Annotated in this window: 404 protein-coding genes, 6 tRNA genes, 4 pseudogenes and 1 riboswitch (1 of these 415 running past the window's edge); of the genes and pseudogenes, 234 read left to right on the top strand and 180 right to left on the bottom strand. The window is 62.9% G+C overall.

Annotated elements, in window-relative coordinates:
• Positions 1 to 130: 130 nt before the first annotated feature.
• Positions 131 to 742, bottom strand: coding sequence for a TIGR00730 family Rossman fold protein (locus LB559_RS04325; RefSeq protein ID WP_013532550.1), 612 nt, complete (start codon positions 740 to 742; stop codon positions 131 to 133).
• A 125-nt stretch (positions 743 to 867) separates the two neighbouring features.
• On the opposite strand from LB559_RS04325, the gene LB559_RS04320 reads away from it, so the two are divergent.
• From LB559_RS04320 to LB559_RS04305, 4 genes are all read left to right on the top strand, one after another.
• On the top strand, positions 868 to 2,334 hold the full coding sequence (locus LB559_RS04320; RefSeq protein ID WP_224673092.1) for a LysM peptidoglycan-binding domain-containing protein: 1,467 nt from the start codon (positions 868 to 870) through the stop codon (positions 2,332 to 2,334).
• A gap of 209 nt (positions 2,335 to 2,543) precedes the next feature.
• A complete protein-coding gene (locus LB559_RS04315; protein ID WP_013532548.1) occupies positions 2,544 to 2,876 on the top strand; it encodes an ArsR/SmtB family transcription factor in 333 nt (110 codons plus the stop codon).
• A gap of 21 nt (positions 2,877 to 2,897) precedes the next feature.
• Positions 2,898 to 4,778: an ABCB family ABC transporter ATP-binding protein/permease gene (locus LB559_RS04310; protein ID WP_224673091.1), complete on the top strand. Its 1,881-nt coding sequence runs from the start codon at positions 2,898 to 2,900 to the stop codon at positions 4,776 to 4,778.
• Positions 4,779 to 4,911: 133 nt separating this feature from the next.
• Positions 4,912 to 5,259: an antibiotic biosynthesis monooxygenase gene (locus LB559_RS04305; RefSeq protein ID WP_224673090.1), complete on the top strand. Its 348-nt coding sequence runs from the start codon at positions 4,912 to 4,914 to the stop codon at positions 5,257 to 5,259.
• A gap of 8 nt (positions 5,260 to 5,267) precedes the next feature.
• Here LB559_RS04305 and LB559_RS04300 read toward each other — a convergent pair whose 3' ends face one another.
• On the bottom strand, positions 5,268 to 6,131 hold the full coding sequence (locus tag LB559_RS04300) for an SMP-30/gluconolactonase/LRE family protein (RefSeq protein WP_024504336.1): 864 nt from the start codon (positions 6,129 to 6,131) through the stop codon (positions 5,268 to 5,270).
• Positions 6,132 to 6,456: 325 nt separating this feature from the next.
• Between LB559_RS04300 and LB559_RS04295 the strand changes: the two genes are divergently transcribed.
• The 3 genes from LB559_RS04295 (at position 6,457) to LB559_RS04285 (ending at position 9,468) form a co-directional block, all read left to right on the top strand.
• Positions 6,457 to 7,749 carry a DUF4375 domain-containing protein gene (locus tag LB559_RS04295; protein WP_224673089.1) on the top strand — a complete coding sequence of 431 codons (1,293 nt, stop codon included), beginning with the start codon at positions 6,457 to 6,459 and terminating at the stop codon, positions 7,747 to 7,749.
• A gap of 198 nt (positions 7,750 to 7,947) precedes the next feature.
• On the top strand, positions 7,948 to 8,646 hold the full coding sequence (locus LB559_RS04290; RefSeq protein WP_027162687.1) for a phosphatidylserine decarboxylase: 699 nt from the start codon (positions 7,948 to 7,950) through the stop codon (positions 8,644 to 8,646).
• A 3-nt stretch (positions 8,647 to 8,649) separates the two neighbouring features.
• Positions 8,650 to 9,468 carry a CDP-alcohol phosphatidyltransferase family protein gene (locus tag LB559_RS04285; RefSeq protein ID WP_411970023.1) on the top strand — a complete coding sequence of 273 codons (819 nt, stop codon included), beginning with the start codon at positions 8,650 to 8,652 and terminating at the stop codon, positions 9,466 to 9,468.
• Positions 9,469 to 9,495: 27 nt separating this feature from the next.
• On the opposite strand, the gene LB559_RS04280 is transcribed toward LB559_RS04285, so the two are convergent.
• Complete coding sequence (locus LB559_RS04280; protein ID WP_224673088.1) at positions 9,496 to 11,718, bottom strand: AMP-binding protein; 2,223 nt, start codon at positions 11,716 to 11,718, stop codon at positions 9,496 to 9,498.
• A 123-nt stretch (positions 11,719 to 11,841) separates the two neighbouring features.
• Positions 11,842 to 12,249: a tautomerase family protein gene (locus LB559_RS04275; protein WP_013532540.1), complete on the bottom strand. Its 408-nt coding sequence runs from the start codon at positions 12,247 to 12,249 to the stop codon at positions 11,842 to 11,844.
• A gap of 113 nt (positions 12,250 to 12,362) precedes the next feature.
• On the opposite strand from LB559_RS04275, the gene LB559_RS04270 reads away from it, so the two are divergent.
• Positions 12,363 to 13,217, top strand: a complete 855-nt coding sequence (locus tag LB559_RS04270) for a LysR substrate-binding domain-containing protein (protein ID WP_224673087.1) — start codon at positions 12,363 to 12,365, stop codon at positions 13,215 to 13,217.
• A 197-nt stretch (positions 13,218 to 13,414) separates the two neighbouring features.
• Here LB559_RS04270 and LB559_RS04265 read toward each other — a convergent pair whose 3' ends face one another.
• The 3 genes from LB559_RS04265 to LB559_RS04255 all read right to left on the bottom strand — a co-directional run bounded on the left by LB559_RS04265 (position 13,415) and on the right by LB559_RS04255 (position 16,967).
• Positions 13,415 to 14,323 (bottom strand): DMT family transporter, encoded by a 909-nt coding sequence (locus LB559_RS04265; protein WP_224673086.1) that lies wholly within the window; start codon positions 14,321 to 14,323, stop codon positions 13,415 to 13,417.
• 60 nt (positions 14,324 to 14,383) lie between these two features.
• Entirely contained in the window at positions 14,384 to 15,271 is an 888-nt protein-coding gene (locus LB559_RS04260) for a DMT family transporter (RefSeq protein WP_224673085.1), read from the bottom strand.
• 178 nt (positions 15,272 to 15,449) lie between these two features.
• Positions 15,450 to 16,967: a S10 family peptidase gene (locus LB559_RS04255; protein WP_224673084.1), complete on the bottom strand. Its 1,518-nt coding sequence runs from the start codon at positions 16,965 to 16,967 to the stop codon at positions 15,450 to 15,452.
• Positions 16,968 to 17,184: 217 nt separating this feature from the next.
• On the opposite strand from LB559_RS04255, the gene LB559_RS04250 reads away from it, so the two are divergent.
• Positions 17,185 to 17,934 (top strand): helix-turn-helix transcriptional regulator, encoded by a 750-nt coding sequence (locus LB559_RS04250; protein ID WP_224673083.1) that lies wholly within the window; start codon positions 17,185 to 17,187, stop codon positions 17,932 to 17,934.
• 109 nt (positions 17,935 to 18,043) lie between these two features.
• Here the strand turns inward: LB559_RS04250 and LB559_RS04245 are convergent, their stop codons facing one another.
• The gene (locus LB559_RS04245; protein WP_013532534.1) at positions 18,044 to 19,138 is read right to left on the bottom strand and encodes a polyamine ABC transporter substrate-binding protein; all 1,095 of its coding nucleotides are present in this window, start codon (positions 19,136 to 19,138) and stop codon (positions 18,044 to 18,046) included.
• A 45-nt stretch (positions 19,139 to 19,183) separates the two neighbouring features.
• Positions 19,184 to 20,290, bottom strand: a complete 1,107-nt coding sequence (aguA, locus tag LB559_RS04240; protein ID WP_224673082.1) for an agmatine deiminase — start codon at positions 20,288 to 20,290, stop codon at positions 19,184 to 19,186.
• Between the two features lie 202 nt (positions 20,291 to 20,492).
• Here aguA and LB559_RS04235 point away from each other — a divergent pair, with 202 nt between their 5' ends.
• Positions 20,493 to 20,999 carry an OsmC family protein gene (locus LB559_RS04235; RefSeq protein WP_027162698.1) on the top strand — a complete coding sequence of 169 codons (507 nt, stop codon included), beginning with the start codon at positions 20,493 to 20,495 and terminating at the stop codon, positions 20,997 to 20,999.
• A 3-nt stretch (positions 21,000 to 21,002) separates the two neighbouring features.
• Here LB559_RS04235 and LB559_RS04230 read toward each other — a convergent pair whose 3' ends face one another.
• The 13 genes from LB559_RS04230 to rpsF form a co-directional block, all read right to left on the bottom strand.
• Positions 21,003 to 21,224: a hypothetical protein gene (locus LB559_RS04230; RefSeq protein ID WP_013532531.1), complete on the bottom strand. Its 222-nt coding sequence runs from the start codon at positions 21,222 to 21,224 to the stop codon at positions 21,003 to 21,005.
• Between the two features lie 168 nt (positions 21,225 to 21,392).
• Positions 21,393 to 22,022 (bottom strand): hypothetical protein, encoded by a 630-nt coding sequence (locus LB559_RS04225; protein WP_224673081.1) that lies wholly within the window; start codon positions 22,020 to 22,022, stop codon positions 21,393 to 21,395.
• A gap of 134 nt (positions 22,023 to 22,156) precedes the next feature.
• A complete protein-coding gene (locus LB559_RS04220; protein ID WP_013532529.1) occupies positions 22,157 to 22,897 on the bottom strand; it encodes an SDR family NAD(P)-dependent oxidoreductase in 741 nt (246 codons plus the stop codon).
• A 43-nt stretch (positions 22,898 to 22,940) separates the two neighbouring features.
• Positions 22,941 to 24,410 carry an amidophosphoribosyltransferase gene (purF, locus tag LB559_RS04215; protein ID WP_013532528.1) on the bottom strand — a complete coding sequence of 490 codons (1,470 nt, stop codon included), beginning with the start codon at positions 24,408 to 24,410 and terminating at the stop codon, positions 22,941 to 22,943.
• Between the two features lie 105 nt (positions 24,411 to 24,515).
• Complete coding sequence (locus LB559_RS04210) at positions 24,516 to 25,184, bottom strand: CvpA family protein (protein WP_063171789.1); 669 nt, start codon at positions 25,182 to 25,184, stop codon at positions 24,516 to 24,518.
• 63 nt (positions 25,185 to 25,247) lie between these two features.
• The gene (gene radA / locus LB559_RS04205) at positions 25,248 to 26,651 is read right to left on the bottom strand and encodes a DNA repair protein RadA (protein WP_064993137.1); all 1,404 of its coding nucleotides are present in this window, start codon (positions 26,649 to 26,651) and stop codon (positions 25,248 to 25,250) included.
• Between the two features lie 222 nt (positions 26,652 to 26,873).
• Positions 26,874 to 28,364 (bottom strand): replicative DNA helicase, encoded by a 1,491-nt coding sequence (locus LB559_RS04200; protein WP_013532525.1) that lies wholly within the window; start codon positions 28,362 to 28,364, stop codon positions 26,874 to 26,876.
• Positions 28,365 to 28,584: 220 nt separating this feature from the next.
• A complete protein-coding gene (locus tag LB559_RS04195) occupies positions 28,585 to 29,562 on the bottom strand; it encodes a small ribosomal subunit Rsm22 family protein (protein ID WP_127417685.1) in 978 nt (325 codons plus the stop codon).
• A gap of 1 nt (position 29,563) precedes the next feature.
• Positions 29,564 to 29,887: a YnfA family protein gene (locus LB559_RS04190; protein WP_013532523.1), complete on the bottom strand. Its 324-nt coding sequence runs from the start codon at positions 29,885 to 29,887 to the stop codon at positions 29,564 to 29,566.
• A gap of 67 nt (positions 29,888 to 29,954) precedes the next feature.
• Positions 29,955 to 31,259 (bottom strand): SAM-dependent methyltransferase, encoded by a 1,305-nt coding sequence (locus LB559_RS04185; protein WP_024504321.1) that lies wholly within the window; start codon positions 31,257 to 31,259, stop codon positions 29,955 to 29,957.
• Positions 31,260 to 31,560: 301 nt separating this feature from the next.
• On the bottom strand, positions 31,561 to 32,145 hold the full coding sequence (rplI, locus tag LB559_RS04180) for a 50S ribosomal protein L9 (protein WP_013532521.1): 585 nt from the start codon (positions 32,143 to 32,145) through the stop codon (positions 31,561 to 31,563).
• Between the two features lie 218 nt (positions 32,146 to 32,363).
• A complete protein-coding gene (gene rpsR / locus LB559_RS04175; RefSeq protein WP_006203718.1) occupies positions 32,364 to 32,612 on the bottom strand; it encodes a 30S ribosomal protein S18 in 249 nt (82 codons plus the stop codon).
• Positions 32,612 to 33,112: a 30S ribosomal protein S6 gene (rpsF, locus tag LB559_RS04170; protein ID WP_013532520.1), complete on the bottom strand. Its 501-nt coding sequence runs from the start codon at positions 33,110 to 33,112 to the stop codon at positions 32,612 to 32,614. Before rpsF ends, rpsR begins: the two co-directional genes overlap by 1 nt.
• 451 nt (positions 33,113 to 33,563) lie before the next feature.
• Here rpsF and LB559_RS04165 point away from each other — a divergent pair, with 451 nt between their 5' ends.
• Positions 33,564 to 35,225: a pilus assembly protein gene (locus LB559_RS04165; RefSeq protein WP_024504320.1), complete on the top strand. Its 1,662-nt coding sequence runs from the start codon at positions 33,564 to 33,566 to the stop codon at positions 35,223 to 35,225.
• A 47-nt stretch (positions 35,226 to 35,272) separates the two neighbouring features.
• Here LB559_RS04165 and LB559_RS04160 read toward each other — a convergent pair whose 3' ends face one another.
• Positions 35,273 to 37,228 (bottom strand): LTA synthase family protein, encoded by a 1,956-nt coding sequence (locus tag LB559_RS04160; RefSeq protein WP_013532518.1) that lies wholly within the window; start codon positions 37,226 to 37,228, stop codon positions 35,273 to 35,275.
• Positions 37,229 to 37,481: 253 nt separating this feature from the next.
• On the opposite strand from LB559_RS04160, the gene fabD reads away from it, so the two are divergent.
• From fabD to fabF, 4 genes are all read left to right on the top strand, one after another.
• Positions 37,482 to 38,423, top strand: coding sequence for an ACP S-malonyltransferase (gene fabD, locus LB559_RS04155; protein WP_013532517.1), 942 nt, complete (start codon positions 37,482 to 37,484; stop codon positions 38,421 to 38,423).
• A 59-nt stretch (positions 38,424 to 38,482) separates the two neighbouring features.
• Complete coding sequence (gene fabG / locus LB559_RS04150; RefSeq protein ID WP_063171792.1) at positions 38,483 to 39,220, top strand: 3-oxoacyl-[acyl-carrier-protein] reductase; 738 nt, start codon at positions 38,483 to 38,485, stop codon at positions 39,218 to 39,220.
• Positions 39,221 to 39,431: 211 nt separating this feature from the next.
• Positions 39,432 to 39,668 carry an acyl carrier protein gene (locus LB559_RS04145; protein ID WP_006203723.1) on the top strand — a complete coding sequence of 79 codons (237 nt, stop codon included), beginning with the start codon at positions 39,432 to 39,434 and terminating at the stop codon, positions 39,666 to 39,668.
• 34 nt (positions 39,669 to 39,702) lie between these two features.
• Positions 39,703 to 40,965 carry a beta-ketoacyl-ACP synthase II gene (fabF, locus tag LB559_RS04140; RefSeq protein WP_224673080.1) on the top strand — a complete coding sequence of 421 codons (1,263 nt, stop codon included), beginning with the start codon at positions 39,703 to 39,705 and terminating at the stop codon, positions 40,963 to 40,965.
• Here fabF and LB559_RS04135 read toward each other — a convergent pair.
• Positions 40,953 to 41,225 carry a hypothetical protein gene (locus tag LB559_RS04135; RefSeq protein WP_224673079.1) on the bottom strand — a complete coding sequence of 91 codons (273 nt, stop codon included), beginning with the start codon at positions 41,223 to 41,225 and terminating at the stop codon, positions 40,953 to 40,955. The genes fabF and LB559_RS04135 overlap by 13 nt on opposite strands.
• On the opposite strand from LB559_RS04135, the gene mltG reads away from it, so the two are divergent.
• From mltG to gmk, 3 genes are all read left to right on the top strand, one after another.
• Positions 41,224 to 42,333, top strand: a complete 1,110-nt coding sequence (mltG, locus tag LB559_RS04130; protein WP_224673078.1) for an endolytic transglycosylase MltG — start codon at positions 41,224 to 41,226, stop codon at positions 42,331 to 42,333. The two genes, LB559_RS04135 and mltG, sit on opposite strands and share 2 nt — an antisense overlap.
• 156 nt (positions 42,334 to 42,489) lie before the next feature.
• On the top strand, positions 42,490 to 43,380 hold the full coding sequence (locus LB559_RS04125; RefSeq protein WP_013532513.1) for a YicC/YloC family endoribonuclease: 891 nt from the start codon (positions 42,490 to 42,492) through the stop codon (positions 43,378 to 43,380).
• A 3-nt stretch (positions 43,381 to 43,383) separates the two neighbouring features.
• Positions 43,384 to 44,040 (top strand): guanylate kinase, encoded by a 657-nt coding sequence (gene gmk / locus LB559_RS04120; protein ID WP_013532512.1) that lies wholly within the window; start codon positions 43,384 to 43,386, stop codon positions 44,038 to 44,040.
• 48 nt (positions 44,041 to 44,088) lie between these two features.
• Here the strand turns inward: gmk and rsmA are convergent, their stop codons facing one another.
• The 6 genes from rsmA to lptF all read right to left on the bottom strand — a co-directional run bounded on the left by rsmA (position 44,089) and on the right by lptF (position 51,702).
• Positions 44,089 to 44,928 (bottom strand): 16S rRNA (adenine(1518)-N(6)/adenine(1519)-N(6))-dimethyltransferase RsmA, encoded by an 840-nt coding sequence (gene rsmA, locus LB559_RS04115; RefSeq protein ID WP_024504315.1) that lies wholly within the window; start codon positions 44,926 to 44,928, stop codon positions 44,089 to 44,091.
• A 10-nt stretch (positions 44,929 to 44,938) separates the two neighbouring features.
• Complete coding sequence (gene pdxA, locus LB559_RS04110) at positions 44,939 to 45,967, bottom strand: 4-hydroxythreonine-4-phosphate dehydrogenase PdxA (RefSeq protein WP_064993141.1); 1,029 nt, start codon at positions 45,965 to 45,967, stop codon at positions 44,939 to 44,941.
• Between the two features lies 1 nt (position 45,968).
• Complete coding sequence (locus LB559_RS04105; protein ID WP_024504313.1) at positions 45,969 to 46,907, bottom strand: SurA N-terminal domain-containing protein; 939 nt, start codon at positions 46,905 to 46,907, stop codon at positions 45,969 to 45,971.
• A gap of 90 nt (positions 46,908 to 46,997) precedes the next feature.
• Positions 46,998 to 49,418, bottom strand: a complete 2,421-nt coding sequence (locus LB559_RS04100) for an LPS-assembly protein LptD (protein ID WP_064993142.1) — start codon at positions 49,416 to 49,418, stop codon at positions 46,998 to 47,000.
• A complete protein-coding gene (gene lptG / locus LB559_RS04095; protein ID WP_174299091.1) occupies positions 49,418 to 50,503 on the bottom strand; it encodes an LPS export ABC transporter permease LptG in 1,086 nt (361 codons plus the stop codon). The genes LB559_RS04100 and lptG overlap by 1 nt, the downstream gene beginning before the upstream one ends.
• Complete coding sequence (gene lptF, locus LB559_RS04090) at positions 50,500 to 51,702, bottom strand: LPS export ABC transporter permease LptF (RefSeq protein WP_224673077.1); 1,203 nt, start codon at positions 51,700 to 51,702, stop codon at positions 50,500 to 50,502. Before lptF ends, lptG begins: the two co-directional genes overlap by 4 nt.
• A gap of 351 nt (positions 51,703 to 52,053) precedes the next feature.
• Here lptF and LB559_RS04085 point away from each other — a divergent pair, with 351 nt between their 5' ends.
• Together LB559_RS04085 and LB559_RS04080 are read left to right on the top strand one after the other, a co-directional pair.
• On the top strand, positions 52,054 to 53,565 hold the full coding sequence (locus LB559_RS04085) for a leucyl aminopeptidase (protein ID WP_224673112.1): 1,512 nt from the start codon (positions 52,054 to 52,056) through the stop codon (positions 53,563 to 53,565).
• Between the two features lie 28 nt (positions 53,566 to 53,593).
• Positions 53,594 to 54,043, top strand: a complete 450-nt coding sequence (locus LB559_RS04080; RefSeq protein ID WP_013532504.1) for a DNA polymerase III subunit chi — start codon at positions 53,594 to 53,596, stop codon at positions 54,041 to 54,043.
• Positions 54,044 to 54,072: 29 nt separating this feature from the next.
• On the opposite strand, the gene LB559_RS04075 is transcribed toward LB559_RS04080, so the two are convergent.
• Both LB559_RS04075 and LB559_RS04070 read right to left on the bottom strand, forming a co-directional pair.
• The gene (locus LB559_RS04075; protein ID WP_013532503.1) at positions 54,073 to 54,558 is read right to left on the bottom strand and encodes a DUF995 domain-containing protein; all 486 of its coding nucleotides are present in this window, start codon (positions 54,556 to 54,558) and stop codon (positions 54,073 to 54,075) included.
• Between the two features lie 133 nt (positions 54,559 to 54,691).
• On the bottom strand, positions 54,692 to 55,615 hold the full coding sequence (locus LB559_RS04070; RefSeq protein WP_013532502.1) for a glycoside hydrolase family 26 protein: 924 nt from the start codon (positions 55,613 to 55,615) through the stop codon (positions 54,692 to 54,694).
• Positions 55,616 to 56,216: 601 nt separating this feature from the next.
• Between LB559_RS04070 and LB559_RS04065 the strand changes: the two genes are divergently transcribed.
• On the top strand, positions 56,217 to 58,097 hold the full coding sequence (locus tag LB559_RS04065; protein WP_224673076.1) for a glycosyltransferase family 2 protein: 1,881 nt from the start codon (positions 56,217 to 56,219) through the stop codon (positions 58,095 to 58,097).
• A 292-nt stretch (positions 58,098 to 58,389) separates the two neighbouring features.
• Positions 58,390 to 58,797, top strand: a complete 408-nt coding sequence (locus LB559_RS04060; RefSeq protein ID WP_013532500.1) for a hypothetical protein — start codon at positions 58,390 to 58,392, stop codon at positions 58,795 to 58,797.
• A gap of 159 nt (positions 58,798 to 58,956) precedes the next feature.
• Here the strand turns inward: LB559_RS04060 and LB559_RS04055 are convergent, their stop codons facing one another.
• The 3 genes from LB559_RS04055 to LB559_RS04045 all read right to left on the bottom strand — a co-directional run bounded on the left by LB559_RS04055 (position 58,957) and on the right by LB559_RS04045 (position 62,742).
• The gene (locus tag LB559_RS04055; RefSeq protein ID WP_224673111.1) at positions 58,957 to 59,958 is read right to left on the bottom strand and encodes a glycosyltransferase family 2 protein; all 1,002 of its coding nucleotides are present in this window, start codon (positions 59,956 to 59,958) and stop codon (positions 58,957 to 58,959) included.
• Between the two features lie 44 nt (positions 59,959 to 60,002).
• Entirely contained in the window at positions 60,003 to 60,929 is a 927-nt protein-coding gene (locus LB559_RS04050) for a lysylphosphatidylglycerol synthase transmembrane domain-containing protein (protein WP_224673075.1), read from the bottom strand.
• A 184-nt stretch (positions 60,930 to 61,113) separates the two neighbouring features.
• Positions 61,114 to 62,742, bottom strand: a complete 1,629-nt coding sequence (locus LB559_RS04045) for an ArnT family glycosyltransferase (RefSeq protein WP_224673074.1) — start codon at positions 62,740 to 62,742, stop codon at positions 61,114 to 61,116.
• Positions 62,743 to 62,954: 212 nt separating this feature from the next.
• Between LB559_RS04045 and LB559_RS04040 the strand changes: the two genes are divergently transcribed.
• Positions 62,955 to 63,572, top strand: coding sequence for a DUF995 domain-containing protein (locus tag LB559_RS04040; RefSeq protein ID WP_224673073.1), 618 nt, complete (start codon positions 62,955 to 62,957; stop codon positions 63,570 to 63,572).
• A 678-nt stretch (positions 63,573 to 64,250) separates the two neighbouring features.
• Here LB559_RS04040 and galE read toward each other — a convergent pair.
• Positions 64,251 to 65,330, bottom strand: a complete 1,080-nt coding sequence (galE, locus tag LB559_RS04035) for a UDP-glucose 4-epimerase GalE (RefSeq protein ID WP_027162716.1) — start codon at positions 65,328 to 65,330, stop codon at positions 64,251 to 64,253.
• Entirely contained in the window at positions 65,327 to 66,364 is a 1,038-nt protein-coding gene (locus LB559_RS04030) for a UDP-glucuronic acid decarboxylase family protein (protein WP_024504301.1), read from the bottom strand. The genes galE and LB559_RS04030 overlap by 4 nt, the downstream gene beginning before the upstream one ends.
• A 366-nt stretch (positions 66,365 to 66,730) precedes the next feature.
• On the opposite strand from LB559_RS04030, the gene LB559_RS32820 reads away from it, so the two are divergent.
• The 7 genes from LB559_RS32820 to LB559_RS04000 all read left to right on the top strand — a co-directional run bounded on the left by LB559_RS32820 (position 66,731) and on the right by LB559_RS04000 (position 71,509).
• On the top strand, positions 66,731 to 66,859 hold the full coding sequence (locus LB559_RS32820) for a hypothetical protein (protein WP_263498931.1): 129 nt from the start codon (positions 66,731 to 66,733) through the stop codon (positions 66,857 to 66,859).
• Positions 66,860 to 67,074: 215 nt separating this feature from the next.
• A complete protein-coding gene (locus LB559_RS04025; protein WP_063171801.1) occupies positions 67,075 to 67,680 on the top strand; it encodes a hypothetical protein in 606 nt (201 codons plus the stop codon).
• 62 nt (positions 67,681 to 67,742) lie between these two features.
• Positions 67,743 to 68,597, top strand: a complete 855-nt coding sequence (locus tag LB559_RS04020; protein ID WP_063171802.1) for a 23S rRNA (adenine(2030)-N(6))-methyltransferase RlmJ — start codon at positions 67,743 to 67,745, stop codon at positions 68,595 to 68,597.
• Positions 68,598 to 68,791: 194 nt separating this feature from the next.
• Complete coding sequence (locus LB559_RS04015) at positions 68,792 to 69,244, top strand: hypothetical protein (RefSeq protein WP_013532490.1); 453 nt, start codon at positions 68,792 to 68,794, stop codon at positions 69,242 to 69,244.
• Positions 69,245 to 69,378: 134 nt separating this feature from the next.
• Positions 69,379 to 69,960, top strand: a complete 582-nt coding sequence (locus tag LB559_RS04010; protein WP_224673072.1) for a TetR/AcrR family transcriptional regulator — start codon at positions 69,379 to 69,381, stop codon at positions 69,958 to 69,960.
• Positions 69,957 to 70,793 (top strand): DMT family transporter, encoded by an 837-nt coding sequence (locus tag LB559_RS04005; RefSeq protein ID WP_224673071.1) that lies wholly within the window; start codon positions 69,957 to 69,959, stop codon positions 70,791 to 70,793. The genes LB559_RS04010 and LB559_RS04005 overlap by 4 nt, the downstream gene beginning before the upstream one ends.
• Before the next feature lie 101 nt (positions 70,794 to 70,894).
• Positions 70,895 to 71,509 carry a LysE family translocator gene (locus tag LB559_RS04000; RefSeq protein WP_224673070.1) on the top strand — a complete coding sequence of 205 codons (615 nt, stop codon included), beginning with the start codon at positions 70,895 to 70,897 and terminating at the stop codon, positions 71,507 to 71,509.
• A 21-nt stretch (positions 71,510 to 71,530) separates the two neighbouring features.
• Here LB559_RS04000 and LB559_RS03995 read toward each other — a convergent pair.
• Positions 71,531 to 71,841, bottom strand: a pseudogene (locus LB559_RS03995) (transcriptional regulator).
• Positions 71,842 to 72,415: 574 nt separating this feature from the next.
• Here LB559_RS03995 and LB559_RS03990 point away from each other — a divergent pair.
• Both LB559_RS03990 and LB559_RS03985 read left to right on the top strand, forming a co-directional pair.
• Positions 72,416 to 72,880, top strand: a complete 465-nt coding sequence (locus LB559_RS03990) for a hypothetical protein (RefSeq protein ID WP_024504297.1) — start codon at positions 72,416 to 72,418, stop codon at positions 72,878 to 72,880.
• A gap of 405 nt (positions 72,881 to 73,285) precedes the next feature.
• Positions 73,286 to 73,882, top strand: a complete 597-nt coding sequence (locus tag LB559_RS03985; RefSeq protein ID WP_013532484.1) for a glutathione S-transferase family protein — start codon at positions 73,286 to 73,288, stop codon at positions 73,880 to 73,882.
• Between the two features lie 95 nt (positions 73,883 to 73,977).
• On the opposite strand, the gene LB559_RS03980 is transcribed toward LB559_RS03985, so the two are convergent.
• Entirely contained in the window at positions 73,978 to 74,640 is a 663-nt protein-coding gene (locus LB559_RS03980; protein WP_013532483.1) for an outer membrane protein, read from the bottom strand.
• Between the two features lie 413 nt (positions 74,641 to 75,053).
• Here LB559_RS03980 and LB559_RS03975 point away from each other — a divergent pair, with 413 nt between their 5' ends.
• The 6 genes from LB559_RS03975 to LB559_RS03950 all read left to right on the top strand — a co-directional run bounded on the left by LB559_RS03975 (position 75,054) and on the right by LB559_RS03950 (position 80,199).
• Positions 75,054 to 75,818 carry an SDR family oxidoreductase gene (locus tag LB559_RS03975; RefSeq protein ID WP_013532482.1) on the top strand — a complete coding sequence of 255 codons (765 nt, stop codon included), beginning with the start codon at positions 75,054 to 75,056 and terminating at the stop codon, positions 75,816 to 75,818.
• Complete coding sequence (uvrC, locus tag LB559_RS03970; protein ID WP_063171807.1) at positions 75,815 to 77,878, top strand: excinuclease ABC subunit UvrC; 2,064 nt, start codon at positions 75,815 to 75,817, stop codon at positions 77,876 to 77,878. The genes LB559_RS03975 and uvrC overlap by 4 nt, the downstream gene beginning before the upstream one ends.
• A gap of 97 nt (positions 77,879 to 77,975) precedes the next feature.
• Positions 77,976 to 78,572, top strand: a complete 597-nt coding sequence (gene pgsA, locus LB559_RS03965) for a CDP-diacylglycerol--glycerol-3-phosphate 3-phosphatidyltransferase (RefSeq protein ID WP_013532480.1) — start codon at positions 77,976 to 77,978, stop codon at positions 78,570 to 78,572.
• A gap of 1 nt (position 78,573) precedes the next feature.
• Positions 78,574 to 78,831, top strand: a complete 258-nt coding sequence (gene moaD / locus LB559_RS03960; protein WP_013532479.1) for a molybdopterin converting factor subunit 1 — start codon at positions 78,574 to 78,576, stop codon at positions 78,829 to 78,831.
• A gap of 1 nt (position 78,832) precedes the next feature.
• Positions 78,833 to 79,309 carry a molybdenum cofactor biosynthesis protein MoaE gene (locus tag LB559_RS03955; protein WP_224673069.1) on the top strand — a complete coding sequence of 159 codons (477 nt, stop codon included), beginning with the start codon at positions 78,833 to 78,835 and terminating at the stop codon, positions 79,307 to 79,309.
• A 125-nt stretch (positions 79,310 to 79,434) separates the two neighbouring features.
• On the top strand, positions 79,435 to 80,199 hold the full coding sequence (locus tag LB559_RS03950) for a YbaY family lipoprotein (protein WP_224673068.1): 765 nt from the start codon (positions 79,435 to 79,437) through the stop codon (positions 80,197 to 80,199).
• Positions 80,200 to 80,267: 68 nt separating this feature from the next.
• On the opposite strand, the gene ndk is transcribed toward LB559_RS03950, so the two are convergent.
• Positions 80,268 to 80,690, bottom strand: coding sequence for a nucleoside-diphosphate kinase (gene ndk, locus LB559_RS03945; RefSeq protein WP_013532476.1), 423 nt, complete (start codon positions 80,688 to 80,690; stop codon positions 80,268 to 80,270).
• Between the two features lie 159 nt (positions 80,691 to 80,849).
• Here ndk and LB559_RS03940 point away from each other — a divergent pair, with 159 nt between their 5' ends.
• Positions 80,850 to 81,107 (top strand): DUF2934 domain-containing protein, encoded by a 258-nt coding sequence (locus LB559_RS03940; protein WP_224673067.1) that lies wholly within the window; start codon positions 80,850 to 80,852, stop codon positions 81,105 to 81,107.
• Between the two features lie 17 nt (positions 81,108 to 81,124).
• Here the strand turns inward: LB559_RS03940 and LB559_RS03935 are convergent, their stop codons facing one another.
• Positions 81,125 to 81,817: a glutathione S-transferase family protein gene (locus tag LB559_RS03935; RefSeq protein WP_013532474.1), complete on the bottom strand. Its 693-nt coding sequence runs from the start codon at positions 81,815 to 81,817 to the stop codon at positions 81,125 to 81,127.
• A gap of 59 nt (positions 81,818 to 81,876) precedes the next feature.
• On the opposite strand from LB559_RS03935, the gene LB559_RS03930 reads away from it, so the two are divergent.
• A complete protein-coding gene (locus LB559_RS03930; protein ID WP_027162724.1) occupies positions 81,877 to 82,389 on the top strand; it encodes a DinB family protein in 513 nt (170 codons plus the stop codon).
• 96 nt (positions 82,390 to 82,485) lie between these two features.
• Here LB559_RS03930 and LB559_RS03925 read toward each other — a convergent pair whose 3' ends face one another.
• Positions 82,486 to 83,445 carry a LysR substrate-binding domain-containing protein gene (locus tag LB559_RS03925; RefSeq protein ID WP_024504291.1) on the bottom strand — a complete coding sequence of 320 codons (960 nt, stop codon included), beginning with the start codon at positions 83,443 to 83,445 and terminating at the stop codon, positions 82,486 to 82,488.
• Between the two features lie 110 nt (positions 83,446 to 83,555).
• On the opposite strand from LB559_RS03925, the gene LB559_RS03920 reads away from it, so the two are divergent.
• The 6 genes from LB559_RS03920 (at position 83,556) to LB559_RS03895 (ending at position 90,362) form a co-directional block, all read left to right on the top strand.
• Complete coding sequence (locus tag LB559_RS03920) at positions 83,556 to 84,389, top strand: hypothetical protein (RefSeq protein WP_024504290.1); 834 nt, start codon at positions 83,556 to 83,558, stop codon at positions 84,387 to 84,389.
• Between the two features lie 45 nt (positions 84,390 to 84,434).
• Positions 84,435 to 85,361, top strand: coding sequence for a DMT family transporter (locus LB559_RS03915; RefSeq protein WP_224673066.1), 927 nt, complete (start codon positions 84,435 to 84,437; stop codon positions 85,359 to 85,361).
• Positions 85,354 to 85,557, top strand: coding sequence for a hypothetical protein (locus tag LB559_RS03910; RefSeq protein ID WP_027162726.1), 204 nt, complete (start codon positions 85,354 to 85,356; stop codon positions 85,555 to 85,557). Before LB559_RS03915 ends, LB559_RS03910 begins: the two co-directional genes overlap by 8 nt.
• Before the next feature lie 162 nt (positions 85,558 to 85,719).
• Positions 85,720 to 86,169: a MucR family transcriptional regulator gene (locus LB559_RS03905; protein ID WP_013532467.1), complete on the top strand. Its 450-nt coding sequence runs from the start codon at positions 85,720 to 85,722 to the stop codon at positions 86,167 to 86,169.
• A gap of 124 nt (positions 86,170 to 86,293) precedes the next feature.
• On the top strand, positions 86,294 to 88,171 hold the full coding sequence (locus LB559_RS03900; protein ID WP_027162727.1) for an ABC-F family ATP-binding cassette domain-containing protein: 1,878 nt from the start codon (positions 86,294 to 86,296) through the stop codon (positions 88,169 to 88,171).
• 82 nt (positions 88,172 to 88,253) lie between these two features.
• Positions 88,254 to 90,362: a molybdopterin-dependent oxidoreductase gene (locus LB559_RS03895; RefSeq protein ID WP_224673065.1), complete on the top strand. Its 2,109-nt coding sequence runs from the start codon at positions 88,254 to 88,256 to the stop codon at positions 90,360 to 90,362.
• A 26-nt stretch (positions 90,363 to 90,388) separates the two neighbouring features.
• On the opposite strand, the gene LB559_RS03890 is transcribed toward LB559_RS03895, so the two are convergent.
• Together LB559_RS03890 and LB559_RS03885 are read right to left on the bottom strand one after the other, a co-directional pair.
• The gene (locus LB559_RS03890) at positions 90,389 to 91,531 is read right to left on the bottom strand and encodes a flavin-containing monooxygenase (RefSeq protein WP_224673064.1); all 1,143 of its coding nucleotides are present in this window, start codon (positions 91,529 to 91,531) and stop codon (positions 90,389 to 90,391) included.
• An 81-nt stretch (positions 91,532 to 91,612) separates the two neighbouring features.
• A complete protein-coding gene (locus LB559_RS03885) occupies positions 91,613 to 92,092 on the bottom strand; it encodes an Lrp/AsnC family transcriptional regulator (RefSeq protein ID WP_027163349.1) in 480 nt (159 codons plus the stop codon).
• A gap of 104 nt (positions 92,093 to 92,196) precedes the next feature.
• Here LB559_RS03885 and LB559_RS03880 point away from each other — a divergent pair, with 104 nt between their 5' ends.
• The 9 genes from LB559_RS03880 (at position 92,197) to LB559_RS03840 (ending at position 102,442) form a co-directional block, all read left to right on the top strand.
• Positions 92,197 to 93,393, top strand: a complete 1,197-nt coding sequence (locus tag LB559_RS03880) for a diaminopropionate ammonia-lyase (protein ID WP_224673063.1) — start codon at positions 92,197 to 92,199, stop codon at positions 93,391 to 93,393.
• On the top strand, positions 93,390 to 94,616 hold the full coding sequence (locus LB559_RS03875; protein ID WP_127366034.1) for a Zn-dependent hydrolase: 1,227 nt from the start codon (positions 93,390 to 93,392) through the stop codon (positions 94,614 to 94,616). The genes LB559_RS03880 and LB559_RS03875 overlap by 4 nt, the downstream gene beginning before the upstream one ends.
• Before the next feature lie 33 nt (positions 94,617 to 94,649).
• The gene (locus tag LB559_RS03870) at positions 94,650 to 95,816 is read left to right on the top strand and encodes a M20 aminoacylase family protein (RefSeq protein ID WP_224673062.1); all 1,167 of its coding nucleotides are present in this window, start codon (positions 94,650 to 94,652) and stop codon (positions 95,814 to 95,816) included.
• 394 nt (positions 95,817 to 96,210) lie between these two features.
• Positions 96,211 to 96,384 (top strand): hypothetical protein, encoded by a 174-nt coding sequence (locus LB559_RS03865; RefSeq protein WP_013532459.1) that lies wholly within the window; start codon positions 96,211 to 96,213, stop codon positions 96,382 to 96,384.
• 97 nt (positions 96,385 to 96,481) lie between these two features.
• On the top strand, positions 96,482 to 98,575 hold the full coding sequence (locus LB559_RS03860; RefSeq protein ID WP_224673061.1) for an ATP-dependent helicase: 2,094 nt from the start codon (positions 96,482 to 96,484) through the stop codon (positions 98,573 to 98,575).
• An 8-nt stretch (positions 98,576 to 98,583) separates the two neighbouring features.
• Positions 98,584 to 99,363 (top strand): 4-hydroxy-tetrahydrodipicolinate reductase, encoded by a 780-nt coding sequence (gene dapB, locus LB559_RS03855; RefSeq protein ID WP_224673060.1) that lies wholly within the window; start codon positions 98,584 to 98,586, stop codon positions 99,361 to 99,363.
• Between the two features lie 176 nt (positions 99,364 to 99,539).
• Positions 99,540 to 100,553 (top strand): ABC transporter substrate-binding protein, encoded by a 1,014-nt coding sequence (locus LB559_RS03850; protein ID WP_411970022.1) that lies wholly within the window; start codon positions 99,540 to 99,542, stop codon positions 100,551 to 100,553.
• Between the two features lie 142 nt (positions 100,554 to 100,695).
• Positions 100,696 to 101,550, top strand: coding sequence for an ABC transporter ATP-binding protein (locus LB559_RS03845; protein WP_013532455.1), 855 nt, complete (start codon positions 100,696 to 100,698; stop codon positions 101,548 to 101,550).
• A gap of 13 nt (positions 101,551 to 101,563) precedes the next feature.
• Positions 101,564 to 102,442, top strand: a complete 879-nt coding sequence (locus LB559_RS03840; protein ID WP_013532454.1) for an ABC transporter permease — start codon at positions 101,564 to 101,566, stop codon at positions 102,440 to 102,442.
• A 28-nt stretch (positions 102,443 to 102,470) separates the two neighbouring features.
• Here the strand turns inward: LB559_RS03840 and LB559_RS03835 are convergent, their stop codons facing one another.
• Together LB559_RS03835 and LB559_RS03830 are read right to left on the bottom strand one after the other, a co-directional pair.
• Positions 102,471 to 103,823 carry a sensor histidine kinase gene (locus tag LB559_RS03835; RefSeq protein WP_013532453.1) on the bottom strand — a complete coding sequence of 451 codons (1,353 nt, stop codon included), beginning with the start codon at positions 103,821 to 103,823 and terminating at the stop codon, positions 102,471 to 102,473.
• Positions 103,824 to 103,836: 13 nt separating this feature from the next.
• Positions 103,837 to 104,514: a response regulator gene (locus tag LB559_RS03830; RefSeq protein ID WP_024504276.1), complete on the bottom strand. Its 678-nt coding sequence runs from the start codon at positions 104,512 to 104,514 to the stop codon at positions 103,837 to 103,839.
• 465 nt (positions 104,515 to 104,979) lie between these two features.
• On the opposite strand from LB559_RS03830, the gene LB559_RS03825 reads away from it, so the two are divergent.
• The 4 genes from LB559_RS03825 to LB559_RS03810 all read left to right on the top strand — a co-directional run bounded on the left by LB559_RS03825 (position 104,980) and on the right by LB559_RS03810 (position 106,358).
• Positions 104,980 to 105,183 carry a DUF680 domain-containing protein gene (locus LB559_RS03825; protein WP_013532451.1) on the top strand — a complete coding sequence of 68 codons (204 nt, stop codon included), beginning with the start codon at positions 104,980 to 104,982 and terminating at the stop codon, positions 105,181 to 105,183.
• Positions 105,184 to 105,230: 47 nt separating this feature from the next.
• Positions 105,231 to 105,434: a DUF680 domain-containing protein gene (locus tag LB559_RS03820; RefSeq protein WP_013532450.1), complete on the top strand. Its 204-nt coding sequence runs from the start codon at positions 105,231 to 105,233 to the stop codon at positions 105,432 to 105,434.
• Between the two features lie 47 nt (positions 105,435 to 105,481).
• Positions 105,482 to 105,709, top strand: a complete 228-nt coding sequence (locus LB559_RS03815; RefSeq protein WP_224673059.1) for a DUF680 domain-containing protein — start codon at positions 105,482 to 105,484, stop codon at positions 105,707 to 105,709.
• A gap of 415 nt (positions 105,710 to 106,124) precedes the next feature.
• Positions 106,125 to 106,358 (top strand): DUF680 domain-containing protein, encoded by a 234-nt coding sequence (locus LB559_RS03810; protein ID WP_224673058.1) that lies wholly within the window; start codon positions 106,125 to 106,127, stop codon positions 106,356 to 106,358.
• Between the two features lie 51 nt (positions 106,359 to 106,409).
• Here the strand turns inward: LB559_RS03810 and LB559_RS03805 are convergent, their stop codons facing one another.
• From LB559_RS03805 to purM, 3 genes are all read right to left on the bottom strand, one after another.
• On the bottom strand, positions 106,410 to 106,922 hold the full coding sequence (locus LB559_RS03805) for a SixA phosphatase family protein (RefSeq protein ID WP_224673057.1): 513 nt from the start codon (positions 106,920 to 106,922) through the stop codon (positions 106,410 to 106,412).
• Positions 106,923 to 107,117: 195 nt separating this feature from the next.
• Complete coding sequence (gene purN, locus LB559_RS03800) at positions 107,118 to 107,831, bottom strand: phosphoribosylglycinamide formyltransferase (RefSeq protein ID WP_024505064.1); 714 nt, start codon at positions 107,829 to 107,831, stop codon at positions 107,118 to 107,120.
• Positions 107,828 to 108,907, bottom strand: coding sequence for a phosphoribosylformylglycinamidine cyclo-ligase (gene purM, locus LB559_RS03795; RefSeq protein ID WP_013532445.1), 1,080 nt, complete (start codon positions 108,905 to 108,907; stop codon positions 107,828 to 107,830). Before purM ends, purN begins: the two co-directional genes overlap by 4 nt.
• Before the next feature lie 238 nt (positions 108,908 to 109,145).
• Here purM and LB559_RS03790 point away from each other — a divergent pair, with 238 nt between their 5' ends.
• The 3 genes from LB559_RS03790 to hdaA are packed head-to-tail and all read left to right on the top strand — an operon-like array spanning position 109,146 to position 111,583.
• Positions 109,146 to 109,673 carry a CDP-alcohol phosphatidyltransferase family protein gene (locus LB559_RS03790; RefSeq protein WP_013532444.1) on the top strand — a complete coding sequence of 176 codons (528 nt, stop codon included), beginning with the start codon at positions 109,146 to 109,148 and terminating at the stop codon, positions 109,671 to 109,673.
• A gap of 1 nt (position 109,674) precedes the next feature.
• On the top strand, positions 109,675 to 110,877 hold the full coding sequence (locus LB559_RS03785; RefSeq protein WP_224673056.1) for an AI-2E family transporter: 1,203 nt from the start codon (positions 109,675 to 109,677) through the stop codon (positions 110,875 to 110,877).
• Position 110,878: 1 nt separating this feature from the next.
• Positions 110,879 to 111,583 (top strand): DnaA regulatory inactivator HdaA, encoded by a 705-nt coding sequence (gene hdaA / locus LB559_RS03780; RefSeq protein ID WP_224673055.1) that lies wholly within the window; start codon positions 110,879 to 110,881, stop codon positions 111,581 to 111,583.
• Between the two features lie 15 nt (positions 111,584 to 111,598).
• On the opposite strand, the gene LB559_RS03775 is transcribed toward hdaA, so the two are convergent.
• Positions 111,599 to 111,880 (bottom strand): hypothetical protein, encoded by a 282-nt coding sequence (locus LB559_RS03775; RefSeq protein ID WP_013532441.1) that lies wholly within the window; start codon positions 111,878 to 111,880, stop codon positions 111,599 to 111,601.
• A gap of 97 nt (positions 111,881 to 111,977) precedes the next feature.
• Positions 111,978 to 112,054 (bottom strand) — tRNA-Pro (locus LB559_RS03770).
• 140 nt (positions 112,055 to 112,194) lie between these two features.
• Here LB559_RS03770 and LB559_RS03765 point away from each other — a divergent pair.
• Positions 112,195 to 112,500: an ETC complex I subunit gene (locus LB559_RS03765; protein WP_013532440.1), complete on the top strand. Its 306-nt coding sequence runs from the start codon at positions 112,195 to 112,197 to the stop codon at positions 112,498 to 112,500.
• Positions 112,501 to 112,547: 47 nt separating this feature from the next.
• A tRNA-Arg gene (locus LB559_RS03760) sits at positions 112,548 to 112,624 on the top strand.
• A gap of 86 nt (positions 112,625 to 112,710) precedes the next feature.
• Here the strand turns inward: LB559_RS03760 and LB559_RS03755 are convergent.
• From LB559_RS03755 to LB559_RS03745, 3 genes are read right to left on the bottom strand one after another with little or no spacing between them, the layout of a single operon-like run.
• The gene (locus tag LB559_RS03755; RefSeq protein WP_224673054.1) at positions 112,711 to 112,992 is read right to left on the bottom strand and encodes a hypothetical protein; all 282 of its coding nucleotides are present in this window, start codon (positions 112,990 to 112,992) and stop codon (positions 112,711 to 112,713) included.
• Positions 112,993 to 113,031: 39 nt separating this feature from the next.
• Complete coding sequence (locus tag LB559_RS03750) at positions 113,032 to 113,313, bottom strand: multiprotein-bridging factor 1 family protein (RefSeq protein ID WP_224673053.1); 282 nt, start codon at positions 113,311 to 113,313, stop codon at positions 113,032 to 113,034.
• Entirely contained in the window at positions 113,310 to 113,624 is a 315-nt protein-coding gene (locus LB559_RS03745) for a hypothetical protein (RefSeq protein WP_318014149.1), read from the bottom strand. Before LB559_RS03745 ends, LB559_RS03750 begins: the two co-directional genes overlap by 4 nt.
• A gap of 179 nt (positions 113,625 to 113,803) precedes the next feature.
• On the opposite strand from LB559_RS03745, the gene LB559_RS03740 reads away from it, so the two are divergent.
• Together LB559_RS03740 and LB559_RS03735 are read left to right on the top strand one after the other, a co-directional pair.
• Positions 113,804 to 114,025 carry a hypothetical protein gene (locus tag LB559_RS03740; protein ID WP_013532436.1) on the top strand — a complete coding sequence of 74 codons (222 nt, stop codon included), beginning with the start codon at positions 113,804 to 113,806 and terminating at the stop codon, positions 114,023 to 114,025.
• A 258-nt stretch (positions 114,026 to 114,283) separates the two neighbouring features.
• Positions 114,284 to 115,072: a GGDEF domain-containing protein gene (locus tag LB559_RS03735; RefSeq protein WP_013532435.1), complete on the top strand. Its 789-nt coding sequence runs from the start codon at positions 114,284 to 114,286 to the stop codon at positions 115,070 to 115,072.
• 67 nt (positions 115,073 to 115,139) lie between these two features.
• On the opposite strand, the gene LB559_RS03730 is transcribed toward LB559_RS03735, so the two are convergent.
• Positions 115,140 to 115,898 (bottom strand): glycosyltransferase family 25 protein, encoded by a 759-nt coding sequence (locus tag LB559_RS03730; RefSeq protein ID WP_127384694.1) that lies wholly within the window; start codon positions 115,896 to 115,898, stop codon positions 115,140 to 115,142.
• Between the two features lie 372 nt (positions 115,899 to 116,270).
• On the opposite strand from LB559_RS03730, the gene LB559_RS03725 reads away from it, so the two are divergent.
• Together LB559_RS03725 and LB559_RS03720 are read left to right on the top strand one after the other, a co-directional pair.
• Positions 116,271 to 117,233, top strand: coding sequence for a glycosyltransferase family 4 protein (locus LB559_RS03725; protein WP_224673052.1), 963 nt, complete (start codon positions 116,271 to 116,273; stop codon positions 117,231 to 117,233).
• A gap of 152 nt (positions 117,234 to 117,385) precedes the next feature.
• On the top strand, positions 117,386 to 118,612 hold the full coding sequence (locus LB559_RS03720; RefSeq protein ID WP_027163335.1) for an anion transporter: 1,227 nt from the start codon (positions 117,386 to 117,388) through the stop codon (positions 118,610 to 118,612).
• 76 nt (positions 118,613 to 118,688) lie between these two features.
• On the opposite strand, the gene LB559_RS03715 is transcribed toward LB559_RS03720, so the two are convergent.
• Positions 118,689 to 119,276, bottom strand: coding sequence for a TetR/AcrR family transcriptional regulator (locus tag LB559_RS03715; protein WP_224673051.1), 588 nt, complete (start codon positions 119,274 to 119,276; stop codon positions 118,689 to 118,691).
• Positions 119,277 to 119,364: 88 nt separating this feature from the next.
• Here LB559_RS03715 and LB559_RS03710 point away from each other — a divergent pair, with 88 nt between their 5' ends.
• On the top strand, positions 119,365 to 120,195 hold the full coding sequence (locus tag LB559_RS03710) for a crotonase/enoyl-CoA hydratase family protein (RefSeq protein ID WP_224673050.1): 831 nt from the start codon (positions 119,365 to 119,367) through the stop codon (positions 120,193 to 120,195).
• 111 nt (positions 120,196 to 120,306) lie between these two features.
• Here the strand turns inward: LB559_RS03710 and LB559_RS03705 are convergent, their stop codons facing one another.
• The 5 genes from LB559_RS03705 to LB559_RS03685 all read right to left on the bottom strand — a co-directional run bounded on the left by LB559_RS03705 (position 120,307) and on the right by LB559_RS03685 (position 124,446).
• Positions 120,307 to 120,615: a cupredoxin family copper-binding protein gene (locus LB559_RS03705; RefSeq protein ID WP_027163334.1), complete on the bottom strand. Its 309-nt coding sequence runs from the start codon at positions 120,613 to 120,615 to the stop codon at positions 120,307 to 120,309.
• An 11-nt stretch (positions 120,616 to 120,626) separates the two neighbouring features.
• Entirely contained in the window at positions 120,627 to 121,151 is a 525-nt protein-coding gene (locus LB559_RS03700; protein ID WP_224673049.1) for a DUF4142 domain-containing protein, read from the bottom strand.
• Positions 121,152 to 121,268: 117 nt separating this feature from the next.
• Positions 121,269 to 121,940 (bottom strand): RNA polymerase sigma factor, encoded by a 672-nt coding sequence (locus tag LB559_RS03695; RefSeq protein WP_024505013.1) that lies wholly within the window; start codon positions 121,938 to 121,940, stop codon positions 121,269 to 121,271.
• Between the two features lie 132 nt (positions 121,941 to 122,072).
• Entirely contained in the window at positions 122,073 to 123,134 is a 1,062-nt protein-coding gene (locus LB559_RS03690; protein WP_224673048.1) for an HPP family protein, read from the bottom strand.
• Between the two features lie 130 nt (positions 123,135 to 123,264).
• Complete coding sequence (locus LB559_RS03685; protein WP_064994363.1) at positions 123,265 to 124,446, bottom strand: cystathionine beta-lyase; 1,182 nt, start codon at positions 124,444 to 124,446, stop codon at positions 123,265 to 123,267.
• 455 nt (positions 124,447 to 124,901) lie between these two features.
• Here LB559_RS03685 and LB559_RS03680 point away from each other — a divergent pair, with 455 nt between their 5' ends.
• From LB559_RS03680 to LB559_RS03650, 7 genes are all read left to right on the top strand, one after another.
• Entirely contained in the window at positions 124,902 to 125,537 is a 636-nt protein-coding gene (locus LB559_RS03680) for a DUF1326 domain-containing protein (protein WP_224673047.1), read from the top strand.
• A 9-nt stretch (positions 125,538 to 125,546) separates the two neighbouring features.
• Positions 125,547 to 126,422, top strand: a complete 876-nt coding sequence (locus LB559_RS03675) for a DUF2182 domain-containing protein (protein WP_224673046.1) — start codon at positions 125,547 to 125,549, stop codon at positions 126,420 to 126,422.
• Between the two features lie 443 nt (positions 126,423 to 126,865).
• Complete coding sequence (locus LB559_RS03670; protein ID WP_024505009.1) at positions 126,866 to 127,894, top strand: amino acid ABC transporter substrate-binding protein; 1,029 nt, start codon at positions 126,866 to 126,868, stop codon at positions 127,892 to 127,894.
• 63 nt (positions 127,895 to 127,957) lie between these two features.
• Entirely contained in the window at positions 127,958 to 129,145 is a 1,188-nt protein-coding gene (locus LB559_RS03665; protein ID WP_063171823.1) for an amino acid ABC transporter permease, read from the top strand.
• 9 nt (positions 129,146 to 129,154) lie between these two features.
• Complete coding sequence (locus tag LB559_RS03660; RefSeq protein ID WP_013532421.1) at positions 129,155 to 130,312, top strand: amino acid ABC transporter permease; 1,158 nt, start codon at positions 129,155 to 129,157, stop codon at positions 130,310 to 130,312.
• A 138-nt stretch (positions 130,313 to 130,450) separates the two neighbouring features.
• Entirely contained in the window at positions 130,451 to 131,200 is a 750-nt protein-coding gene (locus LB559_RS03655) for an amino acid ABC transporter ATP-binding protein (RefSeq protein WP_031213892.1), read from the top strand.
• Between the two features lie 111 nt (positions 131,201 to 131,311).
• Positions 131,312 to 131,980, top strand: a complete 669-nt coding sequence (locus LB559_RS03650) for a TIGR02117 family protein (protein ID WP_224673045.1) — start codon at positions 131,312 to 131,314, stop codon at positions 131,978 to 131,980.
• A gap of 74 nt (positions 131,981 to 132,054) precedes the next feature.
• Here LB559_RS03650 and LB559_RS03645 read toward each other — a convergent pair whose 3' ends face one another.
• Both LB559_RS03645 and LB559_RS03640 read right to left on the bottom strand, forming a co-directional pair.
• Positions 132,055 to 133,296 carry an FAD-dependent monooxygenase gene (locus LB559_RS03645; RefSeq protein WP_224673044.1) on the bottom strand — a complete coding sequence of 414 codons (1,242 nt, stop codon included), beginning with the start codon at positions 133,294 to 133,296 and terminating at the stop codon, positions 132,055 to 132,057.
• A 19-nt stretch (positions 133,297 to 133,315) separates the two neighbouring features.
• The gene (locus tag LB559_RS03640; protein ID WP_013532417.1) at positions 133,316 to 133,561 is read right to left on the bottom strand and encodes a zinc-finger domain-containing protein; all 246 of its coding nucleotides are present in this window, start codon (positions 133,559 to 133,561) and stop codon (positions 133,316 to 133,318) included.
• A gap of 211 nt (positions 133,562 to 133,772) precedes the next feature.
• Here LB559_RS03640 and LB559_RS03635 point away from each other — a divergent pair, with 211 nt between their 5' ends.
• Together LB559_RS03635 and ppx are read left to right on the top strand one after the other, a co-directional pair.
• Complete coding sequence (locus LB559_RS03635) at positions 133,773 to 135,974, top strand: RNA degradosome polyphosphate kinase (RefSeq protein ID WP_024505006.1); 2,202 nt, start codon at positions 133,773 to 133,775, stop codon at positions 135,972 to 135,974.
• A complete protein-coding gene (gene ppx, locus LB559_RS03630) occupies positions 135,974 to 137,509 on the top strand; it encodes an exopolyphosphatase (RefSeq protein ID WP_013532415.1) in 1,536 nt (511 codons plus the stop codon). The genes LB559_RS03635 and ppx overlap by 1 nt, the downstream gene beginning before the upstream one ends.
• 284 nt (positions 137,510 to 137,793) lie before the next feature.
• Here ppx and LB559_RS03625 read toward each other — a convergent pair whose 3' ends face one another.
• The 4 genes from LB559_RS03625 to LB559_RS03610 form a co-directional block, all read right to left on the bottom strand.
• Complete coding sequence (locus LB559_RS03625; RefSeq protein WP_013532414.1) at positions 137,794 to 138,198, bottom strand: DoxX family protein; 405 nt, start codon at positions 138,196 to 138,198, stop codon at positions 137,794 to 137,796.
• A 157-nt stretch (positions 138,199 to 138,355) separates the two neighbouring features.
• On the bottom strand, positions 138,356 to 138,775 hold the full coding sequence (locus LB559_RS03620) for a DoxX family protein (protein ID WP_127367736.1): 420 nt from the start codon (positions 138,773 to 138,775) through the stop codon (positions 138,356 to 138,358).
• A 235-nt stretch (positions 138,776 to 139,010) separates the two neighbouring features.
• Positions 139,011 to 140,408 (bottom strand): class II fumarate hydratase, encoded by a 1,398-nt coding sequence (gene fumC / locus LB559_RS03615; RefSeq protein WP_024505710.1) that lies wholly within the window; start codon positions 140,406 to 140,408, stop codon positions 139,011 to 139,013.
• Between the two features lie 158 nt (positions 140,409 to 140,566).
• Positions 140,567 to 141,046 (bottom strand): cupin domain-containing protein, encoded by a 480-nt coding sequence (locus LB559_RS03610; RefSeq protein WP_027163326.1) that lies wholly within the window; start codon positions 141,044 to 141,046, stop codon positions 140,567 to 140,569.
• Positions 141,047 to 141,134: 88 nt separating this feature from the next.
• Here LB559_RS03610 and LB559_RS03605 point away from each other — a divergent pair, with 88 nt between their 5' ends.
• Entirely contained in the window at positions 141,135 to 142,151 is a 1,017-nt protein-coding gene (locus LB559_RS03605) for a LysR family transcriptional regulator (protein ID WP_224673043.1), read from the top strand.
• On the opposite strand, the gene LB559_RS03600 is transcribed toward LB559_RS03605, so the two are convergent.
• Together LB559_RS03600 and betI are read right to left on the bottom strand one after the other, a co-directional pair.
• Positions 142,136 to 142,894, bottom strand: a complete 759-nt coding sequence (locus LB559_RS03600; RefSeq protein ID WP_027163324.1) for an SDR family NAD(P)-dependent oxidoreductase — start codon at positions 142,892 to 142,894, stop codon at positions 142,136 to 142,138. The genes LB559_RS03605 and LB559_RS03600 overlap by 16 nt on opposite strands.
• A gap of 123 nt (positions 142,895 to 143,017) precedes the next feature.
• Positions 143,018 to 143,656 (bottom strand): choline-responsive transcriptional repressor BetI, encoded by a 639-nt coding sequence (gene betI, locus LB559_RS03595; protein WP_027163323.1) that lies wholly within the window; start codon positions 143,654 to 143,656, stop codon positions 143,018 to 143,020.
• 81 nt (positions 143,657 to 143,737) lie between these two features.
• On the opposite strand from betI, the gene choX reads away from it, so the two are divergent.
• Positions 143,738 to 144,676 carry a choline ABC transporter substrate-binding protein gene (gene choX, locus LB559_RS03590; protein WP_224673042.1) on the top strand — a complete coding sequence of 313 codons (939 nt, stop codon included), beginning with the start codon at positions 143,738 to 143,740 and terminating at the stop codon, positions 144,674 to 144,676.
• Positions 144,673 to 145,497: an alpha/beta fold hydrolase gene (locus tag LB559_RS03585; protein ID WP_224673041.1), complete on the top strand. Its 825-nt coding sequence runs from the start codon at positions 144,673 to 144,675 to the stop codon at positions 145,495 to 145,497. The genes choX and LB559_RS03585 overlap by 4 nt, the downstream gene beginning before the upstream one ends.
• Before the next feature lie 83 nt (positions 145,498 to 145,580).
• Here the strand turns inward: LB559_RS03585 and LB559_RS03580 are convergent, their stop codons facing one another.
• On the bottom strand, positions 145,581 to 146,366 hold the full coding sequence (locus LB559_RS03580; protein ID WP_224673040.1) for an NIPSNAP family protein: 786 nt from the start codon (positions 146,364 to 146,366) through the stop codon (positions 145,581 to 145,583).
• 149 nt (positions 146,367 to 146,515) lie between these two features.
• On the opposite strand from LB559_RS03580, the gene LB559_RS03575 reads away from it, so the two are divergent.
• Positions 146,516 to 147,142, top strand: coding sequence for a TetR/AcrR family transcriptional regulator (locus tag LB559_RS03575; protein WP_224673039.1), 627 nt, complete (start codon positions 146,516 to 146,518; stop codon positions 147,140 to 147,142).
• Between the two features lie 20 nt (positions 147,143 to 147,162).
• On the opposite strand, the gene LB559_RS03570 is transcribed toward LB559_RS03575, so the two are convergent.
• Positions 147,163 to 147,756: a hypothetical protein gene (locus LB559_RS03570; protein ID WP_224673038.1), complete on the bottom strand. Its 594-nt coding sequence runs from the start codon at positions 147,754 to 147,756 to the stop codon at positions 147,163 to 147,165.
• 110 nt (positions 147,757 to 147,866) lie between these two features.
• Here LB559_RS03570 and LB559_RS03565 point away from each other — a divergent pair, with 110 nt between their 5' ends.
• On the top strand, positions 147,867 to 148,997 hold the full coding sequence (locus tag LB559_RS03565; RefSeq protein ID WP_224673109.1) for a metallophosphoesterase: 1,131 nt from the start codon (positions 147,867 to 147,869) through the stop codon (positions 148,995 to 148,997).
• A 57-nt stretch (positions 148,998 to 149,054) separates the two neighbouring features.
• Here the strand turns inward: LB559_RS03565 and LB559_RS03560 are convergent, their stop codons facing one another.
• A complete protein-coding gene (locus LB559_RS03560) occupies positions 149,055 to 149,234 on the bottom strand; it encodes a CsbD family protein (protein ID WP_224620306.1) in 180 nt (59 codons plus the stop codon).
• 198 nt (positions 149,235 to 149,432) lie between these two features.
• Between LB559_RS03560 and LB559_RS03555 the strand changes: the two genes are divergently transcribed.
• The 7 genes from LB559_RS03555 to LB559_RS03525 all read left to right on the top strand — a co-directional run bounded on the left by LB559_RS03555 (position 149,433) and on the right by LB559_RS03525 (position 152,955).
• A complete protein-coding gene (locus tag LB559_RS03555; protein WP_224673037.1) occupies positions 149,433 to 150,086 on the top strand; it encodes a glutathione S-transferase family protein in 654 nt (217 codons plus the stop codon).
• Positions 150,087 to 150,513: 427 nt separating this feature from the next.
• A complete protein-coding gene (locus tag LB559_RS03550) occupies positions 150,514 to 150,723 on the top strand; it encodes a cold-shock protein (protein ID WP_010915421.1) in 210 nt (69 codons plus the stop codon).
• A 359-nt stretch (positions 150,724 to 151,082) separates the two neighbouring features.
• Complete coding sequence (locus tag LB559_RS03545) at positions 151,083 to 151,310, top strand: hypothetical protein (protein ID WP_013532399.1); 228 nt, start codon at positions 151,083 to 151,085, stop codon at positions 151,308 to 151,310.
• Positions 151,310 to 151,717 carry a hypothetical protein gene (locus tag LB559_RS03540; RefSeq protein WP_013532398.1) on the top strand — a complete coding sequence of 136 codons (408 nt, stop codon included), beginning with the start codon at positions 151,310 to 151,312 and terminating at the stop codon, positions 151,715 to 151,717. The genes LB559_RS03545 and LB559_RS03540 overlap by 1 nt, the downstream gene beginning before the upstream one ends.
• Position 151,718: 1 nt before the next feature.
• Positions 151,719 to 151,886: a hypothetical protein gene (locus tag LB559_RS03535; RefSeq protein ID WP_013532397.1), complete on the top strand. Its 168-nt coding sequence runs from the start codon at positions 151,719 to 151,721 to the stop codon at positions 151,884 to 151,886.
• Positions 151,887 to 151,941: 55 nt separating this feature from the next.
• Positions 151,942 to 152,262 (top strand): YkgJ family cysteine cluster protein, encoded by a 321-nt coding sequence (locus tag LB559_RS03530; protein WP_032809400.1) that lies wholly within the window; start codon positions 151,942 to 151,944, stop codon positions 152,260 to 152,262.
• An 81-nt stretch (positions 152,263 to 152,343) separates the two neighbouring features.
• A complete protein-coding gene (locus LB559_RS03525) occupies positions 152,344 to 152,955 on the top strand; it encodes a LysE family translocator (protein WP_013532395.1) in 612 nt (203 codons plus the stop codon).
• Positions 152,956 to 153,050: 95 nt separating this feature from the next.
• Here the strand turns inward: LB559_RS03525 and LB559_RS03520 are convergent, their stop codons facing one another.
• From LB559_RS03520 to LB559_RS03510, 3 genes are read right to left on the bottom strand one after another with little or no spacing between them, the layout of a single operon-like run.
• The gene (locus LB559_RS03520; protein ID WP_063171832.1) at positions 153,051 to 153,437 is read right to left on the bottom strand and encodes a nuclear transport factor 2 family protein; all 387 of its coding nucleotides are present in this window, start codon (positions 153,435 to 153,437) and stop codon (positions 153,051 to 153,053) included.
• Positions 153,438 to 153,453: 16 nt separating this feature from the next.
• Complete coding sequence (locus LB559_RS03515) at positions 153,454 to 153,900, bottom strand: OsmC family protein (protein ID WP_027163315.1); 447 nt, start codon at positions 153,898 to 153,900, stop codon at positions 153,454 to 153,456.
• 34 nt (positions 153,901 to 153,934) lie between these two features.
• Positions 153,935 to 154,942: a zinc-dependent alcohol dehydrogenase family protein gene (locus LB559_RS03510; protein ID WP_224673036.1), complete on the bottom strand. Its 1,008-nt coding sequence runs from the start codon at positions 154,940 to 154,942 to the stop codon at positions 153,935 to 153,937.
• Between the two features lie 102 nt (positions 154,943 to 155,044).
• On the opposite strand from LB559_RS03510, the gene LB559_RS03505 reads away from it, so the two are divergent.
• The gene (locus LB559_RS03505) at positions 155,045 to 155,653 is read left to right on the top strand and encodes a TetR/AcrR family transcriptional regulator (RefSeq protein WP_224673035.1); all 609 of its coding nucleotides are present in this window, start codon (positions 155,045 to 155,047) and stop codon (positions 155,651 to 155,653) included.
• Between the two features lie 93 nt (positions 155,654 to 155,746).
• Here LB559_RS03505 and groL read toward each other — a convergent pair whose 3' ends face one another.
• The 3 genes from groL to LB559_RS03490 form a co-directional block, all read right to left on the bottom strand.
• Positions 155,747 to 157,402 (bottom strand): chaperonin GroEL, encoded by a 1,656-nt coding sequence (groL, locus tag LB559_RS03500; protein WP_224620301.1) that lies wholly within the window; start codon positions 157,400 to 157,402, stop codon positions 155,747 to 155,749.
• 62 nt (positions 157,403 to 157,464) lie between these two features.
• Positions 157,465 to 157,761 carry a co-chaperone GroES gene (groES, locus tag LB559_RS03495; RefSeq protein ID WP_006203049.1) on the bottom strand — a complete coding sequence of 99 codons (297 nt, stop codon included), beginning with the start codon at positions 157,759 to 157,761 and terminating at the stop codon, positions 157,465 to 157,467.
• Between the two features lie 164 nt (positions 157,762 to 157,925).
• Positions 157,926 to 158,723 (bottom strand): class I SAM-dependent methyltransferase, encoded by a 798-nt coding sequence (locus LB559_RS03490; protein ID WP_224673034.1) that lies wholly within the window; start codon positions 158,721 to 158,723, stop codon positions 157,926 to 157,928.
• A gap of 115 nt (positions 158,724 to 158,838) precedes the next feature.
• Between LB559_RS03490 and LB559_RS03485 the strand changes: the two genes are divergently transcribed.
• Together LB559_RS03485 and LB559_RS03480 are read left to right on the top strand one after the other, a co-directional pair.
• Positions 158,839 to 159,168: a hypothetical protein gene (locus tag LB559_RS03485; protein ID WP_224673033.1), complete on the top strand. Its 330-nt coding sequence runs from the start codon at positions 158,839 to 158,841 to the stop codon at positions 159,166 to 159,168.
• On the top strand, positions 159,165 to 159,689 hold the full coding sequence (locus tag LB559_RS03480) for a hypothetical protein (RefSeq protein ID WP_224673032.1): 525 nt from the start codon (positions 159,165 to 159,167) through the stop codon (positions 159,687 to 159,689). Before LB559_RS03485 ends, LB559_RS03480 begins: the two co-directional genes overlap by 4 nt.
• Before the next feature lie 8 nt (positions 159,690 to 159,697).
• Here LB559_RS03480 and LB559_RS03475 read toward each other — a convergent pair whose 3' ends face one another.
• Positions 159,698 to 160,324, bottom strand: a complete 627-nt coding sequence (locus tag LB559_RS03475) for a TetR/AcrR family transcriptional regulator (RefSeq protein ID WP_224673031.1) — start codon at positions 160,322 to 160,324, stop codon at positions 159,698 to 159,700.
• Positions 160,325 to 160,448: 124 nt separating this feature from the next.
• On the opposite strand from LB559_RS03475, the gene LB559_RS03470 reads away from it, so the two are divergent.
• The 3 genes from LB559_RS03470 to LB559_RS03460 are packed head-to-tail and all read left to right on the top strand — an operon-like array spanning position 160,449 to position 164,065.
• Positions 160,449 to 161,636, top strand: a complete 1,188-nt coding sequence (locus LB559_RS03470) for an MFS transporter (RefSeq protein WP_224673030.1) — start codon at positions 160,449 to 160,451, stop codon at positions 161,634 to 161,636.
• 12 nt (positions 161,637 to 161,648) lie between these two features.
• Positions 161,649 to 162,926, top strand: coding sequence for a D-arabinono-1,4-lactone oxidase (locus tag LB559_RS03465; RefSeq protein ID WP_224673029.1), 1,278 nt, complete (start codon positions 161,649 to 161,651; stop codon positions 162,924 to 162,926).
• Complete coding sequence (locus tag LB559_RS03460; RefSeq protein WP_027163208.1) at positions 162,926 to 164,065, top strand: alanine racemase; 1,140 nt, start codon at positions 162,926 to 162,928, stop codon at positions 164,063 to 164,065. Before LB559_RS03465 ends, LB559_RS03460 begins: the two co-directional genes overlap by 1 nt.
• Before the next feature lie 5 nt (positions 164,066 to 164,070).
• On the opposite strand, the gene LB559_RS03455 is transcribed toward LB559_RS03460, so the two are convergent.
• Positions 164,071 to 164,904, bottom strand: a complete 834-nt coding sequence (locus tag LB559_RS03455; RefSeq protein ID WP_027163209.1) for an AraC family transcriptional regulator — start codon at positions 164,902 to 164,904, stop codon at positions 164,071 to 164,073.
• 235 nt (positions 164,905 to 165,139) lie between these two features.
• Positions 165,140 to 165,347, top strand: a riboswitch (cobalamin riboswitch).
• Between the two features lie 164 nt (positions 165,348 to 165,511).
• Here LB559_RS03455 and LB559_RS03450 point away from each other — a divergent pair.
• The 3 genes from LB559_RS03450 to LB559_RS03440 are packed head-to-tail and all read left to right on the top strand — an operon-like array spanning position 165,512 to position 168,313.
• Positions 165,512 to 166,300, top strand: a complete 789-nt coding sequence (locus LB559_RS03450) for an ABC transporter ATP-binding protein (RefSeq protein ID WP_024504856.1) — start codon at positions 165,512 to 165,514, stop codon at positions 166,298 to 166,300.
• Positions 166,301 to 166,349: 49 nt separating this feature from the next.
• Positions 166,350 to 167,297 (top strand): ABC transporter substrate-binding protein, encoded by a 948-nt coding sequence (locus tag LB559_RS03445; protein WP_027163210.1) that lies wholly within the window; start codon positions 166,350 to 166,352, stop codon positions 167,295 to 167,297.
• Positions 167,298 to 167,326: 29 nt separating this feature from the next.
• Positions 167,327 to 168,313 (top strand): FecCD family ABC transporter permease, encoded by a 987-nt coding sequence (locus LB559_RS03440; RefSeq protein WP_081714386.1) that lies wholly within the window; start codon positions 167,327 to 167,329, stop codon positions 168,311 to 168,313.
• Positions 168,314 to 168,338: 25 nt separating this feature from the next.
• Here LB559_RS03440 and LB559_RS03435 read toward each other — a convergent pair whose 3' ends face one another.
• From LB559_RS03435 to LB559_RS03410, 6 genes are read right to left on the bottom strand one after another with little or no spacing between them, the layout of a single operon-like run.
• Complete coding sequence (locus tag LB559_RS03435) at positions 168,339 to 169,274, bottom strand: phosphatidate cytidylyltransferase (protein WP_027163212.1); 936 nt, start codon at positions 169,272 to 169,274, stop codon at positions 168,339 to 168,341.
• Entirely contained in the window at positions 169,274 to 169,936 is a 663-nt protein-coding gene (locus tag LB559_RS03430) for a lysophospholipid acyltransferase family protein (protein WP_013532377.1), read from the bottom strand. The genes LB559_RS03435 and LB559_RS03430 overlap by 1 nt, the downstream gene beginning before the upstream one ends.
• Positions 169,933 to 170,376: a hypothetical protein gene (locus LB559_RS03425; RefSeq protein WP_013532376.1), complete on the bottom strand. Its 444-nt coding sequence runs from the start codon at positions 170,374 to 170,376 to the stop codon at positions 169,933 to 169,935. The genes LB559_RS03430 and LB559_RS03425 overlap by 4 nt, the downstream gene beginning before the upstream one ends.
• Positions 170,373 to 171,698 (bottom strand): phosphatase PAP2/dual specificity phosphatase family protein, encoded by a 1,326-nt coding sequence (locus tag LB559_RS03420; RefSeq protein WP_127388334.1) that lies wholly within the window; start codon positions 171,696 to 171,698, stop codon positions 170,373 to 170,375. The genes LB559_RS03425 and LB559_RS03420 overlap by 4 nt, the downstream gene beginning before the upstream one ends.
• A gap of 5 nt (positions 171,699 to 171,703) precedes the next feature.
• Positions 171,704 to 173,488, bottom strand: coding sequence for a bifunctional alpha/beta hydrolase/class I SAM-dependent methyltransferase (locus tag LB559_RS03415; RefSeq protein WP_411970024.1), 1,785 nt, complete (start codon positions 173,486 to 173,488; stop codon positions 171,704 to 171,706).
• A 51-nt stretch (positions 173,489 to 173,539) separates the two neighbouring features.
• Entirely contained in the window at positions 173,540 to 174,148 is a 609-nt protein-coding gene (locus LB559_RS03410; protein ID WP_063171841.1) for a CDP-alcohol phosphatidyltransferase family protein, read from the bottom strand.
• A gap of 195 nt (positions 174,149 to 174,343) precedes the next feature.
• On the opposite strand from LB559_RS03410, the gene LB559_RS03405 reads away from it, so the two are divergent.
• From LB559_RS03405 to LB559_RS03395, 3 genes are all read left to right on the top strand, one after another.
• On the top strand, positions 174,344 to 174,823 hold the full coding sequence (locus LB559_RS03405) for a MarR family winged helix-turn-helix transcriptional regulator (protein WP_013532372.1): 480 nt from the start codon (positions 174,344 to 174,346) through the stop codon (positions 174,821 to 174,823).
• Positions 174,820 to 176,001 carry an HlyD family secretion protein gene (locus LB559_RS03400; protein WP_013532371.1) on the top strand — a complete coding sequence of 394 codons (1,182 nt, stop codon included), beginning with the start codon at positions 174,820 to 174,822 and terminating at the stop codon, positions 175,999 to 176,001. Before LB559_RS03405 ends, LB559_RS03400 begins: the two co-directional genes overlap by 4 nt.
• A 305-nt stretch (positions 176,002 to 176,306) precedes the next feature.
• A complete protein-coding gene (locus tag LB559_RS03395) occupies positions 176,307 to 177,839 on the top strand; it encodes a DHA2 family efflux MFS transporter permease subunit (RefSeq protein ID WP_013532370.1) in 1,533 nt (510 codons plus the stop codon).
• A gap of 49 nt (positions 177,840 to 177,888) precedes the next feature.
• Here the strand turns inward: LB559_RS03395 and LB559_RS03390 are convergent, their stop codons facing one another.
• On the bottom strand, positions 177,889 to 178,398 hold the full coding sequence (locus tag LB559_RS03390) for a CAP domain-containing protein (protein WP_032899511.1): 510 nt from the start codon (positions 178,396 to 178,398) through the stop codon (positions 177,889 to 177,891).
• A gap of 251 nt (positions 178,399 to 178,649) precedes the next feature.
• Positions 178,650 to 179,873 carry a TadE/TadG family type IV pilus assembly protein gene (locus LB559_RS03385; protein WP_027163217.1) on the bottom strand — a complete coding sequence of 408 codons (1,224 nt, stop codon included), beginning with the start codon at positions 179,871 to 179,873 and terminating at the stop codon, positions 178,650 to 178,652.
• Positions 179,874 to 180,173: 300 nt separating this feature from the next.
• On the opposite strand from LB559_RS03385, the gene LB559_RS03380 reads away from it, so the two are divergent.
• Positions 180,174 to 180,998, top strand: a complete 825-nt coding sequence (locus LB559_RS03380; protein ID WP_063173641.1) for a DUF2189 domain-containing protein — start codon at positions 180,174 to 180,176, stop codon at positions 180,996 to 180,998.
• A 14-nt stretch (positions 180,999 to 181,012) separates the two neighbouring features.
• A complete protein-coding gene (locus LB559_RS03375; RefSeq protein WP_063167719.1) occupies positions 181,013 to 181,864 on the top strand; it encodes a dienelactone hydrolase family protein in 852 nt (283 codons plus the stop codon).
• Positions 181,865 to 181,889: 25 nt separating this feature from the next.
• On the opposite strand, the gene LB559_RS03370 is transcribed toward LB559_RS03375, so the two are convergent.
• Positions 181,890 to 182,522 carry a LysE family translocator gene (locus tag LB559_RS03370; RefSeq protein WP_024504845.1) on the bottom strand — a complete coding sequence of 211 codons (633 nt, stop codon included), beginning with the start codon at positions 182,520 to 182,522 and terminating at the stop codon, positions 181,890 to 181,892.
• Positions 182,523 to 182,651: 129 nt separating this feature from the next.
• Positions 182,652 to 184,637: a TadE/TadG family type IV pilus assembly protein gene (locus LB559_RS03365; protein ID WP_224673027.1), complete on the bottom strand. Its 1,986-nt coding sequence runs from the start codon at positions 184,635 to 184,637 to the stop codon at positions 182,652 to 182,654.
• Between the two features lie 230 nt (positions 184,638 to 184,867).
• Between LB559_RS03365 and LB559_RS03360 the strand changes: the two genes are divergently transcribed.
• Complete coding sequence (locus LB559_RS03360; protein WP_224620289.1) at positions 184,868 to 185,728, top strand: TIGR01459 family HAD-type hydrolase; 861 nt, start codon at positions 184,868 to 184,870, stop codon at positions 185,726 to 185,728.
• A gap of 6 nt (positions 185,729 to 185,734) precedes the next feature.
• Entirely contained in the window at positions 185,735 to 186,715 is a 981-nt protein-coding gene (locus LB559_RS03355) for a bifunctional riboflavin kinase/FAD synthetase (RefSeq protein ID WP_224673026.1), read from the top strand.
• A gap of 1 nt (position 186,716) precedes the next feature.
• Here LB559_RS03355 and LB559_RS03350 read toward each other — a convergent pair whose 3' ends face one another.
• Positions 186,717 to 187,271, bottom strand: coding sequence for an HdeD family acid-resistance protein (locus LB559_RS03350; RefSeq protein WP_013532362.1), 555 nt, complete (start codon positions 187,269 to 187,271; stop codon positions 186,717 to 186,719).
• A gap of 194 nt (positions 187,272 to 187,465) precedes the next feature.
• Here LB559_RS03350 and LB559_RS03345 point away from each other — a divergent pair, with 194 nt between their 5' ends.
• The 3 genes from LB559_RS03345 to LB559_RS03335 all read left to right on the top strand — a co-directional run bounded on the left by LB559_RS03345 (position 187,466) and on the right by LB559_RS03335 (position 192,349).
• Positions 187,466 to 188,272 carry a MipA/OmpV family protein gene (locus tag LB559_RS03345; protein ID WP_063171846.1) on the top strand — a complete coding sequence of 269 codons (807 nt, stop codon included), beginning with the start codon at positions 187,466 to 187,468 and terminating at the stop codon, positions 188,270 to 188,272.
• 234 nt (positions 188,273 to 188,506) lie between these two features.
• Positions 188,507 to 191,470 (top strand): isoleucine--tRNA ligase, encoded by a 2,964-nt coding sequence (ileS, locus tag LB559_RS03340; protein ID WP_224673025.1) that lies wholly within the window; start codon positions 188,507 to 188,509, stop codon positions 191,468 to 191,470.
• A gap of 207 nt (positions 191,471 to 191,677) precedes the next feature.
• On the top strand, positions 191,678 to 192,349 hold the full coding sequence (locus LB559_RS03335) for a hypothetical protein (protein ID WP_013532359.1): 672 nt from the start codon (positions 191,678 to 191,680) through the stop codon (positions 192,347 to 192,349).
• A 36-nt stretch (positions 192,350 to 192,385) separates the two neighbouring features.
• On the opposite strand, the gene LB559_RS03330 is transcribed toward LB559_RS03335, so the two are convergent.
• Complete coding sequence (locus tag LB559_RS03330; RefSeq protein ID WP_224673024.1) at positions 192,386 to 192,835, bottom strand: nucleoside deaminase; 450 nt, start codon at positions 192,833 to 192,835, stop codon at positions 192,386 to 192,388.
• Positions 192,836 to 193,017: 182 nt separating this feature from the next.
• Here LB559_RS03330 and LB559_RS03325 point away from each other — a divergent pair, with 182 nt between their 5' ends.
• The 5 genes from LB559_RS03325 to LB559_RS03305 all read left to right on the top strand — a co-directional run bounded on the left by LB559_RS03325 (position 193,018) and on the right by LB559_RS03305 (position 199,554).
• Positions 193,018 to 195,111, top strand: a complete 2,094-nt coding sequence (locus tag LB559_RS03325; protein WP_224673023.1) for a pseudouridine synthase — start codon at positions 193,018 to 193,020, stop codon at positions 195,109 to 195,111.
• Positions 195,108 to 195,662 carry a 16S rRNA (guanine(966)-N(2))-methyltransferase RsmD gene (gene rsmD, locus LB559_RS03320; protein ID WP_024504838.1) on the top strand — a complete coding sequence of 185 codons (555 nt, stop codon included), beginning with the start codon at positions 195,108 to 195,110 and terminating at the stop codon, positions 195,660 to 195,662. Before LB559_RS03325 ends, rsmD begins: the two co-directional genes overlap by 4 nt.
• A gap of 135 nt (positions 195,663 to 195,797) precedes the next feature.
• Positions 195,798 to 197,186 (top strand): M16 family metallopeptidase, encoded by a 1,389-nt coding sequence (locus LB559_RS03315; RefSeq protein WP_013532355.1) that lies wholly within the window; start codon positions 195,798 to 195,800, stop codon positions 197,184 to 197,186.
• Between the two features lie 74 nt (positions 197,187 to 197,260).
• Positions 197,261 to 198,688, top strand: a complete 1,428-nt coding sequence (locus LB559_RS03310) for a M16 family metallopeptidase (protein WP_224673022.1) — start codon at positions 197,261 to 197,263, stop codon at positions 198,686 to 198,688.
• Complete coding sequence (locus LB559_RS03305; RefSeq protein ID WP_013532353.1) at positions 198,685 to 199,554, top strand: patatin-like phospholipase family protein; 870 nt, start codon at positions 198,685 to 198,687, stop codon at positions 199,552 to 199,554. The genes LB559_RS03310 and LB559_RS03305 overlap by 4 nt, the downstream gene beginning before the upstream one ends.
• Before the next feature lie 39 nt (positions 199,555 to 199,593).
• Here the strand turns inward: LB559_RS03305 and LB559_RS03300 are convergent, their stop codons facing one another.
• Positions 199,594 to 200,133 (bottom strand): dihydrofolate reductase family protein, encoded by a 540-nt coding sequence (locus LB559_RS03300; RefSeq protein ID WP_224673021.1) that lies wholly within the window; start codon positions 200,131 to 200,133, stop codon positions 199,594 to 199,596.
• 222 nt (positions 200,134 to 200,355) lie between these two features.
• Between LB559_RS03300 and LB559_RS03295 the strand changes: the two genes are divergently transcribed.
• A complete protein-coding gene (locus tag LB559_RS03295; protein ID WP_224673020.1) occupies positions 200,356 to 201,255 on the top strand; it encodes an HNH endonuclease in 900 nt (299 codons plus the stop codon).
• 75 nt (positions 201,256 to 201,330) lie between these two features.
• On the opposite strand, the gene efp is transcribed toward LB559_RS03295, so the two are convergent.
• The gene (efp, locus tag LB559_RS03290) at positions 201,331 to 201,900 is read right to left on the bottom strand and encodes an elongation factor P (protein ID WP_013532351.1); all 570 of its coding nucleotides are present in this window, start codon (positions 201,898 to 201,900) and stop codon (positions 201,331 to 201,333) included.
• A gap of 117 nt (positions 201,901 to 202,017) precedes the next feature.
• Between efp and epmA the strand changes: the two genes are divergently transcribed.
• Together epmA and LB559_RS03280 are read left to right on the top strand one after the other, a co-directional pair.
• Positions 202,018 to 203,058: an EF-P lysine aminoacylase EpmA gene (epmA, locus tag LB559_RS03285; protein ID WP_224673019.1), complete on the top strand. Its 1,041-nt coding sequence runs from the start codon at positions 202,018 to 202,020 to the stop codon at positions 203,056 to 203,058.
• Between the two features lie 113 nt (positions 203,059 to 203,171).
• The gene (locus tag LB559_RS03280; protein WP_224673018.1) at positions 203,172 to 204,422 is read left to right on the top strand and encodes an NAD(P)/FAD-dependent oxidoreductase; all 1,251 of its coding nucleotides are present in this window, start codon (positions 203,172 to 203,174) and stop codon (positions 204,420 to 204,422) included.
• A 23-nt stretch (positions 204,423 to 204,445) separates the two neighbouring features.
• Here the strand turns inward: LB559_RS03280 and LB559_RS03275 are convergent, their stop codons facing one another.
• Complete coding sequence (locus LB559_RS03275) at positions 204,446 to 204,862, bottom strand: VOC family protein (RefSeq protein WP_013532348.1); 417 nt, start codon at positions 204,860 to 204,862, stop codon at positions 204,446 to 204,448.
• A 166-nt stretch (positions 204,863 to 205,028) separates the two neighbouring features.
• On the opposite strand from LB559_RS03275, the gene LB559_RS03270 reads away from it, so the two are divergent.
• From LB559_RS03270 to lpxK, 6 genes are all read left to right on the top strand, one after another.
• Entirely contained in the window at positions 205,029 to 206,372 is a 1,344-nt protein-coding gene (locus LB559_RS03270; protein ID WP_224673017.1) for a TldD/PmbA family protein, read from the top strand.
• The gene (locus LB559_RS03265; protein ID WP_013532346.1) at positions 206,359 to 207,162 is read left to right on the top strand and encodes a 3'(2'),5'-bisphosphate nucleotidase CysQ; all 804 of its coding nucleotides are present in this window, start codon (positions 206,359 to 206,361) and stop codon (positions 207,160 to 207,162) included. The genes LB559_RS03270 and LB559_RS03265 overlap by 14 nt, the downstream gene beginning before the upstream one ends.
• Positions 207,163 to 207,265: 103 nt before the next feature.
• A complete protein-coding gene (locus LB559_RS03260) occupies positions 207,266 to 207,511 on the top strand; it encodes a DUF4170 domain-containing protein (protein WP_013532345.1) in 246 nt (81 codons plus the stop codon).
• Between the two features lie 5 nt (positions 207,512 to 207,516).
• A complete protein-coding gene (locus tag LB559_RS03255) occupies positions 207,517 to 208,308 on the top strand; it encodes a lysophospholipid acyltransferase family protein (RefSeq protein WP_013532344.1) in 792 nt (263 codons plus the stop codon).
• Complete coding sequence (waaA, locus tag LB559_RS03250) at positions 208,305 to 209,621, top strand: lipid IV(A) 3-deoxy-D-manno-octulosonic acid transferase (RefSeq protein ID WP_013532343.1); 1,317 nt, start codon at positions 208,305 to 208,307, stop codon at positions 209,619 to 209,621. Before LB559_RS03255 ends, waaA begins: the two co-directional genes overlap by 4 nt.
• 1 nt (position 209,622) lies before the next feature.
• On the top strand, positions 209,623 to 210,648 hold the full coding sequence (lpxK, locus tag LB559_RS03245; protein ID WP_013532342.1) for a tetraacyldisaccharide 4'-kinase: 1,026 nt from the start codon (positions 209,623 to 209,625) through the stop codon (positions 210,646 to 210,648).
• On the opposite strand, the gene LB559_RS03240 is transcribed toward lpxK, so the two are convergent.
• Positions 210,645 to 210,878 (bottom strand): DUF2093 domain-containing protein, encoded by a 234-nt coding sequence (locus LB559_RS03240; protein WP_013532341.1) that lies wholly within the window; start codon positions 210,876 to 210,878, stop codon positions 210,645 to 210,647. The genes lpxK and LB559_RS03240 overlap by 4 nt on opposite strands.
• 77 nt (positions 210,879 to 210,955) lie before the next feature.
• Between LB559_RS03240 and LB559_RS03235 the strand changes: the two genes are divergently transcribed.
• Positions 210,956 to 211,591, top strand: a complete 636-nt coding sequence (locus tag LB559_RS03235) for a hypothetical protein (RefSeq protein WP_224673016.1) — start codon at positions 210,956 to 210,958, stop codon at positions 211,589 to 211,591.
• Positions 211,592 to 211,630: 39 nt separating this feature from the next.
• Here the strand turns inward: LB559_RS03235 and LB559_RS03230 are convergent, their stop codons facing one another.
• On the bottom strand, positions 211,631 to 212,557 hold the full coding sequence (locus tag LB559_RS03230) for a LysR family transcriptional regulator (protein ID WP_224673015.1): 927 nt from the start codon (positions 212,555 to 212,557) through the stop codon (positions 211,631 to 211,633).
• Between the two features lie 92 nt (positions 212,558 to 212,649).
• On the opposite strand from LB559_RS03230, the gene LB559_RS03225 reads away from it, so the two are divergent.
• From LB559_RS03225 to LB559_RS03210, 4 genes are all read left to right on the top strand, one after another.
• Positions 212,650 to 213,543: a DMT family transporter gene (locus tag LB559_RS03225; protein ID WP_024504827.1), complete on the top strand. Its 894-nt coding sequence runs from the start codon at positions 212,650 to 212,652 to the stop codon at positions 213,541 to 213,543.
• A gap of 84 nt (positions 213,544 to 213,627) precedes the next feature.
• Positions 213,628 to 214,503: an alpha/beta fold hydrolase gene (locus tag LB559_RS03220; RefSeq protein ID WP_224673108.1), complete on the top strand. Its 876-nt coding sequence runs from the start codon at positions 213,628 to 213,630 to the stop codon at positions 214,501 to 214,503.
• Between the two features lie 57 nt (positions 214,504 to 214,560).
• A complete protein-coding gene (locus tag LB559_RS03215) occupies positions 214,561 to 214,887 on the top strand; it encodes an antibiotic biosynthesis monooxygenase family protein (RefSeq protein WP_024504825.1) in 327 nt (108 codons plus the stop codon).
• A 10-nt stretch (positions 214,888 to 214,897) separates the two neighbouring features.
• Entirely contained in the window at positions 214,898 to 215,149 is a 252-nt protein-coding gene (locus tag LB559_RS03210) for a hypothetical protein (RefSeq protein WP_024504824.1), read from the top strand.
• Between the two features lie 72 nt (positions 215,150 to 215,221).
• On the opposite strand, the gene mutL is transcribed toward LB559_RS03210, so the two are convergent.
• Both mutL and LB559_RS03200 read right to left on the bottom strand, forming a co-directional pair.
• Complete coding sequence (gene mutL, locus LB559_RS03205; RefSeq protein WP_224673014.1) at positions 215,222 to 217,096, bottom strand: DNA mismatch repair endonuclease MutL; 1,875 nt, start codon at positions 217,094 to 217,096, stop codon at positions 215,222 to 215,224.
• Between the two features lie 74 nt (positions 217,097 to 217,170).
• On the bottom strand, positions 217,171 to 218,073 hold the full coding sequence (locus LB559_RS03200) for a LysR substrate-binding domain-containing protein (protein ID WP_013532333.1): 903 nt from the start codon (positions 218,071 to 218,073) through the stop codon (positions 217,171 to 217,173).
• Between the two features lie 90 nt (positions 218,074 to 218,163).
• On the opposite strand from LB559_RS03200, the gene LB559_RS03195 reads away from it, so the two are divergent.
• From LB559_RS03195 to LB559_RS03180, 4 genes are all read left to right on the top strand, one after another.
• Positions 218,164 to 219,714, top strand: coding sequence for a trimethylamine methyltransferase family protein (locus LB559_RS03195; protein WP_013532332.1), 1,551 nt, complete (start codon positions 218,164 to 218,166; stop codon positions 219,712 to 219,714).
• Positions 219,715 to 219,756: 42 nt separating this feature from the next.
• Positions 219,757 to 221,406: an ABC transporter substrate-binding protein gene (locus LB559_RS03190; protein WP_224673013.1), complete on the top strand. Its 1,650-nt coding sequence runs from the start codon at positions 219,757 to 219,759 to the stop codon at positions 221,404 to 221,406.
• A gap of 96 nt (positions 221,407 to 221,502) precedes the next feature.
• The gene (locus tag LB559_RS03185; protein ID WP_027163240.1) at positions 221,503 to 221,982 is read left to right on the top strand and encodes a DUF3828 domain-containing protein; all 480 of its coding nucleotides are present in this window, start codon (positions 221,503 to 221,505) and stop codon (positions 221,980 to 221,982) included.
• Between the two features lie 4 nt (positions 221,983 to 221,986).
• Positions 221,987 to 222,598 carry a hypothetical protein gene (locus LB559_RS03180; protein WP_013532329.1) on the top strand — a complete coding sequence of 204 codons (612 nt, stop codon included), beginning with the start codon at positions 221,987 to 221,989 and terminating at the stop codon, positions 222,596 to 222,598.
• Between the two features lie 9 nt (positions 222,599 to 222,607).
• Here LB559_RS03180 and queF read toward each other — a convergent pair whose 3' ends face one another.
• Complete coding sequence (gene queF, locus LB559_RS03175; RefSeq protein WP_010915503.1) at positions 222,608 to 223,069, bottom strand: preQ(1) synthase; 462 nt, start codon at positions 223,067 to 223,069, stop codon at positions 222,608 to 222,610.
• Positions 223,070 to 223,170: 101 nt separating this feature from the next.
• Here queF and LB559_RS03170 point away from each other — a divergent pair, with 101 nt between their 5' ends.
• A complete protein-coding gene (locus LB559_RS03170; RefSeq protein WP_224673012.1) occupies positions 223,171 to 225,216 on the top strand; it encodes an NADH:flavin oxidoreductase in 2,046 nt (681 codons plus the stop codon).
• 143 nt (positions 225,217 to 225,359) lie between these two features.
• On the opposite strand, the gene LB559_RS03165 is transcribed toward LB559_RS03170, so the two are convergent.
• Entirely contained in the window at positions 225,360 to 225,767 is a 408-nt protein-coding gene (locus LB559_RS03165) for a hypothetical protein (RefSeq protein ID WP_063167732.1), read from the bottom strand.
• Between the two features lie 115 nt (positions 225,768 to 225,882).
• On the opposite strand from LB559_RS03165, the gene LB559_RS03160 reads away from it, so the two are divergent.
• A complete protein-coding gene (locus tag LB559_RS03160) occupies positions 225,883 to 226,311 on the top strand; it encodes a MarR family winged helix-turn-helix transcriptional regulator (protein ID WP_013532326.1) in 429 nt (142 codons plus the stop codon).
• Between the two features lie 190 nt (positions 226,312 to 226,501).
• Positions 226,502 to 227,239 carry a hypothetical protein gene (locus LB559_RS03155; RefSeq protein WP_224673011.1) on the top strand — a complete coding sequence of 246 codons (738 nt, stop codon included), beginning with the start codon at positions 226,502 to 226,504 and terminating at the stop codon, positions 227,237 to 227,239.
• Between the two features lie 71 nt (positions 227,240 to 227,310).
• Here LB559_RS03155 and LB559_RS03150 read toward each other — a convergent pair whose 3' ends face one another.
• Positions 227,311 to 228,051, bottom strand: coding sequence for a polysaccharide deacetylase family protein (locus LB559_RS03150; RefSeq protein WP_081714379.1), 741 nt, complete (start codon positions 228,049 to 228,051; stop codon positions 227,311 to 227,313).
• A gap of 76 nt (positions 228,052 to 228,127) precedes the next feature.
• On the bottom strand, positions 228,128 to 230,194 hold the full coding sequence (locus LB559_RS03145) for a putative bifunctional diguanylate cyclase/phosphodiesterase (protein ID WP_063171870.1): 2,067 nt from the start codon (positions 230,192 to 230,194) through the stop codon (positions 228,128 to 228,130).
• Between the two features lie 359 nt (positions 230,195 to 230,553).
• Here LB559_RS03145 and LB559_RS03140 point away from each other — a divergent pair, with 359 nt between their 5' ends.
• On the top strand, positions 230,554 to 231,741 hold the full coding sequence (locus tag LB559_RS03140) for a glycine C-acetyltransferase (protein WP_224673010.1): 1,188 nt from the start codon (positions 230,554 to 230,556) through the stop codon (positions 231,739 to 231,741).
• Between the two features lie 52 nt (positions 231,742 to 231,793).
• On the top strand, positions 231,794 to 232,828 hold the full coding sequence (gene tdh / locus LB559_RS03135) for an L-threonine 3-dehydrogenase (protein ID WP_224673009.1): 1,035 nt from the start codon (positions 231,794 to 231,796) through the stop codon (positions 232,826 to 232,828).
• Positions 232,829 to 232,836: 8 nt separating this feature from the next.
• Here tdh and LB559_RS03130 read toward each other — a convergent pair whose 3' ends face one another.
• Both LB559_RS03130 and LB559_RS03125 read right to left on the bottom strand, forming a co-directional pair.
• Positions 232,837 to 233,343: a DUF2380 domain-containing protein gene (locus tag LB559_RS03130; protein WP_013532320.1), complete on the bottom strand. Its 507-nt coding sequence runs from the start codon at positions 233,341 to 233,343 to the stop codon at positions 232,837 to 232,839.
• A 139-nt stretch (positions 233,344 to 233,482) separates the two neighbouring features.
• Positions 233,483 to 233,956, bottom strand: a complete 474-nt coding sequence (locus tag LB559_RS03125; protein WP_013532319.1) for a MarR family winged helix-turn-helix transcriptional regulator — start codon at positions 233,954 to 233,956, stop codon at positions 233,483 to 233,485.
• Positions 233,957 to 234,043: 87 nt separating this feature from the next.
• On the opposite strand from LB559_RS03125, the gene hmgA reads away from it, so the two are divergent.
• From hmgA to LB559_RS03100, 5 genes and pseudogenes are all read left to right on the top strand, one after another.
• Positions 234,044 to 235,357, top strand: coding sequence for a homogentisate 1,2-dioxygenase (gene hmgA / locus LB559_RS03120; RefSeq protein ID WP_224673008.1), 1,314 nt, complete (start codon positions 234,044 to 234,046; stop codon positions 235,355 to 235,357).
• Between the two features lie 11 nt (positions 235,358 to 235,368).
• Positions 235,369 to 236,256, top strand: coding sequence for an MBL fold metallo-hydrolase (locus LB559_RS03115; RefSeq protein ID WP_224673107.1), 888 nt, complete (start codon positions 235,369 to 235,371; stop codon positions 236,254 to 236,256).
• Complete coding sequence (locus tag LB559_RS03110) at positions 236,253 to 237,266, top strand: fumarylacetoacetate hydrolase family protein (protein ID WP_224673007.1); 1,014 nt, start codon at positions 236,253 to 236,255, stop codon at positions 237,264 to 237,266. Before LB559_RS03115 ends, LB559_RS03110 begins: the two co-directional genes overlap by 4 nt.
• A 4-nt stretch (positions 237,267 to 237,270) precedes the next feature.
• Positions 237,271 to 237,558 (top strand): hypothetical protein, encoded by a 288-nt coding sequence (locus tag LB559_RS03105; protein ID WP_224673006.1) that lies wholly within the window; start codon positions 237,271 to 237,273, stop codon positions 237,556 to 237,558.
• A gap of 4 nt (positions 237,559 to 237,562) precedes the next feature.
• A pseudogene (locus LB559_RS03100) lies at positions 237,563 to 237,658 on the top strand (damage-inducible protein DinB); the annotation flags it as partial.
• 27 nt (positions 237,659 to 237,685) lie between these two features.
• Here LB559_RS03100 and LB559_RS03095 read toward each other — a convergent pair.
• From LB559_RS03095 to hppD, 3 genes are all read right to left on the bottom strand, one after another.
• Positions 237,686 to 238,060: a type II toxin-antitoxin system VapC family toxin gene (locus LB559_RS03095; protein WP_013532314.1), complete on the bottom strand. Its 375-nt coding sequence runs from the start codon at positions 238,058 to 238,060 to the stop codon at positions 237,686 to 237,688.
• Entirely contained in the window at positions 238,057 to 238,272 is a 216-nt protein-coding gene (locus tag LB559_RS03090) for a type II toxin-antitoxin system Phd/YefM family antitoxin (protein WP_395316750.1), read from the bottom strand. The genes LB559_RS03095 and LB559_RS03090 overlap by 4 nt, the downstream gene beginning before the upstream one ends.
• Before the next feature lie 74 nt (positions 238,273 to 238,346).
• On the bottom strand, positions 238,347 to 239,459 hold the full coding sequence (gene hppD / locus LB559_RS03085) for a 4-hydroxyphenylpyruvate dioxygenase (protein ID WP_224673005.1): 1,113 nt from the start codon (positions 239,457 to 239,459) through the stop codon (positions 238,347 to 238,349).
• A gap of 138 nt (positions 239,460 to 239,597) precedes the next feature.
• Between hppD and LB559_RS03080 the strand changes: the two genes are divergently transcribed.
• Positions 239,598 to 240,065 (top strand): Lrp/AsnC family transcriptional regulator, encoded by a 468-nt coding sequence (locus tag LB559_RS03080; RefSeq protein ID WP_013532311.1) that lies wholly within the window; start codon positions 239,598 to 239,600, stop codon positions 240,063 to 240,065.
• Positions 240,066 to 240,142: 77 nt separating this feature from the next.
• Here LB559_RS03080 and LB559_RS03075 read toward each other — a convergent pair whose 3' ends face one another.
• The 4 genes from LB559_RS03075 to aztA all read right to left on the bottom strand — a co-directional run bounded on the left by LB559_RS03075 (position 240,143) and on the right by aztA (position 243,282).
• Positions 240,143 to 240,481, bottom strand: a complete 339-nt coding sequence (locus tag LB559_RS03075) for a TIGR01244 family sulfur transferase (protein ID WP_013532310.1) — start codon at positions 240,479 to 240,481, stop codon at positions 240,143 to 240,145.
• A 150-nt stretch (positions 240,482 to 240,631) separates the two neighbouring features.
• On the bottom strand, positions 240,632 to 241,573 hold the full coding sequence (aztC, locus tag LB559_RS03070) for a zinc ABC transporter substrate-binding protein AztC (RefSeq protein ID WP_013532309.1): 942 nt from the start codon (positions 241,571 to 241,573) through the stop codon (positions 240,632 to 240,634).
• 27 nt (positions 241,574 to 241,600) lie between these two features.
• Complete coding sequence (gene aztB / locus LB559_RS03065; protein ID WP_013532308.1) at positions 241,601 to 242,476, bottom strand: zinc ABC transporter permease AztB; 876 nt, start codon at positions 242,474 to 242,476, stop codon at positions 241,601 to 241,603.
• Positions 242,476 to 243,282: a zinc ABC transporter ATP-binding protein AztA gene (gene aztA, locus LB559_RS03060; RefSeq protein ID WP_224673004.1), complete on the bottom strand. Its 807-nt coding sequence runs from the start codon at positions 243,280 to 243,282 to the stop codon at positions 242,476 to 242,478. The genes aztB and aztA overlap by 1 nt, the downstream gene beginning before the upstream one ends.
• A gap of 226 nt (positions 243,283 to 243,508) precedes the next feature.
• Here aztA and LB559_RS03055 point away from each other — a divergent pair, with 226 nt between their 5' ends.
• Complete coding sequence (locus tag LB559_RS03055; RefSeq protein ID WP_013532306.1) at positions 243,509 to 243,853, top strand: RidA family protein; 345 nt, start codon at positions 243,509 to 243,511, stop codon at positions 243,851 to 243,853.
• 45 nt (positions 243,854 to 243,898) lie between these two features.
• Here the strand turns inward: LB559_RS03055 and hutC are convergent, their stop codons facing one another.
• Together hutC and LB559_RS03045 are read right to left on the bottom strand one after the other, a co-directional pair.
• Complete coding sequence (gene hutC / locus LB559_RS03050; RefSeq protein ID WP_224673003.1) at positions 243,899 to 244,636, bottom strand: histidine utilization repressor; 738 nt, start codon at positions 244,634 to 244,636, stop codon at positions 243,899 to 243,901.
• A complete protein-coding gene (locus LB559_RS03045) occupies positions 244,633 to 245,985 on the bottom strand; it encodes a formimidoylglutamate deiminase (RefSeq protein ID WP_224673002.1) in 1,353 nt (450 codons plus the stop codon). The genes hutC and LB559_RS03045 overlap by 4 nt, the downstream gene beginning before the upstream one ends.
• Positions 245,986 to 246,083: 98 nt before the next feature.
• Here LB559_RS03045 and hutI point away from each other — a divergent pair, with 98 nt between their 5' ends.
• The 8 genes from hutI to LB559_RS03005 all read left to right on the top strand — a co-directional run bounded on the left by hutI (position 246,084) and on the right by LB559_RS03005 (position 264,071).
• On the top strand, positions 246,084 to 247,319 hold the full coding sequence (gene hutI, locus LB559_RS03040) for an imidazolonepropionase (RefSeq protein ID WP_063167743.1): 1,236 nt from the start codon (positions 246,084 to 246,086) through the stop codon (positions 247,317 to 247,319).
• A complete protein-coding gene (gene hutH / locus LB559_RS03035; protein WP_027162456.1) occupies positions 247,316 to 248,857 on the top strand; it encodes a histidine ammonia-lyase in 1,542 nt (513 codons plus the stop codon). The genes hutI and hutH overlap by 4 nt, the downstream gene beginning before the upstream one ends.
• Positions 248,857 to 249,675 carry an N-formylglutamate deformylase gene (gene hutG, locus LB559_RS03030; RefSeq protein WP_013532301.1) on the top strand — a complete coding sequence of 273 codons (819 nt, stop codon included), beginning with the start codon at positions 248,857 to 248,859 and terminating at the stop codon, positions 249,673 to 249,675. Before hutH ends, hutG begins: the two co-directional genes overlap by 1 nt.
• Positions 249,676 to 249,702: 27 nt before the next feature.
• Positions 249,703 to 251,373, top strand: coding sequence for a urocanate hydratase (hutU, locus tag LB559_RS03025; RefSeq protein ID WP_013532300.1), 1,671 nt, complete (start codon positions 249,703 to 249,705; stop codon positions 251,371 to 251,373).
• An 85-nt stretch (positions 251,374 to 251,458) separates the two neighbouring features.
• Complete coding sequence (locus tag LB559_RS03020) at positions 251,459 to 252,046, top strand: HutD family protein (protein WP_224620261.1); 588 nt, start codon at positions 251,459 to 251,461, stop codon at positions 252,044 to 252,046.
• Between the two features lie 266 nt (positions 252,047 to 252,312).
• Positions 252,313 to 260,895 (top strand): GH36-type glycosyl hydrolase domain-containing protein, encoded by an 8,583-nt coding sequence (locus LB559_RS03015; RefSeq protein ID WP_224673001.1) that lies wholly within the window; start codon positions 252,313 to 252,315, stop codon positions 260,893 to 260,895.
• A gap of 510 nt (positions 260,896 to 261,405) precedes the next feature.
• Positions 261,406 to 263,187, top strand: coding sequence for a glucan ABC transporter ATP-binding protein/ permease (locus tag LB559_RS03010; RefSeq protein ID WP_013532297.1), 1,782 nt, complete (start codon positions 261,406 to 261,408; stop codon positions 263,185 to 263,187).
• A gap of 107 nt (positions 263,188 to 263,294) precedes the next feature.
• Positions 263,295 to 264,071, top strand: a complete 777-nt coding sequence (locus LB559_RS03005) for a heme ABC transporter permease (RefSeq protein ID WP_224673000.1) — start codon at positions 263,295 to 263,297, stop codon at positions 264,069 to 264,071.
• Positions 264,072 to 264,092: 21 nt separating this feature from the next.
• Here LB559_RS03005 and LB559_RS03000 read toward each other — a convergent pair whose 3' ends face one another.
• Positions 264,093 to 265,151 (bottom strand): D-TA family PLP-dependent enzyme, encoded by a 1,059-nt coding sequence (locus LB559_RS03000; RefSeq protein WP_224673106.1) that lies wholly within the window; start codon positions 265,149 to 265,151, stop codon positions 264,093 to 264,095.
• 190 nt (positions 265,152 to 265,341) lie between these two features.
• On the opposite strand from LB559_RS03000, the gene LB559_RS02995 reads away from it, so the two are divergent.
• The gene (locus LB559_RS02995) at positions 265,342 to 266,028 is read left to right on the top strand and encodes a D-lyxose/D-mannose family sugar isomerase (RefSeq protein WP_224672999.1); all 687 of its coding nucleotides are present in this window, start codon (positions 265,342 to 265,344) and stop codon (positions 266,026 to 266,028) included.
• A gap of 86 nt (positions 266,029 to 266,114) precedes the next feature.
• Here LB559_RS02995 and LB559_RS02990 read toward each other — a convergent pair whose 3' ends face one another.
• On the bottom strand, positions 266,115 to 267,119 hold the full coding sequence (locus LB559_RS02990; protein WP_224673105.1) for a L,D-transpeptidase: 1,005 nt from the start codon (positions 267,117 to 267,119) through the stop codon (positions 266,115 to 266,117).
• Positions 267,120 to 267,409: 290 nt separating this feature from the next.
• Here LB559_RS02990 and LB559_RS02985 point away from each other — a divergent pair, with 290 nt between their 5' ends.
• Positions 267,410 to 267,628, top strand: coding sequence for a hypothetical protein (locus LB559_RS02985; protein ID WP_013532292.1), 219 nt, complete (start codon positions 267,410 to 267,412; stop codon positions 267,626 to 267,628).
• Between the two features lie 202 nt (positions 267,629 to 267,830).
• Here the strand turns inward: LB559_RS02985 and LB559_RS02980 are convergent, their stop codons facing one another.
• Both LB559_RS02980 and LB559_RS02975 read right to left on the bottom strand, forming a co-directional pair.
• The gene (locus LB559_RS02980; protein WP_224672998.1) at positions 267,831 to 269,510 is read right to left on the bottom strand and encodes a hypothetical protein; all 1,680 of its coding nucleotides are present in this window, start codon (positions 269,508 to 269,510) and stop codon (positions 267,831 to 267,833) included.
• 136 nt (positions 269,511 to 269,646) lie between these two features.
• Entirely contained in the window at positions 269,647 to 270,279 is a 633-nt protein-coding gene (locus LB559_RS02975; protein WP_224672997.1) for a hypothetical protein, read from the bottom strand.
• Between the two features lie 733 nt (positions 270,280 to 271,012).
• On the opposite strand from LB559_RS02975, the gene LB559_RS02970 reads away from it, so the two are divergent.
• The gene (locus LB559_RS02970; RefSeq protein ID WP_127384548.1) at positions 271,013 to 271,255 is read left to right on the top strand and encodes a hypothetical protein; all 243 of its coding nucleotides are present in this window, start codon (positions 271,013 to 271,015) and stop codon (positions 271,253 to 271,255) included.
• 41 nt (positions 271,256 to 271,296) lie between these two features.
• Positions 271,297 to 271,667 (top strand): annotated as a pseudogene (locus LB559_RS02965) (IS5 family transposase); the annotation flags it as partial.
• 24 nt (positions 271,668 to 271,691) lie between these two features.
• Here LB559_RS02965 and LB559_RS02960 read toward each other — a convergent pair.
• The 5 genes from LB559_RS02960 to LB559_RS02940 all read right to left on the bottom strand — a co-directional run bounded on the left by LB559_RS02960 (position 271,692) and on the right by LB559_RS02940 (position 275,365).
• The gene (locus LB559_RS02960; RefSeq protein WP_127384549.1) at positions 271,692 to 272,669 is read right to left on the bottom strand and encodes a hypothetical protein; all 978 of its coding nucleotides are present in this window, start codon (positions 272,667 to 272,669) and stop codon (positions 271,692 to 271,694) included.
• Positions 272,670 to 273,183: 514 nt separating this feature from the next.
• Positions 273,184 to 273,513 (bottom strand): hypothetical protein, encoded by a 330-nt coding sequence (locus tag LB559_RS02955; RefSeq protein ID WP_127368312.1) that lies wholly within the window; start codon positions 273,511 to 273,513, stop codon positions 273,184 to 273,186.
• Positions 273,514 to 273,754: 241 nt separating this feature from the next.
• Positions 273,755 to 274,021 (bottom strand): hypothetical protein, encoded by a 267-nt coding sequence (locus tag LB559_RS02950; protein ID WP_127368311.1) that lies wholly within the window; start codon positions 274,019 to 274,021, stop codon positions 273,755 to 273,757.
• A gap of 161 nt (positions 274,022 to 274,182) precedes the next feature.
• Positions 274,183 to 274,256 (bottom strand) — tRNA-Gln (locus LB559_RS02945).
• A gap of 176 nt (positions 274,257 to 274,432) precedes the next feature.
• Entirely contained in the window at positions 274,433 to 275,365 is a 933-nt protein-coding gene (locus tag LB559_RS02940; protein ID WP_127368310.1) for a lysylphosphatidylglycerol synthase domain-containing protein, read from the bottom strand.
• 316 nt (positions 275,366 to 275,681) lie between these two features.
• Here LB559_RS02940 and LB559_RS02935 point away from each other — a divergent pair, with 316 nt between their 5' ends.
• Positions 275,682 to 277,040 carry a Ppx/GppA phosphatase family protein gene (locus LB559_RS02935; protein WP_127388348.1) on the top strand — a complete coding sequence of 453 codons (1,359 nt, stop codon included), beginning with the start codon at positions 275,682 to 275,684 and terminating at the stop codon, positions 277,038 to 277,040.
• 22 nt (positions 277,041 to 277,062) lie between these two features.
• Complete coding sequence (locus tag LB559_RS02930) at positions 277,063 to 277,809, top strand: RlmE family RNA methyltransferase (protein ID WP_224672996.1); 747 nt, start codon at positions 277,063 to 277,065, stop codon at positions 277,807 to 277,809.
• 109 nt (positions 277,810 to 277,918) lie between these two features.
• On the opposite strand, the gene LB559_RS02925 is transcribed toward LB559_RS02930, so the two are convergent.
• Positions 277,919 to 279,337, bottom strand: a complete 1,419-nt coding sequence (locus tag LB559_RS02925) for an MFS transporter (protein ID WP_224672995.1) — start codon at positions 279,335 to 279,337, stop codon at positions 277,919 to 277,921.
• Positions 279,338 to 279,644: 307 nt separating this feature from the next.
• Between LB559_RS02925 and guaB the strand changes: the two genes are divergently transcribed.
• Genes guaB through LB559_RS02910 form a run of 3 tightly spaced genes read left to right on the top strand, consistent with a single transcriptional unit; the run spans position 279,645 to position 282,178 of the window.
• A complete protein-coding gene (guaB, locus tag LB559_RS02920; RefSeq protein ID WP_013532286.1) occupies positions 279,645 to 281,147 on the top strand; it encodes an IMP dehydrogenase in 1,503 nt (500 codons plus the stop codon).
• Positions 281,098 to 281,721: a hypothetical protein gene (locus LB559_RS02915; protein ID WP_013532285.1), complete on the top strand. Its 624-nt coding sequence runs from the start codon at positions 281,098 to 281,100 to the stop codon at positions 281,719 to 281,721. Before guaB ends, LB559_RS02915 begins: the two co-directional genes overlap by 50 nt.
• A gap of 37 nt (positions 281,722 to 281,758) precedes the next feature.
• On the top strand, positions 281,759 to 282,178 hold the full coding sequence (locus tag LB559_RS02910; RefSeq protein ID WP_127371346.1) for an MAPEG family protein: 420 nt from the start codon (positions 281,759 to 281,761) through the stop codon (positions 282,176 to 282,178).
• A gap of 55 nt (positions 282,179 to 282,233) precedes the next feature.
• Here the strand turns inward: LB559_RS02910 and rnd are convergent, their stop codons facing one another.
• From rnd to LB559_RS02895, 3 genes are all read right to left on the bottom strand, one after another.
• The gene (gene rnd / locus LB559_RS02905) at positions 282,234 to 283,385 is read right to left on the bottom strand and encodes a ribonuclease D (RefSeq protein ID WP_063167751.1); all 1,152 of its coding nucleotides are present in this window, start codon (positions 283,383 to 283,385) and stop codon (positions 282,234 to 282,236) included.
• 75 nt (positions 283,386 to 283,460) lie between these two features.
• Positions 283,461 to 284,705 (bottom strand): MFS transporter, encoded by a 1,245-nt coding sequence (locus LB559_RS02900; RefSeq protein WP_224672994.1) that lies wholly within the window; start codon positions 284,703 to 284,705, stop codon positions 283,461 to 283,463.
• Positions 284,706 to 284,780: 75 nt separating this feature from the next.
• Entirely contained in the window at positions 284,781 to 285,149 is a 369-nt protein-coding gene (locus LB559_RS02895) for a hypothetical protein (protein ID WP_224672993.1), read from the bottom strand.
• A 194-nt stretch (positions 285,150 to 285,343) separates the two neighbouring features.
• Between LB559_RS02895 and aspS the strand changes: the two genes are divergently transcribed.
• Positions 285,344 to 287,134 (top strand): aspartate--tRNA ligase, encoded by a 1,791-nt coding sequence (gene aspS / locus LB559_RS02890; protein WP_224673104.1) that lies wholly within the window; start codon positions 285,344 to 285,346, stop codon positions 287,132 to 287,134.
• Positions 287,135 to 287,246: 112 nt separating this feature from the next.
• On the opposite strand, the gene LB559_RS02885 is transcribed toward aspS, so the two are convergent.
• Both LB559_RS02885 and LB559_RS02880 read right to left on the bottom strand, forming a co-directional pair.
• Positions 287,247 to 288,437, bottom strand: coding sequence for a hypothetical protein (locus LB559_RS02885; RefSeq protein WP_224672992.1), 1,191 nt, complete (start codon positions 288,435 to 288,437; stop codon positions 287,247 to 287,249).
• A gap of 103 nt (positions 288,438 to 288,540) precedes the next feature.
• Positions 288,541 to 288,810: a hypothetical protein gene (locus LB559_RS02880; RefSeq protein ID WP_127423385.1), complete on the bottom strand. Its 270-nt coding sequence runs from the start codon at positions 288,808 to 288,810 to the stop codon at positions 288,541 to 288,543.
• On the opposite strand from LB559_RS02880, the gene parC reads away from it, so the two are divergent.
• Both parC and LB559_RS02870 read left to right on the top strand, forming a co-directional pair.
• Complete coding sequence (parC, locus tag LB559_RS02875) at positions 288,766 to 291,018, top strand: DNA topoisomerase IV subunit A (RefSeq protein WP_024504699.1); 2,253 nt, start codon at positions 288,766 to 288,768, stop codon at positions 291,016 to 291,018. The two genes, LB559_RS02880 and parC, sit on opposite strands and share 45 nt — an antisense overlap.
• A 252-nt stretch (positions 291,019 to 291,270) precedes the next feature.
• Positions 291,271 to 292,485 carry an AI-2E family transporter gene (locus LB559_RS02870; protein ID WP_224672991.1) on the top strand — a complete coding sequence of 405 codons (1,215 nt, stop codon included), beginning with the start codon at positions 291,271 to 291,273 and terminating at the stop codon, positions 292,483 to 292,485.
• A gap of 35 nt (positions 292,486 to 292,520) precedes the next feature.
• Here the strand turns inward: LB559_RS02870 and LB559_RS02865 are convergent, their stop codons facing one another.
• The 3 genes from LB559_RS02865 to LB559_RS02855 all read right to left on the bottom strand — a co-directional run bounded on the left by LB559_RS02865 (position 292,521) and on the right by LB559_RS02855 (position 294,921).
• Positions 292,521 to 293,417, bottom strand: a complete 897-nt coding sequence (locus LB559_RS02865) for a DMT family transporter (protein WP_224672990.1) — start codon at positions 293,415 to 293,417, stop codon at positions 292,521 to 292,523.
• Positions 293,418 to 293,545: 128 nt separating this feature from the next.
• On the bottom strand, positions 293,546 to 294,310 hold the full coding sequence (locus LB559_RS02860) for an arginyltransferase (RefSeq protein ID WP_013532274.1): 765 nt from the start codon (positions 294,308 to 294,310) through the stop codon (positions 293,546 to 293,548).
• A 140-nt stretch (positions 294,311 to 294,450) separates the two neighbouring features.
• A complete protein-coding gene (locus tag LB559_RS02855; RefSeq protein WP_127366113.1) occupies positions 294,451 to 294,921 on the bottom strand; it encodes an RDD family protein in 471 nt (156 codons plus the stop codon).
• Positions 294,922 to 295,123: 202 nt separating this feature from the next.
• Here LB559_RS02855 and sthA point away from each other — a divergent pair, with 202 nt between their 5' ends.
• Positions 295,124 to 296,512 (top strand): Si-specific NAD(P)(+) transhydrogenase, encoded by a 1,389-nt coding sequence (gene sthA / locus LB559_RS02850; RefSeq protein WP_013532272.1) that lies wholly within the window; start codon positions 295,124 to 295,126, stop codon positions 296,510 to 296,512.
• 26 nt (positions 296,513 to 296,538) lie between these two features.
• Here the strand turns inward: sthA and LB559_RS02845 are convergent, their stop codons facing one another.
• Positions 296,539 to 297,207, bottom strand: coding sequence for an alpha/beta hydrolase (locus LB559_RS02845; RefSeq protein WP_224672989.1), 669 nt, complete (start codon positions 297,205 to 297,207; stop codon positions 296,539 to 296,541).
• 200 nt (positions 297,208 to 297,407) lie between these two features.
• Between LB559_RS02845 and LB559_RS02840 the strand changes: the two genes are divergently transcribed.
• Positions 297,408 to 298,643, top strand: coding sequence for an OpgC family protein (locus tag LB559_RS02840; RefSeq protein WP_024504692.1), 1,236 nt, complete (start codon positions 297,408 to 297,410; stop codon positions 298,641 to 298,643).
• Positions 298,644 to 298,645: 2 nt separating this feature from the next.
• Here the strand turns inward: LB559_RS02840 and LB559_RS02835 are convergent, their stop codons facing one another.
• The gene (locus tag LB559_RS02835) at positions 298,646 to 299,725 is read right to left on the bottom strand and encodes a substrate-binding domain-containing protein (RefSeq protein ID WP_063167760.1); all 1,080 of its coding nucleotides are present in this window, start codon (positions 299,723 to 299,725) and stop codon (positions 298,646 to 298,648) included.
• Positions 299,726 to 299,880: 155 nt separating this feature from the next.
• On the opposite strand from LB559_RS02835, the gene LB559_RS02830 reads away from it, so the two are divergent.
• Both LB559_RS02830 and LB559_RS02825 read left to right on the top strand, forming a co-directional pair.
• On the top strand, positions 299,881 to 300,024 hold the full coding sequence (locus LB559_RS02830; RefSeq protein WP_013532268.1) for a hypothetical protein: 144 nt from the start codon (positions 299,881 to 299,883) through the stop codon (positions 300,022 to 300,024).
• 62 nt (positions 300,025 to 300,086) lie between these two features.
• The gene (locus LB559_RS02825; protein WP_013532267.1) at positions 300,087 to 300,236 is read left to right on the top strand and encodes a hypothetical protein; all 150 of its coding nucleotides are present in this window, start codon (positions 300,087 to 300,089) and stop codon (positions 300,234 to 300,236) included.
• A gap of 53 nt (positions 300,237 to 300,289) precedes the next feature.
• Here the strand turns inward: LB559_RS02825 and LB559_RS02820 are convergent, their stop codons facing one another.
• Entirely contained in the window at positions 300,290 to 300,664 is a 375-nt protein-coding gene (locus tag LB559_RS02820; RefSeq protein ID WP_224672988.1) for a DUF423 domain-containing protein, read from the bottom strand.
• A gap of 28 nt (positions 300,665 to 300,692) precedes the next feature.
• Positions 300,693 to 301,952 (bottom strand): multidrug efflux MFS transporter, encoded by a 1,260-nt coding sequence (locus tag LB559_RS02815; protein WP_013532265.1) that lies wholly within the window; start codon positions 301,950 to 301,952, stop codon positions 300,693 to 300,695.
• A 165-nt stretch (positions 301,953 to 302,117) separates the two neighbouring features.
• On the opposite strand from LB559_RS02815, the gene LB559_RS02810 reads away from it, so the two are divergent.
• Together LB559_RS02810 and LB559_RS02805 are read left to right on the top strand one after the other, a co-directional pair.
• On the top strand, positions 302,118 to 302,783 hold the full coding sequence (locus LB559_RS02810; protein ID WP_013532264.1) for a GntR family transcriptional regulator: 666 nt from the start codon (positions 302,118 to 302,120) through the stop codon (positions 302,781 to 302,783).
• Between the two features lie 113 nt (positions 302,784 to 302,896).
• Complete coding sequence (locus tag LB559_RS02805; RefSeq protein ID WP_244506945.1) at positions 302,897 to 303,130, top strand: DUF982 domain-containing protein; 234 nt, start codon at positions 302,897 to 302,899, stop codon at positions 303,128 to 303,130.
• Between the two features lie 66 nt (positions 303,131 to 303,196).
• On the opposite strand, the gene LB559_RS02800 is transcribed toward LB559_RS02805, so the two are convergent.
• Together LB559_RS02800 and LB559_RS02795 are read right to left on the bottom strand one after the other, a co-directional pair.
• Positions 303,197 to 303,349 (bottom strand): hypothetical protein, encoded by a 153-nt coding sequence (locus LB559_RS02800; protein WP_013532262.1) that lies wholly within the window; start codon positions 303,347 to 303,349, stop codon positions 303,197 to 303,199.
• A 176-nt stretch (positions 303,350 to 303,525) separates the two neighbouring features.
• Positions 303,526 to 304,569, bottom strand: a complete 1,044-nt coding sequence (locus LB559_RS02795; protein WP_224672987.1) for an aldo/keto reductase — start codon at positions 304,567 to 304,569, stop codon at positions 303,526 to 303,528.
• A gap of 278 nt (positions 304,570 to 304,847) precedes the next feature.
• On the opposite strand from LB559_RS02795, the gene ppk2 reads away from it, so the two are divergent.
• A complete protein-coding gene (ppk2, locus tag LB559_RS02790) occupies positions 304,848 to 305,768 on the top strand; it encodes a polyphosphate kinase 2 (protein ID WP_013532260.1) in 921 nt (306 codons plus the stop codon).
• A gap of 51 nt (positions 305,769 to 305,819) precedes the next feature.
• Here the strand turns inward: ppk2 and LB559_RS02785 are convergent, their stop codons facing one another.
• The 3 genes from LB559_RS02785 to LB559_RS02775 form a co-directional block, all read right to left on the bottom strand.
• Positions 305,820 to 306,467: a dihydrofolate reductase family protein gene (locus LB559_RS02785; protein ID WP_224672986.1), complete on the bottom strand. Its 648-nt coding sequence runs from the start codon at positions 306,465 to 306,467 to the stop codon at positions 305,820 to 305,822.
• 217 nt (positions 306,468 to 306,684) lie between these two features.
• Positions 306,685 to 307,716: a porphobilinogen synthase gene (gene hemB / locus LB559_RS02780; RefSeq protein ID WP_013532258.1), complete on the bottom strand. Its 1,032-nt coding sequence runs from the start codon at positions 307,714 to 307,716 to the stop codon at positions 306,685 to 306,687.
• 88 nt (positions 307,717 to 307,804) lie between these two features.
• Positions 307,805 to 308,632 carry a DUF2066 domain-containing protein gene (locus LB559_RS02775; protein ID WP_224672985.1) on the bottom strand — a complete coding sequence of 276 codons (828 nt, stop codon included), beginning with the start codon at positions 308,630 to 308,632 and terminating at the stop codon, positions 307,805 to 307,807.
• Between the two features lie 195 nt (positions 308,633 to 308,827).
• Between LB559_RS02775 and LB559_RS02770 the strand changes: the two genes are divergently transcribed.
• From LB559_RS02770 to LB559_RS02700, 15 genes are all read left to right on the top strand, one after another.
• Positions 308,828 to 309,871 carry an enoyl-CoA hydratase/isomerase family protein gene (locus tag LB559_RS02770; protein WP_013532256.1) on the top strand — a complete coding sequence of 348 codons (1,044 nt, stop codon included), beginning with the start codon at positions 308,828 to 308,830 and terminating at the stop codon, positions 309,869 to 309,871.
• Positions 309,868 to 310,290 carry a DUF6163 family protein gene (locus LB559_RS02765; protein WP_013532255.1) on the top strand — a complete coding sequence of 141 codons (423 nt, stop codon included), beginning with the start codon at positions 309,868 to 309,870 and terminating at the stop codon, positions 310,288 to 310,290. The genes LB559_RS02770 and LB559_RS02765 overlap by 4 nt, the downstream gene beginning before the upstream one ends.
• Positions 310,291 to 310,526: 236 nt before the next feature.
• Positions 310,527 to 311,042, top strand: a complete 516-nt coding sequence (gene ldtR / locus LB559_RS02760; RefSeq protein WP_008875359.1) for a transcriptional regulator LdtR — start codon at positions 310,527 to 310,529, stop codon at positions 311,040 to 311,042.
• Positions 311,043 to 311,464: 422 nt separating this feature from the next.
• On the top strand, positions 311,465 to 312,718 hold the full coding sequence (locus LB559_RS02755; RefSeq protein WP_127366821.1) for a murein L,D-transpeptidase: 1,254 nt from the start codon (positions 311,465 to 311,467) through the stop codon (positions 312,716 to 312,718).
• 140 nt (positions 312,719 to 312,858) lie between these two features.
• On the top strand, positions 312,859 to 314,505 hold the full coding sequence (locus LB559_RS02750) for a Na+/H+ antiporter (protein WP_224672984.1): 1,647 nt from the start codon (positions 312,859 to 312,861) through the stop codon (positions 314,503 to 314,505).
• Between the two features lie 173 nt (positions 314,506 to 314,678).
• Complete coding sequence (gene glyA / locus LB559_RS02745; protein ID WP_013532252.1) at positions 314,679 to 315,992, top strand: serine hydroxymethyltransferase; 1,314 nt, start codon at positions 314,679 to 314,681, stop codon at positions 315,990 to 315,992.
• A 76-nt stretch (positions 315,993 to 316,068) separates the two neighbouring features.
• Positions 316,069 to 316,734, top strand: a complete 666-nt coding sequence (locus LB559_RS02740; protein ID WP_224672983.1) for a hypothetical protein — start codon at positions 316,069 to 316,071, stop codon at positions 316,732 to 316,734.
• Between the two features lie 157 nt (positions 316,735 to 316,891).
• Positions 316,892 to 317,371, top strand: a complete 480-nt coding sequence (nrdR, locus tag LB559_RS02735; protein WP_013532250.1) for a transcriptional regulator NrdR — start codon at positions 316,892 to 316,894, stop codon at positions 317,369 to 317,371.
• 2 nt (positions 317,372 to 317,373) lie between these two features.
• Positions 317,374 to 318,489, top strand: a complete 1,116-nt coding sequence (gene ribD, locus LB559_RS02730) for a bifunctional diaminohydroxyphosphoribosylaminopyrimidine deaminase/5-amino-6-(5-phosphoribosylamino)uracil reductase RibD (RefSeq protein ID WP_224672982.1) — start codon at positions 317,374 to 317,376, stop codon at positions 318,487 to 318,489.
• 12 nt (positions 318,490 to 318,501) lie between these two features.
• A complete protein-coding gene (locus tag LB559_RS02725; RefSeq protein ID WP_013532248.1) occupies positions 318,502 to 319,119 on the top strand; it encodes a riboflavin synthase in 618 nt (205 codons plus the stop codon).
• 63 nt (positions 319,120 to 319,182) lie between these two features.
• Positions 319,183 to 319,443, top strand: coding sequence for a CopG family ribbon-helix-helix protein (locus LB559_RS02720; RefSeq protein WP_013532247.1), 261 nt, complete (start codon positions 319,183 to 319,185; stop codon positions 319,441 to 319,443).
• Positions 319,443 to 319,718 (top strand): type II toxin-antitoxin system RelE/ParE family toxin, encoded by a 276-nt coding sequence (locus tag LB559_RS02715; RefSeq protein WP_013532246.1) that lies wholly within the window; start codon positions 319,443 to 319,445, stop codon positions 319,716 to 319,718. Before LB559_RS02720 ends, LB559_RS02715 begins: the two co-directional genes overlap by 1 nt.
• A gap of 81 nt (positions 319,719 to 319,799) precedes the next feature.
• Positions 319,800 to 320,294, top strand: coding sequence for a 6,7-dimethyl-8-ribityllumazine synthase (ribH, locus tag LB559_RS02710; protein WP_013532245.1), 495 nt, complete (start codon positions 319,800 to 319,802; stop codon positions 320,292 to 320,294).
• Entirely contained in the window at positions 320,291 to 320,791 is a 501-nt protein-coding gene (gene nusB, locus LB559_RS02705; RefSeq protein ID WP_013532244.1) for a transcription antitermination factor NusB, read from the top strand. Before ribH ends, nusB begins: the two co-directional genes overlap by 4 nt.
• Positions 320,788 to 321,999 carry an MFS transporter gene (locus LB559_RS02700; protein ID WP_024504678.1) on the top strand — a complete coding sequence of 404 codons (1,212 nt, stop codon included), beginning with the start codon at positions 320,788 to 320,790 and terminating at the stop codon, positions 321,997 to 321,999. Before nusB ends, LB559_RS02700 begins: the two co-directional genes overlap by 4 nt.
• 8 nt (positions 322,000 to 322,007) lie before the next feature.
• Here the strand turns inward: LB559_RS02700 and LB559_RS02695 are convergent, their stop codons facing one another.
• Complete coding sequence (locus tag LB559_RS02695) at positions 322,008 to 322,580, bottom strand: NADPH-dependent FMN reductase (protein WP_013532242.1); 573 nt, start codon at positions 322,578 to 322,580, stop codon at positions 322,008 to 322,010.
• A gap of 205 nt (positions 322,581 to 322,785) precedes the next feature.
• Here LB559_RS02695 and LB559_RS02690 point away from each other — a divergent pair, with 205 nt between their 5' ends.
• From LB559_RS02690 to LB559_RS02670, 5 genes are all read left to right on the top strand, one after another.
• Positions 322,786 to 323,697 (top strand): ABC transporter substrate-binding protein, encoded by a 912-nt coding sequence (locus LB559_RS02690; protein ID WP_013532241.1) that lies wholly within the window; start codon positions 322,786 to 322,788, stop codon positions 323,695 to 323,697.
• 55 nt (positions 323,698 to 323,752) lie between these two features.
• Complete coding sequence (locus LB559_RS02685) at positions 323,753 to 324,916, top strand: ABC transporter permease (protein WP_224672981.1); 1,164 nt, start codon at positions 323,753 to 323,755, stop codon at positions 324,914 to 324,916.
• Positions 324,913 to 325,851 carry an ABC transporter ATP-binding protein gene (locus LB559_RS02680; RefSeq protein WP_013532239.1) on the top strand — a complete coding sequence of 313 codons (939 nt, stop codon included), beginning with the start codon at positions 324,913 to 324,915 and terminating at the stop codon, positions 325,849 to 325,851. Before LB559_RS02685 ends, LB559_RS02680 begins: the two co-directional genes overlap by 4 nt.
• Entirely contained in the window at positions 325,848 to 326,597 is a 750-nt protein-coding gene (locus LB559_RS02675) for an ABC transporter permease (protein ID WP_013532238.1), read from the top strand. The genes LB559_RS02680 and LB559_RS02675 overlap by 4 nt, the downstream gene beginning before the upstream one ends.
• A 239-nt stretch (positions 326,598 to 326,836) precedes the next feature.
• Positions 326,837 to 328,978: a sodium-translocating pyrophosphatase gene (locus tag LB559_RS02670; protein WP_013532237.1), complete on the top strand. Its 2,142-nt coding sequence runs from the start codon at positions 326,837 to 326,839 to the stop codon at positions 328,976 to 328,978.
• Positions 328,979 to 329,250: 272 nt separating this feature from the next.
• Here the strand turns inward: LB559_RS02670 and LB559_RS02665 are convergent, their stop codons facing one another.
• A complete protein-coding gene (locus LB559_RS02665) occupies positions 329,251 to 329,763 on the bottom strand; it encodes an outer membrane protein assembly factor BamE (protein ID WP_013532236.1) in 513 nt (170 codons plus the stop codon).
• Between the two features lie 114 nt (positions 329,764 to 329,877).
• Between LB559_RS02665 and LB559_RS02660 the strand changes: the two genes are divergently transcribed.
• From LB559_RS02660 to LB559_RS02630, 7 genes are all read left to right on the top strand, one after another.
• Entirely contained in the window at positions 329,878 to 330,426 is a 549-nt protein-coding gene (locus LB559_RS02660) for a ubiquinol-cytochrome C chaperone family protein (protein WP_224672980.1), read from the top strand.
• Positions 330,423 to 330,971, top strand: coding sequence for a YceD family protein (locus tag LB559_RS02655; RefSeq protein WP_027162417.1), 549 nt, complete (start codon positions 330,423 to 330,425; stop codon positions 330,969 to 330,971). The genes LB559_RS02660 and LB559_RS02655 overlap by 4 nt, the downstream gene beginning before the upstream one ends.
• A gap of 112 nt (positions 330,972 to 331,083) precedes the next feature.
• Positions 331,084 to 332,154: a phosphate acyltransferase PlsX gene (gene plsX, locus LB559_RS02650; RefSeq protein WP_024504675.1), complete on the top strand. Its 1,071-nt coding sequence runs from the start codon at positions 331,084 to 331,086 to the stop codon at positions 332,152 to 332,154.
• 9 nt (positions 332,155 to 332,163) lie between these two features.
• Positions 332,164 to 333,135, top strand: coding sequence for a beta-ketoacyl-ACP synthase III (locus tag LB559_RS02645; RefSeq protein WP_224672979.1), 972 nt, complete (start codon positions 332,164 to 332,166; stop codon positions 333,133 to 333,135).
• 103 nt (positions 333,136 to 333,238) lie between these two features.
• A complete protein-coding gene (locus LB559_RS02640; RefSeq protein ID WP_013532231.1) occupies positions 333,239 to 333,562 on the top strand; it encodes an integration host factor subunit alpha in 324 nt (107 codons plus the stop codon).
• Between the two features lie 125 nt (positions 333,563 to 333,687).
• On the top strand, positions 333,688 to 334,227 hold the full coding sequence (locus LB559_RS02635) for a MerR family transcriptional regulator (RefSeq protein WP_063167770.1): 540 nt from the start codon (positions 333,688 to 333,690) through the stop codon (positions 334,225 to 334,227).
• 85 nt (positions 334,228 to 334,312) lie between these two features.
• On the top strand, positions 334,313 to 334,615 hold the full coding sequence (locus tag LB559_RS02630; protein WP_013532229.1) for a hypothetical protein: 303 nt from the start codon (positions 334,313 to 334,315) through the stop codon (positions 334,613 to 334,615).
• Positions 334,616 to 335,156: 541 nt separating this feature from the next.
• Here the strand turns inward: LB559_RS02630 and LB559_RS02625 are convergent.
• Positions 335,157 to 335,714 (bottom strand): hypothetical protein, encoded by a 558-nt coding sequence (locus LB559_RS02625; RefSeq protein ID WP_224672978.1) that lies wholly within the window; start codon positions 335,712 to 335,714, stop codon positions 335,157 to 335,159.
• On the opposite strand from LB559_RS02625, the gene LB559_RS02620 reads away from it, so the two are divergent.
• Positions 335,695 to 336,279, top strand: coding sequence for a helix-turn-helix domain-containing protein (locus LB559_RS02620; protein ID WP_224672977.1), 585 nt, complete (start codon positions 335,695 to 335,697; stop codon positions 336,277 to 336,279). The genes LB559_RS02625 and LB559_RS02620 overlap by 20 nt on opposite strands.
• A gap of 187 nt (positions 336,280 to 336,466) precedes the next feature.
• A complete protein-coding gene (locus tag LB559_RS02615) occupies positions 336,467 to 336,928 on the top strand; it encodes a YbaK/EbsC family protein (protein ID WP_224672976.1) in 462 nt (153 codons plus the stop codon).
• A gap of 129 nt (positions 336,929 to 337,057) precedes the next feature.
• On the opposite strand, the gene LB559_RS02610 is transcribed toward LB559_RS02615, so the two are convergent.
• The 6 genes from LB559_RS02610 to LB559_RS02585 all read right to left on the bottom strand — a co-directional run bounded on the left by LB559_RS02610 (position 337,058) and on the right by LB559_RS02585 (position 343,134).
• Positions 337,058 to 337,134, bottom strand: a tRNA-Pro gene (locus LB559_RS02610).
• 354 nt (positions 337,135 to 337,488) lie between these two features.
• Positions 337,489 to 338,256 carry an outer membrane protein gene (locus tag LB559_RS02605; protein WP_013532224.1) on the bottom strand — a complete coding sequence of 256 codons (768 nt, stop codon included), beginning with the start codon at positions 338,254 to 338,256 and terminating at the stop codon, positions 337,489 to 337,491.
• Positions 338,257 to 338,546: 290 nt separating this feature from the next.
• Entirely contained in the window at positions 338,547 to 339,803 is a 1,257-nt protein-coding gene (locus LB559_RS02600; protein WP_224672975.1) for an O-antigen ligase family protein, read from the bottom strand.
• Entirely contained in the window at positions 339,800 to 341,335 is a 1,536-nt protein-coding gene (locus tag LB559_RS02595; RefSeq protein ID WP_224672974.1) for an undecaprenyl-phosphate glucose phosphotransferase, read from the bottom strand. The genes LB559_RS02600 and LB559_RS02595 overlap by 4 nt, the downstream gene beginning before the upstream one ends.
• A gap of 94 nt (positions 341,336 to 341,429) precedes the next feature.
• Positions 341,430 to 342,560, bottom strand: a complete 1,131-nt coding sequence (locus LB559_RS02590) for a glycosyltransferase family 4 protein (RefSeq protein ID WP_013532221.1) — start codon at positions 342,558 to 342,560, stop codon at positions 341,430 to 341,432.
• A gap of 10 nt (positions 342,561 to 342,570) precedes the next feature.
• Positions 342,571 to 343,134 carry a polysaccharide biosynthesis/export family protein gene (locus LB559_RS02585; protein ID WP_013532220.1) on the bottom strand — a complete coding sequence of 188 codons (564 nt, stop codon included), beginning with the start codon at positions 343,132 to 343,134 and terminating at the stop codon, positions 342,571 to 342,573.
• 260 nt (positions 343,135 to 343,394) lie between these two features.
• Between LB559_RS02585 and LB559_RS02580 the strand changes: the two genes are divergently transcribed.
• The gene (locus LB559_RS02580; RefSeq protein WP_224672973.1) at positions 343,395 to 345,665 is read left to right on the top strand and encodes a GumC family protein; all 2,271 of its coding nucleotides are present in this window, start codon (positions 343,395 to 343,397) and stop codon (positions 345,663 to 345,665) included.
• A gap of 46 nt (positions 345,666 to 345,711) precedes the next feature.
• Here the strand turns inward: LB559_RS02580 and LB559_RS02575 are convergent, their stop codons facing one another.
• Together LB559_RS02575 and LB559_RS02570 are read right to left on the bottom strand one after the other, a co-directional pair.
• Positions 345,712 to 346,548 carry a GNAT family N-acetyltransferase gene (locus tag LB559_RS02575; protein WP_224672972.1) on the bottom strand — a complete coding sequence of 279 codons (837 nt, stop codon included), beginning with the start codon at positions 346,546 to 346,548 and terminating at the stop codon, positions 345,712 to 345,714.
• 4 nt (positions 346,549 to 346,552) lie between these two features.
• Positions 346,553 to 347,776, bottom strand: coding sequence for a GNAT family N-acetyltransferase (locus tag LB559_RS02570; RefSeq protein ID WP_224672971.1), 1,224 nt, complete (start codon positions 347,774 to 347,776; stop codon positions 346,553 to 346,555).
• A 91-nt stretch (positions 347,777 to 347,867) separates the two neighbouring features.
• On the opposite strand from LB559_RS02570, the gene LB559_RS02565 reads away from it, so the two are divergent.
• A complete protein-coding gene (locus LB559_RS02565) occupies positions 347,868 to 348,926 on the top strand; it encodes a polysaccharide deacetylase family protein (protein WP_224672970.1) in 1,059 nt (352 codons plus the stop codon).
• Positions 348,927 to 348,941: 15 nt separating this feature from the next.
• Here LB559_RS02565 and LB559_RS02560 read toward each other — a convergent pair whose 3' ends face one another.
• Positions 348,942 to 349,157 carry a DUF2842 domain-containing protein gene (locus tag LB559_RS02560; protein ID WP_013532215.1) on the bottom strand — a complete coding sequence of 72 codons (216 nt, stop codon included), beginning with the start codon at positions 349,155 to 349,157 and terminating at the stop codon, positions 348,942 to 348,944.
• Positions 349,158 to 349,355: 198 nt separating this feature from the next.
• On the opposite strand from LB559_RS02560, the gene LB559_RS02555 reads away from it, so the two are divergent.
• Positions 349,356 to 350,447: a COX15/CtaA family protein gene (locus LB559_RS02555; protein WP_224672969.1), complete on the top strand. Its 1,092-nt coding sequence runs from the start codon at positions 349,356 to 349,358 to the stop codon at positions 350,445 to 350,447.
• Between the two features lie 25 nt (positions 350,448 to 350,472).
• Here LB559_RS02555 and LB559_RS02550 read toward each other — a convergent pair whose 3' ends face one another.
• The 3 genes from LB559_RS02550 to speB are packed head-to-tail and all read right to left on the bottom strand — an operon-like array spanning position 350,473 to position 353,276.
• Entirely contained in the window at positions 350,473 to 351,315 is an 843-nt protein-coding gene (locus LB559_RS02550) for an aminoglycoside phosphotransferase family protein (RefSeq protein WP_224673103.1), read from the bottom strand.
• Positions 351,312 to 352,238, bottom strand: a complete 927-nt coding sequence (argC, locus tag LB559_RS02545) for an N-acetyl-gamma-glutamyl-phosphate reductase (protein WP_013532212.1) — start codon at positions 352,236 to 352,238, stop codon at positions 351,312 to 351,314. Before argC ends, LB559_RS02550 begins: the two co-directional genes overlap by 4 nt.
• 30 nt (positions 352,239 to 352,268) lie before the next feature.
• The gene (gene speB / locus LB559_RS02540; protein ID WP_013532211.1) at positions 352,269 to 353,276 is read right to left on the bottom strand and encodes an agmatinase; all 1,008 of its coding nucleotides are present in this window, start codon (positions 353,274 to 353,276) and stop codon (positions 352,269 to 352,271) included.
• 123 nt (positions 353,277 to 353,399) lie between these two features.
• Between speB and LB559_RS02535 the strand changes: the two genes are divergently transcribed.
• Positions 353,400 to 354,608, top strand: a complete 1,209-nt coding sequence (locus LB559_RS02535; RefSeq protein WP_224672968.1) for an acyltransferase family protein — start codon at positions 353,400 to 353,402, stop codon at positions 354,606 to 354,608.
• 96 nt (positions 354,609 to 354,704) lie between these two features.
• Positions 354,705 to 355,761, top strand: a pseudogene (locus tag LB559_RS02530) (glycerophosphodiester phosphodiesterase family protein).
• Between the two features lie 51 nt (positions 355,762 to 355,812).
• On the opposite strand, the gene LB559_RS02525 reads toward LB559_RS02530, so the two are convergent.
• Positions 355,813 to 356,700, bottom strand: a complete 888-nt coding sequence (locus LB559_RS02525; protein ID WP_027162403.1) for an aldo/keto reductase family oxidoreductase — start codon at positions 356,698 to 356,700, stop codon at positions 355,813 to 355,815.
• A gap of 91 nt (positions 356,701 to 356,791) precedes the next feature.
• Between LB559_RS02525 and LB559_RS02520 the strand changes: the two genes are divergently transcribed.
• On the top strand, positions 356,792 to 357,691 hold the full coding sequence (locus LB559_RS02520) for a LysR family transcriptional regulator (protein ID WP_224672967.1): 900 nt from the start codon (positions 356,792 to 356,794) through the stop codon (positions 357,689 to 357,691).
• Between the two features lie 195 nt (positions 357,692 to 357,886).
• On the opposite strand, the gene rpsI is transcribed toward LB559_RS02520, so the two are convergent.
• From rpsI to LB559_RS02505, 3 genes are all read right to left on the bottom strand, one after another.
• A complete protein-coding gene (rpsI, locus tag LB559_RS02515) occupies positions 357,887 to 358,369 on the bottom strand; it encodes a 30S ribosomal protein S9 (protein WP_013532206.1) in 483 nt (160 codons plus the stop codon).
• Between the two features lies 1 nt (position 358,370).
• Entirely contained in the window at positions 358,371 to 358,835 is a 465-nt protein-coding gene (rplM, locus tag LB559_RS02510) for a 50S ribosomal protein L13 (protein WP_013532205.1), read from the bottom strand.
• 215 nt (positions 358,836 to 359,050) lie between these two features.
• Positions 359,051 to 359,515 (bottom strand): PaaI family thioesterase, encoded by a 465-nt coding sequence (locus LB559_RS02505; RefSeq protein ID WP_027162402.1) that lies wholly within the window; start codon positions 359,513 to 359,515, stop codon positions 359,051 to 359,053.
• Positions 359,516 to 359,669: 154 nt separating this feature from the next.
• Here LB559_RS02505 and LB559_RS02500 point away from each other — a divergent pair, with 154 nt between their 5' ends.
• From LB559_RS02500 to LB559_RS02470, 7 genes are all read left to right on the top strand, one after another.
• Positions 359,670 to 360,491, top strand: a complete 822-nt coding sequence (locus LB559_RS02500; protein ID WP_224672966.1) for an enoyl-CoA hydratase — start codon at positions 359,670 to 359,672, stop codon at positions 360,489 to 360,491.
• 10 nt (positions 360,492 to 360,501) lie between these two features.
• Complete coding sequence (locus tag LB559_RS02495; protein ID WP_027162400.1) at positions 360,502 to 360,924, top strand: VOC family protein; 423 nt, start codon at positions 360,502 to 360,504, stop codon at positions 360,922 to 360,924.
• Positions 360,924 to 361,706 carry an AAA family ATPase gene (locus tag LB559_RS02490; RefSeq protein ID WP_224672965.1) on the top strand — a complete coding sequence of 261 codons (783 nt, stop codon included), beginning with the start codon at positions 360,924 to 360,926 and terminating at the stop codon, positions 361,704 to 361,706. Before LB559_RS02495 ends, LB559_RS02490 begins: the two co-directional genes overlap by 1 nt.
• Positions 361,703 to 362,467, top strand: coding sequence for a GNAT family N-acetyltransferase (locus LB559_RS32980; protein WP_224672964.1), 765 nt, complete (start codon positions 361,703 to 361,705; stop codon positions 362,465 to 362,467). The genes LB559_RS02490 and LB559_RS32980 overlap by 4 nt, the downstream gene beginning before the upstream one ends.
• Positions 362,454 to 362,975: a CoA-binding protein gene (locus tag LB559_RS02480; RefSeq protein WP_024504599.1), complete on the top strand. Its 522-nt coding sequence runs from the start codon at positions 362,454 to 362,456 to the stop codon at positions 362,973 to 362,975. Before LB559_RS32980 ends, LB559_RS02480 begins: the two co-directional genes overlap by 14 nt.
• Before the next feature lie 226 nt (positions 362,976 to 363,201).
• Positions 363,202 to 364,482: an O-acetylhomoserine aminocarboxypropyltransferase gene (locus LB559_RS02475; RefSeq protein WP_224672963.1), complete on the top strand. Its 1,281-nt coding sequence runs from the start codon at positions 363,202 to 363,204 to the stop codon at positions 364,480 to 364,482.
• Between the two features lie 94 nt (positions 364,483 to 364,576).
• Positions 364,577 to 364,924: a cupin domain-containing protein gene (locus LB559_RS02470; RefSeq protein WP_127369502.1), complete on the top strand. Its 348-nt coding sequence runs from the start codon at positions 364,577 to 364,579 to the stop codon at positions 364,922 to 364,924.
• A 397-nt stretch (positions 364,925 to 365,321) separates the two neighbouring features.
• Here the strand turns inward: LB559_RS02470 and LB559_RS02465 are convergent, their stop codons facing one another.
• Both LB559_RS02465 and LB559_RS02460 read right to left on the bottom strand, forming a co-directional pair.
• Positions 365,322 to 366,389 carry a hypothetical protein gene (locus tag LB559_RS02465; protein WP_224672962.1) on the bottom strand — a complete coding sequence of 356 codons (1,068 nt, stop codon included), beginning with the start codon at positions 366,387 to 366,389 and terminating at the stop codon, positions 365,322 to 365,324.
• Between the two features lie 24 nt (positions 366,390 to 366,413).
• On the bottom strand, positions 366,414 to 367,664 hold the full coding sequence (locus LB559_RS02460) for a cytochrome P450 (protein WP_224672961.1): 1,251 nt from the start codon (positions 367,662 to 367,664) through the stop codon (positions 366,414 to 366,416).
• 103 nt (positions 367,665 to 367,767) lie between these two features.
• Here LB559_RS02460 and LB559_RS02455 point away from each other — a divergent pair, with 103 nt between their 5' ends.
• Entirely contained in the window at positions 367,768 to 368,871 is a 1,104-nt protein-coding gene (locus LB559_RS02455) for an NAD(P)/FAD-dependent oxidoreductase (protein ID WP_224672960.1), read from the top strand.
• A 25-nt stretch (positions 368,872 to 368,896) separates the two neighbouring features.
• Here the strand turns inward: LB559_RS02455 and LB559_RS02450 are convergent, their stop codons facing one another.
• Entirely contained in the window at positions 368,897 to 370,276 is a 1,380-nt protein-coding gene (locus LB559_RS02450) for a pyridoxal phosphate-dependent decarboxylase family protein (protein ID WP_224672959.1), read from the bottom strand.
• A 49-nt stretch (positions 370,277 to 370,325) separates the two neighbouring features.
• Positions 370,326 to 370,889, bottom strand: coding sequence for a hypothetical protein (locus LB559_RS02445; RefSeq protein WP_224672958.1), 564 nt, complete (start codon positions 370,887 to 370,889; stop codon positions 370,326 to 370,328).
• A gap of 366 nt (positions 370,890 to 371,255) precedes the next feature.
• Here LB559_RS02445 and clpP point away from each other — a divergent pair, with 366 nt between their 5' ends.
• The 4 genes from clpP to LB559_RS02425 all read left to right on the top strand — a co-directional run bounded on the left by clpP (position 371,256) and on the right by LB559_RS02425 (position 376,746).
• Entirely contained in the window at positions 371,256 to 371,885 is a 630-nt protein-coding gene (clpP, locus tag LB559_RS02440) for an ATP-dependent Clp endopeptidase proteolytic subunit ClpP (RefSeq protein ID WP_013532191.1), read from the top strand.
• Positions 371,886 to 372,182: 297 nt separating this feature from the next.
• Positions 372,183 to 373,457, top strand: a complete 1,275-nt coding sequence (clpX, locus tag LB559_RS02435; RefSeq protein ID WP_013532190.1) for an ATP-dependent Clp protease ATP-binding subunit ClpX — start codon at positions 372,183 to 372,185, stop codon at positions 373,455 to 373,457.
• Between the two features lie 306 nt (positions 373,458 to 373,763).
• A complete protein-coding gene (gene lon, locus LB559_RS02430; RefSeq protein WP_013532189.1) occupies positions 373,764 to 376,175 on the top strand; it encodes an endopeptidase La in 2,412 nt (803 codons plus the stop codon).
• Between the two features lie 298 nt (positions 376,176 to 376,473).
• Positions 376,474 to 376,746, top strand: coding sequence for an HU family DNA-binding protein (locus tag LB559_RS02425; RefSeq protein WP_006201846.1), 273 nt, complete (start codon positions 376,474 to 376,476; stop codon positions 376,744 to 376,746).
• Between the two features lie 86 nt (positions 376,747 to 376,832).
• Here the strand turns inward: LB559_RS02425 and LB559_RS02420 are convergent, their stop codons facing one another.
• Positions 376,833 to 377,855, bottom strand: coding sequence for an aldo/keto reductase (locus tag LB559_RS02420; RefSeq protein ID WP_063167791.1), 1,023 nt, complete (start codon positions 377,853 to 377,855; stop codon positions 376,833 to 376,835).
• Between the two features lie 178 nt (positions 377,856 to 378,033).
• Between LB559_RS02420 and LB559_RS02415 the strand changes: the two genes are divergently transcribed.
• The gene (locus LB559_RS02415; RefSeq protein WP_013532187.1) at positions 378,034 to 378,600 is read left to right on the top strand and encodes an SIS domain-containing protein; all 567 of its coding nucleotides are present in this window, start codon (positions 378,034 to 378,036) and stop codon (positions 378,598 to 378,600) included.
• A 3-nt stretch (positions 378,601 to 378,603) separates the two neighbouring features.
• On the top strand, positions 378,604 to 379,347 hold the full coding sequence (locus tag LB559_RS02410) for a creatininase family protein (protein ID WP_224672957.1): 744 nt from the start codon (positions 378,604 to 378,606) through the stop codon (positions 379,345 to 379,347).
• A gap of 38 nt (positions 379,348 to 379,385) precedes the next feature.
• Here LB559_RS02410 and LB559_RS02405 read toward each other — a convergent pair whose 3' ends face one another.
• From LB559_RS02405 to LB559_RS02395, 3 genes are all read right to left on the bottom strand, one after another.
• On the bottom strand, positions 379,386 to 380,303 hold the full coding sequence (locus LB559_RS02405; RefSeq protein WP_013532185.1) for a carbohydrate ABC transporter permease: 918 nt from the start codon (positions 380,301 to 380,303) through the stop codon (positions 379,386 to 379,388).
• 26 nt (positions 380,304 to 380,329) lie between these two features.
• A complete protein-coding gene (locus LB559_RS02400) occupies positions 380,330 to 381,451 on the bottom strand; it encodes a carbohydrate ABC transporter permease (RefSeq protein WP_024504588.1) in 1,122 nt (373 codons plus the stop codon).
• A gap of 88 nt (positions 381,452 to 381,539) precedes the next feature.
• Complete coding sequence (locus tag LB559_RS02395; RefSeq protein WP_013532183.1) at positions 381,540 to 383,204, bottom strand: ABC transporter substrate-binding protein; 1,665 nt, start codon at positions 383,202 to 383,204, stop codon at positions 381,540 to 381,542.
• A 289-nt stretch (positions 383,205 to 383,493) separates the two neighbouring features.
• Here LB559_RS02395 and LB559_RS02390 point away from each other — a divergent pair, with 289 nt between their 5' ends.
• Genes LB559_RS02390 through rbsK form a run of 3 tightly spaced genes read left to right on the top strand, consistent with a single transcriptional unit; the run spans position 383,494 to position 385,960 of the window.
• On the top strand, positions 383,494 to 384,552 hold the full coding sequence (locus tag LB559_RS02390) for an ABC transporter ATP-binding protein (protein WP_024504587.1): 1,059 nt from the start codon (positions 383,494 to 383,496) through the stop codon (positions 384,550 to 384,552).
• Positions 384,553 to 384,573: 21 nt separating this feature from the next.
• Entirely contained in the window at positions 384,574 to 385,026 is a 453-nt protein-coding gene (locus tag LB559_RS02385; RefSeq protein ID WP_013532181.1) for an RbsD/FucU family protein, read from the top strand.
• A gap of 4 nt (positions 385,027 to 385,030) precedes the next feature.
• Positions 385,031 to 385,960, top strand: coding sequence for a ribokinase (rbsK, locus tag LB559_RS02380; RefSeq protein ID WP_224672956.1), 930 nt, complete (start codon positions 385,031 to 385,033; stop codon positions 385,958 to 385,960).
• A gap of 129 nt (positions 385,961 to 386,089) precedes the next feature.
• On the opposite strand, the gene LB559_RS02375 is transcribed toward rbsK, so the two are convergent.
• Positions 386,090 to 386,166 (bottom strand) — tRNA-Asp (locus tag LB559_RS02375).
• A 216-nt stretch (positions 386,167 to 386,382) separates the two neighbouring features.
• Here LB559_RS02375 and LB559_RS02370 point away from each other — a divergent pair.
• Positions 386,383 to 386,458, top strand: a tRNA-Val gene (locus tag LB559_RS02370).
• Between the two features lies 1 nt (position 386,459).
• Here LB559_RS02370 and LB559_RS02365 read toward each other — a convergent pair.
• From LB559_RS02365 to LB559_RS02340, 6 genes are all read right to left on the bottom strand, one after another.
• The gene (locus tag LB559_RS02365; RefSeq protein ID WP_224672955.1) at positions 386,460 to 387,116 is read right to left on the bottom strand and encodes a GNAT family N-acetyltransferase; all 657 of its coding nucleotides are present in this window, start codon (positions 387,114 to 387,116) and stop codon (positions 386,460 to 386,462) included.
• Positions 387,113 to 387,883 carry an SDR family NAD(P)-dependent oxidoreductase gene (locus LB559_RS02360; protein ID WP_013532178.1) on the bottom strand — a complete coding sequence of 257 codons (771 nt, stop codon included), beginning with the start codon at positions 387,881 to 387,883 and terminating at the stop codon, positions 387,113 to 387,115. Before LB559_RS02360 ends, LB559_RS02365 begins: the two co-directional genes overlap by 4 nt.
• A 13-nt stretch (positions 387,884 to 387,896) precedes the next feature.
• Entirely contained in the window at positions 387,897 to 388,892 is a 996-nt protein-coding gene (locus LB559_RS02355) for an ABC transporter permease (RefSeq protein ID WP_013532177.1), read from the bottom strand.
• A gap of 145 nt (positions 388,893 to 389,037) precedes the next feature.
• Positions 389,038 to 390,078 (bottom strand): sugar ABC transporter substrate-binding protein, encoded by a 1,041-nt coding sequence (locus tag LB559_RS02350; protein WP_027162389.1) that lies wholly within the window; start codon positions 390,076 to 390,078, stop codon positions 389,038 to 389,040.
• A gap of 39 nt (positions 390,079 to 390,117) precedes the next feature.
• Positions 390,118 to 390,882, bottom strand: a complete 765-nt coding sequence (locus LB559_RS02345) for an ATP-binding cassette domain-containing protein (RefSeq protein ID WP_013532175.1) — start codon at positions 390,880 to 390,882, stop codon at positions 390,118 to 390,120.
• Complete coding sequence (locus LB559_RS02340; RefSeq protein WP_063167798.1) at positions 390,879 to 392,045, bottom strand: ROK family transcriptional regulator; 1,167 nt, start codon at positions 392,043 to 392,045, stop codon at positions 390,879 to 390,881. Before LB559_RS02340 ends, LB559_RS02345 begins: the two co-directional genes overlap by 4 nt.
• Before the next feature lie 222 nt (positions 392,046 to 392,267).
• Here LB559_RS02340 and LB559_RS02335 point away from each other — a divergent pair, with 222 nt between their 5' ends.
• On the top strand, positions 392,268 to 393,446 hold the full coding sequence (locus tag LB559_RS02335; protein ID WP_024504582.1) for a M24 family metallopeptidase: 1,179 nt from the start codon (positions 392,268 to 392,270) through the stop codon (positions 393,444 to 393,446).
• The gene (locus tag LB559_RS02330; RefSeq protein ID WP_224672954.1) at positions 393,433 to 394,662 is read left to right on the top strand and encodes a M20 family metallopeptidase; all 1,230 of its coding nucleotides are present in this window, start codon (positions 393,433 to 393,435) and stop codon (positions 394,660 to 394,662) included. Before LB559_RS02335 ends, LB559_RS02330 begins: the two co-directional genes overlap by 14 nt.
• 49 nt (positions 394,663 to 394,711) lie before the next feature.
• Here LB559_RS02330 and LB559_RS02325 read toward each other — a convergent pair whose 3' ends face one another.
• Together LB559_RS02325 and LB559_RS02320 are read right to left on the bottom strand one after the other, a co-directional pair.
• Complete coding sequence (locus LB559_RS02325) at positions 394,712 to 396,016, bottom strand: M23 family metallopeptidase (protein ID WP_063171953.1); 1,305 nt, start codon at positions 396,014 to 396,016, stop codon at positions 394,712 to 394,714.
• Between the two features lie 150 nt (positions 396,017 to 396,166).
• The gene (locus tag LB559_RS02320; protein WP_023810305.1) at positions 396,167 to 396,634 is read right to left on the bottom strand and encodes a peroxiredoxin; all 468 of its coding nucleotides are present in this window, start codon (positions 396,632 to 396,634) and stop codon (positions 396,167 to 396,169) included.
• Positions 396,635 to 396,729: 95 nt separating this feature from the next.
• Here LB559_RS02320 and LB559_RS02315 point away from each other — a divergent pair, with 95 nt between their 5' ends.
• Complete coding sequence (locus LB559_RS02315) at positions 396,730 to 400,104, top strand: DUF3971 domain-containing protein (protein WP_027162384.1); 3,375 nt, start codon at positions 396,730 to 396,732, stop codon at positions 400,102 to 400,104.
• A 6-nt stretch (positions 400,105 to 400,110) separates the two neighbouring features.
• Here LB559_RS02315 and tyrS read toward each other — a convergent pair whose 3' ends face one another.
• Positions 400,111 to 401,364: a tyrosine--tRNA ligase gene (gene tyrS, locus LB559_RS02310; protein ID WP_224672953.1), complete on the bottom strand. Its 1,254-nt coding sequence runs from the start codon at positions 401,362 to 401,364 to the stop codon at positions 400,111 to 400,113.
• Between the two features lie 287 nt (positions 401,365 to 401,651).
• On the opposite strand from tyrS, the gene LB559_RS02305 reads away from it, so the two are divergent.
• Together LB559_RS02305 and LB559_RS02300 are read left to right on the top strand one after the other, a co-directional pair.
• The gene (locus tag LB559_RS02305) at positions 401,652 to 403,295 is read left to right on the top strand and encodes an ArnT family glycosyltransferase (protein ID WP_224672952.1); all 1,644 of its coding nucleotides are present in this window, start codon (positions 401,652 to 401,654) and stop codon (positions 403,293 to 403,295) included.
• A gap of 45 nt (positions 403,296 to 403,340) precedes the next feature.
• On the top strand, positions 403,341 to 404,171 hold the full coding sequence (locus tag LB559_RS02300; RefSeq protein ID WP_024504576.1) for a phosphatase PAP2 family protein: 831 nt from the start codon (positions 403,341 to 403,343) through the stop codon (positions 404,169 to 404,171).
• An 11-nt stretch (positions 404,172 to 404,182) separates the two neighbouring features.
• On the opposite strand, the gene LB559_RS02295 is transcribed toward LB559_RS02300, so the two are convergent.
• Together LB559_RS02295 and LB559_RS02290 are read right to left on the bottom strand one after the other, a co-directional pair.
• Positions 404,183 to 404,833 (bottom strand): FMN-binding negative transcriptional regulator, encoded by a 651-nt coding sequence (locus LB559_RS02295; RefSeq protein ID WP_224672951.1) that lies wholly within the window; start codon positions 404,831 to 404,833, stop codon positions 404,183 to 404,185.
• A gap of 21 nt (positions 404,834 to 404,854) precedes the next feature.
• The gene (locus tag LB559_RS02290) at positions 404,855 to 405,529 is read right to left on the bottom strand and encodes an alpha/beta hydrolase (RefSeq protein ID WP_013532163.1); all 675 of its coding nucleotides are present in this window, start codon (positions 405,527 to 405,529) and stop codon (positions 404,855 to 404,857) included.
• Between the two features lie 236 nt (positions 405,530 to 405,765).
• Here LB559_RS02290 and LB559_RS02285 point away from each other — a divergent pair, with 236 nt between their 5' ends.
• From LB559_RS02285 to sufD, 5 genes are all read left to right on the top strand, one after another.
• The gene (locus LB559_RS02285) at positions 405,766 to 406,929 is read left to right on the top strand and encodes a cysteine desulfurase family protein (protein WP_224672950.1); all 1,164 of its coding nucleotides are present in this window, start codon (positions 405,766 to 405,768) and stop codon (positions 406,927 to 406,929) included.
• A gap of 243 nt (positions 406,930 to 407,172) precedes the next feature.
• Positions 407,173 to 408,690 carry a Fe-S cluster assembly protein SufB gene (gene sufB / locus LB559_RS02280; protein WP_013532161.1) on the top strand — a complete coding sequence of 506 codons (1,518 nt, stop codon included), beginning with the start codon at positions 407,173 to 407,175 and terminating at the stop codon, positions 408,688 to 408,690.
• A gap of 4 nt (positions 408,691 to 408,694) precedes the next feature.
• Positions 408,695 to 408,985 (top strand): hypothetical protein, encoded by a 291-nt coding sequence (locus LB559_RS02275; protein WP_127395584.1) that lies wholly within the window; start codon positions 408,695 to 408,697, stop codon positions 408,983 to 408,985.
• Positions 408,978 to 409,733 carry a Fe-S cluster assembly ATPase SufC gene (sufC, locus tag LB559_RS02270; protein WP_023810312.1) on the top strand — a complete coding sequence of 252 codons (756 nt, stop codon included), beginning with the start codon at positions 408,978 to 408,980 and terminating at the stop codon, positions 409,731 to 409,733. The genes LB559_RS02275 and sufC overlap by 8 nt, the downstream gene beginning before the upstream one ends.
• Positions 409,734 to 409,752: 19 nt before the next feature.
• Positions 409,753 to 409,786, top strand: partial view of a Fe-S cluster assembly protein SufD gene (gene sufD / locus LB559_RS02265; protein WP_127384847.1) — the start only. 1,235 nt of this gene lie beyond the right edge of the window; 34 of the gene's 1,269 nt are visible here — the first part of the coding sequence; it begins with the start codon at positions 409,753 to 409,755; the stop codon falls past the right edge of the window.

The raw sequence follows: 409,786 nt of genomic DNA, 5'->3' as shown, positions 1-409,786 counted from the left end.
GGCAGTAGGGCAGTAGGGCAGTAGGGCAGTAGGGCAGTAGGGCAGTAGGGCAGTAGGGCAGTAGGGCAGTAGGGCAGAGACCTCCAGGCAATTCACTTGTTGTCACATATTGCCCTACTGCCTTATTCCCCTACATCTTATCGATCACCGACTGCACGCCCTCGGTCGGGGCGTCGACGGACGATCCGGCTACCATGATGGCGGCGACGATCGCTTCGGGGTCGTCGACGACCAGCGGCTTGACCCGCTGCGCGGTGTGGATGAAGCCTTCGGCGGCCATGTGATCGAGCAGCGCCAGCATCGGATCCCAAAATCCTTTGACATTGGCGAAGACGATCGGCTTGCGATGATGGCCAAGTTGTCCCCAGGTCATGATCTCGACGATCTCCTCGACCGTGCCGATGCCGCCCGGCAGTGCCACAAAGGCGTCGGATTTCTCGAACATCTTGTGCTTGCGCTCGTGCATGTTGTCGGTGATCAAGAGTTCATCGAGCCGGTCAAGCGCTGTTTCGCTCGCCTCCTTGTTGATCAGGAAGCGCGGAATGATGCCCGTCACCTTGCCGCCGGCCTTGAGCGCGCCTTCGGCGACAGCGCCCATGATGCCTTTGGTGCCGCCGCCATAGACCAGCCGCAATCCCGCTTTGGCAATTGAGCGCCCGAGCAGGTGTCCGGCCTTGATATAGATTTCATCGCGGCCCGGAGACGAGCCGCAATAGACGCAGACGGATCGAATCGTGTTCATGTCGATGATTGGTGATTGGGTCTGAAAGCGCGGTCAAGCCCCAAGGGTTAACGGCCTGGGCTTTTTCTTGTCGGTATTGCTAAAACAGGCTAGACCGGCGTTAGGTGGCTAAGGGGTAGGGAAATATGGCAATTAATCCACTGAAGGCGTTCCTGTTCGCGGCGGGTGGGACCGTTGCGGCCGCGGGAACCGCCTATGTAGCGGGCGCACTCGACCCGTATCTCAATCCCACGCCGCCGGCGCAAGTGGCGGCGCAGACGCCGCCCGCAGCGGCAAAATCGGCTGATCCCGGCACCGAAGCGCGGCTGCCCGCCGCTGAGGTCCCGGCGGCTCCCGCCGCAGTGCCCCAGGCAACGGCACCGGCCGCACCGGCCGCGGACGCGCCGGCTGCGGCCGGTCCGGTCGCACCGTCTTTCGACGTCGTGCGCGTTGAAAGCAATGGCTCGATTGTCGTCGCCGGCAATGCGGCGCCCAACGCCAAGGTCGAAATCCTCAATGGCTCGACGGTGCTTGGCTCGACGGTCGCTGGTCCCGATGGCGCCTTCGTTATCATTCTCGATGATCCGCTGAAGCCCGGCGATTATACGATCGCGCTGCGCGCGACCACCGGTGACGTCGTAACGCCCTCGGTGCAGACCGCCGTCGTTTCGGTTCCCAAGGATGCGGCCGGCCAGGTGCTGGCCATGGTCGAGGAGCCGGGCAAGCCGGCCGAATTGCTGACCGTTCCCGCACCCGAGACAAAGCCGGCTGCTCCGGCCGCCGCGCCGGCTGCTCCCACAGCCGAAGCCCCCGCAACCGCTCCGGCGCCAGCCGCCCCAGCGCCAGCCGTGGTCGACGCAACACCGGCTCCTGCAGCGCCGGCGACGCCGCCCGCTGCAGGCGTGACCGAGCCCAAGATCGTCGTCGAGGCGGTCGAGATCGACGGCAGCAAGATCTTTGTCGCCGGCCTCGCCGATGCCGGCCGCAAGGTGCGCGCGTATGCCAACGACATCCTGCTCGGTGACGCGCAAACTTCGACGGACGGTCATTTCCTGGTCGAGGCGACGCGCGACATTCCGGTCGGCAGCTACACAATCCATGTCGACGGCCTCGATGCCGACGGTGTGACAGTTGTGGCCCGCGCGGCCGTACCGTTCGAGCGTGAGCCCGGCGAAGCGATCGCCGCCGTGGCACCCTCGGCGCCGAAGCCCGTTCAGCCCAAGCCGGCCGCACCTGCCGCCGCCGAGGCGCCGGCCGCGGCCGAAACGGCCCCGGCCACGACGCCTGCTCCCGCCGCCGAGGCTCCGGCCGTTGTGGCGGAGGCGACGCCGCCAAGCGATGTGCCCGAGACCGTGGCGCCCAAGCTTGAACATGCCGACGGCGCCGTCATCATCCGCCGCAACGACACGCTGTGGCGGATCTCGCGGCGCGTCTATGGCCACGGCGTACGCTTCTCGACCATCTACCTCGCCAACCAGGACCAGATCAGTGATCCCGACCGCATCTGGCCGGGCCAGGTGTTCAAGGTCCCGGAAAAGTCGAAGGAAGGCGAAGCCGCCGACCTCAAGGCCATGGGCGAGCAGGCAACGACAGCGCCCGCCAAGACGGAGTAGGGTTTGAGCGCCGACGGTTGAGCGCAATCTCCCCCTTGTGGGAGATGCCCGGCAGGGCAGAGGGGGGCGCCTCGCCAGCCTGTCGGCCAAATCCGGTCGAGCTACCTTTGCCGGACATCTCTCCCACGAGGGGGAGATTGGCGGTTCCGGCGCTCTGCCCATAGGGTTAGCTTGCCCCGTGCCCGTTCATCGTCTATCGCCGATGAACGATGGCAGAATCCCTGATGGAAACAAACGCATCATGCGGCGGTCCGGACAGCCGTGCGGTCGCCGCCCGACTTGCAGCGCTTTCCCATCCGGCGCGGATCGAAATCCTGAAACACCTATCGACGAGCAGTTCCTGCTGCTGCCGCGAGGTCGTCGACCGCTTAGATCTGGCGCAGTCCACCGTGTCACAACATCTGAAAATACTGGTCGAAGCCGGGCTGGTTCGCTTCGAGCCCGATCGCCAGCGCTCGCGCTATGCGATCGACCATGCCGCGCTCGCCGATGTCTCCGCATCGGTGGCCGCTCTCGTCAATTCCTGCTGCTCCGGCCGCTGAAATAAGAAGAAGGCACAAGAAATGGCCGAAAAAACCATCTCCGACTCCTCGACTTTCAAGACGCTGCTCAATTTGTGGCCTTACATGTGGCCGGCGGATCGCGCCGATCTGAGAGCCCGGGTCACATGGGCGACGCTGTTGCTGGTCGTCGCCAAGCTGACGCTGGTCGCCGGTCCCTATTTCTTCAAATGGGCGACCGACGCGCTGGCCGGCGACGCCAAATCGGCGCCGCCGCTGCCGAGCTTCCTGCTGGCGCCCGTCATGCTGGTCGTCGCCTACAATGTCGTGCGCCTGGTGCAGCTTGGCTTCAATCAGCTGCGCGACGCGCTGTTTGCCCGCGTCGGCCAATATGCCGTGCGCCAGCTCGCCTTCCGTACTTTCGTTCACATGCACCAACTGTCGCTGCGCTTCCATCTCGAGCGCCGCACCGGCGGCCTGTCGCGCATCATCGAGCGCGGCACCAAGGGCATCGAGACGATCGTGCGCTTCATCATGCTCAACACGGCGCCGACCATCCTCGAATTCGCGCTGACCACAGGCATCTTCGCCTACACCTATGGCTGGAAATATGTGGTCGTCGTCGCGGTCACCGTCTGGGTCTATGTCTGGTTCACGGTCCGCGCCAGCGACTGGCGCATCTCGATCCGCCGCGACATGAACGACAGCGATACCGACGCCAACACCAAGGCAATCGACTCGCTGCTCAACTACGAGACGGTGAAATATTTCAACAATGAGGGCATGGAAGCCGAGCGCTTCGACCGCTCCATGGCACGCTACGAGGTCGCCGCGACGCGCATCTGGACCTCGCTTGGCTGGCTGAATTTCGGGCAGGGCATCATCTTCGGCCTGGGCACCGTCATCGTCATGTGCATGTCGGCGCTCGAAGTGCAGGCCGGCACGCAGACGGTCGGTGACTTCGTCTTCATCAACGCCATGCTGATGCAGCTGTCGGTGCCGCTCAATTTCATCGGCTTCATCTACCGCGAAATCCGCCAGGGGCTGACCGATATCGAGCAGATGTTCGATCTGCTGGATGTGCCGCAGGAGATCGTCGACAAGCCCGATGCCAGGCCGCTCGCCGTCAGTGCCGGCAAGGTCGAGTTCCGCGACGTGCATTTCTCCTATGATCCGAACCGGAAGATCCTGAAGGGCATCAGCTTCGAGGTGCCGGCCGGCAAGACCGTCGCCATTGTCGGGCCTTCGGGTGCCGGCAAGTCGACCATCTCGCGGCTTTTGTTCCGCTTCTACGACGTTCAGGGCGGCCAGGTGCTGATCGATGGCCAGGATATCAGGGACGTGACGCAGGAGAGCCTGCGCGGGGCGATCGGCATGGTGCCGCAGGACACCGTGCTGTTCAACGACACCATCGCCTACAACATCCGCTATGGCCGCATCGGCGCCAGCGAGGAGGATATGCGCAAGGCCGCCGAGCTCGCTCAGATCGGCCCGTTCATCGAGCGATTGCCTGACGGCTACAAGTCGATGGTCGGCGAACGCGGGCTAAAACTTTCGGGCGGCGAGAAGCAGCGCGTGGCAATCGCCCGCACCATTTTGAAGGCGCCGCCGATCCTGATGCTCGACGAAGCGACCTCGGCGCTCGACAGCCACACCGAACAGGAGATCCAGGCCGCGCTCGATCTGGTCAGCCGTGGCCGCACCACCATCGTCATCGCCCACCGCCTGTCGACGGTGATCACGGCCGATGAGATCATCGTGCTGCAGGACGGCCAGATCGCCGAGCGCGGCACCCATGCCGAGCTGATGCGCAAATATGGCCTCTACGCCTCGATGTGGGACCGCCAGCGCGAGGCGACCGAAGCCGAAGAGCGGCTGCGCTTGGCTCGCGAAGGCGACGAACTTGGCGTCGTCGTCCGCCGGCGCACGTCGGAGGTGTCATAGGCGATGGCGCTGCTCTCCCTTCTCCCACAAGGGGAGAAGGAGAAAAAATTCCGCTTGACCTCAACTTAAGTTGAGATCGTAGGTCGTTCTTGGAGCCCGCCAACCAGCGTGAATCGAGAACGGAGCAATCGAAATGAGCAAGACAAATCAGAGCGTTAACGGCGGCAGCGTGTTCAGGGTGGACAAATTCGTCGTCCCGGCCGGCGCCCGCGAGGAGATACTCGCCAAGGTCAGGACAACGCATGAATTGCTGCGCCTGCAGCAGGGCTTCGTGCAGGATTTCCTGCTCGAGCAATTCTCCGGGCCGGGCGAATTCAACCTCGTCACCATCGTCGAATGGGAAAGCCAGGCGGCCGTCGACAATGTCGTGCCGATCGTCAAGGCCGCGCACGAGCGCATCGCCTTCAACCCGCAGGAGACGATCGCCCGGCTCGGCGTTCGCGCCGACATCGCCAACTATCAGAGGGTTCCCGGGCTGTAGCAAGGCTGTTACGGCCAGCCGATGCCAGGTGCCGGCGCTTCGACGCTGAACACCTGGCCGGTGCGGGCGTCGCTGAGCATATGCTCGAAGCCGCGCCATTCGGCGGCGAGAATGAACAGCGTTTTCCTGTCGGTGCCGCCCAGCATGCAGGCAAAGCAGCCGCGATCGACGGTCACTGTCTGCAGCACCTCGCCGCCTTCACGCACCCGCACGCAACGCTTGTTGGGAACATCCGCATACCAGGCCGCCCCTTCGGCATCGAGGCAGATGCCGTCGGGATAGCCGTCGAGGTCGGCCCAGACCCTTCGGTTGGCAAGGCTGCCGTCGGCGGCAATGTCGAAGGCGGTCAGCCGATTGGCATGGGATTCCGCGACAATCAGCGTCTTGTTGTCCGGGCTCACTGCCATGCCGTTGGCAAAGGCGATATTTTCCGCCACCTGCCGGACCGCGCCGTCCGGCGTGATCAACACGATGGTGCCGGGGCTGAAATGCTCGCCAGAAGCCGGCGCCGGTCCGCCGCCATTGACATAGGTGTTGCCGCGCCCGTCGACGACGATCTCGTTCCAAGGGCTTTTCGACAGGTCACGCAAATCGGCGCGAGTGACGAGGCTCCCGTCGGCCTCCTGTCGTAGCAGCAGCCCTTCGCGGCCGGAGATGACGAGCAGGCGGCCATCCGGCAGCCAGTCAATGGAGTAGGGCAGGACAGCCGGTACGGTGAGCATGACCTCGCGGTTGCCGTCGGCATCGACGGCGATAATCTCGCCGGTGCCCCAGTTGCAAAGCCACAGCCGTCCGTCATGCCAGCGCGGCGACTCGCCGAAAGCGAGACCGGCAGTGACGAGATGCGCTTGGGGGGCAGGTGGTTTCTGCATGTAGGGGACTCCTTGTTGAGTGCGTCAGCATCGCCAAATGGTCCATGATGGCGCTGTCTCACCAAGGACGGGCGAGGCAGCGGTCTGCCGACAGGCACAGAACCGATAATTTTGGTTTGGCTGCTCTTTGCTGAGTTCGCGACGAAGCCTCGAGGTCAGTTTTTGGAGTGTTCTTCAAACTATCGGTTGAAGTGTTCTTCAAAATATTGGTAAGACGCAGTGAAAATGAATTTCAAGCGCCTTTTTATCCACTTTTCCAAGTGATATTCTGCTGACAGACTCTGATCTACCGGTATTGCTTTCCTCCGGGTAAGAAGGCTTTGGAATGTTCGGAATTTTTTCGCGAAAGAAAAGGCTGCAGCAGTCGACAACGATTTCGGCGTACCAGCCGGAGCAACCGACGGCCAGTCCGCGCGTGACTTCAATTGTTGTCCCGTTTTCAGCAGTCGAGCGCGCCGCTAAGGAAAACTACGTTGCTGACCTCGTGACTGCAGTCATGGATTTCGTGACCGCAATGTTTGATCAGGGCCTCTACAAAGATCACGAAATACCGCCGTCAGCGAGGCAGTTTTTTCACGCTTACCTATACGGGATGGAAGTGGCTAATGGCGGCCATAGCCAATTTATTCACAATTACCGTGATCACCTCGATAAAGTCACCTCGGATGTGCATTTGGCTTTGGCTGGAATGCGAGCAGAAAACCATTTAGCTATTTTGAAACAGATGGTTGCTTGGGTCCGGGAACATCCCAAGGAAGCGGAGGAACAGACTGGATTCGAAGGTGGCCGCGCTGATTTCCTTGATGGACTCGACGATCTTTTTTACAAGGAGGAAGACAGCGTCCCGATGCTTGCCCGCGCAGTGGGTTGGATAGCCTCCTGGCCTGAACTGGAGATTGTCGACGATGCCGAATGCCAGGAGGCCACTCTTGACATTGTGATGGCCAACTCCAGGCGCGAACCTCGATTGCGCCATCGTTCGGTGTTCCATCTGAAAGCAGTGATGACGAGCCGACTTGAAGTGGGCATCGGGCTCGCCTGTGCAGCTTTGCCGCAGCCCGAGGTTAAGCTCGGGCTCGGCAAAGGACGGATGTTGGACATAGATGGCGAGAAGCAGATGACATTTCCGGTCGTAACCAACGCCGGCAGGGTGCGTTTGTGCGTAGTCACGCCAACGCATGCGGCTGCATACCAGTACCTGGCTGCTGATGGTACAGAACTGCAACTCGACCTCGGACCGGTCGATAGCGTTGATGAGTTACTTGGCGAAGGTGCTCCACGTGTCGGTCTGAAGCTGTCGCATGTCGGCGCTGATTCAATAGCGACAGTCATCGAACTGGCTGATGAATACGGGGCACCAGCAGCCCTCGACCTTCTTTTGCGCAGGGCTGGAATTGATACGGCAGGAGCAGTTGCTTTGCCATCGATGCTGATTCCGAGCGAGGGAGGATCGGTCGTCAGTTGGACAGTTGCTGCTGACGGTAGACTGCTGTTTTTGGTGTCCTCTCCCAACGGGAGCGCGCTCTTGAGGTCGGGCGCCGAAGATCCGCTGGCGGATGCCCATAGGCTTGAGATCGAAGAACATTTTGTGCGCGCCGAAGCCGATGGTGCCAACTGATCTGGGCTGATTGTCTCGAAATTCTGACGCCAGTGGCACAGGCATGCGAGCCGGTCGCGACCTCACGAACGCGGAGCGTTCGGCTATCCTGAGGCGACAGGCCCTTGCCCGTTCGCCCGCGCCGCCGATTGTTGCGTTGCGGCGAGGGGGGCTTTCGGCTATTGAGGCCCCACCTGAAACGGAGCCCGTTTACACCCGATGAGCCTTGTCGATACGGTCAAGAACGCGTTCGTACCGATCCATCGCGAAGGCTATCCCTTCATCGCGGCCTTTGGCGCGGCGACGCTTTTCCTCGGCTATTTCTCCTCGGTCCTGTTCTGGATCGGTCTGATCCTGACGGCCTGGTGCGTTTATTTCTTCCGCGATCCCGAGCGCGTCACGCCGGTCGACGACCGCTTGGTGGTCAGCCCCGCCGACGGCATCATCTCGGCGGTCGGACCCGCCGTGCCGCCGCGCGAACTCGGCCTCGGCAATGCCGAGATGACCCGCATCTCGGTGTTCATGAACGTCTTTTCCTGCCACGTGAACCGCGCCCCGGTGCGCGGCCGTATTGCGAAAATCGAACATCGGCCGGGCAAATTCCTCAATGCGGAACTGGATAAGGCCAGCACCGAGAACGAGCGCAACGGCCTAGTCATCGAGAGCCCCAATGGCACGGTCGCTGCCGTCCAGATCGCCGGCCTGGTGGCGCGGCGCATCGTCTGCTGGGCCGAGGCGGGCGGCTCGATCGGCACTGGCGAGCGTTTTGGCCTGATCCGCTTCGGCTCGCGTGTCGACGTGTTCCTGCCGCTGACCGCCACGCCGCGCGTTGCCGTCGGCCAGACAGCGGTCGGCGGCGAAACCGTGCTGGCCGAATTCGGCGGTGTTGCCGGCACGCCTCTTGTTCGGGTTTCCTGACCGGTGGGCACGCAATACAAAAAGTTCGAGGCCCATGCCAGCGGCGGTCCGCGCATCCGCGAAATCCCGATGCGCATGGTGCTGCCCAATCTGGTCACCGTGCTTGCCATCTGCGCCGGCCTGTCCGGCATCCGCTTCGGCTTCGAAGGTCGCTTCGAGCCGGCGGTGGTGATGGTGCTGCTTGCCGCCTTCCTCGACGGCATCGACGGCCGCTTGGCGCGGATGCTGAAGGCGACCTCGAAATTCGGCGCGCAGATGGATTCGCTAGCCGACATCGTCAATTTCGGCGTGGCGCCGGCTCTGGTGCTCTATGCCTTCCTGCTCGACCGCGCCGGTTCGCCGGGCTGGATCGCGGCACTGCTGTTCGCCATCGCCTGCGGGCTGCGCCTCGCCCGTTTCAACGTGCTCGATGACGAGAAGGCCGATCGCCCGATATGGCAGTCCGAATATTTCGTCGGCGTGCCGGCGCCGGCTGGTGCTGTGCTGGTGATGCTGCCGCTCTATCTCTATTTCCTGCGCACAGGGCTGGAGCCCAGTCGTCCAGCGGCCTTCGTCGCCACCGGCTTCACTGTGCTTGTCGCCTTCCTCCTGGTCAGCCGGCTGCCGGTCTATTCCGGCAAGAGCATCAAGATCCCGGGCGACAGGGTGCTGCCGGTCATCCTGGCGGTCGTGCTCTACGTTCTCTTGTTGATGACCTATCCCTGGTACACGCTGACGGCCTCGGTCGCCGGCTACCTGATCTTCCTGCCGTTTTCCGTGCGCGCCTATTCCAAGCGCGCCAAGCTGGAGGGCGAGAAGGTGCCGCCTTCCGATATAGGTTAGAAGGTCGGCGGAAGTGCTTGATCCGACTCAGGCCGCGACGCCGAGCCCCAGCCTGTCGATCGCCAGCTTTCGGGTCGAGACATAGTCGGTCTTGCCCGAACCCAGCACCGGGATTTCCTCGACCTTGACGATGTCGTTGGGCACCATCAGTTCGGCGGCGCCGGCTTGTTTGCCGAATCTGCGCAACTCGTCGGGATTGGCGTCGTCGGCGGTGGTGACCAGCACAATGCGCTCGCCGCGCCTCTTGTCCGGCACCGCTACCGCCGCATGGCGTTCTTCCGGCCACAACGACTGCACCAGCATCTCGACAGCACCCAGCGACACCATCTCGCCGGCGATCTTGGCGAAGCGCTTGGCGCGGCCGCGAATGGTGATGAAGCCTTCGCGGTCGACAGCGACGATGTCGCCGGTGTCGTGCCAGCCCGTCAGCGGCTGCAATTCACCGGGGCGGTCCGATGTCATATAGCCCATCATCAGGTTCGGTCCGTCGAGCCACAATTGGCCGGCATCGGAAATGCCTTCGATCGGCTCAAGCTTCATGCGCATGGCCGGCAGCAGCCGCCCGACGGTACCGTCGCGGCCATGGATTGCCGTGTTGACGGCAACCACCGGTGCCGCCTCTGTCAGCCCGAACCCTTCGATGATCTCGGCCTGGAAGCGTTCGCGATAGACACGGCGGGTTTCCGGCTTCACCGCCTCGGCGCCGGCAACGACGAAGCGCAGGCTGGAAAAATCGCCGTCCTTGGCGGTACGCGCATAGTTGGCGAGGAACGTGTCGGTGCCGAACATAATGGTCGGTTTCACCTTGCGCGCAACCTCGGGGATGATCTTGTAGTGCAGCGGCGAGGGGTAGAGGAACAGTTTTACCCCGGTGACCAGCGGCAGGATGGTGCCGCCCGTCAGGCCGAACGAATGGAACACCGGCAGCACGTTGAGCAGGATGTCGGCGGGCGAGATGGTGATGCGCGCCTCAGCCTGCATGGCGTTGGCGTAAAGGTTCTTGTGCGACAGCACGACTGCCTTCGGCGTGCCTTCCGAGCCCGAGGTGAACAGGATCACCGCCGGCTTGGCCGCGTCCTGTCGCTGCAGCGGCCAGCGCCACAGCAAGGCGGCGGCAAGCTTGTCCAGCGCGGTGACGCTCTCCCGCACATCCTCGAGCCAGAGAAGCCTGGCGCCGCCCTTTTCGACCGCCGCGACGATATCGGCAAGGTCGGCCTTCTCGACGAACGCGCGGGACGAAATCACGGTCCTTATCACCGCCGTGCGCACGGCCGCGGTGACGCTCGCCGGCCCGGCCGTGTAGTTGATCATCGCCGCCACCCGGCCGGCCGACAGAAGGCCGGTGAGCGACAGCACGACGCCATTGGCATTGGGCAGCATCACGCCGACTGCCTCGCCCGGAGCCGTTACCGCCTCGAAGCGCCTGCCCAGGACGCGGGCGCCGATGAACAGCTTGCGGTAGCTCAGCGCGCCGGAGATCACGTCCTCGATGATGATATGCGAAGCGCCGACGCGGTCGGCGGCATCGCGCATGGCCAGGAACAGGCCACGATCGAGGTTGATGCCGAAGAGCCTCGCCTCGGCGACACGGTCGAACAGCGCGTTGGTGTTCGAGGCCTGCTCGGGGTTGCGCGCCACCAGCTCAGTGATGGTCATCGGCTCCAGCACGCTGATCGACAGTTGCGGAAACCAGTGTCGTGGCGCCTTGTCCCCAGGCGTCAGCGACACCGGCAGGCTGCGCGCGCCGCCGACGAAGATCGGCACGATTTTGGCATCGGCCTGCATGGCGATGCGGGTGACGGCACGAAACAACCGAAACGTCTTGACGTCGGGCTCGACTGCATCCGGCAGATAGACAGCGAGCCGGCCCTTGCCCTTCAGCACCCGCACCAGCCGGCGGCTGACGAAGACATGTTCGGCGTTGAAGGCGATGGTACGGCCAAGCTCGCGCCAAGGTTCGAGCCACGGCGAGCGCGCCGAGACCTCATCGAGAATATGCAGCGTGTCTTCCGGCAGCAGCGACAGCATCAGCGCCGGCTCGAAGCGCGATTGATGAGAGATGACGTAGATGACTGGGGCCTGCGCCTTGCGGGCGATCCTGATGCGGCTGTCTCCGATCCGGTAGGCAAGCTTGAACGGGACATAGAGCAGCGCCTGGGTGAAGCGTAGGCCGAGGCGGAATTTTTCCGCCACGCCAATCAGGAGCCAGGCCAGAACAAGACCCGCAAGCAGCGCCAGTGTCAGGATCATGCCGCGTCTCTCCCAACGTTTTTAGCATCTCGGCTCTTTGCGGCCGTGTCGGCCAGAACCTAGACGATGTGGGAGCAAGGTCAATGCGGAGCTTTTGCTTCCCTTGGTGCGGGAAGCTGCTTCTCACGCCGCCTGCAGCCGTCCACTGATGAAACGAAATTCCTGCGTCTTGCCGCCATAGCCGTAAGCGGCTGCCGGCACTTCATGCACGAAGGCGTAGCTCTCCTCGTGCACGCCGCCCAGCAGACGGCCGAAGGCTGCGAAGATCGCCTTCAGATAGGCCTCCAGCTCAAGCTTGGTGTTGGTGCCGTCGACCACCTTGATATCAAGCCAGAACGTGTTGGTGCCGTGCTCGGCCAGCGACTTGCCGCCGGCGAACCAGTGCTGCGGATCGACATAGGACACGGCAACTGCCGTGATCGTCGGGTCCTTGCGCAGCTGCGTCGCGGTGATTTCTGTGGCCTCCTTTGCGATGCGAGCGGAAAGCGCCGCGTCAGGTTTGCCGGTGACGCTGATGTTGATGATAGGCATTCTTCTTCTCCTTGGCTTGAGCGGCGTCCGATCGCCGTTGAAACAACCATGCCACCACCTTTTAGTCAAAAAAATCGAATTGTTTTTAAATGATACTTCGATAGTATCGAAGTATGGAAACACTCGATCCCGATCTGCTCCGAACCTTCCTTGCTTTCGTCGACAGCGGCTCGCTGGCCCAGGCGGCTGCAAGCATCGGCCGTTCGCCCTCGGCGGTGACCGCCCAGATGCAGCGGCTGGAGGAAATCGTCGGCGAGCCGCTGCTGGCGCCGCAGGGGCGGGGACGTGGTTTGACGTCGGCGGGTGAGGATCTCGTCGGCCACGCCAAGCGCATTCTTGCCGCCCATCGCGAGGCTTGGCTGGCGCTGAAGGGCGCCCGCGCTGCCGGGCGCGTTGCCATCGGCACGACGCAGGATTTTGCCGACAGCGGCCTGCCGGATCTGCTGCGTGCTTTCGCCGGCAGCCATCCGCGCGTCAGGATCGAACTGCGGGTCGGCCGTTCCGCCGAGTTGGCGCAGGCGCTGCAGTCTGGCGGCCTCGATCTGGCGATCGTCATGCGCCAGACGGCAGCGCCGGACGAAGTCGGCGTGCTGCGCGAGCCGATGATATGGCTATGCTCACAAAAGGGGCTGGCCACGCGGCAGGAGGAACTGCCGCTGGCGCTGCTCGATCCATATTGCGGTTTTCGCGAAGCGGCACTTGCCGCACTCGATGCCGCCGGCCGCCGCTACCGCATTGCTGCCGGCAGCGCCAGTCTGGCCGGCCTGCGCACAGCCGTGAACGCCGGTGTCGCACTGACGCTGCGAACGGCTCGCTTTGCCCATTCCGGGATTGTCGAGGCGCCGCGCCAGCTTGGGCTGCCGCAGGTGCCTTTGGCTGAGTTCGCCATCCGGCTGCGCGCCGGTGCCGATGGATCGGCAGCCGATCTGGCGACCCTGCTCAGCGCCAACCTTGCCTTGTCGGGCTGAATGCCCAAAGAAACCGACCTTGCGGTCCCAAGTGGCAAAGAAAAAGCCGACCTTACGGTCGGCAAGCGGCAAAGAAAAAGCCGACCTTACGGTCGGCTTGGAGTAGGACGGGCCGAGGGGTTTGGGGGGACTTGGGGATGGCCCGTCGCAGCAATAATGCCTGACCCGGATGATGGTTCCATGACTGTGTCACTTTTTTAAGAAATATTTGACGCCATGCGTTGCGAGCGCGCCATCAGCCAATCCCGCCCCGCATGGGCGAACACTGCGGTGAGCACGACGGCGCCGCCGATCATGCTGGCGGCTGGTGCAATCTCGCCCAGGAACAGGAAGGCAAACAGGATCGCGAACGGCACTTCGGCCGAACCGAGAAGCCCGGATTCGGCCGGCGGGATGAGCCGTGCGCCCTCCGTCCACAGGATCGAGGACAGCGCGAAGGACGCGCCGAAAGTGGCGAGCAGAACGGCATCTCTCGGCGAAACCGCCAGCGGATCGGTGACGAACCAACCGAGCACGAACAACAGGAATGCCGACACCGCACCGGCCCACACCACGGGCGTGTCGCGGAAGGCGCGTACCATGATCATGTAAAGGCCGCTGCCGACGGTCATCAGCAGTGCCAGTCCGTCGCCGAACAGATTGCCGGTGCCGAAGCCGGACCAGACCATGATCGCCACGCCGCACAGCGACACTGCGGCGGCGACCATCGTCTGCAACCGGAAGGGTTCGCGCGTCAGAACCCAGGCCAGCAGCGCCGTGACGAAAGGTGCTGTGGCATAGATGACAGCGACATTGGCGACGAAGGTGAACTTGAACGCCGAGATGAAAGCGATGCTGGCCAGCGCGCCTTCCACCGCCAGCAGCCAGCCGCGCCAGCCAAGCCGCAGGGTCTCACGCCCACCGGAACGGTGACGCCGCCACAGCACATAGAGGCTGATCAGGATCGCGCCGACAAAGCCGCGCCAGCAGATGATGGTCAACGGGTCGGCGTGGATTGATTTCGTCAGCACGCCCGTCAGGCCGAAGACGGCGGCTGAGGACGACACCAGGATGATGCCGAGTGTCCGCTCCGCGGCGGTGTCGGTGGCGGCTGCAATCTCAGTCATGCCGCCAGCCTACGCCGCTTGGTCCTGACATCGTAGCGTCAGCAATCATGGCCATCCACATCACAGCCGTTTGCGGAAATGCTCGGTGCCGACGATCAGCAGGCCGGCGGCGACGATCAGCGCAGCGCCCAGGAAAACTTCGCGGCGCGGCACGTCGCCCCAGATCGCAAAGCCGAGTGCGAATGCCCACAACAGCGAGGTGTATTCCAGCGGTGCCAGCACCGAGGCTGGTGTGCGCTTCATGCCTTCGAAGAGAAGATACTGCGCCAGGCCGCCGAGTGCGCCGACGCTGGCAAGCAGCAGCAATTGCGCCAGGTTTGGCGTCTGCCACCAGAGCAGCGCCGGCACCGCCGAAAACAGCAGGAAATAGAAATTGTTGAGCAGGAGCTGGATCATCGAGCGCTCGGCAAGGGCGGTCCTGCGCAAGAGCACGATGGCGATGCCCCACAAGAAGGCGGCCGCCAGCACCAGCAGCACCGGCACGGACAGGCCGAGATGGGTCGGATCGCAAGCGATGAACACGCCGGCAAAGCCGATCAGCACCGCCAGCCAGCGCAGCATCGGCACTTTTTCGCCGAGCAGGAACACCGAAAGCACGGTGACGATGATCGGGGCCGCGTAATAAACGGTGGTCAGTTCGGCGAGCTGCAGGCTGCGCGCGGCGTTGTAGTAGCAGAGCCACGCAGCAAGCGTGAAGGCACTGCGCACCAGCATCGGCCGCACGATCGGCGAGCGCATCGTGTCGGCAAACAGCTGTCGTCCGCCGATCGCCGCGCACGCGCCCAGAATGGTGATGCTGCGGAAGAACATGATCTGCCAGACGCTCATGCCGACGACCAGCAGCTTGATCGAAGCATCCTGTGTCGAAAACAGCAGATAGGCCGCACCGGTCAGCAGGATGCCTGCAAGAACCCGCTCGCGTGTTTCGAGAATGGCGATATCGGCCATAAGGCGCGTGGGACCAAATTTGCCGGAGCGGCAGAAATGCTGTGAGGAGCGACACAAGGGAGCCGTGAATTCAACTCCCTTGGTACCAAGCTATACGGGCGAAAACCCCTGCGGCGCTACGCCAGTCCGGTGCTTATATTGGGGCACGGGTCCATGGCGAGCTGCACTGTCGCCAAGCCTACTGCGTCGCCTGATAAAGCTCCGAAGCGGCTTCTTTCAGCGCGCGCCGGCCGTCGGACCTGAAATACATCATGTGCCCGCCCTCGACGACATCGAGACGGATGGGCTTGGCATTGGCGAGCGACGGGATCTGGCTCACCAGGTAGCGCGAGGCGAGGTAAGGTGTCACCAGATCGGTGTAGCCGTTAACGATCACGACGCCGAGCGAAGGGTTCAGCGAGCGTGCGCGCTGCAGATCGTCCATCACCCCGGCATAGCCTTGCCGCGAGGCGCCGGTCCCGTAATCCCAATTGTGGCTGATTTCGCCATTGAGCAGCCGATAGCTGACATCGGTGCGAAAATGCAGTTCGTCGCTGATATAGCCGACGAATGCCGACGTCAGCGCCGGCACGCTGCGGTCGAGCACCGGATCCGGGCCGGCGATGCGGGCGCTCTCGGGCGCGATGTCGGCCGTGCCGATCGTGGCGTCATAGGGGCTGAGCACCTTGCCGCTGGCGCGGGCGAACTCCCTTGCGAACAGGCCGGTGGGGATGCGGGCGGAGTTCCGCTGCACCAGGTCGAGCGGCAGGCCGGTGATGTCAGCCACGCGTTGGCTGGCCAGCCGCCTGCCTTGCTCCAGTCCGCTGGTGATTGCCGTGAGGTAATCGCCCATCGCATAATGTTCGACGTCTGCCAGCTTCTCCCGCAACGCGTCGCCGCTGACGCCTTCGGCGCGCAGGCGCACCGCTGCCAGTGAAGGCAGTTCGAGTGCCCAATGCAGCGGCTCGAATTCGTCGGGCTGCACCAGCGTGAACTCCAGCGCCGGGGAGATCAGCACGATGCCGTTCGGACTGATGCCGATATCTTCCTGCAACGTCCTGGCGAGCAGCGCTGCGCGGAACCCGCCATAGCTTTCGCCGGCGAGGAACAGTGGCGACCCGGTGCGGCCGTTCTGCGCGAGATAGAGCCGGATGAAGGCGCCTATCGAGCTGGCATCCTGGTTTACGCCCCAGAAATCGCGCGTGTCCTGACCCGGTGCCTCGCGGCTATAGCCTGTTCCCACCGGATCGACGAAGACGAGATCGGTCATGTCGAGCCAGCTGTCCGGATTGTCGATCAGTCTTTGCGGTGACGGCAGGAATTCGCCGTCGGCTCCCGTCGCGATTATCCGTGGACCGAGTGCGCCGATATGCAGATAGGCGGACGCTGCTCCAGGGCCGCCGTTGAACACGAAGGTGATCGGCCGCTGCTGGTCTTTGGCCCCGCTTGCCGGCGGCTCCAGTGTGTAGGCGACGTAGAAGATCTCCGCCGTGACGTCGCCCTTGCCCGATAGCAGCGACAGGGTCGCCGCCTTTGCCTGGTAATCCAGCTTGCGCCCGGCCAGCGTGATCGAATGGTTGGTGGTCTGCGGCGGCGGCAGCAGGGATAGCACGCCGCCCGAGGGCGCCGGCCGCTCCGCCGTTTCAGCCAGGACGGGCTGCGCCAGGACGGCGAGTATCGGCAGGATAAGGCAGATCAGTTTCAATTTGACCGGCATGATGGCTCCGCGACAACGACTCCCGCATAGGTATGGCCGAGAGGGTCGAAGTCAAAGGAAATGGCTGATTTGAACTTGCAACGGCTTGCGCTAGAACCGGATGATTTCAGGTCGATCGACCTGAAATCTCAATCCGGCTCTAAATCAAACAGATAGAGCATGATGCCGTCCGAAAACCGCTTCACACTTTTCGGCATCATGCCTAGTATGAATTGGAATGCAGTCGAACCTTTCCCTCGATCAGTTTGGGCGCTGGAGCGGCGGTGTCGCCGCTGCGGCCGTTGCCGTGACACCCGAAGAATTGTCGGCTCTTTTCACGGCAGCGGCGAGCGAGTTGCTTGGCTCCGACCGCGCCTATGTCGGCTTTTACCGTCGCGACATCACATCCCTGACCATCGACGATGCCGGTCCCGATCGCTGGAACCGCGACTACGATGCACGACTGTATCGCCAGGATCCCTTCTTCCAGAGGTTCGCCAGCACAAGGCAGGATTTCCTGTTGCCGCTGTCGGCACTCCGCAATGGCGACTTCCAGCGGACTCCCTACTATCGCGAATTCTTCGGCCCTTCCGACAGTTTCGACGAGATCACCGGCGTGTTCAATCTCGACCGGCTGACCGCTGGCTATGTCACTTTTCTCAGGCGAAACGGGGCAGAACCGTTTGGCGAGCAGGATCTGGCGACGGCTTGCGCGGCAAGCAGCGCGACAAGGCTCATTTTGGAAAGATTGCTCCATCTGTGCCGCTTCCGGCACAAGGGCGCCGCAATCGGTGACGCTCGCTCGCGGCTGAGCAGGCGCGAGACCGAGATTGCACGACATCTGGTCGATGGTGGCAACGCCAAGACGATTTCGCGATGCCTCGCCATCTCGCCCGGGACCGTCCGCAACCACATCAAGCAGATCTATCGCAAGCTCGGCGTGCACTCCCAGGTCGAGTTGCTGGCGGCCATCCGCGAAGCCGCTTGAGCCTGACGGCTTCCGCCCGGCTCTGTCTTTTTGCTTTGACGCAATTCCCAAGGGAAAGCGCTACGCGCTTTTCCCGGGAAAACCGCTGCGCACTTTTTCTGGAATTGCTCTATTGTCCCGTCACGATGCGCGTCCACATGCGGTTTTGGGATCGCAGCAGCTTTGGGTCGTTGTTGTCCACCACGAACAGTTTGGCCTTCACGGCATCAGGCGGAAAGACGCCGGGGTCGCTGGCTATGGCCTTGTCCATCAGCGGCAGGGACTCCGGTATCGCATTGGCGTAGGAGACATAGCTGGAATTGGCCGCGGCGATATCGGGCCGCAGATTGAAGTTGATCCAGGCCTGGGCGTTGTCGGGATGCGGCGCATCTTTCGGTACCGCCATCGTATCGAAGTTGATGAGCGTGCCTTCTTTGGGGATGGAATAGGCGATCTCCAGCTTCTTCACGGATTCCGCCGCACGGGTCCTTGCCTGGAGTATGTCGCCCGACCAGCCCAACACCACACAGATGTCACCGTTGGCGAGGTCGTTGATGTATTTCGACGAATGGAAATAGCGGATGTAGGGCCGCACCTTGACCAGCAGGTCCTCGACCTTGGCCAGGTCGTCGGGACTGGTCGATTTGGGGTTGATGTGAAGGTAGTTCATCGCCATCGGGATGACTTCAGCCGGCGCATCGATGATAGCCACACCGCAATCGGACAGCTTCTTGACCACATCGACGTCGAAGACCATGGCGAAGGAATCTGTCGGCCCGTCCGGCAGCCGCTGCTTCACCGCAGCGACGTTGTAGCCAATGCCGTCGGTGACCGCCATATAGGGCACTGCATGCAGGTTCTGCGGGTCGGCGCCGGCGATCAGCGCGAGGGCTTGCGGATCGATCTTCGAGTGGTTCGCAAGCTTCGATTTGTCGAGTTCCAGGAAAGCCCCTGCTTTGACCTGGTTCTTGAGGAACGGATAGGCCGAAGGGTAGACCACGTCATATCCGGAGCCGCCGGTGAGCAGCTTGGTCTCAAGCACCTCGTTGCCGTCATAGACGTCGTAACGAACCTTGATTCCCGTTTCCTTCTCGAATTTCTCGGCCGTGTCCGGCGCGATGTAGTCGGACCAGTTGTAGACGTTGACGATCTTTTCCTCGTCCGCCGAAGCCGCATTTGCGCAGACGCCGCAGGCAAGCAGGGTTGAGAAGATCAGAGCGCGCATGAATGTCCTCCGTTTTCGCTATGTGTTCTCGGCATGCTCCGTCCCTCAACGTCGTTGCGGGGCATAGACCGGCAAGGTGATGCAGGCGACATTGCCGCCGCCCAGCAGGATCTCTCGCGAGTTTTCGATGCCGACTATTCGGTGGTCGGGAAACAGCTCGGCCAGCGTCCGCTTGGCCTTCACATCGAGATCGCAGCCGAACTCCGGCACCACCACGACGCTGTTGCCCGGATAGTAGTTGATGTAGCTCGCCGCGATCCGGTTTCCGGCCGGTCGCGCCCAGGTCGAATCCAGCCGGTCCACGCTGTCGCTTTCTTCCGGTGCCATCTCGATCGGCAAGGGGTGGGGCAGCCGGTGAACTTCCAGCGCGCGGCCCTTCGCATCACGAGCCGAACGCAACACCGCCTCGGCTTCGCGCACGATCTCATATTGTGGGTCGTCCCGATTGTCGGTCCAGCTCAGCACGACCACGCCGGGGCGCAAGAAGCAGCAGACGTCGTCGACATGGCCGTCGGTCTCGTCGAAGGCAAAGCCGCGTGGCAGCCAGATGACGGTGTCGACACCGAGATAGTCGCCAAGCTGGCGCTCCACCTCGGCCTTGCCGAGATGAGCGTTGCGATTTCGGTTGAGCAGGCATTGCTCCGTCGTGATGAGCGTGCCCTGACCGTCGCACTGCAACCCGCCACCCTCGGCGATCAGAGGTGCGCGGTAGCGATCCATGTTCTCGATTTCGAGCACTTTTTGCGCCGCAAGGTCATCCAGGTCCCATGGCGAATAGAGGCCGCCGTCAAAACCGCCATAGGCGTTGAAGATCCAATCGACGCCACGCACGTCGCCTTGATCGTTGACGACGAAATTGGGACCGCTGTCGCGCAGCCAGGAATCGTTGGTGGACATTTCCACGACGCGCACATGACCGGGCAATCGCGCTCGGGCATTCTGCCACTGGCGAGCAGAAGCCGCCACCGTCACCGGCTCGCTTTGCGCGATCGCCGCGGCGACATCGGCGAACAGTTTTTGCGCGGGCTTGGCGCCGAGGCGCCAGGTGTCCGGCCGCTCCGGCCAGATCATCCAGCAGCCTGACTTGGGTTCGAATTCGCCGGGCGCGCGAAACCCATCCTGTTTCGGCCTTGTCGAGAGGGTTCGAGGCATCAGGGACCGCCGGGAAATGGAGTGATGACTTGCCCGGATCAGACTTTTTTGGGACCTTGTCCGTCAATGTCCCATTTGGGATATCGGTGTAGGCGGCTGGCACCTGTTGCGGAATGGCATTGCCTTCCCAAGGTGATCGGCGCAAATCTTGACCGGACGGCGCATGCCGGTGACGCAAGCAGTCGACGAAAGGGGAAAGCGGATGGATGCGACCGAACTGAAGGCCATGCAGGCGCCGCTGAAGCAGGCCTATCGTGACGACGCTTCGCAGGCCATGATCACGCTTCGCGCCAAGGGCTCGATCGACGACCAGTCGGTTGCCTGCAAGGTGGAGACGGGTAGGGCGCTCGCCATCGCCGGCCTGCATCCGGCAACAGGCGGCTCAGGCCTTGAGCTCTGCTCGGGCGACATGCTGCTGGAGGCGTTGGTCGCCTGCGCTGGGGTGACGCTGAAGGCGGTGGCGACGGCGCTCGAGTTCAAACTCGGCGCCGCCACGGTGGAGGCTGAAGGCGATCTCGATTTTCGCGGCACGCTCGGTGTCGCCAAGGATGCGCCGGTCGGCTTTCGCGCCATCCGGCTCAATTTCAACCTCGACACCGATGAGCCGCAGGAGCGGATAGACTCGCTGCTGAAGCTGACCGAGCGTTATTGCGTGGTATTCCAGACCATCAGCCAGAAGCCGGAACTGACGGTCAGCGCACGCCGCTGATGCCTACTGTGCTGACGGTTCTTCGGCGTCACCCTCGTCGGTGAAGGGCGAGGCGCTCGGCACGCATTGCACCGACCAGCCGGCCGGTGTCGGCTGCTTCTGATATTCGGTGATGGCGGCGGTGCATTGTTCGCGCTTGTCGAAGGTGCTGGGCAGCACGACCATGCCGCCTTGCGGACCGGCGATTACCAGATACCAGACCAACGCTGCTGCGGTCGTAGCCATGGGGATTTCCTTGTTCTGCCAGTTGGGCGCTTGTTGTGGGAGTCGCGGTGACCCTACCAACTCCAAGGAAATGACGAAAGCATGACCGCGGCACAGCTTCCCGCCGCCAAATCACAGCCGCGTGATGTGACGGCGGGTTTCCCAGCCCGATTTCGAAGCGCAATCGGCTCAGTTGGTGGCAAAACAATAGAACAAGCCATCGCCCCCGGTGCCCTTCAGCGCCTCTTGGCTGCAGCCGCCGCGCGAGGCGTGCGAGGAATTCCAGGATTTGGCGGCTGCCGAATCGTCGAGGCCGGTACGGTCGTGATGGCCCATCATCGCGGCGCCTTCCGCCCCGCTCATCGTCCAGTCGCCGCAGGTCTGGTCGGCGATCTTGGTGCCGTCAGACTTGGAGCCGGTCAGCACGTCGTGGCGGTTCGGCGTGTCACCGCGGCCGTTGACCACTTCGCCTTTTTCGTTGAGCGCCGTCTGCTTGGTGATGCCGTTGGCATCGCTGTGCAACGAGGCGACGTCGTCAGCGATCTTGACGCCCTTGGCGTTCACCCACGGCCCCTTGCCGATGCGGTCGCGGGCGTCAGTGTCGCTGGTCGACAGATAGGCAGCCCAACTCTTGCCGGTGACACCGGCGGCTTCCGCCAGCGATGCGCAATGCGCGTCGGCGCCCTTGAGGCCGCCGAGGTCGGCACCCTTGCCGGAACCGACACTGGTGACGAAGAAGCTCATCTTGGCATCTTGCGAGTAAGCGGCGCCCGCGGCTGCGATCAGGATGGCCGCGGTGGCGAGAAGCAGTTTGCGCATGGTGGTTCCTCCGGTTTGGGCTTCGACTACGTCGAAGAAACGTTTCCGGAGGCCTGTTTAATCCCTACGCATGTCGCTTAAAAGTGCGCAGCGGTTTTTGGGAAACCGACATGCGTCAAAAAAAGGCTCAAGTTTTATTCCGGCTGCCTATAGGCGACGAAGCGATTGTGCTTGGCCTGGAAGATCAATCCGGTCTCTTTCAGGTCCGGGCTGGCCAGCGGCACGATGCGTTTGGCGATCTCGGAGGGATGCGGCAACGTCTCGGGATCTTCGCCCGGCACTGCCTGGGCACGCATGGCGGTGCGGGTGGCGCCGGGGTCAGCGGCGTTCACCCTGAGCGGCAGGCTCTGCGTCTCATGCGCCCAGGAGCGCATCATCGTCTCCACCGCGGCCTTGGATGCCGCGTAGGGTGCCCAGAAGGCGCGCGCCGAGTGCGCGGCGTTGGAAGACAGGATGATCGCGCGGCCAGCATCGGAGAGCCGCAGCAGAGGGTCGACCGAGCGGATCAGCCGCCAGGTCGAGGTGACGTTGATGGTCATCACCTTCTCGAAGGTTTTTGCTTCGACATGACCGATCGGCGAGATGACGCCGAGCACGCCGGCATTGGCGACGAGAATGTCGAGCTTGCCCCAGCGTTCGTGGATGGCGCCGCCCAGGCGGTCGATGCCGGCCATGTCAGCGAGGTCGAGCGGCACCAGTGTCGCCTGGCCGCCGGCCGCCTTGATCTGGTCGTCGAGCTCTTCCAGCCCGCCGACAGTACGAGCCACCGCAATGACATGCGCGCCGGCGGCAGCCAATTCCTTGGCAATGAAATAGCCGATGCCGCGCGAGGCGCCGGTGACGACCGCAACGCGGCCGGAAAGGTCGAGGGTCATGCGATGGATTCCGGGAATTGACTAACGCTGATGGCGGTCCGGCCTACGTCCCGCTTGTCGCCAGCAGCGACAGCGTGCGCACATTGTCGTGGCCTTCGAAGTCGAGCAGGCGGGTCGGGTACTGGCCGGTGAAGCAGGCATCGCAGAATTGCGGCTGGTCGTTGTCGCGGCTGGCCTCGCCGACCGCGCGGTAGAGCCCGTCAATGGTGAGGAAGCCGAGCGAATCGACGCGGATGAACTCGGCCATCTCCTCGATCGACATGCGCGACGCCAGGAGCTTCGATTTCTCCGGCGTGTCGACACCGTAGAAGCAGGAGGCGCGTGTCGGCGGTGAGGCGATGCGCATATGCACCTCCTTGGCGCCGGCGTCGCGCACCATCTGCACGATCTTCTGGCTGGTGGTGCCGCGCACGATGCTGTCGTCGACCAGAACCACGCGCTTGCCTTCGATCATGCGGCGGTTGGCATTGTGCTTCAGCTTGACGCCCATATGGCGGATCGAATCGCCCGGCTGGATGAAGGTGCGGCCGACATAATGATTGCGGATGATACCGAGCTCGAAGGGAATGCCGGCCGCCTGGCTGAAGCCGATCGCCGCCGGCGTGCCCGAATCCGGCACCGGCACGACGATGTCGGCCTCGACCGGGCTTTCGACCGCCAGCTCGGCGCCGATACGCTTGCGCACCTCATAGACGTTGCGGCCTTCGACCGAGGAATCCGGCCGCGCGAAATAGACATATTCGAAGATGCAGAAGCGGGTCTTCTGCGGCTCGAAGGGGAACAGGCTCTCGATGCCCTTGGACGTGACGACGACCATCTCGCCGGGCTTCAGGTCGCGCACGAAACGCGCACCGATGATGTCGAGCGCGCAGGTTTCGGAGGCCAGGATCCAGGCGCCGTCGAGATCGCCCAGCACCAGCGGCCGGATGCCGAGCGGATCGCGGCAGCCGATCATCTTCTTGGCCGTCATCGCCACCAGGGAAAAAGCGCCCTCGACCTGCCGCACCGCATCGATGAAACGCGAGTTCAAATCGCGCTCCTTGCTGGTGGCGACGAGGTGCAAAAGCGTCTCGGTATCGGAGGTGGAGGAGAAGATCGCGCCTTGCTTCTGCAGCGCGCGCTGCACGGTCATGGCGTTGGTCAGATTGCCGTTGTGGGCGACGGCGAAACCGCCATCGGCCAATTCGGCGAAAAAGGGCTGGATGTTGCGCATGCCGGCGCCACCCGTGGTGGCGTAGCGCGTATGGCCAATGGCGCGGTTGCCTTGCAGGCTGTCGATGACGCGCTGCTTGGTGAAGGTGTCGCCGATCAGGCCGACATGGCGTTCGACATGGAACTGGCTGCCGTCATAGGAAACGATGCCGGCCGCTTCCTGGCCGCGATGCTGCAGCGCATGCAGGCCCAATGTAACGATGGCCGCAGCGTCCTGCCGGCCGAAAATGCCGAACACACCGCATTCGTCGTGGAAATGGTCGTCGGCCTCGGCGGAAAGCACGTCGTCTGCGTCTGCCATCTTAAGCTCCGCTAAAATCGCCATATAATGCGGGTTCGCGCCGAAAGCAACGCGGGCCGTGCGGTCGTTCACACCATCGTCAGATCCTGACGCCGTTTTTCGGCGTCAGTTTGCCGGTGCCGCCGGTGCCGGAGCGGCCGGGGCGTTGTTCGCCGGTGGTGTTGCGTCATTGTCGTCAGGCGCCGGCGCGTTGGTATCGTCGCCGCCCGCCGGAGCATCCGCGGCCGGTGCGTCCGGAGCAGCTGGCGTCTCGGCGGCCGGCTGATTCGGATTGAGCTTCTTGAGGATCGCGTTTTCCGGATCCTCGGGCAGCAGGCTTTCGAGCTTGGCGCCGATTTGTTCGAGCAGCGGCCGCGATTTGGCCTCGGTGACCCAGGCTGGTGCCTTGGCGCCGGCCAGCCAGTTGAAGAACAGCAGGGCGACGGCAACGACCAGGATGCCGCGCGCGGCGCCGTAAAGGAAACCGAGCGTACGATCGAGCGCGCCGATCCGGGAATCGATGATCCAGTCGGCGAGCTTCATGGTGATGACCGAGACGACGATCAGCGCGATGATGAAAACCACGCCGGCGGCGGCCGCCATGGCGACCTTTTCATTCTCGATGTAGGGAGCGAGGTAAGGCACGACCGGCTTGTAGAAGAAGAACGCCGCCGCTGCCGCCGCTGCCCAGGAGACGACGGACAGGACTTCGCGCGAGAAGCCGCGAACCATGGCGAGCATCGCCGAAACCAGAGTGAAGCCGACGAGAATTCCGTCAAGCAGCGTAATCGGCATGTCTTTCGCCCCACTCCATGAGCCGCATTATAGCGCCGAACATCGGGCTCTGGGTCCGATGCTCTAGTCTTCTTCGTCCACGCGGCTTCGGCGTGAGCCGGCTATGCGTGCCACGAGGTCGGCAAGCTCGGTCGGCTGGAAAGAACCGGCCCCGATCCCCCCGGCCAGTTCCCCGCTGCCCGAGGGCAGAACCGCGCTTCCAAAACCCAGCTTTTCGGCTTCCTTGAGGCGCTGTTGCGCATGCGCAACCGGCCTCACGGCGCCCGAAAGGCTGATTTCGCCGAAATAGACGCAATCGGCGGGAAGGGCAAGACCGGTGAGCGAGGAAACCAGGGCGGCCGCCACTGCGAGATCTGCCGCGGGCTCCGAAATCCGGTAGCCGCCGGCGACATTGAGATAGACATCATGGCTGCCGAATCGCACCCCGCAATGGGCTTCGAGAACCGCCAGGATCATCGACAGCCGGGCGCCGTCCCAGCCTACGACGGCGCGGCGCGGCGTGCCGAGCGAGGAGGGTGCGACCAGTGCCTGGATCTCGACCAGCACCGGCCTTGTCCCCTCCATGCCGGCGAAAACCGCCGCCCCCGGCGATTTGGCATGGCGTTCGCCAAGAAAAAGCTCGGACGGATTGGCGACCTCGCGCAGGCCCTTGTCCGACATTTCGAAGACGCCGATCTCGTCGGTCGGTCCAAAACGGTTCTTCACGGTGCGCAGGATGCGGTAGTGGTGGCCGCCTTCGCCTTCGAAGTAGAGCACGGCGTCGACCATGTGCTCGACGACGCGCGGCCCGGCGATCTGGCCTTCCTTGGTGACATGGCCGACCAGTACGATCGCCGCACCCGTGGATTTCGCATAGCGGATCATCGCCTGGGCGGCGGCGCGCACCTGGGTGACGGTTCCGGGTGCCGAATCGGCAAGGTCGGTCCACAGCGTCTGGATCGAATCCAGGATGACGAGATCAGGCCGCTTGCCGTCGGCGATCGTCGCCAGGATGTCCTCGACATTGGTCTCCGCAGCCAGTTCCACCGGAGAAGTGGCGACGCCAAGCCGCTGTGCCCGCAGCCTGATCTGCGCGACCGCCTCTTCGCCCGAGACATAGACGATGCGGTGGCCTTTTGATGCCAGCGCCGCGGCCGCCTGGGTGAGCAGCGTCGACTTGCCGATGCCGGGATCGCCGCCGACCAGCAGCGCCGAGCCGCGCACGAAACCGCCGCCGGTGGCGCGATCGAGTTCGCCAATGCCCGAGATGATGCGTGGCGCGTCCTCGATATCGCCGGACAGCGTGGTCAGCACCACGGCGCGTCCCTTGCGGGCGTTGCGCGTGTTGGCTGGTCCTGAGCCGATGCCGCCGGACGTGCCTTCCTCGACCAGCGTGTTCCACTCGCCACAGGCATCGCATTTGCCGGCCCAGCGCTGATGCACCGATCCGCAACTTTGGCAGATGAATTGGACGCGCGATTTGGCCATCAGAGAGATGCCACGCGGTGACAGGCTGGCGGGGCAGCGCCCCCCTCTGACCTGCCGGCCATCTCCCCCTCGAGGGGGGAGATTTGCAGCTTCAGCGCTTGCGCCTTCTTTTCAACGCCAAAAATTGGCGAAAGCGTCGATGCCATCCGATCTCCCCCCTTGAGGGGGAGATGTCCGGCAGGACAGAGGGGGGCGCCAAGGAATGGGACCTGTCTCAATAGGTCACTCGAACCTTTCCGGCAGATGATGCTCCTCGGCGAGGTCGGAGAAGCGGGTGAACTCGCCCTGGAAGGCAAGGCTGACGGTGCCGGTCGGTCCATGGCGCTGCTTGGCTATGATCACTTCGGCCTTGCCCTGGACCTCGATCATCTTCGTCTCCCATGCGAGATGCTCGGGCGTGCCTTTCTCCGGCTCCTTGTTCTTGATGTAATATTCCTCGCGGTACACGAACAGCACGACGTCGGCGTCCTGCTCGATCGAGCCCGATTCGCGCAGGTCGGACAGCTGCGGATGTTTGTCGTCGCGGCTTTCGACCTGACGCGAGAGCTGTGAGAGCGCGATGATCGGCACGCCCAACTCCTTGCCGAGCGCCTTCAGTCCGGTGGTGATCTCGGTGATTTCCTGGACGCGGTTCTGCGACGCCTTGGCAGATGAACCCTGCATCAGCTGGATATAGTCGATGACCATCAGGTCCAGCCCGCGCTGGCGCTTGAGGCGGCGGGCGCGCGCCGCGAGCTGGGCGATCGAGATACCACCCGTCTGGTCGATGTAGAGCGGGCGCTTGTGGTTCTCCTGCGTGTAGGCGACAAGCTTGCCGAAATCGGCTTCCGTCAAATCGCCGCGCCGGATTTTCGACGATGGAATCTCGGTCTGCTCGGAGATAATGCGGGTGGCCAGCTGCTCGGACGACATTTCAAGCGAGAAGAAGCCGACGACGCCGCCATTGGCCGCCTTGACGGAGCCGTCGGCCTGTTGGGCAGGCTCATAGGCGGCAGCGATGTTGTAGGCGATGTTGGTGGCCAGCGACGTCTTGCCCATGCCTGGGCGGCCGGCGATGATGATCAAATCCGAAGGCTGCAGGCCACCCATGCGATGGTCGAGATCGCGCAGGCCGGTGGCAATGCCGGACAGGTGGCCATCGCGCATATAGGCCGCGCTGGCCATGTCGACGGCATTCTTCAACGCATCGGAAAAGCTTTCGAAACCGCCATCGTAGCGGCCGTTTTCGGCCAGCTCGAACAGCCGCCGCTCGGCATCCTCGATCTGTTCGCCGGGTGCCATGTCGACCGGCGCGTCATAGGCGATGTTGACCATGTCTTCGCCGACGGTGATCAGCGCGCGGCGCGTCGCAAGGTCATAGATGGCGCGGCCATAGTCGGTGGCGTTGACGACGGTCACAGCCTCGACCGCCAGCCGCACGACATATTGCGCCATCGTCATGTCGCCAACCTTCTCGTCGGCCGGCAGGAAGGTTTTCAGTGTGATCGGCGTCGCCACCTTGCCCATACGGATGAACTCGGACGCCACCTCATAGATCTTGCGGTGCAGCGGCTCGTAGAAATGGCTGGCCTTGAGGAAGTCAGAGACGCGGTAGAAGGCGTCGTTGTTGACGAGGATGGCGCCGAGCAGCGCCTGCTCAGCCTCGATGTTGTTTGGCGCTTCACGATAAAGCGGTGTTTCCGCGACGCCGAATTTTCGCGCTGCCTCTGCCATGATATCCCCGATTTCAATCCCGGCCTTTCGATATCAGAACGTGATGAGTCGGTGCTGACCTTTCTGCATCACTACCCAACCAAAGAACCTTGATGCCCGTTGTTCACAGGAACAACCAATCGTCCACAGGAGAGTATTCGCCTGCCCCGATTCCGGTTGACTCGACAGGGCGTGGATCTCTATCTGACTCGTCGGAACAAAGCAAGAACAATGGCGCTGTTCATTTTGCGATGTTGTCCAGCCTGTCGCCCCAGTCCAGTCGCCGGGCCAACTTGAAGTCGGCGCCGTCGCGCTTGGTGAACAAGCGCTCGGCGGCGGTGCCGTCGTCCTGGCAAAGCTTGAGCAGAACCTTGCCGGAGCCGGATTTCGGTGGCGCAAGAACTCGTGCCTGGTGTGATGTGGGGCCGTCGCGAGAAGCCGCGACGTAGATGAATTTCTCGTCTTCCCACGGCACGTCGGCATCCTTGGCCAGCCGATGCAGGCGCGAGCGGGCGACGCGGCGGGAAAAATGGCACCAGTCGGGCTGGACCAGCGGGCAGGGCGCCTGATGCGCGCAAGGCGCAAGCACATGCGCGCCCGCCTCGATCAGCTGCCGGCGCACGGCAAGGATGCGCTGCCAGCCGGCGGGGGTGCCGGGCTCGACGATCAGGAGCGTGTCGCCAGTGAGTTGCCAGAGCCGGTCGATGAGTTTCGGCTGCGATGCCGGCGCGATTTCATCGAGCACATAAGCGCACGTGACCAGATCGGCCGGCTCGATGTCAGCAAGGTCGATGGTGGCATCACCGGCCAGCCATCTGGTCTGGGCGGCAATAGTGTTGCCGGCAAGCGTCTCGCCGACCTTACGCACGGCGGCACTGGCTTCGAACAACACCGCCTGTTCGAGATCGGGCCACAGATCGGTCGCGGCCCAAAGCACCGTGCCAGGGCCGGCGCCGACATCGAGCAAGGTCCTGGGCTGAAAGGCAGGCTTGGCGTCGCTCAGCGCGTCGAGGCTGGAACGGATCGCGGCATAGGTCGCCGGCAGCCGCGTCGCCAGATAGGCCTTCACCGCCAGATCCTCGGCCATGTGCAGACGGCCGTCGCGCAACTCGGCGCGGTAGCGGTCGGACAGCGTCTTTGCCGCTTGCTTGAGTACCGCCAGCGGAACGTTTTCGAGCAGACGCTCGACACCTTGGCGAAGGGAGGCAGGCAACTCCATCTCAAGCGCCCCGCGGGACGAGAAGGATCACCGAAGCACCGGCAATGCAGAGCGCGGCACCGGCAAGATCCCAGCGGTCGGGGCGAACGCCTTCAACCAGCCACAGCCAGCCAAGCGACGCCACGATGTAGATGCCGCCATAGGCGGCGTAGGCGCGACCGGCGGCTGACGTGTCGACCAGCGCCAGCAGGAAGCCAAACAGGGCAAGCGAGGCGAGGCCGGGAAGCAGCCAAAGCGGCGACTTCTCCAGCCGCCACCAGGCCCAGAATGAAAAGCAGCCGGCGATCTCGGCCAGAGCGGCGGCGGCATAGAGGACAAAGGTCATGAAAAAGGTCCCGCGACGGTCACGGGACCTTTTTCAGTGCAGGCGCCGGCAATGGCAAGCGGCAATGCTATTCCTGGTCGGCAACCTTGCGGCGGCGAGCCGGCTTGGCGGCCGGGCTCTTTTTGACGGGAGCCGTTTCACGATGCCCCATATCGCGCATCTCGAGCGCTTTTTCGCATTTGGCCATGTAGTCGCGTGTCATCGGCAGCGTATCGTTCTTCTTGGCGATCTGGATCTGGAAGATCACCAGATCCTGCCAGCGGAAGGCGGCTTCCGAGGCCGCCAGATAGAATTCCCACATGCGGCAGAAGCGCTCGTCATAGATCGCCTTGGCCTTGTCGCGATTGGCGGCGAAGCGCTCGCCCCAGTGCTTCAGCGTGTCGGCATAGTGGAGCCGCAGGATCTCGACGTCGGTGACGACCAGGCCCGACTTCTCGATCGCAGGCATCACTTCCGACAGCGACGGGATGTAGCCGCCCGGGAAGATGTATTTGCGGATGAAGGCGCTGGTCGCCCACGGCACGCCGGAACGGCCGATCGTGTGCAACAGCATGACGCCATCCGGCTTGAGCAGCGTCGCGCTCTTGTCGAAGAACGTACGGTAGTGGTTGACGCCGACATGCTCGAACATGCCGACCGAGACGATGCGGTCGAAACGCTCGTTGAGTTCGCGGTAGTCCTTCAGCTCGAAATGCACGCGGCTTTCCAGCCCTTGCGCATGCGCCCGGTCGGTGGCGACGCCATGCTGCTCGGTCGACAGCGTCACGCCTTGCACGTCGACGTCGAACGCCTTGGCGAGATAGAGGCCAAGCCCGCCCCAGCCGGAGCCGATGTCGAGCACCGTCTGGCCGGCCTTCAGCCGGAGCTTGGCGGCGATGTGGCGTTTCTTGGCGGCCTGCGCCTCGTCGAGCGTCATGTCCGGCTGCTCGAAATAGGCGCAGGAATATTGCATGTCCTCGTCGAGGAAGAGCCGGTAGAGATCGCCCGACAGATCGTAGTGGCGCTGCACGTTGCGCCGCGAGCGCGAGGCGGTGTTGATCTGCTGCAGCCGGCGGAAGGCGTGGCGCAGGCCTTCGATGGCCTTCGACCAGGTGGCGTCGATGCCGCCGCTGCCCATGTTCTGGAAGGCGATGCGCATCACGCCCAGCACGCCGCCCTCGAGAATGTCGAGTTCGCCGTCCATGTAGGCTTCAGGCACCGCCAGCATCGGATCGAAGGTGATGGCGCGCTCGGCATGCGCGGTTTTGATGTGCATGTGCACCGGTTCGCCGCTGCCGTCGCCGAAAACCACCGCCGTGCCCTTGGGGCCGGTTACCCTAAGATTGCCGGTGCGCACCAAGCGGTCGAGAACGCGCTTCAACAGAATATTCATGACCAAATGTCCCCTCTCGGCCAGACAGGCTGCCTTGGCGCGTGACCGCGAAAATCGGGATCGATTTCGCCGGAGATCTTGCGCCGAACCAAAGTTGCACAGCGTGCTTTGCGCGGCCAAAGGACGCGCGACGCCATAGTCTGCAACAATATATAGGGGTTCGAAAAGTTCCATTTGGCACAAAAATGCCCGGGCGCGAGGCCCGGGCATTGGTCCAGCATGGCTGGATGACGGCAAAGTGATCGGAGCTTGGCGTCAAGTCGTGATCAGCCCCATGGCTCCGATCGCTTGCGACGTGTGATCAGGCGTTGTCTTCGTCGCCCTCGAACTCGGTGTTCGGATCGAAGAAGTTCTCCGGCCGGGCGTTGTCGTTGATGTCGTCGCCATAGATGGCTTCGGCGGTGGTCAGCGTCTCGCCCTTGGCCTGGCGCTCGGCTTCGTCGGCCGTGCGGGCGATGTTGAGCGTGACGGTGACCTCGACTTCCGGATGCAGCGCGATCGCCACATTGGTGACACCGATGGTCTTGATCGGCTGGTTGAGCAGGATCTGGTTGCGGTTGATCGAAAAACCTTCCGCCGTCAGCAGATCGGCGATGTCGCGGGTCGAAACGGAACCGTAAAGCTGACCGGTTTCGCCGGCGGAGCGAACGGCGATGAAGCTCTTGCCGTCGAGCTTTTCAGCGACCTGGGCCGCTTCCGACTTGCGCTCGAGGTTGCGGGCTTCAAGCTGGGCGCGCTGGCCTTCGAACTTCTTCTTGTTGGCTTCGTTGGCGCGCAGCGCCTTGCCCTGCGGCAGCAGGAAGTTACGGGCAAAGCCGTCCTTGACCTTGACGGTATCGCCCATCTGGCCGAGGCGGGAAACGCGTTCGAGAAGAATGACGTCCATGGATTTGTTCCTTTGGTTGGACGCCAATCGATCGATGAGATCGGCGCCGAATGTCTTGGGAACAGGTCAGGAAGCTTGAGCGCCTTTGGCGCTGGTGTCGCTGTCCTGCCTGTGCGGCAGTTAGAGGTTTTGACCTCAACCCGGGATTTGATGTTCAACCCTGCGGCGCCCGTCGCCGTGGGAGAAGAGCGGGCGGCGAACCGCCCGCATTTGAGATATTAGCGAACCACGTAGGGCAGCAGGCCGAGGAAGCGGGCGCGCTTGATCGCCTTGGCGAGTTCGCGCTGCTTCTTCTGGCTGACGGCGGTGATGCGCGACGGCACGATCTTGCCACGCTCGGAAATGTAGCGCTGCAGCAGACGCACGTCCTTGTAGTCGATCTTGGGCGCGTTGGCGCCGGAGAACGGGCAGGTCTTGCGGCGGCGATGGAACGGGCGCCGGGTCGGGATCTGATTGATGTCGACCATTATTCTGCACCCCCTTCAAAGCCTTCGCGCGGACGGCGCGGACCACGATCGGCACCGGCGTCGCCGAACGAGCGCGGCGGACGATCGCCACGGTCGCCGCGATCACGATCGCCGAACGAACGCGGACCACGATCGCCACGGTCACGGTCGCCGAAGCCGCCGCGTTCCGAGCGCTCTTCGCGCTTCTGCATCATGGCCGACGGGCCTTCCTCATGCGCCTCGACCTTGATGGTCAGGAAACGCAGCACGTCTTCGGACAGGCCCATCTGGCGCTCCATCTCGTTGAGCGCGGCCGCCGGGCAATTCAGGTCCATCAGCGTGTAGTAAGCCTTCCGGTTCTTGTTGACCCGGTAGGTGAGGGACTTCAGTCCCCAGTTCTCGACCCGGCCGACGGACCCGCCATTTGCGGAGATGACACCCTTGTACTGTTCGACAAGCGCATCGACCTGCTGCTGCGAGAGGTCCTGCCGGGCAAGAAACACATGTTCGTAAAGAGCCATTATGTCTTATGCCTTTCTTCGTTTCTCTCCCGGTTCCCGGCGGCAAAAGCCTCTGCAACTTCTCTGACCCGCAAACCCTCGAGGGGCAGGGGGAAGAAAGGAGCATGACGAGACGGTCGAGAGCGGAGACACGGGAGGCGGAAGCACTTCCGGCTTCACACGAAGGTTCTGAAAAACCTCCGGCCCTCCGTTCAGCCCCCAGCAAGGACCGGCAGATTGCGGGCGTCTATACAGCAATCCGGCCGCAAAGCAAGGGCAAGCGGCATTCCCGTGTGTCGCAGGCGACGATCGGGAGCAGCAACGGCCGGAGTCGTGGTTTCCGGCAACCACGTCTTAACCACACCAGCAGGTTGTGTGGAGTTGAAGCCTGGCCGTCAACGGTCGATTCATCATGGAAGGCGCAAAAGCCCGGACAACCGCGCAAAAGCGGCAAGCATTTCCGGGGGTAAGGATGCTTCTCAACAAATTCTGGCGCTCGAAGAGCGGCAATTTCACGCTTGTGCTGGGACTGGGTTTGCCGGTCATCCTGACGGCAGTCGCTTTCGCAACCGATGTCTCGACCCTTATGCGGGCCAAGAGCAATTTGCAGAACGCTCTCGATTCGGCAAACCTTGCTTCTTCGCACCTTGGCGATCTCGACATCACCCGCAATGACGCTTTCAACCGCTATTTCCAGGCCAACATCGTCGGTCATGGCGAGCTCGACAATGCGCAGGCGACGTTGACTGTCGACAAGGGCGTCAACTTCGTCAAGACCAAGGCGGTTGCCTCGGCGGACGTCCATCTCAACTTCGCCTTCCTGTTCGGCGACAGCAAGCACATCGTGGTCGATGCCTCGGCGGTCGAATCGAACAACCAGCTCGAAGTCGTGCTGGTGCTGGACAACACCGGCTCGATGGCCGGCGCGCGGATGACGGCGCTGAGGACGGCGACAAAATCGTTGCTCGACACGCTCGAAGCGGCGAAATCGCCAACGCGCAAGATCCGCGCCTCGCTGGTTCCTTTCGTGACGGCCGTCAACGTCAATGGCGACGGCTTCGACCCGTCCTGGATCGACATGGACGGCAAGTCCTCAACCAACGGCGTCAATTTTCCCGTCATCGACGGCAAGCGGCCGAACCACATGGCGCTTTTCAAACAGCTCAAGAAGACCGGATGGGCCGATGCCGGATGGAATGGCACCGGATGGAAAGGTTGCGTCGAGGCGCGGCCAGGCGCTTACAATATCTCCGACACGCCACCCGACCCGGCCAAGCCCGACACGCTGTTCGTGCCCTACTTTGCGCCGGATGATCCCGAAGACGCCCAGAAGCCGTCTGGCTCCTATGGCAATTCGGATAAATACTACAACAACTCCTATCTCAACGATGTCAGCGACAAAACCAGGCTTGCCCAGTCGGGCATCAACATTCTGGGCATCGATCTCAGCAACCTGCTCGGCAATCTCATCGAACTTCTGTCGCCCGATGACAGGGATGCCAGGGAAAAGATCGCCAAATATGTTGCGCCCGCCAAGGAACTCATCACCGAGATCGGCTCTCCCATCACTGTCGGCCCGAACCGTGCGTGTCCGACCCCGGTGGTCCCCCTGACCGACGACTTCGACAAGCTGCGCAAGGCGGCCAGTCAGATGACCGAGTGGAATGGCTCGGGTACCAATGTCTCCGAGGGCCTGTCATGGGGTATGCGTGTGCTGTCGCCCGCCGCGCCCTACACCGACGGAGCGCCGTGGAAGACGCCTGGCATCAGCAAGATCGTGCTGTTGCTCACCGACGGCGAGAACGTCGTCTATGGCGCCAGCGAACAAGAATCGACAAAGTCGGATTACACATCCTATGGCTATCTGGCTGGCGGCCGCTTCGGATCGGACAACCAGACGACCGCTGCGCGCAATGTCGACGGCTGGACCAAAAACGTTTGCACGCAATTGAAGAACGAGGGCGTGCAGATCTACACCATGGTGCTGCAATCCGACACCGCAGCCAACCGTGCGCTTTACAGCGCCTGCGCCTCGGATCCGAGCAACTATTATGCCGTCAACGATCCGACCAAACTGCCGAACGTGTTCCTTCAGATCGCCAACAACTTCACGAAGCTGCAATTGACGAACTGAACACGCGACCCGAGACGGACCAGCAGGCTCCGCGGGAATCGCTGGCCTCAACTCGTATGCGCGGCGACAATCTTGTCGACCGTTTCGGGGAAGAAGTCGGGCGCCGCGTGGCGTTTGCCGAACATCATATCGTACTGCAGCAGGCGGAAATCGCGGATCGCCGGATCGATCTCCTTCTGCCGCGCCCAATCGGGCGTGGCCTCGCCAGCCGGCGTCAGCAGCAAATTGCGGTCGACGACACGGTAGTGTTCGCTCATCTCGCCCAGGAAGCCGGTGTAGTAGGGATGGCTGATGCCGGCCGTCTTCAGGATATGATAGGGCAGGAAGGCCGGGCTGACGGCGCCCATGTGCTCAGCCGGCCCGGTGCGGTTCGACCAGATGACCAGCGGCGTCTCATGATGCTCGAGGGCAGCCTCGGGCGACGCTTCCTTGCGCGGCGCGACATTGTCCTTCAGGAAGCCGGTTTCGACATAAACCGGCCCGAGCGGCGGCAGATGGTCGCCGAAGAAGGCGATCACGGTTGGGCGGGAGCGTGTCTTTGCCCATTCGACGAGGCGTTCGAGACCGCGATCGGCATCGGCTGAGCCTTCGGCGTAGCTGAGCAGCGATTCGCGCGCCCACTGACTGATCGGCGCCTGCACCCTGTGCGTGGGACTGTAATAGCGGTTCGGTTCGTAGGGACCGTGGTTTTGCAGGCTGACCGCAAAGAAGAACACCGGCTCTTCGCTGGCGTCGGCCTCGCTGATGATCTCGTCGGTCATCGCGGCATCCGATGCCAGTGGCCCGCGCTTTTGCATTGGCGGCAGCGTCTCTTCCGACTTGAAATCGTTGAAGCCGAAATCGGCGTAGACCGCGCCACGGTTCCAGAACCAGTTGGTGCCCGGATGGATGGCGCGCGCCCGATAACCCTGGCTCTTGAGGAAGGTTGCCAGCGACGGCGTCGGCGTGCGCACATATTGCTGGTAGGGGATGCTGCCGGCCGGCAGGAACGCGTTGGAGAAGCCGGTCAGCGCCTCGAACTCGATATTGGCGGTCATGCCGCCGAACTCCGGCGAGAACATCGAGCCGGAGCGCAGCGCCCGCACATTGGGGATCGGATCGGGTGTGATGGTGACGCCGGGCAGCTTGGTCGGGTCCCAGAAGGACTCGCTCATGACGATGATGATGTCAGGCTTCTCGGCCGGCACCGAGGCGGTCACATCGGGCCTGGCGATCGCCGCGATCGCCTTGTCGGAATAGCCCGGCGGCGCAGAGACATGCGCCATCGGCACATTGAGCGCAAAGGCCAGCGCAAAACCGTTGGAGGCATAGTTTTCCTTCTGGTCCCACATGATCGGGATGATCTGCAACCGGTCCCTGGTCCAGGAGAACGTGGCATAGTCCATGATCGAAACGAAGAAGGCGAGCAGCGGCACTGCCAGCGTCAGCCGCGCAAGGCGTCCCTTGCGGCTGAGTGCGGGAACCTTGCGGCGCCACATCCGCCAGCCATAGACGAGCAGCGACAGGCCGGCGACGATGCCGACGACCATGGCGAGCGCGGTCATCGGCCGGTCGCGCACCAAAAGCGGCAACAGCGCAAAGATCTGGCGGGCATAGAGGAAATCGGTCGGATAGAGCGGATCGCCGAGATAATGCGACTTCTGGTGGCCGACGAAGGCAAGCGATAGCGTCAGCGGCGCGACGATCATCAGGCTCTGATGGCTGCGGCCCAGCACCGCATCGAGGCCGATCAGGATCAGCGCAAACACGACGATGGTGGTCCAGCCCGGCTTGAGCGGCTGCAGGAAGAAGGAGACCGTGCCGGCAAAGTCGCCGCGCACGATCAGTTCGATGGCAAACACCAGGACGGCGGCGATCGCCAGGCTGATCAGCCCATAGCGCACGACCGGCCATCTCCTGCCCGGCAGATAGCCGGTGGAGGGGTCGTCTTCCAGGAACTGTGGCGCGGCCTTGCCGGCGCGTTTGTAACTCTTTGCCACTTTAACTTCCCCACCCAGCGACAAGCACGTCACTCGATTGTCATGGAATTGTCACGCAAAGCTAGCGCCTGTGGCCAAAATAAGAAGAGCCAGCAAACGAATCGTGAGCGGTTTTCATCAGGAGTGATCGCCAAAAAGCCTTTCGGAACAGGCACTCGGCGGATGAAGCTGCCGTCGAGCAGGGTCGAACCGGGCTTGACTTGGCGGCCTGCCTTGCGTCACAGGCAAGAAAAACTCGTCTATCAGGCAAGCAAAACCAGCCCTTGGGAGCCCGCGCATGGCCGTTGCATTCACCTTTCCTGGACAAGGCAGCCAGGCAGTCGGCATGGGCAAGGATCTCGCCGAGGCCTTTCCCGAGGCGCGCAGAATTTTCCAGGAAGTCGACGACGCGCTCGGCGAAAACCTGTCGAAGCTGATCTGGGAAGGGCCGGAAGAGACGTTGATGCTGACCGCCAACGCGCAGCCGGCGCTGATGGCGGTGTCGCTGGCCGCGATCCGGGCGCTGGAATCGCGCGGCTTCTCGCTGAAAGGCAAGGTCGCCTATGTCGCCGGTCATTCGCTGGGCGAATATTCGGCGCTCGCGGCCGCTGGCTTCGTTTCGGTTGCCGATGCCGCCAGGCTGCTGCGCATCCGCGGCAATGCCATGCAGGCGGCGGTGCCGGCCGGCGAGGGCGCCATGGCGGCGATCATCGGATTGGAACAGGCCGATGTCGAAGCCGCTTGCGCGGAAGCCGCCAAAGGCTCCGTCTGCCAGATCGCCAACGACAATGGCGGCGGCCAACTGGTCATTTCCGGCGCCAGGGCCGCGGTCGAACTGGCGGCGAAACTGTGCACTGAGAAAGGCGCCAAGCGCGCACTGATGCTGCAGGTGTCCGCGCCCTTCCATTCGGCGCTGATGGCGCCGGCCGCGAACGTCATGCGCGACGCACTCGCCGGTGTGACAAAGAATGCGCCGGTCGTTCCCGTCCTCTCCAATGTCACGGTCAGCCCGACCAGCGATCCGGACGAGATCGCCCGCCGCCTGGTCGAGCAGATAACCGGCCGCGTACGTTGGCGCGAGACCGTGGAGTGGTTCGGCGCAAATGGCGTCACCACGCTTTATGAGATTGGCGCCGGCAAGGTGCTTTCGGGATTGGCGCGGCGCATCAACCGCGACATCGCCACTGCGTCGGTCGGCTCAGCGGCTGAGGTCGAGGCGACGCTAGCAGCGCTTGCATAAAGCCCCATTTGATCCCATTCCCTGCAAAGGGGTGTTCTCTTCTCAATCAGGAGACAAAAATGTTCGAATTGACTGGCCGCAAGGCGCTCGTCACCGGCGCATCGGGAGGCATCGGCGAGGCGATCGCCCGGATGCTGCATGCGCAAGGCGCGATCGTCGGCCTGCATGGCACCCGCATCGAGAAATTGGACGCGCTGGCTAGCGAGCTTGGCGACCGGGTCAAGCTGTTCCCGGCCAATTTGTCCAACCGTGACGAGGTCAAGGCGCTCGGCCAGAAAGCCGAGGCCGATCTCGAAGGCGTCGACATCCTGGTCAACAACGCCGGCATCACTAAGGACGGGCTGTTCGTGCGCATGTCGGATGCCGATTGGGACAGCGTGATCGAGGTCAATCTGACCGCCGTTTTCCGGCTCACCCGCGAACTCACCCATCCGATGATGCGCCGCCGCCATGGCCGCATCATCAACATCACCTCGGTGGTCGGCGTGACCGGCAACCCCGGCCAGACCAATTACTGCGCCTCCAAGGCCGGCATGATCGGCTTCTCCAAGTCGCTGGCGCAGGAGATCGCCACCCGCAACATCACCGTTAACTGCGTTGCACCAGGCTTCATCGAATCGGCAATGACCGACAAGCTCAACGACAAGCAGAAAGAGGCGATCATGGCGGCGATCCCGACGCGGCGCATGGGCACCAGCGTCGAAGTCGCGTCCGCCGTCGCTTATCTCGCCTCCAACGAAGCCGCCTACGTCACCGGCCAGACCATCCACGTAAATGGCGGCATGGCTATGATTTGAACGAGGTTCTGCAGCAACGCCGGCGGGTTGTGTAAAGAGACCATTTCGGCTTGGACCTCAGCTATTTTTCGTGTAATGCGGCCCGCAACCCGGCGGTTCGGGCAAAAATCGGTCCGTAGTCGTTGCGTTTCCGGCAGGACCATCTTTCAGCTTGATTAGCGGCATTCTGCCCGCTAACGAAGACAGACAAACAAAAGACGAGGATGCCCAAATGAGTGACACCGCAGAGCGCGTCAAGAAGATCGTCATCGAGCACCTTGGCGTCGATGCCGACAAAGTGACGGAGCAGGCGAGCTTCATCGATGATCTGGGCGCCGACAGCCTCGACACGGTCGAACTCGTCATGGCGTTCGAAGAAGAATTCGGCGTCGAGATCCCCGACGACGCGGCCGAGACCATCCTGACCGTCGGCGATGCCGTGAAGTACATCGACAAGGCTTCGGCCTGACGCTTTCTGCAGTCATCACCGGGGAGGACCTGCGATGAGGCGTGTCGTCGTCACGGGCCTTGGCTTGCTGTCGCCGTTCGGCATGGGCTTCGAGCACAGCTGGAAGGAGCTTCTGACCGGCCGCAGCGCTGCCAAGCGCATCACCGAGTTCGAGGTGGAGGACCTTGCTTGCAAGATCGCCCACGTCATTCCGCGTGGTGACGGCAGCAATGCCACCTTCAATCCCGAGGCCGTGCTTGAGCCGAAGGAATTGCGCAAGATCGGCGACTTCATCCTGTACGGGATTGCCGCCGCCGACGAGGCGCTGAAGGATTCCGGCTGGGAACCCAAGACGCATCAAGAGCAATGCGCCACCGGCGTCCTGATCGGCTCCGGCATCGGCGGCATCGAGGGCATCGCCGAGAACGCGATGATCCTCAAGGAACGCGGCCCGCGCCGCATCAGCCCCTTCTTCATCCCGGGCCAGATCATCAATCTCGTCTCCGGGCAGGTTTCGATCCGGCACGGGCTGAAAGGCCCGAACCATGCCGTCGTCACGGCCTGTTCGACCGGCGCGCACGCCATTGGCGATGCTGCCCGGCTGATCATGTGGGGCGATGCCGACGTGATGGTCGCCGGTGGCGCCGAAGCGCCGGTGACGCGGCTGTCGATCGCCGGGTTCGCCGCATGCCGGGCACTGTCGACGGAACGCAATGATTCGCCGCAAACGGCGTCGCGCCCCTATGATCGCGACCGCGACGGCTTCGTCATGGGCGAGGGCGCCGGCGTTGTCGTGCTCGAGGAGCTCGAACATGCCAAAGCACGCGGCGCCAAGATCTATGCCGAGGTGACGGGTTATGGTCTCACCGGCGACGCGCATCACATCACGGCGCCCGCCGAGGATGGCGATGGTGCCTTCCGTTGCATGACGGCGGCACTCAACCGGGCCAAGCTTACGCCTGCCGACGTCGACTACATCAACGCGCACGGCACCTCGACCATGGCCGACACGATCGAGCTCGGCGCTGTCGAGCGGCTTGTCGGCAATGCCGCATCGAAGATCTCGATGTCGTCCACCAAGTCGTCGATCGGCCATCTGCTTGGGGCGGCCGGTGCCGCCGAAGCGATCTTCTCGATCCTTGCCATCAGGGACAATGTCGCGCCGCCGACCATCAACCTCGACAACCCCGAACGCGAAACCGCGATCGACCTGGTGCCGAACAAGCCGCGTGCCCGCCAGATCGACGTGGCGCTGTCCAATTCGTTCGGCTTTGGCGGGACCAATGCGTCGCTGGTCTTCCAGCGCTACAATGGCTGATCGTCCGGCTGCCGGGCGACGCTTTGGCGTGCCGTCAATTTTGCCATATTCGCCTCTACTCTGCCGCTGGGGATTCGTTGGGCGATCAAACGGTAGGGCGAAATGAACACAAATCCGGCAGGCAACGGAGAATTCGGGCAACGGTCGGCAACATCCGGACCGATCGTGCCGAAAACGGCCAGCGAGGCGTTGCGGCCAGAGGCCGGCACGCCGCCGCCGAAGCGCTCGCGTGCGTCACGCAGCCAGGTCGTCGTGTTCATGAACTTCGTCATCTCCTCGGTGATGCTGGTGGTTCTGGCGGCCGGCGTCGCGGTCTATTTCGGCAAGCAGGAATTCACCGAGCCCGGACCCTCGGCTAATGGCGACACCTTCCTGGTCAAGCCGAACACCGGCGTCCAGGATATCGCCGACCAGCTCGAACGCCGCGGACTGATCAGCGATGCCCGGGTATTCCGCCTTGGCGTGCGGGCCTTCGGCAATGATTCGGCGCTGAAAGCCGGCGAGTACGAGATCAAGCCCAGGGCTTCCATGCGCGATATCATGGAGCTTCTGAAGAGCGGCAAGTCGGTGATGTATTCGCTGACCATCCCTGAAGGACTGACTGTCGACCAGGCATTGCAGCGCATCGCCGAGGAGACTGCCTTGAGCGGCGACATGCCGGCAACCACGCCGCCGGAGGGCAGCCTCGCCACCGACACGCTGCGCTTCACGCGTGGCGCGACACGCCAGCAGATGGTCGACAAGCTGCTTGCGGATCAGAAGAAGCTGGTTGACGATGTCTGGCAGCGGCGCGCGCCGGACCTGCCGCTGGCCAACGTCGAGGAGTTCGTCACGCTGGCCTCGATTGTCGAAAAGGAAACGGGCAAGGGTGACGAGCGTTCACGGGTTGCCGCCGTCTTCCTGAACCGGCTTGCCAAGGGCATGCGCCTGCAATCCGATCCGACCATCATCTACGGGTTGTTCGGCGGCAAGGGAAAGCCGGCGGACCGGCCGATCTACCAGTCGGATATCCAGAAACAGACCCCCTACAACACCTATGTGATCAACGGCTTGCCGCCGACGCCGATCGCCAATCCGGGTCGTGCAGCGCTGGAGGCGGTGGCCAACCCATCGAAGACCGACGACCTCTATTTCGTCGCCGACGGCACCGGTGGGCACGTCTTTGCCGCGACGCTGGACGAGCACAACGAGAATGTCGCCCGCTATCGCGCTCTGCAGAAGAAGCAGGCGGATGACGTCGCCAAAGCCGCCAAGACGACCGGCGGCGGCGACAGCGATGCCGTCAAGCCGGCGGACGGTGGGCCGGCCGACAGTGCGCCGGCTGACGGTGCCGACGACAGCGGCGGTGACGCGGGCGCTGCCCAGTAGAATGAAGAAAGGCGTTGCCCGACAGGCGACGCCCTGACATTTGCAAGAGCGCCGCGCGTCCGATTTCGACGCGCCTGCGGCGCAGTCATTTTCAAGCAGCACTTGCTCTGTCCGGAAAGCCGGTTCGGGGCAATGTGCCAGGGACGTGTGGGCGATATGAATTTGCAGAGCATGACCGGTTTTGCACGCGCCGTCGCCGAGCACGAAGGCACTTCGATCGCCTGGGAGGTCAAGTCCGTCAACGGCAAGAGCGTCGAAGTACGGCTGCGGCTGCCGCAAGGCTTCGAGCGGTTGGAACCGGCTGTCCGGCAGATACTTCAGAAACGTTTCGCACGCGGCAATTTTCAGGCGACGCTGACCATCGGCCGTGCCGTCGGCGCGCAGGCGCAGCCGGTCGTCAACGAAGCCTTCCTGAAGGACCTGGCCGGGCTCGCCAAGCGGCTGCAGGAGCAGTTCGGCGTTGCTGCGGCGACCTCGGATGGACTGCTGTCGCTGCGCGGCGTGCTCGACATTCCCGAAACTGTCGAAACCGAGGAGGCGAGGGCCGCGCTCGATGCCGCGATCATGGCCGCGCTCGAAGTGGCCTTGAACGGGCTTGAACAGGCACGGCAGGGCGAAGGGGCCGCGCTGGCTTTGCTGCTGTCGGGTCATATCGACACAATCGAGGCGCTGACGCTGCGGGCAGAAGTGGATCCATCCCGCGAGACCGCGGTGATCCGGGAACGCATCGCCGAGCAGGTCAGGCTGCTGATGGACGCTTCCGCCAATTTGGATGCCACCCGACTGCACATGGAGGCCGCGTTCCTGGCCACCAAGGCCGATATTCGCGAAGAGATCGACCGGCTGAAAACGCATGTCGCATCCGGTCGGGCACTGCTGGTGGGCGGCGGCGCGGTCGGTCGCAAGCTCGATTTTCTGGCACAGGAATTTAACCGCGAATCGAATACGCTGTGTTCCAAGTCGAATGCCGCCGCCATCACCGCGATCGGGCTGGACCTGAAGGCGGTGGTCGACCAGTTTCGTGAACAGATCCAGAATCTGGAGTAGCCGATGGTTGCCAAGGATTTGGGGTCCCGCATTCGCCGCCGGGGCCTGATGCTCGTCCTGTCGTCGCCGTCCGGCGCCGGCAAGTCGACGATCGCGCGCAATCTTCTGGAAAGCGATTCCAGCCTCGAACTGTCGGTCTCGGTCACCACCAGGCCGCGCCGCGGCAGCGAGATCGAAGGCGTCCACTATCATTTCCGGACGATGCGCGAATTCGAGCGGCTTCGTGATTCAGACGCGCTGCTGGAGTGGGCCGAGGTGCATGGCAATTGCTATGCGACACCGCGCGAGCCTGCCGAACTGGCGCTGTCTGAAGGGCGCGACATGCTGTTCGACATCGACTGGCAGGGCGCCCAGCAGCTCAAGGAGAAGATGCGCGCCGACATCGTCTCGATCTTCATCCTGCCGCCGTCGATGAAGGAGTTGAAGGCACGGCTGAAGCGCCGCGCCGAAGACCAGGAAGCGGTGATCGAAACGCGGTTGAAAAACGCCCGCAACGAGATCGAGCACTGGAAGGAATATGATTTCGTCATCGTCAATGACGACCTCGACCGCGCCTTCGCCGAAGTGCGCGGCATCGTCGTCGCCGAGCGGCTGAGACGCGACCGCCGGCCAGGCCTGTTCGATTTCGTCTCGGGACTGTTGGACGAGAAGACGGGTTGAGGCGGTGAAGCGCCAATCTCCCCCACGAGGGGGCAGACCGGCAGCTTCTTACACCGCGTTTGTCAACCTTACAAACTCCTCGACGCTGAGCGTCTCGGCGCGGCGTGTCGGATCGATGCCGGCGCGGTCGAGCAGGGCCTCGCCGCCGAGGCTCTTCACGCTCTGCCGCAGCATCTTGCGACGTTGGCCGAAGGCGGCTTCTGTGACGCGGCCGAGTTTCTTCACCTCGGTGGGCAGGGGCGTCAGGCGCGGCACCAGATGCACCACCGAGGAGGTGACCTTTGGCGGCGGCGTGAATGCCTGTGGCGGTACGTCGAAGGCGATCCTCGCCTCCGTCCGCCAGCCGGCAAGGACCCCCAGCCGGCCATAGCTGTCGCTGCCGGCGGGAGCGACGATGCGCTCGGCCACCTCGCGCTGGAACATCAAAGTCATCGAGGTGTAGAAAGGCGGCCAGTCGCTGACGGTCAACCAGCGCACCAGCAGCTCCGTGCCGATGTTGTAGGGCAGGTTGGCCACGATCTTGACCGGGCCGCCATTGCCGGTCGCTCGACCGGCAAGGCCCGTGAAATCCGTCTTCAGCGCATCGCCCGAAACAACCTCCAGCCGGCCGGGATAGTGGTCGGACACTTCGGCAAGAGCAGCCAGGCAACGTTCGTCGCGCTCTATGGCGATCACCTGGCGCGCTCCGTTGGCAAGCAAGGCGCGGGTCAGCCCGCCGGGACCGGGGCCGACCTCGATGACGGTTGCATCGGACAAGTCGCCGGCGGTGCGGGCGATCTTGCCGGTGAGGTTGAGGTCGAGCAGGAAATTCTGGCCGAGCGCCTTCTTCGCCTGCAGCCCATGACGCTCGATCACCTCGCGCAACGGCGGCAGCCCGTCGATGCTCATGTCCGAGATCTCATGCGGCAACCGCCTTGGTGTTCGTGTCGGCCAGCCGCCGGGCAAGCTTCAGCGCCGCTATCAGGCTGTCGGGCCGCGCCACACCCTTACCGGCGATGTCGAAGGCCGTGCCGTGGTCGGGCGAGGTGCGGATGAAGGGCAGGCCGAGCGTGACATTGACCGCCTCGTCGAAAGCCAGCGCCTTGGCCGGGATAAGCGCCTGGTCGTGATACATGCAAAGGGCCGCGTCGTAACCAGCCCGCGCCCGGACATGGAACAACGTGTCGGCCGGCAAAGGGCCGAAAGCGTCGATGCCTTCGGCGCGCAGGATGTCGACCGCCGGGCGCACGACCCGCTCGTCCTCGAGGCCCATGGCGCCGCCTTCGCCGGCATGTGGATTGAGCCCGGCAATCGCCAGCCGTGGCCTGGCGATGCCGAAGCGGCCGGCAAGGTCGGCAGCGGTGATGCGCGCGGTGGCGACGATCAGTTCGGTGGTCAGTGCCTTCGGCACCTCGGCCAGCGCGATGTGGATGGTGACGGGAACGGTGCGCAGGTCGGGTCCTGCCAGCATCATCACCGGCATCGCCTCGACGCCGCTGTGCCGAGCCGCCAGATGCGCCAGATATTCGGTGTGGCCGGGAAAGCGAAAGCCGGCATCGTAGAGCGGCTTCTTGGCGATGGGGCAGGTGACCACGGCCGAGGCTTCGCCGGCAAGGCAATCGGCGACGGCGCGGTCGATGGCCTCGATCGTGGCGGCCGCATTGGCCGGATCCGGCTGGCCGGGGCTGTCGATGCAGCCTGCAGCCAGCGGAACGATCGGCAAGGCGCGGGCAAAGACCTGCGCCGCTTGTGCCGGGGTGGCTTCGGCGATCGGCAGCGAGAGGCCGAGCAGGCGCGCCCGGGAGGCGATCAGCGCCGGATCGGCGAGCAGGTAGAAGGGGGGCAGGGCGGCAGCTTCACGCGCCATGAAGGCGGCGATGGCGATCTCCGGCCCAATGCCGGACGGATCGCCGGCGCTCAACGCGAGCGCAGTCACTGCGTTGCCCACGTCAGCGCTTGACGATGCGGGCTTTTGCCTTCAGCTCGTCGACATATTTCTTGCTAAGCGCGTCGGCATCCTTGTCGCCGCCGGAGCCTTCGGCCTGGAACGCCATCTGGGCAACCTTGTCGTCGGACACTTCGCGCGACGAGCAGATGCCGATGAATTCGACGCCGCGTTCGGTTTCGCGCGTGACGGTGGCACCGCCGACTTTGGTAGCTTTGATCTGCTCGGCCCAGTCCGGCGGCAGTTGCGGCGCCAGCACCCGGCCCAGATCGCGAACGGTGACGTCGATCAGGCCCTTGGCGAATTCGCGCGTCGTGTTGCAGCCATTGAAGCGGGCGCGCATGGCGTCGGCCTCTCGCTTGCGTTTGCCCAGCGTCGCGCTGCGTTCAGCCGCCGGCACCACGAAGATGACCTGCTGCAGCATGTATTCGGTGGCGCTCGGTTTGGCGCCGCCTTTTTCGAGCATCTTCCTGACGAGATCCTGTTCGCTGACGGCGCCGGTGCCGTCGCCGGAACGGTAGCGCGCGCTCAAGGCCTGGTTCCAGGCCATCTGGGCGCGGATGAATTCCTTGAAGTGGCTCTTGGTGACGCCCGACTTCTCCATGACGCCGTCGAGCTGGCTGAGCTGCATCTTGTTGCTCGAGGCAAAGCGCTGGTACGCGGCATCGACCTGGGCGTCGCTGATGCGGATACCAAGCCGCTTGGCCTCGGCCATACGCAGCGTCTGGTCGATCATTTCCTGGCCGGCATCGCCCTTCTTGCGCTGCAGCTTCAGGAAAGCGGCGCGATGGGCGATGTCGCCGGTGGTGACAGGAATGTCGTTGACGACGTATTTGATCTCGCTGGCGAAAGCCGGCGGCGCCATTACGGTGATCGACACGGACGTCGCCGCCACGAGCAACGCGAAACCTGCTGAAAAGAGGTATTTCCTCATCGTTGGCATCCCAATTCTATCCCGGTCCCGCCCAATTTGATCTTTCCAGGTGCGCGAAATCCGTGCCAGCCCTATGCGGCGAAACGATGTCGCCGATTGTTACTGGATCGTGTCGACGGCACTGGTCGACGAGCCGAAATCGCCGAGGGTGCGGAACGACAGATTGAAGCCGATGGTCTGCGACACCTCCCTGGTGTTCAGATCGCGCGACTGCGAGTAGGTCATCAAATAAGTGAAGCAGGAATCGTTGTAGGCGAAGCCGACACCATCCTTGACCAGCAGGCTTTGCTGCAGGTCGTAGGTTCCTGTGCCGAACACGCGCCAGTTTTCGGCCAGATGCGTGGATGCACCAAGCGTGACTTCGTGGCGGTCGGTGGTGAAGCCGTACAGCGGCTGGGCCTGGATGAAGGCGTATTTGGCGCTCAGCGACACAGGCAGGCCGGAATAGGCGGCCTTCACCTCGGCGCGGCGGATCTCGAAGCTCTGTTCGTCGAAACGGCCGCTGACCGAGGCCGCGAAGCCGTTGGGGCTGTTGATGCCGAACAGGCCGACATAGTCGGACTTGGTCGTGTCGAGGCCGGAGTTTGCGCCGACATTCACCAAATCCGGCGCGGCGAACGAGTTCTCGCCGCCAATCTGATAGGATTGGCCGAAAATGGCATTGGTGCCCCAGCCATTGTTGTAGGAGCCGGAATAGCGGAAGCCGACATTGGCGCGCGAACCGCCTTCGACGCGGTCGTAACCGGAGAACTTGTCGCGTTCGAACAAGGTGGTCGCGTCGAAGACCATGCTTTGGGCGTCTTCGTTGGGCACTGAGAGGCCGCCGACATATTGCTCGTTCGGACGCATGAAGACCTGTGCCATCGGTTCGATGACATGGCTGGACCCGCTAGCCATGGAAAACAGCACCGGCCAACGCATCTCGAGGCCTGCGGTTGCCATGTAACGGGCAAATGACGAGCGCATATCGGCCTGCTCGTTCAAATTTGCTGCCATATTGTTAATGGCAGTGAGCGAAGCCGATGACGCATTGAGGTAGTCGACGTCGCCCTGCAGTGCGAGCAATGGCGTCAGCACCAGCCCGCCATCAGTGACGAAGCTCCGCTTCCACTCGGCCTCGGCGGTGAGACGGCCCGATTCGCCTTCGATACCAGGGACACGCTGTATGGGGGTGGAGAAAGTGTCATCGAGTTCGTCGCGGCGGATGACACGCGCGTTGACGTTGAGCGACAGCTGGCCGCCGGCCACCGACGCATCAGGAATATAGGCGTAGTCGAGCGACGGCAGCACCCAGGGCTGTTGTCCGCTTCGTGCAGAGGCGTTGTCGTCAGGTGTATCTTCCTGCACATCGAAATGCATGGCGCGCACGTCGAAATAGTTGCGGCCGTTGAGGCCCGTCAAGTAGACCGACGACTGGTGGACGCTGCTATTGTACTTTTCGATGCCGTAGGTGTTCGAGAAATTCTTGTCGGTCTGCAGCAGCACGTCCCAGCCGAAGTTCCAGCGTGAGTTGATGGCGAACTGCCCCTGGGTACCCATCATGCCGCGGAATTTGTTGGGATCGCCGGCGCTGCCCGAATTGACGTTGTGGCCAGAGCTGGAGGGGAAGGCAGTGGTGTCGAGGAAAGCGTCGGGATTCTGCTGGTGTATCCCGGCGATCTTCAAGCTGTACTCGCCATTGTTGAAGCGCTGACGCCACTCGGCCTCACCGAGGAAACCCTGCTTGGTATAGCCGGTGCCGGTGACGGTCAGGTCGTAGGTCGGCGCCAATGCAAGATAATAGGGGACTTTCACGCCGACGCCGAGATCGCTCTTGTAGATGATGCTCGGGATCAGGAAGCCGCTCTTGCGCTTCACCGTCGGGTCGGCAATTTCGAATGCAGGCAGATAGGCAAGCGGAAAACCGAAGAACTCGAAATTCGCATTCTCGAAGCGAACCGTCTTCTTCTCGCCGTTCCAGATGATCTTCTTGGCCTTGACGCGCCAGGTCGGCGCTTTGTCCGGCTTATCCTCGCACGGCTCGCAGGCGGTGTAGACGCCATTGTGGAAGGTGGTCAGCACGCCGCCCATGCGTTCGGCGCTTTCGGCGGCGAAATAGGCCTTGTCGATGGTTTCGACCCGCAACGCGTTGACGAAGCCGTCGGCGAAGTCATCGGTGATGTCGATATGCTGCGAATTGATCTTGGTACCGTCGCTGTTGATGACTTCGACGTTACCGCTTGCGACCATTCGCTTGGTGTTGCGGTTGTACTCGACCCGCTGGGCGACAAGGCGATTGCCACCATAGTCGATCTGCACGCCGCCAACGGCGGTCACGGTCTGGTTGTCGTTGTTATAGACCAGCGTGTCGGCCGCCAGCAGCATTTGCGAGCCGGACGGAACCGATGTCGCCATGTCGCCGACGTCCTGCGCAAGCGCCGGTGCCGGAACGGCGTAGGCAAGCACGCACGCCAAGGCGGTCGCCGCATAGAGGCGCGCCAAACCGGCCTGCCTGTTGCTGGGCAAAAACGCCTCCCTCACTAGCCGTCTTCCTTGTATAGCAGGAAAGTCACCCCGAAGAACATAGCCACCATGACCGGTACCCAGGCGGCTACGACAGTCGGCACGAATCCCGCCACGCCGAATGCCTTCACCAGAACCGAAACGACATAAAGCAGAAAGCCAGCGATGATGCCACCCAGAATCATCGTCGCCGACTGCCCCATCCTAGCAAATCGCATTGAAACCGTTGCCGCGATCAGCGTCATGGCGACGAGAAGGAACGGCAACGCCACGAGCGAATCAAACTGCATGGCAAAGGCATTTGCCTTGAGGCCGAAGGAGCGGGCAACCTCGATCTTTCCGGGCAGGTCGTAGAAGGGGATGGTTTCCGGGCGCGCCAGCCGCTCTTGCACGAATTCGGGCTTCAGATTGGTCGGTACGCGATCGGTTGCCGATGCCTGGATCGTGCCGTTCTGGAACGTCTTGACGTCCTGCAATTCCCAATAGCCGTCGCGCAGGAAGGCACGGGCAGCATCCTTGCGCTCGACGATGTTGCCTTGCGGGTCGAGAATGAAGAATACGACATCGGCCATTTCCAGGCCCTGGTTCAGGATGGCCCGCGCACCGATGATGGTGTCCCCCGAACTGGTTTTCTGCCGGATCCAGGGCGCGGCATCGGCCGAGACCGTATTCGATTTGCCGGAACGCAGCTGGGTTTCGATCTGCTCGGACCAGGAGAATGCGTGCGCGGCGAGCGGATTGATGACGCCAACCGACAGGACGCCGAACAGCAAGGCTCCGATACAGCAGGGCAAGAGGAACTGCCAGGCGGAAACACCGGCGGAACGCGCGATGACCAGCTCGTAGCGCCGGTTCAGCGACACCAGCGTCGCCATCGCCGAGAAGAGACCGACGAACGGCACCGTCTGCAGCATGATCATCGGCATACGGAGGCCTGAAATGGCTACCGCCGTGCCGTAGGTGAAGCCGGGCAGGCCGGTGGTGCGGCCGGACAGCTCGGTGAAATCGATCAGGAACACCAGCGCCAGGAGGCCGATGAAGAACCAGATGGTGATCGTCACGTAGCGGAAGAAGAAATAGCGGCCCAGTGTCCAGCCCATCAGCCGACCCCTTGCCCTGATGCGCCGCGCCTGGACAAACGCAATTTGAAAGCATTCCAGCTGTCAGCGATGCGCGAGGCGAAGTTTGTCATCCAGTCCGCCCAGGTCACGGGCAGTTCCAGTGTCCGGTTCGAGACGATGAACCAGATCGCCACCGCGGAAGCCACGATCGGCACACCATAGACCATATAGGCATATTGCGGGATCTCGTCCGCCTTGCTGGCGGCGAAAAAGCCCAGCCAACGCACGAACAGCGATATCGTGATCGCCGTGATCAGCGGATTGACGCGCGCCTCGCGGTGCGAGCGCGCATCCCCGGCGACCGCAAGCGCGATCAGCGCGAAAACCATGGAATAGGTCCATTCCGAGAACCGCTGGTTGACTTCGGCCCGGTATTCGTAGGGGCTCTGCTGATAATACTTGTCATTGGCGCTCGGGTTGAGCAGGTACTGCGTCGTCTGGTCCTTGGGCAGGAGCGTCACCGCTGAAGCCGCCGCCATGAAGGCCGACATGTCGAAGGCATAGGAGGTGAAGCGGATGACGGAGAGATCGCCGGTCAGCGTTTTGCGATGGATGACGCCGTCATTCATCATCAGCACCTTTTCACCGCCGCGTTCGATGATGCTGCCGGTCTTGGCGTAGTAGACGAGGTTGACGCCTTCTTCGCGCGAATCGGCGACGAAAATGCCGCCCAGCCGATTGTTGGGAAGGCGCTCGCCGACCTGCAGGAACAACCCGTCGTCGATCTTGCGGAAGGTACCTTCCTGGATGATCAGCGACAACAGATCCGCGCGTGACGATGCCACCAGGGCCCGGTTCTTCTGCCGTGCGTAAGGATCGATGCCGTTGTCGACGGCAAAGGAAAAAACAGCTGCGGCGAGCGCCAGCAACATGATCGGCCGCACGATCGTCCAGCGCGAGGCCCCCGCGGCGTTGACGACGGCAAGTTCGGAATCCGAATTCATGACGCTGAGTGTCTGTGCGACCGCCACCACCAGCGCAAAAGGCACTACGATCGGGATCATGGACGGAAGGATGAGGGCGGCGACTTCGAAGAAGGTCAGCGCCGACTGGCCGCTGTCGGTGACCAGATCGATCTTTGCCAGCACCTGCGTCGTCCATACGATCGCCAGCGTCCACACAAGAGCGGCCATGAAGACCACGAAAGCGCGGCGCATGATGTAGCGTTCAACGACCTTCATGAAGGCTTTTCTCGATTTTTTCGAACGGCATCATGCCGCCGAACAAGGTAGCTGTCCGGCAGCGCCTGCACAACTGGCTCATCAGATGGTCTATCCGGGTTCTGTCCCACATCACGCCCCCCGGCTGGGCGGAGTGTCGGCGGGAATGGATAAGAAAGGGCGAACATCGATGGTTAACAACAAGTTGCGGCAAAAAGCGGGGCCGTGCCGCGACGAATCGTCATCGATTCCATAGGTCATATGGGATGCCAATTCGGCAAAGTCTTGCCAAATGCCGGAAAACGACCAAATGTCGCGCATCGTTTCGAACCGCTTCCCCAAAAGTCGCGCATTCCCTGAAAGCAGGACATGATGAATCAAAGACCGTCGATCGCCTTCGCCAAATTTTCCGGGTCCCAGAGCGCGGTGAACAAGAAGGGCACGGTCTTCGTGCTCGCGGCGGATGAGGGCGGCCTCAGCGACGTCGCCAAGGCCGGTGATCCCGGCAAGACACTGGAGCGGGCTTTTCCCGTGGCTGAGTTCACGGGCAAGTTCGCCAGCACGGTGGAAGTTCTGGCCCCGCAGGGAGCGTCGCTCGACAGACTGGTGGCGATAGGCACCGGCAAGGTGTCGGGACTGGACGAATATGCGTGGTTGAAGCTTGGCGGCACCGTTTCCGCGTCGCTGCGCAAGGCGACCGAGGTAGCGGTAGTCCTCGATGTGGTCGGCGCCTCGCCGAGCGCGAAGGACGCGGCAAGCCTTGCCGCGGGCATTCTCCTGCGCAGCTATTCCTTCGACAAGTACAAGACCAGGAAGGACAAGGACGACGGCAAGGCAGAGCCGAAGAAGCCGGTCAAGGTGACCATCCATACCGCCGATCCGGCCGCTGCGAAGAAGGCCTTCGCCGATGCCGAGGCGGTGATCGACGGCGTCCTTCTGGCGCGCGACCTCGTCAACGAACCGGCAAACGTGCTTGGGCCGGTCGAGTTCGCTGCCCGCGCCAAGGAACTCGAGGCACTCGGCGTCAAGGTCGAGATATTGGCTGAGAGGGAAATGAAGAAGCTCGGCATGGGCTCGCTGCTCGGTGTCGCGCAAGGCTCGCCACGCGGCGCCCGCATGGCGATCATGCAGTGGAACGGCGGCAAGCCGAAGGACAGCCCGATCGCCTTCGTCGGCAAGGGCGTCACTTTCGACACCGGCGGCAATTCCATAAAGCCGGCCTCGGGCATGGAGGATATGAAGGGCGACATGGGCGGCGCCGCCGCCGTTACCGGCCTGATGCATGCGCTGGCGGCCCGCAAGGCGAAAGCCAATGTCGTCGGTATCATCGGACTGGTCGAAAATGCGGTCGACGGTCATGCCCAGCGTCCCGGTGATATCGTCACTTCGATGTCGGGCCAGACCATCGAGGTGCTCAATACCGACGCCGAGGGCCGCCTCGTGCTGGCCGATGCGTTGTGGTACTGCAACGACCGCTTCCAGCCGAAATTCATGGTCAATCTGGCGACGCTGACCGGCGCCATCATGGTGGCGCTCGGCCAACATTATGCCGGCCTGTTTTCCAACAATGACGAACTGGCCGAAAAATTGTCGGTGGCGGGGCAGGCGACTCAGGAACGGCTGTGGCGCATGCCGCTCGGCGCCGAATACGACAAGCTGATCGATTCCAAGAACGCCGACATGAAGAACATCGGCGGCCGTTTTGGCGGCGCCACCATCGCGGCGCAGTTTCTGCAGCGCTTCGTCAAGGACACGCCATGGGCTCATCTCGACATAGCCGGCACGGCGATGGGGGCGCCGTCGAACGAGATCAACCAGTCGTGGGGTTCCGGTTTCGGCGTCAGGCTGCTCGACCGGCTGGTGCGCGATAACTATGAGCAGTGAACGGGTTCGATCACTATAGGCTGAAGCGATGGCCGACGTTCTGTTCTACCACCTGACCGAATCGACGCTGGAGGATGCGCTGCCAGGCCTCCTGGAGCGCAGCGTCGACCGTGGCTGGCGCGCCGTGGTGCAGACAGGCACCGAGGAACGCCGCGATGCGCTCGACCAGCATCTTTGGACCTTCCGCGACGATTCGTTCCTGGCGCACGCAACCGATCGTGAGGCTCATCCCGGCGAACAGCCGATTCTGTTGACCACCGGCGACGGCAATCCCAACGACGCCAAGATAAGGTTCCTGGTCGACGGCGCGGTGCCGCCTGACCTTGGCGGCTACGAGCGCGCGGTGTTCCTGTTCGATGGCCACGATGCCGCCCAGCTCGAGGCGGCGCGAGGACACTGGAAGGTGATGAAGAGCGCTGGCCACGACGTCACCTACTGGCAACAGACGCCAGATCGCCGCTGGGAGCGCAAGGCGTAGACCAGCCGCTTGTGGCGGATGACACGATCCTACAGTCTTGCCTTGATCCGGTTCTGTTTCCGGGTGACGTAGTCGCCGTGTTTCAATCTCTTGAAAACATACCAGTCGCCATCCGGAGCCTTGCGCTGGTAGATTACTTTGCCAGCCTGGCGGTGCTCGAAGCAGGTCATCGAGCCCTTCACGCCCCAGGAACCGTGCCATTGCGCACGCCAGCACAGCTTGCCGCCGCCGGGAATGAACCACATGCCGTCGCCATAGCCCGACTTGCCTTTGTCGTGGGTCCAGGACTCGAACTGTCTCTGCTTGACGGCAAAGAAGCCGGCGCCCTTCTTGCCCCACAGCCACGAATGGTTCTGATAGATCTGGTAGACGCCTTCGTCAGGAACCGCTGTGGCCTCTTGAGCCTGCTCGGCGATTTTCATCGCCGTCTTGGCTGTCGCAGGAGCCTGGAAGGCAAGAACAAGAACGGAGCAGGCGAATGCCGCTCCAAGATAATTTCCCACTACCCGCTTCACGAAACTTCTCCACAGACTGATTTACGCCACGCCTCAATCCTCATCCCGAACCGCTGGTTCGGGATGGATCACGATCAAACAAGGAGATTGGAAGTCGATCCCGATCGCGTCGGGGTCGATCAGCACGATGCGTCTACGGCAGGACGTGCTGGGTCACCCTCCAGTCGGGCAGACCATAGCCACCCAGCCACGGCCACACTTCCTTCTGGTTGAAGTAGACAACCGAAGTCAGCGCCGGGAACTCCGCGTAGGATTTGCGGGAATCTTCCTGCCATTTCGAGACATAGTCCTGCTTTCCGACATAGCCGAGTTCCGCAACGATGATTGGCTTGTTGAACACTGCAACGCGGTCATAGCCGGGCTTCAGCAGCTCAGCGAAGGTGCGGTCGCGGCCGGTCTCGTCATCATCTTTTTTCTGCAGACCGAACACCGACAGGCCGATGACGTCGACATAGTCGTCGCCGGGGTAGTATTTTTCCAAACCCTCTTCGCCTTTGGGCGACCACATGTACTTGGCTGCGGGGGCAGCTTTGCGGCAGATGTCGACTTCGCGCTTGTAAGCGGAGATCCAGTCCTTGGGAGCCCAGTTGGCCCAGGTGAAGCGGCCGTTCTTGTCTTCCATTTCCTGCGCCCAGCGAATGGTCACCGGGCTCTTCATCTGTCCCACCAGGTCGCAGATCGCCTGCATGTTGGCGTCATATTTGCCGCTCAAAATGCCGTCGCGCAATTCGGGCGGGGTGATGCGCCAGTCCTTGGACCAGGTCCACGGCTCAACCGTGATCAGCAGCGAACGGCCGCGCTGCAGCGCATAGGCGTCGGCGAGTGGCAGCGTCGACAGATCGACGTCTTCCCAGGGCAGGAACAGCTCTTCGATGCTGGCGCTCTTGTCGGCGCTGAAGTCGCCGTAGGGATCGTAGGATCCGAACGCCGAGGCGGCGCTGCTCGTCTGGACGGGGTCCGTCGCGGCTACTGAGCCAGCGCCTCCTGCCGTGGGGAACGCGGCGCTTCCGCCCAATGCCAGCGCGATTGCAAGTGCTTTTACTGTGGAGTGTTTCATGTCGATCTCCCATGGCCCCAACCTCTTGCGGAAGTTAAGGCTTCGCCCGTGCGCATCGATGCTTGATCGACACGATTACCCAAAACCGATCGGCTCTATTTGGCAGAATCTGCGGGATTTCGGAGCGACCCGTTGGCGGATGTGCGAAACCTGACACAGAGCCACCCAAAAAATTATCTCTCAAGGCCCTATACAGGGGGCGCTCGAGAGAAAGTTCGCCGCGATACTCACAAATTCGCGTCAATATCCCGATATATCATCCCTGGCTAATTTAAGAGCCGGTCGCGACCAAGAGTCAAGTGCAATTAACGGTTGCTTAACCATGTGCGCGCGACATGGTTAACGCTGCTCTCAAAGTTCGATCCTTGCCGGACAGCTTTGGCCCATCGGCGAATTCTCCAGCGCTGAAAAATTTGCGGCTCATCGTTCACGTGCTGGTCGGTGGAAACTGTTCCACCGGACTATCCTTAACCAGTTCTGAAGAACCATAGTTAAGAAATAACTAATTTAGTTGACTCTAAGGATGCCTGAGCGGATTCTGCTGCTGGGTTAGGCTCATCGGCCGTCGTTTGGCTGATGCTCGGGTGGCGGCGTTAAGTGTATGAGTGTTTCCGCGGACGTGGGGATCATCGGCAGTAAGACCATGCCGAAACGGGGGCGTGGGGCAGCTCGGGGGAAGGCGGCGGAGAAGCCTCCTTTTCTGGTGCCCGTGCTGTCGGCCGCCCAGAAGCGGATCTGGAAGCTGGGACTTGCCTGCTGGTCGGTAACGTTCGGATTTTTCTGGTTCTGGTGGCTGCAGCCCGGGCACATCGAACACGTCATCCCATACATGCTGGCGACATTGACGCTCGTATGGCTGACATTCATGCCGATGTATTTTCTCTTGAACGTGCATGCGATGAAAAAGCCGTCCAGGCTTCACACGATCCCGAAGCATTCGCGTGTCGCGATGGTGGTGACCAAGGCTCCGTCAGAGCCGTTTTCCGTGGTTGCGCGAACCCTCGAGGCAATGCTGGCGCAGGACTGTCCGCATGATACCTGGCTGGCCGACGAGGACCCGTCCGAGGAAACGATTGCCTGGTGCGATGCCCATAACGTCATGATTTCGACGCGGCGCGGGCGGGAAGATTATCACCGCAAGGTGTGGCCCCGCCGGACGCGCTGCAAAGAGGGAAACCTGGCCTTCTTCTACGACCACTATGGTTATGAACGCTATCACTTCGTCGCTCAGATGGACGCGGACCACGTCCCGACACCAACCTATCTCAGGGAAATCCTGGTCGCCTTTGCCGACCCGGCGGTTGGCTATGTATCGGCGCCGAGCATATGCGACAACAATGCCGCTGAAAGCTGGTCGGCACGCGGCCGGCTGTTCCCGGAAGGGATGTTCCACGGACCTTTGCAGTCCGGCCACACGGGCGACGGAACGCCGCTCTGCATCGGCTCGCACTATGCCGTGAGAACCTCAGCGCTCAAGCAGGTCGGCGGCCTTGGCCCGGAACTGGCCGAAGATCACTCGACGTCCATGCTGTTCATTGCGGCTGGTTGGCGCGGTGTGCATGCCATAGACGCCATTGCCCATGGCGACGGCCCGCAAACCTTTGCCGATCTTGTCACGCAAGAATTCCAGTGGTCGCGGAGCCTGATGACGATCATGCTCGAATACTCGCCCATATACCTTTCCAAGGTATCGCCACGGCTGAAATTCCAGTTCCTGTTTCGCCAGCTCTGGTATCCGCTTTTCGCCGTATTTTCGCTTCTCATGTACATCATGCCGATATACGCGCTTCTTACGGGTCAGAATTTCGCCAATGTGACGTATATTGACTTCCTTCTATACTATGCGCCGAACTCGATTTCGCTGATTGTGCTGGTGATGCTGTTGAAGTCCTTCGGGCTGTCGCGCCCACTGACCGCCAAGACGATCAGTTGGGAGGGAATGTTGTTCTCATTCTTCGCTCGTTGGCCGTGGGTGCTGGCGGGCACGCTGTCGTCGATCCGCGATTATCTGACCAAGTCGTTCGTCGATTTTCGCGTTACCCCCAAGGGCAGCGGCCCGAAAAACCTGCTGCCTGCCCGCGTTATTGTTCCCTATGTGGTGCTTGCAATGGGAGCTTCGCTGCCGGTCCTTCTTGTAGACCGCGCCTCGGACGCCACCGGCTTCTACTGGTTCGCTGCCTTCAATGCGTTCGTCTACGGATTGCTTGTGGTCGTGATCATCACCAGGCACCTCGTGGAGAACAAAATTTCGTTGCGTTGCAATGCCGCGAAACTCACCTTGCAGGCCTCGCTCGCTGGCGTTGCGCTCTTCGTCCCGGGCGCCGCGTTCTGTGACCGCGGCCTGGAAGGCATATATGGGCTCCAGCAGGGGGCAGGCGGTATGCGCATCGTCAGCGTGGCCTACCCGGTTTCCGGAGCCGGGCGCGGCGGGAGCGGAACCCGCACATTCCATCTTGACCCCGCCTGGAATCCGCCACGCTGACGCCGACAGGCGTCCGTGCGCAAACAACTCCCCTGAACCGCATTTGCCTTGATAGCCGGCCGGCAAGCTGTAGCAGGGCCAGGCACGAGCCCAAAAGGTCAAATTTTAATAATATCCGGTCGAGTGCCGAAAGACCGCGCTCATCATATCGTTTGCATGATATTTAATAAGTCTCCCCTAATATACAGCCCATGATGTGAGTGGCGATGGGTCACTCGCGTGGTGCGGAAAGCAAATAAGAGCAATATATCTCCGCGCTCCAGCGACTTGTATTTCATGGCAGGGGATAGCGATGAACAAAATAATGGAAAGAGGGGCAAGGCTCGGCAAGAAACATGCCTGTGCATTTGCCGCGGTTGCATTGATCTCGATGATGTCCGGTTGCCAAAGCATGGATGCCACCAAGACGAGCTCGATCGGCACCAAGCCCGTGGTTCATTCGCTCGGCCAGAGGGTGCACTACGCCAAGGACAAGCGGCTGCATCTGATCAACCGCAAACCGCTCACCAAGATGACCAACGTGACGCGTACGAGGGAGGAGGCCTATGCGGCCTTCGTGCGGCCGCAGCGGGTCGGCAGGCCGGCGACGGTGAAGGTCTCCTACAGTCTGGGCAATGGCGGCCCGCTGCTGGGTCATTCGCCCTGGATATGTGGTCCGAGCGGTTTCGGCCAGCGCGCCAGCTGCCGTTCGCGTTACTAAGCCATCAGACCTGAAGCGCGGCCGATTTGACTGCTGCCGGGTCTTTGCCGGGGGGCGCGAGTGGAGGGCGAGAGGTTTGCGCAGACGTTGCGCTTTGCCTCTTGCCCTCCGACCGCCATGCGTTCGTTAGGCGCGGACCTCCGTGGCATTCCAATCAGGTCACGATGCTCGGCCCGGGGCGTGCCAGCCGTCATTGTCGCCGGCCGGCGGCCGTAGCCGCGCGACATAGGCCGATGCTCCGTTCGCCTCGTGATAGACGCGTGCCAGCATTTCCGCCAGCACGCCCGACGTCACCATCTGCACCCCGGCGATGAGCAGGAAGAAGCCGGTGAACAGCATCGGGCGTGTTCCGATGTCTTCGGCGAAGAACAGCTTCAGGCAAAGCAGGTAGGCAAGGATCAGCGAACCCAGCGCGCCAAGCACGATGCCGATGCCGCCGAAGAAATGTCCCGGCCGTGTGCGATAGCGCATGAAGAAGTACATGAACACCAGATCGAGCACGACCCTGAAGGTGCGCGAAATGCCGTATTTGGACTGGCCGTGGATGCGGGCATGGTGCGTCACCACCTCCTGCGCGATGCGTCTGGGGGTCGTCACCGTGGCCAGCCATGCCGGGATGAAGCGGTGCATCTCGCCATAGAGCTTGACGCTGCGGATGACGTTGCCGCGATAGACCTTGAGGCTGCAGCCATAATCCTTGAGGCGCACCCCGGTGACGCGCGCGATCAGCGCGTTGGCGATCCGCGAGGGCAGCCTGCGCATGAAAAACCCTTCCTGGCGGTCCTTGCGCCAGCCGACCACCAGGTCGAGATCCTCGCTCAGCAGGCGATAGACCATGCGCGGAATGTCGTAGGGATCATTTTGCAGGTCGCCGTCGATCGTGGCGATGACGTCGCCGCGCGCCGCGTCGATGCCGGCCTGCATCGCGGCGGTCTGCTTGTAGTTGCGCACCAGCTCGACCGCATGCACATGCGAGCCGTAATGCACTGCAAGGCGCCTGATCTCGCTCACCGTCGCGTCGGTGCTGCCGTCATCGACCAGCACGACCTCCCAGGGCTGGTCGTAGCCTTCCATCGCCTGGTGGATCCGTGCCAGCAGCGGCTCGACATTTTCGGCCTCGTTGTACATGGGGACGACGATGGACAGCGTATGGTTCGGCATTACCGCGCCGTCAGGCAGTCCCGAAGCAGGGATGGGCAATACGTTCATTGGGATGGCTTCCTTGCAGGTCCGACAGCCGGATTTCCCGGCAGCGTCGATTTCGAGGGAAACAGCCAGGCGATCGCACCCGTGGCGATTGCCGAGCAGAAGATGAACAGGTGCAGCGCCAGCGCCGCCTGCAAGCCATTCTTCATCGTGATTCCGGAGGTGAGCAGCGCCGCCGCTGCTCCCGCTTCATAGGTGCCGAAGCCGGCGACGCCTTGCACCGGCAGTATGGCGGCTCCTTCGGCCCCAACGACGCCTGGAAAGGCGGTCGAAAAGGATGTCCCCAGCAGCATTGCCAACAACCATCCCTGCACAGTGAGCTTCAGCGACCAGTTCGCGATCGTCCACCACCAGCCATAGCGCGAGCGTCCGGTTGCTTCGGTGAACACATCTCGGAGCTTGCCGAGCTTCGCCACGATCTGGCCGCGGCCGGCCCAGTCATGCGGCGCACGCGCCCAGCGCGGCAGGTACCAGGCGGCGACGATCAAGACGGCCCCGCCCGCAATCCTAATCGCCGGATGCAGGCCCGGCCACACCGCCAGGGCCAGCACGCCGACGACGAAGGCGTCCTGCAGCCTGAACCACAGCAGTGAGGCGCTGGCGCGCATGATCGGTATGCCGAAGACCTGGCGCAGGAGCAGGGGAAAGGCCGTCTCGCCGCCGCGAAAGGGCACGACGTTGATCATCGCATTGTGGATCAGAATGACGCGCAGGCAGGCGCCGAAGCGGCCATGCACCTCGTCGCGGAACTCGTCGCAGACGCGCAGCGCACGCAAGACATAGGTGGCGAAGAACGCGATCGTCGCCACGGCGAAGGTGCCGGGCGTGATGCGGGCAAAGGCGTCGCCGACCATGCGCCAGCGCGAGTCGCTGGCGAGCCAGGCCAGCAGGGCCAGCGTCACAATGATCGAAATCGCTCGTTTCAACAATTCCTCCGGTCGCAACCGTCGAATTCCGCCAGCCGTAGAGATATTTGACCTTGCTGGCCGGCTTGTCTCGCTTAGCTTGCTGCGTTGGGCAGGCGAGGGCGGGTCGGCAAGGTCGCTGACCGTCGCCGGATTTCCAACGTTTGCCTGATCCCCAGCCCATAAGCCCAACGGCCTGACCAGATCAAGGCCGGCTGATTTCATAAATCAGGAGGTTGTCCGAATCCAGCCGCTTGGTCCCGATCTTGTTGAGATAGTCGATCACCCCGTCATGATGCTCGATGAACGGCCGTTTCTGACTGTCTTCGGCATCCTTTGCCACGCCGAACCAATCCGCGCCTTGCGTGCGAAGTTCCTCAAGCTGTGCTATCGCGATGGCATCGTCCTCGACGAACCTGGACCACTCCACGTCGCCGCCACCAGGCGGAAACACCCACCCGCGCGCCCTGCTGTAATAGACTGCGACAGGATCTCCCACCTCCGGAGCGATGGCCACGACAAGATCGCCAGGTTGGGCCCTGCGCGCCAGCTCGTCGCCAAGCAACTTTCCATTCATGGCGAAGGGCGCCTTCATCGTCCGGACGAGGGGAAAAGTCGACCAGACAAGCATAGCGGCCGCGATGCAAATCGACCGCAGAATTATCCCAGGAGACGGAACGGTTTTGGCTCCAAGCGTCGCCAGGACGACCGCGCCACGGCCGCAAAACATCGCAAATGGCACATGGAATATATGATAGTTCCATGGATTGGTCGTGATCTCACGTGCCGCAGCGAGATAAACAACAGAGGCCGCTGCAAGCCATATGAAAGGTATGGCCGAAAGAGCGCGTTCTTTCGATTCCGCGACTGGCTGGGGCGGCATCCAGAATCCGACCGCCATCAAAATCATGAACGGATAGCCATAAAACCACCAGACCGACGTGTTCCAAACAGATTTGAAATAGAAATCGTTGTTGAAAAACGTCCAGAATCCAGAATCCCAGATGTATCCGCTGCCCGCGACATGAAAGGGCGGATAGGTTCGCCCGAGATAAATGGCCCAGCTGTAGTAGGCGCCGATGACGAACAGGCTGACCAGTCCGCTTATGAATACTTTGGCCGCATGCTTTCGCCGATTTTGCAAAAGCCAGCAAACCATCAGATAGAATATGACGCCTCCAGCAGCCAAACCCGGTGGTTTTGCAAGCACACCGAGGGAAAAGCTGGCTGTGGCGAAAGGGAGCAGCCACGCGCTGCCTCCCGTCCAGTATTTCGTGAAAAGCCAGACGCCCAAGGTTACTAGAGCCAGCATCGAGGGGTCGGGAAGAAACGAGCTGTCGATCATGATCGCCGCCGGCATCAGCGCATAGGCAAGTGCCGCGGCGTGGGCGTGCGTCTCGCCCCAGCATAACGCCGTTAGTCTGTGCAGTGAAAACACCGTCACCAAGCCGAAAAGGGCCGCAATCATGCGGCCGAACCAGTCGTGCCAGCCAAAGAGTTGGTAGAGTATGGCGGTCAGATAGCTGACGATCTGGAACTCGCGGCCCTGATAGCTTGGCCCGGGCCCGGTCCAGCTGACCTCGGGGAAGAAGATGTTCCAGCTGCGCTGCTGGAAATTGTCGGCCATCATCGCGGTACTTGTTTCGCGCCAGCTGAAGGCATCGACCAGCGGCAAGGTTATGTTGTGGAACCTGAACAGGATCGCAATGAACAGTATCCCCAGCAAGATCGCCATGTTGGGGCTCACGGTATTGCGAGCAGTCGTTTCCCGGACGGTCGACTGCTGCCGGTATTGCTGACCTTCGGCCTGGTTCAATTCCGGGTCGCCCGCCATTTGAAACCGCGTCCTCCCTCACGTCTGCGGATGTTGCTTTTGAGTGCGATTGTCAGAGTTGGGCAGAGCATATGCCACATTTCTTAATTTTGACGACAGCGGGATGCGCACATCTGGAACGGTTGTTGTCCGTCCGCTCGCAAAGGTTGACATCACCGTTCTCGCGACTGTTAAATAGTTCATACGGCTGTCAGAGCGATGATAGTGCTACCTTGGGCAAAACGGGCATGCGAACGCCAATTGTACTGACAGCTCTGACCGGATTGCCACCGCATGGTGTCGACGGTCGACGCAAACATTGTCGGTTCGCAACTTGTATGCAACTCATGTTTCTCCTGGCCCTCTGCGGCCAGACGGCGCTTTCGGGAACGGCGCATGCGGCTGCCGCCAAAGACGGCAGACCAGCGGGAACGGTCATCGCACCGGCTCCAACTGCCTACGAGCTGCAGCTTCTTTATGCCGACCGCACATGGATATGGAAAAACGGCGCGGCCTTTTTCGCGCAGGACAATCGACGTCTCCAGGCCTGGACGTCCGGGCAGGACACCGCGTCTGTCGCGGAGGGCAGATGGCTGGTGACCAAGGACGGCAAGATGTGCATGGAGCTCGCCTGGCGATCGAAAGGTTACACCGGCGAGCAGCACCGCACCTGCTACAGCCACCGCATTCAGGGCCGGAATATCGAGCAACGCAAGGATCCGGACGGGGAATGGTACGGTTTCAAGCGATCTCCCGAGGATCCTTCCGACGAATACAAGAAATTCGAAGCAGGCGACACCAAGGGCGCGCAGTTCGAAGTGACCCGCAAGCTGGTCGATGCCAAAAAGTAGGCCGCGCTTCCGGCCGCGCTGAGATGGCCTGGCTGTTCTTCCCGTGCGCCTGTCGTGGAACCCGCGAATCGCTTATAGTTGAGTGGCTCGGCAGGCGATCGGCGCGCCGATCGCATTTAATCGCATTCAATTGCATCACCCGGACGACAAGACGATGGCCTGCCATACGGTTTTGATGAAATTTAATAATTAGTGATATCTAATATAACGTGTGATGTGCGAGTGGTCACTCATGCGGCGTGGAAGCGGCCCAAGTATAGTATGTCGCAATGCGCCCCTGGCTTATACTTGATAGCAAGGGACAGAGGATGAGAAATTCCGCGAGCGTATTTCGCTCAAGCAAGAATGTCGTGTCTATTGCCGCGGCTGTGGCGCTGAGCTCTATGGTTGCAGGTTGTCAAGGTATGGACGCAACTGAAACCGGTTCGGTCCTTATCAGGCCCATCGTCCACCCGGTCCGCAGTCAGCCCGCGGTCCAGCCCGTGCAGGCCAGATTTCTCGTGCGCTCGCTCCGGGCCGACCTTCCGATCCAGATGACAAGCACAATAGGGACCGAAAGTGCCTACGCCTTTGCACCGCCGCAACGGATCAAAGCCAGCACGCCGGCGCCGGTGAACATCTCGTTCAATCCGGGCGATGGCAGCACGTTCTCGGGCGGCTCGCCTTATATCTGCAGCCCTAGCGGATTTGGCCAGCGCGCGAGCTGTCACCCCCGCTATCTCTGACCCGTCGGGCGACGACCGGCGCTGCCGCCCTCACTGGCGGCAGTTTCATGGGCCTGGTCTTCAGTCCGAAAAAGGGAGCGGCCGTCCTGACAATCGTATCGATGTCTGAAAGCTCCGGCACAAAGCCAAGATGTTCGCGTGCGCTTCCCGGGTCGGCGTAGAGCTCCGCCGGATCTCCGGGGCGTCGGCTCCTGAACACTGCCGGAACCGGCCTCGACGTCATTCGGCCGACCGCCTTGACAATCTCCTTGATGGAGACGCCTCGCCCTGTGCCGAGATTGACCGCAAGGCTTCGCCCGCCACCCTCGAGATGCATGAGCGCTTTCAGGTGGGCGCGGGCCAGATCGGTGACGTGGATATAATCCCTTACGCAAGTGCCGTCCGACGTGTCGTAGTCGGTGCCGAAAACCTCGATCGCGTCGATGATGCCCGATGCGGCCATGAGCACTCTGGGAACCAGATGGGTTTCCGGCGAATGCCACTCACCGAGCTCGCCATCGGGATCGGCGCCACAAGCGTTGAAATAGCGCAGGATCGCAAATTTCATTCCGTACGCGGACGCATAGTCGCCGATGATCTGTTCACCCATCAGCTTGGAGCGCCCATAGGGGCTGATCGGATTTTGCGAGGAGGTCTCGCGGACCGGCAACGCCTCCGGCACGCCGTAGGTCGCACAGCTGCTGGAGAAGATGATGTTTTCGATCGAACTCGCGCGTGCGGCATCGAGCACCGCGATGGTGCCTGTCACATTGGTCGAATAATATTCGGCCGGCTCGCGAACGGACTCTCCGACATAGGCCAGCGCAGCAAAATGGATCACGGCCGTCGGCCGGTGCGTTTCCATCGCCCGCCGCAGTGCATCCCGATCCCGGATATCGCCGACGACAAGCGGCCCCCAGGCGACGGATCTCTCATTGCCGCGGCTCAGATTGTCGAAAACCACCGGCATGTAGCCGGCGGCGGCCAACTGCTTGCAGGTGTGGCTGCCGATGAAGCCGGCTCCACCCGTCACCAGGACCGCCGGCCGGCTCATGAAGCAGCAGCTCCTCTGGCGGTGTGACTTCCGTAGAGCAGGGTATCAAAATACTCGACGGTACGCGCGAGCCCCTGGCTCAAGCTGATTTTCGGCTCCCAGCCGAGATTGGCCCTGGCAAAGGAGATGTCCGGCTTGCGTTGCCTGGGATCGTCGACGGGCAGCGGCCGATGCACGATCTTCGATCGGGCGTTGGTGTAATCGACGACCAGCGTCGCCAGTTCCATGATGGTGAATTCGGCAGGGTTGCCGAGATTGACCGGGTGGGCGGGCGCGTTTGGCGCATTCATCAGCCGGATAAAGCCCTCGATCAGGTCGTCGGCATAGCAGAAGGAGCGCGTCTGCTGGCCGCTGCCATAGACGGTCAGGTCCTCGCCGCGCAGCGCCTGGACGATGAAGTTCGAAACCACACGTCCATCGTCGGGCTGCATGCGGCGACCGTAGGTGTTGAAAATGCGGGCGACACGAATATCGAGACCATAGGTTCTCGAATAATCGAAGAACAGGGTTTCGGCCGAGCGCTTGCCTTCATCGTAGCAGGAGCGCGGCCCGTGCGTGTTGACGTTGCCGAAGTAGCTCTCGGGCTGTGGATGCACGAAGGGATCGCCATAGACTTCGGACGTCGAGGCCTGGAATATCTTGGCCTTGTTCTGTCGCGCGAGTTCCAGAAGGTTCAGCGAGCCAAGCACGCTTGTCTTGAAGGTGTGGATCGGATCTGCCTGGTAGTGCGGCGGAGAGGCTGGGCAGGCGAGATTGTAGATCTCGTCGCACTGAAGGTCCGAAGGCAGTGCATCGACGATGTCGTGCTCGATGCAGCTGAAGCTCGGATTGCGCTGAAGGGCATTGAGATTGTATCTTTTGCCGGTGTGGAAATTGTCCAGCGCGACAACGTCGTATCCGTCCCGCAAAAGACGTTCGCACAGATGCGAACCTAAAAATCCCGCTCCTCCGGCGACAAGGGCGCGTCGTCGGCTTTGGCTGGCGTCCTTTTGGCTGCCGGATTCCAGTTTCAGAACCTTGACAAGCTTAGTCATGCTTTCCTCATACGCACCGAACACGCTACCGCCGGGCCGGGACAAAGCATCGCCCGGCCACGTTCCTGAGAACGTGGCAAACCTCCGCATCTGCGGAACCGCCATCACTGATGTGCGTCAATTGTTCTTGGCTTTCGCGAAGCTGGTGCGACTACACAACCTCCGTGCTGCCGCTCAGCATTCTCCGCGCCCCGAAATCGCGATCACACGCCCGGTGTCACCATCGATTGCTCGCCCAAATTGCACATCCCAACGCATCGAAAATATACCTGTGGAAATTATAGTCAACTAAATTAGCAATTCCTTAACCAAATGCGCTCGCGAATGGTTAATCATGAAAGCGGCTACGGCCTCTCGGACCGAAGCATGGCGCACAAGGCAAATCGTGTTTATGAATCAGCATATTGGCTCGATCGACGTCAATATGTTGCCGGACGCGGCAAGCTGTCCCTTGAGGTAGAATCAAAACCTGACAGCAAGAACGGCCAAGAATGAGCCGACAGCAATATTCAGCGCGGCGCGCGAAATACACGGCTTAATTTTTGAGCGCATAGGTAGAACGTTATCGGCATTGTTGCGCAGCCACGCCGCCAAGCTGGTTGCGCTCGCACCCCGCACGGTCCACCTCCAGGGTGCCTGCCGCAACTGGCCATCGCCTTTTGGCCGTCGGGGCGCTATTGGCAAGGTTACGATACGCCATGGTGATGTGAATGCGCTTTCTGTTTGTCCTGATCCTGCTTGTCGGCGCCGGCGTCGGTGTCATCTATCCCTGGGCGATGAGCAATTTCTCCGGGCACGAGATCGGCACCTGGCGGGTCTATGAGCAAGGCCGTTTCAAGCCGCTGACGGTGCCGCTCTCCGGCCGCGATGCGCCGGTGCGGGTGCTGGTCGACCTGACCGCAAGAGCCGAGCGCATCGTCTCGCAGCAGCGCACCGTGCTGACGCTGACCGCCGCCAGCAATGGCCGCACGGTGCTCGCCTCGACGCTGCAGTTCAACCATTCCGACAATCCTCGCCAGGCCAGCCCGCAACTGCCCGACAAGATCTTTCGCGACGAGGCCGGCGTCATCGCGACCGTCAGCCCGGGTCCCTACATCTTCACCGTCGGACCGGGTGATGCCGACGACATACCGATGCGGGCTGTCGATCTCATCCTGCGCTCCGGCGCAGGCGAGATCGACAGCCGTGCACGGCCGGTCGGCTTCGCGCTGATGGCGATCGGCCTGATCGGATTTTTGCTGACCTTGCGCACTCGAGGCGGTCGGCCGGAAAATCCGAACTCTCAGCCGCCACCGCCGCGCTGGGGCAGGGGCTGATGCATGTCGCCCAAAAGTGTGCAGCGGTTTTGGGACAACGACATGCATAACGGCACAAAACGATGAACTACCGCCACGCCTACCATGCCGGGAATTTCGCCGACGTCGTCAAGCATGTCGTGCTGACGCGCTTGCTCGAGTATCTGAAGCAGAAGGACAAGGCGTTTCGGGTCGTCGACACCCATGCCGGCATTGGCCGCTACGATCTGTCGTCGGCCGAAGCGCAGAAGACGGGTGAGTGGCAAGGCGGCATCGGCAGGCTGATCGATGCCCCGTTTGCCGCGCCGGTGGCAGCACTGCTCGCGCCTTATCTGGAGACAATACGGTCGCTCAACCCTGAGGGTGGCATCCAGAAATACCCGGGCTCGCCGTTGATTGCGCGCCATCTCATGCGCAAGCAGGACAGGCTGACCGCGATCGAGCTGCACCCCAAGGATGCCGCGAGGCTGAGGACGTTCTTTGCCGGCGATTTCCAGGCCCGGATCATCGAACTCGATGGCTGGCTGGCGCTCGGCGCCCATCTGCCGCCGAAGGAGAAGCGCGGCCTTGTTCTCATCGATCCGCCATTCGAGGAAGCGGGTGAGTTCGATCGCCTCGTCGACGGGCTCATAAGGGCGCACAAGCGCTGGCCAGGCGGCATCTACGCGCTCTGGTATCCGATCAAGGACCGCAAGGCGATCATCGCTTTCCGCAAGGCGCTGAAGCAATCGGGCATCCCGAAGCTGCTCGACATCGAATTCGAGATCAGGCCGGCCTCTTCGGAACCCAGCCTCGACGGCAGCGGTCTGCTGGTGGTCAATCCGCCGTTCACGCTGGAGGGCGAGCTGCGGACGCTGCTGCCGGCCCTGCACAGGCTGCTTGCGGTGGGGCAGCCGGCGCACTGGTCGTTGGAATGGCTGGCCGGCGAGCAGGCTTGAGGCGGGCTCATTGACGACCCGGGACCCGCGCTCTTTTGGATCCGGGCATGAACGTGCCAGAGCCATTCCGGTGCCGTGTAAATTCGGCTTTGGTCGAAAAGCAGTTTCAAACTGGGAAACCATTGTCAACGCAACCGCTTGACCGCCGCCGAGCGAATCCGCACAGTGCGCACAATCGACCTTGAGAGGCTGCCATGACTCGCTTCGCCAAATCCGCTCTTGCCGCCCTGATTTCGCTCTGCACCCCGCTTGCCGCGCCTCTCGGTATCACCCAGACCGTGCAGGCCGCCGATCTTACGGTCTATTCCGATGAAGACAGCGGGGTCTGCGGTCAGCCTTGGGTACTGAACAAGATCACCAGCCGCTTTTCCTATCAGGTGCATCACGTGCCGCATCTGCCTGATGTGCAGATCACCGATTTCCGGCGCATTCACCAGCATCGCTATCTGGCGGCCGACGATACCTGGCCGATCGGTCGCCGTTATTGCGGGGCCACCGTCAGCCTGTCCGACGGCCGCGATCGCACCATCTGGTACCTGATCGAGGAAGGCCAGGGCTTTGCCTCGATCGGCGACAATGTCGAATTCTGCGTCTCGGGCTTCGACCGCTGGATGGTCTACAACGGCCGCTGCCGCATTCTGCGCTAAACCCGGTTTCCCCTTCCAATCTCTTTCGCGCCTGTGGCTTGATCGGCTGCAGGCGTTTTTCGTGCTGCGTTGACAGCTGGCGCGATCCGTCGCATAGATATGAGACAGACCTGTCTCACCACTCGGTATGCGCCATGACACCGTCGCCCGTTTCCGATAAGCGCCAGCACGTCGTTGAAACGGCCTACGTGCTGTTCAAGCGCGCCGGTTTCCATGCGACGGGTATCGACCGGATCATCGCCGAAGCCGATGTGGCCAAGATGACGATGTATCGCCACTTCCCCAGCAAGGACGAATTGATCGTCGAGGTGCTCGACTATCGCGCTATGCGTTTCGACCGCCAGCTCGACCGGCTCGCCCAGGAGGGCATTCCGCCGGAACAGAAAATCAGAAGGATTTTTGACTGGCATGCACGCTGGTTCCGCAGCGCCGATTTCCATGGCTGTCTGTTCGCACATGCATTGGCCGAGTTCGGCGATTCCGGGCATCCGGTTTTCAAGGCCGTTGTCAGGCAGAAGAACGGCCTCAAGCGGCGCATGCGGTCTATCCTCGAAGAGATGATGCCGCGCGGCCGCGCCGAAAGCGTGGCGGCGACACTGCTTATGCTGATCGAAGGTGCGACCTTGCTGGCGCAGATGGGGCCGGCCGACGCCGCCATTCGCGACGCCCGCAAGGCGGCCATGGGCATCGTCGCTGCTTCGCGTGAGTCCCAATGAGCCCGCTGGTCGTCGGGCTCGCATTGTTTGCGGCGATCCTGCACGCAACCTGGAACGCGTTCCTGCGCACGGGGGCCGACAGGTTGTGGACCGTCACCGTCATGAGCTTTTCCAGTACGGCGCTCGCCATCCCCTTAGCCTTCTTCCACGCCGTTCCGGCCGCGCCGGCCTGGTCTTACATTGTGCTCTCGGCCTGCCTGCAGGTTGGCTACAGTTTGTTTCTGGTGGCCGCCTACAGATATGGCGAGCTGGGACAGGTCTATCCGATCGTTCGCGGCAGCGTGCCGCTGCTCGTCACGCTCGGCGGGTTCTTCCTGGCCAACCAGCAGCTCACTCTGCCGCAGACCATCGGTGTCGCGCTGGTCGCGGGCGGCATCATGGGCCTTTCTCTCGGAAGGGGCAGGGCCGCCACGACATCGATACTCTATGCGCTGGCAACGGGAGCGATCACCGCCGCCTATGCGACGGTCGATGCGCTCGGCGTTCGGGCGGCGGGAAACGCCGGTGCCTATACCGCATGGGTGCTGGTGATCTACGGCGCGTTGCTGCCGGCGGCCTTCGTCGCCTGCCGTGGCCGGCTCACAGTCGACCTGGGTGCGCCGGAAACCTGGAAGGCGTTGGGCGGCGGCCTGTTTGCACTTCTGGCCTACGGTGTCGTGGTCGCGGCCTTCGCGCTCGGACCGGCCGGTCCGATCACCGCGATCCGCGAAACCAGCGTCGTCTTCGCGGCCTTCATCGGACGTCTGTTCCTCGGCGAGGTGCTGACGCCGCGGCGGGTCGGCGCCTGCGCCATCGTCGCGCTCGGCGCCATCTGCCTCGGCTATCAGCCGTGACGGAAATGCGCATCGCGCAGTTTCTCGATTTTCCTGATGGCGCCGACAGGTAAACCGGCTAGTCTGGACTCCCGAGAGCGGCATTACCCTCGGGAGTTTTCATGGATCTCGCGACCTCGCTTGCCTTTGCGGCCGCCTTCTTCGTGTTCGCTGCCAGCCCGGGTCCGGACAACATGACGATCATCGCGCGCACAATCTCCAATGGCGCCGCGTCGGGCATCGCCTACGGTGCCGGCACCGTGGTCGGCATCCTCATCTTCCTGATCCTCGCCGCCTTCGGCCTGTCGATCGTCGCCGCCAAGATGGCGATCGTCATGACGGTGCTTCGCTATGGTGGAGCGGCCTATCTGGTCTGGACGGGCATCAGGCTGTGGATGGCGGCGCCCGTCATTCCCGAACTGCAGCCCATCTCAGGACGGCGAGGGCTGTTGATGATTTTTGCCACCGGCATCGCGCTCAATCTTGGCAATCCGAAAATGCCGTTGTTCTACATTGCGCTGTTGCCTAGCGTCGTCGGCGCATCGCTCGACGCAGGTCATCTCGGTGTGCTGATGATGGTGATCGTGGCCGTCGAGGTCGTGGTGATCGGCGGTCATGTCGTCCTCGCCGGTCGCGCCCGCAGCCTGTTGCGCACACCAAGGATCGTACGCCGGGCGAACCGCGCGGCGGGCGGTGTGATGATCGGCGCCGGCGTTGCCGTTGTTGCCGCGCGCTGAGCGGATTGCCCAGTCATCACGCTATTTCCTGCGCGCCGCCGCCTCGGCCTGATCGAGGATCTTGCGCAGGAATGCGGCATGGCCGCGGAACGCGCGCCGTCCGCTCGTCGTCGCCCTGACGCGCGTCTGCGGCCGGCGGCCGACGAACAGCTTTCGATGTCGACATAACCAGCCCTGGCCAGCGTATCGAGATGCGCACCGAGATTGCCGTCGGTGACGTCCACGATGGCTTTCAGCCCGGTGAAGTCCAGCGTTTGCCGCCTTTCCAGCATGCTCAGCGCGGCCATGATCCTGAGCCGAGTGCTCTGGTGGATGATTTCGTCGGCACTCATCGATTGGCTCCGGCGCAGCCAAGCCGGAGGCCACCGACAACCATGCTGCCGCCGTGGCGGACCGTCTTGGTAATCTCGAACGGCGACAGCGCCGCTTGCTCCTGTGCGATCGACATTGAAATGCTCCAGCATGCTGTACAGAATACTCTGCCATGTAGAGTTATCTGTCAACTCACGAGCAGGCCGATCTGCGTTCGTGCTTGACAAGACGATGCACCGATCGGCTGTCGCATTGCAGTATAGATCGTCCGCCTGCACGAGATGATCGCACCGATGAGGCAGCGGTCATGATATCGGCGGCCGACGATCGACACGCAAAGCTGCTCGCTGATCTTCGGAGCTTCACGAGAGGAGCGCTTCCGCGGAGTGTGGAGAATGTCGGCGACACATTCTAGCCAATGGTCGAAGATCAGAAGTGAATTTTTGCGACGATCAGCACGATCATGTGCCGATCGTAACCGAAATTTAAGCTGCGAAAATCAGTCTATTGCTTCGCTGGCTAGCAAGCCGCGAGTCAGATATGCATGAGCGCGCCGGGTCATTACGGCCGTCGGCACAAAGGAAGGGGCATCGCATGGCTAAGCAGTCATCCAAAGCGCCGGCGTCCAAGGCACCGGCAAAGAAAGCACCCGCAAAAGCAGCGACGGCAAAGGTCGCAGCTGCAGTGAAGAAAGCAGCACCCGCTGCCAAGCCGAAGGCCGCGGCGGCCAAGGCAAAAGCAGCACCGGCCAAGAAGCCGGCAGCGAAAGCTGCGGCGAAACCGGCAGTGAAGAAGGCGGCACCCGCCAAGGCAGCGGCAAAGCCGGCTGCCAAGGCGGCACCGGCCAAGAAGCCTGCAGCGAAAGCTGCGGCGAAACCCGCAGCGAAGAAGGCAGCACCTGCCAAGAAACCGGCTGCCAAGGCTGCACCAGCCAAGAAGCCGGCTGCCAAGGCTGCTCCGGCAAAGAAGGCTGCGGCAGCGAAATCTTCAGCGCCGGTGAAGAAAGCGGCACCTGCGGCCAAGCCGAAGGCAGCGCCCGCGAAGGCCGGCAAGAAGTAGTCGCGCTTCCCTCGCCGGGGGCGGTGCCGAAACAGTCAAGGGCGGGTGCCTCACAGGGCGCCCCGCTCGTTGTTTAGGCAGTCGGAAGGCGAGAACAGAGGCGGACGGAGGATATCTTTTCGCAGCTCCCAGGATTTCGCCATAGGGCGGAGTCCGGTGGGGCTTTTTTCGTGTCATTCATGCGGGTGATGAAACATCGGCGCGAGGCTCGTCGGTCTTGCCAGTCGGCTGGCGGCTTCGCGCAATCCCGGCAACCATGGTGATGAAGCACCGTCTTCATGGAGCGCTCGCTAAACGGCCCTGGCCGCTGCGTCGCTCGCTGGCGGCTGGGTTTTCCGCTTCTGGCCATTGCCCGATCGCGCCCGATCGGTCAACACTGCCGGCCTGCAAAACAGGAAACGGATCATGCCCAGACTGCTCTATGCGTCGTCTTCTCCCTACAGTTCCAAGGTACGAATGGCGGCAGCCTATGCCGGCATCGCTGTCGATCTGGTGCCGATCAAGACCGAGGAGAAGCCGGCCGACTTGATGATCGCCAACCCGCTCGGCAAGATTCCGGTTCTGGTGCTCGACGACGGTCGCTCCATCCATGACAGTCGCGCCATCACCCAGCATCTCAACCGTTTGTCGAAGAGCGCGCTTTTTCCACGCAATCCCGACAAGCGGCTCGAGGCGGAAGTGCTGGAGGCATTGGCCGACGGCATTTGCGACTGTGCGCTGTCGATGGTCTATGAACGGCGCACGCGGCCTGAGGAGATGGTCTATCAGCCCTGGCTCGATCGCCAGTGGGCGAAGATCACGGCGGCACTCGACCTGCTCAACGCAAACCCGCCGAAGCTGCCGAAAAAGATCACCGCCGGCCAGATGGCGCTGCGCGCCTGCCTTGGCTATCTCGCGCTGCGCTTTGCCGGGAAATGGGAGAAGGGTCGCGCCCGGCTGACGCGGTGGGCGGCACGCTTCGACGAGAAGTTTCCAGAACTGAAGCCCTGCATTCCCGGTTGACCGCCCATTACCCGAATAGATTTACCCGGAAATCACGCGGGCATAAAAAAAGCCGGGCGCGAGGCCCGGCTTTTTCGTGTCGTGGCTTGAACGACTTAGAACTTCATACCGACGCCGAAGGTGACGCGGTTGTCGGTGGCCTTGACCTTGCCGATGCCATCGAAGCTCTTGCTGCCGAAGTCGGTGTAACGATACTCGACACGACCGAAGACATTGTCGGTCAGCTTGATGTCGGTGCCGAGACCGGCGGTCCAGCCGAGCAACGTGGCGCGGTCCGAACCGTATACGTCGTCTTCGACCTTCAGGCTTCTTCCGGCGAGACCGCCGGTGCCATAGAGCAGGATTTCCGGGGTCACGGCATAGCCGAGACGGGCTCGCAACGAACCCTCGAAGCCGGCCTTGGAATTGACGCCAGAATCGTCGCCCTTGACGCCGTTGTAGCCGAGTTCGGCTTCAGCGCCGTAGACGAAGTTCTCTTGCTGCCACTGATAGCCGCCGAAGACGCTGCCGACGAAGCCCTTGGTGCCGACGTCAACATTGTCAACACCCAGATCCTTTTCCTTGGTATGGCCGCTGAAGCCATAGCCGACGTTGAGACCGGCGTAGGGGCCGGCCCACGAAGCGACGGGAAGTTCAGCGATCGGCGCAGGTGCCGGCGGCTCTTCCGAAACCACGTCAGCAGCATAGGCAGTTCCGCTAAGGGCGAAGAGCCCGAGCGCAACGGCCAGCGGCCGTGCGAATTTGAGATTGGCTTGCATTGTTCTTTACTCCTTAAGCCACAGGACACAGGCTTGTTTCTCACGATCGCCATCGACCCGTCCGGGGGGTGAAACGGATCTGGCGTTCGTCGGTTCCAAATGTCGTGTCAAAATGCGGCTGAAGCGAACCTGAACTTGGGTCATTCCCCGGCGCAAATGAGGCAGAACCTTGACGTTGCATCTTCGCAACAGCGAAATGGCAGGAACCATCCGGTGCTGCGCTGCACACCGCTTGGTGCAAGGACTCCAGCACCCTATATTGCGGTCGGGCACGCCTGAGTCCAGGGCGGGCCAAGATGCCCAAACGGCCGTTTCGCCACAATGCTGCCCAAGGTGCGAACACCATTTAACGCATGCCGGGCCATATTTCGCCGGCACTGCTTTTTCGGGCCGAAATTGAGGATTGACACCATATGAGCAAAGCCACTGTCACGGCGCTGGTGACGGGCGGGGCCAGGCGGATCGGCAGGGCGATCGTCGAGGATCTCGCCGCGCACGGTTTTGCCGTCGCCATCCATTGCAACCGCTCGCGCAGCGAGGCCGATGCGTTGGCTGCCGAAATCATCGCCGGAGGTGGCCGCGCCGCAGTGGTCGCCGCCGACCTGACCGATATGGACGCCATCGATGACCTTATCGGCGAGGCGCAAGCAGCGCTAGGGCCGCTCTCGCTGCTGGTCAACAACGCGTCGCTGTTCGAGGACGATTCGGTTCTGGATTTCGACTGGCGGGCCTGGGACCGGCACTTTGCCGTCCATGTGAAAGCGCCCGCGCTCCTGGCGCAGAATTTCGCCCGGGCACTACCGGCAGGGCAGGAGGGCCTGATCGTCAACATGATAGACCAGCGCGTCTGGCGGCCGACGCCGCGCTACTTCTCCTATGCACTGTCCAAATCGACGCTGTGGACAGCCACCCAGATGATGGCGCAAGCGCTCGGTCCCCGCGTCCGCGTCAATGCCATCGGCCCGGGGCCGACATTGAAGAACGCGCGTCAGGACGACAGCGATTTTGCAGCCCAAGTCGATGGCTTGATCCTCAAGCGCGGCCCGGAATTGCCGGAATTCGGCGCCACAATCCGCTATCTCTGGGAAGCGCGCTCGGTCACCGGCCAGATGATCGCGCTTGATGGCGGCCAGCATCTTGCGTGGCAGACGCCCGATGTGACAGGCATGACGGAATGAGTCCTATAGACCACAAAAGCAAGCCGCGCGGTGGCACCGACGATCTGCCCCCCGACATCGACCTCGAGGACGAGGCGGTCGAGGAGATCGTTGAAACCGTCGGTCCCGATGTCGCCTTCACCGCCATCGACTGGACGCCGCATGCCGGCGACGCGGAAGGGATGATCGGCGCCGAGGTGATCCAGACGCTGGTCAAGCGGCTGCCCAACGCGCCCGGCGTCTACCGCATGATGAACGCTGCCGGCGATGTGCTCTATGTCGGCAAGGCGCGCAGCCTGAAGAAGCGCGTCACCAACTACGCGCAAGGCCGCTTCCACACTACCCGCATCGGCCGCATGGTGCGCGAGACGTCGACGATGGAGTTCGTCGTCACCCGCACCGAGATCGAAGCGCTGCTGCTCGAAGCCAATCTTATCAAGCGCTTGCGGCCGCGATTCAACGTCCTGATGCGCGACGACAAGTCGTTTCCCTATATCCTCTTGACCGGCGACCATGTCTCGCCCGGCATCTATAAGCATCGCGGCGCGCGTTCGCGCAAAGGCGATTATTTCGGCCCCTTTGCTTCGGCCGGTGCCGTTGGCCGCACCATCAACTCGCTGCAGCGCGCCTTTCTGCTGCGCAGTTGCACCAACTCGTTCTACGAGAACCGCACGCGGCCATGCCTGCTTTATCAGATCAAGCGCTGCGCCGGTCCCTGCACCGGCGAGGTCTCGCACCAGGACTATGCCGAGCTGGTCAATGAGGCGAAGGACTTCTTGTCCGGCCGCAGCCAGAAGGTGAAGACGGAAATCTCGGCCGCCATGCAGCAGGCGTCGGAAGCTCTCGATTTCGAGCGCGCCGCGATCTATCGTGACCGGTTGGCGGCCCTGTCGCATGTGCAGAGCCACCAGGGCATCAATCCGGCGACCGTCGACGAAGCCGATGTCTTCGCCATCCATCAGGAAGGCGGCCAGGTCTGCATCCAGGTGTTCTTCTTCCGCACCGGCCAGAACTGGGGCAACCGCGCCTATTTCCCCAAGGCCGATCCGGCGTTGGAAGCAGCCGAGGTGCTGGGCTCGTTCCTGGCGCAGTTCTATGACGACAAGCCGACGCCGCGGAACATTCTTCTGTCGCATGGCGTCGAGGATCAGGAATTGCTGGCCGAGGCGCTCTCCACCCGCGCCGGCCGCAAGGTCGCAATCTCCGTGCCGCAGCGCGGCGAGAAGAAGGACCTGACCGACAACGCTTTGCAGAATGCCCGCGAAGCGCTCGGACGCCGGCTGGCTGAAACCTCCACCCAGGGACGCCTGCTTGCCGGTTTCGCCGAGACATTCGGCCTGCCGAAGCCGCCAGTGCGCATCGAGGTCTACGACAATTCGCACATCATGGGCACCAATGCCGTCGGCGCCATGGTCGTTGCCGGACCGGAGGGGTTCGTGAAGAACCAGTACCGGAAATTCAACATCCGCTCGACCGAGATCACGCCTGGCGACGATTTCGGCATGATGCGCGAGGTGATGGAACGGCGGTTTTCGCGGTTGCTCAAGGAGCATGGCGATGTCCCGGCTGGGGATGCAGCCGACGGTTCGGCAGACGATATGGAGGACGATATCTCCGGCAGCTTCCCGGCCTGGCCCGATGTCATCCTGATCGACGGTGGCCAGGGCCAGATGACCGCGGTGCGCAAGATCCTCGCCGATCTCGGCATCGAGGATCGCGTGGTTGCCATCGGCATCGCCAAGGGCCAGGACCGCGATGCCGGCCGCGAGCGGTTCTTCGTCAAAGGCAGGGACTCGTTTTCCCTACCGGTCCGCGACCCCGTGCTCTATTTCGTCCAGCGGCTGCGCGATGAGGTTCACCGTTTCGCGATCGGCTCGCATCGGGCTCGCCGCAAGAAGGAAATGGTCAAGAGCCCACTTGATGAGATCAGCGGCATCGGTCCCGGCCGCAAGCGGGCATTGCTGCTGGCATTCGGCACCGCCAAGGCGGTCAGCCGCGCGGCCATCGAGGATCTGCGGAAAGTCGACGGGATTTCCGAGCAGGTGGCGAAACTGGTCTACAATCACTTCCACGAGAGTTGAAAAATCTGGCACTTTCATCTGGCCTGTCGAATCTGGCCTGTTGACCCCCCACATTCGCTTCTGATTTGAGTAGGCAGGCAGAAAGAGTTTCCCGGATATGGCCAAGCGCGCGTTCAACCTGCCCAACATGCTCACCTACGCCCGCATCGTCGCGGTGCCGATGGTGGTGCTGTGCTTTTTTCTCGAAGGACATCTGAAGTCGAGCGACTTTGCCCGGTGGTCGGCGCTGATCATCTTCCTGCTCGCCTCGATCACCGATTATCTGGATGGCTATCTGGCGCGCGCCTGGCAACAGACCTCCAACATCGGCAAGATGCTCGACCCGATCGCTGACAAGCTGCTGGTCGCCACCTGCCTGCTGCTGCTGGCTGCGGACACCGATCGCCATGCGGGCATTGCCGGCTGGTCGTTGTGGGCGGCGATCATCATCCTGTGCCGCGAAATCCTCGTCTCGGGCCTGCGCGAATATCTGGCGGCGCTGAAAGTCTCGGTGCCGGTGACGCAGCTGGCAAAATGGAAGACCGCCATCCAGATGGTCGCCATAGCGTTCCTCTTGGCCGGACCAGCCGGCGACAAGATCTTTCCGCTGACCACCCAGACCGGGCTGGTGCTGCTGTGGATCGCGGCGTTGGTCACGCTCTACACCGGCTACGACTATTTCCGCGCCGGCCTCAAGCACATCATGGACGAGTGAGATGACGACCCGGCTCATCTATTTTGCCTGGGTGCGCGAGCGCATCGGCATGCCCGAGGAAGACGTCGACTTGCCGGCTGGCATCGAGACGGTCGCCGATCTCCTGCGCTGGCTGAAATCGCGCGGCGAGGGCTACGAGCACGCGCTGCAATATCCCGACGTCATCCGTGTCGCCATCAACCAGGAGCATGTCGAGCACCGCGAGAAGATCGCGGGCGCCCGCGAAATCGCGCTGTTCCCGCCGATGACCGGGGGCTGAAATGACCGGCGGGATCATACCTGTCGTGCGCATTCAGCGCCAAGATTTTGACGTCGCGGCCGAGATCGCCAGACTGACGCTAGGCCGCGCCGATATCGGCGCCGTGGTGAGCTTCTCAGGCCTTTGCCGCGACGAGCAGGGCGCGCTCTCAGCGCTCGAGCTCGAACACTATCCCGGTATGGCCGAAGCAGAAATCGCCCGCATCGCTGCTGAAGCGGTCGAGCGTTGGCCGTTGCAGGGGCTCACCGCCATCCACCGCCACGGGAAGATCGCGCCCGGCGAGAACATCGTGCTGGTGGTGGCAGCCTCCGCGCACCGCCATGCGGCGTTCGAGGCGGCGAATTTTCTCATGGACTATCTCAAATCGCGCGCGCCCTTCTGGAAGAAGGAGCATCGGGCTGACGGTTCGGAGGGTGGCTGGGTCGAGGCCAAGGAAGCCGATGCAACGGCCGCGCAACGCTGGAAAGCGTCCGAATAAGATCGCCGCAGCCATGCATTGACCGCAATCCTTTGGCCAATTGGCGGAATTGGTCAGCCTGGGCATTGGCAGCCCGGGGCATTGGCAGCCCGGGGCATTGGCAGCCCGGGGTGAGGGAGATGGTCATGCTGGACAGGATCGCGGAGTTCTTCATCTTCGGTTTCGTGCCTCTGGTCGTCGGCATATTGGCCGTTCCTGAGCAGTCTGTTGCCGCCGAAAAGGCAGTGAGAGGCGAAGTGATCTATCGCGAGCGCATTGCCTTGCCGCCCAGTGCCGTGCTCTCTGTGCAACTTGCCGACGTGTCGCTGGCCGATGCGCCGGCCACCATTATCGGCGAGCAGAAAGTGAAGCCAGCCGGCCAGGTGCCGATCAGCTTCGAGATCAAATTCGACCCTTCCGTCATCCGGTCGCAGATGACTTACGCGTTGCAAGCCCGCATCACCGTCGACGACAAGCTCCTGTTCATCTCCGATATGCGCCATCAGGTCGATCCGCTGACCGACGTGCCGCAGACCATCATGCTGAAGATGGTCGCCCCGAACGCCGAGCCGACGGTTTCGGTCTTCGACCAGCTCTGGCTGGTCGACTATGTCGACGGCATCGGCGTCATCGCTGCCCCGCAAGCGACATTCAGGGTCAGCGAGGCCGGCAAGGCGGGCGGCAGCGGCCCCTGCAACACCTATTTCGCCACCGCCAAGGTCAATGGGCAAACGATCGTGATCGGAGACATCGGTTCGACCTACAAGGCCTGTGCGCCAGAGGTGATGGCCGAGGAAAAGGCGCTGTTCGATGCGCTGGCCAAGGCGGCGTCTTACCGTGTCGAGGCCGGCAAGCTCATCATATCAGGCAAGGATGGCCGCGAGATCCTGCGCTTTAGCGCGGCGAGCTGACCCCCAACGAAAAAGGCCGGCGAAACGCCGGCCTTCTTTTTACGGAATCCAAGGTCTGGATCGTCGGCTCAGCCGACGATCTCGGTGTCCGAGAACCAGTACTTGATCTCTTCTGCCGCGGTCTCCGGTGCGTCGGAGCCGTGCACGGAGTTTTCGCCGATCGACAGCGCATGAACCTTGCGGATGGTGCCTTCGGCGGCGTTGGCCGGGTTCGTGGCGCCCATCACTTCGCGGTTCCTGGCAATGGCGTTCTCGCCTTCCAGCACCTGGACGACGGTCGGTGCCGACGACATGAATTCAACCAATTCGCCGAAGAAAGGGCGGTCCTTGTGGACGGCATAGAAGCCTTCCGCTTCGCGGCGGCTCATCCAGACCCGGCGCGAGGCGATGACACGCAGGCCTGCCTCTTCCAGCATCCTGGTGATGGCGCCGGTGAGATTGCGCCGGGTTGCGTCCGGCTTGATCATGGAAAATGTGCGTTCGAGCGCCATGGGTCGTCCTTGTCTGAGAATGGAATTGAGAGTGGCGGGCTCTATACAAGCCGCCCGGCCCATTGCCAAGGGGCCCCGATCAGACGGCTGCACAGCAACGCTTTGCTTGCTATAGTCGCGTGTCGGCGCCGCGCTGAGGTCGGGCCGTATGGAGACAACATGACCATGACAGACGATCGTCAGGAACGCATTCGCAACCGTGCGCACCAGATCTGGCTGCAAGAGGGCCAGCCGGCTGGACATCATGAGCGCCATTGGCATCAGGCGGCGGCCGACGTCGACCAGCAGGACGCCGCAGGCAAGTCGGCAGCCAAAAAGCCAACCAAGAAGGCAGCTGGCGCCGCCAAGCCAAAAGCCGCCCCCAAGGAGGCAAAGGCTGCCACGAAGGCCGGCAAGCCAAAGAAGGCGGTCAAGTAAGTTACTGCTTTACGGCGTCAAGCCGCGGCGGCGACCTTTCGCCCCAGCCCGCCATGCAGGTCGAGGCAGCGGGCGAACCACTGCGCCACCACGTCGCCGTCGTCGAGCAATTGGTAGGGCGAGGCTATGCGCGCCCATTGCAAGGCGCCGAAGACGATATAGTCGCCAAACAGCGGCGCCGCGCCGCCGATGAACGGCTGATAGAAGAGCATCGAGCGCAATGGCTCCAGCGAGGCTCTGAAAGTGCCGAGCCCGGCCTCCCTGGCGGCCGTCACCTCCTCCAGCCTCTTGCCAAGACGCTGCTCCCGGCTCTGGCGGAAATAGACGGCGTTTTCCGCGTCCTGCATGGCATGAAGGTCCATGATGGCCGCGGTGGTCACGTAGGGATGAATGGTCACTTGCGACCAGCGTTCGATGAAGCGCGCCATCGCCTCGCCGCCTTCACCGCCAAACAGCGTCGGCCGGTCCGGATAGGCTTCATCGAGATAGAGCGCGATGGCGAAGGAATCCGCGAGGACTGTCTCGCCGTCGCGGATCACCGGAACGGTTTTCGAAACGCCGCCCTCGACAGCGGGCACCTCGAGAAAGCGCGTCGGTACGGTTGATATGTCGAGCCCCTTGTGGGCAAGCGCCATCGCCACCTTCCAGCAATGCGGGCTGAACGGACGTGTGCTGTCGCGTCCGACGAGATCATAAAGCAGAATGGTCATTGGCGGCGGCTCCCGTGCGGGTTAGGTAGGCCCCGCATCGACGCGAGCCGAGGGAAGCCATGAGACAGCATTTCATGATGTTTGCGGCCTATAATCAATGGGCCAATGGCCGCATCTATGATGCCGCCGCCGAACTCGATGATGAGGAATTCAACCGCGATGTCGGCGCCTTCTTCGGCTCGATGATGGGCACGCTCAACCACCTTTTGACTGCCGACCGCATCTGGATGAAGCGCTTCACCGGGGAGGGCGACGCGCCGACTACACTGGACGCTATCCTGCATCGGGGGTTGACCGGCCTGCGGGCGGCGCGTGAAGCCGAGGACAGGCGGATCATCGATTGGGTCGGCGGCCTCAATGACAAGGCGTTGACGGGCCGGTTCACCTACATGACCGTCTCGGACATGCGCACCGTCTCGCAAAGGCTGGCGCCGGCGCTGGACCATGTCTTCAACCACCAGACCCACCATCGCGGCCAGGCGCATACGATCCTGACCAGCCTGGGACGGCCAAGCCTGGGGTTGGACCTGATGCTTTTCCAGCGGACCGAGGAGGGCAGGGCTTTCGCCTGATCGGTGGCGTTGGCGTAGCCAGTCCGAAGGTTGTGCCGGCCATCGCTGCATTTTGTGCTGCAGCATCGTCTTTGCATCAGTAGGCACCGGATGGATTCAGGCAGCCGTCGAAGCCTCGCCCCTGATTTCGTTGTCCAACTGGGACTGGGTCAGGGCCGCTTCCGCCATTACCCACTGCTTGAACAACTGGACCTTGCGTGCGGCAAGGCCTTTCAACGGAGAGACAAAATACCAGCCAGCCGTGTTCGGATGATGGACGGCGAAGGGAGCCACCAGCCTTTCGGCGCGAATGTCGCTGGCCATATAGGCACGGTTGGCCACCGCAAAGCCCATCCCGGAATTGGCTGCCTCGTAGGACATCATGCACGAGTCGAAATAGATGCTCTTGGTCTCGCTGAGCACGAAGCTGGCGCCGGCGAAACCAAGCCAGGACTGCCAATTCTGGGTGCAGGTGTCGGAATGCAGCAGGGTGAAGTGCTTGAGGTCGTCCGGTGTCACCTTCGACAGCCGCTTGTCGCCGAGGACTTCGTGGAACAGCTTGCGGCTGCACACCGGTGTCAGGTCTTCGCGAAACAGCAGATCGGATTGCAGCCCGTGAAAGTGACCGTCGCCATAACGGATTTCGAGATCGAATTCCGAGGCCGTGAGCTCATGCGTCGCGTAGGAGGTTGAGACCCGCATCACGATATCGGGATATTGCTGCTGGAACAGCGGCAGGCGCGGAAACAGCCAGCGTGCCGCAAAGGTCGGCAGCACCGATATTTTTAGCACATGCTCCTGCGATTGCCCGGTCGCTTCCATGCTGGCCGCGACGATTCGCTCCAGCGCCTCGCGAACGCGCGAGACATAGGTCTCGCCCTCCGGCGTCAACGACACCGCATTGCCGCCGCGCTGGAAAATCTTGAAACGAAGCTGATCCTCCAGGCTTTTCACGCGCTGGCTGACCGCTGAAGCGGTAATAAACTGTTCTTCACCGGCGCGCGTGAAATTACCGTGCCTTGCAGCACTTTCCACGATTTTCAGCGAATTGAGGTTGACCTGACTGAGCAGACGCACGGTTTCGACCTTAAGCTTGGCTTACACTAGCACCAGCATTCCTAATTTTACAGGGGTGGGTGAATTAATCGACTGTTTACCAAGTGTTGCCCCCATCCTGGAGAAGTACAATGAACGCCCATACCATTCCCGAACTGCGTTATGCGATGAGCCGCGAAGCCATTATCGGCCATGAAACCGCCTGGAAAGTGTCGAGTTTCGGTGTCGCGCAATATCTGCACGGCTATGACCCGGCACTGCTTGCCGCGATCGAGGAGGCTGCCCTGAAGCTCAAGGCCAGCCATGCCGTGCACAAGCACCTCGATCTGACCTTCATCACCGGGGCCGACCGTTTCATCCCCGAGATCAGGGAATTGCTGCATGACAAGCTGCGCCTGGAGCGGCTGTCCGACATGATGGGCACCAAGCTGGAGCCCTATCCGCTGTCGATCGTCGGCTCGACGGTCACCTTCATGAATCCCAGGGACGGCGCCGTGGAGTGGCATTGCGATGGCGTTCCGGTCACCGAGCTCATTCCGCTGTCGATCAGCAATCCGCTGGTCGGCGGCCACCTCGAAATCTATTGCGACGACTCCGAAACCGGCCGCGCCATTCTCGAATCCGGCCGCGAGATCCCGCGCAACAGTGTCATGCGCATCGATCACAAGATGAACTACGCGACGCTCGGCCAGTTCCTGGGCGTCCTGCATCGCACCGCGCCGATCCGGTTCGGCGAGCGCGTCACGCTGGTGCTCAACCAGCGCTCGGTGGCCAAACCCTATGTCGACGACAACAGAATGTTCTATCTCGCCGCCGACAATGACCACGACCGTGAGTGGGTCAGCGAACTGGCCGAAGATGTCTGGACCAACCAGCTCCCGGCCTACCGTCGGTTCGAGGCGGAGCATCCCGTGCCCGCCGCCGTCGATGCTCCGGTTCCGGGCGGAGCCAGGGAATCATGGTAGTGAACCATGATCCCGAAAAGTCGGAACCGGTTTTCGGACAGGATCATGGTCGAACAGCAAAATAGAATCCCATGCCGATTGTTTCGGCAGGGATCCGGCTCGATATCCGCGTTGGTCTTCGCTGCCGGTGCGGTGGCGTTGTGGTCCACCAATGCCCTGGTCGGCAAATCCCTGCTGGCCGGCCACCCGGTGTCGCAGGTCCAGTTCCTGCAATTTGCAGGCGCTGCACTCGTCTTCGCCGCCATCCGATTGATGAGCCGGAAAAGAGTAGCACCGGTCACGGCCGGGGCGGCGTTCATCTCTCTCGCGGTCGGCTTCATCGGTCTGGTCGGCACCATGGTGCTGCAATACATCGCCTTCGCTTCGATGCCGGTGATCGAGGCCAATCTGGTCGCCTACACCTGGCCGTTGATGGTTGCGGCGGCAGTCATTGCCTTGGAAAATCCGCGGCGTCCGGCACTGTTGGGTCTCGCCGCGGTGGTAGGCTTCATCGGCGTCGCGCTGGTGATTTCGGGAGGGCGCAACCAATCCTGGTTCGACGGCGATCTGGTCGGATATCTCGCCGCATTCGGGTCGGCGCTGTGCATGGCCTTCTATTCGATCATGGTGGGACGGGTCGCCACCCCAGCCGATCGCCTGTTGCTGCCCTCATCGTTGATCGGCGTCGCTTTGACGTTTCTGTGGTGCGCTCGCGACGGTTTCACCTGGCCCATCGGCGCGGACCTGGCTCTCGGCCTTTATCTCGGCGCCGGTCCGATGGGCTTGGGCTACTATTTCTGGTCGCGCGCCTTGAAGCTTGAAGGCAGCGGCAGGGTCGCGGTGGTCGCCTATCTCACGCCGATCGCCTCGACCCTGCTTTTGACCTTGTCCGGCGAACGGCTGACGGTGACGGCCATTGTCGGAGCCATCCTCGTCATCGGCAGTTGTGTCGCGGTCGGTGTGGAACGTTCGGAGGCCGAAAACCATGTTTGACGAGAATGAGCGTCTGGCCATTCAGGAAGCGCATTGGCTGATCGACGAATTCGGCGTCGAGGCACCGCTTTACGCCGCGATGAGGGCCGAAAAGGCGATAGAACAAAAGGATTTCGCGCGCTGCGCCCGCTGGAAGCGTATTCTGGAGATATTGGACGAAAGTCCTGCCGCTAAGTCTGCTGGTTCCAAGTATTAGATTTTCTAATTTGCACGGCGTCGATTTCGCATGAATGCTATTTTGGCCGATTCTTCATTCTTTTATGAGACTTGGCGGTCCGTTGGGGGACGCGGTTAAAGAGATACATCGACACAAGTCTTCGCTGGGGTGGAGGATTTTGTCGCAAATAAGGTGAAAGAATTGTCAAATATCGATGATAAGACCGTTATCGAGCTGACGGCCGATATTGTCTCGGCCTATGTAGGCAACAATCCCCTTCCGGCTTCCGGCCTGCCTGAGTTGATTGCCAGCGTCAGTGCTTCGGTTCGCAAGCTCGCTGGTGCAGTTGTCGCGGAAACACCAAACCTGGTTCCGGCAGTCAATCCGAAGAAGTCGGTATTTCCCGACTACATCATCTGCCTTGAGGACGGAAAGAAGTTCAAGTCGCTCAAGCGGCACCTGCGGACCGACTACGGCCTGAGCCCGGACGACTATCGGGCCAAATGGGGCTTGCCGCCGGACTATCCGATGGTTGCGCCGAACTACTCGGCGACGCGATCGGCGCTGGCAAAGTCGACGGGACTTGGCCGCAAGCCGGCAGCAGCGCCGGCCGCTGTCGCCAAGGCAACGAAGCGCAAGGCGACTGCCTGAGAGCAGGCAAGCCACTGTTCGGCTGCTTTGACGGCGCCCTCGCGGGCGTCGTTTCGAGGCCTTGTGCGGCCAACTGGCCCGCAAGGCCTTGCGAAGCGTTGATGTCCGGTGCAAAAGCGCGGCCATGCTGATCATCAACGACCTATCGCTCCGCATGGCCGGACGCCTGCTTCTCGACCATGCCTCGCTGACCTTGCCAGCCGGCACCAAAGCCGGCCTCGTCGGCCGCAACGGTACCGGCAAGACGACGCTGTTCAAGGCCATTACCGGCGATTTCCCGTCCGAGACAGGCTCGATCAGCCTGCCGAAGAGCACCCGCATCGGCCAGGTGGCGCAGGAAGCGCCAGGCACCGAGGATGCGCTGATCGAGATCGTGCTCAAGGCCGATCTCGAACGCACGGCGTTGCTCGAAGAGGAAAAGACGGCGACCGATCCGCACCGCATCGCCGACATCCATATGCGGCTGGCCGACATCGACGCGCACTCAGCCGAATCCCGCGCCGCCACCATTCTCGCCGGCCTCGGCTTCGATGACGCTGCGCAACGGCGTCCGGCCTCCTCCTTTTCCGGCGGCTGGCGCATGCGCGTGGCGCTCGCCGCGGTGCTGTTTGCCGAGCCCGATCTGCTGCTGCTCGACGAGCCGACCAACTATCTCGATCTTGAAGGCACGCTGTGGTTGGAAAACTACGTGTCGAAATATCCGCACACCGTGCTTTTGATCTCGCACGACCGCGACCTGCTCAACCGCGCCGTCAACTCGATCGTTCACCTCGACCAGAAGAAGCTGACCTTCTGGCGCGGCGGCTACGACCAGTTCGAGCGTCAATACACCGAACAGAAGGAATTGCAGGAGAAGGGCCGCGTCAAGCAGGAAGCCGCGCGCAAGCACATGGAATCCTTCGTCGAACGGTTCCGCGCCAAGGCCTCCAAGGCGAGACAGGCACAGTCGCGCATCAAGGCACTGGAAAAGATGAAGCCCATCGCGGCCCTCGTGAACGACTCGGTGCGGCCGTTCTCCTTCCCCGAGCCGGTGAAGACGGTGGCCTCGCCGATCGTGGCGCTGAACAACGTCAATGTCGGCTACACCGAGGGGCAGCCGATCCTTAAGAAGATGACGCTGCGCATCGACGCCGACGATCGCATCGCGCTGCTCGGCGCCAACGGCAACGGCAAGTCGACCTTCGCCAAACTGCTGTCCGGCCGGTTGAAGCAGGAGAGCGGCACCATGACGGTGGCGCCCGGGCTGAAGGTGGCGATCTTCGCCCAGCATCAGCTCGACGATCTGCGGCCGGACGAAAACGCCTACGAGCATGTCCGCCGGTTGATGCCGGAGGCGCCGGAATCGAAGGTGCGCGGCCGCGTCGCCCAGTTCGGCCTCACGACCGAGAAAATGAACACCGCCGCCAAGGATCTTTCGGGCGGCGAGAAGGCGCGGCTGCTGATGGGCCTGTCGGCCTTCGAGGGGCCGAACCTGTTCATCCTCGACGAACCGACCAACCATCTCGACATCGACAGCCGCGAATCGCTGATCCATGCGTTGAACGAATTCCCTGGCGCCGTCATCCTGATCTCGCATGATCGCCATCTGCTCGAGGCAACCGCCGACCGGCTGTGGCTGGTCAAGGACGGCGCGGTCAACCCCTATGACGGCGATCTGGAAGACTACAAGACGCTGGTCACCGGCGTGTCCGGCGACCGCCGCGGCAAGCGCGAGGCCGACAAGGCATCAAAGGCCGACCGCCGCCGCGATGCGGCGGCACGCCGCGCCGCCTTCGAGCCGCTGGCCAAGGAAATCCGCGCCACCGAAGCGCTGATGGACCGCATCCGCAAGCGCATCGACGGCATCGAGGACGAACTGTCCAATCCGGCGGTGTACGAAAAGGATCCCTCGACGGCGACCCGGCTGGCCAAGGAGCGCTCGCAACTGGCCCAGACGCTGGCCGGCCACGAGGAAAAGTGGCTGTCCATGTCGGCAGAGTATGAGGAAGGCACGGCGGAGTGATTACGCAATCTCCCCACAAGTGGGGAGATTGGCTAATCATCTGGCCCTACACGCGCCCTTTGAAACCCGCTAGTCTTGCCGCATGAACCAGCACGCCAAGCTCAGAATCGGCCATTCCGCCTGTCCGCATGATTGCCCGTCGACCTGTGCGCTCGAGGTCGAACTGCTCGACGGCAATCGGATCGGCCGCGTCCATGGCGCCAAGTCCAACAGCTACACCGCCGGCGTCGTCTGCGCCAAGGTTGCGCGTTATGCCGACCGCGTCCACCATCCCGACCGTTTGCTGAAGCCGCTGATCCGCGCCGGCGCTAAGGGCGACGGCGCCTGGAAGGAAGCGAGTTGGGAGGCCGCGCTCGACCTTGTCGCCGAAAAGTTCATTGCGGCCGAGGAGAGCTACGGCTCGGAGACGGTCTGGCCCTACTATTATGCCGGCACGATGGGGCTGGTGCAGCGCGACGGCATCGACCGGCTGCGCCACGCCAAGAAATATTCCGGCTTTTTCGGGTCGATCTGCACCAATCTCGCCTGGACCGGCTGGATGATGGGCGCCGGCGCCTTGCGCGGGCCGGACCCGCGCGAGATGGCGAAATCCGATTGCGTGGTGATCTGGGGCACCAATGCGGTGGTGACCCAAGTCAACGTCATGACCCACGCCATCAAGGCGCGCAAGGAGCGCGGCGCCAAGATCGTCGTCATCGACGTCTACGAAAACGCGACGATGAAGCAGGCCGATCTCGGCCTTGTGCTGAAGCCAGGCACCGATGGCGCGCTGGCCTGCGCGGTCATGCATGTGCTGTTCAAGGAGGGCATGGCCGACCGCGCCTATCTCTCGAAATACACCGACGACCCGAGAGGGCTGGAAGCGCATCTCGAGACGCGCACTCCGGCGTGGGCGGCCGGGATCACGGGCTTGACGGTCGCCGAGATCGAGGCCTTCGCCCGCCTCGTCGGCACGACCAAGAAGACCTATTTCCGCCTCGGCTATGGTTTTGCACGCCAGCGCAATGGCGCCGTCAACATGCATGCCGCCTCGTGCATCGCGGCTGTCACCGGCAGCTGGCAATATGAGGGCGGCGGCGCCTTCCATTCCAATTCCGGCATCTTCAAGCTCAACCAGGATGTGCTCGAAGGCACCAAGATGCGCGATCCCTCGATCCGCTATCTCGACCATTCGCGCATCGGCCCGGTGCTGACCGGTGCCAGCGATGCGCTCTATGGTGGCCCGCCGGTGACGGCGATGCTGATCCAGAACACCAATCCGGTGAATGTCGCGCCGGAGCAGCGGCTGGTGACGCAAGGCTTCCTGCGCGACGACCTGTTTACCTGCGTGCACGAGCAGTTCATGACCGACACGGCCAAGCTTGCCGACGTCGTATTGCCGGCCACGATGTTCCTCGAGCACGACGATGTCTACAAGGGCGGCGGCAACCAGCACATCACGCTTGGCCCCAAGCTGATCGAGCCGCCGGAGGGACCGCGCACCAACCATTTCGTCATCGAGCAATTGGCTGATCGCCTCGGTGTCGCCGACCGTCCGGGTTTCGGCCTGACCGAGCAGCAGCATATCGACATCATCCTGGGCAAGCGCGGGCTGGGCAGTTTCGAAAGCTTGAAGCAAGACAAGTGGGTCGACCTGCAGCCGGATTTCGAGGCAGCACACTTCATCAGCGGATTTGGCCATGCGGATGGAAAATTCCGCTTCCGCGCCGACTGGACCGGGCAGGCGGCGCCCAACCGGCCGCCCAAAAGCATGGGCCTGTTCGGCCCGGTGGCGCGGCTGCCGGAATTCCCCGACCATGTCGACCTGATCGAGGTCGCCGACGAAGCCCACCCGTTCCGGCTGACGACGTCGCCGGCGCGCAACTTCCTCAATTCGACATTCTCGGAAACACCGGTGTCGAAAGCTAGGGAGGGCCGCCCGGAACTGCTTCTACATCCCGACGATGCCGCGGCACTTGGGCTGGCCGATGGCGACCGTGTCGAGGTTGGCAACCAGCGCGGCGAAGTCGTGCTGCATGCAAAACTGTTCGACGGCATCAAGCGTGGCGTGGTGATCGCCGAAGGCATCTGGCCAAACAGCGCCCATGAGCGCGGCGAGGGCATCAACGTTTTGACCGGCGCCGACGCGCCTGCACCCTATGGGGGTGCTGCCTTCCACGACAACAAGGTCTGGCTGCGCGCGGCAAGGTGAGAGAACTCAGATGCTCTCGCGTCAAATTATACCGGCAGGGCTTCGGCCACCTTCTTTCGGTTTCGCCTAAGACTGATGTCGTCGGCGATCTGCTCGGCCTCGATCGAGATTTCGCGCAGCAATCCGGTGACCGGATTGTGAAAGCCGATGAGATAGAGGCCAAGCTCTGAAGCCCTCGCATTGACGCCGCTGCGCACTGGCTGAACGCCGGGCTCCAGCAATTTGGCGTAGCCGGGCCGGAAGCCGGTGGCGAAGATGATCGCATCGAACTCGCCATGCTTGCCATCGGCAAAACGGGCGCCCTGTTTGGTGATCTCGGCAATGTCGGGTGCGACCTTGATCGCCCCTTCGCGTATTTTGCGCACCGTGCCAATATCGATCGTCGGAATGCGCGACGAGAGCGCGATCTGCTGCAACATTCCTTGCTGCGGCCGCCTGAGCCCATATTTCCCGAGCCTGCCCAACGCCAGATCGAGGATGACGGGAAACAAGGCATCGTTGATGCGCTGCGGCATCAGGCGTGCCGCCATGCCAATCATCTGGATGGGCACGCCAAGCAGTTCGCGCGGTACGATATGAACGCCGCCGCGCACCGAAATCGTCGGCCGCGCACCGCCCTCCACCAGATCGAGCGCGATCTCGGCGCCGGTATTGCCCATGCCGACGATCAGCACCGGCCGGCCGGCGAAAGGCACTGCGTTGCGATAGTCGGCGCTATGCAGCTTTTGGCCCTTGAAGGCATCGGCGCCGGCAAATCCGGGCATCAGCGGCTCTGCGTTGTTGCCAGATGCAATCACAACGTTTGAAGCATGCAAGGGACCGGTCGTCGTATCCACGAGCCAGCTTCTGCCCCGCCGGGTGATCGCCCGCACTGTTTCTCCAAATCGCGGCCGCAGATCGAAACGTTGCGCGTAGGCATCGAGATATGCCGCGAAGAGATCGCGCGGCACGTAACGCGGATAGTCCCTGGGAAAGGGCGCGAAGGGCAGCGAGGAAAAACGCTTGGCCGTGTGCAAATGGACGCGCTCATAGTGGCGTCGCCAGGCGGGTGCGGCCTGCTGCTCCTTTTCCAGCAGGACGAAATCCTGCCCGCTCTGCCGCAGGCACGCGGCAATGGCCAGGCCCGCCGGCCCGGCACCGATGATCGCAACTGGGGTGGTGTCGTCCAAGCGCGCCTCCGCGGCAGAATTCACAGCCCGAGAATGTCAAAAACATGGTGGGAAAGTAAAGGCCTGCCGCGCGACAAATATTTAGACAGGCAAAGGCACCGTCAACCCTACCTTGACCCGGTCCATGGCAACGAACGTGCGGAATTTGCGGACATTGTTGCTGTCGAAGAACAGTTTTCGCGTCAGCGCCTCATAGGCGCCCATGTCGGCCACTGTGATGACCAGGATGAAGTCGGCCTCGCCGGTGACGTAATAGCATTGCTGGACCTCGGGGGTCGCCGAGAACTGCCGCTTGGCCGCGTCGATCAGTTCGGCGCGTTCGCTCTCGAGTTCCACCTCGACGAAGATGGTGATGGGTTGGCCGACCGCTGCCGGCTCGACGACAGCGACATTGCCGGCAATAACCCCGGTCTGCTCCATGCGCTTGATGCGGCGCTGCACCGCCGGCGCCGACAGGTTCACCGCCTCGCCGATCAACCGCTGCGGCGTCGTGTTGTCGCGCTGCAGGATGGCAAGGATGGCAAGATCGAAACTGTCGAGCGAGGGCGGCAATACAGGCAATGGAGAGACCCCTGGCGAAACAAACTTGCATTTGGGAGGCCATATTACAGCGCTCTTTGCGTTGCTCCTGCAATATGTTCTCGCTGACCCAACGGGACCGGCCAATGTTCCTGCTCAACCGCAACGCATCGCACCGCCGGCCGCTCGACCCGATCGATGCCGATACCCTTGGCGTGGCCGGAGCCGACACGGTCGAGCGTTTTCTCAGCCACCGCGACAATCACCGGATGACGCCGCTGCATGCGCTGCCGGCGCTCGCCGGCGAATTCGGACTGGGCGCCATCCATATCAAGGATGAGGGCTTTCGCCTCGGCCTCGGCAGCTTCAAGGCGCTTGGCGGCGCCTATGCCGTCTTCCGCCTGGTTCTGGAGGAGGCCGGCAGTCGCCTTGGCCGGCTCCTCGATGTGGCCGATCTCGATCGGCCTGACGTGCGGGCCGTCGCCGCGGCGATGACATTTGCCTGTGCGACCGACGGCAACCATGGCCGCTCCGTCGCGCAAGGCGCGCAACTCGTCGGCGCGCGGGCGGCGATCTTCGTCCACGCCGGCGTCAGCGAGGAGCGCATCGCGGCGATCGCCCGCTATGGCGCCGAGATGATCCGCGTCGACGGCAATTATGACTATTCGGTCAGGCAAGCTGCCCAGGTTTCGGCCGACAAGGACTGGACCGTGGTCTCCGACACCTCGTGGCCGGGCTATGAGCGCATTCCCGGCCTGGTCATGCAGGGCTATACCGCGATCGTACGCGAAGCCTTGCGCCAACTCCCTCGGACGCCGACCCACGTCTTCGTGCAGGCCGGTGTCGGCGGCATTGCCGCCGCGCTGGCCGGTCATCTGGCCACCGTGCTCGGTGACGCCAGGCCGACCTTCATCGTGGTCGAGCCGGCGCGTGCCGCTTGTGTTTTCGCAGCCGCCCAGGTCGGGCGCCCGGTCAAGGTCGCGCACGGCCAGCCGACGGTGATGGCCATGCTTGAATGTTACGAAGCCTCGCCGGTCGCCTGGCGGGTGCTGGCGCGGGCCGCCGACGCCTTCATGACGGTGGATGAGGACGAGGCCATCGCGGTGATGCGGCGGCTGGCCTGGCCGACCGGCGGTGGCCCGGTGATCGTCGCCGGCGAAAGCGGTGGTGTCGGCCTTGCCGGGCTGATCCGGGCGGTGGCCGACAACCGGGCCGATCTTGGACTTGACGGCAAATCGCGGGTGCTGGTGATCAACACCGAAGGCGCCACCGACCCGCATCGCTACGCCGAACTGGTTGGCATGAACCCGGCCGATGTGATGACAGCCGAGGCAACGGCATGATCGCCATCGATGCGCAGCGCCTGCTCGGCCGCATCCGCGAACTCGGCGCTGTTGGCCGGGATGGCGAGGGCAGGCTGACCCGGCTGGCCGCCTCAGACACCGACAGGCAGGGCCGCGACCTCTTCGTCGGCTGGCTTCGGCAGGCCGGGCTCGATGTCGCCATCGACCGGGTCGGCAACATTTTCGGCATCTGGCAAAACCCGGAAATTACCGGGCAAGCGCCGCTGCTCATCGGCTCGCACATCGATACCGTCATCGATGCCGGCATTTATGACGGCTGCTACGGGGTGCTTGCCGGGCTGGAAGTGATCGAGACGCTCAAGGCGACGGGCTTTTCGCCGTCGCGCCCGGTCGCGGTCGCCGCTTTCACCAATGAGGAGGGCGTACGCTACACACCCGACATGATGGGCTCGCTGGTCCACGCCGGCGGCATCGATGCCGAAACGGTGCTGGCGGCCGTCGGCACCGACGGCAGCGTGCTCGGGCAGGAGCTTGCCCGCATCGGCTATGCCGGCGACCGGGAGCCCGGCTTCCTCACGCCGCACGCCTATCTCGAACTGCATATTGAGCAAGGGCCGGTGCTGGAGCGCGAAGGCTTGCCGGTCGGCGCGGTGGAGAATCTGCAAGGCATCTCCTGGCAGCGCATCACCATCGACGGCGTCGCCAACCATGCCGGCACCACGCCGATGTCGATGCGCAACGATGCCGGCCACGCCGCCGCCCGGGTCATCACCTTCCTGCTCGACCGGACCAAAGCCTCGAACGCGCCGACCGTCGCCACCGTCGGCACGATCCGCTTCGAGCCGAATGCCATCAATGTCATCCCTTCGCGCGCGGTCTTCACCGTCGATCTGCGCGATCCCGACGAACAGCGCCTGCAGGCGGCGGAAGCGGCGCTTGCCGCCCATCTCGAGCAGCTTGCCGCCGCTGAGAACGTGACGGTTTCGGTCGAGCAACTGGCCCGCTTCGAACCGGTGATCTTCGACCTGCGCATCGTCGAACAAATCGAGGCCGCCGCGAAACGCCGTGGCCTCGGGGTCAGGCGCATGACATCAGGCGCCGGCCACGACGCGCAGATGCTGGCGTGTATCGCGCCTGCGGCGATGATCTTCGTGCCGAGCGTTGGCGGCATCAGTCACAGTCCGCGCGAACACACCGATGATGCCGAGCTTGTTGCCGGCGCCAACATCCTGCTTGATGTGGCCGCGCAACTGGCAAAGTAGGTCAGAAGGGGCAGAAGCAGAAGGGGCAGAAGAATGTCTGAACTCGATCGCGACGCGCTGAAGCAGGAGATGATTTTCTGGCGGCGCGATCTGCATGCACACCCGGAATTCGGCTTCGAGGAGACGCGCACCGCCGCCTTCGTCGCCGCCAAACTGCGCGAATTTGGGTTGGACGATGTCACCGAAGGCGTCGGCGGAACCGGTGTCGTCGGCACGCTGAAGCGCGGCAGCGGCAACCGGGCGATTGCGCTGAGGGCCGACATGGATGCGCTGCGCATATCAGAACAATCGGACGCATCTTACCGGTCCGGCAATCCCGGCATCATGCATGCCTGCGGCCATGACGGCCACACCACCATGCTGCTCGGCGCGGCAAAGCTGCTGGCCGGTGAGGGCGGTTTCGACAGCATCGTGCGCTTTGTCTTCCAGCCGGCCGAGGAATGGGGCAGGGGCGCACTCGCCATGCTCGAAGATGGGCTGATGCAGCGCTTTCCCTTTGACGAGATCTTTGGCCTGCACAATATGCCCGGCCTGCCGATCGGGTATTTCGAGACCCGTGCCGGACCCATAATGTCGGCCGAGGACAACTTCGAGATCGTGCTCAAGGGGCTCGGCGGCCATGCCGCGCGGCCGCATGCGGGCAACGAGACGCTGGTCGCGGCCTGCGCGCTGGTCACCAATCTGCAGACCATCGTCTCGCGCCGGCTGAGTCCGGCCGACATATCCGTGGTTTCGGTGACCGAGCTGATCACCGACGGCACCCGCAACGCTCTGCCCGGTCTTGCCCGCATCCTCGGCGATGCGCGCAGCTTCCGTCCCGAGGTCAGCGCCGAGATCGAGCGGCAGATGCGCATTATCGCCGAGGGCATCGCCGCCGCCTATAATGTCACCGCCGAGGTCAAGTACAGCAGGGAGTTCGTGCCGCTGCGCAACGATGCCGAACTGGTCGATGCCGCATTCGCCGCCGCCAGAGGCGTCTTCGAACCCGGCAACATCGCCGTCGCCCGCGAGCCGATGACCGCCTCCGAGGATTTCGCCCGCTTCCTCGACCATGTGCCGGGCTGCTTCGCCTTCCTCGGCAATGGCGAGGGCTCGGCGCCGCTGCACAATTCCAGCTACGACTTCGACGATGAGGGGCTGTTGTTCGGCACGAATTTCCATGTCGCGCTGGTCAGGCAAAGGCTCGCGGCCGGGAGATGATCGCGGCGTCACGATTGTCAAACATGCGTATCGCGAGCCGGATATGGGTAGAGTCGCGGGCAGATACGCTGTTAACAAAAACAATGTTCCGATGACGCAGGGGAAAGACTCAGCTAGCCTTACCTGTGCGGCGGACCTAATTATCCGCTTGGCCGGCGCTTCACTCCTCCCAAGCGGCGCCGGCCTTCTTCTCCAAAAGTTCGTCCGGGACGCCACAGCGGGTTGCGGCAGCACGCGAACCTCGCAAAGGCCAAGTTCCGCCTCCGGTTGCCTCGAGAATGCATCGGGAGCGCTGGCGAAACCGCCCTCCATCTTCGACTGCGCGCGTGGACGATTGGCAAGGGAACCAAAGGCGGTTTCCCCGGTTGGTTCTGCTCCAAAGGAGTGTTGCACCATGTTCCGTCTGCTCGTCGCCGGCGCCTTCGCCTATGTCACTTATCGCATCGCCAGGAAGATGGTCGAAAACGTGCCCGATACGGTCGACCCGCTGCTGTTGCCGCCGTCGCAACCTGATCGCGAGACCTTGCGACGGCAGTCGGCCGATATGGGTGTCGATCCGCAACGCTAGCCGCGATCCCTTCTCTTCAGACCGGCCCCAGTCCTGCGTGGGTTAGGTGTGCCCGTATCGATGTTGCGAACAAAGCAGAAACGATGCTTGATGGGCGATGAACCTTGCCACCGCTGATTCGACCTTTCGGGAACCGACCGTCCAGCCTGCCTATCTCGCGCGGCTGAACGATGCCCAGCGCCAGGCCGTAGAGCACGGCGCCGGTCAGATTGCCGGCCCGTTGCTGGTCATTGCCGGCGCCGGATCTGGCAAGACCAACACGCTGGCGCATCGCGTCGCTCATCTGATCGTCAAGGGCGCCGACCCGCGCCGCATCCTGCTGATGACGTTTTCGCGCCGCGCCGCATCCGAAATGGCCAGGCGCGTCGAGCGTATTGCCGGCGAGGTGCTCGGCCGCGATGCAGCCGTCATCACCGATGCGCTGACCTGGGCCGGCACCTTTCACGGCATCGGCGCGCGGCTGTTGCGCGACTATGCGCTGGAGATCGGTCTCGACCCGGCCTTCACCATCCATGATCGCGAGGATTCCGCCGACCTGATGAACCTGGTCCGCCACGAGCTCGGCTTCTCGGAGACGGAAGCGCGCTTCCCCACCAAGGGCACTTGCCTTGCCATCTATTCGCGCGCCGTCAACGCGCAGGCGCCGCTCAATGAGGTGTTGGGTTCCGCCTTTCCCTGGTGCGCCGGCTGGGCGGAGCAGCTGAAAGAATTGTTCGCCGGTTATGTCGAGGCCAAGCAGGCGCAAAACGTGCTCGATTACGACGATTTGCTGCTCTACTGGGCGCAGATGGCGGCGGAGCCCGAGATAGCAGCGCATCTGGGCGGGCGTTTCGACCATGTGCTGGTCGACGAATACCAGGACACAAATCGCCTGCAGGCTTCGATCCTCATGGCGCTGAAACCCGACGGCGCCGGGCTGACGGTGGTGGGCGACGATGCGCAATCGATCTATTCGTTCCGCGCCGCCGAGGTTCGCAACATCCTCGACTTCCCCAATCAGTTCGCGCAAGCCGCCGACGTGGTGATGCTGGAGCGCAATTACCGCTCGACCGAGACCATCCTTGCTGCCGCCAATGCGGTGATCGGCGAAGCCTCGGAGCGCTTCACCAAAAACCTGTGGTCGGAGCGCAAATCCAGCGACAGGCCAAAACTGGTGACCGTGCGCGACGAAGTCGAGCAGGCCAATTTCGTCTGCGACACCATCCTGGCCGAGCGCGAGGCGGGCACAGCGCTGAAATCCCAGGCGGTGCTGTTTCGCGCCTCGCATCACAGCGGGCCGCTGGAGATCGAACTGACGCGGCGCAACATTCCCTTCGTCAAATTCGGAGGCCTGAAGTTTCTCGATGCCGCCCATGTCAAGGATGTGCTGGCGGTGCTGCGCTTTGCCGAAAATCCGCGCGACCGTGTCGCCGGTTTTCGCGTATTGCAACTCTTGCCTGGCATCGGCCCTTCGGCCGCCGCGCAGATCGTCGAGACCATGACGACGGCGCTGGACGAGGCCATGGGGCTGGCCGGCTGGCGTCCGCCGCAACGCGCTGCCGATGACTGGCCTGGCTTCGTCTCGCTCTATTCCGGCCTGCGCGCCGGCGCCAGATGGCCGGCCGACCTCGAACAGATCAGGCTGTGGTACGAGCCGCATCTGGAACGCATCCACGAGGACGCGACGACGCGCCGGGCCGACCTGTTGCAACTTGAGCAGATCGGCTCGGGCTATGCCTCGCGCGAGCGCTTCCTGACCGAACTGACGCTCGATCCGCCGGACGCCACCAGCGACCAGGCTGGGCCGCCGCATCGCGACGAGGATTATCTGATCCTGTCGACCATCCACTCGGCCAAGGGCCAGGAGTGGAAAAATGTCTTCGTGCTCAACACCGTCGATGGCTGCATCCCGGCCGATCTCGGCGTCGGCACCAAGGAGGACATCGAGGAGGAGCGCCGGCTGCTCTATGTCGCGATGACACGGGCCAAGGACAATCTCAACCTGGTCATGCCGCAGCGTTTCTTTCCACATGGCCAGGCGGCGCGCGGCGACCGCCATCTCTATGCCTCGCGCACCCGTTTCATCCCGGCCTCGATCCTTGCCGCATTCCAGCAGGTGTCGTGGCCGAGCGCACAGGCAGCACAGGGCAGGGCGGCCCGGCCGGAGGTGCGCGTCGACATTGGCGCCCGTATGCGCGGCATGTGGAAATAGCCGAGGCCATGCCGCAGCCGCCGATCAGGATCGCCATCGCCGGCGCGCTCGGCCGCATGGGCCGCCAGATGACGGACGCCGTGCGGGTCGATCCGCGGCTGGCGCTCGCTGCGCGGTTCCATCGGCCCGGCGCTGTCGGCGATGGGCTGGTCAGCCGCGAGGAGGCGCTTGCCGTGGCCGACGTGGTCATCGACTTCACCACGCCGGCTGCATCGGCCGACCTGGCCAGGATTTGCGCCGAGCGCGGCGGGCCGGCCCTGGTCATAGGCTCTACGGGCTTCGATGCTTCTGAATTGGCTGCGATCGCGGACGCCGCGAAAACAATTGCCATCGTGCGCTCCGGCAGCTTTTCACTCGGGCTCAACATGCTGATCGGACTGGTCGAGCAGGCGGCGCGGGCACTCGACCCCGATGACTGGGACGTGGAGATTGTCGAGGCGCATCATCGCCACAAGGTCGATGCGCCATCGGGAACGGCGTTGATGCTGGGGCATGCCGCAGCCGGCGGACGCGGCATCGATCTGGAGACGGTCGCAAGGCGTGCACGCGATGGCGCCATTGGCGCGCGGCCTGCCGGCGAGATCGGCTTCGCGGTGGTGCGTGGCGGCAGCATCGTCGGAGAGCACAGCGTCAGCTTCTGCACCGAGGGCGAACTTGTAACCCTGTCGCATGCGGCCGGCGACCGCATCATGTTCGCCCGTGGTGCTATTGCCGCCGCGCTCTGGGTGGCGGGGCGCCAACCCGGCGAATACGACATGCGCGACGTTCTCGGTTTCGGCGCTCCGTGACCGGCAGCCACAACGGATTCCATTTCAACGGCCGTTAAAACGACTGAAAGCCAGCTGAAAGCTTGGGCGTGCCATGAAGTCATTGCGGCGTTCGCCGTGTGACCGGTGCGGGAGCGGCCGGTAAGGAGGAATGCGGCGCAGCCGGGATGGCGCGCCGCCCAAGTGGAGGAAGTTTCGTGACCGGTTTCATCTCGAAGTGCGCCCTGCACACAGCGGCGCTAACCCTTGCTATTGCAGCCACAAGCGCCACGGTGGCTTCGGCTGCCGACAAAATCACCGTCATCGTCGGCGGCATGGAAAAGCAGATCTATCTGCCTGCCGTGCTCACCCAGCAGCTCGGCTATTTCAAGGACCAGGGGCTCGATGTCGAACTGCTCAACTCGCGCGCCGGGGTCGAGGCCGAAAATGAACTGCTGGCCGGTGCCGTCCAAGGCGTTGTCGGCTTCTACGATCACACCGTCGACCTGCAGTCGAAGGGCAAATACATCCAGTCGATCGTCCAGTTCAGCCAAGCGCCTGGTGAGGTCGAGCTGGTCTCCGCCAAGCACCCGGAGATCAAGTCGCCCGCCGATTTCAAGGGCGCCACGCTCGGCGTCACCGGTCTCGGCTCCTCGACCGATTTCCTGACCCAGTATCTTGCCGTGCGCAGCGGCCTGAAGCCCGGCGACTACACGCTGCTGCCGGTCGGCGCCGGCAACACCTTCATCGCCGCCGTCAAGCAGGACCAGATCCAGGCCGGCATGACCACCGAGCCGACCATCGCCAAACTGCTCAAGACCGGCGAGGCAAGCATCCTGGTCGACATGCGCACGCCCGAAAAGACCAAGGAAGCGCTGGGCGGCGACTATCCGGCGGCGTCCTTCTATGTCCAGTCCTCCTGGCTGGAAGGCCACAAGGATGAGGCACAGAAGCTCGCCAATGCCTTCGTCAAGACGATGAAATTCATCGCCACGCATTCGGCCGAAGAGATCGCCGACAAGATGCCGAAGGATTATTATGCCGGCAACCGGGACCTTTACGTGCAGGGGCTGGCCGGCGGCAAGGCGATGTTCACGCCGGATGGCCGCATGCCGGCCGATGGTCCGCCGACCGTGCTCAAGGTTCTCTCGACATTCTCGAAGAGCCTGCAAGGCAAGCAGATCGACCTGTCGAAGACCTACACGACCGAATTCGTCGACGCCGCTAAATAGCGGCGCCAGCCTACCACTCGTTGAATAACAAGGGCTTGCGCCGGCTGCTTGAATCAAGAAGGCAGCGGCGCGGCCGCCCGAACACCTGGAGATCCGTGGCACTGCCGCGGGCTCCCTTGCCCCATTGCGACAGGAGTGCGCCATGCAAGTGCAACCCATGGCGGCCGAGAAGCTGTCTCAGGCCGCGCCACAAGCCGACGCCGCGATCGCCATCGATGATGTGACCTTGCGTTTCGTCACGCCCGACGGGCACATGATGACGGCGATCCGCGATTTCACGATGACCGTGGCGCGCGGCGAGTTCGCCTGCGTCGTCGGGCCGACCGGCTGCGGCAAGTCGACGACGCTCAACCTGGTCACCGGCCTGTTGCGGCCGACGACCGGCAATGTCCGCGTCATGGGCACGCCGGTCACCGATATCAGCCGGGACATCGGCTTTGTCTTCCAGGCGGATGCGCTGTTTCCCTGGCGCAGTGTCATCGACAATGTCGCCGCCGGTCCACTTTATCGCGGCACGCCAAAGGCGCAGGCCTACGACCGCGCCCGCGACTGGATCGCCCGCGTCGGCCTCGGCCGCTTCGAGAAGCACTATCCGCACCAGCTTTCGGGCGGCATGCGCAAGCGCGTCGCGCTGGCGCAGACCTTCATCAACCAGCCCAAGATCCTTTTGATGGACGAGCCGTTCAGCGCGCTCGACATGCAGACGCGCACCGCCATGCAGGACGAATTGCTGGATCTGTGGTCGGAGCAGAAATCCTCGGTTGTCTTCGTCACCCACGACCTAGAGGAGGCGGTGGCGCTGGCCGACAAGGTCTATGTGCTCACCGCTGGGCCGGGCACGGTCAAGAGCGTCTACCGCATCGACCTGCCGCGCCCGCGCGTCATGGCCGACATCCGCTACGACCCGAACTTCGTCGAGATCGCCAAGGTGATCTGGAACGATCTGCGCGAGGAAGTGCAGCTCGGCCAGAGCCGGACCTTGCAGACCGGACATTGAAAGGAGAAACAGCATGACCGCAATCTCTCCGACCGCCAACCAGGCCGCCGTCCGCGATGCTTCCATCGCCGTTGCCGAAGCCCGGGCGAGGGCAAGGCTGCGCCGCCGCCACGCGCTTGTCATCTCCTTGCGCCTGGCGATCCTGGTCGTCTTCCTTGGCCTGTGGGAACTCGGCGCCGACTACAACATCATCGACCCGTTCTTCTTCGCCAGCCCTTCTGGCATCTGGCAGCAGATCTGGTCGTGGATCACCGAAGGCACCTCGCAAGGCCCACTCTGGCTGCAGATCTACGTGACGCTGGAGGAAACCTTCCTCGGCTTTGTCATCGGTGCCCTTGGCGGCATCGCCGCCGGCATCATCCTCGGCCGCAATCGGCTGTTGGCGGATGTCTTTTCGATCTACATCAAGATCGCCAATTCGGTGCCGCGCGTCGTGCTCGGCTCGGTGTTCATCATCGCGCTCGGCCTCGGCATGGCGTCCAAGGTGGCGCTTGCCGTGGTGATGGTGTTCTTCGTTGTTTTCGCCAACGCCTTCCAGGGTGTGCGCGAGGCCGACAGGGCAATGATCGCCAATGCCCAGATCCTTGGCGCCTCGCCGTTCCAGATCACCCGCACCGTCATCATTCCTTCGGCGATGAGCTGGATCCTCGCCAGCCTGCATGTCAGCTTCGGCTTCGCGCTGGTCGGCGCGGTGGTCGGCGAGTTCCTCGGCGCCAAGCAAGGCATGGGCCTGCTGATCTCGACCGCGCAGGGCGCCTTCAACGCCAATGGCGTGTTCGCCGCGATGATCATCCTGGCTGTCATGGCGCTGGTGGTGGAGTTCATCATCACCCGCTTCGAGAACTATGTCGTGAAGTGGCGGCCGGCGCCGTTCAACGAGCAGGGAACGTGATCGGTCAGACCAGGGGCAGCCTGACCGGTCAGGCCAGCGGCAGCCTGACCTCAACCAACAGACCGCCGGCCGCGCCATCCCCAAGGGTGACGCGGCCGCCGGCATTTTCGACGACCTCGCGTACAATGGCGAGTCCCAGCCCGCTGCCTTCCTCGGTCGAACCGGCAATACGGTAGAAGCGCTCGAAGACATGGTCTCGCTCGTCCGCCGGAATGCCAGGCCCGTCGTCGGCGACCGTCAGCACGGCTTCGCCGTCGATGGCCGCCAGCTTCACCGTGACACTGCCCTCAGCCCGGGAGTAGCGCAGTGCGTTGTCGACGAGGTTGACGATCATCTCGCGCAGCATGGTGCCGTCGCCGATGACCGGAACGGGGCCAGCCTCCTCGAGGCCGAGATCTATTTTGCGATCGATGGCCGTTGGCGCCAGGGTTTCCAGCACGTGCCGGGCGGCTTCCGCCAGGTCAATGCGGTCGGCGCGCGGCCGCCGGCTGCCTGGCTCGGCGCGTGACAGGGTCAAGAGCTGTTCGGCCAGCCGCGCCAGTTTGCCGGAACTCGCCTGCAGCGCCACCAGCGCCTCCTGGCGGGCATCGGCGGCACTTTCGCGAAGCGCATAGCTTGCCTGTGTCGACAGCAGCGCCAGGGGCGTGCGCAGCTGGTGCGCCGCATTGGCGATGAAGCGGCGTTGCGCCGCCATCTGCGCCCGCACGCGCTCCATGTAGGCGTTGAGGGCGTCGATCAGCGGGCGGATCTCGCTTTGCGCACCGGGCACTTCGACGGGGTCAAGGTCGCTGCGGTTTGGCGAGCGTACCGCATCGCGCAGCCGGATCAACGGCGCCAGGCCGCGACGCAAGCCGAGCAGCACGAACACGCCGGCAATCGCCACCAGCGCCAGTTGCTGGGCAAAGGCGCTGAACCAAAGCTGTTTGACCATGGCGTCATGGCCGGCAAGGGTGACGCCCACGGTGACTGATATTGGCGAGTCGTTGCCGGCGCCGATCACCGCATGGCCAAGGGTCAGGAGCCGCAGCTGGTGATCGCGGTAGGCGGCCTCGACACTGGCATGCTGCGGCGCTTCGGGCAGGTCGGGATATCCGGTCAGCAGCCGCCCGCCGGCTGTCTCGACGCGATAGTAGACGCTGTCGCGGTCGCCGGTGTCGAACATCTCGATCGCCGCCGGGGGCACCGTGGCATCGAGCACGCCGTCGACCATGGCGACCTGCTCGGCAATCGCCCGCGCCGATCCGACGAGCATCCGGTCGGTGACCAGGTCCGCGGTCGCCAGTGCGTTGCGCTGGCTGGTCCACAGGTTGATGGTCGCGAGCCCGGCAAGCGGCAGCACCACCCATGCCAGCAATTGCAGGCGGAGGCTGTTGATCCTCATGGCGCCAGGATCGTCACGGCGCCAAATCGTCTTGGCGCAAGAGGTAGCCGAGACCACGCAGTGTGGCGATCTGGACCCGCGACCCTTCGAGCTTCTTGCGCACGCGGTGCACGTAGATCTCGATGGCGCTGGGATCGGCGTCGGTCTCGAAATCGTAGATCGCGGCCGACAATGCCGCCTTGCTCACCGTGCGTCCGGCCTTGACCATCAATTGCTCAAGCACGGCATGCTCGCGCGGTGTCAGCGCCAGCGCCTCGCCGGCAAGCGAAAACAGCCGCGTGTTGGTGTCGAAGACGAGATCACCGCAGGCAACGACCGGCGCGGTGCGGTCATTGGCACGGCGCAATTGCGCGCGGATTCGTGCTTCGAGCTCTTCGATCTGGAAGGGCTTGGCCAGATAGTCGTCGGCGCCCTCATTGAGGCCCTTGACCCGGCCGTCGAGACTGGCGTTTGCGGTCAGCACGATCACCGGCACCCGGTTGCCGCGCGTCCGCAACATTCGCAGCACCTCCAGCCCGCTCATGCGCGGCAGTGCAAGGTCGAGGATGACAAGCGCGTGGTCACCGGCGGCGAGCGCGTGTTCGACATCCTCGCCATCATGGACGATGTCGACGACATAGTTCGCCTGACGCAGGGTCTTGCCCAGCCAATCCGCCAGCTCGCGATTGTCTTCTACAAGCAGCAACCGCATTTCTATCGCTGTCCTGGGGTGCAGGTCACCCGGATTTCCGCCCACTTCTTCAACTGGCGCCGCCAAGTCGCGCCCGATTGATGATCGTGCACAAGCGATAATCTCGATCCAACCGCAAGGCAAATGGAGGAGATCCAGAAGTTCAGATGGTGCGCAATCGTTTCAAACCGAACCGTTCAGTTCGATTTCTGTTGACGCACTGTGTAGCAGATGGTGAACGCCGGCCTGGCGAGCGGTCGCGCCTGGTGATGGGCGTTATCGATTAACTGTCTGATTTCAAACAGTTAAATTATGACCGCCGAGGCCCTGTGTCAAATTTCAAGGCCTGGATTCGAGCCGCGGGGGAACATCTTCGTGATTGGAATCCGCGGCAGGGCGAGCCCATCTCGGGGTGGTCCGAGCGACGCGAAATTCCTCCCAAGGGCACGCCACTAGACGGACATGACAAATACTGGAGTAATTAAAATGACCAAGATCGCTCTTACCGCCGCCGCCATCCTCGTTGCCACGGGCACTGCTTTTGCCGGCAGCGACAATTATGGCTCGGCCAACGCCAATCAGCCTGCCGTCGCTGTCGACCATTCGATCACCGCTTCGGTCTCCAAGTCGACGCAGACCGTCCAGGCTCCCGCTTCGCAGGGCGCTGACCGCAACCTCTTCGGCCGCTAATCGCGACTGCCGATATCGACCCAAACTTGAACTCAGGAGTAATTAAAATGACCAAGATCGCTCTTACCGCTGCCGCCATCCTCGTTGCCACGGGCACTGCTTTTGCCGGCAGCGACAATTATGGCTCGGCCAACGCCAATCAGCCTGCCGTCACCGTCGACCAGTCGGCCACTGCTTCGATCTCCAAGTCGACGCAAACCGTCCAGGCCCCCGCTTCGCAGGGCGCTGACCGCAACCTCTTCGGCCGCTAATCGCGACTGCCGATATCGACCCAACCTTGAACTCAGGAGTAATTAAAATGACCAAGATCACTCTTACCGCTGCCGCCATCCTCGTTGCCACGGGCACCGCTTTTGCCGGCAGCGACAACTACGGCTCTTACAATGCCAACCAGCCTGTTGCGAACCAGTCCGTGTCCGACATCGACACCACGCACACCGGCTCGATCCCGAAGTCCGTAAAGACGCAGGGTGATGCCAATGCCAACGTGCCGGCTCAGTCGGGCCAGGGCATCTGGGGTCGTTGATTTTCTGAAGTCTGCGACCACAAAGAGCGGTGGGCTTTGCCCGCCGCTCTTGTTTTTTATGCATGAGCAGGATTTCGGCCGACGGCATCGGTGTCGGAGCGCCGATCGTAAATCGAACCAACTGGTTCAAATTATGTTGACGAATTGTGAACGCATGGCGAGCGCTGGCTCGATGAACCGCCGCACCATGCGTCAGGCACCCTCCTTATAAGCGTCTGAGATAAATTGATAAAACAGGGTGAGCTCAATCCCTTGGCCGACGTTCGAGGTCCCGATGCCGCGCGTGAGGGAACGTCTTCGTGATTGGAAGTCGGCGCACGAAAAATCCAGATCGAGGCTGTCCGAGCGACGCGAAATTTCCTCCCCAGGGGCACGCCACTAGACGGACAGAATCAGGAATACCGGAGTAAATAGAATGAACAGGATCGCTCTTGCCGCCGCCGCCATCCTCGTTGCCACTGGTGCCGCTTTTGCCGGCAGCGACAACTATGGTTCGGACAATGTCAATCAGCCGGCCGTCACCTCGCACGCGGTCAATGTCGACCACAGCTACACGGCTTCGACCCACAGGCAGGTCAAGCACCGCGACCTCACGCTGACGCCCGATCCGGTCCAGCCGGAATCCGGCCAGGGCAACTGGGGAAACTGACGGCTCAGGCGGGTGTGCGGCGGGCTTGGCCTGCCGCACCTGCCATGGACACTAGCCGCCCAGGTCCTTCGGCCGCAAGCAATGTGTCAGCCGGGCGGGGGATACGCCGAACCAATCGCCTTCGAAGACCACCCGGGCCAAGGCTGCCGTCGGGAATTTTTCCTCAAGTCTTGCGATCGCCTTGGCGTCCGACCCCGGCCCGGCAAGCTGTCTGGCCAACTGCTCCAGGCCCGGATTGTGGCCAATTACCAGGAAGCTGCCGCTCGAAGCGTCGGTTTGACCAATCTGGCTCAGAATGTCCGCCGCTGAAGCATCGTACAGCGCCTTGAGGAATGCGACCTGGGGCGGGACGGGCAATTCCGCCGCCACAAGCCGCCAGGTCTCGCGGGTGCGCAGCGCCGCCGACACCAGCGCCAGGTCCGGCAGCCAGCCGCGCGCCGCAAGCTCGCGCCCCATCAACCGGGCTGCCTTCGATCCGCGTTCGGCCAAGGGCCGGTCGAAATCATCGAGATCAGGGTCGTCCCAGCTGGATTTGGCGTGACGGAGAAGAAGTAGTTGTCTCATCGATGTTGGTCAGGACCAGGGAGACTGATCAGACGAGTGCGGGCCTTTTGTTTGATCGCCTCAATGTCGAAGGGATCGAACGGGCCGCTCTCCAGTCCTTCCAGCCAAGCTCTGCGCAGCCGGTCCGTTTCGGCCTGGCAGCGAGTCCGATTTGGCGGTTCCAGGCTAAGCGCCGTTGTCATTCCCGCTGTGAGCTCAAGGCGTGATGCGCGCCAGATGCTCGAGGTCGGCTTCCTCGCGCAGCGGATCCGGGGCCATCACCACCGAGGTGCCGTTGTCGGCATCGTCGGCAAAGTGGGCAAGCACGGTGCGGCCGGCCTCCATGCGCGCCTTGCCTTCGGCGACCAGCCCCAGCGCCAGCGGATAGAGCCGGTGTTCGGTCTTCAGCACGCGGGCTGCCAATGTATCGGCGGTGTCGCCGACCATCACCGGCACGGCTGCCTGTGCGATGATCGGGCCGTCATCCATCTCGGAGGTGACGAAGTGCACGGTGCAGCCATGGATGCGGATGCCGGCGGCCAGCGCGCGCGCATGGGTGTCGAGCCCCTTGAAGGCCGGCAGCAGGGCAGGGTGGATATTGATCATGCGGCCCTGCCATTTCTGGACGAAGCCGGGGCTAAGGATGCGCATATAGCCGGCCAGCGCCACGATCTCGGCGTTGAAGGCGGTAAGGGCCGCGTCGATGGCGGCGTCATGCGCCTGCTTGCTGCCGTGGTCGGCACGTGAGACGACCTGCGTGGCGATGCCGCGCGCCCTGGCGATGCCGAGCCCGGCGGCATCCGCCTTGTCGGAAATGACACCGACGATCTCGGCCGGGAACGACGGGTCGCTGGCCGCGGCAATCAGCGCGGTCATGTTGGAGCCGCGTCCCGAGATCAGGACAACGGTGCGTTTCCTCTGCGCGCTCATAGGCCGATCGAGCCCCGATAGATGACGCCTGCGTCGCGGCGCGGCACGATGCGGCCGATCGGCGTCACCGTCTCGCCGGCTTCCTGTAGCACGGCCGCGACCTGCGCCGCCTGGCCGGACGCGACGGCCAGGATCATGCCGATGCCGCAATTGAAGGTGCGCATCATTTCTTCCGGCGCCACGCCGCCGGTCTTGGCCAGCCACGAAAACACGGGAGGAACGTCGATCGCCTCGAGGTCGAGCTCGGCCGAAAAATCCTTGGGCAGCACGCGTGGAATGTTTTCCGGGAAGCCGCCGCCGGTGATGTGGGCGAGCGCCTTGATACCATGCGTGTTGCGGATCGCCTTGAGAATCGACTTGACGTAGATGCGGGTCGGCTCGAGCAGTGCTTCGGCCAGAGTGGCCTCGTCGTTGAACGGTGCCGGATCGCTCCACGACAGGCCGCTGACGGCGACGATGCGGCGCACCAGCGAATAGCCGTTCGAGTGCAGGCCGGAGGAAGCCAGGCCCAGCAGCACGTCGCCTTCGACAATGTCATCGGTGGGCAGCAATTGGCCGCGTTCGGCGGCGCCCACCGCAAAGCCGGCGAGGTCGTAGTCGTTGCCGTGATACATGCCGGGCATCTCGGCGGTCTCGCCGCCGATCAGCGCGCAGCCGGCCTGGCGGCAGCCCTCGGCAATGCCGCCGACGATCGCGGCACCCTGGTCGGGATCGAGCTTGCCGGTGGCGAAATAGTCGAGGAAGAACAGCGGTTCGGCACCTTGCACGACGATGTCGTTGACGCACATGGCGACGAGGTCGATGCCGATCGTGTCGTGCTTGCCGGCATCGATGGCGATCTTGAGCTTGGTGCCGACGCCGTCATTGGCCGCCACCAGCACCGGATCGGTAAACCCGGCCGCCTTGAGGTCGAACAGGCCGCCGAAACCGCCGATCTCGCCATCGGCGCCCGGCCGGCGCGTCGCGCGCACCAGCGGCTTGATCTTCTCGACCATGAGATTGCCGGCATCGATATCGACACCGGCCTCGGCATAGGTGAGCCCGTTCTTGCGCTTGTTCACGTCGCGCTTGCTCATTTCTGGTGCCCGTTCAGCAATTTTCCTTGTCGCGGGCTCTTCGCATGAACGGTTTCTGTCCGCAAGGATAACGGCCATCTCGGCCTACAAAACCGTGGACAGCGCGCACGTACAGGCGCTCGTGATTGGCGAAAGCCAAGCTGAAGGCCGCTCCCGTGCGGGGAGATCGGCAGCTCCTCCCTTGTTGCCACCCGCCATCTTCATCATCTATCTCCGACCAAGAGGAGGTGCCAGGCATTTGACCATCCCCAACCTGATCACCATCCTGCGCCTTGTCCTGGTGCCGGCGGTGGTGCTGGCGATGCTGCAGGCGCGCTGGGACTGGGCTTTTGCCGGGTTCCTCGTCGCCGGCATTTCGGACGGCGTCGATGGCTTCATCGCCCGCCGTTTCAATCAGCAGTCCACGCTCGGCGCCTATCTCGATCCGATCGCCGACAAGCTGCTGCTGGTTTCAGTGTTCGTGGTCATGGGCCTCATCGGGCAATTGCCGCTGTGGCTGGTCGTCACCATGGTGTCGCGCGACGCGTTGATCGTCTGCGCGGTCCTGCTGTCCGCCGTCATGGCCCATCCGGTCGAGATGAAACCGCTTTTCGTGTCGAAGGCCAACACCGCCATCCAGATCGTGCTGGCGGCGGTTGTGCTGGGTGAACTTGCCCTGTCGGTTCATCTCGACCCGCTGAGGCCGGTTCTCATATTGCTGTCCGGGGTCTTGACCGTGGCTTCGGCCGCAGCCTATCTCGTGACTTGGCTGAGGCACATGAGCTGACATGACGAAGGCTCCACTCCGGACATCCGAGACAGAAGCGGCGGCGATCGAGGCCGCGGCCGCCGACATCGCCGCGTCCGCGACCTTTCGCCGCCAGATCTTCTTCTGGCTGGCCGGCGCCGCGCTGCTGGCGCTTTTCCTCTATGTCTTCAGCGCCATCCTGCTGCCCTTCGTCGCCGGCATGGTGCTTGCCTATTTCCTCGATCCCGTTGCCGACCGGCTGCAGCGGCTCGGCCTGTCGCGTTTCATGGCGACGGTGGTCATCCTCATCACCTTCCTCATCGTGCTGGTCCTGGCCTTTGTCATCCTCATTCCGGTTCTGGCCACGCAGATGGCCGATTTCGCCGGCAAATTGCCGGAATATCTGACCCGGCTGCAAAGCCTGATCACCTCGTTCGATCCGAAATGGCTGGAGCAGAAGTTCGGCGTCAACGCCAATAGCTTGCGCGACGGGCTGAATTCGCTGCTGACCTCCGGCTTCGGTTTTGTCACCACCGTCTTCACCTCGCTGTGGAGTTCCGGCATGGCGCTGGTTTCTGTGGTCAGCCTGTTCGTGGTGACACCGGTGGTCGCCTTCTACATGCTGCTCGACTGGGACCGCATGGTGGCGGTCATCGACGGCTGGGTGCCACGCGACAACGTCCAGACCGTGCGCGCCATCGCACGGGACATCAACACCGCCACGGCAGGCTTCGTGCGTGGCCAGGGTACGCTGTGCCTGGTGCTGGGCGCCATGTATGCCACCGGGCTGACGCTGACCGGACTGAACTTCGGCATCCTCATCGGCCTGTTCGCCGGGTTGATTTCCTTCATCCCCTATGTCGGCTCGCTGACCGGGCTGGTGCTGGCCGTGGGCGTCGCCTTCGTCCAGTTCTGGCCGGACTGGACGATGATCGTCGCGGTCGCGGTCGTGTTCTTCATCGGCCAGTTCATCGAGGGCAACATCCTGCAGCCGCGGCTGGTCGGCAAGAGCGTCGGCCTGCACCCGGTATGGCTGATGTTTTCGCTGTTTGCCTTCGGCGCGCTGTTCGGCTTCGTCGGCTTGTTGATCGCGGTGCCGGCTTCGGCCGCCGTCGCCGTGCTGGTGCGGTTCGCAATAGCCCGCTATCTCGAATCGCCGCTCTACAAGGGCCGCGGCGCGGCACCTATGCCGCAGCTTCCGGCCGATCGCGGCGGCGGCCACCGCACGCAACCGCGTCGCTGAAGTGACTGCCCAGCCAACCGACCCGCCGCGCCAGTTGCCGCTCGACCTCGGCCATGGCACCGGCTATTCGCGTGACGAACTCGTCGTCTCCGGCACCAACAACCAGGCGGTTGCGCTGGTCGACCGCTGGCCGGACTGGCTATCGCCGGTGGTGGTGCTGGCCGGTCCCGCGGGTTCTGGCAAGACGCATCTGGCCTCGATCTGGCGTGCGCGTGCCAATGCGGTGGCGGTCGACGCTCGGCGCATCGGCGACAGCATCGCCAATCTCGGCGCGCGGCCGGCGCTGATCGACGATGTCGATACCGGGACGGTTGACGAACAAGGCCTGTTCCATCTGATCAATACGGTGCGTGGTGCCGGCTCGCAACTGCTTCTGACGGCGCGCCGCTTTCCCTCGGCCTGGGGTGTTGGCCTGCCTGATCTTGCCTCGCGGCTGAAGGCGGCTGCGACAGTCGAAATTCATGAGCCCGACGATCTCCTGCTGGCAGGCGTCATCACAAAACTCTTCGCCGACCGTCAGATCGAGGTCGAACCGCATGTCGTGCAATATCTGGTCCGCCGCATCGAGCGCTCGCTGGCGACAGCGATGCGCGTGGTGGAGCGGCTCGACCGGACCGCGCTCGAACGCAAGACGCCGATCACCAGGGCGCTGGCAGCCGAAACCGTCAGCGCCATGGATGAAGGGCAGGGCGAGTTCGAGATCTAGCCTGAGAGGCCGGTCTCAGAGCCACATTCTGGCGAAATGACGGACCGCGAGATAGACGGCAGAGTGAGCGGCGATATAGCCGGCGGCGACCAGCACAAACATCCCGATACTGACACGCCAGGAGCGGGAGACCACGGCGCCCGGGGCCTGCCTCGCCTGTCTGCGGCTTTCACGGTTGTTCCACATCGCCAGTGCGGCGCAGGCAATTGCCCACGTCACCATGACCGGAACCGTTATGCCGGCGTAGGCAAAGTAGGCCGGTCCGAAAAGCGACACCCAGGCATCGATTCCAAGCATCTGACCCCCCTGTTTGCCGAACCGCGGCGCCGGACACACGGCCGGAGCCGCAGCAAGTGAACCGTATGGCTGCGCCGGGCATTGGGCTGTGAGGGGATGGTCGGAGTGGAGAGATTCGAACTCCCGACCCTCTGGTCCCAAACCAGATGCGCTACCAGGCTGCGCTACACTCCGAACGGTCTGTTGCCTATTCATTTCGGTGGTGCATGGCAAGTGCAAAAACCTGCGAGAGCAAAAACCTTGCCGCCGTGCGCATTGCGCAGTAATGACGGGCGAAGGGTGGCGATGCTGCCTTGCACAAGAACGAGGTGACCATGTCCGCGCGCATTTTCAGCCCAGCCAAAACCGCGATGCAGTCCGGCAAGGCCAAGACCGGTTACTGGGTGCTGGAATTCGATCCCGAGTCGCGCAAGAAGATCGACCCGCTGATGGGCTATACGACGTCGGCAGACATGAGAAGCCAGATCAGGCTTAGCTTCGACACGCGCGAAGAGGCGGTCGCCTACGCCGAAAAGCAAGGGCTCGCTTTCCGCGTCGAAGAGCCGAAAGAGACCAAGCGCCGCCAGATTTCCTATGCGGAGAATTTCCGCTATGACCGCAGGACGCCCTGGACGCATTGAACGGCGCCCGGCGCCAGAATATCCAGCCGGCCCAACGGCCGGCCAGCGGTCCCGTAGCTCAGCTGGATAGAGCACCGGCCTTCTAAGCCGATGGTCACAGGTTCGAATCCTGTCGGGATCGCCAAAACCTTCGGGTCCGTTCCGGACACATAGGTTACGGTTTATACCGGAGACATGGGCTTTCAGAGAGCGGTATCAGGTCTCGTGCGCTCAGACCGATGCCGCCAGAAGCAGCGTTACCCCCAGGACCGTCGACGCATAGATCGTCGCTAGGAGCACGATCGGCCGAGGATACTCGGTGGGTGTTGCGAGGCTGGTTATGTTGGGAACCCGAAATGTTTCGGTGCCGGGCGACGGGACGTCGGCGGCGGTGGCAGCGTTGTCATTGCAAGCGCGCACAGAAAGGCGCTGGGTTATATCGGCGGCGATCAGAGGATCGTCCGCCACCAATTTCGACCAGTCCGAAACAATGCCGATTTCATGTTGTGACATCGCGCGCCTCCCTTTTGCGGCCTAACAGCGATATCTAAATTATGTTCCACTAATAGTTTCGCGAGGCGGACCGCTCCTTGTCACTGCGGTCTTCTGATCGATGAAAACCACGCCCGCTGCCTCCAAGCCTCGACGGATGGCAGCCAGCTTGGCGGGACTGGGAATCCTTCGCCCGCTCTCAAAACTGCCAATCGTTCCTTCGCTGAGGCCGCACTTCGCGGCGAGTCGCACCTGCGACCACTTCAGGATCGCTCGTGCAGCTCTGCACTGCTGGGGTGTAAGGGGTTGTATCCCTGAGACGGTGGCGCTTCGCTTGTTCACATCCTGACGGTCCTTCGCTTCGGCGGGACACGGCTTTGCACCACGCGCACCTTGTCCAGATCCACCGTGACCATTGGCCCGAGCGACACCGTGACCTTGTCGCCGTCGATCCGCGTAACGTCGCCGGATAATTCCATCTGCTGGCCCCTGGTCAGCCTGGTTGCCGGATCAATGACCGAATGCGGAAGACCGGGGATCGACACGCTGACGCGGTCCTTCGTGACGCGCTTCAGCACCGTCGCCATGACCGCCACCTCGTCGCCGACTTTATTGCCATGCTCTGATTCTGGGGCGGCATCCGCCGGCGTCAAGGATTAGCTGCGTCTGATATATAAAAGTCCGCGAGCGTGGCTCGGCGCCAGCGTATTATTTCGTTACTCGGCCTTTTCGGAACCTTCCCGCGCACGGCGCGTTCGGCCCGCTGTATTCGCGGACCCTCATATAAAAGTGGACAGGCGGGAGGCAAACAAGGGTGGGGAGGAGTGTTGCCATGTCGAAGCGAGAAATAGGGATATCTTCGGCCCTCGATCGGCGCATTGCCGATCTCAGGGCCAGGATGCAGGACGCCCGGATCACGGAATACGAAATGAAGACCTTTCAAAAAGTGGCTTCAGCCATGGGAGGCGACGGAGGCTCCCTGCGTCTCGATGCCGACGACCTGATCGCGGCATCCTTTGTCGTCGATGCGCTGGGTGAACCGACGCTCAACTGAGACGGGCGATCTGGCTTCGCGCGCCGTTTTGCCCTTGCCCGGCCGGCAATTGGCCCACGCCTTTACACTTTGAAACAGGATGGCTGCTTTCCAGCGGCCGTCCTGTGGCGTCTGCGCAAGCGTCTGTCGCAAGTCATAGGCAGGGGCTGGTTGGCCGGTGGATTTGATTCCGCCGCCGACATCGAATTGGAGGGAAAGTCTTATCAATTTGTTTGGGTTGGTGCGTCATAGTAGCGACGGCTAACGGAGTTGAACGCGATGAAGCTCGATCTGTCGCCGACGAGCTGGGGCAGGGTGATCGCTGTCACGGCAGTCGGTACGGCATTCTTCATTGCCGTGGCGTTCTTCGTCGATTCCTTCAATTTTCCCTATCTTTCGCCCGAGGCCGTGTGGCGGGCGCAAATGACCGACCTGATGCTGCCTTTGGTGCTGGGCGGCTCGTTTCTGTTTTTCCTGATGTGGAAGATTCGCCAGCTGGCCATCGCGCAGCGCGATCTCAGCGTCATCGCCGCGACCGACAGCCTGACGGCGGTGCTGAACCGTGGCGCCTTCTCGATGCTGGTCGAAGCCTATCTCGAGCAGACCCGCAAGCAGGAGCAGACCCGTTCGGGGGCGCTGCTGATCATCGACGCCGACCACTTCAAGTCGATCAATGACCGCCTGGGCCATGATTGCGGCGATCAGGCGCTCAAACTGATAGCGCAGGCGATCAAGGGGCAACTGCGTGGCAGCGATATCGTCGGCCGCATCGGCGGCGAAGAATTCGGCGTGTTTCTGCCCGGCGTGGATCCCTCGCAATCCTGGGTGGTTGCCGAAAGCATCCGCCGGCGTATCAGGGAGATGGAATTCTCACCCGGCGGCAGGCCTTGTCCGCTTTCCGTCAGCATCGGCGGCACAAGCTTTACCGGCCCGATCACCTATGAGGAAATTTTCTCCGCTGCCGACAGAAGGCTTTACACGGCCAAGTCGAACGGACGCGATCAAGTCAGCTTCGATCCGGCCGGAACGTCTCCGGCGCCTGCGCCCGGCGTCGCCACCGTGCATTGACGGGTGACTCGGAACAGCACGCTGACTCGTGCAGGCGCGTCGCGCAGCAGTGCTTTGGCTGCCGTCATCACGCTAAAGAGATAGTTTTCTCACGCCTGAAGCGGCAGATATCGAAAATCTGTCGACTTATGCGCCTTGCTTCGACCAGGAGCTTTTCGGCGGGACTCCGCTTTGGAGCGGAATTTGCTCTGGCTCTCACGAGCCGCTCCTCATTAAGAAGGCTGGTCAACCCGAAGGCCTTCTCGCGGATAAGGTCATTTTGCACACACAGTGCCGGCAACAGTTGGTAGATCGCTTTGCTTGACGATGTCGGAAGCGCCGGATCGAAGATAACGTGATCGGCGGGCGCATCGAGACTTCGGGCGATCAGATCGCGCGCTGCTTGCTTCGAAATGATGTACCCGGCCGCTCCGACGTGGAACCCATATAGCCTAACCACCGAAAACACCCGACTGACGCAGGTGCGCTTCATCGCGATGACGGTTTTCCTTAGGTAGGTTTCCAGCTTGACGATATCGGCGTTGGCCGGAATCCATCCATCATCAGAAAGCATTGGGCCAGCCGCTTCGGACAACAGGACGTCATCCTCGAAAATCGCACCAAAGGCATCTTCACCATCCGCGATGATGGTCCAGCAAACCTTGTGGCTCATAAGACAAGCCGCTTCCGTGGGGGTCAAACTTGGTGAAGTCGCAGCAAATTCCGGTCGACGCAACGCGTCCACGGCAGGAACCCGGTCGAACGAAACACCAACCTTCGCGAATTCAGCCGTGACATGGGCAAGTCGATCAGGAGACCGATCGAGGTTAATAACCATACATTTCATTGATGCCCCCCACAGGCTATCTGTCAATAATACTGTCTTGGATCTTGAAATAACTTGCTTAACCAAATAGCGAGACTCCGCAAGGGGTAGGCGACGCAGCTTGGGCTGCCAGTGATATTTTTGAGCAATAGATGGACGACTTAGCACTCACCGAGTGCCTCGTATTGACGTAACCTGCTTAATGGGCGACCGATATCTCGGACAGCTAAATATCAGCTGAAGGTGGATATCTCTGTTCACAGCCATTTTGTAACAGTTGCGTTAGCTCTGCTCGGCGACAAGTAACGCCTCCGAGCGCCATGTGGGCAGCACGGCAACGGCAGATTTTCACTATCGGCAAACAGCCGGCCAGGCTAACAAAGCGCAGCGACCATGATCCATTTGTTCAACGGCTTTCAGGACCCCTTCGGTGGCAGTGACCTTGAAGCTCTGGAACTGTACCGGCTGTTGAGTGTCGATTCCGAGGTGCATCTGTGGGCAACCTCCTCCAGCGTGTCCGGCGAGTTGATGCGGAATTTCCCGATTCGCCGCGTCTCGCTGTCGAAGTGGGATGTACCGAATGGCGGTACCTACGTCTTTCTCGGCTCTCATTGGCGCAACAAGATATGGCCTTACCTGATCCCGCGGCCGCGCCGGCTGATCTATGTCTTCAATACCTTTCACCCGAAAATCATCTCGCTGACGAGACGCATGCCCCGCATGCTGAACTGGCCCGACGCCGAACTGGTGCTGATTTCCGATTTTCAGAGACGGATGCTCCAAGTCGATGGCACCGTGCATCCGTCTCCGATCGATATCGAACGTTTTTCACCACAGCATCTGGGTTCGGATCGTCCCTTCACCGTCGGACGCTTGAGCCGCGATGGGCCGGGCAAACATCATCCCGATGACATACCCCTCTACAAGACATTGCTGGCCGAAGGTACAGCCTTGCGGATTCAGGGAGGGATAGGGCTCAAGGACAGCCTCATGCCGCATCCGCAACTCGAACTGTTCCCACCCGGCCAATTTTCCGCCGAAGAGTTTCTGCAGACGCTCGACGTGTTTTATTATCGCACCGGTTGGCATATGGAAACCTTCGGTCGCGTGGTGTTCGAGGCGATGGCCTGCGGGTTGCCCGTGGTCTGCCATTCATATGGCGGTTATTCCGACCATATCAGGCATGGCGAAAACGGTTTCTTGTTCGAAACGACCCAGCAGGCGGCGCGCATCCTGGCCGATCTCAAAGCCGACCCGGCGCTGCGGGCGGCAGTGGGCCTCAAGGCACGGCAGACCGTCGAGCAGATCTATTCTTCCCAAGCTGTGCGACAGAGGCTGGATTTCTACCTGCGCTAGCTGCACGTCATCCCTTGGGCCATGGGACATCCTTGGCGCAACAACATGCCCGCTGTCATCGATCTCGACATCGCGCTAAAGCAGGCACGCAAAGCGGACGAATGGGGCCGACAGCCAGCGGCGTGCCACAGACTGGGCAGGACTTCTTATCGATGACATTGATGGGCGCGGCGGCACTGCTGATCCTGATCCTGACTTACGCCGGTGTCGCCATTGGCCGCATCCCCGGCCTGCGCCTCGACCGGGCAGGGATCGCGCTTCTCGGCGGGGCCGCGATGATCGCCATCGGCGCGCTCAGCATGGAGGATGCGTACCGGGCGATCAATTTCGACACCATCACGCTTCTGCTCGGCATGATGATCGTGGTGGCGCATCTAAAAGTGTCGGGCGCCTTTCGTGGCCTTGGCGCCGTCGCCATCGAGCACGCGCATGCGCCCTTCATGCTCTTGGTGATGGTGACGCTGCTGACCGGCGTGTTGTCCGCCTTCCTGGTCAACGACGCCATCTGCCTCGTCATGGCGCCGATCGTCGTCCACGTCACCCGCGTGATCAAGCGCAACCCGATCCCCTATCTGATCGCCACCGCCACCGCATCGAATTGCGGCAGCGTCGCAACCATCACCGGCAATCCGCAAAACATGGTCATCGGTGCACTGTCGGGCATTTCCTATCCGGCGTTTTCGGCAGCGCTGGCTCCGGTCGCCCTGTTCGGCCTCGTCGCGGTCGTTGTCATCATCCGCATTGTCTTCCGGGCCGAATTCGCCCGCACCGTCCAATTGACGCCCGAGGTCTCGCGGGGCCGCATGCACAAGGGGCAGGTGCTGAAGGCGGTGGTGGTCTGCATCGGACTGGCAATTGCCTTCTTCGCTGGCGTGCCTGTCGCCAAGGCCGCACTCATCGGCGGCGCCATCCTCTTGCTCACCCGGGCCATCAAGCCGGAGCGCATCTACCGCGAGATCGACGGTCCGCTGCTGTTCATGTTCGCCGGTCTGTTCGTGGTCGTCGCCGGCGCCGAAAAGACGCTTCTTTCGCCAGACATGATCGCTTCGGCCAGGAATCTCGGGCTGGACGACGTCTGGCGGCTGTCCGGCTTCACTGCGGTGCTTTCCAACATCATGAGCAATGTTCCGGCCGTGCTGGCGCTGCGGCCCTTCATACCCGGCCTCGAAAGCCCCGAGCGCGCCTGGCTGGTCGTCGCCATGAGCTCGACGCTGGCCGGCAATTTCACGCTGCTGGGTTCGGTCGCCAACCTGATCGTCGCCGAACAGGCACGCGCCGCCGGCACGACGCTGTCTTTCGGCGCTTTTTTCAAGGTCGGCTTGCCGTTGACGCTGATAACCTTGGCCGCCGGCACGGCATGGCTCGCGTTTGGGTTCTAATGCATGTCGCCCCAAAGCGGCCCCGGTTTTGGGGCCACGACATGCATAAAACCTAAGGCTTAAAGCGCGTCGCGCTTTAGACCTGGCTGCCTGAAAGTCGCGCCCGCACCAGCGTCGCCGCGGCGCGTCCGGCGGCCTCGATGTAATCGGGGTTGCGGTGGATCAGCATGATCGAAAAGCAGCCGTCGATCAAAAGCACGATCTCGCGTGCCAGGGTTTGCGGCTCCGCGACGCTATGGTCCGACAGGGCGCCGGCCAGCCATGTTTCGAAATTCAGCTTGTGCCGCGCGCCCACCTTGACCGCCGGATGTCCCGGCATCGAGGCGAGTTCGGCGGCCGTGCGCAGGAAGCCGCATCCTTTCCATTTCGGGTGGCGAGCGGACCTCGCCAGATTGGTGAAGATCGCCTCGACCTTGCGATCCGCGCCGCCTTCGGCAGCCTCGAACCAGCCGGCCATCCGCTTCAGATTGGGTTGGTCGCGGCCGTCGAGATAGGCCGCGATGAGGTCGTCCTTGCTCTTGAAATGGTAGTAGAGCGTGCGCTTGGTGAGACCCGCTTCCTCGGCAACGGCATCGACGCTGACACGACCGATTCCTTCTGCATAGAAGAGCCTGGTCGCGGCATCGACAATGCGTTTGCGGGTAGGGCTCTGCGTGTCGGGCATAAGCCTATGTATACCGACTAGTGAATATACACAAGCGACAAAGGGCATAGTCTTCCTTCCATCAGCATGATGGAGAAGGAAGAGCCAAATGACAGATCTTGTCCTTAGCGAAACCCGGGATGGGATTGCCATCCTCACCCTCAACCGGCCGGAGAAACTCAACGCGCTGAACTATGCCCTGATCGATCGGCTGCTTGCGGTCCTTGACGACATGGAAGTCGATGACAGCGTTCGTGCGGTCATTCTGACCGGAGCAGGGGAGCGGGCGTTTTCGGCGGGGGGCGACATTCACGAGTTCTCGGCCAGCGTGGCGCTTGGCGTCGGTGTCGCGATGCGGGATTTCGTCATGCGCGGGCAGCGGCTGACGGCGAGGCTGGAATCCTACCGCAAGCCCGTCATCGCCGCCGTCAACGGCATCGCCTTTGGTGGCGGCTGCGAAATCACCGAGGCCGTACCGCTGGCTATCGCCAGTGACCGCGCTTTGTTCGCCAAGCCGGAAATCAACCTCGCAATGCCGCCGACCTTTGGTGGAACCCAGCGCTTGCCGAGGCTCGCGGGGCGCAAGCGGGCGCTCGAACTGCTGTTGACCGGCGACTGGTTTGCGCCGCCGCGGGCGCTTGAACTGGGTCTCGTCAACGAGGTTGTGCCGCATGCCGAGTTGATGCCGGCGGCATTTGATCTGGCCAGGCGTATCCTGCGGCACTCCGATCTGGCGATTGCCGGCATCCTCAGGGCAGTGGCGCGCGGCCTCAACCAGAGCATCGCCGAAGGTTTGCTGGTCGAGGCCGAGCAGTTTGCCCGTATGGCCCCGACCGCTGATCTGCGCGAAGGGCTGAATGCCTGGATTGCACGCCGCGAGCCGGACTATGACGGCTCGTGGACACATATCGCGCGTCCCGACGAGGCCAGGCGAGCCTGAAGCGGGTCGCTTGAATTCCTCAGGCGACCCGCTTCAGGTCTTTGTTTTTATGCGTGTCGTTCTCCCAAAACCGAGGTTACTTTTGGGCGACATGCACTCGTCGGAGCTGGATCAGGGCGCCACCACCAAACGGCCCTTCATGTTGGGGTGAAAGCGGCAGAAGTAGTCGACCGGTCCCGCCGTCTTCAAAGTCAGGCTTGCGGATTTCTTCGGCGGGATCATCACTTCCCAGCCGCCTTTCACGGTGGCCGTGTGGGCGAACACATCCTTGTTCACCCACTCGATCGTGTCGCCGACCTTTGCCTCGACAGTGGCCGGAGAGAACACCAGCCTGTCGATGGTGACCTGGATGGTTTCGGCTTGCGCCGGCACGATCCCGACGGCCAGCGTCAACGCAATCCACAGATGGCGGTTCTGCATGCTCCCGGTCCTTACTTGAGCATGCCGGCGACGTGTTCGGCGTGCTGCTCATGGCCCTGGAATATCTTCAGGCCGGTTTCCAGCAGGCTTTTCAGCTCGGCATTCTGCGCCGACGGGATCAAAACGGTTTCGAGCGCGCCGTTGACCTGCTTGTGATAGGCGACCTCATTGTCGACATAGGCCTTGTCGAAGGCAGCGCCGTGGAGTTTGGCGAGCTTGGCCCGCTCCTCCGTCGCAGCTTTGGTCAGCGCCTTGCTGGTGGGGTTGTCTTCCGGGGTGACCTTGAGCTTCTTGACCAGGTCGAGCGCCTGAACATTTACAGCCTCGTGATCGCGGACCATATCCTTGGCGAAATCGACAACCTCCTTGTTCTTCGATTTGTCGATGGCCAGCTTGGCCGCTTCGACGTCGATGACCCCGGCCGTGTAGGCGATATGGGCGATCTGCGGATCGGTCGGCTTCTCGGCGGCTTGTGCGAACGGCGCGGTGCCGAGCAGCAGCAGGGCGGCGAGCGCAGCAGTGTGTCGGATAGACATGGCATCTCCTTCGCCGGGACGCTGAAATCGTCCCGGACAGTGTTTTTCGGTTGACGGTCATTGGATGCTGGTCAGCGGCAAACGTTCCCGCTGAAATGAACTGAAATCCGCTGAGGCTCAGCTTTCCAGCCCGAGCCGTCGCATCACGGCGCTGGTCAGTCGTTCGCAACGCCGGCCGGCGAAGGGGAAGGCGTCGAGCAGCACCGGCCCGATCTGGTCGTCCAGCGCCTTGCGGACAAGGGCGCGGGCGCGGTGCAGCCTTGTCTTGACGGTTTGCGGCCGCACGCCGAGGAGGTCGGCGGTCTCTTCGATGCTCAGCCCCTCGATCACCCGCGCCACGAACACCGTCCGGTAGACGTCGGGAAGGCTGTCGGTGGCCTGTTCGACCAGTTGGAGGATCTGCCGTTGCGCCATTGTCCGTTCCGGATCGTCGCTGGGATTGAGGGGAAACCGGATGATCTCGGCTTGCGGATTTTCCGGCAGCGCCACCGTTTTGCGCCTTTTGCGCAGCCGGCCGAGCGCCTCGTTGATGACGATGCGCGATAGCCATGTGGCGAGCGAGGAGTCGCCGCGAAACGCATCCAGATGGGCGAAAGCCTTGACGTAGGCCTCCTGCACGATGTCCTCGGCCTCGCTGTCATTGCGCACGACGCCGCGCGCGATCCGGTAAAGCCGCTGATTGTGTGTCTTGATGATGGTGCGGAAGGCGTCGCCGTCGCGCGCCAGCGCGCGGTGCACAAGCTGCATCTCGCCTGGCACAGCGGAAGGCACGGCCGTCACAGCAGGCATGGCAAGTTTCCTCAACCCAATCTCCGAACCAGGATCTCGATTGGGAGATTGGACGCTGTCGCCGGCAAAAGGTTCCCGAAGATTTTCTGCCGGGTCCGGCGGCCGCTACACTACAGTGTGAGTGAAGGCTTGTCAGGCAGCCTGCAGGCGCGCCGTGGCGGCCAACAGATCGGTCTGGGTGATCAGCCCGAGAATCCGCTTGTCGTCGTCGACGATGATGACCGCGTGGCTGCGGCCATCGGTGAGCACGGGCAGCAGCCCCATGGCGGCGACGCCGGCGGCGGCTGTTGCCGCGGGCGTTAAGACGGATCCAACCGTCCCCGAGGCCTGGGTGAGTTCGCGCAACCCCACCGTGCCTGCCAGCCTGGCTTCCGCATTGACGACCGGCAAGGTGCGGATGTTGTGGTCAAGCAGCAATTGGCGCGCCGCCTCGGTGGAGGTGTGAGCATCGACCGAGATCACATCGCGCGACATGATGTCCTCGCACAGAAGGGTCTTGTGCGCGCGCACCATCGCCTGCAATTCGACCTGCCGCAGCAGCCGGTCGAGATCGTTGCGATCGATATCGAACGTCTCGTCGAGTGCGCCAAGCGCGGCATCGATGTCTTCCGACTGAAAGCCCACGCGCAGCTGCGCCGGCAGATCGCCGGTGCCGTGGCTGTTTGCCGGCGCCGCAACCGGCACATGCGGATAATTGCGCCGGGCCAGCCTGTGGAAGCCGTAGCCGAGCGCCACCAGCAGGATCGAGTTCAGCGCCACCGGCACGAATGGAAACAGGAAGCCGGCGCTGATCACGGCAGGCCCTCCCAGCACCGCGGTCAGCGCGGCCGCTCCGCCCGGCGGATGCAGGCAGCGCGTGAACGACATGGCGGCGATGGCCAGTGCCACCGCGATGCCGCTGGCAAGGGCGGTTTCGTGGATGAAATGCGCCACGATCACGCCGACCAGTGCCGATATCGTGTTGCCGCCGATGATCGACCATGGCTGTGCCAGCGGACTGGCGGGCACGGCGAACAGCAGCACCGCCGACGCCCCCATCGGCGCCACCAGCAGCGGCACGTGCGGGCCGTTGCCGAGCACAACGCTGGCGATCACACCGGTGAGTGCAATGCCGATCGTCGCGCCGATACAGGCGACGAGACGCTCGCGCAGCGTCGCGCCGGCAAGAATGGGAACAAAAAGGCGGAAAGCCATGAGGTCGAAAACTCTGCCGATATTCCAGGGGAAGTCGAAAATGTGCTGATCGCACCGCAATGACGCGGCATCGTTGAATTTGAAAGCCAAACTGATCCGGGAAACTGCAATTTGAGGGAATAGAATTCCGCTACGCCGCCGCCGCCGCGGCCAGACCGCGCGAAATGTCGGCCTTCAGGTCGTCGACGTCCTCGAGGCCGATCTGCAGGCGGATCAATGGACCCTCATAGGGGGCCTTCGCGACAACGCGGTCGCCGAGCCAGACCGGTACCGCAAGGCTCTCATAACCGCCCCAGGAATAGCCGAGGCCGAAGATTTGCAGCGCGTCGAGAAAGGCGTGCTGCTGCTTCTGGCCGCCACCGGCAAGCACGATGGAAAAGATGCCGCTGGAGCCGGAGAAATCCCGCTTCCATAGAGCGTGATCCGGATGGCTGGGCAGGGCCGGGTGGAGCACGCGCGCCACGCCCTTCTGGCCTTCGAGCCAGGAGGCGATGGCAAGCGTGCTGCGCTGATGGTGTTCGAGGCGCACGCCCATGCTGCGCAGGCCGCGCAGCACCTGGTAGACGTCGTCGGGCCCGGCGCAGCAGCCAAGCGTGCAGAAGCTTTCATAAAGATGCGTCCAGCAGCTCTCATTGGCCGACACCGTGCCAAGCAGCACGTCGGAATGGCCGGCCGGGTATTTGGTCGCCGCATGGATCGAGATGTCGACACCGTGGTCGAGGGGGCGGAAATACAGTGGCGTCGCCCAGGTATTGTCCATCATGACGATGGCGCCCGCGGCGTGCGCCGCCTTGGCGATGGCTGGGATGTCCTGCACCTCGAAGGTGTTGGAGGCCGGTGATTCCGTGAACACCACCTTGGTGTTGGGCTTGATCAACGCCGCGATGCCGGCGCCGACATGGGGGGCGTAGTACTCGACCTCGACGCCCAGCCGCTTCAGCATCGTGTCGGCGAAGTTGCGGGTCGGATGATAGACGGTATCGACGATCAGCAGATGGTCGCCGGCCGACACGAAGGCGAGCAGCGGTACCGTCACCGCCGCAAGGCCCGACGGCACCAGGATCGTGCCTGCCGAACCTTCCAGCGCGTCTATGGCGTGGGCGAGCGCATCGGTCGTCGGCGTGCCGCGCGTGCCGTAAGTGTATTTCTGGGTGCGAGCCGCCATTGACGCCGCGTCGCGAAAAAGCACGGTCGAGGCATGCACCACCGGCGGATTGACGAAGCCGAAATAGTCGTGCGGATTGTTGCCCGAATGGGCAAGCCGCGTGTTGATGCCCATCCCGCCGCTAAAGTGCTCGCCGTCTTTCGCCATTCTGCGTCGCCTTGTTTGACAAGCCGCTAGCCATAGTGCGGCGGCATGGACCGTGCAACAGCCACCGTCCGCCAGGAGATGGACTTCGAATATGCCAATTCGTCGCGGCAAAAACAGCGATGCGGGGACAGGATATCAAAACGAAAAACCCGCCTGTGCGGCGGGTCATCGGCGCAAATCAGCACCATGGACAAAAATGTATCATAGCTGAGGGCAGGGTGTCAAGAAAAAATTCCTATCGCGAAAAGGCGGTCCTTGATTGACCTGCGTTCGGAGCCCTCATCTCCGCCGATCGGCTATTGTGGGCGGCTGCGGAAGGTATATGATTGTCGGCTAATATTAATCGCCGGATTGCTTCGATCAGATGCTGCCGGATGGTTGCTGCCGGTTGACCTCTGGTCCTCCACGATCCGGATCGCGCTCACCAAGCGTGAGCGCGGCAAGGGAGGAATGCCATGCCGGACGTCAAATGGGCCATGCAGGCGCGCGAATTCATCAACTGCAACTGCGCCTATGGCTGCCCGTGCCAGTTCAACGCCATGCCGACATACGGGTTCTGCCAGGCGGTCGCCGGCATGGAAATCGAAAGCGGCCATCACGGCGACACCAAGCTCGACGGATTGCGGTTCGTCGGGATTTTCAGCTGGCCCGGCGCCATACACCAGGGCGGGGGCGAAGCCGCGGTGATCATCGACGAGAGGGCGACGGAAGCCCAACGTGGCGCGCTGCTTCGCATATTGGGCGGTCTGGATACCGAACCGGGTGCAACGATATTCCAGGTCTTTTCGACCACGCTGGAGAAGTTCCACGACCCGATCTTTGCGCCGATCGAATTCAACATCGACGTCGACGCGCGAACCAGTCAGCTGCATGTCGAGGGTATAACCGACGGTCGTGGCGAGCCGATCCGGAATCCGGTCACCGGCGCTGCCCACCAGGCGCGCATCGACCTGCCGCACGGCTTCGAATACGCGATCGCCGAGGTCGGGCGCGGCTGGACAAAGGCGACGGGCCCGATCAAGTTCGAGCTGGCCGATACGCACAGCCATTTCGCCAATCTGCATCTCACGCAGAGCGGCATCGTGCATTGACCTGATCCAATGGGCGACACGGCCCTCGAGGCGGTGCTGCGTCGCGATCGCGCGGTCGTGATGGCCGCGCTCGTGGTGATTGCCGTGCTCGCCTGGGCCTATGTGCTGTGGCTCGCCACCGACATGGTCATGCCCGGCTCCGCCTTGCCGGACAGCGGAGGCGGTGACATGGCCGGAATGGACATGTCGAATATGGACGGGTCGAACATGGGTATGGGCGGCATGGATATGGGCGCCGCCGTGGCGCCAGGCATCCGGGCCTGGGCATTGGCCGATTTCGCTTTCACCTTCACGATGTGGGCGGTGATGATGGTCGGCATGATGACGCCTTCGGTCGCACCGATGTTGCTGCTCTATGCCGGTGTCGGCCGCAAGGCGCGGGCGGATGGCAGGCCCATCGCTTCGACGGGATGGTTTTTTGCCGGCTACCTCGCCGTCTGGGTCGTCTTCAGCCTCGTGGCGACCGGTGCGCAATGGCTTCTCGCCCGTCTTGCCTTGCTCGACCCCTCGATGGCGACCGGCAGCGCGGTCCTCGGCGGCCTCGTCCTGATCGCCGCCGGTCTCTATCAATGGACGCCGATGAAGGGCGTCTGCCTGCGCCAATGTCAGGCCCCGATCGCGTTCCTGGCCGGCCATGGCGGATTCCGCTCCGCTCCGCTCGGCGCGCTTCGGCTGGGCATCGATCACGGCGCCTACTGTCTGGGGTGTTGCTGGGCGCTGATGGCCCTGCTGTTCGTCGGTGGCGTCATGAACGTGCTGTGGATCGCCGGCATCGCCATCCTCGTCCTGCTGGAGAAGACGGTGCCGACCGGGCAGCTGATTCCGCGCGTTTCAGGCGCGTTGATGGCTGGCATCGGGACCTGGATCGTCTTTCAAGCCTTTTGAGAACAGTCTTCGTCTGCGACCTGTATTGGACTGCAGCCGCCAGTAAATCGTCAGAAGACAATCTTGGGACATGGTAGTTCGCCCCACGCGGAGGTCAACAACCACGAGGTATTTGCCCTGGATGGATTTCGCTGCCGCGGCCGGTATCGGCCCCGCGTTGGCGTTGCATCAGCTTTGCCGCCTTTATTGGCCCGTGCTGACTAATTCGCGGGCGTGTTTGTCTGTAAATCAGGCATTTACGGCAATCGGTTTTCAAACTCTTCGGGTTTGGGTCATTTCCCTTGACCTCACAGGAATTATCGCCTTCGATGACATTTGTGAATGGGAGGCGGCGCGTCGGTTACGATGCGGGGTTTCGGGATGGGCCGGGATGAAGCCGCGTTCACACGGGAGAAAAAAATCAGGATTTACTCCTGAAAAACAGAGAAAAGGGTCTGTGGGTCATGAAACACATTGCTATCGGCATTCTAGGCGCCGCCACGCTTGGATTGATGGCGTCCGCCGCGTCGGCGGCCACGCTCGACACCGTCAAGGCGAAGGGCTTCATCCAGTGCGGCGTCTCCACCGGCCTGGCCGGCTTTTCGGCGCCGGACGACAAGGGTGACTGGCAAGGCATCGATGCGGATTTCTGCCGCGCTGTCGCGGCTGCCGTGTTCGGTGACGGCTCCAAGGTCAAGTTCACGCCGCTCAGCGCCAAGGAGCGGTTCACCGCGCTGCAGTCGGGCGAGATCGACATCCTGTCGCGCAACACCACCTGGACCATCAACCGCGATACGGCACTCGGCCTGAATTTCATCGGCGTCACCTATTATGACGGCCAGGGTTTCATGATCAACGCCAAGAAGCTGCCGGGCGTCAATTCGGCATTGCAGCTTTCGGGCGCAGCCGTCTGCGTGCAGAGCGGCACCACCACCGAGCTGAACCTCGCCGACTACTTCAAGGCCAACAAGATGGAGTACAATCCCGTCGTCTTCGAAAAGCTGGAAGAGGTCAACGCCGCCTATGATGCCGGCCGCTGCGACGTCTATACCACCGATCAGTCGGGCCTCTATGGCATCCGCCTGACGCTGGGATCGCCGGCCGACCATGTCGTGCTGCCCGAGATCATCTCCAAGGAGCCGCTCGGACCTGCCGTTCGCCAGGGCGACGACCAGTGGTACCACATCGTCAAATGGACCTATTTTGCGCTGCTGCAGGCTGAAGAGCTCGGCATCACCAAGGCCAATGTCGATGAGATGAAGAACTCGGCCAGCCCCGAGATCAAGCGCGTTCTCGGCCAGGAAGCCGACACCAAGATCGGTACCGATCTCGGCGTTTCCAATGACTGGGTGGTCAACATCGTCAAGGCCGTCGGCAATTATGGCGAAATGTTCGAGCGCAATGTCGGCTCGGGCAGCCCGCTGAAGATCGCGCGCGGCATCAACGCGCTGTGGACCAAGGGCGGCCTGCAATACGCGCCGCCGATCCGCTGATCGAAATGTGATCCGGGAGGCAGATCATCTGCCTCCCGGTTTCTCTTTCCAGGGGACGGTCGAATGGCATCGCAGGACGTACTTCGCGAGGAGCCCAGCCGCGGTTCCTTCATCAACGATCCGAAAATCCGGGGCATATTCTTCCAGCTGCTGGTCGTCGTGCTGCTGGTGGCGGGCGTCTGGTGGATTGCCCACAACGTTATCGACAACCTGACGCGGTTGCGCATCGCTTCAGGCTTCGGCTTCCTCAAGGGCCGCGCCGGCTTCGATATCAGCGAGAGCGCGATCGCCTATTCGTCGGATTCGACCTATGGCCGCGCCATTCTGGTCGGCCTCCTCAACACGGTCATCGTCGCTATCGTCGGCATCATCACCGCGACAATCATCGGCTTCGTCATCGGCATCGGCCGGCTCTCGAAGAACTGGCTGATCAGGAAGATCTGCACCGTCTATGTCGAGGTCTTCCGCAACATCCCGCCGCTGCTGGTCATCTTCTTCTGGTATTCCGGCGTGCTGGCCGTGCTGCCGGCGCCACGCGACAGCATCAATTTGCCGTTCGGCTCCTTCCTCAACCAGCGCGGTTTCTATTTCCCACGCGCCGTGTGGGGCGACGGTTCATGGCTGATCTTCGTCGCCCTGCTCGTCGGCATCGCCATGGCGTGGTTCGTCGCGCGCAAGGCGCGGCAACGGCAGATGGCGACCGGCCAGCAATTTCCGGTGTTTTGGACATCCGCGGCGCTGATCGTCGGGCTGCCGCTGCTCGCCTATGCGCTGAGCGGCTTTCCCCTGAGCTTCGACTACCCCAAGCAGTCGACTTTCAACCTGACCGGCGGCTTTCAGGTCCGGCCAGAGTTTCTGTCGCTTTATCTGGCGCTGTCCTGCTATACCGCCGCCTTCATCGCCGAGATCGTGCGTGCCGGCATCAGGGGTGTCAGCGCGGGCCAGACGGAAGCCGCCGGTGCCTTGGGATTGCGGTCCGGATCGATCCTGCGGCTGGTCGTCGTGCCGCAGGCCATGCGCATCGTCATTCCGCCGCTGACCAGCCAGTATCTCAACCTGACCAAGAACTCGTCGCTGGCCATCGCCATCGGCTATCCGGACCTGACGGCGACCGCCGGGACAGTGCTGAACCAGACCGGCCAGGCCGTCGAAGGCGTGGTGATCATGATGGTGATCTATCTCGCCATCAGCCTTCTGACCTCGCTTGTGATGAACTGGTTCAACGCCAAGATGGCGCTGGTGGAGAGGTGAGGTAAGGACATGCAAGAACATGATATGTCCTGGGTGCGCACCGAAATGGTGCTGGCGCAGCCGGCGCCCGCCAGCGTCACCGGCCTCGGCGCATGGGTGCGCAAGAACCTGATCGCGTCTACCGGCGACACCATTTTGACAATCGTCGGCATCGCCCTGGTGGCGATGATCCTGCCGCAAATCATCAATTGGGCGTTCATCAACGCCGTGTGGACGGGGCCGGACCGGACCGTATGCGCCACGGTGGCGCAAGGCGGCATCCAGCCGGATGGCTGGACCGGCGCCTGCTGGGCTTTCGTCAATGCCAAGTTCGGCCAGTTCATGCTCGGCCGCTATCCCATCGAGGAGCGCTGGCGGCCGATCCTGGTCGCCATCCTGTTCGTGGCGCTGCTGGTGCCGATGCTGATGCCGAAGGTGCCACGCAAAGGGCTGAATGCGGTTCTGCTGTTCTTCGTGCTGCCGATCGTCGCCTTCGTCCTGCTGGTCGGCGGCATGTTCGGCCTGCCGCATGTCGAGACCTCGCTTTGGGGCGGGCTCTTGGTAACGCTCAGCCTGTCCTTCGTCGGCATTGCCGTGTCGCTGCCGCTCGGCATCGTGCTGGCGCTCGGCCGCCGTTCCAAGATGCCGATCATCAAGACGCTGTGCGTCGTCTTCATCGAGACGGTGCGCGGCATCCCGCTGATCACCGTGCTGTTCTTCGCCAGCGTCATGCTGCCGCTGTTCCTGCCGGAAGGCGTTTCGTTCGACAAGTTCCTGCGCGCTTTGATCGGCGTGTCGCTGTTTGCCGCCGCCTATATGGCCGAAGTGGTGCGCGGCGGCCTGCAGGCGATCCCCAAGGGCCAGTATGAAGGCGCCGATTCGCTCGGTCTCGGCTATTGGCAGAAGATGTATTTCATCGTCATGCCGCAGGCGCTGAAACTGGTCATCCCGGGCATCGTCAACACCTTCATCGGCATGTTCAAGGATACCAGCCTGGTCATCATCATCTCGATGTTCGACCTGCTCGGCATCGTCAAACAGAATTTTTCCGATGCAAACTGGGCAACCGCGCAGACGGCGAGGTCTGGCCTGATCTTCGCGGCCTTCGTCTTCTGGCTGTTCTGCTTCGGCATGTCGCGCTATTCAATGTACACCGAACGCCGGCTCGACACCGGCCACAAACGCTGAATGCATGTCGCCCAAAAGTGTATAGCGGTTTTGGGGTACGACAGGCATCATTACCAACAACAAAAGAACAAGGGGATCCCTCTCATGGCCACCGAAAATGCCGTCAGCGCCGAAGAGATCAAGGTCAACGCCGCCAAGATGCAGATTTCGACCACCGATGTCGCCATCGACATCATCGCCATGCACAAATGGTATGGCGAGTTCCATGTGCTGAAGGACATCAACCTGAAAGTGATGCGCGGCGAGCGCATCGTCATCTGCGGCCCCTCCGGCTCCGGCAAATCGACCATGATCCGCTGCATCAACCGCCTGGAGGAGCACCAGAAGGGCAAGATCATCGTCGACGGCAAGGAATTGACCAACGATCTCAAGAAGATCGACGAGGTGCGCCGCGAGGTCGGCATGGTGTTCCAGCACTTCAACCTGTTCCCGCATCTGACCATCCTGGAGAACTGCACGCTGGCGCCGATCTGGGTGCGCAAGACGCCGAAGAAGCAGGCCGAGGAAATCGCCATGCATTTCCTCAAGCGCGTCAAGATCCCGGAACAGGCCAACAAATATCCCGGCCAGCTTTCCGGCGGCCAGCAGCAGCGTGTGGCGATTGCCCGCTCGCTGTGCATGAACCCGCGCATCATGCTGTTCGACGAGCCGACCTCGGCGCTCGATCCGGAGATGATCAAGGAAGTGCTGGAGACCATGGTTGGCCTTGCCGAAGAAGGCATGACCATGCTGTGCGTCACCCACGAGATGGGTTTTGCCCGCAAGGTCGCCAACCGGGTGATCTTCATGGACCAGGGCCAGATCGTCGAGCAGAACACGCCGGCCGAGTTCTTCGACCACCCGCGCCATGAGCGCACGAAGCTGTTCCTGTCGCAGATCCTGCACTAGGCTTTCGATGTTTGCGAGGAGCCCGGCTGAAACACTGCCGGGCTCTTTTGCGTATGGCATAACAGGCGACCGTTCCTGTCGCGCTGGAGCGCTTTTGCAGAGCCGCCTTTCATGAAGAGACTGGGACGTTTTCTAGGCCTTCTGTTGATTGTCGTCGCTCTCGCCGTGACGACGGGCACCCTCGTGCCGCGGCCGCTGTGGCCGGCGGCCGCCGCCATGCCCGCCGCGACGCGCCACATCCTGGTGCTGAACAATCCGATCCACACCGATATCGCCATCCCGGTCGACGATGCCGTGCGCCGGCGTTTCCACTTCCTGGTCGACGCCGGCATACCGGCCGACAGGCCGGAGGTCCGCTACATCGTCTTCGGCTGGGGCGGTCGCGCCTTCTACCTGGAGACGCCGACATGGTCCGAGCTGAAGGCGGTACCGGTGATGAAGGCACTGACCCTCGACGCGTCGGTCATGCATGTCGATGTCGCCGGTGACGTCCTCGAACCGCGTCCTGACATCGCGGGGTTCGACATCACAGAGGACCGGTTCGCGGCGTTGCTCGATTTCATCGATGCGAGTTTCCAGCGCGGACCGGAAGGCCCGATCCTCGTTCCGGACGCGGCCTATTCCAGGTTCGACGGCTTCTACGAAGCCAACGGCCATTTCAACGCACTGATCGGCTGCAACACCTGGACGGCGGCCGCCCTGCGCACCGCAGGCTTGCGCACCGGCTGGTGGAACCCGCTGCCTGTATCGCTCGGGCTATCGATGCGGCTGTATAACTAGCGTGGGCATTCCGCGAATTGGCGAGTGTCGTGTTCCTTCACACCCCCCTCTGTCCCGCCAACCTTTCGCAGGTTTCAGCTTTCGTCAGCCTCCGGTGCCCGCCAGCCATAGAGCCAGTCCAAATCCGCCGCGAGTTTTTCCGACGAGCGCATTTTCAGGAACACGTTGCGCGCAATCGCCACCGGCCCTGCGGCATGCCAGGCCAGCCGGTTGACAGCGCCGCGTCGGGCGACCTGCGCGACACGCGGCCGCCGTGACTGTTCCCAAATCGCAAGCGCGGCCAGCGGGGTCGCGGGGGAGGCGTAGACGGCGTCGGCAAGCGTCGCTGCATCCTCGATCGCCATGGCCGCACCTTGCGCCGCGAATGGGGTCATCGCATGCGCGGCGTCGCCGATCAGCGCCATGCCGTTCGGTGTTGTCCAGGGCTGTTGCGGGTCGACAGTGTGGATCGGCCACGCGGTCCACGGGCCGGCCTGCTCGACCAGACGGGCAAGTTCTGCCGCGGTGCCGGCAAGAGCTCGGGTCAGGATCCCGGCGTCGGCGTTGCCGGACCAGCCTTCGGCAATGCGGTCGCCCCTGGTGAAGGCCGCGAGATTGAAGGCCGCACCCTTGCTGACGGGATAGGCCACCATATGGAAGCCGGGATGCAGGAAGGTGGTGACGCAGTCCCTGGCGCCGATGGCGGCAAAGCTCTGCCCCGCGGCGCTATCAGCTGCGATGGTCGCGCGCCAGGCCAGTTCGCCGGAGAAATGGTTTCTTGGCGAAGCCGACCCCTTGGCCGAGTCGACAAGTGCGCGCACCGACGACCAGACGCCATCGGCCCCGACCAGCAGGAAGCCCTCCGCCTCGATGGTCTTGCCGTCGATCTCGGCCGTCGCCGTGATGCCATGCGGGCCGGAGGCAACGTCGCCGATGCGCGCGCCGGTGGTGAGATGGATATCCGGCACCTCGGCAAGGCGCGCGGTCAATGCGCTCTGCAGATCGGCCCTGTGCGCGACGAGATAGGGTGCTTGCCAGCGGGTTTCGGCGGCTTGCCCCAGCGGCACGCGCGCCAGTTCGCGCAAGGTCGCGGCCTTCTTCAACACCACGGCTTGCGGCCGCACCGCTGCCGGCAGCAGCCGGTCGAGCACGCCAAGCTGGCGAAGGATGCGCGTCGCGTTTGGAGAGAGCTGGATGCCGGCGCCGGCAGCTTCCAGGCGCTGCGCCTGTTCGAACACCCGAACCGCGTAGCCGCGCGAGGCGAATGCAAGGGCTGCGGTCAATCCGGCGACACCGGCCCCGGCGACGACAATTTGCCGGGAACGCGTGTCGTTCATCGGGCTGGTCGCGAAAGTCTCAGGCGGCCTGTTCGATGTAGATGCATCCGGCCGGCAGCGTTTCCGTCGCCTTCAGCTTCGGCGAATAGCGGTAGAGCGTCGAGCAATAGGGACAGACTTTTTCATTGTCGTCGCCCATGTCCAGAAACACATGCGGGTGGTCGAAAGGCGGATTGGCGCCCGTGCACATGAATTCCTTCACGCCGATGTCGATTGCCGGATAGCCCGCATCGTTCTGAAAATGGGGAATGGAACCGCCTGCCATCGTCGTCTCCTTAACGCAGTCTCGTCTGCATCTGGATCATATCAGGCCTCTTTGCAAGTTCGATGAAATCAAACTGTCGCAAAAGCCTGTCAGAGGATAAGTTAAGCCGGTTAACCCATGGCCCGAAAACCGATTTCGGTTTCCGGGAGGGACCATGGGTCGCTAGAGTGACTGGCTAGCCGGCTTGAGCGGGTGTGGAAGAGCGGGAATCATGAACGAACTGAAGCCGGTGCAGAACGAATTCGTGGATGTCGAGGTGGCTCGCCCGGAAGGCGGCAACCCGGACCGGTTTGTCAACCGCGAGTTTTCCTGGCTGCAGTTCAACCGGCGCGTTCTCGAGGAATCGCTGAACCTCAATCACCCGCTGCTGGAGCGCGTCCGCTTCCTGTCGATTTCGGCCGCCAATCTCGACGAGTTCTTCATGGTCCGTGTTGCCGGTCTTGCCGGCCAGGTGCGCGAGGGCATCACGCTGAAGAGCCCGGACGGCCGCACCCCCGAACAGCAGCTCGAACAGCTGCTGCGTGAGGTCGAGCGGCTGCAGGAAGACCAGCAGAAGAGCCTTTCGGCGCTCACCGTGCTGCTCAACAAGGAAGGCATCGAGAGCATCACCCGCGATGCGCTGACCAAGGACGAGAAAATCTGGCTGGAAGACCATTTCCAGGAACAGGTTTTCCCGGTGCTGACCCCGCTGTCGATCGACCCGGCGCATCCGTTCCCGTTCATCCCCAATCTCGGCTTCTCGATGGCGCTGCAATTGCGCCATCGCAAGAACGGCGAGGAGATGAGCGCGCTGCTGCGCCTGCCGGTGGCGCTGAAGCGCTTCATCCGTCTGCCGGACCGCAAGCATCATGTCCGCTTCATCCCGCTGGAAGAGGCTGTCGGCCTCTATATCGGCAAGCTCTTCCCCGGCTACGAGGTCAAGGGCTCCGGCACGTTCCGCATCATCCGTGACAGCGATATCGAGGTCGAGGAGGAGTCCGAGGACCTCGTGCGCCTGTTCGAAACGGCGCTGAAGCGGCGTCGGCGCGGATCGGTGATCCGCATCGAATTCGACAGGCTGATGCCTGGCGAATTGCGCGATTTCGTCGCCGGCGAGCTTGGCGTGTCGTCGAGCCGCATCAGCGTCTTGACCGGTCCATTGGCGCTCAGCCAGATTTCCGAGATCGTCGCCGTTCCCCGCGACGACCTGAAATTCACGCCCTACAATCCGCGTTTTCCCGAGCGCATCCGCGAACATGGCGGCGATTGTTTCGCCGCCATCCGCGAGAAGGACATCGTCGTCCATCACCCTTACGAATCCTTCGATGTGGTGGTGCAGTTCCTGCGCCAGGCAATGGCCGATCCGGAAGTGGTGGCGATCAAGCAGACGCTTTACCGCACCTCCAACGACAGCCCGATCGTGCGCGCGCTGGTCGACGCGGCCGAGGCCGGCAAGTCGGTCACCGCACTGGTCGAGCTCAAGGCGCGTTTCGACGAGGAAGCCAACATCCGCTGGGCGCGCGACCTGGAGCGGGCCGGCGTGCAGGTGGTGTTCGGCTTTCTCGAACTGAAGACGCATGCCAAAATGTCGCTGGTGGTGCGGCGCGAGGACGGCAAGCTGCGCAACTACGTGCACCTCGGCACCGGCAACTACCATCCGGTCACCGCGCGCATCTACACCGACCTGTCCTTCTTCACCACAGATCCGACGATTGCGCGCGATGTCGCCCAGCTGTTCAATTTCATCACCGGCTATGCCGAGCCGACGGACGAAATGCGGTTGGCGATCTCGCCGTTCACGCTGAGAAGCCGCATCCTCAAGCACATTGCCGACGAGATTGCCTACGCGGTGCAGGGCAAACCGGCGCGCATCTGGATGAAGATGAACGCCCTCGTCGATCCGATCATCATCGACGCGCTCTACGATGCCAGCCGCGCCGGCGTCGAGATCGACCTTGTCGTGCGCGGCATCTGCTGCCTGCGGCCGCAGGTTCCGGGCCTGTCGGAAAACATCCGCGTAAAATCGATCGTCGGCCGTTTTCTCGAGCACAGCCGCATCTATTGTTTCGGCAATGGTTACGGCCTGCCGTCGGACGAGGCGATCGTCTACATCTCCTCGGCCGACCTGATGCCGCGCAATCTCGACCGCCGCGTCGAAACCATGGTGCCGATCACCAATCCAACTGTGCATGAACAGATCCTTGGCCAGATCATGCTGGGCAACATTATGGACAATCAGCAAAGTTTCGACGTATTGGCTGATGGAACCTCCCGGCGCGTCGTGCTGGAGGAGGGCGAGGAACCGTTCAACGCGCAGGAATATTTCATGACCAATCCGAGCCTGTCGGGACGGGGTGACGCGCTGAAGTCGCATGCGCCCAAGCGCATCGCGCAGTTCAAGCGCCGCAAGAAGAACGCTGCAGCGTCCGGCTGATGCTGTCTGATTCTCAGGGCCGGCTGCAGGACCGCCGACCGCTGTCCATCATCGACATCGGATCGAACTCGATCCGTCTCGTCGTCTATGAGGGGCTGGCGCGCTCGCCGACCATGCTGTTCAACGAAAAGATGCTGGCCGGTCTCGGCCGCGGCATCGTTTCGACGGGCAAGCTCGACCCCGAGGCGGTAACGCGCTCGATGGAAGAGTTCCGCCGCTTTCGTGCGCTTTCCGACCAGGCGGGCGCCGAGCAGATGTATGTGCTGGCGACCGCGGCGGCCCGCGAGGCGGTCAACGGCCCCGATTTCATCCACCGCGCCGAGGATGTGCTGAAGACCGAGATCCGAGTGATCAGCGGTCGTCAGGAAGCGTACTATTCCGCGCTCGGCGTCATTTCCGGTTTCCATCCGGCCGATGGCATCGCCGGCGATCTGGGCGGCGGCAGCCTCGAACTGGTCGATGTCAGCGGCGAGGCGATCGGCGACGGCATCACGCTGCCGCTGGGCGGCCTGCGCCTGCAGGACATGGCGAAGAACTCGCTGACCCAGGCGGCCAGGATCGCGCGTGACGAACTGGCGAAGGCCAAGCTGTTGAAAGGCGGGCAGGGCAGGCCCTTCTACGCCGTCGGCGGCACCTGGCGAAATCTTGCCCGGCTGCACATGGAAATGACCAACTATCCGCTTGGCGTCATGCACCATTACGAGATATCGGCCGAAAGCGCGGCGAACTTCCTCAAGCAGGTGGCCAAGGCCGAGATCGAGAAGGTCAAGGGCATCGAAGGCGTTTCGAAGAACCGCCGTTCGCTGCTGCCCTATGGCGCCATCGTGCTGCAGGAGATCATGGCGGCGATGCAGCCGTCGAAGATCATCGTCTCGGCGCTTGGCGTGCGCGAAGGCTTTCTCTATTCGCTGCTCGACGAGGCCGAGCGGAAGGCCGATCCGCTGATTTCGGCCTCGGAGGAACTCGCCCGCCTGCGCTCGCGCTCCGTCACCCATGCGCATGAACTTGTCGACTGGACCGCCAAGACCTTTGCCGCCTTCGGCATCGACGAGACCGAGGACGAGGCGCGCTACCGCCACGCGGCCGCATTGCTGGCCGACATCGGCTGGCGCGCGCATCCCGAATACCGCGGCAAGCAATCGCTCAACATCATTGCGCACGCGTCCTTCTTCGGCGTCGACCATCCTGGCCGTGCTTTCCTGGCGATGGCCAACGCCTATCGTCACGACGGCATCTTCAACGAAGCCATCGCCCCCGAGATCAAGGCTCTGGCATCGCCGCGTTATCTGGAGCGCGCCCGCGTGCTCGCCGCGATGATGCGCGTCGTCTACCTGCTGACGGCGTCGATGCCCGGCATCATGCCCAGGCTGAAATGGGAACAGCGCGCCAACGGCGTGCTGGCGCTGGTCTTGCCGGCATCGCTGGCCGATCTCTATGGCGAGCGGCCGGCCGGGCGCCTGGCGCAGCTGGCCAGGATCACCAACCGCCGGCTGGTGCTGGCCGTCGAGGGTGGCCCCAGCATGTCGGTGAAATAAGGCGCTAGCTGCTAGCAGACCCGTGTCTTATCTGACTTAAGCGGAGACCTGCCGGTCGTACTTCGCCGGCGGCTTCGCCTTTGATGACCGGCTTCCCCGATCCGTCGCTGCTTTGCAGCGCCACCTTTCCCCCATCCGGAGGGAAAGGAAGGGAGCCTCGTTGGAAGAGCGTTGGCGGCAATAGGCTCGCGCCCTTCCTCTACCCCGTCGATCGGGGGAGAGGTGGCTCGGCAAAGCCGGGACGGAGTGGGGGTCGACCAGCTCGGGCGCGTGTAAGCAAAATATCAAACCGCGCCGCGCCCGTCGATCGACCATGCGCCGGCGCCGGCCATCGCCAGCGCTACAAACCCACCTGATATCGCAATGTCCTTCATCAGCATCTGCTGGTGCAGGAAGGCGAGCATCGCGTCGCCGCCGCCCTGGCCATAATGGCCGATGAAGCCGGCGACGATACAGAAGGCAGCGAGCAGAAGCGCTATGATCCGGGTCTGGAAACCGACCAGGATGAGCAGCCCGGCGATCAGTTCGAACAGTCCCGTGCCCCAGGCGGCAAGTGTCGGCAGCGGCAGGCCGAGGCCGGCGAAATAGCCTGTGGTGCCGGCGATGTCGCTCAATGCATGGAAACCGGAAGGCACGAACAGGGCGGCGAGCAGCAGCCGGGAGAGCAGGAGCAGCGCGTTGCGGGGCATGTTCACCTCCGTTGTCGGCCGCCGGCCGGCCTCGTCCCGATAGCCCCGATCCTATCAGAAACTCCGGCCGACAGATCGGCGGTCATGCACCAACAACGAAAAAGCGGCGCGGAAAATTCCGCGCCGCTTTCTTGTTCGGCTATTGCCGGGTCTTGGCTCAGCCGCGCTTGGCGTCGATCGAATAGGCACCGGCGCCCGAGGAAGCCAGCACGAGGAAGCCGCCCGCAATGGCGAGGTTCTTGAGAAACTGGATCATCTGCATCTGGTCGGCCCAACCGGTATGGGCGACCAAACCGGTAGCGACCGTGAAGACAGCCAGCACCCAGGCGACAATCCGGGTCTTGAAGCCGACGAGGATGGCGAGGCCGCCGAGAAGCTCGATCAGGCCGACGAGGGTGGCCGTTACGGTCGGCAAGGGCAGGCCGAGGCTGCCGAAATAGCCCGCTGTTCCGCTAATGGCGGTGAGCTTGCCGAAACCTGAAAGCAGGAAGATGACCGCGAGCAGGACGCGGCCGAGGAGGATGGTGGTCGAGGCATTGGATGCGCCGGAACCGGCGACTGAAATGTTGGTGGACATGGTGGCTCTCCGGGATGGGTTGATGCCGGGGAGATAGAGCAAACCGACTGTTCACCAAAGCCACCAGACTGGCGACACATTGTTCACAGTACTTACGTTTCCGTGATCGGGCGGCCTGCGCAAAATTCGCTTCGGGTGAGGTCGTGACGGGAGTAAATTCTCCCCTCACGAAATACCGGGCTTTTGGTTGACGCAATTCCGGACCGAAAACCGCAGACACTTTTCCTGGAATTGCCTACCCCGGATGCGTCATATCCTCCGGCCGCACCAGCCGGTCGTAATCGGCTTCGCTGACCAGCCCGGTGGCGAGCGCTTCCTCGCGCAAAGTGGTGCCCTTCTTGTGCGCGGTCTTGGCGATCTTGGCGGCATTGTCGTAGCCGATGGTCGGCGCCAGCGCCGTCACCAGCATCAGCGAGCGGTCGAGTGCCGCCTTGATGTTGTCTTCGCGGGCCTCGATGCCGACGACGCAATTGTCGGTGAAGGAGACCGACGCGTCGCAGAGCAACTGCACCGACTGCAGGAAGTTGTAGGCCATCAGCGGATTGTAGACATTGAGCTCGAAATGACCCTGGCTGCCGGCGAAGGTGAGCGCCGCATTGTTGCCGAACACCTGTACGCAGACCTGCGTCAGCGCCTCGCACTGGGTCGGGTTGACCTTGCCCGGCATGATCGACGAGCCCGGTTCGTTTTCCGGCAGCGACAGTTCGCCAAGGCCCGAGCGCGGGCCTGAGCCGAGGAAGCGGATGTCGTTGGCGATCTTGAATAGCGCGGCGGCCGCCGCGTTGATGGCGCCGTGCGAAAACACCATGGAATCATGGGCCGCCAGCGCCTCGAACTTGTTCGGCGCGGTGACGAAGGCGATGCCGGTGATGGAGGCGATGCGATCCGCGACCCTTTCGGCGAAGCCGACCGGCGCGTTGAGGCCGGTGCCGACGGCGGTGCCGCCCTGCGCCAGTTCCTGCAAGCCGGGCAACGTCAGCTCGATGCGCTTGATCGACGAAGCGACCTGCGCGGCATAGCCCGAAAATTCCTGGCCAAGCGTAAGGGGGGTGGCATCCTGCGTGTGCGTGCGGCCGATCTTGATGATGTGATTGAACTCTCTGCTCTTGGCGGCGAGTGCCTTGTGCAGGTGCTTCAGTGCCGGCAACAGATCGTGCACGATACGTTCGGCGCAGGCGATGTGCATGGCTGTCGGATAGGTGTCGTTCGACGATTGGCTCATATTGACGTGATCGTTGGGATGCACCGGCTTCTTGGAGCCCATGACACCGCCCAGCATCTCAATCGCCCGGTTGGAGATCACCTCATTGGCGTTCATGTTGGACTGGGTGCCCGAACCGGTCTGCCAGACCACCAGCGGGAAATGCTCATCGAGCTTGCCGTCGATGACCTCTTGCGCTGCCTCGACAATCGTCTTGCCGATCGCCGGATCGAGCCGCTTGAGCTCCATGTTGGCTTCGGCCGCCGCCCGCTTGACGATGCCCAATGCGCGCACGATCGACGCCGGCTGCTTTTCCCAGCCGATCTTGAAATTGCCGAGCGAACGCTGCGCCTGCGCGCCCCAATACCGGTCGGCGGCGACTTCGATGGGACCGAACGTGTCGGTTTCGGTTCTGGTCTTTGCAGCGGTCACGGGTCTCTCCTTGTCGAAGTCGGCAACGGCGTATCGCGTTGCACAAACGGCTTCAAGCGGAGAATGCGGGCGGCGAGGATGCAAATCGGTTGAAGGCGCGGCGCGTCTCTCCTTCTCCCACAAAGGGGAGAAGGGAAGGACTGCGCAGTTTCGGCCTCTCACCCCAGCGGCGGACCGACAATGTCGATGCCGTTTTTTGCGCAAAGCTGCACCAGTGCCGCGATGATTTCCGGTGTTGGTTCCATCAGCGGCGGCAGTTCGGGCTGTTCGGCGGGACGGCTCGCCTGACGCAGCATCGTCTCAAAATCCGAACCGCGCGTGATGGTGAGGGCGCGCGCACCTTCCGGGGATTCGACCCGGTAGGTGTGCGGCAGGCCTTTCGGTGCGATGACGGTTTCGCCGGCGTCCGCAATGCGTTCGTGGCCGTCGATCTGAAAGCGCAATCTCCCCTCCAGGATGTGAAACACTTCGTCTTCCCTGCGATGCACATGCAGCGGCGGCGAGTCGCCATAGGGCATGTGATGCTCGACGACGCAGGTGCCGTCCTCTCCTGCCATCGACGAGACGTGGATCGCGACGAGCGTGTTGTTGAACCAGAAGAGTTCCTTGCCTGTGATCGTGCCGGGGGTCATTGTCATGGCGTGTCTGATCCTTCTGTTGCCTGTGCCTGCTGGGCCGATGACGATCTAGCCAGGGATACGCCGACAACGGAAATCGAATGATCGTATGGGGCGAATTGATGCGATGAATTTGAACGCGCTCGACCTCAATCTCATCAAGGTGTTCGACGCCCTTCTGCGGGAGAGAAGCGTTACGCGTGCCGGCGAGCAGATCGGCCTCAGCCAACCTGCCGTCAGCGCTGCGCTCAATCGCTTGCGACATCTCCTCAACGACCAGCTGTTCGTGCGACGGGGCAATGACATGATGCCGACACCGCGCGCCGAGAGCATGGCCGAGCCGTTGCGCGTGGCGCTTCGCGAGATCGAACGCGTCTTCCATTCGGCCAAGGCGTTCGATCCGGCGGAACTGGAGCGAACCTTCACGTTCATGGGGGCGGATTTCTTTTCGATGATGCTGATGCCAGCGCTGGCGGCACGCATCGCTGGCGCCGCGCCGCGCGCGTCGCTAAGGTTTCTCGATAGCGCGCGCGGCGATGTCTCGCGGCTGCTCCAGGACGATGAAATCGACGTAGCGCTCGAGCGTCCGCTGGAGGTCTCCGACTGGGTCTCAAGCACGCCTCTGTTCCATTCACCATTCGCCATCATCGCCGCGCAGGACAACGCTGCGATCAGGCAGGCGGGAATCATGGAAGGCAAGACTCTGCCGATCGACCTCTTCTGCGAACTGCCCCATATTCTTCGTTCTATCGACGGCTCGATGTCGGGCTCCACCGACGAGGCGCTCCGCAAGATCGGGCGGACGCGCCGTGTAAGCCTGACCCTGCCGCACTTTCAGGCTGTCGCATTAGCCGTGGCAAATGGAAACCACCTGTCGGCGGTGCCCAGGCAGTTCGCGGTTTGGGCGGCCGAGACCCTGCCGCTCGTCATCTTTGAACCGCCGCTTCCCATTGCTGTTCCGGAAATCAGGATGTACTGGCACGCGCGCCACGACGACGAGCCACCCCATCGCTGGGTTCGCGATCAGGTCCTGGAGGCGGTAGGCGTACTTGGATTTGTAGAAAGTGGCGTCGCTGAAAATGTCGGCGCTTGGCGTGGCGCCCGGACGGATCAGCCCGCGGTATAACCACCGTCGACGGAGAAGACCCCGCCGCTGGTCCAGGCCGCCTCGTCGCTAGCGAGGTACACTGCGATGCCCGCCAGATCGTCGGGGCGGCCGATTCTGCCAAGCGGATAGCTGCGCTCGACATAGGCTTTCAGCTCGGCCTTTGCCTCGGCCGGCAAATTGTCGACGGTCTTGCGTCGCATGGCGGTGTCGACAGTGCCGGGCGCGATGGCGTTGACGCGGATGCTGCGCGGGCCGAGTTCGAAGGCCAGCGATTTGGTCAGCGAGTTCAACGCGCCCTTTGACAGGGAATAGAGGCTCGAGGGCCGCTTCGGGATCATCTTGTTGGCGAAATAGGACGAGATGTTGATCACCGACGCGCCGGCCGCCAGATGCGGCAGCAGACCCTGCGTGAGGAAGAACACCGCCGTCACATTGAGCGCGAAGGATTGTTGGAACTGCGCCTCGCTGACGGTCTCGAACGGCACCAGGAAAGCCACCCCGGCATTGTTGACGAGAATATCGAGCGGCCTGCCGGATTTTTTGACGTGCTCGACGACGGCCGCAATGCCGGCCGATGTGGCAAGATCGGCCGACAGCGTCTCGATGGTGCCGCCGAGGTGCTTATGGGCGGCGTCGAGCTTCTTGGTGTCACGGCCGACGATCAGGACGTCCGCGCCCTCGCGCGAAAAGGCCTCGGCGATCGCCAGGCCGATACCGTCCGACCCGCCGGTGACCAGCGCGCGCTTGTTGTGAAGTCTCATCGGATGCTCCGAGATTTCTGCGTCGTCGAGAGCACCGTATAGTGGCGGCCAAGGTCAAGCCGTCAGCCTATCCCACGGTATGAACTTCGACCGCTGCCACCCGGCAGGCCGGCCGAGGCTGGTTTAAGCGCCGGCGGTCGCAAGCTCCCCCAAAGCCAGCCGTCCCGCGACATAATTCTTGACCTGGCGGACAGCCTGTTCGCGCGACACGCTGCCCGGCTGCAGGCCGAGCCGCAACCAAAGCCCGTCGATCAGCGCGGTGACGCCAAGCGCGATGTCGTCGGCATCTCCGGGCGAGGCGAGGCCGCGCAGGCCCGACAACAGGTTCGAGCGCATGCGCGCATGGATCACCCTCTGGATACGGGCCATCTTCTCGTCGCGCGGCACCTCGGCGCAGAGCGACAGCCAGGCATGGCAGAGAGGCGGCTGGAACAGATGCTCCTCGAAATTGCCCTCGATCACCGCATTCATGCGCTCCATCGGTGTCTGCGCCCGGCGAAGCCGCGCGATCACCGCCTGGCACAGGACGGCGTTTGCCTCACGCATCGCGTGCTCGAACAATTCCTGCTTGTTGCGGAAATAGTGCAGCACGATGCCCTTGGAGGCACCAGCCTGCGCCGCCACCTTTTCCAGTGTCGCGCCGGCAATGCCCTCGCGCTCCAGCACCGCGAAGGCCGCCTGCCGCAATTCCTTGCGGCGGATCTCACTGAGACGCTTGAGTTTCACGGGATCGGTCCATGCACTTCGAATCCACGTTGACATCTTCGTCTGTTCAGATCAAGAATTGACCCATGGGACAATAAAAAGACCAACTGGTCAATTTTACGGACGAGGAGAACCGAAATGTTGCGCATCCTTGCAAATGGCGTCTGCCTTGCCGGCCTCATGTTGGCCACTCATGCGGCCCAGGCGGCCGAGGCCGAAGAGTGCAAGACGGTCCGCATGGCCGAACCCGGCTGGAACGACCTTGCCTTCACCACAGGGGTCGCCAACGTCTTGTTGGAGGCGCTCGGCTATCAGTCGCAAAGCCAGGTGCTCGGCATCAATGTCATCTATGAGGGCATGAAAAACAGGGACCTCGACCTGTTCCTCGGCTACTGGGACCCGGCCATGGTCACCTATTACGAGCCCTACAAGAAGGACGGCTCGGTCGAGAATGTGCGCGTCAATCTCGTAGGCGCCAAATACACATTCGCCGTGCCGACCTATGTCTGGGAAGCCGGCGTCAAGGACATTTCCGACCTGCACAAATTCGCCGACAAATTCGGCAAGAAAATGTACGGCATCGAGCCCGGTTCAAACCAGTTGATGATGGACGCTATCGCCGATCCCGCCTTTGGCCTGGAAGGCTGGCAGGTGGTCGAATCGAGCGAAGCCGGCATGCTTTCCGAGGTCGGCTACGAGATCAAGGAGAAGCAGTTCATCGTCTTCCAGGGCTGGGCGCCGCACCCGATGAACACGATGTACGACTTCAAATATCTGACCGGCGGCGACAAATTCTTCGGCCCGAATTTCGGCGCCGCGACGGTGACGACGCAGGTGCGCAAGGGCTATCTGCAGCAATGCCCGAACGTCGCACAGTTCTTGAAAAACCTCGCCTTCGACATCGATTTCGAGAATGTCGGCATGGGTTATCTGATCAATGACGGCATGAAGCCGGAGGACGGTGCGCTGAAGGCAATCACGGCCAACAAGAGCCGTCTCGATGCCTGGCTCGCCGGCGTCACCACCTTCGACGGCCAACCCGGCCTTGCCGCGGTCAAGGAAAAGCTCGGCCTGTGAGGGCGGCGGTGCTGAATGCCTGCGCGGACCAGGACGCCTGGGCCGGCCGCAAGCAATTCGTCACTGTCGGCGATCTCGACATCGCCTATGCCGAGATATCGGGCGCCGAGCCGGCACTGCTGTTGGTGCACGGCTTCACCGACACCAGCCGCAGCTTTTCGCTTCTGGCGCCCTATCTGGCCGGCCGCCGGCTGATCATGCCGGATCTGCGTGGCCACGGTTCCTCGCAAGCGGGCAAGGGCTGCGGCATAGCCGATTTCGCTGACGATATTGCCGGGTTGATCCAGAGTTTGCGGCTCGACCGGCCGCTCGTCGTCGGCCATTCGCTGGGCGCCATGGTGGCCATCGCATTGGCAGGGCGACACAGGGAGCTGATCGGCGGGCTGGTGGTCCTGGCCGGCACGTTGAAGCCCGATTTCGCGCCGGATCATTCGCTGGTCGCGGGCGTCGAGGCGCTGCGCGACCCGATATCGCCGGCCGATCCGTTCTACGCCTGGTGGCATGCCTGCAGTCCCGACGTGCCAGCGGCCTTTCTCGCCGGCTTGGCGAGAGACGCGTCGGCATTGCCGGCGCCGCGCTGGCGCGCGATTCTCGAGGAAATCCGCCGCGCCGATCTGAGCGATGCGGCGCGGGCCGTGCAGGCCCGGACGCTGATCATCGCCGGCGCCTGCGACCCGCTGTTCGGCGAGGCGCACCAGCAGGCGTTGCAATCCGCTCTTGCCGGAGCCGTCTTCGTCCGGGCCGAGAGCTGTGGCCACAACCCGCATTGGGAAGATCCGGCCCTCGTCGCCAAGACCATCGTCGAGGCATTTGAAGTCTGATGCATGTCTGCCAAAAGTGGCCCCGGTTTTGGGAGAATGACATGCACAAAAAAGGATCTATTCCTAAAGCGCGTCGACGCGCTTTAGGAATAGATCCCGACCAGCGATTGCGATGTCGGCGACAGCCGCAAAGTCTCCGTGGGTTTGGTCAGGCCGGGTTGCGCGGCCCGCCAAAAATCCTGCCATGCCGGCGAGGCGGCAAGCGCGGCCTTGTGGCGGGCATGCGCTTCAGTGCTGGCAAAACCCATGACGCTGATGAAGACGTTTTCGTCAGCCCGTACCGGCAGGCGCGGAAAACTGTTTTCGGCAGGCTCGGTCACGAACGCGGCGAGCAGGCGTGCGTCGGCTGTCATCAGGCACGCCGTCTCAATCTCGAAGCGGGTGGTGAAATCTGCCTCCGTGCCGGGCTGCAAATGATGAATCTCAATGACAACGATGCCGGTCAGCGGCCTGTTTAGAATGGGCTTTTCGTCGCCGGCCAGGCTTGGCCGCTGCGCCCCCGCGAGGTCGAAGCCGGCGCCCGGCCACGCCGGCTTGAGCAGCAGCACATCGTCGGAATCGATCATCGTCGCGTTGGCCGCATCGCGGTGCGCCGCCCAGACCGGCCCGCCATAGAAAGCGGCAAGAGCATTTTTCCGCGCATCCATGCTGTCGAAGCCGCGCATCCAGACGAACATGTCAGGCCGATCGAGGTCCCGGAACTGGCCGATGATGGTCATTCCGGTGTCCTCCTGGCCCTCGATCAATCTGCCGTCGAAGATGTCGATGAGCGTGTCGCGCCGGCCTGGCTTCAGCGTGTATTGCCGCAGCTCGACGATAGGCGAGGCGAGCGCTGAGGGTTTCGTCGCGACGTTCTGGGGCAGGTTCATCCGGCATTCTCTAAAACAGGGTGATTGTCCTGTTTGTAAAACAGACCGGTTGTCCTGTTTTGTCAATATGCTAATGTCCGGCAATGTCAGCAGAGATGATCGCTCAACCAAAACCGCGCCCGGGAAAACGCATCAACGACCCTGAAGGCATGCGCAAGAAAGTGCTCGATGTCGCCGAGGACGCGTTCCAGGCGCGCGGCTATCACGCCTCCAGCATCGGCGACCTGATGGCGGCGGCGGGTGTCAGCGGCGGTGCGCTGCATCACCATTTCCCGACCAAGAAGGCGCTCGCGCTGGCGGTGATCGACGAGCGTGTGGCGGCAGCGGTCGAAGAGACATGGATCGCGCCGGTGCTGGCGGCGGCGTCGGCCCGCGAAGGCGTGCGCGCGGTGTTCGAGGCCGTGGCGGCGGAACTGGAGCAGCAGGGTTTCGTGCGCGGCTGTCCGCTCAACAATCTGGCGCACGAATTGTCGCTTGCCGACCCGGATTTCCGCATTGCCCTTGCCGGGATCTTTGCCGGGTGGCGGCGGGCGATTTCCGCCAAGCTGCGTGCCGACCAGCAGGTGGGCAAGGACGAGGGCACGGACCCCGAACGCTTCGCCGCGCTGGCGGTCGCCGCCTATTCCGGAGCGATGTCGATGGCCAAGGCCACGCAGGATGCCGGTGTGCTGCGGGATTGCCTGGCGGGGCTGGAGCGCAGCGCGCCGTCGCCATCGCAGGGCGCATTGGCAGCCAGGCGACGCAACAGGATACTGCCACGGCCGGGAACCCCTTGACTCGCCGTGCTCTGGTTCAGCTACTCGGCCAGCGGCTTGATCGTCTCGTAGCCGTTGACGGATTCCGAACTGGTGCCTTCATCGTAGCGCCGCGCGAGCGCGGCTTGCAGATCTGGCGCATAGAGGGCGGTAAATGAATCCAGCGTCTCGCCGGCACCGTTCTTGAAGGTCTCCTTGACCGCCAGGACATTGTATTTGCACTCGCCCAGGCTGAATGTCTCCTTGCCCTTGACGACCAGGCTCAGCGTCTTGGTGCCCTTCGGCGGCTTGTTCGGCGACAGCTCGACGAACTCTATCGCGGCCTTTGTCCCCGTCTTCAGCGGAAACAGCTTTCGCAGATCGGAAAGCGGGATCATCGCCTGGCGACCGGTGTCGCTGTCGCGAAACACCTCGATCAGGCCGGCGAACAGATACTGGGTTTGCGGCGATTGCGATTCGTAGGTGTTGGCAACCGACATCATCCCGCCAGCCACGGGCCGAAATTCGCTCTGGATGCCGGGCCTCGCCAGAACGAAACCCTTCCTGGCGGACTTGACGTCGACGCAACCGGCCGCATGCGCAGTGCTCGCGCACAACATCGCGGCCAGGATCATGCAGATAGGTGCGGCTTTCATTTTTCGTCCTCCTCCGCTTGCGCAAGCGAGACATGCCAGACCCGTGGCGTCATGTCGATGATGGCGCAGAGGCGCTGGACGACCGGCCGCTGTCCATGCTGAATCAGCGTATGATGAATCGCCGTTCGACTGCATCGCTTTCCCGACGCAACTTCCTGGCGCAGGCTGCAGGATTTGCCGCGGCCGGCGCCTTGTCGCGCCCGGCCTTCAGCCAGACCGGGCAACGCGTCCAGTCGATCGACACCACTTTCCTGTTCATCGCCGATGTCCATGCCTGCCGCATGGCGAGCGGCTTGAGCCCCAACTGCCTGCAGGAAGGCAAGACCGACGCTGCGCTGCTGCGCAACGTGGCGGCGCTGAATGCGCTTGGCGACAAGGACTGGCCAACTGAGATCAATGGCGTCGCCACCGGCCTGCGTTCGGCCGGCAGGATAGGCACGCCGCTCGGCCTTGTCGTCGGCGGCGACATCACCGACGATGGCGGCGGCCAGATCACGCAGCCGAGCGAGGGCACCCAACTGCTCCAGTTCAGCCAACGCTACAGCCAGGGCGTCGGTCCCGATCGCGTGCACATGCCGGTTTATATCGGGCTCGGCAACCATGATCTCGACCAGAACGGCCCGCCGCACCATGTCGACTGGTATCGGCGCGAACTGCGCGACTATGTCGAGGTCAACCATCGCGCCGGCGTGTTCTTCAAGCCGCCGGTGCCTGCCACCGACTACGATGTCGACACCGACTCTTACTCCTGGGACTGGGGCGGCCTGCATCTGATCCAGACGCATCGTTTCGCCGGCGATACCGGCCACGGCGCCGAGAGCAGCCTGCCATGGCTGAAGCAGGATCTGGCGACCTATGCGGCGGACGGCCGTCCGGTCATCCTGTTCCAGCACTATGGCTGGGACACTTTCTCGGTGGAACGTTGGGATGCCGCCAAGCGGCATTTCGATGATGACGGCAGTGGTGCGCCGCATTGGTGGAGCGAGGCCGACCGGCAGGCGTTGCTGGCGGCGCTGAAGGGCTACAATGTCGTCGGCATTTTCCATGGCCACCAGCACGAAACGCCGCTGATCTATCGCAGGGACGGGATCGACCTGTTCAAGCCGAAGGCTGCCTATATGGGCGGTTTCGCGCTGGCCAGGGTGACCAGCGACGGCATGGACGTGGTGCTGGGCGAGGCGGCCGGCGATCACGGCGAGGTCGTCTTCACCAATGCTTTCAGCAAGGGTTGGAGCACCTGAAAAAGGCGGCCTTCGCGACCGCCTTTCCCTCGATAAAGCGCGTTTGTCTATGTCGGATCAGAGCGCCTTCTTGACCTTGTCCTTGATGTCGCCATAGGCCTTCTGCACCTTACCGGCGGTCCGGTCGCCCGTGCCTTCGGCCTGGGTCTGCCTGTTGCCGGTTGCCTTGCCTGCGGCTTCCTTGACCGAGCCCTTGACCTGCTTGGCCACGCCCGCAACCTGATCCTTATTCACCATTTTTTGCGCATCTCCTGGGGCTCTGAATTCGGAGGAATTCATTTGCGGTAGCTAACGAGCCGGCGTCGGTTAGGTTCCAGGCGTCGCCCGGACGGCAGATCAGGTCGCGCGGCCGCCGCCCTGGGGCAAGGCTGGTGGGCTAGGCTGCGAACACGTGTCGACCATGGAATTTGGATGGCCGTGCGTGCGGGGAGAAAAATGGCTGAATTCACGCTCTATATCGGCAACAAGTGTTTCTCCTCATGGTCGTTGCGGCCATGGCTGGCGATGAGGCATCTGGAGATCCCGTTCGAGGAAGGTTTCGTGCGGCTGCGCACACCTGAAACCTTTGCCAATCTGGCGAAAGTGTCGCCGACCGGTCAGGTGCCGGTGCTGAGTCACAATGGCAAGATCGTCTGGGAAACCCTTGCTATCCTTGAATATCTCGCCGACCTGTTTCCCGAGAAAAAGCTCTGGCCGGCCGATATCGACGCCCGCGCGCTGGCGCGTTCGGCCGCGAGCGAGATGCATTCCGGCTTTCGCGAGGTCCGCTATGGCTGGCCGATGAATTTGCGCCGGCCGAAGGGCCACAAGCCGCTCGACGCCGAGGGCGAGGCGCAACGCGCCCGCATCGAGGCGCTGTGGCGCGAGTGCCGGGAAAAATACGGCAGGGGCGGCCCGTTCCTGTTTGGCCATTTCACCGCGGCCGACGCCATGTATGCGCCTGTCGTCACCCGTTTCGACACCTATGGCGGCACGCTGGCGCCGGATACGCGCACCTATGTCGACGCCGTGCTGGCAACGCCGGCGATGCGGCACTGGTATGCCGAGGCGGCCAAGGAGAGGTGGCCGGAACCCGGCCCGGACGAATAGCCGGATCCAACGAAAACGCCCCTCGCACCTTTTATCGTGCGGGGGGCGTCTTTGCCATCAACCGTTCTTTCGATTGCTCTCACGAACTGCTGACGACAAGGCATAAATGCGCCTTTGCGCGGATGGTTCCTGGATGCCAGAAAATTTTTTCAACTTGGCGCAAGCGCGCTGTTTGGCGCCCGGTTTGCCGTCATGCCAGCTGGTTTGGCCTGGCGTTTTGGGAGAAATCCGCATCTGTGGCTTTATGCAAATTTGACAGCGCGCCAAAAAAAGCCTACAAGCAAATCGTCGATATTTGTTTGACTGACTTTTGTTATCCGCGCTTTCGAGCGCGCCTTTGACGAACTTCCCACATCAAAAATCGGGACAAACGACGTTGTGCATCCGCATGGCGTCGAACGAATATTTGCCATGGAAAGGGTTCGTCATGAGCACCGGCACAGTTAAATGGTTCAACGCCACCAAGGGTTTTGGTTTTATTCAGCCTGACGACGGCTCGGCCGACGTTTTTGTCCACATCTCGGCCGTAGAGCGCGCCGGCATGCGTGACATCGTCGAGGGCCAGAAGCTCGGCTACGAGATGGTCCGCGACAACAAGTCGGGCAAGATGTCCGCCGACCAGTTGAAGGCGGCCTGAAAAACGAATTCTGCTCTCCCGGTGACCACGGATGTACTGGCACCGGTGAGTGGCGAATTCGGGCGCATGGCCGCGGAGACCTGAGTTTCCACGGCATATCATGTGCATAAGCAGGGCGTTCCCGTGCGGTGCATCCTTTTGGATGTCATCTGGTTGCGCGACGCTCTCATGGAAGGTCAGGCGGTGCCTGGCCTTTTTCATTTTCCGCGCCTTGCCGCCGAAAGTGCGCTGCGCGCCGGCCTGGACGTGCTAAGGGACGCTCCAGCAATTTGAATTCGCCGCGCGTATTGCTTTGTGCGTGATCCTGACCGAAGACCCGGTCTCGCTCCATCGGCACAGGCTCCTGACAGGAGAAAGATTTGACCACCAGTTCAAAGACAACCGTCGATCAGGCCGTGTCCCTGTTCAGCAAGACGCAAACCCAGTCGATGTCGCTCAACCGCATCAATTCCGAGCGCGACGCCGTCAGCGAGGCACGCGAAGCCAAGACCGCGCGTCTGCGCGAATTGCGCCTGGAGAAGGAGGCCGACGAGATGGCCGCCGCCGCCGCGCTAGCCGCTTTGCCGAAGCGGGCCGGACGACGCTGATGGCCACCAAACGCGTACCGCCAACACCGATCGCCGCCGACGCAACCATTGCCGATATGGTCGAAGGCCTCGACAAGCCGGTCGAATTCGTCCGGCGTGTGCTGGAAAAGCTCGAACGCTGCAAGCGTGCCCACGGTGATGCCCAGGTTCGCGTCGGCGTGCGCGGCCGCGCCGAATGCCCGAACTACCTGATCGAGTATGTCCGCGAAGACGCCAAGACCCATGAGCGGGTGACGTATCAGGACGCCGCCTACAGCGGCAGCACGCATCGCGAGCTGGCAGCCCACCACATCGAGGCGGTGAAAAACTGGTCGCCCGAGGAAATGAACATCACGGCCGTTTCGGCGCTGATCGGCCGCCTGCGCAATCCGCGCGCCCCATCATCGCGCTTCGCCGACGAGGACTGACATGGCCATAAAATTCTCCTCCAAGGATCAGCCGGCAGCCTCGGGTGCCGCGGCAAAACCGGCCAAGCCGGTTGCCGCGCCGAAAGCTGGCGATGCCACCGAGGCGGCGACCGACCTGTTCAAGTCGCCGGCGGATTCGCCGAAGGGCAAGACGGCCAAGAAGAAATAGCGCCTTGCCGCAAGACGCCGATCACAACCCCGCCGCGCCAGGGCTGTCCGCCCTGGTGGCCGCCGCAAGCGTTTTGTCGTCGCAACAGGGCACCTTCGATTGCCAAAGCTGCGGTGCCTGCTGTTCCTATTCGGCCGAGTGGCCGCGCTTTTCCACCGAGGATGACGCACAGCTCGACCGTATCCCGGAAAAATATGTCGCATCCGACCTGTCAGGCATGCGTTGCGAGGGCGTGCGCTGCTCGGCGCTGTCCGGCGAGATCGGCAAGTCGACCGCTTGCGGCATCTACGACGTGCGGCCGGACGTCTGTCGCGCCTGCATGCCCGGCGACGAGGAGTGTCTGATGGCACGCCAGGCGCTCGGATTACCGGTGTAGCCAATCTCCCGTCGCCTCCGCTTGTGCGCCGACCCGCAGCCCGGTACCTTCCTGGCCGGGTAGGGTGGCGGAGGAACCATCGTGAGCATCGAATTTCTGTTGACGTCCCTGATTGTCGTGGCTTCGCCCGGCACCGGCGTTCTCTACACGCTGAGCGCCGGCCTCTCGCGCGGTGCGCGGGCCAGCGTCATCGCCGCCTTCGGCTGCACGCTCGGCATCATCCCGCACATGGCCGCCGCCATCACTGGCCTGGCGGCGCTGCTGCACACCAGTGCGCTCGCCTTCGAGACGCTGAAATATCTCGGCGTCGCCTACCTGCTCTACATGGCCTGGAACACGCTGAAGGAAAAGGGCGGCCTCAGCGTCGAGCAGGATGTGACGCCGCGCTCGGCCGGCAAGGTGATTGCCACCGGTATCCTCGTCAACGTGCTCAATCCGAAACTGTCGATCTTCTTCTTCGCCTTCCTGCCGCAGTTCGTCAGCACCACCGAGCCCAATGCGCTGTCGAAAATGCTGGAACTGAGTTCCGTCTTCATGCTTTTGACCTTCGTGGTTTTCGTCGGCTACGGCATCTTCGCAGCCTCGATCCGCAGCCATGTCGTCTCGCGGCCAATGGTGTTGACCTGGATGCGCCGGACCTTCGCCGGCGCCTTCGTCATGCTCGGCGCAAAGCTGGCGCTGGCCGATCGGTAGCGGGGAGCGGTTCAGTCTCGCTGATCCGCTCTCCTTTGTTGCGCTATTCCGGGCGAAAAGCGGTTATGCGCTTTCGGGGCATTGCTCGGGGCGCGCTACCCCTTCACATAGCCCATCGCTTCGACGATCCGCCCATCGGCCACACGCATGAGGTTGACGCCGCGCAGCGAATTGCCGTCGGTCATGAAATAGCGCCAGCGGATCGTTGCCCGGTCACCGGCAACGAAGGTTTCCTCGATATCGAAGCGCGTGCCGGCCTGGGTCGCGATCGCCGTCCAAAGCCCGACGCACGCTTCCTTGCCGGCATGGCGGGCGCCGTCCGGCGCCGGCACGGTGTTCTCGATCACGCAATCGTCGGCCACCAGCTCGGCGAGTGCCGAAGGATCATGGCGCTGGAATACGTCGTTGTAGCGCCGCATGATCTCGGCCGTCTGCTGGGACAGACCGTACGCGTTTGCGTCCATGACAAGCTCCTGTGTCATCTTCTTTCTCCTGGCTTCATTGACCTTTGGTGGCTTCGACGAGCGTTGCCTTGAGGGTGATCTGAGACACGCCGCCAAGGGCCCGCGAGACGAGGCAGCCCGCCTTGGCGGACTGTGCAAGGCGCTCGAATTCATCTTCGGCAAGTCCCGCGACCTCTGCCTCGGTTTCGAGTTCGATGCGGGTGATCGTCGGACCGGCAGCGGTTGCGCCAAGATGCACCTTGGCGACGGTGCTGATGCTTGTCGGGACATGATTGGCGTTGCCCAGCATGGCGCTCAGCGCCATCGAGAAGCAGCCTGCATGCGCCGCGGCGATCAGTTCTTCCGGGTTGGTGCCCGGACCGTTCTCGAAACGCGACGGGAAGGAATAGGCGCCTTCGAAGACGCCGCTGCCGAGCCGCAACCGGCCCGAACCTTCCTTCAGCGTCCCTTGCCACTTGGCCGAGGCTTCACGAATTGTCATGGTCGTTCTCCCTTGGGTTTGAGGACTCGATGGGTCAGGCGCCGTCGATGATCACCTTCCCAACGACGTCGCCCTGCTGGAAATAGCGATAGGCATCGCCGGCCTCGGTGAAGGCGAAGACCTTGTCGATGACGGGCCGCAGGCGGTGCTGCGAGACGGCGCGCAGCATGGCTTCGAGATTGGTCCGGCTGCCGACGAACAGGCGGCTGATGGTGGCGAGGCTGCGCTGGTAGAGTGCCGCCGGCAGCTGGATCGATCCGCCTTTCGCATCCTGCAGCGTCAAGAGCACGATGTGCCCGTAAAGCGTGCTGGCGATCAGCGACTGCGCGAAGGTCGCCGGGCCACCGGTCTCGACGACGAGATCGATGCCGCCGGTCTGGTCGCGGACGGCCGCACCCCATTGCGGCATATCCGATGTCGAAATCACCAGGTCGGCGCCCAGCGCCCGCAGCCTGTCGGCTTTCTCGCCGCGCGAGGTGACGACGGCGACATGGCAGCCGAGCAGCTTGGCGAACTGCAATGCAAAGAGCGAGACGCCGCCCGAGCCGATGACCAGAACCCATTGGCCGGGCTTCGGAATTCCGGCGCCCGTCACCGCATTCCAGGCGGTCAGGCCGGCGCAGGTCAGCGTTGCGGCCTCTTGCCAGTCGAGATGATCGGGCAGCCGCACCGCCCATTGTTCGTCGAGAACCGCATATTCCGCCAGCATGCCGTCCAGCGTGCAGCCGAGCTGGTCGACGAGCCCGGCATGGATGCGGCCGTCGATCCAGCGCGCGAAATAGCTGCCGGTGACACGGTCGCCGACGGCAAAGCGGGTGACGGCAGCGCCGACGGCGACAACCTCACCAGCCCCGTCGCTCAGCGGAACGACGCCCTGGCGCGGCGGCAGCGGATAGGTGCCGTTGAGGATCATCGTGTCGCGCCGGTTGAGCGATGTGGCGCGAACGCGCACCCCGATCTCATGCGGTTTCGGCTCTGGCTGCGCCGCCTCGCGCATCACCAGGGATTCGGTCCCGGATCCTTCGAGGCGGTAGTTGCGCATTTCGTTCTCCTCAAGGAATATATAGACTGATCTACATATTATGTAGACCGATTGTCATATTCTGCGCAAGGCCTATAATGATTCCTACTGACAGAGGCTGACATGGCCAACGACACCCGCACCCGCATACTCGAGACGACTGGGCTGCTGCTCAGGCAGCGCGGCTATCACGGCACCTCGCTCAACGACATATTGAGCGCCAGCGGCGCACCGCGGGGCTCGCTGTATTTTCATTTTCCCGGCGGCAAGGACCAATTGGTCATCGAGGTGACGCGCGCCAGCGTTGCCGACGTGACGGAGAGGCTGGGCGAAGCGCTGGCCGCCGAAAAGGATCCGGCGGTAGCCGTCCATCATATCTACCAGTCGGTGGGGCGCATGCTGGAAGACAACCAGTTTTCACTCGGCTGTCCGATCGCGCCTGTCGTGCTGGACTCGCCCACCGACGTGCCGGAACTGGCGGAGTTGTGCCGCTCGGCCTTCGAACAGTGGATAGGCCTGCTGCGGGACGCCTTCGTCAGGGCAGGGGTGCCCGCGCGCCGCGCGCATGCATTGGCGCTGCTGGTCGAATCGTCGCTGGAAGGGCTGATGGTGATCGCCCGCGCCACAAGCGACCGCGCCCCGGTACAGGCCGTGGCCGACGAGGTCGCGGCGCTGATCGAAGCCGCGGTGCTTGATGGCGAGGTAAAGCAACGCGCGGATGCCGCCGTCTGAGAACCGACGGAGGCGCGGCGATCGAGGTCCGCGTAAACGAAAAGGGCGGCATCTCTGCCGCCCTTTCCGTATCTGAAGGCTGATAGGGCTGGATTAGAAATCCATGCCGCCCATGCCGCCCATGCCGCCGCCCATGCCGCCAGGCATGCCGCCGCCGCCAGCCGACTCCTTCTTCGGAGCCTCCGCGATCATGGCTTCGGTGGTGACCAGCAGGCCGGCGACCGAGGCCGCGTCCTGGAGAGCGGTGCGAACGACCTTGACCGGATCGACGATACCCATGGCGATCATGTCGCCATAGTCGCCGGTCTGGGCGTTGTAGCCGAAGGTCGCGCCCTTGTTCTCAAGGATCTTGCCGGCAACGATCGATGCTTCCGCACCGGCGTTGGCCGCGATCTGGCGGGCCGGAGCCTGCAGCGCACGACGAACGATGTTGATGCCGGCGGCCTGGTCGGCGTTGACGCCGGTGGCCTTGATGTTGGCCGAAGCGCGCAGCAGCGCGACGCCACCACCAGCAACGATGCCTTCTTCCACGGCCGCGCGGGTCGCGTTGAGGGCGTCATCGACGCGGTCCTTCTTTTCCTTGACTTCGACTTCCGTCGCACCGCCGACGCGGATCACCGCAACGCCGCCGGCGAGCTTCGCCAGACGTTCCTGCAGCTTCTCCTTGTCGTAGTCCGAAGTGGTCTCTTCGATCTGCTGCTTGATCTGGGCAACGCGACCCTGGATCTCGGCCTTCTTGCCGGCGCCGTCGACGATGGTGGTGTTCTCCTTGGAGATCGACACCTTCTTGGCGCGGCCGAGCATGTTGAGGCCGACGTTCTCGAGCTTGATGCCGAGGTCTTCCGAGATGACCTGGCCACCGGTGAGGATGGCGATGTCTTCCAGCATGGCCTTGCGGCGATCACCGAAGCCCGGCGCCTTGACGGCAGCGATCTTCAGGCCGCCACGCAGCTTGTTGACGACCAGCGTGGCCAGAGCCTCGCCTTCGACGTCTTCCGAGATGATGAGCAGCGGCTTCGAGGTCTGCACGACGGCTTCGAGAACCGGCAGCATGGCCTGGAGGTTGGACAGCTTCTTCTCGTGCAGGAGGATGTAGACGTCCTCGAGCTCGGCAACCATCTTGTCGGCGTTGGTGACGAAGTAGGGCGAGAGATAGCCGCGGTCGAACTGCATGCCTTCGACGACTTCGAGTTCGGTCTCGGCGGTCTTGGCTTCTTCAACCGTGATGACGCCTTCGTTGCCGACCTTCTGCATCGCTTCCGCGATCATCTTGCCGACCGACTCGTCGCCATTGGCCGAGATCGTGCCGACCTGGGCAACTTCCTCGGAGGTCTTGATCTTCTTGGCAGCCTTGCCGAGCGCCGAGACGACTTCGGTCACGGCCAGATCGATGCCGCGCTTCAGGTCCATCGGGTTCATGCCGGCGGCAACGGCCTTGTGGCCTTCCTGGACGATCGACTGCGCCAGAACGGTCGCGGTCGTGGTGCCGTCGCCGGCAATGTCGTTGGTCTTCGAAGCAACTTCGCGGACCATCTGCGCGCCCATGTTCTCGAACTTGTCTTCAAGCTCGATTTCCTTGGCGACGGTGACGCCGTCCTTGGTGATGCGCGGGGCGCCGAACGACTTGTCGATGACGACGTTGCGGCCCTTGGGGCCGAGCGTGACCTTCACCGCGTCGGCGAGGATGTTGACGCCGCGCAGCATGCGCTCGCGGGCATCACGGGAGAATTTTACGTCTTTGGCAGCCATTTTTAGCTCCTGGCAGGGGCTTCGATCGAGCCCGGGAATTCAGTTGACGGAAAGGCCTGATATCAGCCGATGATGCCCATGATGTCGGATTCCTTCATGATCAGAAGGTCTTCGCCATTGAGCTTGACTTCGGTGCCCGACCACTTGCCGAACAGGATGCGGTCGCCGGCCTTGACGTCCAGCGGGACCAGCTTGCCAGCTTCGTCACGAGCGCCGGAGCCGACAGCGATGATCTCGCCTTCCTGCGGCTTTTCCTTTGCCGTGTCGGGGATGATGATCCCGCCAGCGGTCTTGGATTCGGATTCGACCCGGCGAACGACCACGCGGTCATGAAGCGGGCGGAACTTCGACTTTGCCATTTTTTCTTCCTCGATGAGAACGGTGAGAAACAGTTCCTCCATCCGGCGGCGCCGGACATGTGGTTAGCACTCACCAAAGGCGAGTGCTAACGTGGCGCTGAAATAGGCTGGCGGCGCGCCGGAGTCAAGGCGCTCGGAGCGCCTCTTGGCGCATGATGATGAACTTACCGGTGCCTCGCCGAACCGAGCACCAGAAGCGGGCACCGTTCCGCCAGCGGATAGCTTCCGCTCGGCACGACGCGCACGTCGCCGAACCAGTTGGCTGCCTCGTTGGTCAGCGTGGCCAGCGTCGCGAAGCTGTAGCTTATGTTCGAGCCTGCATAGACGTCGATCGTGTTGATCGAGGTCATACTCCATCCTGTTCGCGCGGCAAGAGCTTCGCGGTCCGGAAACAGTCTGCCGAATGCATCGCGGATCGTTGCCACCTTGATGGTAAAATCGCGGTCGTCGGTCGTACACGCCATCGCAATCCGCCATTTGAGCGCGTGGAAATTCTCGATCCCGCCGGCCAGAACCAGAGCTTCGATGCCGCACAGATCGTCCGCCGTTTCCGGTCGTGCGAAGACGCGGATCGCTGCGCGCCTGCCAGGCTTCAGCACCCTGGCGACCTCGCCAAACAACGAACTGCGCGCCGCCTGGGAAGCGACCGCCGACAGGCATCCGTCGCCGATGACGGCGTCGATGCTTGCGCGGTCCACGGGCAGGTTAAGCCAGTTGCCGGCGATTGCCCGTCGCGAGCCGTCGTCGCCAGCCCATACGCCGGAAATCATGGCCGCCGACTGGTCGACCGCCAACATCGACTTGCCCAGAACTGCCAATTCCGGGGTAACCCCCAAGAGAAGGACATCGGCATTTCCGAGATCAAGTTCGCGATCGAATATAGCGACGGTTTCCGCTGTCGGCCGGAGCGGCGCTTCCAGAAGTTTCCAATGGCGGTGGTAATCGTCCCAATGATTTGTCATGCAATTCCATTGGCCCCCTGCACGCCTGGATTTTGGATATCACCGGGGCTTAATAGAGGTCGTTGGACAAGCCAAGACATTTCAAGGCATCTACAGACAGTCCAGGAGGTGGATAGTGGCGCGTATCGCCGTGATAACGCATGAGCATGACAGGTTCCTGGGCAGGCGCGATATTCTGCTGCGCAGGAGCAGCCCATACATGCTGTTCGACATTCTTGCGGAATTGAAAAGGCGCGGCCATTCGGTTCGGGTTCAGCAAGGCCTGTCGAAGCCGGTCAGCGCCGATATGGCGGTATTGCATGTCGATGCCACGGTGACGCCCACGGACTATGTCGACTATGCCCGGAGTTTTGCATTCTGCCTCAACATCGGCGCCGCCGACATATCCAAACGGCGGATCAGCGGTGCATTGTCGACAAAACCGACAGCTGGCAAGGTCAGGTGATCGTCAAAAGCAATCTCAACAATCGGGGAATCCCGGAGACGCTCCTCAACCGGCGATCCGAGCGCGCGGGCAAACAGCCGCCGTTTCCGCATTTGCCAATCTTGCACCCCTATGAGATCCACAGATCTCTCGGCGACGTTCCGGACGGCGTCTTTGATTGCGACGATCTCGTCGTGGAAAAGTTCATTCCGGAGAGAGAACCCGACGGTTTTGCTGTTCGTTTCTGGGTGTTTTGCGGAGAGCGCGAGCGCTGCACCCGCTACGTCTCCCCGAACGGCCTGGTCAAGGCATCGGAGACGATCCGGCGCGAGCCCGTCCCGGTGCCCGACGAATTGCGTGAGCGCCGGCGTGAACTCGGCTTCGACTATGGAAAATTCGATTTCGTCATGCATGAGGGCAGGGCCATCCTCCTCGATGCGAACAAGACTCCCGGCCGTCCGCAAAACCTCGTCAAGATGTTCGCGGCCGGCGCTTCGGATCTGACACACGGCTTCGAAGGCCTCGTCCATCGGGCGAAATAGGCGCGGCTCTAGAGGAACAGCCGCAACTGCGTGTGAATGATCGAACGATAATCTTCGATCGTGCGGCGGCTTTCCGCTTCGCCCTCGGCAAGCGCCAGGCGCACCACACCGCCGGCAAGCTGGAAGATCAGCAGAACCATGCGTTCGAACTGCTCGCGCCTCTCGGGCTCGATCAGGGCGATGACATGGTCGCAGAACATCTTGGCTTGATGCCGGGTTTCGGCGATGTCGAGATTCTTGAGCGCCTTGTCGGCCTGGATGGCGTTCTGCAGGTCCTGGATGGCCGGATCGCCGGCGACACGGCTGAGATAATCATCGAGCAGCCGGTCAGCGGCCACGATGACATCTTTCGCCTCGTGGATTTCGGCGATGATCGTCGTCAGCCGTGCCCGGCTGACCTCTGAAAACCGCTCATAGAGCATCGCCAGGATCGCCGATTTGTTGGGAAAATAGTGGTAGACGGTGGCGATCGGCCCGCCCGCCAGCATGCCGACCTCCTTCATGGTGACGGCATCGATACCCTTTTCCCCGATCAGCCGCATGGTCGTCGACAGGATCGCGTCGATGCGCTCGCGGCTGCGTTCCTGCTTGGGCTTGCGCCTCGGCTCGGTCGCCATTCTCTTCAATTCCGTCATGCACCGATCTTTCGCACGGTTTTTAGATTCCGGTTGACAAGAAATATGATCAAGTATCAGTTTCTGAAATACTGACAGGTTGTCAGCTTTTTTGCCGCGCGGCAAGGACGTTGGGGAGGCGCCTTTGGCTTCGACAGATATCGGCCACGCAGGCAGTGGCGACTGGCTGGTCGGCAATCCGACCGGCTGGCAGCTCGCCTCGGCCCTGTGGATCGGTTCGGTCGGCCTGCTCATCCTCGGCCTGCAGCCGGTGCTGCTCGGAGCTCTCTACACCGAAGGCCATGTCAGCGGTGATGAACTGGCGCTGGTCGCCACCGCCGAGATGATCGCCATTGCCATCGGCTCGGCTGTCGTGGCGATGTTGCTCTCGGCGCACAATATGCGCTGGAAAAGTGCCGTCCTTCTGTTGCTGCTGGCGCTGGCCAATGTCTGGACGGCCCATGCCGCGAGCGCCAACATGCTGATTGCGGCCCGCGCCCTGGCAGGGCTCGCTGAAGGCGGTCTGGTCGCGGTCGCCACCGAATTGATCGCCCGTTCGCGGCGCGCCGAGCGCATCGGCGGCTATTTCGTCACCATGCAGACGCTGGCGCAATGCGCGCTCGCCCTGTTGCTGGCGCTCTATGTCATTCCGGCCGCAGGGTCGGAGGGTGGCTTCATCGTTCTTGCCGTCGTCTGCGTCGTGTCGCTGGCGGTCGCTTTCACCGTGCCCGGTGACTATGCCGACCTGCCCAAGGAAGAGAATCTGGCCAATGTGCTGACGGTTCCCTCAATGACCGCGCTGTTGTCGGTCTTCTGCTACTTCATGTTCTTCGGCGCGGTCTGGGCTTTCCTGGAGCCGCTAGGCGCGCAATACGGCATCGATGGCCGCACCGTCGGCCTGATCGTCTCGGCCAGCCTCGCGGTGCAGGTCCTGGGGGCGATGACGGCGACCGCGTTCGAGGCGCGCATCGATTATCGCCTTGCCATCGCGGCGATCGGCGTCGTGGCGCTTGTCAGTTCCCTGGTTCTTGCCAGCAGCCCCGGCCTGACGACGTTCTGGGTCGCTGCCCTGGCCATGGGCTTTATCCTGCTGTTCATCGTGCCCTACCAGATCCGTCTGGCGATCACCGCCGACGAGACGCGCACCGCCGTGCTGCTGGTGCCGGCAGCCCAACTGTTCGGCCTGGCGATCGGGCCGATTGCGGCGTCGCTGCTCATCGACGGCAAGGATTTCCGGCCGGTGCCGGAATTCGCCGCCGCCAGCGCGGTGGCAAGCGTGGCGCTGCTCGGTCTCTTCGTTCTTGTGTCACGTCGCCGTCGTGCGGTTGCCTGAGCGGGGAGCGCCATGTCGAACACTTGGAGCAACTGGTCGGGCTTCGTAAGTGCCGAGCCCAAGCTGATCGCCAGCCCCAGCGATGTCGGTGAACTCGGTGATCTCGTCCGGAGCGCGCCTGGCCCGGTGCGCGTCGCCGGCGCCGGTCATTCCTTCACACCGCTGGTGAAATCGCAGGGCACGATCCTGTCCCTGGAGAGACTGGAAGGGCTGGTCTCGCACGACGCGCAAAAACATCAAGCGCGGGTGCGGGCAGGGACCCGGCTCGGCGCGCTCATGCACATCCTGCAAGGCATTGGCCAGGGCCTGCCCAACATGGGCGACATCGACCGTCAGGCGATCGGCGGCGCGCTGGGCACAGCCACGCACGGCTCGGGACCGACGCTCGGCGCCTATCACACGCAGCTGGAGACGGTGCAGATCGTCGACGGCCTTGGCAAGGTCCGCGACTTCAAGCGGGCAGGGGATCGGGACATGATCCACGCCATCGGTGTCGCGCTCGGCGCTTTCGGCGTGCTCACCGAAGTGACGCTGAACAACATCGCGACCTACCGGTTGCGCCGCCGCAAATATGTGCTGCCGATCACCGAGATGCTGCGTGATTTCGAGGCGATGATGGCCGCGCATCGCTCGGCCGAATTCTACTACATTCCGTTTTCCGGCTATGCGCAGTTCATCGCCAGCGATTTCAGCGATGCCGCACCCACCACGCGGCCGCCGGAAGAGGACGAGGCGGGTTTGAGGACACTGCGCAGGCTGCGCACTTCACTTGCCTGGCTGCCATCGCTGCGTGGCCGCCTGATCCGATCGGCGGCCGCCAAATTTCCCGCCGAGGACTACGTGCAGGACTGGCTCAACGTCTATGCCAGCGACCGGCAGACCAAGTTCAACGAGATGGAATATCATTTGCCGTTCGAGGAAGGGCCGAAGGCGCTGGCCGAGATCATCGAGCTGACCGAGAAGCGCTTTCCCGAGGTCTATTTCCCGATGGAGGTGCGCTCGGTCGCGCCGGACCAGTTCTGGCTTTCGCCATTCTACAACAGGCTGACCTGCTCCATCGCCATCCATCATGACGCCGCGAACGATCCTTTGCCGTTCATGCGGGCGGCAGAGCCGATCTTCCGCAGATATGGCGGCCGGCCGCATTGGGGCAAGATGCACAGCCTGAAAGCGGCGGAGCTGAAAAAGCTCTACCCGCGCTGGGACGATGCCATGGCGGCGCGCCGCGACATCGATCCGGAAAACCGCTTCGTGTCGCCCTACATGGCCGGCCTGTTCGGCATCGAATGATGAGCACCTATTTTTCCACCCTCTCGGATGCGCTGAAGACCGCCGGCATCTTCCGACCCTGCCTGCTGCTCGACCGCGATCGGCTGGACGGAAACATTGCCCTGGTAAAAAGGAGGCTGGATCCCGGCCTGGCCGTGCGGCTGGTCGACAAATCGCTCGCCTGCCTGCCGCTGCTTGCGCATATAGGCAAGGCGCTTCGCCATGAGCGCTTCATGACCTTCCACCCGCCGATCAGCGAGGCGGTGCTGAAGGCGTTTCCGGATGCCGATCTGCTCTACGGCAAGCCGATGCCGATCGGTGCGGCAAGGGCTGCGCTGGTGAAGGGTGATGCCGACTGGTCGCGTGTCTGCTGGCTGATCGACAGCGAGGAGAGACTGGCGGAATACGGTGCTCTCGCTGACGAACTCGGCATCGGCCTGCGCATCGCTTTCGAGATCGATGTCGGGCTGCATCGCGGCGGCTTTGCTGATCCCGCGGCCTTGTCGAAGGCGTTGAGCGCGTTGCCGGCCCGGCTGCATTGCGAAGGCGTCATGGCCTACGAGGCGCATGCACCGCTCATTCCCGGCCTTTTCGGCGGACCGGCAAAGGCATTGGCGGAGGCGTCGGCGCAGGCTGCGGCGTTCGTCGCCTGTCTCGGCGCCGACCAGCGCCGTATCCTCAACATCGGCGGCAGCAAGACCGCGCTGCTTCATCGTGGCGGCGCGGCCAATGAAGTGTCGATGGGCTCGGCCTTCGTGCTGCCCAGCGACTTCGATACGCCAGGCCTCGACGGCTTCCAGCCGGCGGCTTTCATCGCCACGCCGATCCTGAAAGTGGTCGAGCCGATGCTGCCTGGCCCGCCGGCCGTCACCCGCCTGCTGCAGGCGCTCGGCCGGTTTCCGCGCAAGGGCTGCTATCTCTATGGCGGCAAGTGGATGGCCGAGCCGGTCTTCCCCCAAGGCATGAAGACGAACGGCCTGCTCGGCCTGTCCTCCAACCAGCAATTCATGGGCTTGCCCGCCGATGCGACCGCAAGGCCAGGCGACTACGCGTTTCTAAGGCCGACGCAGAGCGAGGCCGTGCTGCAGCAATTCGGGTCGATCGCCGTGTTTTCCGGCGGAAAGGTCATCGATCGCTGGCCGGCGCTGCCGATGGCGTGATCGAGCTACGCCTTCACCGGTACCCAGATCTCCAGGCCGCCATTGCCGCTGTGGGCATCGAACTCCGGTCCATAGCGCTCGAATTCCGGTGCATCCGCGATTTCGTGCCCGGAGGCGGGCAGCCAGCTGTTCCAGATCGTGTTGATCGTCCGGCGGATGGATGAGATGTGCTCGCGGTGCGAGAACACCGCATATTTCTGCGCCGGCACCCGCACCCGATAGAAGTCCTTCGGCAGATCCGCAAAGCCGGACACTTCGACGCCGACGACATAGTCGAAATTGCCCGCGTCGTCGCCATTAAGGCACACGCCGTAGAAAACGCCTGAGATCTCGCCGGGGATGTTGCCGATAAAGGGTGCAAAACGCTGCCACTGCATCGGAATCCCGGCGCTGGTTTCACAGCTGTAGCGTTCGCCGAGGCCGGCGATCAGGAACGGCCGGCTGGTCTCGAAGCGCGGTGGTTCGAGATTGGTGAGGAGGGACTGGTCCATCAGGATCGGCTCCACGAGGTCGAGGTTGTTGGTCGAGCCTTGCGCGCGCACCAGTTCCGGCGTGGTGCCGAACTGATCGCGGAAGGCACGGGTGAACGCCTCATGCGAGTTGTAGCCGGCGTCGAGCGCGACGACGAGGATGTCGGGCGCTCCGCCGGCCAGCTTGCGCGCCGCCTCGGTCAGCCGGCGTGAGCGCATGTAACCCATCACCGAGCGGCCGGTTGCGGCGCCGAAGGCGCGCGTCACATGAAAACGCGACACGCCGCTGCTTTGCGCGACATCGTCAAGCGAGATCGCCTCCGGCAGATGGCTCTCGACGAACCACAGCGCTTTCTCGGTCGGGTTCATGGGGCTCCTTTTCGCATTGGCCGGATCATCTTGGCGTTTCCTGGCGCGGCCAGTTTGATCGAAATTGCGCATTCCGTGCAATCTGCGCCGATCCCATGGGCTTTCGCTTGACAGCGGGCCGCGTCATCTCCTAAGAATGTTATGTTATTACATAAAATGAGCGTGCAATGCCTGTTTCCCTTAGCTGGCCCACCACTTCGTCCGAGAAATCCATTGCGAAGCGTTTGGTGGAAATCTACGCTGAAGTGGTGATGGTCCCCGAGCCGAAAGGCGAGGGGTGAAAAGGGAACACGGTGAGGCCTGTTCAGGTCGAGGCCGTGGCTGCCCCCGCAACTGTAAGCGGCGAGCAAAATCCGTGAATGCCACTGGCCGGCAAGGCTGGGAAGGCAGGATGGCGCAACGACCCGCGAGTCAGGAGACCTGCCATCACTGAGTTGACCGGACGGGGTGTGCCGGGAGGAAACGCGAATCCCGGCCTTGTCGGCCGGTTCGCCAGCTTCCTTCCGTCGCCAGTTTTGGAAAGTGACGGAAAGTTGGACGGCTCCATCGATCATCGCATCACCATGCGCACGCTTTGCCGTCCCCGCAATCCGGCGGGCTGCAGCCGATGAGCGCAGCGCTTCTCGAAGCCCATGACCTCTGTGCCATGGCGAATGGGCGGAATCTGGTCCAGGCGGTCAGCTTCTCGGTGGCCGCTGGCGATCGCCTTGCCATCATCGGTCCCAACGGCGCCGGCAAGACGACGCTGCTGCGCATGCTGTCGGGCATGCTGCGGCCAAGTTCCGGCGAGGTGAAGCTTGGCGGACGCGGGCTGGACAGGATTTCGGCCGCCGAGCGGGCGTTGCATATCGCCGTTGTCGGCCAGACCGACCAGCCCGATCCGCGGCTGGCGGTGATCGATTATGTCGAGCTTGGCCGGGTCCCGCACGCCGGACTGAGGCGCAGGAGCGAGGAACGCGACATTGTCGTCAATGCGCTGCGCCGGACCGGCCTGCTGCCGCTGCTTGGCCGCACCGTCGGCTCGCTGTCGGGCGGCGAGCGCCAGCGCGCCCAACTGGCGCGCGCCATCGCCCAGCAGCCCAAAATCCTGTTCCTCGACGAACCGACCAACCATCTGGACCCGCGCGCCCGCGGCGAACTGCTCGACCTCGTGGCAGGCTTCGAGATGACGGTGATCGCGGTGCTGCACGATCTGGCGCTGGTAGCACCCTTCGCCACCAGGGTTGCGGTGATGAATCATGCCCGCCTGCAAGCGCTCGCCGCACCGCGCGAAGCGCTGGCCCAACAGCTGATCCGCGAGATTTTCGGCATCGATGTGCTGCGCCTGCGCCATCCGACCGAGGATCGAGAGTTGACGGTGTTCGAGGTTCCGAACCGTGCCGCGCCGCCGTCGTGATTGAAGCCGTTCCATAGTCGACCCGATCCCACCCACAAGGAGCATACCCGTGAAACGCCTCGCTTTTTCGCTTGCCGTCTCGCTGCTGACCTCGACCGCCTTCGCCTTCCCGGTAACCGTCGACAGCTGCGGCAAGCCGCTGACCTTCGACGCGCCGCCGAAGCGCGCTGTCATCCATGATCTGAACATGGCCGAGATGGCTTTCGCGCTGAAATTGCAGCCGTCAATCGTCGGCCTGACCGGCATCACCGGATGGTACAAGGTCGGTCCCGAATTCAAGGCAGAGCAGGGTTCGATCCCGGAGCTGGCGCCGAAATATCCGACGCTCGAAAACCTCGTGGCCGTGGAGCCGGATTTCTTCTTCGCCGGCTGGTACTACGGCATGAAGCCGGGTGGCGAGGTGACGCCCGACACGCTTGCCCCGCACGGCATCAAGACGCTGGTTCTGGCGGAAAGCTGCGTCCATCTCGACAAGAGGCGCCCCGCCGCCTCGATGGACCTGCTCTACGGCGACGTCGAAAAGCTGGGCAAGATCTTCGGCAAGGAGACAGAGGCGGAAAAGCTTGTCTCTGGCTGGAAGGCGCAGCTCGCCGACATCACCGCCAAGGTCGGCAGCGCCAAGGGCACGCGGGTGTTCCTCTACGATTCCGGCGAGGACAAGCCGTTCACCGCAGGCAAGTTCGCCATCCCCAGCGCCATGATCACTGCCGCCGGCGGCGACAACATCATGGCTGACATGGACACCAGCTGGGGCAACACGGATTGGGAAACGGTGGCGTCGCGCAATCCGCAATTCCTCATCCTGCTCGATTACCAGGACGGTGGCGGCTACAGGAAGCTGCTCGACTTCCTGAAGGCGCATCCGGCCATGAAGGAGACCGACGCGGTCAAGAACGAGCGCTTCGTTGCCCTCCGCTACGCCGAGCTGACGCCTGGACCCGCCAACATCGAAGCGATCGACAAGATCGCCAAGGCCATGCACCCGGAAGCATTTTGAGCTTGCGCCATCCGGCATTTGCGTTGGCCATGCTGGCGGGAGCGGCGGCGATCGCCGCTCTCGCTCTGCTGTCGATCGCCTATGGCTCGACGCTGATCCCGCTGGCCGACGTTGTAGCAGCGCTTGGCCGCGCAATCGGCTTAGGCGGGCACGACGTGTCCGGGCCGGTCGGCAAGATCGTCGTCGATCTGCGGCTGCCGCGCACGATCCTGGCCATCTGCGTCGGCGCGGGCCTCGGCGTCGTCGGCGCGCTGCTGCAGACAGTGACCCGCAACGATCTCGCCGATCCGTTCCTGTTCGGCCTGTCGTCGGGCGCCGCCGCCGGTGCTGTTTCCGTCATCACCGTCTTCGGCGACAGCTTTGGCATCTGGACGTTGCCGGTCGCGGCCTTCACCGGCGGCATATTGGCCGCCGGCGTCGTCCTGCTGCTGGTCGCGCGGGTGAGGGGCCAAGGGCCGGAGCGGCTGATCCTCGCCGGCCTTGCCGTGTCCTTCATGTTCACCGCCTTGACCAACTACCTGGTCTTTGCCGGCGACCAGCGCGCCGCCCACTCCGTGTTGTTCTGGACGATGGGCGGCCTTGGCCTGGCGCGCTGGGACAATATCTGGTTGGGCGCGCTGGGTGCGGGCACCATTCTGGCTTACGCGCTGTGGAACCACCGCCGGCTCGATGCCTTCCTGGCCGGCGAAAACGCCGCCGAAAGCCTTGGCGTGCCAGTGGCGCGCATGCGCCGAATGACGTTTCTCGTCGCCGCCTTCTCGACGGCGATCCTGGTCTCTGTCGCCGGGGTCATCGGCTTCGTCGGGCTGATGATCCCGCATCTGTCGCGGCCGCTGGCAGGCCCCTTGCATCTGCGCCTGGTTGCCAGCTGCGCCGTCTTCGGCGCGGTGCTTTTGCTGGCCAGCGATCTTCTGGCCCGAACGCTGCTGCCGCCGCAGGAACTGCCGATCGGCATCATCACCAGCTCGGTCGGTGCGTTCTTCGTCGTCACCATGCTGATCCGCAACCGGCTTTGAGCGCGTTTGGCAACCGGTCGCCGGATCACACGGTCCAGAAATAGCGCACGATGTGGAAGAACACCGGGGCGGCGAAGACCAGGCTGTCGGTGCGGTCCATCATGCCGCCATGGCCTTCGATGAGATGGCCCCAGTCCTTGACGCCCTGGTCGCGCTTGATGGCCGAGGCGACCAGCCCGCCTAGGAATCCCATCGAGCAGGCGACGAAGGCCACGGCTGCCGCCTGCAGCGGCGAGAAGGGCGTCACGAACGACAACAGCGCGCCGAGCAGGCTCGCCGACACCAATCCGCCGATCAGCCCTTCCCAGGTTTTCGACGGCGAGACGTTCGGCGAAAACCGGTGTTTACCAAACAGCTTGCCGAAGATGTACTGCAGCACGTCGCTGCCTTGCACGACGATGATCAGGAAGGCGATCAGCAGCAAGGTGCGGCCTTCGAAGCCTGGCACGTCGAGTGTCAGCAGGGCGGGGACGTGGCTGACGCAATAGACCGAGATCATCACCGCCCATTGCTGCGCGGCGATCCGCTCGAGGAAGCGTTCGGTGTCGCCATGCAGCGCCGTGATGGCCGGCATCAAGAGGAAGCAGTAGACCGGAATGAAGATGACGAAGAGCCCATACCAGGCGGTCCACACCAGCCAGTACTGAAACGGGATGATGATGCCGAACATGCCGAGCAGCACCCAATGGTCGCTGCGGCGCGTATGCGTCAGCGTCACGAATTCGCGCAGCGCGGCGAAGGAAATCAGCGCAAACAGGATGGTCATCCCGTAACGGCCGAAGAAGAAGGCGACCGTCATCAGCGCCACCATCACCCACCAGGCGTTGATGCGCTGCGTGAGATTGACAAGCGTCGAGCTCAGCGGCTTCGGCGCTCGCGCCGAAAGGATGGTGGCGACGATGCTGGCGGTGGTCAAAACCGCCAGCAGGCCGATGATCAGGATGGAGATCTCGTGGCGCATCAATCGTCTCGCTCGGGACGCGGGTTGAGCGCCAGAAGCGCGGCGTGGGCGCGCTCGAGAAAGGCGCGGCGTTCTTCGCCCGGGCCAACCGCGACAGGCGCGCCGAAAACGACGCGGCACAGCAGCGGCACCGGCAGGAACTGGCCCTTGGGCAGCACGCGCGACATGTTCTCGATCCAGCACGGGATCAGCTCGACCTCAGGCCGCGCCGTCGACAGATTGTAGAGCCCGGAGCGGAACGCCAGCAGCGGCTCGTCTGTCATGTTGCGGGTGCCCTCGGGAAACAGGATAAGCGAGTGCCCTTGGTCGAGAACCGACAGCATGATCTCGATGGGGTTTTCCTCAGGTCTCGTCCATTGCCGGTTGATGAGCACGGACGACAACATGTCCTGCGCGATGAAGCGGCGCAGCCGCGACTTCCCCCAATATTCGCCTGCGGCAACAGCATGGGTGATCGCGCGCTCCCTTTCGCTGAGACAGGCCGACAAAAGGATGAAGTCGCCATGGCTGGTGTGATTGGCGAAATAGATGCGCTGCCGCTCGGAGGGCAGGCTGCCGTTCCAGATCGGCCGCACCCCGGTCACCATCCGGGCCAGAGCCGACAGGCCGACGGAGGTTACCGTCTGCAGCAAGGTGAAGGTCTTGAGCGAAAGCTTGTTCATCGCGGCGCCCAAAACCCTGCCGCCAGAAGCGCTGCGGCGAACAGAGCCAGGGCAGCGCGCTGCTTGAACAGCAAGCGGCTTGTGCCGGCCATGCGGTCATCGAGCAAGCGTGTCGCGAACGGAGCCGGTTTCAGGCGCATGCGCGCCAACATGTCATCCACCGCGGCACCGCCGGAAGCTTCGTCGTCATGGCTCGCCATCAGTCGGAACAGCAGCGCGTCGAATGCCAGCAATGCCGACAGCGCCAGCACCGCAACCGCGCTCGCGGCGGCGATCGACAAAGCGATGGCCGCGGGCAAGGTCTCGAAGGCACCGCGCGCCGATGCGGCTAGAGGCGCAAGGACATTTGCGGCCAGCACGATTGCGGCCGGCCACGCGGCCTGTCGCATCAGCATGCCGGCGAAGCGGTCGGTGCGGTCCTGATAGGTATTGCCTGTCATGACGCCGCCCGCCCCGTAGCCTCTGCAAGATGAATCGGCCGGCCGGCGGCCGCGAGCATCTCGCGGGCGAGCGCTGGCGTCCCGGCCCTGCCGGTCGCCACCAGCCATTCGGCGACGACGCCGGCGCTGCGCTGGAAGCCGAGCGCGCAGCACACCAGGACGGTGCCGTCGCGGCGTGCATTCTCCAGCGCGCCGGCTGCCTGTTGCCGTATCGCCAGTGGCGGCGGCAACAGGTCGATCATCGGAAAGCTGATCCAGCGGCAATCGGTTGTCGCCGGCTTTTCGAGTTCGGCGGCGAGGTCGATGACCGTGCCGAAGCTGTTGGCCTCGCTTGCCGTGGGAAAGCGCCCGAGAAAGACACCTTCGGCAATCGCCACCTGGGGGGCAAGATTGCGCGTCCAGGCCCATATGTTTGCCCTGGCGCCGAGGCGATAAGGCAAGAGCAGGACACGGCTTGCAAGCGTCATGGTGCCATCGGCGGATTTCTGGAACACCTTTTCGCCTGCGCCAGCATAGGCGAAGGCGACGATGGCCAGCGCCAGCGCCGGCCAAAGCAGGAAGAGCGCGACAGCGCAAAGGAAGGCACCGAGCGCGGCACCGGCCAGCGCGAGGACGGCGCCCAGCGCGTAGAACCGCGCCAGCCGCCGCGCTTTCGCATCGTTGGTCAGCCGGAAGCCTGCAAACGGCAATGCGCCGCTGCGCGGAAACAGCCACAGCGCAAAGAACCCGAGCAGCGCGCCGGTCGGGATGTCGATGAAGTGATGCTGCCAGGTCGTCAGCACCGAGGCGCCGATGAGGAAGCTCCAGCCATGCCAGAGCGGCAGGAGCAACCCGCCGAGCCGGTGGCGCCAATGATCCCAGATGATCGCCAAAAGGGCGATATGCAGCGAGGGCGCCTGGTTGAACGGCTTGTCGAAACCGCCGAGCACGGCAAACAGGAAGCCCGGCAGGCCGGTCGTCGCCGGTCGCACGAATGTAGCGGTCAGCGGGAACAGGATGAAGCAGATAACGGCGACGATTTGCGCGGTGAGATAGCGTCCGGCCAGACGGTCGACCCCTTGCCTGTCGTTGTTGAGCAGCAGCGACAGGCCGTAGAACAGGTTGATCGACCAATAGGGCACGATGGTCCAGGCGAGGAACGGGATGCCGTGCTCCCACGAGAACACGATACTGCCGACATCGTCGCGCCGCGACGCCAGCCAGTTGGCGAAGCCGTAGCTGAGATAGAAGAACGGCGCCAGGAAGGCCAGCCACAGGGCTGCCCTGACGACCACCCGGCTATAGGGTTCGGCACGCGCCACGGATGCAGGCGATGACACCATGCTGCTCAGCGGCGCCGCGCGAGCGAGACGGTGAAGATGCCCCATTGGTCGATGCGCTGGTCGAGCTTTTCGAAACCGGCGGCTTCGACGAGCTGGTCCATTTCGCCTTGCGTGCGCCGGCGCATCACCCAGGCCTCGCCGCCGCGATGCGAGGTCAGGCTGCGGGCGATCATCTCGAGCTGCGGGTGCCAAGGCTGGTTGGTGTAGAGCAACAGGCTGCCCGGCTGCATGGCGCTGGCCAATCCACCGAGCGAGCGGGCGATCATCGCATTGTCCGAGAATAGCTCGTAGAGGCCGGAAACGATGGCGAGGTCCGGCGCCGGATCGGCGTTGGCGAGCATGTCGGCATCGAAAGCGTCGGCGCGCTGGAACGTGACGTCAGCCGGCAATTGCCGCTCCGTGATCAGCTTGCGGCCAAGCTGCACGTTGAGGTCGGAATAATCCTGCAGACGCACGCTCGCCGGCTGGTCGGGGCTCTTCACGATGGCATCGAGAACATAGCGGCCGTGGCCGGCGGCGATGTCGAGAATATGCACTGGCCGGCCAGTGGTCTTGAGCGTTGCCAGGCAAGAGCCGATCAGTTCTTCGAGATGCAGCTTGCGCTGGCGGATGCCGCGCCAGCCGATAGCTTCCAGGAAGACACGGTCGACGACGCGGCCAAGGGGCGTAAGTCCGCGCGCGTCGTTTTCGTAGACATAATCCAGCGTCGAGCCGGAATCGAAGCCGGTGGCAATGCCGGTCTTCATGCCTTGGGAAACCCAGGCGCCCATGCGGATGGAGGCGCGGCTGAATGCCCAATAGAGACCCTTTGGCGACATCAAAGCGAGCGGTGAAGCAAGCCGGTCGGCCTCGTCGCGTGTGTAGCCGGCAATGTCCGCCTGCTTCAGGTCGACCGGCGCATCCGGTGCCGCGAACTGCCTGGCCAGGAACGGCCGGATCAGGTCGAGGGCCTTTGCCCGGTCGCGTTCGCCCAGCGTGTCGTGGAAGAAGCCCGGTAGCACATGACGTTCCTTGATGCGGCTGCCGAGATTGACGAAGAACTCGTGCTGCGGGCCGTGGCGCACGACCCAATCGCTGCCCGAAAGCAGAAGCTGCGTCGGCGCGGTGATGGCGCGGGCGTCAGTGACGATGCGGGCTGCGTGCTGATAGAGTTCGACCAGGATGTTGGAAGCGATCAGCCGCGTGATCAGTGGATCGCTCTCGAAAGAGGCGATGCGCACTGGATCATGGGTCAGGAATTTCGCCTTGACGTAGGAATTGACGAAGAAGCCGCCCTTGATCTTCTGCCAGAGCGCTATGCCCTCCTTGGCGAAGGGCACGTAGAGTTTTACCGAGAAGGCCGGTGAGGCCAGCACCATGGCGCGCAGCTTCGGCGCATAGTCATGCACCCAGGCGGCGGCCAGAACGGCGCCGAAGGACTGCGCGATCAGCGCGATATCGCGCGTGGCGAAGCCATCCCTTTCAGCGATCTCGCGCATGAAGCAGTCGATGTCGCGCACCAGCGCCGAGAAGGACGGGGCATAGCCGCGCTCGCCGGACGAACGGCCATTGCCGCGGGCATCCCAGGCATAGAAGGCGTGGTCCGGCATCCGCAATTCATCGACGAGATGGGCCATGCGGCCGCCATGCTCGTGGCCGCGATGGAAGAGCACCACCGCGCCTTTGGCATCGGCCGAAGCCGCCGGCCAGAAGCGGTAGAAGATCTCCGTCCCGTCATGGCTGCGGAAGACCCGCTCCTGCGCTTGCCGCGCAAGGCTTTCCGTGACCGCGGCCGCGATGGGTTCGTGCATCATGGTCTTTCCCTCTGGCGGCCCCACTGGCGGCATTGCGAGCCTCGATGCTCAGCTGGCGCTGCCAATAAGCCCGGCGCGTATCCGGTTTATGGCGGTCAGCAGCGAAAGCGTTGCCATGGCCGGAAACACAAATGGCGCGATCGATACCGGCCACAGCCCTGCGGCGCACAGCACGGCGACGACGCCAAGCGCCAGCGCCCTGTCGCTCTTGCCGAACGGCCCGGCATAGTTGCGGCCGATCTTGGCGGCGATGCCGAGCACGCCGGCAAACTCGGTCAGCGCCGCCGATATTGCGAAGGCGACGACGCCCCATGCGCCAAATTCCGGAAAGACGGCAAAAGGCAGAATCAGCGCGAGGTCCGAAACGACATCGCACAACTCGTTCAGATACATGCCGAGCGTCGAGGCTTGGCCATGCTCGCGCGCCAGCATGCCGTCCACGGCATTCAGCGCCATGCGCACGAACATCACCACGGGGATAAGCAACAGCAGCCAGCGCCATTCATGCCGGATCGCAATGGCCGCGCCGGCGGCTATCGACATCGCGGCCGCCAGGATGGTTATGCTGTTTGCGGTGACCCCGATAGCCGCCAGCCGATTGACCAGCGGCCGCAGTCGACCCTGGAAGGCCGGCTTGAGAGCGTAAAGCGTCGGCATTGCGTTGATCCCCCGATCCTGTTCAGCGGCTGTACATCAATATGCCAGACGCGACCAGCGGAGAGGCGGCGCGGCCATCATGCGTTCGCAAATCGATAACCATGATTTGCCCGGCAAAGCTGTCATGCACATTTGTCGGCTTTGTGTGCACTGCGGCATCTTGAATAGTGAGCACGCTTATTATATATCTCGCTCATGGTTTCCGATGGCATCGACAGATTGGGCTTCTTGATCCACGACGTGCAGCGCCTGATGCGCAAGCGCTTCGAGGCGAGGGCCAGTGGCTTGGGGCTTTCTTCGGCGCAATGGCGGCTTCTGGTCCGCGTTGCCAAGGAAGACGGTGTCGCGCAGGCGCGGCTGGCCGAACTTCTCGAAATCGAGCCGATCAGCGTTTCGCGCCTGGTCGACCGCATGGAGGAGGGAGGCTGGATCGAGCGTCGTTCCGACGCTGCCGATCGCCGCGTCCGCATGATCTTCCTGACGCCCAAGGCAAGCGATGCCTACGCCGTGATCAAGAGCATTGCCGGAGAAGTCTATGAGGAATCGCTGGTCGGCGTGAAACCGGAAGCCCGTCGCGTCCTCGTCGAGGGACTTGAGGCGATGGTCCGCAACCTGACCGACGACGAGACGCCGTCCATTGAAAAAGTGAAGAACACAGAGGGCGCAGCAGCATGAACGCGGTAGCCAAGATAGACGAGAAAGTGACCGAACTGGAAATGGAAGCGCCGGCGCAGCCGGCCGCGGCCCCGGCAACCGTTGCTCCCCCGGTGCAGCCGGCTCCGGCGCCGGTGAAGAAAAAGCGCCGGCTGGGCCGCTTCCTGCTCATGGTCGCGCTGCCTGCGGCATTGGCTGTTGGCGGCGGCTATGTCTGGGTTACCGGCGGCCGTTATCAGGAGACCGAGAACGCCAATCTGCAGCAGGCCAAGGTGTCGATCGCTTCCGACACGGCCGGCCGCATCGTCAAGGTCGACATCTTCGATAACCAGCTGGTCAAGCAGGGTGACGAGCTGTTTGCCATCGACCCCGAGCCCTACCGGATCGCGTTGGCGCAGGCCGACGCGGCGGTGGCGGGCGCGCGTCTCAATGTCGAGCAGTTGCGCGCCGCCTATGGCCAGTCGATGGCTCAGCAGAAGTCCGATGCCAGCCAGGTCGCCTTCGCCCAGTCGCAGTTCGACCGCGCCGCCGATCTTGCCCAGAAGGGCATCAACGCCAAATCGTCGCTGGACGAAGCCAAGAACGATCTCGACAAGGCCAAGCAGCAGCTCGCCGTTGCCGAGCAAGGCATCATCAGCGCCAAGGCAGCCCTTGGCGGCAATCCCGACATCGAAACCGACAAGCATCCGACCGTGATGGCCGCGCTCGCCGCGCGCGACAAGGCCGCCTACGACCTGGCGCAGACCACGGTCAAGGCGCCGGCTGACGGCATCGTCAGCCAGGCCTCGTCGTTCAAGGTTGGCCAATATGTCGGTTCCGGCACGCCGCTGTTTTCGCTGGTCGAGACCGGCGACACCTGGATAGATGCCAATTTCAAGGAAACGCAGCTCACCCATATGAAGCCCGGCCAGAAGGCCGAGATCGTGGTCGACACCTATCCGGGGCGCACCTTCGAGGCGACGGTCAAGGCGATCGGCGCCGGCACGGGAGCCGAGTTCTCGCTGCTGCCGGCCCAGAATGCCACCGGCAACTGGGTCAAGGTCACACAGCGCATCCCGGTTCGTCTCGAACTGACCGATGCGGACGCCAAGATGGCGTTGCGCACCGGCATGAGCGCCACCGTTACCGTCGACACCGGCGTGGCGCGTGGCCTGCCTTCGATCTTCGGTCACGCCACGGCCGGCGAGGCCGCGCAGTAACGTCAACAGAATGCCGCAGGACCAGCTGCAGAGGTGAATAGCAGGATTGGTCTGATGGGAGGAGCTGGAAGGATCAGCGTTTGGGCACGCCGCATAGCGGCCTGGCCGAAGTCTGAAATCTCCGACGCGGACCCGTCGGTCCTCATGTTTCCGGGCGGCAGGCATCCGCTCATCAGAGACTTTCAGTCGATGTAACCCCCACATCGACAATCGCGTCCCACCGCGACGAGGGTCTCTCAACGGAAGGCGTCGCCGCCCGGAAACCCCTTGTACACGTTTTTGTTACCTGCTGGAAGTTCCACGCCATGAGCACGCCCGAACCCTTCAAAGAAGTGCCGCATCGCGGCCTGATCACGGTCGCGCTCATGTTGGCGACGATCATGCAGGCGCTCGACACGACGATCGCCAACGTCGCGCTGCCGACCATGACCGGCGATCTCGGCGCCTCGCCTGACAACATCAACTGGGTGCTGACCTCCTACATCGTTGCCGCCGCCATCATGACGCCGGTCACCGGCTGGCTGGCCGATCGCTTCGGCCGCAAGGAACTGTTCCTGACGGCGGTGGTCGGCTTCACCGTGTTTTCGATGCTGTGCGGCATCGCCTGGAGCCTGGAGACCATGGTGTTCTTCCGGCTGATGCAAGGCGTGTTCGGCGCCGCGATCGTGCCTCTGTCGCAGACCTTCCTGCTCGACATCAATCCCAGGGAACGCCATGGCCAGGCGATGGCCATCTGGGGCGCCGGCATCATGCTGGGTCCGATTCTGGGCCCGACACTCGGTGGCTGGCTGACCGAGAATTTCAACTGGCGTTGGGTGTTCTTCATCAATCTGCCGGTCGGCATCGTCGCCTTTCTCGGTATGGCCGCTTATTTGCCGGCTATCGCGCGGCGCGTGCGCGGCTTCGATTTCTTCGGCTTCGCCATGATATCGCTCGGCGTCGGCGCGCTTCAGCTGCTGCTCGACCGCGGCGGCGAGGTCGACTGGTTTTCCTCGGTCGAGATCTGGATCGAACTTGGTCTTTCGCTCACCGGCTTCTGGGTGTTCATCATTCACACCATGACGGCCGAGCACCCCTTCATCGATCCCAAGATCTTCCTCGACCGCAATTTCGTGACCGGGCTGGCATTCATCTTCGTCATGGGTGTGCTCATCCTGGCGAGCATGTCGCTGCTGCCGCCGATGCTGTCGACCATCTTCGGCTATCCGACCGTCACCATCGGCATCGTCATGGGGCCACGCGGCGTCGGCACCATGATCTCGATGCTCGTCGTCGGGCGGCTCATGAGCAGGATTGACGCCAGGATCCTCGTCGTCATCGGCTTCCTGCTGACCGCGCAGTCGCTCTACACTATGTCCAGCTTCACCCCGCAGATGGACAATTGGCTGATCATCAGCTCCGGCGTCATCCAGGGCCTGGGCATGGGGATGGTGTTCGTGCCGCTGTCGACCGTCGCCTTCGCCACGCTTGACGTGCGCTTCCGCACCGATGCCACGGCTCTGTTCAGCCTGGTGCGCAATCTTGGCTCGTCGATCGGCGTGTCGGTCGTGACGGTGTTGATGGTGCGCAACACGCAGATCAACCATGCCGAGCTTTCGGCCTTCATCAATCCGTTCAACCCCAATCTGTGGGCTGTCTCGCCGGCGGCCGCAGGCGGCGACCCAACGGCGCTCTCGCAGGTCGATCGCATGGTCAATCTCCAGGCCATGATGATCTCCTACGTCAACGACTTCAAAATACTCATGGTGATGACGCTGCTTGCCATCCCGTTTGTTTTCCTGCTGCGCAAGCCGAAGCAGGCGCCAGCCGGCGGCGCGCCGGCGGCGCATATGGACTAGCTTTCCATCAAATCGTCTTGGGGGTGGCGCACCGAACCGGCACGTTTTCCTATTTTCCGAGCACGAGGCTCCAGTAACGGAGCTTGCTGTCGCTGCCGTCGCGCACATAGGCAAGGCCGAAGCGTGTGAAGCGCGGGTCGAGCATGTTGCGGCGATGGCCTGGTGAATGCACCCAGATGTCGAACAGCTTCTCGAGGTCGAAACGACCCTCGGCGATGTTCTCCGCCGCGGCACCGGAAATTCGATTGTCCCTGACGCGCGAGGCGAAATCCTTGCCCCAGCCGGTGGTGTGGCTCATGCGGCGGCGCTGCGCCATGTAGCCTGCCTGCTGCAGGGCGGCCTGTTCGAGCTGCCGGTCGGGGACCAGCGGCGCGAGCCCGGCCGAGGCGCGGATGCTGGCCAGCGTGCTGGTGGCGGAGGAGGAGACCCCGGCGCCTTCACCGGTTGGCAGTGAAACGGTGCTGCAGGCGGCGAGCCCCGCCAGGGCTGCGAGGCCGGTCAGCACCATGCGCCTGTTCAGCTTCGGGATCGGGTGGGTTTCGATTTTCGCTATGGTCATGCCCCTGAGATAATGGCGATCATGGCTTTTGCCGGGCAGGGCGGCGAAAATCGAAGAGGGGGCGACAGACTGACGCTGGCCGGTATAACGCTGATCGGCGTGGCATGCTGGGCGGAATTTCACCAGGCGATCGACGGCGCTGCCTATCCCAGGCTGGCCGGATTGCGCCTCGCATCGAAACCGATCCGGCCGTGCGTTACCGCCATTTTTCTCAACGCTACCGCTGGCGCCGCCGCACGTCAGGTTGTCTCTCATTTCACCAGAGTGATCATCCGATCGGCATACATTGTGCGATTTCCAAGCGCCGCCGCGCAGTCCGACTTGACGGAAGAGTTCCCGGTCATCTGTATCGTATTGCCGACAAGCCTGAGACAGTCGCCCTGGGCGCTCATATCAGAGTTGCCGGCGTAGGAAATGGGCGCGTCCGGCGCGTAGATGAAACCGCTGAGCACGGAATTTGCGCCACCATTCAATGTCAGGGCAGACGTGTTGCCGTGATCCTGGAAAATGGTGATGCCAGCATAAGGGCCGCTGGTGGGCGGGGAAAGGTTCACCTTCTCATTGGCATTTATGTAGATCTGAGCGCTTTCCATGAGGAAAATGGTCACGCCCTGGCCAGTCAGGCTGCCGTTTCCCCCTGGCTTTATGGTGGTGCCGCGCATGATGTAGACGCCCGGATTAAGCGTGATGTTCCCCGATAATGTCTTGTCGCAATAAGTGCCGGGCGACAGCGTGTAGGTTTTGCCGTTCGGGACAGGCAAACACAATGTGTAAGGGGGAGGAACGACGTCGGCCAATGGATCAAAGGACGCGTACCTATGTTCGTGCGGCGTTCCGCAGGCGAGACTGGCGCTGGGTGGCAACAGCCCGCTGGTGCCACCGACGGTTGAGACACAGCCGGCCGAAACCAGTGCGGAACCACCCCTGTTGACGGAATCCGACGCGTCCGAGTTCGCCGCGATCACGCAATTGTCCATCGAGACGTTGGTCGAGCCCTGCAGGTTCACGGCGGCGGACGCATGCGGATCGAGCGCCAGCACGCAGGCCTGTGCGCCAGGTTTTATCTTGACCGAGGCCGAGCGGTAGGCCTGCCAGGGGGCCGAGGCGCTGATGAAGCTTGGGCGGCTTATGCTGGACGACAGCGAGATAAAGTAGGCGCTTGGACTGCCGCTTGCCGTTGCCGCGAAAGCGGAGACGCTGCCCAAATATTCCTGCTGGTCGGCCGCGCTCATATTGGCGGCGAAGAACTGCAGCCCAAGCTGCTGGACATCGCCAGCCGCCATATCGGGAGAGAACTTCGTGCCGATGGCGAGCCCAGCCGCGTCCAGCGAGTTCTGGAGTTGCGAGGCGTCATGGCTCGTGCCGATCAGATCGACGGCGCCGGCCAAACCAATCATTATTGGCAGCATAGCGAAGGCGGTCGTTATGGCAAAGTTGCCGCGCTCCGAAGACCAGAAGGCTTTCAATGCGAACATAGTCCCTCGCCGAAACTCGTAAAGCTCAGGTGATACGCCAGGGATCCCTACGAGTAATTTAAGTAAATGCTAAAATGCGTAAATGCTAAAATGCAGCACAATGATTGGCCAAAACGAAGGTCTGCCAAGGTACGCCATATGAGAGGCCATACGGAGAGTTGAACACAACGAGGAGTTGCTCCCCAGGCCATTGACCCGGCGACAATCGCCGCCAACTCTGCTATCATGCTTCTCGATCTTGAAGTGGCAGCTCTGGCGGCCATCCAGGCGGTGACCGCCCCGACACACGGGAGGAAGGTTATGGCCGGCTTTCATGTCATGGCGGACGCACGTGGAATGCATGTGCAGCCGGCGGTGCGCCGCATCGCCACGTCGGACCTTTGGGATGCGTTGCGTCTCGGGTTCGAGGATTTCTGGGCAAAACCATCGCACTACGTGTTCCTATGCCTGATCTATCCCATCGTCGGCCTGATCCTGACGCAGTGGACGTCCGGCGCCAATGCCATCCAGCTCATCTATCCCCTGATGTCGGGTTTCGCGCTGGTCGGGCCGTTTGCGGCGCTCGGTCTTTACGAGATCAGCCGCCGGCGCGAGCTCGGCATGAACACCTCCTGGCGGCACGCGTTTGATGTCCGGCGCTCGTCCGCGATCCCGTCGATCGCCGTCATCGGCGTCATGCTGGTGGCGCTGTTCCTGTTGTGGCTCTACACCGCGCAATCGATCTACACTGGCCTGTTCGGAGACCAGCCGCCGGCCTCGATCGGCGGCTTCATCCGCGACGTGCTGACCACCAGTAAGGGCTGGACGCTGATCCTTGCCGGTAATGCCGCGGGCTTTGTCTTTGCCGTAATCGTGCTGGCCACCACTGTGGTTGCCTTCCCGCTGCTGCTCGACCGCGACGTCGGCGCCGTCTCAGCCATCGAGACCTCGGCCCGGGCGGTGATGGCCAACCCGCTGCAAATGGCGCTGTGGGGCTTGCTGGTCGCCGTGCTTCTGGTGATCGGTTCGATCCCGCTGTTTGCCGGGCTCGCCGTCGTCATGCCGGTGCTCGGCCATGCCACCTGGCATCTCTACCGCAAGGTGGTCGAGCCGGAGCGGGCACAGCAGATAAGACGGCCGATGTAACGAAGCAGGCACCCATGGCCTTCACCCTGCCGAGACTGCCCAACAAGGTCGTCTGTCTGACCTGCCTTTGTATCGGTAGCTACCTGCATGCCGCGCCAGCGCGCGCTGACCAGCCGGTGCAGTTTGAAAGCGCGGCTTCGGAGCCAACGCCATTTCAGAAGCGCATTGCGCAAGCGGGCGGCAACGTCCCGAGGGCCGTTCCCGGCACGCCGCTGCAGGGGTATTTAACGCGTCCGCCGGGTGAGGGGCCGTTCCCGGCTGTCGTGGTTCTGCACGGATGTTCAGGTTTGCCCCGAAGTGTAAGGAAAACCTGGTCCGAGCGACTGTCTTCCTGGGGTTACGTCGTCCTCGTCGTCGACAGCTTCAGCACCCGCGGCATTAAGGAGACCTGTGATGGCCTCCACCCTGTTGATCGCGTATATGACGCCTACGGCGCTCTGGAATACCTATCAAAATACAGTTTTGTCGACCCGCGGCGCATTGCGTTGATGGGGTTCTCCGCTGGCGGGAACGCAACGCTCGAGGCCTTGCAGTCTGGTGGAGACGAGCGGCTTATGGAGCGCAAATTCAAGGCTGCGATCGCCTACTATCCGGATTGTTCGGCAACGAATGGCGACATGGCGGTCCCGACCTTGATCCTGATCGGCGAGCTGGACGATCGGACCCCCGCCAAAAATTGCCAGGAGATGATGACGCAGCGCAGCGGCAAGGGAAGCTCTGTGCAGCTTGACGTCTACCCGGGTGCTCGTCACGGATTTGACTCCGCAGGATTGAAGACCGGCATCGAGGCCTATGGTCAGTACAATGCTGCCGAGCAATCCATCCTTGCCTCTCATGCATTCCTGAAAGAAGTCTTCGGCGGCTGACAGCGGCGACCGCCGGTTTGCACTCTCAGCGCTGTGCGTCTGTCGCCATCTTCAGCGCAAGAGCCGCCAGCACGGTTCCCATCATCCAGCGCTGGATGACCAGCCACAAGGGCCGTCCGGCGAGAAAGGTGGCGATTGAACCGGCCGTTACCGCGATGACGGCATTGACGCTGAGGCTGATCGAGATCTGTGTCGCGCCGAGCACCAGGAGCTGCGACAGGACGTGACCCTTGCCGGGGCTGATGAACTGCGGCAACAGCGACAGATAGAGCACGGCCACCTTCGGATTGAGCAGATTGGTCATCAGGCCCATGGCGAAAAGCTTGCGCGGCCGGTCCCTCGGCAATTCGCGCACTTCGAATGGCGAGCGTCCGCCCGGCTTCACCGCCTGCCAGGCCAGCCACAGGAGATAGAGCACGCCGGCAAAGCGCAGCGCATCATAGGCGTAGGGCACTGCGAGCAGCAGCGCGGTGATGCCGAATGCCGCCGCCAGTACATAGAAGACAAAGCCGAGCGCCACGCCGCCAAGCGAGATGAGCCCCGCCTTCGGCCCCTGCGACAGGGAACGCGAGATCAAATAGATCATGTTGGGGCCAGGCGTCAGCACCATGCCGAGGCAGACCAGCGCGAAGGCGAGATGATTGGCTGTTTCGGGCATCTGTTCTTCCCCAGCGCGCCGCGAATGGACGCGCGATCCAGGCGGCACAAGATGTGCCTGTCCCGGCAGGCGCGCGCAAGTGCATGGCGGCGCCAGCCGTTGTTCCAGCCAGCCTCCGAAGCCTGAGGATCAGCCGACGATGCGCAGGTTCGACAATTCGTTGCCGATTTCCTTGAAATCGTTCGACAAGCTGGCGCCGGTGGCATTCCAGAACAGTTTTGCCGGCTTGCTCGCGTCCGTTGGATCCTTGCGGAAGCGCGAGTTCGACGAGCAGGATTTCAGCGCGTCGATCGCCTGCTGATCGGCGGTTTTGGTCGTCGACAGGTCGAGCGCCACCGTCATCACCATGATATTGGCTGCCTTGGCGTTGTTGCAAAGCGTCGCCATCTGCTCGTTGAGCGCGTTGGTGTAGTTGCCGTTCGAATAGTCGAATTGGCCAATGGCGCTCGATGTGCCCATGAACAGGCGGCCCACCGAAGTGCCGTTGTAGCCTGGGTTGAGATAGCCGAAGGACGCATAGGTCGATTTCGAATCGGCGGGGTCGGAATGGCTGAGCGAGGACGGCGTGTAGTAGGTATTGGCGCCGTCGGTCAGCACGATGACGACCTTGTCGTTGCCTCTCTCGGTTTCCGGGCGGCCTTGCGTGAACGGCTCGCCGCTCGAAACCACTCGCCAACCCCAGGCCATGCCTTCGGGAACATTGGTGCCGCCATCGGGCTTCATCAGGTCGATCGCGGCCTTGATCGCGGTAAGCCCAGTGGTAACGCTGACATCGGTCAGCGGCGTGATCGGGTTGGTGGAGCAGCTGTAGTTCGGCCCGTTGCCGGCGGCCAGCGCCGGCGCATTGATCGGCCTCGGTTGGAAATATTTGGACATGTTGCGCAGCCGGGATTGGCCGGTGCTGCTCGTCGGGTCGTCATTCCACCAGCTGTTGATGGCGCCATAGGTCGTCGGCGCGGCCTCGTCGGGATCCTGGGTGAGCCTCCAATGGTTGCCGGGTTCGTCCGGGGCGAACATCGGCACAAACATCGTCGCCGGATCGCCGACCCCTATGCCGGTGTTCGCCGAGCCGCCGGAAGGCGCCGCGTCGTTGACATTGTAGGGATAAGGCCTGGCCTCGACGCAGCCCTGCCAACTGGCGAACGGGCCATAGGTGTCGATGTAGTCGTATTCGTCGTGGTCGCGTTTGCAGGTGTTGTTCGGGTTGTATTCGTCGCACACCACGCGCTTGCTGTTGACGACACGCTCATGGTTGGTGACGACCTTCATGTCGCGATAGAGCGAAAACCGGGTCAGCATCTGGCCTTCGTCGGTTCCCCATCCGGTGCCGCGCTTGTACCAGATGCCGTTGGTCTGCTGGGCGTATTTGTCGGCTGCGTTCAGCGTCGACCAGTCGAAATTCTCGTTCGATACCGGCGACAGGCCTTCGGTATCCATCCAGGGCGCATTGCCGTTGCCGGGCCCGACATTGACCGAGGCGGCAAACGGCACGAGGCCGAACTGCACCGGCCTGTCGACCTGCTTGATCATCGCCGCCTGCTGGGCCAGCGTGTCGACCAGCTGTTTTGCCGCGGTCTTGAGAAGGTCGATGCGCGTTTGCCCCGAGCCCGTTCCGGTCTTGGTCATCGACCCGGAATTGTCGAGTACCAGGGCGACTTCAAGAGTGTTCTTCAGCCGCACTTCCGAGGTGATGTTGAAGCTGATCCTCTGGTTGGCGTCGGTTTCGGATTTGCCGACGAGCTGGCCGAAGACCGGATAGAAATAGGGCTTGTAGTCCAGCCGCGCGGTCATCTTGAGCAAGCCGCCGCCGGTGGTGTTGCTTGGCAAGGTAACGGTGAGCGTCGTATTGGCGGGATTGATCTTGTTGAGGTTGGCATTGAAGAAGTCGAGCGCATAGGCCCGCAACTGGTCGTCGGTGGCACCCTCCGTCAGCCGGCGCGCCGTGGCGAAGTTTGCGGCATCGAGCGCGTTCGAAACTGCCTGTTTTTCGCGGCTCATCTCGGTGAAGTCGACGGCCATTGCCAGGGCGCCCATCAGCGGAACCATCGCGAAGACCGTCATAAGAGCATAGTTGCCGCGTTGGTCGCGGCAGAACTGACGCCAAAGTCCATGCATGTCTTGGAGCGGCCCCCGCCGGCGGATTCTCGATCGACGCCAGCTTTCCACAAAACGCTGAAGGCCGGGTTTGGCAAATCGCTCTATTGCCGGGGCAGCGCTTCACCAACCGCTAACCAATCGTGCCTGGCGAAAGCTGATGACAGGCCGGAATGGTTCGGCTAATCCGAACCGGCTGCGGCGAACCGTCTGTCGTGGCGGTCGCAACGATCATGACTGAAGGAAACGGCATGGCGGATTCGCCTGAAATCATCGGCTCGCTCGAAGACGTGTCGAAGGCCTATTCGGCAATCCTGTGCGACGTCTGGGGCGTGGTCCATAATGGCGAAACGCATTTCCCTGTGGCAGCCTCCGCATTGGCAAGGGCTCGAGAGGCGAAAATCCCCGTCGTCCTGATCACCAATTCGCCGCGCAGAAGTGCCGATGTCGTAGCGCAGATGAACGCGATCGGTGTTCCACCGTCAGCCTACGACCGGGTGGTTACCTCAGGCGACGTGACCCGGGATCTGATCGCCGAAGGGCCGCGCAAGATTTTCCATATCGGCGCCGACCGCGACTTCACCCTCTATGAAGGTCTCGACGTCGAGCTTGTCGAGGAGTTCGAGGCGTCCGGCGTCGTCTGCACCGGCCTGTTCGACGACGAGATCGAGAAGCCCGAGGATTACACGGAGCTCCTGCGGCGGCTGCGCGCCAGGAACCTGCCTTTCATCTGCGCAAATCCCGACATCGTGGTCGAACGTGGCGAACGCATCATCTGGTGTGCCGGCGCGCTGGCGCGTGACTATGCCCAGCTCGGCGGCCGCACATTGATCGCTGGAAAACCTTACGCGCCGATCTACAATCTCGCGATGAAGGAGGTTGCCGAGATTCTTGGCCAGCCGGTCGAGCGCGGCCAGGTGCTGGCCATCGGCGACGGCATGATGACCGATGTGAAGGGCGCCGCCGACAATGGCTTCGATGTTCTTTATGTCTCCGGCGGTATCCATGCCCGCGACTATGGCGATGCCCTGCAACCGGATCCGGCAAGATTGGCGGCCTTCCTGGAAAAGCATGGCTATGGTCCGGTGGCCGTCATTCCCAGACTTCGGTAGGTGACGATGGCAGCCTTCCAGCGCATCCTGGCAACCGCGCCGCTTCCCGCCGACCTGCGCGGCGGCGTCGTGGCGATCGGCAATTTCGATGGCGTCCATCGCGGCCATCAGGCGGTGCTCGAGCGAGCCTCGACCGAGGCAGGACGACGCGGCGTGCCGGCCCTGGTGCTGACATTCGAACCTCATCCGCGCAAGATCTTCAGGCCTGATATCCCGTTGTTCGTGCTGACGCCGCCGCCGATGAAGGCGCGGCTGCTGTCGCTGCTGGGCTTTGCCGCACTGGTCGAACAACCGTTCACGCGCGACTTCGCCTCGCTGTCGGCGGAAGCGTTCGTGACGGATGTGCTGGAGACGAACCTCGGCATTACTCACGCCGTGACCGGGTTCGACTTCCATTTCGGCAAGGATCGTCAGGGCGGCCCGGCCTACCTGATGGCGGCCGGCGAGCGTCACGGCTTCGGCGTCACGCTCGTCGACGCGTTCCGGGACGAGGGCGCCGAGGTGGTGTCGTCCAGCCGCATCCGCGGATTGCTGGGCGAGGGTGAGGTGGCTGAAGCCGCCGGTCTGCTCGGCTACCGGTTCACCGTCGAAAGCGAGGTGGTCGGCGGACAGCAGCTTGGCCGCACTCTTGGCTTTCCAACCGCGAATATGAGGCTGTCGGCTGAAGCCGCACTCAGGGAGGGCATCTATGCCGTCCGCTTCCGCCGCGCCGACGGCACGCTTCACGACGGCGTCGCCAGCTTTGGCCGACGCCCGACAGTCGACGACAACGGCGCGCCGCTGCTGGAAACCTTTGTCTTCGATTTCTCCGGCGACCTCTATGGCGAGGTTTGTCAAGTTTCCTTCTTCGGTTTCCTGCGTCCGGAGGTGAAGTTCGAGGGGCTCGACGCGCTGGTCGCGCAGATGAAGCGCGATGAAGCCGAGGCACGCGCGCTGCTTGCCGGCGTCAGGCCGCTCTCCGACCTCGACGCTGCGATGGCATTTTAAGCTACTTCTTCAGTGCCAGGCCAACGGCGATGAAGGTCCAGCCCTGGAAGATCAGATCGATCGCCAGGAACAGACCGAGCACCCACAGGCTGTTGACCGGCCAGCCCATGGCGATGATCAGGCCTGCAAGCGCGGTGATGACACCGGCAGCGACGATCCAGCCCCAGCCGCGTTCCGGCCGATGGCTGTAGCCGACCCAGGCCCTGAGCACCCCTGACGCGACGAGCGCAATCGCCAGCAGGAACGTCAGCACCGCCGAGGCAAGCAGCGGATTGCCGAAAGCGAAGAAGCCGGCAACGGCGTACAGCAGTCCGCTGAGCAGCCAGTAGAAGAAGCGGCTCCAGGTCTTGACGCCGAACGCGTGCACGATCTCGATGATGCCCGCCATCAGCATCAGCCATCCCACGACGTAGACGGAAGCCACCGTGGCGACGAACAGGTTGGCGAAGGCAATGCCGCCGAAGATGAGCAGCAGCACACCGAGCGCGACAAACCATCCCCATTTTGTTCGTGTCTGTTCGATCGCGATTTTCAGGGCGTCGCCATGCAGGGTCATTGTCGCGGTCTCCATCGAGGGCTGCGGAATACTGCGGATGGAAGGTAATCCGGGCGCGGGCCAACGTCCAGTCGATGACCGGCAGGGGGATCGCGGCAAAGCGCGAGCGTATGTCTCGGGTTTAAATCAAATTTTACCAAACGGCCGTCAAAGCTGTCATCGGTAATCGTGTGTGTCGTGTTAGTGGAGTGGCCATGAGTCCGGTCGGAAGAATCTCTCTTGTGTTGGCCGCTGCGGTGCTGGGTGGAGTGGGCGCTGCCAATGCGGGCGAGGGCAGCTGGCTGTCCGGCGACTGGTATCTGACCGTTGGCGCCACCGGCCTGGTCGCGCCCAATTTCGAGGGCGGCAGGAAATACATGCTGAGCGCCCAACCCATCATCTCATTGGGCAAGGCCGGACCGGCGGCACGCTTTGTCTCGCGCAACGACAACATCTCGCTGGCGCTGGTCGACGATGGCGGTGTCCGCGCCGGCCTGACCGGCAAGTTCCTGTTTTCCCGCGACGACGACAACGCCGATGAGCTGAAGGGCCTCGATCCGGTGCGCTGGGGCGGCGAAGTCGGCGGCTTCTTCGAATTCTATCCGACGGACTGGCTGCGCGCCCGCGCCGAGCTGCGCCACGGCATTCGCGCTCACAACGGCTTTGTCGCCGATATCGCCGCCGATGCCTTCTACGATGTGACGCCGACCGTCAGGATTTCGGGAGGACCGCGTGTTTCCTTCGCCTCGGGCAACTATTTTGACGCCTATTATGGCGTCAACGCGCAGGAGGCGGTGGCCTCGGGCCTGAGCGAATACCATCCCGGTGGCGGGCTGAAATCGACCGGTCTTGGCGGCGCCATAACCTGGAAGGTGACCGAGCCGATGACCGCCAGCCTGTTTGGCGAATATTCACGCCTGATGGGACCGGCGGCCGATTCCAGCCTGGTCAAGGAGCGTGGCGACCGCAACCAGTTCACGGTCGGCGTGTCGACCACCTACCGCTTCGATTTCACGATGTAGGTGAATCGAACGAGAGACGCTTTATTCCTGCCGTGGCTTCGGCTAAAAGCCCAGCCATGACCAGCTTTTCGCGCCTTTTCGCGATCGCGATACGAATTACAGGCCCGGTGTTCCGGGTGGCCTGAGCGCCGCCGGAGCCGCCGGGAGTTTCTGCGCGCCCCTCGCGCTTTTTTCATAACATGATAGTTCACGCCCGAGCTTGTACGCCCGCCGGGCAATGCACATGGCAGACCAATGACCGATACAACTGAAACGATCGACTATTCCAAGACGCTTTATTTGCCGCAGACGGACTTCCCGATGCGCGCCGGCCTGCCGGAGAAGGAGCCGCTGCTGGTCAAGCGCTGGCAGGACATGGATCTCTACCGCAAGCTGCGCGAGAGCGCTGCCGGCCGCACGAAATACGTGCTGCATGACGGCCCGCCCTACGCCAATGGCAACATCCATATCGGCCATGCACTGAACAAGATCCTCAAGGACGTCATCACCCGCTCGTTCCAGATGCGCGGTTACGACTCGAACTATGTGCCCGGCTGGGACTGTCACGGCCTGCCGATCGAATGGAAGATCGAGGAGCAGTACCGCGCCAAGGGCAAGAACAAGGACGAGGTGCCGGTCAACGAGTTCCGCAAGGAATGCCGCGAATTCGCCGCGGGTTGGATCACGGTGCAGGGGGCCGAGTTCCAGCGCCTCGGCGTCATCGGCGACTTCAAGAACCCCTATACGACGATGGCTTTCCATGCCGAGTCGCGCATCGCCGGCGAGCTGTTGAAGTTCGCCATGTCGGGCCAGCTCTATCGCGGCTCCAAGCCGGTGATGTGGAGCGTGGTCGAGCGCACGGCGCTGGCCGAGGCCGAGATCGAGTACCACGACTATGAGAGCGACACGATCTGGGTGAAGTTTCCGGTCGCCAGCCTTGTCCGCCCCATTGACGATGGCCAGACCAAGCTGACGGAGGGCGCCCTCGATCTGCTGCAGGCCCACGTCGTCATCTGGACGACGACGCCGTGGACGATCCCAGGCAACCGCGCCGTCAACTATTCGCCGCGTATAAATTATGGCCTCTACGAGGTCACGGCAGCCGAGAACGCGTTCGGCCCGCAGCCGGGCGAAAAGCTGATCTTTGCCGACGCACTGGCCGAAGACTCCTCGGCCAAGGCCAAGGTCACCTTGAATCGTCTCCGCAGCGTCTCGGCGCAAGAGCTTGGAAGCCTTACGCTTTCACATCCGCTCAAGGGCTTGGGCGGCGGCTACGAATTTGCCGCTCCGATGCTCGCCGGCGACCATGTCACCGACGATGCCGGCACCGGCTTCGTCCACACCGCGCCCGGACACGGCCGCGAGGACTTTGACGCCTGGATGGACGCGGCGGTGGATCTGCGTGCACGCGGCATCGATCCCGCCATCCCGTTCACCGTCGACGATGGCGGCTTCTTCACCAAGGACGCGCCGGGTTTCGGACCGGACCGCGAGGGTGGGCCGGCGCGCGTCATCGACGACAACGGCAAGAAGGGCAACGCCAACCAGGCCGTCATCGACGAGCTGATCAAACGCAACGCGCTGTTCGCGCGTGGCCGGCTGAAGCACAGCTATCCGCATTCATGGCGGTCCAAAAAACCGATCATCTTCCGCAACACGCCGCAATGGTTCGTCTATATGGACAAGGACCTCGGCGACGGCTCGACGTTGCGCAGCCGGGCGCTCAAGGCCATCGACGAAACCCGTTTCGTGCCCGCCGCCGGCCAGAACCGCATCCGCGCCATGATCGAGGAGCGCCCGGACTGGGTGCTGTCGCGCCAGCGCGCCTGGGGCGTGCCGATCGCCGTCTTCGCCGATGTCGACGGCAATGTGCTGAAGGACGAAGCGGTCAACCAGCGCATCATGGACGCCTTCGAGAAGGAGGGCGCCGACGCCTGGTTCGCCGCTGGCGCCAAGGAGCGTTTCCTTGGCAATCACGATGCCTCCAAATGGAAGCAGGTGATGGACATCCTCGACGTCTGGTTCGATTCGGGCTCGACGCATGTCTTCACGCTGGAGGATCGCCCTGACCTGAAATGGCCGGCCGACGTCTATCTCGAAGGCTCCGACCAGCATCGCGGCTGGTTCCATTCCTCGCTGCTGGAAAGCTGCGGCACCAGGGGCAGGGCGCCTTACGATACTGTCGTCACCCATGGTTTCACCATGGACGAGGATGGCCGCAAGATGTCGAAGTCGCTCGGCAACACCGTGGTGCCGCAGGACGTCATCAAGCAGTCGGGCGCCGATATCCTGCGTCTGTGGGTGGTGACGACCGACTACTGGGAGGACCAGCGGCTCGGCAAGAACGTGCTGCAGACCAACATCGATGCCTACCGCAAGCTGCGCAACACCATCCGCTGGATGCTCGGCACGCTCGCCCATGACGATGGCGAAGAGGTGCCGCTGGAGAAGATGCCGGAGCTGGAGCGGCTGATGCTGCACCGGCTGGCCGAGCTCGATGAGGTCGTGCGCTCGGGCTACGACGCCTTCGAATTCAAGCGCATCACCCGCATGCTGCTCGATTTCATGGTGGTCGAGCTGTCGGCGTTCTATTTCGACATCCGCAAGGACGCGCTCTACTGCGACGCGCCGTCGAGCCTGAAGCGCAAGGCTTCGGTGCAGGTGGTGCGCCATCTCTTCGATTGCCTGGTGAAATGGCTGGCGCCGATGCTGCCCTTCACCATGGAGGAGGCCTGGCTCGATCGTCATCCCGACGCGGTCTCGGTGCATCTCGACCAGTTCCCGCAAATCCCGGCGGACTGGAAGAACGAGGCGTTGGCGGAAAAGTGGCGCCAGGTGCGGCAGGTGCGGCGCGTCGTTACCGGCGCGCTGGAGATCGCGCGCGCCCAGAAGGTGATCGGATCGTCGCTGGAAGCGGTGCCGGTCGTCACCATCAACGATGCAGCGCTCGAAGCGGCGATTTCAGATGTTGACATGGCCGAGATGGCGATCACCAGCGATCTGGTTATCGCGCATGGCGAGGCACCGGCTGGTGCCTTCGCGATCGACGACGTCAGGGGTGTCGCCGTGGTGGTCGAGAAGGCCGAGGATCGCGGCCTGTTAAAATGCGCACGCTCATGGCGCTACACCGCCGATATCGGCCAGGATCCGGAATACCCGGATGTTTCGGCCAGGGATGCGGCGGTGCTGCATGAATTGAAGGCGCTTGGCCGGCTTTGACAGGTCGGCCAGCTTGATCGGTGCACAAATGCCACGCCGGGCGGGTGAAAACCGCCCGCGCGTTGCCCTTAACGAGTGGTTGAGGTAAACACGCGAAACTCCGGAAGACAAATTGTCGCCGGATTTCCGTCGCAAGTGCTTGGACGATGGGGACCGGCCACGAGGCTGGTGGCAATCGAGAGGCTGTCTAGAGTGGGACTTTTTGGCATGACCGAGAGATATAATGCGCGCCTGGCGCTGCTGGCGCCGCTTGTCGCGTCGGGCCTCGCTTTGTCCGGCTGCATGGGCTCTCCGACCTACGGCACCGACAAGACCGCCGGCGAACAGCTGGCCGGCGATATTTCAGGCGCCTTTTCATTTGCGCCGAAGCGCAAGGAACAGATCGACTACAAGCCGCGTCCGACGCTTGTAAAGCCGGCGCCCGGCCAGAAGGAAGCGCTGCCGGCCCCGCAGGACAGCATCGAGACGGCGAGCGCCGAATGGCCCGAATCGCCCGAGCAGCGCCGCGCCCGCTTGCGCGCCGATGCCACCGCCCATCAGAACGACCCGGCCTATCAGTCGGAGATCGTCGACGACGTGCAAACCGATCCGGCCTCGGTGAAAAGGGCGATGGCGGAGTCAGGCTCGAGCCACCCGCCGGCATGGACACCGGCCGATTCCGACAAAGGCCGTGCCGCCGAGATCCAGCGTCGCCTCGCCGACAGCAAGCAGGGCGATCCGAACACCCGCAAATATCTGAGCGAGCCTCCAGTGCAGTATCGTGTCGCGGCCGGCACCGCGCCGCAGAACGAGCTTGGCGAGGACGAGTACAAGAAGGAACGCCGTCTCAAGAAAGAGGCGGAAGGCAAGAAGGGCAGCGGCTGGTTCGATTGGCTGTAAGAACACCGAATTGTGTCGCCGGGCGTAGCGCCCGCTTCAGCCGCGCCGCTCCCGAAAAAATCCTTTAAGCAGCAGGCCTGCTTCGGTCTCGCCCATGCCCGGATAGATGTCGGGCGCGTGGTGGCAGGTCGGCGAGGCGAAAAAACGCACGCCGTTGACCACCGCACCGCCCTTGTCGTCGGCGGCGCCGAAATAGAGCCGGCGCAGCCGGGCGAAGGAAATGGCGCCGGCGCACATGGCGCAAGGCTCCAGCGTCACATAGAGATCGTGCCCGGTCAGTCGCTCGGCCGACAGTTTGCGGCAGGCTTCGCGGATGACCAGCATCTCGGCATGCGCGGTCGGGTCGGCAAGTTCGCGTGTGCGGTTGCCGGCGCTGGCGACAACACCAGCGCCATCGGCGATGACGGCGCCGACCGGCACTTCGCCTCGCAAGGCGGCAGCTTCGGCCTCCTTCAGCGCCAGCGCCATGAAATCGGGCCGCTTCACGCGATTTCCACTCCGATTATCTCCTCGCCACCTGACGGTGATCCTGTTATGGAGCGCATGACCTCGAAAATCGGGACTCGGTTTTCGAAAATGATCATGCGCCACATCAAAAGTGCTACAGCGTTCGTTGCGCGCCCGAAAGGATGCGCCACGCTGTAGCAGCGCAAACGGATAAAGGCCACATGGACGACAACGACAAGAAATTCCGACCCAGGAAGGGTCCGGCCAAGAGTGGGCCGAAAGCCGCGGGACCGCGCAGCCGCGATGGCGCCGCGGGCAAGGGCGGCAAACCGTCCTTTGGCGCCAAGAAACCTTACGCAGCGCGTGGCGACCGGCCGATGGCTGCCGATGGCGAGCGGCCGAAGCGCGATTTCAAGGGCGGCGACAAGCCTTTCAGCAAAGGCCCGCGTCCCGAAGGCAAGCCTTTTGAGAAACGCGAGGGGCCGCGCAAACCTTATGCACCGCGCGGCGATCGTCCAATGGCCGCAGAAGGCGAGCGCAAACCGTATGAAAAGCGCGAGGGGCCACGCAAGCCCTATGCGCCGCGCGGCGATCGCCCAATGGCCGCCGAAGGCGAGCGCAAGCCCTATGAAAAGCGCGAAGGACCGCGCAAGCCCTATGCGCCGCGCGGCGATCGCCCAATGGCCGCCGAAGGCGAGCGCAAGCCCTACGAGAAGCGCGAAGGGCCACGCAAACCCTATGCACCGCGGGGCGACCGGCCGGCTGCGGCGGCAGCGGGCGGCGAAAAGCGCTTCGACCGTCCCAAGCGCGATTTCAGTGACCGCGCCCCGCGTGACGCCGTCGATCGCCCAAAGCGTGACTTCAGCGATCGCCCGAAGCGGGATTTCAACGATCGGCCGCAAGGCGCGTCAGGCGGCAGCTTCAAGCCACGCCCGCGTCCCGCCGAGGCTGCGGAAGAGGCAGGCGAGCGCATCGCCAAGCGGCTGGCCCGCGCCGGCCTCGCCTCGCGCCGCGATGCCGAGGAGCTGATTGCCGCCGGCCGCGTCAAGGTCAATGGTCGCGCTCTGACTTCACCGGCCTTCAACGTGATGCCTGATGACATCATCCATCTCGACGGTATGGAAATCCCGCCGATCGAGCGCACAAGGCTGTTCCTGTTCCACAAGCCGGCCGGCGTCGTCACCACCAACCGCGATCCCGAGGGCCGCAAGACCGTCTTCGACGTGCTGCCGGCTGAATTGCCACGGCTGATGACCATCGGCCGGCTCGACATCAACACCGAAGGCCTGCTGCTGCTCACCAATGATGGCGGCCTGTCGCGCGTGCTCGAACTGCCGGCCACCGGCTGGCTGCGCCGCTACCGCGTGCGCGTCCACGGTAAGGTCGAGGAAAGCGCGCTTGCCGGCCTGCGCGAAGGCATCGCCGTCGACGGCGTCTTTTACGGCGCCATCGAAGCGACGCTCGATCGCGAGCAAGGCACCAATGCCTGGCTGACGATCGGCCTGCGCGAGGGCAAGAACCGCGAAGTCAGGAACATCCTGGGTTCGCTCGGCCTCGACGTGACGCGGCTGATCCGTATCTCCTACGGGCCGTTCCAACTCGATGACCTCGCCGAGGGCCATGTGCTGGAAATCAAGGGCAGGGTGTTGCGCGACCAGCTTGGCGAGCGCCTGGTCGAGGAATCCGGCGCCAATTTCGACGCCGATGTCACCAAGCCGTTTTCCAACAAGCCGGTGCGGCGCACCGAAGTTCGCGAGCCGGAGCCGGAACGGCCGAAATTCACCCGCGATGGCGAGCGCCGCCCGATCGGCGAGGGCGGGTTGATCAAGAATCGCAAGCGCCGCGAAGGCAGCCGCGATGAGGCTCTGGGCAAACTGTCGACAAGCCCCGACAGAAACGCTGAGAAGAGTTTTGGCGAACGCGCCCCGCGTCCCGAACGCAGCTTTGGCGACAAGCCGCGCGGCAATTTCGGCGACAAACCGCGCGGTGGCTTCGGCGACAAGCCGCGTGGTGCTTTTGGTGGCAAGCCGGGCGGTGGCAAAAAGTCCGAGCGCGAGCAGCGGCCGATCGAGCCGCCCGGCCAGCGCAAGGCCAATGTCTGGATGGCGCCAGGCGCGCGACCGATCGGCAAGGGCAGGGCCGAAGCTGACGCCGCCAAGGCGGCTGACGCCAAGGCGCGCAAGGCCTCGTTCAAACCGACCTATGGCAAACCGGCCGGTGCAAAGCCATTCGGCAAGCCGCGCGGCGAACGTCCGGGCGGGGCTGGCGGCGGTGAGCGTCCGCGCAACGGTCCCCGAGGCCCCAAAGCGAGATGAGAATCGTCGGCGGTGAGTTTCGCGGGCGTCCGTTGGCGACGCCGCGCTCGAGCGCCATCCGTCCGACGACCGATCGTACCCGCGAGGCGGTCTTCAACGTGCTGGCGCATCGCTTTGCCGAGCAATTGGACGGGGCACGCGTGCTCGACCTGTTCGCCGGCACCGGCGCGCTGGGACTCGAAGCGCTGTCGCGCGGTGCCTCCTACGGTGTCTTCATCGAGGAATCGGCGGAAGGCCGTGGCCTGATCCGCGACAATGTCGAGGCCTTCGGGCTGACCGGCCGCACCAAGATCTTCCGCCGCGATGCCACCGGCCTCGGCGAGGCCGGCACGCTGGCGCCGTTCGGCCTTGTCTTCGCCGACCCGCCCTATGGCAAGGGCCTTGGCGAGCGCGCCTTGCAGTCGGCCAAAGCCGGCGGCTGGCTTCGCCCCGGCGCGCTGTGCGTGGTCGAAGAGGCCGCGGTGGCGTCCTTCGAGCCAGGCCCCGGCTTTTCGGTGCTGGACGAACGCAACTATGGCGAGACCGTCATCCGCTTCATCGAGGCGGCCTGATACGCCTCGTATCCTTGGCCGGGCATCCATGGGCCGGCCTCTTTGCCGCCGCCTTTGCCGGCAACATGATCAACAAATCACTTTGCTTGTCGCCAGCACCTTGCCTATCGTCTGTCGACAGAACCGGAGCCGTTGATGACATCCAGGATTGAATGGCTGCGGGGAACGCTGTTGGCGACCTCCTTGGCTTTTGTCATGACCAGCCCGGTGCTGGCCGAGAGCCCCGTCTTGCCCAACACGGTTCCGGCCGAGTTCAAGGTCACGGATTTCCTGCTCGACAACGGCATGGAGGTGGTCGTCATTCCCGACCACCGTGCGCCGATCGTCACCCACATGGTCTGGTACAAGATCGGCAGCGCCGACGAGCCGCCCGGCAAATCCGGCATCGCGCATTTCTTCGAACATCTGATGTTCAAGGCAACGACCAACCATGCGGCCGGCGAGTTCGACCGCGCCGTCTCCGATATCGGCGGATCCAACAACGCCTTCACCTCCTATGACTACACCGCTTTCCACGAGACGGTGGCGCCGTCGGCACTCGGGCTGATGATGAGCTTCGAGGCTGACCGCATGCGCAACCTCATCCTCACCGACGATGTCATCAAGACCGAGCGCGACGTCATCCTCGAGGAGCGCCGCTCGCGTATCGACAACAGCCCCGAGGCTGTGCTGGACGAGGAGGTCGATGCGACGCTGTGGCAGAACCAGCCCTATCGCATTCCGGTCATCGGCTGGATGCAGGAGATGCAGCAGCTGAACCGCGTCGACGCCACCGCCTTCTACGACAAATACTACCGGCCCAATAACGCCGTGCTGATCGTCGCCGGCGATGTCGAACCGGACACGGTGCGGGCGTTGGCCGAAAAGACCTATGGCAAGGTGGCGCGCGGCCCCGATCTGCCGCCCCGCATCCGCCCGGTCGAGCCGGAGCAGAACACCAAGCGCACGGTCACGCTCTCCGATGCCCGCGTCAGCGTGCCGAGCTTTTCCACGCAATGGGTGGTGCCGTCCTATCATTCGGGAAAGCCGGGCGAGGCGGAAGCGCTCGACCTCTTGGCGGAGATCCTCGGCGGCGGCAATCGCAGCCGGCTCTACCAGGCGCTTGTCGTCCAGCAAGGTATCGCATCCAGCGCCGGCGCCTTTTTCCAGGGCACCATGCTCGACGACACCAACTTCACCGTCTACGGCGCGCCGCGCGGCGATGCCAGGATTTCCGACGTCGAAGCGGCAGTCGATGCGGAGGTGGTGCGCATCGTCAAGGATGGCGTGACGCCATCGGAACTGGAAAAGGCCAAGGACCGCTATGTCAGGTCGATGATCTTTGCCCGCGACAAGCAGGATTCCATGGCCAACATCTACGGTTCGACGCTGGCCACCGGCGGCAATGTGCAGGACGTCCAGCAATGGACGGACCGCATCCGCAAGGTCACCGCAGACGAGGTCAAGGCGGTCGCCGCGCGCTATCTGGTGCTCGCCCGGTCGACCACCGGCTATCTCTTGCCGCAGCAACAGGCGGGGAATTGATGATGACGAACCAGCACCGCCGCTCTCTCCCTTCTCCCCTTGTGGGAGAAGGTGGCCGAGCGAAGCGAGGTCGGATGAGGGGTGTTCCAGCTTGGCGCCGACGGCGCTCCGTCACCCACCCCTCAACCGTCTCGGCGCTGCGCGCCGATCCACCTTCTCCCACAAGGGGAGAAGGAAGGGCGCTCGCCGCACTCACCACCCTTTTCCTCTCCATCCTCTTCCTCATCCTGCCGGCGCTCACCGCGCGGGCCATGGAGATCCAGTCCGTCACCTCGCCAAAGGGCATCACCGCCTGGTTGGTCGAGGATTATTCCGTGCCGGTCGTCGCCATCCGCTTCGTCTTTGGCGGCGGCTCGACGCAGGATCCTGTCGGCAAGGAAGGGCTGGCCAATCTAATGACCGGCCTGTTCGACGAAGGCGCCGGCCCGCTCGATAGTGAAGACTTCCAGATCAAGCTCGACGATGCCGGCGCCGAGATGAGCTTCGACGAGAGCCGCGACGGCATCTACGGCTCGATGCGCATGCTGGCCGAGCAGCGCGACCAGGCCTTCGACCTGCTGCGGCTGGCGGTCAACGAGCCGCGCTTCGACCAGTTGCCGATCGACCGCATCCGTTCCCAGATCCTGTCCGGCATCATCGCCGGGGAAAACGACCCGGACACGGTGGCGCAGAACAAATGGGCGCGCGCCCTCTATGGCGACCATCCCTATTCCCGCTCCGATCAGGGCACCAAGGAAAGCATCGCCGCCATCACGTCCGATGATCTGAAAGCCCTGCACAAAGCGGTGTTCGCGCGCGGCGGCCTGCATGTCGCCGTAGTCGGCGCCATCGACGCGGAGACGCTGAAGAAAAAGCTCGACATGGTGTTCGGCGACCTGCCGCAGAACCAGGCGCTGAGGCCTGTGGCCGATATCGACCCGAAGCTGGCGCAGCATATCGAGGTCGACTACGACCTGCCGCAGACCTCCCTGCAGCTCGCCTTTCCCGGCGTGAAGCGCAAGGCGGCGGATTTCTTCCCCGCCGTGCTGATGAACGAGATCCTCGGCGGCGGCACCTTCACCTCGCGCCTGTTCCAGGAAGTGCGCGAAAAGCGCGGACTGGCCTACAGTGTCAACTCCTCGCTCATCAACCAGGACCACGCTAACGCGCTGATCGTCAGCACCGGCACCCGGTCCGACCGTGCGGCCGAGACGCTTGGCATCGTCCGCGATGTCGTCAAGCAATTGGCCGAACAAGGCCCGACCGAAGCGGAACTGGCGGCGACCAAGAAATACATGATCGGCGCCTACGCCATCAACAATCTGGACTCGTCCAGCGCCATCGCCTCGACATTGGTCGAGTTGCAGCTCGACGATCTCGGCATCGACTACATGCAGCGCCGCGCCGGCTACATCAACGCGGTGACGCTCGAACAGGTCAAGGCCGCGGCGAAAAAGCTGCTGACCACCGAGCCGACCATCATGGTCATCGGCCCGAAACTGGCCGGAGCCGGCAAGGGATGAGCCCCACCTTCGGCATCGCCTTCGGCGGCGGCGGCGCGCGCGGGCTGGCGCATATCCATGTCATCGAGGCGCTGGACGAGCTCGGCATCAAGCCGGTGGCGATTGCCGGCTCGTCGATCGGCGCCATCATGGGCGCCGGCATGGCATCAGGCATGGCCGGCAAGGACATCCACGACTATGCCCGCTCGATCCTCGGCCGCCGCGCCGAGGTGGCCAGCCGCATGTGGCGGGCGCGGCCGGGCACGATAGCCGAAGCCATGCAGAACGGCATCCGCGTCAGCCAGTTCAATGTCGAGCGCATCCTGAAAGCCTTTCTGCCCGAGGCCATCCCCGAAACCTTTGCCGAGCTGAAAATCCCGCTGAAGGTGACGGCGACCGACTATTTCGGCCATAAGCTGGCCGTCTTCGAAGACGGCGACCTGCACTCCGCACTTGCGGCGTCAGCGGCCATTCCCGCCGTGTTCCGTCCGGTGATGCGAGACGGCAGGCTGCTGATCGACGGCGGCATCTACAACCCCGTGCCGTTCGACCTGATCGAGAACGACGCCGACATCATCATCGGCGTCGACGTCGTCGGCGCACCGGAAGAGGCCGACCGCAAACAGCCGACCTCCGTCGACCTGATGTTCGGCGCCACGCAATTGATGATGCAGTCGATCATCGCCAACAAGCTGAAGCAATGCCGCCCCGACATCCTGGTCCGCCCGGCAGTGTCGAGATACCGGGTCCTCGATTTCCTGAAGATCGACGCGCTGATGAACGAGACGGTGGATATCAAGGACGAACTGAAGCGGCAGGTGGAGAAGGCGGTGGAGGCGAGGAATAGCGCCGCCATCAAGGGGAGACGGGGCAAGCAGGTCGGGTGAGGATGCATCTCCCCATTCGATCTGAAAGGCTCCAACCGATTACGACTTAGCCGCCACCGGCGCATACTCCAGCGCCACAACGCCGTTGCTGAACGGCGTCGCAGAAATCAATTCCAGCGACACCGGTTCGCCTGGGAACAGCGGCTTGCCCCGGCCGACGGTGCCTGGATAACTGAGCAGCCTGACGCGATCGACCAGGCCATGGCGCAGCAATTCCTGCGCGACGCTGAGGCTGCCATGCACATAGATGTTGCCGCCGCTGCCTTGCTTCAGCGTCCTGACCGCTTCCGGCAGCGGTCCCTTCAGCAATTCGGCAGGCTTCCAGTCGAGCGCCTTCAGGCTATTCGACGCGACATATTTCGGCAGCGCGTTGAACCGTTCGGCAAAATCTCCGGTTTCCGTCGGCCAGGAGCCGGCAAAGATCTCATAGGTCGTGCGCCCCAAAAGCATGGCGCCGCTATCGGCAAGCTCGTCCTCCTTGAACCTGTTCATCTCGTCGTTCCAGGTCACGCTTGGCAGCTTCTCGACCTCGGCAATGCCATCGACGCTGATGAATTCGGTGACGATAAGTTTTCGCATGGCGTTCTCCTTTTGCGTCAAAGGACGGACCGCGCAGGGTCATTGCGACACGCTTCATAAAATATATCGCTGCGCTTCGTTGCAGGGTGGCGCTTTCAGCGCGAGCCTGCGAAAGACCGATACCACGGGGAAGTGCGACCGGCCTGGACTAAACCGCAAAGTTCGGATTTTGATGCACATCTGAAGTAGTTATTATTCCCAAGAGCGCATTGCAGGAAGATCATGGAATTCGGGGTTTTCATTCATCGCTCGGATTCGCGGTACAATGATCGCCCCGCAGAGCAATACCAGTTTCCTCGTCCGTATCTGCGCCGCGTTGAGGCGTGTGTCGGCAAGTGGATCATCTACTACGAGCCCAGCAAGGTAAACGATACACGGGGCTATTACGCTGTAGCGAAAGTCCAGCAGATCATCCCTGATCCTGTGATATCAGACATGTACCTCGCGCTGATTGAGCCCGGAACCTACCTCGATTTCGTCAATCCTGTTCCATTTAATGGATCTGATGGTCTCGTCGAGCGAGGCCTGCTCAACGATGAAGGACGGATTTCGGGCCGTGCCCAATCTGCAGTCCGTGCACTTAGCGCAAATGACTTCAACCGCATCATCGATCTGGGCCTGGATACGAATGAGTTGTTGCTGCCGCGCGTTGATGAGGTCGGCATATCTGCCGGCTTTCAGGATGAGCAGGCGCCATTCGAATTCGAGCAGAGTCGTGATCGCGTAAGCTACATCGGATCGCGAATCGTGCGGGACCGCATTTTCCGTCGCGTCGTCTTACGCGCTTATGACGAGCGCTGCGCAATCACGGGTCTCAAGCTGATAAATGGCGGCGGCCGGGCAGAAGTTTCTGCTGCACATATTCGACCGGTCGAGGCGAACGGGCCTGATGTCGTCAACAATGGGATCGCACTGTCCGGCACTGCGCATTGGATGTTCGACCGTGGATTGATCAGCCTGTCGGACGATTTGGAAATCCTGATCTCCAGACAGGTCAATGACTTAGACAGTGTGCAGGGCTTTATAAACAAGACGCGCCGCGCGCTTCCGCCTCGCCGACAGCTCGAACGCCCGCATCCTCATTTCTTGCAATGGCACCGCGAGCACTGCTTCAAGCAATAAGCGGTCAAAGCTGCCCCGTCCATGGGAAGGCTTTGCTTGGAGGCGTTTGGTCGTTTGGGCGGGAAGACCCCCCCTTCAGTCCTTCGCCCGCTCCACATAAGCCCCATCCGCCGTCATCACCACCACGCGGGTGCCCGGCGCGATGTGGGGGGGCACCAGGGTGCGCACGCCGTTGGACAGCACGGCCGGCTTGTAGGACGACGAGGCCGTCTGTCCCTTGGTCGTCGGCTCGGTTTCCACCACTTCGAAGGTGGCGCGCTGCGGCAGCACCAGGGAAATGGCAATGCCGTTGAACTGCGACACCTGCACGGCCATGCCTTCCAGCAGGTAAGGTGCCATGTCGCCGACCACGGCTTCCGACACCGCCACCTGGTCGTAGGTTTCCGGGTTCATGAAGTGAAAGCCTTCGCCGTCGCGGTAGAGGAAGGTGTGCTCGCGCTCTTCGACATAGGCGCGCTCGACCTGCTCGGTGGTGCGGTAGCGTTCCGAAACCTTCACCCCGTCGCCGATGCGGCGCATGTCGAGCTGCGTTACCGGCGTGCCCTTGCCTGGGTGGATGTTTTCGGCAAAGAGGATCACATAAAGCTTGCCGTCCTTGTCGACGACATTGCCTTTGCGGAGCGAACTGGCGATGACTTTCACCACGGTTTTAAATCCTGCAAGAAGAGTTGACTGGCGTTTGCCGGCTAGTGCGGCGCTGGATGGGGGCCTACCGCATCTTGGCCGCCGCCGCCAGCCCCCTTCCACCATGTTCCGAGCCGCATGACCGAAGCTTCGCCCTGGTGGACGCCTGACGTTCACGCCGACCGCCGCCCGCGGCTGATGCTGCGCAATGGCATCGCCGCCGGCCTGCGCGACTGGTTCGCCGCCCATGATTTCGTCGAGGTGCAAACGGCGGCCCTGCAGGTCTCGCCCGGCAACGAGGCGCATCTGGCGGCTTTCGCCACGGAAGCGGTCGGGCCGGACGGTGCAAGGGCGCCACTCTATCTCCACACCTCGCCGGAATTCGCCTGCAAGAAGTTGATCGCCGCCGGTGAAACCAGGATTTTCAGCTTCGGTCCGGTCTATCGCAACCGCGAGCGCGGCCCCTTGCATCATCCCGAATTCACCATGCTCGAATGGTACAGGGTGGGCGAGGCCTATGAGAGCCTGATGCTGGATTGTGCGGCCTTTCTGGCGCTGGCCGCGACAAGGACAGGGGCGACTCTTTTCTCTTTCCGGGGCCGCGACTGCGATCCGTTTGCCGAGCCGGAACGACTGACGGTGGCGGACGCTTTCACCCGCTGTTCCGGCATCGACCTGCTGGCCACGGTCGCCGCCGACGGCAGCACCGACCGCGACGCGCTGCACGCCGCCTTGACCCATGCCGGCCTGCGCACCGCGCCCGACGACAGCTGGGCCGATCTGTTCAGCCGGGTGATGGTGGAAAAGGTCGAGCCATTCCTCGGGCAGGGGCGCGCGACCATCCTGTGCGAATATCCCGTCGCCGAGGCGGCACTGGCGCGGCCGAGCCAGCGCGACCCGCGCGTCGCCGAGCGTTTCGAGCTCTATTGCTGCGGCGTCGAACTCGCCAACGGCTTTGGCGAACTGACCGACGCCGACGAGCAGCGCCGGCGCTTTGTTATCGAGATGGACGAGAAGCAGCGCATCTATGGCGAGCGCTATCCGCTGGACGAGGATTTTCTCTCAGCCCTTGCCATCATGCCGCCGGCCAGCGGCATCGCACTCGGCTTCGACCGGCTGGCGATGCTGGCGACCGGCGCGCAAAAAATCGAGGACGTGATCTGGACGCCTGTCGCCTGAGGCGCGGAAAGATCTGGCCTATTCGATTCCAGGGATCAAGACTGGACCGTGACCCCGAACCAAGAGACCACATGATCGGTACTGGATTTCAAGGTCAATCGGGAAGATCTACAGTGGCTGCTTCTGAAACGGTCGAAATCGCCATTGTCGGCGCCGGAGTTGTCGGGCTGGCGACGGCACTTCGCCTTGTCGCGGACGGCCGCGAAGTCCTGCTCATCGATCCGAACGAGCCGGGCTCAGGCGCGTCGTTCGGCAATGCCGGAACGATCGCCGAATATGCCTGCATGCCGGTCGGCACTCCTGCGGTGCTGCGGGCGTTGCCAAAGCTGCTGCTTGATTCCGACAGCCCGTTTTCGCTGCGCTGGCCGGCGCTGCTGCAGCTGGCGCCATGGCTCGTTCGGTTCATGCGGCAATCGCTGCCGCCGGCCACCCGGGCCAATGCACTGGCGCTCGCCGGACTGCTGGCCGACGCCCTTCCAGCCTGGGAAGACATGGTCGGGGAGGCCGGGCTGGAGGACCAGCTGCGCCGCAATGGCTGTCTTTACCTCTATCGCCACTTGAGCGATTTTGCCGCTGGCGCCGGCGGCCGGGCAATGCGCGCTGGGTTTGGCATCCACCAAGAGGTGCTGACTCCCGAAAAGGTGGCGGCGCTTGAGCCGGGCCTGCCGGCGACAGCAGCGCATGGCGTGTATTTTCCCGACTCGATCAATGTCACCGATCCGGCAATGGTGATGCGGCGGTTGCTGGGCGCGGTGAGTGCCCGTGGTGCATCGGTGAAGCAGGCAGAGATCACCGGGCTGCAGGTCGAGGCTGACGGTGTCCAGCTCAGCGGACCCGGCGTTCGCATCAAGGCTGGCACGGTGGTGATCGCCGCCGGTGCACGGTCGCGCGCACTGGCCGCGCAGGCCGGCGACAGGATTCCGCTCGAGACCGAGCGCGGCTATCATCTGGAATTCCAGACCGACGCGCCGCTGCTCAACCGACCTGTCTGTCCCGTCGATCTTGGTTTCTACCTGACGCCGATGGCTGGCCGCTTGCGGGTCGCCGGCACCGTCGAACTCGGCGGCCTGGTCGCGCCGCCAAATCCGCGCCGGCTGGCGCTGCTTGACCGTGGCGCCAGGCAAATTTTTCCCAGGCTCGGCTCGCCTGCCTCGCAATGGCTCGGCTTCCGGCCGTCCCTGCCGGATTCCAGGCCGGTCATCGGCGCTTCGCGCGGCAGCTCCCGCGTAATTCATGCTTTCGGGCACGGCCATCTCGGCTTGACGCTGGCTCCGATCACTGCGCGGCTGGTCGCCGACTTGATCGGCGGACGCGGCGATCCGGCTCGGCTCGCACCTTTCGCGGCGGGCCGTTTCGGCCGTTGACCGATGGATGCCCTCGATCTGAGCTAGTGCGCGAAAACCTGCTCCAGCGAGCGAAAGCCCTTGAATTCCAAGGCATTGCCCGAGGGGTCGCGGATGAACAGCGTTGCCTGTTCGCCGGGCTCGCCCTTGAAGCGGACCATCGGCCGTTCCAGCCAGTCGATGTCGTCGCGCGCCTCCAGCCGTGTCGCCAGGCGCTGCCAGTCGTCCATCAAGAGCACCGCGCCGAAATGCGGGATCGGCACGACAATGCCGTCGACCTTGCCGTCGCTGGGGGCCTGTGCGGCCTGCGGCCGCAGATGCGCCGACATCTGGTGACCGTAGAGGTCGAAGTCGACCCAGGTCGCTGACGAGCGGCCGATCGCGCAGCCCAGCACCTCGCCATAGAAAACGCGGGTTTCATCGAGATCACGGACCGGGAAGGCGAGATGGAAAGGCGTCATCGAAATGCTCCGTGCAGGCTGCGAACCGATTTTGCGTCACAGGGTTCGCGGTTTGAACCGTCCCCCCTGCATTTTGATTGAAGCCTATGCCATTGCACAAGCCGGACCGGAACAATAGATGGGTGGGCAACGGCCGCACACCGGCCGCACCAGCAGGATTTCAGGCATGACCGACATATCAGACGCAGCAAAATTGACCGACCGCGTCGCGGCCCTGGTCGAGGCTGCCAAAAAGGCCGGCGCCGATGCCGCCGACGCGGTGGCCGTGCGCGGCCGCTCGACCGGTGTGTCGGTGCGTCTCGGCAAGGTCGAGGCTACCGAAGCTTCCGAAAGCGAGGATGTGGCGCTGCGCGTTTTCGTCGGCGGCCGCGTGGCGAGTGTCTCGGCGACAGCGGCGTCCGACCCGAAAACGCTGGCCGAGCGCGCCGTGGCGATGGCGAAAGTGTCGCCGCAGGATCCCTATCAAGGGCTGGCCGATCCGGCATTGCTCGCCAAACAGACGCGCGATCTCGACCTGTTCGACGCCACCGAAGTGTCGGCAGACCAGTTGAAGGAAGCCGCATTGGCGGCGGAAGCGGCAGCGCTTGCCGTCAAGGGCGTGACCAATTCGGCCGGCGCCAGCGCCGGTGCCGGGCTGGGCGGCCTGGTGCTGGCCACCTCGCACGGCTTCCTCGGCCACTATGTCGGCTCGCGTTTTTCGCGCTCGGCCAGCGTTATCGCCGGCGAGGGCACCGGCATGGAGCGCGACTATGAATTCTCCTCGCGCCAGCATTTTGCAGATCTCGATGCGCCCGAGGACATCGGCCGCAAGGCCGGCGAGCGCGCCGTGCGCCGCATCGGCGCGCGCAAGGCGGCGACCGGGCCGGTCGACGTGGTGTTCGACCCACGCGTCGCGCGCGGCATCGCCGGCCATCTCGCCGGCGCCATCAACGGCGCCTCGGTCGCGCGCAAGACCTCGTTCCTGCGCGACATGATGGGCAAGCAGGTGGCCGCCTCCGCCATCACCGTCACCGACGAGCCGCTCCGGCGGCGTGGCCAGGCCTCGCGTCCGTTCGACGGCGAAGGCGTCCAGGGCGAAAAGCTGTTGATGGTCGAGAAGGGCGTGCTCAATCACTGGTTCCTGTCGACCTCGGCTGCAAGGGAGCTGGGCCTCGTCACCAACGGCCGCGGCGCACGCAGCGGCTCCTCCGTGACGCCATCCTCCACCAATCTCGCCATCGAACCCGGCGAGCGGTCGCCGGAAGAGCTGATCAAATCGCTCAAGACCGGCTTCTACGTCACCGAGGTGTTCGGCCAGGGCGTCGACATGGTCACCGGCGAATACAGCCGCGGCGCTTCCGGTTTCTGGATCGAGAATGGCGAACTGGCCTATCCCGTCGCCGAGGTCACCATCGCCTCGAACCTGAAGACGATGTTCCTCAACATGGTGCCGGCCGATGACCTCGACCGCAATTTCGGCACCGCGGCGCCGACGCTCCTGATCGAAGGCATGACCCTTGCCGGAGCATGACCTGACCACTGCCGGAGCCACCGAAGACTTGCCGCTGCTGCGCGATGCCGCCCGCGAGGCGGGGGTGATCGCCATGCGCTACTTCGGCAACAGCCCGCAAGTCTGGATGAAGGGCGGCACATCGCCGGTCAGCGAGGCCGACCACGCGGCCGACGCCTATCTGCGCGAAACATTGCTGGCGGCGCGGCCGGATTATGGCTGGCTGTCGGAAGAGACAGTTGACGATCCGGTCCGGCTTTCGGCACGCCGCACCTTCGTCGTCGACCCGATCGACGGCACGCGCGGTTTCCTGGAAGGCCAGCGCACCTGGTGCGTCAGCGTCGCCGTCGTCGAGCATGGCCGCACGCTGGCCGGCGTGCTGGAATGCCCGGCGATGGAGGAGACCTATTGGGCGCTGCCCGGCCAGGGTGCTTTCCGCAACGGCAAGCGCATTGCGGTTCGCAAGCTGGCGGAAACGGCCGAGATTTCCGGGCTGAAGCAGTTGACCGACCTGATGCCTGCCGAATGGCAGGCGCGGCTGAAGCGGGCGCCTTACAGCCCTTCGCTCGCCTATCGGCTGGCCATGATCGCCAATGGCGCGCTGGACGCCACTTTCGTCAAGCCGAACGCGCATGACTGGGACATTGCAGCGGCCGACCTCATCCTGCGCGAGGCCGGCGGCCAGCTGCTCGACCAGCATGGCCGCGCTCCACTTTATGCCGGCGAGGTGACTCGTCACGGCGCCCTTGCTGCCGGCAGCGGTGAATTGCTGGCCGTGCTCGCCGGCGTCATCGCCGGTCTGGACACGTGAAAGCGTTTTCCCGGGCGAGATGAATTCATCTCGCCCTAAAGGTTCCAAAGTCGGCGGCTTTGGTCTAGACCTGTGACAAACTCACGATATGTGAAGGACCGACATGGCCGCGGAAGACGGAAAGAAACAGCTTTTGCATCTGGTGTTCGGTGGCGAACTGAAGAAGCTTGGCGGCACCGAATTCCGCGATCTCGACGGGCTCGACATCGTCGGCATCTATCCCGACTATCAATCCGCGCACACGGCGTGGAAAGCCAAGGCGCAAGCCAGCGTGGACAACGCTCACATGCGTTACTTCGTCGTTCATCTGCACCGGCTGCTGGACCCCGACAACAAGGCTGCCGGTTGACTTCGATGGAGCATGACCTGGCGAAAGGGCCAGCAAGCGATGCCGCGCCCACGGGCAGGGGACGCAGCCGCACGACCAAGGCCTTCTGGCGCAAGATTCGCCAACCGCTTGCGCAGTCGCGATTCGTCAAGAACGCCATCGCCAGCCTGTTCGCCCAGTTCGTCCGCTTCGTGCGCCTCACCAATCGCGTCGTCGAGGGATCGGCACGGTTTTCGGGCGGTGCCTATACCGAGTTCGAGCCTGGCATCATCGCCTTGTGGCACGGCCAGCATCTGCTGACGCCTGCCTATTATCCCAAGCGCAAGCCGCTGGTCGCCATGGTTTCGCGCAGCGCCGATGCCGAGCTCAACGCCTTGATGCTGGAAAAATTCGGCATCGAGGCGGTGCGCGGCTCGGGCGGGCGGGAAAATGCCAGGCACCTCGACAAGGGTGGGGCAAAAGCGCTTATCGCCCTGAAAAAGTCGCTCGCCGTCGGCAAGAACGTCGCCATGATCGCAGATATTCCGCACGGCACGCCGCGAGACGCAGGACTTGGTATCGTTCTCCTGGCTCGCCTCTCGGGCCGGCCGCTTGTGCCCGTCGCCATCACCACCAGCCGCCGCAAGGTGCTGGAGAAGAGCTGGGACAAGACCACCATCAACCTGCCGTTCGGCCGTTCGTCGATCGTCATCGGCCAGCCGATCTTCGTGGCGGCCGGCGCCGATGACGCCGAAATGGAGCGCAAGCGCCAGGAAGTGACGACAGCGCTCAATGCCGCGACCGCCGAGGCTTACCGTCTCGTGGATGCTCCGCGATGAGCGGCCGCTGGGCACGGGCCATGCTGTCGGCTTACCGATTCGCGGGTGCGGCAGCCTATCCGCTGGTCGGGCCCTACGTTGCCTGGCGCACCTCGCGCGGCAAGGAAGACCGCTACCGCCGCCGCGAGCGCTATGGCGTCGCCGGCCGCGCGCGCCCCGACGGGCCGGTGATCTGGATCCATGCCGCGAGCGTCGGCGAGACCATAGCCGTCGTGCCGCTGGTCGAAAGCATCCTCGACTACGGCGTCAACATCGTGCTGACGACCGGCACGGTCACCTCGGCGCAGGTCGCCGACGAGCGGCTCGGTGACCGCATCATCCATCAATATGTACCGCTCGACCTCAAGCCGGCGGTCAGCCGGTTCCTCGATCACTGGCAGCCGGATCTGGCAATCATCGCCGAATCCGAGATCTGGCCGATGACCATCCTCGAGCTTGGCGCGCGACGCGTGCCGCAGGTGCTGGTCAATGGCAGGCTGTCCGACCGCTCGTTCAAATCGTGGAAGAAACGCGCCAACATCGCCGAGGCGCTGTTCGAGAACCTGGCTCACGTCGTGGCGCAGTCGGATGTCGATGGCGAGCGGTTTCTCGCGCTCGGCGCGCGGCCGGTGACGGTGTCGGGCAACCTCAAGGTGGACACGTCGCCGCCGCCGGTCGACGAACGGGCGCTGGCGACACTGCGGCGGCAGATAGGCACGCGCCCGACCTGGGCGGCGATCTCGACCCATGACGGCGAGGAAGTGGTCGCGGCTGAAGTCCACGCGACGCTGCACAAGCGCCACCATGGTCTTCTGACGATCGTCGTTCCGCGTCATCCCGATCGCGCCGAGGCGCTTGCGGCGCAGATTTCCGGCATGGGCCTGAAGGTCGCGCGGCGCAGCAAGGGCGACAGGATCACGGCCGACACCGACATATTGCTTGGCGACACGATCGGCGAGATGGGGCTCTATCTCCGGCTGACGGAAATCGCCTTCGTCGGCCGCTCGCTGACCTCCGAGGGTGGCCAGAACCCGCTGGAGCCGGCCATGCTCGACACGGCGGTTCTCGCCGGGCGCAATGTGCAGAATTTTCGCGAGGCCTACCAGCGTCTCCTCGACAGCGGCGGCGCCAAGCTGGTGCGCGATCGCGACATGCTGGCCGGTGCCGTCAACTTCCTCCTGACCAACGAAGTGGCGCGCCACGAGATGATGGCGGCAGGCATTGCGACCGTCGACGAGATGCGCGGTGCGCTGGCGCGTACGCTGAAATCGCTTGAGCCCTACATCCAGCCGCTGGTCGTCAAGTCGCGCCTGAAGGGCGCGAACGGGCGCTAGCGTGGCCTCGGAAGCACCACCATTCTGGTGGGAAGAGCCGGACTGGCGGGTCCTGGCACTGTCGCCGCTGTCGGCCATCTATGCGGCTGCCGCCGGCCGCGGCATGCGGCGGGCCAAGCGTGAGAAGATCGAAGCACCTGTTCTGTGCATCGGCAATTTCACGGTTGGCGGCACCGGCAAGACACCGGTGGCCATCGCGCTCGCCAAGCAGGCCAAGCGCATGCATCTGAAACCAGGCTTCCTGTCGCGCGGCCATGGCGGCTCCTTCGCCGAGCCGCACGTGGTCGATATCGACCACGACAGCGCCCGGCATGTCGGCGACGAACCGCTGCTGCTCGCCGAACACGCGCCGGTGGCGGTGACGCCGAACCGCGCCGCCGGCGCCCGGCTGCTGCTGGAACGGAATGGCTGCGATTTCCTGATCATGGACGATGGCTTCCAGAGCGCCCGCATCCACATCGACTATGCGCTAGTCGTGGTCGATGCGCGCTACGGGATCGGCAACGGCCGCGTCATTCCGGGGGGGCCGCTCAGGGCCAAAATCGTCGACCAGCTGGTTTTCACCAGCGGGTTGTTGAAAATGGGCGAGGGCACTGCCGCCGACAGCGTGGTCCGCCAGGCGGCACGCGCCGGCCGGGCGATCTTCGAGGCCCATACAGAGCCAAGCGGCAAGGCAGGGCTTGCCGGCAAGCGGTTCCTCGCCTTCGCCGGTATCGGCCATCCCGAGAAATTCTTCGACACGGTGCGCGAGGCCGGCGGCGAACTGGCATTGACGCGGCCGTTTCCGGACCATCATTTCTATGCGGAGGACGAACTTGCCGAGCTGGCGGCGACCGCACGCACTGAGGGGCTGGTGCTCATCACCACCGCCAAGGACGCCGCCCGGCTGCGCCACGGCGCCTCACAGGACTTTCTCGACCGGCTCGAGGTGCTGGAGATCGACACGGTCTTCGAACTCGATCACGTTCCCGAGCGCATCATCGACGAGACGCTCGATGCCTGGCGCCAGCGCAAGCTGAAGGGTTAACTGCGCTTACGCAGCTCCGGATGCATCTCGATTTCACGGCGTAGCGAGGCGGTGGCGCTGATATAGGGCTCTTGCCTTGCGACGCTCCAGTACTTCAACTCGTCGAGCGGAATGCTTTCGCCTGTCACCGCGCAGCGCACGAACGCGCCGGGGCTGGTAACCTGGAAGTCGCCATCCAGGTAGCGGATGCGGGCTTCCTTGCCGCCGGGGCCTTCGAAACGGTTCATCATGCGGGGACGCCAGGGTTCATGAGGATTTCATCGCCATAAATTCCCGGCGAGGTCAAGCATGAGACAAGCCTGAGACAATGCTGAACGCTTATTGTGAAGCGGAAAAATGTCGTTGGTGGGCCGCAATGGACGTTTCCTCCACCCGTCTTCCCGCCCTGCTTAGGGAAGTGATGACGCCGCAAGCCGTGCCCTTGGGGCAGGCTGATCCCGTGATGACGGCACTGGTCAAGGCGCTGGTCCAACCGCCGGCGCCGTCTCTGCTCGCGCAGCAGACAGCGCCGGCGCTGTTGATTTTGCCGGCGGCGCCGATGGCCGTCAAATCGCAGCAGATCGCATCCGCTGGCATCGTCGATGCCTATCTTGCCCAGCTTGAGACGGGCGAAGAGGCGGCGTTGGCAACAGTCGTGGCGAGAAAGGCAAAACCCGAAGCCGAAACGCTGCGAGCCTTCTTGCCGCCTTCGACAACCGCCAATGACAATGCCTCCGCCAGGGTTGCGGGGCTGTCATTGCTGTCGCTTATCCCGCCGCAGGCTCCAGTCCCGCGCAACGCTACCGCCCTGGGTACGCCGGCGGGCAGGCACAGGCCGGCCAATCAATCCCATGGTGCGGTGCCGAACCCTGAGCAGTTGCTGGTGAAAATTGGCTTTGTTTCGATAATGGCCGGTTTGCTGGGAGCGGTGATCCTTGGGTTCGTTTTGTTGTTGCTTCGTTGAGCTTCGAATCGGCCGGTTTTCCATATAGGTCCGGAAGGCCTATCGCTCGGCTTCGATAAACGCCTCGATCTTTTCCTGGGCCAGCCCGGCCTCTGCTGCGATGCGGCGGGCGAGGTCGGCGGCGGCGGCACGCGGCCGCCCCATCGGCCGGTCGAGCCAGTAGGATACCGGGTTGAGGGCTGTGCGCTCATCGACGGGAGTGATGCGGCCCGATTGTAATTGATGTCCGGTCAGCGGCGGGCGGGCCAGCGCGATGCCCAGCCCATAGGCGGCGGCGTCGAGCACCAGATTGTAGTCCTCGAAGCGGCGGTCCTGCGGGCGCGGGCGGTAATCCATGCCTTGCGCGGCAAACCAGGCGCGCCAGGCCGACGCGTCGGAATCGTTGATCAGCGGATATTTGAGCAGCCGGGCAGGGTCGCCGCGGCCGATCTCGCGGGCAAGCTCAGGTGACGCGACGGGAAAGACATGTTCCTCGAAAAGTTGCACCGAGATGCGGCCCGGAATGCCGCCGCGTCCACAACGGATCGAGAGGTCGATGCCTTCATCGGCAAGGTCGGCCTGGCGGATGTCGACATCGAGCACGATGCGCAGCTTGGAGGGATTGTTCTCCAGAGTCGCCATGCGCGGCATCAGCCACAGCCCGCTGACGGAGGGGATCGAGGTCAGCCGCACCACCGCCGTGCCACGCGGCTCGACCCAGCGGTCGGAATGGGTCGATATCAGCGCAAAGGCTTCCGCCGTGCGCAGATGCAGCCTGTTGCCTTCGATCGTCAGCGAGACGCCGCGCGCACCACGGTCGAAGACTTTCAATCCCAGCCAGTCCTCGAGCTTGGCGATCTGCCGGCTGACGGCGCCATGGGTGATATTGAGCTTTTCGGCGGCCGCTGAAAAGCTGCCTGTCCGCGCCGCCGCATCGAAGGCGCGCAGCGTTTCGAGCGGCACCATTGTGTCCGAGCTGTGATCCATAGTCACAGGTGATCCTCGATTTCGTCGTTTGTCAACCGGGGTGAAAAGGCGTTTTCTGCCTTTCAGGACCGAAGAAATACGAGGGCGGTGAGATGAGCGAGATAACGGGCACGTTGAATTCGACACAGCGAATGGACACCACGGCAGCCATCGCGGTGGCGCTGACGGTGGTCGGTTGGGCCTCCGCCTTTCCCGCTATCCGAGCCGGTCTCGCCGCCTTCGGCCCACTGGAACTGGGTGCGTTGCGCTTTGCCATCGCCGCTGTGCCGGCGGCGATCTTCCTGGCCGTCAAGCGCCCGGCGCTGCCAAGGCTCGACGAAGTGTGGCGCCTGGTCTTTGGCGGCGCCATCTTCGTCGCGCTCTACACCGTCATGCTCAATTTCGGCGAACTGACCGTCTCGGCCGGTGCCGCCGGCTTCATCATCAATGTCAGCCCGATCTTCACCGCCATCATGGCGATGGCATTGCTGGGCGAGCGCTTCTCAGGCGTGGCCTGGATCGGTACGGTGATTTCCTTCGCCGGCATAGGCATCATCGCCATGGCCGACGGGCATGGCCTGTCGTTCAACACCGGTGCTCTGTTGGTGCTTGGTTCGGCCTTGTGCTCGGCCGTCAACACCATCGTCCAGAAGCCGCTGTTTGCCCGCCATCATCCATTGACCATTTCGGCTTCGAACATGGTGCTCGGCGCACTATGCCTGGCCCCCTTCCTGCCGTCGGCCTTTTCGCAGGCGGCGGTCGCCGACACAGCAGGCCTCGGCGCCGTCATCTTTCTCGGCATCGTGCCCAGCCTCATCGCCTATGCCGCCTGGGCGACCGCGCTGTCGCGTCTGCCGGCGGCACGTGCCTCCAACTTCCTCTATCTGGTCTCGCCGATGTCCGCGCTGATCGGCTTCTTCTGGCTGGGCGAAGTTCCCACTCTGCTCGGCATAATCGGCGGCGCGCTGGCGCTGGGCGGTGTCATCGTGGTGAATTTGAAGAGATGAATATTGCCGACCGTCCGCTTCCCCCATTCGGAACGATCCCTCGATCAAACGCGTTTAGCCGAGGTTTGTTCGACGGAGGTCCGAATGCCGGGTGCAACGACGCACCGACGCATGCAACTGGATGATCTATCCATTTTTTATCGCGAGGCAGGGCCGTTAGAAGCACCTGTCTTGCTCTTGCCGCACGGCTATCCCTGCTCTTCGTTCCAATTCCGCCGACTGATGCCGGCGCTCGCCGACCGCTGGCGGACGATTGCATTCGACTGGCCTGGCTTCGGATACAGCGGCACACCCGATCCGGCCACCTTCGGCTATGATTTCGACGCCTATTGCGACGTGCTTTCCAAGCTTGCGGATAAATTCGGTCTCCAACGCTACGCCTTGTGGCTGCATGATTATGGCTCGCAGATAGGACTCCGGCATGCGATCTCGCACCCGGAGCGGATCAGCGCCCTGATCATCCAGAACGGCGACATCTACGAGGACGTGCTTGGACCCAAATACGCCACGATCAAGGCCTGGTGGACCGACAAGACGCCCGGCAAGCACCGTCCGCTCGAGGCCGCGGTAAGTGAGGACGGGTTCCGGGCCGAGTTCATCGGGGAAGTGGCTGACGACGTCGCCATGCGCGTGCCGCCCGATCTCTGGAGCCTTCACTGGCCACTGATGAACACGCCGGTTCGTCGGCAGATCGCCGTCGGTCTGATGGAGAAGCTGGAAGCCAATCTCACCTGGTTTCCGCGCTACCAGGCTTATTTGCGTGAACACCATCCACCCCCGCTGATCCTTTGGGGGCCAGAGGATGGCTATATGCCCGCGGCATCGGCAAGGGCCTATCATCGCGATCTGCCCGATGCGGAACTGCATCTGATCGAAGGGGCGGGTCATTGGCTGCTCGAGACACATTTCGACGATGCGCTGCCGCTGGTCCGCGATTTCCTGGCTCGTGTTCACGGCTGATCACAACTGGCGTCCGCTATGCCCGGTTTGCTGTCCGCCTGACTGAAGGAGAACCTCATGCCGACCACACCGACCATCGCGCGCATCTGGCGCGGTCGCACCCGCCGCGACATCGCCGACGCCTATGAGCCATACCTGCGTGCCGAGGGTATTCCGCCCCTCGAGAAGACGGCGCTTGGCGTCCAGTTGCTGCGCGAGGACCGTGATGCCGAGACGTGGTTCACAACCATCTCGTATTGGGCCGACATGCAAGCGATGACCGCCTTTACCAAAGGCGAACCGACCAAAGTCCATCATCTGGACCGCGATGCCGAGTTCCTGATCGAGCTGCCGGAGCGGATCGAAATCCATCGGATACTTGTCGATCGTCGGGGACTGCGCTGAGCGCCGATCGGTGGTTCGCAACCTCTTCTTCTTCGCGGTGATGTCGCTGATCTGGGGGCTGACCTGGGCCGCGATCAAGCTCGGTCTCAATGACGCGCCTCCGCGCCTGCTGGCGGCTGCACGCTATTTGCTGACCGCTTTGGCGGCAGGAGCCTGGCTCTTCGGCGAGGCGGTCGGCTGGGCTGAAATCACCGGTGCGATCCTCCTGCTGGCGGCGGCTGCGATCGCGCTACTCAGGCCGCTGGACGAAAATCGCGGGTGACCACATTGTCGGCCGGCCTCCTGACCTGCCGACCTCGAGCGGCGAAGCGATAGGCCCGCAATCCGTCCCCAGCTATCGCCGTCCGAAAAGCCGTTCGATATCCGCCAGCTTGAGTTCGATATAAGTGGGGCGGCCGTGGTTGCAGGTGCCGGAGCCGGGCGTCGCCTCCATCTGCCGCAGCAGCGCGTTCATCTCCTCGGCCTTGAGCAGGCGGCCGGAGCGCACAGAGCCGTGGCACGCCATGGTCGCGGCTATCTTGTCCAGCCGCTCCTTCAGCGTGTCGACCGTGTCGTGGTCGGCGATCTCGTCGGCGAGGTCGCGCACCAATTGCTGGACATTGGCCTCGCCCAGCATCGACGGCGTCTCGCGCACCGCGACAGCGCCGGGGCCAAAGCGCTCGATGCCGAGACCGAAGCGGGCCAGCGTTTCCGAATGCAGCGCAAGCCGCTCGGCATCCTCTTCCGGCAGGTCGATGATTTCGGGCAGAAGTAGCATCTGCGAGGGCACCGGGCGCGAATGCAGCGCATTCTTCAGCGCCTCGTAGACCAGCCGTTCATGCGCCGCATGCTGGTCGACGATGATGAGCGAATCCCTAGTCTGGGCGACGATGTAGTTCTCATGCACCTGGGCGCGCGCCGCGCCCAGCACCGCGCCGAGCAACGTCTCGGCCGCTTCATCCTGCCCTGCGCGTGCATCGGCGCTGGCAAGCGGACCGGCATCGAAAGCCGCTTGCCCGCTTTCTCGCAAGCCGCGCTGCTCGAGGCCCGCACCATCGAAACCCATATCGAGCGGCCGCTGCGGCGATCGGGCAGGATCGAAGCCGGACGGACCCGACGCGCGGTAGGCCGCGTCGTAGCTGCGGTGGCCGTTTGCCGGTCCGCCGTGGCCGTAGGATGCGGCCCCTGGCCGGAACGCCGCCATCATGCCGGCGGCACCCGTGGTGGCGGCGCGGACGCCGGCATCGGCCAGTGCTTGCCTGATTGCGCCGACGATCAGCCCGCGCACAAGGCCGGGATCGCGGAAGCGCACATCGGCCTTGGCTGGGTGGACATTGACGTCGACGATGGCCGGATCGAGCGTCAGGAACAGCACCGTCACCGCATGGCGGTCGCGCGGCAGGACGTCGGCATAGGCGCCGCGTATGGCGCCGGCGATCAGCTTGTCGCGCACTGGGCGGCCGTTCACATAGGCATATTGCTGCAGCGCGTTGGCGCGGGTGAAGGACGGGATCGACACGTGGCCGGTCAGATGCACGCCATCGCGCATCGCGTCGAGGGCAATCGAATTGTCGGGAAAGTCGGCGCCCATCACCTGGGCGACACGACGCAGGCTGCCTTCCGCGCTGTCATCCGCCGCCGGCAATTCCAGTGTCGAGCGGTCCGAGCCGGCCAGCGTGAAGCGCACGGCGGGGAAGGCGATGGCGATGCGCTTGACCACATCGCTGGTGGCCGAGCTTTCGGCGCGCTCGCCCTTCATGAACTTCAATCGGGCCGGCGTTGCGAAGAACAGGTCGCGCACCTCGACCGTGGTGCCGCGATTGGCCGCCGCCGGCCTGACAGGCAGGACGCGGCCACCCTCGATGCCGATCTCGGCGGCGCTGTCACTCGCTGCCGTGCGCGAGCGGATCGAAAGTCGCGACACCGAGCCGATCGACGGCAGCGCTTCGCCGCGGAAGCCCAGCGAGCGAATGTCGTTGATATCCTCGGTGAGCTTGGAGGTGCAGTGACGTGCGATCGCCAGCGCCAGCTCCCGTTCGGGAATGCCGGAGCCGTCATCGGTGACGCGGATCAGGTTCAGCCCGCCGCCCGATGTGACGATCTCGACGCGCGAAGCACCGGCATCGAGCGCATTCTCGACCAGTTCCTTGACCACGCTCGCCGGACGCTCGATGACTTCGCCGGCGGCGATCTGGTTGATCATCGTTTCGGAAAGCTGGCGGATGGGCATGGCGGCACTATAGGCGGATTCGCGTCGCGCGGGAGGGGCAGAATTGCGCCAGCGGTGGATCAGTGGAAAACGACTTATGCCTGCGCCGCCAGCCAGTCGCGCACCTTGCGGGCGTTGTCGCTGAGCTCCCGGTTCTTCGGCCAGACGACATAGAAGGCCTTGCCGGTCTTCAGCACATGATCCGTCACCGGCACCAGCAGGCCCGACGCCAGCAGCCGCTCGGCGAGATGCCGCCAGCCGAGCGCGATGCCTTGGCCTTCCATGACACCCTGAATCACCAGGCCGTAGTCGTTGATGCGCAGGCCGCGCGCGGTATCGCTGAGATTGGCGCCCGCCGACTGGAACCATTCGTCCCAACTGGCCGCCTCGCGATACGGCTCCTCCAGATGGATGAGGCGGTGCGTGGCCAGTTCGGCAGCGGATCTGGGCAGGCCGAACTTTGCCGCATAGCTGGTGCCGGCGACGGGAAATATCTCCTCGTCAGCCAGCGGCAACGAATGATAGTCCGGCCAGTCACGCGGCGCGCCACCGCGCACGCCGAGCGGGATGCCTTCGGCGATGATGTCGAGGTCGCGGTCGGCAGTCTGGATACGCAGGTCGATGCCCGGCAGCTCGTCACGGAACTGCTGCAGGCGCGGCATCATCCAGAACGAACCGAACGCGGTCGAGGCGGCCAGCGTGACATGACCGCCGGTCGCCTGCAGGCGCAGATCCTCCGCCGATTTGCGGATGTGCGAAAGGCCGAGCGAGACGTCGGCATGGAAGCGCTCGCCGGCCTCGGTCAGGAGCACCTGGCGGTGGCGGCGCTGGAACAGCTTGGCGCCGAGCTGTTCTTCCAGTCCGCGCACGGCATAGGAGACGGCGGCCTGCGTCATGCCCAGCTCGCGCCCGGCGGCGGTGAAGCTCGACAGCCGCCCGGCCGCCTCGAAGACGATCAGGCTGCCGGCCGAAGGCAGAAGGTGGCGCAAGCTTCGCATAAGCTGAGCTTATACAAGAGATCAGGATTTTCCAGCGTCACATCACCATTTTGTCGCGCTAGGCTCCTTCATGAGTGGAATGGAGTTGCCATGAACGCACCGGCCCCCGAAGTGACCGAACATGCCAACCGCCGCAGTGGCGGCCGCCTGGGGCGCAAGGCCCTGCGCGGAGCTCCCGTAACGTCGTTCCCGACGCTGGTCCGCCAGATCCCCGTCTACCAGATGGTCCCCGATGAGGCAGTCGAACTGATCCACGAGGAGTCGCTCTTGATCCTCGAAGAGGTGGGCTGCGAGTTCCGCGACGACGAGGCGATCGCACTGTGGAAGGCGGCGGGCGCGGATGTCTCGGAAACCCGTGTGCGGATCGACCGGGCCCTGCTGATGGAACTGGTGTCGAAGGTCCCGTCGGAGTTCACGCTCAATGCGAGGAATCCGCAGCGCACGGTGCGGGTGGGCGGCAACAACACCATCTTCGTGCCGATGTATGGCGCGCCCTATGTTCGCGATCTCGACAACAACAGGCGTTACGGCACGCTCGCCGACCTCAACAATTTCCACAAACTCGCCTACATGGCGCCGGCGCTGCATTCATCGAGTTCGGTCATTTGCGAGCCGATGGAAATCGCGGTACCGAAGCGTCACCTCCACATCATCCATTCCGCGCTTAAGCATTCCGACAAGCCGTTCATGGGCATCGTCACGTCCAAGGAGCGGGCGGAAGACACGATGGCGATGGCAGGCATCGTGTTCGGAGAGGATTACGTCCGCGACAATCCGGTCCTGGTGTCGATCACCAACTGCAATTCGCCGCTGGTGTGGGACGCCACCATGCTGGACGCGATGAAGGTCTATGCGCGAAGCAACCAGCCGCTGATCCTCGCACCCTTTGCACTGTGCGGCGCCTCGACTTCGGCGTCCGCCGTGGGCGCTGTGGCACAGGTCAATGCGGAAGCGCTGGCGGGCGTCGCCTTTACGCAGCTGCTGCGCCCAGGGTCGCCGCAGATCTACGGACAGTTCATGGTCACGGTGGACATGAAGACCGGTGCTCCGATGGGCGGCACGCCCGAGGCGGCGCAGATGATGTATCTGATGGGAGCGCTGGCGCGGAAATACCGGCTGCCGTGGCGCACCTCCGGCTTCCATGTCGGGTCGAAGCTCAACGACGCCCAGGCTGGTTACGAGGCGAACATGCTGATGCATGCCGCCATCCTCGCCGGCGCCAACTACATCTGGCACTCCGCCGGATGGCTCGAGGCCGGCCTGACCTGCGGCTATTCGAAATTCGCCACCGACTGCGAACAGCTCATCGGCTGGTACAAATATGCCGGCGGCCTGCCGTTCGACGATTTCAAGGAAGCCATGGCGGCAATCCGCGAGGTGGGACCGCAGGGCCATTTCCTCGGTACCCAGCACACGCTGGAACATTTCGAATCCGCCTTCTTCATGCCCTCGATCATGGACTTCAATTCGTTCGAACAGTGGAAGGCAGAAGGGGCGAAGGACCACGACACGCGCGGCCGCGAGAAGGCGCGCAACATGCTGGCGGATTACGAGGAGCCGAAGCTCGACGAAGGCATCGCCGATGGCCTGATGGATTTCATCGCGCGGCGCGAGGAGAGGCTGCCGGACAGCGTCAGTTGAGGCGAAGAACCAAGATCAAAGGGAACCAGACGGGAGGAAAAAATGGCATTCTTCAGAAGCAGTGGCGATCGCGTGCCGAGCGCTATCGAGGCAATGGCGGTCGAAGCACGCGCGGGTCGTGTCGACCGGCGCGAGTTCCTGGCGCTGGCAAGCGCCTTCGGCGCATCGACGGCTCTTGCCTATGGCATGATCGGCCTTGCCGTGCCGGATCGGGCCTTGGCCGAAGAGCCGAAGAAAGGCGGAACGCTGCGCGTCTCGATGTCGGTGAAGGGACAGAAGGATCCGCGCACTTACGACTGGGTGGAACTGGCGAACATTTCGCGCTGCTGGCTGGAGCCGCTTGTCCGCTATACCAGGCAATTCACCTTCGAGCCGGTCCTGCTCGAAAGCTGGGATATCAACGACGACGCCACCGAATACGTACTGCATGTGCGCAAGGGCATCACGTGGAACAATGGCGATGCCTTCAACGCCGATGACGTCGCTCACAATCTGACCCGCTGGTGCGAGAAGAATGTCGCCGGCAATTCCATGGCCGCCCGGGTCGGCGCGCTGATCGACGCAAAGACCGGCAAGGCCAGGGATGGCGCGATCACCAAGGTCGACGACAATACGGTCAAGCTGAAGCTAAGCGAACCAGACATTTCACTGATCCCGAATTTCACCGACTATCCGGCGCTCGTCGTCCATCGCAGCTTCGATGCCGAGGGTGCCGATCCGATCAAGAAGCCGATCGGCACGGGACCGTTCGAACTGGTCTCCTACGATGTCGGCCAGAAGGCGGTCGTCAAGCGTCGTGAGAATGGCAAATGGTGGGGTGGAGAGGCGCCGCTCGACACGGTCGAGTTCGTCGACTACGGCACCGATTTCAACGCCACCGTGAACGCGTTCGAATCCGGTGAGATCGACCTCAATTTCGAGTCGCCCGCCGACTTCATCGACATTCTCGACAAGATGGATCTGGTGAAATCGGAGGTGGCGACGGCGACGACGCTGGTTGCCCGCACCAACATCACCCACAAGCCCTATGACGACAAGCGGGTGCGCAACGCCCTGCAAATGGCCGTCGACAACAATGCGGTCCTCGAACTCGGTTATGCCGGGCGAGGCACCCCTGGTGAAAACCACCACGTCGCCCCGATCCATCCGGAATACTATGCGCTGCCCAAGAAGACACGCGACGCCGCCGGCGCCAAGAAGCTGATGGCGGAAGCCGGACAGGCCGACTTCGAGCATGAGCTGATCACCATCGAGGACGATTGGCAGAAGAATACCGGCGACGCCATTGCCGGCCAGTTGCGCGATGCCGGGATCAAGGTGAAGCGCACGGTGCTGCCGGGTTCGACCTTCTGGAACGACTGGACGAAATATCCCTATTCGATGACGATCTGGTACATGCGCCCGCTTGGCGTGCAGGTGCTGGCGCTCGGCTATCGCACCGGCGAGGCCTGGAATGAATCGGCATATTCCAACCCCGATTTTGATGCCAAGCTCAAGCAGGCGCTTTCGCTCATCGACGTGGAGAAACGACGCGAGGTCATGAAGGATGTCGAGCAGATCCTGCAGGATTCGGGCGTCATTATTCAGCCCTTCTGGCAGAAGCTCTACAGCCACATGAGCAAGAAGGTGAAGAACTATGGTGTCCACCAGACATTCGAGATGGACCTTCAGAACGTCTGGCTGGACGGCTGAAACAAGGTGCTGCAGGACTTCATGAGCCGCAAAAAAGCCGATATGCAGGATACGTGGTGTTGATAGGCTCAAGCCGTCAAAAGCCGGAGATTCTGCATGCGACTGACAGTGATCGTTGCCGCCCTTTCGATAGCCCTGCCGGCCGGAGCCGTCGCCGGACCGGCGTCCGACGCGGTGAAGTTCTTCTATGCCCCGGCGGTCAAGTTCGAGGCCGACGAACAATATCGGGACCGGTTCACCGAACCGGTGACGAAACTGTTCGACCTGAACGACCAGGCAACGAAAAAGAACCCGGACCAGGTCGCCTGCATCGATTTCGATCCTGGTCTCGACGCTCAGGATTTCGATCAGAAAACCGTCTCGAAAACGCTGAAACTGTCTGAGAAGCAGGATGGCGACAACGCACAGGTCACGGCATCCTTCAGCCTGTTTCCGGAAGGCGATGATTCCAAACGTGAAATGCTCTGGTCGCTCAAGAAGATCGACGGCAAGTGGAAGATATCGGACATCGCTTCCAAAACCAGCGACTGGACGCTCAGCGCGCTGGAATGCATGGCCGGCCAGACGCCGGAGTGAAGCGATGGCCCACCGCCGGTTCGTGGCACTGTCGGGTGTGTGCCTGCTGGCGGCTCTGAGCGGCGCCGCCGCGCAAGGCTTGTTGGGTGCGCCGCCGGCAAACGCCCCGGCCGACACCCAGCCGAGCGACAGCGCTGCACCGCCCGCAAATGCGCCGGGCGGAGCGGCAGAACCGGCCACGCCGCCGGTTGGATGGTCGCCGGCCGAAGCCGCGCCCGCCGCACCGATCCAGCCGGGCTCGCCGACCGCCGTTGTGCGGCCGTTTTACGATCAGGTCGGGCTGGAGATCGATCCGGCCGAGCGAAGCCATTTCATCGATCCGGCCAAAACCGTGCTCGACAAGAGCGACGCCTTGCGCAAATCCGGGCAGGGCGAGTGCCTCGACCCCAACATGGCGCTCGACAATGCCGATTACGACAAGGCCGAGATCGACAAGAGCCTGAAGACGCTCGAGGCGATCAACGGTGACCAGGCCAAGGTCATCGTCGCCTTCGTCATATCGGGCAACCCGCACCGGCTGGAATGGAAATTCAAGAAGGTCGATGGCGACTGGAAGATCACGGACCTGTTGTCGGTGACCGGCGAATGGGCACTCAGCCAATATCAGTGCGAATGATGGGCGAGCTCAACCCCGCCCGCGATAGGGCGCCACCCCGGTGTCGGGGAGCCAGGCGCCTTCCGGCGGAGCGCCGGTTTGCCAGAACACATCGATCGGAATGCCGCCGCGTGGATACCAATAGCCGCCTATGCGCAACCACAGCGGCTTGGTTGCCGCCACGATGCGGCGGCCGATCATGACGGTGCAGTCTTCATGGAAGGCGCCATGGTTGCGAAACGAGGTCATGAACAGCTTGAGCGACTTCGATTCCACCAGAGCCGCATCGGGTGCGTAGTCGATGACGATATGGGCGAAGTCCGGCTGGCCGGTGACCGGGCACAGCGAGGTGAATTCCGGGCAGGTGAAGCGCACGATCGCCGGCGGCCCGTCGCCGCGCGAAAACGGTACGGTCTCCAGGACCGCTGCTTCGGGGCTTTGTGGCGTCTCGACGTGCGCACCGAGCTGGGTGAGAGTTTTGGTGTCGATCATGGGCCCAATCCTTGTCGCATGCGCCCGGAGTGCGTGCGGGACGACATGCTTGAAAACGAATTTTGCCGCTCATTAGCACAATTTGAAACCGCAGGAAGACGATGACCTCCAACGATCCGCTTCTCCAGCCCTACCAGCTCAAACATCTGACGCTGAAGAACCGGGTCATGTCGACCAGCCATGAGCCGGCCTATTCCGAGGACGGCATGCCGAAACAGCGATACCGGCTCTACCATGCCGAGAAGGCCAAGGGCGGTATGGCGCTGACCATGACCGCCGGCTCGGCGATCGTCTCGCGCGACAGCCCGGCCGCTTTCGGCAATCTGCATGTCTATGACGACAGGATCGTGCCGTGGCTGGCCGAGCTCGCCGATGCCTGCCACGAGCACGACTGCAAGGTGATGATCCAGATCACCCATCTCGGGCGCCGCACCGGCTGGAACAAGGCCGACTGGCTGCCGGTGCTCTCGGCCTCGCCGGTGCGTGAGCCGGCGCATCGCGCATTCCCGAAAACCATCGAGGACTGGGACATCGAGCGCATCGTCGCCGACTATGCTTCGGCCGCCCAGCGCTGTCAGGCCGCCGGCCTGGACGGCATCGAGTTCGAATCCTACGGCCATCTGATGGACGGCTTCTGGTCGCCGGCCACCAACCATCGCGACGACGAATTCGGCGGCTCGCTCGACAACCGCCTGCGCTTCACCAACATGGTGCTTGATGCCGTGCGTGCGTCGGTCGGCGAGAAATTCGTCGTCGGCATCCGCATGGTCGCTGACGAAGATTTCGAAAAAGGCCTGTCCAAACAGGAGGGCATCGAGATCGCCAGGCGGCTGGCCAATTCCGGCAAGGTCGATTTCCTCAACATCATCCGCGGCTCGATCGAAAGCGATGCGGCGCTGACCAAGGTCATACCGGTGGCCGGCATGCGCTCGTCGCCGCATCTCGATTTCGCCGGAGAGGTGAGGGCGGCGACGAAATTCCCGACCTTCCACGCGGCGCGCATATCCGACGTGGCCACCGCACGCCACGCCATTGCCACCGGCAAGCTCGACATGGTCGGCATGACCCGCGCCCATATCGCCGATCCGCACATCATCAAAAAGGTGATGGAGGGCCGCGAGCATGAGATCCGCCCGTGCGTGGGCGCCACCTATTGTCTCGACCGCATTTATGAGGGCGGCGAAGCGCTTTGCGTCCACAATGCCGCGACTGGCCGCGAGGCCGAAATCCCGCATATCATCGTCAAGACCGAAGGACCGAAGCAGAAAATCGTGGTCATCGGAGCCGGCGCCGGCGGGCTGGAGGTTGCGCGGGTCGCAGCCGAGCGCGGCCACAAGGTGACGGTGCTTGAAGCATCGAGCCAGGCCGGCGGCCAAATTCGACTGGCGACGCAGAATCCGCGCCGCAAGGAGCTGATCGGCATCATCGACTGGCGGCTGGCTGAACTCGCCCGGCTCGGCGTCGAGATCCGCTACGACACCTGGGCGGAGAAGGACGATGTTCTGGCGCTGTCACCCGACGTGGTGGTGGTCGCCACCGGCGGCCTGCCGCAGAACCCGCCGCTGACGGGCGGCGACAATCTTGTCACCTCAAGCTGGGACATCATGGCCGGCAGCGTCAAGCCGGCCGAAAATGTACTGCTCTATGACGACAATGGCGGCCATCAGGGCATGGGCGCCGCCGAACTGATCGCCAATGCCGGCTCGAAACTCGAACTTGTCTCGCCCGAACGTTTCTTTGCCCCGGAAATGGGCGGCATGAACCATGTGCCGTACATGCGCGCCTTTCAGGAAAAGGGCGTCACCATCACCATCAACACGCGGCTGCGTTCGGTGCGCCGCGAGGGCAACCAACTGGTCGCCGAACTGGCATCGGATTTCGCCGATGGCTGGCGCGGCGAGCGCAGGGTCGACCAGGTGGTGGTCGAGCACGGTACGTTGCCGCTCGATGATCTCTATCTCTCGCTGAAGCCGCTGTCGAAGAATGTCGGTGCGGTCGACTACGAACGGCTGGTGAGCGGTGGCGACATCTTCCCCAAGCGCAATCCAGAAGGCGGCTTTGTACTGTTCCGCATCGGCGACGCGGTCGCCTCGCGCAACATCCATGCCGCCATCTACGACGGCATCAGGTTCGGCTTGCGGATCTGAAATTGGGCGTTGCGAGGATCGGTGGCGCGCGGCCGGACCTGCGTACGAGAGCCCATGTACTTCGGTCTGGCCGCGCGCTCGCACGTCATTGGCTCGTCGCCAGACAACGCACGATTCTGTGAGGGTGTGCCGCGTGGCGGCGTTCAAAACATTCTGGCGGTGGCCATGCACAGCACTGTCAGCACCAACAGCCCCCCGGCGATGCGCTCGCCTCTTGTCATCTTCGCGCGCAACTGCCTTTCCGTTGCCGCATCAGCACCGGCAAGCTGCCTGCTGGTTGAGCCTACCAGCGCGCCTTGCACGCCGGCGGCGATCAGGGCCGTCACGATGCCCAGCGCCAGCACCTTCTCCATCGAGCCGAAAACACCCTCGTGAAAGAAATACCAGAGCAGTATGCCGGTCAGGAAAACCAGGCCGGCAGCGCCCATTTGCGGCCGGAAGAACCGTTCCGCCCGGATGTCCGGGTCACGGCCGACCGCGATGGTCGTGCCCGCCCAGAATACGCCTGCCATGACATGAAGACCGATAACGACGATGTAGACATATTGCATGACCGGATTTCCTCTTTAGCCCGCCATCTCTAGATGATTAGATATCGAACGGTTAGATGTCAATATATAAGTCGTGCCAGTTCCATCCGTGCATGACACCGTCTAGGGTCCTGCAATGACACCCTTTGACCGCCCGCCAGTCGGCATGAATCTCGGACGAACCGCCAAGCTGGTTGCCCAGGCCTTCGATGCTGCCCTGGTCGAGGCTGGAGGTACATTGCCGATCTGGCTCACGCTGCTATCGGTCAAGTCGAGCAACCTTGCCAACCAGCGCGAGCTTGCCGGCATGATCGGTATCCAGGGCGCGACGCTGACCCATCATCTCAACGCCATGGAGGCGCAGGGCCTGCTGATGCGCCGCCGCGACCCCGTCAACCGCCGGGTTCATCTGGTCGAATTGACCGAGGCCGGAGAAGCGATGTTCGAGACACTGCGAAAGGCCGCGCTCGTCTTCGACAAGCGGCTGCGAGTGGGATTGACCGACGAGCGTCTGGCGGAGTTCGCGCAGGTGCTGGCTGTGTTGCGGGGCAATGTCGGGGGATAGAACCCGACGGACCAAGAATTTCCTTGGACTGGACTTCCCTCATCACATTTGTAACGTTCCATTGTCCGGCTGATCCTGGTGGGGAGAGGTCAGGCTCAACTCTTCTGCAAAATCTGTGCAAGAATACCGAAGCCGCTGGCTTCGGCAGCGAGAAGTCGCCGGAAAACCTAACAACGTTCGGGGGGACAAGTTGACCAAAGAAGATCTGTTCGTTCCGCGCCAGACCAACACGGCGCTTTACATCCAGCTATACGAGGCTGGATATCCGCTTGCCGATATCGCCCGGGTGCAGAAGGCGTATCGTGTGTGTTGCGCGATGTTCAACGGCCGTTATCGCAAGACGGGACGGCCTTTCATCTGCCATGCGGTGGGAGCTGCGTCGTCGGTCGCGCATTTCGACAAAAGCGTCGATCTTGTCCTCGCTGCTATGTTTCACGCCGCCTATGACGGAGGCCAGTATCCGGACGGCAAATCCAGCAGGCGAACCGATGCTCACCGCAAGTGGCTGGAGCAAAAAATTGGTCCTCGCGTCGAGGGTCTTGTCGCTCGCGTGGTCGGACTGAAATTCGACACGGGAGATCCCGAGCGCATTGTGGACAAAGGTGTGCCGACCGGCGACGAGGACATTCTGTTCCTGGCGCTTGCCCATGAGGTCGATGACCTGGCGGACGGCGGACTGGCGTTTGCGCCCAAATACGGCCAGTCGATTCGTTCGAGGGTTGCTGCCTGCGCCACTCTGGCCAGGAATCTGGGCCGCGAAAATCTTGCCGCCATCATCGAAGGTTACGGCGCCCGCTACGAGACGATGGCGTGGGCTGCTCCCCTCCAGGAGACGAAGCTGGTGGGCTTTCAGATGACGCCTAATTTGCGCACATACATCAAATTGCGTCGGCACAAGCTGCGCGGGGAGTCGATCGAGGTGCTTTGACGCCTTGCCGGCCATGCGACAGCATCGGGTACCGATGCACATCCGCTGAAGAACTTGCCGTCCTCACCGGTTCAGTCGTCGTAGCCCTGGATTGCCCCAAAGGCGTAACGGCGCAGCTTCAGCGCGGCGATCAAATTGGTCAGCTTCGTCTTGCCGTCGAAGCCGTCCTGAAACATCTCGTCATGCATCAGCAGGATCAGCTTGCCGGGCTTGACGAAGCGGCCATAGCCGAACAGATGATCGATCTCGCTGACCAGATGGTCGACGCTCTGCACCGGCTCGCCGTTGTCCTTGTGCACCCATTCATGGTCCCAGCCGTAGAGATAAAAGCCTGAGGCCGCGACAAATTCGTAGTCGGGCTCTTCATGCCCCTCCTGGGCGAGGCCAAGCGAAGTGTCGTTCTTCGACATGGAGGGCAGCCTGAACACGTCGCGCCCCGGCAGCCTTGCATGCACCACGGGCTTCAAGCCGAGCACCGCGTTTGCCCGTACCATGTCGGCGACGACACCCTCGGTGTCGCCGTAGAAATGCCGGTAGTGATTGTAGGCATGGCTGTAGCTGTGGTTGCCGAGCGTCACCAGAGGAAGCTGCTTGGCGCGCTGGACGAGCGCTCTGTTGGCAGCGCTCGCCTGTGCGTGCATGCCGACCATGAATAGGGTTGCAGGAACCTGCTCGGCCTCCAGCACGTCGAGGATGTTGCTTGTGCCGTTCAGCGGCCCATCGTCGAAGGTAAGATAGATGGTGCGATCGGCGCCCTGGGCGGGGGCCGCAAAGATCAGCAGTGCCGCAAGGGCAAACCGAAACGGTGTCATCAGCCCCGATATCCCTGTTGCGATCACGACAAGGCGGCCATCTTCACACGCGGTTGTCAAGGCAGCCCGGCCGTACCTATGCCAGGCTTCCTTGCAGCACCGTCAGCTTCGCCTTCTTCGGCATGCGGGCGGTCAGCCACTCCAGCGCCTTGTCGTGCGGCATCGGGAAGGCGATGGAGTAGCCCTGCACCTGGTCGCAGCCGATCGCCATCAGCGAATCGAGCTCGGCCTCGGTTTCGGCACCCTCTGCGACGATCGAGATGCCGAGGCCACGCGCCAGCTCGGTGATGGCGCGCACGATCTTCGAGTTGTCGCCATTCTCATGGATGTTCTGAACGAAGCGGCGATCGATCTTCAGCCGGTCGATCTCGTTCGGGTTGACATGGCTGAGCGAAGCATAGCCGGTGCCGAAATCATCGAGTTCGAGATGGACGCCGGCTGCCCTGATGTGGCGCAGCTTGGCGGCGATGCCTGTCTTTTCGTCGTCGAGGATGACGGATTCGACGATTTCCAGCGACAGTTTTTGCGGCGGCAGCCCAGCCTTTTCCAGCGTCTCGAACAAGAACGCATCGAAATCGTGCTCGCGCAGCTCGGTGCCGGAAACATTGACGGCAAGCCGTCCGAAGGCAATGCCGGCGCGATTCCATTTGGCCGCCTCGTTGATCGCCTTGGTGATGACGATGCGGCCGATCTCGGGCATGAAGCCGCATTTCTCGGCGACCGGGATGAATTCGCCGGGCGGGATCATGCCGCGCTCCGCATGGTTCCAGCGCACCAGCGCCTCGATGCCGCTGATCGTGCCGTTGGTCAGCGAGACCTGCGGCTGGAAATAGACCTGGAACGCCCGCTCCGCGATGGCGACCTTGATGTCGTGCTCGAGCTGCTTGCGATAATCGAGTTCGCGGCGCAGTTCCTCGGAGAAGAAGGAGAAGTTGCCACCGCCAAGCTTCTTGGCGGAATAAAGCGCCAGGTCGGCATGGACCAGCAAATCCCCAGCATTGTCGGCGTCGATCGGATAGACCGCGATGCCGGCGCTGGCGCCTGGGAGAATGGTCGTGCCCTGGAAGACGATCGGCTCGTTGATGTGCGCCAAGATGCGCCGCGCCAGCATGTTGATGTCTTCGGTGCCGCCGGCGCCGCCGAGGATCATGACGAACTCGTCGCCGCCCAGGCGCACGCACAGATCCGACGCCCGGCAGGAATCGCGCATGCGCTGTGCCGTGACGACCAGCACATAGTCGCCGGCGGCGTGGCCGAGCGTATCGTTGATCTGCTTGAACCGATCGAGATCGAGCTGGACGACGGCAAGGCGTTCGCGACGCCGGTGCGTGCCCTTGATCAGCGTGTCGAAATGATCGGTCAGGAACGTGCGGTTGTGCAGGCCGGTGAGGCCGTCATGAACCGCGATGAAGGCCATGGAATTGCGCGCGTCGATCAGTTCATGCGTCTTGCGCAGGATGGCGTTCGACATCGGCCTGAAGATGAAGAGCGCCACCAGTATGATGACGCCAATTGTGGCGTAGAACAGCGTGCGATGGAGAGCGAGCAGCTTCTCGGAGCGGTCGTCGGCGTCGGCAGTGATGCGCTGGCCGAGCGCGGCATAACCCGACAAGGTCGCATTGGCGACTGAGGCGTCGAGATTGACGCGTTCGCCGCCGCCCTTGTAGCCGCCATTGCCGCTGAATTGCGATTCATAGGCAGAGATCAGGCGGTCGCCATTGGCGATCAGCCCGACGGAGAAATAGTCGAGGTGGAAGGGCTTGGCGAAGAGGACGCTTTCGATCGACTTCGGGTCGAGCTTGGCCGGCGATTGCGGATCGGCTCCTGTCTGATCGAGCAGCAGGTCGTAGTTGGTCTCGAACTCCGCCGTTGCCTGCTTGAGCGCGCTGACCAGCGCCGGTTGCTTGTCGCGTGAACCGGCACCCGTTGCACTGGCAAGGAAGACGATGCGCTGCGACAGCGTCTTTTGTGTGCTGACGATGTCGAGCAAGGTGTGATTGTGCTGTTGGGTGGCCATCATCTGCTGCAGCAGGATGAAGGAGGCGATCACCATGGCCGCAATGATCAGCAGGGCTAGCCAATAGCCAGCCTTGATCAGCAGTATGAGCTTGCCTGAAACGGTTTGCACCGGCTGCTGCGACATTTTCGGGGGCGGCCCTCTCGCCTAAGGATTCTTGCCTAGGGATTCTTGCCTAGGGATTCTTGCCTAGGGATTCTTGTATGAGCACCATTGAACTGCAAACGTTAACAGGACCGGAAATCGACGGCTGTCCGGCAAGGGGCGGCCGTGGAAAGATCGCGGAATGGTTATCGGCTCGTTTAGCACCGTACCGGCATTTGAGCGGTCATCGGCCAGAACCTTTATCGTGGCGTCGTTCCTCGGCCGCGTGATGATCGACATCGGGGCCGCATCGTGCTGCTTGCCACCGATCCGGTCGTTTTTGCGATGGATTTTTCGCGCGGACGAGACGACAGTCGGCCCACATCAAACGAGGCTAGGTCATGACCGCAGCATTCCTCTCCCACATCGACAGCGAGCTCGCGGGGCTCAAATCGGCAGGCCTCTACAAGTCGGAGCGGGTGATCACTTCGACGCAGTCGGCCGAGATCGAGGTCGGCGGCGACAAGGTGTTGAATTTCTGTGCCAACAACTATCTCGGCCTCGCCGATAGCGCCGATTTGCGCAATGCTGCCAAGCAGGCGCTCGACCGCTATGGCTACGGCATGGCATCGGTGCGCTTCATCTGCGGCACGCAGGAAGAGCACAAGCAGCTCGAAGCCACGATATCCTCCTTCCTCGGCATGGAAGACACCATCCTTTACGGCTCCTGCTTCGATGCCAATGGCGGCCTGTTCGAGACGCTGCTGGGCGAGGAAGACGCCATTATTTCGGATGCCTTGAATCATGCCTCGATCATCGATGGTGTGCGGCTGTCGAAGGCCAAACGTTTCCGCTACGCCAACAACGACATGGCCGATCTCGAGGCGCGCCTGAAGGAAGCCCGGGACTGCCGCTTCCGGTTGATCGCCACCGACGGCGTGTTTTCGATGGATGGCATCATCGCCAATCTCAGGGGTGTCTGCGACCTCGCCGAGAAGTATGACGCCATGGTGATGGTCGACGACAGCCATGCCGTCGGCTTCGTCGGTCAGAACGGCCGCGGCTCGGCCGAGCATTGCGGCGTCGAGGGCAGGGTCGACATCATCACCGGGACGCTCGGCAAGGCACTTGGTGGGGCCTCCGGTGGTTACACCTCGGGCAAAGGCCAGGTGGTCGACTGGTTGCGCCAGCGCTCACGGCCGTATCTCTTTTCCAACACGCTGATGCCGGCGATCGCCGGCGCTTCGATCAAGGTGTTCGAGCTGATCAAGGACGGCGATGGGCTGCGCGACAAACTCTACGACAACGCTGCGCGGTTCCGGTCGCAAATGGGCAAGCTCGGCTTCACGCTGGCCGGAGCGGATCATCCGATCATCCCGGTGATGCTGGGCGATGCCAGCCTGGCGCAGGAGATGGCCGCGCGCATGCTGAAGCGCGGCATCTATGTCATCGGCTTCTCCTTCCCGGTGGTGCCAAAGGGGCAGGCGCGCATCCGCACGCAGATGTCGGCGGCGCATTCCAGCGCCGATATCGACCGCGCGGTGGAAGCGTTCGCCGCCGTCGGGCGCGAACTCGGCGTCATTTCCTGACAAGCCGGAATCGAAAAGCGATTCCGGAACAAGAGCTTCAAGGGACAAAAGCATGTCGAACATGATGAAAGCGCTGGTGAAGGCCAAGGCCGAACCAGGCATCTGGATGGAAGAGATGCCGGTGCCGGAAATCGGCCCTAACGACGTGCTGATCAAGATCAAAAAGACGGCGATCTGCGGCACCGACGTGCACATCTACAATTGGGACCAGTGGGCGCAGAAGACGGTGCCGGTGCCGATGGTGACGGGCCATGAATTCGTCGGCACCGTTGCCGATTTCGGCGCAGCGGTCACCGAATACAAGGTCGGCCAGCGCGTGTCGGGCGAGGGCCACATCGTCTGCGGTCATTGCCGCAACTGTCGCGCCGGGCGAGGGCATCTGTGCCGCAACACGCTCGGCGTCGGCGTCAATCGTCCGGGCGCCTTCGGTGAGTATCTGGCTATCCCGCAGCACAATGTCGTGCCGATCCCCGATGATGTGCCGGACGAGATCGCCGCCATCTTCGATCCGTTGGGCAATGCCGTGCACACGGCACTCTCCTTCGATCTGGTCGGCGAGGACGTGCTGGTCACCGGCGCCGGGCCGATCGGCATCATGGGCGCGCTCGTCGCCCAATGCGTCGGCGCGCGAAAAGTGGTCATCACCGACATCAATCCGGTGCGGCTGGCGCTGGCGAAAAAGCTCGGCGTCCAGCATGTCGTCGACGCGTCCAAGGAAAAGCTGCGCGATGTCATGCCGGCACTCGGCATGACCGAGGGTTTTGATGTCGGCCTCGAAATGTCGGGCGCAGCCCCCGCCTTCCGCGACATGATCGACACCATGAATAACGGCGGCAAGATCGCCATTCTGGGCATTGCGCCGACCGGTTTCGAGATCGACTGGAACAAGGTCATCTTCAAGATGCTGCATCTCAAGGGCATCTATGGCCGCGAGATGTTCGAGACCTGGTACAAGATGATCGCGCTGGTGCAGGGGCCGCTGGATGTTTCCGGGCTTATCACGCATCGCATCGGCATCGACGATTTCCAAGCCGGCTTCGATGCAATGCGCAGCGGCAGTTCCGGCAAGGTGGTGATGGATTGGTAGATGCCGCCCTAACGCAGAATTCTGTTTTTCATCAGCCATTTCACGGAGCGGGGCCACGCGTAGTTCGCACCCATGCGAAGATCGGTAAACCCCTCCGAAACATGTTTCCCGGTTTCGGCGTCAAGGATGCGAATGAACATAGTATGTTCTGTTCGGTTGACGCGCGTTACGACGCCAAGCAAGGCAAGCGACGCGCCGTGCTCCTTGGCAATCGGGCCTTCACAACCAGCGCAGTTGCGCAATCCGTGCGGCGCCGCAGCCTGTGTATCCCTCGCCGGCACATCAATTACTGTAAAACGCCCAGACTGGGAGAGCATGTCCTTAGCAACTTGTGCTGATTCCGACAGATAGCGCCTGTCATATTCATCCGGGGGAATTATTCCCGCCCCGGCGCTCTTGTCCTCCAATTCGAAAGGGAACACTTCGATCGACATCGGCTTTGTCTGCTGCGCCTGCGCAAATGTGCAGGTGCCTACAAGCAGCGTCACCAGGACACTTAATGTGCGAATGCTCATCGTATCCTCCTGTCGGTATGATGGGCATTATACGCGGCCTGACAACGCAAATCACGATTAAATCGAAAGCAATGCTATGCTTCGGGAGTTTTCACGCAGTCTCGCTCGAACTCCGTCGTTCAGAGTGATTGGCTTGATCTTAGCTCTTGCTCGGGACCAGACTGGTCTCCAATGCAGCCAGTCCGCTGGTGATCGCCGTGCGCTCTTCAGCGCTGAGCCTTGCCAGCAAATCCCGTTCGAACGCCTTCGCCAGCGGCACCATCTCGCGGTAGGCGGCCAGCCCCGCCTTCGTCAGCGACAGATGCTCGACCCGGCGATCATTCTCATCTGGCGTACGCACAAGCCAACGCCGCCGTTCGAGTTCAGCCACGGCGCGTGAAACCTTGGTCTTGTGCATAGCCGATTGCTCGCCGAGTTCGGTCGCAGTCATCGTTCCATGCTGCCCCAGCCCCGAAAGGGTGCGCCATTCCGGCCGCGTCAGGCCATGGCTGTCCTTGTATATCCTCGAAAATTCGCGGCTGACGGCGTCGGCAAGCCGGTAGAGCCGGTAGGGCAGGAAGTTTTCCAGATTGAGAATTTCAGCCGCGTCGGACGCTTCGCTCCTGATCGCCATTTTTCAAAGCCGCCATTGATGGTTACATTTTCGATGGTTACAAATGAAACCAGTTTGGTCAATTGAGATCCATTCCGGGAGGAAGCAATGGCCTTTTCCTACATGTCGGGTTTCGGCAACGATTTTGAGACCGAGACGCTGCCCGGCTCGTTGCCGCAGGGACGGAATTCGCCGCAGCGGCCGGCCTACGGCCTCTATGCCGAGCAGCTTTCAGGCTCGCCCTTCACCGCGCCGCGCGGCACCAATGAGCGGTCCTGGCTCTACCGCATCCGGCCGAGCGTCAAGCACACCGGCCGCTTCAAGGCGGCGAGCTATCCCTTGTGGAAGAGTGCGCCCAATGTCGGCGATCATGAACTGGCGCTCGGCCAGTATCGCTGGAACCCGGTGCCGATGCCGAAGGAGCCGACCGATTTCATCGCCGGTATGCGCAGCATCACAACCGCTGGCGACGTGCTCGGGCAGACCGGCATGGCAGCCCACGTCTATGTCGCCAACATGTCGATGGCCGACGACCATTTCTTCAACGCCGATGGCGAGTTGCTGGTCGTGCCGCAAGTCGGCGCCTTGCGCTTCGTCACCGAAATGGGCGTCATTGAACTGCGGCCCGGCGAGATCGCGGTGTTGCCACGCGGTCTGGTCTTCAAGGTCGAGCTGGTCGACGCCGAAGTGCGCGGCTACGTCTGTGAGAACTACGGCGCCAAGTTGACGCTGCCCGATCGCGGCCCGATCGGAGCCAATTGCCTGGCCAACCCACGCGATTTCAAGACGCCTGGCGCATGGTTCGAGGAGAAGGAAACGCCGTGCCGGCTGATCGTGAAATGGTGCGGCAATTTCCATGTCACCGAGATCGGCCATTCGCCGCTCGATGTCGTTGCCTGGCACGGCAACTATGCGCCCTACAAATATGATCTGGCGACCTTTTCACCGGTCGGAGCGCTTTTGTTCGACCATCCCGATCCGTCGATCTTCACCGTGTTAACGGCACCAAGCGGCGAGGAGGGCACGGCCAACATCGACTTCGTCATCTTCCCGCCGCGCTGGCTGGTGGCCGAAGATACCTTCCGGCCGCCCTGGTACCACCGCAACATCATGAGCGAGTTCATGGGCCTGATCCACGGCCAGTACGACGCCAAGGAAGAAGGTTTCGTGCCCGGCGGCATCAGCCTGCACAATCTGATGCTGGCCCATGGGCCGGATGCGCCTGGCTTCGAAAAGGCCTCGCGCGCGGAGCTGAAACCGGTCAAGCTCGACAACACCATGGCCTTCATGTTCGAGACCCGATTTCCGCAGATGCTGACCCGCTACGGCGCCGAGCTCGAAACCCGGCAGGACAACTACATCGACTGCTGGGCCGACCTGAAGAAGCGTTTCAACGGCACGCCCGAGGGCGACTGGTCTTGAGCACCGAGCCAATGCCGGATCGGCTGGTGCTTTTGGGCTCGAAGGGTGGCCCGGCATTGCGGCCGGGTGGTCCATGGCCGAGTTCGTCGCTGCTGCAGATCGGCGGCAGCAGCATCGTCGTCGACTGCGGCCTTGGCGTGACGCGTGGTCTGGTCGATGCCGGCATCAGCCTGAAGTCGCTCGACCTGATCTTCATCACGCATCTGCATTCCGACCATGTGCTGGAACTGGGGCCGCTGATCCACACCGCCTGGACGGCGGGCCTCGCGACGCCCGTCCGCGTGTTCGGTCCGCCCGGCACCGGTCATTACTGGCGGCGCTTTTGCCAGGCGATGGAGTTCGACATCGAGATCCGCATCGTCGACGAAGGCCGGCCGGATATTCGCGATCTGGTGTCGATCGGCGAATTCGGCGAAGGCCAGGTGGTCGCGCAGGGCGGCTTGACGGTTTCGGCGCTGCGCGTCGAGCATCCGCCGGTGACCGACTGTTTTGCGCTGCGCTTCGAGCATGGCGGGAAAAGCGTGGTGTTCTCCGGCGACACGGCCTTCTTTCCACCGCTCGCCGATTTTGCCCGAGGCGCCGACATCCTCGTCCACGAAGCCATGCTGGAAGAAGGCATCGAGCGACTGGTGGCCAGGACCGGCAATGGTGCGCGGCTCAGAGAGCATCTGCTCGCCAGCCACAGCTTTGCCGAAGAAGCCGGCAGCATCGCAAGCGATGCCGGCGTGAAGAGATTGGTGCTCAACCACCTCATCCCGGCCGACGATTCTTTGATAGGCGAGGCCGACTGGACTGCCGCTGTCAGGAAAACTTGGAACGGCGACTTGACGATCGCCCGCGACGGTCTTGTTGTGGGCTTAAGCAGCGCCAAAGCTGCAGCAGGAGAGGAAACCGCATGAAGCTTGCCACATTGAAGGACGGGGCGCGCGACGGAAAACTCGTCGTCGTCTCGCGCGACCTGACACGCTTCACCGACGCCTCGTTCCTGGTTCGCACGCTGCAGGCGGCGCTCGACGACTGGCGGCGCATCGCCCCGCATCTCGCGACAATAGCGGAATCGCTTGAGAACAATGCGATGCCGGCGGAGCGCTTCCACGAACATGACGCCCATTCGCCGCTGCCGCGTGCCTATCAATGGGCCGATGGCTCGGCTTACGTGAACCATGTCGAGCTGGTGCGCAAAGCGCGCGGCGCCGAGATGCCGGCGAGCTTCTGGACCGACCCGCTGATCTACCAGGGCGGCTCGGATTCTTTCATTCCGCCACGTGATCCGATCCGCACGGCTGACGAAGCCTTCGGCATCGACATGGAGGGCGAGGTCGCTGTCATCGTCGACGACGTGCCGATGGGTGCAAGCCTCGAAGAAGCAAAGGCAGCGATCCGACTGGTCATGCTGGTCAACGACGTTACGTTGCGCGCGCTCACCGGACCGGAACTGGCCAAAGGTTTCGGTTTTTTCCAATCAAAGCCGTCCTCGGCGTTTTCACCGGTCGCTGTGACGCCGGACGAACTGGGTGATGCCTGGGACGGCGGCAAGGTCAGCCTGCCGCTGCTTGCCGATCTCAACGGCAAGCCGTTCGGCCGCGCCAATGCCGGTATCGACATGACCTTCGACTTTCCTGCGCTGATCGTTCATGCAGCAAGGACACGGCCATTGGCCGCCGGCACGATCATCGGTTCCGGCACCGTCTCCAACAAGCTCGACGGCGGGCCGGGCAAGCCTGTCTCGGCCGGTGGCGCCGGCTATTCCTGCATCGCCGAACTGCGCATGATCGAAACCATTGTGTCGGGCGAACCCAAAACGCCATTCCTGCGCTTCGGCGACACGGTGCGCATCGAGATGAAGGACAAAACCGGGCATTCGATCTTCGGTGCCATCGAACAGAAGGTCGAGAAATACGAGAGGTGAGGGCATGACGGGGGTCTATCTGCTGGCCGGTGTCTGGGCACTCGCCATACTGGCGGTCTTCATCCAGGCGATCCGGCTGAGCTATCGCATAGAGGCACGCTCGCCCGACCTGACCAACCGCAGCGGCTTTCCGCGCAATGCGATGATGTTCCACACCGTCACCAACATGGACGTCGCGCGGGACGCGGAAACGCAGAGCATGCGTCGGCGTATGAACTGGGTGCTGCTGATCGTTCTTGCTGGATTTGTCGTTATGTGGGCGGGCTTGTATCTGTCGCGGTCAACCGGATGACGTGATGAGCCTGCCCGACTACCCGCGCAGCATGGCCGGCAACAATCTCTGGTCGAACGACCGACTCTACCGCGCGGTATTGTCCCTTCAGCCCGGCGAAAGAGGTCAAGCGGCTGGGCTTGGGCGATCAGGCCAATACGACGTCATAGGCTGAAAATTGCCGATCCGCGGAGACCAACGTCAGGCCTTCAATTTGGGTCTGCGCAATAAGCAGGCGGTCGAAGGGATCGCGGTGGTGAAGCGGCAGATGTTCAAGTCTCGCCGCGTGTAGTTCGTTTACGCCGAGAATCGGAATCCCGTTCGATCGCAGGATGTCCACGATGTCGCCTGTGAGCGTCACTTTGCCGAGCGATTTCTTGATGGCGATCTCGGCCACCGAGACGGCGCTGACGATCACATCCTTGCCTGTGAGAAAGATATCGCGATGATGATCCGAAAGACGTGAATCGGCGTTGAGTACCCAAAGCAGAATATGGGTATCGACCAGATATCTGCGGCTCATTTAATATACTCGTCCCATTCGGGACCGAGTTCATCAAAATCATCCGATATCCAAATCTGGCCTTTCAGGGCGCCAAGCAAGCCTTTGCTCCCACCAGCCCGAACGGGAGCGCTCAAGGTTGCGACAACCTCTCCATGTCGGGTCAGATGGATCTCTTCGCCAGCCTGGGCACGTTTCACCAATTCGGAAAGCTGAGCCTTCGCTTTTGCCATGGGGATATTCATAGATGACCTCTTATGACCAGAATTTAGGTCATAACTGGCCGGGCCGCAAGTGAGTTCGATGGCTATTCCGCCGCCTGAACCTTGATCACGCCACGCTTGATCTGGTCCTGCTCGATCGATTCGAACAGCGCGCGGAAATTGCCTTCGCCAAAACCTTCGTCGCCCTTCCTCTGGATGAACTCGAAGAAGATCGGCCCGATCACGGTTTTCGAAAAAATCTGCAGCAGGATCTTGGTCATGCCGCCGTCGACGACGCCTTCGCCGTCGATCAGGATGCCGTGCTTCTTCATCCGCTCGATCGGTTCGTCATGGCCGTTCACGCGGTCATACGACATGTCGTAGTAGGTTTCCGGCGGGCCGGGCATGAACTTCAGCTCGTTGGCCGCGAGCTTGTCTGTGGCCTCGTAGATTTCGTCGGTGCCGACGGCGATGTGCTGGATGCCCTCGCCATTGTACTTCTTCAGATACTCGGCGATCTGGCTGGTCTCGTCCTTGGACTCGTTGAGCGGAATGCGGATCTTGCCGCAGGGCGAGGTGATGGCGCGGCTGACCAGGCCGGTGATCTTGCCGTCGATATCGAAGAAATGGATCTGCTTGAAGCCGAACAGATTGCGGTAGAAATCCCACCATTTGTCCATCTGGCCGCGATAGACATTGTGGGTCAGGTGATCGAGATAGTAGAAGCCGACGCCTTCCGGCCGCGGGTCGCGCGCACCCAGCCACTCAAACTCGGCGTCATAGGCCGAGCCCTTCTTGCCGTAGGTTTCGATGAAATAGAGCAGCGAGCCGCCGATGCCCACGATCGCCGGCACGTCCAGCGCCTTGTCGGCGCCGTCGTAAGGCGTGGCGCCCTTGGCAACCGCGTGGTCGAAAGCATGCTTGGCATCGACCACCCGCCAGGCCATCGAGGCGGCGCAAGGGCCGTGCCTGTCGACGAACTTCATCGCATGCGAGCCGGGTTCGGCATTGACGACATAGTTGATGTCGCCCTGGCGCCAGACGGTGATGTCCTTCGTGCGGTGCTTGGCCACCGCGACATAGCCCATGCGGGTGAACAGTTCAGCCAGCTTTTGCGGCTCCGGATGCGCGAATTCGACGAACTCGAACCCATCGGTGCCGGCCGGGTTGTCCTTGCTGATCCTGGCGGGCGGGGCGTCGTGCGGGAAGGGACCCATAATATTCCTCCGAAAGCTGGCCTGGCCTGAAAAGGCGATTTGACACGATGATAACGCGGAGGAGGCGCACGGTGCTTGCATTCAAACGCTTGAAATGATGATGTCATGCGTGAAGCGTGCATGATGTAAGGGAAAGCCATGGATGAGGCGCGCATTGACCAGTTCGACCGCAAGATAATGGCACTGTTGCAGGGTGATGCGCGGCTGACCAACAACGATCTTTCGGAGCGGGTGAACCTGTCGGCGTCGCAATGCTCGCGCCGCCGGCAGCGGCTGGAGGAGGACGGCTTCATCAGGGGCTATCGCGCCGTTCTCGACCGCGACAAGCTCGGTTTTTCCCTGGTCAACGTCATTTCGGTCACGCTCGCCACCCACAATCGCGACAATGCAAGGCGCTTCGGCGAACTGGTGGCGCGGCTGCCCGAAGTGCAGGAAGCGCACGCGCTGACCGGCGAGATGGACTACATCCTGAAAGTGGTGACGCCGGATCTCAAATCATTGTCGGAATTCGTCAACGGCGTGCTACTGCCGCACGAATCCGTGCAGCACGTGAAGACGGCGATCGTGCTGGAGACGCTGAAGGAAACCGGCGCGCTGCCGATTTAATCTGAGCGGATATCATTGATACGTCGGCAGGCCAGAGGGGGTGTGAAGGATCGCCAGCCTAATGACGGAAGGGCCGTTCAACCCTTCGACTGCTGGATCAGTCCATAGAGATTGGTGCAGCGGGCGCCGGAACGGCAATAGGCGAAGACCGGGCCGTCGAGTTCCTCGAGCGCTTCGGCCTGATCCTCGACATTCTCGGCCGTGATCTGGCCGCTGATCACCGGAATGTAGCGGAAGGCGAGGCCTGCGGCTTCGACCGCTGCCCCGACGGTGTCGGCAGAAGGCTGGCCCGGCTGTTCGTCATCGGGCCGGTTGCAGATGACGCTCTTGAAGCCGGCTTTCTTGATAGCGGCGACGTCTTCGGGCTGGATCTGGCCCGAAACCGAATAGTCCTCGCTGATTTCGCGGTATTCCATGGCAGCATCCTCGCAAACTGGTCAGGTGGCAGTCTTGCCACTCCCCGACATGGGCGGCAATCCGTGCCGAAGGATTTCTCTGCCAAATAGCCATTGCGTGCCAGAAAATCCAACCGGGCCGATGCGGCCCGGCTGGGCAATCCTTCAAACTCAGCTGCCGAGAATAGCACCTTTGATCTGACGGATGTTGTTGTGCATCATGTCGATATAGGTCGCGGCCGGGCCGTCGGGCTGCGACAGCGCGTCCGAATAGAGCGTGCCGCCGACCTTGATGCCGGTTTCGCTGGCGATCTGCTCGATCAGGCGCGGGTTGGTGATGTTCTCGACGAAGATCGCAGCCGCCTTGTCCTGCTTCACCTGATTGACCAGCTTGGCAACGTCTGCGGCGGATGGTTCGGAGTCGGTCGACACCCCTTGCGGGGCGAGGAAGGTCAGGCCGTATGCATGTTCGAAATAGCCGAAGGCGTCGTGCGAGGTGATGACGACGCGCTTGCTCTCCGGGATCGAGGCAATTGCCGCTTTCACTTCACCTTCGACCGCATCAAGCTTCTTGGTGTAGGCGGCGGCATTGGTCTGGTAGCTGACGCAGCCTTCCGAATCGGCCGCGCAGAAAGCCTCAGCGATGTTCTTCACATAGATCCTGGCGTTGGCAATCGACTGGAATGCGTGGGGATCGGTGACCGTCTTGCCGCCGCCAGTGCCGGCACCTTCGGCCGCGTCGGCATCGGCGAATTCAGGCTTGAAATCGATCGGCGTCACGCCCTTGGTCAAGGTGATGATCGAGGCCTTGGTGGCACTGGCATCGACCAGCCGCTGCAGAAAACCTTCGAAATGCAGGCCGTTGACCAGCACGATGTCGGCCTTGGCCATGGCCACCGCATCGGCCGGGCTCGGCTCGTAGACATGGGCATCGCCATCCGGCCCGACGATGGTGGTGACATCGATGCGGTCGCCGCCGACATTTTTGGCGAAATCGGCAATGACGGTGAAGCTGGCGACCACTTTCAGCGGGGCCGCGAAGGCCGACGATGCGCCAAAGGCGGTTAATGTTATAACGCTCATCGCCAGGGCGGCATGGATGGATTTCAGCATAGAGGGGTCTCCTTCTAGGGGCGGGGATCAGGCCGTTCTGTGACGGTGATGGATGATGCGTGCGCGCAGAATGCCGCGCGTGCCAAACAGGATCGAGGCGAAATAGACGACGCCGGCCGACAGGATGATGGCCGGGCCGGATGGCAGCGAGGCGTGATAGGACAAAAGCAGCCCGGCGACGCAGGATGCGAAGCCGATCAGTACGGCCAGCACGCACATCGGCTCGACGCGAACCGTCCAGAAGCGGGCGGCCGCGGCCGGCAGCATCATCAGCCCAACCGATAGAAGCGTGCCGAGCGCCTGGAAGCCGCCGACGAGGTTGAGTACGACAAGGCCGAGGAAGATGAAATGCACCGGGCTGCCGAGCCGGCTGACCGAGCGCAGGAACAGCGGGTCGAGGCATTCGGCGACCAGCGCCCGCCAGAAGATGGCGAGGCTGACCAGCGTCACCGCGACGATGCCGCCGATCAGCGTCAGGGCCTCGTCATTGAGCGCCAGCACGGTGCCGAACAGCACATGCATGAGATCGACGCTGGAACCGCGGATCGACACCATCAGCACGCCGATGGCGAGCGAAATCAGGTAGAAAGCCGCCATCGAGGCGTCTTCGCGCTGGATGGTGAAGCGCGAGACGGCGCCGGCGCCGAGCGCGACGATGACGCCGGCGATCAGGCCGCCGATGGTCATCGGCAGGATTTCCAGCCCATAGAACAGGAAGCCGGCGGCTGCACCGGGCAGGATTGCGTGCGCCATGGCGTCGCCCGACAGGCTCATGCGCCGCAGCATCAGGAAGACGCCGATCGGGCAGGCGCCGAGCGACAGCATCAGCGAACCGATCAACGCCCGCTGCATGAAGGCGAAATCGGCGAAGGGCGCGATGACAAGGCCGTAAAGCATGTCCATCAAGCAGCCCTCGGTCCGACGCCATGTTGGTGATCGTGATCGTGGCCATGGTGATCGTGACCATGAGCGTCCTCGCCCGGCTCGCACCAGGGTGCATTTTCTTCCCAGGCCTCGTGAAAACGGCGGGCGCGCAACAGATTTTCAGGCTTCAGCGTTTCCCGGGTTTCGCCCCAGGCGATCGGCTGGCGGGCCAGAAGCAGCGTTTCGGGGAAATTCTGCCGCACCAGATCCAGATCGTGGACGACGACCATGATGGTGCGTTCCTCGCCATGCCAGTGCTTGATCAGCGCAATGAGGTCGCCGACCGTCTTGGCGTCGACGGCGTTGAAGGGTTCGTCGAGCAGGATGAGGTCGGCGTCCTGCAGCAGGACACGGGCAAACAGCGTGCGCTGCAGTTGGCCGCCCGACAGCGTGTCGATCGGCCGCTTTTCAAAACCGCCGAGGCCCACCGCCATCAGCGCCTTGCTGACGTCATCGCGATCTTCCTTGGTGTAGCGGCCAAGCAGGCCGCGCCGTGGCCACAGGCCGAGCGAAACCAGATCCACCACCCGCGCCGGAAAGGAGCGGTCGAGCTCCGATTGCTGCGGCAGATAGGCCGCGCGAACACCGGGTGCGCGGACAACCTCGCCGGCCATCGGCTTCAGGACGCCGACAATACCTTTCATCAGCGTCGATTTGCCGGAGCCGTTGGCGCCGACCACAGCGGTCAGCGAGCCCTTGCGGATGGTGCCGTCGAGATGATGGATCGCCGGATGGCTGCCGTAGCCAAGCGTCAGGTCGCGGAATGTCAGGCAGGTATTTGTCATTCTGCGATCCGTAGGCGGCGAAATCCGGCTGCTGGCAGCGGCCGATTGGATATGTGATGTTATTACATTAGTCAACAAGCCAATCCGGCGGAATTGCGGCCGCAGGGTCAACTTGCCGTGTGTGCGTATCATATGCCGTTGGCCCAAGGGGATTCGACCTGGCGACCTTGCCCCAAGCCGGTCGCGACTCTAAAGAAGCGCAACCGCCACAGGAAGGAACCATCCAATGAGCATTCGTCGCATCGATGTCGGCCCGCGCATGAGCCAGATCGTCATCCATGGCAATACCGTCTATCTGGCTGGTCAGGTCGGCCAGCCAACCGGCAATGTCGCTTCGCAGACCAGGGACATCCTGGCGGCTGTCGACGAATTGCTGGCCAAGGCTGGCTCCGACAAGACCAAGATCCTGCAGGCGATCATCTGGCTGGCCGACATGAGCACCTTTGCCGAGATGAACGCGGAATGGGACAAGTGGGTGCCGCAGGGCAACACGCCAGCCCGCGCCACCGGCGAAGCAAAGCTCGCCGCCCCGGAATATCTGGTCGAGATTATTATTACCGCTGCGATTTGAGGCGTTGAAGCTGCCAATCTCCCCCCACGTGGGGGGAGATCAGCCTCACCCCTGCGGCCTGAACCTCGCCACCAGCGTGTGGCTCTCGGCCGCGTAGGTGAAGCGCACATGGGTGACCGGGTGCTCGGCGCTCCACGTCCGTCGCTCGACCACCAGGCAGGGCGCACCGGTTTCTATATCGAGTGCAGCCGCGATATGCCTGTCGGCGGCGACAGCGCGAATCCGGTGCTCGGCTTCGCTCCACGGCACGCGGCCAATCAGCCATGGTCCTGGTGCGGTGGCCACGAATTCCTCGTCCGCTGCCTCGGGCACGGCGGTGAGATTGATCAGCCGCTGTTCATGCGCGAACGGCCGCTCGCCGGCGAAATGACCGCACTCCAGCGCCAGCACCGGTCCGGCCACGCCGAGTTCCAGCAGCGCGCGATCCCCGGCGCTGCTGCGCCTTTTGTGTCGGGCGACGCGCTCGTAGCGATAGGGCAGGCCGAGCGCTTCGACCTCGATGCGGATATCGTGGATTTCCAGCACCGCGGCCTGCGACTGCGGCCGGCGCACAAAGCTGCCTGAGCGGCGGCGGCGCTCGATCAGTCCGGCCTTGGCAAGCTGCGACAGCGCCTTGTTCACCGTCATGCGCGAGCAATTGTATTGCACGCTCAACTCATGCTCGAACGGGATGCGATGACCGGGCGCCCAGGTGCCGGACAGGATTTTCTCGCTGATGTCGGAGAGGATGCGCTGGTGCAGCGAGCCGCCGCCTTCCGCCTCCACTGTACCGGCCATGCTCATGCCGAAAGCGCCGTCATCACGGTGCGAAAACGCTCAGCGATGGCCTCTCGCTTCACATGCCTGCCGCCGCTGACCTGTTTGCGGCCATGCACCCAGACGCAGTCGACCTTGCTGCCATTGGCGAAGATCCAGGCGTCGAGGATCGCGTCGCCGGTCTTGCCTGCCAGCGAGAGATTTTTGGGATCGAGCGAGACGAGATCGGCCAATGCGCCGGCGGCGATCGCGGAAGCGCCGGCGCCAAGCGCGACGCTGCCACCGTCGAGTGCGGCGTCGAACAGTGCGCGGCCGGTCGAGCCGCCGGCGACCGCCAGCACGTTGCGGGCGCGGTGGGCGAGACGCTGCGAATATTCGAGCTGGCGCAACTCGTCGGGCAGGCCGATGAGCACATTGGAATCGGAGCCCACGCCATAGCGGCCGCCATGTTCCCTGAACAGCGGCGCGGCAAAAGTGCCGTCACCGAGATTGGCCTCGGTGATCGGGCATAGGCCGGCGATGGCACCGCTTTTGGCCATGGCAACGGTTTCAGCATCGGTCATGTGGGTGGCGTGGATCAGGCACCAGCGCTTGTCGACTTTGGCATTGGCCAGCAGAAATTCGACCGGCCGCGCGCCCGACCAGGCAAGGCAATCCTCGACTTCTTTCACCTGCTCGGCAATGTGGATGTGGATAGGCCCGTCCGGCGCCAGGGCAGTCACGTCAATCAGTTCTTCCGGTGTCGCGGCGCGAAGGCTGTGCGGAGCGACGCCGACAACAGCCTGATTCAACGCGCGAACCGATTCGCGGCATTTCTCAACAAGCCGCGAGAATCGATTCACATCGTTGATGAATCGCCGCTGGCCTTCGTTTGGTGCGGCACCGCCGAAAGACGAGTGCGCATAAAACACCGGCAAAAGCGTCAGGCCGATGCCTGCCTCGCCGGCCGCGGCCGCAATGCGCTCGGCCATCTCGGCGAGGTTGGCGTAGGGTTTTCCGTCGCGGTCGTGATGCAGATAGTGAAATTCGCCGACACGCGAAAACCCGGCCTCCAGCATCTCGACATAGAGTTGTGCGGCAACCGCCTCGACCTGATCGGGCGTCATCGACAGGGCGAAACGGTACATCACCTCGCGCCAGCTCCAGAAACTGTCGGCGGAGGGGCCGCGAAGTTCGGCAAGGCCGGCCATGCCGCGCTGGAAGGCGTGGCTGTGCAAATTGGGCATGCCGGGCAACAGGATCGCGTGACGTTCGTCGCCGGCTGCCGCAGCAGCGCCAGGCTGAACGGCTGTGATGCGTCCCTCGGCCAGGGTAAGCCGCACATTTTCGCGCCAGCCATCGGGAAGGAGCGCCTGTTCCGCAAAGATCGCTGCCACTTTTCTCTCCGGTTCTCTGTGTCTCATGCGATGAAGGCACTTGCAGTGCGTTTCAATATGTATATACATAATCGTCATCGATTGAAACGGAAAAGATGATGGCTGCAAAGAGCAAAAGCCGGGCAGGGGATCTTCGTCTGTGGCGCAATGCGCGGCTGACGACAATGGCCGACGGGTCTGCCGGACTTGGCGTCGTCGAACATGGCGCGGTCGCTGCGCGTGACGGCCGCATTGTTTATGCCGGCCCCGAGTCGGAGCTGCCCCCGACACTTGCCCAGGGCGCCGAGACGGTTGATTGCGAGGGCCGCTGGATCACACCCGGCCTGATCGACTGCCACACCCATCTGGTCCATGCCGGCAACCGCGCCAACGAATTCGAGATGCGGCTGGCCGGCGCCACTTATGAAGAGGTCGCCCGGGCTGGTGGCGGCATAGTCTCCTCGGTCAAGTCGCTGCGCGCCGCCAGCGAGAGCGAACTGGTCACCCAATCACTGCCACGCCTCGATGCGCTGATCGCCGAGGGCGTAACGACCGTGGAGGTAAAATCAGGCTACGGCCTGGACCTCGAAAACGAGAAGAAGTCGCTGCGTGCCGCACGGCGGCTGGGCAACCAGCGGCCGGTGACGATCCGCACGACCTTCCTCGGCGCCCACGCGCTGCCGCCGGAAGCCAAGGGTGACAAGGACGCCTTTATCGATCTGGTCGCCAAGGAAATTCTCCCGGCGGTTGCCGCCGAGGGGCTGGCCGATGCCGTCGACGGTTTCTGCGAGGGCATCGCCTTTTCGCCGGAACAGATGGCGCGCGTCTTCGATGCTGCAAAGGCGGCCGGCCTGCCGGTCAAGCTTCATGCCGACCAACTGTCCAATTTGCATGGCGCCGAACTCGCCGCCCGTTACGGTGCGCTGTCGGCCGACCATCTCGAATACACCGATGAGGCAGGTGCAGCGGCAATGGCCAAGGCCGGAACCGTGGCGACGATCCTGCCCGGCGCCTACTATTTCATTCGCGAAACCAAGAAGCCGCCGATCGGCTTGTTTCGCCAGCACGGCGTCAGGATGGCTGTCGCCACCGACAACAATCCCGGCACTTCGCCGCTGACCTCACTGCTTCTGACCATGAACATGGCCGCGACCCTGTTCGGCCTGACCGTCGATGAATGCATTGCCGGCGTCACCCGGGAGGCGGCCCGCGCGCTTGGTTTGCTGGGAGAAACCGGCACGCTGGAAGCCGGAAAATCCGCCGACCTGGCGATCTGGAACATCGAGCGCCCCGCCGAACTCGTCTACCGCATGGGCTTCAACCCGCTGCATGCCCGCATCTGGAGAGGACAATGACCGAACTGACCCTGAAGCCCGGCAATGCGACGCTGGCCGACTGGCGCGCCATCTATCGTGGCGCCGTGCCCAAGCTGGACGATGCCTGCCGGCCGAAAATCAAGGCGAGCGCCGAGGCCGTCGCTAGGATAGTTGCCAAGGGCGAGCCGGTCTATGGCATCAACACCGGCTTCGGCAAACTGGCCAGCGTCCGCATCCCGGCCGAGGATCTCGAGACCTTGCAGCGCAACATCGTCCTGTCGCACGCCGCCGGCGTCGGCGAGCCGATGCCGGTTGCCGTTTGCCGGCTGATGATGGCGCTGAAGCTCGCCAGCCTGGCGCAGGGCGCGTCGGGTGTGCGGCCGCAAACCATCGAGTTGCTGGAAGCGATGCTGGCCAACGACGTCATCCCGGTGGTGCCGGCGCAAGGTTCGGTCGGCGCCTCCGGCGACCTTGCCCCGCTATCGCACATGACGGCGGTGATGATCGGCGTCGGCGAATGTTTTACCCCACATGGCCGTTTCCCGGCCAAGGTCGCCTTCGTCTCGCATGGCCTGGAGCCGGTGACACTGGGCGCCAAGGAGGGCCTGGCGCTGCTCAACGGCACCCAGTTTTCGACCGCCTATGCGCTGGCCGCCTTGTTCGAGGCCGAAGTGCTCTACCAATCGGCGCTGGTCGCCGGCGCCCTGTCGACCGACGCGGCAAAAGGCTCCGACGCCCCCTTCGATCCGCGCATCCATGTGCTGAGAAAGCACCCCGGGCAGGTCGAGACGGCCGACGCCCTGCGCAATCTGATGGCCGGCAGCGCCATCCGTGAATCGCACCGGGTTGGCGACGAACGCGTGCAGGATCCCTATTGCCTGCGCTGCCAGCCGCAGGTGATGGGCGCGGCACTCACCGTGCTGCGCCAGGCGGCCGACACGCTGGGCACCGAAGCCAACGGCGTCACCGACAATCCGCTGATCTTCGCCGAGGATGACACCGCGCTTTCCGGCGGCAATTTCCACGCCGAGCCGGTGGCCTTCGCCGCCGACATGATCGCGCTCGCCGTCTGCGAGATCGGCTCGCTGTCGGAGCGCCGCATCGCCATGCTTGTCGATCCGGCACTTTCCGGCATGCCGGCCTTCCTGACGCCCAAGCCCGGCCTGAACTCCGGCTTCATGATCCCGCAGGTGACGGCGGCGGCGCTCGTCTCGGAAAACAAGCAGAAAGCCTATCCGGCATCAGTCGACTCGATCCCCACCTCGGCCAACCAGGAGGACCATGTTTCGATGGCCGCGCACGGCGCGCGCCGGCTGATCGGCATGGTCGAGAACGCCACCGCGGTGATCGGCATCGAACTGCTGGCCGCGGCCCAAGGCTGCGATTTCCACGCGCCGCTGGCGTCGAGCGACGCCCTGGAGGCGGTGCGCAGGCTGGTGCGGGCCGAAGTGCCGCATCTCGACAATGACCGCCATTTCCACCCCGATATGGAAAAAGCCATCGCCATGGTGCGCAGCGGTGCGGCCATCGAGGCCGCCGGCGGTGTGGCTCTGCCGTCGATTTCCGGAGCGGTGTGATGGCAAGCGCGCCCTGGCTGACGGTCACGCCCGGCACAGCCCCGTTGCTGGTGTCGATACCACACACCGGCATCGACCTCGCCGGCCTTGAGAATCGGCTGGTCTCACCCTGGCTCGGCCGCCGCGACTGCGATTGGTGGATCGATAATCTCTATGACTTTGCCGCCGGCCTCGGGGCGACGGTGGTGCACACCGCGATCTCCCGCACCGTCATCGACGTCAACCGCGATCCCTCCGGCGCCTCGCTTTACCCCGGCCAGGCGACGACGGGCCTTTGCCCGACCGAGACCTTCGATGGCGATCCGCTCTATCGCGAGGGCGAAGAACCGGGGCCGTCGGAGATCGACGAGCGTCGCGAGGAATTCTTCGTGCCGTACCATGCCGCCTTGCAGGCCGAGATCGGCCGGTTGCGCGGGCTACACGAAAAGATCGTGCTCTATGACTGCCACTCGATCCGTTCAGTGCTGCCGCGCCTGTTTGAAGGCACGCTGCCGGTTTTCAATCTCGGCACCAATGACGGCAGGAGCGCCGATCCGACGCTGCAGGCGATGGTCGGCCAGATCATGGCCGAAACCGGTGAAACCTTTGTCATCAACGGCCGCTTCAAGGGCGGCTGGATCACACGCCATTTCGGCCAGCCGCAACAAGGCGTGCACGCACTGCAGATGGAACTCTCCAACCGCATCTATATGCGCGAGCCCGATGGCAAGGGCACGCCGGACAATTGGCCGGTGCCCTATGACGCCGAGTTCGCAGCACCGATCCGCGCCACCCTGCGGAAAATCCTCGAGACCGCGACATCCTGGGCGCGCGTCTGACATCAGATCCTCTTATGGAGTGACGCCATGAACAATCCTCGCCACAACATCCGCGAAGTCCGCAGCCCGCGCGGCACCGAAATCAGCGCGCGCTCCTGGCTGACGGAAGCGCCGCTGCGCATGCTGATGAACAATCTCGACCCGGATGTTGCTGAAAATCCCAACGAACTGGTCGTCTATGGCGGCATCGGCCGGGCGGCGCGCACCTGGAACGATTTCGACCGCATCGTCGCCTCCTTGAGGACGCTGGCCGATGACGAGACTTTGCTGGTCCAGTCGGGCAAGCCGGTCGGCGTCTTCCGCACCCATCCGGACGCCCCGCGTGTGCTGATCGCCAACTCCAATTTGGTGCCGCACTGGGCGAATTGGGAAAAGTTCAACGAGCTCGATAAGAAGGGCCTGATGATGTACGGCCAGATGACGGCCGGCTCGTGGATCTACATCGGCACGCAAGGCATCGTGCAAGGCACCTACGAGACCTTCGTCGAGGCCGGTCGCCAGCACTATGGCGGCAATCTCAAGGGAAAATGGATCCTGACCGGCGGCCTCGGCGGCATGGGTGGCGCCCAGCCGCTCGCCGCCGTCATGGCCGGCGCCTGCTGTCTCGCCATCGAATGTAACCCGGACTCGATCGATTTTCGCCTGCGCACCCGCTACGTCGACGAGCGCGCCGAGACGCTCGACGAGGCGCTGGAAAAGATCGAACGCTGGACCAAGGCCGGCGAGGCGAAGTCGGTCGGCCTGCTTGGCAATACGGCCGAGATCGTCCCGGAGATGTTCAGGCGTGGCATTCGCCCCGATATGGTTACCGACCAGACCTCGGCGCATGATCCCATCAACGGCTATCTGCCGAAGGGCTGGACGATGGCCGAGTGGCGCGAGAAGCGCGTCAGCGACCCCAAGGCGGTCGAGAAGGCGGCCCGCGCTTCCATGCGCGAACATGTCGAGGCGATGGTGGCGTTCTGGAACGCCGGCGTGCCGACGCTCGACTATGGCAACAACATCCGCCAGGTGGCCAAGGAGGAGGGGTTCGAGAACGCCTTTGCCTTCCCCGGCTTCGTGCCGGCCTATATCCGTCCGCTGTTCTGCCGCGGCATAGGTCCCTTCCGCTGGGCAGCTCTGTCGGGCGATCCGGAAGATATCTACAAGACCGACGCCAAGGTGCGCGAACTGACGCCCGGCAACACCCACCTGCACAACTGGTTGGACATGGCGCGCGAGCGCATCGCCTTCCAGGGTCTGCCGGCGCGCATCTGCTGGGTCGGCCTTGGCGACCGCCACAGGCTCGGCCTTGCCTTCAACGAGATGGTGGCCAAGGGTGAGCTGAAGGCGCCTGTCGTCATCGGTCGTGATCACCTCGATTCCGGCTCGGTCGCTTCGCCGAACCGCGAAACGGAATCGATGAAGGACGGCTCGGACGCGGTATCCGACTGGCCGCTGCTCAACGCATTGCTCAACACGGCGTCCGGTGCCACCTGGGTGTCGCTGCACCATGGCGGCGGCGTCGGCATGGGTTTCTCGCAGCACGCCGGCATGGTCATCGTCGCCGACGGCACGCGCGAAGCCGCCAGGCGCCTGGAGCGGGTGTTGTGGAATGACCCGGCGACCGGTGTCATGCGCCACGCCGATGCCGGCTACGAAATCGCCGTCGAATGCGCCAAGGAGCACCAGCTCAACCTGCCCGGCATTCTCGGGTGAGAAACGTCCGGCCGCAGGCAGGCGAAAAGCCGCGGAATCGGCTTTTCGAGTTTCGAACGCCCGTAACCATAGCGGAGGGCTAGGTATGCGCATCCTGCGGGCAGCCGAATACCGGTCGATGCCGTGGAAGAACGGCGGCGGCGTGACGACGGAAATCGCCGTCTCGCCGCCCGGTGCCGGGCTAAACGATTTCGACTGGCGCGTGTCGATGGCGCGTGTCGAATCGAGCGGTCCGTTCTCGCAATTCGCCGGCATCGATCGCACTCTTGCCGTGCTCGAAGGCGAGGGCATCGTCCTCGAGATTGCCGGCTACCCGCCGAGATCTATAAACAGGACGACCGCCCTGTTTTCTTTCCCGGCCGACGCGCAGACCTCGGCCGCGCTGATCGGCGGACCGATCACCGATCTCAATGTCATGACCCGCCGAAGCCGGATGACGCATTCGGTCGAACGCCTGGTGATTTCGGCCCCCGTGGAAATCCGGACTGAAGCCGGCACAACGCTCATCCTGTGCTTGGACGGCGACATCAGTGTGCCCGCCGCTGAACCGGTTCGCCTCGGGCCGCTTGACACTCTGCTGTCCGGGCCGGTCAGCACCGGCCTGCTTGTCCAACCCGCCCATGAGGCAACGCTGTACGTGATCCGGATCCGCGCCATCGCCGGCAACGATTAACGCTTGTTTCCAAACATGATCGCGGTACCGGCGAAATATAGCGTAAGCTGCTGGCGGCATCACGAAAAAGCCTGAATCCTCTCCGCCGATCTGGCTGGCGGGAAGTGGGGTGCTTGTCTTTGAGTTTTGCTGAGAGACGACGCCCTGTCGTGGTGCGGAAACAAACTTTCGGCAAGTGGGGTTTATGCAACCAATTGCATTTGAACCGGTTTTAGGGCCATTGCCGTGGCGGTGACGCCGCTCAGTGCCCGCTTACGGAATTTTCAATGAATATTCAGACGAATCCTGCCCAAATCGAGAAGACAAGCGCGAGCTTCCCGGCCATCACCGAAGAGCCGATCCGCTCCAATTACCTGCCCGAAGAGCGCCTTCGGCTGCTCGGTGAAAGCCTGGCGAAAGGCGACCTCACAGATCTGTTCGGGCTGACGCCCTTCGATTTTCAGGCCCGTATCCGCGACAGCGCCAAGAAGATTTTGGAAGTCTACCGGTCGACCAATGCGGCGCAGGCGAGGGGCGAGACGATCACGCCGGCGGCACAATGGCTGCTCGACAACAATTACCTGGTCGAAGAGACCATTTTCCAGGTCAAGCGCGACCTGCCGCGCCGCTTCTATCGCCAGCTGCCGACCTTGAAACTGCCTGACGGCGGCAGCGTGCCGCGCGCGCTGGCGCTGGCCTGGACCTATGTCGCGCATTCGGACAGTTCCGTTTCGGCGACGATGTTCAAGTCCATCGTCCAGGGTTTTCAGTCGGTCGAGCCGCTGAAGATCGGCGAACTCTGGGCGCTGCCTTCGCTGTTGCGCTTCGTGCTGATCGAAAATCTGCGCCGGCTGGCGGTCAGGGTCAATCGAACCCGTCAGATGCGTCAGATCGCCAACGATGTGGCCGACAAGGTCCTGGCCACCGACGACAGCGCCGACCGGCAGTCGATCCTGTCCAATTTCAGCGCCCACGCACAGGACACCACCTTCGCCACCCAGCTGCTCTATCGCCTGCGCGATGGCTCGCAGAATGCCGGCAAGGCTCTGGAATGGCTGGAAGGCGAGCTCGAAAAGACCGGCTCCGATGCCGAGGAAATCATCATTTCCGAACATCACACGTTGTCCAGCGGCAATGTGACGACGGGCAACATCATTCGCGGCCTGCGCCTCATCAACGACGTCGATTGGACCGTGTGGTTCGAAGGCGTCAGCCGCATCGACACCGTGCTGCGCGAGCGCACCGATTTCGCCGCGCTCGACTTCTTCTCGCGCGACCAGTACCGGACCGCGATCGAGGAATTGGCGCGCCGCTCGAACCTTTCGGAATATCGCGTCGCCGAGAAGGCCATCGAGCTGGCCGGCCACGCCGCCAGCGATGGCGACGGCGACGTCGTTTTAACCGGGTCCGCCCACACCGATGTCGGCTTCTTTCTCGTCGGCCCACGCCGGCTCGAGCTGGAGAAGGCGATCGGCTATCGACCCACCATCAGCCAGACAGTCAAGCGTGCCTTCCGCAAGACCGGCTGGCTCGGCATCGTCGTACCGGTGTTTGCGCTGACGGCGCTGCTTCTCGTCCTCTCAGGCAACGCGCTTGCCAATCTCGGCCTGTCGGTGCCCTCGATCGTCCTCATGCTGGCGCTTTTTGCCGTGCCGGCCAGCGAGGGCGCGCTCGCCTTCTTCAACACGGTCGTTTCGCTGTTCCTGAAACCGACGCGCCTCGTCGGCTACGATTACCGGCACGGCGTGCCGCCCGAGGCGCGCACGCTGGTGGTGGTGCCGTCGCTGATCGGCTCGCGCGACGATGTCGAGGAAAACATCCGCAATATCGAGGTGCATCATCTCGCCAACACGGCCGATGAAATCCATTTCGCGCTGCTGTCGGACTGGCCGGACTCGAAGACCGAGATCGATGCTGCCGACACCGAAATCCTCGAATTCGCGCGTGCCGAGATCGCTCGCCTCAACGCACGCTATCCCTCCGAAGGCGCGCCGCGCTTCTATATCCTGCACCGGCGCCGGCTCTTCAATGCGGCGCAAGGGTCGTGGATGGGCTGGGAGCGCAAGCGCGGCAAGCTGCATGAACTCGACCTTCTGCTGCGCGGCGACAGCGACACCACGTTCCTGCCGCTCGACGTGCCGCTGCCGGAGAACGTCGTCCACGTGATGACGCTCGATGCCGACACGCGCACCACCCGTGACGCGGTCGCCACCCTCGTAGGCAAGCTCTGCCACCCGCTCAACCGGCCGCATTTCGATGCCAGCAAGCGCGTCGTCACCGCCGGCTACGCGATCCTGCAGCCGCGCATCACCGCGTCGCTGACATCAGGCGACGATGCGTCGTTCTTCCAGCGGGTGTTCTCGGCCAATCGCGGCCTCGACCCTTATGTCTTTGCCGTGTCCGATCTCTATCAGGACGTTTTCGGCGACGGGTCCTTCACCGGCAAGGGCCTCTATCACGTCGACGCCTTCGAGGCCGCCCTGCAGGGCCGCATCGAGGAAAACACCATCCTCAGCCACGATCTGCTGGAAGGCGCGCTGGCGCGCTCGGCGCTGGTCACCGACGTCGAACTGGTCGAGGACTATCCGACCCGCTACTCGGTCGACGCCTCGCGCCACCATCGCTGGGCACGCGGCGACTGGCAGTTGCTCGGCTTCATGCTCGATCCGCGCTCCGGCGTGCCGGCGCTGTCGCGCTGGAAGATGATCGACAATCTGCGCCGCTCGCTGACGCCGATCTTCTGGGTGATGGCGGCGATTGCCGGCTGGACGCTGCTGCCCTTCACGCAGGCCGCGCAATGGCAGGCCCTGCTGATCCTCAGCCTGTTCATGGCGCCGACATTCGACATCGTCAACGCCATCCTGCCCAAGAGCGGCGACCAGACGCCACGCGGCCATTTCTCGGCCCTGGCACGCGACGTCGCCTTCGGCACCGCCATGGTGGCGCTGAAGATCGTCCTGATGGCGCACAACGCCTGGATGATGGGCGATGCCATCGTGCGCACGCTCTATCGGTTGTTCGTCAGCCGCCAGAACCTTTTGGAATGGCGCACCGCCTCGCAGGCGCACAAGGCGGGCGACAACGATGTCGGTTCCTATTACGGCATGATGTATGGCGCCGTGATCATCGGTTTCGTCGGCCTTGCCATTCCGGTGCTGGCCGATTCGACCGGCGCCTTCGTTGCCTTCTTCTTCGCGCTGTTCTGGATTGGCTCGCCCGCCATCGCCAGCTGGATCAGCCGTTCGGCTGAAACCGAGGATCGCTTGCGCATATCGCAGGCCGATATCCATACGTTGCGCACGGTGGCGCGGCGCACATGGCATTATTTCGAAAGCTTCGTGACGGCAGAGCATCACCATCTGCCGCCCGACAATTTCCAGGAAAGCCCGGCGCCGGTGGTGGCGCCTCGTACTTCGCCGACCAATATCGGCGTCTACCTGCTGTCCGTCGTTTCCGCCCGCGACTTCGGATGGATCAGCCTGTCCGACGCCATCACCCGCATCGACGCCACCATGGCCACGATCGAGGGCATGCCGCGTGAGCGCGGTCACCTCTTCAACTGGTACGACACCACGACGCTGAAGCCGCTCTATCCGCTCTACATCTCGGCTGTCGACAGCGGCAATCTCGCCGGCCATCTGGTGGCGGTGGCGGCGGCCTGCGCCGAATGGGCCGAGGCGCCCTCCGTGCACCTCCAGGGCGATTTCGAAGGCATTCTCGACACGGTCACCATCCTCAGCGAAAGCCTCGATGATCTGCCCGACGACCGCCGTCAGTTGCGCCCGCTGCGCCAGCGCCTCGCCGACCGTCTCGACGGCATGCGGCGCGCTGTCGACACCATCAAGGCGCAGCCCGAAATGGCGTCGATCCGCACCATCAACCTGGCCGTGCTGGCCGGCGAGATCCGAAAATTGGCCACCGCCATCCATACCGAGGCGGTGTCGCCCCAAAGCGACGTCATCGTCGACTGGGCGGCAAGGCTGGAAGCCACCTGCGAAGCGCACGTCCATGACGCGCACAGCGACGACAATGCCGTCGAGGCGCTGCGTGCCAAGCTGCTCACCTTACGCGAGCGCACCCGCCGCTATGCCTTCGAGATGGATTTCTCCTTCCTGATGCGGCCGGAGCGCAAGCTGCTGTCGATCGGCTACCGGGTCGAGGAACACCAGCTCGACGAAAGCTGCTACGACCTTCTGGCTTCCGAAGCGCGGCTGACCAGCCTGTTCGCCATCGCCAAGGGCGATCTGCCGACCGAGCACTGGTTCAGGCTTGGCCGGCCGATCGTCGAAATCGGTTTCCAGGGCGCGCTGATGTCCTGGTCCGGCTCGATGTTCGAATATCTGATGCCGCCGCTGGTCATGAAGGAGCCGCAGGGCTCGATCCTCAACCAGACCAGCAAGCTGATCATCAAACGCCAGATCCAGTATGGCCGCCAGAAGAACGTGCCGTGGGGCATTTCGGAGGCCGCCTACAATGCCCGCGACCGCGAACTGACCTACCAATATACCAATTTCGGCGTTCCAGGCCTCGGGCTGAAGCGCGGTCTTGGCCAGAACACGGTGATCGCGCCTTACGCCACCATACTGGCGGCCCAGTTCAATCCGCGTGAAGCCGTGCTGAATCTCGCCCGATTGCGGGAGATCGGGGCGCTCGGCCGCCACGGCTACTACGATGCCGTCGACTTCACGCCGCAGCGCGTGCCGGAAGGCACGGACCATGTCGTCGTCCAGAATTATATGGCCCACCATTCGGGCATGTCGATCGCGGCGGTTGCCGACGCCATCTTCGAAGGTCGCATGCGCGACCGCTTCCACAGCGATCCGGTCATCGAATCGGCCGAACTCTTGCTGCAGGAGAGGGCGCCGCGCGACATCCCGACCGCGACCGTCAGGACCGAGGCCGACGAACGCTCCAAGGACGAGACCGAAGTCGACAGCCCCGACACCCGCATCGTGGTCAATCCGCTGCAGTCGCTGCGGTCGACCAACGTCATGTCGAACGGCCGCTATTCGGTGATGGTCAGCGCGACCGGCTCGGGCTACAGCCGCTGGGGCGATCTCTCCGTCACCCGCTGGCAGCCGGATCCGACCGAGGACCGGCTCGGCTCCTACATCTTCCTGCGTGACGCCGGCACCGGCGACTGGTGGTCGGCTACAGCCGAACCGAAGCGAGCCGCCGAGGAAAAGGCGCAGACCTTGTTCTCCGACGACAAGGCGAGCTTCGTCAAATCGGTGGGCACGTTGCGCTCCGAGGTCGAATGCATCGTCATCTCGGAAGGCAATGGCGAGGGCCGTCGGGTCACGCTCTACAATGACGGTCCGTCCGACCGTCACATCGAAGTGACCTCCTTTGCCGAGCTGGTGCTCGGCCTGGAGGCGTCCGACAACGCGCATCCGGCCTTCTCGAAGATGTTCGTGGAAACCGAAATCTCTGCGAACAACGCGGCGATCTTCGCCACGCGGCGCAAGCGCGAGACCAGCGAGCCCGATATCGCCATGGTGCATTTCGTCACCGATCCGTCCGGATCGGCGCGCGACGCCGAGGCCGAGACCGACAGGCGCGCCTTCATCGGCCGTGGCCGCACCATCGTCGACGCAGCCGCTTTCGACCCGGGCGCCAGGCTGGGCGGCCACTCAGGCTTTACGCTCGATCCCGTCGCCTCGCTGCGCCGCCAGGTGCGCGTGCCGGCCAACAAGAAGATATCGCTGACCTTCTGGACAGTCGTCGGCGCCGGCCGTGCCGAACTGGACGAAGCCATCGCCCGCCTCGACCATCCGGAGAGCTTTGCCCGCCAGGCCATGCTTGCCTGGACGCGCAGCCAGGTGCAGACCCGCCACATGGGCCTCAGCCTGACCGATGCCGCCAATGTGCAGAAGCTGGCGCGCTATCTGATCTATCCGGATCCGTTCCTGCGTCTTCCCGCCGAATCCATCGCCTCGGGGCTGGGCAAGCAGTCGAGCCTGTGGCCGACAAGCATTTCCGGCGATTTCCCGATCTTCCTGGTCAGGATCGGCGATGTCGCCGATCTCGAAATCGTCGCCCAGGCGCTGCGGTTCCAGGAATATATGCGCACCCGCGGCATGATGATCGACTTCGTCGTCGTCAACGAGCAGGCGTCCTCCTATGTCCAGGACCTGCAGCGGGCGGTCGAGACGCTGTGCGAAAACAGCCGTCTGCGCGGCAAGGAGCTCGGGCCGCGCCAGCACATTTTCGCGGTGCGCCGCGATCTTATGGACGAGACCACCTACAAGACGCTGCTCGCCGTCGCCCGCGTCGTCCTGCACACGCGCAACGGCACCATCTTCGACCAGATCGAGCGCGCCGAGGCGGCGGCCCTGCAGGCGCGGGATGCTCTGGCAACGTTGCCGATTCCGCGTGAATTGCCGTCGCCGACACCCACGACGCATACTCCTGCCTCGCAGGCGGTGGCCAATGTCAGCGCCGATGGCAGCGGACTCAGCCAATGGAACGGCTTTGGCGGTTTCGACGGCGACGGACGGCACTATGTCGTGCGCCTGGCCGGGCGGCGCACGACGCCGCAGCCGTGGATCAACGTCGTCTCCAACGCCTCGTTCGGGTTCCACACCTCCGCCGAGGGCGCAGCCTTCACCTGGAGCCGAAACAGCCGCGACTACCAATTGACGCCGTGGTCGAATGATCCGGTCTCGAACCGCCCGGGCGAGGGCCTCTATATCTACGATCAGGCCAGCGGCAAGGCATTCTCGCCGCTCGCCGCCATGGTGCGCGATCCCTCGATGACCTACGAGGCCTGGCACGGCCAGGGTTTCTCGACCTTCCGCTCGAAGCGCGGACCGTTGTCGATGGACCTTACCCATGTCGTCGATCCGGTCGATTCCCTGAAAATCTCGCGGCTGCGCATCCAGAATTCCGGCTCGGTGCCGGCGCGGCTGCGTGTCTATGCCTATGCCGAATGGGTGCTCGGCGGGCATCGGTCGCGCACTGCGGCAACCATCGTCCCGTCGCGGGATGCCGCCAGTGGGGCGCTGCTCGCACAAAACCCCTACGGGCTGGATTTCGGCGAGCGGGTTGCGTTCCTGGCGGCCGACGGCGGCGTCCATTCGGTGACGACAGACCGATCGGAGTTCCTGGGCCGGGATGGCTCCAGCGAGCTGCCGCAGGCGGTGCTGAGCGGTGCGGCGCTGTCTGGCCGTGTCGAGGCCGGCGACGATCCGTGCGCGGCGATTGCCCGCGACGTCGAGATCCCGGCAGGCGGCGACGTGACGCTGCTCTGGCTGCTCGGCGACGCCGAGTCGGTCGAGGAGGCGAGCGCGCTGGTGCAGGAGCATCGGGCCAAGGACTTCGACCAGCGATTGGCCGACAATGAGCGCGAATGGCGCGGCTTCCTCGACACCATCCAGGTCGAGACGCCCGACAAGGCGCTCGACGCCATGGTCAACCACTGGCTTCCCTATCAAAGCCTGGCCTGCCGCATCCGCGCCCGCTCGGCCTTCTATCAGGCCAGCGGCGCCTTCGGCTTCCGCGACCAGTTGCAGGATACGCTGGCGCTGCTGGCGCATGACCCGCAGTTGGCGCGCGACCAGATCCTCAACGCGGCGCGGCGGCAGTTCCCCGAAGGCGACGTGCAGCACTGGTGGCTGCCGCGCACGGGTGCTGGCGTACGCACGTTGATCTCCGACGACGTGGTCTGGCTTGCCCACGCTACGGCGCGCTATTTGCTGGTCACTGGCGATGCCTCCATCCTCAAGGAGCAATTGGCCTTCATCGATGGACAGCCGCTGGGCGAGGGCGAGCACGATGCCTTCTTCACCCCGGAAATCTCGAAGAAGACAGCGACGCTCTACGACCATTGCGCGCGTGCGCTCGATCTCGCCATCAAGCGCAGCAGCCCCGCGGGCCTGCCGCTGATCCTCGGCGGCGACTGGAACGACGGCATGAACCGCGTCGGCGAGCACGGCAGGGGCGAGAGCGTCTGGCTCGGCTGGTTCCTGCTGAAGACGCTGGGCGATTTCGCGCCCGTCGCCAAGACCGAGGGTGATGCCAAGCGAGCACAGGCCTGGGCAAAGCATGCCGATGTTCTGAAGCGGGCGCTTGAGAGCACCGCATGGGACGGCGAATGGTACCGGCGCGGCAGTTTCGACGACGGCACGCCTTTGGGGTCTCGCAACTCGCAGGAGTGCAAGATCGACTCGATCGCCCAGTCCTGGAGTGTGCTTTCGGGAGAGGGCGACCCGGCACGGTCGACCACCGCCATGGAGCAAGCAACGAAGCTGCTCGTCGACGACAAGCTGAAGATCGTCAAGCTGTTCACGCCGCCATTCTCGAAGACGGAAAAGGACCCCGGTTACATCAAGAGCTATCCGCCTGGCGTGCGCGAGAATGGCGGCCAGTACACCCACGCCGCCACATGGTTCGTCATCGCGCTTGCCGAGATGGGGCAGGTCGACGAGGCCTATCGTTGTTTCTCGATGCTGAATCCCGTCAACCACGCGACCGACGAGGCCACGGCCGAGCACTATCGAGTGGAGCCCTATGTCGTGGCGGCCGACATCTATGCCGGGGACGACAATGCCGGCAACGGCAAGGGCGGCCGTGGCGGCTGGACCTGGTACACCGGCTCTGCCGGCTGGCTCTACAGGGCTGCGGTCGAAGGCATTCTGGGCATCGAACGGCGCGGCAAGCGTGTCCAGTTCAAGCCGAAGCTGCCAAGCCACTGGGATGGGTACTCGGCAAATCTCAAAATGCTGGGGGCGGAACTCAAGGTTCGCGTCATCCGCGACAATAAGGCCAAGGCCGTGTCGCTGGAGGTGAATGGGGCAAAGACCAAGGCTTCGGCAGTCGAGCTGAAGGACGGCGAAGTTGCCGAGGTGGTCGTCAGGATTCCGGCCTGAGGCCTGTTGCCCAAAAAGCATGCGCTCGGGGCGGGGTTCCGGGCCGCGACTTTTGTCACCACGGCGGATGAGAGGCCCCATCCCGCCTGGCGTTGCCGTCTGCCGTTGACGGGCATCTCGCCGAGAAGTCTATGAAATCAAAGGCTTGAGGCGTCCCATAGGAGTAGCCGCGAGCGGTGAGGGTTTGGCCACCCTTCGCCTGGAAGGGCATCCTGCAGCTTTGTTTTGCTTTATACTTCGCGAAAGGCGATTTCGGCCTCAGTCATCCGCCCGACATTGTTGCTGATTAAAATTATGGCAGCACGTGCCAACTGCCATGATTTCGCCGCATGCCTGACATTTTACCTGTCTTCTCAAACCGTTAGGTGATCACGGCAGATTTCGGAACGTCGCCATCTTTTGTTCGCTCTAAGGGAACTGAAGGGGTACACGGCCATTGTTTTGCGACCTATCAACCGGTACGAATAAAATGATGCAGTGCACAATAAACAGCGTGGCGGAGTAACTGGGGTGACCCTTCTGCAAATCTACTGGCGAGCTCTCGGTTATCTGGCCGCGGACAGGAAACGCGTTGCGTTGATCTGTTCGGCCAACGTGGCTCTCGCCATCGTAGCGCTTCTCGAGCCGATTATGTTCGGTCGCGTCATCGGCGCCATCTCCGAGCGTGGCTCTGTCTTCACCACGCTGGTCATGTGGGCCGGTCTCGGCGCCTTCAACATCGTTGCCTTCGTCATGGTGGCGCGCGGCGCTGACCGTTTCGCCCATGCTCGGCGCAGCGAAGTGCTTTGCGAGTCGTTCGAGCGCGTGATCACCATGCCGCTCGCCTGGCACCATCAGCACGGCACCTCCAATGCGCTGCACACGATGCTGCGCGCCGTGGAAACCCTGTTCAGCCTTTGGCTCGAATTCATGCGCCAGCATCTGTCCACGGCTGTCGCCCTCGTGCTGCTGGTCCCGACCGCGATCAGCATGGACCTGCGCATGTCGCTGGTGCTGCTTGGCCTCGGGCTGCTCTATGTCGGCATCGGCCGGATGGTCATGCGCCGCACCAAGGCGGGCCAGGCTGCGGTCGAGCGCCACTACCACAAGGTGTTCGCGCATGTGACCGACTCGGTCAGCAACGTTGCGGTGCTGCAGAGCTACAATCGGCTCGGCCACGAGGCCGATACGCTGCGCCGCTACGTCAAGAACCTGCTCGACGCGCAGAACCCTGTGCTCGACTGGTGGGCGCTGGCCAATGCCTTGCACCGTCTGTCATCGGCAATCTCGATGCTGATCGTGTTGTCGATCGGCTCCTATCTCGTGACTCATGGTCAGTTGGGTGTCGGCGACGTCATTGCCTTCACCGGTTTTGCCACGATGCTGATCGCTCGCCTCGACCAGATGTCGGCTTTCGCCAATCAGATATCCGAGGCCCGTGCCAAGCTCGAGGATTTCTACCATCTCGAGGACTCCGCGGCTGATTCCGCCGAGCCGGACGGCTTGCGCGATCTTTCCAACGTCACCGGCCATGTCCGCTTCGAGAATGTCGGCTTTGAATTCGCCAATTCCGGCCAAGGCATCGACGACGTGTCCTTCGAGGTGCAGGCGGGCCAGACCGTCGCCATCGTGGGCCCGACGGGTGCCGGCAAGACCACGCTCATCAACCTGCTGCAGCGTGTCTTCTCGCCGTCCCATGGCCGTATCCTGATCGACGGCATCGACACCCGCACCGTGACCCGCAAGTCGGTGCGCCATTCGATCGCCACCGTGTTCCAGGATGCCGGCCTGCTCAACCGCTCGATCGAGGACAACATCCGTGTCGGCCGCGCCGATGCAAGCAATGACGAGATCCATGCCGCCGCCAATGCGGCTGCCGCACAGGACTTCATCCTGTCCAAGAGCAATGGCTACGACACGGTGGTTGGCGAACGTGGCGGCCAGCTGTCGGGCGGCGAACGTCAGCGCATCGCCATTGCCCGTGCCGTGCTGAAGGACGCACCGATCCTGGTGCTCGACGAGGCGACCAGCGCGCTCGACGTCGAGACCGAGGACCGCGTCAAGGAAGCGATCGACGAACTGCGCCGCGACCGCACCACCTTCATCATCGCCCACCGCCTGACCACCGTTCGCGACGCCGATCTGGTCGTGTTCATGGACAAGGGCAGGGTGGTCGAGATGGGCGGCTTCACCGAGCTGTCGCTGCGCAATGGCCGCTTTGCCAGCCTGCTGCGCGCTGGCGGCCTGCTCAACGACGAGGAGGTCCGCCGCCTCAGCCGCACCGTGCTGCAACAGCAGGAAGCGGCCGCCTGATCAGGCACGTCTTTGCCTTCTCCCACAGGGGAGAAGGCAAAGCGCTGCAGCCCTGCGACACCACCGCTCGATTGCCCCGAACGCCGCGGCGGTTTATGTAGAACCGCATGAGCGACACGACTTCACGCCTGACAAGCTGGATGGATCTCGCCAACCCGACGCGCTTCGTCGGGCTGGCGGACAAGGTCGTGCCATGGCTGGCCACGATCGCCGCACTGATCCTCGCAGTCGGGCTCTATATGAGCTTTGCCGCGCCTGAGGATTTCCAGCAAGGCATCACCGTTCGCATCATGTACATCCACGTGCCTTTCGCCTGGCTGGCCATGATGTGCTACACGCTGATGGCGGTTTCCGCACTCGGCACGCTCGTCTGGCGGCATCCGCTGGCCGATGTCGCGCTGAAATCAGCCGCCCCCATCGGTGCGGTCTTCACCGCGCTGGCGCTGATCACCGGTTCGATCTGGGGCAAGCCGATGTGGGGCACCTGGTGGGTCTGGGATGCGCGGCTGACTTCGGTCTTCGTGCTGTTCCTGATGTATCTCGGCATCATCGCGCTGACCCGTGCGCTCGACGATGCCAGCCGCGCCGCCTGGGCCGCCGCCATCATCACGCTGGTCGGCTTCATCAACATCCCGATCATCAAATTCTCGGTCGACTGGTGGAACACGCTGCATCAGCCGGCCTCGGTGTTCCGCAGGGGCGGCTCCACCATCGACCCCAGCCTGCTGTGGCCGCTTCTGGTGATGGCGCTCGGCTTCACCGTGCTGTTCTTCGCGCTGCACCTGATGGCGATGCGCACCGAAATCCGCCGTCGCCGGGTGATTGCCATGCGCAGGGTCGCGGCACGGCAGGCGGAGCGCTCTCCCCCTTCTCCCCTTGTGTGAGAAGGCAAGACGCTTCTTAGTTCACCCCATCCTTCCGCGCGCCGCCACCGGCAGCGTTTCCAGCACTTTGTCGCCGTCGACCAGGTTGACCTCGTTGAACAAGTTTGTGACGACGCAGCAATGGTCGGGCACGACACGCACGCGCTCGCCGATGCGCAATTTGCCGTCGCCCGAAAGCGTGACGGTGCCGTGCTCCTCGCTCAGCCCCGTCACCCGCGCTCCCGACACGCCGGGCAACTCGCCGAAATCGGCGAGACCCAGCGTGTCGCTGGACAGCGCCTTGCTGCCGGCATCGAGGATAGCGCGCGTCGCGGTGGGATGGCTGACCACCGTCGACAGCACTGTCAGCGCGCAATCGTCGAGCGTGCCGACGCCTTTGGCGACCTGATAGCGGTCGAGATAGATGTAGGTGCCTGGACGATACTCCGTGACAACAGATGTATCGCTGGAGCGCCACATATCCGGCGTGCCGCCGCTGGAGATGCGTTCGCAGGCGAGGCCCGATGCGGCCAGCGCCTGCTTGGCGTCGGCGAGCCAGGCTTCGGCCTCCGCTGCCTTCCCGGCGGCCGGGTAGGTCATCAGTCCTCCGAAGGCGAGGCCACCGGCTCTGTCGATCTGTCTTGCCAGCGCAACCGCTTCATCGGCCGACTGCACGCCGCAGCGTCCCATGCCGGTGTCGCATTCGACCAGCACCGGTAGACGATGACCGGCATCGGTGAAGGTGGTTGCCAGCCCTTCGAGCGTCTCCATGCTGTCCGCTGTCACCGACAGGGTGACGCGCCCGTGCAGCGCCAGAAGCCGCTCCAGCTTGGCGCGCCCAAGGATGTTGTAGGGAAGAAAAATATCGGCCAGCCCGGCATCGGCCATCACCTCGGCCTCGCCGATCTTCTGGCAGGTGATGCCGACGGCGCCGGCCGCCACCTGCTTCTTCGCCCAATAGGGCAATTTGTGCGTCTTGATATGCGGCCTGAGCTTCAGCCCGTTCCTGTCGGCATGCGCCTGGGCGCGGGCAATGTTGGCTTCGGCGCGCGTCGCGTCGATGAGAATCGACGGCGTATCGAGGTCGTGGACGGTCGGCATCATCTTTCGCCCCATGAGGAATCCGCGGGATTTATGGCCCTGAAAATCCGCGATGTCACGCGGCCAGCGAAGCGGATCTGTGGTCCATGCGCTTAAGCGCAAGGCCGGGCAGGTGGCGAGATGGATCGACACCGCATCGACGTTCGGCTATGCGATTTGCCAGACAAATCGATACGAAGGGATCATGATCATGAAGCGCTCCGCCATCAACGACATCATCCGCGAAGCCGACGCTTTCATCCGCTCGTTCGGCTACATCATGCCGCCCTTCGCCTATTGGTCGCCGCAGGAGGCGAAGGCGCGCCAGGTCGACTCCGCGGCCGTGTTTACCTCGCGGCTCGGCTGGGACATCACCGATTACGGGCAAGAGAAATTCAGGGAACTCGGCCTGTTCCTGTTCACCGTTCGCAACGGCCGCTATGAGGACATGAAGAAGGGCATGGGCATGCTCTATGCCGAGAAGATCATGATCTCGCGCAAGGATCAGCTATCCCCGATGCATCGCCACAACATCAAGGCCGAGGACATCATCAACCGTGGCGGCGGCAAGCTGGTGCTGGAACTGTTCATGCACGACCGCGACGGCGGCATCGATCCCAAGGCCGAGGTTTCGGTGCCTGTCGACGGAACCATCCACAGGCTGCCTGCGGGCGGGCTCCTGAAGCTCGACCCGGGCCAGAGCGTCACGCTGCTGCCCGGCGTCTGGCATGCCTTCTGGGCCGAGGGCAAGGACGTGCTGATCGGTGAGGTCTCGACCGTCAATGACGATCTCACCGACAATGTGTTTCGCGAACCGATCGGGCGTTTTTCCAACATCGACGAAGACGTTGCCCCGATCCATCTGCTGGTGTCCGACTACGAGAAGTGGCTGGGGTAAGGGGCCGCTCCACGCCCTCGGCGACGCCAGTCACACGACCGTGTGACTAGTCGCACGGTCGAAAGTGGGTAGGCCGTAGCGCCTACCTACTGCGATCCTTGTTCGACCGATCCTGCCGCTTCGTCCTTGAAGACGACCTTTGTGCCTTTTTGCACTTCGGAGGCGAGGTCTTCGGCATCCCAGTTGGTCAGCCTGATGCAACCATGCGAGAAGGTCTTTCCGATCTTGCCTGGGTCCGGCGTTCCGTGAATGCCGTAGCTATCGATGGACAAGTCGATCCAGACCGATCCCACCGGATTGTTTGGCCCGGCAGCGATCGTGAAGGGGCGCTTGGTCTTCACCCCCTTGAAGGCAAACTCGGGATCGTAATGATAGGTTGGGTGGTGCACCACGCGTTTGACCTCCGCCTGGCCACTCGGCGCGGGCTTCTCCTGGCTTCCGATCGAGGCGGGGTACGTCGCAAGCACTTTGCCGGAAGGGTCAAGCACCCGAACCTGGCGAGCGCTCTTGTCGACCTCGACGCTCGCGATGTCTTGCGGCGGATCACCTCGGGTGACAGCTGGCACGAGCAGCTTTTGCCCCGCCTTCCTGAAGCCGATGCCGGGATTGAGCCGTTCAAGCAGTTGCTCGCTGATGTGGAAGCGCTCCGCCATCTTTTCCAGGGCATTGTGGTAGGCCAGCCTGGGCAGGCGGGCCATCCTCTCCATGCGTGCCGGAATTCGCCTGGTGAACGGCCCATGCACATCCTTGCGTGTCAAATCGTAGGTCTCAATCGCGGGGCGCGAGGAGGTCGCGACCAGCTTGTCCCATGTCTCGCGGGTGAGCTTGCCGTCGGCAGGCAATCCGTTGGCCGCTTGGAACGCACTGACTGCCCGGGTGAAGTTCTCCGCCTGGCGGCCATCGATCAGGCCTGGCGAGAAGCGTGCACGATCCAGGAGGATTTGCGCCTTCAGCACGGTCGCACTGACGCCTTTCGCTTCGCTGCCGTCAAATTGGGCGTTGTTGACGGCGGCCGCGTCCAGTTTTGCCGCCGCCGTTGCATCGCATGCGATGACGAGCATGGCGACCGCGACAAGAACGAGCCTGATCATGGAGGTCACACTCCCGTATGGGCACCTGCTTCTATGACGTCGCACGGCCGATCTGGTTCCATTTCCTGCAGTTGCGTCCGACTGCCGAGTGCCGTGCGCGCAGTGAACCCGGACCAGGAGCACCCGGCGGTGGCGCGGGTGCATTGTTGATAAGGGTCCGCCATCATCAAGATGAATGGCGACTCCCGTCAGCGCATGTGTTGGCTTCAGAACCGCAGAGACCGGAGCGACAACGGGCCAACGCCCGATTGAGTCCGTCTCCACAGGCTCGGTGACCGAGGAGAGCCAGGATGCAATTTCCTGCCCAGAAGAACAAAGGACCGGCTCAACCAGCCGAGGATGAGCGCCAGGCACGGCTTGAGAAAACAGCCAGGCTCAAGCAGCTTCGCTCCTATGCTTCCTGGCTTTCGTCTGACCCAAACGCCCAACTTCACGATGAGATAGACTGCTCCGTGCTGATCGAAGGCGTGGGACGACGCAGCATGGAGCCTTGGCTGATCGGCAGGTGACATACCCGGGCGGCGAGGTTTCCACCGCCAACGACGATCTGGCCGACAATTTGTTTGGCTAAAGCAGTTCACCGTTTCACAGAGACGGCGACCCGCTCTAACTCCTTGTTTTGACGCAATTCCGGACGGAAAACCGTTTCACACTTTTCCTGGAATTGCTCTAGCCGATCGGCCGCAACAGTGGCGACAGGCAGACTTCGCGTCAGTGACAGCAGCCTTGCTGCGCGCTCGTCCTGCACAGGCAGGACGAGGTGATCGGTACGTCCGCCTTGGCCAGCGCCGCTGCAAGGCTTGTCTGCAATGTCGGCAATTCATCGGTCTCGCCGCGCCGTTTCAGGCATTCCACCAGCCCGTGCAATGCCCAGACATTGTTCGGATGCTGGGCACAGCGCTGCACCGTGCCGCTCAGGCCCAGATCGTCGCGATAGACCTGTTCTGCTTCCTGCGCGTGACCCTGGTCGAGAAGCAGCGCCGCCAGCGCATGGCGCGGCGGGTGCATCCAGGCCCACGGCTCGGTGTAGGACAGATTGTCGTCAAGCTCGACCGCCTGCCGCAAATGGCCATACGCCTCCTCATGCCGGCCCTGGTGGTACGCCAGCTCGCCGTCGAGTAGGGCGGCACCGACAGCCAGCGAAGCTTGCGCCGGGTTGCTGAGGAAGCGCCGCTCGGGCGCAATGCCTTTCAGATGCCGATGGAACGCTTCGCGCTCGCGCTCGGCTTCAGCAAATTGCCTGAGAGTCGCATGGGCGACACCCTTGGCGTAGTGCTGCATGGCCGCCGTCAGCACATAGAGGCCTGGCTCCGCGGTCGCCGGTTCGTCGATGATCTCCCGCCAGCGGCCGAAGCGCACCTGCACATGCGATTTCATCGCATGGTAGCCTTCCACCGTCTGCGTGAGCTTGGGCCGGCCCTGGATGGCGACCACGTCGCGCGCGACCAAGCTGCGCACTCTGTCGGCGGCCCACAGTGCAGGTTGGTATTGGCCCGACAACATGCAGGTGAACATCATCAGATGCAGATCGTGGCAGCAGCCGAGCAGATAGTAGGTCGGCTCATCGGCATAGGCGAGATAGAGGTCGTTGGCGCGTACCGCCTTTTCGCTGGCACGTTTTGCTTTCTCATACTCGCCGCACAGCACATAAATGTGCCCCGGCATGTGGTTCATGTGCCCGGCATCGGGGCACATTTCGCCGAGCAGATCCGCCGACCGCATGCCGCGCTCCGGCATGGTGGACATTTCCAGGAGATGGATGTGCAGGTGGACGATCGCCGGATGTTGTGCTGCGCTGGCCTCACCGGCAAGCCGGATCGACCGCTCGCAGACGTCGAGCGCCTCGACGACATCGGAATTCGGCGCCGGCGCGCCGGTCTTGAGGTTCCACAGCCGCCGCACCGTGCGCATCATCAGCGCTTCGACCAGCAGTGCCATCACATCATGGTCGTCGGGAAAGTCCCGATACACAAGCCGCATCGCGGCGGCATAGGCATCATCCCACCGTTCGAATTCCTCCGGGCTCACCCGGTGCGGCTTCTGAAAGCGGGCGGCCAGCGCTTCGATCAGCCGCTTCTCGATTTCGTTTGCGGCAGCTGCACTGGTCCGCGCCAGCTGGACATGCTCGAAGCAGCGCCTGGCCGCGCTGTCGGCCTCGGCCGCGCCATGCTCCTTCCAGGTCAGATTGTAGAAAGGGCCGGCGGCATAGGCGATGCCCCAATGCACCATCGGGCAGTGAGGATCCGTCTCCAGCGCCTTCTCAAAACACTTGATGCCTTCCTCATGGTTGAAGCCGTAGCACCAGTTGAGGCCGATATCGAACCAACGCTGGGTTTCTGTGGAGCGAGTGGAGATGGGGCGGCGGTAGGTGCCGAGGTCGAAGCGGTCCATGTCGTCTCATTTCAATTCTGATTGCCAGCGAGCCAGCTCTGGTCAGACTCCTTCGCCATCAATGTGTGCCGAAACTGGCAGGCATGGCAAACGCAACGAGTGCCATCGCTGCTTGCATTGGAGACTATCGCCGCTCTCAGCTAGTCTCTCGGGGCGACGTTTCATTTTGCCAGCCGGCGAGCTCAGGCAGGTCGTCGAGCCAGCTTTTCTCCGTCACCAAAGCATCGCCGGCCTGCGGGTCAGCCTCGGCGGCGTTTTGAATGAGCCAGTCCATCCACTTCCGATAGGCAGCCGAGTCCAACTCGGGCGGCAGCACCTTGGCCTTGGCCAGCATGCGTTTGCGGAAACTCACCTGCCTGCGGAGTTTCGTCGTCGTGAACTTGATGGCCTTGCCCTGGTATTCGACCGTCCAGCGCCCGTCGCCGTGGCTGGTGAGCCTGTCGATGGCGAAGCCGACATCCACCGGTCTATCGCGCCAGGGAAGCTCGACGGCATTCTTCCTCAGATCGAGTGCCCATCGCCTGTAGTCGGTCCCGGCACGCTGGGGCGGCAGCACCCCAGCCTGTTCGAGTATCTTCCTGCGGAAGGTGGGCTGCTTCTTGAGCTGGCCTGTCGTCAGCTCGATGCGATGCCCACGGAATTCGACATGCCAGCGGATCCTCCCATTGCCGAAATACTTGACCAGCCTGTCGATGACGAACGCGTCGTCGGAGAGCGTCACGCAGCCTTGGCTCATGCGTTCGAGAATGTACTGGCTATCAGTGAGCATGACGCGGCCTTGTGGAGGAGCCTTCATGAAGCTTCACTAAGGCGGACGCAACGACCAGGCAATCTCGCCTTCCATGATTCCGTCGCATAGACACCGATGACGCGCCGTATCGCTCGCGCGCTTATCCTGACCAGCGGCTAGGAGCAGCGGCCCGGCGTCGGGGGGTATCGAGGGGGACTAGCGCCGAGCCTGACCGGCTTGGAGGGGGCAGTGCCGGCTGTCCGAATTACAAGCCTTTTTATGCGTCTACGCTAATTTAATTAAAGGACCATATTCCGCTGGGGCCAAGTTTACGGTCATTTTGCCGCCCGTCCCATTTCAGCACAGGGTTGCTGGCATTGCTCTTGCACCGGACCTGTTACTGGGTGAACCCCGGTCCTGATCGCGTACCCGATTAGGTAGTAGGCTCGCCGGGCTCCGAGGGCGTTGGGGTCTTCGCCCGGCGAGTTGCCAACTTCCTATCCTTTTGGCGGCTTTTTAGCATCAGCTTGACAACTTGATCGCTCCAAAGCACCTTCGGCGAGTGGAAAATGCGAGGAGCATTTATGAAAAAGAACTATGAAAAGCCTGTCCTGGCGAAGCGAGGAATCCTTTCCTCAGTCACGGCGCAAGTCGTCGAGTCGGGTCCTGCTACGTCGGACTGAGCCGATCTCGACATGACGGGAAGCTCGCCGGCCCGGTTCGGTGTGCTGTAGGAATTGTCCTCGGGTGGCGACTCTCAAAAGGTGTCGCAATGACTAGGTCAAAACCCTCAAAGCAATTATCACAAGCTGAAATTGATCGCTTTCTAATGGCAGCGGAAGCGCTGCACCTAAGCATCATTAAGCCATTCATATCGCCGTATTGCGACCACTACAGGCAGACCGGTGTCCCGCATGAGGTGTTGTTGAAGACCTTGCGGGACGTCACCCGTAAGAAAGCCGAGTTCATCCGGTGGAACACTGCTGGGCCGGTTAGGCCGCAGACGGCGGGATAACGCGTTCAGCCATCGTTGCGCTTCAAAAACGAAGACCTAAAGCCCTTCCCATCCGGCTTGGCCTGACAGCAGGCCAAACGCATGATGGGCAGATCGCCGATCACCTGCTCGATCACCTCGGTCCGCGCACTATCGTGCTGGCCGATAAGGCCTATGACGCTGATCGCATCCGCGACCTGATCCAGGATCGGGGCGCAACTCCAAACATCCCGCCCAAGAGCAATCGGCGCTGGAAGCCCTGCTTCAGCAAGCGGCTCTATCGCGAGCGCAACCTGATCGAGCGCTTCTTCTCCAAACTGAAGTACTTCTGCCGGATCGCGACCCGCTACGACAAGCTGGCTGGCAACTTCCTCGCCATGGTTCAACTCGCCTCAGTGCGGCGTGGCTGCGCGCTTATGAGTCTACGGCCTAGAATCGGAGTTTCATCCTTGGCAGATTATGTGCCGTCCGACGTGGCCTTGGGTTTACTGAGCAATTCAGTTCGCCCAGCACCGCCCCAATCGTTCTCGCGCGTATAACTAAGTTCTCGAACAGCCTCTACAAAGGCTGGTGGTCTTCCGGCGAGAAGTGCCCCGTTACTGTCCCGCCCTGCCATGAATTCTAGGCGATAGCCTCTGTCTTTAGCCTTGAAAAGATGGTGAGCAAATTGTGTGAAGGATGATTGCCAGCCTGCTTTAGACTGTTGTCCGGCAATTTTCTCATACTCTTTTATTACTTCATCAATTATTTGGTCAGACTGCTTTTCAAGTTCTTTTTCAAGTTCGTCCGCCTTCTTGTCGTCAAGGCCTTTCTGGATTAATGTAGAAATTGCGCTTTTTATCTCTTGAGAATCCTTCATGTATTTCTGGAACCGCGTCCATATAAGAAGTATTACAAGAAGGAATTTCCAATCAATCGCAACTGCAATTGATAAGTCGACGTTATCGACGCTGATAATCGTTGGCTTTTCTTCGTCGCTAAATTCAGCAGATACACGGTTAAATAATTTAAAGAACCAATCGATCTCTTCTGATAATTCGAAGGTTGTCGATTTCAATGACGCAATTGGAAAGGTTATTTCGACTGAATCCTGAGCGCCATGATTCTCTCCACCCTTAGCAAAGGGAGCGTTTGCTTGAACGTAGGCGTTAACTCTGCCAAGTGCTTCAGAAGCATTTTGGACAACAAATACGGACACCTGACCTTGATCTTCCTTGGCGATATCATAAACTTCAAGTAATTTTTGGTATTGTCCGATTTCGCGGAGTAATTTACGCTCCTCGAAATCAAGATCCTCAAACAGCCGTATGAATTCAGAATTCCACTGTTTAGGCGTGTTCCGCGATCCAGCTTGCAAACTAGCTTGAACTAATTTGTTTTTAACAATGTTCGCTTGCAAGCGAACAGCAGCGTTATAGGCGTCTTTTATATTCATGAACCTGCCCCAAGTAGATTGCCCATCGCAACCGACCATAGGCAGGGCCGGCCGTCAAGATTCGTTGGGAAGCCATTGAGGTTCGGAAGCTCACCTATGAGGAGTTCGAAAAGAACAAGCGCCATGCCTTCCAACTGAATGCCAACTACGGGGGGTGGCTGATAGCATCGCTCTTGCTCGCGCATGGCGCTGCCGTCGCGTTCCTCGCACAGAACGACCGGCTATCGAAGGCGGTGCTGCCTTCGGTCTTTTGGTGGCATGTGCCCGGCCTGCTTCTGGCCTTCCTGTGCGGCTTCCTTGTTTGGGCGAACTGGAGCTTTCACGCCCGCATCTATGAGGCCGTGAGCCCCGGCATGATCTCTACGACGATGAGCACTGGCCAAAGTTCGATGACGGCACAAATCGTTGGATTAGTCGGACCCATTGGACTGGAATCGCCGCCGGCATCCTGTCGGCCCTTTGCATCTTGGCGTCGGCGCTCGCCGCCTATCGTTTGATGCCGCCTTGACGACCTTTAGGAATAATCCCTTGGCACATATTGCGCCGCAAACTCTGTTTCCAGCCGCTTGTGGTCGTCCCATGACGTCGGGGAGGGGTTTGCCTTGTCCCATGCCCGCAAGCGAGCAGACGCGGCTTTCATGGCCTTGAAAAGATCACGGTTCGAAAAGTCATCGGCCCCAGTTTCTTTTCTGAATGATCTGGCAGCTTCCGACCGTCGCTTTGACCACTCCGCGTATGACGGATTATTTGCGAGCCGATACTCCTCTAGCGCCTGATCGCGGTGTTCGGCGGCCCGCTTTTGCCATGGAGCGGGCTTTCCCTTCTTGCCGGGATTGTTGCTCATTGCCGCTCATCCAAGTGATCTTCGTCCATTAAGCCAGAGATTGGCATGCCTACTAACCCTTCGTCTTTGCCTAGCACTTAAAATATGTGTCCTTCCAGCTATCGGCCTTCGGCAGACTGCCGTTCTCTGGAGGCAGATGTGCCCTAGCTGCTGGACGCATGATCACCCAAACGACAAAGCCACTTACAAGCATTCCTATAACAAATTCCATGTCGCCCTCCCGCGCCTGAGTTCTGCACGCTCATTCGTCCGGCTCACGATCGGGCTTGTCGAAAGCGTTCAAGCTAACCTCTCTTGTGAGACTGCCGGAATCTACACCTAGAGAAACCAAAAGGTCTGGATCGGTATCCCTATCAAAGCGAACGAGAAAGCCGTAGGTCTCGCCGTCATTGCCATCTATCGTTTCCAGTTCCCAAGACGCATCGTTGAGTAGGTCCAGATCGACGCCCCATTCAGCAGCGATTTCTGCCGCGCCGTTATCGTCATCAAGCATAGCTTCGCCGCCCATGTCGTTCTCCCTTCGCGTTAAGGGAGCCGACTATAGGCCGGAATCACCGTCGAGAGTCGGGCGGAAGGGCAATTTCCACAGGCCCGCGAGCTAACAAAAGGTGCTAACGCACCTTGCTAATGAAAAAAGTTAAGTACCTGATTTCACCGTAAAAAATGGACTGGCTGGGGAACCTGGATTCGAACCAGGACTAACGGAGTCAGAGTCCGTGGGTCTACCGTTAACCTATTCCCCAGCAGGCGCGGTCATGAACCGTGCGGGCCGAGCGGGCAAGCCGCTGTGAGCGCTGCCTTGTAGCCGCCAGCGGAAAATAGTCAAGCCTGCTCTGTGGTTCAATGGCACGTTTCGTCAGGTGATTTCAGACGCCGCACTTCAGATGCCGGCGCGCGGCTCCCAGTCCAATCCCGCGTCTCAACCCTCCGTCCGGCTGAATTGCGAGCGTTCGAAGAACAGCACCACGCCCAGGCCCAGAATCAGCGGGATGATCAGGTAGAACAGTCGGAACACCAGCAGCGCCGCCAGCACGCCGACCGGATCCATGTCCGACAGGCCGGCGAGAAACACCACCTCGAACACGCCGAGCCCGCCCGGCGCGTGCGAGATCTGCGCGATCGAGAAGGAGACGAGGAAGACGCCCAGTATGACGAAGTAGCCGGGATTGTGGGCTGCGGGCAGGGCAAAGAAGATGATCGCGGCGGCGGCCAGCAGTTCGATCGGGCCGATCAGCAGTTGCCGCGCGACGATCGGCAGCGCCGGGTAGTGGAGCTGAAAACTGGCGATCTTCAGCGGGCGCAGATGCAGCCAGCTGCCGAAGACATAGGCGGCGACGAGCAGCAGCATCGCGATGCCGGCCGCTTCCGACAGGCCATGATGGGCGATGCCGGAAAACCGGTCGAGTATCTCAGGCTCGAACACCAGAACGAGGCCCGAGGCCAAAATCGTCGACAGCACGAAGGTGATCCAGCAGACCGCCACCAGCACGCCGACATCCTGTCCGGTCAGGCCCCTGGTACCATAGGCGCGGTAGCGGATGACGGCGCCGGAAAACACCGAACCGCCAATGTTGTGCGACAGCGCATAGGTGGTGAAGGAGCACAGCGTGACGAACAGCCACGACACGCGCTTGCCGATATGCAGGAGCGCGATGTGGTCGTAGCCGGCAAGCGAGGCATAGGCGATGATCGAACTCAGCGCGGCAAGAACCCAACCCCGGGTCGGAATGGCCGTGATACCGTCCCAGACGTCGTCGAGCGAAACGCCGCGCAATTCGTGCCAGAGCAGCAGCAGCGAGAAGATCACGGCGGCGATGCCGACGACCGGCCAGAAATAGCGTCTCCAGTTCATTGCCTGACTGCCATGCGTTGCGGGTCCGCTTCCTTTTCGTGGCTGGTGGGAGGCCGGCTTTGCCGGATTCTTCCGCTCATTTCAGAAATGCCTCATCGAAGCCGGCTATTCAACCGCGAACCCTTGTCGCAGCGCCGGCCGGCAAGATTTGCCGCAGTGAGCGGCCGCGCCGGAACGGCGGTCAGCGGCCTGCCGGCAAAATTCGGCATGCGGCTCTTGGTGATCGGGCGCGGCGCTGTTAGTCTGGCGGCAACTTAAAACACTGAAGCGCCTGCTGCGTCCATCATAGGTTCGCGCGGCGCCGGAAGGAACGACAGTGGAAGACCACGACACCGGCGCCGGCGCGCCGGAGGTGGGCGTGTCCAGCGCTTCCCAGGGGTCGGCTGGCCCGGGGAACGCAAGCTGGCAGCAACGCCGCCCGACGGAGCTCCGCTCCGCGGACGGGCAGGCGGGCGACGCACCCCACAAAGGCAAGCCCAAGAAGCGGCGCAAGCGAAGGCGCGGGCGCAAGGTTTTTGCGCGCGACGAAGCGCGTCCCGCGGAGAATCGATCGCCGGCGCCAGGCAAAGCCGGTGCCCCGGCGGCGGAGGCCCACAGACCGGTGGAGTCGGCGGTCTCGCCCGCCGCTGTAGTGCCACGGCCGGAACAGAGCGCCCGTCGGCCGCCGGTCCAGGAGCTTCCGGTGTTTGCGGCGCTTGACCTTGGCACCAACAATTGCCGGCTGTTGGTCGCCGTGCCGACGCGGCATGGCCAGTTCCGCGTCATCGACGCCTTTTCTCGCATCGTCCGGCTGGGCGAGGGGCTCACCGCCAATGGCCGGCTCGGCCAGCCGGCGATGGACCGCGCGGTCGAGGCGCTGAAAATCTGCGGCGACAAATTGCGCAACCGCAAGATCAGAAAAGCCCGGCTGATCGCCACCGAGGCCTGCCGCACGGCCGAAAACGGCGTCGAGTTCATCGACCGCGTCGAGCGCGAGGCCGGCCTGAAGCTCGAGATCATCGACCGCCAGACCGAAGCGCGGCTGGCGGTGTCCGGCTGCGGCTCGCTGGTCGAGCGCGACACTCAAGGCGTCGTCCTGTTCGATATTGGCGGCGGCTCGTCCGAAATCGCGCTCATCGACCTCGCAGGCCGCCGTTCGCCGAGGCTCGCCAATCACATCGTGTCGTGGACGTCGCTGCCGGTCGGCGTCGTCTCGCTGGCCGAGCGCTTTGGCGGCCGCACGGTGACGCGCGAGATCTTCGCCGCCATGGTCGATGATGTCGCCGGCCGGCTGGCCAACTTCGACGGTCGCGACCGGCTGAGCCATCTCAAGGCCAGCCCGAATTTTCATCTGCTGGGCACGTCGGGAACGGTGACGACGCTGGCCGGTGTCCACCTTGAGCTCGAGCGCTACGATCGCCGCCGTGTCGACGGGCTTTGGATGGACCGCGACAGCGTCGATCGCATGGTCGAAAGACTGGTTGGCTGGGATTTCCAGCAGCGCTGCGCCAACCCTTGCATCGGTGCCGATCGCGCCGATCTGGTGCTGGCCGGCTGTGCTATCCTCGAAGCGATCCGCGCCGTGTGGCCGTCCGAGCGGCTGCGAGTCGCCGATCGTGGCCTGCGCGAAGGTATTTTAAGCGAACTGATGGCCGATGATGGCGTCTGGCGCAACGATGGGCGTGGCAGAGCGTGAGCCCGAACCGAAGAAATAAGCAATGACCAAGAAACCGGAAAAACCAGGATCCGCCAGCATTCGTGTGCTGAAGACGCGGATCAAGAAGAAGAGCGGGCTGAAGGAATCGTCGCGCCGCTGGCTGCAGCGCCACATCAACGATCCCTATGTCCAGCGCTCCAAGGCTGACGGCTATCGCTCGCGCGCGGCCTACAAACTGATCGAGATCGACGACAAGCATCATCTGTTGAAACCCGGCATGAAGGTGATCGACCTCGGCGCCGCCCCCGGCGGCTGGTGCCAGGTCGCCGCCGCGCGGACGAAATCGACGGCCGACAAGCCGCATGTCATCGGCATCGATTATCTCGAAATGGACGCCGTGCCCGGCGCGCCGGTGCTGCTGATGGATTTCCTCGATCCGGCAGCGCCGCAGAAGCTGGCCGAGGCGCTGGGTGGGGATCCCGATATCGTGTTGTCCGACATGGCGGCGCCGACCACCGGCCACAAGCGAACCGACCATATCCGCACCATGCATCTGTGCGAGGTGGCGGCGGATTTTGCGCTGTCCGTGCTGAAGCCGGGCGGCCATTTCCTCGCCAAGACTTTTCAGGGCGGCGCCGAAAACGAGCTGCTCTCCATGCTCAAGAAGAACTTCCGCTCCGTCCATCACGTCAAGCCGCCGGCCTCGCGCGACGAATCGGTAGAGCTTTACCTGCTGGCAAAAGACTTCAAGGGGCGCGATCTTCCTTCTCCCCCTGTGGGAGAAGGTGTCGCCGAAGGCGACGGATGAGGGGTGTTCCAAGGAACGCCGCCGTCTCACTCCGCTGGAACACCCCTCATCCGTCTCGGCGCTACGCGCCGATCCACCTTCTCCCACAAGGGGAGAAGGCATGAGCGAACTACTTCCCCGCCGTGCTCGTTTCCAACGTCTTGGGCGCCGTCAATCGGCCATGTCCGGAGACGGCGTTGCCGGCATCGGGCGCCAGCCGCATGAACGACAGCGATGCGGCGGCCGAAATCGCCGCGACGACGAAGAACGCGGTGTGGAAATCCGCCAGCGTCAGTGACCTGTCGTTCAGGCTCGTGGACACTTCCAGGATTCCGCCGGCCAGCGCCACGCCGAGCGCGACCGACAACTGCTGGAACACGGCTGTAATCGGCGTCGCCTTGCTGGTGTCTTCAGCCGAAACCTCGGCATAGGCGAGCGCATTGACGCCGGTGAAGAACATCGAGCGGATGAAGCCGCCGACGAGCAGCATGGCCAGCATCAGCAGATAGGGTGTGTCGGGTGTGAACAGGCCGTAGATGGCGATCGAGGCCGCGGCGACCAGCGAACCGACGACCAGCACGCGGCGGAAGCCGGCGACGCGGAAGATCATTGCGGTGACGAATTTCATGCCTATGGCGCCGATCGCCGAGACGAAGGTGATCATGCCGGACTGGAACGGCGTCAGCCCAAAGCCGATCTGGAACATCAGCGGCAGCAAGAAGGGCACGGCGCCGATGCCGATGCGAAACAGCGAGCCGCCAAGCACCGAAGAGCGGAACACCTGGTTGCGGAACAGTTCGAGCGCCAGCAGCGGGTTTTTGGCGTTGCGCGCATGCAGCAGATACAGCGCGCCCGACAGCAGGCCAACCGCTACGGTGGCGACGCCGACGATTGGCGGCAGATAGGGCAAGCTGACCACCGACAGGCCAAACACCACCCCGGATGCCGCCAGCCCGCTCAGCACGAAGCCGATGAAATCAAGTGGCGGGGTCTGCGCGGGTTCGGTCTCCGGCAGGAAACGCGTCGCCAGCCAGATGCCGATCAGGCCGATCGGCACATTGATCAGGAAGATCCAGTGCCAGGTGAAATAGGTGGTGATGAAGCCGCCGACCGGCGGGCCGACCAGCGGTCCGACCAGCGCCGGAACGGTCAGCCAGGACATCGCCGCGACGAGTTCGTTTTTCGGTGTCGCGCGCACCAGCACCAGCCTCCCGACCGGGGTCATCATGGCGCCGCCAATGCCTTGCAGGAAGCGCGAGACCACGAAAGCCGGCAGCGAACCGGAGAGCGCGCAAGCGATCGAGCCGACGATGAAGACCGCGATTGCGGCGCGAAACACATGCTTGGCGCCGAAACGGTCGGCCATCCAGCCGCTGATCGGAATGAAGATCGCCAGCGAGACCAGATAGGCAGTCAGCGCCAGTTTCAGCGCGATCGGGCTGGTGTGGATGTCGACGGCGATCGCCGGCAGCGATGTCGCGATGACCGTCGAATCCATGTTTTCCATGAAAAGGGCGACCGCCAGTATAAGCGGGATGGTGCGGTTCAAGGAACGCGTCCGAACTTGAATGTTGCGTTGCCGGTTGCATGTCGGCCTTGAGGCGGGCGGTTACCATGCCTTCGCCGGGATGTCGCATTAATTTGCTGTCACTTTTGTGCGACCGGCAACCACAGGTGGCATCCCTTCGCCGGAAAGTCACCTTTCCGGGAGCGTGAAATCATCCGCTTTTCATCGGTGCTTGGACGTGGTACCAGCCAGCGCCAATCCTGAAAGGGAAGAAACGAGTCGGCGCTGTCCATTCCGGTCCAGCGCTTTTTTGTATTCCCCCACCGTTTTTATGTTCAAGGGACTGGCCATGGCAAAAATCATCGAAACGTCCACCGGCGCATTGGCGCTGACCTTTGACGACGTGCTGCTGCAGCCGGGTCATTCCGAGGTCATGCCTGGCGAAACCGATGTCCGCACCCGCATCGCCGGCGACATCGACCTGAATGTGCCGATCCTGTCGGCGGCGATGGACACCGTCACCGAGGCGCGGCTTGCCATAGCCATGGCCCAGGCCGGCGGCATTGGCGTCATCCACCGCAATTTCTCGCCGGCCGAACAGGCCGAGCAGGTGCGGCAGGTCAAGAAATTCGAATCCGGCATGGTGGTCAATCCCGTCACCATCGGCCCCGACGCGACGCTCGCCGACGCGCTGGGCCTGATGCGCAGCTATTCGATCTCGGGCATTCCGGTGGTCGAGAACGGCGGCAGCGGCGGCCACAAGATCGGCCGGCTGATCGGCATCCTGACCAATCGCGACGTGCGCTTTGCGTCCGATCCGGCGCAGAAGGTCCATGAACTGATGACCCGTGACAACCTGATCACGGTCAAGGAGAACGTCGATCAGGACGAGGCCAAGCGCCTCCTGCACCAGCACAGGATCGAAAAGCTGGTGGTCGTCGACAGGCAGGGCAATTGCGTCGGACTGATCACCGTCAAGGATATCGAGAAGTCGCAGCTCAATCCGCACGCCACCAAGGACGCACAGGGCCGCCTGCGCGCCGCCGCCGCCACCAGCGTCGGCGATGACGGTTTCGAGCGCGCCGAACGCCTCATCGATGCCGGCGTCGACCTTCTGGTGATCGACACCGCGCATGGCCACTCGCAGCGCGTGCTCGACGCCGTCACGCGGGCGAAAAAACTATCCAACTCCGTCCGCATCCTGGCTGGCAATGTCGCCACCGCCGCGGGCACGCAGGCGCTGATCGACGCCGGCGCCGACGCCGTCAAGGTCGGCATCGGCCCGGGTTCCATCTGCACCACCCGCATCGTTGCCGGCGTCGGCGTGCCGCAGCTCTCAGCCATCATGTCGGCGGTCGAGACGGCGCACAAATCCGGCGTCTCGGTGATCGCCGATGGCGGCATCAAATATTCCGGCGATCTGGCCAAGGCGCTCGCCGCAGGCGCCAGTGCGGCCATGATCGGCTCGCTGCTGGCCGGAACCGACGAAAGCCCGGGCGAGGTCTATCTGCACCAGGGCCGCTCCTTCAAGGCCTATCGCGGCATGGGCTCGGTCGGCGCCATGGCCCGCGGCTCCGCCGATCGCTACTTCCAGGCCGAGGTGCGCGACACGCTGAAACTGGTCCCGGAAGGCATCGAAGGGCAGGTTCCCTACAAAGGACCTGTGTCTGGCGTGCTGCACCAGCTTGCGGGCGGCTTGAAAGCCGCTATGGGTTATGTTGGTGGCCGCGACCTTGCCGATTTCCGCGAGCGCGCCACCTTTGTGCGCATATCCAATGCCGGACTTCGTGAAAGCCACGCCCATGACGTCACGATTACCCGCGAAAGCCCGAACTATCCCGGCGGAGCCTGACCAGTACGGGCTCGGGCGGAGCCTGACGGCAACGATCCTGCGGCTGCCGCGCCACGCAGGCGCACTCTGTTTCCTGTCGGCGGTGGTTTTCATCGCCATGACGGCTATGGAATTCCTCTACTTCCGCCAGTTGAGCGGCGGCTTGCCATCACTCGACATGCGTATTTTCGGTTTCACTCCGGACGAAGGCATGGCCTGGCTGACGGCACTCGGCCGGCGCGGCGGCGAGATCATTCTCGTCTGGCACTATCTGACCTTCGATCTGTTGTTCCCGGCGCTGCTGTCAGTGACGCTGGTCAGCCTGATCCTGGCCACCGGCCGGCGATTGAAGGCTTTCCGCGTGCAGCCGGTGCAGCTGCAGTCGATCTTCGCGCTGGTCCTGGTGCTGCCCTACACGCTTGCCGACTACGCCCAGAACATCGCGGTAGCGCGGCTTCTGTCCGATTTCCTGTCGGCGAATCCGGACTCGCTGTCTTTGGCTTCGGCGCTCACCGTCACCAAATTCGCGCTTTTCGCCATCCCGGTGATCGTCATTGCCGCCTTCTGGCTGGCAGGCCAGAAACGCCTGGCCTGATGCCGCGCGCAAAGCTCAGCCGGGTAGGGGAAACTTCGTGAACCAGACCACGATCTTCTGGCCTGTTCTGGCGCACGTGCTGCTGATCTACATCGTCTACTGCGTCCTGGGTCGCCGCAGATACGGCGCAATCAGGTCAGGCGAGGCGAAGCCCGGTCATTTCAAGGTGCGTTCGACCGAGCCGGCCTCCAGCGTTACCGTTTCCGCCAATCTCACCAACCAGTTCGAGCTGCCGGTGCTGTTCTATGTGCTGTGCCTGGCGCTGCACCTGACCAACGGCGTCAACTATTTGACCCTGGCGCTGATGTGGATTTTCGTCGCATCGCGCTATTTCCACGCCTGGGTTCACCTGACCAGCAACAATCTGCTGCTGCGCAGCCGCTCGTTCTTCGTCAGTGCGGTGATTCTCCTGCTGGGATGGATCTGGTTCGCGCTACACCTGCTCGGCGTGGTTTGAGCAGAGCACCTTTTCCTTCTCCCGCAAGGGGAGAAGGAAAGTCCGCGAGGGACGTCTACAGGTCGAACACCGCAATCTTGCGCTTGTCGAACTTGATGCCGATCTCGCCGCGCACCAGCTTGAGCGCGGCCTCGCCGAACACCGCGCGCCGCCAGCCCTGCAGGGCCGGTACGTCGGCGTCCTCGCCCTCGGCGGCGATACGGTCGATGTCGTCGCTGGAGGCCAGCACCTTGGAGGCGACGCCTTCCTTTTCGGCGACGATCCGCAGCAGCACCTTCAACAGTTCCGCCGCGGCGCTCGAGCCCTCGGGCGGCTGGAAACTCTTCGGCAGTTTCGGCATCTGCTCCTTGGGCAGGGCAAGGGCGGTGTTGACCGCGCCAAGCAACGCCGTTGCCGTCGAAGAGCGCTCCCAGCCCTTCGGCGTCGTGCGCAGCTTGCCAAGGGCTGCCGCGTCGCGCGGCGCCTGTTGCGCCACCTCGTAGATCGCATCGTCCTTGAGTACGCGGCCGCGCGGCACGTCGCGTTCGCGCGCCTCGCGCTCGCGCCACGCCGCAACGCCCTGCACGATCGCCAGTTCCTGCGGCTTGCGCAGCCGCATCTTCAGCCGTTTCCAGGCGTCCTCGGGGTGCGGATCATAGGTCTCGCGCGAGGTCAACACCTCCATTTCCTCGTTGAGCCAATGGGCGCGGTTTTCGCGCGCCAGTTCGGCGCTGAGGTGCTGATAGACCTCGATCAGATGGGTGACGTCGGCCAGCGCATAGTCGAGCTGCTTGTCGGAAAGCGGCCGGTGGCGCCAGTCGGTGAAGCGCGACGACTTGTCGAGCCGCGCGCCGGTGATGCGCTGCACGAGCTGATCGTAGGAAACGCTGTCGCCGAAGCCGCAGACCATCGCCGCCACTTGCGTGTCGAACACTGGATGCGGAACCAGATCGCCGAGATGGACGATGATTTCGATGTCCTGCCGCGCGGCGTGGAAGACTTTGACCACCGCCTCGTTGGCCATCAGCCTGAAGAACGGCTTCAGGTCGATATCGGGAGCCAGCGGATCGATCAGTGCCGTCACGCCGGGAGCGGCCATCTGGATCAGGCACAGGATCGGCCAAAACGTCGTTTCTCGAATGAATTCGGTGTCGACAGTGACGAAATCCGACTTTTCGAAAGCGGCGAGAACGGTCTCGAGTTCTTTCTGGGTGGTGATGACGTGCATCAAATCGCTTTTGGCAGGAGTAAGGTCTTCCTAGATTTCAGCCGCCGGGGCTTTCGTCAAGCTTTGGCACCGCCATCATGAGGTTCCCGGACCGTCGGAATCGCCGTTTCTCCTGGCCAGCCGCGCGAAAACCGTCGAAGTGCGCAGGAGCGCAATGAAGCGGCCGCGCCTGCCCGCCGGCACCCCGGACCGGGCCTGCATGCGGTAGAGGATGACGGCGATGAAGATCGCATAGACCACCGCGCTGAATACAAACAGGGCGCCCGGTCCGAAATATTGCATCGCCGTCGAGGCGGCGAACGGGCCACCAATGGCGCCGAAGGAATAGAACAGCATCAGCGCCGCGTTGATCAGCACGAACTCGCCCGTGTCGGCGCGGTCGTTGGAATGCGCCGCCGACAGCGAATAGAGCGGCATGGCGAAACAGCCGAAGATGAAGATGAAGATGAAGTTGAGCGCCGGATTGCTGCCGGCGATGAACACCAGCGCCAGCGCCGAAAACATCGCGCAGCACGTCGTCATCAGCAGCACCCGGCGCCGGTCCCAGCGGTCGGAAAGGTAACCCAGCGGATACTGGATGATGGCGCCGCCGAAAATGCCGACGCTGACGAAGGTGACGACATCGGCGACCGACATGCCGATTTGCTCGGCATAGACAGGCGACAAGGTGCGAAAGGCGCTGTTGGTGACGCCGACGGCGATGCAGCCGAAGCAGCCCAGCGGCGAAATCCGCCAGACGCGCGCCAAGTCGAGCTTGACCTCCTCCGGCGGCGTCGGGTTGGAGCGGTCGCCGAGCGAAACCGGCACCAGCGACAGCGTGATCATCATCGACATGATAGCGAAAATTGCGAAACCGCCAGCGCCGAAGATCGGGATCAGGAACTGGGCTGATGTCACCGAACCGATGTCGACCATCCGGTAGATCGCCAGCACGCGTGCCCGATCGTGATTGCTGACGCCGGAATTCAGCCAGCTTTCGACGATCGTGAACAGCCCGGCGAAACAGAAACCGCCGGCAAAGCGCACCGCGCACCACATGACCGGATCGATGACCAGCACCAGGAGCAAAGTGCCGACCGAGGCGATCGCCGCCAGCGCCGAAAATGCCCTGATATGGCCGACCGCCTTCATGATGCGGGTGATGGCCAGGCAGCCGAGAAGGAAGCCGGCGAAGTAGAAGGTGCCCATCAGGCCGATGTCGGAAGCGGAAAACCCTTCCTGCGCGCCGCGCAGCGCGATCAGCGTGCTCTGTAGCCCATTGCCGCCTAGCAGGATGCCTGCGGCGAGAAGAAGCGGGATCATCGGGCGGATGGAGGACATCAATGGGTGATCACGTGTCGGTGATCCCTTCTTGAACCATCGCCCTGGCCAACGCCAGCAGCAATTCCCAGCAAACTACAGCGAGGATATGTCCAACTCTTCGTGGAAGGTCCAAACGCTTATGAACGGGCCGTCGTTTAGGTTCTTGCTATAGATCGTCATGATCACCTGTTGCCGTTGATCGTCGCGCGGAGGCAACTGACCGGTGATGAGCCGGAAACCGTCGGGATTTACGCCAACAGCGAATTGCTGTTCCGGGTCGATACGATCGTAGTCGATTATGAGCCGCGATCCGTCGAACTGCTCCCGCATCGATTCGTCGTTCGGAAAGTCACCGTCGGAGAGGGCTTTGAACCGCGCCCAATCGTCTATGCGAGCCGCGTCAAGCAGGTTGACGATGCGGCTGCGCTCTTGAGGTGTCAGAAAGAGCTTCTGGTTTTGCATATCCTGATCTCATTTGCCGTAAACGTAGCGGTAGAGGATATCGCTATCCATTGTGCCGCCCAAGTTTACAACGGATGTCCTGTCGAAGCCGCTTGCCTTGACAAATCCGGCCTCCCATGCGCTTTTCGCGCAAATTTTGAGGCCGGGCTTGATGCTTGGCCTGCAACCCAGCACCCCGGACTTTACCAATGACAATGCACCGTTACCGCAGCCATACCTGTGCCCAGTTGAGGAAGAGCGACGTTGGCTCGACCGTTCGTCTGTCCGGCTGGGTGCATCGCGTGCGCGATCATGGCGGCCTGCTCTTCATCGACCTGCGCGACAATTATGGCCTGACCCAGATCGTCGCCGATCCGGATTCGCCTGCCTTCAAGGTCGCCGAAACAGTACGCGGCGAGTGGGTCATCCGCGTCGACGGCGAGGTCAAGGCGCGCTTGCCCGAGACCACCAACTCCAACCTGCCGACCGGCGAGATCGAGATTTTCGCCCGCGAGATCGAAGTGCTGTCGGCGGCCAAGGAATTGCCGCTGCCGGTGTTCGGCGAGCCCGACTATCCCGAGGATATCAGGCTGAAATACCGCTTCCTCGATCTACGCCGCGAGACGCTGCACAAGAACATCATTGCGCGGACAAAAATCATCGCCGAAATGCGCAAGCGCATGGGCGATGTCGGCTTCACCGAATTCTCGACGCCGATCCTCACCGCGTCGTCGCCGGAAGGCGCGCGCGACTTCCTGGTGCCGTCGCGCATCCATCCCGGCACCTTCTATGCGCTGCCGCAGGCGCCGCAGCAGTACAAGCAGCTGATCATGGTGTCGGGCTTCGACCGCTATTTCCAGATCGCGCCCTGCTTCCGCGACGAGGACCCGCGCGCCGATCGTCTGCCCGGCGAATTCTACCAGCTCGACCTTGAAATGAGCTTCGTCGAGCAGGACGACGTGCTGTCGACCATGGAACCTGTCATGCGCGGGGTCTTCGAGACCTTCGCCAACGGCAAACCGGTGACGCAGAACTTCCAGCGTATTCCCTATGATGTGGCCATGCGCAAATACGGCTCCGACAAGCCGGACCTGCGCAACCCGATCGAGATGCAGGCCGTCTCCGATCATTTTCGCGATTCCGGCTTCAAGGTGTTCGCCAATATCCTGGCCAACGACCCGAAGGCCGAAGTGTGGGGCATTCCCGCCAAGACCGGCGGCAGCCGCGCCTTCTGCGACCGTATGAATTCCTGGGCGCAGGGCGAGGGCCAGCCGGGGCTGGGCTATATCTTCTGGCGCAAGGAGGGCGACAAGCTCGAAGGCGCCGGTCCGCTCGCCAAGAACATCGGCGAGGAGCGCACCGAGGCGATCCGCCTTCAGCTCGGCCTTGCCGATGGCGACGCCGCCTTCTTCGTTGCCGGCGACCCGAAGAAGTTCGTCTCCTTCGCGGGGGCTGCGCGCACCCGTGCCGGCGAGGAGCTGAACCTTGTCGACCGCGAGCGTTTCGAGCTGTGCTGGATCGTCGATTTCCCGTTCTTCGAGTGGAACGAGGAAGAGAAGAAGATCGACTTCGCCCACAACCCGTTCTCGATGCCGCAAGGTGGCATCGATGCGCTGAATGGCGAGGACCTGCTCGGCATCAAGGCGTTCCAGTACGACATGGTCTGCAACGGTTTCGAGATCGCCTCAGGCGGTATCCGCAACCATCTGCCCGAAACCATGGTCAAGGCGTTCGAGACGGTAGGGCTGGACCGCGCCACGGTCGAGGAGCGCTTCGGCGGCCTCTATCGTGCCTTCCAGTATGGCGCACCGCCGCATGGCGGCATGGCCGCCGGCGTCGACCGCGTCGTCATGCTGCTGCTCGGCGCCAAGAACCTGCGTGAGATCACCATGTTCCCGATGAACCAGCAGGCCTATGATCTGTTGATGAATGCACCCTCGGAAGCGAGCCCGCAGCAGCTTCGCGACCTGGCGCTGCGCGTTGCCGTGCCCAAGAAGGACGCCTGATCGCGCTTCGGGCGATGCTTTAAAGACCGCCCGAACCATTCTTTCGATTCGCTAATCCCAATGAAAAGCCCGGCATCGCTGCCGGGCTTTTCGCATACTGAGATCGCTTCGATCAGTCTTCGTTGGCCTTGACGGTGACACCGAGCGTCTTGGGCAGGTCGAGCGGGTTGGACATGGCGCCCGCCATGATCAGCGCGAACGGCACCGAGGCCGGCGGCTCGGCCGAGATTTCGAGGCTCTTCGGATCGTCGAGGAATTTGCTGACCGCGGCCGTAACCTGCGCAGTCAGTTCCGGATTGTTGAGCTGCGCCATGCCGAACGGCACGATCGCCTTGGCCTGGTTGGCGATGTCCTTGCCGGACATGCCTTGCTGCTTGCCGACATAGTCCAGAACCTTGTTGGTCAGCGAATCGTCGTCGAAGCGGATCGAGGCGCTGTTGAACGAAAGCTGCTGCAACAGGCCGAGCATGGCCATGCCTTGCGCCGAATTGTCGGCGCCTTCCGGCTGTGCCGCCATCTTCTTCTGCATTTCCTGCAGCGACTTGATGAAGTCCAGCGTGTAGCCGCCGAGATCGAAGGTCATGCCGAGCGTGCCGGCATTCTCGACCGAGATGTCGTATTTCGACAGTTCCATCTTGCCGTCCGTGGGCTGCCAGGTGCCGGCCATTTCGAGGTTGCCCGCGATGTTCTGGTAGCCGAGCGCGTTGATGACTTCCTTTGACTTGGGATCGTCCACCAGCGTCAGGTCGGCATTGAATTTTTCGGTGGTTGCGGTGAATTCCATCGCCTTGCCGTCCGCCGGCGGCGTGATTTCGATGGCAAGCCCGTCCATCGAGAAGGCGGTCTTGTCGGCGACCTTGACGGTCATGTTCGAGAGTTCGGCGGACTTGTACATCATCAGCGAGCCCAGCGGGCCGGTGGAACCGTCGGCCGGAACTGTCATGTCGTGGATGACGAAGGGGCTGAGGTCGAGGGTGACGCCGTCCTTGCTGTGTGTGAAGGCAGCCGTTGATACGGTGGCGATGTCATAGCCGCCATTTGCCTCGGTCACGCCTTCGAGTTTGACGTCGCCGATGGGAAGCGCTTCCTTCTCCGCCGCCGGTTTGATGGCAACGCCCTGCAGCACCATGCTGGTGTTGTCGCCGGTCACCCCGGTCCAGGTGATGTCGACACCTTGTGCGACAAGCGCTGCCTTCAGCCGGTCGGCCACTGCCGTATCCTGTGCGAGGGCCGCATTCAGCGGCAGCGTGAGCAAGAAGGTCGAAAAAGCCAGTTTCTTGAGAATTGAGCGTTTGATTGTCATCGCAAGGTCCCTGAGAGTGTCCTGAAATTGTTTTTTCAATTATTTGCGCCATCACCATTCCGTGACGAACTGGACCGGAAAAAGGCGTGTCCCGGCACATTGGTCAAAAATCGCGGTGAAAGGCAAACCCGATCCCACCGTCTTTGCGCAAACCGGTGAATTTGTCATGAAGAGCCGATAGCCGGATATCGTCGCGCTTGGCGATAGAGCCCGCATGTAACAGGCTGATGTTGGCCGACATCCGCTGGGGTATGGTTTCATGTTGCAGAAAGGCCGGTATCTCCGTCGGGCTCTTGCCGCGAATCACCCGCTCGGCTAGTCCGAGCCCATGGGAAAAAGGCTTTTGCCGCCTGAAAATGGCGGTGGCGATCACATCGAGCCGGTCGATCTGAAGAAGGCGCTGGAAGAGCGCTATCTGGCCTATGCGCTGTCGACCATCATGCACCGGGCGCTGCCCGATGTGCGCGACGGACTGAAGCCGGTCCATCGCCGCATCATGCACGCCATGCGCCTGCTGCGGCTCAACCCCGATCAGGGCTTTGCCAAATGCGCCCGCATCGTCGGCGAGGTGATGGGCAAGTTCCACCCGCATGGCGACCAGTCGATCTATGACGCGCTGGTGCGGTTGGCGCAGGATTTCTCGATGCGTTATCCGCTGGTCGACGGGCAGGGCAATTTCGGCAACATCGACGGTGATAACGCCGCCGCCATGCGCTACACCGAAGCGCGCATGACCGATGTGGCGACCGAACTGTTGTCCGGCATCACCGAGGATGCCGTCGATTATCGGCCGACCTACAATGAAGAAGACGAGGAGCCGGTGGTTTTGCCCGGCGCCTTTCCGAACCTGCTGGCCAACGGCTCGTCCGGCATTGCGGTGGGCATGGCGACATCGATCCCGCCCCACAACGCCGCCGAGCTTTGCGATGCCGCACTTCACCTGATCGAAAACCGGGACGCGCCGGTGGCGAAGCTGATGGACTTTGTCCAGGGGCCGGATTTCCCGACCGGCGGCATCATCGTCGACAGCCGCGCCTCGATCCTCGAAGCCTACGAAACCGGTCGCGGTGGCTTTCGCGTGCGCTCGAAGTGGTTCCAGGAGGACCAGGGCAGGGGCACCTGGAGCATCGTTGTCACCGAAATCCCGTACGGCGTGCAGAAGGCGCGGCTGATCGAGAAGATCGCCGAGCTGCTGATGGCGCGCAAGCTGCCGCTGCTCGAGGACATCAGGGACGAAAGCGCCGAGGACGTCCGCGTCGTGCTGGTGCCGAAGAGCCGTTCGGTCGACCCCGGCATCCTGATGGAATCGCTGTTCAAGCTGACCGAGCTCGAAAGCCGCTTCCCGCTCAACATGAATGTGCTGTCGCGCGGCAAGGTGCCCAACGTGCTGTCGCTGAAGGGCGTGCTGCAGGAGTGGCTCGAGCACCGCCGCGAGGTTTTGGTCCGCCGCTCGAAACATCGCCTCGGCGAAATTGAAAGACGGTTGGAGATACTTGCCGGCTACCTGATCGCCTACCTCAACATCGACGAGGTGATCAGGATCATCCGCGAGGAGGATGAGCCAAAGCAGGTCATGATGGCCCGCTGGTCGCTCACCGACACCCAGGCCGAAGCCATCCTCAACATGCGGCTGCGCGCTCTGCGCAAGCTTGAAGAATTCGAGATCCGCAAGGAATTCGACGGCCTGAGCGCGGAGAAAAAGCAGATCGAGGCACTGCTTGCTTCAAACGAGAAGCAGTGGGCGACGATCAAGTGGGAAGTCACCAACATCCGCGACAAGTTCGGTCCGGAGACCGAGCTCGGCAAGCGCCGCACCCAGTTCGCCGACGCGCCCGAGCATGATCTGACCGACATCGCCCATGCCATGATCGAGCGCGAGCCGGTCACCGTCGTCGTCTCGGAAAAGGGCTGGCTGAGGGCGATGAAGGGGCATCTGGCCGATCTCTCGACGCTGACCTTCAAAGAGGGCGACAGCCTCAAGCTCGCCTTCCATGCGCAGACCACTGACAAGGTACTGGTCTTCACCACCGGGGGCAAGTTCTACACCATCGGCGCCGACCGGCTGCCTGGCGGGCGCGGCCATGGCGAGCCGATCCGCATCATCGTCGATATGGACAATGACCAGGACATCGTCACCGCCTTCGTTCACGATCCGAAGCGCAAGCTGCTGCTGGCCTCGCACGACGCCAACGGTTTTATCGTGCCGGAGGAGGAAGTCGTTGCCAACACCCGCAAGGGCAAGCAGGTGATGAACGTCAAGGCGCCGGACGAAGCCAAGCGCTGCATCCCGGTCACCGGCGACCATCTCGCCATCGTCGGCGAGAATCGCAAAATGCTGGTGTTCGCGCTCGCAGAGATTCCGGAGATGGGCCGCGGCAAGGGCGTGCGCCTGCAGAAATACAAGGACGGCGGCCTCCTCGATCTCAAGCCGTTCACGCTTGAGAGCGGCCTTTCCTGGCAGGATTCAGCCGACCGCACCTTCACAAGGTCGCGTGAGGAACTGGCCGAATGGATCGGCGCCAGGGCTTCAGCCGGACGCATGGTGCCGAAGGGATTCCCGAGGACGGGGAAATTTGGGTAGCTACGCGCCTTTTCCTTCCCCCCTTGTGGGGGAAGGTGGCCTCGCGAAGCGAGGTCGGATGAGGGGTGCTCCAGGGAACACCAACGCCTCACTCCGTCACGCACCCCTCATCCGTCTCGGCGCTGTCGCGCCGATCCACCTTCTCCCACAAGGGGAGAAGGAAGAGACGCGCCCATCTCATTTGGACTATCGTCACGATTGCTGCACTATATCAGTGCATAGACAGGAGGGGTGTTTGGGAGAGCCAGGCGTTTGAAGGAAGCGAAGATCCAGAAACCGGAACGGCAGCAGCGCCTCTTCGGCCTGTCGACGCCGCTCAGGGCAGCCGTCATCCCGCCGCTGTCGGCGGCACGCTGGCTGCTGGTGCTGATCGTTGCCGCCGGCGTCTATTTCTTCCACGGCTTCCTGTTTCCGGTGCTGGCGGCGCTCGTCATCGCTTTCGCCAGCTGGCCGCTCTACCGCCGCCTGCTTGTCGCGGTCGGCGGCAACCGCACCATCGCCGCGACCTTCGCCATCCTGTTCATCCTCGCCTTCCTGGTGATCCCGATCGCGCTCGCCGGCACCTATGCGATCAACGAGGTCCGCGAATGGGTCGCCTGGGCGATCGAGACCAACCGCCACGGCGCGGTGACGCCACACTGGATCGCCACCATGCCTGTCGTGGGCGAGTGGCTGAACGAACAGTGGACCACCAATTTCGGCCATCCCGGCGGCATTGGTGAGCTGATCCAGCTGGTCAGCGGCGCTAATATCGGCAGCATCTATCGCGGCGTGCTGGCCGCAGGCGGCAGTGCTTTCGGCCTGCTGTTGACGCTGCTGTTCATGATGATCGCGCTGTTCTTCGCCTATCGCGACGGCGAGCACTTTGCGGGCCAGGTCGACCGTCTCGGCGAGCGCATCCTGCCGACCAGATGGGAGCGGATTTCGCGCGTCGTGCCGGCGACGATCTCCTCGACCGTGACCGGCATGACCGTTATCGCCATCGGCGAGGGGCTGGTGCTGGGCATCGCCTACTGGCTGGCCGGCGTGCCGTCGCCGGTCACGCTTGGCGCCCTGACCGGCGTCATGGCGCTGATCCCCGGCGGCGCACCGCTGTCCTTCACGCTGGTCTCGATCTACCTCGCCGCCAGCGGCTCGCCGATGGCCGGGCTGGCACTGTTCCTCTGGGGGGCGGTCGAGCTGTTCATCGTCGACAAGACACTGCGTCCGAAGCTCGTCGGCGGGCCGATAAAACTGCCCTTCCTGCCGACCTTTTTCGGCCTGATCGGCGGCGTCAAGACTATGGGTTTCCTCGGCCTGTTCATCGGCCCGGTGCTTATGGCGCTGCTCGTGGCCATCTGGCGCGAATGGCTGCGCGAAGTGGAGCTGGCCGACGAGACGGCCGCCGATTCGGCGGCCGAAATCGAGTCCGGTCCGCAGATCGAGGTCCTGCCGGAATCCAATGCGGCGAAGAAAGCCAGCGCCTGATAACGACCGGCTTTGCGCCGTAAGCCGAATTGTCGCTAGACCGGGTGATGCACCGCGAAGTCGACCCGGCGCTTACGCCCTTCATGCAGCTGCCAGAGCGAGTGTGCGACGAGCGTGACGATCAGGATCCCGCCGCCGATCAGGCTGTTGCGGGTCGGTGCCTCGGCAAAGATCATCCACACCCAGACCGGCGCCAGCACCGTTTCGAGCAGGTAGAACATCGCCACTTCCGGTCCTGAAATGTATTTCGGCCCGGCGGCAAGGCAGAAGAACGAGATCGGCATTATGATGGCGCCGTTGAAGACGATCCACCATGGCGCGTTCACGTGAAAGCCTTCGCCTGTCACCATGAAGGCCGCCAGCCCAAGCGGCAGAAGCACCCCGACGAGCGAGGTGAATCCCATGTCCTTGCCACTGGCGCGCGAGATCGTGATGGCCACGGCGATGAAGAAGGCCGAGCAGAGCGCCATGAAATCGCCGAACAGCTTGCCGGTGCCGACGGAACCGCCGACGATGACCAGCACGCCGAAGATCATGATCAGCATCGCCGCGATGGTCACCAGCCGCGGCCTCTCGCGCAGGAATATCCAGGACAGCAACCCCGCGAACACGGTGTTGAAGGCCAGGATGAACACCAGGTCGGCGGTCGAGGTGTGATAGACGGCGGTGACGAAGGTGATCCCGGTCAGCCCGTAGCAGATCGCCACGATCAGTCCGGACCAGCCGGGGATGAGTGGCGGGGCATTTCGGCTCAATGCCCGCCAGATCGACCAGATGACCATCGCCGCGACGAATGTGGTGCCGGTGCGTAGCAGCATGATCGTCCATGCGCCGCCGTCGGCGAGCCGGATCAACGGTATGTCGACAGTCAGCGTCAGCCCGCCGATGGCGGTTATCAAAAGGCCTTTCTGGTGGTCATGGTGAGAGGACATGCAGGAACTTTCGCAATGAAGAGCAGGGCTGGCGGGCGGCCAGTGCAATGGCGTACTCTCTCCAGCCAACGGGCTGAAAGACCAGCATCCCTGCATTGAAACAGTTTAAGCGCGGATCGTGGAAAAACTCAGCGTGAAACCGCTTCGTTGGTGTAGCGCTCCCAGCCTTTGGGGCCGAGATGCTCCTGCGGCATGAAGCGCATCTTATAATTCATCTTGCGCGAGCCGTTGACCCAGTAGCCGAGGTAGACATGGGGCAGGCCCATCGCCCTGGCGCGGGCGATGTGGTCGAGGATCATGAACGTGCCGAGCGACCGTTCCTCGAAATCGGGGTTGAAGTAGGAATAGACCATCGACAGGCCGTCGGCCATCTTGTCGGTGAGCGCCACCGCGATCAACTCGCCCTGTCCCTTGCCGGTGATGAAGGTGTCAGGCCCGCGCCGCCGATATTCGATCACCTTGGTGTCGACATGGGTATCCTCGACCATCATCGCATAGTCGAGCACCGTCATGTCGGACATGCCGCCACGGCGGTGGCGGGCATCGAGGTAGCTGCGGAACAGGGAATATTGTTCGGTCGAGGGCTCGGCATTGTGCATGTAGCCGACGAGATCGGAATTGTGCTGCAGCACGCGTTTCATGTTGCGGCTGGCGACGAATTCCTGGGCGAGGATGCGTACCGAAACACAGGCGCGGCAGGTCTCGCAGGCCGGCCGGTAGGCGATGTTCTGCGAGCGCCGGAAGCCGCCTTGCGTCAAGAGGTCGTTCATCTCCGCCGCCTTGTCGCCGACCAGATGCGTGAACACCTTGCGCTCGAACTGGCCGTCGAGGTAGGGGCACGGCGACGGCGCGGTCAGGAAGAACTGCGGCGACTGGGTCGGATGCTGCGTCATCGAGCCTTGGAAACACTCCTTCGAATCGCTCTACCTTTGGCGCGGATGGCGAAAAATTCAACAGGATTATGTGGGCGCGGTCGACTCGACGCCTTCACATTTGTGCTCAATCGGTTGCGACTGCTCTTCAGAGGGCCGTTTCAGCGGTCGGTGCGGCTGACGACCGTGCCAAGCAAAAGATCGTGCAAGGTGCGTTTGCGGTCGGAAAACAGCGTCACCAGCAGCACAAGCGGCGACAGGATGACATTGCCGGCCCAAAATAGCACCGAATGGACGACCGCGGTGAGGCCGTCGATCGGCCGGCCGTCGAGCCGGTCGAGACGGATGCCCATCATCTTCATGCCCGTGGTGGCCTGGTCAGCGCTGCCCAACGTGTTCCAGATGTAGAGGATGGCCACAGTCGGCACCAGGACGCCGAACAGCATCCAGCCAAGGCCGAGGGTCAAAAGCCCGAGAAAGAACACCAGAATGGCAAACGGAATGGTGAGCAGCGCGACGATGATATAGTCGATCACAAAAGCCAGGATGCGCCTCGTGCGTACGCCGTCATAGGCCCTGACATCGTCGAGCCTGCTGGTGATGATTTCGCCGTCGAGAACGCGCGCGTTCATGTCATTTCCTCGTAACAAGGTCCGACATAGGGTGCGGACTGCTCAGCCATGAAATGGTGAAGGCCTGTGGCGGAATCAAGATCGCGCTTCCAGCGGTGCTCCAGCTTCGATGGCGTCGGGCCCGATGTGAACTGGTTGAATTTGCGGCGCGGATAGCATTAGCTTGTTGCGGCGCAGCAGAGCGCACAGGGGACGGGGCAATATGGACTACGACATGCTGGTCATCGGCAGCGGCCCTTCCGGCCGCCGTGCCGCGGTGCAGTCGGCCAAGCTCGGCAAGTCCGTGCTGGTGGTCGACCGCGGCCGGCGTCTGGGCGGTGTCTCGGTGCATACCGGGACCATCCCATCGAAAACGCTGCGCGAAACGGTGCTCAATCTTTCGGGCTGGCGCGAGCGCGGCTTCTACGGGCGCGGCTACCGCGTCAAGCAGGATATTTCGGTCGGCGATCTGGTCGAGCGCCTGCACAAGACGCTCGACCATGAGGTCGAGGTGCTGCAGCACCAGTTCATGCGCAACACGGTCAAGAGCGCTCGCGCCGCGGTGAAATTCCTTGGTCCCAACAAGGTCAGCCTGACATCAGATGCCGGCGATTACAGCGAGGTCGGTTTTGCCAACGCGCTGATCGCGGTCGGCACTAGGCCGCACCGCCCGCGCGACGTGCCTTTCGACAAGACCCGCGTCTTCGACAGCGACGAGATGCTGGAGCTTGATCGCTTGCCGCGCACGCTGACCGTGATCGGCGCCGGCGTCATCGGCGTCGAATATGCGACGATCTTTTCCGCGCTCGACGTGCCGGTAACCTTGGTCGAGCCGCGCAACTCCATCCTCGATTTCGTCGACCGCGAGATCGTCGACGATTTCATCCACCAGATGCGCGATCGCGGCATGACCATCCGGCTGGGCAGCGCGGTGAAGGAGATCCGCTCCAAGCCGGACGCCGCCGAAGTGGAACTGGCCGATGGCCGCACCATCCGTTCCGAGGTTGTGCTCTACGCCGCCGGCCGCACCGGCAATGTCGGCAGCCTGGGCCTGGATGTCGTCGGCATCGACGCCGACTCCAGAGGGCGCATCAAGGTCGATCCGCAATCCTTCCAGACCAGCGTGCCCAACATCTATGCCGCCGGCGACGTCATCGGCTTTCCGAGCCTGGCCTCGACTTCGATGGAGCAGGGCAGGGTGGCCGCCTGCCATGCCTTTGGAGTGCCCTTGCCGCCGCCGCCGGAAACCTTCCCCTATGGCATCTATGCGGTGCCGGAAATCTCGACGGTCGGCCAGTCCGAAGAACAGGTGCGTGAGAGCGGTGCGGCCTACGAGGTCGGCGTGGCGCGTTTTCGCGAGACCTCGCGCGGCCACATCATGGGCGTCAACACCGGCTTCCTGAAGCTGCTGTTTTCGATCGAAACGCGCCGTCTGCTCGGCGCGCACATCATCGGCGAGGGCGCCACCGAGCTCATCCACATCGGCCAGGCGGTGATCAATCTCGGCGGCACCGTCGACTTCTTCGTCAACAACACCTTCAACTATCCAACGCTCGCCGAAGCCTACAAGATCGCCGGGCTGGATGCCTGGAACCGGATGGGAAGAGGGTAGGCCGGCTGGTCGTGGCGGCGAGCCTGTCAGCCTGCCTGCGCCACCGCCGCCGGTCCCGCCAGCCATTGCCTGACGATTGCCGCGTCGGCGCTGCCGAATTCATGACCTGACGGGACAATCCTGGCGTCGATCTCGGCGCCATGCCGACTGAGCAATGTCACCAGAGCAGGGGCGAAAGGCGCATAGGTGAGGTCGGCGGCGCCGGCGATCATCAGCACCCGCACCTTTGACAGATCCGTCGCCGGCACATCATCGAGCACCGGCATCGGTCGCAGCAGCGCGGCGCGTTCGACAAGGCCCGGATGCAGCAGCATCAGGCTCGAAACCAGATTGGCGCCGTTCGAATAGCCGAGGAAAATTGTGCGCGAGAGGTCGAGATGATGGCGTGTGGCCGCGTCAGCGACGAAGCCCGCAAAGGCCTCGGTTTCGGTGCGGATGCTCGCCTGTTCGAAGCGCGTCGGCGTGATCCGCGCGAACCAGCGGAAACCATCCTCCTGGACAACGCGGCCACGCACCGCGACGAGCGTGGCACGCGGTGCGATCTCTCGCGCCAGCGGCACCAATGTCGTCTCGTCGACACCCGACCCATGCAGCAGGAAGAAGCAGTCGCCCGTTGAATCCGCCGCGCCGTAAAGCCGGTAGTGGAAGGCGAGATCACGCCGCAACGCACCATCTTGTGAGGTCTCGTCGATCATCGACCATCCTCTTGATTATATGACGTTTCGCTCAATTTGCCGGCTTCAAAACGCAATATTTTCAAGCTCCGCGAAAGTTGATTGAACCGGGCGCATTACAGTCCGTTTCTCCGCCGATAACATCCTTCGGGAGGAATCGAAGCGGTGCGCCGGGGGTCGCATTGCCGGTATGAACAACCAGCTTTGAGGCCTTTTTGTCGATGACCACCCAGATTTCCCCGGACCGCGATGCGCGTGTCCCAGACCGCGAGGCGCGTGTCCCGGACCGCACTGAGCGCGACACGCGCATCGATGTGATCCGTGCTCTCGCCTTGTTGACCATCTATGTCGACCATGTGCCGGGTACCGCCTTCGAGTATCTGACATACAAGAATTTCGGCTTTTCGGATGCGGCGGAGGTCTTCGTGCTGATCTCGGGAATCTCGGTCGCGCTCGCCTACGGCAAGAAATTCCAGCCTGGAAACCGGCTGCTGGCAACTTTGAAGATGTTGCGCCGCGCCGGTGTGCTTTATGCCACCCACATCGTCACCACCATGGTGGTGATGGCCATTTTCTGCGCTGCGGCGGTGTTTGCCAGGCGGCCGGAGCTTTTGACGATGATCAACATCGAGCCGTTGATCAAGAATACGCCGCAGGTGCTGATCGGCATCGTGACGCTGGGCCACCAACTTGGGTACAACAACATCCTGCCCGTCTATGCGGTGCTGCTCTTGCTGGCGCCGCTGTTCCTGCTCATTGTCAGCTATCGGCCGGTCCTGGCACTGGTGGCATCCGGCGCCCTGTGGCTGGTCGCGGGGATTTATCAGATTGCTCCGCCCAACTACCCCGAGCCCGGCTTCTGGTTTCTCAACCCGCTGTCGTGGCAGTTCCTTTTCAACATCGGCCTGGCGGGGACGCTGCATGTGCGTCGCGGCGGCACCATCCCGGTCAATCGCTGGCTGGTTGGGGCGGCCTTGGCCTACACCGTTGTGGCCCTGGTCTGGGTGCACAGCCCGCTCTGGGGGCATATCTCCTGGTTTGGCCTGCCTCCGGTGCTGACCGGTTTCGACAAGACGTTCCTGTCGCTGCCGAGGCTCCTGCATATACTCGCAGTGAGCTACCTGATCGTGGCATTCCCGGCGATCTCGAATCTGTTTCGCACCGGGCGCGATCATCCGCTTGCCATATTGGGCAAACGATCGCTGCCGGTTTTCATTGCCGGCACGGTGCTTGCAATGGCGGCGCAGGTGCTGAAGCTGATCAATCCGGGCGGATTTGCCTATGACAGCCTGTTGATATCGGCCGGCATCGTCATGCAGTTCGCGCTCGCCTACTATCTCGAATGGCTATCGGGCCTTGGCTGGTCCGCCAAAAGCAGGCCGGCTCACAGCGCCGCATCGCCCGTCCATGCTGCATCCTTCGCGATGCCGGGCATGGCGACAAGAATGGGCCGTTGAGCTCAGGTGGGCGAGGGGCCGGATGAGGCCCGCACCACGAGTTCGACCGGCAGCGATTGCCGGCTGAACGAACCATCATTTTCAAGGATCGCCTTGACGGCAAGGCGGCCCATCTCGGCGATCGGCTGGACGATCGTGGTCAGCGGCGGCTTGGAAACCGCCCCTTCCGGAACACCGTCGAAGCCGACGACAGAAACATCGCCCGGTACCGCAATGTCGTGCTGCCGCAGCCAGTCCAGCGCATGGAGCGCCATCCTGTCCGACATCGCCAGGATGGCTGTCGGCGCCTCGGCACCGGCGAAAATATGGTCGAGGCCGGCCCACACGCTCTTCTCGTCATTGACGGTCTCGTAGATCGGCACACGCGAGACGTCGATGTCGACGCGGGAGAGTTCCGCGAAATAGCCACGCAAGCGGTCCCGCGTAGCGGAATAGAGGGCCATTTCCACCTGCTCCCTTGTGGTAGGGCCGAAGCCTGCGTCGGCACAGGGCAGGGTAAGCACGGCAAAGCGGCGATGTCCGAGTTCGGTCAGGTGGCGGGCCGCCAGGCCGGCACCGGCGATGTTGTCGACGCCGATCGCCGCGACCGCATCGTCGTCGTCCGAATCGAGATCGAGCGCCACAAAGGGGAGCTTGCGTTCGCGCGCCAGTTGGACCAGCTTTGAGCCGCCATCGACACAGAAGACGATGAAGCCATCGACCAGCGCACTCTGGATGTTCCACGCCAGCTGCTCGCCATTGACGGCGGAGACCAGCGAAATCCCCGCACCGGTCGCGTCACAAGCCTGCGAGATGCTGGCCATCATCACCCGGGCAAAGGGATCGTCGAAGAAATAGGAGAGGGGTTCCGCGGTCGCGACACCGATGGCATTGACCTTGCCGGCGCGCAGCAGCCGGCCCTTGGGATCCGGTCCGCCATATCCCATGGCCTCGGCTGCCGCCTTGACCCGTTCACGGACCTCCTCGCGCACGATCTCCGGACGGGCGAAGACGTTGGACGCGGTGCCGTGCGACACGCCGGCTGCCTTGGCAATGTCCGCCAGCCGGACCGGTCTTGTCTTTGCAGAGATAAGTGGCGCCATCTTCGTCTCCTGAATTCTTCCCATTTAACACTTTCGTTGGATCGGTTCAAATTTTGGCTTGATCGAGGCTTCGATAGGGCCTATGTTTGAATCGATCCAAGGAAACGCCTGCTGGCAGAATTGGATCGATTCAACATCAAGTAGGGAGTTGTGTCATGCATCCCGTCAATTTTCTGTTCGAAGACATTTACCGCAACGACTGGAGCATCTCGTCGAACACCGCGACGCAGAAGCGCCGCGGCAAAACCAGTCCATGGGTCCGCGAGTTGCGGTTCCTTGTGGAGCGCAAGCGGAGCTGATCGGGGTCGGTTTTTCGTACCTCTCGATTGGATCGATTCAAGCGCTGAAAGGAGCGCACATCATGCATCCCGTGAGCTATCTATTTGAAGACATCTATCGCAACTATTGGGGCATCGCGCCGGCTTCCGAACGGCCGGAGCGGCGTCGGTTGGCAAGGCTGCGGCGGCGCAATCGCGAATTGCTCATCCAGCCCGAGTCCAGGCAGGACTAACGGCCCGGCAAATGGGCGGGGGTCTGTTTATCGGGCAAGGCGCCCAGAGGCGTTCAGGAGCGTGCGCGCACCAGCGCCGAGGCAGCGATCGCCAGCCAGCCGGCAATGAGCAGCGTGCCGCCGATCGGCGCCGACAGCGGGAATAGCCGCGAGCCCAGAAAATCGCGGGCCAGCAGATCGCCGCAGAACAGCAGAAGCCCAACCAGCAGGATCAGGCTGCCGATGCGCAGGATCCGGTTCGCGCCAAGCAATCCGGCGGCAAGGAAGACCGGCGCATGCATCAGCAGGAACGATGCGGCGTTGCCAACGAAGGCGCCGCCGAGATGCGCCGCCGCGGCCGACAGCGCCACGCCGGCAGCACCGCAGAGGCCTCCGGCCAGGACGAGGATACGGCTGCTGTCGTCGGAAGGTCGTTCGGCTGTGCTCATGTTTGGGGCTCCGTGACGCCCAACCCCGTCAGGGCTTGCCGGGGTGGGCAAGCATGTCCTGCTCGCGGCGTGACTGTGCCAGCCAGTTATACACCGCGCCGCCGGCCATCAAGACGGATGTGCCCAGAAACACCGAACGCATGCCGAAATGACCACCGGCAAAGCCGCCCAGCAAGGGGCCGGCGACTTGCCCGACATATTGGGCGGAGATCGACAGCCCGAGCACATTGCCGCCGACCCCATCGGGAACATTGTGGCGGATCACGCTGGTGATGCAGGGCAACAGCCCGCCCAGCGCCAGACCCATCAGGAAGCGCAGGCCGATGAGTTGCCAGCTCTGCGTGACGAAGGCCTGCGGGATCAGCAGCAGCGCCGAGACGGCAAGCGCGCCGATGATGACGTTCCAGTGGCCGACGCGGTCGGCGAGCTTGCCCAGGCGCGAGGCCGACAGGATGGCGCCAAGGGCCGCCGCCGACATGACGACGCCTGATATCAGCGTGACGCGGCTCTGGTCCTCGATGAGCTGCTGCACATAGACGGTGATGATCGGCTCGATCGACATGGTGGCGAAGCTCAACAGCATGCCGGTCGCCAGCATGGCGACAACAGGCCGTTTGTCGGGGATTTGTGACCAGCCGCCTTTCCGCTTCTGCGTCGCTGCGGCGTCTGCTGTTTTCGGCCGGGGATTCTCCTTGATCAGAAACGTGGTCGCCAGGAATGCCAGGAAGATGACGCCGCCGGAGAGGAGAAAGGTGGCGCGGATGCCGATCAGCGGCGGCAGGGCGCCGCCAACCAGCGGACCGACCAGAGCCCCGCCCGTGATGCCGGCCGACAGCAGGCCCAACGCCCAGCCGGAACGCTCCTTCGGGGTCTGCATGGCGACGAGGATGGTCGATCCCGAGGAGTAGCCGCCGGCAAAGCCGATGAGCAGCCGCAGCAGCACCAGCTGCCAGACCGTCTGCACCATGCCGGTCAGCGACATGCATATGGCCATGCCGAAGCTGGCGCGAACCAGCATCACCTTGCGGCCATAGCGGTCGCCGAGACGTCCCCAGAGCGGCGCCACCAGCGCCGCCGCGAAGAACGTCGCGCCATAGGCAATCCCCGACCATTGCACGATCGCCGCGTGACCCTCGGCACCCAGCTGCTCGATATAGAGCGGCAGGAACGGCAGAAGCAGCGTCATGGCGACAAGCGTCGAAAACGAACCGGCGAAGCACACGAACAGATTGCGCCGCCAGTGGATGTTGTAGGTGCTGTCGGTCGCCGGGGGCGTGCTCTGCTGCATGTCGTATGTCCTGTCCCAGCAACTCTTTTATCGATGCTTGCTGCGGATACCAATTTGGGATACCAAGATGGTGCACGTCATGGACGCAAGCTTGGCCGCTGTCAATGCAGCCTGTCGAACGTGATCGGCAAGACGATCGCAAACGGCCAAAAGATGGAAACGACAATGTCGCAGATGCACAGCGTCGAAAAACAGCTTCGGCAGATGATCCTGGGCCTCGAGATCGGTCCCGGCGAAAAGCTGACCGAGCGCTGGATCGAGAGCCGTTTCGGTGCATCGCGAACCCCGGTCAGGGCAGCACTTCTGCGGCTCGAGACCGAGGGGCTGGTCGGCAGGGACGGGCGCGGCTGGACGGTGTCGCCGATCAATCTGGCTGAACTCGAGCAGATCGCCGTCTACAGGGAGGCGGTCGAGGTTGCGGCAGTTCGCCTGACATGCAGCCTGGCGGACCGGAGCGCCATCGATGTCATCGAGGCGATGCTCGAATCCTGCGACAACGACACGCCGCGCGAGGAATGGCATCGCGTCGGCATGGATTTTCACATCGAACTGGCGCGTCTGTCAGGCAATGAATTCCTGTTCCGGGCGGTCCGCGATGCCATGACGCGCCTGTCACGGGCGCGGTGGCTGGAGGTTCGCGACGAAGCGGCCCTCAGCCGCGCCTGGGCCGAACATCGCGCCATACTGGCGGCGGCACGCCGTGGCGACGCCGATGAAGCTGCGCGCCTGCTCTCGGTCCACATCGTCGGCAGCCGCGACCGGCTGGTGACGTCGCTCGCCAACGATCGGCGCGGTCTTCGCGCCAGAGGCTTTGCCGTCGTTGCTGCTTAAGGCGGATGAAGGGGCGCAAAGCGGCGTCTGGACGTGTGCGCACTTTCGCCCTCGCTTCGCAGACGCCGATGGCGTAAGGAGCGGCGATGGAAAACAACCGATTTGAAACACCTGTGACTGTGAAGTCAGTCGCGGCGGGAAGCACTCAGCTCTTGCGCACGGCGCGTGAGGCTTCCGACTACCTCCTCAACAGCTGGCCCGGCAAGCGCAGCCCCAAGCATCGCGCGGCCCTGCAGGCCTGCCATGACGCACTCGCCGGCGACAAGCCGGCGATGAACGCCAGGCGCGCCTTCATTGCGGCGGCGCGCGAAGTGGACGTCTTTGTCAGCGACAAGGCGCCGGCCTGACACAAGGCGACATCCGAGGCGGCAATCCGGATTGAGGCACGGCCCGCATCTGCGGGCCTTTTGCCGTCACTTTGCCGTTTCGGTTTCGGCTTCAGTCTCGTCTTCGGGCTTCGAACGTTCCCTCGCTGCAACCTTGGCTGCCAGCTTCTCGGCCTTCTTGGCCGCCTTCTGGCGGTCGCGTTCCTTGCGTTCCTGATCGTAGTTTGGTGGTCGCGCCATATCGGCTCCTTTTTCACTGCCTCGCGGCTCTGGTCCTGCCTAGGAGCATTAGCCGTCAAACACAACAGCTGAAGCGATAGTGCGTCGATGATGGCCAGGCTTGCAAGATGCGCGCCGCAATGATGGGGCCACGCCCATCATTGCGGCGGCGATACCTATCGCCATCGATTTGCCGATCAGATGCCGCTTCGGTCAATCACCAGATCGGCGGCACCAAAGCGGTCCTTTGCCGTCAGCTGCTGGTGCCAGTAGGGATAGAGCAGGGGCGGCCGGCTGACCGCGTCGAGGCGCTCGCGCTCCTCGCCCGAAAGCACCAGGCTTGCCGCCGCGATGTTGTCCAGGAACTGCGTTTCCGTCCTGCCGCCGATCACCAGGGAACTGATGGACGGCCGGCCAAGCAGCCAGGCCAGCGCCACCTGCGCTGCCGACACGCCGCGCTGCGCGCCGATCTCCACAAGCACATCGACGATCCGCCACAGCCGGTCCTCGTCGCGGATCGGTGGTTCCGACCAGCCCGCGAGTTGGCGGGCGGTGGGGCTGTCACGGCGGTATTTGCCGGACAGCAATCCGCCGGCAAGCGGGCTCCAGACCAGAACGCCCAGCCCCTGGTCGACGGAAATCGGCAGCAGTTCGTACTCCGCTTCGCGCGCTTCCAGCGTGTAGTGGATCTGCTGCGTGATGAAGCGCGGCTGATGACGGCTGTCGCTGATGCCGAGCGCCTTCATCACCTGCCAGCCGGAATAGTTGGAGCAGCCGACATAGCGGATCTTGCCCTGGGCAACCAGCGTGTCGAGCGCGCCGATGGTTTCCTCCAGCGGCGTCACGCCATCCCATTCGTGCAGGAAATAGATGTCGATGACGTCGGTCTTGAGCCGCTTCAGGCTCTTCTCGCATTCCCGAATCAGGTGATGGCGCGACAGGCCTTCGTCGTTTGGACCTTTGCCGATCCGCATCCGTGCCTTGGAGGCGATCAGCACGTGGCCCTTGCGCTTGCCGCCGAGCGCTTCGCCGATGATTTCTTCGGAAATGCCGTTCGAATAGACATTGGCGGTGTCGATGACATTGATGCCGGCGTCGATACAGAGATCGATCATCCGGCGCGCTTCGTCGAGATCGGTCTTGCCGACCGCCGAAAAAGCACCGGCGCCACCGAACGTCATGGTCCCCATGGTCAGTGTCGATACTTTCAGGCCGGAACGGCCGAGGGTGCGGTATTCCATGTCGTCCTCGCGATTGCATTGGGAAAGGGCTGGGGAGGGCCGCCCGAAAGTGGCCGCTATTTGTAGGACAATTTGGGCGACGTGTCTCCATGCCAGCGCGGCGGATCGATCATGCCTGGCTGGACCGACAGCGGTGGTGACCATGCTCGCGCTGCAATAAAACCGTCATTGCAGGCCTATATGGAAGTCGGCTCAGGTGTTGCCGTTCCCGGGCTGTAGGCCGGGAGTTTGGGGCGCCGGACGTGGATCGACAGAGCTTGCAAGTGGAGCAGCCGATAATGACCGAGCTAAAACAGAATTCTCCGGCCAGGGATTGGCTTGAAGCCGAGCTCGCCGACACGCTTGACGAAGACTATGAGCTCGAAATGTCGGAGCCGGCGCTGTCGATGGAGATCGCCAAGATCTACAAGAACTCGCATCCGCCTTCGATCGATCGCATGCAGTATTTTCGCGACCTGATCACCCTGCAGTCCGAATTGATCAAGCTGCAGTCCTGGGTCGCCCACCACAAGAAGAAGCTGGTGGTGATCTTCGAGGGACGCGATTCGGCCGGCAAGGGCGGTGTCATCAAGCGCATCACCCAGCGCCTCAACCCGCGCATCTGCCGTGTCGTCGCACTGCCGGCGCCGACGGAGCGCGAAAAGTCGCAATGGTATTTCCAGCGCTATGTCCCGCATCTGCCGGCCGGCGGCGAGATCGTGCTGTTCGACCGCTCATGGTACAACCGCTCGGGCGTCGAGCGGGTGATGGGCTTTGCCCAGCCCGATCAGGTCGAAGAATTCTTCCACGACGTGCCGGAATTCGAGCGCATGCTGGTCCGCTCGGGCATCACCGTGGTCAAATACTGGTTCTCGATCACCGACGAGGAACAGCAGATGCGCTTCCTGATGCGCATCCACGATCCGATGAAACAGTGGAAACTGTCGCCGATGGACCTGCAGTCGCGCGTGCGCTGGGAGCAGTACACCAAGGCCAAGGAAGAGACCTTCGCCCGCACCAACATCCCGGAAGCGCCCTGGTTCATCGTCGAGGGCAACGACAAGAAACGCGCGCGGCTGAACTGCATCGACCATCTGCTCAAGCAGCTGCCTTACGAGGAAGTGCCGCACGAGGAGATCACTTTGCCGGAGCGCGTCTTCAACCCCGAATACGAACGCCAGGTGCTGCCGCGCGAGCTCTACGTGCCGGAGAAGTATTGAGGCAGACGAAGCTGCGATCTCCCCCACGAGGGGAGAGATTGGCTCTCCACCTTACGCCCGCTTGATGGTGACGTGCGTTGCGAGCGGGGTCGCCACCTGCTCGCTGCAGATATAGCCGAGCTTGAGCATGTCCAGGCCGGCAAAAAGGTTCTCGCCCGTGCCCAGCAGCACCGGCGCGATCGCCAGATGCATCTCGTCGATCAGTTTTTCCTGCAGATATTGCCGTATGGTGGCGACGCCGCCGCCGACCCGCACATCCTTGCCGCCAGCGGCAGCCTTGGCCTGTTCAAGAGCTGAATGGATGCCGTCGACGACGAAGTGGAAAGTGGTGCCGCCCTCCATCGTGATCGGTTCCCGCTTGTGATGGGTCAGCACGAAAACCGGCACATGATAGGGCGGGTTGTCGCCCCACCAGCCTTTCCAGCTGTCGTCAGGCCATTCGCCGCGGATCGGTCCGAACATGTTGCGGCCGAGGATCCAGGCGCCGACATTTTCGAAGCTGCGCGCCGCGAACGCCTCGTTGACGTCGGTGGTGCCGCCGTCTTGTCCGAGCACCATCTCGCGGAAGGTGCGGGTGTCGACAAACCACTTGTGCAAGGATTCCCCACCGACGCCGAGCGGATTTTGCAGATCCTGATCGGGACCGGCGCCATAGCCGTCGAGCGATAGGGTGAAAGCGTTAACGCGAAGTTTGGACATGCGAGCCTCCTCGATAACCGATTGTGTTTTGCAAGCAGTTTTTTGTAACAAACCGATTGTGAATTGCAAGCGGTATTTTCAAGCTCAAACGGAGCCCACGCAACGGTCAAGTGGCCCTCGCTATGGATTCCCCGGCCAAGAGCCGGAAACTGGTATGGATGTCGAAGCGGATTGGCCGACATTGCTCGCCGCGACCGGCCGTCGTCGCGAAGAGAAATTACCCCTTCAGCATCTCCGCCACTTCGGGTGCGAAATAGGTCAGGATGCCGTCGCAGCCGGCGCGCTTGAAGGCGAGGAGCGATTCCAGCATTGCCTTCTCGCCGTCGATCCAGCCATTGGCACCTGCCGCCTTGATCATCGAATATTCGCCCGACACCTGATAGGCGAAGGTCGGCATCTGGAACTCGTCCTTCAGCCGCCGGATGATGTCGAGATAGGGCAGGCCGGGCTTGACCATCAGCATGTCGGCGCCCTCGGCGATGTCCTGTTCGGCCTCTCTCACCGCCTCGTCCGAATTGGCATGGTCGATGTAATAGGTCTTCTTGTCGCCCTTGAGCAGACCGGCGGTGCCCACCGCCTCGCGATAGGGTCCGTAGAAGGCCGAGGCGAATTTGGTCGCATAGGACATGATCGCCACGTCCTGAAAACCATTGGCATCGAGCGCGTCGCGGATGGCGCCGATGCGACCGTCCATCATGTCGGACGGTGCGATGATGTCGGCGCCGGCGGCCGCCTGGATGACGGCAGCGGCGGTCACCTGTTCCACTGTCTCGTCGTTGACGATGATGCCGTCGCGCAGGATGCCGTCATGGCCGTGGCTGGTGAATGGGTCGAGCGCTGCGTCGGTGATGATGCCGATCTGCGGTACCGCATCCTTGATCGCACGGGTGGCGCGGTTGATCACATTGTCGGGATCGAGGATGTGCGAGCCGGTCTGGTCGCGCAGCGAGATGTCCACATTGGGGAAGGTGGCGAGGGCGGGAATGCCGAGTTTTGCCGCGCGCTCTGCCTCCTTGACGGCGAGATCGATCGACAGGCGGAAGACGCCGGGCATGGCGGCGATAGGCTCGCGGATACCCTTGCCCTCGACGACGAAGATCGGCCAGATCAAATCGTCGACCGTGAGCCGGTTCTCCTGCACCAGACGTCGCGACCAGTCGGCCTTGCGCATGCGGCGCAGACGGCGGCTGCCGGTGATCTCGTCGACGCCGCGCGCGCCGGCGGGCTTTGCGGGGGTGAATTTGTTCATCGCCAGTACTCTCGTTCGGGCAGGCTTTTACCACGAGCTCCCGCCGCTGACCAATGCGGCACGATTGTGCCAGCAACGCGGTCGAGGCCTATTCGGGTTGCCCATTGCCTGACAGAATCTGTGCCGCGCCCCTGATGGCGACACGGAAAGCCTCGTCGAAGCCGACACCGCGCACCTGCCAGATGTAGGTCTTGCCGGCCATGGCCAGCCGCCAGTCGGCGATCCAGCCCAGTTCCTTGTCGCTCCAGACGAGACTGCCGTAAAGCGCCTGGTCGGCGCCGGCCTTCTTCGCCAGTGTGTCGAGCTTCGTCATCTCGGCATTGCGAAGCGCCTGATCGTCCAATCCGGCCTGCGACAGCTGCGCCACCGTGGGAAAAGTCACCTGCATGGCCAGCGGTACGGCGGCATTGCCGAACGATTCGCGCATCAGCATGCCACGGTCGTCCTCGGCATCGAGCGCGTAATGCGTTGTTCCGCGCTCGGTCGCCAAAAACACCGCCAGCCGTGGCCGCTCGGTCAGCCACGGCCTGCTGCCGAGCGAAGCCAACACCGGGTCGATGTCAGCAGGCTTGTACTGGCAGTAGAGATTATGAGGCCGATCGTACGTGCCCTGGTCGTCATGGTTGGGAATGCCTTCCATGCGGTCGCGATAGTGGAAACTGGCGACGAAGCTGCCGGCTTTGTCGCGCAATGCCGTCATTTCAGGTTTCACCGGCAGGCGCTGATCGCCGGAAACCCGCACCAGAACCGCGTCGAGGCAGCGCTTGAAGCCGGACTGGCGGTTCTTCTCGTACTTGCCGTTGACGATGGTCTGCGAGCTGTAGAGGTCTTCCAAAGTCCCCGCCATGACCGGGTGAACAGCCAAGCAGAGGCTCAGCCCGATTGCCACCGGCGCAAGGTGCGAAAATCGAGTCATAAACAATCGTCCCGTTCGAAGACCCACCAGGCTACGCTGCAATGAACTCTACCTAGTTTTCCGTATTGCAGCTCGATTTTTAGCACTGGCTCCTGGTCCGGGCCAGAGCTTGCACCGGTGTGCTCGCCATTGACGCACCCATGCGCCAAGCTTTAGCACTTCAGTCCCGGCGGCCGGGAGAGGGATTCTTTCACGATGGATTTTGGCGGAGGCGACGAGATCCGCTTCGAACATCTGGGCCGGGCCGGCGTCGTCACCTTGACGCGGCCGCAGGCGCTCAATGCCTTGACGCACCGCATGATCGGGGCGCTCGACGCCGCTCTTTCCGCCTGGGAGGCCGACCAGGGCATCGACGTCATCGTCGTCAAGGCAGAGGGCAGGGCCTTTTCGGCCGGCGGCGATATCCTGCATGTCTATGAGACAGGCCGGGCGGGAAAACCGCCGGTCGAGTTCTTCGCCGACGAATACCGGCTCAACGCCCGCATCAACAGCTACAAGAAGCCCTATGTCGCCCTGATCGACGGTATCGTCATGGGTGGCGGCGTCGGCATCTCCTTCCACGGCTCGCACCGGGTGATGACCGAGAATGCCCAGTTTGCCATGCCGGAAGTCGGCATCGGCTTCTTTCCGGATGTTGGCGCCAGCCACCTGCTGCCCGATCTCGGCGGCTCCTTCGGCATGTATCTGGCGCTGACCGGCAATCGCATTCGATATGGCGATGCGCTGTGGTCTGGGCTGGCCACCCATACCATCAAGGCCGAGGACCAGGCTGGCTTCCTCGACCGGCTGGCGTTGACCGGCGATCCGGAATCGGTGCTGCGCGGCTTCTTCGTGCAGGCAAGGCGAGAAACCGACAGGCCGACGCTGGAGGCGATTGTTCGCCATTTTTCGCAACCGTCCCTGAACCGCGTCATCGACAGCCTGGAGCGTGCGGCCGCCGCCGATGAGTTCGCGGCAAAGACACTGGCGACGATCCGCACCCGCTCGCCGACCAGCCTGCGCGTTGCCTGGCGGCAGATCAGCGCCGGACTGACGCTGTCCATGGAAGCCTGCATGAAGATGGAGTTCCGCATCCTCAACCGGATGCTCGCCGGCCATGATTTCTACGAAGGTATCCGCGCTGCCATCATCGACAAGGGCTCGAAGCCGCAATGGCGGCCGGCAAGCCTCGCTGCGGTCAGCGAAGCGGATGTCGATGCCTATTTCGCTCCGCTCGGCGAACGGGAACTCCTGATATGAGCGAGGTGACCTCAAGGCGCATCGTTCTGCAGCCCTCCGGGGTGGAGGTGATCTTCGCCTGGTTCCAGCGCGTCATATCGGGCTACTGCCTGCTGTTCGGCATTCTCTACTGGATCAAGCTGATCGGCTTTTATCCGGGCACACTGTGGCGTTTCGACCTGATGCCCGTGCACTGGCAGGTCGCGGCGGTGGTGCTCGCCGTGTTCTTTCCCTTTGCCGCTGCCGGCCTGTGGATGCTGGCGTCCTGGGGCCCGGTGATCTGGTTCATTTGCGCGGTGACCGAGACGGTCATGTACGCCGGCTTTCCCGAGCTGTTCGGCCACCGCTTGCTGATTGTCGTCTCGCATGCGGCGGTGGCGGTGCTCTATATCGTCTTTCGCGTCGTCATCTACCTGCAGAAGCGCCCGGTCCGCCACTAAGCCGTTGAACCCTTGGCGGCCCGGCTGTCGCCTCGAATGAGCCCTGCAATCGTTGCCGAAATCTTTAGGTTAATTATCCTTGCTCGGGTGACCGTTCGTTAAGCCTCTTCCGAAACCCCTTACCGGTAAGCTCTTGTTAGCCCTAGCGTTTAAGTCGAATTTTATGAGTATTCGATAGTGTCGCGATCAAGGTGAAAACAAAAAATCACCAGGGCGACAAACGAGAGGCAAAGACAATGATCAATTCGCGTCCGGCGGCGAAGACCGCCAACGTATCCGACGATCGCCGTGAGGCTATCCGTTCCCTGTACATGGAATCGCTGCAGCTTGTTGAGCGGCTGCACCGCCGCCTGCTTGATGTGATCAAGGACGAATTCGACCGCAACGGCCGTTCCGACATCAATGCCATCCAGGCACTGCTGCTGTTCAACATCGGCAATTCCGAACTGACCGCGGGCGAGCTGCGCTCGCGTGGCTACTATCTCGGCTCGAACGTCTCCTACAATCTGAAGAAGCTGGTCGATCTCGGCTTCATCAACCATCAGCGCTCGCGCATCGACCGCCGTTCGGTCCGCGTCTCGCTGACGCCGAAGGGCAATGAGGTGGCCGAGGTCGTCGCCGGCCTTTACGAGCGTCATGTCGGCTCGATCGAACAGGTCGGCGGCATCAACACCGACGAGTTCAAGCAGATGAACCGCGCTCTGCAGCGGCTCGACCGCTTCTGGAACGACACCATCGCTTACCGGATGTAAGACATCCGCCGCATCGGATCCGGCCCGCGTCACAGAAGCGCGGCCGAAATATCGACCTTCAGTCAGGGCCGGTGCCGAGAGGCATCGGCCTTTTCTTTGATTTGGCTGGTCATTGCACCGCGTGGTCGATCGCCGATCGATACCCAAAAAGCACGGTCCGTTCTTTTCGGAATGCTGGCCGGTCGGATTTGGCCGCTAGGCCACGTTGCCGCCATATTCCAATGGAACCGAGAGTGGCAGTGATGCTGTGGTGAAGACCATGCGTTCACCCGCAGCCCGTATCGCGCCTGTGCATTGTCACACCAAGCTGATACGGACCATGGTTGGCTAATTGTTAAGATTGCCAATTTTACAGTGCGGGCGAGATCGCCCGGTGATCAACGCAGCAAGTGATCGAACTGCTACCAATGTCTGGAACGTCCATGAAAACCAGCCGTCGTTTTTTCCTGTCCGGAGCCTCCGCGCTCGCAGCCGCGGTGGTCGCCGGCGGCGCCAATGCGCAGGATGTGATCGGTGATATCCTGAAATCCTCGGCGCGCGGCAATTGGGACGACCAGTTCGACGCCCGCGCCAGCGAGGGTGGCAAGGTGGCCTCGACGCTGCCGATCTTCAGCCCGCAGACCGTCGCCTTCACGGAACAGGCGGTCGGGCAATACCAGAACATTGTCGGGCAGGGTGGCTGGGTCGAGGTTCCCGCGACCAAGAAACTGCAGCTCGGCGTCGATGATCCCGATGTGGTGCCATTGCGCAAGCGCCTGATGGTCGCGGGCGACCTGTCGCAGAGCGCCGGCATTTCGACGGCTTTCGATTCCTATGTCGACTCGGCAGTCAAGCGCTTCCAACTGCGTCACGGCCTGCCGGCTGATGGCTCGATGGGCAAATACACCTATGCGGCGATGAACGTTTCGGCGCAGATCCGGCTTGGCCAGTTGCAGACCAATCTGCAGCGGCTGCGCGAGAAGGCCGGCACGCTGGGCAGCCGCTACGTGCTGGTCGACATTCCGGCAGCCCAGGTCGAAGCGGTCGAGAACGACCGCGTCGTGCTTCGCCACACCGCGATCGTCGGCAAGATCGATCGCCAGACGCCGATCGTCAATTCCAAGATCACTGAGATCATCGTCAATCCATACTGGAACGCGCCGGTCTCGATCGTGCGCAAGGACATCATTCCGCTGATGCGGAAAAATCCCGATTATCTCAAGAACAGCCACATCCGCCTGTTCGCGCCCGATGGCAGCGAAGTCGATCCGATGAATGTCGACTGGTCGACCGACGACGCCGCCAAGTACCGGTTCCGCCAGGATCCCGGCTCGGAAAACGCCATGGCTTCGGTGAAGATCAATTTCCCGAGCCCTGACGGCGTCTACATGCACGACACGCCGCAGCAGAGCCTGTTCGGCAAGATGTTGCGTTTCGATTCCTCGGGCTGCGTGCGCGTGCAGAATGTGCGCGACCTCGTCACCTGGATCCTGCGCGACACGCCCGGCTGGGACCGCCAGCATTTCGAGGCGGCGATCAAGACCGGTGAAAACACGCCGATCCAGGTCACCAATCCGGTGCCGGTCCACTTCCTCTATCTCTCGGCCTGGTCGACCGGTCCGGGCGTGGTGCAGTTCCGCGACGACGTCTACGCGCTTGATGGCAACAACGAGCTGCAGATCACGTCCGCGCTGTAAGCGTTTGAATTCTATCTAAAAAGGCCGCCTCTCAGGGCGGCCTTTTTCATTGATTGGGTGCCGCGTCGTTTTTCACGGGAGGGCGGCTGGACGGATCGGCCGGCTTTGCGCATGGTCGGCGGGAAGCCTGGAACCGGACCATGGAAGTCGCTGTCTTCATTCTGGTCGTGCTCGTCTTCGTGGCGCTTTCCGGCGCGCTGGTTTGTCTGGTGCGGGTGCCGTTGCCGGTGCTGCAGATTGCGATCGGTGCCGCGCTCGCCTGGCCGGTGCGCGGCATCCATGTCGAGATCAATCCGGAACTGTTCCTGCTGGTGTTCATTCCGCCGCTGCTGTTCGGCGACGCCTATGGCGCACCGAAGCGTGAACTGATGGCGCTGCGCGGACCGATCCTGGATCTGGCCATAGGGCTGGTCTTCTTCACCATCGTCGGCTTCGGCTACGCCTTGCATTGGTTAGTGCCGAGCATCCCTCTGGTGGTCGCTTTTGCGCTTGCCGCGGTGCTGTCGCCGACCGACGCGGTGGCCGTGTCCTCGATCGTCGACAGGAATGTTGTCCCGGCGCGGCTGATGCACATTCTCGAAGGCGAGTCGCTGCTCAACGACGCTTCAGGCCTCGTCATGTTCCGCTTCGCCGTCGCAGCAGTGCTGACCGGCAGCTTTTCCCTTGCCGCGGCTTCGTTCAGTTTTCTCTATGCCGTGGCGATCGGCATCCTGATCGGCGTCGCGGCGCTGTTCGTTGCCGCCAAGCTGCTGCAATTGCTCAACCAGATCGGCGGCGTGCCGGCCGAAGCGCAGGTGCTGGTGATGGTTCTGCTGCCCTTCATCGCCTATCTCGGCGCCGAGCATGTCGGAGCGTCCGGTATTCTGGCGGCTGTTACCGCCGGCCTGCTCACCGGCGGCTCCGGCGTGTTTCGCTTCCTCGGCGTCTCGGCCCGCATGCAGACGATGTCGCTGTGGACGACGCTTTCCTTCGTTTTCAACGGTGCTCTCTTTATCGTGCTCGGCCTGCAGCTTCCCGACATCATCCGCCATGTGCCCCCGGAACTCATGAGCCTGCACCCGATCATCCAGCCGATCGCGACCGTCGTGGCGCTGACGCTGTGCCTGATCGCGTTGCGCTTCCTGTGGATATGGGTCGGCGATCTCGCAGCCGGCATCGCCGCACGTCTGGGCAAGCGCAAGGTGGAGCCGTTCGGGTTGCGCGTGCGGCTCGCCGGTTCGGTGGCCGGCGTGCGCGGCGCCATCACGCTGGCCGGCATATTGTCGCTGCCGCTCGCCATGCCGGACGGTTCGCCGTTTCCGGCGCGCGATCTGGTCATTTTCCTGGCCGCCGGCGTCATCATCTGTTCGCTGGTCTTCGCCAGTCTCGCTCTGCCGACGATCGCCAAGGGGCTGGTCGAGCCCGGTGAGGATGCCGGCGCCGCCGAGGAGCGGCTGGCGCGTGTCGGCGCCGCCAAGGCGGCAATCGCGCGCATCGAGAGCATCGCCGGAGCCGCAGATGATGAGGGAGGCGAGGTGCCCGGCGCCAGGCTTGCCGCCGCCGACAGCATCGTCGCCGGGTACCGGCGCCGCATCGCCGCCTCGGACGAAGCCGATGAGGCCCGCGCCGAGGCGCGTGAAGCCGGAAGGCTGGAGCTCGAATTGAGATTTGCGGGCATCGAAGCCGAGCGCGAAGCCGTGCGCGCCATGTTTCGCAGCGGCGAGATCAACGACCATACGTCGCAGGCGCTGTTTACCGAGATCACGCTCACCGAGGCATTGCTGAGGGGCCGGAAGGCGAGGAAATAACGACGCGCGGGCCTGGCTGGCGCAATCCGGCCAGCAAATTTCGCGTGGCAAACGTGGCGGGGCGAAAACAACTGTGTTAATGGCGCCGCGTGCAGGTTGCCCAAAAGTGTACAGCGGTTTGAGCAACGACATGCATAAACAAAATTGCCCCCGAACCCCGAGGATTTCAGGCTATGGCAACAGCAGCGGCAGTGTCGAACAAATTCGAATCCTTCTTCGAAACCACGCTGGCCGACGCCGATCCGGAGATTTTCGGCGCCATCCGCAACGAACTCGGCCGCCAGCGCCACGAGATCGAGCTGATTGCCTCGGAAAACATTGTTTCCCGCGCGGTGCTTGAGGCGCAGGGCTCGATCATGACCAACAAATATGCCGAGGGCTATCCGGGCAAGCGCTACTACGGCGGCTGCCAGTTTGTCGACGTGGCCGAGGAACTGGCCATCGAGCGCGCCAAGAAGCTGTTCGGCTGCAACTTCGCCAATGTCCAGCCGAATTCCGGCAGCCAGATGAACCAGGCCGTCTTCCTGGCGCTCTTGCAGCCGGGCGACACGTTCATGGGCCTCGACCTCAATTCCGGCGGCCATCTGACCCACGGTTCGCCGGTCAACATGAGCGGTAAATGGTTCAAGGTCGTCTCCTATGGCGTGCGCCAGGACGACCATCTGCTCGACATGGATGCCATCGAGAAGACCGCGCATGAAACCAAGCCGAAGCTGATCCTGGCCGGCGGCACCGCCTATTCCCGCGTCTGGGACTGGAAGCGTTTTCGCGAGATCGCCGACGCGGTCGGCGCCTATCTGATGGTCGACATGGCGCACATCGCCGGGCTGGTCGCCGGCGGCGTGCATCCGTCGCCGCTGCCGCATGCCCATGTCGTGACGACCACGACGCACAAGTCGCTGCGCGGCCCGCGCGGCGGCATGATCCTGTGCAATGACGAGGACATCGCCAAGAAGATGAATTCGGCGGTGTTCCCCGGCCTGCAGGGCGGCCCGCTTATGCATGTCATCGCCGCCAAGGCGGTTGCCTTCGGCGAAGCGCTGAAGCCAAGCTTCAAGGTCTATGCCGAGAGCGTTGCCGCCAACGCCAAGGCGCTCGCCTCCAGCCTCAAGGAAACCGGTCTCGACATCGTCTCCGGCGGCACAGACAACCATCTGATGCTGGTCGATTTGCGTCCGAAGAACGCCACCGGCAAGCGCGCCGAGGCGGCGCTGGGCCGCGCCAACATCACGTGCAACAAGAACGGTATTCCGTTCGACCCGGAAAAGCCTTTTGTCACCTCGGGCGTGCGTCTCGGCACCCCGGCCGGCACCACGCGCGGCTTCGGCCAGGCCGAATTCCGGGAGATCGGCAAGCTGATCGCCGAAGTGCTGGATGGTCTCAAGGTCGCCAATTCCGACGAGGGCAATGCCGCCGTCGAAGCAGCGGTCAAGGCCAAGGTCGTGGCGCTGACCGATCGCTTCCCGCTCTATCCCTATCTCGGCTGACGCGATAGGAAGTTTTGCCGCCTGCTGCAACGACAAGCGTCGTTTCAGCAGGCCGGGGCGACCGGCAGGAGCCTTGATGATGCGACCATTTCGTTTCGCCGACCTTGGCGCCGTTGGCGCTCTGGCTGCTTTGATCGCCGGGCCTTTCCCCGGCAACGCCTTGGCGCAAACCGCCCCTGCTCAAGCCGCGCCCGCGCAACCCGCTCCTGCGCAACCCGCACCTCAGCCCGAGCCCGCGGCGCCCGCTCAGACGGCACCCAAGCTCGAAACCTTTGGCAGATGGTCGACCCTGGTCGACGAGGTCGACACCGGTGAGGATCTGCGCAAGACCTGCGCGGCCTCGACCGCCTTTATCGGCGCTGGCGGCGAGAGCGGCGTTCTGACGCTCATCATCACGAACGGTGATGCACTGCCGCCGGATGCCTACCCGTCCGTAACGATCGCCGTCGACAACAAGGCCTTGCCGGCCGGCAAGTCGGTTGCCGCCACTTTCGGCGACGACAAGGCCCGCGTCACTGCCAAGCTCCATTCCGATGGCGCCGTCAACGGCCGGCTCAGTTGGACCGTCGACAACCAGTCCAAGACCAGCCTGGCGCTCCTGCGCGCCATGCGCCGGGCATCGGTGCTTGACGTCTCCTTCGGCGATGCGCCGGTTGGAAGCATATCCATGGACGGCTTCACCAAGGCCTATCGTAGTCTCGGCGCATCGTGCGGGTTTCCGACCGCCGACGTTGCTCCCTGAAGACATCGGTACGCTGTGCGGCTGCTGGCGAGGCTGGCAATCCTGCTTGCGCCTCGCTATCTCTGAAGGGCGAGGGAGCTGTTGGCGACACTTTGCCATCGCTGCAAAAACCTCTAAGCCTTTCGCTTCACCAGATTCGCCAACCAAAGGCTTCTCCATGCGCTGTCCCTATTGCCAGTCGGAAGATACGCAGGTGAAGGATTCGCGCCCCGCCGAGGATGGCGCGGCGATCCGCAGGCGGCGCGTCTGCCCCGATTGCGGCGGCCGCTTCACCACCTTCGAGCGCGTGCAGTTGCGCGACCTCGTCGTGGTCAAGAAATCGGGCCGCAAAGTGCCCTTCGACCGCGACAAGCTGTTGCGCTCGGTGGAGATCGCCGTGCGCAAGCGCAATGTCGATCCCGAACGCATCGACCGCGCGGTGACAGGCATCGTGCGCCAGCTCGAAAGTTCCGGCGAGACGGAGGTTGCTTCGGGAGAAGTCGGCCGCCTGGTCATGGAAGCGCTGAAGTCGCTCGACGATGTCGCCTATGTCCGTTTCGCCTCGGTCTACCGCAATTTTCGCGAGGCCAAGGATTTCCATGAATTGCTGGGCGAGCTCAAGGGCGACGAAGTCAAGGGTGAAGAGGAAGCCAGCTGAGCATGACTGCAAGCGAACAGGCCGCCCTTGATCGCCGCTTCATGGCGGCGGCACTCAGACTGTCGCGAAAAAATGCCGGGCGCACCGCGACCAACCCGTCTGTCGGTACGCTGATCGTACGCGATGACGGCAATGGTCCGATGATCGTCGGCACCGGCGTCACCGCTGTCGGCGGCCGTCCGCATGCCGAGACCGAGGCCCTGGCCGAGGCCGGCGACCTCGCGCGCGGCGCCACCGCCTACGTCACGCTGGAACCTTGCGCCCACCACGGCCGCACGCCGCCTTGCGCCAATGCGCTGGTCAATGCGGGCGTTGCGCGGGTCGTCGGTGCCGCCAGCGATCCCGATTCGCGCGTGTCCGGCAAGGGTTATGCGATCCTGCGCGCGGCCGGTGTCGAGGTGGTCGAGAAGGTGCTGGCGGCGGAAGCCGCCGAGCAGATGGCCGGCTATTTGATTCGATCGTTGAGAAAACGCCCGGAAGTGATTCTCAAGCTTGCGCTTTCCAGCGACGGCAAGATCGGCAGGGAAGGTGACGGGCAGGTGTCGATCACCGGCGATATCGCGCGCCGAGAAGTGTATCTGATGCGGGCTGAGGCGGACGCCATACTGGTTGGTATCGGCACCGCCCTTGAGGATGATCCGGCCCTGACGGTGCGTTTGCCGGGGCTTGAGAACCGTTCGCCTGCCCGCATCGTGCTCGACCGCCAGCTCAGGTTGCCGGAGGCCTCGAAGCTGGTTTCGGGCGTCGACCGGGTACCGCTCTATATCGCCGCCTGCCTGGAGGCCGATCCGCTGCGGCGGGCAGCACTCGAACGCGCCGGCGTGCGCTTCATCGGCACTGAGACGCACGAGGGCGGCGTAGCCTTGCCGGAACTACTCGAGGATCTGGCCGCCCTCGGCATGGCCAGCGTGCTGGTCGAGGGCGGCGCCAAGGTGGCGAGCGCTTTCCTGGCCGACGGGCTGGTCGACCGCATCGTGCTGTTCCAGGGACCGGATGCAATCGGCGACGACGGCATTGCATCGCCGATCGACGCCGACCATATCCCGGCAGGATTTCGCAAACTGCGCGAGATGCGCTTTGGCGAAGACAGCTACGCCGAGTGGATAAGAGACCTCTAGGGATCAACACCGATGTTTACCGGAATTGTCACCGATGTCGGCACTGTCGCGTCCGTCAAGCCGCTCAGGGAAGGGGTGGGGCTGCGCATCGACACAGCCTATGACCCGCAGACCATCGCCATCGGCGCCTCGATCTCCTGCGGCGGCGTCTGCCTGACAGTCACGGCCTTGCCCGACAGCGTTTCGAATGCGCGCTGGTTCGAGGTTGAAGCATGGGAGGAAGCCTTGCGGCTGACCACGGCCTCGGGCTGGAAATCCGGCACCAAAGTCAATCTGGAGCGGGCGCTGAAGATCGGCGACGAACTCGGCGGCCACATCGTTTCGGGCCATGTCGACGGCATGGCCGAGATCATCGAGCGCAAGGATGAGGGCGATGCCGTGCGCTTCACGCTGGAGGCGCCGCGCGACCTGGCGAAGTTCATTGCGCCCAAGGGATCGGTCGCGCTCGACGGCACCTCGCTCACCGTCAACAAGGTCGAAGGCGCGCGCTTCGACGTGCTTTTGATCCACCACTCGCTGACCGTGACCACCTGGGGCGAGCGCAAGGTCGGCGACCGCGTCAATCTCGAGATCGACACCATGGCGCGTTATGCGGCGCGGCTGGTCGAGGCGACGAAAGAGGGGCTTTAAGTGCTGCTGGCCTCGACTTAATCAGTTTTAATCGCTATGATTAGATCTGATTGTGAGGCTCTGATGGATACAAAAGTAATCACCGCTCACGTTCCGCTGCCGCTGGCTGAAAAGGTAGATCAACTGGCTGCCCGCCTTGAGCGCCCACGCGGCTGGATCGTCAAACAAGCTCTTTCCGCGTGGGTGGATTTGGAGGAGGAGCGCCGACGGCTCACGCTTGAAGCAATGGCCGATGTCGACGCAGGACGGGTCATCGATCACCAGGCCGTGCAGGCGTGGGCTGAGAGTCTTGGTACCGACAAGCCACTGCCGGTGCCTCGTTGATGGAGTTGAAATGGACCAACAAGGCTTTGTCCGACTTGGTCCGGCTACATGATTTTCTCGTGCTAGCAAATGGCCCGGCGGCCGCACGTGCCGTGCAGTCGCTTACTGCCGCGCCGGCACGGTTAGTCGAATATCCGCGCATCGGTGAGAGACTGGAAGAGTTCGAACCACGAGAAGTGCGTCGCATTTTGGTAGGCAGCTACGAAATTCGTTACGAGATACAGAACACGACAATTTCTGTGTTGCGCCTGTGGCATACGCGAGAGGATCGATAGGACAGGAGTCCATCCAGCAATCTTCCGCTTGCGATGAACCCGGCTTCGGCCTAAGTCACCGGCAACTCCCCGGAGACTTTTATGGCTGGTACATCCCAACACGGCAAAGCCTTCATTCGTCCGAAGGCGAAGGCGCATCTGCTCATTGTCGAAGCGCGCTTTCATGACGACCTTGCCGATGCGCTGCTCGACGGCGCGACAAGCGCGCTCGATGAAGCGGGCGCGACTTACGACGTCGTCACCGTTCCAGGTTCACTCGAGATCCCCGCGGTGATCACCTTTGCACTGGACGGCGCGACGGAAGGCGGCACACATTATGATGGCTTTGTCGCGCTGGGCACCGTCGTCCGCGGCGACACCTATCATTTCGACATTGTCGCCAATGAATCCAGCCGCGCGCTCATGGATTTGAGCGTGCAGGACTCGGTCTGCATCGGCAACGGCATCCTCACCACCGAGAATGACGCCCAGGCCTGGACTCGCGCCAAGCGCTCGGAAGGCGACAAGGGCGGCTTTGCCGCGCGTGCGGCGCTGACCATGATTGCCCTCAAGGAACAATTGGGAGCGCGATCGTGAGCGAACCCGCTTCGCCCGGGCAGCCCGCGATGCGCCACGCCAACAAGCGCGGCGCTGCCCGTTTGGCCGCCGTGCAGGCGCTCTATCAGATGGATGTCGCCGGCAGCGGTGTCTTCGAGATCACCGCCGAGTACGAGGCGTTTCGCCTTGGCAAGGAAGTCGACGGCGCGCTCTATCGCGAGGCCGATGCGCAATGGTTTCGCGCTATCCTGGCGGGTGTCGTCGAGAACCAGAAGACCATCGATCCGATCATCCGCCAGGCGCTGACCGAGGACTGGCCGCTGTCGCGGCTCGATTCGACGCTGCGCGCCATCCTGCGCGCCGGCGTCTACGAACTGATGAAGCGCGAGGATGTCCCGGTCGCCGTCATAGTCTCCGAATATGTCGACATCGCCAAGGCCTTCTACGAGGAAGACGAGCCGAAGCTGGTCAATGCCGTGCTCGACCGTGTGTCACGCCGGGTGCGTGGCGAGGGGCGCGGCAAGGACGCATCATGACGGCAATCGCCGTCGAGGCAGGCAGCGAGGCGCGCCGCACGGCGCTGATCCTGGCCGCATCGCAGGCGATCATCGGCTCGGCGGCCCCCATCGCCATCTCCGTGGGCGCGCTGGCCGGGCAATATCTGCTTGGCCCCGACAAATCATTGGCGACAGCGCCGATCACCGGCTTCAACATCGGCGTGGCGCTCGGCGCGCTGCCCGCAGCGGCCATCATCCGCAGAATGGGCCAGCGCGGCGGCTTCATGACCGGAACGATCGTCACGGCGCTTGGCGGCCTCGTCGCCACGCTTGCGCTTTTTCAAGGGAGCTTCTGGCTGTTTGCCTTTGGCTTGCTCACGATCGGTGTCGGCGGCGCCTTCGTCCAGCAGTTCCGCTTCGCCGCCGCTGACAACGCACCGCCGGAATTCAAGGCGCGCGCCATCTCCTTCGTGCTGGCCGGCGGCATCGTCACCGCTATCCTCGGGCCGCAGATTGTCATCTTCACCCGCGAATCGCTGGCGCCGGTCATGTTTGCCGGTTCGTTCGTGTCCATCCTGCCGCTGGCCGCCGTCGGCGCCATCATCCTGTCCTTCCTGCGGCTGCCGGCGAAAGCATCCGGCAAGGTGGAGATCGCCGACAGCGACGCCAGACCACTGGCTGAAATCGTCACGCAGCCGCGTTTCGTCGCCGCGCTTTTCTGTGCGGTCGGCAGCTACGCGCTGATGAGCTTCGTCATGACGGGCGCACCGCTGGCCATGGTCGGCTGCGGACTGTCGGAGACCGACGCGACGCTCGGCATCTCCTGGCACGTCATGGCGATGTTTGCGCCAAGCTTCTTCACCGGCTCGCTGATCCATCGCTTCGGCGCCGAACGCATTGTGACCACCGGCCTGATCCTGCTCATCGGCTGCGCCATTGTCGCTCTGTCGGGCCTGGCGCTGTGGCAGTTCTGGACGTCGCTGATCTTGCTGGGCCTTGGTTGGAACTTCGGCTTCATTGGCGCGACCGCAATGGTGGCCTCCACCTACCGGCCGTCGGAAAAGGGCAAGGTGCAAGGCTTCCACGACTTCGTCCTGTTCGGCTCCGTCGCCTGCGCCTCACTGATGTCGGGCATGGTCTACAACGCCTGGGGCTGGGAGATGCTGAACTGGATAGTCTTTCCGGTCACCGTCCTGTGCTTCGTGGCGCTGGGCGCGCTGAAGGTGACGAGCGCGCGCCCGGCTTGACGCCAAACCTATGCGTCCGGCGGCAACACCTGAAGCACCCTCGCTATGAACATATGGAACTCAGCCATGTAGTTGCGCAGGAAGTCCTCGGTGGATTCGACCGTCACTTCGCCGTCGTCCGTTATCAGTCCCGGTGTGAACTGGATATAGGCTTCCGGCGCATTCATCTGGGGTGAGTTGCAGAAGCTCAGAACGCTGCGCAGGCTTTGTTGGGCGACAGCGGTTGCGATGGCGCCCGGCGATGTTCCGATGACGGCGGACGGTTTGCGCGCGAATGAATTCTTTCCATAGGGGCGGCTCGCCCAGTCGATCGCGTTCTTTAATCCGCCAGGGATCGAGCGGTTGTACTCCGGGGTAACGAACAGGACGGCCTGAACGGACGCGATCGCCTTTTTGAAATCCCGGGCGACCGGCGGGAAATCCGCATCATAATCGTAGCTGTAAAGAGGCAGATCCCTGAAGGCGATTTCCGTCATTTCAAGTTCCGGAGGAGCCAGTTGAACGAGCGCCTTCGCGAGCTTGCGGTTGATGGATTCCCGGGCAAGACTTCCGATGAGGTAGCCGACTTTGTGTATGGCCATGACACGCTCTCCGTGTTTGCCACCCGCACCCTATGGCATTATCCGCCAGATGGCAGCAGATCGCCAGCGTCGCCTCAAAATCGGCCTTCCGAACAAAAATATTGCGCTGATCCCCCTTGTTATGAAACCGTGTGCCCCGACTGGCCGTTGAAGCCATGCTCATATGCGGTCATCGCGTTTCGGTTCATAGCTAGGGGTTTTCACAATGTTTTCAGTCAAGTTTCTGGCCGGCGCGGCATTGGCGCTCGGCATCACGGTGGCTTCCGCCAATGCCCAGGTGGTTGTCTCTTCGAAGATCGACACCGAGGGCGGCGTGCTCGGCAACATCATCCAGCTCGTCCTCAACGCCAACAACATCAAGACATCGGACCGCATCCAGCTCGGCGGCACGCCGGTGGTGCGCAAGGCGATCACCGCCGGCGAGATCGACATCTATCCCGAATACACCGGCAACGCCGCCTTCTTCTTCGAGAAGGCCGACGACCCGGTCTGGAAGGATGCCGCCAAGGCCTATGAAACGGCCAAGAAGCTCGACTACGACGCCAACAAGATCGTCTGGCTGTCGCCGTCGCCCGCAAACAACACCTGGGCGATCGCGCTGCGCAAGGAAGTCGCCGAGACCAACAAGCTCGCCACGCTCACCGACTTCGGCAAATATGTCGCGGGCGGCGGTCAGGTGGTGCTGGCGGCTTCCGCCGAGTTCGTCAATTCGGCGGCTGCACTGCCGGCCTTCCAGACCACCTATGGCTTCACGCTGAAGCCGGACCAACTGATCACTCTCTCAGGCGGCGACACCGCGGCAACCATCGCCGCGGCCGCCAACCAGACCAACGGCGCCAATGCGGCCATGGTCTACGGCACCGATGGCGGCATCGCACCGTCCGGGCTCGTCGTGCTCGACGACGACAAGGGCGTGCAGCCGGTCTACCAGCCGGCGCCGATCATCCGCGAAGCGGTGCTGAAGCAACATCCCGAGATCGAGACGCTGCTGAAGCCGGTCTTCGCCAAGCTCGACCTCGTCACGCTGCAGGAGCTGAATGGTCGCGTGCAGGTCGGCGGCGAGCCGGTCAAGGGCGTCGCCGAGGACTTTTTGAAGAAGAACGGCTTCCTGAAGTAGGACGATTCCGGCGCGCCGCTTTCGTGGCGCGCCGGATCGACTGACGGGGGAGGGCGTGAACATCCGCTTCGACAAGCTCGGCGTGGTCATCGCCGCTATATCAGCCTACGCGGCTTTTGCCGCGCCCTTTGCCACGTTCCGTGCCAACCGCATCGTCCCCGGCCAGGCGCGCTCAATTCTTGAGGCGCTGCCGGCAACCACCGGGACGCTGCTGCTCGTCATGATCGTCGCCGCAGCACTCATCGCGCTGTTCAAGACACCGCTTGCGCTGCGCCTTGCCGCCAGCGTGGTGGCGCTTGCCGCGCTCGCGCTGCTGATCGGCGTCGCCGGAACATTTCTCACGCCGGAGGGCAACACCTTTGCGAGAGTTTCGCCAGCCTCCGGTTTCTGGATTCTGATCTTTGCCTTCACGCTTTTGCTCGCCGATGTGCTGACACGGCTGAACCTGTCGCCATTGGCACGAGTTGGCGTGCTTGCGGTCTCGGCTTTGGCGATCGGGCTGCTGTTGATTTCGGGAAGCTGGGACAATCTGTCGATCCTGAAGGAATATTTCAACCGCGCCGACAGTTTCTGGGCGGAGGGCTCCAAGCATGTGACGCTGGCGCTAGGGTCGCTGCTTGCGGCAGTGGTCGTCGGCCTGCCGGTCGGTATTCTCTGCCATCGCGTCGAGAATCTGCGCGCCGGCGTTCTCAACGTGCTCAACATCATCCAGACCATTCCCTCGATCGCGCTGTTCGGCCTGCTGATCGCGCCGCTCGGCTGGGTGGCCACGCATGTGCCGGGGGCTGCCGCGCTCGGGATTCGCGGCATCGGCACAGCCCCCGCCTTCGTCGCGCTGTTCCTTTATTCCCTGCTGCCGGTGGTGGCCAACACCGTGGTCGGTCTCGCTGGCGTGCCGCGCGCCGCCAACGACGCGGCACGCGGCATGGGCATGACCGAACGCCAGCGCCTGTTCGGCGTCGAGTTTCCACTGGCCTTTCCAGTGATCCTGACCGGCATCCGCATCGTCTTGGTGCAGAACATCGGCCTCGCCACCATTGCCGCGCTGATCGGCGGCGGCGGTTTCGGCGTATTCGTCTTCCAGGGTGTGGGCCAGACGGCGATGGACCTTGTGCTGCTCGGCGCGGTGCCAACGGTCGCGCTCGCCTTTGCCGCCGCCATCATCCTCGATGCGGTGATCGAAATGACCGCCACCAGGCGCAGGGTTGAAACGGCATGATCGAGATCGAAGGCATTACCAAGCGCTATGACGCGACGACCGTGGTCGATGACGTGTCGATGGTCATCGAGCCGCGCACCATAGCCGTCATTGTCGGCACGTCCGGTTCCGGCAAGACGACGTTGCTGCGCATGATCAACCGGCTGGTCGAACCGACCTCGGGCATCATCAAGCTCGACGGCGCCGACAATCGTTCGCTGCCCGGTTATGAGCTGCGCCGCAGCATCGGCTACGCCATCCAGGGTCACGGCCTGTTCCCGCATCGTACGGTGGCGCAGAACATTGCCACCGTGCCGGTGCTGCTCGGTTGGGACAAGGACCGCATCAAGGCCCGGGTCGACGAACTGATGACGCTCTATCAGCTTGACCCCGAAGCCTTCGGGCCGCGCTACCCGCACGAACTGTCCGGCGGCCAGCAACAGCGCGTCGGCGTTGCCCGCGCGCTCGCCGCCGAGCCCAACGTGCTGTTGATGGACGAACCGTTCGGCGCCCTCGACCCGATCATCCGCAACAAGGCGCAGGAAGATCTGCTGGCGATCCAGAAGCGCTTCGGCACCACCATCATTTTGGTCACCCACGACATGGAAGAGGCCGTGCATATGGGCGACAAGATCGCGGTCATGGATGCCGGCAAGCTGGTGCAATACGCCAAGCCCGCCGAGATCCTGGCAAAGCCGGCAAGCGCCTTCGTCGAGACCCTGGTCGGCGCCAGCGAAAGGCCGTTCCGGTTGCTGTCGCTCGGTCGGGTCCGCGATGCCGTGGAGAAGGGCTCCGCCGAAGGCGAGGCGATCCCCGGCGACGCCAGCCAGCGTGACGCGCTGGCCGAATTGTTGTGGACGGGCCGGCCGGCGCTGCCGGTCAAAGGCGCCGATGGCAAGCCGCTTGGCCGCGTCACCGTCGACGGGCTGGTGAAGCGCGCGGCGAGGCCGGCATGAAGGCCTGGCTTCCATCGTTGCTCAGACTTGCCCTGGTGATGCTGCTCGTTGCCTTCGTCACCAATCCCGGCTGGTTCGTGCCGCTGCTGAAGCCGCTGACCGAAAACAATGCGCCGGTGATCTACAACCAGGGCAGCCTGCTGACGCTGACATTGCTGCATTTGCGCACGGTTCTGATCGCCACCGTGGCAGCAACCATCGTTGCGGTGGCGCTTGCCATCCTGGTCACCAGGCCGGCCGGCGCCGAATTCCTGCCGCTATCGCGCAGCCTGGTCAACATCGGCCAGACCTTTCCGCCCGTGGCGGTGCTGGCACTCGCCGTGCCGGCCGTCGGCTTCGGCGAGAAGCCGACACTGATCGCGCTGTTTCTCTACGGCCTGCTGCCGATCTTCGAGAACGCGCTGACCGGCCTGACGACGCTACCTGCCAATGTCGTCGAGGCGGCGCGCGGCGCCGGCATGACCGGTTGGCAAAGGCTCACCAAGGTCGAACTGCCGCTCAGCGCCCCGATCATTCTCGGCGGCATCAGGCTGTCGGTGGTGATCAGCCTTGCCACGGCGACCATCGGTTCGACCGTGGCAGCCAAAACGCTGGGCGAAGTGATCATCGCCGGGTTGTTGTCCAACAATCTCGCCTTCATCCTGCAGGGCGGCCTGATCGTGGCAGCCCTTGCCGTGCTGATCTATGACGGCCTGTCGGCCATAGAGCGCTACACGGCGCGCCGGATGGGCCGGGAGGCAGAGTAGCCGCGTCCTGCGTCAGGGCTAATTTCAATCGATCTAATCCCCGGGTGCTGACGGCAGCCGCCGCCTGGTCCCAACCATTTGGGCGAAAGCCGGGCAAAAACCGAACAATATCTTGACGTTCGCAGCCCTGTTTCGCATACACCGCTGCGAAGAGGCGGATTTCGTGCTCGGAATCCGGTCTTTGTCTCAACGGCCCAGGGAGGGGTTCTTTTGGGCCATCAATCGAGGAAAATCCGGCAATGACAATTATTTCCGCCGTCATCGCCTGCGGCCTGCTTTCAATCCTTTACGCCATCTGGGCGACACGTTCGGTCCTTGCGGCCGATCAGGGCAATGCACGCATGCAGGAAATCTCCGCGGCTATCCGCGAGGGCGCACAAGCCTATCTGGCGCGTCAGTACACCACCATCGCCATCGTTGGCGTCGTCGTCCTCGTGCTCGCCTGGTGGTTGCTGTCCATCACCGCCGCGATCGGCTTCCTGATCGGAGCGGTGCTTTCAGGCGCCGCCGGCTTCATCGGCATGCATGTCTCCGTTCGCGCCAATGTTCGCACGGCGCAGGCCGCATCGAACAGCCTCGCTGCCGGCCTCGACATCGCGTTCAAATCGGGCGCCATCACCGGCATGCTGGTTGCTGGCCTCGCCTTGCTCGGCGTGTCGATCTACTACCTCATCCTGACCCACTTCATGGGCCTCCAGCCCAATGACCGCATCGTCATCGACTCGCTGGTCTCGCTCGGCTTCGGCGCATCGCTGATCTCGATCTTCGCTCGTCTCGGCGGCGGCATCTTCACCAAAGGCGCCGACGTCGGTGGCGATCTCGTCGGCAAGGTCGAAGCCGGTATTCCCGAAGACGATCCGCGCAACCCGGCCACGATCGCCGACAATGTCGGCGACAATGTCGGCGACTGCGCCGGCATGGCCGCTGACCTGTTCGAAACCTATGCGGTGACTGTCGTCGCCACCATGGTTCTGGCTGCCATCTTCTTTGGCGGCACCGCCGTGTTGGGTGCGGCCATGCTTTATCCGCTCGCCATCTGCGGCGCCTGCATCCTGACCTCGATCGTCGGCACCTTCTTCGTCAAGCTCGGTTCCAACGGCTCGATCATGGGCGCACTCTACAAGGGCCTGATCGTCACTGGCCTGCTGTCCATCGTCGGCCTCGGCGTCGCCACCCAGGTGACGCTCGGCTGGGGTGAGGTCGGCACGGTCGCCGGCATGGTCATCACCGGCAAGAACCTGTTCATCTGCGGCCTGATCGGCCTCGTGGTGACCGGTCTCATCGTGGTCATCACCGAATACTACACCGGCACCAACAAGCGCCCGGTCAATTCCATCGCCCAGGCGTCGGTCACCGGTCACGGCACCAACGTCATCCAGGGCCTCGCGGTCTCGCTGGAATCGACGGCGCTGCCGGCGATCGTCATCGTCGGCGGCATCATCTCGACCTATCAGCTTGCCGGCCTCTTCGGTACGGCGATCGCGGTCACGACGATGCTCGGCCTTGCCGGCATGATCGTTGCGCTCGATGCCTTCGGCCCGGTCACCGACAATGCCGGCGGCATCGCCGAAATGGCCGGCCTGCCCAAGGAAGTGCGCCACTCCACCGACGCGCTCGACGCGGTCGGCAACACCACCAAGGCGGTGACCAAGGGCTACGCCATCGGCTCCGCTGGTCTCGGCGCATTGGTGCTGTTTGCCGCGTACTCGAACGACCTGAAGTTCTTCGCCGCCAATGGCGACAAATATCCCTACTTCCAGGGCATGGGCGAGATCTCCTTCGATCTCTCCAACCCATACGTCGTCGCCGGCCTGATCTTCGGCGGGCTGATCCCGTATCTGTTCGGCGGCATCGCCATGACGGCCGTCGGCCGTGCGGCGGGCGCCATCGTCGAGGAGGTGCGCAAGCAGTTCCGCGAGGATCCGGGCATCATGGCCGGCACCTCGAAGCCGAACTACGCCCGCGCGGTCGACCTTCTGACCAAGGCGGCAATCAGGGAAATGATCATCCCGTCGCTGCTGCCGGTGCTGGCGCCGCTCGTCGTCTATTTCGGCGTGCTGCTCATCTCGGGCTCGAAGGCGTCCGCCTTTGCAGCGCTGGGTGCCTCGCTGCTCGGCGTCATCGTCAACGGCCTGTTCGTCGCCATCTCGATGACCTCTGGCGGCGGCGCCTGGGACAACGCCAAGAAGTCCTTCGAAGACGGCTTTGTCGACAAGGACGGCGTCAAGCATCTCAAGGGTTCCGAGGCGCACAAGGCTTCGGTGACCGGTGACACGGTCGGCGATCCCTACAAGGACACCGCTGGCCCCGCCGTCAACCCGGCGATCAAGATCACCAACATCGTCGCGCTCCTGCTGCTGGCCGTGCTCGCGCACGGCTGATCTAGGCTTCAGCCCGAAACAACCCGCGGGAGCGATCCCGCGGGTTTTTTGTTGAGCAATGCCATGTCGACGCGTCAACAAGCCGATCTCTTGCATGCGGTAAATGCGCCGGTATCTCATCTACCGACTTGGGTTTCGACGGCTTAAGCATCGCCGGCAAACATACGGGGATCTTGCCCTGATCGAGGCCACAACAAAAACCCGCAGGATCGCTCCCGCGGGTTTTTGGTCGCCTGAGATGATGAGGCTCCCGGAATGGAAGCCGAAAGGAATTAGGCGCCGCCACCCGGAATGCTGGGTGCCAGCTTGCTGGCACCGTTGATGATCTGGCTGAGGAAGTTCTGGTCCTTGCCGCCGGTCGGTGTGGTGCGTGAGATGAAGTCGAACATCTTGCCGTCCTTCATCCCGTAATTGGCGATCTGGGTGACGCGGCCATCGGCGCCGAAATAGACCGCCAACACATGCTGATCAATGAGCCGTGGCTTGTCGAAGGCGACGTAGCGCTTGCGCGTCTGCGAAATGTAATAGAAGGCCTCGTTGTCGAACGTCGCGGTCGTCGACGGCGTGCCGAGCGCCAGAAGCACCTGCTCGCGGCTCGAACCGACCGGCACCAGGTCGATTGCCTGCTGGTCTATGACGTAACCTTGCGTCAGCGTCTCACTCGGGCTGAGGTCGCCGATCATCTTGGAGGTGTGGCAGGCCGATAGTGCCGAAACGATCATCAGCAGCGAGATCGCGCCGGCGGGCCTGGACGAGAAGGTCGACTTGAAATTCAGCGCGCGCAACAACAACTCCATTAGCTGGCCGCAACTTGCGCTGGGCCGCGAAACCGGTAAACCAGCTTGCTTGCCGATGCAACAAGCCCACTTCAACAAACGGTCCCCAGGAGACCATCCCCAATGTTCCAGCGCTTTTTTGGCCGCGAACGCTACGCCAACCGCGCTATCACCGAGGCGCTTTACGCACAAATCGTGGCGGCGGCGCGGCAGACGGTGTTTTATTCCCACTGGAATGTGCCAGACACGCCGCTTGGCCGTTTCGAGATGCTGTCGCTGCACATGTTCCTGTTCCAGCACAGGTTGCGCGGTGAGAGCGGTGCGGCGCAAGAGGTCGCCCAGGTGCTGATCGACGAGTTCTTCCTCGACGTCGACCATTCGTTGCGGGAATTGGGCATTGGCGACGTTGGCGTGCCCAAACGCATGAAAAAGCTGGCAAAGATGTTTTATGGCCGAACCGCTGCCTATGACGATGCCCTGGAAAGAAACGACCATGAAGCGCTGACCGCGGCTCTTGCCCGCAATGTCCGGCCCGACGCGGGCGCCTGGCTGGAGGCATCGCTGCTGGCCAACTATGTTACCGACGCGCGCAATCATCTGGCCGCGCAGACATCCGAATCGATTGTCTCCGGCATGCTGACCTTTCCCGCCGCCAAGGAGGTTGAACAATGAAGCATGTGGACCCGCAAAGCCCGGTCTCCTTCCGTGCAAACATCACGCGCCTGCCGCAAAAGGGCCTGCCGCTGGTTATCGAAGCCGATGCCGCACAGCGTGCGGCACTGGCCGAGGAGCACGGGTTGATTTCGGTCGAATCCTATCGCGCCGAGCTTCTGGTCGCGTCGTGGAAGCGCAATGGCGTGAAGATAAGCGGTCGTGTCGAAGCCGACATCACCCAGGCCTGCATCGTCACGCTCGAGCCTGTCGAAGCGCATATCGACGAACCGGTCGAAGCGCTGCTGCTGCCCGAGGATTCCAAGCTTGGACGGCAGGGTTTCGATGGTGGCGGCGAGATCCTGCTCGACGCGGAAGGCCCTGACAGTCCAGAGACATTTTCCGGTGACACGATCGATGTCGGGGCACTCGCCGAACAGTATTTCGGGCTCGCCATCGACCCCTATCCGCGTAAGCAGGGCGCGTCGCTCAACGCCGGCAGCGAGACCGAACCGGCGGAGAATGAATTTCAGCAAAAACTGCGATCCTTGCTGGGAAAATCCTGAAAAGCTCGCCCGCGACGGAAAAGTCGGTTGTGTGGCAGCCCAAAACCGTTATTTTCGCCGAACCTTCGCGGTCGCTAAACGACCTGCCGCCTAACCGTGAGACAAATACCGCGTGATCAGGATTTCCATCGATGCCATGGGCGGCGATCACGGACCAGCCGTGGTCATTCCAGCGCTCATGACGGTCGCGACCCGTCGTCCCGACATCCGCTTCGTCATCTTCGGGCGTGAGGAGGTCGTGCGCCCGGAGCTCGCCAAATTTCCCAAGCTTGCCGAGATCAGCGAATTCTTCCATTGCGAAATTGCGGTCAGGATGGACGACAAGCCGAGCCAGGCGCTGCGCCACGGTCGCTGGAAGTCATCGATGTGGAAGGCCGTCGAAGCGGTCAAGGCCGGCACGGCCGACGCCTGCATTTCCGCGGGAAACACCGGTGCGCTGATGGCGATGTCGAAGTTCTGCCTGCGCACCATGGCCACCATCGATCGCCCGGCGATCGCAGCCCTTTGGCCGACATTGCGCGGCGAAAGCGTGGTGCTGGATGTCGGCGCGACCATTGGGGCCGATGCGCAACAGCTCATCGATTTTGCCATTCTCGGCACCGGCATGGCGCGCTCGGTCTTCGGCATAGCCCGGCCCAGCGTCGGCCTGCTCAATGTCGGCGTCGAGGAGATCAAAGGCCAGGAAGAGGTCAAGGAGGCGGGGCGCATGCTGCGCGAAGCCAACATGGCCTCGATGAACTATCACGGTTTCGTCGAGGGCGACGATATCGGCAAGGGCACGGTCGACGTTGTGGTGACCGAGGGCTTCGCCGGCAACATCGCTCTGAAGACCGCGGAAGGCACGGCGCGCCAGATAGCGGGTTATCTGCGCGCCGCGATGAGCCGCACCCTGATGGCCAGGATCGGCTACGTCTTCGCTAAGGGCGCCTTCAACCGCTTGCGCGAAAAGATGGATGTCGGCCGCTCCAATGGCGGCGTTTTCCTGGGGCTGAGCGGGATCGTCGTCAAAAGCCATGGCGGTGCTGATTCTGACGGGTTCGCCGCCGCGATCGAACTCGGCTATGACATGGTCCGCAACAACCTCCTCGACCGTATCGAGGCCGATCTGGACCTGTTTCATGCGCGCAACCCGCGCGCCCTGTCATCTAGGAAATCCGACGTCGTCACCGACGCAAAGGAATAGGAAAGAACTTTGATCAGATCAGTCGTGCGCGGCATGGGCGCCGCGCTGCCCCGCCGAATCATGAAGAATGCCGATTTCGAAGGCATGGTCGAGACCTCCGACGAGTGGATCGCCCAGCGCACCGGCATTCGCCAGCGCCACATCGCGGGCGATGACGAGACGACCGCTTCGCTGGGGGAAGCGGCGGCACGTGCCGCACTTGCCAATGCGGGCCTCACGGCCGCCGACATCGATCTGATCGTGCTGGCGACCTCGACGCCCAACAACACGTTTCCGGCCACCGCCGTCGAGATCCAGAACCGGCTCGGTATGCATCACGGCTTTGCCTTCGACATGCAGGCGGTCTGTTCGGGTTTCGTCTATGCCGTGACCACCGCCGATCTCTACATCCGCGGCGGCCTGGCCAAGCGTGTCCTGGTGATCGGTTCGGAAACATTCTCGCGCATTCTCGACTGGAGCGACCGGTCGACCTGTGTGCTGTTCGGCGACGGCGCCGGTGCCATGATCCTGGAAGCGGGCGAGGGCGGGGGCACGATCGCCGACCATGGCGTTCTGGCGGCCAGCCTGCGCTCCGACGGCACGCACAAGGACAAGCTTTTTGTCGATGGCGGGCCGTCGACGACGGGTACGGTCGGCCACCTCCGGATGGAGGGCCGCGAAGTCTTCAAGCATGCGGTCGGCATGATCACCGACGTCATCGAGGCGACGTTCGCGCAAGCCGGAATCACTGCCGATGATCTCGATTGGTTCGTGCCCCACCAGGCCAATAAACGAATTATTGACGCTTCCGCCAAGAAGCTCGGGATAGCTGAGCAAAAGGTGGTGGTTACGGTCGATTTGCACGGTAACACCTCGGCTGCTTCCGTGCCGTTGGCGCTGTCGGTGGCCGTTGCCGACGGCCGCATCAAGAAGGGCGATCTCGTCCTCCTGGAAGCGATGGGTGGCGGCTTCACCTGGGGCGCTGTCCTGGTTCGCTGGTAAGTGCCGAACGGTCCAGTTTCGGTCCTTGACCTTGACGGATCAATTACTTAGGCTCTGCCGTTGTTGTGCCGAATTTTATGTTTTGAGCTGATGGGACGGTCGCATGGGGGGAAAGACACTTACGCGCGCCGACCTTGCCGAGGCAGTTTACCGGAAGGTCGGCCTGTCGCGCACTGAATCGGCCGAACTCGTCGAAGCGGTGCTGGATGAAATCTGCGAAGCCATCGTGCGCGGCGAAACGGTGAAGCTGTCGTCCTTCGCGACATTCCACGTCCGCTCCAAGAACGAGCGTATCGGCCGCAATCCCAAGACCGGCGAGGAAGTGCCGATCCTGCCGCGTCGGGTGATGACCTTCAAGTCGTCCAACGTGCTGAAGAGCCGTATCTTGCGCTCCCATCAGAGCGGCAAGGCCAAAAGCGGCAAGTAATCCTACTGCGCGGTTGAAAACCGCCACCGCCATGACGCCGGGCTTGAATATTGCTTCATAAACCGCTGAAATGAGCCCCGATTCGGCAGCTAGGCCGGATCATCGTCCAGCGTGAGGATTCGCCCATGGACAAGAGCCCCGACGCCTTTCGTACCATCAGCGAGGTCGCCGAAGATCTCGATTTGCCGCAGCATGTGCTGCGCTTCTGGGAAACGCGTTTCAACCAGATCAAGCCGATGAAGCGCGGCGGCGGCCGTCGTTACTACCGGCCGCAGGATGTCGAGCTGATCAAGGGCATCCGCCACATGCTCTACGACCAGGGCTACACCATCAAGGGCGTGCAGAAGCTGTTGCGCGAGAACGGCAACCATTTCCTGGTTGCCATCGGCAATGGCGACATGGCCGCCGTCGAGGCGATCTCGCAGCGAAGGCAGGCTGACCAGGTGCCGCTGACGCCGGCGGCCCAGCCGCGCAGCATGGACGACGAACTGGTCGGCCAGCCGCGCGTCAAACCCAGCCGTCGCTTTTTCGGCCTGGGCAAGAGCGACGAGGACGGTCCGGTGCAGCCGGATGCATCGAAACTCTCGCGCGACAACAGGGCCTTGCTGCAGGAGGCGCTGTTCGACCTCCTGGAATGCAAGCGCCTGCTTGATCAGGTGCGCTGACCGCAGCCCGACGCGATAGTTCGAAACCGGAACCCGTCTTCCGGTGAGGCGTTACGTTTCCTTCTGCAAGTGAAGGAAACACATCATGGCATCATTTTCGACCCTCTCGGACATCGATCTCGACAGGCAGGTCGCGGCTCTCACCAAAGAACTGGCCAGCTTGAAGAGGGCTGTGGCAAGGCGAGGCGGCGCCTACTACGAGGACGGTCGCGATGCAGCCTTCGACACCTATTCCGATCTTGCGGGGCGTCTGCGCGATGCCATGCCGGCACTGCGCAAACAGGGCAGGGTGATCGAGAGGTCGGCCCGCGACCATCCGGCGGCAGCCGCCGCTGTCGGCCTTGTGGTGCTCGGTCTTGTCGCCAGTCTGCTGTTCAGCCGGCGCTGAGGCGGTGCTTCTGATGGTTGAGGTAGCTGGCGCCGTCATTCGACGAACTTGGTGCGCCCAAATCGTGTCGAGCTGACGCGCCGCAATGCCAAGGGACGACCGGCCTTGGACAGGAAGCCAAGGCCGGTCTTCTTGGTGGCAGTCTGCGGTGCTTAGGCCTTGTTTCCGATCACATGGTGGTGGTGGCGGTGATGATGGTGATGGCGGACATGGTGGCGATGATGATGGTGGTGACGATGATGCTTTGCCATCGGGGCCGCATCCGCACTCGTCGCACCAATGACGGGCACCGTGAAAGCCAATGCAACTGCAAGCCCGAGGGCCGAGAGGAGGGACTTCTTCATGGATCGTTTCCTTTTGTTTCGCGGGCGCATATGGATCGGGGCGATAGCCCGGCCGCCGCGAATGGAATTACGCGCCTGAATTTTTTCGTCAGTATTTCCCGATTGTAGAATTTTGTTTCTGGACTGTTTCTGCCCAATCCAGCCTCCCGCCACCATGCACGGCAAGATCCAGAGGCGGCCATTGGCCGCCTGTCCAACTACATCGGCGGCACGACGCCGTTGACAAAGACCGTCGCACCCGGCTTGAGGTCGCTCGGCGTCGCCGGCGCGAAGGTGACGACAGGGGTGGTGTCGGGAATCGAAATCTTCTTGGTCTGGCCATTGTCATAGGTCAGCGTGACGGATCGCCCGCTTATATCGGTAACGTCGGCGACGGTGCCGTTGGTCATCCGGCTGTTTGGCTGCAGGTCCCAGGGGCGGTCACCCTCGCCGGTGCGTTTCAGCGCGGCCGGGAAGACCACCACCTCCAGGGCGCCGCTGCCGCCATCCGCTTTCGAAACGGAGGCAATGCCGAGGAAATCGCCCTGCTTGATGTCCTTTGCCGAGGCGTTGGCGACGCCCGAGATCTTCCAGCCGGCCTTGAGCTTGATCGCGTCGGTATCGCCCTGGCGGGTTTTCACGGTGAGCAGCGTGGGCTTAAAACTGACCACCGTGCCGCGCACACGAAGCGCGCCTGCGGCTTGGGCGGCGCCCGCGCCGGCGACGGAAAGGCTGGAAATCGTGCCGAGCACGACCATGACTGTCTTCAAGTTCATTGCAAATAATCCTTCCGGGAACGAACTGGCTGGAACCGGATGGTTTCACGCCAGCGACCCGGAGATAACGAAAGGCCGCGGCGAGACTGCCGGCAAAAGGCCAATCAGGCCTTCAAAACAACTTGATCGCGACGTGTGCGCCAGAGGGCGCGCCAGGCACCCGGTTCACGATCCCGTGACGGCCATTTTGGCCCTTGGCAAATCACCAGTGAGAGGGCATCTTCCCGACCGTCTCAGGCAACACTCCTCATTTGATCAAACTCTTTCAGTCATGGAGTTGCCAATGCCCCATAATGCGAAAAGCGAACCCCACTCCGAACCGGCAACCAACGGGAGCGGGCCAGATTACAACACCCTCAGAGCGATGCGGGAGACCCGCGGTTACAGCGTGGAAGAGCTTTCCCTGACATGCGGCCTGGCGGTGGACGAGATTGAGGATATCGAAAGCGGCAGAGTGACCGATCCGTCGAAGCTGCGTCGTATTGTGTCCGCGCTTCACCTTCCCCAGGAAGCTCTGATCACCCCGGCTGCGCCGCCGGCGGCGCAAGGTCGATCGCTGGCGTAGACCCGCACCAGGCATTCCAGAGAACCCGCCAAGGCCCTCTTGGCGGGTTTCTTTGTACCTGCCGCAGCGTCTGCTTCAGCCTGGCGCTTGCCGATTTGTATGCCGCGCGTGCTTATATGCGCGGCGGCCCCGGCTGCTGGACAGCAATCCGCCGTCCTTCAAGTTTTTGAACCATGGGTTTTTCGATATGAGCCTGGACTCCGTTCGTGCGTTCTTCGCCGCCCACGCGCCTGACATCGACGTCATCGTCACGGAGGCGAGCTCGGCGACGGTGACCCTGGCGGCCGAGGCGCATGGCGTGCTGCCGGCGCAGATCGCCAAGACGATCTGCCTGCGCGTCGGCGACCGCACCATGCTGGTGGTGACCAGCGGCATCGCCAGGCTGGACAACCGCAAGTTCAAGGACCAGTTCGGCGGCAAGCCACGCATGCTCGACGCGGCGGAAGTTGTCGAAGCGACGAGCCACCCGGTCGGCGGCGTCTGCCCGTTCGGCCTGCCGGCGCCGCTGCCGGTCTATTGCGACGTATCGCTGCGCGAATTTGAGGAAGTGGTGCCCGCGGCAGGCGCCACCAATGCCGCGGTGCGGATCAGCCCGCAGAGGATGGTTGAGCTAATCGGCGCTGAGTGGGTGGATGTGTGCCAGGGGTAGGGGGCCCAACCGAAGTTCGAGCAAGGCGATTGAGAATACATTCCGGGATTTTGTCCCGATCCGAGATTTGGCCAGACTGACCGGGCATCTGGAAAGGCGGACTTTTGGGGGCAAGTCCTGCTTCTAAAATGGTCGGAGTGGCCGGATTCGAACCGACGACCCCTTGACCCCCAGTCAAGTGCGCTACCGGGCTGCGCTACACTCCGGACCGCGGAAAGCCCTATATTCTCAAGGGTTCAGAAGCAAGAGGCGAATTCGCTGAAATTGGTGAAATGGGAACAGACGGTGTCCCGGTGTGCCTTTGGTGACCGAAAGTCACACCGAGAAATCATACCGCAAGTGCTGCTTAGGTTCCGGTCACCGAGGGCGGACACACTACGTGCTTTGTCTTGCCCTGGAAGGGCATAGCCTGCACCGCTTTAGGCTGCAATTGCCCAAAGAAGTTCAAGACTTCGTTCAATCGCCAGAATGTTCGAAGGAATATGTAGGCTACGAGGAAAGGGGAGCGATGACGAGCTCCCCTGACGCTAGATCTGATCCGCGAAAATGATGTCGATGCACTACTGACCCATTCCAAACTTGTAGGTTAGCCGGGCCATCACGGCATCGACCTTTGCCTCTGTGCGATAGGTCTCGGGATTGTCGCCGAGAGTGCCATCATCGAACACGTTGTCGCCCGTGCTCGTCTTATGGCCGAGGTCAACGTGGGTGTAGTCCACGCCAAGCGAGAGGTTGTTCGTAAGGGCATAGTCGATGCCAGCGCCGAGCGCATAGCCGTTCTGCCACTCATTCTTTTCGTAGGTCACCAGAGCGTCGTTGTCTCGGGCGCGGAAATCCACCTTGCCGCCGGCATAACCAGCCTTGGCATAGATCAGCACGCGATCGAAGGCGTAGCCGACGCGGCCGACGACCGTGGCATAATTCGAGATTTTGGCGGTCTCGGTGTCGCTGTCCGGGAAATAGGGGCTGGTGATGGTCTTGCGGATGCCCGTTGCCGTCCAGGTCGCTTCGCCGCCCAGAATGAACTGTCCCCACTGCCATTGCGCGCCTGCATGGATACCGCCGGCTACGCCGGCTTTGTTGAAGTCAAATCCTTCTGTTCCCGCCGGAACGAGGTCGGTGAAGAACCCACCGTTTGGCTCGGTCATATCCGTTGCCGTGATGTCACCATTGGCAACGCCGAGATGGCCGCCGACATAGAGGCCGCTCCAGTCATAGGCCGACCCCGCAACCGGGGCCAACATGTCTGCTGCTGACGCGGTGCTTGCCGACAGGGCGGCAACCGCGAGAACTGCTAAGAATCTATTCACGTATTTCTCCCAACCCAAGTAATTCCCTCGGGAACAACAATAGCCGGGAGCGAAATGAAATTATGTGATGTTTTTGCCACAACCGCATATTTTTGCCATGGACCAACCGTCCGTCGAGCACTCGATCTACACTGGCCTGACGCTTCAAAACGCAAATGAAGCCGAGTAAAGCGCATGTAGAGCGCCTAGTCAGGAAATCCATCAGAAACTTCGTATTCGGGAAGCTCTCGAAGCTGTCTTCGTCGTGATGTAGAGCGGGCCGGATCTCCACCGAAGGCCAACGTGAAGCCCTCTCACTCCCGCGACTTTTATGCCGGTGCCGGCGAGCCCTGCAAGGCAGGCCGCAACAGCCGTTGGTGGCGGTATTCCAGCGCGATGGCGCCCCAGATCAGGCCGAGCAGCAGGTAGACATGGCGCCAGTGGTCGATGTCGATGAAGGTGCCGAGCCCGATATTGCCGATGAAGGCGACGTAGGCGCACAGGAGATAGGGCTGCCACGGCCGGTCGCGCAGCAGGATGCGGAAGCCGGCTGCTATCGTCCATAAGACGAGCGCCAGGAACGACACGAAGCCGAGCCAGCCATAATCCATCAGCATCTTCAGCCAGATATCGTGGGTGTCTTCACCGAAGATCGTGCCGAAGACCAGCGGGCCGATGCCGAACGGATGCTCCATCGCCATCTGGAAGCCGATGCCGTAGCGGGCGAAGCGGCCGAGGCGTGCGGTGTCGTAGCTCTGTTCGAGATGGGCGCGGTTGGAAAACATCTCCGACACGCCGGGCAGCTGCAGGATGACGATCATGGCGACGACCAGCAGCGCCAGTGCGGCAATCGTCATCACCACCACGCGCAGCCGGAACATGCCGCTGGCGCTCTGCAGGAACAGGCAGCCGGTGAGCAGGACGGCCGAAACCGCGAACATGCCCCAGGCGCCGCGCGAAAAGGAGAAGAAGATGCCGGCGGTGATGATCAGCAGCGGCACCGCCAGCAGCGGCATGCGTGTCACCGGTCCGGTCAAAAGCAGATAGAGCAGATAGATGCCGGGCAGCACCAGAAACGGGCCGAACACGTTCGGGTCCTGGAAGGCGCCGGCGGCACGATCGTATTTGGTGAACATCTCGGCGCCCGGAAAGGCGTGGAAGTAGCCTGCAATGCCAAGCAGCGAGGTCGCCACGGCCGAAACCACATAGGCAATGAAGATCAATCGGTAGAGGTTCGGCTGTACGGCGGTGATCGATGCGAAGAACACTGCGCTGAAGGCGAGAAACAGCGAGACGGCGAGATAGAGCGGTGTGTTGGCGAGGTCCGCCATCTGCGTCATGGACATCATGCCGCCGATGTTCATCGTCACCAGCAGCACCAGCAGCGGCGTTGCCGCGCGGGAAATCCGCAAACCGAAAAGCGCCCAGATGGCGATCAGCCCGGCCATGTAGAGCTCATAGGGCGCCGGCTCGCTGATGACGAAGCCGGACAGCAGAATGCCGAGGAAGACCGCGCCCGACGAAATCAGCGCGACCAGCTTGGCGTTGACCACGGCCTGCGGCAGATCATGGCTGATCGCGCTCAATAGGCGTTTTCCGTATTGAGCAGCCGGAGCGGCGTCAGGAACAGGATCCGCAAATCGAACAGCAGCGACCAGTTCTCGATGTAGTAGAGATCATACTCCGTGCGCATGCGGATCTTCTCGTTGGTGTCCATCTCGCCGCGCCAGCCATTGATCTGCGCCCAGCCGGTGACGCCGGGCTTGACCTTGTGGCGGGCGAAATAGCCGTCCACCACCTCGTTGTAGAGCAGGTTATGCGACTGCGCGGCGATGGCGTGCGGACGCGGGCCGACCAGCGATAGCGAACCCAGAAGCGAATTGAAGAACTGCGGCAGCTCGTCGATCGAGGTCTTGCGGATGAAGCGGCCGACGCGGGTGACGCGAGGATCGTTCTTGGTCACCGTCTGCTTGGCGGTCGGGTCGGCCTTGTCGGTATACATCGAACGGAACTTATAGACCTCGATGATCTCGTTGTTGAAACCGTGCCGCTTCTGATGGAACAGCACCGGACCCTTGCTGTCGAGCTTGATGGCGATGGCGGTCGCCAGCATCACCGGCGAGAACACGACGATGCCGATCAGGCTGAAGACGATGTCGAAGGCGCGTTTGGCCACCGAATCCCAGTCGTTGATCGGCTTGTCGAAGATGTCGAGCATCGGCACCGCGCCGATGTAGGAATAGGCACGCGGGCGAAACTGCAGCGCGTTGGAATGCGCCGAAAGCCGGATGTCGACCGGCAGCACCCACAGCTTCTTCAGCAACTGCAGAACGCGCGATTCGGCGGTCAGCGGCAACGATACGATCAGCATGTCGATACGGGCGATGCGGGCGAATTCGATCAGTTCCGAAATGGTGCCGAGCTTGGGGTAGCCGGCGACGATGGGCGGCGAGCGCTTGTCGCCGCGATCGTCGAAGATGCCGCAGATGCGAATATCGTTGTAGGGCTGCCTTTCGACCGAGCGGATCAGGATTTCCGCCGCCTTGCCGCCGCCGACGATGACGGCGCGCCGCTCCATGCGGCCATCGCGCGCCCAGGCCCGGATCAGCTTCGACATTACCAGCCTGAGGCCGAAGATGAGAACGAAGCCGATGACGAACCAGCTGCCCAACAAAAGACGCGAATAGTTTTCCGACATCTTCATGACGAACGCCGTCAGCGCCATGAGGGCGAAAGTGCCGGCCCAGACCAGCAGCACGCGGCCGAAATTGGCGATCGGCCGCATCAGGGCGACGATCTGGTAGCAGTCGGTGACGTCGAGCAGCACCACGGCAAGGAACGACGCGGCGGCGATCGTTACCGGATACTGCCAGGCGAGATAATTGAAGAACCCGACATAATGGAAATAGACGGCGAGCCCGGACAGGAACAGCAAGCCGAATTCGACCATGCGCAGGACACCGCTGACCATGATCGGCGACATCGTATCGCGCCGGTACTGCGAGGCGACCTGGCGCGCGACATCGTTCATGCCGCTTGGCGTGTCGCCATCGGCCGGGCCGTCGAATTTACGCACCGCCTCTGCTGAAAAGCGGCGCGCGGGGTCGATCTCGTTCATGAGGGCTTTCCGCAAGCTTCCCCCCGGTCATAGCAAAAGAGAGCTAAGAAACCCTTGAAACAACATACGGCTTTGGAACGGCTTGGTCCTGCGCCTACCTGTCGAGCGCGGCGAAATAGGCGTTCTCGATGTCGGCGGCCATCACATCGGCGCCGAAGCGTGCCTTGAGGTCGGCCCCATCCGGCATCAGGTCGCGATAGGCGGCCGGGTCGGCCAGCGCCTGGCTCATCCTTTCGGCGAGCTCGATCGGGTCAGGTCGGATCAGGGCAGGGGAACCGGTGTCGAATATCTCCGGAATGCCGCCGACCGCGGTTGCAATCATCGGCTTTCCTGCGGCAAGCGTTTCCAGGACGATATAGGGCATGGCTTCGGCGCGCGAGGGAACGATGATAAGCGCGGCAAGGGCAAAGGCCTCCCTGGCCGGCATCGGCGGCAGGAAGCGGACATGGCGCTCGAGCCCGAGGCGTTTCACTTGCCCGTGGTAACGCGGTAGGTCGTCGCCGTCGCCGACCATCACCGCGGTCAGCGCGCGGCCGAACCGTGGGCCGGCGAGCGCCAATGCGTCGATGAAGATGTCCGGCCCCTTCAGGTCGCGCATCATGCCGATATAAAGCAGGTCGGCTGCGTCCGGGGCGGTGATCACCGGCTCGAATTCTGTGGCGCGCAGGCCGTTATAGACCAAGGTGTTGGGAATGGGCGGCTCGCCGACCTTGTGGCGATAGGTCCGCCGCTCATAGTCCGAGACAAACAGCAGATAGTCGGTGAAGCGAGCCATGAAGCGCTCGAGCGCGAAGAACAGCTTTCCGGTGGTCGTGTTCTCGTCATAGTGGAGGGAGCCGCCATGCGGCGAATAAAGGCGGGCTACGCGAGACCTTGATACCCGCAACAACGAGCCGAACAGACGGGCATAGGCGCCACCCTTGGCGCCGTGCCCGTGCAGTACGTCCGGCCGCAATTCCTTGATGATCCTGTACGTGCGCCAGGCCGAGGCAAGGTCGCCGGGACCGACGTGGCGCTGCATCGGCGTGCGATGAATCCCGAGCGCCAGCATGTTCTTCATCTGCTCGAACAGATGTTCCTCGAACGCGCCGCCCGTCGTCGAATCGCAGACGATGCCGACGGAATGCCCGGCGGCGACCTGCGCCTCGGTCAGGTCGCGCACATGCCGGAAAATTCCTCCGACGGGTGAGCGAAAGCAATGGACGATCCTGAGCCTGTCCGCCACTTGGTATCTGTCAGAACAGGCGTTCGCGGACGTAGACCGTATCGCCCGGCAGCAGCGGGTCGGAGGTGACCACGCGGCCGGTCATCACCTTGCCGTTGATGTCGCGGGTGATGTCGACGCTTTCCTGGTTGGCGCGCGGCGTGAAGCCGCCGGCAATGGCGATTGCCTTCTGCACCGTCAGGCCGGGGACGTAAGAGTATTGGCCGGCGGCACCCACTTCGCCCATGACGAAGATCGGCCGGTAGCGGTCGATCTCGACCGAAACGTCGGGATCGCGCAGATAGCCTTGCCGCAATTTGTCGGCGATCTCCTTTTCCATCTGCTGCGCGGTGTGGCCGCGCGCCGGTATGGCGCCGACAAGCGGGAAGGAGAGATAGCCGGATTGATCGACGCTGTAGGTGTTGGTCAGCCCGTCCTGCTCGAACACGGTGACGCGGACGCGATCGCCGGCGCCAAGACGGTAGGGCTGATCGAGCACCTCATGGAAGGCGGCCGGCGTCGGCCGGTAGCTGGAACAGCCAGCCAGCATCGATACGGCAAGCAGCGCGCGAAACAGGGAAGCAGTGCTTTTCATGACCGGACAAGTACCTTCGACTGGGCCGCTGCGGCGTCGCAGCAAACATCAGGGATCGAGGCCCGTTATCATCCTGTTAGGGTTAATGGCCGGTAAAGGGAGCGGCCGACACGTGGCGCATCGGCAAGAGTTTTTGCGATTTCTGGCGGTTTTGTTTGTCGCCCGCCAGTAAACCCTAACGGAAACTTACCGCGATCTTAACGGCTGAGTTACCATAGTTGTTTACGGTGCGTGCTGACCCAGTATCGGAGTAGGGATGCATGTCCGTTCAGTCCGCGGCCGCAGATGTCGATGTCGATCTCAGGCAGCTCTTCGCCAGCCTGGCGAGGAATTGGCTGCGTATAGGCCTCGTCGTCCTGTTGGCGACCGGGCTGGCCTTTGCTTTCGCCTCGCTGGCAACCCGGCACTACAAGGCCGAGACGCAGGTGGAGATCGCGCCGCGCGAATCCATCTACACGCGGCCGGCCAGCAACAACAACGACACCGACAAGCCTATTCTCGACGAGCAGGGCGTCGCCACCCAGGTCCAGATCATTTCCTCCAACGAAATCCTCAAGCAGGTCTCGCAAACGCTTGGGCTGGAAAAACTGCCCGAGTTCAATGAAGCGCTCGACATGTCGGCGCTGAGCCGCGCTCTGGTCCTGGTCGGCCTGAAAAGCGACCCGATGGAAATTCCGACGGAAGAGCGCGTGCTCAAGAAAATGCACGAGAAGCTCAACGTCTACGGCGTGGAGAAGACCCGCATCATTGCCATCGAGTTCTCATCGGAAGATCCCAAGCTCGCGGCCGCCATACCGGACGCCATCGCTGCCGCCTATATAGCGGGGCAAGGGGCGGCCAAGCTCGAATCGAACAGCGCCGCGGCAGACTTCCTGGCGCCCGAGATCGCTGACCTGCAGCGGCAGGTCAAGGATGCGGAGGCGAAGGTCGCCGCCTATCGCGCCCAGTCCGATCTTCTGATGGGTGGCAACAATTCGGTGCTGGCCACCCAGCAGCTTTCGGAACTGTCGAGCGAACTGTCGAAAGTGCGCGCCAACCGCGCTGCGGCCGAAGCGACCGCCGACGGTGTGCGCAGGGCGCTGCAGAATGGCGGTTCGCTGGACGCCGTGCCGGAGGTTCTGTCATCGGACCTGATCCAGCGCTTGCGTGAGCGACAGGTCGAATTGCGCTCCAACATCGCCGATCTGTCGACGACGCTGCTTGGAAATCATCCGCGCATTCGCGCGCTGAAATCGCAACTGTCCGATCTCGACGCGCAGATTCGCAGCGAGGCCCAGAAGATCATGAAAGGCCTGTTGATGCAGGCCGAGACGGCAAAGGCCCGCGAGAACCAGCTCGTCGCCGACGTCAACACATTGAAAGCCGCTTCGGCGCAGGCCGGCGAACAACAGGTCGACCTCGACGCACTGCAGCGCGACGCGACCGCCAAGCGACAGCAGCTCGAACTCTACCTGACCAACTACCGCGAAGCCGCTTCGCGCCAGGACCGCAACTATCTGCCGGTCGACGCCCGGATCGCCTCGAAGGCGTCGGTTCCCTCCGAGGCCTATTTCCCGAAGGTGGGGCCGATCGTCGGCGCGGCTTTCGCCGCATCGCTGCTGATCATGGCCATCGTGACGCTTCTGCGGGAGCTGTTCTCAGGCCGCGCGATGCGGCCGGCGAGCGATTCCCGTTTCGAACGGATCGATGAGGTGGCGATGCCGCATGTGGCGCAGACGCCGGCCGCCAAGCCATTTGTCCGCCCCGAGCCTGCCGTCTTCCAGGAAGCCGTCATTCACCAGGAACTGCCTGAACCTGCGCATGAAGCCGATGCGGAGCCTTATGCCGCTGCGATGCAGGCCATGGCCGAGGCGCCGGATGCGGTCGCAATGCCCGCTACGGCGGCGACAGAGCAGACGGTTGTCGAGCCCGAACCGGCGCGCTCCACCCTGGGCGAGATCGACATCGAAAGGGCTGCCGAAAAGCTGATCTCAAGCGGTGCGGCGCGCGCCATATTCGTCTCGCCGGAAGGCGACGAGGCGGCTGCATCGGCGATCCTGGTGGCGCGCGAAGTCGCCGACGCCGGGCTGCGCGTGCTGTTGCTGGACCTCACCGCGTCGGGGGCCGCCTCGCGGCCGATGCTGGACAGCGGACTGTTTCCCGGCATCACCAACCTGCTCGCTTCGGAAGCGCAGTTCAGTGACGTCATCCATGCCGATCTCTACTCGGACTGTCACGTCATTCCGGTCGGAACCGCCGATCCGGTCCGCGCCATGCGCGCCGCCGACCGGCTGCCGATCATCATGCAGTCGCTGACAACGGCTTATGATCTGGTCGTGGTCGAATGCGGACCAGCCGACGCGCAGGGCATCGGCCGTCTGACCGGCGACGCCACCGAGGTTTTTCTCTCCATGCTGGAGGCCGACGACGAGGTGACGCAAGCTGCCGTCAAACTGATCGAGAACGGCTATCCCGACCTGACGCTGGTGACGCCGCTCGGCCACGAACCGCCCGGCAATCCGGTGCCGGGACGGCGCACTGCCGCCGCCTGAGAGAGCTGCGGATCGCCTGGCGGAGCCGTTCAGCGGTTCGCCCGATCTAGCCCAGTTCCAGGGTCGTTACGCCGAACACCCTTTGCCGGTCCAGTTCCGGGGCAGGCCCCTTGTACATGCGCGTGGTGGTGAAGGTCGGCGCAAAGCCGGCCGCATCGAGCGCAGTTATGAAACCGGTGTTATCGGCGGGGACGTCGATATGCAGCTCGCCGCCCTCACAGGCACCGGCCAGTCCCTCCAGGAGTTGCAAAGCGATTTCCATGTCGTCGGCAAACAGCGGGCCGATCTTGAAGCCGGATCGGCACCGGCGCACCACGCCAAAGCCGGTGACGCCGCGCGAACCGATTGCCGCCAACCCATGATGCGGTTCTTGCAGCCATCGCTGCAGGAAGGCCCGCCGCGGCGCCGGAAAACAATGGGCGTCATAGGCGACGACATCGGATAGGAGTTGCGTTGTAATCGTCCGCAACCCATCGGCCCTGGCCGCCGGGCCTGCCTTGCGCCCGGTGAAGCGGATGGTCTCGTAGGCCGGCGCGAAGCCCTTGCGCCGGTAATTGGCCTGCTGCTCGGCGACGCCGTCAAGGCCGACGGTCCGGCCTGCAAGCCTTTTCATGCCGGCGTCCCACACCGTCTTGCCGTAGCCCATGCCGCGCATGTCAGGCCGGGAGATGTAGAGGCCGATGAAGCCGAATTCGCTGCCATAGGCCACGGCCGAAATTGCCGCGACCATGTCGTCGCCGACAAAGGCGCCGATGAAGCCTTCGGGGTCCGCCGCCTGGAGCATCGCCGGGTCTTCAAGACCTGGGTTCCAGCCTTCCGCGGCTGCCCAGTCGACGAGAAGCGCCAGTTCCTGCAGGGACAGTGTGCGGATGATCGGCGTCATTGCGTTAGCTATCTTCTTCCGAGGGCGCCGCCTGGCCGGCGGCTTTGCGGCGCAGCACCTTGGTCAGCTTCCAGATCGTCGGGCTGTTCTTGACGAAGGCTTTCAGCCGCGCGCCTTGCCGAAGCGTCAGCGCCAGCATGCGGCCCTTCACGGTCAAGGGGACCAGCACTTCGAAATGCCGCGTTTCGATATCGCACCACAGCCGCTTGTAAGGCTCATCGCCGACCGAAAAGTCATAGACCTCGAAACCGGTCTCGCAGGCTTCCTGGATGTTGTCGAAGAACAGGAAGTCGCCGGGGCTGGCGTGCCCGAGATCGTCCTCGGCGATCGCTCCGAATTCGCAGATCAGGCGTTTGCCCGAGCGGCTTGAACCGGTAATGGCGCGCAGCTTACCGGCAACCTCGAGCCCGTGCAGCACGAAGGAAGGCTTGTCCTCGCTAAGTGCTTGCGAAAACAGCGCGCGGAAGAAGCCGCGCACCTGCGCGTCGCCGAAGACGTTGGCGATGCCCATCTTGCGGAAGCGGAGTTCCTTCATCTCGAAGAAGGCGTCGAGCAGCCTGTCGACCTCGTCTGGGGTGCGGGCCTCGATGCGCCGGTGGCTGCCGACGGTCTCGAATTTCCGGATCTGCGACCGGTGCTTCTTGCGTTTGCGTTTGCCGCTGGCGCGAGAAAGCAGCGCATCGAAGCCGCCGGCGAGATCGACGGCCAGCGACAGATTGGGGCTGGAAAAATGGTCAAGCGATGCGAGCGGATTGGCGACGCCGTCGAGATCGGGCAGCAACCGCTCGAGCGCGACCAGATCGATGTCCGGGCGTGCCTCGGCGATGGCCGCCAGCACCGATCGGAGGGCCGGCATATCCACCTTGGCCAGCCAGTTCGGGTCCGCGGCGACGAAGTTGCCGTTGGCGTGGCGCCCACCCATGAAGCGGGCGATCCGGAACGGCCCCTTCGAGGCAACCTCCAGCGCCAGCGAAAAAAGCGGTTTGCCCTCGGCACTCAGCGTCGCGACGAGCAGGTCCGGTCGTGTCTCGGCCGCCCAGTTCAGGATCCAGGCAGCACCCTGCGCCGGACCAAACAGAGCCGAGCGGCAGAACTCGGCATAGGCCGCCAATCCGTCCGTGGACGCCACCGAGATCGACAGGCCGGCACGGTCCCGTGGCAAGGCGCGCGACGATGCCTCGGTTGCCGCAAGCCGATTGCCGTCAAATGACGCAGTTGCGTCAACCATACCTCAATCCTTAGGGCGTATTGGTCGCGATTTGGGGGTTCGCATAGGCGCATTCCGTGCTTGGATCAGCCTAGGCGCAAAAGGTGAATGAATGATCGACGGCGGGGAGGCAATCCGGAAACTGGCGCTGAACGTCGCCCGCTATACCGGCCTTGCACCGCTGGCCAAACCGTTCATCGGCGGCATTGGCGCCATCCTGATGCTGCACCGTGTTACCGCGACGCCGGAAAAGCCGGACGGCGTCAACCGGCATCTGAATATCGCGCCCGGGTTCCTCGATGCCATGATCGCCGACATGAAGGCGCATGGCTATGCCTTCGTCTCCATGGACGAAGCCGTCGAGCGCATCAAGGCGGGCGGCAAAGGCGGTCAGTTTGCCACGATCACCGCCGACGATGCCTATCGCGACAATATGGTCGAGGCGCTGCCGGTGCTGGAGAAGCACGGCGCGCCGATCACCATCTATGTCGCGCCCGGGCTGATCAACGGCACAGCCGACCTGTGGTGGGATGTTGTCGAGGACATCGTCAACGCGCGCGATACCTTGACGCTGACGCGGCCGAATGGTCCGCTGTCGATCGATTGCTCGACCCCCGCGAAGAAGCTGCAGGCCAATGCACGCCTGCACGCCTATCTCACCTCCGAAATCCGCGAGGAGGACCTGCAGGCGGTGTTGCGTGACCTGGCTCGCGCAAATGGCATCGACGCCGACGGTCCGCGCCTGCGCACATTGATGAACTGGGACGAAATCCGCCGCATCGCCGCGCATCCGCTGGTGACGATCGGCGCCCATACGATCAACCACAGCAATCTGAAGCGGCTCTCCGAAGCCGATGCCCGGCACGAGATCGGCGCCGTGCGCGCCATGTTGCTGGCCGAACTGGGCGAAGAGCCCCGCCATTTCGCTTACCCCTATGGCTATGCGAGTGCCGTAGGCTGTCGCGAAGTCGGCTTTGCTCGTGACGCAGGCTACACCTCTGCCGTGACGACGCGCCACGGCGTGCTGCGCGCCGAACATGCCGGGTTCCTGCATGCTTTGCCGCGCATTTCCGTCAACGGCCGCTATCAGAGCCTCGCCCACATTCGCACCATGCTGTCGGGCGTGACGACGCCGCTCGCCAATGCCGGCAAGATGGTCGTCACCATCTGACGCTGGCGGTTTCGCCTAGCGCTTGGCCCTCGGCTCCAGCATCAGCCATTTGATGATGCCCATTGCCGGCAGCACCCAGAGCAGGCCGCTGAGCAGGAAGAACAGGAAATGCACCCACGGACCCGACTCCGACAGCCGGGCGACCGCGAAGATCGATGCGACCAGCGCATAGATGATGACCAGCGCCACCAGCAGAAACATTCCGATCAGCTTTTTCAGGCGCAGGGGCATGGTTGGTCTCCTGATCGAGCATGCCGGAATTTGCACAGGCGGCCTGGCAGGCTCAAGGGGTAACGGCCTCGCATAGGCCTTGAGGCGAGACTGCGCAACCGGTGAGACGCGGCGCGACGGCGTGCCGCGCCGGATGGTCTTGCCAGCACGGGTGCGATGGTCCACCAATCCGCCAAATCAACCTGCCGGGACAAGATCATGGCTGCCATATCAGCTGCCGCGCCATACGTCGCCCGCGACCGCGACCTGCATAACCGGGCGCTGCTGCGCGCCTGGCTCTATGTGGTGCTTCTGGTGCTGTTTGCGCTGGTGCTGGTCGGCGGCGCCACCAGGCTCACCGATTCCGGCCTGTCGATTACGCAGTGGAAGCCGATCCATGGCGTGATCCCGCCGCTCAACGATGCCGAATGGCAGGAGGAATTCCAGCTCTATCAGCAGATCCCGCAATATGCCGAGCTCAACAAGGGCATGAGCATCGAAGCGTTCAAATCGATCTTCTGGTGGGAATGGGCGCATCGCATCCTGGCGCGCAGCGTCGGCCTGGTCTTCGCCTTGCCGCTGCTGTTTTTCTGGGCAACGCGCCGCATCGAGCGCGGCCTGGGTCCGAAACTCGTGGGCATTCTGCTGCTTGGCGGCCTGCAAGGCGCCATCGGCTGGTGGATGGTGGCCTCTGGCCTGGTCGACCGGATCTCCGTCAGCCAGTACCGGCTGGCGACCCACCTGACGCTTGCCGCACTGATCTTCACCGCCACCATGGTGGTCGCGCGCGGGTTGGCGCCGCATTCCGAGCCTGCCGCCGATAGGTCGACGCAGAGGCTGGCCGGCTTCATCGTGCTGCTGGCGCTGATCCAGATCTATCTCGGCGGCCTGGTCGCCGGGCTCGACGCGGGCCTGAGCTACAACACCTGGCCGCTGATGGACGGCAAGATCATTCCTGGCGATCTGCTGATCCTCGAGCCGGCATGGCGCAACTTCTTCGAGAGCCCGAAGACGGTGCAGTTCGTGCATCGGCTTGGCGCTTACACGGTATTCGTCGTGGCCTTGTGGCACATGATCGCCACGCGCCGGCGGCTGCCAGGCTCGACGCATGCGCGCCGCGCGACGCTGCTGTTTCTACTGGTGCTGGCGCAGGCCTCGATCGGCATCGGCACGCTGCTGATGCATGTGCCGCTGCATATGGCGCTGACCCATCAGGGGTTTGCGCTGATCGTGCTGGGCTTTGCCGCAGCCCATTGGCGTGGCACCAAGGGCGCCTATCCCTTGCCGACGGGGATAGCGCTCAGGGGCTGATCCCGAGCCGATCTACTGGGTCGGATCAGAAGCCTGCCCGCACCGCCCGGATCGCCTTGACGATCGACAATTCGCGATTCTCCTCGACCGCATTGTCGTCCTCGTGATGCCAGGACGCCGACAGGCATCCATAGGCAATGGCATGATCGAGGATAGCGGTCGGTGTCTGGCTCAGTGTTCTGGCAAAGATCTCGGCCATGTCAGCGATCCGCTCCGGATCGAGGCAGAGATCGTCCCGGTCGAGCGGGTTGTAGAACATGTTCGCCGCGTCGAAGCCGGGATCGCCGAGCACGCCCTTCGGATCGATCGCCAGCCAGCCGCGCGGCCCGTGCAGGATGTTTTCGTGATGCAGATCGCCATGCAGGGGCCTGATGTCGTGCGGATCGGCCAGCAGCCGCTCGGCGATGACGGCTGCCTCGACATAGAGGCTGTCAAGGCCGGCGTCGCGATCGGTATTCGCCTTGTCGAACAGGCTGGCGAAGCGTTCCCGGAGCGGCTGAAGCTCGGACGGGTAGGGGGCTTTCCCCCGTGAAAACAGTTTTGCCATCAGCTCCGCCGCGATTGCGGTCGCGGCAAAGTCGCCCTGTTCGTCGAGAACCTGCTGCAGCAGGGTTTCACCGGCATATTCGAGCAGCATGCTTTGGCCGTCGCGGCCGAGCAGACGCACCGCGCCTTCGCCGCGCCGCCAGGCGAGATAGTGCTCTCCGCGCAACTCGTCGGCGACGTCATCGAAAGGCTTCAGCGCCTTGACGATCGCCGGCGATCCGTCTTCGCGCAAAACCTTCCAGATGCGGCTCGAAAAGGTCTCGGCAACGAGTTCGGGCGCGCTGACTTTCCAGCGCGCCGGAAAGGCTGGCGTGTCCATCAGAGGCCGAGCATCAGATCCATGTTCTGGACGGCGGCACCCGAGGCGCCCTTGCCGAGATTGTCGTAGACCGCCAGCAGCAGGGCCTGCGCCCGTTTGTCGTTGGCGAAGACATAGACCTTCATCCGGTTGGTGCCGTTGTAGATCTCCGGATCGATCTCCGGCATGCGCTCCGAATGCGCATAGGGCGCCACCTCGACCACACCGCCCTTGATGGCGGCGAAATGGTCGGCAATCGCCGCATGCAGCTCCGCACCGGTCGGCACATGGTCGAGGCCGCCGAGTTGCAATGGCACCACGGTGATCATGCCTTGCGCGAAATTGCCGACCGCCGGCTGCATGATCGGATCATGCGACAGCCTTGCATAGGCCCTCAATTCCGGCACGTGCTTGTGCTGCAGGGTGAGGCCGTAAGGCAGGAATTCCGAGGCGTCCTCGCCCTTGGCGACGTAGTCCTCGATCATCGGCCGTCCGCCGCCGGAATAGCCCGAAATGCCGTTGACGGTGATCGGAAAATCGGCCGGCAGCAGGCCTGCTGTGACCAGCGGCCGCAGCGTCGCGATCGGTCCCTGCGGCCAGCAGCCTGGGTTGGCGACGCGCTTTGCCGAGGCAATCGCCTTTGCCTGGTCCTTGTCCATCTCGGCGAAACCATACGCCCAGCCCTCCGCCACGCGATGCGCGGTCGACGCATCGATGACCCTGGTGGTGTCGTTGGCGATCAGCGAGACGCTTTCCTTCGCCGCGTCGTCGGGCAGGCACAGGATAGCGACATCGGCGGCATTGAGGAACTCGGCACGTGCCGCCGTTTCCTTGCGACGCTCGGTGGGGATGGAAATGATCTCCAGATCACCGCGCTCGGCAAGCAGCGCCCTGATCTGCAGGCCGGTGGTGCCGTGTTCGCCGTCGATGAAGATTTTCGGTTTCATGGGTTGTTCAAATTCCCTGAGTTTTCAAGACTATATGCCCTGGCCTTGAATCACTGCGGCACCATTGTGATTGCCGTTGTTCAGCTCTTCAAGCCGGGCTTTCCGTTCAGCAAGCAGACCGAGATATTGCATGGCCACCATCGAGCCGGCGATTGCCGTTATATCGGCGTGATCATAGGCCGGCGCAACCTCTACGACATCGGCGCCGACAATATCGATCTGGTTGAGCTGGCGCAGCGTCGACAGGATCTTGGCCGAGGACGGCCCGCCGGCAACCGGCGTGCCTGTGCCGGGCGCATAGGCCGGATCGAGGCAGTCGATGTCGAAGGTGAGATAGGTCTTCTTGCCGCCGGTGCGGTCGACAATGGCGTAGGCAATGTCGGACGCCCGCATCTCCTCGATTTCATGACCATGGAGGATCTTGATGCCGAACGTGTCGGGCGCATGGGTGCGGATGCCGATCTGGATCGACCGGTCGGGATCGATGATGCCTTCCTTGACGGCGCGACCGACGAAGGAGCCGTGGTCGATGCGCTTGCCGTCGTCCGGCCAGGTGTCCTGGTGGGCGTCGAACTGCACCAAAGCGAGCGGACCATGGATGGCGGCATGCGCCTTGAGCAGTGGCCAGGTGACGAAATGATCGCCGCCGAGCGTCAACAGGAAGGCGCCTGATTTGAGGATCTTCGCCGCTTCGCGCTCGATCGTGCCGGGCGTCTTCTGATGGTTGCCCGAATCGAGCAGGCAATCGCCGTAATCGACGACCGCCAGATGCTCGAACAGATCGCGTGAAAAGGGATATTGCGGGTCGTTGTCGAGGATCGCCGAGGCACGGCGGATCGCCTGCGGCCCGAAGCGGGCGCCAGGCCGGTTGGTGACGGCGGCATCGAAGGGAATACCCCACACCACCGCATCCGCGCCCTTCACGTCCTTGGTGTATTTGCGCCGCATGAACGACAGCGCGCCGGAATAGGTCGGCTCGAACGCGGCGCCCGTTTTGGAACGGGCGGTGAAGGCGTTGTCGATGGTGTGGTTCGCCATTACGGATCCTCGTTTTTCATCGGGTTGCAACAACTACAGAACCGGCACGGAAGATGCCAGTCATAGCTTGGCGAGACGGAATGGCGCTGCCCGAGTGCCACGGCAAGACAGGATTGTATCATCATGACGCAGACCGCGTTTCTCAACCCCACCCGTGCCGCGGCGTCGACCCACACCGGCACGGTCGCCGGCGAACGCTTCCTGGTCCTCGATTCGTGGCGCGGCACCTGCGCGCTTCTGGTGGCGCTGTTTCACTTTCCTACCGGTTCGACGATTTCGCAAAGCGCCTTCATCGGTTCGTCCTACCTGTTCGTCGATTTCTTCTTCGTCCTTTCCGGCTTCGTCATCGCCAGCAGCTACGGCGATCGGCTCAACCAACCGGGACAGGTCGCGCGTTTCGCCCTGGTCCGTTTCGGCCGCATCTACCCGCTGCATCTGCTCATGCTTGCCGCCTTCGCCGGTTTCGAGCTGCTGCGGCTGATGCTGCCGCAATTGCACGGCACGGGGGCTGCCCCCTTCACCGGCGGCTTCGACCTCAACAGCCTGCTTGCCAATCTCCTTCTGCTGCAGGGTGTCGGCTTCGAGGATCAATTGACCTGGAATGCGCCGAGCTGGAGCATTTCGGCCGAGTTCTTCGCCTATCTCCTGTTTGCCGGCGTGGTCTTCGTCGCCGGCGCGCGCGCCTGGATATGGTTCGTCGCGGCCGCCGTCACCGCGCCGCTGTTCCTGCTCGGCTTCTCGACCCATCATATGGATGTGTCCTTCGATTTCGGCTTCATCCGTTGCCTGTACGGCTTCTCGCTCGGCGCCTTGCTGGCCTGGTTTCAGCATGATTCCATTGCAGGGGCGCGACAGGCTCTCGCCAGGGGCGGCCCGCGCATGGACTGGACCCTTGCCGAAATCGTCATGGTGGCCGTCATCGTGCTTTTCGTTTCGCTGGCGGGCGACAATGACTTCGGCATCGCGGCACCCCTGGTGTTCGCGCTGGCGCTGTTTCTGTTCGCCCATGAGGGTGGCTGGATCAGCGCCTTGCTCAGAGCCCCGTTCATGCTGACGCTCGGCGCGCTGTCCTATTCGATCTACATGGTCCACATCTTCGTCCAGGCGCGCCTGATCAACGTCGCGGGGCTCGTCGAGCGCAAGCTCGGCCTTGGCCTGATCGGCGACTTCATGCTGCGCGGCCAGCCTGCCACCGGCTTCGGTGCCGGCTGGACGGGGGCGGTGGCGATCGTCGTCATGCTCGCCGCTACCATTGCCGCCTCCTGGATCACCTGGCGTTTCGTCGAGATGCCGGCCATGGCGTGGTTCCGCAGGCTCTCGAAACGCATCTGACGCACCTGCTGCGAGTATTCCGCTAGCCGGCTTCGTTCACCCAGATGTCACGGGCGTCGCCTATCCGGGTGTCGATCCGGCAAGGAGCGATTCTCGATGCGGACCATCTGGCTGAGTTTTCTGCTTTACACGGCCGTGGCAGCCGCCTCTGGCCAGGCCTTGGCCGGCGAGACCCGCGCCAGACAGATCCTCGACCGCTTCGAGCATGCCAACCAATGGCGCGATCACGTCATGGTGGCTGCGCATCGCGCCGGCAGCATGCAGGCCGGCAAGACGCTCTACGCGGAAAATTCGATTGCCGCCGTGGAGGGCTCGATCGCCATGGGCGCCGAAATCGTCGAGGTCGACATCAGGCGCTCGAAGGACGGCGAGTTCGTGGTCATGCATGACAGCTGGCTCGACCGCACCACGACCTGCAAGGGCGAGGTGGTCAAATACACGCTGGCCGAACTGAAGACATGCCGGCTGGTGGTCGAGGGCACCGGTGCGGCGACAGGTGAAACAGTCTCGACGCTGCGCGAGATGCTGATGGCGACCAGAGACCGGATCCTCATCAACCTCGACAACAAGCTCGACGTCGGCGCCCTCCCGGGCATGATTGCGGTCGCTCGCGATCTCGGCATGGCCGAACAGGTCATCGTCAAGGAGAACCTGTGGAATTCACAACGGATCACCACGGTCAAGGCCGCCATGGATGCGATCGACGGCGGCTTCCAGTTCATGCCGATCATCGCTGATGACGCCGTGCATGACGCTCGTTTCGCAGAGGCGGTTGACCATGCCTTCTCGCTGCGCGATCGAGTTGATCAACTGGCGGGCAGGCGCCGAGACGCTGACCGAGACCGGCGGACCGCTGTTCAGCACGCGCATGCGCGCGGCTGCAGTCAGGGGCAATTGGCACATCTGGGCCGACACCTACGCCATCGCCAACAAACCGGGCGGCTTCCTCGCCGGCGGCCGCGGTGACGAACTGGCGGTGCAGGCCAGCCTGCCGCGCGAAAGCTGGGGTTTCTGGGCCGATCGCGGCGCCACCATCATCCAGACCGACGAGCCGAAGGCGGCAATCGACTGGCTGGCCGCGAATGGTTTTCGCGTGCCTTATGCCGACGAGGCGCGGCCGGTTGAGCCGGCGAATACGGCGAGCATCAATTAAGCGGCGGCTGACGCTGCCAATCTCCCTCACGAGGGGGGAGATTGGCTAGCTTCAAGCCGCTAGCGCCACGCCGTCCAGTTCGCTGAGCGCATCCTGTGGCAATTCCAGTTCAGCCGCAGCGAGGTTCTCCCTGAGATGCCCGACCGACGATGTGCCGGGGATCAGCAGGATGTTGGGCGCGCGGCGCAGCAGCCAGGCGAGCGCGACCTGCATTGGCGTGGCGCCGAGGCGCGCCGCGATTTCCGACAGGGTGGAGGATTGCAGCGGGTTGAAGCCGCCGAGCGGGAAGAACGGCACATAGGCGATGCCATCGCGGGCAAGATCGTCGATCAGGGCATCGTCGCCGCGATGCGCCAGATTGTACTGGTTCTGCACGCAGACGATCTCGGCGATCCCGCGTCCTTGCGCGATCTGCGCCGGCGTCACGTTGCTCAGCCCGATGTGCCTGACCAGACCCTGTTGTTGGAGCTCGGCCAGCACGGTGAGCGGCGCTTCGATCGATCCCTCGGCGGGGCCATGGGTATCGAACATGATGCGTAGGTTGACGACGTCGAGCACCTCGAGCCCGAGATTGCTGAGATTGTCGTGTACCGCCTGGGTGAGCGCTTCCGCGGAAAAGGCCGGCAGCCACGATCCATCCGCGCCGCGCCGGGCACCGATCTTGGTGACGATGACGAGATCTTGGGGGTAGGGCGCCAGCGCCTCGCGGATCAGCCGGTTGGTGACGTGCGGACCGTAGAAGTCGCTGGTATCGATATGGTCGACGCCTTGCGCAATCGCCTCGCGCAGCACGGCCAATGCCGCGTCATGATCCTTGGGCGGCCCGAACACGCCGGGTCCCGCGAGTTGCATGGCACCGTAGCCGAGCCGCTTCACGGTGCGGCTGCCAAGCTTGAAGGTGGCGGGGGCGAAGGTGCCGGATTGTTGGATGTTGGACATGATTGATCTCCTATGAGGAGGCAGAGATAGGCGCTGCCCAACCTCGTGATAATCCGGTACAATCCACACAGGCCGTGCGGAATGGCGAACAATGATGGACCTCAGCGATCTGAATGCTTTCGTGGCGGTGGCGCGCGCCGGCGGCTTTCGCGACGGCGCGCGTGCGAGCGGCGGCAGCGCCTCCGGCCTGAGTGAGGCGGTGCGTCGCCTGGAAGTGCAGCTCGGTGTCAGGCTGTTCAACCGCACGACGCGCAGCGTTGTCCCGACCGAGGCGGGCCTCAGCCTGCTGGAGCGGCTCGGCCCGGCGCTGTCGGAGGTGGAGGCGGCGCTGGACGTGGTGAACGGTTTTCGCGACAGGCCGGCGGGCTCGTTGCGTCTCAACGTGCCGGTCAGTGCTGCGCGGCTGATATTGCCCGATATCGTGCCGGGTTTCCTCGCCGCCTATCCCGGTATCCGGCTGGAGGTGATCGCCGACGAGAACTTCGTCGACGTGCTGGCGGCGGGCTGCGATGCCGGCGTCCGCTATGACGAGCGGCTGGAACAGGACATGATCGCGGTGCCGATCGGACCGCGCGTGCAGCGTTTCGCCACCGCCGCCAGCCCTGCCTATCTTGTTCGCCATGGGCGCCCGCAACACCCGAGCGACCTGCTTGGCCACTCCTGCGTGCGTGGGCGCTTTGCCAGCGGTGCGATGCTGCCGTGGGAATTCGAGCGAGACGGCGAGGTGGTGCGGGTCGATCCGACAGGCCCCTTGATCGTGCGGATCGGCGGGGCGACGGATCTTGCCGTCGACGCGGCCGTCGCCGGCACCGGCATCATCGGCCTCTTCGAGGGCTGGCTGCGCCCTTACTTCGACAGCGGCGCTCTTGAGCCCGTGCTCGAGCCGTGGTGGCAGAGTTTTCCCGGACCGTTTCTCTATTATCCCGGCCGGCGCCTGGTTCCGGCCCCGCTGCGGGCGTTCATCGACTATATCAAGGGCGGCAAGGCCTGACCTGTTTTCCGGCGCCGTCACCCCCACCCGGCGCTCCGCGCCGACCTCCCCATTGAGGGGAGGTAGGGCGCCGCGCTCTTCTACCTTCCCTCGATGGGAAGGTCGCGCCGTAGGCGTGGGTGGGGTGACTGCCGAGCCGCAAACAAAAAGGCCGCCCGGAGGCGGCCTTTTCGATTGTCTGAAGCTGCGAAGTGCTTAGCGCTTGGAAAACTGGAAGCTACGACGGGCCTTGGCCTTGCCGTACTTCTTGCGCTCGACGACGCGGCTGTCGCGGGTCAGGAAGCCGCCCTTCTTGAGCACGGCGCGCAGCGTCGGCTCGTAGTAGGTCAGTGCCTTGGAGATGCCGTGACGCACGGCGCCAGCCTGGCCGGAGAGACCGCCGCCGACGACTGTCGCGACGATGTCGTACTGGCCGGCGCGGTTGGAGGCGATGATCGGCTGGTTGAGGATCATCTGCAGGACCGGACGCGCGAAATAGGTCGCGAATTCCTTGTCGTTGATGATGATCTTGCCGGAACCCGGCTTCACCCAGACGCGCGCAATGGCGTTCTTGCGCTTGCCGGTGGCATAGGCGCGGCCCGACTTGTCGAGCTTCTGGACGTGGACGGGGGCCGCCGGCTGGGTATTGGTGTTGCCGGTGGCGGCGCCCAGTTCTGCGAGCGAGGAAAGCTCAGCCATCTTATGCGACCTTCTTGTTCTTGGCGTTCAGCTTGGCCACGTCGAGCACGACGGGCTGCTGGGCGACATGCGGATGCTCGGCGCCTGCATAGACGCGCAGGTTCTTCATCTGGCGACGGCCGAGCGGGCCACGCGGGACCATGCGCTCAACGGCCTTCTCGACGACACGCTCGGGGAAACGACCCTCGAGCAGCTGGCGCGCGGTGCGCTCCTTGATGCCGCCTGGGTGGCCGGTGTGCCAGTAATAGACCTTGTCGGTGAATTTCTTGCCGGTGAACACCACCTTGTCGGCATTGATGACGATGACGTTGTCGCCGTCGTCGACGTGCGGGGTGAAGGTCGGCTTGTGCTTGCCGCGGAGATGATTGGCGATGACAGTGGCCAGACGACCGACGACGAGACCTTCGGCGTCGATCAGGATCCACTTCTTCACCACATCCGCAGGCTTCTGCGAAAAGGTTGTCATGTTTTCTGCTCTCGGTTCTGACCTTCATAAGAGAAGGCGTTTCTTGTTGCTTGGATTGGCGAAAGGCGCTTGCCCGCCGCCAATAACAAAACGGCGGCCTTTGCGGGCCGCTGCTTCGTGGAGGCTTATAGGCGAGGGTGGTGACCGCGTCAAGGCGAACGAAAAGGTAGATATCAGGTAAAATGTAGCAAAAACAATAACTTGAACAAAAGGTATTATTTTACCACATCACCATTCCGCTTCGGCGGGATCGAATAGGTGCCGGTGGCATGCGCCACCGTGTGTCCGTCTGGGCCGGCAACGATGTCGATGTCGAACACCATCAGGCTCTTTCCCAGCTTCAGGATGCGGCAATGGCCGTCGATCGGTCCTGCCTCGGCCTTGCGCACGAAATTGATGTCGAGGTTGACGGTGACCGAAAGCGCATCCGGCCCGGCATGGCTGAGCACGCAGACGTAGCCGCCAATGTCGGCCAGCGTGAACAGCGAGGGGCCGGACACCGTGCCGCCGGGACGCAAATGCCTTTCGCCGGCGTTGAGCCGCACGGTGCAGCCGCCCGGGAACACGTCGATCGCCTCGAAATATTTGAACTGCTCATTGAGCTGCGGATAGACGGTTTCCATCAGCGCATTGACTTGTTGCGCGGTCAGCACGGGCTTGAGGTTGGTCTGGGCGGGCATGTCTTGGTCTCTCGCTTTGCGCCAGGCCTGTATGAGCGCAGCGCGGCATTTCTGACAACCTTCATCCCTTGGCGCAAGCGATCGGTGTTGGACGAAACCTGATCCGGTATTAGATAGTCTGGCAGCCCCAGCGGAATCGCGGAGAACCTTATCCATGGCCGAAATCCTTGCCATCAAGCCTGCGGCCGTTGAGGGTCCGGTGGTTGCACAACTGGACAAGGGCGTGCTGCGCCTCACACTCGCCAATCCGCCTGCCAACGCGCTGTCGCTGGCGGTGATGGCGGCGCTGACGGCCGAACTCGAGCGCGCCAGGGCCGACAAGGCCGTTCGCGTCATCGTCTTGTCGGCTGCCGGCAAGGTGTTCTGCGCCGGCCACGATCTCAAGGAAATGACCGCGCGCCGCACTGACGCCGATCATGGCAAGGCCTTTTTCGCAGAGACGTTTGCAGCTTGTGCGACGCTGATGCAGGCGATCGTGTGTCATCCAGTGCCTGTCATCGCCGAGGTTGACGGCCTGGCCACCGCCGCCGGGCTGCAACTGGTCGCCAGCTGCGACCTGGCGATCGCTTCGCATGAGGCGACCTTCTGTACGCCGGGTGTCAACATCGGCCTGTTCTGCTCGACGCCGATGGTGGCGCTGTCGCGCAACGTCTCGCGCAAGCATGCGATGGAGATGCTGTTGACCGGCGAGACAATCGATGCGGCAACCGCCAAGGAATTCGGCCTGGTCAACCGCGTCGTGCCGCGTGAATACCTGAATCAGATCGTCACCAAATACGCGCAAACCATTGCTTCCAAATCATCTTTGGTGGTCAAGACGGGCAAGGAGGCGTTTTACGCGCAGGCCGAAATGGGGCTGGCGGATGCTTACACCTATACCGGCCGGATCATGGTCGAAAACATGCTCGCGCGCGACGCCGAGGAAGGCATCGGCGCCTTCATCGGCAAGCGCAAGCCGGAATGGACGGACGAATAGGAGCAGCACCATGGAGCCGCGAATCTCTATCATTACCATCGCCACCGATGATCTGGACCGCGCGGTGCGCTTCTACGAGGCTATGGGCTTGAAGCGGCATGCCGGTATCACCGACGGTGTCGCCTTCTTCCAGATGGGCGGCGTCATTCTTGGTCTGTTCCCACGTGCCAGCGCAGAAGAGGATTCCGGCATCGCCTTCGCCGCGGCGCCATCGGCGGTCTACCTCGCCTACAACACCCGCTCCGACGCCGAAGTCGACGACGTGCTCGCCAGGGCGGAAAAAGCCGGCGGCCGCATCGTCAAGCCGGCCGGCCGCGCCTTCTGGGGCGGCTGGTACGGCTACTTCGCCGACGCCGACGGGCATGTCTGGGAAGTGGCGCACAATCCGGCCTTTCCGATCGCCGAAGACGGCACGATTTCGCTACCTGGCTGATGGCCCATCGCAAGCAGCTGACGCGGCTCAAGGCTCCCTATCTGAAGCGCATCCTGCTCGATGCCGTGCGGGTCGAGGATTGGGAAAAATATCCATGGAACCTGCCGCTGTTTCGCGGCCACGACTTCGAACTCGAATTCACCACGCCGATCACCATCATCGTCGGCGAGAACGGCACCGGCAAATCGACGCTGCTCGAGGCGATCGGTGCGCTGGCCGGCTATGACGAAGCCGGTGGCGGCAAGGGATATAGGCCGGTCGACCATTCCAGCGCCATCGACAAGAGTGGTGCCGCGCTGGCCAACGCATTCCGCGGTCACTGGCTGCCGAAAGTCACCGCCGGCTGGTTTTTTCGCGCCGAATCCTTCTACTCCGTGGCCCGATATCTCGATCAGGCGGCACTGGAAGACCCTTTCAGGCCCCCGCCGCCGGACTTCCTGTCCTGGTCGCATGGCGAGGGCTTTATCCGCTTTTTCGAGGAGCGCTGCCGCAGGCAAGGCATCTACATCCTCGACGAACCCGAAAGCGCGCTGTCTCCGTCGCGCCAGATCGAGCTGCTCAAGATGCTGCGGCGCATGGACCAGTCGGGCACCGCGCAAGTGATCATGGCGACGCATTCGCCGCTGCTGATGGCTTGTCCTGGCGCGCGGCTGTTCCGCATCAGCCGGTTCGGGCTCGATCCCACGGATTTCAGCGATACCGATCATTTTCGCATGATGCGCGACTTCTGCACCGATCCGCAGGCCTTTATGGAGGAAGCGCTGCGGGAGGATGACGCGTGAGCGCCGGCGACGATGATCTCAATTGGCGCGTCGAGCAGGCGTGCCGCGAAGGCTGGCCGGCGGCGACCGAGACGGTGGTTGATGGCTGGCTTCTACGGCGATCGGGCGGACGGATCCGGCGCACCAATTCGGCCAATCCCTTGCGCGGTAAGCGGGGCGTGCCTGATGCGGTCGTCGACGCCGCCGAGTCCTTCTACATCGGCCACGGCCAGACGCCCTTGTTTCGGGTTCCCGGCATCGCCGGCGAGCTCGAAGCCGCTCTCGACCATCGCGGCTACCAGCCGGAAGGCGGCACGATCCATCTCCATGCCGGGATCGGCGACCTGGCTGAATTTCGCGATGAGCAGGTCACCGTTTTGAAGGTGCCGGGCGAGGACTGGCTCGCGGCGCGGTTCCGCATGGGAGCCTTTGACGACGCCGACCGCCGCATCTTTCGCGAGATGACCGGGCTGATCGTCGGCGACCGGGCGTTCGTGTCCTGTACACGAGACAGCGAAATTGCCGCCTTGGCCTATGGCGTCATCCGCAATGGGCTGCTTGTGGTGGAATCGGTTGAAACCGACGGCCGTTTCAGGCAGCAAGGCCTGGGCCGCAAGACGGTGGGCGTCCTGATCGACTGGGCACGACAAACGGGTGCGTCAGCTGCATGCCTGCAGGTGGTGGCCGACAACACGCCGGCTCGCGCCCTCTACGCCTCGCTTGGGTTCAGCCGTGAACTTTACCGATACCACTACCGCAGGAAGCCGCATGAACCACGATAGCTACGACAACACTTACATTGCCGGCATCCTCAATTCGGTGAAGACCATCGCCATGGTCGGCGCGTCCGCCAATGATGTGCGGCCAAGCTATTTCGTGCTGAAATATCTGCTGGCCAAGGGATTTTCGGTGTTTCCGATCAATCCTGGCCAGGCCGGCAAGGAGATCCTCGGCCGGATGACCTATGCGAGGCTCGCCGATATTCCGGAGCCGATCGACATGGTCGACATCTTTCGCGCGCCGGCGGCGGTGCCCGGCATCGTCGACGAGGCGTTGCGGCTCGATCCCTTGCCGAAAGTGATCTGGATGCAGCTTGGCGTGCGCCATGACGAAGCAGCCGCGCGCGCCGAGGCCGCCGGCATCAAGGTGGTGATGAACCGCTGCCCCAAGATCGAATATGGCAAGCTGTCCGGCGAGATCGGTTGGACCGGCGTCAATTCCGGCGTGCTGTCGTCGAAGAAGCCGCTGATGCGGTCGGGATTCCAGAGTTTTGGCGTGCGGCAGAAGTAGTGCACGTCGCTCAAAAGTGCGCAGCGGTTTTGGGATAACGACGTGCACCAAAAGCAAGGCCTGACGCGCGATGCGCCTTAGGCGCAAAATTATTCCTTAGGCCAGCGCATTTTCTCGGGCCTCGGCCGCAGATCGCTAGCCGAAGGGTATTTTCTTCTTTGCATTCGCGCTCATGCTTCGCCAAGAATGCCCGGCGATTTCAAGAGTTTCAAAAGGGAGGTTTTCAGTGACCCGCACGCCAGGTTTCAACACGCTCGCCGTCCACGCCGGTGCCAAGCCCGATCCGGCGACCGGCGCGCGCGCCACGCCGATCTACCAGACGACCTCCTTCGTCTTCGATGATGCCGACCATGCCGCCTCGCTGTTCGGGCTGAAGGCCTTCGGCAACATCTACACCCGCATCATGAACCCGACCCAGGCGGTGCTGGAAGAGCGCATGGCGGCCCTTGAAGGCGGCACGGCGGCACTCGCGGTCGCCTCCGGCCATGCGGCGCAGGTGATCGTGTTCCACAATCTGATGCAGCCGGGCGACAATTTCGTCGCGGCCAACAAGCTTTACGGCGGTTCGATCAACCAATTCGGCCATGCCTTCAAGAATTATGGCTGGGAGGTGCGATGGGCCGACACCAACGATATCTCGACCTTCGAAAGCCAGATCGACGACAGGACCAAGGCGATCTTCATCGAGAGCCTCGCCAATCCGGCCGGCACCTTCGTCGACATCGAGAAGATCGGTGACATCGCCCGCAAGCATGGTCTGCCGCTGATCGTCGACAACACGCTGGCCTCGCCCTACCTCATCCGGCCGATCGAGCACGGCGCCGACATCGTCGTGCATTCGCTGACCAAGTTCATCGGCGGCCATGGCAACTCGATCGGCGGCGCCATCGTCGATGGCGGCACGTTCGACTGGTCGAAATCGGGCAAATACCCGATGCTGTCGGAACCGCGCCCTGAATATGGCGGCCTCGTTCTGCACGAAACCTTCGGCAATTTCGCCTTCGCCATTGCCGCGCGCGTGCTTGGCCTGCGCGACCTCGGCCCGGCGATCTCGCCGTTCAACGCATTCCTGATCCTGACCGGCCTGGAAACCTTGCCGCTGCGCATGCAGCGCCACTGCGATAACGCCGTGACGGTTGCTGCCTGGCTGTCCAATCATCCCAAGGTCGCGTCGGTGAACTACCCCGGCCTGCCCTCGGACAAGAACAATGCACTGCAGAAGAAGTACTCACCACTTGGCGCCGGCGCCGTGTTCACCTTCGCGCTGAAGGGCGGCTATGACGCCGGCGTCAAATTCGTCGAGGCGCTCGAACTGTTCTCGCATCTGGCCAATGTCGGCGACACCAAGTCTCTGGTCATCCACCCGGCCTCGACCACGCACCGCCAGCTATCCGACGAGCAGAAGGTCAAGGCTGGCGCAGGACCGGACACGGTGCGGCTGTCGATCGGCATCGAGGACGTCAACGACATCGTCGCCGACCTCGAACAGGCGCTCGCCAAGGTCTGATTCTTTTACCCTCCCCCTTGTGGGGAGGGTCGGCGCGCAGCGCCGGCGTGGGGGTGAGCCGGCGGATTGCCGGCTCTTTCATGGAGAACAAGTCTTGTCCGTGCACTACTTGACGATATCGACCGACAGCGTCGAACCCGAATCTGGCGCGCCGGCGCCGGATCGGCTGATCTCGGGCGATCCCAAATTCCGCACCTGGAATGTCGAGGAGCGGGAGGGCGGCCTCTACGCCGGCATCTGGGAATCGACCCCCGGCAAATGGCGCATCGCCTATGACGAATGGGAGTTCTGCCACATCCTGTCCGGCGTTTCGGTGGTGACGGAGGACGATGGGCAGGCGCGCACCGTCAAGGCCGGCGACAGTTTTGTGCTCAGGCCCGGCTTCAAGGGCAGCTGGGAAGTGCTTGAAACGACTCGCAAGGAGTATGTGATCAAGCTCTGATCGCTTTCATGAACAATAACAGCGGAGAGCTTGCGCTAGTTTGAAATTCCAGTACAATTAGGTATGGATGTATATAAAATAGCTGTCACTATTGCTTGTATATTTGCGGATGTCTGGATCATAAATTTTTGCATTTCAGTTGTGTTTCCAGCGATCAAATCAGGAATCTATCCTGCGCCCGGTAGGGTCTACCTGCGAGAAATGCACCCGAAGAGATTTTGGTTGGCGATAGTGTTCTTTCCAACGTTGGCGGTTTTTGCGGTGGCCTCGACGATACTGCTGGTATTTAGCATTTGAGGGAAAGTATCGGCCTCCAATAGAGGTTTCCCGCAAGAATCCGAATTTCATTGTCCCGGCTATCTCGGCTCCTCGGTCTGTCGCCAGCGTGCCGGTTTGTCTACTTCGCCGGAAACTGGCTAAGGCAGGCTTCCGAGGCCTTGTCGTGGAAAGTCAGCACGTCGGCGTCCTGCGCCTCGATGTCCGCGTCGGAGATCTCGTCGCGATAATACTGCGCCATGAGATCGAGTCCCTCCTGGCTGATGCCCTGCGTCGGCATCTCGCGGGCGAGGCAGCCGCACAGGGTGAGCGCACGGTCCGGTGATCCGATCTTGTGGTTGGTGAGAATGAAATCCTGCGCCGGACAGGCATCGAGAAAGCCGTCAAAACTCAACTTCTGCTGCGGCTGGTCGCCATGGTTGAAATAGGCTGGCGGCCATTGGTTCTTGCCGCTGGCGACATCGCAGCCGGTGCCGACATCCTTGGCACTGTTCTGGACGGCAAGCAGCGCCGTCCACTTTTCACCCGTCGGATATTCGAAGTTTTCTGCCAGCGACGCGGTGTACATGTCGAGATCGGCCTGCGTGAGGCTGGTTACCTGAAACCGGTTGAGCTGGCACTGGCATTCGGCGCTCACGCGCTCGGCTTCGCCCTCCGCCGGCTGCCCGTTGGATTTGCTTTTCTGGCAAGCCGCCAGGAAGGCCGCGCCGTCGAGCGACGAGGCCGGGAAGGCGGAGGCGTCGAGATAGCGCTTGCCGTCCCAGCCGATCGTCATCTGGTCGGACTGCATGTCAAGAAAACCGTTTCGCTTGAAGGCGCTGAGCCCGATCTTGTCCTGCGGCACCAGCCTCGCCCCCGGAATGTCGCCGAGAACCTCCTGGTAGCTGTCGCCTTCCAGGACAAACAGGAAGTTGCCGCAGTTGGTGCCATCACAGCCGGGCGCATGGCGATAGGCGAAAATCTCCGGAAAACCGTCGAGGTTGAGATCGACCTCGATGGCAAAGGATGTCGGCGGCAGGCCCTTCGACCCGGTCTGCCGCTCCAGCAGAACCGTCGCCATTTTCTGGGCGATGGCCATGCTGTTTTGCCACGGGATGTTTTCCGGCTGCTGCTGGGCGGCCGCGATCTCAGGGAATGCGCACGCCAGCGCCAGGGCAAACAACGTCGCCCGTATCGAAAACAATCTCATATCGCAGCCCCTGGCTCGCGATCGTCAGAAGCCGACGGCGAGCCTTTCCAGCCCATGGAAGTGATAAGTGTCGCGGAAGCTTGGGGTTTCGGCAAGATGCAGCTCTGGGTGGCGTTCGAACAGGGTTTTCAGCGACACCTGCAATTCGAGCCGGGCCAGCGGCGCACCGATACAGAAATGGATGCCGGCGCCGAAGGAGACGTTCTTTTGATCCGCACGATCGGGCCGGAAGGCTTGCGGTTCGGCGAAGGCGCGCGGATCGTGATTGGCCATCCCCAGCAGCAGCCCGATCGTCTGGCCCGGCTGCACGACAATGCCAGGCGCGACTTCGATCTCATGGTAGGCATAGCGCGTGAACATGTGCAGCGGCGCGTCGAAGCGCAGGCATTCCTCGACCGTTGCCGCCGTCGCTTCGGGTGAGCCGAAGAAGCGGCTGACATCGGCGCCTTGCATAAGGATCGAACGGACAGCGTTGCCGGTCTGATGCACTGTCGCTTCATGACCGGCATTGAGCAGCAGGATCGCCGAGGACACCATCTCGTCCTCCGACAGCTTTTTGCCGTCCTCCTGCGCCGAGATCAGCAGCGACAGCAGGTCGTCGCCAGGGTTCTTGCGTCGCTCGGTGACATGGAAACGCAGGAAATCGGCAAATTCGCCCGCGGCTCGGTTGGCCGTCTCTTCGATCGCGCGCGTGCGGCCATGCATGTACATGGCAACCATCTGGTGCGACCAGTCGAGCAGTTGCGGCCCCATGTCGACCGGCACACCGAGCATTTCGGCAATGATGGTGATCGGCAAGGGCGCCGCGAAGGCAGGCAACAGGTCGACCGTCTTGCCTGGTTCGAAACGGTCGATCAGCTCGTTGGCCAAAGCCTCGACACGCGGCCGCAGCCGTTCGACCTGACGCGAGACGAAGGCGCGGTTGACCAGTGTTCTCAGCCGCGTGTGCACCGGCGGCTCCAGTTCCAGCATCGAATTGGCTTCGACGCCGTCGAAGGCCCTGAGATGGCTGCGGTCCTGTCCGATGCCGCGACTGTGTGGAATGCCGGCCGGATTCTGGCGGCCGAAACGGCGGTCGCGCAGCAGCCGGTTGACGTCGTCGAAACCGCCAAAGCACCAGAAGCCGAATTCTTCCCAGAAGAATGCATTCGATACGCCGTGGAGGAAAGCATAGGCATCATAAGGGTTTTGAAAAAAAGCCGGCTCGTGCGGGTCGAGCCGCAGATGTCGAGTGGCTGGATCAAAGGCCAGGGCGGGTGGCGTCAATTTGCTCATGCCAGACCAATAGCGCGGCTTGCCAGCCTGATTCCAGACCGTATGTTGGCGCCCGCAATCCAATACGTTGAGCCAGCCGACCGGCTGCGGAAAGTCTGATTTGATGAAGGTGATCGTTGTCGGTGCGGGTATTGTCGGCCTCTCGACGGCGTGGTCGCTGGTCAAGGCGGGTCACAGCGTTTCCATCGTCGAGCAGGGGCCGATCCCGAACCCGCTGGCCGCGTCGGGCGACCATCATCGCATCATCCGCCGCGCCTATCGCGCGGGGACCGGCTACGGCCGGCTGATCACCGAAGCCTACCAGGCCTGGGACGAGATGTGGGCCGATCTCGGCGAAAGCCACCTCGATCCCAGAGGATTTGTCTGCATTTCGCGCGAGCCCGGCGACGAGGCCGAGGAATATCGCGAGGGCCTGGAAGAAGGCAATTTTCCGTTCGAACTGCTGGAGCCCGATGCAGCCGTGAAACGCTGGCCGTTTCTGGAAGCCGGCTCGTTTCGCTACGCCTATTTCTCGACCGAAGGCGGCGCCCTGCATTGCCGCAAGATCGCGTCCGGCCTGGCAAAGTGGCTGCGCGCCAACGGCGCCAATGTCTACGAAAACAGCAAGGTGGTCGAGGTCGACGCCGAAGCCGGCCACATCGTGCTCGAAAGCGGCTCGACGATGCAGGCCGACCGCATCGTCGTCGCCGCCGGCGCCTGGGTGCTAAAACTGTTTCCAGAACTGGATGGAGAATTGAAGACCTATCGAACCGCACTTGCCTATGTCGAACCGCCGGCCGACCTCAAGGCGGCCTGGCAGGCGGCACCGGTCGTGCTCGATGTCGGCGGCGCGATCGACGGCTATGTGATCCCGCCCTCCGGCGGCGCCGGCATGAAGTTCGGGTCCGGGCTGCACAAGGTGCCGACCAGCGACGCCGATTGGAACCGCGAGCCGGTGGCGGGCGAGGGCGAGGCGATCCGCAACCTGTTTTCGCCGCCGATCGCCCGCATCGAAGAGTATCAGGTGACCGAAGTCGTCACCTGCGCCTACACTTTCACATCAGACGAAAAATTCATGGCGCATGAAAAGGGCAAATGCCTTGTTGTCTCGGCATGCTCCGGCCACGGCTACAAGTTCGGCGCTGCGGTCGGCAGGCGCGTTGCCGCTGCTGTCGGCGATGGGGATATCGCCGGTCTGAAGGCATGGCTGCGGGCGGAGGTCGCCTGAAACACGAGGCCAAATCCGCAGCGGTTCAATGATTGAGTTCGTCTGCGGCGGCAATGACTTCGGACACAATCGCCCGCACGTCATCCAAGGTCGTCCTGTGATTGACGAAACACGCCCGCAGCGCGAACTGACCGCTGATCGTTGCATTCGACAGATACACGCGGCCGCGCGCGATCACGCGGCGCAGGATCGCTTCGTTGTCCTTAGAGCGGTGACGGAAACAGACCGCGCTTAGCGATACCGGCGCAAGCTGCTCAAGCTCCGGCTGTGAAGCGATTGCCTGTACCAGCATCTGGGCATGGTAGAGATCGCGCGCGATGGCTTCGCGATAGGCACGGCGCCCGTGATACTGCAGCGACATCCAGAGCTTCAGCGCACGGAAGCGCCGAGACAGTTCGATCGACTCTTCAAAGAATGCAAATGCTTCCGTTGGGTCTTCGCTCAATATCCTGACGTAGTCGTCGCTGTGCGAGAAAGTCGTGCGCGCAATGTCTGGGTGGCGATTGAGCAGGCAGCCGCAATCGAGTGGCTGATAGAGCCATTTGTGCGCATCGAGCGACAGCGAATCCGCCAAAGACAGTCCCTGGAACTTTTCCGGGACGGTCAGGGCCGCCAGTCCCCCATAGGCCCCATCGACATGCATCCACAACGCTTCCCTGCGGGCAATGTCTGCGATTTCGGGAAGGGGATCGATCGCACCGGAGATGATGGTGCCGGCCGTGGCCACGATGGCGATGGGCATGTTGCCGATGCCGCGGTCGGCTGCAATAGCTGCCTGGAGGGCATCCGTCCGCATCCTGAATTTGTCGTCGACAGGGATCAAACGGAGATTTTTTCTACCGATCCCCAACAGCGCGACGGCCTTGGGAATGGACATGTGCACTTGCTCGGAAGCATAGATCACGCACGGTCGCACGCCTGTTTCGTTGGCTGGCAGCTTCGCTTCCCGCGCCATCGCCAGGGCCATGAGGTTCGCCGTCGAGCCGCCGCCGCACAGGCTGCCTGTAAATCCGGGGCAACCGACAGCCTCCGCCAACCATTCGACGACGGCGCGTTCGATCGATGTCGCAGCCGGTGCCGAGCGCCACGACGTCACATTCTGATTGAGCACCGCAGCCAGCAATTCCCCCAGCGCGCCGATCGGTTCGCCGGAGCCGACGACATAACCGAAGAACCTGCCGGTTGAAGGCCGCACATGCTCCGCTATCGACTTGAAATCCTGCAAGACTTCCCGACCACGACCGCTCTCCTGCCAAGGCCGCGAGAAGAGTTCCGTCGTCTGTTTGCCGCTGGTCGTGGGATACGTCCGACGTTCCTCGAGGGAGGCCCAATAAGCTTTGGCAAGCGCCAAGGCTTCTTCGGCAAGGTCTGACAATTCCTGATTGGAAATTTCCAGGTCGCGCATGCCCTCAGCCCAACGGAGATCCGCTGCGAAGCAGGGTACGCCATGCGCGCTAATCCTGGCAATGCCTGGGAATATGCACCCGCCGCCAACTGGATGAGCCTTCCCGGACCAACACACGACGCGCGACGGCCTGGTAGGAGGCGGGGACATCGATGACGCGCCTTTGTTCCGGCCGCACCAGCACCTCCTCGGCGATGCTGTCATATTGTGCGGGAATGACGACGCGCCGCGTGCGTTCTGGCCGGATCACGACGGTCTCTGCGACGCGTTCGTAGCGCGCCTTGTGCCATACCTTGCACAGCACCTTGCGGCCATGGATGACGCGCCATTCCCAGGAATAGCCGCCGCCATCGACCCGGACCGTACGATAGACGGTGCGGGTGACGGCCGGTACGATCTGGTAGGTCACTTGCGCCGGAACGGTCATCACGACGCGCTCGCGCGTGCCAAAGATAGGGGCGATATAGTCGACCTGCTGACCGGGCGGACTGATCATCACGTCTTCATAGACCGTGTCATAGACGGCCGGACTGCGGACCGGCTCATAACATTCGACGGCGCGGCCGCCGGCCGCCGTCTGCGAAATCGTGCCGAGCACGGTCAGGCCGGGCAATGGTGAAGCATGCGGTTTTCCCGGGCATGACACTCCCCCTGTTGAACTCTATGCATAAGTTCAACGTTGAATTGTAGAGGAAGCCGTCTCGGAAAAAAGCGGTTTCGGCGCATTTCGTTAAGTGACGCGGTTAAGAAACTGCTACGTTGCGGGGCCGGCGATGCGGCTCCGGACCCGCGGAAGCATCCGCCGCCGCGAATCCTTGGTCAGAAAGCTTGATTCGACTTACCCAGATGGCTAGGAGGGGTCGGCCTTGCACAAGGATGAGCCGGCATCCTATTTACGGAATAACGATCCAGAACCGATTCTGCCCGATCTGCCTGCATTGCCGGCGCCGGAATCCCACCGCGAGATAAGAGACAACGAATGAAGAACCCCGTCGAAACCTACATGAACCTCGTTCCGATGGTGGTCGAACAGACCAATCGCGGCGAGCGGGCCTACGACATTTTCTCGCGCCTCCTCAAAGAGCGCATCATTTTCATCACCGGTCCGGTCGAGGACGGCATGGCGACGCTGGTCTGCGCGCAGCTTTTGTTCCTCGAAGCCGAGAATCCGAAGAAGGAAATCAACCTCTACATCAATTCGCCGGGCGGCGTCGTCACCTCGGGCATGGCGATCTACGACACCATGCAGTTCATCAAGCCGGCCGTGTCGACGCTCTGCATCGGCCAGGCGGCTTCGATGGGTTCGCTGCTCCTGACTGCCGGTCACAAGGACATGCGCTTTGCCACGCCGAACGCCCGCATCATGGTTCACCAGCCTTCCGGCGGCTTTCAGGGCCAGGCGTCCGACATCGAGCGCCATGCCCTGGATATCATCAAGCTGAAGCGTCGCCTCAACGAGGTCTACGTCAAGCACACCGGCAAGAGCTATGAAGAGATCGAGAAAACGCTCGACCGCGACCATTTCATGACCGCCGACGAAGCCAAGGATTTCGGCCTCATCGACAAGGTCATTTCGTCGCGCGAGGCGGCCGAAGGGGCGCTGGCATAAAGGCAAGTTGGCAGTTGGATGGCACCATCACGCGCTTTTGGCGCGTCTTGCGGCATTTCGGCCACAATTGGCTGTTCCCTCGGGGGACAGGATTGCCTACGTTAAGGCTATGTTGAGTTTCGGCGGCTTAGCTTTATGCGGGGTTGTCGCGAATCATTGCCACGTTTTCTGATTTGTGTTTCGTACGGAATGCGTTGCGGGAGCCGGGACACACTGGCGGCGGCGGATTCCCGCGATAGATAGAGTATGCGCCCTTTCAGCCAGACCATCGGCGGGCGGCCATGAAAGGACATGAAAATGAGCAAGGTCGGCAACAACAGCGGCGATTCCAAGAACACGCTTTACTGCTCGTTTTGCGGCAAAAGCCAGCACGAAGTGCGCAAGCTGATCGCCGGTCCGACGGTCTTCATCTGCGACGAGTGCGTCGAACTCTGCATGGACATCATCCGTGAAGAGAACAAGACCTCGATGGTGAAGTCGCGCGAAGGCGTGCCGACACCGCAGGAGATCCTCAAGGTTCTCGACGACTATGTCATCGGTCAGCCCTACGCCAAGCGCGTGCTGTCGGTGGCGGTCCACAATCACTACAAGCGCCTCGCGCATGCCGGCAAGAACAACGATGTCGAACTGGCGAAGTCCAACATCCTTTTGATCGGCCCGACCGGTTGCGGCAAGACGCTGCTCGCGCAGACGCTGGCCCGCATCATCGACGTGCCGTTCACCATGGCTGACGCGACGACGCTGACCGAAGCCGGCTATGTCGGCGAGGACGTCGAAAACATCATCCTGAAGCTGTTGCAGTCGGCCGACTACAATGTCGAGCGCGCCCAGCGCGGCATCGTCTACATCGACGAAATCGACAAGATTTCGCGCAAGTCGGACAATCCCTCGATCACCCGCGACGTGTCGGGCGAGGGTGTGCAGCAGGCGCTCTTGAAGATCATGGAAGGCACCGTCGCCTCCGTGCCGCCACAGGGCGGCAGGAAGCACCCGCAGCAGGAATTCCTGCAGGTCGATACAGCCAACATCCTGTTCATCTGCGGCGGCGCCTTCGCCGGGCTGGACAAGATCATCTCGGATCGCGGCCGCAAGACGTCGATCGGCTTCGGCGCGGTCGTCGCTTCGCCGGAGGATCGCCGCACTGGCGATGTTTTCCGCCTGGTCGAGCCCGAGGATCTGTTGAAGTTCGGTCTCATCCCTGAGTTTGTCGGCCGTCTGCCGGTCCTGGCGACGCTGGAAGACCTCGACGAACCGGCGCTGATCCAGATCCTGACCGAGCCGAAGAACGCGCTGGTCAAGCAGTATCAGCGGCTGTTCGAGATGGAAAATGTCGACCTGACCTTCCATGAGAACGCTCTTTCGGCGATCGCCAAGCGCGCCATTGAGCGCAAGACCGGCGCGCGCGGCCTGCGTTCGATCATGGAGGCGATCCTGCTCGACACGATGTTCGAGCTTCCCGCACTCGAAGGCGTGCGCGAAGTGGTGATTTCGGAGGAGGTGGTGACCGGCAGTGCCCGGCCGCTCTACATCTACTCCGAGCAGAAGGAAAAGAAGGGCAATGTCAGCGCCTGACATGAGCCCGCAGCGAAATTCTGAAACGGCGCCGCAAGGCGCCGTTTTGCTGTCGCACAGCGGTTTTGCGCGGCGTACGGGCTGGCGTCGCAAATGTGTCACTCGCGGACGGGTTGGGAGTGCGGATTTGGACACGCCCCTTGATCTTTGGGGGTCGTGCATCCAACTAACTGGAGAAGGCCGAGGTGCCCGATTTCTGTGCTGTAAAACTCCCGTCACAAAGGGTGGTAGGCGGAACGATCCCCGGTCGTTAATATAGGATTCGCGGTTGGCTCAATTAGCGGCCGCGACATGAAAGGTTGGACAATGGCCAAAGTATCCAAGGCACCCAGCGACGGCGTCTTCGCAGTTCTCCCACTGCGCGACATCGTGGTGTTCCCGCACATGATCGTTCCGCTCTTCGTCGGGCGTGAGAAGTCGATCAAGGCGCTGGAAGAGGTGATGGGTCAGGAAAAGCAGATCCTGCTTGCCACCCAGATGAATGCCGCCGATGACGATCCCGAGCCCGATGCCATTTTCGACATCGGCACGCTCGCCAATGTGCTGCAATTGCTCAAGCTGCCCGACGGCACCGTCAAGGTTCTGGTCGAAGGCGCTTCGCGTGCGAAAATCGTCTCGTTCACTGACCGTCCCGATTTCCACGAGGCCCGCGCCGCGGCGCTGGTCGAGCCGGAAGAGGAAGAGGTCGAGGTTGAGGCGCTGGCGCGTTCGGTCGTCACCGACTTCGAGAATTACGTCAAGCTGAACAAGAAGATCTCGCCCGAAGTGGTGGGTGCTGCCAGCCAGATCGACGACTACTCCAAGCTCGCCGACACGGTTGCCTCGCATCTCGCCATCAAGATCCCCGAGAAGCAGGAGATGCTGGCCACGCTTTCGGTCAAGGAGCGGCTGGAAAAGGCGATGGGCTTCATGGAAGCCGAAATCTCCGTCCTGCAGGTGGAGAAGCGCATCCGCTCGCGCGTCAAGCGCCAGATGGAGAAGACGCAGCGCGAGTACTACCTGAACGAGCAGATGAAGGCGATCCAGAAGGAACTCGGCGAAGGCGAGGACGGCCGCGACGAGGCCGCCGAGATAGAGGCGCGCATCAAGAAGACCAAGCTCTCCAAGGAGGCCCGCGAAAAGGCGGAAGCCGAGTTGAAGAAGCTCCGGACGATGTCGCCGATGTCGGCTGAATCGACCGTCGTGCGCAACTATCTCGACTGGATCCTGTCGATCCCGTGGGGCAAGAACTCCAAGGTCAAGCAGGATCTGGCTTTCGCGCAGAACGTGCTCGATACCGACCATTTTGGCCTCGACAAGGTCAAGGAGCGCATCGTCGAGTATCTCGCCGTGCAAAGCCGCCAGAAGAAGCTGAAGGGGCCGATCCTGTGCCTCGTCGGCCCTCCCGGTGTCGGCAAGACCTCGCTCGGCAAGTCGATCGCCAAGGCGACTGGACGCGAGTTCATCCGCATGGCGCTGGGCGGCGTGCGTGACGAGGCCGAGATCCGTGGCCACCGGCGCACCTATATCGGCTCGATGCCCGGCAAGGTCATCCAGTCGATGAAGAAGGCCAAGAAGTCCAACCCGCTCTTCCTGCTCGACGAGATCGACAAGATGGGCCAGGACTTCCGTGGCGATCCGTCATCGGCGTTGCTCGAGGTCCTAGATCCGGAACAGAACTCGACGTTCATGGACCACTACCTCGAGGTCGAATACGATCTGTCGAGCGTCATGTTCGTGACGACGGCGAACACGCTGAACATCCCGGCGCCCTTGATGGACCGCATGGAGATCATCCGTATCGCCGGCTACACCGAGGACGAGAAGATCGAGATCGCCAAGCGGCACCTGATGCCTAAGGTGATCCGCGATCACGCGCTGCAGCCGAAGGAGTTTTCCGTCGGTGAGGACGCGATCCGCGCCATCGTCCAGACCTACACCCGTGAAGCGGGCGTCAGAAGCCTCGAGCGCGAGCTGATGAAGCTCGGGCGCAAGGCGGTGACCGAGATCCTGAAGACGAAGAAGAAGACGGTGAACATCACGGCGGCGAACCTCGCCGATTACCTCGGTGTTGAACGCTTCCGCTTCGGTCAGGTCGAGGCTGACGATCAGGTCGGTGTCGTTACCGGACTCGCCTGGACGGAAGTCGGCGGCGAGCTGCTGACGGTCGAAGGCGTCATGATGCCCGGCAAGGGCCGCATGACGGTGACCGGCAATTTGCGCGACGTGATGAAGGAATCGATTTCGGCGGCGGCCTCCTATGTCCGCTCGCGCGCCGTCGATTTCGGCATCGAGCCGCCGCTGTTCGACAAGCGCGACATCCACGTGCACTTGCCGGAAGGCGCCACGCCGAAGGACGGCCCGTCTGCAGGTGCTGCCATGGCGACAGCCATTGTATCGGTACTGACGGGTATTCCGGTCCGGGCGGATGTGGCGATGACCGGCGAGATAACGCTTCGCGGCCGCATCCTGCCGATCGGCGGGCTCAAGGAGAAGCTGCTCGCCGCACTGCGCGGCGGCATCAAGAAGGTGCTGATCCCGGAAGACAATGCCAAGGATCTGGCGGAGATTCCGGACAATGTGAAGAACGGCATGGAGATCATTCCGGTCTCACGTGTCGGCGAGGTGTTGCGCCACGCGCTGGTGCGTATGCCGGAGCCGATCGAATGGGTCGAGCCGGTCAATCCGCCGGCTGCGACAGACAGTGCCGACGACGCTGGAAAGTCCCTGGCGCATTAGAGCGCCGGGCGTCCATCTGGACGCACAAAGGACGCTCTAACGCCCAGACTTGCGCATGGCCCTTGCCGCAAACCGGCTACGGTTTTCGGGGCCATGCGTTGGTTTTCGTCGAGGTTGCAGCGCACAAACGGAGAGCCGGGCCTGACGCCCGGCTTTTTCATGTGAAAAACCCCGGAATTCCGGGCTTTTTCCGCTTTTTTCCTGCCTTTTCGACTTGGTTGCGGGAGCGCTTCTTTCTAAAGTCCGTTTCCTGCCGGATGAGTCGATAGTTCCGGTGTTCTCATGGAAGGGAATTTTTATGAACAAGAACGAACTGGTGTCCGCTGTCGCCGACGCCGCGAGCATTTCGAAGGGTGACGCGCAGTCGGCGGTCGATGCGGTATTTTCCGTGATCACCGGCGAACTGAAGAAGGGCGGCGATGTCCGGCTTGTCGGCTTTGGCAATTTCACCGTGTCAAAGCGTGCCGCCTCGACCGGCCGCAATCCTCAGACCGGCGCCGAAGTGAAGATCCCGGCGCGTACCGTGCCGAAGTTCTCGGCCGGCAAAGGCCTCAAGGACGCAGTCAACTAAGCGTTTTTTCTTTTCAGAGACCTCAGAAAAGCCGGGCTTGCCCGGCTTTTCATTTTGGTGCCCAACGCTGACGCGACGCGGCCGGCTTATGCGGTCGGCGCATCAGTGCGCATAAGACCTTCCTCCTTGAGATCCGCCCAAAGTGCTGCGGGCAGTTTCGCATCGAGCAGCGAGCGATTGCTCTCGACTTCGCTCGGCCGTTGGCCACCGGGGATCACCGAAACGACTGAAGGATGCAGCAGCGGGAATTGCAGGGCGGCCTCGATCAGCCTGACACCATGACGCTTGCAGACGTTCTCGATCCCGGCGACCCGGTCGAGTATGTCCTTCGGCGCTTCGGAGTAGTTGTAGTAGGCTCCGGGCTTCGGCCCTGTTGCGAGAATGCCGGAGTTGTAGGGTCCGCCGAGAACGATGCCGATGCCGCGTGCCTGGCAGAGCGGCAGGAAGGACGTCAGCGCCTCCTGTTCCAAGAGCGTATAGCGCCCGGCCAGCAGGAACAGATCGAAGTCGCCGCGCTCAGCCAGCGTCTGCGCGACCTGCCACTCATTGATGCCGCCGCCGAACGCCTTGATCACGCCCTGGTCGCGCAGCGACAGCAGGCCGTAATAGCCCGAGCGCATGAACTCCTCGATGCGCCGGTCGGAGGCTTCCTTGCTGCCATGCGTGAAGATGTCGACATCGTGCACGAAGAGGATGTCGATCCGGTCGACGCCGAGGCGCTCAAGCGAGGCTTCGAACGAGCGCATGACACCGTCATAGCTGTAGTCGTACACCTCGCGGCGTGATGGCGTGTCGAAGAACTTGCCGATGCCGGTGCGCTCTTCGGGCGGGCAGGCACGCATGATGCGGCCGACCTTGCTCGACAGCACATAGTCGTCGCGCTTCTTGCCGCGCAGGAACGGGTTGAGCCGCGTTTCCGAGAGGCCGAGCCCATAGAGCGGCGCGGTGTCGTAGTAGCGGCAGCCGGTCGCCCAGGCGGCCTCCAGCGTGGCGTTGGCGTCCTCGTCGGAGACGGCACGGTAGAGATTGCCGAGCGGCGCCGCGCCGAAGCCGAGCTCGGTGAAACTGATGCCGCCATTGCCGATGCGGTCGAAATGCCGTGTCTTCATATCCTGCTGTTTGCCTCGCCTGATTTGTCTGACATGACACTATCACGCCTGTGATCAGGCAAAAGCATAGCTGCGCGTTGGACACGCATTTTCGCGGTTGCTAGCATGAACGAAATCAAGCTGTTCGTGGCAGCAAGAGCGGCAAATACCAGGGTGATTTTTCAATGGCGGGTTTGCGGTGAGCGACAAGAGCAAAAGCCTGTTCGAGACCGCACTTGAGGAGCTGGGTGGCGTGCTGGCACGCACCGACGAAAGCCGGATCGACGCCGCCTGCAAAATGCTGGCCGGCGCGCGACAGATCGTCGTCTATGGCTGCGGCCGCGAGGCCTTGCAGGTCAAGGGTTTTGCCATGCGGCTCTACCATTTGGGCCTGCCGGTTTCCGTGGTCGGCGACATGAACACGCCGCCGCTGGGGCAGAGCGATGTCTTCCTGGTCAGTTCCGGGCCGGGAGAAACCTCGACCGTGCTGACCCTGATGCAGGTCGCGCGCCAAGCAGGTGCAACCAATCTCCTGCTGACCGCCCAGGCCGAAGGCAGCGCGGCAAGGCTTGCCGACTTCACGCTGCTCATTCCCGCGCAGACCATGGCCAACGATCAGGGGGCGCAAAAAACATCGGTCCTGCCGATGGGCTCGGTGTTCGAAGGCGCGCTGTTCCTGCTGTTTGAGGTGATGGTGCTGAAGCTTAGGGAATTGACCGGCGCGTCGCCCGAAGCCATGCGCGCCCGCCACACCAACATGGAATAGATCATGCGCTATGAACTGATGCTGCCACACCAGATCCGCAGGGCGATCGCCGAGAATTGGCCGGTCGCTCTGCCGCTCGGCGTGCTGGAATACCATGGCGAGCACATGGCCGTCGGCATGGACACGCTGGCCGTCATCAAGACGCTGGAGCTGTTCGAAAAGGAGAAGGACGTCGTCATCCTGCCGCCCTTCTACTACGGTGCGGCAAGCTATGCGGTGGCGCCGCCGGAAGGCAGCGGCTCGGTGCAGGTCGGCGGCAATGCGCTGGCGCCGTTCGGCGAGGAGCTGTTCTACAGCCTGCTGCGCATCGGCTTTCGCAACATCCACGCCATTATCCACCACCAGACCGAGAACTTTGCCGCCGGCATGCCGACCGATCTGGCGTTCAAGGCCGCCGGCCGCCAGGCGATCTTCCGCTTCCTCGAAAAGGAGCGCGGCGAGGGCTGGTGGGGGTCGCAGGCGATGGCGGACTATTATTCAGGACACGCGGCGGGTGAAAATTTCTTCAACTGGGTGCAGGTGCATCCGCTGATGTCGGCTGACATGAACGGCAAGTACCCGTTCGACCATGCCGGCATCGGCGAGACCTCGCTGATGCTGGCGCTATGCCCGGAGGCTGTCGATGCCAATCACTTCGCCGACAATACCGGCTGGTATACGGCGAGTGCCAAGGACGCCTCGGCCGAGCTCGGGCAGAAGGGCGTGGCCATGATCATGGATCATCTGCGGATGATTCTAAGGCCCTAGCGCGGTTCTTCCTTCTCCCAAGGTAAGAGGGCGCCATGCTACTTCACCGCGCCCGCGGTCATGCCCATGATCAGATAGCGCTCCAACGCGATGCCAATGACGGCGAGCGGCGCGATGGCCGCCGTCGCTAGTGCCGCCATCGACCACCAGTTGATGCCTTGCGAGCCGGTCTGGCTCGCCACCATGACGGGAATTGTCTTGGCGTCGGTCGAGGTCAAAAGGGCGGCGAAGAAATACTCGTTCCAGCACAGCACCATCGCCAGGATGAAGGCGGCGACCATGCCCGGCAGCGCGATCGGCATGACGATGCGGAAGAACGCGCCCCAGATCGACAGCCCGTCGACAAGGGCGGCTTCCTCGAGCTCGACCGGGATCGAGTTGAACTGGTCGCGCATGATCCAGATGACGATCGGCAGCACCATCAGCGTGTAGAGCAGGATCAGCCCGATGCGCGTGTCGAGCAGGCCGACCTCGCGGTAGAGCACCAGGAAGGGCAGTGCCAGCACCACCGGCGGCAGGATCAGCTGCGACAGGAAGAAGAACGAGATGTCCTCGTTCTTGAACCAGGCGAAATGGTAGCGATAGCGGGTGAGCCCGTAGGCGGCGAGGCTGCCGATGATGATGGCGAGGCTCGACGCGCCGACCGAGGTGATCACCGAATTCATGAAGCGCTTGAGGAACTCCTCGCGCACGGTCGAGGTCTGGAAGATCGAGTCCGGCGACAGGCCGAGCGAACGCCAGCCCTTCCAGTCCGGCTGGAAGTCGACGAAGGGGATGAGATGGCCTTGCGTGACGTCGACTGCGGTCTTGAACGAGGTCGTGATCGTCCAATAGATCGGGAACAGGCAGATGAACGCCCAGAAGGCCAGCGCGCCATAGATGAAGACGCGGCTGGCGAGGAAGCTCGCCGGCGAGCGGATCTCCGAGGCGACATATTCGGTGGTCTGAACGCTCATCGGGCTCAATTCACCCCCATCTTGCTTTAATTGACATTGCGGACAAAACGGTTGGCAAATTTCAACAACCACGTGACGAACACGACGATGATCACCAGATAGGCCATCGCCAGCATGGTTCCGTAGCCGACATTCGAGCGGTCGCGGTATTCGCGGTAGATGAAGCTCGACACGGAATCGGTGGCGCCGCCGGGGCCGCCGGACGTCACGGTGATGATGATGTCGGCAAGCTTCAGCTTGAAGATGATGCGCAGGACCACCGCCGTCACCGACACCGGCAGCATCAGCGGGAAGGTGACCTGCCAGAAGGTCTGCCACGCATTGGCGCCGTCGACGCGTGCGGCTTCGAGCACCTCGCGCGACATCGCCTGCAGCCCGGCCAGCAGCATGATCATCATGAACGGAATGAAGGTCCAGGCATCCAGTATCATGATCGATATGCGCGCGATGATCGGATCGGAGAAGAAGGCCGGATTTTCCCAGCCGAGATGGCGCGCCAGCGTTGCGGCCGGTCCGAACCTGTATTCCATCAGCGATTTTCCGATCATCCACGACACCGCGACCGGCGACAGCATCAGCGGCATCAGGAAGACGACGCGGAAGAATTTTCGCGCCCGGATCTGGGCGTTGAGGAGCAGCGCCAAGCCGAAGGCAATGACATATTCGACCGCCACCGCCAGCACGTAGAGCACCATGTTGAACAGCGCGTTGCGGTAGTAGGGATCGCCCAGCATCTGCCAGAAATTGTCGAGCCCGTTGAACCGGCGGCCGCTGAAGGAACTGAGGTTCCAGTCGGTGAGTGCGATGTAGAAACCGAACAGCGTCGGGAAGATCACCATGGCGATGGTGAACAGCAGCGCCGGCAGCAGAAACAGGGCACGCTGGCCGTCTTCGCCGCGCGTCAGCACCTGGCCGACACCGATCGCCACGCCCCACAGCACATAGGCATAGACGACGGGGCGCCAGGTCTCGAAGCCGATCGTATCGGGGCTGCCCTTGTAGAGGATCTCCAGCACGATCGTCGCCAGCAGGCCAAGCGTCGCAACGGCCATCAGCGCCCAGCCAAGGCGTTTACGGCCTGGAGAGATCAGATCGGAAGTGCCGGCATCTGCCGGCCACGGGTTCGCGGTCGATGTCTGGTCAGCCACAAATCTCGCCCGTTTGAAGGCTCTCGAGGAGCCGGAGCCTGTCTAAAGTGGTGCGGCGTTGCCGCCGGACCACGGTTCATAGGCCAGCCTACATGCCGAGCGAAGCTTTGTAGAGCTTGATCTGGTTGTCGCGCCCGATCTGGTCGGTCAGCTTCTCCCATGCCGCCGCGATGGCGTCGGCGCCTTCCTGCGCCTTCATCTTGCCCGCGAAAGTGTTGGCCAGGATGTCCTCGGCGGCGCTGTAGTACTGGAAGATGCCGGGGATGCGTGGCTCGATCGCCGCGTTCGGATGGTTGTAGCTGTCGGATTCCGATTTGAGGTAGGAGGTGATGAAGGCCTCGTCGTAGCCGGCCGCCACCCATTCGGGAATGTCGAAATGCGAGTTGCGGTAAGGCTGGAAGCCCGACGGATACATCGCCGTCCAGATCGACAGGTCCTTGCCGCCGAGATGGGCTGCAGCGGACCATGCCGCCTTCTTTTTCTTTTCGTCGGCATCGACGCGGGCCATGACATAGACGCCCCAGCCGAGATAGGCGCAGTTGGGCGCATAGTTCGGGCCGCTGGCGAGCTTGTCCCAGGCGCCGGTCTTCGCATTGTAGACATCGTCCGAGCCCGGCAGGATCGAGAAGCCGGTGACGTCGCCGACGACGGAAGAGTCGTTGGTCTTGACGTTGGAGCCGACGTCGCCCCACCAGGTGACCATCGAGCCGGTGCCGGCCAGGAACTGCTGGAAGGCGGTCGTGTTCGGATCGGCGTTGATCTGGTCGGCGGGTTCGGAGGGCAGCGCGTCGATGACGTCCTGGATGGCGCGCACCCAGGCCGGATTGTTGACGCGCGGCTTCATCGTGTCGGCGTCGAACAGCCAGGCCTTGTCGTCGGGGTGCTTGGCATAGGCGGTGGCGCGGCTGCCAAGGAAATAGAAGCCGAAGCCGCCCCAGGGCTTCGGCGCGTCGAGATAGCCATAGACGTCCTGGTCCTTGAGCTTCTTGCCCTTTAGGAACTTGGTCACCGCCTGAACCTGCTGCCAGGTCTTCGGCACGCCCCATTCACCTTCGCCGCCGCCGTCCTTCCAGGCCTTGGCGAGGTCGGCATCGGCGAACACGTCGGTGCGGTAGTTGAAGTTGTGCGCGTCGCCGTCGACGGTCACGCGGTATTGCTTGCCGTCCCAGGTGCCGACCGGCGGCTTCAGATAGCTGACCAGATCGTCGAAATCGATCTGGGTCTTGACCCAGTCGGGCATTTCCGACGTCAGGCCCTTGCCGCAGACATCGCCTTCGAACGGCGCGCCCATTTCGATGATGTCGAAGTCGACGGTCCCGGTCGCGATCGACTGCTGCAGGCGGGCGTTGTAGTCGGCCTGCGCCAGGTCGATCCAGTTGATCTTGGCGCCGGTATAGGTCTCCCATGGCTTCAGGAAGCCGCGGAACAGCACATTGTGCAGGTTCTGGTTGTTGAGACCCATGAAGGTCAGCTCGACGCCGGCGAATTCGCCTTCCTTGACATTGGCCTTGGTGGCTTCGAGGCAGAGTTCACCGACCTTCTGGAAATCGGCGTCCGTCGGCTGGCCTTTGCCGACGCCGGGGATCTGCAGGATTTTTGTGCGCAATTCGCTTGCCGCGGAGGCCGGGCGCGTCAAGGCGCCAAGTCCGGCGCCGGATGCGGCTGCGATCGCGGCCATGCTTGCCGCACCCTTCAATATGTCGCGCCTTGTGGCGCCGGCTCGAACCAGTTTGTCGTAAAGACCCGTTCTCATCGCCTATTCCTCCCAGAACATCAGTGTGAATAAATCGGCCAACTGTCGGACGCCGGAGCGCCAACGAGGCTCCCGTTTCGGAAACGAATTAGGCAGGACCCCACCCTGCGTCGATTGAAGTTCCGATTGCGGATCGGGCACCGACATTTTGACCAGCGCCTGCCACTATTCTCACAACCCAACGCCGTGTCAACGAGAGCGGGTTTTTATCTATAAGGGACCGACTTGCCCTGGCAGGTCGCGTTGGTTAGCTTCTGCGCCTACGGCTAATGGAGCCGATGGGGGAGACATGGCGCAAGTCGCGATCAGCAAGGTGGCCAAGGCCTTTGGAACGGTCAAGGTTCTGCACGAAGTCAGCGTCGATATCGCAGACGGACAGTTCGTGGTGCTGGTTGGCCCTTCGGGTTGCGGCAAGTCCACGCTGCTCAGGATGGTGGCCGGGCTGGAGACCGTCTCCGCCGGCACGATCGCCATCGGCGACCGCGTCGTCAATCATCTGCCGCCGGCCAAGCGCGACATCGCCATGGTGTTCCAGAACTATGCGCTCTATCCGCATAAGACGGTCGAGCAGAACATGGCCTTCGCGCTCAAGCTCAGGAAAACCGATCCGGCCGTGGTCGCCGAGCGGGTCAAGCGCGCCGCCGACATCCTCGACCTCAATCCCTATCTGAAGCGCTATCCCCGCCAGCTTTCCGGCGGCCAGCGCCAGCGCGTGGCCATGGGCCGCGCCATCGTGCGCAATCCGCAGGTGTTCCTGTTCGACGAGCCGCTGTCCAATCTCGACGCCAAGCTGCGCGTGCAGATGCGCACCGAGATCAAGGAACTGCACCAGAGGCTGAAGACCACCACCATCTACGTCACCCACGACCAGATCGAGGCCATGACCATGGCCGACAAGATCGTTGTCATGCGCGACGGCCGCATCGAGCAGGTCGGCGCGCCGCTGGAACTGTTCGACCGCCCGGCCAACCTGTTTGTCGCCGGCTTCATCGGTTCGCCTTCGATGAACCTGCTCAAGGGCACCATGCGCAAGGGCGACAAGCCCGGTGTCGACATCGCAGGCACGCTGTTCCCGATCGGATCGGGCAATGCCGCGCAGGACGGTCAAGCGGTCGTCTATGGCGTGCGACCGGAGCACCTCGAGATCCATCCCGACGGCGTGCCGGCGAAGATTTCGGTGGTCGAGCCGACCGGCTCGGAAACGCTGGTGTTCCTGCGCTTCGGCGAAGGCGAGATGGTGGCGCTGTTTCGCGAGCGCCACGACTTCAAGCCGGGCGATACGCTGAAGCTGAAGCCAAGGCTCGACCAGATCCATCTTTTCGACGCAGAGACCGGCAAGCGTCTCTGATCTCAACTCACGAGGAATACCATGCTCAAAGGCATCAACCCGCTGCTCAATGCCGACGTGCTGCAGGCATTGCGGGCAATGGGGCATGGCGATGATCTGATCATCGCCGACACCAATTTTCCGTCCGATTCGGTGGCGCGCCAGACGGCGCTCGGCCGCGTGCTGCGCATCGATGCCTCGGCCGCGCAAGTGGTCAAGGCGGTGCTGTCGCTCTACCCGCTCGACACGTTCGTCGACGATTCGGCCGCGCGCATGGAAATCGTCGACAAGCCGGACGAGATTCCTGCAGTGCAGAAGGAAGTGCAGAAGGAAGTCGATAAGGCCGAGGGCAAGTCGTGGCCGATGATCGCGGTCGAGCGCTACGCCTTCTACGAGCGCGCCAAACAAGCCTATTGTGTCATCCAGACCGGCGAACGCCGCTTCTATGGCTGCTTCGCCTTCCGCAAGGGCGTCGTGCCGCCGGATGCGGAGTAGCGGCATGGCTTCGGGCAAGCCGGTCGTCATATTGGGTGTGTTCGTCGCCGACACCGCCTACAGGGCGCAGCGGCAGCCGCGCATGGGCGAAACGATCCTCGGCACATCCTTCACGCTGGGTCCCGGCGGCAAGGGCTCGAACCAGGCGGTGGCCGCCGGCAAGCTCGGCGCCGACGTCACCTTCCTCACCCGCCTCGGCGTCGATCCCTTCGCCGACATGGCCAGGCAGACCTGGGCGCAGGCGGGCGTCAAGGATGCCGTCATCGATACGCCGGAAAGCTACACCGGCGCGGCCTACATCTTCGTCGAGGAGACGACCGGCAACAACGCCATCATCGTCAGCCCCGGTGCTGCCATGCTGATCTCTCCAGCCGATATCGAAGCCAATGCCGCATTGATCAGCAATGCCGGTGTCTTTGTCACGCAGCTCGAACAGCCGATCGAAGCAGCCATGCGGGCGCTGGAGATCGCGCGTGGGGCAGGGGTGACGACGATCCTCAACCCAGCCCCTGCGGCAAAGCTTCCCGACCGCATCTACACGCTCTGCGACTACCTCACGCCCAACGAGACCGAGACGGAGGAACTGACCGGGATGAAGGTGTCCTCGGTCGACGAGGCGCGAGCCGCCGCCGACAGTCTGCTCGAAAAGGGGGTCGGCACAGTCATCGTCACGCTCGGCGACAAGGGCGCGCTTTTGCACTCGAAAGATCGCTCCGACCACGTTCCAGCCGTCAGCGCCGGCCCGGTGGTCGAAACCACGGGGGCAGGCGATGCTTTCAATGGCGGGCTTGCGGCAGCACTTTCGAGGGGCGTGGAACCGCTGCAGGCGGTGCGCTTCGCTTGCGCCGTCGCCGGAATCTCAGTGACCCGGCCAGGGACTGCGCCATCCATGCCGACGCTGCAGGAGGTCGAGGCGCTGCTGGCGAGAGGATGATCTTGCGGGGCCAGACCTAGGCGCGGGCCAAAAGAACCTGAGTTACCTCAGGTCTCTTGCAAGACAACATTTTTGACAATCAATGTCGACATTTCTCCAAAGCCAAGGGCTTGATACCCTTGAGAGAAATGGCGCGAGTGACGGGGCTCGAACCCGCGACCTCCGGCGTGACAGGCCGGCACTCTAACCAACTGAGCTACACCCGCGCATGGCGAACACGTGTCAGCCGTGTTCGTCGTTGGGGCGCTGGATAAGGGGTTCGCCACCGGGTGTCAAGCGCACCAAACCATCATAACAGCAAACAGGAGAAGGTTTTTTGACAGCCGGCGTTTTGTTGGCAAAACCGGCATCCAACCAGGGCGTCCTGCGCTCATTTGGCCTTGCGAAGCGGACCCTGACAGCTTAAAGGTCCGGCCCGGAGCGGGCGATTAGCTCAGTTGGTAGAGCGCTTCGTTTACACCGAAGATGTCGGCGGTTCGAGCCCGTCATCGCCCACCATTCACACGATCTCTTCCGGTGCGGTTGTCAGCCGTTTGGCGACATAGATGCTGTGGTCCGGCAATCCCGGCTCCCGCAACACTGCGAATCCGATGGCCCTGTAGAAGCGCAGCGCGTTGTGATTGTCCGGCATCACTTCGAGGCAAAGCCCGCGTGATCCGAGCGCGGCGAGCCTTTGCTCGAGAAAAGCCATCGCCCGCCGGCCGATGCCTTTGCCACGCGCTTGCGGCAAGAGGTCGATATGACCGTGCGAAGGGTAGGCAGCCAGGGCCGGCGGAATGGTGAAGTCGCGATGATGGATCTGGTGGCGAGCCCAGTCGCTGCCGCTCCAGCGTGTGCGGTCGGGTCCGGGATCGGTCACCTGCGCGCGAAGGCGCGGATACCACTTTGCGGCCAGGCCGGCATTGAAAGCCTTTGTGTCTTTTGCACCCAGCAGATAGCCCGCGGCGCCCGTTGGCCCATCGACGATGAAAGCGAGGTCGGGCTCCAGCACCTGGTAGGGGATGGTGTAGATCTGGCCCAACAGATCCGGAGCGTCTTCGCGACCGGTTGCATCCTGGCCGGCATCACCGGTCTTGAGGCAGATCATGGCAAGTGCGGGATGGTCGGCCTCGGTCGCCTGGCGCAGGAAGAAGCCATCGCCGAAATCGATGATCATGGCGGAACGAGCCGGAAATCGCTGCCTTCGGGCAGCAACTGCCCACCATCGACGACGATGGTCGTGCCGGTGATGTAACTGGCATCGTCCGAGGCGAGGAACAGGAAGGCATTGGCGACGTCGCGCGGGCTGCCGAGGCGGCCAAGCGGGATGGAATCCTCCATGTTCTTGATGAACGCCTCGCCGCGATGCAGCTCGATCGCTTCGGTCAGGATGTTGCCGGGCTCGACGCCGTTGACGGTGATGCCGTAGCCGGAGAATTCCAGTGCCGCGGCGCGGATGAAGCCGTTGATGCCGGCCTTGCTGGCCGAATAGTGGCCATGGCCCGGGCTGGTGACATGCGGACCGGTGATGGAGGAGGTGTAGAGCATGCGGCCGAAGCGTTGCGCCTTCATCGGCACCAGGGCCGCGCGGCTGGCATTGAAGGTGCCGCGCAGATTGACCGCCATGACGCGGTCCCAGTCGTCGGCGCTGGTGTTCTCGATCAGCTGCCAGGGATAGATGCCGGCATTCTGCACGATGATGTCGAGACGGCCATGCTGCTTCAGCGCCAGCGCCACGGCGGCCTCGGCGTCGCTCATTTGCGAGATGTCGGTGCGGATGAAGGGGACGCCCAACTCGCCAGCGGTCGCTTGCCCGGCCTCGACTTCGGTGTCGGCGAGCACCAGCCGCGCTCCCTCTTCGGCAAAGCGGAGCGCAATGCCCTTGCCGATGCCGCGGGCGGCGCCGACGATGAGCGCCACCTTGTCTTTTAGCCGTCCTGTCATGCGAGCCGTCCTGTCATGCGAGTCTTTGGCGAATGGTTTGCTTGAAGGCGTCGAGCAGCACCGCGGCCAGCACCAGCAGGCCATGAATCACCTGGGTGAAATTGGCCGGCAGGCCCATCAAATTGATCGCCGTGTTGATGGCCGAGAGCAAAAGCACGCCGGCATAGACGCCGGGGAGGGTGCCGACGCCGCCTTTGAGGCTGACGCCGCCGATGACGACCGCGGCGAAGGCGTTGAACAGCAAGCCGACGCCGAGATTGGCGGTGGCGCCCGACGTGCGGATCGCCAGCAGCCAGCCGGCGAGGCCGGCGATGGCGCCGGCGAGCACGAAGGCGATGATGAGATTGCGGTTCACCCGGATGCCGGCGCGGAAGGTCGCCGTCTCGTTGCCGCCGATCATCACCAGATGCCGGCCGAACGGCGTCTTGGCCATGATCAGCGAAAAGACCACGAAACAGCCAACCGCGATCCAGGCGGTGAGCGGCAGGCCGACAAGGCGCTGGATGCCGAACCAGCGGATGGCCGGCGCCAGGTCCTGCGCCGAGCGGCCGCCCGACACGACCAACACGAGGCCGCGCACCCAGATGTAGGACGCCAGCGTGATGATGAAGGCGCTCATCTTCACCTTGACCACCAGATAGCCGTTGAAGGCGCCGATGAGACCCCCGACTGCCAGCGCCAGCAGCAGCGAAACCGGAACCATCAGCCACTCGGGATGCAGCTGCACGCCCATGCCGATGCCCGACGAGCAAAACAGGATGCCGACCGCCATAGCGCTGAGCGCTGCGACGGATTCGACCGACAGATCCATGTGACCGGCGATGATCACCAGCGCCAGGCCGATCGACATCACGCCGAGCACGCTCGAAGCCTCGATGATGTTGGCGAAGATGCCGAGCTGAAAGTAGTTCGGGACGAAGATGGAGAAGACCACCAGCACGAACAGCAGCATGAACCAGACGAGGTTGTCGAGTACGAACTCCAGGGCTTTGCGTGTGCGCGGGTTCATGGGTTGATCCGGTTGGCGCCCCCGCGAAATCAACTCGATTCCGTCGGGTTCAGGCGCGGATTCAAATTCGCCACGGCATCCTTTCGGACGCGGCGTTGTGAAAAGGCAGGCTCCGGGCCGCTACGGCCCGGAGCGCTTCAGATGACTATTCGACCGACTTGACGGTGTCCGTCGGCGGCTTCTGGTTGCCCCAGAAGGCCGGATTATCGACGTTTTCCTTGGTGATCGCGGCACCGGGGATCTTGATGTTCGGACCCCAGGATTCCTTGGTCACGGTCGATTTCAGGCCGAGCACGTCGTATTCGCCGGGCTTGATTTCCTGCTTCTTGACGATCTTGTCCATGAACATGGCGACAGCCGCGGCCTGCGCGTAAAGCGGCTGCTCGATTTCGGCGTTGAGCCAGCCCTTGCGGATCAGGTCGAGGCCGACCGGAGCGCCGTTCGAGCTCATCAGCATGACGTCGCCCGGCTTCTTGCCGGCCGCCTCGAGCGAGGCGACGGCGGCGACCGATAGGTGCGCGGCATGGCTGAAGATCAGGTCGATGTCGGGATTGGCCAGCATCTGGTCGGCAACGATTGTGCCGGCATTGCTGGCTTCCCATTGCATGGCCGGAAGCGAGATGATCTTGACGTCCGGAAAAGCCTTCATCTTCTCCTCAAAACCCTTCTGGATGTCGAGCGTGTAGGGATCGCCGGGGTCGCCGAGCACCTGCAGAACCTTGCCCTTCACCGAGCCGTTCTTGGCTTTCAGCAGCTTCTCGGCCTGATCCGCGGCGACGTAGCCGATCTCGACCGTTCCGGCGACAGAGGTGAAGTCGGACGGGGTCGAGGTGATCTGGCGGTCGAACTCGACCACCGGGATGCCGGCGGCGCGTGCGGCTTCGATGGACGGTTTCAGCGCATTGAAGTCGACTGCAGCCAGGATAATGGCCGCCGGCTTCAGCGCGATGACGTCGTTCATCTGCGATTGCTGGGCGTCGGTCTTGTTGTCGGCGTTCAGCGTCTTCATCTCGTAGCCGGTCTGCTTCAGGAACAGTTCCAGCGCGCTCACCGAGCCGGTCTGGAACTCGTCCAGCAGGGTCGGCACCATATAGTAGACGATACCCTTGGACTGGGCGAATGCCGGCGTGAGCGTGGCAAAGGCCAGTGCAAGGATACCGAAGACAGCAAGAAGTATTCGCTTCATGTCGTTCGCTCCTCTTAAGCCGGACCCCTCTTTTGTCCCTCAGCCTGTCGGTCCGGCACCGGCAAGCGTCTCACCGGTGATCATGTTGATCACCGCGTCGGGACTTGTTTTATTGCGTGCGACATCGCCGGCCACGACGCCCTGGCGGATCACCACGATCCGGTCGGCGACCTGAAAAGCCTGCTGCATGATATGGGTGATGATGACGACGCCGATGCCTTGGTTCGCCACCTGGCGGATCATGTCGAGGCCGCGTCGCGTCTGTTCGACACCGAGGGCGGCGAATGGTTCGTCGAGCAGCACCAGCTTGCCGCCCCAGTGCACGAAGCGGTTGAGCTCGATGGCTTGCCGCTGGCCGCCCGAGAGATGCTCGACATTGGCCCGCAGCGAGGGAATGCGGGTGCCGGCATTGGCCAGCGCCTTTCCGACGACGGCTTCCATGGCGCGCTCGTCAAGCACGGGAATGCCGAGAAACTTGCGGGTGATCTCGCGGCCCATGAAGAAATTGGCGACCACGTCGACATTGGTGCACAGCGAGAGATCCTGGTAGACGGTCTCGATGCCGGCCGCCTTGGCCTCGGCCGGTGATTTGGCGAGGAATTCCTTGCCCTCGAACAGCATGCGGCCCGATGTCGGCTCCAGTCCGCCTGATATGATCTTCACCAGTGTCGATTTGCCGGCGCCGTTGTCGCCCAGCAGCGCCACGACCTCGCCCTTGCCGATCGAGAAGCTGATCCCCTTGAGCGCTTCGATCGCGCCATAGTTCTTGGTGACGTTGTCGAGCACCAGCAGGGGTTCACTCATGCCGCAATCTCCCTGCCTTTGAGAAGGTCGCGCTCGCGTTCGCGTTCGGCCGCAAACATCTGCCCGAAGCGAGGTGACAGAACCCCGGAAACCGCCAGGGCGGCGGCGCCGCGCAGCACGGAATGCTGTCCGCCGCGTGCGACCACGACCCTGGGCGTCGTGCGGTCCTTGCGAGCCGAGACGGAGTTGTGCAGGCCTGCGGCCGAACCAGCCAGCATTTCGAGCAGGTCGGTGGATGCCAGCCCGCCGAGGATGACCGTCTCCGGGTCGAACAGGTTCTCGATGACGGCGACGGCGTTGTGAAAGATCGGTGCGACTTCGGCCACCCAGTCGGCCTCGCTGCCGTTCCAGCGCCGGAGCGCCTCGAGCGACAAATATCTTTCGAGGCAGCCGCTGTTGCCGCACGGGCAGGCCTCGCCGCCGGGAATGACGGGAATGTGTCCGATCTCGCCGGCATTTCCCCAGGCGCCGCGCAAGGCGCTGCCGTCATGAACCATGACGCCGCCAAGGCCGACGCCGAAATAGAGATAGTAATACTCGGAAAACTGGGCGCCGAGGCCGTAGAGACGCTCGCCCATGGCGGCCGCGGCCATATCGGTTTCAAAGAAGGCCGGCAATCCGGTGGAGGCCGCCAGCCGTTCGCGCAGCGCCACATCCTTCCAGCCGGTCATGGTGGTCGGCCCCACGAAACTCATGGACTCCACGTCGAAGGGGCCGGGCAGGGCCATGCCGACGCCCAGCACCCGTCCGCCAGCCCGCAGTCTGGTCAATTCCACCACCATCGCCCCGATCAACTCGAAGGCGCGGTCCGGCGTCGCGTTCGGCGCTTCGCGGTAGATGCTCTCGATCACGTCGCCGCTCAGATTGATCAAGGCGGCGCTGATACCAAGCGGAGTGATGTGGATACCCACGGCATAGCCGCCCTCGGGGTTGATCCGGAGCGTCGCCGGCGGCAGGCCGCGCCCCCTCGGCTCTTCGCGCAGCGACAGGATGTAGTCCTGATCTTCCAGTTCGCGAACGATGGTCGATACCGTCTGGACGGTGAGGCCGACGCGCCGGGCGATCTCGCCGCGCGCGATCGGCCCGTGCAGGCGGATGGACTCAAGCACGATGCGCCGGTTGTATGGCCGCCCGAACTCCTGATTGGTCCCCCGCAGTGCCATGCCTTGCGCCCCTTAGGAGAGGATAGCTTGGCACCGCTTATTTATTCAGTCAAATGGAATTCAAAAATAAATGATAGTGAAACACAAATCTGGGGAAGGCCGGGTATGGACGTACCCGGTTCAGGACCTGCCCACACGCCGCCCTGGCCGATTGCCGCCATGGCGAAACCTCTTCAATGGTGAGCGAACCCGCGACCGTTGATGACAAAGCATGGAGCAAAGATGATCGAATTGCCGTTTGCCCGCGACGAGTACCGACAGCGGCTTCGCAAGATCCGCACCGAGATGGCCAAGCGCGGTCTCGAGCTTCTTGTCGTCAACGACGTTGCCAACCAGCATTACATCACCGGTTATGACGGCTGGTCGTTCTACACGCCGCAAATGGTGCTGGTTCCAATCGAGGAGGTCGAGCCGGTCTGGATCGGGCGCGCCATGGATGCGGCCGGCGGTCTTCTGACAGCCTGGATGAAACCGGAAAACGTGGTCGGCTTTCCGGAAGACCATGTCCAGCGAGGCGATCGCCATCCCATGGACTGGATTGCGAACTGGATTGTCGCCAAGAGCTGGGGGAGTCGCCGTATCGGCATCGAACTCGAAGCCTATTATTTCTCCCCCAAGGCGCACGCCCGGCTTGTCGCCGGACTTCCCAATGCAAAATGGCACGATGCCGACCTGCTGGTGAACTGGATCCGGGCGGTCAAATCGGCGCCGGAGATCGCCTATTTGCGCAAGGCATCGACGCTCGCCGAAGCGGCCGTCACGCGAGCCTTCGAGGTGATCGCGCCGGGCGTTCGCGAATGCGACGCCATCGCCGCCATCCAGGCGGCGCAGATCGCGGGCAGCCCGGATTTTGCCGGCGACATCACAGCGCTTCCGCCGACAATCCTCGGTGGCGAGAATGCCTCGGCGCCGCACATCATGTGGAGCGACAGGCGGTTCGGAGAAAACGAGACGATTGCGCTGGAACTTGCCGGCGTTTGCCGCCGCTATGCTGCCGGCCTCGCCAGGACCATGCAGCTTGGCAAGACGCCGACAAATGTCTCGGATACCGCCAAAGCGGTGATCGAGGGCATGGACGCGGTGCTCAACGCGGTCAGGCCGGGAACGACTGCCGAAGCGGTCGAAGCTGCCTGGCGCAAGGTCATCCAGCGTTATGGACTGAAGAAGGAATCGCGCATCGGCTACTCCATCGGCGTCGCCTATCCGCCGGATTGGGGCGAACACACGATCAGCCTCAGGCCGGGCGACAAGACGGTGCTTGAACCGGGCAACGTCGTTCATTCCATCCTTGGCATGTGGATGGACGGCTGGGGCATCGAGGTCAGCGAGACCATCCTGGTCACCGAAACCGGCCACGAGACCCTGACGAAGTTCCCGCGAGAGATCCATGTCAAATCCTGAGGGTTCGGCCACGGCGGGTGGTGTTGTGAAAACCGTGACGACCGATATCGACGCCGGAATTCTCGACCGGATGATCGAGGTCCGTCGCCATCTGCACCGCAATCCCGAGCTCTCGAACCAAGAGGCCGGCACGCAGCGTTACCTCAGGCAGATGCTGGTGGATCAGGGAATCGTCGATATTCGCGACGTCGCCGGCTTTGGCCTTGCCGTCGATATTGTCGGCGCCGGCAGGCCGTCAAATCGAAAGATCGCCATTCGCGCCGACATCGATGCCTTGCCGATCGAGGAGGAGTCCGGTGTCGATTATGCATCGACGAATCCAGGCGTGATGCATGCCTGCGGTCACGACGCCCATGCATCGATGGCTTTCGCGGTGGCCGCGCATCTTCACCAGTCGCGGGACAGTTTTGGCGGTACCGTTCGCCTGATCTTCCAGCCGGCGGAGGAGGACGAACCGTCGGGCGGCAAGCGGGTGGTGGAAGAGGGGCTTCTCGACGACATCGACGCCGCCATCTGCGTCCACGTCGATCCGTACACACCGACCGGCAAGATCGCCGTCGGCTCCGGTCCCTATACTCTGGCCTGTGACACGTTCGATGTGGCCGTCATCGGCTCGGCGGCACACGCGGCAAAACCGCATGAAGGTGTCGATGCGTTGGCCGTGGCTTGCTCCCTGGTGAGCGAATTGCAGAAGATCGTTTCGCGCGAGACCGATCCGTACGATCCGCTGGTGATTTCCGTCACGGCCATCAATGGCGGCAACGCATATAATGTCACCGCCGGCAGGGTCACGTTGAAAGGCACCATCCGCAGCGGCAGCGATGCAACCCGCGAGCGGGCCTGGCACCGCGTTCGTACGATAGCCGAGGGTATGGCGACGAGCCACGGCGCGCGTGTCGAGGTCGACATCCACAAGGGCGAACCCGGCGTCGTCAACGATGTCGAGATGACAGAGCTGATTGCCGCCAGCGCCAAGGCCTGCATCGGTGCCGACAACGTCCTCAACACGCCCGGATGGACGATCGCGGACGACTTTGGCTACTACAGCGAGAAACGTCCTTCGGTCTATTTTCGGCTGGGAATCCGGAACGAGGAGATCGGATCGGTCTTTCCGCTCCATCACGCCCGGTTTCGTATCGACGAGGCCGCGTTGAAGGTCGGCGCGACCACCTTGGTTGCGGCAGCGACGGCGTTTCTGTCGACGGGAGCGCCTTAGTCAGCCATCATGATGGTCATCGGCGCATGGGGCAGGAGCCTGGGATCGCTTACAGATACTGGGCGACCTTCTTGCCGACCGTGAGGAAGCGCAAGGGATCGATCGCTTCGCCATTGTGGCGGACTTCGTAGTGCAGATGCGGGCCGGTCGAGCGGCCGCTGCTACCGGTCTTGCCGATGACGGCGCCGGCGTCCAGTTTCTCGCCGACGGTCACGTCGATCTCGCTGAGATGCCCGTAACGTGTCGCAAAACCATTGCCGTGGTCGACTTCAACCATGCGGCCATAGCCGCCGTTCCAGCCTGCCTTGGTGACGGTGCCAGGCGCCGTGACTTTTGCGGCCATGCCGATCGGCGCCCTGAAATCCATGCCGGAATGCAGGGCGGCGGTGCCAAGGAGAGGGTCGGTGCGCACGCCGAACGGGCTGGTGACGGAGTGGCCCGGCGCGGGGTTGGTCAGCGGCAGCTGGCGCGCTTCTTTCTTGAGATGATCGAGCGCATCAAGCGCTTCGTCCAATTCCTTGACCTTGCTGTCGAACATCATCGAACTGTCGAGCGGGATCAGCGGTCCGCCGACGTCGCTGTCGCCCTTGCCGAAGTCGCTGTCGACGGGCAGTCCGGCCGCCTCGAGCGCCTGGGTGATGGCATCGGCGCTCTTATAGGCATTGTCGGCAAGCGTGCTGATGCGGGTCAGTTGATCGCTCTCGATGGATTTCAACGACTGGTTGATGGAGACGAAGAGCTTGTCGGCACGATCGGCGGCTGAATCATTGGGCAGCGGATCGGAGCGGGTTGACCACAGCGAGAACGGCCTTGTGTCGCCGGCGCCGAGATCGGCGCTCAGGCTGGCGACCGCATAATTCCGCGCGGGCTCCTTGATGCTGCCGGTCGCTTCGGCGCGTTTGTCCGGCTTCGCAGCCGCTGCCGGATCTTCGGCCGGCGCTGCGCCGACCTCGCTCTCGGCGCGTTCGAGCAGCGGACCAAGGCGGCCATGACGCTGGCTCAACTGGCTCTGGCGTTCAAGCAGTTCGCTGACCTTGGTTTCCATCAGCTGCTGGTCGAGCAACTGGCGGCTGGTGATGCGGTCGACCTGGGCGCGAAGCGCCGAAATGCGATCTTCATAGGCTTGCTGCATGCGCGCCTGACGCGCCGTTGTGGCGCCGATCAAATCGTCGCGCAGCACGAGATAGGAGGTGGCCATGAGGTAGCCGACGGCAATGGCGGCCAGCGCCGAGCCGATAAAGGCCGCCAGCCACGGTCGGATCGTAAAATGCCTGATCTCGTTGCCCCGGGCGATGATGACCGTATGGGGCTCCTTACGCTTGCCGAAGACTGCGGACTGACCGGTTGCGTTCACGGGACCAAGCTTTCGTTTACGACACCACGACAGCTTGATTACACATTATTAGGGTTAACAAAGGCTTGCAGCGATAGCTTGCTCACAGCGATTGCCCGCCAGGCGTGCGTAAGGTTGCAAGGGAACCTGGGCCAGCCTCGCCGGCAAACCTCAAAGCGCTCGAACGGCCTCGAGCACCTCTTCGGCATGGCCCTTGACGCGGACCTTGCGCCAGATCCTGGCGATCCGCCCGTCGCGGCCGATCAGGAACGTCGCGCGCTCGACGCCCATATACTTGCGGCCATACATCGATTTCTCGACCCACAGATGGTAGGCCTCGATTACCTTGCGTTCCTCGTCGGCGGCGAGGTCGATGGTGAGATTGTATTTCGACTTGAACTTGTCGTGCTTCTTGACGGGGTCGGGCGACAGGCCGATCACCACGGCGCCGGCCTTCTCGAACTCCGGCTTCAACTGCGAGAAGCTGATCGCCTCCTGCGTGCAGCTTGTTGTGTCGTCCTGCGGATAGAAATAGAGCACGATGGGCTTGCCGGACGATGCGGCAAGGCTGACCGATCCGCCGCCGTCCCGCGGCAGGTCAAATTGCGGCGCGAGATCGCCTACGTCGAGGTCAGCCATACCGATGCCCTTGTTTGAGGTTACGCGCGAAGCCACACCGATATAGTGTCGGACGGGGATTCGTCCACGATCGAGTTCGTACAACGGAAAATTGCGTGGATCAGGAGCGACCGCAGCACGAGAAGATCCGGTTCAGGCGTGATGAGATCACCGACCTGGGGACCTTTCCGTCCGCCTGCCGTGTGCCGCCGCTTGGTCAGGCGTCGATCGGACGCGGTTTTCGCATCCTGTCGCGATTGTTCGCCGGTCTGGTCGCTTTCGTGCTGCTGGCCGCCGTGCTCGTTTATCTGGTTGGCGCCTCCGGCATCGGAGCCGACCGGCTTCGCGCCGAGGCGGAAACGGCGCTTGAGAAACTGGCGGGCGTCGATGTCAATGTCGCGGTCGGGCCTGCCCGCATCACGCTCGACGGTTCGAGTTTCATCGCGCTTCAGGTCAGCGACGTCAGCTTGAAGACATCAGACGGCAAGCCGATGGCCGATGCCGGCCGCGTGCGCTTCGGCGTGCGTCTGTTCCCGCTGCTGTGGGGAGATGTGCGGCTGACCAGCGCCAGGATCTCGGATGCCCGCATCGTCGTGGCGGCGATGCCGTCAGGCGGCGACTGGACCGCCGGCCTGCGCAATGCGGACGGCCTCATCGATCCGGAGAAGCTGTCCGCCGCGGTGTTCGGAAACATCAACCACGCACTCGATGCCGTGCGGGAGGATTCGCTGCGTCGCATCGATCTTCGCAATGTCGAATTCGTGCTGCCCGAAACCGGAGCGATCAAGCTCGTCAAGATCACCGACGCCACCGTCGTGCAGTCGGGACCGGGAGGCATGCAGTTTTCTTCGAAGGCGGACATCGACGGCAGGACGCTTACGGTTGCCGCTACCGCCACCCGTGATATCGCGGCGCACCGGGTCACGGCGCTGGATGCGAGCGTCGATCTGGCCGACACCGGCGCGGCCGCTGCCGGCAAGTTGGGACCCGTCGCGTTGAAGCTGACGGGATCGGAAGGATTCGGCGTGAACGCATCGCGGCTGACGGCCGCTTTGTCATCGACGGGCTCTGTCCTCGATCTCGGCACGCGAGGATTGCTGGCGGCGGACGTCGATATCAATGCGACGCTGGTTGCTGGCAGCAACAAGGTCCAGGTCGACAGATTGCTGCTGAAGACCGGCCGCTCGACATTCGATTTCGCCGGTTCGATCGGGCCGAAGCCGGCAAGCGGAGCGGTGGGTGAAGAGCCCTCCTATCGCTACGACCTGACCAGCGACGGATCGTCGCTTGCGCCTTCGGAGTCGCCCGAGCCGGCGCTCACCTTCCTCGCCCGGATCGCCGGTGTCTACAACACGGTGAGCCACAAACTGGTGGCCGAGCAGATCGCGCTTCGGTCCGCCGGCTCCGGCGAGGTGCTTGGCACCGCCGCCGTGGCGTTCGTCGACGGCAAAGTGCCGGGGATCAATCTGGCGTTCAACATCCACGACATGCAGGTCTCTCACGTCAAGCAGCTATGGCCGTGGTTTTCGGCGCGCAATGCCCGGCTGTGGGTGCTGGCAAATCTGTTCGGCGGCCGTGTCGTCGACGCCAACCTTCAGTTCCAGGTGGTGCCGGGCCGGCTCGGCAACGGCGTGCCGCTTTCGGCCGATGAGGTGTTCGGCCGCTTCCAGATCGAGGGATCGCGATTCGACACCGCCGGCCGCATCCCGCCGATACGCGACGCGGTCGGCGTCGTCGGTTTCCACGGCAACGATGTCGATATCTCGCTGTCCTCGGGCACCGTCTACATGCCCAGCGGCCGCACCGTGGCGGCCAGCAACGGCACGCTGACGGTCAAGGCGGCCAACCGCCCGCCGGTCGTCGGCGCGCTCGACATCGATGTCGACGGCGACGCATCCGCCGTTGCCGAACTCGCATCCTACGAGCCGATCAACGCCATGCGCCATGTCGGCATTCTGCCGGAGGACCTGTCGGGCAGCGTCACCGGTCACGTCAAGGCGGATATTCCGCTGCAGTCCGGCGTCGACTCCTCGAAGCTCGATTGGCTGGTGTCGCTCGACTACACCGGCATGTCCCTGGCCAAGCCCTTCGAAGGACAGGTCGTGACAGATGCCGACGGTTCGATCACGGTCGACCCCGAGAAGGCGGTGATCTCCGCCAAGGCGTTGCTGAACGGCATTCCGGCCGAACTCGATCTGATCGAGCCGCTCAGGGATGAGGGGCCGGCGCGCAGCCGCAAGGTGGCCCTGGTGCTCGACGACAAGATCCGCGCCGCCGCCATGCCCGGCCTGAAGCCGCTGCTTGCCGGAACGGTGAAGGTGGCGATCGACAAGAACGGCAGCGGCGACCAGAACGTCTCGGCCGATCTGACCAACGCCAGGCTGGACATTCCCTGGGCGGGCTGGAGCAAGGGGGCGGGGGTGCCCGCCAACGTCACCTTCGTCATGACCAAGTCCGGCGACACCACGACGCTGTCCGATTTCAATCTCGACGGAAAGACGTTCTCCGTCGACGGCAGCATCGTGCTGGTCAATGGCGCCTTGTCGTCGGCGCGGTTCAGCAAGGTCACCTTGAACAGGGGAGACGACGTTGCCGTGTCGGTGAAGCGGTCCGGCAAGGGCTATGCGGTCGACATATCGGGCAACGCGCTCGATGCCCGCTCGCTCATCAAGCAGTTCACCTCCGACGTCGACACGGCTACCAAGACCACCGGTTCCGACGCCATTTCCGTCAGCGCCGATGTCGACCGGCTGACCGGTTTCCACGACGAGCAATTGTCCAATCTGAAGCTCGACTACAGCGCGGCCGGCTCGCGGGTGAACGGGCTGAAGGTCAGCGCCACGGCCAGTTCAGGTGCGGCCATATCGATCAGCAACACGACCGGCGCCGGCCGGCGCACGCTCAACATGCAGTCCGCGGACGCCGGCGCCATCCTGAGGTTCCTCAACATCTACGAACATATGGAAGGCGGCGTGATCACGCTCGCACTGGCCGGGCCGAGCGACGGATCGCTCAAGGGCAAGGTCGACACCAGCAATTTTTTCGTCGTCAACGAACCGAAACTCGCCTCCATCGTCTCGACCACGCCGGCCGGCGACAACCGCAGCCTCAACCAGGCGGTCAAGGGCAAGCTGGATACGTCGCGGGTGAAGTTCGAACGCGGCTACGCCGAGATCGACAAGGGCAGCGGCTATCTGAAACTGGCCAATGGCGTGCTGCGCGGACCGCGCATCGGCACGACGTTCCAGGGCACGCTCTACGACCAGAACAACAACATGGACATGACCGGCACGTTCATGCCGGTCTATGGCCTCAATCGCATCTTCGGCGAATTGCCCATCGTTGGCGCGCTGCTCGGCAATGGCCGCGACCGTGGCCTGATCGGCGTCACCTACCGGCTCAAAGGCAACGCCAACAAGCCGTTGCTGGACATCAATCCGCTGTCGGTGATCGCGCCCGGAATATTCAGGTCGATTTTTGAGTATCGGTGACCGAGTTCAAATCGGCCGTATCAGAATGTGTTTTTTCTTTCCCAAGGAAAGCTTTACGACGTTTTCCGGACTCAAATCCTGAGGGGTCACCAGCCGGCGCTCGTCGCTCACCGGCTCGTCGTTCAGGCGCACGGCGCCGCCCTGCACATGCCGCCGCGCTTCGCCGTTCGACGCCGCCAGTCCGGCGGTGACCAACAGCGACAGGATGCCGACGCCGGTTTCGAGCGCTGTCTTGTCGACCTCGACAGTCGGCAGCGACTCCGCGAGCGCGCCTTCCTCGAACGTCTTGCGCGCCGTATCGCTGGCTTGCTCGGCGGCCGCGCGGCCGTGCAGCAGGGCGGTGATCTCGGTGGCGAGGATCTTCTTGGCCTCATTGAGCTCGGATCCGCCGAGCCGCTCGAGCCGCGCCACCTCGTCCAGCGGCAGCGTCGTGTAGAGCTTCAGGAAGCGGGCGACGTCGGCATCCTCGGTGTTGCGCCAGTACTGCCAGAATTCGTAGGGGCTCAGCATCTCTGCGTCGAGCCAGACCGCGCCCGACGCGGACTTGCCCATCTTGGCGCCCGACGAGGTGGTGAGCAGCGGCGTGGTCAGTGCATAGAGCTGCGCGTCCTCCATGCGGCGGCCGAGATCGATGCCGTTGATGATGTTGCCCCACTGGTCGGAGCCGCCCATCTGCAGGCGGCAGCCGAGACGCTTGTAGAGCTCGACGAAATCATAGGCCTGCAGGATCATGTAGTTGAATTCGAGGAACGACAGCGACTGCTCGCGATCGAGCCGCAGCTTGACGGAATCGAACGCCAGCATGCGGTTGACCGAAAAGTGACGACCGACATCGCGCAGGAAATTGACGTAGTTGATCTCCATCAGCCAATCGGCGTTGTTGACCATGATGGCGTCGTTGGGACCGCTACCGAATTTGAGGTAGGGCATGAAATTGCGGCGGATACCGGCAAGATTGTCTTCGATGTCCTGCGGGGTCAAAAGCTTGCGCGCCTCGTCCTTGAACGACGGGTCGCCGATCATCGAGGTGCCGCCGCCCATCAGCGCGATCGGCCGATGACCGGTCTGCTGCAGCCAGTGCAGCATCATGATCTGGATCAGCGAGCCGGCGTGCAGGCTCTTGGCGGTGGCGTCGAAGCCGATATAGGCTGTCACGGTCTCCTTGGCGAAGATATTGTCGAGACCGGCATCATCCGAAGTCTGGTGGATGAAACCGCGCTCGCTCATCGTGCGCAGGAAATCCGATTTGAAGGCAGGCATTTTTTCTATTCCCGAAAGCGTCCGGCCGCTGTGGCTCAGGCGTGCATGAACGCGGGCGTTTAGCATCCAAGCGCGATCAGCAAAAGTGGTTTCCGGTTTTGCGTCTGATCGCGCCAGACAAAGGTCCAGCGATCAGCAAAAGTGCTTTCCGGTTTTGCAGCCCGCGCGGAGGGCGTTTGCGAATCCTTGCTTCGTCGTTTGGGCTGGCGTATTGAGGCGCCGCGCAGGGCAGGGCCTGAGGCGCCGCGACGGGGCCATCCCGCAGATCAGATCCGGAAAGCTCCGCGATGAACAGGAACTATCTTTTTCTCTTTCTGTTCAGCATGCTGATGACGTTCAGCGGACTGGCGAGCCTTCCACCCATCGACCGCGACGAATCCCGTTTTGTCCAGGCCACCAAGCAGATGGTCGAAACCTCCGACTATGTCGACATCCGTTTTCAGGATGCCTCGCGCTACAAGAAGCCGATCGGCATCTACTGGCTGCAATCGGCGGCCGTGGCGCTGAGCGGCGAGGGGGCGGCGGCGCCGATCTGGGTCTACCGCCTCGTCTCCATGCTTGGCATTGCCTTGGCCGTTGTCGGCATCGCCTGGACGGGCACGAAGCTGTTCGGGGCCAACGCCGGTCTCGCCGCCGGCCTGATGATGGCGGCGATCTTCGCCACCGCCTTCGAGGGCCGTGACGCCAAGACCGACGCCATGCTGCTGGCCTGCTGCGTGGCGGCGCAAGGCGCGCTCGCCCAGATTTATCTGGCAGCGCGCCGCAACGAACCGGTAGCCGCCCATCTGCCGTGGATTTTCTGGGCCGCTCAAGGCCTTGGAATTCTTATCAAGGGGCCGGTGGCTCCGCTGTTGTCGTTGCTCACGGTCGCCGCCCTGTTTGCCGTCGAGCGCGACTGGCGCTGGCTCCTGAAGCTGAAGCTGGTGCGCGGTGTCGCTTTGGTGGTGCTCATCGTGTTGCCCTGGGTCGCCCTCATCACCTGGAAGAGCGGCGGCACCTTTCTCAGCGATGCCGTCGGCAAGGACATGATGGCCAAGGTCGCCTCGGGCGAGGAATCACATGGCCTGCCGCCCGGTTTCTACATGCTGACCTATTCCCTGTTCATGTGGCCGTTCGGCCTGATCGCGGTCGGCGCCGGGCTGCAGGCCCTCAACCGTCTGCGCGACGATCCCCGGCTGCGTTTCTGCCTCGCCTGGTACATTCCGTTCTGGCTGGTGTTCGAGCTGATCCCGACCAAGCTGCCGCACTATGTCCTGCCGGCCTATCCCGGCATGGCGCTGCTGATCGGCTGGCTGCTGACATTGTCGCCGCAGGAGGCCAATGCGCCGCTCAGGCGCTGGCAGGACTGGTTGTGGTGGTCGACCGCATTCGGTCTTGCCGTGGTCAGCCTTGGCCTGGCGGCGGTCTGCGTCGGAGCGCCGATCTATCTCACCGGCTCCTTTTCCTGGTGGAGCATCCCGGCCGCCGCGACCGCGCTGGCGGCAGGGTATTTCGCCTTTTCGCGACAGCTGCAAGTGCCGCTCTCCCGCATCGGCGCCATTGCGGTTTGCGCCGGCATCACCTATGGGCTGTTGTTCGGCGTCATCGCGCCTTCGCTGAAGCCGATCTGGCTGAGCCCGGCGATCGAGGCGGCAGTCCAGGCCAACAGGCCTTGCGACACCACGGTGCTCGCCTCAGCGGAATATCACGAGCCGAGCCTGGTGTTCCTGGTCGGCACCAAGACCGTCCTGACCGATGTCGATGGCGTCGCCAAGCATCTGCTCGGCGATCCGGCCTGCGCGCTGGCGCTGGCACAAATCGGCGACGAGCAGAAGCTGAATGGCCTGTTGGAGGCGCAAGGCAAGTCGGCGAGCCGCGTTGCCGAGGTCGACGGCCTCAACTATTCGTCGGGAGACAAACTGTCGCTCGGCCTCTATCGTGTAAGCCAGTGACGGCTCGCCGATGCCCATGACGGCAACAATGGGGTCGAATTTCCTATGCTGGTGAAATCACGCCCGCCCGTTTCGAGCCTGCTCCTTGGCATAGGGCGCCGGTCGCTCGACAACTTTCGCGATACGATGCAGATCGCCAAAAGCCGCCTTGCCACCCGGCCGGCCAGATACCCGAATATTTTGTGGTCGGTCTGGGTGCTGGTCTGGGTCTTGCTGACGGCGGCGGCGTTTGTTCGTCTCGACACTCCGGCCGGAATGCTTCACGGCAAGTGGTCGGCGGGATTTGCCCGGACTGCCGACTTTTTCACCCAGTTCGGCCTGGGAGGCTGGTATATCATTCCCTCAGTGCTTCTGCTTGTCGCCGCGAACCTGACGGATTGGCGAAGCCTGTCGCGGCGCTCGCTGATGCTCCTCTACAACTGGACCTGCCTGGCTTTTCTGGTGCTGTGCGCCACCGGCCTGTCGGGGATCGCCGTCAATGTGCTGAAATATGCCATTGGCCGGGCTCGCCCGCTCTATTACGAGGACTTTGGCGTGCTGACCCTGCACCCCTTCGCTTTCGATGCGCGCTTCGCCGGCTTTCCGTCCGGCCATGGTACGACAATGGGCGCGGTGTTCGGGGTCGCTTTGCTGTTGTTTCCGCGGCGCTGGTACATCGCCCTGGCGATCACCGCCTGCATCGCCTCGACCCGTATCTTCGTTGGCGCGCACTATCCCAGCGACACCGTCGCCGGCTTCGGCCTTGGCTGCGGTTTCGCGCTTGCCTGCGGGCTGGTCTTTGCCCGGCTCGGCTTCATCTTCCGGCCGATGCCGTCGGGACTGCCGGTCCGCAAGAGAACGTTTCGGCTGATCGGACCGACAAGGAAGACTGCCTGAGCATTCGAAGTTCAGTTGCCGTCCAGTCCGCCATAGGATCTGACCAGGTCGGCCATGCCGGGCGATTGGTGGTCTTCGCTTTCGAGCCCCTGTGCAACGCCGACGCGATCGGCGACCGGCCGGTTCTGGCTGACCTTCCACTTGCCGTGGATTTCGCTGATCTCGATTTCCAGCCCGATAATGCCCTTGATCTGCGACTGGATGAAGGGCTCCGGCGCATCGGTCACCGCCCAGGGCGCGGCGCGGGCGCCTTCCTGGGAGACGGTCAGATCGGCGATCTGCTGCGCCAGCCAGTCCTGATCATCCATCACCTTGACGGTGCCGCGAACCTGCACGATGGCATAATTCCAGGTCGGCACCACCTTGCCGGTCTCGCGCTTGGTCTCGTACCAGGACGGCGTCACATAGGCATCGCTGCCCTGGAAGACGATCAGTACGGTTGACGCCGGATTGTCGGCCAACAGGCGCCATTGCGGGTTGGCCCGCGCCAAATGGGCGCGCAGCCTGCCGTTCGGCCCGATTTCCGCGTCGAGCAGGAACGGGATGGCGTTGGCGACCGGCCCATCGGGTCCGCTGGAAATCAACAGGCCCAGCGGATGCGTCCGGATCAGCCCGTGCAGGATTTCCGGCCGCGTTTCCCTGAAATGAGGAGGTTCGTACATCGCCGTCCCTGCTTTCTTTGCTTATCTCAGCCGCTTCGGCCGCGGATCCGACAATTCGCCGGCCAGCCGGCGGTCGAGATAGTCGGCGCATTCCTCGAGCAGCAGGTCGGCATCGTTGGAGAAGAAATGGTTGGCGCCGGGCAACGTCTTTTGGGTGATGGTGATGCCCTTCTGCGTGTGCAGCTTGTCGACCAGGCCCTGCACATCCTTTGGCGGCGCCACCTTGTCGGCATCGCCATGGATGATCAGGCCCGATGAGGGGCAGGGCGCCAGGAACGAGAAATCATAGGTGTTGGGCTGCGGGGCGATCGAGATGAAGCCTTCGATCTCGGGCCGGCGCATCAGAAGCTGCATGCCGATCCAGGATCCGAACGAGTAGCCGGCGACCCAGCAGCTCTTGGAATCGGGATGCAGCGACTGCACCCAATCCAGCGCCGCGGCGGCATCCGACAACTCGCCGGTGCCGTGGTCGAACTCGCCCTGGCTGCGGCCGATGCCGCGGAAATTGAAGCGAAGCGTGGTGAAATCCCGCTTCTGGAACATGTAGAAGAGGTCGTAGACGATCTTGTTGTTCATCGTGCCGCCGAATTGCGGGTGCGGGTGCAGGACGATGGCAATCGGCGCGCTCTTTTCCTTGGAAGGCTGGTAGCGACCCTCCAGGCGGCCGGCAGGACCGGTGAAAATGACCTCAGGCATAAAATACTCCACTAGGTAATACGAATGCGCGGTGCCTGGAACGTTTCCTCTGGCCTTGACGCAGGGCGAGCGTCTTCTTAGAAGCTAGTTTAGAATTGTTCAAAACTGAGTGGCAAGACATCGAGCCCGGCCACCCGCGCCGCAAGCCGCGTAAATAGGACGGCTCGCCTTGGAATTTCAAGGAAATAACGCCATACGACGGCGGAATGGCTTCTGACGGGACTTGACGGACGAAAATGGCCGCAAAACGCGCCTATCTCGACTACAATGCCAGTGCGCCGCTGCTTGCCGCGGCCCGCGAAGCTATGGTCGCGGCGCTCGATGTCGCCGCCAATCCGTCATCGGTTCACGCCGAGGGGCGGGCGGCCCGCCGTCTGATCGAGACCGCAAGGCGTGACGTGGCGGCGCTCGTCAACGCCAAGCCCGAGCACGTCGTGTTCACCTCCGGTGCCACGGAAGCAGCCTCGACGCTGCTGTCACCCGACTGGCAGATGGGGCGCGGCACAGTGCGCATGAGCCGGCTTTACGTGTCGGAGGCCGATCATCCCTGCCTGTTGAACGGCGGACATTTCCCGGCAGTGCAGGTAAACCGGATCGGCGTCGACGCCAACGGTATCGCCGATCTCGACGCTTTGGCGGCAGCGCTCAGTGGTCATGACAAGAGCGAAGGCCTGCCGCTGGTTGCCATCCACGCCGCCAACAACGAGACCGGCGTCATCCAGCCGATCGATCGCATCGCTGGGATCGTCAAGGCTGCGGGCGGCGTCCTCGTCGTCGACGCGGTTCAGGCGGCGGGGCGTGTTTCGATCGATATGTCAGCGGGTTACGCCGATTACCTGATTCTGTCCTCGCATAAGATCGGCGGCCCCAAGGGCGTTGGCGCCATCGTCGCCGCTTCCGACCTGATGATGCCGAAGCCTCTGATCAATGGCGGTGGCCAGGAAAAGGGCCATCGCGGCGGCACCGAAAACCTCGCGGCCATTGCCGGCTTTGGCGCCGCCGCACGCGAAGCCCTGGCCGGGTTGCCGGCCATAGATGCGGTGCGCCGGCGCCGCGACGAGATCGAGGCCATCGTGAAAACGCTGGTACCGGACGCGGAAATCTTCGGAACCGGTGCGCCAAGGCTTGCCAATACGGCATTCTTCGCTATTGCGGGCGTCAAAGCCGAAACCGCGCAGATCGCCTTCGACCTGGCCGGTGTAGCGCTGTCGGCCGGCTCTGCCTGTTCGTCGGGCAAGGTCGGACCGAGCCATGTGCTGAAAGCCATGGGATACGGTGACAGCCTTGGCGCCTTGCGCGTGTCGATCGGTCCGGCGACGGGCGCGGAAGACATCGAGTTGTTTCGCGTTGCGCTGACGGGAATCGCCGCGCGTCGGGCGGATAGAGAAAAAGCCGCGTGAGCGGTTGGGGCATCGGACCGAAAAGCGCGTAGCGGTTTTCGGGAAAATCCGATGCTTGACGAAAATGATTTGGGCCATTCGGCCTGGTAGAGCCGTGCGTTTCATGCTGGCCGGGTGAATTTCCGGTCGAAGCGCACTATATGAAACTTACGCTGCCGCAAGCGCCTTTTTTGGGGTTCGTTTTGGCGGTGCCATAGTTTGAAAACTGTCGGGCCTTGACCCCGGCGTGGATGGAGAACGCATATGCCTGCTGTGCAGGACACGATCGATCGGGTCCGAAAGATCGACGTCGACCAATACAAATATGGATTCCAGACCGAAATCGCGATGGATAAGGCCCCCAAAGGCCTCAGCGAAGACATTATCCGTTTCATTTCGGCCAAGAAGGACGAACCCTCCTGGATGCTGGAATGGCGTCTGGAAGCCTATCGCCGTTGGCTGACGCTTGACGAGCCGACCTGGGCGCGCGTCCACTATCCCAAGATCGATTTCCAGGACATCTACTTCTACGCGGCGCCCAAGAGCACGCCCGGCCCGACCTCGCTCAGCGATGTCGATCCCGAACTCTTGAAGGTCTACGAGAAGCTGGGTATTCCGCTGCGCGAGCAGGAAATCCTCGCCGGGGTGCAGAAGACCGACGCCTCGGAACTCGAGGAAGTCAGCGACAATGTCTACAAATCGGGCCGCGTCGCCGTCGACGCCGTGTTCGATTCCGTTTCCGTCGTCACCACCTTCAAGAAGGAGCTGGCGCAGGCCGGCGTCATCTTCTGCTCGATCTCGGAAGCCATCCGCGAACATCCGGAGCTGGTGAAGAAATATCTCGGCTCGGTTGTGCCGACCTCCGATAATTATTACGCGACGCTGAATTCCGCCGTGTTCACCGACGGCTCGTTCGTCTTCGTGCCCAAGGGCGTGCGCTGCCCGATGGAGCTGTCGACCTATTTCCGCATGAACGAGAAGAACACCGGCCAGTTCGAGCGCACGCTGATCATCGCCGAGGAGGGGGCTTACGTCTCCTATCTCGAAGGCTGCACGGCGCCGCAGCGCGATGAGAACCAGCTGCATGCCGCCGTCGTCGAACTGGTGGCGCTCGACGATGCCGAGATCAAATATTCGACGGTGCAGAACTGGTATCCCGGCGACGCCGAGGGCAAGGGTGGCATCTACAATTTCGTCACCAAGCGCGGCGACTGCCGTGGCGATCGCTCGAAGATCTCGTGGACGCAGGTCGAGACCGGCTCGGCGATCACCTGGAAATATCCGAGCTGCATCCTGCGCGGCGACGATTCCTCGGGCGAGTTCTATTCGATCGCTGTCTCGAACGGTTATCAGCAGGTCGACAGCGGCACCAAGATGATCCACCTCGGCAAGAACACGTCGAGCCGCATCATCTCCAAGGGCATCGCCGCCGGCTTCTCGCAGAACACCTATCGCGGCCAGGTCTCGGCGCACCGCAAGGCGACCAACGCCCGCAACTTCACCAACTGCGATTCCCTGCTGATCGGCGACCAGTGCGGCGCGCACACCGTGCCCTACATGGAAGCCAAGAATTCGACGGCGCAGTTCGAGCACGAAGCGACGACGTCGAAGATTTCCGAGGACCAAAAGTTCTACGTCATGCAGCGCGGTATCCCTGAAGAGGAGGCGATCGCGCTGATCGTCAACGGCTTCGTCAAGGACGTCATCCAGCAACTGCCGATGGAATTCGCCGTCGAGGCGCAGAAGCTTATTGGGATCTCGCTGGAAGGTTCGGTGGGTTGATTAGATGGAACGGCGCTCCTGGAAGTTCTTCGCGCGAATCGAGAGCTTGATAGTCGTCGTTCTGGTGCTCTTGCTGACGCTGGCTATTGGAGGTGCCGTGGTGGCTCTAATTGGCGCAATGTTTGGCTTGAGTTCGGTGAAGAATATTGGTGGTTCGATTGCGGGCCTAGGCGCGGCTGGGTTTTTTGGCTGGATGTTCGTTGCGGGCAAACTAGCGCGCTTGTCTCCAAGGGGATCCCGTCAAGGGCAGAGCGTCGAGAACACCAAGAACACGAAAGTAGAAAAGAATGCTTGAAATCAGAAACCTGCACGCTCGCATCGTCGATGACGGCACCGAAATCATCCGCGGCTTGAACCTGACGGTGAAAGCCGGCGAGGTCGCCGCGATCATGGGGCCGAACGGCTCGGGCAAATCGACGCTGTCCTACATCCTCGCCGGCCGCGAGGACTATGAGGTGACCGAAGGCGACATCCTCTACAACGGCCAGTCGATCCTCGAAATGGATCCGGCCGAGCGCGCCACGTCAGGCATTTTCCTCGCCTTCCAGTATCCGATGGAGATACCGGGCGTCGCCACCATGGAATTCCTGAAGGTGGCGATGAACGAGCAACGCAAGGCGCGTGGCGAGGAGCCGCTGAAGATCCCGGAATTTTTGAAGCGCGTGAAGGAAGCCGCCGCCTCGCTCAGCATGGACATGGCGATGCTGAAGCGGCCGCTTAATGTCGGCTTTTCCGGTGGCGAGAAGAAGCGGGCAGAGATCCTGCAGATGAAGCTGCTGGAGCCGAAATTGTGCGTGCTCGACGAAACCGATTCCGGGCTCGACATCGATGCGCTGAAGATCGTGTCCGATGGCGTCAACGCGCTGCGCGCGCCGGACCGGGCGTTCCTGGTCATCACCCATTACCAGCGCCTGCTTGAGCACATCGTGCCCGACACCGTGCATGTGCTCTACAAGGGGCAGGTCATCAAGTCAGGCGACAAGTCGCTAGCGCTCGACCTGGAAGCCAATGGCTATGCCGGCGTGATCGGCGAAGCAGCGTGAGATGCCAGAGGTAATACCGATGAACATGCACGCACAACCGCAGCGGACACCGG

The organism is Mesorhizobium sp. BR1-1-3, assembly GCF_020165455.1.
GTDB classification, from domain to species: domain Bacteria; phylum Pseudomonadota; class Alphaproteobacteria; order Rhizobiales; family Rhizobiaceae; genus Mesorhizobium; species Mesorhizobium ciceri.
This window is presented reverse-complemented; position numbering and strand designations above follow the sequence as displayed.

Coding starts and splice junctions, on each gene's coding strand:
- LB559_RS02800 (WP_013532262.1), bottom strand. CDS start 303,349: ATGGCGCGACCACCAAACTACGATCAGGAACGCAAGGAACGCGACCGC.
- LB559_RS04045 (WP_224673074.1), bottom strand. CDS start 62,742: ATGGCGGGCGACCCGGAATTGAACCAGGCCGAAGGTCAGCAATACCGG.
- LB559_RS03635 (WP_024505006.1), top strand. CDS start 133,773: ATGAACGAACTGAAGCCGGTGCAGAACGAATTCGTGGATGTCGAGGTG.
- rpsR (WP_006203718.1), bottom strand. CDS start 32,612: ATGGTCGACATCAATCAGATCCCGACCCGGCGCCCGTTCCATCGCCGC.
- aztC (WP_013532309.1), bottom strand. CDS start 241,573: ATGCTGAAATCCATCCATGCCGCCCTGGCGATGAGCGTTATAACATTA.
- LB559_RS02795 (WP_224672987.1), bottom strand. CDS start 304,569: ATGGAATACCGCACCCTCGGCCGTTCCGGCCTGAAAGTATCGACACTG.
- ndk (WP_013532476.1), bottom strand. CDS start 80,690: ATGGCGCTCGAACGCACATTTTCCATGATCAAGCCGGACGCAACCCGG.
- LB559_RS02750 (WP_224672984.1), top strand. CDS start 312,859: ATGGAAGTCGCTGTCTTCATTCTGGTCGTGCTCGTCTTCGTGGCGCTT.
- LB559_RS04275 (WP_013532540.1), bottom strand. CDS start 12,249: ATGCCTATCATCAACATCAGCGTCACCGGCAAACCTGACGCGGCGCTT.
- pgsA (WP_013532480.1), top strand. CDS start 77,976: ATGGCCAAGCGCGCGTTCAACCTGCCCAACATGCTCACCTACGCCCGC.
- LB559_RS04200 (WP_013532525.1), bottom strand. CDS start 28,364: ATGGCAGAGGCAGCGCGAAAATTCGGCGTCGCGGAAACACCGCTTTAT.
- LB559_RS04005 (WP_224673071.1), top strand. CDS start 69,957: ATGAGCCCGCTGGTCGTCGGGCTCGCATTGTTTGCGGCGATCCTGCAC.
- LB559_RS04185 (WP_024504321.1), bottom strand. CDS start 31,259: ATGAATATTCTGTTGAAGCGCGTTCTCGACCGCTTGGTGCGCACCGGC.
- mltG (WP_224673078.1), top strand. CDS start 41,224: ATGAACTTCGTCATCTCCTCGGTGATGCTGGTGGTTCTGGCGGCCGGC.
- LB559_RS03645 (WP_224673044.1), bottom strand. CDS start 133,296: ATGAACGACACGCGTTCCCGGCAAATTGTCGTCGCCGGGGCCGGTGTC.
- LB559_RS02635 (WP_063167770.1), top strand. CDS start 333,688: ATGGACAAGAGCCCCGACGCCTTTCGTACCATCAGCGAGGTCGCCGAA.
- epmA (WP_224673019.1), top strand. CDS start 202,018: ATGACCGAAGCTTCGCCCTGGTGGACGCCTGACGTTCACGCCGACCGC.
- LB559_RS04230 (WP_013532531.1), bottom strand. CDS start 21,224: ATGGCTACGACCGCAGCAGCGTTGGTCTGGTATCTGGTAATCGCCGGT.
- hmgA (WP_224673008.1), top strand. CDS start 234,044: ATGGCCTTTTCCTACATGTCGGGTTTCGGCAACGATTTTGAGACCGAG.
- LB559_RS04220 (WP_013532529.1), bottom strand. CDS start 22,897: ATGACCCTCGACCTTTCCGGCCGCGTTGCGGTCGTCACCGGCGCCTCG.
- LB559_RS04210 (WP_063171789.1), bottom strand. CDS start 25,184: ATGCCGATTACGCTGCTTGACGGAATTCTCGTCGGCTTCACTCTGGTT.
- LB559_RS04250 (WP_224673083.1), top strand. CDS start 17,185: ATGCAGTCGAACCTTTCCCTCGATCAGTTTGGGCGCTGGAGCGGCGGT.
- LB559_RS03655 (WP_031213892.1), top strand. CDS start 130,451: ATGCAGATTTCGACCACCGATGTCGCCATCGACATCATCGCCATGCAC.
- LB559_RS03375 (WP_063167719.1), top strand. CDS start 181,013: ATGGCCTTCACCCTGCCGAGACTGCCCAACAAGGTCGTCTGTCTGACC.
- speB (WP_013532211.1), bottom strand. CDS start 353,276: ATGGCGAACCACACCATCGACAACGCCTTCACCGCCCGTTCCAAAACG.
- LB559_RS03930 (WP_027162724.1), top strand. CDS start 81,877: ATGAGACAGCATTTCATGATGTTTGCGGCCTATAATCAATGGGCCAAT.
- LB559_RS03105 (WP_224673006.1), top strand. CDS start 237,271: ATGACGGGGGTCTATCTGCTGGCCGGTGTCTGGGCACTCGCCATACTG.
- LB559_RS02565 (WP_224672970.1), top strand. CDS start 347,868: ATGATCGACGGCGGGGAGGCAATCCGGAAACTGGCGCTGAACGTCGCC.
- LB559_RS03015 (WP_224673001.1), top strand. CDS start 252,313: ATGAATATTCAGACGAATCCTGCCCAAATCGAGAAGACAAGCGCGAGC.
- LB559_RS03755 (WP_224673054.1), bottom strand. CDS start 112,992: ATGTCACAACATGAAATCGGCATTGTTTCGGACTGGTCGAAATTGGTG.
- LB559_RS04020 (WP_063171802.1), top strand. CDS start 67,743: ATGAACTACCGCCACGCCTACCATGCCGGGAATTTCGCCGACGTCGTC.
- LB559_RS03220 (WP_224673108.1), top strand. CDS start 213,628: ATGCCGGGTGCAACGACGCACCGACGCATGCAACTGGATGATCTATCC.
- LB559_RS03435 (WP_027163212.1), bottom strand. CDS start 169,274: ATGCGCCACGAGATCTCCATCCTGATCATCGGCCTGCTGGCGGTTTTG.
- LB559_RS03410 (WP_063171841.1), bottom strand. CDS start 174,148: ATGCCGACGCTTTACGCTCTCAAGCCGGCCTTCCAGGGTCGACTGCGG.
- aspS (WP_224673104.1), top strand. CDS start 285,344: ATGCACCGTTACCGCAGCCATACCTGTGCCCAGTTGAGGAAGAGCGAC.
- parC (WP_024504699.1), top strand. CDS start 288,766: ATGGGAAAAAGGCTTTTGCCGCCTGAAAATGGCGGTGGCGATCACATC.
- LB559_RS03720 (WP_027163335.1), top strand. CDS start 117,386: ATGACATTGATGGGCGCGGCGGCACTGCTGATCCTGATCCTGACTTAC.
- purN (WP_024505064.1), bottom strand. CDS start 107,831: ATGAGCGCGCAGAGGAAACGCACCGTTGTCCTGATCTCGGGACGCGGC.
- LB559_RS03150 (WP_081714379.1), bottom strand. CDS start 228,051: ATGACACCGTTTCGGTTTGCCCTTGCGGCACTGCTGATCTTTGCGGCC.
- dapB (WP_224673060.1), top strand. CDS start 98,584: ATGCCGCAGCCGCCGATCAGGATCGCCATCGCCGGCGCGCTCGGCCGC.
- LB559_RS03915 (WP_224673066.1), top strand. CDS start 84,435: ATGGTCGAACAGCAAAATAGAATCCCATGCCGATTGTTTCGGCAGGGA.
- LB559_RS03580 (WP_224673040.1), bottom strand. CDS start 146,366: ATGAACCTGCCCCAGAACGTCGCGACGAAACCCTCAGCGCTCGCCTCG.
- radA (WP_064993137.1), bottom strand. CDS start 26,651: ATGGCCAAATCGCGCGTCCAATTCATCTGCCAAAGTTGCGGATCGGTG.
- LB559_RS02535 (WP_224672968.1), top strand. CDS start 353,400: ATGACGCAGACCGCGTTTCTCAACCCCACCCGTGCCGCGGCGTCGACC.
- LB559_RS03170 (WP_224673012.1), top strand. CDS start 223,171: ATGACCTCCAACGATCCGCTTCTCCAGCCCTACCAGCTCAAACATCTG.
- LB559_RS02815 (WP_013532265.1), bottom strand. CDS start 301,952: ATGCAGCAGAGCACGCCCCCGGCGACCGACAGCACCTACAACATCCAC.
- LB559_RS03765 (WP_013532440.1), top strand. CDS start 112,195: ATGTCCGCGCGCATTTTCAGCCCAGCCAAAACCGCGATGCAGTCCGGC.
- LB559_RS03180 (WP_013532329.1), top strand. CDS start 221,987: ATGGCCCACCGCCGGTTCGTGGCACTGTCGGGTGTGTGCCTGCTGGCG.
- hutI (WP_063167743.1), top strand. CDS start 246,084: ATGGCTGCAAAGAGCAAAAGCCGGGCAGGGGATCTTCGTCTGTGGCGC.
- LB559_RS03835 (WP_013532453.1), bottom strand. CDS start 103,823: ATGAGGATCAACAGCCTCCGCCTGCAATTGCTGGCATGGGTGGTGCTG.
- LB559_RS02680 (WP_013532239.1), top strand. CDS start 324,913: ATGATCGAGATCGAAGGCATTACCAAGCGCTATGACGCGACGACCGTG.
- LB559_RS02995 (WP_224672999.1), top strand. CDS start 265,342: ATGAAGCGCTCCGCCATCAACGACATCATCCGCGAAGCCGACGCTTTC.
- waaA (WP_013532343.1), top strand. CDS start 208,305: ATGAGCGGCCGCTGGGCACGGGCCATGCTGTCGGCTTACCGATTCGCG.
- LB559_RS03415 (WP_411970024.1), bottom strand. CDS start 173,488: ATGCACGAACCCATCGCGGCCGCGGTCACGGAAAGCCTTGCGCGGCAA.
- LB559_RS03310 (WP_224673022.1), top strand. CDS start 197,261: ATGAGGGGTGTTCCAGCTTGGCGCCGACGGCGCTCCGTCACCCACCCC.
- LB559_RS02335 (WP_024504582.1), top strand. CDS start 392,268: ATGATCGAATTGCCGTTTGCCCGCGACGAGTACCGACAGCGGCTTCGC.
- tdh (WP_224673009.1), top strand. CDS start 231,794: ATGTCGAACATGATGAAAGCGCTGGTGAAGGCCAAGGCCGAACCAGGC.
- LB559_RS03115 (WP_224673107.1), top strand. CDS start 235,369: ATGCCGGATCGGCTGGTGCTTTTGGGCTCGAAGGGTGGCCCGGCATTG.
- LB559_RS02865 (WP_224672990.1), bottom strand. CDS start 293,417: ATGTCCTCTCACCATGACCACCAGAAAGGCCTTTTGATAACCGCCATC.
- LB559_RS02420 (WP_063167791.1), bottom strand. CDS start 377,855: ATGAAGACACGGCATTTCGACCGCATCGGCAATGGCGGCATCAGTTTC.
- LB559_RS03490 (WP_224673034.1), bottom strand. CDS start 158,723: ATGACAAATCATTGGGACGATTACCACCGCCATTGGAAACTTCTGGAA.
- sufC (WP_023810312.1), top strand. CDS start 408,978: ATGCTTGAAATCAGAAACCTGCACGCTCGCATCGTCGATGACGGCACC.
- LB559_RS03570 (WP_224673038.1), bottom strand. CDS start 147,756: ATGAAAGCCGCACCTATCTGCATGATCCTGGCCGCGATGTTGTGCGCG.
- LB559_RS03895 (WP_224673065.1), top strand. CDS start 88,254: ATGAACCAGCACGCCAAGCTCAGAATCGGCCATTCCGCCTGTCCGCAT.
- LB559_RS02765 (WP_013532255.1), top strand. CDS start 309,868: ATGAGCGAGGTGACCTCAAGGCGCATCGTTCTGCAGCCCTCCGGGGTG.
- LB559_RS03000 (WP_224673106.1), bottom strand. CDS start 265,151: ATGCCGACCGTCCACGACCTCGATACGCCGTCGATTCTCATCGACGCG.
- hemB (WP_013532258.1), bottom strand. CDS start 307,716: ATGAACAAATTCACCCCCGCAAAGCCCGCCGGCGCGCGCGGCGTCGAC.
- LB559_RS02675 (WP_013532238.1), top strand. CDS start 325,848: ATGAAGGCCTGGCTTCCATCGTTGCTCAGACTTGCCCTGGTGATGCTG.
- aztB (WP_013532308.1), bottom strand. CDS start 242,476: ATGGACATGCTTTACGGCCTTGTCATCGCGCCCTTCGCCGATTTCGCC.
- rplI (WP_013532521.1), bottom strand. CDS start 32,145: ATGGACGTCATTCTTCTCGAACGCGTTTCCCGCCTCGGCCAGATGGGC.
- LB559_RS03985 (WP_013532484.1), top strand. CDS start 73,286: ATGCCCAGACTGCTCTATGCGTCGTCTTCTCCCTACAGTTCCAAGGTA.
- LB559_RS02860 (WP_013532274.1), bottom strand. CDS start 294,310: ATGACGCAGCATCCGACCCAGTCGCCGCAGTTCTTCCTGACCGCGCCG.
- LB559_RS03130 (WP_013532320.1), bottom strand. CDS start 233,343: ATGAGCATTCGCACATTAAGTGTCCTGGTGACGCTGCTTGTAGGCACC.
- LB559_RS04145 (WP_006203723.1), top strand. CDS start 39,432: ATGAGTGACACCGCAGAGCGCGTCAAGAAGATCGTCATCGAGCACCTT.
- fabG (WP_063171792.1), top strand. CDS start 38,483: ATGTTCGAATTGACTGGCCGCAAGGCGCTCGTCACCGGCGCATCGGGA.
- LB559_RS03125 (WP_013532319.1), bottom strand. CDS start 233,956: ATGGCGATCAGGAGCGAAGCGTCCGACGCGGCTGAAATTCTCAATCTG.
- LB559_RS03955 (WP_224673069.1), top strand. CDS start 78,833: ATGACCGGCGGGATCATACCTGTCGTGCGCATTCAGCGCCAAGATTTT.
- LB559_RS03370 (WP_024504845.1), bottom strand. CDS start 182,522: ATGCCCGAAACAGCCAATCATCTCGCCTTCGCGCTGGTCTGCCTCGGC.
- LB559_RS03555 (WP_224673037.1), top strand. CDS start 149,433: ATGGCTGAATTCACGCTCTATATCGGCAACAAGTGTTTCTCCTCATGG.
- tyrS (WP_224672953.1), bottom strand. CDS start 401,364: ATGCCTGCCTTCAAATCGGATTTCCTGCGCACGATGAGCGAGCGCGGT.
- LB559_RS03305 (WP_013532353.1), top strand. CDS start 198,685: ATGAGCCCCACCTTCGGCATCGCCTTCGGCGGCGGCGGCGCGCGCGGG.
- LB559_RS02660 (WP_224672980.1), top strand. CDS start 329,878: ATGTTCCAGCGCTTTTTTGGCCGCGAACGCTACGCCAACCGCGCTATC.
- LB559_RS02690 (WP_013532241.1), top strand. CDS start 322,786: ATGTTTTCAGTCAAGTTTCTGGCCGGCGCGGCATTGGCGCTCGGCATC.
- LB559_RS03390 (WP_032899511.1), bottom strand. CDS start 178,398: ATGACCATAGCGAAAATCGAAACCCACCCGATCCCGAAGCTGAACAGG.
- LB559_RS03450 (WP_024504856.1), top strand. CDS start 165,512: ATGAGCGCAGCGCTTCTCGAAGCCCATGACCTCTGTGCCATGGCGAAT.
- LB559_RS03650 (WP_224673045.1), top strand. CDS start 131,312: ATGAAGAGACTGGGACGTTTTCTAGGCCTTCTGTTGATTGTCGTCGCT.
- ppk2 (WP_013532260.1), top strand. CDS start 304,848: ATGACCGAGCTAAAACAGAATTCTCCGGCCAGGGATTGGCTTGAAGCC.
- LB559_RS04260 (WP_224673085.1), bottom strand. CDS start 15,271: ATGGCCGATATCGCCATTCTCGAAACACGCGAGCGGGTTCTTGCAGGC.
- ribH (WP_013532245.1), top strand. CDS start 319,800: ATGGCTGGTACATCCCAACACGGCAAAGCCTTCATTCGTCCGAAGGCG.
- LB559_RS04255 (WP_224673084.1), bottom strand. CDS start 16,967: ATGCCGGTCAAATTGAAACTGATCTGCCTTATCCTGCCGATACTCGCC.
- LB559_RS03825 (WP_013532451.1), top strand. CDS start 104,980: ATGACCAAGATCGCTCTTACCGCCGCCGCCATCCTCGTTGCCACGGGC.
- LB559_RS02755 (WP_127366821.1), top strand. CDS start 311,465: ATGAAAACCAGCCGTCGTTTTTTCCTGTCCGGAGCCTCCGCGCTCGCA.
- LB559_RS02840 (WP_024504692.1), top strand. CDS start 297,408: ATGACCACCCAGATTTCCCCGGACCGCGATGCGCGTGTCCCAGACCGC.
- LB559_RS04080 (WP_013532504.1), top strand. CDS start 53,594: ATGGCCGACGTTCTGTTCTACCACCTGACCGAATCGACGCTGGAGGAT.
- ileS (WP_224673025.1), top strand. CDS start 188,507: ATGACCGATACAACTGAAACGATCGACTATTCCAAGACGCTTTATTTG.
- LB559_RS03605 (WP_224673043.1), top strand. CDS start 141,135: ATGGGGCGAATTGATGCGATGAATTTGAACGCGCTCGACCTCAATCTC.
- LB559_RS02990 (WP_224673105.1), bottom strand. CDS start 267,119: ATGATCAGGCTCGTTCTTGTCGCGGTCGCCATGCTCGTCATCGCATGC.
- LB559_RS03660 (WP_013532421.1), top strand. CDS start 129,155: ATGCAAGAACATGATATGTCCTGGGTGCGCACCGAAATGGTGCTGGCG.
- LB559_RS02715 (WP_013532246.1), top strand. CDS start 319,443: ATGGAGTTGAAATGGACCAACAAGGCTTTGTCCGACTTGGTCCGGCTA.
- LB559_RS03090 (WP_395316750.1), bottom strand. CDS start 238,272: ATGGCAAAAGCGAAGGCTCAGCTTTCCGAATTGGTGAAACGTGCCCAG.
- LB559_RS02425 (WP_006201846.1), top strand. CDS start 376,474: ATGAACAAGAACGAACTGGTGTCCGCTGTCGCCGACGCCGCGAGCATT.
- LB559_RS03325 (WP_224673023.1), top strand. CDS start 193,018: ATGGACGACAACGACAAGAAATTCCGACCCAGGAAGGGTCCGGCCAAG.
- LB559_RS02785 (WP_224672986.1), bottom strand. CDS start 306,467: ATGTCCAAACTTCGCGTTAACGCTTTCACCCTATCGCTCGACGGCTAT.
- LB559_RS03270 (WP_224673017.1), top strand. CDS start 205,029: ATGACCGACATATCAGACGCAGCAAAATTGACCGACCGCGTCGCGGCC.
- LB559_RS04225 (WP_224673081.1), bottom strand. CDS start 22,022: ATGCGCAAACTGCTTCTCGCCACCGCGGCCATCCTGATCGCAGCCGCG.
- LB559_RS03785 (WP_224673056.1), top strand. CDS start 109,675: ATGACGAAGGCTCCACTCCGGACATCCGAGACAGAAGCGGCGGCGATC.
- hutG (WP_013532301.1), top strand. CDS start 248,857: ATGGCAAGCGCGCCCTGGCTGACGGTCACGCCCGGCACAGCCCCGTTG.
- LB559_RS03360 (WP_224620289.1), top strand. CDS start 184,868: ATGGCGGATTCGCCTGAAATCATCGGCTCGCTCGAAGACGTGTCGAAG.
- LB559_RS02770 (WP_013532256.1), top strand. CDS start 308,828: ATGGATTTTGGCGGAGGCGACGAGATCCGCTTCGAACATCTGGGCCGG.
- LB559_RS04310 (WP_224673091.1), top strand. CDS start 2,898: ATGGCCGAAAAAACCATCTCCGACTCCTCGACTTTCAAGACGCTGCTC.
- fabF (WP_224673080.1), top strand. CDS start 39,703: ATGAGGCGTGTCGTCGTCACGGGCCTTGGCTTGCTGTCGCCGTTCGGC.
- LB559_RS02620 (WP_224672977.1), top strand. CDS start 335,695: ATGACTGTCTTCAAGTTCATTGCAAATAATCCTTCCGGGAACGAACTG.
- LB559_RS02455 (WP_224672960.1), top strand. CDS start 367,768: ATGAAGGTGATCGTTGTCGGTGCGGGTATTGTCGGCCTCTCGACGGCG.
- LB559_RS02700 (WP_024504678.1), top strand. CDS start 320,788: ATGACGGCAATCGCCGTCGAGGCAGGCAGCGAGGCGCGCCGCACGGCG.
- LB559_RS02655 (WP_027162417.1), top strand. CDS start 330,423: ATGAAGCATGTGGACCCGCAAAGCCCGGTCTCCTTCCGTGCAAACATC.
- LB559_RS03315 (WP_013532355.1), top strand. CDS start 195,798: ATGACATCCAGGATTGAATGGCTGCGGGGAACGCTGTTGGCGACCTCC.
- LB559_RS03715 (WP_224673051.1), bottom strand. CDS start 119,276: ATGCCCGACACGCAGAGCCCTACCCGCAAACGCATTGTCGATGCCGCG.
- LB559_RS02295 (WP_224672951.1), bottom strand. CDS start 404,833: ATGTACGAACCTCCTCATTTCAGGGAAACGCGGCCGGAAATCCTGCAC.
- LB559_RS03820 (WP_013532450.1), top strand. CDS start 105,231: ATGACCAAGATCGCTCTTACCGCTGCCGCCATCCTCGTTGCCACGGGC.
- rpsI (WP_013532206.1), bottom strand. CDS start 358,369: ATGGCTGAGCTTTCCTCGCTCGCAGAACTGGGCGCCGCCACCGGCAAC.
- LB559_RS02495 (WP_027162400.1), top strand. CDS start 360,502: ATGGAGCCGCGAATCTCTATCATTACCATCGCCACCGATGATCTGGAC.
- LB559_RS03380 (WP_063173641.1), top strand. CDS start 180,174: ATGGCCGGCTTTCATGTCATGGCGGACGCACGTGGAATGCATGTGCAG.
- LB559_RS03255 (WP_013532344.1), top strand. CDS start 207,517: ATGGAGCATGACCTGGCGAAAGGGCCAGCAAGCGATGCCGCGCCCACG.
- aztA (WP_224673004.1), bottom strand. CDS start 243,282: ATGACAAATACCTGCCTGACATTCCGCGACCTGACGCTTGGCTACGGC.
- ribD (WP_224672982.1), top strand. CDS start 317,374: ATGACTGCAAGCGAACAGGCCGCCCTTGATCGCCGCTTCATGGCGGCG.
- LB559_RS03055 (WP_013532306.1), top strand. CDS start 243,509: ATGAGCATTCGTCGCATCGATGTCGGCCCGCGCATGAGCCAGATCGTC.
- LB559_RS02615 (WP_224672976.1), top strand. CDS start 336,467: ATGAGCCTGGACTCCGTTCGTGCGTTCTTCGCCGCCCACGCGCCTGAC.
- LB559_RS03680 (WP_224673047.1), top strand. CDS start 124,902: ATGCCGGACGTCAAATGGGCCATGCAGGCGCGCGAATTCATCAACTGC.
- hppD (WP_224673005.1), bottom strand. CDS start 239,459: ATGGGTCCCTTCCCGCACGACGCCCCGCCCGCCAGGATCAGCAAGGAC.
- LB559_RS03830 (WP_024504276.1), bottom strand. CDS start 104,514: ATGCGGTTGCTGCTTGTAGAAGACAATCGCGAGCTGGCGGATTGGCTG.
- lon (WP_013532189.1), top strand. CDS start 373,764: ATGGCCAAAGTATCCAAGGCACCCAGCGACGGCGTCTTCGCAGTTCTC.
- LB559_RS03600 (WP_027163324.1), bottom strand. CDS start 142,894: ATGAGACTTCACAACAAGCGCGCGCTGGTCACCGGCGGGTCGGACGGT.
- LB559_RS03080 (WP_013532311.1), top strand. CDS start 239,598: ATGGATGAGGCGCGCATTGACCAGTTCGACCGCAAGATAATGGCACTG.
- LB559_RS02520 (WP_224672967.1), top strand. CDS start 356,792: ATGATGGACCTCAGCGATCTGAATGCTTTCGTGGCGGTGGCGCGCGCC.
- LB559_RS03200 (WP_013532333.1), bottom strand. CDS start 218,073: ATGCGAAGCTTGCGCCACCTTCTGCCTTCGGCCGGCAGCCTGATCGTC.
- mutL (WP_224673014.1), bottom strand. CDS start 217,096: ATGCCCATCCGCCAGCTTTCCGAAACGATGATCAACCAGATCGCCGCC.
- LB559_RS02900 (WP_224672994.1), bottom strand. CDS start 284,705: ATGTCCTCCATCCGCCCGATGATCCCGCTTCTTCTCGCCGCAGGCATC.
- LB559_RS02855 (WP_127366113.1), bottom strand. CDS start 294,921: ATGAACGCGCGCGTTCTCGACGGCGAAATCATCACCAGCAGGCTCGAC.
- LB559_RS03900 (WP_027162727.1), top strand. CDS start 86,294: ATGCTGATCATCAACGACCTATCGCTCCGCATGGCCGGACGCCTGCTT.
- LB559_RS03610 (WP_027163326.1), bottom strand. CDS start 141,046: ATGACAATGACCCCCGGCACGATCACAGGCAAGGAACTCTTCTGGTTC.
- LB559_RS03690 (WP_224673048.1), bottom strand. CDS start 123,134: ATGGCTTTCCGCCTTTTTGTTCCCATTCTTGCCGGCGCGACGCTGCGC.
- moaD (WP_013532479.1), top strand. CDS start 78,574: ATGACGACCCGGCTCATCTATTTTGCCTGGGTGCGCGAGCGCATCGGC.
- LB559_RS02940 (WP_127368310.1), bottom strand. CDS start 275,365: ATGAACTGGAGACGCTATTTCTGGCCGGTCGTCGGCATCGCCGCCGTG.
- LB559_RS02300 (WP_024504576.1), top strand. CDS start 403,341: ATGCTGGTGAAATCACGCCCGCCCGTTTCGAGCCTGCTCCTTGGCATA.
- LB559_RS02630 (WP_013532229.1), top strand. CDS start 334,313: ATGGCATCATTTTCGACCCTCTCGGACATCGATCTCGACAGGCAGGTC.
- LB559_RS03095 (WP_013532314.1), bottom strand. CDS start 238,060: ATGAGCCGCAGATATCTGGTCGATACCCATATTCTGCTTTGGGTACTC.
- LB559_RS03940 (WP_224673067.1), top strand. CDS start 80,850: ATGACCATGACAGACGATCGTCAGGAACGCATTCGCAACCGTGCGCAC.
- LB559_RS04125 (WP_013532513.1), top strand. CDS start 42,490: ATGAATTTGCAGAGCATGACCGGTTTTGCACGCGCCGTCGCCGAGCAC.
- LB559_RS02825 (WP_013532267.1), top strand. CDS start 300,087: ATGCATCCCGTGAGCTATCTATTTGAAGACATCTATCGCAACTATTGG.
- LB559_RS03295 (WP_224673020.1), top strand. CDS start 200,356: ATGGAATTCGGGGTTTTCATTCATCGCTCGGATTCGCGGTACAATGAT.
- LB559_RS02275 (WP_127395584.1), top strand. CDS start 408,695: ATGGAACGGCGCTCCTGGAAGTTCTTCGCGCGAATCGAGAGCTTGATA.
- LB559_RS03540 (WP_013532398.1), top strand. CDS start 151,310: ATGGCCACCAAACGCGTACCGCCAACACCGATCGCCGCCGACGCAACC.
- LB559_RS03675 (WP_224673046.1), top strand. CDS start 125,547: ATGGGCGACACGGCCCTCGAGGCGGTGCTGCGTCGCGATCGCGCGGTC.
- LB559_RS02895 (WP_224672993.1), bottom strand. CDS start 285,149: ATGCAAAACCAGAAGCTCTTTCTGACACCTCAAGAGCGCAGCCGCATC.
- lptF (WP_224673077.1), bottom strand. CDS start 51,702: ATGAAGGTCGTTGAACGCTACATCATGCGCCGCGCTTTCGTGGTCTTC.
- LB559_RS03865 (WP_013532459.1), top strand. CDS start 96,211: ATGTTCCGTCTGCTCGTCGCCGGCGCCTTCGCCTATGTCACTTATCGC.
- LB559_RS03620 (WP_127367736.1), bottom strand. CDS start 138,775: ATGTCCACCAACATTTCAGTCGCCGGTTCCGGCGCATCCAATGCCTCG.
- queF (WP_010915503.1), bottom strand. CDS start 223,069: ATGATCGACACCAAAACTCTCACCCAGCTCGGTGCGCACGTCGAGACG.
- LB559_RS03840 (WP_013532454.1), top strand. CDS start 101,564: ATGACCGCAATCTCTCCGACCGCCAACCAGGCCGCCGTCCGCGATGCT.
- LB559_RS03405 (WP_013532372.1), top strand. CDS start 174,344: ATGGTTTCCGATGGCATCGACAGATTGGGCTTCTTGATCCACGACGTG.
- purF (WP_013532528.1), bottom strand. CDS start 24,410: ATGGCAGACGCAGACGACGTGCTTTCCGCCGAGGCCGACGACCATTTC.
- aguA (WP_224673082.1), bottom strand. CDS start 20,290: ATGCCTCGAACCCTCTCGACAAGGCCGAAACAGGATGGGTTTCGCGCG.
- hutU (WP_013532300.1), top strand. CDS start 249,703: ATGAACAATCCTCGCCACAACATCCGCGAAGTCCGCAGCCCGCGCGGC.
- LB559_RS04010 (WP_224673072.1), top strand. CDS start 69,379: ATGACACCGTCGCCCGTTTCCGATAAGCGCCAGCACGTCGTTGAAACG.
- LB559_RS02830 (WP_013532268.1), top strand. CDS start 299,881: ATGCATCCCGTCAATTTTCTGTTCGAAGACATTTACCGCAACGACTGG.
- betI (WP_027163323.1), bottom strand. CDS start 143,656: ATGTCAACGTGGATTCGAAGTGCATGGACCGATCCCGTGAAACTCAAG.
- LB559_RS03520 (WP_063171832.1), bottom strand. CDS start 153,437: ATGACACAGGAGCTTGTCATGGACGCAAACGCGTACGGTCTGTCCCAG.
- LB559_RS02480 (WP_024504599.1), top strand. CDS start 362,454: ATGAACCACGATAGCTACGACAACACTTACATTGCCGGCATCCTCAAT.
- LB559_RS02975 (WP_224672997.1), bottom strand. CDS start 270,279: ATGCTCACTGATAGCCAGTACATTCTCGAACGCATGAGCCAAGGCTGC.
- LB559_RS02500 (WP_224672966.1), top strand. CDS start 359,670: ATGGCCGAAATCCTTGCCATCAAGCCTGCGGCCGTTGAGGGTCCGGTG.
- LB559_RS03695 (WP_024505013.1), bottom strand. CDS start 121,940: ATGCCTGCTGTGACGGCCGTGCCTTCCGCTGTGCCAGGCGAGATGCAG.
- LB559_RS02720 (WP_013532247.1), top strand. CDS start 319,183: ATGGATACAAAAGTAATCACCGCTCACGTTCCGCTGCCGCTGGCTGAA.
- LB559_RS03110 (WP_224673007.1), top strand. CDS start 236,253: ATGAAGCTTGCCACATTGAAGGACGGGGCGCGCGACGGAAAACTCGTC.
- LB559_RS04320 (WP_224673092.1), top strand. CDS start 868: ATGGCAATTAATCCACTGAAGGCGTTCCTGTTCGCGGCGGGTGGGACC.
- LB559_RS03160 (WP_013532326.1), top strand. CDS start 225,883: ATGACACCCTTTGACCGCCCGCCAGTCGGCATGAATCTCGGACGAACC.
- LB559_RS02835 (WP_063167760.1), bottom strand. CDS start 299,725: ATGGCGCCACTTATCTCTGCAAAGACAAGACCGGTCCGGCTGGCGGAC.
- LB559_RS02915 (WP_013532285.1), top strand. CDS start 281,098: ATGACGTCACGATTACCCGCGAAAGCCCGAACTATCCCGGCGGAGCCT.
- LB559_RS03730 (WP_127384694.1), bottom strand. CDS start 115,898: ATGAAATGTATGGTTATTAACCTCGATCGGTCTCCTGATCGACTTGCC.
- LB559_RS03725 (WP_224673052.1), top strand. CDS start 116,271: ATGATCCATTTGTTCAACGGCTTTCAGGACCCCTTCGGTGGCAGTGAC.
- LB559_RS04315 (WP_013532548.1), top strand. CDS start 2,544: ATGGCAGAATCCCTGATGGAAACAAACGCATCATGCGGCGGTCCGGAC.
- LB559_RS02970 (WP_127384548.1), top strand. CDS start 271,013: ATGACTAGGTCAAAACCCTCAAAGCAATTATCACAAGCTGAAATTGAT.
- LB559_RS04085 (WP_224673112.1), top strand. CDS start 52,054: ATGAATCAAAGACCGTCGATCGCCTTCGCCAAATTTTCCGGGTCCCAG.
- LB559_RS03185 (WP_027163240.1), top strand. CDS start 221,503: ATGCGACTGACAGTGATCGTTGCCGCCCTTTCGATAGCCCTGCCGGCC.
- LB559_RS03875 (WP_127366034.1), top strand. CDS start 93,390: ATGATCGCCATCGATGCGCAGCGCCTGCTCGGCCGCATCCGCGAACTC.
- LB559_RS02670 (WP_013532237.1), top strand. CDS start 326,837: ATGACAATTATTTCCGCCGTCATCGCCTGCGGCCTGCTTTCAATCCTT.
- LB559_RS04280 (WP_224673088.1), bottom strand. CDS start 11,718: ATGATCCTGACACTGGCGCTGCTTGCGGGTCTTGTTCTGGCCTGGCTC.
- LB559_RS03640 (WP_013532417.1), bottom strand. CDS start 133,561: ATGGCAGGCGGTTCCATTCCCCATTTTCAGAACGATGCGGGCTATCCG.
- rsmD (WP_024504838.1), top strand. CDS start 195,108: ATGAGAATCGTCGGCGGTGAGTTTCGCGGGCGTCCGTTGGCGACGCCG.
- fabD (WP_013532517.1), top strand. CDS start 37,482: ATGGCCGTTGCATTCACCTTTCCTGGACAAGGCAGCCAGGCAGTCGGC.
- LB559_RS02775 (WP_224672985.1), bottom strand. CDS start 308,632: ATGACTCGATTTTCGCACCTTGCGCCGGTGGCAATCGGGCTGAGCCTC.
- LB559_RS03935 (WP_013532474.1), bottom strand. CDS start 81,817: ATGACCATTCTGCTTTATGATCTCGTCGGACGCGACAGCACACGTCCG.
- rplM (WP_013532205.1), bottom strand. CDS start 358,835: ATGACAACCTTTTCGCAGAAGCCTGCGGATGTGGTGAAGAAGTGGATC.
- LB559_RS03420 (WP_127388334.1), bottom strand. CDS start 171,698: ATGGTGTCATCGCCTGCATCCGTGGCGCGTGCCGAACCCTATAGCCGG.
- LB559_RS03355 (WP_224673026.1), top strand. CDS start 185,735: ATGGCAGCCTTCCAGCGCATCCTGGCAACCGCGCCGCTTCCCGCCGAC.
- LB559_RS03395 (WP_013532370.1), top strand. CDS start 176,307: ATGAGCACGCCCGAACCCTTCAAAGAAGTGCCGCATCGCGGCCTGATC.
- argC (WP_013532212.1), bottom strand. CDS start 352,238: ATGAAACCGAAAATCTTCATCGACGGCGAACACGGCACCACCGGCCTG.
- LB559_RS03685 (WP_064994363.1), bottom strand. CDS start 124,446: ATGGCGAAAGACGGCGAGCACTTTAGCGGCGGGATGGGCATCAACACG.
- LB559_RS04015 (WP_013532490.1), top strand. CDS start 68,792: ATGACTCGCTTCGCCAAATCCGCTCTTGCCGCCCTGATTTCGCTCTGC.
- LB559_RS03455 (WP_027163209.1), bottom strand. CDS start 164,904: ATGAACCCGACCGAGAAAGCGCTGTGGTTCGTCGAGAGCCATCTGCCG.
- ppx (WP_013532415.1), top strand. CDS start 135,974: ATGCTGTCTGATTCTCAGGGCCGGCTGCAGGACCGCCGACCGCTGTCC.
- LB559_RS02395 (WP_013532183.1), bottom strand. CDS start 383,204: ATGAGAACGGGTCTTTACGACAAACTGGTTCGAGCCGGCGCCACAAGG.
- LB559_RS04300 (WP_024504336.1), bottom strand. CDS start 6,131: ATGCAGAAACCACCTGCCCCCCAAGCGCATCTCGTCACTGCCGGTCTC.
- LB559_RS02505 (WP_027162402.1), bottom strand. CDS start 359,515: ATGCCCGCCCAGACCAACCTCAAGCCCGTGCTGACCGCGCAACAAGTC.
- LB559_RS03460 (WP_027163208.1), top strand. CDS start 162,926: ATGAGCACCTATTTTTCCACCCTCTCGGATGCGCTGAAGACCGCCGGC.
- LB559_RS03815 (WP_224673059.1), top strand. CDS start 105,482: ATGACCAAGATCACTCTTACCGCTGCCGCCATCCTCGTTGCCACGGGC.
- rnd (WP_063167751.1), bottom strand. CDS start 283,385: ATGCACGTCATCACCACCCAGAAAGAACTCGAGACCGTTCTCGCCGCT.
- LB559_RS03975 (WP_013532482.1), top strand. CDS start 75,054: ATGAGCAAAGCCACTGTCACGGCGCTGGTGACGGGCGGGGCCAGGCGG.
- LB559_RS02490 (WP_224672965.1), top strand. CDS start 360,924: ATGGCCCATCGCAAGCAGCTGACGCGGCTCAAGGCTCCCTATCTGAAG.
- gmk (WP_013532512.1), top strand. CDS start 43,384: ATGGTTGCCAAGGATTTGGGGTCCCGCATTCGCCGCCGGGGCCTGATG.
- LB559_RS03225 (WP_024504827.1), top strand. CDS start 212,650: ATGAGCGAGATAACGGGCACGTTGAATTCGACACAGCGAATGGACACC.
- LB559_RS04305 (WP_224673090.1), top strand. CDS start 4,912: ATGAGCAAGACAAATCAGAGCGTTAACGGCGGCAGCGTGTTCAGGGTG.
- rsmA (WP_024504315.1), bottom strand. CDS start 44,928: ATGAGCATCGACGGGCTGCCGCCGTTGCGCGAGGTGATCGAGCGTCAT.
- LB559_RS02390 (WP_024504587.1), top strand. CDS start 383,494: ATGGCGCAAGTCGCGATCAGCAAGGTGGCCAAGGCCTTTGGAACGGTC.
- LB559_RS03190 (WP_224673013.1), top strand. CDS start 219,757: ATGGCATTCTTCAGAAGCAGTGGCGATCGCGTGCCGAGCGCTATCGAG.
- LB559_RS02955 (WP_127368312.1), bottom strand. CDS start 273,513: ATGAGCAACAATCCCGGCAAGAAGGGAAAGCCCGCTCCATGGCAAAAG.
- LB559_RS02695 (WP_013532242.1), bottom strand. CDS start 322,580: ATGGCCATACACAAAGTCGGCTACCTCATCGGAAGTCTTGCCCGGGAA.
- LB559_RS04195 (WP_127417685.1), bottom strand. CDS start 29,562: ATGGAGTTGCCTGCCTCCCTTCGCCAAGGTGTCGAGCGTCTGCTCGAA.
- LB559_RS03735 (WP_013532435.1), top strand. CDS start 114,284: ATGAAGCTCGATCTGTCGCCGACGAGCTGGGGCAGGGTGATCGCTGTC.
- LB559_RS03195 (WP_013532332.1), top strand. CDS start 218,164: ATGAACGCACCGGCCCCCGAAGTGACCGAACATGCCAACCGCCGCAGT.
- clpP (WP_013532191.1), top strand. CDS start 371,256: ATGAAGAACCCCGTCGAAACCTACATGAACCTCGTTCCGATGGTGGTC.
- LB559_RS04190 (WP_013532523.1), bottom strand. CDS start 29,887: ATGACCTTTGTCCTCTATGCCGCCGCCGCTCTGGCCGAGATCGCCGGC.
- LB559_RS02810 (WP_013532264.1), top strand. CDS start 302,118: ATGTCGCAGATGCACAGCGTCGAAAAACAGCTTCGGCAGATGATCCTG.
- LB559_RS03510 (WP_224673036.1), bottom strand. CDS start 154,942: ATGCGCAACTACCGCCTCGAAGGATCCGGGACCGAATCCCTGGTGATG.
- LB559_RS03860 (WP_224673061.1), top strand. CDS start 96,482: ATGAACCTTGCCACCGCTGATTCGACCTTTCGGGAACCGACCGTCCAG.
- LB559_RS03740 (WP_013532436.1), top strand. CDS start 113,804: ATGTCGAAGCGAGAAATAGGGATATCTTCGGCCCTCGATCGGCGCATT.
- LB559_RS03020 (WP_224620261.1), top strand. CDS start 251,459: ATGCGCATCCTGCGGGCAGCCGAATACCGGTCGATGCCGTGGAAGAAC.
- LB559_RS03810 (WP_224673058.1), top strand. CDS start 106,125: ATGAACAGGATCGCTCTTGCCGCCGCCGCCATCCTCGTTGCCACTGGT.
- LB559_RS04065 (WP_224673076.1), top strand. CDS start 56,217: ATGAGTGTTTCCGCGGACGTGGGGATCATCGGCAGTAAGACCATGCCG.
- LB559_RS02525 (WP_027162403.1), bottom strand. CDS start 356,700: ATGTCCAACATCCAACAATCCGGCACCTTCGCCCCCGCCACCTTCAAG.
- LB559_RS03365 (WP_224673027.1), bottom strand. CDS start 184,637: ATGCATGGACTTTGGCGTCAGTTCTGCCGCGACCAACGCGGCAACTAT.
- LB559_RS02950 (WP_127368311.1), bottom strand. CDS start 274,021: ATGGGCGGCGAAGCTATGCTTGATGACGATAACGGCGCGGCAGAAATC.
- LB559_RS02985 (WP_013532292.1), top strand. CDS start 267,410: ATGCAATTTCCTGCCCAGAAGAACAAAGGACCGGCTCAACCAGCCGAG.
- groES (WP_006203049.1), bottom strand. CDS start 157,761: ATGGCAAAGTCGAAGTTCCGCCCGCTTCATGACCGCGTGGTCGTTCGC.
- LB559_RS04325 (WP_013532550.1), bottom strand. CDS start 742: ATGAACACGATTCGATCCGTCTGCGTCTATTGCGGCTCGTCTCCGGGC.
- LB559_RS03990 (WP_024504297.1), top strand. CDS start 72,416: ATGGCTAAGCAGTCATCCAAAGCGCCGGCGTCCAAGGCACCGGCAAAG.
- LB559_RS02460 (WP_224672961.1), bottom strand. CDS start 367,664: ATGAGCAAATTGACGCCACCCGCCCTGGCCTTTGATCCAGCCACTCGA.
- LB559_RS02725 (WP_013532248.1), top strand. CDS start 318,502: ATGTTTACCGGAATTGTCACCGATGTCGGCACTGTCGCGTCCGTCAAG.
- hutH (WP_027162456.1), top strand. CDS start 247,316: ATGACCGAACTGACCCTGAAGCCCGGCAATGCGACGCTGGCCGACTGG.
- LB559_RS03465 (WP_224673029.1), top strand. CDS start 161,649: ATGTCGAACACTTGGAGCAACTGGTCGGGCTTCGTAAGTGCCGAGCCC.
- LB559_RS04270 (WP_224673087.1), top strand. CDS start 12,363: ATGGAAACACTCGATCCCGATCTGCTCCGAACCTTCCTTGCTTTCGTC.
- LB559_RS03665 (WP_063171823.1), top strand. CDS start 127,958: ATGGCATCGCAGGACGTACTTCGCGAGGAGCCCAGCCGCGGTTCCTTC.
- LB559_RS04290 (WP_027162687.1), top strand. CDS start 7,948: ATGAGCCTTGTCGATACGGTCAAGAACGCGTTCGTACCGATCCATCGC.
- LB559_RS03870 (WP_224673062.1), top strand. CDS start 94,650: ATGTCTGAACTCGATCGCGACGCGCTGAAGCAGGAGATGATTTTCTGG.
- LB559_RS02930 (WP_224672996.1), top strand. CDS start 277,063: ATGACCAAGAAACCGGAAAAACCAGGATCCGCCAGCATTCGTGTGCTG.
- LB559_RS04000 (WP_224673070.1), top strand. CDS start 70,895: ATGGATCTCGCGACCTCGCTTGCCTTTGCGGCCGCCTTCTTCGTGTTC.
- LB559_RS02820 (WP_224672988.1), bottom strand. CDS start 300,664: ATGAGCACAGCCGAACGACCTTCCGACGACAGCAGCCGTATCCTCGTC.
- LB559_RS02595 (WP_224672974.1), bottom strand. CDS start 341,335: ATGAACGAGATCGACCCCGCGCGCCGCTTTTCAGCAGAGGCGGTGCGT.
- LB559_RS04055 (WP_224673111.1), bottom strand. CDS start 59,958: ATGCCGAACCATACGCTGTCCATCGTCGTCCCCATGTACAACGAGGCC.
- LB559_RS02355 (WP_013532177.1), bottom strand. CDS start 388,892: ATGAACCCGCGCACACGCAAAGCCCTGGAGTTCGTACTCGACAACCTC.
- LB559_RS02305 (WP_224672952.1), top strand. CDS start 401,652: ATGAACAGGAACTATCTTTTTCTCTTTCTGTTCAGCATGCTGATGACG.
- LB559_RS02640 (WP_013532231.1), top strand. CDS start 333,239: ATGGGGGGAAAGACACTTACGCGCGCCGACCTTGCCGAGGCAGTTTAC.
- LB559_RS03215 (WP_024504825.1), top strand. CDS start 214,561: ATGCCGACCACACCGACCATCGCGCGCATCTGGCGCGGTCGCACCCGC.
- LB559_RS03350 (WP_013532362.1), bottom strand. CDS start 187,271: ATGACCCTGCATGGCGACGCCCTGAAAATCGCGATCGAACAGACACGA.
- LB559_RS03140 (WP_224673010.1), top strand. CDS start 230,554: ATGACCGCAGCATTCCTCTCCCACATCGACAGCGAGCTCGCGGGGCTC.
- LB559_RS02580 (WP_224672973.1), top strand. CDS start 343,395: ATGTCCGTTCAGTCCGCGGCCGCAGATGTCGATGTCGATCTCAGGCAG.
- hutC (WP_224673003.1), bottom strand. CDS start 244,636: ATGAGCATGGCCGGTACAGTGGAGGCGGAAGGCGGCGGCTCGCTGCAC.
- LB559_RS03440 (WP_081714386.1), top strand. CDS start 167,327: ATGCTGGCGGGAGCGGCGGCGATCGCCGCTCTCGCTCTGCTGTCGATC.
- LB559_RS04165 (WP_024504320.1), top strand. CDS start 33,564: ATGCTTCTCAACAAATTCTGGCGCTCGAAGAGCGGCAATTTCACGCTT.
- LB559_RS03005 (WP_224673000.1), top strand. CDS start 263,295: ATGAGCGACACGACTTCACGCCTGACAAGCTGGATGGATCTCGCCAAC.
- LB559_RS03165 (WP_063167732.1), bottom strand. CDS start 225,767: ATGCAATATGTCTACATCGTCGTTATCGGTCTTCATGTCATGGCAGGC.
- LB559_RS03700 (WP_224673049.1), bottom strand. CDS start 121,151: ATGTCTATCCGACACACTGCTGCGCTCGCCGCCCTGCTGCTGCTCGGC.
- LB559_RS03910 (WP_027162726.1), top strand. CDS start 85,354: ATGTTTGACGAGAATGAGCGTCTGGCCATTCAGGAAGCGCATTGGCTG.
- LB559_RS02740 (WP_224672983.1), top strand. CDS start 316,069: ATGATGCGACCATTTCGTTTCGCCGACCTTGGCGCCGTTGGCGCTCTG.
- LB559_RS03235 (WP_224673016.1), top strand. CDS start 210,956: ATGCTGAACGCTTATTGTGAAGCGGAAAAATGTCGTTGGTGGGCCGCA.
- LB559_RS02885 (WP_224672992.1), bottom strand. CDS start 288,437: ATGACAATCAAACGCTCAATTCTCAAGAAACTGGCTTTTTCGACCTTC.
- LB559_RS02330 (WP_224672954.1), top strand. CDS start 393,433: ATGTCAAATCCTGAGGGTTCGGCCACGGCGGGTGGTGTTGTGAAAACC.
- LB559_RS02320 (WP_023810305.1), bottom strand. CDS start 396,634: ATGGCTGACCTCGACGTAGGCGATCTCGCGCCGCAATTTGACCTGCCG.
- LB559_RS03300 (WP_224673021.1), bottom strand. CDS start 200,133: ATGCGAAAACTTATCGTCACCGAATTCATCAGCGTCGATGGCATTGCC.
- LB559_RS02290 (WP_013532163.1), bottom strand. CDS start 405,529: ATGCCTGAGGTCATTTTCACCGGTCCTGCCGGCCGCCTGGAGGGTCGC.
- LB559_RS03335 (WP_013532359.1), top strand. CDS start 191,678: ATGACCGAGAGATATAATGCGCGCCTGGCGCTGCTGGCGCCGCTTGTC.
- LB559_RS03475 (WP_224673031.1), bottom strand. CDS start 160,324: ATGACGGAATTGAAGAGAATGGCGACCGAGCCGAGGCGCAAGCCCAAG.
- LB559_RS03980 (WP_013532483.1), bottom strand. CDS start 74,640: ATGCAAGCCAATCTCAAATTCGCACGGCCGCTGGCCGTTGCGCTCGGG.
- LB559_RS02980 (WP_224672998.1), bottom strand. CDS start 269,510: ATGGACCGCTTCGACCTCGGCACCTACCGCCGCCCCATCTCCACTCGC.
- LB559_RS03670 (WP_024505009.1), top strand. CDS start 126,866: ATGAAACACATTGCTATCGGCATTCTAGGCGCCGCCACGCTTGGATTG.
- LB559_RS02560 (WP_013532215.1), bottom strand. CDS start 349,157: ATGCCCCTGCGCCTGAAAAAGCTGATCGGAATGTTTCTGCTGGTGGCG.
- LB559_RS04295 (WP_224673089.1), top strand. CDS start 6,457: ATGTTCGGAATTTTTTCGCGAAAGAAAAGGCTGCAGCAGTCGACAACG.
- LB559_RS04105 (WP_024504313.1), bottom strand. CDS start 46,907: ATGCCAACGATGAGGAAATACCTCTTTTCAGCAGGTTTCGCGTTGCTC.
- LB559_RS04025 (WP_063171801.1), top strand. CDS start 67,075: ATGCGCTTTCTGTTTGTCCTGATCCTGCTTGTCGGCGCCGGCGTCGGT.
- LB559_RS03920 (WP_024504290.1), top strand. CDS start 83,556: ATGAACGCCCATACCATTCCCGAACTGCGTTATGCGATGAGCCGCGAA.
- LB559_RS03805 (WP_224673057.1), bottom strand. CDS start 106,922: ATGAGACAACTACTTCTTCTCCGTCACGCCAAATCCAGCTGGGACGAC.
- LB559_RS03230 (WP_224673015.1), bottom strand. CDS start 212,557: ATGGATCACAGCTCGGACACAATGGTGCCGCTCGAAACGCTGCGCGCC.
- LB559_RS03710 (WP_224673050.1), top strand. CDS start 119,365: ATGACAGATCTTGTCCTTAGCGAAACCCGGGATGGGATTGCCATCCTC.
- LB559_RS32820 (WP_263498931.1), top strand. CDS start 66,731: ATGGCGCACAAGGCAAATCGTGTTTATGAATCAGCATATTGGCTCGAT.
- LB559_RS03880 (WP_224673063.1), top strand. CDS start 92,197: ATGTTCCTGCTCAACCGCAACGCATCGCACCGCCGGCCGCTCGACCCG.
- LB559_RS02555 (WP_224672969.1), top strand. CDS start 349,356: ATGGCTGCCATATCAGCTGCCGCGCCATACGTCGCCCGCGACCGCGAC.
- LB559_RS03550 (WP_010915421.1), top strand. CDS start 150,514: ATGAGCACCGGCACAGTTAAATGGTTCAACGCCACCAAGGGTTTTGGT.
- LB559_RS02845 (WP_224672989.1), bottom strand. CDS start 297,207: ATGATCGACGAGACCTCACAAGATGGTGCGTTGCGGCGTGATCTCGCC.
- LB559_RS03560 (WP_224620306.1), bottom strand. CDS start 149,234: ATGGTGAATAAGGATCAGGTTGCGGGCGTGGCCAAGCAGGTCAAGGGC.
- LB559_RS02385 (WP_013532181.1), top strand. CDS start 384,574: ATGCTCAAAGGCATCAACCCGCTGCTCAATGCCGACGTGCTGCAGGCA.
- LB559_RS03775 (WP_013532441.1), bottom strand. CDS start 111,880: ATGCTTGGAATCGATGCCTGGGTGTCGCTTTTCGGACCGGCCTACTTT.
- LB559_RS02625 (WP_224672978.1), bottom strand. CDS start 335,714: ATGAACTTGAAGACAGTCATGGTCGTGCTCGGCACGATTTCCAGCCTT.
- LB559_RS02410 (WP_224672957.1), top strand. CDS start 378,604: ATGCGCTATGAACTGATGCTGCCACACCAGATCCGCAGGGCGATCGCC.
- LB559_RS03515 (WP_027163315.1), bottom strand. CDS start 153,900: ATGACAATTCGTGAAGCCTCGGCCAAGTGGCAAGGGACGCTGAAGGAA.
- glyA (WP_013532252.1), top strand. CDS start 314,679: ATGGCAACAGCAGCGGCAGTGTCGAACAAATTCGAATCCTTCTTCGAA.
- LB559_RS02585 (WP_013532220.1), bottom strand. CDS start 343,134: ATGAAAAGCACTGCTTCCCTGTTTCGCGCGCTGCTTGCCGTATCGATG.
- guaB (WP_013532286.1), top strand. CDS start 279,645: ATGGCAAAAATCATCGAAACGTCCACCGGCGCATTGGCGCTGACCTTT.
- LB559_RS02360 (WP_013532178.1), bottom strand. CDS start 387,883: ATGACAGGACGGCTAAAAGACAAGGTGGCGCTCATCGTCGGCGCCGCC.
- clpX (WP_013532190.1), top strand. CDS start 372,183: ATGAGCAAGGTCGGCAACAACAGCGGCGATTCCAAGAACACGCTTTAC.
- LB559_RS02575 (WP_224672972.1), bottom strand. CDS start 346,548: ATGACGCCGATCATCCGCACACTGTCCCTGCAGGAACTGGCGCTTCTC.
- LB559_RS02450 (WP_224672959.1), bottom strand. CDS start 370,276: ATGCGCGACCTGGAAATTTCCAATCAGGAATTGTCAGACCTTGCCGAA.
- LB559_RS03505 (WP_224673035.1), top strand. CDS start 155,045: ATGGCCAACGACACCCGCACCCGCATACTCGAGACGACTGGGCTGCTG.
- LB559_RS03345 (WP_063171846.1), top strand. CDS start 187,466: ATGAGTCCGGTCGGAAGAATCTCTCTTGTGTTGGCCGCTGCGGTGCTG.
- LB559_RS02350 (WP_027162389.1), bottom strand. CDS start 390,078: ATGAAGCGAATACTTCTTGCTGTCTTCGGTATCCTTGCACTGGCCTTT.
- LB559_RS04265 (WP_224673086.1), bottom strand. CDS start 14,323: ATGACTGAGATTGCAGCCGCCACCGACACCGCCGCGGAGCGGACACTC.
- choX (WP_224673042.1), top strand. CDS start 143,738: ATGTTGCGCATCCTTGCAAATGGCGTCTGCCTTGCCGGCCTCATGTTG.
- LB559_RS02340 (WP_063167798.1), bottom strand. CDS start 392,045: ATGGCACTGCGGGGGACCAATCAGGAGTTCGGGCGGCCATACAACCGG.
- LB559_RS02365 (WP_224672955.1), bottom strand. CDS start 387,116: ATGATCATCGATTTCGGCGATGGCTTCTTCCTGCGCCAGGCGACCGAG.
- nrdR (WP_013532250.1), top strand. CDS start 316,892: ATGCGCTGTCCCTATTGCCAGTCGGAAGATACGCAGGTGAAGGATTCG.
- LB559_RS04245 (WP_013532534.1), bottom strand. CDS start 19,138: ATGCGCGCTCTGATCTTCTCAACCCTGCTTGCCTGCGGCGTCTGCGCA.
- LB559_RS03430 (WP_013532377.1), bottom strand. CDS start 169,936: ATGAACAAGCTTTCGCTCAAGACCTTCACCTTGCTGCAGACGGTAACC.
- LB559_RS03260 (WP_013532345.1), top strand. CDS start 207,266: ATGGCCGCGGAAGACGGAAAGAAACAGCTTTTGCATCTGGTGTTCGGT.
- LB559_RS03565 (WP_224673109.1), top strand. CDS start 147,867: ATGATGAATCGCCGTTCGACTGCATCGCTTTCCCGACGCAACTTCCTG.
- LB559_RS03145 (WP_063171870.1), bottom strand. CDS start 230,194: ATGTCGCAGCAGCCGGTGCAAACCGTTTCAGGCAAGCTCATACTGCTG.
- galE (WP_027162716.1), bottom strand. CDS start 65,330: ATGAGCCGGCCGGCGGTCCTGGTGACGGGTGGAGCCGGCTTCATCGGC.
- LB559_RS03425 (WP_013532376.1), bottom strand. CDS start 170,376: ATGACAGGCAATACCTATCAGGACCGCACCGACCGCTTCGCCGGCATG.
- LB559_RS03535 (WP_013532397.1), top strand. CDS start 151,719: ATGGCCATAAAATTCTCCTCCAAGGATCAGCCGGCAGCCTCGGGTGCC.
- uvrC (WP_063171807.1), top strand. CDS start 75,815: ATGAGTCCTATAGACCACAAAAGCAAGCCGCGCGGTGGCACCGACGAT.
- ldtR (WP_008875359.1), top strand. CDS start 310,527: ATGATCAATTCGCGTCCGGCGGCGAAGACCGCCAACGTATCCGACGAT.
- LB559_RS03575 (WP_224673039.1), top strand. CDS start 146,516: ATGCGCAAGAAAGTGCTCGATGTCGCCGAGGACGCGTTCCAGGCGCGC.
- LB559_RS02405 (WP_013532185.1), bottom strand. CDS start 380,303: ATGAGCGTTCAGACCACCGAATATGTCGCCTCGGAGATCCGCTCGCCG.
- LB559_RS03275 (WP_013532348.1), bottom strand. CDS start 204,862: ATGACGCCTTTCCATCTCGCCTTCCCGGTCCGTGATCTCGATGAAACC.
- LB559_RS02345 (WP_013532175.1), bottom strand. CDS start 390,882: ATGAGTGAACCCCTGCTGGTGCTCGACAACGTCACCAAGAACTATGGC.
- LB559_RS03845 (WP_013532455.1), top strand. CDS start 100,696: ATGCAAGTGCAACCCATGGCGGCCGAGAAGCTGTCTCAGGCCGCGCCA.
- purM (WP_013532445.1), bottom strand. CDS start 108,907: ATGAGCAAGCGCGACGTGAACAAGCGCAAGAACGGGCTCACCTATGCC.
- LB559_RS04235 (WP_027162698.1), top strand. CDS start 20,493: ATGGATGCGACCGAACTGAAGGCCATGCAGGCGCCGCTGAAGCAGGCC.
- LB559_RS02465 (WP_224672962.1), bottom strand. CDS start 366,389: ATGAGATTGTTTTCGATACGGGCGACGTTGTTTGCCCTGGCGCTGGCG.
- sthA (WP_013532272.1), top strand. CDS start 295,124: ATGGACTACGACATGCTGGTCATCGGCAGCGGCCCTTCCGGCCGCCGT.
- LB559_RS04060 (WP_013532500.1), top strand. CDS start 58,390: ATGAACAAAATAATGGAAAGAGGGGCAAGGCTCGGCAAGAAACATGCC.
- LB559_RS02960 (WP_127384549.1), bottom strand. CDS start 272,669: ATGAATATAAAAGACGCCTATAACGCTGCTGTTCGCTTGCAAGCGAAC.
- LB559_RS03240 (WP_013532341.1), bottom strand. CDS start 210,878: ATGATGAACCGTTTCGAAGGCCCCGGCGGCAAGGAAGCCCGCATCCGC.
- LB559_RS03625 (WP_013532414.1), bottom strand. CDS start 138,198: ATGCCCCGCAACGCGCTGCTCCTGCTCTCCCGGCTGCTGCTCGCCGCC.
- rbsK (WP_224672956.1), top strand. CDS start 385,031: ATGGCTTCGGGCAAGCCGGTCGTCATATTGGGTGTGTTCGTCGCCGAC.
- LB559_RS03385 (WP_027163217.1), bottom strand. CDS start 179,873: ATGTTCGCATTGAAAGCCTTCTGGTCTTCGGAGCGCGGCAACTTTGCC.
- rpsF (WP_013532520.1), bottom strand. CDS start 33,112: ATGGCTCTTTACGAACATGTGTTTCTTGCCCGGCAGGACCTCTCGCAG.
- LB559_RS03075 (WP_013532310.1), bottom strand. CDS start 240,481: ATGGAATACCGCGAAATCAGCGAGGACTATTCGGTTTCGGGCCAGATC.
- LB559_RS03950 (WP_224673068.1), top strand. CDS start 79,435: ATGCTGGACAGGATCGCGGAGTTCTTCATCTTCGGTTTCGTGCCTCTG.
- LB559_RS04030 (WP_024504301.1), bottom strand. CDS start 66,364: ATGACTAAGCTTGTCAAGGTTCTGAAACTGGAATCCGGCAGCCAAAAG.
- sufB (WP_013532161.1), top strand. CDS start 407,173: ATGCCTGCTGTGCAGGACACGATCGATCGGGTCCGAAAGATCGACGTC.
- LB559_RS02285 (WP_224672950.1), top strand. CDS start 405,766: ATGGCCGCAAAACGCGCCTATCTCGACTACAATGCCAGTGCGCCGCTG.
- LB559_RS04135 (WP_224673079.1), bottom strand. CDS start 41,225: ATGAACACGACGACCTGGCTGCGTGACGCACGCGAGCGCTTCGGCGGC.
- LB559_RS02570 (WP_224672971.1), bottom strand. CDS start 347,776: ATGGTTGACGCAACTGCGTCATTTGACGGCAATCGGCTTGCGGCAACC.
- LB559_RS03400 (WP_013532371.1), top strand. CDS start 174,820: ATGAACGCGGTAGCCAAGATAGACGAGAAAGTGACCGAACTGGAAATG.
- LB559_RS04070 (WP_013532502.1), bottom strand. CDS start 55,615: ATGAAACACTCCACAGTAAAAGCACTTGCAATCGCGCTGGCATTGGGC.
- LB559_RS03705 (WP_027163334.1), bottom strand. CDS start 120,615: ATGCAGAACCGCCATCTGTGGATTGCGTTGACGCTGGCCGTCGGGATC.
- groL (WP_224620301.1), bottom strand. CDS start 157,402: ATGGCTGCCAAAGACGTAAAATTCTCCCGTGATGCCCGCGAGCGCATG.